This window comes from Streptomyces sp. NPDC018833, assembly GCF_044390825.1.
GTDB lineage: Bacteria > Actinomycetota > Actinomycetes > Streptomycetales > Streptomycetaceae > Streptomyces.
Genome location: NZ_JBIRZM010000002.1, coordinates 361728 through 741066, shown reverse-complemented (window position 1 = coordinate 741066; position 379339 = coordinate 361728). Strand labels below are relative to the sequence as shown.

The following is a 379339-nucleotide window of genomic DNA, read 5'->3' as shown; positions in this document are numbered from 1 at the left end:
CCGAGGCCCCGATCTTCGACCTCGTCGACTACGGCGTGGTCGGCGACCTCTTCGACGTCGTCCCGCAGCTGACCGAAGAGGTCAAGACCCGCAAGGGCTGACCCCACATCTTCCCGCCAGGGGCCGCACGGTGATCTTCACCGTGCGGCCCCTGCCGGTTGTGGCGGACCATTGACGCAGATCACGACCGCCCATTAACTTCTTTCAACAGAATGTTGATTCCGTGAAGCGGAAAACACGGATACACGATGTGCGGAGGGTGTGGGAATGGGTCAGCAGGAGAAGGTGGCGACGAGCCTCGCCGGTGCGGTCAGCGAGGGCATCAGTGCCTCCCTGGCGACGGTGGACGCGGAGCTCGCCCGCCGGTACCCGGGAGACCCCGGCACCCGCCAGCCCGTCCACACCGTCTACGTCCCCGGCAACGACTTCGCCGCCGACACCATCCGCTCCTGGGGCGACGCGGCCCTGGCCGCGCTCGACGAGCACGCCCCCGACCCCGCCACCCTGGCCCGTGTGCTCGGTCTCGCCGACGACCTCGCCGAGCCCGTCTACGCACGCGTACGGGCCAAGCTGGAGCGCGAGCCGATCGAGGACCTGCGCGTCGACTTCGAGGACGGGTACGCGGGCCGCGACGAGGACGCCGACGCCGCCCGCGCCGCCCAGCTGATCTCCGAGGCGTACACGAAGGGCACCGCGGCGCCGTACATGGGCATCCGCATGAAGTGCATGGAGGCCGCCGTGCGCGACCGGGGCATCCGCACCCTCGACGTCTTCCTCACCGGCCTGATGGAGGCCGGAGGCCTGCCCGGCGGACTCGTCCTCACCCTCCCCAAGGTCACGTACGCCGAGCAGGTGTCCGCGATGGTCCGGCTCGTCGAGGAGTTCGAGAAGGCCCGCGGTCTGGAGACCGGCCGCATCGGCTTCGAGATCCAGATCGAGACCAGCCAGTCCATCCTCGGCCCGGACGGCACCGCCACCGTCGCCCGTATGATCGACGCCGCCGAGGGCCGGGCCACCGGACTGCACTACGGCACCTTCGACTACAGCGCCTGCCTCGGCGTGAGCGCCGCCCACCAGGCCAGCGACCACCCCGCGGCCGACCACGCCAAGGCCGTCATGCAGGTCGCCGCCGCCGGCACCGGCGTACGCGTCTCCGACGGCTCCACCAACGTCCTGCCCGTCGGCCCCACCGAGAAGGTCCACGACGCCTGGCGCCTGCACTACGGCCTCACCCGCCGCGCCCTCGCCCGTGCGTACTACCAGGGCTGGGACATGCACCCCGGCCACCTCCCCACCCGCTACGCCGCCGTCTTCGCCTTCTACCGCGAGGGCTTCGAACAGGCCGCGGCGCGCCTCGCCGCCTACGCCACTCACACCGGCGGCGACGTCATGGACGAGCCGGCCACCGCCAAGGCCCTCAGCTCCTACCTGCTGCGCGGTATCGACTGCGGGGCACTCGACACCACGGAGGTCGCCCGGCTGACCGGCCTGACGCGCGCCGACCTCGACGGCTTCGCGGCGCCCCGGCGCGGGGAGCTGACGGCCGCAGCCGAATAGCGGTTGCCCCCCGGCTCACCGCCGGCCACGCCGCGGTCGAAGGGCCTCCCCGTTCCGCCGTACGTCCACGTGATCCACGCTCACCGCGACCGCGGGCGGCACCGCGGGAGGTTCCGACGGCGGCACGACCGGCGGCTCGCGGTCCGGGATCGGGCCGGGGGCCTCGCCCGAGCGGCGCCGCGGGGTCAGGCCGGCGGGGAGATCTCGCCGGAGCCGCGGGGGATCAGCACCGTGTCCAGCGTGACGTGCGTCGGCTCCTCGTTCACTCCGTCCAGCCTGCGGAACAGCCGCTCCGCAGCCGTGCGGCCCAACGTGGCCGAGTCCTGGGCTATGACCGTGATGCCGAGCAGATCGGCGAGTTCGATGTCGTCGAACCCGACCAGCGCGACCGGTTCCTCGCGTCCGGCGAGGAACCGCACCACGGTCACCGTCACCCGGTTGTTCCCCGCGAAGATCGCGGTGACCGGCTCGGGCGCCATGAGCATCGCCGCCACCGCGTCCCGGACCCGCTCCGGCGCCGTGGAGCCCAGCGAGACCCAGGATTCGTCGATCTCCAGACCGGCGTCCTCCATCGCCGCGCGATAGCCGCGCAGTCGCTCGACCGCGGTGTGGATGCGCGGCTGGTCGCCGATGAAGGCGATGCGCCGGTGGCCGTGGGCTATCAGATGCGCCACGCCCGTGTGCGCTCCGCCGAAGCTGTCGGACATCACCGTGTCCGCCTCGATCCGCCCGGCCGGACGGTCGACGAACACCGTGGCCACGCCCGCCTTGATCTCCGGCTCCAGATAGCGGTGGTCGTCACCGGCCGGGATCACGATCAGCCCGTCCACCCGGCGCGCGCACAGCGCGAGCACCAACTCCTGCTCGCGATCGGGGTCCTCGGCACTGGAACCGTTGATCAGCAGGGCGCCGTGTGCCCGGGCGACCTCCTCGACGGCACGGCTGAGCGGCCCGTAGAAGGGGTCGGCGAGGTCCTCCAGCACCAGCCCGATGGACGCGGTCCTGCCCTTCCTGAGCACCCGCGCACTGTCGTTGCGGCGGAACCCGAGGGACTCGATGGCCTCCTGCACCCGCCGCTCGGTGTCGGGCGTGACGCCCGGCTCGCCGTTGACCACCCGCGAGACGGTCTTGAGCCCCACCCCGGCGCGCGCCGCGACGTCCTTCATCGTCGGCCGATTTCCGTAGCGCGGCTCGGGGCCTCGGGGCCTCACCGGCGACTGCGGGGGACGGGTCGTATCGGCCACGGTGAGCTTTCTGTCCGAGGGCAGGCGGTCGCGTCCGATGGTATGGGATGGTGTGGCGTCGGGCATAGGGCCTGGACAACGTTGTCAGAGGAATGGAGACTGTGTCGAATCCGCAGGTCCGACAGTCTCCCCGGGGGATCCCACACCGATGCATACCAGCCTCGTCGCCGCTCTCGACATCGGCGGCACCAAGATCGCCGGCGCGCTGGTGGACGGGGGTGGCGCCCTTCTGCTGCGAACGCAGCGGCCCACACCGGCCCGCGAGAGCGGCGACGCGGTGATGCATGCGGTCGAGAGCGTCCTCGCCGACCTGACGGCTTCGCCGTTGTGGGGGGGCGTGCGGGCGGTCGGCATCGGCAGCGCGGGCCCCGTGGACCGCTCGACCGGCACGGTCAGCCCGGTCAACGTCCCCGGCTGGCGCGACTTCCCACTCGTCGAGCGGGTCTCCCGGGCCGTCGGCGGACTTCCCGTGGAACTCGTGGGCGACGGCGTCGCGATGACGGCCGCCGAGCACTGGCTCGGCGCGGCCAGAGGCCACGACAACGCGCTCTGCATGGTCGTCTCGACAGGGGTCGGCGGCGGTCTGGTGCTGAACGGCCGCCTCCACGCGGGCCCCACGGGCAACGCCGGGCACATCGGCCACATCAGCGTCGAGCTCGACGGCGACGCCTGCCCGTGCGGTGCGCGCGGCTGCGTCGAGCGGATCGCCAGCGGCCCCAATATCGCCCGCCGCGCCGTGGAGAACGGCTGGCGGCCCGGTGCAGACGGTGATGCCTCGGCCGCCGCCGTGGCCGAGGCCGCACGCGCGGGCGACCCGGTCGCGACCGCCTCGTTCGAACGCGCGGCCAAGGCCCTCGCCGCGGGGATCGGCGCGACCGCGACCCTGGTCGAGATCGACATCGCCGTGATCGGCGGTGGCGTGGCGGGAGCGGGTGACGTGCTCTTCGCGCCCCTGCGCCGTGCGCTGCGCGAGTACGCCACGCTGTCGTTCGTGCAGCGCCTGACGGTGGCGCCCGCGCGGATGGGCGCGGACGCGGGCCTGGTCGGCGCGGCCGCGGCGGCGACGCTCGGGCGGGGCGAGACGCCGGTGGCGGTGGGCCGCGCCTGACGGCCCGCCGTGCCCGGGTGGCGGCCCGATCCGTGAGCTCGGCTCGCCGGGGGCGGGCCGGGCCGTGCGGGAGCCGGTCCTCAGCCGACCGCCCGGGCCCAGGGGCGCCCCGGGCGAACTCACCAGGCGTGCTCGGTCTGCTGTTGCGGGACGACCACCAGAAACGCGTCCGACTCCAGGTCCATCACCACCTCCGCGGCCAGCCCCTCGTCCCGGCGGTGCCGGGCGTACTCCTCGGCGTGCCAGCTGCCCCGCGGGTCACCCGCAGGGAACTTCTCCAACACCGTGCGGCGCATCACGCACCCCCTCGTCTCTTCCGCTCCAACGACGGCTCCCGGCAGGTGTCACGGGCAACGGCCCGGCCACAGTTGCGTCCCTGATCGGCCAACCCGTTCCGGCCGGGGGTTTCCGTGGCAGGGTGATGCGGGCAAGCCACTGTGGGCAACGGAAGAGGGGGACCCGTGATCGTCTGGATCAACGGTGCGTTCGGAGCGGGCAAGTCGAGTGCCGCACGCGAACTGATCGATCTGATCCCCAACAGCACCCTGTTCGACCCCGAGCTCGTCGGCGCCGGTCTGCGACACCTGCTCCCGCAGAAGCGGCTCGACGACGTCGGGGATTTCCAGGACCTCCCCATCTGGCGGCGGCTCGTCGTGGACACCGCGTCCGCACTCCTCGCGGAGTTGGGCGGGGTGCTGGTGGTGCCGATGACCCTGCTGCGACAGGAGTACCGCGACGAGGTGTTCGGCGGGCTCGCCGCCCGGCGCATCCCCGTGCGCCATGTGCTGCTCTGCCCGGACGAAACGATCCTGCGCACCCGTATAGCGGGCCGCGAAGTGCCCGACACCCCCGACGGCGACCAGCGCGTCAGACAGTGGGCGTACGACCACATCGAGCCGTATCGCGCCGCACTCGGCTGGATCACCGCCGACGCGCACGTCATCGACACCAGCCGCATCGACCCACGGGAGACGGCCCGGCAGATCGCCTCCGCCGTACGGACCGGGGCAGCGGCTGCCTGCGACATCGTCCAGACACCCGAACCCACCTCCGAGACCGTCGCCGCGGGCGTCCTCCTCTTCGACGACGAGAACCGGGTGCTGCTCGTCGACCCCACCTACAAGCCGGGTTGGGAGTTCCCCGGCGGAATCGTCGAGAGCGGTGAGCCACCCGCGCGCGCGGGAATGCGGGAGGTCACCGAGGAACTCGGCATCGAGCTGCCCGACGTCCCACGGCTCCTCGTCGTCGACTGGGAGGCCCCGCGCCCGCCCCGCTTCGGCGGGCTGCGGCTGCTGTTCGACGGGGGCCGGCTGCCCGCCGGCGGTGCGGAACGCATACGCCTGCCCGGACCGGAGCTGCGCGACTGGCGGTTCGTGGGCGAGCAGGAGGCCGCGCATCTGCTGCCGCCCGCGCGCTACGAACGGCTGCGCTGGGCGCTGCGCGCCCGTGAACGCGGCACCGTGCTCAACCTAGAGGCCGGCATCCCCGTCGGCTGACGCCTCCGCCGCGTTCAGCAGCGCCGCGGTGGCGTTCTCGGTCAGCGGGTCGCCGTGGCCGAAGCAGACCGTCGACGGCGCGAGCGAGGCCAGCCGGCGCATCGACACCTGGGCCGTCGCCCGGTCCACGTTGAACACCCCGAGCATCACCTGCCCGACCCCCGCCACGCAGTCGCCCGTGAACAGCACCCCGTGGTGCGGCAGATGGATGCCGATCGAGCCGTCGGTGTGACCGGGCGAGTGGACCACGCGCGCACCGCCGCCGAAGTCCAGTACGTCGCCGTCCTCCAGCTCCCGGTCCACCCGGGTCGGCGGCGCGGGCGGCACCGTGAGCCCGTGCTCGTACAGCGGGACCTCCCAGTCCAGCAGTACGGGCTCGGGCACGGGCGCCTCGCCCCGCACGACCGGTGCGTCGAGTCGATGCGCCAGCACCTCGGCCGCGTATCGCTCGGCCAGCTCCCCGGCGGCGCCCATGTGGTCGCGGTGACAGTGCGTCAGAACGATCCGGCGGATGGCGGCCGGGTCGAGCCCGGCGCCCCGTATCGCCTCCTCGATCAGTGGCGCGGCGTCCCGATGGCCGGCGTCGACGAGCGTCAACTCGTCGCCGTCGCGCCACAGGTAGGCCTGGCCGACGGGGAAGCGGAACATGTGCAGCTGCGGCAGTACCTGAAGAAAGTCCATGCGGTGAACGTACGCACCGGCATACGCCCGCCGCCCGGGACTTCGCTGGCGGCGATCTTCGCCGAGCGCTGAACGGCCCTGTGCCAAGCCGCCCCTGGGTGTCGAGCCGTCCTACGCGGAACGGTTCCAGCGCGCTGAACGGCCCCTGGATGTCGAGCTGTTCTACGCTGAACGGTCCCTGCGCCGAGTCACCACCCGCCGAGTCACCACGCGAGGCTGAGCCGCTCTGCGCCGAGTCACCACGCGCCGAGTCAGCACGCGAGGCTGAGCCGCTCTGCGCCGAGTCACCACGCGAGGCTGAGCCGCTCTGCGCCGAGTCACCACGCGTCGAGCGGCGCCCCCGCGCTCCGTCAAGTGGTCAATCCTTCTTGGACACCGCGTAGTTCACCAGGAACAGCGCCTCCGCGACCGACAGCCGCTCCAACTCCTCCGGGGACACGCTCTCGTTCACCGCGTGGATCTGCGCCTCCGGCTCGCTGAGCCCGATCAGCAGGATCTCGGCCCTCGGGTACAGCGCGGCGAGCGTGTTGCACAGCGGGATGGAACCGCCCATCCCGGAGGCCTGCATCTCCTCGCCGGGGTATGCCACGCGCATCGCCTCGGCCATCGACGTGTACGCGGGGCTGGTGACGTCCGCCTGGAACGGCTGGCCCTGGCCCACCTGTTCCAGCGTCACACGCGCATTCCACGGGGTGTGCTTCTCGATGTGCGCGAACAGCAGCTTCGTCGCCTCGGCGGCGTCCTGACCCGGCGGCACCCGCAGGCTGATCTGCGCCCGCGCGCTCGCGGGGATCGACGGGGTGGCGCCCGCCACCGGGTGGCAGTCGATACCGATCACGGTGACGGCGGGACGCGCCCAGATCCGGTCAGCGACCGTGCCGTTGCCGGGCAGGGCCACACCGTCGAGGACCTTCGCGTCCTTGCGGAACTCCTCCTCGGGGTACTGCAGGCCCTCCCACTCGGCCTGCGCCGGAAGGCCGTCGATGACCGTCGAACCGTCCTCCGCGCGCAGCGAGTCCAGTACGCGTATCAGCGCGGCGAGCGCATCGGGCGCGGCCCCGCCGAACTGGCCCGAGTGCAGGTTCCCTTCGAGGGTGTCGACCCGGACGCGGATCATGGTCATGCCGCGCAGCGTCGCCGTCACCGTCGGCAGACCCACCCGGAAGTTGCCGGTGTCGCCGATCACGATCGCGTCGGCCGTCAGCAGGTCGGGGTGCTCCTCGACGTAGCGCTCCAGGCCGCCCGTGCCCTGTTCCTCCGAACCCTCGACGATCACCTTGACCGATACCGGGACGCCGCCGTTCGCCTTCAGGGCGCGCAGCGCGAGCAGGTGCATGATGAAGCCGCCCTTGCAGTCGGCCGCACCGCGCCCGTACCAGCGGCCGTTGCGCTCGGTCAGCTCGAAGGGCGGGCTCACCCAGGCGGCCTCGTCCAGCTTCGGCTGCACGTCGTAGTGCGCGTACAGCAGCACCGTCGGCGCGCCCTCGGGGCCGGGGAGCAGTCCGTACACCGACTGCGATCCGTCCGGGGTGTCGAGGAGCGCGACGTCCGCGAACCCCTCGTCGCGCAGTGCGTCCGCCACCCAGTTGGCCGCCGCCTCGCACTCGCTGCGGGGCGCCACCGCCTCGTCCGCCACCGACTGGAAGGCCACCAACTCCGTGAGCTCCGCCTTGGCGCGGGACATCAGCGAGGCGACGGTCTCGGCGATCGGATCGGCGGTCATGGGCACGCTCCTTGTGGGTGCGACGTTGTGCGATGTGTGTACGGCAAATGTGTGGTCGATCCTCCCACAGGGGGTGGGGCGGGTCTGCGCCGTAGGATGCCGTCGAGAGCATGGGCCATGGGTCGGATCGGGAGCAGAAGTACATCGTGAGCAGCGAGAACGATGCCACCGGAGCAGAGGCGGCAAATGAGCTCGGCGACGGTCCCGCGTGGGACGTCGTCGTGGTCGGCGCAGGACCCGCCGGGGCGGCGGCGGCGTACGCGGCGGCTGTCAGCGGCCGCAGAGTCCTGCTTTTGGAGAAGGCCGACCTGCCTCGCTACAAGACCTGCGGCGGCGGCATCATCGGCCCATCGCGCGACAGCCTGCCACCCGGCTTCGAGCTGCCCCTGCGCGACAAGGTGCACGCGGTCACGTTCTCGCTGAACGGGAAGCTGGCCCGCACCCGCCGCTCCAAGCGGATGCTCTTCGGGCTGATCAACCGCCCGGAGTTCGACGCCGGCCTGGTCGAGCAGGCGGAGAAGGCCGGCGCGGTGGTGCGCACCGGCGTCACCGTCTCCCGAGTGGAGCAGCACGGTCCCGCCGTCCCTGACCGGCGCACGGTCGCCGTCGTGCTGTCGGACGGCGAGACGCTGCTGGCACGCGCGGTCGTCGGCGCCGATGGCAGCGCCAGCCGGATAGGCGCGCATGTCGGTGTGAAGCTCGACCAGGTGGACCTCGGCCTGGAGGCAGAGATCCCGGTGCCGGACACGGTCGCCGAGGACTGGGCCGGCCGCGTGCTCATCGACTGGGGCCCGATGCCCGGCAGTTACGGCTGGGTGTTCCCCAAGGGCCGGACGCTGACGGTCGGTGTGATCTCGGCGCGCGGCGAGGGCGCCGCGACCAAGCGGTATCTGGAGGACTTCATCGCCCGGCTGGGACTGGCGGGCTTCGAGCCCGCCATTTCCTCGGGTCATCTGACGCGCTGTCGCAGCGACGACTCGCCGCTGTCGCGCGGCCGGGTCCTGGTGTGCGGGGACGCGGCGGGTCTACTGGAGCCGTGGACCCGGGAGGGGATCTCGTTCGCGCTGCGATCGGGACGGCTCGCGGGGGAGTGGGCGGCACGGATCGCCGAGGCGCACGACGCCGTGGACGCCCGCAGGCAGGCGTTGAACTACACCTTCGCCATCAAGGCGGGGCTGGGTGTGGAGATGGCGGTCGGCCGGCGGATGCTCGCCGTCTTCGCACGCCGGCCCGGCCTGCTGCACGCGGCGATCACCGGGTTCCGGCCCGCGTGGACGGCCTTCACGGACATCACACGCGGGGCGACGACGCTGGCCGGCCTGGTGCGCAGCCACTCCCTGGCGCGGCGCGCGCTGGACATGCTGGACAAGCGCGCCTGAGGCCTGGCCGGCCGCTGCCGCCGGGTGCGTTTTCGTCAGGTGGGGAATATCGGGCGCGCTCAGCGGGCGTCATCGGGTGGCGTCGTCGGGCCATTTCAGCCGGCGGGTGGCTCATCGAGCGTGCGCCGGCCGGCGCGGCCGTCATCGGACGGGCGTCATCGGGCGATGGTGATGCGGAAGACGGGATGCTTGTGGGCGGCGGCCAGCAGCTCCTCGTCCGTGGAGTCGGCGTCGATGTCGCCGAAGAAGCGTCCGACCTCCCAGCCCCAGCGCTTGAGATAGGAGCGCAGCAGGGCGGGCTTCTCCTCGTCGCGCAGCTCCACGGCGGTGAAGTGCTGCGTCCTGCGACCGACCCGGAGGCGTCCGCCGCCCGTGAAGCCCATCGCACGGAGGGCCTGGCCGTCCCGCCGCTCGGCGACGCACTGCGCACCGAGGCCGACCGCATCACCGCCGACATCGCCCCTGATCTGCCGCCGTCCGTCGCCACCGCGCTCGTTGCCGCCTGGGCGCAGCTCTTCGGGCTGATCTCGTTCGAGGTCTTCGGGCAGTTCGAGCGGGTCGTCGAGGACCGAGATGTCTTCTTCGCGCATGCCGTGGGCCGGCTCGCCGTGGAAGTCGGGCTGCGCCCATCGCACGCCGGGGCTGCGTCGCGCGCGCCGCGCGCCGGTCGGGCCGCTGGTGCGCCGGCCGACAGCAGCGCGGGGTCCTGACGCAACACCCGCTCGTGCAGGGCGTGCAGCGCCTGCCCGGATCCGCGCCCATCGCCTCCGGGATCCGGCGCCGCGCCGCCTCGTCGGCGATCGGAGTGCGTCCGCCGAGCGGCCGCTGCGGTACGGGGCCGACGCAAGCGGCGCACCAGCCACTCCCGGTGGGCGCGGCGCACCAGCCACTCCCGGTGGGCGCGGCGCACCAGCCACTCCCGGTGGGCGCGGCGCACCAGCCACTCCCGGTGGGCGCGGCGCACAAGCCACTCCCGGTCGCGGCACGCCGGTTCGTGCCCCCAGTCGCCGGAGCGCCCGGTGCGATCTCGCCTCGATCCGGGAGTCGGGAACCAGCATCCGTTCCTCCGCCCACGGTTTGCTTTCGCGGGAGGAACCGGAGTGGGCGAGGGGGTGCTCGTGGGGGTGGGTACCCTTCCTCCAGGGGGAGTGCGTCGGAGCGCGCCCGATGAGGAAACCTTCTACGGATTCGCCTGCACCCCCCCTGGTCGTGGAGTTGTCAGAGGAGTTCGGCGCTGCCGGCCGGCTCCTGGCGCGGCTGGTTGTTGAGGCGGTGTCGCTCGATCGAGGACCGGCGGTAGACCTCTTCGCGCACCCGCTGGATCTCGCCGACCGGTTGGTGGTCCTCGCGGGTGCGCCACGGGGTGATCGATGTGCCGTCCGCGGCCGTGAGGTTTTCTTCGCCGCCGATGTCCTGGCGCGGGATGTCGATCCGAGCCACGGTCACCCACGGGGAGAGCTGCTCCGGCCACTCCACCGACGTGTTGTCCACGGGCATCCGCGCGAGGTCGGCGTTGAGCTGGACCTGGAGTTCGAAAGCGTGGTCGCGCTCCTGGGCCTCCGCCACGAGCGTGTTGCGGAAGGCCTCGCCGTCCGCGCGCACATCGACGTCGAGGTGGGTGACGGGGGTGACCGGGACCGTACGGATCTTGGCGATGTGGTCGCCGTACCGGAAGGCGCCCATGCTGTTGTACGTGTACGACAGCAGGTTCCGGCGCTGCACCTGGGTGAACGAGAGCATCGCGAACAGTTCGTCCCACAGCCACTCGTCGGCGCTCGCCAGCGTTCCGCGCCGGGTGAGGAACTCACCCATCCAGGACTTGCGCCGGGCAGGGTCGACCAGGGCGTCCGGCAGTTCGGCGAAGAGCTCCTCGATGACCATGTAGTCGTAGGCGGTGTTGGCGAAGAACACCGTGTTGTTGATCAGGTTGAGGTCGAAGGTGGTGGCCTCGGACTCGTCGGCCAACAGTGAGGCGCCGGGGACACCGAACATCTTGATGCCCATGCCGCAGGCCGCGCCGAGCAGCGAGTCGGCGCGCAGATGCCCGAGCCCGTTGGAGTAGCGCACGACCGCGTCGTACGTCGCCGGGGCGGCGAAGATTCCCTGAGCGTACGGCGCCGCGACCTCACCGAGCGTGACTGTCGCCTTCATGAGGCCGTATGTCTTCCCGTGGGCAGTCCGCACCGCGCGCCCGACGCCCTGCCGTTCGACCGATTCGCGGGTGCGGCGGGCGACGTTGCTGACGACCTCGTCCAGCTCCTGCTGATAGCCGGGGCGCTCGACGGGGGCGTAGTCCTCGTACCTGACGAATTCCATCGTGGCTCTCTCCTTCGCGCTCGCTGTTCCACAAGAACAGTAGCGCACAATTCAATTGTGCACGATGTAACTGGCTGTGATGATTCCCACGCGGCCGCCGGTGCCCGCTCAGCCGGCCGGCGTGCCCAGCCGCTCGATCAGCGTGCGTAGCTGGTCGCGCAGTTGCACCGTCTCCCCGGCCGTCAGGCCGTAGATCCGGCCCATTGAGCCCGGTACCCCTTCGGCCCGCTCCTTGAGAGCCCGGCCCTGCTCCGTCGCCTCCACCATCACCAGGCGTTCGTCGTCCGGGCGCCGCTCCCGGCGCAGCAGACCCGCCGTCTCCAGGCGCTTGAGCAGCGGCGACAGGGTGCCGTAGTCGAGCCCCAGCATGCTGCCCAGCTCTTTCATCGGCACCGGGCCGCGCTCCCACACCGCGAGCATCACCAGATACTGCGGATAGGTGAGCTCCAGCTCGGCCAGCACCGGCCGGTACGCCGCCGTCACCGCCCGCGAGGCGGAGTACAGCGCGAAACACAGCTGGTCGTCGAGGGTCAGGGAGGTGCCCGGGGGCCGGTTGTCTGCCATGCCCACATTCTCGCTCCGGCCCTTCGCGACTCCCACCGGACCGTCCGCGCCGGATTGCGAGGCTCAGGCGGGCGGCGCCGAGATCATGAGGTTACTGAACGGCTCCGCCTCTTCCACGGCGTCGCCCAGGGCGTGATGAGTGTGGCGCCGCCGCGACGGCGACCCGCGTGGCCTTGGCGACGGCGCGCAGCGAGAGCCGGGCCTTCGTCGCGTAGCGGGTCTTCAGGTCCATGCAGCCAGATCCCCGCCGCCTCGTCGTCAGCCCGCTCACCGCCAAGACGCATGTGAGCCGCACGATGGTCAAGCTCGGCGCGCGCGACCGGGCCCAACTGGTGGTCCTCGCCTACGAGTCCGGCCTGGTGCGCCCCGGCTGGCTCGGCTGACCGGGCGTGTGACGCGAGGCTGCCGACTTGCCTGGCCGGGTGTGTGGTGCGAGCTCGCGGGACCCGGCGTTTGGTGGCGCGGCCGACCGGCAGGTGATGCGGCGGCCGGCGGGCTGGTGCCCGCCGGCCGCGTTCCCCCGGAACGGCGGGGACGTCAGTCGGCGACCTTCACCCGCTCCCGCTCAGGCTCCGCCGCCGGCAGGGACCGTGCGACGAGGACCGACTCCCCGCCGGCGGCGCGCCGCGCCCGCAGACCGGTGAGCGTGATCAGCAGCCCGACGGCCGCGATAACGGTGACGACCACCAGCCCCGGCCGGAAGCTGTCCAGGACCTCCTGCGGGGACCGGCCGGTCTCGCCGCCCGCGGTGATGACGGCGGTGACGACGGCGAGGAACAGGGCGCCGCCGACCTGGATCGAGGTGTTCAGCAGACCGGAGACCATGCCCTGCTCGTGGTCCTCGACACCGCTGGTGGCCTGGATGTTGAGCGAGGGGAAGGCCAATGCGCAGGCCGCGCCGATCAGCAGCATCGACGGCAGCATCACCGCGGCGTACGCCGGCGTCAGGTCGACCTGGAGGAACAGTGCGTACGCGACGACCAGCAGCGCGAAACCGGTGGCGATCACCCGGGGCGTGCCGAAGCGGTCGACGACCGAGCCGATCTTCGTCGCCGACAGCGCCACCAGCGTGCCTGCGGGCAGGAACGCGAGGGCGGTCTGCAGGGCCGACCAGCCGAGCAGCGACTGCATGTACTGCGTGACCAGGAACTGGAAGCCGACGTAGGAGCCGAAGAAGAACGCCGCGCCGAGGTTCGCCCGGATCTGGTTGCCCGAGCGCAGTACGCCGAGCCGGATCAACGGGTGTGAGCTGCGGCGCTCGATGGTGATGAAGGCGGCGAGCAGGACGGCGGTGGCGGTGAAGGAGAGCAGCGTCTGAGCCGAGGCCCAGCCCACCGCCGGGGCCTGGACGACGGTGAAGACGAGCAGCAGCATCGCGAGCGTGCCGGTGACGGCACCGGGCAGGTCGTAGCCCTTGCCCGCGTCCTCGCGGCTGCTGCGCGGGATCAGCTTGATGCCGACGAGGAACGCGATCAGGGCGATGGGCGCGGGCAGCAGCATGGTCAGCCGCCAGCTCACCTCGGTCAGCAGTCCGGAGAGCACGAGGCCCATGGAGAAGCCGGTGGCGGCGCAGGTGGTGTAGATGGACAGCGCGCGGTTGCGCTGGGGGCCTTCCTTGAAGGTCGTGGTGATGATCGACAGGCCGGCCGGTGCGGTGAAGGCGGCGCTGAGGCCCTTGATGAAGCGGCTGGCGATCAGCAGGGGGCCGGAGTCGACGAGGCCGCCGAGCAGGGAGGCGAGCGCGAAGACGGCCAGGGCGACGAGGAAGACACGGCGGCGGCCGAGGAGGTCGGCGGCGCGCCCGCCGAGGAGAAGGAGCCCGCCGTAACCGAGGATGTAGCCGCTGACGATCCATTGCAGGGTCGACGTGGACAGTTCGAGATCGGTGGCGATCGAGGGAAGGGCGACGCCGACCATCGAGACGTCGAGGGCGTCGAGGAACATCGCGGCGCAGAGCACGAGCAGGGTGCCCCACAGCCGCGGGCTCCAGCGGTCCTGCGACGCGGGGGCGTCGATCGGAGAGGTCATGCGGAGCACACTACATGCACATGCATTGACTGCAAGTGCATTTAATTCCCGTGCAACAAAGGGCGGCTTTTCTGCTAACGTGCGGTCATGGCTGCGACGAAATCCGAGCGCGCGCTCGTGGAGCAGTGGCGGGACGTCCTCGCGCTGCATGCCCGCACGATGTGTGAACTCGATCGTGAGCTGCACCGGTTCGGGCTCGGCGCCAGTGACTTCGAGGTGCTGGACATGCTCGCGGAGACGCGCGCGGACGACGGCGGACCCACGGGTGACTGCTCCTATCGCGTCCAGGAGCTCGCCGCCCGCGTTCATCTCAGCCAGAGCGCGCTCTCACGCCTGATCGCCCGCCTGGAGAAGGAAGGGCTCGTCACCCGGGGCATGTGCGCGGAAGACCGGCGCGGTGTGCGGGTCGCGCTCACCGACGAGGGCCGGGCACGCCACGCCGAGGTGAAGCCGCTGCAGCGTGCGGTTCTGTCACGGACGCTGCCGGGCCCGGCGGACTGAGGGCTCGCGACGCTCAGACGGCGCGTGGAGGCGGCGCCCATGGCGAGCCCGACGTACTCGGCGACGGTGTCAACGAGCTGCTGCCACGCCGGGAGGTACCACGCCGCCGGATCGGCAACCGTCGCGGTGGGGCCGGGCCTGCGGCCACGGGGCGCGGAGGACGGGCCTGCCCACGGCCTGCTGCCACTGGTGGGCGCAGGGGGCGCGTCTGCCACGGCGTGGGGCCGGCCCGTACCGTCGCGGCCGTGCCGCGTACGGCACAGGCCCGGCCGCGACTACGGTCAGGTGATGCCCGACGTCTCGCGCCACAGGCGCGTGAGGGCCTGATCGCCGGTCACGGAGACGGCGTCCATCGGCAGCCGGTTCCACAGGGTCAGGTAGAGCCGCTCCGCCGAACCGCTCAGCTCGCAGTCGCACGGGCCCTCGCCGCCACGCTCCGTGCGCGCCGGCTCCTGCGACAGCCGTACGGTCCACACGTCGCCCGTATCCGTCGCGACGACGCGCAGCAGCTGGGGATTCGCGGTGCGCACCCGGCTCTTGCGCCGTGCATGGAACGCCGACAGCAGCTCGTCGATCCCGTCCACCGCCGGCTCCGGGGCGACCGGTCCGGGCTTCCCGTACGCGGCGGACTCGGCGTCCGCCCGGTGCACCGCCGTCTCGTGGGCCTGCCGCCGCGCCCAGAACGCCAGCGGCGAGGGCGCCGGCAGGAACGACCAGCACTCCAGGTCGGCAGGGGCCTCGTGCAGCGCCGCCACCAGCAGGCCATGCCCCTCCCGGAACCATGCGAGAAGGTCGTCGCCGTCGAGATCCGGTTCGCCGGCGTCGGGGCGGTAGGAGGTGTACCCGTCGGTGACGAACGCCGTGGCCCAGCGGTGCACCGTGCCCGTGTGCCGCAGCAGATCCCGCACCTGCCAGCCGGGGCACGTCGGCACGGGAGCGGCAGGGCCCGCCGCTTCGGCAGCCGATGCGAGCAACTGCCCTTCCCGCACGAGGAATCCGACCAGCGAGGGGGATCTTCATGGTGCAGAGTGTGCCCCAGTGCGTCGACGCGGGCTCCAGGGCGCCCGTCGACCACGGCGCCCGCGCCAGGGCCTCCGGCCCGCGCAGCCCACGCCTCCGGCATCCGGCCCGTAGGGCCAGGCCCGGGCGTCCGTACGCCTGTGTCAGGCCCCGTGCGGGTGCGCTGTGTGCGGCCCGCCGCCCAGCAGGCGTACGAACAGGCCCAGCGCGCACGCCTGTACAAGGACCGCCAGGACCAGTGCCGGGTAGAGGAACCCGGCCGACTCCGCCACGCCCTCCCCGAACAGCGTGCCCAGCGCCATGAGCGCGAAAATAGTGGGCGCGGTCAGCAGGAACAGCCATATCCCGGCCATCGACGCGTCCTCGTGGTGCACGAACAACGTGTCGACGGCCACGAAGAGGGCCGCCGCGACCACCAGTGCCAGATAGATCCTGGAGGCGGGGTTGCCGAAGGTCAGTCGTGCGAGCGAGGTCAGTCGAGCGTGCATGGCCGTCTCCCCTGGTCGTCGTCGCTCCATGCTCTGACCGTTCGGGTGCCCGCACCTGAGTACGGCTACTCAGCCGCGCTGGGGGAAACGGCGCGTTCCCCGCGTCGCGCACGTACTCGCCCTACGGCGGACGCGACCCGGCCGCTCCCCGAACCCGGCCCGTGCCGGGCCACTTCCGTGCCCGGCGCAGACGCGTGGCGTGCGCAGAAGGCGATCAGTGCGGCGCCGGCGGCCAGCGCTGCCACCGTCGTGAGGGCGACGGGCAGCGAGAACCAGTCCGCGAGGAAACCGATCGCGGGCGGGCCGAGCAGCATGCCGCCGTAACCGAGGGTCGAAGCGGCCGCGACCCCGCCCGGCCCGGCCAGAGCGCCCGCCCTGCCGACGGCCACAGGGAAGATGTTCGCCAGCCCCAGACCGGCGACCGTGAAGCCCAGCAGGGCGAGCCACACCGTCGGTGCGAGCGCGCCGAGCAGCATCCCGGCCGCGGCCGTGGCGCCGCCGGCGACGAGCGTACGGGTCAGTCCGAGCCGTTCCAGCAGGAGCGTGCCGGTGAGCCGGCCCGCGGTCATGGCGAGCGCGAACAGGGAGTAGCCGGCAGCGGCCACGCCCGGATGCGCGTGCAGATCGTGCTCCAGGTGCAGCGCGCTCCAGTCGGCCATGGCGCCTTCGCCGTACGCGGTGCACAGCGCGATCACGCCGAACAGGAGCACCAGGTTGCGGGTGCGCCCGGTCAGGCGCGCGGGCACGGACGTGCCGGACACAACACCCTCCTCGCCCTCCGGCGCCGGGGGCCGGTGGGCCATCAGGGCCGGCCCGGCGAGGGCGGTGACCAGGAGCCCGAGCACGGTGAGGGCGAGCAGATGGGAGGTGGGGGACAGGCCGCCGGCGACGAGACCGCCGAGGCCCGCGCCGAGCATGCCGCCGAGGCTGAAGGCCGCGTGGAAGCTGGGCATGACGGGCCGCCGGAGGGCGGCGATCAGATCGACGGCGGCGCTGTTCATGGCGACGTTGATCCCGCCGTACGCGGCGCCGAAGACGAGGAGGACCAGGCCGAGGGCGAGCGCGGAGTGCGTCAGCGGCGGCAGGGCCATGCTCAGCGAGAGCAGTACCGCGCTGCCGACGGTCACCGCGTGGCTGCCCAAGCGGCGGCACAGGCGGCCGGTGAGCGTCATGGTGATCACGGCCCCGGCGGAGACCCCGAGGAGCGCGAGACCGAGGTCGCTCGCGGAGGAACCGGTCTGTTCCTTGATCGCGGGGATGCGGACGACCCAGCCGGCGAAGAGGAAGCCGTCGAGGGCGAAGAAGACGGTGAGGGCGGTGCGGAGGCGGGACAGGGAAACGGAGGCGGGGTTTCCGCCGGGTCCCCCCGGTACGGCCGTCCTGAGTTTGTTTAGTAGCGGCACAAAGTCAGGATAGGGGCGCGCGCCCGTTGTGCACAAGGCGGCGGCTCCAGGTCCGGATCATGGGAGACTCAGCTGCATGAACGGCAAGGCGACGACCACCCGGACGAGACTGGAAAGAGGCCGCAGCGCCCTCGGCCCGGCACTGGAACTGGTGCACACCGGGCGTGCGCCCACGCGTGCCGTCCTCACCGCCGAGCTCGGCGTCACCCGCGCCACCGCCGGAGCCGTCGCCGCCGAGCTGGAGGCGCTCGGCCTCATCCGCGTCGACTCCCGGCCCGGCGCCGCCGCCGGTTCCCAGGGCCGTCCCTCGCACCGCCTCGCCGTCGACGACACCGGTCCCGTCGTCCTCGCCGCCCAGGTCCACGCCGATGGCTTCCGGGCAGCGCTCGTCGGGCTGGGGGGGCGTATCGTCGCCACCGCGCCCGGCTGCGTCACCGTCCAGGCGGACCCGGCACAGGTGCTCGGGGAGGTCGTCGAGGCGGGCGCGACGCTGCTGCGCGAGAGTGGGCGGCGCTGTGCCGGAGCCGGGCTCGCCGTGCCCTCCGCGGTCGCCGAACCGGAGGGGACCGCCCTCAATCCCCTGCACCTGGCCTGGCCGGCCGGCGCTCCCGTACGCGACATCTTCGCCGAACGCGTCGTCGCCGCGGGCATCCGAGGGCCCGCCTTCACCGGCAACGATGTCAATCTCGCGGCCCTCGCCGAGCACCGCCACGGCGCCGGCCGCGGCGCCCAGCACCTGCTGTGCGTGGCCACCGGCCACCGCGGCGTCGGCGGCGCGCTCGTGCTCGACGGCCGCCTGCACACGGGCAGTTCGGGCCTCGCGCTGGAGGTCGGCCACCTCACCGTCAACCCCGAGGGGAGGCCCTGCCACTGCGGCAGTCGCGGCTGCCTGGACGTCGAGGCGGACCCGCTCGCCTTCCTGACGGCCACGGGACGCGAACCCGGCCCCGAGGTGTCCCTGCTCCAGCAGTCCAGGGACCTGCTGCGCGGGGAGTACGACGACCCGGCGGTGCGCGGGGCGGCGGCGGAGCTCATCGACCGCCTCGGCCTCGGTCTCGCCGGGCTGGTCAACATCCTCAATCCGGACCGGATCATCCTCGGCGGCCTGCACCGCGAACTCCTGGAGGCCGACCCGGAACGCCTGCGCGCGGTCGTGGCCGACCGCAGCCTGTGGGGCCGCAGCGGGGGAGTCCCGATCCTGTCGTGCACCCTGGACCACAACAGCCTGGTCGGAGCCGCGGAACTGGCCTGGCAGCCGGTCCTCGACGACCCGCTGGCGGCGCTCGCCTGATGCCCCGTCAGCAGACCGCCCGGGCGGGAGGAGCACGCCGTCCCCCTGCCCGCCCGTGACGGAGTCGCTGCGTGGCCATCGGTCACCGGCGCCCGGGCGTCGCGTGGGTCTGCGTGGCCGCCGACTCCGGCGCGTACGGGCGGCGCCGGGGCTTCTTCCTTACCGCGTGGGGCGGCTCGGCCGGCTTGCCACGCGGCCGGGGCGGGTGCCCGGGCCTACCCCGCCGCGCGGGACGGTTGCCCGCGTGGCCGGATACCGGCGCCCCCCATCGCCGCACCCCAGGCCCCGGCCACCCGTCCGGAGGACCGGTCGGCGGGTCGTGGGACGCTTACGGGTAGTTCATGACCTATGACCGACACGCCCTCCGGCCCGCGCCGCGCCCACCGGTTCGAGCATCTGCACCGCAGGGTGATCCAGTCACCCGTCGGGCTTGGCTGGAACCGTGGCCGGGAGATGGAGCTCATGCACCGCGCCATGGGCTTCGCCGCGCTCGGCTTCGTCACCCTTGTCCCGCTGCTCATCGTCGTCGCGGCCGCCGACCCGGTCAGTGCCGAAGGCTTCGCCCGCTGGCTCGGTGAGGGGCTCGGCGTCTCGCGGGAGTCCCAGAACCAGGTCGAGGAACTGTTCGGCAGGCCCGGACAGGCGCTGCAACGCACGACGGCGTTCGGTCTCGCCGCGCTCGTCGTCTTCGGACTGACCTTCGGATCCGCCGTGCAGACAGGCTACGAGAAGGTGTGGGATCTGCCCACCGCCCGCTGGCACACCATGTGGCGCCATGTGGTGTGGCTGGCGCTGCTCATCCTCTTCCTCATGGTGTTCGTCAATGTCCCGGACACCGCGGACCCGGCGGTGGCCGACGTGTTGGCCACCATTGCCGATCTGCTCGGGACGGTCCTGTTCTTCTGGGTGTCCCAGCGACTGCTCCTCGGCGGTCGTGTCCGCTGGCGGGCCCTGCTGCCCGGTGCGCTGGTCACCGCCGTGTCGATGCTCGGGCTACGGGTCTTCTCCCAGCTGGTCTTCTCACCGCTGATCGCGTCGAACACGGTGACGTACGGTCCCTTCGGCACCGTTCTCGTTCTCCAGTCCTGGCTCGTCGGCGTCGGCGTGGTGGTCTACGGCGGGGCCATCGTCGGGCGCCTCATCCACGAGGACCTCACCCGGCGCCGACTGGGTCACGCCCTGGAGCACAACGACCTCTAGCCGCGCCCCGCCCGGCTCAGCGCCCCGCAGCTCCGACCGGCGCCGTGGCGAGGCCCCGGCCGGGTCGAGGATCGGGATCCGGTCCGTCAGCTCCTTGCCCAGGACGGCCTGCGACCGCGGTCGCGGCCGTCGCAGCAGATGCACCCGTCCCGGGCGTCCCGGGCGTCACCGTGTCCCCGCCCAGCAGCAGCCGGTCCCGTGACCGGCGGCCGGCGCGGCCGGCGGCTCGGGCAGCCGCCAGTCGGTCGCGTGACACGGACGAGCCTCACCAGTGCCGCCCCCGGCTCAGGCCGGCGCGTTCGGGTGCCGAGACGTGCAGCACCCGGTAGTGGTCGCCGACCGCCGTGGGGAAGTCGTGGTCCCACAGCGTCACGTACAGCAGTTCCCAGCGACGGGGGTCGACCCCGAGCGCCGCGCAGACGACCCCGTCCCGCCGCGCCAGCCGCTCCGTCTCCGCTGCGGCCTCCTCGATGAGCGGACCGGGCCGGGCGCCCGCGGGCAGCCGCTGGCTGCGCCGGACCGCGGTGCGCGCCGCAGCCGCCGCCGCGGGCCCCTCGTGGTACGCGGCTCCGGTCCAGTGCTGCACGTCGGGGCGGCCGAAGTCGTCGACGATGCCCTGGAAACCGGGGCCCCACAGAAAACTGTTCATGCCCTCGGGCGCTGCCCACAGATACAGCGGCGCGTACTGGTTCACCGGCGAACCGCCGGCACGTTCCCGCATGAGAAACGCCTTGAGGCCGAGGCCTGGGAAGTCGTCGAGCAGATGGCCGCGGGTCGCCACGCGGTCGCGGATGATGCCCATGTCGTAGTCGGCGGGCAGGGTGATCTCGTACTGCATCGCATGCACGGTCGGTCAGCTCCCTTGTGCCGAAGGGGATACGAGCAGGGCGAGCAGGCCGCGGACGCCCGCGTCGAACGCGGTGCTCGAGCCGGAGGCCCGCGCCAGTACGTAGCCTCCCTGCACGGTCGCGACGATCGTCGCCGCTACCTCGGACGGTACGAGCACGGCGCTCAACTCGCCCCGCTCAAGGCCCTCTTCGACGATCCCGGCGAGCCTGCCCCGCAGCCATGCCAGCGTCTCGTCCACGGGGGCCCGCAGCTCGTCGCTCGCGACGACGTCCGGATCCATCGTCAGCCGGCCGAGCGGGCACCCGCGCAGGACGTCGCGCTCGCGCAGGAGATACGCGGCGATCCGCTCGTGCGCCGTGCCGGGACCGCTCAACGCGGCCTCGGCCGTGGCGCGCAGCTCGTCGGCCGTGCGCCGGATCGCGGCCAGCGCCAGGTCCGGCTTCCCCGAGAAGTGGTGGTACATGCTGCCCTGGCCGGCGCCGGCCTGCTGCTGGATCGCCTTCGGGCTGGTCCCCACGTAACCCCGTTCCCACAGCAGCGCACGGGTGGCTTCGACCAATCGTTCCGAGGTGCTCATTCGACCACTGTACATACCAGTAGGTACAGAGGTCGATCAGAGGTCCCGGCGGCCGGAAGCGGCCGCCCCCGGCCCTGGTACTCCCGCGGAGGTACGTGCACAGCCGCTGGCCGTACGACGACGTGGACGTTCTGCGGCGGGAGCCTCGAAGACATCACGGAACCACCGCGAACCGAGCGCCCCCGAGGAGCTGAACCGACATGAACACCCTGGCGTCCGGCCGTCCCTGCTCCGCCTGGTCAGTCCGTAACGGCCGACCGGACAGTGGCAGTTGCGGCCTCGGCCGCCGCCTCGGGCACCTCGGTGAACGGGCCGGTGGTCGTCGCCCCGTACACCGCCGGATAGTCGGGCAGAGCCAGCGCGGGGAACTTCGCGGGCAGGGTGAACCACACGACCTTGCCCGCGTCGCCTCGCGGCCGTACACCCCAGCTCTCGCTGAAGGCGGCCACCAGTGCGAGCCCGCGGCCGTGGGTCTCGGAGGAGTCCGCGTCATGGACGGTCGGCAGACGCGGATCGTGGTCGTGGACGGAGACCGTGAGCCTGTCGAGCAGCAGCTCGACGTTCACGGTGCACGTCTTGTCCGGCTGAGCGTGCCGGTGCACATTGGTCAGCAACTCGGTGACGCCGAGTGCGGCCTGGTCGATCAGAGGATCGAGATGCCAGTAGCGCAGTTGCGCCGAGATGATTCTGCGGACCTGACCGATCCGCGACGGCAGGGCCTGGAGCTCCACCGTGCAGTGCCTGCTGGGCTGGCTGATCACGGCTGCGACTCCCCGAAATAGTCCGGAAGAAGACGACACAAGAGATCCAGCAGTCGGCCGCCTGCTGAACGTACCGGCGGGGCTGGATCTCAGCGTGACCGCCGGTGAACCCTGAGTGATGTGGAACCAGCGTGAACCATGGCCGCGGGGGCCGCAACTCGCGGCACTCCCGTGCTCGTTCTCAACTCCTGTGACCGCCCGCTCCACGCACGGCGTCGAGGAAGCGTCCCGCAAGGGCCTTGCCGTCCGGCCGTCGACTGCGCTGACCCATGGTCAGGCGGTAGCGCTTGCCGTTGAGCGTCGCCACCGTACTGTCGTCACCGGCGAACCAGGGCCGGCCGGCGGTGACGGCGCGCACAGGCGCGCTCTCGATCACGCGGCCGTAGCTGGTCATCAGCGCCAGCCGGCCATCCTTGATCATCACTTGCCCGGCCCGCGTCAGTGAACGCGGCCAGCGCTCGATCCGCACGCCCGTGGCACTGAAATCCGGCTCCGCGGTTGCCATCGTCTCCGCCCCCTTCGCAGCGACTCCTGGAGGAAGTCTGCACACTTGGGCCGCCGCGCACCAGTGCGCCTCGTCACGGCGCTGCGCAAGGGACTCCTATGGACCCCCAAAGCGATGGTTTGCCCAGGTGAGGGCCTTACTGTTGCAGGTGGTGCAGACAGTGGACCAGCGGTGGGCGAGACAAGGGCGGCACTCATGAGCACGCGTGAGAATCCAGTGACGGTCCCGCGGGCGGGCGAAGCATCCGCCGGACGGGTGAGACCGGACACGGCGGGCTCGGCCGGCGCGGTCGCCACCATCGACGTGGACCGCACGGACAACGCCTACCGGGCCTGGCTGAAAGAGGCGGTGCGCAAGGTCCAGGCCGACGCCAACCGCTCCGCGGACACCCACCTGCTGCGCTTCCCGCTGCCCGAGGAATGGGGCATCGACCTCTACCTCAAGGACGAGTCCACACACCCCACCGGCAGCCTCAAGCACCGCCTGGCCCGGTCGCTCTTCCTCTACGGCCTGTGCAACGGCTGGATCCGGCCGGGCAAGCCCGTCATCGAGGCGTCCAGCGGTTCGACCGCCGTCTCGGAGGCGTACTTCGCGAAGCTGATCGGCGTCCCCTTCGTCGCCGTGATGCCGCGCACCACCAGCCCCGAGAAGATCCGGCTGATCGAGTTCCACGGCGGGCAGTGCCACTTCGTCGACGACTCGCGCCGGATGTACGAGGAGTCCGCCGCACTCGCGGAACGCACCGGCGGCCACTACATGGACCAGTTCACCTACGCGGAACGGGCCACGGACTGGCGGGGCAACAACAACATCGCCGAGTCGATCTACCAGCAGCTGCGGCTCGAACGCTACCCGGAGCCCGCCTGGATCGTCGCGACCGCCGGCACCGGAGGCACCTCCGCGACCATCGCCCGCTATGTGCACTACATGCAGTACGACACCCGGATCTGCGTCCCCGACCCGGAGAACTCCTGCTTCTTCGACGGCTGGACCCACGGCGATCCGGACGCGAGCAGCGACTGCGGCTCGCGCATCGAGGGCATCGGGCGGCCCCGCATGGAGCCGAGCTTCGTCCCCGGCGCCATCGACCGCATGATGAAGGTGCCCGACGCGGCGAGCGTCGCCGCCGTGCGCGCCCTGGAGACGGCCATCGGGCGCAAGGCGGGCGGCTCCACCGGTACCGGCCTATGGAGCGCGCTCAAGATCGTCGCCGAGATGGTGGACAGGGGCGAGCGGGGGAGCGTGGTCACCCTGATCTGCGACCCGGGCGAGCGCTACCTCGACAAGTACTACTCCGACGACTGGCTGGCCGGGCAGGGGCTGGACATCCGCCCGTACGCGGCCGCCGTCGAGACGTTCCTGAGCACGGGCGCCTGGCCCTGCTGAGCACCGCGCAGCCGCCGGGGCAACGCGTCGTAGCGGGTGGCGAGGCCTACCGCACCGAGCTCGTCCAGCACCAGACGGTGGGGGCTTGGCCACACCGCGCGCCGGCCCACGCGGTGAACCGCCAGGTGGACGGTCTGCCATGAGGCACCGAAGACCGGTGGCAACTGCCCTCCTGTGCATCCCGAGGCGGACACGAAAATGATCCCGCGAGGACCGCGCGATCGTCCGGCGTCTTGGTCATCGTCCAGAGCGAGTTCGATGAGACCCATGCGGTCTCCCGTACCGAAGTCCGCAGGTTCCAGAAACCTTTCCGGGTAGCAGAACCTGTCCGCATCAGCGCCTGGGCGTTGAGCCGGAAGTGGGCAGAACCGAAGCGCGGCGCCGCGCCGACAGGCTTGCGGCGGAAGTCCAGCGCCCATAGACGGGCCGCTGGTGAGCCGACGCGTTGTCGTAAGCGCCGTTGAAGATCCGGCGCTCCCACCTCCACCGGTCACCACCGGGGTAAGCGGTCAGGCCCCCGTTGCTCGTCCCGGTGACAAACTGCGACGTGCATGTCGCTGCCGCTCTCGATCAGCTCGGGCCTCGGCTGGGCACGCTCGTCATCCTCGACGCCAGGCGGCTACGCGTCCCTGGAGGGATGGGCCACCAACCCCGGCACCGTCGAGCAGGTGGCCTTGGAAGGCACGGGCTGCTACGGCGCCGGCCTGTCCGGGTGGAGGAGACAGCGCGGCCACCGTGTCGTTGAGGTCAACCACCCCGACCGTCGGACTCGCCGCCGCGGCGGCAAGTCCGAAGTCGTTGATGCCCGGCGCTTCCTAACCGGCCGGTAGCTGGGGCGAATCAGTCATGACGCCAGGGCGTCGTGTGCCGACCGGGAGAACGACCCCGAAGGCCCGGGCGTCCAGGGCCTCCTAGAAGGCGACGGGATGGTCCAACCGCGCCTTCCCCTTCGCGGGGCCGGTGAGCTCAGCCCCCGGGGTATCCGGGGCGGATACGGGCGCGACGACGGCAACGGTCGGTGTTGCGACCACTACTTCGGGTGCGGGCACGGCGACGGGGGTGGCGATTGCGGCGACGAGGGCGAGGACGGCGGTGGCGCGCAGGGTCCACTTCAGCACGGTGAGGCTCCGATCTCGGTGTGTGATGGCATGCGCCTTGATCGTCGCCACCTGTCCGGTGTCCGGGCATCGTCCGAAGGTCGCGACAGTGTCCGCCCCACGGGGGAGGCGGTCCCGTGTGCCTCCCGTCCTCGTGAACATCGGCAGGCGGGGACGAGGAGCACCGCGCATGGCGGCGGCGGTCAGCGCGAGGACGGCACAGCGCGCGCGGGACGGGCCTCCCCGAGCGCAGCGGTGTGCAGGCGCAGTAACTGGGCCCGGACCTCGTCGGTCACCTCACCCACCTGGACAACCGCCTCCACCGTGGAGCGGTCCAGCCGTTCCCGGTTCCCCTTGGCACACCCAGCCACCAGGCCGTCACGCTCAAGACGACACGCCCCCAGATCACCTGGGCACAGCACAAGAAGCGGCTTTGCGCGGACCTACGAGGTTGACATGCGGTTCGGCGGTTCGGCTGGGTTGGCCGGAGATTGACGGGACTCGGGCTGGGGCCTGACGAGAAGCAGCGCCACGTCGTCGTCGACCATGGGTGGCAGCAATCGGCGGAGGAGGAGGTCGCAGATCTCCTCCAGCGGGCCGTGGGGGTGCCGTAGGGCCTGGGAGAGCTGTTGCATGCCCTCGTCGAGGTCTTTGTCGCGGGTCTCGATGAGTCCGTCGGTGTACATCACCAGCAGGCTGCGCGGGGGCAGCGAAACACGTTCGTCGGTGAAGCCCTGTCCGCCCGCCCCTAGCGACGTACCCGAGGGGCCTTCCAGGAACGCGACCGTCCCCTCGGCGTCGGCCACGGCCGGCGGTGGATGGCCGGCCCTGGCGATCAGACAACTACTGGTAGCCGGGTCGTGGACGGCGTAGACGCAGGTCGCCATCGCGTTCTCGCCCAGGTCGGCCACGGTGGCGTCCAGGGCGTAGAGCAGCTGGGCCGGTGCGAGATCGCTGCGAGCCAGCGTTCGCACAGCGGTGCGCAGCTGCCCCATGACGGCCGCGGCATGGATCCCGTGCCCCATCACGTCTCCTATGACCAGCCCTGTCCTGCCGCGCGGCAGCGCGATGACATCGAACCAGTCACCGCCGACCTCCTGATCGCTGGCGGGCAGGTAGCGCCCAGTGAGCTCCAGCCCGGTCACTGTCGGCAGCGAGGCGTTCATCAGGCTTCGCTGCAGGGTCAGCGCCGCATGTCGCTGGCTGGTGTACATGCGTGCGTTGTCGATGTTCAGTGCCGCACGGGCGACCAGCTGGTCGATGAGCACGCTGTCCTGGTCGTCGAACGGCTGCCGATCACGGGTACGCGTCACCAGCACCGCCCCCAGCGGACTGCCGCGGGCGAGAAGGGGGACCATGCGCGCCGAGCCCACACGGGTGCGAAGGTAGTCACGCAGCTGATCGCTGCCCGGATCGGTGACCAGGTGGTCGATGTCGGTCAGGTACAGGTTCAGGGGACGTCCCTCGTCGATGACCCGCTCGTACACCGAGCCGGGCGGGACCTGGTAGGTCTTGCCCACCGCCAGTTCCTCTGCCGGGGCGGCCGGATCGGTGAAGAGAACCGCCATACGACGCGCCACGCCGTGAGCGGACGCGGCGGCCTGATCGGGGCTGAGCACCTTGTCCAGCAGGTGCACGTCGGCCGAGTCGGCAAGCTGGGGCACCAGTACCTGCACCACTTCCTCGGTCGTCTTCCACAGGTCCAGGGTCGTTCCGATGCGCGTGCCGGCCTCGGCCAGCAGGGCGAAGCGCCGGCGCGCCCGCTCGGCCTGGACGTGGTCCCGCTGCCCTTCGGTGATGTCGATCAGGGAAGCGACCAGTCCCAGCGGTTGACCGCGGCCACCGAGTAGCGGGGCGTAGGAGCAGGACCAGGTCCGGTCGTGATCGGGGTCGGCCGGGGTGCGACCGGCGCGGCGGAAGTCCACCACCGCCTCCCCTCGATCCAGTACCTGCCGCATCACCGTTTCCAGCTCCGCGGCATTGACCCCTGGCGCCACTTCGCCCACCCGCTTGCCGATGTGTTCGGCCGCGGGGACGCCGTTCATCCGCGCCAGGGCGTCGTTGACCCGTAGGTAACGCAAGTCGGGGCCGAGAGTGGCAAGACCGATCGGGGACTGGGTGAACAACCCCTCGAGTGCCGCCAGCGAATCCCGCATGTGCACCACCGCGGAGGTCTCGGCGGCGATGGCCACGAGACCGGTCCGACCCTGCGTGTCCGCGGCCGGGCAGATCCACATCTCCATCTCCACGATGTGCCCGTCACGGTGCCGCACCGGCAGGCACCCGAGCACGACTTCGCCCACCTGGACTCTCCGCGTCAGCTCGTAGGCCAGCTCCCTGTTCGCCTCGGGCACCAGGATCGGCGTCCCGTACCGGCCAAGCAGCTCCTCCGGCGCGTAGCCGAGCAGGTCCTTGGCGGCGAGAGACCACTGCACGATGCGCCCTTCCGCATCGGCCCTCCACAACGCGATCGGCAGCAGATCACGGAACACACCCGCATGCCCGACCACCGGCTGAGGCGGCCGGTCCGGCACATCACCCGTCGACGCACGCGTGTCCACCACAGTGACCCATCCCTGCCCGTGGGGGCGCTCCGCTCGCCGTCCGTCCGGCGCCAGGCCGCCGCCCACGACCATCGGTTCAGCCCCTCGGACACAAGGTCCTCAGGCGCAGGATCCTCAGGCGCAAACTGCTATCAACCAGGCTATCCGAGGCGCTGACGTGGACAAACGCAGTCGCGGTCCGCGCTTCGCGACAGCGGGCCGACGGATCGCTCCCCGCCGCGACCGTATCCGGCCGCATTCTGCTCCCTCTGGGGTCCCGATCGTACGAAGGACCGGATCCGCGTGCTGGAGGGCAGCTCGAGACGCGCCGCCCGAGGCGGTCACCCACGGGTCAGGGTGTACCGGAGCCGGCCAGCCGGCGATCCAGGTTGCGCACCGCGTCCCTGAACGCGCGCCCCAGCCCCGCTCTGCCCAGCCGCAGGGCGAGACGCAGCGGAGCGGGGCCGTCGGCGGCGAACGTCCACCGGATACGCGATCCCGTCGGCGTCGCGGTGATCCGCCACTCCTCCAACAGGGCCCGCAGACCAGGGGCGTTGGTCTGCTCGATGCGGTACGCGTAGCGGCTGTCCGGTTCCTTCGCCAGGATGCGCTCGGTGAACACCGTGCCGCCCTTGAGCCTGATCTCGCGGCCCGCTCCACCGTCCGTCGACCGGGCCGCCGTCACCGCCGTGAACCATTCGGGCAGTCCCTCGACGTCCTCGGCGAGCGCGGCGTACACGGCGGACGGCACGGCCGACACCGGGGCCGAGAACACTAGTCGTATGGGTGCGTTGTCGACGAACTCCAGCTCGACCGGGCGAAGTTGGCGGGCCATGGTCCGGACCTCCAGTGGCGGCGAAGGGGTGTGGGGACCGCACACCCTAGCGGTGGCGCCGGAGTATGTCCGCCCTTATGGCCTGCGTGCGAGCAGCCCCTGAAGCGCACGGCCGAAGACCGCTCGGCCCACGCGGGCGACCAGCCGGTCCAGCACCCGGGGCAGTGCGGCGAACCGCAGCTCCTCCACCCACACCACAGCCGAGCCCTCGCCGACGGGGCGCACCTCGATCTCGGCCCAGCCCGTGATCACGCGACCGCGCTTGACCAGCCTGCACCGGCCCGGGCGCGCCCCCGAGGGCGGCTGCCAGCGCACGACCTCCATCGGGTCGTCGAAACCGAGCCGGCCGAGACCGGTGCGCGCCACGAACACCGTCCCCACGCCCGTCGGCGCGGCGCCGTGCACCGAGACCGACGTCAGCGGCACCTGGGCCGCGTGCTCCGGCCAGTCGGTCACCCGCAGCCAACACTCTGCGGCGGGCAGCGCCGTGGTCCGGCCGATGCGGAACACTCCCATCCTGGCTCAGCCGCCCTGCCCGTGGGCCGCCTCGTCCTCACCGGCCACGATCAGACCGGGAAGATGCTCGGCCATCTCCTCGCGGGCCTGCGCCGGCAGCCCTGCGTCCGTCACCAGCGTGTCGACGTCCGACAGCTGCGCGAACGAACTCAGGCCCACCGTTCCCCACTTGGTGTGGTCCGCCACCACCACCACACGCCGCGCGGCGGCCACGAACCGGCGGTTCGTCTCCGCCTCCGCCAGATTCGGCGTCGACAGACCCGCCTCCACCGAGATGCCGTGCACCCCGATGAACAGGATGTCGAAGTGGAGCGAGCGGATCGCCTGATCGGCGACCGGCCCGACCAAGGCGTCCGACGGCGTGCGCACGCCGCCCGTGAGGACCACCGTCGCGGCTCCCGGCCGCCGGTCTCCGGCAGGACCGGTGTGCTGCGCCGAGTGGAAGACGTCCGCGACGCGCACCGAGTTGGTCACCACCGTCAGATCGGGCACGTCCAGCAGATGGTGCGCCAGCGCGTACGTCGTGGTGCCGCCCGACAGCGCGATCGCACTGCCCGGGACGGCCAGCCCGGCCGCCGCACGGGCGATGTCCTCCTTGGCGCTTAGTTCCAGCGCCGACTTGGCCTCGAAGCCCGGCTCGTGCGTGCTCGCCTCGACGACCGGCACCGCACCGCCGTGCACCTTCTCCACAACGCCCTGGCGGGCCAGGGCGTCCAGGTCCCGGCGCACCGTCATGTCGGAGACGTTCAGCCTGCGGGTGAGGTCGTTGACCCGCACGCCGCCGCGTCTGCGGACCTCGTCGAGGATCAGGGCACGCCGCTGCTCCGCGAGCAGGTTCTGGTTGTCGCTCACCGCCGGGGCCGGTCCTTCCGTGTCGTCGCCCGTCCGGGCGTACAGCGCCTGTCGGGCCGAGGTTTCTCATCCTCGCACGCGCCTGGCGGGCCGGCCTCGGGGAGATTCCGTGAGTGACCTGCGGCGAACCACCACGATCCGGGATTCTGGTCACGAACCGCAGCAACACCGCACACGCACTGCCTTCCCACCGCCCCTGCGACAAGAGAGCGAGTCACCTCAGTGTCCCCTGCCCCCCCGGCACCGTACGGCGAAGGGCCCGCGCTGGAGCTGCTGGTCCACGGCGTCGGCGGAGCCACTCCGCAGGACATGCTCAAGGATCCCCGCACGGTCCGGATCACCGGCGACGACAAGGCCGCCGTGTACCGGCGCGCCGACGACGCCGAGGCCGAACAGCACCCCGAGGAGTACACCGACCGGCCCGTCCCCGAGGCGTACTGCTGGTCCAACCTCACGTCCGGCAACGGAGCGCGGGCCCTGTGGCTGCTGCTGCTCCCCTTCATGGTCGCCAACCTCGCCCACTGGATGCGGCCCAGGGCGAAGGGGAGCCGCCGCACGACCCGGCTGTACGGGGCGCTGGTGCGGCTGATCGCGCTCAGCCTCACGGTCTTGCTGACGGCCGCCGCCTGCGAGGTCGCACTCGACCTGCTGGCCTGGCAGTGCGCGGGCTCGGCCGCGTGCAGCGGGGAGCGCGCCTGGCTCGGTTTCCTCTCCGCGGAGCAGGGCGGCTGGTGGTCCCAGCCCGGGCGGCGGCTCGCGCTCGGTGCCGTGGTGCCGGCCGCGCTGGTGGTACTGCTGTGGTACCTGTCCAACCGGACCTGGAGCGCGTACGAGTCCCAGCGTCCGCCCACCGGCGACGACGGGTGCGTCGCCGAGCAGGACGGCGCTGGTGATGCCGACGACTCCGACGACTCCGGCGGGTCCGGTGAGGCCGAAGGGTCCGGTGACGGGGAGGAGGACTACGCGGGGGACGCGGACGACGCGGACGACCCGCAGTACCGGGAGGCGCGCAGGCCGCTGCTGCGGCCCGCGCTCGGCAGACCCGGCTTCTGGTACGGCCGCAGACTCGTCGCCCGGCTGCGCGCCGCGCACACCGCAGCCGGATTCCTCACCGTCGCGGCCGCGGTGGCCGGTGCCGCCGCCCGCCACGACCGCTCGGCGGACGACACCCTGCTGAAGGTCTGCGGCGTACTGCTCGAAACCGCGCTGGGCCTCGCCGGCGCCGCGGTGCTGTGGGTGGTGCTGCGCAGAGGGCGGAGCGAGCGGCGGCTCGACACCCGGCTCGACTGGGCCGCCGTACGATATCTCCCCGCCGCCGCCCTGGCATTGCTCGCCCTGGCACTCCTCTACGCCGCCTGGTCCCGCCCCGCCTGGGACTCGGCGGCGACACTTCCCGGCGACGTCACCTTCCGCGTGATCGCCCTGGTCCAGGGCTTGCTCGTCGTCGCCCTCGCCGTTGCCGCCCTGCGGCTGCACCGCCGGGCACACCACCCGAGCGCCGTGCTCCGCGGCTTCGGGGGGCCGGCCGTCGCCATGCTCGCCTGCGCGCTCGGCGGTGTGATGACCGGCGGCGTGGCCCAGCGTGTGGCGGACTGGCTCGACGGGCCCGGCAGTCCCGGCATGGACGAGCACGGCGCCATCCCCGGACCGCCCGTCCTGCTCAGCTGGCAGGCCGCCGTCATACCCGTACTGCTGATCGTCCTGCTGCTGCCGACGCTCGCCCTCGCCGTACGGACCTGGCTGCGTGGACGCCGCCTTGCCGCCGTCGTCGAGGCGGAGTACGGGGAGGACCGGCCGGACCCGGTCCGCACCCGCCGGATCGCCGGCACCCGCGCGAGGGCGCAACTGACCGACAGCGCACCCACGCTGGTCGGTCTGCTGGCCGGTGCCACGCTGCTGCTCGGCATCGGTGCCGTCGTCGGCGCATGGGTGAGTGGTGAGGTGCCCGGCCGCGCGTTCGGCGACAGCGGCGGCCTGACCGAGCCCACGGCCGAGGCAGCCCAGGCGCTCGGCTCCTGGCTCATCGGCTTCGGGTTCATCCTGTTCGTCACCATGGGACGCCGCGCCTACCGCGACGCCTCCGCCCGCCGCAGCATCGGCATCCTGTGGGACGTCGGCACCTTCTGGCCGCGCGCCGCCCACCCGTTCGCGCCGCCCTGCTACGCCGAGCGGGCCGTCCCCGACCTCACCTGGCGCATGTGCACCTGGACGGAGCGCAGCGGCGGACGGCTCGTCATCTCCGGCCACTCCCAGGGCAGCGTCCTCGCCGCGGCGGCTGTGTGGCAGCTGCCGGCGGCCACCCGCCGCCGCGTGGCCCTGCTGACGTACGGGTCACCGCTGGAAAGGCTCTACGGACGCTGGTTCCCCGCCTACTTCGGATCCGCGGCGCTACGCGAGCTCAACAGCCAGATCGACTGCTGGCGCAACCTGTGGCGGACCACCGATCCCATAGGCGGTCCCGTGCTGGTGCCCGCCTCCAACGGGCACCCCGACGTCGACCGGGACGCGCTCAAGGACCCGCTGGTCCATGGCCGTTCCGGTCGCTACCCCCTGCCCGAGCCGATCCTTGGACACTCCGACTACCAGGCCGACCCGTCGTTCGCCAAGGAACGCGCGCATCTGCTCGACCGGCTCACCCCGGCCGTGCCCGCGCAGGTCAGGACCGCACCTCAGGGCAGCTCCGGCAGGTCATCGGCGTAGAGCAGGGTCAGATCGTCGGTGCTCACCTCGACGAACTCGGCCACCCGTACCGCGTGCCGCTCCACCATCGACTCGAACGTCTGGCGCGCGGTACGGCCGTTGCCGAACGCCGGTCCCTTCGGCAGCGCCGTGAAGTATTTCAGCAGGGCCTCCGCAGCGCCCTCACCCAGCCGGTACTCGTGCTCCTCGGCCTGTTGCTCCACGATCCGCAGCAACTCCTCCGGCGCATAGTCGGGGAAGGTGATAGTGCGTGAGAAACGGGAGGCCACACCGGGGTTGACGTTGAGAAACCGCTCCATCTCGGCGGTGTACCCGGCCACGATCACCACGACCGCGTCCCGGTGGTCCTCCATCAGCTTCACCAGGGTGTCGATCGCCTCCTTGCCGAAGTCGCGGCCGGAGTCCTCGGGCGACAGGGCGTACGCCTCGTCGATGAAGAGCACGCCGCCCCGCGCACGCTCGAACGCCTCCTGGGTGCGGATCGCCGTCGAGCCGATGTGCTCGCCGACCAGGTCCACGCGGGAGACCTCGACGAGATGGCCGCTCTCCAGCACGCCGAGGGAGGCCAGGATCTCGCCGTACAGCCGGGCGACCGTCGTCTTGCCGGTGCCGGGGGAGCCGGTGAAGACCAGATGCCGGCGCACCGACGCGGCCTTGAGCCCCGCCTCCTGGCGGCGCCTGCCCACCTCGATCATGTTGGTCAGCGTGCGCACCTCGCGCTTGACGCTGTCCAGACCCACCAGCGCGTCCAGTTCACCGAGGACGACTCCGGAGCTGCGTCGCGCCGGCTCGGCGGGAGGCGCGGCCGGGCCGGGCTTCCCGGCCGCGGGTGTCTGGGCGGGAACGGCCGACAGCAGCCCGGGGGACTGGGGGGCGGTCAGCACGGCCGTCGCCCGCTCGGCGCCGGGCCGTACCGTCCCGCTCTCGTCACTCGTGCACTCCTCCACGACCGGGCCGTCGTCCTCGGCGAACTCGTAACCGCCGCGTGCACAGCGCTCGGTACGGCAGCGGCTGAGCATCGTGCGGCAGCCGTCCATGACATGGAAGCCGTAGCCGCCGCTGCCCGTCACCCGGCAGCCGCGGAATGTGCCCCTGCCCTCGGCCGACACATAGAAACCCGCCTCGGCGGGCGAAGTGACCGTGCAGCGCTCGATCAGCGGATCCGCTCCCTTAGTCACGATCACACCGGTCTGCACGGTGTCGATCGTGCAGCCGTTGAGGGTCCCGCCGCTGCCGTGGTCACGGAACCAGGCACCGGTGGACACCTCGCGGATCCGGCAGTCGTCGAGCTGGGCGGTCGCGCCGTCGCTCACGGACACCGCCGTGTTGCGCACCTGGGACAGGTCGCTGTCGACCACGTCGGCGCGCGAGCCGCGGTCGAGGACGAACAGGGCGTCAGGGACATCGTGTACACGGCACGAGTCGAGTACCACGGTCGCGCCGTCGCTGACCCAGACCGCGGGATAGTCTCCCGTACTGTCGTGGATCTCGCACTGGTTGGCGTCCACCCGCGTGCCCGGATCCCAGACGGACAGGCCGTTGCGCCCGAAGCGGCGGACGGCGGACCGGGTGAGGGTGAGCACCGACCGGGACCGCAGATCGATCGCGTTCTCCGGGATGTCGTGGATGTCGCAGTCGGAGAGCGTGAGTACCGCATCCGTGTCGAGCGTGACGCCGTCCGAGGTGGTCCGGTGCACGGAGGAGTCGGTCAGATGCGCCGCTGCCCGCGAGGCGATCTGCACACCGGTGCCCTTGATCTCGTAGATCTCGCAGCCGAAGGCCTCCAGGCCGCTGCCCTCACCGGTCACGGTCACACCCGCGCCCGAGGCATGGTGCACCCGGCAGCGCTCCAGACGGGGGTGCGCCCCGCCGCGCACCGACACCCCCGACTGGCCCGCGGCGACCACCTCGCACTCCTCGAACACACCGCCCGCGCCGTCCAGTACGGCGATACCCACGCCGGCCGGGTTGTCGACGGTGCAGCGGCGCACCGTGGGCCGAGCGGCGCCGCGCACCTCCAGACCCGCTGCGGAACGCGTCACGATCCGCAGGTCCACCAGCTCCGGTGTGCCGTCCTCGACGAGCAGCGCCGGGGCCGCCGAGTCCTGGCCCTCCACATGCAGGTCCTGGACGGTGGCGGACGCGCGCACGGTCAGCGGGACACCGTCGAGGGGGGCGATGCGCACCGAGCCCACCGAGCCCTCGGGCCCGCGCAGCGTCACCGCCCGCTGCACCACGAGGTTCTCGTGGTACGTCCCGGGGGCCACGGTGAGGATGTCGCCGTCGCCGGCGGCCTCCAGGGCAGCGGCGAGGGACGCGTACTCGCCTGTGCGGCGCCGCCACCGCGATGTGCCGGTGTGCGTCACCTGGACCGTGCCCTGTGCCATGGTGCTGACTTGCCCCCCACCTCGTGTTTTCGTGCATCAGCGCGCCGCTTGCGGGGACGACTCCCGCACCCCGAGTGAGGGGTCGCACCACCGTAGCGCGAGCGGCGGGCGGCAGTTGACTGGATGCGGCGGGTCAGCTGCCTGCGCCCGCCCGCCCCCAGTCCGGACCCACCGCGGCCCAGGCCCGGTCGAGATCGGCGAATCTGCGCCGCACGAGCCGCCACAGCAAAAGCCGTCGGGCGCATTCGACGAGCACACCGAAGGCCCCCGCGGCCCCGATCCCGGCGAGCGTCGCGTGCACCCTCGCCGTGGCGGGGTCCATGGGGCGCGGCACCATTCGGCCGGAGCCGTCGGTCCAGACCGGGAAGGTGCCTCCCGTGCGGGCATGCGGTACACCGATCGTCAGGGTCCCCGTGCGCCGAGTGCCGTCGGGGGCCGACCACTGCGCGACGACCGTCCGGCGCTGCTCGCTCGTCGCGGAGGACTCCGGGTCGAAGGCCGCGGGACTTGCACCGGTGGCGGGGCCCAGGACCGTGGCGGTCGCCGCATGACGCTGCTGGCGCTGTATCCGTACGGAATGGCGCAGATACTCGTCCGTGAGCGTGCCGGTGATCCAGCCGACGACCGGGCCCGCCGTAAGGAGCGCGAGCGCCGCGACGAGGGCCAGCCACGCCTCGGCCAGGTCTGTCACACGGCGCAGGGGGTTGTGCCGCCAGCGCCAGATTCCCGCGGCTGCTCGCACTGCTCGCCACCCCCTTCTGTGTCCGCGACAGTCCGGTACGGCACGGAACGAGCACGGGTCGCGCGAAGAGAGAGAAACGTCATCCCCCTCCGTCACCCCTTCAGACGGCCCCCGTGTCCGTCACGAGGATGTCCTCGCGACCGGTCCAACGCGGGGCGCCGTGCGAAGGGTTCCCGATGGGCGGCGAATTCCTCAGAAAGAGGCTCAAGGAGCCTGACGTACGTCACAGCCAGTGCTCGTGCGGAGACCAGGGAAAAGACGGCGGTCCCCTCACAATGAGCATGAAGGGGAGGCGGCGGCCACTGCGCGCGCCACCCCAGAGAGTCCAGACAGCACACGGCGATCCTGATGAGGAGGTACGACGGCGTGACCGTGATCGTTGACGTACCCGACTACATGCGCGAGCGCTGCGCCAGGCTTGGAGGCGGCGTTCTGTACGCGGTCAAGGTCCTTGCCCGGCAGTTGGCCGACGAGCCCCGCCTGGGCGAGCGTACCGGCAGGCTCGGCCTGTACGCCGCGACGATCGACGGCGGCACCTTTGACGAGTGCCCGCCCCTAATGGTGAGTTACGCTTACGGCCCGCCCCTGCTGGACGCAGATCGGATCGAGATCCGAGACGTCACCGCGACCGGACCGCTCCCTGACGACGGCGACGACCAGGCTCCCGCACCCGCACCGGATCCCCGCATGGAGCAGATCGCCGCACGACAGGTGACCGAGGCATGGCGGCGCATCACTGACTGGCTTGAGCAGAACGCGCCGGCTTCTCACGCTGCGCTCCTGCCCGCGGCACCCGAGCGCGACATCACTGCCCTGGAGCAGGAGCTTGGGGTACGCGTACCGATGGAGCTACGGGCGCTGTGGCTGCTGTGCGCTGGTAGCAAGGACATCCCGGCCTCCTGTTTCCTGCCTGATAACGGCTGGGCGTTGATGCCACTCGGCACGGTGGCCGAGTCCTACCACTGGCATATGGAAAACCAGCGAGAGACGGGACGCGGGCGGAGTGGTGGAGACGCGCCGGTATGGAAGCCGTCGTGGATTCCATTCTGCTCATGGTCGGTGACCGACACCAGTGTTGGCCTGTTCATCGACGCCGAGACGGGCGAGGTCGGGCACTGGGACGACACGGCCGTGCGCACCGTCGAGGACAAGTCGATGACGACGCTGTTGGAGGAGATCGCTGACAACCTGGAGAATCCGCAGTTGGCCACCGGCTACCGTCCTGGCCTGATCGGAGAAAGGCTGGTGTGGGGTCCGCCGGGAGCGGCGGACGAGGCCGCTCTGTGGCGGCCGTTCACCAGTTGAGCCCGCATCTGCTCCAGGTGCCTGACGTCCCCTCGACCGTGCCGTCCGCCAGCCTCGCTGAGGCCCGCGCGAGGACGAACCCGGCGGCGATCACCGGCATCGCGAAAGTCCTCGGCGTCTCCCCGGGCACCCTCTACAACCACATCCCGGACCTGTAGGAACTGCGGGCCACCGCCGTCCCCCGTCAACTCGAAGCGCGGTAGCTCACCGCTTCGTTGTGGCCTTTGGCCTCACCTTGGCTGGACCCCGGCAGGTCCGGCGGCGTCGACGGACGGCCTTGACAGGCGAGCCGAGCGGAATGCCTCGCGGCGGGCGTCGACGGACCGCCTCGACAGGCGCCGAGGCGCAACGGCGGCGCGGCGCCGCGCCCGGCCGTGTGGCCGGCGCGCGCCCCACGCCCGCTGTGGCACACGCGGTTGCGCAGGGACCCCGGCCGAGAGTCGGCCGGGGTCCCACGCGTGCGCTCCGCAATCCCCCGCGGCTGCACCAGCTCCCGCCGGGGACGCTCCGCGCCACCTCGGCCGCGCGGCGGCCGTTCTGACGGGAAGCCGTCTCCGGTAGGTAGGCATCACGGTGCCGTCAGTACCCCCGTCCCTGATACGGGCGGTTGTACGGGTCCTCGTAGGGCGCGGGCGCAGGCCGCGCCGCGGCCGGCCGCATGGCCTCGTAGCCTGTGGCGACCGGACGCTGCTGCTGTCCCTGGTACTGGCTGCCGGGGTACCCGCGGGGCGCGGGCGCCTGCTGCGGGATGTACGGCGCGGGCGCATGTTGCAGCGGAACCGGCTGCGGCATCTGCTGCGGGTATCCATAGGCAGGGGAAGGGGACTGCGCCGCCGGGAGGGCGGGCAGGGCCGCGGGGAGCGCCGGCAGATAGCTGCTGCCGGTGTCGTAGGCGGCGGGCACTCGGATCGGGGCGATCTGAGGCGTGCCCCGCTCCGCGACCAGGGAGTCGTAGATCGGGGTGTCGGGGAACGACGGCGCGGAGTAGTAACCGCCGCCGTAGGTGGCGCGGGGGGAGGTCATGGCACATAAGTTAAGCCCACGATGTGCTGGTTGGGGAGTCCGATAAGAGGGTTGTTTCAGGAGCTGTGAGTGGCGACGGATCCCCAATTCGAGCGAATCAGGGGAAATCGGTCGCCCTGGCGTCTCGTGTGGGTGTAAAGGGCAAGCGTAGAGAGGGTTACCGACGGGTCGGGGACCCTCAGGCGGATGTATGCGGAATAGGTTGACGATGAATGAACTTCCGGGCGCGGGAACCAGCGATGGGGGCGGTCATGTCGATGCTTAAGGGAGCCAACACCGCGGTGCAGGCGCAGCGCGTCCGAGTCGAGCTGGGCTGGCGGCCGGGGCCGGGCGTCCCGGACATCGACGCCTCCGCCCTTCTCCTGGCGGCCGGAAAGGTCCGCTCGGACGCGGACTTCGTCTTCTACAACCAGCCTGCGCATGCCTCGGGAGCCGTGCGGCACGAGGGGAAGCGGACCGCGGAGGGGTTGGCGGCCGACGTCGTCGCCGTCGATCTCGACCGGGTCGAAAGCGGAATCGACCGTGTCGTGCTGGCCGCATCGGCCGACGGCGGCACCTTCGGCCAGGTGCCCGGGCTGCACATCCGCGTCCTGGACGCCGCGTCCGGGACGGAGCTGGCCCGCTACGACAGCCAGGACGCCGGCGTCGAGACGGCCTTCGTGCTGGGCGAGCTCTACCGGCGCCAGGGCGCGTGGAAGTTCCGTGCGGTCGGCCAGGGCTACGGCTCCGGACTCGAGGGCCTCGCCATGGACTTCGGCATCACCGTGGACGAGCCCCAGCGGCCGGCCCCGGCCGCCGCCACCGCACCTTCCGCAGCGGCGCCTGCTCCTGTCGTGCCCCCCGCACCCGCCGTGGCTCCGCCGCCGCCTGCCGTCCCGCCGGCGGCGCCCGCCGTACCGCCCACCCCGGTGCGCCTGTCCAAGATCACGCTGACGAAGGAGGCGCCGTCCGTCTCGCTGACGAAGCAGGGCGGCACCTCCGGCGCGATGCGGGTGAACCTCAGCTGGCAGGTGCGCAAGCAGTTCCAGGGCTGGGGCGCCAAGCTCGGCCGGGCCGTCGCCATGCACGGCGACCTCGACCTCGACCTGTGCGCGCTGTACGAACTCACCGACGGACGCAAGGGCGTTGTCCAGGCCCTGGGCAACGCCTTCGGCGCCCTGCACCAGCCGCCGTACATCCATCTCGACGGCGACGACCGCACCGGCGGCACACCGGGCGAGAACCTCACCATCAACCTCGACCACAAGAACGCGCTGCGCCGCGTCGTCATCTTCGTGACGATCTACGAGGGCGCCCGCAGCTTCGCCGACCTCGACGCGACGGTGACCCTTCAGCCCCAGCACGGCGCCGCCATCGACTTCTCCCTCGGTGAGTGCACCGTCCCCTCCACGGTCTGCGCCCTCGCCCTCATCACCAACACCGGGTCGGACCTCGTCGTCCAGCGCGAGGCCCGCTTCCTCGTGCCCGACCGGGGCGTCAGCCCGCAGCGCACCGTCGACCACGCCTACGGCTGGGGCATGAACTGGACACCGGGCAGGAAGTGACGCCCCCGCCATGGCGTCAGCGCTCGGGCGCGGCCTCGGGCCGGGCGTACGTACGCCCCTTCCAGGCCGCGCCCCGCCCCCGGTGGTGCTGGACCGCCGAGTCGACGGTCATCAGCAGATAGAGCAGCGCGGTGAACGGCAGCGTCGGCGCGAGCAGCAGCGGCTGGCGGTAGTAACGCAGCATCGGCACGTACGTCCCCGCCATCACCGCCCAGGCGAGGCCCGCCGCCCACGCGGCCGCCGCATCGCCCGCCGCCCACGCGGCCGGCAGCACGACGGGCGGCGTCAGATAGACCAGGGCGAGCCCCACGACCGTTCCGGCGAGCACCAGCGGGTTGTGCCGCAGCTGTGCGTACGCGCTGCGGGAGACCATCCGCCACAGATCGGCGAGCCGCGGATACGGACGCACACTGTCCACGCGTTCCGCGAGCCCCAGCCAGATCCGGCCGCCCGAGCGCCGCACGGCCCGCGCCAGCGAGACGTCATCGATCAACGCCTGCCGGATCGACGCGGGAACGCCCGCCCGCAGCGCGGTGTCGGTGCGCAGCAGGACGCAGCCGCCGGCCGCGGCGGCCGTCCGCGCGCCGTCCTTGTTGATCCGGCGGAAGGGATAGAGCTGGGCGAAGAAGTAGACGAACGCGGGGACCACCAGTCGCTCCCAGCCGCTCGCGACGCGCAGACGCGCCATCTGGGAGACCAGGTCGTACGCGCCCGTGCGGTCGGCTCGGGCGTCGGCGTCGGCGTCGGCGTCGGCGTCGGCGTCGGCGTCGGCCGATTCTGCGCCGTGCGCCGCGGCCACCAGTTCGCGCAGGCTGTCCGGCTCGTGGGCGATGTCCGCGTCCGTCAGCAGGAGGAACTCGGGGTTGTTCGCCCGGGCCACGGCGATTCCGTGCCGCAGAGCCCACAGCTTTCCCGTCCAGCCGGGCTCCGGTTCGCCCGGCGTCACGACACACAGCGGCAGCCCGCCGTGGCGCGTGGCGAGCGAGCGGGCCACCTCCCCGGTGCCGTCGCTGCTGTTGTCGTCCACGAGCACGATCCCGGCACGGCCCGGATACCGCTGGGCCAGCAGGGACGGCAGGCTCGCCGGCAGGACCTCGGCCTCGTCCCGCGCGGGCACCACCACGGCGACGGCCGGCCATACATCAGGATCCGTCCGCCGGGGCAGACGCTGATCGGTGCGCCAGAAGAAACCCTGGCCGAGCAGCAGCCAGCACCATGCGGCGAGTGATCCGAAGGCGGTCCAGGCGAGGGCGCTCATCCGCCGCAGTCTGCCCCACACAGGCCGGCCCGGCGCGGCGGTCGACTATGGTGACCGGGTGAAGATCGCGCTCCTTGACTCCGGAATCGGCCTCCTCCCGGCGGCCGCCGCCGTACGCCGACTGCGGCCCGACGCGGATCTGCTCCTCTCCAGCGACCCCGACGGCATGCCCTGGGGACCGCGTACGCCCGACGACGTCACCGAGCGCGCGCTCGCCGTGGCCCGCGCGGCGGCCGCCCATCGGCCCGACGCGCTGATCGTCGCCTGCAACACCGCCTCGGTGCACGCGCTGCCCACGCTCCGGGCCGAGCTGGAGCCGGATCTTCCCGTCGTCGGAACCGTGCCCGCGATCAAGCCCGCCGCGGCCGGCGGCGGTCCGATCGCCATCTGGGCCACCCCGGCGACCACGGGCAGCCCGTACCAGCGCGGGCTGATCAACGACTTCGCCCACTCCGTCGCCGTCACCGAGGTCCCCTGCCCCGGTCTCGCCGACGCGGTCGAGAGCGCCGACGAGGTCGCGATCGACAGTGCGATCACCGCGGCGGCGGCGCTCACACCGGCCGACGTCAGGGCCGTCGTCCTCGGCTGCACCCACTACGAACTCGTCGGCGAGCGCATCCGCGCCGCCATCGGCGCCCGTTCGGCCGTCGGCACCCTTGTCCTCCACGGCTCCGCCGACGCGGTCGCCGCCCAGGCCCTGCGCCGCAGCGGTGTCGTCCCCGCCCCGGACGCGGCGCCGACCGGCCGCCTCACCGTCCTGCTGAGCGGCCGGGAGTCGGAGCTGCCCGCCGCGGCCTTTGCCTACGCCGAAGGGCGCCTGCTCCGGGCGGTCACCACCCCGGCGGTCTGAGCCTCGGGCTTTCCGGGACGGGCGCCGGCTGCTGGGACGGCCCGGGACTCCCGGGGCACGGCACAGGGCCCCGAGCAGGTGACTACGCTCGGTCACATGCGGGCCGTGCTGTGTACGCGGATCGTGGGTACCCTCCAGAACATGAGGCACCGTTCCCGCGCCCCGGGGCCCGGCACAGAGCCCCTGCCCGAAGTCTGGACCGGCCGAGCGACCAACCGTATGCAGTGGGTGCTCGCGGCGGCGGGTGCCGCATGTCTCGCTCTCGGAATCAAGCTCGCCGTGGACGCCAACTGGGAGACGGGCATCACGGCCCTGTTGATGGCGGTGATCGGCTGCGTCGCGGCCGGCCTGATGGTGCTCTACGGGACGCTCGCCTTCGTCCACCTCGACGTCACGATCGACCGGGAGGATCTCCTGGTGCGCTGCGGACATATGGGCCTGCCGCGCAAGCGCATCCCGCTCAGCGAGGTCGTACAGGCGGACTACGACCCGAAGGTCACCCCGCACCAGTGGGGTGGCTGGGGCTGCCGCTGGCGTCCGGAGAAGGGCACGGCGTGGGTCGTGCGGCGCGGCGAGGGACTGGTGGTCACGCTCAAGAACGGTGAGACGTTCACGGTGACCGTCGACAACGCGGACATGGCCGTACGCGTCATCCGGGACCGTCTCAGCCGATCATCCACCGACCCCGTCCCGCACGTCTGAGCCGACGGCCGGCGACACCGGATCCCCTGAGCAGTGAAAGCCGTTCATGGGTCGCCGTGCGCCGAGGGACGGTCACCGCACCGCCGGGCCCACAGGTCAGCGCCGTAGACTCCAGCAGGTGAGCGCCACCATCACCCCAGTCGACACCCAGCAGCCCGCGCGCGTGGGCGGCCGCCCGCTGATCCGGCGATGCATACGCCCCGGCGCCGCGGCGCTGTCGGGCGTGCTGCTCTTCCTGAGCTTCCCGCCCAGGCCCCTGTGGTGGCTGGCGGTTCCCGCGTTCGCCCTGCTCGGCTGGGCCCTGCGGGGGCGGCGGGCGCGGGCCGCGCTGGGCCTCGGCTACCTGACCGGACTCGGGTTCCTTCTTCCCCTGCTCGTCTGGACCGGCGAGGAGGTCGGCGCGGTCCCATGGCTGGCGCTCGCGGCCGTGGAGGCGCTGTTCGTCGCCGTCACCTGCGTGGGCATCGCATGCGTCGCGCGGCTGCCCGCCTGGCCGGTGTGGGGCGCGGCGGTGTGGATCGCAGGAGAGGCGGCCCGCGCCAGGGTGCCGTTCGGCGGCTTCCCCTGGGGGAAGATCGCCTTCGGGCAGGCGGACAGCGTCTTTCTGCCGCTGGCCGCCGTCGGAGGCACCCCCGTACTGGGGTTCGCGATCGTCCTGTGCGGACTCGGGCTGTACGAGACGCTGCGGCAGGCGGCAGTCGGCCGCCGCACGGGCACCGTGCCCCGCGGCCCCGCGGCCGCCGCGCTGCTCGCGCTGGTGCTGCCCCTCGTGGGAGCCCTGTGCGCCCGGCCGCTCGTCGACGACTCCGCCGAGGACGGCACCGCCACCGTCGCCGCCGTCCAGGGCAACGTGCCCCGCCTCGGCCTCGACTTCAACGCCCAGCGCCGGGCGGTGCTCGACAACCACGCCCGCCGCACCGAGGAGCTCGCCGCGGACGTGGCGTCGGGCAAGGTGCCCAGGCCCGACTTCGTCCTGTGGCCGGAGAACTCCTCCGACCTGGACCCCTACCGCAACGCCGACGCACGTCTCGTCATCGACGACGCCGTCAAGGCGATCGGCGTCCCGACCGTCGTCGGTGCCGTGGTCACCCCCGAGACGGGCAAGCTCCGCAACACGCTGATCGAGTGGGACCCCCGCCGGGGGCCCGTCGACACCTACGACAAGCGCCATGTCCAGCCGTTCGGCGAGTACATCCCGCTTCGTTCGTTCGTGCGCCTCCTCAACTCCGACGTCGACCGTGTGCAGCGGGACTTCGGGCCCGGCCACGAAGTCGGCGTCTTCGACCTGGCGGGGACGCGGGTCGGGCTCGTCACCTGCTTCGAGGCGGCGTTCGACGACGCGGCCCGCGACACGGTCACACACGGCGCGCAGCTCATCTCCGTCCCCAGCAACAACGCCACCTTCGGCCGCAGCGAGATGACCTATCAGCAGCTGGCCATGTCACGCGTGCGGGCCGTGGAGCACAGCCGGTCCGTCGTGGTCCCCGTCACGAGCGGCGTAAGCGCCGTGATCACGCCGGACGGGGAGATCGTTCAGAGGACGGGGATGTTCACGCCCGACGCGCTCGTCGCGGAGGTGCCGTTGCGCTCCTCGCTCACGCCCGCCACCCGGCTGGGCGTCTGGCCGGAGGTGGCCCTGCTGCTGCTCGCGGCCGGTGCGCTGGGCAAGGCCGCCGCTGATGCCGTACGCGACCGGCGCCGACGGGCCGAAGCGGCGGAGCGGGCAGCCCAGACAACAAGGTAGGGACGCCTGACCTCCTGCCGTCCGTACGGACAAGCCGGTGGTCTCGTGGCAGCTCCGCCGCGGCGGCCGGCCTCCGCGACGGCAACCGTGAGGCCCGGAGGCCCCGGCCACCACGGAACGGCGGGCGACCTCCCGGTAGAGGGCCTGCCTCCCCGGCCAACGATGAGGGCGACCTTCCGGCGGAGGGCCGGCCTCCCCGACCACGGAAGGGCGGACGAGGGCGGTTAGGGTCGCGGGCATGGGCACCCCTGACTTCATCCGTGAGATCCGGGCCACCGCGGGCCACCAACTGCTGTTCCTGCCGGGGGTCAGCGCCGTCGTCTTCGACGATCAGGGCCGCGTCCTGCTCGGCAGACGCGCCGACACCGGGAAATGGTCGGTCATCGGCGGCATCCCGGAGCCGGGGGAGGAGCCCGCCCGGACCGCCGAACGCGAGGTGTTCGAGGAGACGGCCGTACGCTGCGTCGCCGAGCGGGTCGTCCTCGTACAGGCGCTGCCCGATCCGGTCACCTATCCCAATGGCGACCGCTGCCAGTACATGGACATCACCTTGCGCTGCCGGGCGTTGGGCGGCGATGCCCGGGTCAACGACGAGGAATCGCTCGAGGTGGGCTGGTTTTCGCTGGATTCCCTGCCGGAGCTCAAGGAGTTCGCCCTGTTCCGGATCAAGCAGGCCCTGACCGAGGGACCAGCATGGTTCCAACCCACCATCGCGCAGTGAAGTGTGGGCGGTGACCACATCGGTTGGGAGATGATCGCTGCCTAGGGTGCACAGCATGACCGCGCCCACCACACCTGATCCCGCAGGTCCGTCCGTCTCCCTCGACCTCGGCGGACGCACTGCCCTGATCACCGGTGCCGCGGGCGGCATCGGCCGCGCCTGCGCGTTGCGGCTCGCTGCCGCGGGCGCGAAGGTCCGTGCCGTCGACCGCGACGCCGAGGGGCTGGTCGCCCTGGTGGACCAGGCGGAGGGACTCGCCGGAGCCGTCGAGGCGCAGCTGCTCGACCTCACCGACCTCGACGCCGCCGAGGCCGTCGCCGCGGGATCGGACATCCTGGTCAACAACGCCGGAATGCAACTGGTGCGCCCCATCGAGGACTTCCCGCCCGATGTCTTCCACACCGTACTGACCGTCATGCTGGAGGCACCGTTCCGCCTGATCAGGGGCGCGCTGCCGCACATGTACGCCCAGGGCTGGGGCCGGATCGTCAACATCTCCTCCGTGCACGGTCTGCGGGCCTCCGCCTACAAGTCCGCGTATGTGGCCGCCAAACACGGCCTGGAGGGTCTCTCCAAGACCGCGGCCCTCGAAGGCGCGTCGCACGGCGTGACGTCGGTGTGCGTCAACCCAGGTTATGTGCGGACACCACTGGTGGAGAAGCAGATCACCGACCAGGCCGCCGCACACTCCCTTCCCGAGGAACGCGTCCTGACCGACGTCCTCCTCAAGGACTCCGCGATCAAGCGCCTCGTCGAACCGGACGAGGTCGCCGAGGCCGTCCTCTACCTGTGCTCGCCGCAGGCGTCCTTCATCACCGGAACCTCGCTGGCCCTCGACGGCGGCTGGACCGCTCATTGACGGGGCACGCCGCCGGCAGGGACGGCAGCCGGGTTGTCCACAGGGCTGGTGCGACCCTGCCCGGGCCGGGTAATCCTGTCTCCATGTCCCTGGAACAAGCCGCCTACCTGGAGCTCCTTGCCCTTGGCGCCGCAGTCGAGGCCTACGACAGGCCCGTCCTGCTCGCCCGGGCGCACGGCGCCGATGCCGCGTCGCTCGCCGGGATCGAGCACGCCAAGCAGCTCGCGCTGCGCGTGCGTGCCGAGCTGGAAGGGCGCAGGCGGCGGGAGGCCGAGCTCTCCGCGCTCTTCGAGACGGCGCACGATCTGGCGGGCCTGCGCGATCTCGACGCCGTGCTGCGCGCGATCGTGCAGCGCGCACGCTCCCTGCTGGGCACCGAGGTCGCCTATCTGAGCCTCAACGACCCGGTCGCCGGTGACACCTACATGCGGGTCACCGAGGGTTCCGTCTCGGCGCGTTTCCAGCAGGTCCGGCTCGGCATGGGGGAGGGCCTTGGGGGCCTCGTGGCCCAGACCGCCCGCCCCTATGTGACCGACAGCTACTTCGACGACGCCCGCTTCGCGCACACCGGACCGATCGACGCCGCGGTCAGGGACGAGGGGCTGGTCGCCATCCTCGGCGTACCGCTGACCCTCGGCAGCCAGGTCATCGGCGTGCTGTTCGCCGCCGACCGCCGCGCCCGCGTCTTCGAAAGGGAACAGGTCGCGCTGCTCGCCTCGTTCGCCGCACACGCGGCCGTGGCGATCGACACGGCGAACCTGCTCGCCGAGACGCGCTCGGCCCTGGCCGAGCTGGAGCGGGCCCACGCGATCATCCAGGAGCACAGCGGCGTCATCGAGCGCGCATCCGAGGTGCACGACCGGCTCACCGAACTGGTGCTGCGCGGCGGCGGCGTCGACGACGTGGCCGCCGCTCTCTCCCAGGTCCTCGACGGTACGGTCGAGTTCACCGAGGACGGCCCGCATCCGGCGGGCACCGACGGCCGCGCCGGCCGCCACGGCGACGACTGGATCGCCGGAGTCTCCGCTGGCGGCGAGGTGTTCGGTGCCCTCGTGCTGCGCGGCCACCCCGATCTCGCCCCCGTCGACCGGCGCACCCTGGAGCGGGCCGCCATGGTGACCTCACTGCTGCTGCTGGCCCGCCGCTCCGCCCATGACGCCGAACAGCGGGTGCGGGGCGAGCTGCTGGACGACCTGCTCGACGCGCCGGACCGCGACCCCAGGCTGCTGCGGGAGCGCGCGGCCAGGCTCCGCGCCGACCTGGATGTGCCCCATGTGGTGCTGGCCGCGCGTATCGACGGCACTGGCCCCGGAGCGGGCCCAGAGTCGGCCGCGCGGGAGAGCGCGGACCGGCAGCGGCTGTGGTCGGCCGCCTCGCATCTGGCCGCGACCCGGTCCGGACTCGCCGCCGCACGGGACGGCGGCGCCGTGCTGCTCCTCCCGCTCGGCCCCGACGACACCCCGGCCTCACTCGCCCGCCAGACCGCCCGCCAACTGGGCGGCACCCTGCGCGAGTCGGTGACGGTCGGCGCCTCGTCCCCCGTCGCCTCCCCGGCCGGCGACCCCGCACCGGTGTCCGGCGCCTACGAGCATGCCCGGCGCTGCCTGGACGCGCTGCGCCTCCTCGGCCGCTCGGGTCAGGGGGCGGCCGCCGAGGACCTGGGCTTCCTCGGGCTGCTGCTCGCCGACCCGGGCGACATCGACGGCTTTGTGCGCCGCACGATCGGCGAGGTCGTCGCATACGACGGGCGCCGCGGCACGGACCTCGTCGGCACGCTGGACGCATACTTCGCCAGCGGCATGAGCCCGGCCCGTACGAAGGACGATCTCCACGTCCATGTGAACACCGTCGCCCAGCGTCTTGAGCGCATCGGCCGGCTCCTGGGCCCCGACTGGCAGACGCCGGCCCGCGCCCTGGAGATCCAGTTGGCGCTGCGGCTGTACGGCATGTCGTCGGCGGTGGCACGCCGGGAAGGAAGCCGGGCTGCCCCTCGGCGTAGCCGGTGCGTCTGACGAGCACGGGAACCGCGCGGGACCGATGGGGGCCCGCGCGGTGTCGTGTGCGGTGAGCGAACAGGGAGCCGCTCAGGCAGTACGGGCAGCATCCGCCGTGGGGGCGGGTGCGGTGTCCGCGGCGGAGTCGGCCTCGACATCGTTGAGGTCCCGCCGGCTGGTCTCCTTGGCGCATCCGATGGCCAGCACGGTGAGCAGGGCCGCGGCGATGACATACAGGGCGATCGGCGTCGACGAGCCGTGGTCCGCGAGCAGAGCGGTCGCGATGAGCGGCGCGGGCGCTCCGGCGGCGACGGAGGAGAACTGCGCGCCGATGGAGGCTCCGGAGTAGCGCATGCGCGTCGCGAACATCTCCGAGAAGAACGCCGCCTGCGGCGCGTACATCGCCCCGTGGAGCACGAGACCGACGGTCACGGCCAGCAGCAGCGAACCGAAGCTCCCCCGGTCGATCAGCGCGAAGAAGGGGAACATCCAGGCGCCGACACCGACGGCGCCGATGAGGTAGACGGGCCTGCGGCCCCACCGGTCCGACAGCGCGCCCCAGAGCGGGATCACCGCGAAGTGGACGGCGGACCCGATGAGTACGGCGTTGAGGGCGGTCTGCTTGCTCATCTCCACCGCGGTCGTCGCGTACACGAGGATGAACGCGGTGATCACGTAGTAGCTGATGTTCTCCGCCATGCGCGCGCCCATGGCGACCAGCACGTCGCGCCAGTGGTGGCGCAGCACGGAGACGAGCGGCATCTTCTCCGCCTGACCGGCGGTGGCCCTGCGCTGCTCGGCCTGGGCCAGCGCGGCCTTGAAGACGGGCGATTCATCGACAGAAAGACGAATCCACAGTCCGACGATCACCAGAACGCCGGAGAGCAGGAAGGGAATCCGCCATCCCCACGAGGTGAAAGCGGCGTCCGAGAGCAGCGCGGTGAGGGCGGAGAGGACTCCGGTGGCGAGCAACTGCCCGGCCGGCGCACCGGTCTGCGGCCACGACGCCCAGAAGCCGCGCCGCTTGGCGTCGCCGTGCTCGGACACGAGCAGTACGGCTCCGCCCCACTCGCCGCCGAGTGCGAATCCCTGCACGAGGCGGAGGACGGTGAGCAGCACCGGTGCCGCGGTCCCGATGGTCGCGTGCGTGGGCAACAGCCCGATGGCGAACGTCGCCCCGCCCATCATCAGCAGACTGAGCACCAGCAGCTTCTTGCGCCCGAGCCGGTCGCCGTAGTGCCCGAAGACGAGCGCCCCGAGGGGCCGGGCGGCGAAGCCGACGGCGTAGGTGAGGAACGACAGCAGGGTGCCGACCAGTGGGTCGGAGCCGGGAAAGAACAGCTTGTTGAACACCAGCGCGGCGGCCGAGCCGTAGAGGAAGAAGTCGTACCACTCGATGGTGGTGCCGATGAGGCTCGCGGCGACGATCCGCTTGAGGCTGGAGGGGGCTGGTGGAGCGGTCGCGGGGGAGGACATCGGCACCACTTCCTGGCGGTTGACGGGGACGTGTTCGTGTCGCCATACCGTAGGAACGCGCAGGTCAGGGGTGTATGTGGTGGGACACCATAGTTGTGGGGTCGGGTGTGCGCGGGGCCACCATGGAGGGCGCCTTCGGGCGGCGGCTGGAGCTCTGCGGGGGCCTCCCCGAGGCCCCGAGGGGGGCTGTCTGAGTTGCACTATTCGGGCATGATTTGGTGGCGCCCTGCTGACTCCCGTGCTGGTTCGGTGCTGACTAAGAGCACACGTCATCACCCGTGCCCACCTCTCCCGTGCCGACTTGGTGCTGACTACGCTGCGTAAGACTCCGGCATGTGGTGCAGATCGGGCGTTCAGGCTGCATGGTCCCGGTTGCGGCCCACCGCCCTCCGATGAAGGAGGCTCGTGATGAACGACAAGCGCAACTACGGCATGTACGCCCTCGCCGCCGCGATCGTCGTCGTCGGCGCCCTGATCGTCGGCGCGTCCCTGGAAAGCCTGGTCTGGCTCGCCCTCGTCGCCGCCTGCCCGCTGATGATGTTCTTCATGATGCGCGGTATGCACGGCCAGGGCATGCACGGCGGACAGGATCAACACCGGGACGAAGACCCTTCCCCAAGCTCTTCGAGCAGGGGAGACCCCATACACAAGCACGACCAGCACACTGGGTCCGGGCGGGTCTGACCGCCCCGCCCGGCAGGGGGTGAGTGCCATGGCTGCTGTGATCGCCTCGCTGGCCGGGGCGCTGGTCCTGGCGGGCATTGTTGACGACACGGCCCGCCTTGATCACCCCCGACGAGCCTCGTCGTCCGCCGCTGGCCCGCCTGCGCGGACGGCGCACCGCGCTGGACGCCTATGCCGCCCGCACCCCGCGTTCTCGCCATGCCACCGCCCTGTCCACAGCACCACGCCCTGCCGGGCGCCCACGCCGCATCCGGGCAGCAGCGGCGGCCCTCGCGCGCGGCCGGCTCCCACCACTCGCCGGGAGGAGCCGATGACCGGGATTCCCGTGGCCCTGCCGGCCGTGATCGTCGGCGGCGCCCTCGCCGGAATCGTGTTCCTGTTCGCCCTGTTCGCCCAGGCGGAGCGTCACCGCCGACCAATCCGACCCGGCTGGAGTGACCGAGATGGACGCCGCCGACCTGCTGATCTGGCTTCTTCTCGCGCTCCAGGTCTTGACCATCGCCGCCGGTGGGGTGCTCCTGGCCCGGCGCGGCAAGCGAGGCGTCCCGGAGCTGGACCGCAGTGTCCGCCGCACCGCCCCCGCCTTCCTGATCGCCGGGGTACTGCCCCTTCCCGCTCTGCTCGCCGCTGACGCATCAGCCGGTGCCTGGGGGCTGTGGGGTTTCGGCTGTATCGCCGCAGCCCTCGTTCACGCCGTCGCCGACACTCGCCGCGACACCCGCGCCTCTCAGGGCGCCGCTGCGGCCGGGAGGATGCCGTGACCGGCCCGGGGCACGCACCGGCCTGGGGCGGGTGGAGCTGCCGCTCCGGGAGTGTGCCCGGACAATGGAAGAACCGTGGTCGGGGCTGTGACCTGTGGCGGCAGACGCCGTCACGCACATGCTCGCAAACGGCCCGGCCGGTCTCTCCCGCACCGCCCAGAATCCGAGAGGCGAGAGGAAGGCGGTCGTCATGACCAGCATCACTCACCGTATCGCCGCCCTGTTCCGGATCAAGGCCAACAAGGCGCTGGACCGGGCCGAGGACCCGCGCGAAGTGCTGGACTACTCCTACGAGCAGCAGTTGGAGATGCTGCGGAAGGTACGACGTGGCGTGGCCGATGTGGCGACCAGCCGCAAGCGCGTCGAATTGCAGGTGAACCAGTTGCGGCAGTCCACGGGCAAGCTGCAGGACCAGGCTCAGCAGGCGCTCGGTGCCGGTCGTGAGGACCTGGCCCGTGAGGCGCTCACCCGCCGGACGGCCGTGGGCTCGCAGATGACCGATCTGCAGGATCAGCAGGCGTCGTTGCAGGCGCAGGAGGAGAAGCTGACCCTGGCCGCACAGCGCCTGGAGGCGAAGGTCGACTCGTTCCGCACCCAGAAGGAGACGATCAAGGCCACCTACACCGCGGCGGAGGCCCAGACCCGGATCACCGAGGCGGTCACCGGCATCGGTGAGGAGCTGGGTGATGTGGGGCTGGCGATGCAGCGCGCCCAGGACAAGACCGAGCAGATGCAGGCCCGCGCCGGTGCACTCGATGAGCTGATCGCCTCCGGGGCGTTGGAGGACGTCACGCTGCCGGCCGGGCGGGACGACATCCAGGCCGAACTTGAGCGCATGAGTGCGGGTCAGGATGTGGAGATCGAGCTGGCCCGGATGAAGGCACAGCTGCCATCCGCTGCCACCCCGGCAGCGGTGGAGGGCCCTGATGCCCCGAAGAGCACGTCGGACCGGGAGGCGACGTCATGATCATGAGGATTCTCGGTGAGGGCCAGTACGAGATCGCCGAGCAGCACATGGACCAGCTCAACGAGCTGGACTCGGCCCTGCAGTCCGCTGCCGACGCGGGCGACGAGGCGGCGTTCACTTCTGCCCTGTCGGCCCTGCTGGACGCGGTGCGCAGCCTGGGCACGCCGCTGCCCGACGAGAAGATCACGCCGTCCGACCTGGTGCTGCCCGATGAGGGCACCAGCCTCACGCAGGTGCGACAACTACTGTCCGACGAGGGTCTGATCCCGGGGTGAGGAGAGATGCGCAGCCGCTTTGAGCCCGATCGGCAGCTGACCGCCCGCATGGTGGTCACCATGTTCCTGCTCGGGCTGGTGTACGTGGCATTCATTGCTGCGCTGATCGTGCTGCTCAAGTCCGTGGTCCTGGTGGTCGTCATCGCTGCCGGGCTGCTGGGTGCGCAGTACTGGTTCTCCGACCGGATCGCCCTTTACGCGATGCACGGCCGCCTGGTCACGGCTGATGAACAACCTCAACTGCATGGCGTGATCGACCGGCTGTGCGCCGCCGCGGACATGCCCAAACCCCGGGTTGCCATCTCCGACATGGACCTGCCAAACGCATTCGCCACCGGCCGCAACGCCGACCACGCCGTCGTCTGCGTCACCACCGGACTGCGGCGGCGCCTGACGACCGAGGAGCTCGAAGGCGTTCTCGCCCACGAGCTCTCCCATGTCGCGCACCGTGACGTGGCGGTGATCACCATCGCCTCGTTCCTGGGCGTGATCGCCGGCCTTATCGTCCGCTTCGCCTTCTACTCCCAGCTGTTCGGAGGGGGCCGGCGCGACCAGAACACCGCCGTCGTACTTGTAGCAGTCATGGCGGTTTCCGCTCTCGTCTACGCGCTCAGTTTCCTGCTCATCCGGGCGCTGTCGCGCTACCGCGAACTGGCCGCCGACCGCGCCGGAGTCATGCTGACGGGCAAGCCGTCCGCCCTGGCCTCGGCCCTGACCAAGGTCAGTGGGGACATCGCCCGCATCCCGACGGAGGACCTGCGCACCGCGCAAGCGTTCAACGCGTTCTTCTTCACCCCCGCCCTCGGACCCGGCACGGCGGTGGCCAACCTGTTCTCCACCCACCCCAGCCTGGAACGCCGCCTCGAGGCCCTCGCGGAGATCTCCGCCGAGCTGGGCGAACCGGGCAGCCGGACGCTATGAGAAGGAGTTGAGGCCCCCGTGGGTTTCCTGGATTCCCTGCTCGGCCGGTCCAAGCCGGTCAAGCCCGACCTGGACCAGCTCTTCGGCCTGCCATCGGCGGCGATCACGCTCCAGGCGGCCATCGGCTTCACCCCGACCGGAGCCGGCTCGGTGTGCTTCGCCTCCATCGAGGGCGGGGCATTCGCCCAAGTCCAGCAGGAGGTAAGGGCCCTGCTGGACGCGGACTCCGAACGGGCGGGTGCGCCCGTGGAGTTCAGCCGTGACGACTTCGGGTACTCATGGCTGCTCTCCCGCCGCGATCCCGACAGCCTGCCCGCGCTGGTGGGGGATCTGCACGCGGTGAACACCGCTCTGCAGGACGGCGGCTTCGGACCACAACTACTCTGTTCCCTGGTGTCCTTCTGCGACGCCGAGCTGCGCCCCATGGCACTGGTCTACCTCTACAAGCGCGGCACCTTCTACCCCTTCGCTCCGCTGCCCGGCCATAAACGCGACAACCCGCTGGAACTCCAGGTCAGGGCAGTGGTCAAGGACGACCTGCGCATCGAGCAGGATCTGAGCCGTTGGTTCCCGCTGTGGGGAGCCCCCGGCCTGTGAGGGCCGACGACGTCATCCGATGCGGGGAGGTGGCACGTGACAGCAGTTGGCGCCCGTCGTGACGACGGGCCACCTGGCGACCGGTCGGTGCTGGCGGCGGCCGGGATAGAGAAGACCTACCGGCGTGGTGTGTGGCCCGCCCAGCGGCGGGTGCGGGTGCTGCGAGGCGTTGACCTGGCGCTCGCCCCTGGCGAGGTGGTCGGCCTGGTCGGGGAGAACGGGTCCGGCAAGAGCACCCTGATGAAGGTCCTGGTCGGGGCCCTGTCCGCCGACGCCGGCTCGGTGACCCGCAGTGGGCGGCTGGGCTACTGCCCGCAGGAGCCAGTTGTCTACGAACGCCTCACCTGCGACGAACACTTCGAGCTGTTCGGCCGCGCCTACGGCTTGACCGACCAGGCGGAGCGCCGCGCTCGCGGGAAGCTATATGAGGCGCTGGGGTTCGAGCGGTATGCGGCCATGCGCACCGACCGCCTGTCCGGCGGCACCCTCTCCAAGCTGAACTTGGGCCTGGCGCTGCTGGCCGACCCGGAGGTGCTGCTGCTGGACGAGCCGTACGCCGGGTTCGACTTCGACACCTACCTGAGGTTCTGGGACCAGGTCGCCGAGCGGCGCAAGCAGGGCCGAGCGGTGCTGATCATCAGTCACTTCGTCATGGACGAGGAGCGGTTCGACCGGATCGTCGAGCTGCGCGACGGGCGGGCGGTGCCGCGATGACGACCGTGTCCACGACATGGCTGCTGGTGCGCCGCTTCCTGACCGAGGCGGCCCGTACCCCGGTCAATCTGCTCACTCTCGTCCTCGTACCCGTGGTGTTCGTGGTCGTGGCCGCCGCCCCACTGGCGGACGCGGCCAAGCTGCTCGGCGGTCCCGGCGGGCCCGCGGTGCAGACTGCGACGGCCGGATGGGCGGCCGGATTCATCGCTGCGATCGGCATGTACTTCCAGACCCGCGAGGCGCGCGCCGCAGACCGCCGCCTGGTGCAGGCCGGGCTCGCCCCCGCCCGCCTGGTGACCGCCCGTATGGTCACCGGACTCGCCCTCGCCCTGCTCGCCGCAGCGGCGGCACTGACGGCGCTGGCCGCCCGCACCGGCATGGGCGGCGAGCCGGGCCGCGTCGTGGCAGGCACCCTGATGTACGCGGTGATCTACCTGGCCATCGGTGCCCTGATCGGCGCGCTCGTCGAGAGCCCGGTCAACGGCACAGTGCTGGTGCTGTTCGTGTGGATCCTGGACGTCTTCTTCGGCCCCGTCCTCGGCGCCACAGACCGCCCGGCCACCCGGATTCTGCCCACCCACTTCGTCACCCTGTGGATGGTCGACCTGCCCTCCGGGCACGGCGGCCGGATCGGCGACCTGGGCTGGGCCCTCCTGTGGGCCACCGCGGCGCTCGCCACGGCGTGGGCGGTCATCGCCGCGACCAGCCGAACCGCCCGATCCCGCAGGCAGGGCGGTCAGATGACCACCGGGATACGCATGGGCCTGCGGGAAGCGGCCCGAAACCGGGTGCTGTGGGTCCTGCTGATCGCCGTACCCGTGATCTTCGTCCTGCTCGCGGTGGCCACCACTCCCGACGAGTCAACGACGATCAGCGTGCGCGAGAACGACCAGACGCTGATGGGGGAATTCTGGCTGCCCGACGTCCACGGCGGCACCATGGCCCCCATCGCGATCGCCTCCCTCGCCACGCTGGCGGGGCTGTTCACCGTGCTCGACGCGCGCGCCGGGGACCGGCGCCTGGCCCTGGCCGGCTTCCGGCCGCTGTCACTGCTGACCGCCAGGCTGACCGTGATCGCCCTGGGCGCGCTTGTCGCCACGGCCGCGTCGCTGGTGGTGACGGCGACCGTGTTCGATGCCCGCCAGTGGAGCTGGTACCTCGCGGCGAACATCCTGATCGCCCTCACCTACGCCCTCATCGGGGTACTGCTCGGTCCCCTCTTCGGCCGGGTCGGCGGCGTCCTGATCGCCTTCCTGCTGCCCTTCATCGACGTGGGCATCGAGCAGAGCCCCATGCTCCATCCCACCCCGCCGGCCTGGGCCCACGCCCTGCCCGGCTACGGCGCGAGCCGCGTCCTGACCGACGCGGCTCTGACCCCTGGCTTCGACGAGACGCAGAGCCTGTTGATCGCCCTGCTCTGGCTCGCGGGTCTCGCCCTCGCTGTGACGCTGCTGTTCCGCTCCACCATGCGCCCGGCCGGTGCAGCCCGCGTCGCCGCGGGACGCCAGGCCGCTTGACGACGAAGCACGGTGTCCGATTGCTCTTCTACGGCTCGATGTCGAGCACGTCTTCCACCGGGCGGCGTGGTGTCACCAAGCCCTGCTTGCCGTAACCCAGACGCAGCAACCATCTGCACAAATCCCATCGCCGACTGAGGATCGCGTACAGGCCAGCGCAGTTCCGGCCATTCCAGGGCGTGGGACGTGAGCGAGGTCGCCAGCCCGTCCAGGGTTGCTTCGAGCAGGACGCGCTCCATCGCCTGTCCCGCCGTCAGCCAATCCTCCGGCCGGTCGCCGGTCCAGCAAGGCAAGATGCGGCTTGCTCTCGAATGTGGCGACCTCGCGGGCCGGGCACGGCGTGCCCGGCCCGCGAGGTCGCGCACCGGGGCCTTTCCGTCCCGCTTGCGCGGGCCGAAGGCGTTGTCGGGGATTCCGTCGGCCGATGTGGCGGCGCTGTCGGGCCCGATACGGGTCCAGCGGACGAGGTCCTCGAGCTGGCCCGGGTCCAGCGAGGTCGCGTCCCTCGGCGTCGTGCACCAAGTCCAGCACGGATTCCACGTGCCATTCGGAGGGAAAGAGCAGCCGCGCTCCTTCCCACAGGCAGCGCCGCGCAGGGCGTCCTGTACGGCCTGGGGTATGTCCTCGTCCGAGAACGGATAGCGGCTGGTGTGCCGACGGCGGATGGCGGGGTGCGGTGGGGCGAGCTCGGTCTCCGGGCACGTACGGGATCGGTCAGCTCCACCGTCGCGACGGCTGCAGCCGAGTGGTGGGCTCCCAACCCGCGTGCGCGGCGGCGACTGCACGTTGAACAGGGCCGCGCCGCATCCGATGTGGAGGGCCCGGGTGGTGGGGGCGGCATGGGGAATGGTCCCCTCGGGGTCCGAGCGGACGTGGAAAGTGCGGGTGCCGCGGAGGTAGGGGAACTTCCACGGCTGCGCGTTGTGCATGGACGGTGCGGCCGCGGCGTCGCTGACGAGGGTCGTCACGGTCTTGCCGTCGAGAGGATATGCGGGCACCGGCGACCTCCCTCCGGGAGCCGATCGGCGTGGCGCAACAGCGGCCCGCCTCCCTTCACGGTGGTCGCGGCGCGCCCGCACCGCAGAGGTCAACTGCCGTGATAACGTCACAAATGATCCTTTTCTTGCTTAAACAGCTCCATTTCGACTATGCCGTGGAGAGACGTACCAGCGGCACCGCCGGTTGCAAAAGCTGAACAGGAGACTGGCCGTGAACTTCACTGAGCGTGAGTGGTGGACCCTGGTCCACGGCATGATCCTCGGCGCTGCCTTCCTGCTCGCCTTCGCCGGTGGGCTTGCCGAGCTGTACAGCCTCAAGCCCGCGCTGATGACCCGCGAGGGCGTGGTGGAGCGAATGCGGCGGGTCCGGATCGGGGTCACGGCGATGGCAGTGGCGGCCTGGGCCACCGTGATCACCGGCACCTGGGTCGTCTACCCGTGGTACCGGGAGAAGGTTCCGGAAAGCGCCCGGTCGCAACTGCTCGCCGATCCCGATACGGCGGACTGGCATGAATTCGGCATGGAGTGGAAGGAGCACATCGCCTGGCTCAGTCCGATGCTGGCCACCGCCGTCGTCTTCATCGTCTGGTACTACGGGCCCGGCCTGATCCGGCACAACCGGGTCCGCCACACCACCATCACCTTGTTCATTCTCGCCTTCGCCTTCGCGGCGGTGGCGGGGGCGTTGGGCGCCTTCATCACCAAGGTGGAACCCGTCAAATGACCAGGCCCTGAAAGGAGGCCGCGGACATGGAAGCCAAGAACGCGGCGACACCGTCCGGAGGCGGAGCGGAAGATGACTTCCCCCGCAGCGAAAAGGCAGAGGGCCCGATTTCGGCGGCGATCATCGCCGCAGGTGTCGGAGCCGCTGTGCTCGGCCTGCTCACCACGCTGGCCGAGGCCAGCACGGGCGTATCGGACGGATTGAACTGGAACAACGCGGTCGGTCCCTTGTCGGGCAAGACCACCCTGGCCGTCGTGGTGTGGCTCCTGGCCTGGGGCGTCCTGCACACCGTCCTGCGCGACAAGCCGTACGAGACCGTACGTGCCCTCGTCCTCGGCCTGGTGCTCATCGCCCTGGGGATCCTGGGGACTTTCCCTCCGTTCTTCCAGCTCTTCGTATAGACCTTGCGCGCAGAGCCCTCAGCGGTCTCGGCGTCGAACAGAGTCCGATGCGCATTCCCCGGCGTTCAGTGCCCTTCCGTGGCGGACACGGGCAGGCATTCGCTGAACCTCTTGCCGCCGTCGAGGGATTCGTACACGCCGTCCTGTGCCGCGGTGAGGACGTCGAGCCCTCGCCGCCAGGCCGTCGCAGACGCTCGCATGCGATGCCTACGAACTCACCCCGTGCCTCGCCCTGGTGACACTCTCACGCGCCACTGCCACTGAGTCGGTCAATCACTTCGGTCACGTCGTCGATGTCCTTGATCTGCGCAAGGAGCCGCGGGACATCGGCCTCCGCGATCCGGCCGCTGAGGTCGACCACGCCGTTGCGTACCGTGACCTCCACGGTGCTCAGGGCCGCCGGGAAGTGCTTGGCGAGGATCCTGGACTCGATCTCCTCACGGATTTTCGCGTCGTCACGTATCAAGGCACTGAGCAGGGCGTTCCTATGCACCACACCGACGAGACGCCCGTCGTGGTCCGTCACCGGCAGGCGCTTGAGACGGGACAGGGACACCAGCCAGGCCGCTTCGGCGACCGTTTGGCCGGGGTACGCAGTGACGGCCGGGGTGGTCATCAGCTCCTCCGCGGTCTCGGCACGTGCTTTGTCGTGCAGCCGCCGTTCCCTCAACCGTCCGATCGCGCCCGGACGGTGTCCCGACGCCTCCACGGCAGCCTTGGCCAGCAGATCGGACTCCGACACCACACCGAGCACATGGTCCTCGGCGTCGACCACCGGCAGGCACCCGACGTGTTCACGGGTCAGACTTCGGACGATGTCCAGGAACGGCACATCTCCGCGCACCGATGCGGCCGGGACGTCCATGACCTCACGGACCAGCAAAGGCTCGGGTTCAGCGCCGGCCGCAGCGGCCTCGATCGCTCGCTCGGCGGGGACTGCCCCGGAGGCCCTAGGGTGCCGTGTGGCAGCCTGTTTCGCGGACACCGATGCCACCGCGCCGAGGTATCGCAGCAGCAGTTCCTCGCGCCGGGGCGCGTCGGGCCTGGGCATCCTGCCCGGAGCCGCGCGACGGGCTTCGGCTCCAGCCGAGAACTTCTCGCGCTCAGTCATGGTCGGCTCCTCAACTCACTCCGGCCGAGGCGGCCCTGCCCTCTCAGTCTCCTGCTGCCGGGTCTCAACTGTCCTCGTGGGCCGATGGGGGCACGCTGACCACGGGGCAGGCGGCCCTGTGCAGCAGGCCCTGCGGAACGGAGCCGAGTCGCATGCCGCTGAAGCCCTCCCGGCCACGGCGGCCGACGACCACGGCGAGCGCGTGCTCGGCAGCCTGTGCCAGTGCCTCGACCGGATGCCCCCGCAGCACCGTATGGCTCAGCGGCACGTCTCGGTGGGCGCCGGACCGGCCCGCGGTCGCTTCATGCAGCTGCCTGTGGCACGACTCGAGCGCTGTCTGCTCGTCCAGGAATCCCACCAGCGGGCGCTGCCACACCGACACCGCGCGTACCGAGGCACCGCGCAAGGCAGCGGCTTCCAGGGCATGGTCCAGGGCGGCGTCGGCCGACGAACTGCCGTCCACCCCGACCACGAGGTACGGCGGATCCTCCACGGTGCGCTCGGCTTCCGGCACCACGGCCACAGGGCAGGCTGCGTTCGCACTCACCGGGACGGTCGTGGAGGCGGCGCTGAGCACTTCAGCCAGCCGTCCCAGCTGGCGTGAGCCGAGCACCACAAGTCCCGCGTGCGCGGACTGCCGTACCAAGGCCTGCGCCGGAGTGGCGTCCGTGATGAACGTCGTCACCTCAAGGCCCGGCTGCTGTTCACGGGCCCGGGCCATGGCCTTGTCGAGCGCCTCGTCCCCCAGTTGACGCAAGGCTTTGTGATGGGCGGTGTCCTCCACTCCACGCACACGATGGGTCACGGGCATCACCGCGTGGACCAATCGCAGGGGGACCCCACGGCGGGCGGCCTCGTCGGTCGCCCACTCCAGAGCGGCGTCCGCCGGGTTCACGGCGTCGACGCCGAGGACGATCGGGAGTACGTCACTGGCAGATGTCATGGTTCTTCACCGGTCTGCATCCCACGTGGCGGAAGCCGTCGGCTGCCTCCACCGCTCACTTTGCACCCTACCCAGGGGAGGCCGCCGTGGCAGGACTCGAGTGGCCCCGTGCATGGAGCCGTTCGTCCGTGGACCGGCACCTCAGCGGAGGCATCACGTGGCCGCCGCGGCCGTGGTGGCCACGCGCCTACACGGCCATCCGTCTGGTGGACGCCTCCCGGGTCCGCCGCCTCGCCGCCCGGCGGCGCGAGCTGCTCCTCACGTTCCGCTGCACCACGGGCACGCTGGCACCTGGCCTGCTGTACGGGTGCTGGTCGTCGATGCCTGTCCGTCGCGGAGAGGGGCCTGTTTCGGAGCCGTGAAGCCGAGCAATCAGGTTCGATAGGTTGAACATGGGCAATACCTGATGAATGGTGAAAATCAGGGAATTCCGCGAGGCGGAAGAAGCCGGTGATCGATGGCGGGCCGCCGCCTGAAGGCATTCCCGGCCATGGGGCCCGGTCGCTGTGGCCGCTGAGCCAGGAGGCCGAAAGCGGTGTCACGCGCACGGCACGGCCAAGAGGAGGTCCGCCCGATGCCCCACCATGTGACCGTCGGCCTGGACGGGTCTCCCGAGAGCGCCGCCGCCGCCGAATGGGCGGCTCGAGAGGCGCTGCTGCGCGGAGTGCCGCTGCGTCTCGTGCACGCGGACGAGTGGCCCACCTCGGCGGCCATTCCGGTCGCCGGCCCCGATGCGCAGCGCCGGTGGGCCGACGAGCTCCTGGCCGCCACCGCGCAACAACTGCAGCGGGGGTATCCCTCCCTGGAGATCAGCGCACGGCGGTTGTCCGGGCGGCCTGCCGCCGCTCTGTCGATCGAGGCGGCCGAGGCCGATCTGCTGGTGCTCGGTTCCCGTGGCCTGAGTGGCGTCATGGGCTTCCTCCTCGGCTCCGTCGGCATGGAGACGATCGTCGCCACCGAGCGGCCGGTCGTGCTCGTACGGGGGACGGGACAGCCGAGCGCGCGGACCGACGCCGCTCCGGGAGGTCCCTCTGGCGGCGTAGTGGTCGGCGTGGACATCCACCAGTCCTGCGACCTGCTCCTGGACTTCGCGTTCGACGAGGCCGCACGGCGTGGCGGCCGCCTGCGGGCGGTGTACGGCTGGTCGATTCCGCCGGTCGTCCGGGACGCCTCCGCACTCGAGGCAGCCGAGCGGGCGATGAGCCAGGACGTCGCACGGCGCCTCACGGACATCCTGATGCCCTGGCGGCAGAAGTTCCCCTCGGTGGAAGTGGTCGAGCGATCGCCCATCGGCGGGCCGTCGCATCAGCTGGTTCGCGAGGCGGCCGGCGCGGAACTGGTGGTGGTCGGCCGGAGCATCCGCAGGTCGCCCCTGGGCGCACACATCGGGTCCGTCACTCATGCCGTGATCCACCATTGCTCCTCGCCCGTCGCCGTCGTCGCCCATGACTGACCGTCCCCGAGAGGGGGGTGTGGTGCTCCTGTCGGCGTCCGGCCTCGCCGGCGCGGTCAGGTTCCCCGGCCGTCGCGTGTCGGATGCGCTCATCGTCGCTCGTGTGGGGATGGTTGCTACATGATCACCGCCGTCGCGGTGGTGGCCGCCCTGCTGTCCGCCGTCTGCTTCGGTGTCGGCTCGGTGGTTCAGCAGCGGGCAGCGCGCGAGGCGCCCGCGCGTGAATCGCTGCGGCTTCGGCTGCTGCTCGACCTGGCCCGCCGTCCGAAGTGGCTGGCGGGTATGGGTCTGGTCATCTCCTCCTACGTGCTGCTGGGCCTCGCACTGGCATTCGGCCCACTCGTCCTGGTCCAGCCCCTGGCGGCCACCGATCTCGTCTTCGCTCTGCCGCTGCTCGCCTGGCGCCGCGGAATGCCCCTGACTCGCTCGGAGGCGACCGGCATCGTCTGTGCGGCGGGGGGTGTGGCCATGTTCCTGATGGTGCTGCCGCCCGGCCACGCAGGGACAGCGGTCCCGGCGCCGAGTGACTGGCTGCCGGTGCTCGCGGTCATCGGTGGCGCGGTGGCCCTTCTGGTGCCGGCGGGGGTGAGAAGCCGGGCGCCCACGCGGACGGCCATGTACGCGATCTGTGCCGCACTGTTGTTCGCGCTGCTCGACAGCCTGACCAAGAGCGCGGCCGGGCGGTTCCGGGCCGACGGCCTGGGCGCGCTGTTCCACTGGGAGCCGTATTCGCTGATCGTCGTCGGTATGACGGGCCTGATCCTGTCCCAGAGCTCCTACCAGGCGGGCTCCCTGGCCATCAGTCTGCCGATCATCGACACCCTGGAACCGGTCGGCGCCGTGGTGATCGGCGTGGCCATCTTCAGCGAGCAGCTCGCCACGTCCACCTGGGCGCTGACCGTACAGGCGCTGGGAGCGGCCACCGCCGTGACCGGCATCCTGCTCCTGGACCGGTCACCCCTGGCGCGGACTTGACGGGGCCGAGAGCGGCAGGAGCCTCGTCCGTTGGCCCCACCAGAGCCCGGCGAAGCCCCGTGCTGCGGCTGCCGACCACCGAGGGGTCCGCTGCCGCCCGCACAGGCCTACGTCGGGATGCGGCATGGTCCGGCGGCCTCCACGATGAGGTCATGGCTCCCGTGGGTCCTGCGGACCGTTTCGACGCGTTTCGGGCCCTGGCCGACCGGCGTGGGCGGCCGGGATACCAGCTGATCGAGGCCCTGGCCGAGGCCAGGGCGGAGACTGCGGACAGCCCCGAGATCTGGGCTCCGGCTGTCGCCTCCGATATCGGCCTGCCCGCTGCCGCCGCGCTCGGACCGGCTGGCTACTACGCGGACCTCACCACCCCGCACGGCAGCCGTCACCTCCGGGTCTGTGCGGCGACGGCGTGCTTCTCCGCCCAGGGTGGACGGCATCTCGCCGACGCGGAGCGCGAGCTGGGCGTTAGCGCGGGCACAGTCTCACCGGACGGCGAGACGTCGCTGCAGGCCGTCCGCTGTCTGGGCTACTGCTACACGGGCCCCGCCGCGCTCGACGGGGACAGACCCTGCACGGGCCCGACGCTGGCCGATCAGCTCGCCGGGCGCGAGCCCCCTCGGGCGCCTGAAATCCCGGCGGCCGACGACACGGGCGACCCGGTGCTGCTGGGGGGCGTGGTGGCTGGTGAGCCCGCGTGGCAGGTGTGGCCGCGGATGGTGACGGCAGGCACTCCTGACGAGGTCCAGCGGGAGGTGGCGGCATCTGGGCTGCGGGGGCGGGGCGGGGCGGGCTTCCGGGTGGCTGCGAAGTGGGAGGCGGTCGGCCAGGCACCAGGCACTGTGGTGGTGGTCAACGGAGACGAGGGAGATCCCGGCTCCTACGCCGACCGGCTGCTGATGGAGGCGGACCCGGAGCGGGTGCTGGAGGGCTTGGCCCTGGCCTGCTTCGCGTGCGGGGCCCGGCGGGGCGTGGTGCTGGTGCGCTCGGAGTATCCGCGTGCGCTGGCGCGGATGCGGGAAGCGGTCGGGCAGGCGTACGCCGACGGGCACTTCGGGCCGTCCGCGCACGGCACGGCCACGGCCCTGGAAGTCACGGTGGTGGAGGGCGCCGGGTCGTATGTCGCGGGTGAGGAGACAGCCCTGATCGCGAGCCTGGAGGGAGACCGGGGCTGTGCAAGGCCGCGCCCGCCGTACCCGACCCAGCGCGGGCTGTGGGGTGCGCCGACGGTGGTGAACAACGTCGAGACCCTGGCGGCCGTGCCCTGGATCGTCTTCCGGGGCGGTGAGGCGTACGCCCGGCGGGGAACCGCCGACGAGACCGGGACGAAGCTGGTCTGCCTGTCGGAGCGGTTCGCGCGGCCCGGCGCGTACGAGGTCGAGCTCGGCACCCCGGTGGAGCGGATCGTCACCGAGCTGGGCGGCGGTCTGAAGGGCGGGGCCGAGTTGGCCGTGCTTCAGGTCGGCGGGCCGCTGGGCGGCTTCCTCGCCCCCGACGCGCTGGACGTACCGCTGACCGCTGCCGCCCTCGATGCCCAAGGCGCGGCCCTCGGCCACGCCGGTCTCGTCGCCTTCGACCGGCGCGTGGCACCGCAGGACGTGCTGCGGCACGTGTGGCAGTTCGCCGCCGCGGAAAGCTGCGGCGCGTGCTCGCCCTGCCGCGTGGGTTCGCGGCGCGGCCTGGAACTGGCGTCCACCGATGCCCCACCGGGTGAGGAGTGGGAACGGCTGGCACGTGTCCTGGCCAAGGCGAGCCTGTGCGCCTTCGGACGGCGGATCCCACCCGCCGTACGCAGCCTCGCCCACGCCTACGGGGACCGACTGGCGGGATGGGCAGCATGACCCGGATCGAGATCGAAGTCGACGGCTCGGGTGTCGCCGTGCCCGCGGGGGCTTCGCTGCTCACGGCGGTGCGGGCGGCTGGCGTCGAGCTGCCCGCACTCTGCTCCGACGACCGGCTCAGCCCAGCCGGTTCCTGCCGCACGTGTCTCGTACGCGCCAACGGGCAGATCGCGGCCGCCTGCGTCACCCCGGCCGCATCGGGAACCCGGGTCGAAACCGCCACCGGTGATCTGCGGGCCCTGCGCCGGGACGCGGTGGAGGTCATCGTCTCCGCCCTGCCGTCCCGTGCCCTCGCCGACGACAACCCCAGCGAGCTCGCACATGTCTGCCGGTCGATGGGCATCGGCCCCGAGGCGGCTCGCGGCGCCGGAGGCCGGGGCGGTGACGACTCCCACCCGTACGTCCACCTCGACCGGGACCTGTGCATCGCCTGCGGCCGGTGTGTCCGCATGTGCGCCGAGGTACAGGGCACCTTCGCCCTCACCCTGGTCGGCCGGGGCGCCGACACCGTTGTGGCCCCGGGGACCGGCGGGCCCTGGGCCGAGTCCGACTGTGTGGCGTGCGGAGGCTGCGTCGACACCTGCCCCACGGGTGCGATCACCGAGCCCGGCCCGGGACGGGGGCTCACCTCCGCCCGCCGCCCGGCGGCCGTAACACGCACCACCTGCGGCTACTGCGGCGTGGGGTGTGCACTGGACGTCGTCTCCCGCGACGGCGAAGTCACGGCGGTACTGCCCGCCCGGGACGGCCCGGTCAACCAGGGGCATACATGCGTCAAGGGGCGCTTCGCCCACGGATACCTCACCTCCCCCGAACGGCTCACCCAGCCGCTGATACGACGCGAGGGCCGCCTGGAGCCGGTCGGCTGGGACGAGGCACTCGGCCATGTCGCCCGTGGGCTGCGCGAAGCCGTCGACGCCGACGGCGCGGACGCCGTGGCGGCGATCTCCTCGGCCCGCGCCACCAACGAGGAGAACTACCTCGTCCAGAAGTTCATGCGGGTCGTCATCGGCACGAACAACGTGGACAACTGCTCGCGCCTGTGCCACTCGCCGTCCGCCGCGGGTCTGACCGCTTCCTTCGGCCTGTCCGGCGGCACCGACAGCTTCGACGACGTGGAGCGGTCCGACTGCCTGCTGGTGGTCGGCGCCAACCCCGTCGAGGCCCACCCGGTGGTCGGAGCGCGACTGCTTCGGCGCGTGCTGCACGGGGCCAAGCTGGTCGTCGCCGACCCCCGAGCCGTCGGCCTCGCCCTCCATGCCGATGTGCATCTGCGGCCCCGCCCCGGCACCAACGTCGCCCTCTTCCACGGGCTCGCGCACGTGCTGCTCGCCGAAGGACTGACCGACGAGGAGTTCCTGCGCGAGCGGGCCACCGGCCTGCCGGAGCTCACCGAGCTGCTGGACGACTACCCGCCCGCCCGGGTCGCGGACATCACCGGCGTCCCCTCCGCCGACCTGGTCGCCGCCGCCCGCCTGTACGGGCGGGCCGAACACCCGGCGATCGTCTACGGTCTGGGCGTCACCGAGCACCTGCACGGCACAGACGGGGTGCGGTCGCTGGCCAACCTGGCGATCCTGCGCGGCGCCGTGGGCACCGACCGTGGCTACGGGGTCAACCCGCTGCGCGGCCAGAACAACGTCCAGGGCGCCTCCGACATGGGCGCACTGCCCGACCTCCTGCCCGGCTACGGGAAAGTGACCGACCCGGCCGTACGAGCCCGGGCCGAGGCAGTGTGGGGCGTACCTGTTCCGGACCGCCCCGGCCTGCGGATCCCGGACATGTTCGCCGCGGCGCGCGCCGGGGATCTGCGGGCGCTGTGGGTCATCGGCGAGGACGTCTGCGCCACCGACCCCGACACCAACAAGGTGGTCCAGGCCCTCGACACGTGCCCGCTCGTCGTCTGCAATGAGCTGTTCCTGTCCGAGACCGCCCGCCACGCCGACATCGTGCTGCCGGTCACTTCCTGGCTGGAGAAGGACGGCACCTTCGTCAACTTCGACCGACGCTTCCAGCGGGTCCGGCCCGCTGTGCCCCCGCCAGGAGCGACCCGGAGCGACTTCGACGCCGTCCGCGCCCTCGCCGCGGTGATGGGAATCGACCTGGGCTGCCCGACACCTGCCGACGCCCTGGCCGAGTGCGGACGGGTCGCGCCCGTCTTCGCCGGCCTCTCCCACGACCGCCTGGACCGGGAGGGCGCGATCCCGTGGCCCTGCCGGGACCACGGCCGCCCGGGAGAAGCCAAGCTGTACGCAGAGAGGTTCGCCACGCCGGACGGTCGGGCCCACCTTGCCGCAGCCCCCTATCTCCCGCCAGGTGAACAGCCCGACGACGACTATCCGCTGGTCCTGGTCACCGGGCGGCGCTGGGCCCACTACAACTCCGGCAGCATGACCCGACGCGGCGGCGACCTCGCCCTCGATCCGGTCGACTTTCTCGACCTCCATCCCGACGACGCGGTCCGGTACGACGTGCGGGACGGCACGCCGGTCATCGTGGAAAGCCGGCACGGCCAGGCCCGGCTCACCGCCCGCATCAGCGAACAGACAGCGCCCGGGCAGGTCTTCTGCTCCTTCCACTTCCCGGCGAGCGGAGTGAACCGCCTCACCTCCGACCACGCGGACACCGTCACCTCCTGCCCCGAGTACAAGGTCACCGCGGTACGCTTTGCCGCGCCATGACCGTGTCCCGCGAAGGTGGCCGACGATGGGTACCGGAATCCCCGTGCTGACGTCCGGTGACGGGGGACGCAGGCCGGCCACCCCGGGCGGGACCCACGGGCCTGCGGTGCAGACCCTGCCGACCGGGGACGTCTTCACCGCCCTGAACACCTCTCTGAGAGGACTGACGTCAGCGGAAGTGGCGGCGCGACGGAACCGGTTCGGGCCCAACGAGCTGCCGCCAGCAGGGCGGACGGGACTGTGGCGCGACCTCGCAGGACAGTTCACCGATCTCTTCGCCGTCGTACTGCTCGTCGCGTCGGCGATCACGTTCCTGGCCTACAGCCTTCAGGATCCCCATGAGGCGGGCACGTTGCAGCTGGCCGTGGCGATTCTGGGCGTCGTGGTGCTGAACGCCGCCATCGGCTTCGCACAGGAGTACTCGGCCGAGCGGACGGCACAATCGCTGCAGGCGATGGTGCCGCACACCTGCCGGGTGCTCCGCGACGGGGAGCGGCAGGAGCTGCCCGCGCGTGACCTGGTGCCGGGAGACGTCGTCGTCCTGGAAGCCGGGGACGCGGTGTCGGCGGACTGCCGCCTCACCGAGGCGCACGAGGTCTCGGTGAACAACGCGGCCCTGACCGGGGAGAGCGACGCCGTCGGGCGGACCGGTGAACCGGTGGCGGCCGGGCCGGTGCTTCAGGCCCGTAACTGCGTCTTCATGGGCACCGATGTCGTCGCGGGCTCCGGAAAGGCCGTGGTGTTCGCCACCGGTGCGGCAACGGAGTTCGGACGCATCTTCCGGCTCGCCGCAGCGGCACCGCGGCAGAAGACCCCGCTGCAGCGCCAGGTCGCCTTGATGGCCCGCCGGGTGGCGGGCACGGCGCTGGCGATCGGAGCTGCCCTGTTCGCCGTGCGCCTGCCCACCGGGCAGCCGTTCGTCGAGACCTTCGTGTTCGCCCTCGGGGTCATGGTCGCACTCGTGCCCGAAGGACTGCCCGCGACGCTGTCGGTGTCGCTGGCGATCGGCGTACGACGCATGGCCCGACGGCATGCGCTGGTCAAGCAACTGCTGGCGGTCGAGGCGCTCGGCTCCACCACCGTCGTGTGCACGGACAAGACCGGGACACTCACCCGGGCGGAGATGACCGTCGTCCAGGTGTGGGCCGGCGGCGTGTCACATGCAGTGTCCGGCGTGGGGTACGCGCCGGTCGGCGAAGTGGCCGATCCTGGGCCGGGGCGCGAACTGCTCCACGCGGCGGGACTGTGCTGCAACGCCCGGCTGGTCCCTCCCCCTGGGGGCACCTCCCGGGCTGTCAGGCCCAGAGAGATCGACGCTGGGGGGCGCCTCCAGTCGGACCGCGAGGGCTGGCGGGTGCTCGGCGACACCACCGAGGGGGCGCTGCTCGTCGCCGCGGCGAAGGCCGGGCTGGACCTGGCCGCCGAGGAAGCGGCCGCGCCACGGGTGGCGGAATACCCCTTCGACTCGGCCCGCAAGCTGATGAGCACCGTGCACAAGACCTCCGACGGGTACAGCGCCTACGTCAAAGGCGCACCGCAGGAGCTCCTCGCCCGCTGCACCACCATCGACTGGAGGGGTGAGCGGCAGCCGCTGACCGACGAACTTCGCGCCGCGGTGACCACCGCCAACGACAAGCTGGCCTCCCAAGGGCTACGCGTACTGGCGGCGGCATCGCGCCCCCTGGCCGACTCCCGAGCAGTCCGGGACGAGGTCGAATCGGGGCTTACGTTCCTGGGCCTGGCCGGCATGCTCGACCCGCCGCGGCCGGAAGTCAGTGACGCCGTCGACGCCTGCCGGCGGGCCGGGATCCGCATCGTCATGGTCACCGGCGACCATCCGCTGACCGCGGAGGCCGTCGCCCGCCGCGTCGGGATCGTGCGGCAGCCCGCGCCCGTCGTCCTGACCGGCACCCGGCTGGACACGCTCGACGACGACGACCTTGACGCGCTGCTCGCCGCCTCGGGCGAGCTGCTGCTGTGCCGGGTCAGCCCCGAACACAAGATGCGGGTGGTCACCACTCTGCAGCGGAGCGGTGAGGTCGTCGCGGTCACCGGCGACGGCGCCAACGACGCCCCGGCCCTCAAGCACGCGGACATCGGCGTCGCGATGGGCGCCTCCGGCACGGACGTCGCCAGGGAAGCCGCAGTGATGGTGCTGCTGGACGACTCCTTTGCCTCCATCGCTGTGGCGGTGCGGCTCGGCCGGTCGGTCTACCAGAACATCCGCAGGTTCCTCGTCTACGTCTTCAGCAGCAACATCGGAGAGCTCGTGCCGATCGTGGCCGCGACGTTCGCGGGGTTCCCACTGGTGCCGATCACCGCCGTACAGATCCTCGCGATCGACCTCGGCTCCGACGTCCTGCCCGCCTTGGCGCTCGGCGCCGAGCCGCCCGAGCCCGACGTCATGGACCGGCCGCCGCGATCCCGGCGCGAACGGCTTTTCTCCACCGCCGTGATGCGACGCATCCTGTTCCTGGGCGGCATCCAGGCCCTCGGCGTGACCGCCGTGTTCTTCTGGCACATCCACGCCTCCGGAATCCCCTACTCCGACTTCACCGAGGACGACCCCGTCTACCGCGAGGCGATCACCATGGTCCAGGCAGGGATCGTGCTCAGCCAGTTCTTCAACGCGCTGGCGGTGCGCACCGACCGGCAGAGCGTGTTCCGCATCGGGCTGCTGTCCAACCCGTGGCTGATCGCCGCCGGATGCTTCGGCATCACCCTGATGGCGGCCATCAGCTATCTGCCCCCGCTGCAGGCTCTCTTCAACACCGCGCCGCTGGACGCCGCCGACTGGGCCGTCCTCGCCGGTTTCGGGGCACTGCTGCTGTCCGCGGAGGAGACCCGAAAGTGGTGGCTGCGCCGGCGTCGGCCGACGAGCGCAAAGGGAGAAGGCGGATGAGAGTGATCATCGCGGGCTGCGGGCGGGTGGGATCCACGCTCGCCGTCCAGCTCGTCACCGAAGGCCACGACGTACGGCTCATCGACCGCAGTCCCAAGACGCGCAGGCATCTGCCCGACAACTTTCCCGGCCGGTTCCACGAGGGCAACGCGTACAGCCGCGCCGTACTGGCAGCGGCGGGAATCGAGCAAGCGGACGCGTTTGTCGCCATCACCTCGGGCGACAACAGCAACATCGTCAGCGCGCGGACGGCCAAGGAGACCTACCGTGTCCCCATCGTCCTCGCCCGCATCTACGACCCCCGCCGCGCCGACATCTATCGCGATCTCGGCATCCCCACCATCGCCAGCGTCCGCTGGACGGTGCACCAGATCCACCAGATGCTGCTGCACCGGCACCTCACCCCCGAACTCACCTTCGGCAACGGCGAGACCCTGCTGGTCCGGTCCGAGCTGCCCGCCTACCTCAACGGGCGGCGGCTGACCGAGTTCGACGTCGACGGCGAAATCCGGGTCGTGGAGGTCACCCGCGCAGGCCGCTCCCTCGTGCCCGCGCACAGCACCCCGGCAGAGCCCGGCGATCTGGTCACCTTCGCCGTCGCCGCCACCGCCCTCGGCCGTCTGCGCGGCTTTCTGGACAAGGAGCTCGGGTCATGAAGGCCCTCATCGCCGGCGCCGGCCGCCTGGGCACCCAGATCGCCCAGGTTCTCGCCGCCGCCCGCAACGACGTCACCCTCGTCGACATCGACGAAGACCGCATCGTTGAGCTCGAAGGCCACCTTCCCGTACGCCTCGTCGCCGGGGACGCCTGCGAGCCCGCCTTCCTGGAACACGCGGGCGCACTCACCGCCGACCTCGTCATCGCCGCCACCGGCAACGATGAGGACAACCTCGTCATCAGCCTGCTGGCCAAGCGGCAGTTCGCCGTTCCCCGCGTCGCGGCACGCGTCAACGACGCGGAGAACGCGTGGCTCTTCGACCAGAACTGGGGCGTCGACACCGCAGTCCCCGCGGCCACGCCCCTCATCTCCCTCATCGAGGAAGCCACCGGCGCGACCGACACCGTGGCCCTCTTGCGTCTGAGCAAAGCGGGCGTGGACGTGATCGAAACCGCCATCACACCGCAGTCCCGCGCCGCAGGCCACACGCTCGCCGAGATCACCCTCCCCACAGGCAGCGTCATCGCCACCGTCATCCGGGAAGGCCAACCCACCGTTCCTGCCCCCGAGATGCGGCTCCAGCCCGGCGACGAACTCCTCGTCGTCTCCCACGCCGCCACAGAACACGAAATCCACGCCGCCTTCCAGTGACGGCCGTGGTCGGCACGGGCCCGGCCGAACTCACTTCGCCGCGCAGACAACCTCGACGAAGTGCCCCACCTGATCCTCCGGCAGACGACGTGCGAGGTCCGCCTCGCTGATCATGCCCACCAGACGACGGTTCTCGATGACCGGCAGCCGCCGGATCTTGTGCTCCTCCATGGCCCGCAGGACCTGGTCCGTGTCGGCCTCGGCGTCAATCGTGATCGGCTTGCCCTGCTCGAGCTGGCCCGCGGTCATGGTCTTCGGGTCCTTGCCCTTGGCCAGACACTTCACCACGATGTCACGGTCGGTGACGATCCCGTGGAGCCGGTCGTCCGGGCCGCAGATCGGGAGGGCTCCGACGTCCAGCTCCTTCATCCTGCGGGCCGCGGCCTCCAGCGTTTCATGCTCCTGGATGCAGGTGGCACCGGAGTGCATGATCTCTCGTGCAGTGGTCATGGCCATCTCCTTCGAGTTTCGAGATCCGCGCGGGGAAGCCCAGAGAATCAGCCCATCCCAACCGGAACTCCGTAAGGCCAGTGTGGGTTCATCGCATCCGGCACGCATGCCGGCAAAGCCGCCGTGAGCGGCGAGGGATCAAGAAGCCACTGAGTGGATACAACGTGCCCGAGCGGGCTGGCCTGCCGTCGCGACATTCGAGCCCGGCCAGGGCGCGCGGATCGCCGAGAGGTGGCCGCGGGACCCGTCCGGGACTGCACGCAGCTGACTCCGAGACGTTCCCCGGCTACTACACGCACTCTGCGTGGCGACAACGCCGCCGGCGTGCTCTCGGTCAGCGCCGCACCCCTGCGGTCTGGCACCACACCTGGCAGGGACGCTTCATCCGGATGCAAGAGCATCCGGTGCCCCGGTTACGCGCTCCCTGTCCAGCGGCAGGACGGCATCTCAACCCGCCGCGTCCCGAGCGACCTGCGTTCCGCCTAACACTGCTGCTGGCGTGGGGCAGGCCAGTCCGTCGGGCTGCAGGACCGGCACGAACTCGCCGCCAAGGGGGGTGGAGGCTCACGATCCGTTACCGCAGGGTCAGCGACTGGGCACTTGAAGGACGACACACATACGACTGCAACATCACCCGCGCTCGGCATCAGTCAGCACCACAGGCGGAATCTTCTGTCCAGATCGGCGAACACTCGACCACACGCGCTTCCGATCACACTCCGATGTCGAGCACCTCCCACACGGGGCGTCGGGGTGTTGCATGGCCCGGGGGGCCGTAGCCGAGCCGTAGCACCATCTGCACTGCTCCAACTCCGTGTACCGGATCGCGCAGTGCCCACCGCAGTTCGGACCGCTCCACCGGCTGCGTGGCGAAGGAACTGGACAGACCCTCGAGTGTGGCCAGCAGTAGGACGCGCTCCAGGGCCTGACCGGCACGCACCCACTCTGTCGGCCGGTCCTCGGCCGTGCTCAGCAGGGCCAGATTGGGCGAGGTCTCGAAGTCCGCGGTGTCTCTATCGGCCACGGTGCCGTGGCCCGCGAAGTCACGCAGCGCAGCACGGCCGCTTCGTTTCCGCGGGCCGAAGGCGTACTGCGGAATTCCCTCTCCCGTCGCCTCGGCCTGCGCGTCGGTACGGGTCCAGCGCGCCAGGTCCTCCTGCACACCCGAATCCCAGAGGTCAAGACTCTCTCCTTCCTCGACGAGTTCCAGCACGGTGTCCAGATGCGCTGAACTGAGGAACTGCAGACGGGCCCCTTCCGATGCAGCGGCCTCCTGAAGAGCGCTCTGCACGGCTGGGGGAATGTCCGTCTCCTCGAAGGGGAACCGGCTGGTGTGCCTGCTGTTGATCGCGGGATACAGCCTGGCAAGGCCTTCATCGGCCTGGAGCGGAAAGAGCAGTTGCACCGTGGCCAGCAGATCGGCATCCGCGGGCGCGGGCAGCAACATCGCCTTGGCGTCCCAGCCGGCACGGGCTGCGGAAGCACGCAGATTCAGCAGCGCGGCACCACAGCTGATGTGGAGCGCACGCCCCTGGGGATCCACATGCGGCACAGCCCGCCCCCGATCCGCCAGGACGTGGAACGTGCGGCTCTCCTTGAAGTAGCGGAACCGCCAGGGCTGCGCATTGTGCAACGAAGGGGCCGCAACGGCGTCGCCGATAAGGGATGCCACGGTCTTGTCATCAAGAGGTTGGCCCGGCATCGCCCCTCCCTCCAGAAAGCCCGACCTGCTGGGCAACGCTCAGGCTGCCCATACCTCAAGACTGCCACCGCAACCTGGCCGCTGCTCACCCCGAAGCCTCACTGATCATTCGCGTCTCCCGTGCGCGGGCTGGGTTCAATGCTCTTTGCCTCCTGCGGGCCCACGAGCGATGGGCGTTCCGGTCTCAGCCGGGCCTGGAGGCGCATGACGACATGGCCGAGGCCGGACACCGCGGCGGCGATCGCCAGGTCGCTGGGCGGGAGTGGCTCCGTTCCCAGCAGCTCCCGCAAGGGCGGCAGATAGATGCCGGCGGCCTGGAGGCTCAGGGCTGCGCCCACAGCCACCAGCAAGAACGGGTTGGCCAGGCTGCCCGGTCGGGCCCGGGAGCCGAGCGCCACGCCGAGCTGCGTGGCGCCGAGGATCAGAAACACCATGGACTGCCAGGGCCGTCCGGTCTCCCGGGCCCAGACGCCGACCACGAGGGTCACCGTGGCGACGAAGGCTCCCATGAAAAGGATCCGAGGCCAGAGACCGGCACCCAGAACGCTTTCCGAGGGAGGGCGGGGAGGACGGCGCATCGTGTGCGGGTCGACGGGCTCCGCACCGAGAGCGACACCGGGCAGGCCGTGCGTGAGCAGGTTGATCCACAGGATCTGTGCAGGCAGCAGTGGCAGCGGCATGCCCAGGAAAGGTCCCAGGAGCATGACGAGGATCTCCGCGGTGCCCCCGGCGAGGCCGTAGAGCAGGAACCGGCGTACGTTCGCGTAAACGCGGCGTCCCTCCTCGACGGCGGACACGATGGTGGCCGGATTGTCGTCGGCGAGGACGAGATCTGCGGCTTGGCGTGCGACCTCGGTGCCGCGCCTGCCCATGGCGACGCCGATGTCGGCCCGGCGCAAGGCCGGGCCGTCATTGACGCCGTCCCCCGTCATCGCCACCACGTGCCCTGCCCCGCGCCAGGCCTGCACGATGTCCAGCTTCTGCTCGGGAGTGGTCCTGGCGTAGACCCGTACGCCCGTCAGGTCGCCCGCTGTACCTTCCCGGATCCGGTCGCCGGTGGTGACCTCCGCGTCGCTGGAGGCGATTCCGAGGCGCTCGGCCACGGCCCTTGCGGTCAGCGGGTGGTCGCCGGTGATGAGTACGGGGGCGATGCCCGCTCGTTTGCAGGCGGTCATGGTCGTCTCCGAGGCGCTCCTGGGCGGGTCCAGGATGCCGACGAGGCCGAGAAGCGTCAGGCCCGATTCCCAAGTCCGGGGCTGTTCTGCGCGTTGCTCGTGATCGGCAGAGGCGATGGCGAGTACGCGGTACCCGCTGCGTGCCAGCACCTCCGCCTGCGCCGCCGCCCGGGCGAGCACCTCGGGGCCGTCGGCCAGGACCTGCGGCAGGAGCACCGCTTCCGGCGCTCCTTTGCACGCGACCCGCAGTCCGCCCTGCGGCCGACGGTGCACGGTCGTCATGCGCTTGCGGCCGCTGTCGAACGGAATCTCCTCCACGCGCGGCAGCTCGCGGTCCAACGCGGCCCGGTCCAGCCCGAGTCGGCTCCCGGCCACGAGCAGGGCGGCCTCCGTGGGATCGCCCAGCGCACGCCACTCCGAAGCGCCTTCCGGCGGAGGCTCAAGCGCCGCGTCGTTGCACAGCATCGCGACGCACAGCAACGCCGCCAGATCGGGCGCGGCGGCCGCGGTGACCGTTTCGCCGTCACGAACGACCCGGCCCTCGGGCTCATACCCCATACCCACGACTGCGGCCTGTCCCCGTGGCGTCCACAGCTGTTCCGCCGCCATCCGGCCCTCGGTCAGCGTGCCGGTCTTGTCGGTGGCAATCACGGTCACCGAGCCCAGAGTCTCGACCGCGGGCAGTCTGCGGACGATGGCATGCCGGTCCGCCATCCGCCGTGCACCCAGCGCGAGAGCGAGCGTCACGACGGCGGGGAGGGATTCCGGCACGGCTGCGACGGCGAGGCTGATCGCCGCTACGATCATCAGCTCCACGGGCTGTCCTCGTACCAGCCCGACAGCGAGGATCAGGGCACACAGTGCCACGATGACGGCTGCGAGAACCCTGCCGAACCTCGCCAGCCGACGCTGTAGTGGAGTCAGTCCGGGCACGGCGCCCATGAGAGAAGCGATCCGGCCGAGGGCGCTACCGGCTCCGGTGGCGGTGACCGCGACGCGGCCGCGGCCACGGACGATGACGGTGCCTGCCGATACCGTGCCGCGCGAGGGGTCTGTGTCAGGAGCCTTCTCCACCGGAACGGACTCGCCCGTCAGCGAGGACTCATCCGCCAGCAGCAACGCGGCGGCCTGTACGTCTCCGTCCGCCGGAACGATGTCGCCCTCGGCCACCAGGACCAGATCACCGGGCACCACCTCGGCAGCCGGGATGGAACGTTCCTCGCCGTCCCGCACCACCCTGGCGGCGGGGGCACTCATGGCGGAAAGGGCCGTGACCGCGGCTTCTGCCCGTACCTCCTGCACAACGCCGACCACGGTGTTCACGGTGATCACAAGCAGAATCACGGCGGCATCGGTGAGATCACCGGTGGCGATCGTCAGAGCCGCGGCCACGAGCAGTACCAGGATCAGCGGGTCGCGCAGCTGCTGCAGCACCCGCCGCCACACGGGGGTCCGCGGCTCCTCCGGGACCGCGTTGGGCCCGTGGCGAGTCAGTCGGCGGGCGGCCTCGTCCAGCGACAGACCCGCCGCAGTCGTGGTCCGGAGTTCGTCCACGTCGTCATCAGGCCGCTGGCCGCCCCCTGGCTGACTCACGCGCCTGGTGGAGTTCTATCCGCACGTCCACCAAGAACGCGAAGGTCGCTGTGGCGCCCTGTCAGGGCTCCGTGATGGGTCTGAGTGGCGGTAGGACTCGTCTGATCGCTGCGTGCCATCAACCGCTCCCGTCGTGCAGAGAGCCACCGTGCCGGAGGGCGGGTCTCCACTTCCCAGAGTGTCACCTCGAAGGCCGACTATCGATGACCGACGGACCGAAGCGCATACCGGAGCGGAAGCAAGCAGCCACGGAGAAAGGGCCATGCGAAGGTCCCGGGAGTAAACATGCTGGTCAGGGGGTGCCATTGCCGATGTAACGGGTACGGGTTCGAACCTGCGTACGCATGCGCCAGCCCACTTGCAAGCCTCTTGTCTGCCCGGCAGGGGCCGGCCAAGCCCTCGCTGCTCCCACCGAGCGAATCGATGATTGAGGTAGATGGCGAAAGAGGTGATCGGCGATGCCACCACACTGCGATTCTCTCGACGGACCCGTTGTCACAGCCGCGCGTTCGGCCCTGAAAGACGGGGACATCGATCACGTCCTCCCCTACGTGCCCGAGGCAGGGGAGCCAGAAGTCCGGGAGGCGTTCAGTCTCGCGTGCAGGGCGCGAATCCTCGGCCCCCAGGCACAAGAGGTGGCCGATCGCTGGTTCTTTGAGACGGTTGTCCGTGTGCACCGTGCCGGAGAGGGCGCTCCCTTCACGGGGCTGAAGCCGGCTGGACTCGATGTGGGGCCGATGATCCCGGCTGCCGAGCGCGCTCTCGACACTGGATCGGCGGACGACCTTACTGCGTTGCTCTGCGAGATCGTCCGCGATCAGGTGGAGAGTCGTCACGGACGCGTCATGACGCTGAAGGAGCACGCACACGAAGGAGTGGCTGCCGCCCGCCAGTACGTGGAGGCCAGGCTTGGCCTGCAAGTGTGGGCCCACACGCTGTACAGGCAGGCGATCGGTGCCCCGCACGCGCAAACCGGCGCTCAAGGCCAAGGCTGAGTTGTGCCCGGCTGTGCCGGCCCGGCATCGAGCACCCGTACGAGCCGCCTCCGGATCTGGGGCGTCTGAGGGTGATTCCGTTCGGATCGACAGATCCAGGCCGAGGCCGTCGGCGCCATGGCGTGAGAGGTCACGCCGGACACTGGCTCCCGTAGCCGCCTCGCCGCGAGCACAGCGACCGCGGGGCCGTCCCCGGACCATGCGAGATCCCCCCAAAAAACAACGACCGACGACGGGAGGTGAACAGCGTGAGCCTGGCTCGGTAGCGTGAGCGAGGCCGGCGTACTCGCTTCCGCCGAGGGGTGGCGGCAAGAGGACGGAGCGCCAGGCCCCTGCCTGGATTGCACGGCACCACAGGCTCTGCGCCAGACTTCGGCCTCGTCGGGCTCGGCTTGGGACGTCGGTTCTTGCGGGTGGCGCGTGCATCCGGTCGGCGGGGAGAGCAGCTACCCGGCCAACTGCCATGATCGTTCCACGCAGGACGACAGGGACGGACGGCGGAACGGACGGACGGCGAGGCAGGCGGCCCGGCGCCGTCACGGCCGCTCGTTCTGAATGCCGATCTCCGCCCAGATCGACTTCCCTCCGGCCAGGTGGCGGGTACCCCAGCGCTCGGCGAACTGGGCGACGAGCAGCAGGCCGCGCCCGCCTTCGTCGAAGATGCGGGCTCGCCGCATGTGCGGGGCGGTGCTGCTTCCGTCGGAGACTTCGCAGATGAGAACGGTGTCGCGGATCAGGCGCAGCTGAATGGGAGGGCCGCCGTAACGGATCGCGTTGGTGACCAGTTCGCTCACCACCAGCTCGGCGGTGAAGGCGATTTCGTGCAGTCCCCAGTCCGCGAGCCGACGGGAGACTTCGGCACGGGCGCCGGCCACGGCGGCCGGGTCGGGAGGCAGAGCCCACGTGGCGACTTGGCCTGTGTCGAGGGCTCGGGTGCGCGCGATGAGCAGTGCGACGTCGTCCGACGGCTGTGCGGGGAGCAGGGTCTGGATCAGGTCGTCGCAGGTGGCCTCCGGCGAGCGAGCGGGCCGCTCCAGGCGGTGGCGCAGTAGCGCCAAGCCCCTGTCGAGGTCGTGTTCGGGGACCTCGACGAGGCCGTCCGTGTACAGCACGAGGAGGCTGCCTGGGGGTACCTCCCATTCGACCGCTTCGAAAGGCAGCCCGCCCACTCCCAGCGGAGGGCCGACAGGTAGATCGATGAACTCCGCCGTGCAGTCGGGCCTGACCACGGCGGGCGGGGGGTGGCCTGCACCGGCGGCGGTGCAGCGGCGCGAGACCGGGTCGTAGACCAGATACAGACATGTGGCGATGAGATCGGTGACGATCTCGAGCTCGGGATCTGTTGCGGTGTCCTCCTCCGTCCTGAGGTGGGTGACCAGGTCGTCGAGGTGGACGAGGAGTTCCTCGGGGGGCAGGTCGACGTCCGCCAGAGTGCGTACCGCGGTCCGCAGCCGTCCCATGGTGGCGGAGGCGCGCAGACCGTGGCCCACTACGTCTCCGACGACCAGGGCGACCCTTGCGCCCGACAGCGGGATCACATCGAACCAGTCGCCTCCCAGCCCTGCCCGGGAACGGGCCGGAATATAGCGGTAGGCCACCTCTACCGCCTCCTGGGCGGCGAGCCGCTGGGGGAGCAGGCTCCGTTGCAGGGCCAGGGCGGTGGTCCGCTCGCGAGTGAAGCGGCGGGCGTTGTCCACGGCCACGGCAGCGCGTGCGGCAATCTCTTCGGCGAGGAGTAGATCGTCCTCGTCGAAGGGCTCCCGGCGCCGGTGGCGGACGAGTACGGCCACCCCGAGGGTGATGCCGCGGGCGCACAGCGGGATGACCATGATCGAATGCATTCCGAAGGCGCGGACCTTCGCTGCGCGCTCGGGATCGGACACCTGCCAGCTCTCGATGGCTTCGTCCAGGGTACGGTGCAGCGAGGGCCGTCCCGTGGCCAGGCAGCGGGCGGGGGGCGAGGATTGCGGGTAGTTGTCCACCTCTCCCGGCTGGATCACCGACTCGGGGATGTCGGGGAGGACGGACTGCTGCGCGGCGCGGCGCAGGGCGACGGAACCCTCGGCGGAAGGCATGGGCTCGACGCCGCGGAACAGCGAGTCCAGCAGGTCGATGCTGATGAAGTCGGCCAGCCGGCCCACCGCCACGTCGGCCATCTCCTGGGCCGTGCGCGTCACGTCAAGGGTGCTGCCCACGTGTGTGCTGACGTCGTTCAGCAGGAGGAGCCGCTCTCGGGCCCAGTGCTGTTCGGTGACGTCGAGCGCGATGAGCTGCACGTGTCGCACCTGTCCTGCTGGGTTCCTCAGGGGGGACACGGATACGGCCCAGAACCTTTCGTCGGCTCCCCGCCGCGGCCGGCCGTGCACCTGAAACCGCTCCGGTTCTCCCGTCTCGAAGACCCGGCGCATGCCCTGTTCGACCGTGCTGCAGATGTGAGGAGGCAGGATGTCGGTGATACGCCGACCGCGTATCTGCTCCTCGGTGAGGCCCAGTTCGCGGGCCGCGCCGGCACTGCCACGCAGGGCCCGCAACTCGGCGTCGTAGATCATCACTGGCAGGTGGCACTGCGCGAAGGCTTCCTCCGTCGTCGCCTCGTCCAGATGTGGAGGTGGCTTCTGATGCAGACATGACTGCTGTGGCGATGTGGCCATGATGAGCCACTGTGCGTTGCCTTCGCGGTCGAGTGACGCATACGCCCGCAGCTCGGCTTCCATGTGGTGGCCGTCCTGGTGCCGTAGCAGGGTCGTCCCGCTCCGCGCGTCGAGAACGGTGGAAAAGTCGCCCACGGCGTCGGAGTCCCAGAGCAGACGCGCTGCGGGACGACCTACAGCTTCCTCGTGCGGGTACCCGAGCAACCGCTGGGCGCTGGCACTCCACCCCGTCACGGTCCCCCGCGCGTCGACGACTGCCGTGGCCAAGGTGGCCGAATCCGGAAGCTGACCGAAGCCGTTTCCGAGAGGGGTGGCATTCTCCATGTCGATTCATCACCCATCCTGCCCCGGATTCCCGGGTGCTTGGGAGACGCAGGGGAGACCGCAGGGTGGCGACACGTCGGATCCCGACGCATCGGCTCCTTTCCACACTCTCACTCGCATCTCTCCCTTGCACGCAAACGCAAGGTCGCAGAACCTCCAGGTTCCCGAGCAGCTACCGGCGGCAACGAAGGCCGGGGCAGGTTCAGCCTGTCATGAGCGACGTCTGCTGGCACACCGGACAGATCAATCTTCCGGCAGTAGGAGCGTGCAGGTCTCTCCCGGTGCGACAGTGACGGCCCGGTCGGCCAACACCACGCGGATCGGTGACTCCTCGGAGTCGGGAACACCGATCCGCAGCTGTCCGCTCTGCAGCCGTACCCTGACTCCCCAATGACCGCGATAGCGCAGCGAGAATCCGTACTCGGACAGCGCCGGCAGCGGAACCGGGTCCAGCCACAGGGCGTCCTCGCGGGTCTCCAGGCCGGTCAGGCCACGCTGGACGAGGTCGAGCGTCCCGGCCATGGCGCCGAGATGAATGCCTTCCCCCGTGGTCCCGCCCTGGAGATCGGCGATGTCCCCTTCGAGCGCCTCCTGGACGTACTTCCATGCGTCCGGCCCCTTGAGCCGGGCCAGCACCCAGCCGTGGACGAGGCCGCTGAGGGTGGATCCGTGGCTCGTGCGGCGCAGGTAGTAGTCCACTGTCCGGCGCCAGAGATCGTCGGTGAGGTTGTAGCCGAGCTGCCGGAAGAGGGCGGACAGCTCGGCTGGTGAGAAGAGATAGCCGAGCATCAGCACGTCGGCCTGCTTGGAGGCCTGGTAGCGGTTGACGGAGTCGCCCTCAGCCTCCAGAATCCGGTCCAGTCGGCGGATATTGTCGTACCGCTGGCGGTAGGCGACCCAGTCCAGCTCGGCGAGGTCGCCATAGCGGTCGAACTGACTGATGACGCCTTGGTGGTGGGGCACCCGCAACCGCCGGGACACATCCTCCCACTTGGGCAGTTCGTCGCCGTCCAGGTTCACACGCTCGAACAGCTCCTGTCGACGCCATGCGGGAAGGCGCCGGAGAAGGTCCAGGGCGCGGCTGAGGACCCAGGCAGCGGTGACGTTGGTGTACGTGTTGTCGTCCAAGCCGGGATGAGCGGCGTTCGGATAGCTGTCGTGGTACTCGTCGGGGCCGACCACGCCCCGGATGCGGTAGCGGCCCAACCCAGCGTCGAAGATCGCGGTGTCCGCCCAGAAACGAGCTACCTGCACCAGCATCTCGGCGCCCTTGGTCTGGAGGAACTCGGTGTCGCCGGTGGCCTCGCAGTACTGCCACACGTTGTAGGCGATCGCCGAACCGACGTGGTGCTGAAGCCGGGAATGGTCGGGCAGCCAGCGACCCGAACGCGGGTTGAGATGCAGGTGCTGGGTCTCCTCGCGGCCGTCACTGCCGCTCTGCCACGGGTACATCGCCCCCGCCCGGCCCGCCGCGGCGGCCGCGCGGCAGGCCTGCGGCAGGCGCCGGTGGCGGTAGTTCAGCAGCGCCCGCGAGACCTCTGGAAAGTGCAGGTTCAGATACGGCAGCACGAACAGCTCGTCCCAGAAGACGTGGCCCCGGTACGCCTCACCGTGCAGACCGCGGGCCGGTACCCCCACGTCCAGGTCCGCGGTGTGCGGTGACAACGTCTGCAGGACATGGAACAGGTGCAGGCGCAGGACGTGGCCGGCCCGGCCCGGCACCTTGATGTCGGCGCGCCGCCACAACCGCGCCCACGCCGCGACATGGGAGTCCCGCAGAGTGGAGAAGTCGCCGGCTGCGCTCACCTCGTCGAGAGCCGCCTCGAGCGGGTTGCTGATCGCCGCGTCGCGCGAGGTGTGCAGGCCCACGGTCTTTTCCACCACGACCGGTCGACCTGGGGCGAGCCGGATCACCAGGCGGTGGACGGCACGGTGTCGACCTGGCGGCTGCCGCGACGAAGCCGGAGGCTGCCCGGTTACGACGGTCCGGGCCGCCATGGCAATGCCGATGTCCGAGGTGCTGGTACGGCAGTGCAGCCACACCGTGTCAGGCCCCTTCGCCCCGGTCCGTACATGGGCCAGATGGCTCCGGTTGAGGGACCGGTAGCGGTGCACGTTGCCGTTGATCACGTCGCCGTCGAGGGCGGACTCGACCTCGATCTCGCCCGACCAGTCCTCGGCGGTGAACACGGTCCGCAGTGCGGCCAGGTGCGGATCCGCCATGTGCACCAAGCGGTTCTGTTCCACGCTCAGCACCCCTGCCTGGCTGTCCCGGTATCGCGAGGTGCGGGTGAGCGTGGCACAGCGCAGATCCAGGCTGTGACGGTGGTCGAGCAGCGCGCAGGTGTCCGGGGAGAACCAGGAACCCACCGATCCGTCGGCGCGACGGAGACGGAACCGCAGGAGCAGCCAGTTCGGGAGATTGACCAGGTCCTCGTTCACCACCTGGCGCCCGGCTACGGTCGACTCCAGACGGTTGTAGCAACCGGCCGCGTAGGTTCCCGGGCAGTGCACCAGCCCCGTCCTGCTCTCGGGCACCGCACCACGGGTGGCGAAGTAGCCGTTGCCGAGCGTGCACAGCGCCTCGCGCAGCCGCTCAGCAGCGGGGTCGTAGCCCTCGTACTCCCAAGTCCACTCCGACATCCGCAGCCCTCACCCCTCTCCCTTCACGTGACGTCCAAGAACGGGGCCACGCGCGGGCTCAGACTCGCTGGGGGATGACGGCAACAGGGCACTCGGAGTGATGCAGCAAGGTGTGGGCGACCCTGCCGAGCTGTAGACCGAAGTGGCCGTGCCGCCTCAGAGCGCCGACGACCATCAGATCGGCATCAGCCGATTCCGCCACGAGGACCTTGTGGGCGGGGCCTTCCACCGGCCGGCGGTGTACCTCGACGCCGGGATGATCCCGTTCGGCCTCGCCCAGAGCGTCGGTCAGGACGGTCGAGGCCCGTTCCTCATGTGCCCGCGAGGCGTCGTCAGCGACCAGGAGGTTGTCCACATGCTCCTGGGCCGGGCCGCGCCAGGCCCGCACGGCATCCAGGGCGCAGCCGCGTGCCTCGGCCTCGCGCAAAGCGAACCGCACGGCGCCCGAACCCTCGATGCCGTCGCCGACCCCCACAACAACCCGCCCCAAGGCGCCCTGTCGGTTCCGCTCCCCGCCACGCACGACGATGACCGGGCACACTGCGCGGGCCGCCACGGTGAGGCTCACCGACCCCAGCAGCCTCCCGGCGAGCTCACCCCTGCCGCGGGAGCCCGTGATGAGGGCAAGAGCCTCATGCCCCTCGCGCAGCAGCGCGGACACGGCGTCGTCAGGCAGCACCTCGCCGGACACCTTCACCTCCCGGTGGCGAAGCTGGGCACGTTCCGCGCAGGACGCGATGATGTGCTCCGCCATGACCTCGTCGGCGGGACGGTCGGTGCCGAAGGACGGGCGTCCTCCCTCGTAACGCTCCCAGAGGGACGCATAGACCATCCGCAATGGCATCCCGTGGCGCGCCGCCTCGTCCGCGGCCCAGTCCACCGCCTGGAGACTCGAGTCCGATCCGTCGACACCCACGACTAGCGGGAGTTCCATTCGTCCCCACCGCCTTCCTTCCCGGCCATTGCGAGCACCCCTGTGACTACCGTCGCACCGCCCAGGGTCCGCCGCGACATGCGGACCGGCTCTCGGGGCAGGGGACCTTCGGCCCGGGCTGCGGGTATCGCCGAGGTAAGCCCAAAAGCCGCCAGTACTTGATCTTGAGTGCAGAGAGGGCCGCCTCTCCTTCACCGGGCGGGCTCGGTGCGGTCCGCTGGGCGTGGGCCGGAAACCTCGCTGGCTTGGAGGGCGACGAAGTCGGCGTGGGCCTGTTCGACGGCTTCCGGGTAGGACTCGCGCTTGGCGTGCTCGGCGAGCGCCCGGTAGATGCTCGCCGCTGAGGAGTTCTCTTGCGCTTGCCGGTGGGGATGATCAGGTCGGGCCGGATCTGCCCGACGGGCTCCCCGACAGCCTGGCGCCGCAGCACGGTGTGGAGCGTGTCGTCGGTGATGACCGGGGGCCACCGCCGTGCTTGCCCTTGCGGGCCGCGGTGTCGAGTCCCCTCCAGCGTCGGCTCCCGGATGTTCTTCCGTTGGTCTCCGCCATGGCCGCGAAGAAGGCGAACAGTAATGTTTCCGGGCCGGTGGGATCGTGGATGCGGGGCAGCGGGCCGGCGAGCATCTCCAGGGACAAGGGGGTCCGGCCCACCCTTGAGTGAGAACGTGTTCTGAGAACTCATCCAGGATCAACGAGGGCCCGCCGGCTCGTTCTCGATCTTGCCTTGGCAAGGGACGTCACCGTTCGTGAGAGTAGCCACGCGTGCACCCTGGGCCGTTCTGCGGGCCTGAGCCATGCCGTGGGCCCGACCTCACCCGTTCGCTGACTGGAGAGAGCGCAGTCGCCGTACGCGTGCTTGGGTTGGCCGTACCGGCGCCCCGGACGAACCCCTCCAGTCATCGGGTTCATGCCCTGATGCCTTACGAACAGCCAGGAGTGTCACCGCCATGAACGCAACGTGCTTGCTGCGCCGCCGTGCCGCGCTGACCGTCTCCACGGTGACTGCTGCTCTTGCGCTGACCGCGTGCGGCAGCGCGGGCATCGGCAGGACGGAGACACCCGGCGGCGCCGGCGCCTCGGCCGAGATGACGGCGCGCCATCACAACGGGACGGACGTGACGTTCGCGCAGCACATGATCATGCACCATCGCATGGCCATCGCCATGAGCGACATGGCCGCGAGCCACGGCGCCTCGAACCAGGTCAAAGCGCTGGCCGTGAAGATCAAGAAGGCACAGCAGCCGGAGATCGAGACCTTGTCCCGCTGGCTGAGGACGTGGGGCCAGAAGCCGCCTCAGGGCATGGAGATGGATCACGGGAAGGACAGCTCGCCGATGGCCAAGATGATGCATCACATGCGGATGGACGACCTCGACGGTGCCTCCGGGAAGGCCTTCGACACCATGTTTCTGAACATGATGATCATGCACCACCGGGGTGCGGTCGACATGGCCCGGATGGAGCAGAAAGAAGGAGCGCACGAGCCCGCCAGGAAGCTCGCGGGCGAGATCGTCACTGCCCAGACTGCCGAGATCGCCCAGATGGAGAAGATGCTGGCAGCAGCGGGATCGGCCGCCCTCCATTCCGGCAAGTAGCGCCGGACCCGCCCGCATCTGCCGTTTGCTGTGGCCAACCGCGGTGCCGCCTGCCGCGGCTTTCGCTCCTCGAGCCCGTGTGACTGACCTGCGAGGCGGTCAGACCGCCGCCAGTCTCCACCCGTCCTCGGTGCTGGGGAGATGCCCACCCTGCGGCGTGTGGCTCGCCAGGAACAGGTGCCGATGTCGGCATAGCGGCGGAGGATTCCGCGTGCGGGTGGCGGCGGACCGGCGGGCGTTGCCGCACATTGCGGCTGACCGGTCGGGGCGGCGCAACTGCAGGGGGTGGTGGATGAGATCGGCGGCGAGGACGGCCACGTCGGGCCCTCGCTGGTGATCTCACGGCAACTCGATGCACTTGGGCCATCGGCCTCGGGGCGACGCCGCCGAAGCCGATGGCAGTGGTCCCCCGCCGAGCCAGTGGCGGGGTCAACCGGCGCCCGGCATGTGCGTCGGCGCCGGTAGCGGTGGAGCACCCCGGCGATGCGGTGGTGCAGCCGCAGCAGCCAATCCTCAGCGGCCTTGAGGGCGGCGCGCCGTCCCGCACCCGGGGGCCGGTTCAAGGCGCGGAAGAACAGGACCGCCGCCAGGATGGGGAGGGCCCAGACGGCCGCGCCAGCCGGACATCGAGATCAACTACTGGCGGCTTTCGGGCTTACCTCGGCGATACCCGGGTTTGCATCGCGTCGGTTTGCGGCGATGGTGGAGTCATACGGCCGAGAGGAACAGAGCAATGGGTGCCGCTACGCGCATCCCGGAAATCGATACCGGCGACGAGTGCCGGTGGGCCGCAGCTGCCGCCGGTCACAGATGTGACCGTGTGCGACGGGACCCGGCTGGCCGGCCGGACCTGCTCGGCACCACCGAGTGCGCCGTGCATGGCCATGGCATCGGCGCGACTCCGCCGTCCGGCTGAACAGGCACTGCTGAGTCTCGCCGAGGAAGACTTCGCCTCCTGGAGTGGGACGTTCCGTGACCGGACGCGCCGTCGACCCTACGTGATCAAAGCCAGGCAGCTTGCCGGGCAGAAGGGAAGGCCATTGTGGTTGCGAGGACCGGCTTTTGGGGCGCCCTGACCGAGGACCATCGCGATCAACTCATGGCGATCGCCCGTGAGGTGTCGTTCGACGTGGGCGCACGCATCTTCAACGAGGGCGGCAAGGCCGCCCGCTTCTGGATCATCCGCAGCGGCACGGTTGCTCTCGATCTTCACGTGCCGGGCCGGCGCTCGGTGGTCATCGAGACCGTCGGTGCCGGAGACCTGCTGGGCTGGTCCTGGCTGATCCCTCCCCCGCACTGGCATCTGGGGGCCGAGGCCCAGAGTCCGGTGCGTGCCTACGAATTCGATGCGGCCGCGGTCCGTGAGCTGTGCGGGAAGGACCCGTCACTCGATCACGCGCTGTGCGTCTATGTCGCTGGGGTGATAGCAGAGCGGCTCAGGGCTGCCCGGGTGCGACTGCTCGACCTGTACGCGCCCTTCGGTGCAGGCGACGTGCCATGACGAGGCGAGAGGAGGAGGTCTGAAATGCCTGAGACTCCGCACATCGTGAGCGATGTGATGACCCTGACCGTGGTGGCCGTCGGACGCGACGCACCGTTCAAGGAGATAGTCCGGACCATGGAGCAGTGGAAGGTCAGCGCCCTGCCGGTCCTGGAGGGCGAGGGGCGCGTCATCGGCGTGGTGTCCGAAGCCGACCTGCTGCCCAAGGAGGAGTTCCGCGACGACGATCCGAGCCTCTACGAGCAGCCTCGGCGCCTGTCCGACCTCGCGAAAGCAGGGGCGGTGACCGCCGGAGAACTCATGAGCACCCCCGCCGTCACGGTTCACCCTGACGCCACCCTGGCCCAGGCCGCGCGGATCATGGCCGTTCGGCATGTCAAGAGGCTCCCGGTGGTCGACGACGAGGCCATGCTCCAGGGCATCGTCAGCCGTGCCGATCTGCTGAAGGTCTTCCTGCGGTCCGACGATGACATCGAGGAGGAGGTCCGTCGCACGGTGGTGTCCTACCTCTTCCCAGCTCTCAGCCACACCATCCACGTAAACGTGCACGAAGGGGTGGTCACCCTGCGCGGGCAGATCCGGGACACCTCGCTCATATCGATCGCTGTACGGCTCGTCCGTGCCGTGGAGGGAGTTGTGGACGTCGAGCCCCATCTCACCGGTCTCACCGGCGCCTCCGCCGCACCGGACTGACCGGACACAGGTACGCCAGGGTCCATGTGGTGGACGGCGGCTCCCTCGTCGGTTGTCGCCGATCGTGGTCGGAATGCGCGCCGGGGGAGCGGCCCTCCACTTTCCATTCACTGATCAGCCGGAGTGATGCGGCGGCCCGTGAGGCGCGTGGGCTGGATCGACACCCACATCTCGCGTTCGCCCCCGGCCCATGGCTTGTTGTGGGCACGATCGGCCAGCCGTCGCACCGCGTCGGGGTCCGTGACAACCCGCGCGGGGCCGACGGCGAGCACGCTCCAGCCCTGACTCATGGCCTCGTCCACATGGTCGACCTCGAATGCGACGTCCGTTCCCACGGCCGCCGAAGGCACCGAGTCAGGCGCTGTCCTGAAGGCGATCGCGTCGTCGATGACCTCGTAATTCACTGGGACGACCGCCGGGCCGTCGGGTGTCGACACCGCGATGCGGCCCACGCCGTGCGTGGAAAGCCGGGCGCGGCATTCGTCGGGGGCGAGGTCCCGCAGTTGGGGGTGCAGGAGCGCCTGGCCCTGGCCGGGCGGCAGATCGATGCCGCCCCCGCGCAGGGCCGCGACGCTCGTGCCGAGCGCGCCGGCCAGTCTGATGAGAGTCGCCAGGTTCGGGTCGGCCAGCCGTTCCTCGAGGTACGCCAGGTACTCCGGCGCCATCCTGGCGCGGCGGGCTGTTTCTGCCCGGCTCAGCCCCTGTCGCTCGCGTTCAGCAGCGACGCGCCGACCGATGTCGCCTGCGTTGGGTACTCCACCGAGCGGGGCTCCCTCGGACCCGGCGTCTGCCTCATCCACACTCGGCCCGGAATGCTCGTGGGTTCTCCCGGGCCCGTGCTCCACGTGTCGGATATGGGCGTCCGGCCCGGGGAACACGAGCGTCACCTCACCCGTGTCGGACCAGCGCACGTCGTAGGGAGGTGTTCCGTCCTCGTGGTGGAGTCCGACAATCTCGCCGTCACGCCTGGTTGCGCCTGTGGCGGGGCTTTCGACAACAAGTTGATCGCCGACGTGAGCTCGCATGATCGCCGCCGTTCTTCAGAATGTTGCTGTATCCAACGTGCCACGCACGGCGGGCGGCCGCACTGGGTGAGGAAGTCCCCGCCATCGAGCGGCTGTGCCGGAGCGTTGACGGCGTGATCTCGGTCTCCGAGCACATCGCGTACCGGATGGGCGACGCCCGGCACCCCTCCAACGGCACATGAGACGTCCCAACGGCACATGAGACGTCCAGGAGTGGGGCGGGACCGAGGGCGGGCGGGCCACCGGGCCCTTCGTGGAAGAGAGGGGGACGCGCCTGCACCGGCCCTTGCGGGTCCCGCCCTTCACTCATCCGGTGATTTCGATGCGGTGCGGCTGGGCCTTCTGCGCTTTGGGGACGCGCACCGTGAGGACTCCGTTGCTCAGCTCCGCGCTGATGTGCTCGGTGTCGGTGTTCGGCGGCAGACTCGTGCGGTAGTCGAACTGCCCGATGCGGCGAGTGTGCCGCCGGACCACGCCGGTGCGTTCCTTCTCCTTGATCTCGCCGTGGACATCGAGTTCGCCGTCGGTGACTTCCACGGTGATCTGGTCCCTGTCCACACCGGGAAGCTCCAGCTCCACCAGGTATGCGTCCTCGGTGTCCTCGACGTCGGCCAGCGGTGCCCACGCGCTTGTCGGGTCGGACCCGGGGAAGTCGACACCGGGGAAGGGGAAGGTGGAATGCATGAGCTGATCCATACGGGTGCGGAGATCATGGAGCTCATGGAAGAGGTCCCATACGGGAGCCCCACCCCTACTGCGATGTGCGGGAAGTGTCATCGGTCGTACTCCTTACTTCTGGAACAGCAGCGCGTGCCGGGAGGCGAACCTGCTGCTCACCTGCGGGGTTCCCAAGCCTGCGCTGAACACTCGCGTTGTCGTCCGCGTTGCCCGGGGATCGGCGGTCACATGGGCCACCCGGCAGCCCGGCGGGTGCTTGACCCGGTCGCGCCCATGCCCGCGATGTCGTGCTCGGCGGGGTTCACCAGCTGCTGGGCGAGGTCGTGCATGGCCCTGCCGGCCGCCGGTTCGTCAGCGATCTCCGGCACATCCATGTCCGCCGGATTGCGGTGGGCGAGTCCGTGGCCGGTGAGCGCCGTCGTTCCGGTGTCGCGCACCACGCGCGCTTTCGTCGTTCCCTCGTCCTCGAAGAGGTAGAGGCGAACCTTCCATTCCACGGTATGCGGCATAGCTTTCCTCCTCACTTCGGTATGGATCGTTGCGATCCGGATGCGGTTCACTACGGGTTCCGGGGCCGCGCGGCGATGGCCCGCGTCTCCTCCTCGATGCGGCGCCGGACCCGGTCGGCGAGTGCGCTCAGCCGCGGGGAGGCCGTGGTGCGAGGTGCGACAGGGGCCCGGATTCGCCGGGCCGCTGGTGGCAGTGCGGCCAGATCGCCGGCGAACCTCTCGCGGCACTCGCCGAGTGTGGGCCTCTTGCCGGTGCGCCCGCCGTTCTGCATCACCGTCTCGAGCGACGGCCTGGCGTTCTCGGGGGGCGGTTCGTCGGCCAGACCGATCACGTCGGCGTAGCCGGGGCACCGGAACACCTGCTTCTGGCCCGGGGCCGTCACTTTCGCCGAGGAAAGCTTCATCACCGGTCGGCCGTCGTACTCCACCATCTTGTAGGCGGAGTCCAGGTACGGTGCGTCGGCCGAGACCCCCATGCGGGTGCCTACCGCATAGATGTCGATCGGCGCTCCGGAGCTGACCAGTTCGTTCACCGAGTACTCGTCGAGACCGCCGCTGGCGACGATCCCTACGTCCGGCAGGTCCGCGCCGTCGAGGACGGAGCGCGCCCGTGCCGCCAGGGCTCCGAGATCGCCGCTGTCCAGCCGGATCGCCGAGCCGGGCCTGTCGGTCCAGCTGGCTTGCGCCCGTTGTATGGCGTCTTCGGCACCGCCCTGTGCTCCTTCGGTATTCGACGTCCGCCCGCGGGTGACCTCGTGCCGCTCCGCCGACTCCAAGAACCACGACTCGATCCTGTCGGACGTGCGCCTGAGGGGTTTCGCTCCCTTGGACGTGTGCTCCCGGTGCGGCGGATGCGAGCCGGATGCGTACGGCGAACCTTGGGCACTCATGGTCTGGCCTCCAGCAAGTTGCTGGTCCGTATGCCCACCACCATGGAACAGCAGCAGACCCCTGTCACAGAGGCCGAAGGTCCCTGCGACGGCCCTTCCGGCCCCGTGGGCAGCCGCCGGAGCGGTCTGTCCCCGGGCTGGTGGTGACCGTCATCTCTGCGGAACGACCGCGATCGGGCACGGCGCGTGATGCAGCGCCGCATGGTTGATCAGGCCCAATTGCAGGCCGAGGTGCCCATGTCGCCTGCGGGCTCCGACGACGAGCAAGTCGGCGTCCGACGCAGCCTCCAACAGCACTTGTCGTGCCGACGCCTCGACCACCCGGCGGCTCACCGGGATGTCCCGGTATCGCTCTGCGGGGCCGCGCAGAGCATCGTCAAGGACCTGCGTCGGTGGCTGCAGGTGGGCCTCGAGGGCGTACCCCGACCGAGGCGAAGGTTCGGGCGGACCCCCGAACGGTGCACTCCAGGCGTGTACAGCCACCAGTCGGCAGTGCCGCACGTGGGCCTCGCGGAACGCGAACTCCAGTGCCGTTCCGCTTCCCTCTCCGTCCTCGACGCCGACGACGACGCTCCCGAACCGGGCGTCCCGGTACTGCGCTCCGCCGCGCACCACGATGACGGGGCAATCGGCTCGTGCTGCCACGGCGAGGCTGACCGAACCCAGGAGCATCCCGGCAAGGTCCCCGAGCCCTCTGGACCCGAGCACCAGCGCGAAGGCATTGCGTCCCTTGTCGACCAGGGCGGAGGCCGCGTCCTCATACAGCACCTCGCTCGACAGCCGCACCTTCGGGGCGCCCGTCCTGGCACGATCCGAGGCAGCGTTGATCAGGTCTATCGCCTCATGGTGCGGCGCCGCGGCGTGCACCAGGTGGAGCGGCAGCTCGTGTCGGGCTGCCTCGTCGGTGGCCCAGTCCACCGCCTCCAGGCTCGCCGCGGATCCATCGATGCCGACCACGAGGGGAATCGTCACCGCACAGTCTCCTCTCGCACCCAGACTCCGCCCTCCCGAGCCCCGACCACGTGGGTCCGTATGCGCCGGAGGAAGGCCTGGTGTACTCCTCGAAAGAGGGAAGGGTCCGTGCCTGGCAGGCCGACGCCGTCCGGACAGCCGGACTCGTTCACCTCCTTCCAGCTTCTTACGGGACGGAGACAGTCGCCATGGAGACAGTCATCACCGTGGGCCTCGACGGCTCACCCGAGAGTCTTGCCGCTGGCCGTTGGGCAGCAGATGAAGCCGAACGGCGCAAGCCAACGGTGCGCCTGCTGCACGCGTGGCCCATGTTGGTGCCGGAACCGACCCGCACTCCCTCGGAGATCGACCAGAACTACTGGGCGAAGCGGGTTGTGCACAACACACAGACGGAACTCCAAGCGCGCCACCCAGGCCTCGCCGTCGTCGGCGACCGCCTGCGCGAGGCCCTCCGCCCGTGGCGCGAGAAGACTCCGCGTGTGGAGGTCACCGACAGCATCGCCCTCGGAAGCCACGCCAAGGCTGTCGTACGGGCCGCCGAGGGCGCCGGGCTCCTGGTGGTCGGCCGACGCAGGCATCGTCCCGCCCTGGGACCACGCCTGGGTCCCGTAGCCCAAGCCGCGATCCATCATGCGCGCTGCTCCGTCGCCGTGGTCCCCCATGACTGAGCCTGGCCACCGCAGGGAGCCGTTGGTGCCGGTACATCAGACCGACGCGTCCGCGCTCCGGCACAGCTCGGGCCTCGACGCTCCTCCGCTTCCCCGCGCGGAGGCACGGGAGACCCATACCGCGGTGGTGTTCTTCGTCGCGGATCGTGTCTACAAGCTCAAGAAGCCGGTAGACCTGGAGTTCCTCGACTACACGACCGTGGCAGCTCGGCGGTCCGCTTGCGAGCGGGAAGTTGCTCTCAACCGTCGCTTCGCTCCCGACGTCTACCTCGGCCTGGGGGAATTCCGCAGCCCGGACACGGATATGCCAGAACCCCTCGTCGTGATGCGTCGCATGCCGGCGGAGCGCCGCCTCTCCCAGCTCGTGCGGGAAGGCGCGGCCGTCGACGATGCCCTGCGGGCCGTCGCCCGGCTGCTCGCCACCCGTCACGCGGACGCGCCCCGCGACCGCGAGGTGGACGAGCAGGGCACCCGGGACGCGTTGTCGTCGCGCTGGGAGGCGAGCTTCGCACAAATCCGCGCGTTGGCGGACGGGGTCCGTGCGCCCGACGGCGTGGCGGAAATCGAACAGCTCGTGCGCCGCTACCTCGCCGGCCGTAAGGCCCTGTTCGACACGCGCATCCAACAGGGCCGGATCATCGACGGCCACGGCGACCTGCTCGCCGAGGACATTTTCTGCCTCGACGACGGCCCCCGCGTCCTTGACTGCCTGGAGTTCGACGACCGCCTCCGCTACGTCGACGGCCTCGACGACGCCGCCTTCCTCGCCATGGACCTGGAACAGCTGGGCGCCCCAGAGGCCGCGGCATATTTCCTCGCCCAGTACAGCGAGTACTCCGCCGACCCCGCACCGCCTTCCCTGTGGCACCACTACGTCGCCTACCGGGCGTTCGTCCGTGCCAAGGTCTCCCTGATCCAAGCACGCCAAGGCGCGCCCGGCGCCGAGGCGGCATCACGGCGACTGCTCACCACGGCGCTGCGCCACCTTCGCACCTCCGCCGTCGGCCTGACACTCGTGGGCGGGCTCCCGGGCAGCGGGAAATCCACCCTCTCCGGGGCACTGGCCGATCGCCTCGGCGTAACGCTGCTCAGCAGCGACCGCCTCCGCAAGGAGCTGGCCGGCATTCCGGCGGAGAAATCCGCGGCAGCCGGCTACGGCGAAGGCCTGTACACACCCGAGTGGACCGCCAGAACCTACGCGGCCCTGCTGGACCGCGCATCCGCCCTGCTCTCCTCCGGCGAGTCCGTCGTCCTGGACGCCACCTGGTCCGACACGGGGCAGCGCGAAGCCGCCCTGCGCATGGCCGAACGCACCAGCGCCGACCTGGTGGCCCTGCACTGCCAGGCTCCGACCAACGTAACGACGGCCCGCCTCAACTCTCGCGCCCCCGGAGCATCCGACGCCGACCTCGACGTCGCCACCGCCATGGCGGCCAAGGAACCTCCGTGGGCAGATGCTGTAACGGTCGACACCAGTGGCCCCTTGGAATCCGCAGTCGTCCAGGCGATGGCGGCCGTACGGCCGTGGGGCACCGGCCAGGCCCCGGTCTTCCGCCGCTCCTATATGGAACCGGACTGAGGAGACGCACCGCGATGCGGCAGCGACCCGCTACGCGGCCCGTCGTCCGTTGCAGGAAGGCCCAAGGTCCATGGTGGGGCCGCACCCCAGTCAGGACCTCCCAGCGGTGGCTGCACACCGCCGGGCCCGCGGCGGCAGTGTCGGGCCGAGCGTTCTCGCCAGGGCCCTCTCGCCCTGGCCGGATCGCCCAGAGGCGGTGGTGCAGACCCGCCGACGAGGCGTCGCGGGCGCGCTGTGGGTCTGTAGCCGAGCCGGTTCACCATCTGGACGAACGCCATCGCCGAGCGTCGTCCCTCATCTGTGATGGTGCCTCGGCCATGTCTGCGGCGGACAGGTCCCCATCGCCGGATCGACGCACCGGCCCGCCCTCCGCCGGGAAGCCCGTTGGCCGGTATCACGGATGCCGGGTTCCTCGCGCTTCATCGTCCGCTCCCTCTTCAGCGCAGCCGGCGCAGATACGGGTCATGGGGCCGCCGGGGAGTCAGATGTACACGGGCGTCGACCACGGCGACGCCCGATGGAGTCGCGTTGACCGGGTTGAAGTCGGCCTCGGCGAGCTGCGGCAGGTCCGCGGCCATGCGGGACAGCCGCAGGAGCAGTTGCTCAATTCCTTCGAGGTCCACGGGGGCGGTGCCCCGGTAGCCGTGGAGCAGCGGGGCGCAGCGCGGCGCTGCCGTCAGGTCGTGGACGTCCTCGACCGTCAACGGGGCGAGCCGGGCCGCGTGGTCGGCCAGGATCTCGGTCGCCGTTCCGCCGAGGCCGAACAGCACCAGTGGGCCGAAGACCTCGTCCTGCACCACGCCGGCGAAGAGTTCGATTCCGTGCTCGGCCATGGGCTGCACGAGCACGCCGTCGAGTCTGCCGGCGAAGCGTTCAACGAAGTCGCGGTATGCCGAGCGCACCTGTTCGTCGTCCCGCAGGCCGAGCCGCACGGCGTGTTCCTCACTTTTGTGGACCAGGCCGGGCCAGTGGGCCTTGAGGACCACCGCGCCGCCCGGCAGCCGCAGACGTTCGGCCGCTGCTGCCGCCTCGTCCTCGGTGCCCGCCCAGGCCAAGGGGAGCTGAGGGATGCCGTAGCAGTCCAGCAGCGCCGCGCAGTCCCGGGGGGCCAGCCACCCGCCTTCGGTCTCACGGCCGAGATACGTCTCGACGACCGCCGCGGCGGTGTGGTCGTCGACGCGGTCGAGGGCTGGAACGGTTCCGGTCGGCCTGGCGAGCCATTGCGCGCGGGCCGCGGCGTGGGCCAAGGCCCGGGCCGCGGCCTGCGGGTCGGCATAGGCCGGAACCGCCCCGGCCCCTGTGGTGAGCAACTGGACGGACGCCTCCTGGTCGGGCAGCACGGCGGCGAGCGTGCACGCCGGGTGCTCGGCGGCCTCGGTCACGGCCCGCGTGAGGTCGTCGCCGGTCGCCGTCGCGACGGCGGTGGGGACGAGCGACACCAGGACCGCGTCGACCTCGGCGTGCGCGGTCAGCACGTCGAGACAGTCGCGCAACTGGTCCTCCGAGACGGCGGCACTGGTGTCCACCGGGTTGGTGGCACAGGCACTTGCGGGCAGCGCGGCGAGGAGCCTCTCCACCAGCTCGGGCGTGAAGGAGGACACGGTCAGCCCCGCCTCGACACAGGCGTCGGCGGCGAGCACACCGGTACCGCCGGCGTTGGAGACAACCGCCACGCGTCGGCCGGTGGGCGGTGGCTGCGTGTGCAGCAGCGCGGCGGTGTCGAGGAGTTCGGCGATGCTCCGGGTCGCCGTGATGCCGGCCTGCCGGAAGAGTGCCTGGCGCGTCATGGTCGGGGTGGCGGCGGCAGCGGTGTGCGAGGCCGCGGCGCGCCGGCCCGCGTCCGTACGTCCCGCGTCGACGGTGAGCACTGGCATGCGGCGGGTCACGCGGCGGGCGGTCCGCGAGAATGCGCGCGGGTTGCCGAACGACTCCAGGTGCAGCAGTGCCAGATCGGTGCGCCTGTCGGACTCCCACCACTGAAGCATGTCGTTGCCGCTCACGTCGTACTTGTCGCCGAGTGACACGAAGCTCGACACCCCGATGCCCAGCCGGGACAGCCCTGCCAGCAGGGCGATGCCGACGCCGCCCGACTGCACGGCCACTCCCGCGGTGCCCGCGAGGGGGCGGTCGGCAGCGAACGTCGCGTCGAGCCGTACGTCCTCTTCCGTGTTGGCCAGGCCGAGACAGTTGGGTCCGGCGAGCCGCATCCCGTGCCGGCGGCAGGCGGACAGCAGCGCCTTCGCCTGCAGTGTGTCGAGGCCGGCGGAGAGGACCAGCAGCGCGCGCACGCCACGGGCACCGCACTCCTCCGCGACGCCCGGCACGGAAGCGGCAGGTACGGCGACGACGGCGAGGTCGGGCTGCTGCGGCAGCGCGGCCACTGAGCGGTACGTCGGCACGCGCAGGATCACGGATGCTTCCGGGTGCACGGCGTACAGCCGTCCGGTGAAGCCGTTCCCTCGCAGGTTGCGCAGCACCGCGCGGCCGACCGAACCGGGATGGCGTCCCGGCCCGATCACCACGACCGACCGCGGCCGCAGCAGCGCCTGGAGACTGGCGACATCGGCCGTGCGGCCCCGCACCTCGACGGCCGACAGATAGCTCTCGTCCTCGGCGAGCCGGACCCTGCAGTGCACCTCCGGCCCCTCGAAGTGACGGCTGACGCTCAATCCGAGGTCGGCGAAGACCTTCAGCACGTCGCGGTTATCGGAGAGCGCGTCGGCGACGAAGGCCGTGATCCCGTCGACACGAGCCATGGACACCAGGTGCTCCAACAGCAGCGTCCCCACACCCCGGTGGTGCCAGCGGTCGGCGACGGCCAGCGCCACATCCGCGTCGAAGCCGTCGCCGTCGCCGTCGAGCTGCTCGTACTGGGCGAGGCCAACGACCTCGGAGCCGGTCTCCGCGAGCAGCGCGCGGGCGCCGGGGCGAGGGCGTGAACAGAGCCTTTCGGCGGCCTTCCGGGCGGAGTCCCGGCTGATCGTGAAAAACCGCAGGCGCAGGTTCTCGGGCGACATCTCCTCGTACAGCCTGCGCACGGCCCCCTCGTCACCGGGCCGGACCGGGCGGATGCAGACGGTGGTTCCGTCCGAGAGCAGAACATGGACGGGCTCGGGGAGTCGGTCGGTCACGGCCATGTCATACCTCCAGGGCAGCCCACTCGAACAGGCCTCCCGTCCAGCATCGCTCCGGGCACAGCCCAGCGCACAGGGCCTCCAGGTGCAGCACGGACAGGCTGTACGGCCCTCGCCCGGGCCCGTCCTGCCTCTCACAACAGAACACCTAGACATCAGCCTGGTACGCATCGCCCTGGAGTCCTGGGAACCTTCCCCGAGCTCTTCCAGCTCTGTGCGGTGGACATGGAGGCGTCCAGCGGCACGCGCGCCAGGGTCGGCTCCTCGCTTCGGGATTACTGGCTGTCGGCTGGTTCTCGCATCTCGATGAAGCGGCCGTGCCAGGTGTGGTACCAGACGTCCCCGGTCCGGTCGTTGACCGAGAGCATGCCGACGGTCTTCCCGTCGCGCAGGGTGTGCAGCGTGTAGTAGCCGGGAAAGTCCTCGGGCTCGGCGGCGCGCAGGCCCGGCCGGTGTTCTTCGAGCCAGCGGTTGGCGATACGCGACGCCTGCTCCGGGCCGATCGTCGCGGCCCTGCTGTCGGCGCGGGCCGGCATCATGCCGTAGGCGGTGTTCCACATCATGGCGGGGCCGAACTCCAGATGGACAGTGCCGCTGCCAGGGTCGATGAGCACCTCGGTGGCGCCGTTGCCTCGGGGATCGAGTAGTTCGGCGTAGTAGCCATTGGTGAACCGCATCACCTCACCGACGTGCAGGCCCCATCGGTCACCGAAGCGGTCTGCCGCGCGGCGGGCGTCCGCCAGGCTGTGCACCGGACCGTCACGAGACGCGATTTCCGTCATCTGCCCGTGAGGAAACGGCCCGCCGGAAGCGCCCGAGACCCAGACGAGGGAGGCGATGAGGGCGGAAAGCGCGCTCACCAGCACGGCCAGGGGAACCCAGCGGGCCCGCAGCCAGGTCACCTCGGCCTCGGACGGTGAGCGGCCAGCCGCTGCCGCGCCTCGGTGTAGGCGTCGGCATCGATCTCGCCGGAGGCGAAGCGACGGTCGAGGATCTCCTCCGGGCTCTCCCGCTGCGGCCACCTGTGCTCGGGGCCGTTCCCGTGGCCGCCCGACTGGTGCGTGAGCCGTACGACCGCCCACACGACGAGACCGATCAGGGCGACCCACAAAAGCGGCATGAACGCCATCCAGGCCCAGCCGCCGCCGTCCCAGTGCATCATTCTCCCTCACCTCCGAAGGACTCGAACTGGACGTCCCGCTGGCGTCCCGTATGTCCACACTGATCCGGATCTGTTTACGAGCGCAAGGGCCCTTCGGTCCCACCTGTGGCCCGCTCGGTGCCACTGCCGCTGACCGGGTTTACCATGTGAAAAGTTCTTCAATTCCACAGGCGATGGAGTGTGGTGGTGGGCGGTTTCGCTGAGGCGGCGCGGGAGCGGGTTCGTCAGGCGCGGACTCGGCTGGAGGCTGCCTCTCACGCGGATGACGTCTACGAGGTCTCGCTGGCAGCCGATGAGCTGGAGGACGCGTTGCGGGTGGCTCGCAAGCATGGGGTGGCGATGGAGGATGGGGTGAGTGAGGGGTGAGTGCTGTTCCGGTTCCGCTGTATCAGGCGAAGGCCGAGTTCTTCCGGATGTTGGGGCACCCGGTGCGCATCCGGGTTCTCGAGTTGTTGCAGGACGGGCCGATGCCGGTGCGGGACCTGCTGACGGCGATCGACATCGAGCCCTCGAGCCTGTCGCAGCAGTTGGCCGTGCTGCGCCGCTCGGGCATCGTGCGGGCGACCCGGGAGAGTTCGACGGTGGTCTACGAACTGGCGGGCGGTGATGTTGCGGAGCTGCTCGCTGCCGCCCGCCGCATCCTGTCCGTGCTGTTGACCGGCCAGCAGGAACTGCTGGCCGAGCTGCGTCTGGCGGAGCAGGAAGCCTCCTGATGAGGGCCGACGGACATGTGCTGCGTTGGCCCGGCGCCGGCCGGCGTGGTCACTGCACTGCTGCTCGTGCCATTCCGGCTTCCTGTCCAGGAGCCGCTGATTTTGATGACTGTGAGGGATGACGTGGCGCGGAACGCGAAGCGCGAGGAGCAGGATCTGGAGAAGTGGAAGGAGCGCGGTGTGATGCTGCGCGTCTTCGTGTACGTCTTCGCTACCCACTTGTTCGCCGGTTTCGTCTGGCTCCTGTTCTACGTAGGCGAACACGCTCAGAAGTGACACATCGGCCGACAGTCCGCCCAAGGGCTGGGCCAGCGGAACGGCCGTGCGAACCGTCCGTGAGCCACGCCGGTGACCACGGCAATCCAGCCGTTGACGCGCGTCGGATGTGACGATCGGCGGCGGGACCCGGCAGCTCTTGCAGCTGGCCGCTGAGCGGAAGATCCCACCCGAGCACAGTGCCGCGGCACTGGGCCGGCGGATGCGCCCGGACCTGCGTCTGCTCGGCGACTGAACAGGCCGGGTGCCGCCGCCGGGCGGGAGCACCAGCCGCGAGGTCAGGCTTTCTTGAGGAACTGCGTTTTGAGGACCAAGCCCTTGACCTTCTTCGTATTGCACTCGACCTCTTCGGCGTTGCTGGTGAGCCGGATGTTCTTCACCAGCGTTCCGCGCTTGAGGGTTTCCGATGTGCCCTTGACCTTCAGGTCCTTGATCAGGGTGACGGAGTCGCCGTCCTGCAGCGAGGTTCCGTTGCTGTCTTTCACCACGATGTCGCTCATTGCTTGTGCTTGCCTGTCTGTCTGTGTGCGGGTGTTGCTGTTCAGATGCGGCCGGGAACGGCGGTGTTGTGCGGGCCGGGCCAGTCGTCGCTGCACCATTCCCTGACCTGTTCCCCCGTGTGCCGGTGGGCGGCGAGTGCGGTGGGCAGGTCGGTGTGGACGGGGATCGGCGGATGGGTGGTGTCGGGGACGAGGGAGCCGTCGGCGGGGATCGCGGCGAGTTCGAGGCTCCGGCCTTCGGCGGTGAGCTCGCGAGATGCCTGGGCGACGGCGAGCTGTCCGCCGGCGGACCAGCCGCGCAGTTCGGTGAGGTCGAGGATGACCGGGCCGGTGCCTCGCGCCAGGACCCAGTGGATGGCTCCGGAGAAGCGGTGCACGGCGTCGGCGCCGAGGAACCCGGCGAGGGAGAGGACGCCGAGGTTCTGGTGGGTGGTGTAGCGCCACTCGATGGTCATCGCTGCTCTTTCGTTCGTCCCAGGGGGAGGGTGGTCCACACGCTCTTCCCGCCGCCGTCGGCGTCCTGCCGCAGGACACAGGTGCCGCCGATGCCGGCCGTGACCTCGGCGATGGTGGCCAGTCCGCCGCTGCCGCCGGCCGCGGTGACGATGCCGGGGTGGTAGGGGTGGCGGTCGTGCACGGCGAAGGCCAGCGTGTCGTCGCCGGCGGCCAACGTGACGGTCAGACTCGGGGAGAGGGCGGCGGCGTGCCGGACGCTGTTGGTGACCAGCTCACTGAGGATCAGCAGCGCGGGCCCGATGGTGGGGTGGGCGGCGTGGATGCCCCATGAGGCGAACGTCATCTCGGCGGTCTGGCGCGCCAGGCGCACGGAGGCCGGCACGGTGGGCGCGGTCAGCACGTGACGGTGCGGCAGGTCGGAAGGCTGCATCACGCTTTGCCCTGCCTCTGCCGAGTGTGCCCGGGAGCCTGGGCGGCGGTGCTGTGGGTGAGGCGGAAGCCGGTCACTGTCTGGGGGTGGATGCGTATGAGGCTGTCGTGCGGGCCGTGGCCCCAGCCGGTTAGGGTGCGGCGGTAGTGGGCGGCCTCATCGGGGTCGGCGATGTGCTCGGCCAGGCCGGTGGCCGTCACCATCCATCCGGTGCCGCTCGGTGTGCGGATCTCGTCCGTCTCGTATGTGAGAGCGATTCGGCCCTCCAGTGCGGTGGCCTGGACGGGCGCGCGGACGATGAGGCGGCCGTACTCGAAGACGTGGACGGCCGGACGCACCAGCGCGCTGCCGCGCTGGACGTGGATGAGCCGACCCTGTTGCGCGCCTTCCAGCAGCCACAGGGCTTCGGTGCCGGCGACCTCGATCATCTGGCGGTGGGAGGTGGGAGCGGTCATTTCGCAACCTCCTGGACCGCGGAACGATGTGGCTGGCACAGGACGGCGGGGATGACTCCGCTGCCCTGAAGGTGGACGCGGGCTGCGGCGATCGCCTCCGGGGTGGTGGCGTACTCGCGGCCCTGGCGGCGCAGCGGCTCCAGGAGGCCGACGGAGGTGAGGGCCTGGCGCTGGGCGGGCCGTATTCCGGACATCATCACCGCGATGCCGCGCCGGCCGAGCTTGTCGATCGCGTCCTTGAGGACGAGCGCGCCGGTGGCATCCACGGTGGTGATGCGGGACATGCGCAGGATCACCACGCGGACGTCCGCGACGTCGGACAGTTCGAGCAGGAAGCGGTGCGCGGCGGCGAAGAACAGCGGGCCGTCGATGCGGTAGGCGACGATGTGCTCGGCGAGCAGGGCGTGTTCCTCGTCGCTGTGCTCGCCGGGCAGGTCGGCGCGGAAGTCGACCTGGTCCATGCGGGCCTGCTGCGCCACCGCGCGCAGGGCCAGGGCGCCGGCCACCACCAGGCCGATGATGACCGCGTAGACGAGGTCGAGGGCGAGTGTGGCCACGGCGGTCAGCACGAGGACGAGCGCATCCGAGCGGGTGGCCCTGGCCATCGCGCGCAGGGCTCCGACCTCGACCATGCGGATCGCGGTGGCCAGCAGGACACCGGCGAGCGCGGCGAGCGGAATCTTCGACACGAGCGGGGCGGCGGCGAAGACGATGACGGCCAGGACGGCAGCATGGGTCAGGGACGCCAGGCGGGAGGAGGCGCCGGTGCGGACGTTGACCGCGGTACGGGCGATCGCGGCCGTCGCCGGGACGCCACCGAACAGCGGCGCGGCCAGGTTCGCGATCCCCTGCCCGAACAGCTCCTTGTCCGGATCGTGCTTCTGGCCGACCGTCATGCCGTCCGCGACCGTGGCCGACAACAGCGACTCCAGCGCCGCGAGCGCCGCGACCGCGACCGCCGGGGCGAGCAGCGCGGACAGCGCCGACAGGTCCAGGAAGGCGAGGGACGGGGCGGGCAGCCCGGTGGGCAGGTCCCCGATCGGAGCCGCGTCGTCGAGGTGGAACAGCTGGGCGGCGAGCGTGGCGGCGATCACCGCGACGATCGAGAACGGGACCGTGGGACGCCGTCGCGCACCGACCAGCATGAATGCGGCGACCGCGGCCGCCAGCGCGACGGCGGTCCAGTTCGGCGCCTTGACGAACTCCTCGACCGCCCGCCAGGTCACCACCAGCACCCGCTCGCCGTCGGGCTTGGCGACCCCGAGCGCGTTCGGGACCTGCTGCAGGGCGATCACGCACGCGATACCGAGCGTGAAGCCCTCCACCACCGGGGCCGGGATGTAGCGCATGTACCGGCCTGCCCTCAGCAGCGCGAGGCTGATCAGGATGAGCCCGGCCAGCAGCCCGACGGTCAGGACCCCGCCCGGTCCGTACTGGGCGACGATGGGTACCAGCACCACGGTCATGGCGCCGGTGGGGCCGGAGACCTGCAGGTTCGAGCCGCCGAACAGCGCAGCGAGCGCTCCGGCGACCACCGCGGTCACAAGCCCCGCCTCCGCGCCGAGCCCGGAGGACACCCCGAAACCGAGCGCGAGCGGCAGCGCCACGATCGCCACGGTCAGGCCCGCCAGCAGGTTGCGGCGCGGCTGATGACCCATGGCTCTCAGGTCGGCGCGGGCGGGCAGCAGAGAACGCACCCGGCCCAAAGCCGGGGAAAGAATGATGCTCACCTGGCTGTGACCTCGGCATCCCGCAGCTCGGCCAGCAGCTCGTTCTGCCCAGCCAGCATCTCGGTCAGGATCCGTCGCGCGGCACGCATCAGATCCGCCACGTCCCCGCCTGCGAGCGCGTACACCACGGTCGAACCTTCCCGTGCGGAGGTCACGATGCCGGAGCGGCGCAGGACCGCCAGCTGCTGCGACAGCGCCGACGGTTCGATCTGGATCGCCGCGAGCAGGTCCCGTACCGGCATCGGACCGCTCTGCAGCAGCTCTAGGACGCGTATGCGCACCGGATGCCCCAGCATCCGGAAAAACTCGGCCTTGGCCTGATACAGCGGAACCGGCACGGACTCACAAACCCTTCATCGCCCCACGCCAGCGGGGTATTGGCTGGTGCTGTGCCCGCGGCTACCTGCGAACACAACAAACACAGCATGTAGTGAATTGCAGAATTTTGCAACTTGTGGATTCGTAGGCCGACTGTGCAGGCCCGGCCACGTCACCACCGCCTTCGTCCGCACTTACCCACCCCGCGAGAATCAGGAGTGGGAAGCGGGCTGATGTGCAGGTGTGGCCGGCCCGCGCCACCGGGACCGGGGCCTGCGCGGGATCGGCGAATCCTTATCCCGGCAGGGTCGGGCCGTCCTGCGAAGTCCGTCACCAGGGGTCCCGAAGGACTCTGAAGGGATCGTATCCGGCTCCAGGAGCCGTGAAGGCGGGAAGTCGATCAGGGCTCTGGCGGAGGAGACGGGTCGCCCCTACGGCGGCCGCCTGCTCGAAGACGCCGGTGCCAACCTTCCGCTCCCAGGGCGGTGCTCCGCGCCGTACGGTGTTCTGACGCCGCACGCCCGGTGCACGGCCGCCATCGCGCTCCGACGCCTGATCTTCCATAGCCGGCACGTCATCGCGTACGCCGGGGTGTCCTCGTCGCCACGTTGGCAGCCCTCTGGCCACGGCCGGTGTGCAGCTCCCGCGTGGATCCTGTTACCAGGGGACTGCCCACCGTGCCTGGCCAGTGGGTGCGGCCCTGGCCCGGGTATCAGTCGTGCGGCACGACGGCCACGGGGGTGGTGGCATGGTGAAGGAGAGCGTGGGTCACCGGCCCGAGTCGTCGCAGGCCCGCCTCGTGGGTGCGGCGCCCGACGACCACGAGGTTCGCACGGCCGATGTTGGACAACAGGATCTCGGAAGCGGAGCCGATCTCAAAGTGCTCGATGACCTCCACCTGTGGGAACTTGTCGCGCCACGGCTTGAGGATGTCGGCCAGGACCTCCCTGTTGATCTGTCCCAGATCATTCGCCTGCTCGGCCAGGTACAGCGAACCGGGACTCCAGGCGAGGGCTGTCGGGATGCTCCAGGCGTACACGGCACGCAGGGTTGCTCCGCGTTCGGCGGCCGTCGTGAAGGCGAACTCCAGGACGGGGTCGCTGGACTGTCCGTGTTCCTGGACGCCAACTACCACCTCGGGAGCCTGTTGTGGCATGGGGGAATTCGGTTCTCTGACCATGATGACCGGTCCGGTTGCCTGGCGTAGCACGTGCAGCGAGACGGATCCGATCAGATAGCCGGTCAGGGTGCCGTAGCCGCGGGATCCCAGCGCCAGCATCTCGGCGCGTGAGGCTTCGGTGAGGAGTGCGGGCACCGGGTCGTTGACGAGCAGCTCGGTGGTGATATTCAGGGTGGGGTGCCTCTTGGCCACGCGGGCTTCGGCTTCGTTGAGCACGTTGCGTACCCAGCGTTCCTCTGCCGCGCGGTCGCCTGCGTACACCGCGTCAGTGGGGCGCCAGACCCAGGCGTGAACCAGCCGCAGGCTCGAGCCCCGGCGCTCGGCCTCGTCGGCCGCCCAGTCGGCTGCAGCCAGGGCGTGTTCGGTTCCGTCCAGTCCTACGGTGATGGTGCCAGGCATGTCGCCTCCCGGTGGTGCCGCTGCGAGTGGTGGTCGCAGCGGATGTGCTGACGTGGTGATGCCAGCTTCGCAGGGGGCTTGCGGCTGGCGCTGGGGCCGATCGGCCCTGACGTGGCTCCTTTGTGGCCCCCGGCTGCTGGGTCGGGGCCTTGTCGTCTCAGGTGGCGGGGAGCGCGGTTGCCAGGAGGACGACTCCGAGGGAGCCGATGAGCGAGGTGACTGCGAGTGCTCGGGCCAGTTCTGTGCGGCTCCGGGCGTGTGCCCAGCCGTGGAGGCCGGCCGCCACCATGACCGCGGTGAACAAGGCGAGTTTGGCTGCGAGGATGCGGCCGTAGCCGGGTTCTGCGAGTGCTGCCCAGGTGACGCCCTTGTGCCAGGCCATGGCGACCCCGGTGGTCAGCTGGACAGGCAGGAAAACCGCTGCGGTGAGCAGCCCGAAGCGGCGGCCTGCTTGTTGCACGAAGCGGCCCCGGGCCTCGGGGGTGAGCATGCGCCGTGCGAGCGGCAGGATCACCAGTGAGAGTGCCAGTTGTCCGCCGACCCACAGGGCCGCGCCGGTGACGTGGGCGAACCGTACGAGTACCCATCCGTCCACGCCGTTCATCGCTCTACTCGGACGGTGCCGTGGGCGCCGGATTCGGCATGCCGCATGTCGTGGTCGACGAAGGCGTAGTGTCCGGCCTCCGGAAAGCGGGTTTCCACGAATCCTCCCTGGGCGGCGGCAAGGTCGAGGACTTGCGCTCCTCCGCGGGTGGGGTTGTCGGCGCGCAGCAGGTAGGCGCCTTCCTTGTAGACGGTGTCGTAGACGGTGCCGACCATGTGGAAGGCGATGCCGTCGCTGGGGCCGGCGGCGACGACCCAGAAGCGGGCTCGCTCGCCGGGGCGGGCGGTGAGCGGTGCTTTGGCGTACTGGGCGGCGGTGCCGTTGAACACCCAGGCATCGGGGCGGCCGCTGGTCATCTTGGCTACTTGGCTACTGCTGCCGGGTGTGCCGAGGTACAGCTGGGATGCGACGAGGACGTATTCGCGGTCCACGCGGGGCAGGTGGGGCGGGTCGATGATCACGGCGCCGTACATGCCGTTGCCCATGTGCTGGAGCATGGGTGCGGTGCTGCAGTGGTACAGCCAGGCGCCGGCGTGCTCGGCCCGGAAGCGGTAGACGAGTTCTTCGCCTGGTTCGATGGTGCGCATTGGGCGGTCGGGGGCAAGGGCGCCGGCGTGGAAGTCGATGCCGTGTCCCATGGACGTGTGGTTGACGAAAGTGATTTCGAAAGTGTCGCCGACCTTGCCGCGCAAGACTGGTCCGGGGGCGGTACCGCCGAAGGTCCACATGCGCTGGCGTACGCCGGGCGCTACTTCGATGTCCTTCTCCACCGCGTTCAGGCGTAGTTTGTGGATTCTTCCTTCGCCGGTGGGCGGCAGGGCTGCGGGGCGGGGCTTGAATCCCTCGGTGAAGTCGGCGGCCAGGTTCAGTCCGGTGCTGGTCGTGTCAGGAGCGGCGGCGTGGCCATCGTGCCCACCCGCGCTCCGGCCCGTCGCCTTGTCGGTGTTCTGAATCGAGATGCGCATGGTCATGCCGGCGGCGCGGTGGCCCGGAACGGTGCACCAGGCGTCGCGGTCGGCGGTGATCGTCCCGACGTCCAGCCGCGCGGTGTCGCCGCCGTCGAGCAGCGGTGTTCCCGGTCCGTCTTCGACGCGCAGGTCGTGCCGCATGCTGTCCTGGTTGGTGACCTCCAGCACCAGCCGGGTACCGGCCGGGACGGCGATGCTGGCGGGGCTGACCCGCATCCCGGACAGCGCTACCTTGACGGTGCGTGTCCCGGAAGCGGCCGTATCGGCTGCCCCTCCCTGTGACGGGGGCGTGCCGCCGGACGTCGTGGCCAGAACGACCGCCATGACGGTCAGCACGACACCGGCCACACCGCCAACCAGTGGCGCCCGGCCGGGAAAAGTGTGGGGTTTGACCTCATCGCTCGGGGCATGCCGTTCGGTCAGGACGCTTGCGCACAGCACAGTGAACGACGCCACGGCGGCGCCGGCCAGCAGCCATCCCACAACGGTGGCCGCGAGGGGCAGGGGCAGGGCGAGCAGGGGCACGGCGAGGTTCAGGGCACTCACGCGGGCGGGCCATGCCACATCGAGCCTCGCCTGGACGGTGGCGCGGCCGGCCGGGACACCGCCCAGGACGACGGGAAGGAGGTGGGTGAGGGCGCCGAGGAGCACTTGGGCCACCATGCCGACCAGGAGCAGCCAGGTGACCGGTTCCAGGTCGGTGTGCAGATGGTGCAGGGACCGGGTGCTCATCAGGACCAAGTCGGCCAGGACGGCGACGACGAACCAGCCGGTGGCCGCGGCCAGCATCACGGAGGCCGGGGAGCGGGGGGCGCGGCGTCGCATGGTGGTGAGGAACAGGACGGCCGCGTCGATGAGACCTGCGGCGTACACCGCGAGTCCGGCGGCGGCCGGCAGCCGGCTTCCGGCCAGCAGGCCGGCGGTCATCAGAACGAGACCGGCAAGCAGCAGACCCAGGCTTCGTCGGGCCACCCGTACGGTGCGGTCCTCCATACGCAGGCGCAGGACGGTCGGCCACAGCATGAACAGGGTGCCGATGACCGGCAGTCCGACCCAGCCGAGGAGGTTGACGTGAATGTGGGCGAGCATGAGCTCGGTATGCCGGGCCGCGCCCCATCCGGTGGCCAGCAGCCCGCCGAGCGCCGCTCCCACGACCAGGGCAAGGGCTGCGGCCTTGTAGTAGTGGGTGAGCAGCGCCAGCTTGCCTCCGAGCGCACGGCGGCCCATGCGCACCAAGGCCGTCAGATGCGCGAGGACGGCCGCCGTGACCGCAGCGGCACCGATTCCCGTCAGCATGGGAACGTCAGCGGCTATGCCGCCGAGTACGGCGAGGATCGCGAGGTTCAGCCCGGCCAGGCGGGCGTTGCTCCACCGGACATCAGCGTCGGGGGCGTGGAGCAGGGCGACGGTGAAGTGCTCGCTCCACACCACGATGGCGTTGGTGACCGCGCCGAGCAGGAACATGTGCAGGGTCAGCCACCGCGCCGCGGGGAAGCTGTGGCCGGCGGCTGCGGTCACCAGCGCCGCGGTGATCCAGCCGACGATGATCAGGTGCCGGCGCGCGTGACCTGAGCGGAGCCCCGAGCCGTCTGCGGACCGGTGGGGTGGCGGTGCGGTTGATCCGCTCGGTGGCAAGTGGGTGACCACGCGTGCTCCTTGGAAGTCCCATTCTCGACGGGCTGGACGGGGTATCGGTCTGATTCTCTCGGCGGGCGACCGCCCTGGTGGGATGGCATTGGTCCCGGGGACAGGGCTCTTCGGCCCTCATTACCCGAGGCTGGTGACCGGGCCTCCGCTACCAGGGTGACGCGTTCGGCCACCCACGCATCGGAGACGAACTCGTCGGGACGGCGCTCAAGGCTGGTGAGAACCGTGTTGACGGAGACCGATGCACCCGGGATCACCGCAGCTGCCTGGGTGTTGACCAGATCGGTGACCTGGTCGCGGTCGTCGCGGCGAAAGACGCGCACGGAGACGGGCATGGCGGTACCTCCCAGAGAAAGTGTTGAGGAGATCCCGCCATGCGATGCGGTACGTCGCGATCTTCGCAAGCTGCGAGGCGAGCGGGATGTGCCGCAACCCCGGGGATTCCCGCTTGGTCAGCCGGTGCCGGGCGTGGCTGCGGCCAGCAGGTGTGCCAGCTCGCTCTGGTAGGGGAAGGACCCGGGCTGGTAGCCGCACCACGGCTCTTCGGCATACGGGTCGCCGGTGACAGCGTGGGCTCGGGAGCGGGAGCCTCCGCACACGCGGCGGAACTCGCAGCGCCCACAGCGGCCGCCAAGGCGCTCGGCATCGCGCAACCCGGTGAAGAGCTCCGATTCGCGATAGATCTCAGTCAGCGGCCGGGTGCGGACGTTGCCCGCCCCGAGGGGGAGAAAGCCACTGGGGTGCACGGTGCCGGTGTGGGAGACGAAGACGAACCCGCGGCCCGCATTCACGTCCAGCGGGGGGCGGCGGGCCCGGCGCTCACCTGTGGTGAGACCGAGTTCCTCGGCCCGAGCGCGGAGTCGGCGATACAGCGGCCCGAGCCGCAGCGCGTCAACATGGTCCTCACCCTTGGAGGCGAGGACGGCGCGTTGCAGGGTGACTCGGCGGAAGTGGTGTGCCTCGGTGGTCTTCGCCGGTATCGACAGACCCACGTCGTAGACGAAGTTGAGCACGTCCTCCGTCTCCTCCGGGCTGAGCGCGGCCAGCTGCCGACCGCGGCCGGTGGGGACGAGGAAGAACGCGCTCCACAGCATGACGCCATGTTTGCGCACCAAAGCGGCGATCTCGGGCAGGTCGTCGAGGTTGTGCCGGGCGACGGTGGTGTTGATCTGCACCTTCATGCCCAGCCGGCGGGCGGTGTCCCAGGCGTCCAGGGTCCAGCGGTAGACGCCGGGGACACCGCGGAAGCCGTCGTGGAGTTCGGCGGTGGATCCGTCGAGGCTGAGGGACAGACCCACCGCTCCCGCCTCGTGCACGGCCGTGAGGTTCTGAGCGGTGAGGGTGGGAGTACCGGAGGGCGAGACGGCGACCCGAACGCCCGACAGGGTGCCGTAGGCGATCAGTTCCAGCAGGTCGGGGCGCTGGAAAGGATCACCGCCGGTGATCACGAACAAGGGGGCGGGGCGGCCGAACGCGGCGATCTGGTCGATCAGGTCCTTGGCGGCCTGCGTGTCCAGCTCGCGGGGGTCACGGTCGGGAACCGCGCGGGCCCGGCAGTGCAGGCAGGCCAGGGGGCAGGCGCGGGTCGATTCCCAGATGACGATGAACGGCTTTTCTCCCACAGCCTGGTGTTGCCGGCGAACCGGGCGGCCGCCGCTCATCGGTGGAAGGGGAGGTGTCGGGCCGCCCGTCCGACGGGGGCTGCGCGACGGGCGGCCTGACAGCGACCGGTCGGAGCCGCGTGCCTGGCGGGCGGCGGACACTGGACGGGGCGGCCATCCGCCGGCCGGGAGCGGTCGTACATGATCGGTACCTCCGATTCGGTCACTCACAGCATCGGCTCCCGGAGCGCGCGCCGCCTGGGCCGGGCGGCCTTCGCGGGAAGGGCCATTGGTCCCGCATGGCCGGATCCTTTCGGGGCCATCCGGCCACGGGGCACAGGACGCTTCGGCCCCGGTCCCTCGTACGAGCGCCGAACTAGCGTTCCGGCCCATGGAGAACGACGAGAACACCGGCCCCCAAGCGGCCGGCAACGCACGCGGCTGGCCGCTGGCCGGCCGACGGCTGCTCAACCGCCGCGAGGTGAGCACGGACGGCCGCGCGGTGTTCGGCACGGGGGACACGAAGTGGGAGGGCTTCTACCGCGACCGCTGGTCCCACGACAAGGTCGTGCGCTCCACCCACGGGGTCAACTGCACCGGGTCCTGTTCCTGGATGGTGTACGTCAAGGAAGGCATCATCACCTGGGAGCACCAGGCGACCGACTATCCGTCGATCGGCGCCGACTGCCCCGAGTACGAGCCGCGGGGCTGCCCGCGCGGTGCGTCGTTCTCCTGGTACACGTATTCGCCCAGCCGGGTGCGCTACCCCTATGTGCGCGGCAAGCTGCTGAAGCTGTGGCGGGAGGCCCGCCGCCGGCTCGGTGATCCGGTCGCCGCCTGGGCGGAGATCACCGGCGACCCGGCGAAGGCCCGCGCGTACAAGAAGGCCCGGGGCAAGGGCGGCCTGGTGCGCGCGGACTGGGACGAGGTGGCCGAGCTGGTGGCCGCCGCGCATGTGCACACGGTCAAGACCTACGGCCCGGACCGGGTGGCCGGGTTCTCCCCGATTCCCGCGATGTCGATGGCGTCCTTCGCCTCGGGCGCGCGGTTCATGTCGCTGATCGGCGGCACCCTGCTGTCCTTCTACGACTGGTACGCGGATCTGCCCATCGCCTCGCCACAGGTCTTCGGGGACCAGACGGACGTGCCGGAGGCCGCGGACTGGTGGAACGCCGGGTATCTGATCATGTGGGGGTCGAACATCCCCGTGACGCGGACACCGGACGCCCACTTCCTCACCGAGACGCGCTACAACGGCACGAAGGTCGTCGCCGTCAGCCCGGACTACGCGGACAACGTCAAGCACGCCGACGAGTGGATGGCCCCGCACCCGGGGACGGACGGGGCGCTCGCGATGGCGATGGGGCATGTCATCCTGCGCGAGTTCCTCGTCGACCGCTCCACTCCGTACTTCGAGGACTACTTGCGCCGGTTCACCGACGCCCCGTTCCTGATCACGTTGCGCGAGCGGGACGGCGACATGGTGCCGGATCGTTTCCTCACTGCGGCCGACCTCGGCGACGAAGGGGAGAACGCCCGCTTCAAGACCGTGCTGACCGACGGTGTGAGCGGTGAGCCGGTGATTCCCAACGGCTCGCTCGGACACCGCTGGGGCGAGGAGGGCGAGGGACGCTGGAACCTGGAGCTGGGCGACACCGTGCCCGGACTGAGCCTGCTCGAGCGAGCCGAGGACACGGTCACCGTGGCACTGCCGCGCTTCGACGAAGGCCCCACCGAGGGCGGCTCGGTAATCGTGCGCGGCGTCCCGGTCCGCACGATCGGCGGCAGGCAGGTCACCACCGTCTTCGATCTCATGCTGGCCCAGTACGGAGTGCACCGTCCCGGACTCCCCGGCACGTGGCCGGCGTCGTACGACGACGCCTCGCAGCCCTACACCCCGGCCTGGCAGGAGACCATCACCTCCGTCCCCGCCGTGCAGGCGGCCCGCATCGCGCGGGAGTTCGCGCGCAACGCCGAACGCACCCAGGGGCGTTCCATGATCGCCATGGGCGCCGGCACGAACCACTGGTTCCACTCCGACACCATCTACCGGGCATTCCTCGCGCTCACGACCATGACCGGCTGTCAGGGCGTCAACGGCGGCGGCTGGGCCCACTACGTCGGGCAGGAGAAGGTCCGGCCGGTCACCGGGCTGCAGCATCTCGCCTTCGCGTTCGACTGGCAGCGCCCCACCCGCCACATGGCGGGCACCTCCTACTGGTACCTGAACACCGACCAGTGGCGCTACGAGGCGTTCGGCCCCAACGAGCTGGCCTCCCCGCTGGGCGAGGGACGCTTCAAGAGCCAGTCCACCGCCGACTGCCTGGCCAAGGCGATCCGCATGGGCTGGACGCCCGGTCACCCCGGATTCAACCGCAATCCTCTGGACCTCGCCGACGAGGCGGCCGCCGCCGGGCGCCCCGTGGCCGAGCACATCGTCGACGGACTGAAGTCCGGCGACCTGCGCTTCGCCGCCGAGGACCCGGACGACCCGGCCAACTTCCCGCGGGTGCTGACGGTGTGGCGGGCCAACCTGCTGGGATCGTCCGGAAAAGGCAACGAGTACTTCCTGCGCCACCTGCTGGGCGCGGATGCGGCCGTCCGCTCCGAGGAGACTCCCCCCGAGGGGCGGCCTCAAGACGTGGTCTGGCGCGAGGAGGCGCCCGAGGGGAAGCTCGACCTGCTCGTCGCGATGGACTTCCGGATGACCTCCACCGGTCTGTTCGCCGACGTGGTACTCCCGGCCGCGACCTGGTACGAGAAGGACGACCTGTCCAGCACGGACATGCATCCCTTCGTCCACGCCTTCACGCCTGCCATCCCGCCGCCCTGGCAGGCGCGGACCGACTACGACACCTTCCTGACCATCGCCGACCGCTTCAGCGAACTCGCCGAGGAACATCTCGGGACCCGTACCGACGTCCTGGCCGTGCCCCTGCTGCACGACACGCCTGATGAGCTCGCCCAGCCCGGCGGCGTCGTCTTGGACTGGAAGGCCGGCGAGTGCGAACCGGTCCCCGGCCGGACCATGCCGAAGCTGGTCACCATCGAACGCGACTACCCGGCGGTGGCCGACAAGATGCGGGCCGTCGGCCCCCTCCTCGATGCGCTGGGCACCACCACCAAAGGCGTCACGGTCCATCCGGACCAGGAGCTCGAGCAACTGCGGCACACCAACGGCGCCCGGCGCGGCGGGGTGGCGGACGGGCGGCCGTCGCTGGCCACGGCGAGCGACATGTGCGAGGCGATCCTCGCCCTGTCCGGCACCACCAACGGACGCCTGGCGACCGCGGGCTTCAAGGAGCTGGAGAAACGTACCGGCACCGAGATGGCGCACCTCGCCTCCGAGCGGGAGGCCGAGCGGATCACCTTCGCCGACACCCGTGTCCAGCCCCGTTCGGTGATCACGTCGTACGAGTGGTCGGGCAGCGAGACCGGTGGGCGCCGCTACTCTCCCTTCGTCATCAACGTCGAGCACAAGAAGCCCTGGCACACCCTCACCGGCCGCCAGCACTTCTTCGTCGACCACGACTGGATGACCGAACTCGGCGAGCAGCTGCCCGTCTTCCGGCCCCCGCTCAACACCGCCCGGCACTACGGCGACGAGCGCCTCGGCGAGGACGGCCGTGCGGAGGTGACGGTCCGCTACCTCACCCCGCACTCCAAGTGGTCCATCCACTCCGAGTACCAGGACAACGCCTACATGCTGGCCCTGTCCCGGGGCGGGCCGGTGATCTGGATGTCCAACGCCGACGCGGAGAAGATCGGCGTGAAGGACAACGAGTGGATCGAGGCGTACAACCGCAACGGCGTCGTCGCCGCCCGCGCGGTCGTCACCCACCGCATGCCCGAGGGCACGGTGTACATGTACCACGCCAAGGACCGCACGGTGAACGTGCCGAAGACCGAAGTCAGCGGCAAGCGCGGCGGCATCCACAACTCCCTGACCCGGCTGCTGCTCAAGCCGTCCCATCTGATCGGCGGCTACGCGCAGTTCACCTACGCCTTCAACTACTACGGACCCACCGGCAACCAACGCGACGAGGTCACCGTGATCCGCCGCCGCAGCCAGGATGTGGAGTACTGACATGCGCGTCATGGCCCAAGTGGCGATGGTGATGAACCTCGACAAGTGCATCGGCTGCCACACCTGCTCGGTCACCTGCAAGCAGACGTGGACCAACCGCACCGGCGTCGAGTACGCCTGGTTCAACAACGTCGAGACCAAGCCCGGCGTGGGCTACCCCCGCCGCTACGAGGACCAGGAGCACTGGAAAGGCGGCTGGATGCTCGACCGGCGCGGGCGCCTGGTCCTGCGCTCCGGCGGCCGCCTCAAGCGGCTGGCCTCCCTGTTCTCCAACCCGGACCTGCCGGCCATCGAGGACTACTACGAGCCGGTCACCTACGACTACGACAACCTCGTCAGCGCTCCCGCCGGCCAGGACGTGCCCGTCGCCCGTCCCCGCTCCGTGCTCACGGGGAAGCCGACCGCCATCACCTGGGGCGCCAACTGGGAGGACGGCCTGGGAGGCGCGTCGGAGACCGCTGGCGGCGACCCCAACCTCGGCGGCGACCTGGCCGAGAAGGTGAAGTTCGAGTTCGAGCAGACCTTCATGTTCCACCTGCCCCGGCTGTGCGAGCACTGCCTGAACCCGGCATGCGTCTCCGCGTGCCCATCCGGGGCGATGTACAAGCGGGTGGAGGACGGAATCGTCCTGGTCGACCAGGACCGCTGCCGCGGCTGGCGCATGTGCGTGACCGCCTGCCCGTACAAGAAGGTCTACATCAACCACGCCACCGGCAAGGCCGAGAAGTGCACCTTCTGCTTCCCGCGCATCGAGGCCGGACAGCCCACCGTCTGCTCCGAGACCTGCGTCGGACGCCTGCGCTACCTCGGCCTCGTCCTCTACGACGCCGACCGCGTCGGCGAGGCCGCCGCCACTCCGGACGAGAAGGACCTGCTTGACGCACAGCGCAACGTCTTCCTCGACCCCGCCGACCCCGACGTCCGCGCGGCCGCAAGGGAGTCGGGCATTCCGGAGGACTGGATCGACGCCGCCCGCCGCTCTCCGGTACGCGCGCTGATCAGTGAGTACAAGGTCGCCCTTCCGCTGCACCCGGAGTACCGCACCCTGCCCATGGTCTGGTACGTGCCGCCGCTGTCCCCTGTGCTGGACGCCGTCGGGGAGGCGGGCGGCAACGCCGAGGACCCCGACCACGTCTTCGCCGCCGTCACCCGCCTGCGCATCCCGCTGGACTACCTGGCCAACCTGTTCGCCGCCGGCGACACCGAGGTGGTCGCGGGGGTGCTGATGAAACTGACCGCGCTGCGCAGCTACATGCGGCAACGCACGCTCGGCGAACAGGGCGACGAGACCGCCCTCGAACGCGTGGGGCTCACCCCCGCACAGGCCGAGGACATGCACCGGCTGCTCGCGATCGCCAAGTACGCCGACCGGTACGTCATCCCCGCCGCACACAAGGAAGATGCCGCGGCGCTCAGCGCGATGGAGAACCGCTGCCCCGTCGAAAGCTCCGGCGACCCCGGGGAGCCCGCCGCGGAGCGCAAGATCATGCTCGGCATTCCCACCCTGCGCCGCCGGAGCACGGCGGGCGACGATCTCGCGGGAGGCGCCGCATGAGCGCCCTGCGTACCCTCATCCGCCCGGCCGCCGGGCGCCGCGTGCACCTCAGCCCCAAGGAGACCGCACAGCGCACACTCCTGCTGCGTCTGCTGTCGCTCCTGTTCCAGTACCCGGACGCCGAACTGGCCGCCGAGCGGCCCGCGCTGACAAAGGCGGTGAACGCGCTACCGCCCTCGCCCGCCAACGAGGAACTCGTCTCCTTCACCACCTGGTTCGCGGCCCAGCCGGCCGAGGCGCTGGAGAGCCACTATGTGGAGGTCTTCGACCTCCGCCGCAAGAGCAGCCTCTACCTCACCTACTACCTGCACGGCGACACCCGCCGACGGGGCATGGCACTGCTCACCCTCGCGCAGACCTACCGGGCCGCCGGCTGGAGCGCCGACGGCGGTGAACTCCCCGACCACCTGCCCGTCGTACTGGAATTCGCCGCGCTGGCCGGACCGCGCACCGGAGAGGCGCCGCTGCGCCGGCACCGGCGCGGCCTGGAACTGATCCACCGCGCCTTGTCGGATGTGCGGTCCCCCTACAGCGGTCTGATGGCGGCGCTGCTGTCCCTGCTGCCTCCTGCGAGCGCAGCCGACCTGGAGGCGGTGGCGAAGCTGGCCGCCGAGGGCCCGCCGGCCGAGGACGTCGGACTCGACCCGTACAGCGGCACCGGCTTCGCCCCGCCCGGCACGTTCGTACCGCCCCCGCCGGCACAACCCACCCTGATGCCACCCCTGACCGGCCCGATGGATTCGGAGATCCGCCGATGAGCGCCTCCAGCAACCCCCTCACCTCGGTGAACGGCACCGACCTGCTGCTGTGGGTCGCCGTTCCCTACATCTGCCTCGCCGTCTTCGCAGTCGGCCACGTCTGGCGCTACCGCAAGGACCAGTTCGGCTGGACCAGCCGCACCAGCCAGCTGCTGGAACACCGCTGGCTGCGCTGGGGCAGCCCGCTGTTCCACCTCGGCGCCTTCGCCGTGATCGCCGGACACGTCGTGGGCCTGGCCATACCCACGTCCTGGACCCGTGCAGCCGGAATCAGCGAACACGCCTACCACACCGCGGCGGTGGCCCTCGGTTCCGTCGCGGGTGTCGCGATGGTGGTGGGGCTGGGCATGCTGTGCGCCCGGCGCCTGCTCGCACCGCGCATCCGCACCAGGACCAGTCACAGCGACAAGCTGCTCTTCCCCCTGCTCTCCGCCACCGTGCTGCTCGGCATCGCCGCCACCGTCGTCCACAACATCGCCGGCGGCGGATACGACTACCGGTCCACCGTCTCGGTCTGGTTCCGCGGCCTGTTCGCCCTGCAACCGCAGCCCGAGGCCATCACCGGAGCGCCTCTGCTGTTCCAGTTGCACGCCCTGACCGCCTGCCTGCTCTTCGCGGCCTGGCCCTTCACCCGCCTGGTCCACGTGTGGAGCGCCCCCATCGGCTACCTGCGCCGCCCCTACCTGGTCTACCGCCGCAAAGCCGCCGCAGTCACCGCGACTCACGGCCCGCATCCTGCCCGCGCTCCGCGTAAGCCGGCCGCACGCAAGGTGACCCGGTGACCTCCGCCCGGGACGGAAGAGCTCGTCGATGATCCTGGAAGACCTTCTCACCGCCTGCCGCAAAGACCCGGCACTGCGCGGATGGAGCTGCGCCGAGGCGGTGCTCTACCCGGGGCTATGGGCCTTGTGGTCGCACCGGATCGCCCACCTGCTGCACCGGTGGCGGGTGCCGCTGCTACCCCGGGCGCTTTCCCAGCTCACCCGCCTCCTTACGGGCATCGAGATCCACCCGGGAGCCGTTATCGGCCGCCGGTGCTTCATCGACCACGGCATGGGAGTGGTGATCGGCGAGACCGCCGTGCTCGGCGACGACGTCATGCTCTACCACGGCGTGACCCTGGGCGGTACGGGATGGTGGCACGGACGCACAACAAGCAGGCGGCATCCCCTGATCGGCGACCGCACCGTGCTCGGTGTCGGCGCGACCGTGCTCGGACCCGTCTCCGTAGGCCACGACACAGTCATCGGCGCACAGTCGCTGGTCCTGCACGACGTTCCGGCCCACAGCTCCGTCCGAGCCTCCGGCGACACCACCGTCCACACCCCCGGGCGCATCACGCGCCCCTCCCGCTTCATCAACGAGGAGAAACGACAGGCATGACCGGCATACACCTCTCGATCACGGCACTCATCGGACGCACCCCCCTGGTGGAACTGTCCCGCTACGGTGAACGCCTGCCGGTCCGGCTGGTCGCCAAACTGGAATCGGCCAACCCGGGCGGCAGCGTCAAAGACCGCATCGCCCTTGCGATGATCGAATGCGCCGAAGCCATCGGCGAGTTGTGGCCCGGCCGGTGCATCGTCGAGCCCACCAGCGGCAACACCGGCGTCGGCCTGGCCATGGTGGCCGCCGCCAAGGGCTACCCGATCACCCTCGTCATGCCGGAAAGCATGAGTACCGAACGACGTGCGCTGCTGCGCGCCTACGGCGCCGAGCTCATCCTCACACCGGCCGCCGAGGGAATGAAAGGAGCCATAGCCCGCGCCGAGGAACTCGCCGAACGCGGCGGGGCCTACATGCCCCGGCAGTTCTCCAACCCCGCCAACCCCGGCGCCCACCGCCTCACCACGGCTGAGGAGATCTGGCAAGACACCGACGGGCAGATCGACGTGCTGGTGGCCGGCGTCGGCACCGGCGGCACGATCACCGGAGTAGGGCAACTACTCAAGGACAAGAAGCCCGGCATCACCGTGATCGCCGTGGAGCCAGCGGAATCCGCTGTGCTCTCCGGCGGCTCGCCCGGCCCCCACGGCGTCCAGGGCCTGGGTGCCGGCTTCGTACCCGACGTCCTGGACACCAACGTCTACGACACGGTGCGCATGGTGCCCACCGCCAGGGCACGGGAGGAGGCCAGGCGGCTGGCCCGTACCGAGGGCATCCTCACCGGCGTCTCGGGCGGAGCCGCGCTGTACGCCGCCTCCACTGTGGCCCGCCATCCGCACCACGCAGGCGCTCTCGTCGTGGTCGTCCTGCCGGACACCGGCGAGCGGTACCTGAGCACCCCGCTGTTCGACGGCCCATGACCGGCACCCCCGCGCCTCGTCCGAAGAGGAATACGACGGTGACTGCCACAGCGACCGATATTGGCCCCGGCCCACGATCAGCGGTTACAGGAGGCCGGGGCATCGGCCTGCTGATGGTCGTCATCGGCGTCATTGGATGGCTGGCCTCCTTCCAGCTCACCGTCGAGGACTGGCAGGTCCTGAAGAACCCCCGCTACCAGCCTGGGTGCAACATCAGCCCGGTGGTCGGCTGCGGCAGCGTCATCTCCAGCTGGCAGGGAAACATCTTCGGCTTCCCGAACATGCTCCTGGGCCTGGGCGCCTTCGCCGCCGTCACCGCCTTTGGCGCCGTCCTGCTCACCGGCGGCCGCCTGCACCGCTCTCTGTGGCTTGCCCTGAACGCCGGCGCTCTGGCCGGCGTCGTGATGGTGCACTGGCTGATCCAGCAGTCCCTGTACGAACTGGGCCGACTCTGCCCGTACTGCGCCGTCGTCTGGGTGATCACCATCGCCCTGTTCTGGTACGTGACGCTCCGCAACCTCAACCATGAAGTCATCCAGGTGACGGGCCGGAGCCAGGCCATCGTCGCGGCGCTGACCGCCTCACACTGGATCGTGCTGCTGACCTGGTACGTGATCATCGCCGTACTCGTCCTCACACGCTTCTGGAACTACTGGACCACGGTGATATGACCGGTTCCGTCGAAGCTACGAAGCCGCACACACCCCCTGATCCGCTACTTCGCCCCGGGAACAGAGGGTCCTCTCCTACTGGCGAAGGGCTGGTGGGAGCGCTCAATTGCGGCCGGCTCCCAGGCGTGGACTCCCAAGCAGCCCCCGGCTGCCGTGGAGCAACCTGAGGGCAGCCGGGGCGTCAGGCAATGCGGTAACCAGTCACCATGTCGATACTGATGCTGACCATCTGGTCTTTCGGCCCGGCGACCCACGGCACGAGGGCGGTTGCGTAGCCTTCCTGCTGGGCCGGGTCCTGGACCAGACGTGCTACTCCGGTGACGACGACGCTCCAACCCGTGCGCGTGACCGGGTCGAGCGCGTCGGCCTCGTAGGCGACGACGGCGCCGTCCTGGGCCGGGCCGAGCAGCGCGGCTCCGGTGTGTGTCTGGATGACGATCCGGTCGTCGATGAGCAGATGGTTGACCGGCCGGATAGCGGGAAGGGCGTCGTGGGTGAAGACCACGCGGCCCATCGGCACACTCTTGAGGAGGGAGAGGGCCTCGAACCGGGTCAGCTCGCTCGCCAGTGCGCGAGGTCGGCCGGAGTCGGTGTGTGTGGTCATGGCAGGACTTCTTCCAGACGCGGGCGAGGAGCGGCGGTGCACCGCTTTCGCCGTTGACGGCGAAGAGTAGGAGTGCGTGTCACGGACTCAAGTGACGCATGTCCGAACCCTCGCCGCCTAGGGCTGGTCGGCCCTGACCAGTGCGCAGGGACCATGGCACCTTCGTCGTGGACCGGGCATGGGCCGCTGGTCCCGGCTCCCGCAACCTGTATCGGACCGGGCGGCCCTGACCACAGGGACCTTGGTCCCGGGTCTTGCGTGCGAGTGGGGTGGGGCGGCTTTCGGGCTGCTAAACCAGTAGGTGCCTGCCGCTGCGCAGCGTCAACCCCCTCTCCGCTACCTCCCTCAGGAGTGTTGTCATGCTGTCTGTCGAGTCGGCCTCGCTGATCCGGGCCACCCTTCCTGCCGTCGGCGGGGCACTGGACGAGATAACCACCCGCTTCTACGCCACGATGTTCGCCGACCGCCCGGAGCTGCTGGACGGCATGTTCAACCGCGGCAACCAGGCCAGCGGCGCGCAGCGCAGGGCGCTGGCCGGGTCGATCGCCGCCTTCGCCGGTGCGCTGCTGGCGGACCCCGACACCCGCCCGGACACGCTGCTGGCCCGTATCGCACACAAGCACGTGGCTGTCGGCGTCACCGACGACCAGTACACGATCGTGCACAAGTACCTGTTCGCCGCCATCGCCGATGTCCTCGGAGAGGCGATCACCCCTGACGTGGCGGCGGCGTGGGACGAGGTCTACTGGCTGATGGCCGGTGCCCTCATTGCCCAGGAAGCGCGCCTCTACCTCGAAGCCCAGGTGCAGCCGGGGCATCCCTGGCGGCAGTGGACCGTCGTCGAACGCCGCGAGGAAACCGCCGACACTGTCTCGTTCCTGCTGCGCCCCGCTGACGGCGCCCCTGCACCGCGCGCCCGGGCCGGCCAGTACGTCAGCGTGCGGGTGAAGATGCCTGACGGCGTGCACCAGTTGCGCCAGTACAGCCTCTCTTCGGCGCCGGGCGACGAGGTGCGCCGCATCACCGTCAAGCGCGTGACTGGTGACGGCGCCCCCGACGGCGAAGTGTCGAACCTGCTGCACCGCACGCTCAAGGCCGGTGACGAACTCACCCTTTCCGCCCCGTTCGGCGATGTGGTGCTGGACGATACGGACGTGCCGCTGGTGCTGGTCTCCGCCGGCATCGGCTGCACCCCGATGGTTTCCATGTTGGAGCACCTCGCAGCCACCGCCTCGTCCCGTCCCGTCACGGTCCTGCATGCCGACCGCTCACCGGCCGACCACGCGCTGCGTACCGACACCAACCGGCTGGTCAGCACGCTGCCGGATGCCCGCGCCACGTTCTGGTACGAGCGGGACGCGGTGAAGGAGTGCGGGTCTGTGAAGGGGCTGATGAACCTCGACGGACTGCAGCTGCCCGCCGAGGCGAGCGTGTACCTGTGCGGCCCGCTCCCCTTCATGCGTGAGGTCAGGGCGCAGCTGCGGCGTGGCGGGATCCCGGCCCGGAGCATCCGCTACGAGGTCTTCGGCCCCGACCTGTGGCTGGCCGACGCCACCGCCTGACCGCCCCGGCCGGCTGCCGTGGCACCGCACCGGCCGCCGCCTTATCTGAGGATCACCCCCATGGCCGTCATCAGCCCCACTGCCGTCGTCTCGCCGCTGGTCCATCCGCAGTGGCCGTCCGCGCGACACGCTGCGCACAACGCGGCGACGCCGCTGCCGGCCGTGCGGATGCCGCTGTCCATGGCGGCCGGCTGCGTCTTGGCCGAGGAGGTCCTCGCCCAGGCGCCGATACCCACGGCGGACTCCTCGGCGATGGACGGCTGGGCCGTGCGGGGCGAGTCCCCGTGGCGCGTCGTCGGGTCCGTCCTGGCAGGGCGAACCATCGGGCCGCCCCTGGCCGAAGGAACGGCGGTGGCCATCGCTACCGGTGCCGCGCTGCCGCCCGGCACCGAGGCGGTGCTGCGCAGTGAGGGAGGAGCGCTGGACGGCTCAGGGCTGTTGCGCACCGTGCCCGGAACTCCCCGGCCCGGCGGCCGGGCGGACATGCGCCCCCAGGGTGAGGAGGCCGACGAAGGTGATGTCCTGCTGGCCGCGGGCCTCCTGCTCACCCCGCCGGCCATCGGCCTGGCAGCAGCCGGCGGCAACGACACGGTCCACGTCCACCGGCCTGTGGCGGTCAGTTGCCTTGTCCTCGGCGATGAACTGATCACACGTGGCGTACCGGGGCCAGGACGGGTGCGGGATGCTTTGGGGCCGCAGCTGCCGTTGTGGCTGGCAGCGCTGCACACCGGCCCCGTTCGCCTGCGGCACGTCCCCGACACCCTCGAGGGTGTCCTTGCGCGGGTTACTGCGGAGCTGCGCACCGCCGATGTGATCGTCACCACCGGCGGCAGTGCCCGAGGCCCGGTCGATCATGTGCGTGCCTGCATAGAGCGTGTAGGTGGGCTGATCCTCATCGACGGGGTCGCCGTACGGCCCGGGCATCCGATGATGCTGGCCGAGCTGCCCGATCACCGCTGGTGGGTGGCGCTGCCCGGCAACCCACTGGCGGCCTGCGCGGCCCTGCTCACCCTGCTGCAACCGCTCATGGCCGCCCTGCGAGGCCGCCCGCTGCCCCGTCTTCGGCGCGTGCCCCTGGCGATCGACGTCTTCTCCCCTTCGGGCGATCATCGCCTGCTGCCCTACCGGCTCACCCCCGAGGGATCCGCCTCTCCCCAGGCACACGGCGGATCGGCCATGCTGCGCGGCCTGGCCACCTCACCAGGTCTGCTGGTGATCCCACCCGACGGCGCGTGCGCCGGCCAGATCGTGGACGTCCTGCCCATGCCCTGGTAGAGGACGACCCCTGGGGGTACCATCCCTCGACGATGCCCGGCTGCTGCCTCTGCGGAAGCCGGGCATCGGGCGTTTCTGGGCGCTTGACAGGCCCTCTCCATTGGCTTGGAACGATGCCTCAACGCATGCGGCTGTGCAATCGCGGCAACACGACCTCACGGCACGGGCCGTGCGTCTTGGGCGGCGGGCGTACCGGCCCTATGAGAACGGCCGGTCGGCCGGGGCGGCGGGACGAATGGCCCCATGCGATCAGGGACCGGCTCGACGAACCTGGTGGCTGGGAGCCGCAGAAGCGATGCCGGGGCCACCACGCCCCGCATCCGGGCGGCGCTCCCATAAGGACTCGACCGAGAGGTACACGATGCGCCCGCTTGAGGACACCGCCAGGACAGCACCATCGACGGCAGGAGGCCGCACCTCCACGGCCGGCAGTCCGTGGATGATGCTCACGCTGGCCACACTGGGGTTCGCCGTCAACTTCTGGGCGTGGGCGCTGCTGAGCCCCCTGGGCCCGCGATTCAAGGAGATCCTGGCGCTCAGCTCCTTCGAGCAGTCCCTCCTGGTGGCCGTGCCCGTCGTGGTCGGCTCCCTGGGCCGGATCCCCGTAGGTGCCTTGACCGACCGGTTCGGCGGCCGGGTCATGTTCCCCCTCGTGTCAGCCGCAACGATCGTCCCCGTGCTCTACCTGGGCCTCGCCGGGCACTCCTCGCTGGCGGCCCTGCTCGTGGGCGGCTTCTTCCTCGGCATCGGAGGGACGGCCTTCGCCGTCGGAGTTCCGTTCGTCAGCCGCTGGTTCCCGCCGGAGCGACGCGGGCTGGCCATCGGCATCTTCGGCGCCGGGATGGGCGGCACCGCGATCAGCGCGCTGACGACCGTCAAGCTCGTGGACGCCCACGGCATGGCCAACCCCTTCCTCATCACCGCCGCAGCCCTCGCCGCCTACGCCGTACTGGCCGCGCTGCTGCTGCGCGACGCCCCCGGCCGCACCGTCCCCAGCGAACCGCTGGCCCGCCGACTGGCCGATACCCTACGGCTGCCCATCACCTGGCAGGCATCCGCCCTGTACGCGGTCGCGTTCGGCGGATACGTCGCCTTCTCGGTCTACCTTCCGACATACCTCAAGACCGGCTACGGACTGGGCCAGGCCGACGCGGCCAACCGGATGGCAGGCTTCGTCCTGCTGGCCGTGGCGATGCGCCCCATCGGCGGCTGGCTCTCCGACCGGATGGGACCGACCCGGGTCCTGGCAGGCACGCTGGCCGTCGTGATCGTGGGCGCGGCCGTCCAGTCGGCCACCCCGCCCCTGGCCCCGGTAGGCACCATCGCCTTCCTCGCCATGGCCGCAGCCCTCGGCGCGGGCAGCGGCGCCACCTTCGCCCTGGTCGCCCTTCTCGCACCGGCCAACAAGGTCGGCTCCGTCACCGGCGTCGTCGGCGCGGCCGGCGGCCTGGGCGGTTTCGTCCCGCCGCTGGCGATGGGAGTCATCTTCAGCGCCACGGGAAGCTACGCCTTGGGTCTGCTCCTGCTGGTTCTGGTCGCCGCCGCCGCGCTCGCCTTCACCGTCACCCGGGTGCGACGAGCCGCCGCCGACGCCAGCGCGGGCACCACGAACCCGGCATGACCCTCTCGCTTCCACGAGGACTCGGCTATGTGTGAGTACTGCGGCTGCCAGGCGGTGGCCGCCATCGAAGAACTGACCCGCGAGCACGACACCGTCGTCGACCTGATCGGCCGAGTACGCTCCGCCCACAGCGACGGCGACATACCCCGGATGGCGGAACTGGCCCGGCAGATCTCCGCCGTGCTGGCCCCGCACACCGAGGTCGAGGAGCATGGCCTCTTCCCCGCCATGGCCACCGAGTTTCCCGATCACATCGCGGCGCTGGAGGCCGAGCACCGCCGCATCGAAGCCGTCCTTGCCCAGGCGGCCGACGGCGTGCCGGGTGACTCGGGCTGGCCCACCGCGCTGGTGGAGGCTCTGGCGATGTTGCGCGAGCACATCCTCAAGGAACAGGACGGGCTCTTCCCCGCATCCCTGACATTCCTTACCCCCGAGCAGTGGGACGTTCTGGACGCCGTACGGGCCCGGTCCGCCGGCGCTACGGCATCACCGGCGCGCTGAGCACCGTGCCCCAGCAGCCGCCCCACCCGCGTTTCCCCGCTGCACTTCGGTGCGGGAGGCGCCGGAAGGCCCAGCTCGAGCCCGTCGGCCGGAACCAGCTGGAGGGGGTGGAGTGCGCTCCCTCCTGCATCCGAAGGCACCACCAGAAAGGCCGCGACCCCGATGAACACACCCGCCGTCCAGCACCGCCCTCCTTCCTCCTCCTTCTCGGCCTCCGACCACGCGCCGGACGACGCGATGCCTCACGTCGTGGTCGTGGGGGGCGGCATCGCCGGCCTGACCGCTGCTGCGCACCTCAGCGGCGCAGCGGGCGACAGCGGCTTGCGGGCCCGCATCACGCTGCTGGAGTCCGGAAAGCGGCTCGGCGGCAAGCTGCTGCGCGGGGAGGTGGGCGGCGTGCCCGTGGACCTGGGAGCGGAAGCGGTATTCGTCCGGCGGCCAGGAGCCATCGACCTGGCCCGGGAAGTCGGCCTGGGCCACGACCTGGAGCCGCCGTCGACGATGGAGGCCTCCTTGTGGACCCGTGAAGCGCTACGTCCTATCCCCCGGGGCCACATGATGGGCATACCCGCAGACCTCGACGCTCTCGCCGCCTCCGGAGTGCTGTCCGCCGACGGCCTCATCCGGGCGTGCTGGGACCTGCAGCTTCCCCGCACGGAAGTCGGTGACGACATCGCCGTCGGCCGGTACGTGGCGGCCCGGATGGGCCGCGAGGTGGTCGACCGGCTGGTCGAACCCCTGCTCGGCGGAGTCTACGCCGGGCGCGCCGACCGCCTCTCGCTGCAGGCCACGATGCCTCAGCTGATGGCCGTCGCCCGCGACGAGCGGTCCCTGCTCGAAGGCATCCGCCGGATGCAGCCGCCCAAGCCCGGTGCCTCAGCGACCGGAGAACGGACGCCCAGCCCTCCTCCGTTCCGCAGCATCCGGGGCGGCCTGGGCCGGCTGCCGCTGGCCATCGCGCGGGCGTGCCGGTCCCAAGGTGCGGACATCCGGACCGCCACCTCCGTCCGGGCCCTGCGGCGCACGGACCGCGGTTGGCAGCTCACCATCGAAGACGTCCGTGGACAGCGGCAGATCCAAGCCGACGCGGTGGTACTCGCCGTGCCCGCGCCCGCCGCCGCCACATTGCTGACCGCCGAAGCGCCCGTCGCGGCCGCCGAGCTGCGCCAAGTCGAATACGCGGACATGGCCCTGGTCACCCTGGTCTTCAACCGGGCGGACCTGTCGGGACAGCTGCGAGGCAGCGGCTTCCTCGTCCCGCCGGTGGACGGCCACGTCATCAAGGCATCCACATTCCTCAGCAGCAAGTGGAGGTGGCCGGGACAGTACGCGCCCGACAAGGTCGTCATCCGCACATCGGTCGGCCGGTATGGGGAGAACACCACCACGGCCCTCGACGACGAGGAACTGATAGCCCGCTCACGCGCGGAACTGGCGGCCGCGACCGGCCTGACCGCCGCCCCCTGCGACACCGCCGTCACCCGCTGGGCCGCCGGGCTCCCGCAGTACACCGTCGGCCACATCACCCGCATGGCACGCGTCCAGGAACACGTGGGCAAGCTCGCGACGCTCACGGTCTGCGGAGCCGCCTACGACGGCGTCGGCATCACCAGCTGCATCGAGGGCGCTCAGCGAGCCGCCGAGTCGATCGCGGCATCGCTCAAGACTCCCGCCCACCGTCGCTGACCGCGACCTCGATGCACGAGCCTCGTCATGGCGGGTGTCCGCTGTCATCACGACGCCAGTGGCCGGGGTGACACGGAGCATCACACCTTCCGTCGCGCGTCTGCGCCGAAGCATGCCGCCGCTGCCGCGGACAACGTCCACGACGCGCGGGCTCGAGCTCCGGGAGTGCACCCCCCGGGGCGACACAGCCTGGCGACGCCCTCGGTCCGCTCAAACCGGTCGGCCGGGACCGGGCAAAGGGCAAGGGTGGGGGCGTGGGAACGTCGGGTGACGGCCGAATGGGGGCGTGCCCCTTCCCCTGCACGAGGGCTCCCGCGGTGGCCGCTCAAGGGGCCAGCGCCGACCTGGGACGGCCGCACCGGCCGTGGAGCAGGCCCACCTCGCGTATCTGGCAGGCGTGTTGAAACGGGGGACAGGCATGCGTTCGAGGTGTGGGGGTAGTCGTGTAGCCCGCGCGAGCGACACACCTGAATCGGCGTCATTCTCAGGATGCCGTTGTTGACATGTGAGTAGACAGTGACCCTAGAGTCGTTCGTGGTGGGGCCGATCACAATTCGAACGGGCGGGCGCGCCCGGAAGCGGAGTGGCACGGTGAGTACCAAGACCAACCCGGGGCAGCGGGCAGGTATGGACGGCCCGCTTGCGGATGCGCTGGTGCGCAGCCGACGCTTCTTCACCCGGGCGGAGGTGTCGGACGACGGGCGCACCTTGCACCAGATCGGCGGACGGGGGGCGGACGGCTTCTACCGGGACCGCTGGTCGCACGACAAGGTGGTGCGCTCCACTCACGGGGTGAACTGCACCGGCTCTTGTTCGTGGAAGGTGTACGTCAAGGACGGCATCATCACCTGGGAGGCGCAGCAGACCGACTACCCGTCGGTCGGCCCGGACCGGCCGGAGTACGAGCCGCGTGGCTGTCCGCGCGGGGCGGCGTTCTCCTGGTACACCTATTCGCCGACCCGGGTGCGCTACCCGTACCTGCGCGGGGTGCTGTTGCAGATGTACCGGGAGGCCAAGCAGCGTCTCGGTGACCCGGTGCTGGCCTGGGCCGACGTCGTCTCCGATCCCGAGCGCTCCCGCCGCTACAAGTCGGTGCGCGGCAAAGGCGGCCTGGTGCGGGCGAGCTGGGACGAGGCGGCCGAGATGATCGCCGCCGCGCACGTGCACACCATCAAGGCGTACGGCCCGGACCGGCTGGCGGGTTTCTCGCCGATCCCGGCCATGTCCATGGTGTCCCACGCCGCCGGTGCCCGCTTCTACTCGCTGCTCGGCGGGGCGATGCTGTCGTTCTACGACTGGTACGCCGATCTCCCTGTCGCCTCGCCGCAGGTCTTCGGCGACCAGACGGATGTGCCCGAGTCGGGTGACTGGTGGGATGCCGGGTACCTGATCATGTGGGGGTCCAACCTGCCGGTGACCCGCACACCGGACGCGCACTGGATGGCGGAAGCGCGCTACCGAGGGCAGAAGGTCGTCGCGGTCGCACCGGACTACGCGGACAACGTGAAGTTCGCCGACGAATGGCTGGCCGCTCAGCCCGGCACGGACGGCGCTCTGGCGATGGCCATGGGGCACGTCATCCTGAAGGAGTTCTTCGTCGACCGAGAGACGCAGTCCTTCGCCTCGTACGTGAAGCGATACACCGATCTGCCGTTCCTGGTCACGCTCGACGAGAGCGAGCCGGGAACGTACACGCCGGGCAAGTTCCTGACGGCGGTCGACCTCGGCGGTGAGGAGGCGGCAGCGGAGAACGCGGAGTTCAAGACCGTGCTGCTGGACGCCGCCACCGGCCGGCCGGTGGTGCCCAATGGCACACTCGGCCACCGCTACGGCGAGTCCGGCATGGGCAAGTGGAACCTCGACCTCGGAGAGGTCGACCCGTTGCTGAGCGCCGATGGCGGCCCGGAGGCGCCGGTCGCGGTCGAACTGCCCCGTTTCGACACCCCTGACGGAAAAGCCGGGCGACTGTTGCGTGGCGTGCCCGTGCGCCAGGTCGGCGGGAAGACGGTGACCACGGTCTTCGACCTGCTGCTGGCCCAGTACGGCGTGACCCGTGGGGGTCTTCCCGGCCGGTGGCCCGCCGGCTACGACGATCCCGCGGAGCCGTACACCCCGGCCTGGCAGGAGGCGATCACCGGGGTCGCCGCGGAGAAGGCGGCCCGTATCGCGCGGGAATTCGCCGCCAATGCCGAGGAGTCGGGCGGCCGTTCAATGATCATCATGGGGGCGGGTACCAACCACTGGTTCCACTCCGACACCATCTACCGGGCCTTCCTCACCCTGACCACGCTCACCGGCTGCCAGGGAGTCAACGGCGGCGGCTGGGCCCACTACGTGGGTCAGGAGAAGGTTCGGCCCATCACCGGTTACTCGGCGCTGGCCACAGCGGCCGACTGGAACCGGCCTGCGCGACAGATGATCCAGACCGCGTACTGGTACCTGCACACCGACCAGTTCCGCTACGACCCTTTCAGTGCCGACACCCTCGCCGCGGCCTCGGCCGGCGGCACCTTCGCCGGACGGTCCACGGCGGATGTCATCGCGCAGTCCGCCCGCCTGGGCTGGATGCCCTCCTATCCCACCTTCGACCGCAACCCGCTCACCATCGCTGCCGACGCCGAGGCCGCCGGGCGCGAGGTGGGCCCGTACGTGGTGGGCGAGTTGAAAGCGGGGCGGCTGCGCTTCGCCGCCGAGGACCCCGACGCGCCGGAGAACTTCCCCCGCGTGCTCACCGTATGGCGGGCCAACCTGCTGGGCTCCTCGGCCAAGGGCAACGAGTACTTCCTCAAGCACCTGCTGGGCACCGACTCCGCTGTCCGCGCCACCGAAGCACCCGAGGACGCCCGCCCGCGCGACGTCGTGTGGCGGGAGCAGGCCCCCACCGGCAAGCTCGACCTGCTGCTGTCGCTGGACTTCCGGATGACCAGCACCACCCTCTACTCCGACGTCGTCCTGCCGGCCGCGACCTGGTACGAGAAGCACGACCTGAACACCACCGACATGCACCCCTTCGTGAACTCGTTCAATCCGGCCATCTCCCCGCCCTGGCAGACCCGCACCGACTGGGACGCGTTCAACACCATCGCCCGGGCGTTCAGCCGGCTGGCCGCAGACCATCTCGGCACCGTCACCGATGTGGTGGCCGCTCCGCTGCTCCATGACACCCCGGACGCCATGGCCACCCCGCACGGCCGGGTGAGGGACTGGAAGGCGGGGGAGTGCGAGCCCGTGCCCGGCCGCACCATGCCCAAGCTGATCAGCGTCGAGCGCGACTACGCGACCGTGGCCGAGAAGATGACCGCGCTGGGGCCCCTGCTCGACACTCTGGGCGCCACCACCAAGGGTGTCACGTTCAAGGTGGGCCGTGAGCTGGAGTACCTGCGGCACAAGAACGGCACCGTCCACGGCGGAGTGGCCGACGGGCGGCCCTCCATCGCCCGCGACGTCCAAGCATGCGAGGCGATCCTCGCTCTCTCCGGCACCACCAACGGACATCTGGCCACCCAGGGCTTCCGCACCGTCGAGGCCCGCACCGGTACCCAGTTGGCGGACCTGGCGGCCGAGCACGAGGGCAAGCAGGTCACCTTCGCCGACACCCAGGCGGCACCCGTCTCCGTCATCACCTCACCCGAGTGGTCGGGGTCGGAGTCCGGCGGGCGCCGCTACTCGCCGTTCACCATCAACGTCGAACGCCTCAAGCCCTGGCACACCCTCACCGGCCGGCAGCACTTCTTCCTCGACCACGACTGGATCGCGGAACTGGGGGAGTGGCTGCCGGTCTACCGGCCGCCGCTGAACATGCACGCCCTGTTCGGCGAGCCCCAGGTCGGGGACACGGGCGAACTCGGCATCACAGTCCGCTACCTGACCCCGCACAACAAGTGGTCCATCCACTCCGAGTACCAGGACAACCTGTTCATGCTCTCCCTCTCGCGCGGCGGGCCGACGGTGTGGATGAGCCGGGAGGACGCGGCGAAGATCGGTGTGGCGGACAACGATTGGATCGAGGCGGTCAACCGCAACGGCGTCGTCGTCGCCCGCGCGGTGGTCTCCCACCGGATGCCGGAGGGCACCGTCTATATGCACCACGCGCAGGACCGGCTCATCGACGTCCCCCGCACGGAGACCAACGGACGGCGCGGTGGAATCCACAACTCACTCACCCGGCTGCTGGTCAAACCCAGCCATCTCATCGGCGGCTACGCCCAGCTGTCGTACGCCTTCAACTACCTGGGCCCCACCGGCAACCAGCGCGACGAGGTCACCGTCATCCGCCGCCGCTCCCAGGAGGTGACGTACTGATGAAGGTCATGGCCCAGATGGCGATGGTGATGAACCTCGACAAGTGCATCGGCTGCCACACCTGCTCCGTCACCTGCAAGCAGGCGTGGACCAACCGCAGCGGGGTCGAGTACGTCTGGTTCAACAATGTCGAGACCCGCCCCGGTCAGGGTTATCCGCGCCGCTACGAGGATCAGGAAACCTGGAAGGGCGGCTGGGAGCTGAACAAGCGCGGCCGGCTCACGCTCAAGGCGGGTGGCCGGTTCAAGAAGCTGATCACCATCTTCTCCAACCCGAAGCTGCCCTCCCTCGACGACTACTACCAGCCCTGGACCTACGACTACGAGACCCTGACCAACGCGCCGCTCCAGGAGCACACCCCCGTCGCCCGGCCCAAGTCGCTGATCACCGGCAAGGACATGAAGATCACCTGGTCGGCGAACTGGGACGACGACCTCGGCGGAGCGCCGGAGCACGGCGACAAGGACGTCCTGCTCGCCGAGATCTCCGAGAAGGTGAAGTTCGAGTTCGAGCAAACCTTCATGTTCTACCTGCCCCGGATCTGCGAGCACTGCCTCAACCCCTCCTGTGCCGCCTCCTGCCCCTCGGGGGCGATCTACAAGCGCAGTGAGGACGGCATCGTCCTGGTCGACCAGGACCGCTGCCGCGGCTGGCGCATGTGCGTCACCGGCTGCCCGTACAAGAAGGTCTATTTCAACCACCGCACCGGCAAGGCCGAGAAGTGCACCTTCTGCTTCCCGCGCGTCGAGGTCGGTTTGCCCACCGTCTGCGCCGAGACCTGCGTGGGACGCCTGCGTTACATCGGCCTGGCCCTGTACGACGCGGACCGCGTCCTCGAGGCCGCCTCCACCCCCGACGACACCGGCCTGTACGAGGCTCAGCGCAGTATCCTCCTGGACCCGAACGACCCGGGCGTCATGGCGGCGGCCGAGCGTGAAGGCATCCCACGCGACTGGATCGAGGCCGCGCAGCGCTCCCCGGTCCACGCCCTCATCAACACCTACAAGGTTGCCCTGCCGCTGCACCCGGAGTACCGCACCATGCCGATGGTCTGGTACATCCCGCCGCTGTCCCCGGTCGTCGACGCGGTCAGCGGCACCGGCCATGACGCGGAGGACCGCAACAACCTTTTCGCCGCCATCGACGCCATGCGTATCCCCGTCGAGTACCTCGCCGAGCTGTTCACCGCCGGTGACCCGGCACCCGTCGACGCCGTACTGCGACGGCTGGCCGCCATGCGCAGTTACATGCGCGACATCAACTTCGGCCGCGAGCCCGACGCTTCCATCCCCGCGGCGGTCGGCATGAGGGAGGAGGAGATGTACGAGATGTACCGGCTCCTCGCCTTGGCCAAGTACGACGAGCGCTACGTCATCCCGCCGGCGCACGCGGAGCAGGCCCACGGCTTGGAGGAACTGGCCACCGAGTGCAGCCTGGACTACGAGGGCGGGCCCGGTATGGGCGGCTCCGGACCGTTCGGTGAGGCATCCGGCGGCGCCTCCCCGGTCGCCGTGGAGAACTTCCGCATGCTGCACGCCCGCCAGACAGGCGACTCCGTCACCGACCCCGCGGACAAGGCCAGCCGGGTCAACCTCCTCAACTGGGACGGCAAGGGCACGCCCAAGGGCTTGTTCCCCGATCACCCCAGCAGTGAGGGCGGCCCCCCGGCGGAGCTGATGGACGGCACCGACCCGAACGCCGAGAGCGAGCCGAAGCCATGACCCCTCGCACCGCCGCCCCCATGTCGGCGCCGGCCTGGCAGATCCAGTCGCTGCTGCTGGCCTACCCCGACGAGGACCTCGACGGGCACATCCAGCTGGCCCGCCGAGTCGCGACCGGCCTACCACGGCCGGTCGCTGCCCCCATGCGCCGGTTCCTGGACCACGCGGAAGCCACCGCGGCCGCCGACCTGGCCACCGAGTACGTCGCCGTCTTCGACCACCGCAAGCGGTGCTGCCCCTTCCTCACGTACTACGCCCACGGAGACACCCGCAAGCGCGGGGTCGCGCTACTGAGCATGAAGCAGACCTACGCCGCCGCCGGACTGCGGCTGTCCGACGACGAACTCCCCGACCACCTGGCCGTCGTTCTGGAATTCGCCGCAACCGAACCGGAAGCCGGCCGAAAGTTGCTGCTGGAGCACCGGGCCGGGCTGGAGCTGCTACGCCTGGCCCTGCACGACGCGACCACCCCTTGGGCGCATGTCCTCGACTCGGTGTCCGCGACCCTGCCGCCGCTGGCGGGAGACGAGCGCGAGGCAGTCGCCCGGCTGGCAGCCGAGGGACCACCCGAGGAACAGGTCGGCCTGGCACCCTTCGCGCCGCCCTCGTACATGCCCGACCCGGTGGGAGGCCGCCGATGAGCCCGATGACCATCGCACCGACGGAGTCGGCGCTCCAGCACGCCGCCGCCGAACCCGGCACACTCGGCGTCCTGCTCTGGGTGATCCTGCCCTATGTCGTCCTGGTGCTGTTCATCGGCGGCCACGTCTGGCGCTACCGCTACGACAAGTTCGGCTGGACCACCCGCTCCTCCCAGCTCTACGAAAGCCGGCTCCTACGCATCGGCAGCCCCCTGTTCCACTTCGGCATCCTGGTGGTACTCATCGGCCACATCGGCGGCCTGCTGATCCCCCACAGTTGGACGGAAGCCCTGGGCATCACCGAGCAGACCTATCATGTCACCGCCGTCGTCCTGGGAACCATCGCCGGGGTGAGCACACTCGGCGGACTGGCCATCCTCATCTACCGCCGCCGCACCGTCGGACCCGTCTTCAGCGCCACCACCCGCAACGACAAACTGATGTACGTCATGCTCACCCTGGCCCTGGTGCTGGGACTGGCCGCCACCGTGGCCGCCAACATCATCGGCGGAGGCTACGACTACCGCACCACCATCTCCCCCTGGTTCCGGTCGATCTTCTACCTCCAGCCCGACCCCGCGCTGATGACCGGCGTACCGCTGCTGTTCCAGCTCCACGCGCTCAGCGCGCTGGCGTTGTTCGCAATCTGGCCGTTCACCCGGCTGGTCCACATGCTCACCGCTCCGCTGGGCTACCTCACCCGCCCCTACATCGTCTACCGCAGCCGCGACACGCAGCTCGGCACACGAGCTCCACGGCGAGGGTGGGAGCGCGTCCGATGAACGACCACCACCCCGTTCACTCGGCCGGTGAGATCACCGCGCTGCGAAGCACCGGAGAGGAACTCCTGACCGACGCGGCGTCGGCCGGCTCCGGACGGGCGGCGCGGACCGTCGTCGCCCTCCCCGGACTCCGCGTTACCCTGCTCGCGCTGTCCCGGGGCCGGGAGCTGGCCGAGCACCGGGCGCCGGGAGCGGCCACGCTGCTGTGCCTGTCCGGCCGGGTGACCCTGAGTACAGCCGACCGCAGTTGGCCCCTGGAGCGGGACGACCTCGTCGACATCCCCGACCAACGGCACCAGTTGGTCGCCGAGACCGACGCGCTGGTCTTGCTCACCGTCAGACTGGACTGACCGCTGGAACGAACGGCTCGCGCAGCTCGCGCGAGCTACGGGGTCTCCCTGCGCCGCCGACACCTGACCGCGCAGGCCGTCGCTGAGCGGACCGGCATCCGTACGCCGCGAGTCAGGGGGGCCTCGCGGCACGCCCCGACGCCGCTCCCAACGGGCCTCAGGGCTCAAGGAAGGGCCATCACATCAGCGTACAAGGGCGATGGCTCTTCGTCCCGGCCGCAGTGATCCACGGGCAACGATGCACAGTTACCTGGTTCATTGTGCCTGCAAGCCGTACGCGCGGAACTGGTCGCGGACGCGCTCGACCAGTGCGGCCCTGGGAACGGGGTTGTCGCGGAGGGGGAAAGGGATGCCGAGGGTGTCGTACTTGTGAGCACCGAGCTTGTGGAAGGGGAGGACATCGACGCGGTTGACGTTGTCCAGCCCCGCGAGGAAGCGGCCCAGCCCGTCGACGGCGACGGGGTCGTCGGTCCAGCCCGGCACGAGGACGTACCGGATCCAGACGGGGACACCGAGCCGGTTGAGGCGGGTGGCGAAGTTGAGAGTGGGCGCGAGGTGGCCGCCGGTCAGGCGCTGGTAGACGTCGGCGTCGAAGGACTTGATGTCGAGCAGGACGAGGTCGGTATCGGCCAGGAGAGCGTCGTCGGCCCGGGCACCGAGGGCGCCCGAGGTGTCCAGGGCGGTGTGCAGGCCGAACTCCTTGCACCGGTGCAATACCTCGGCTGTGAAGGCGGGCTGAAGCAGAGGCTCGCCTCCGGTCAGGGTCACCCCTCCGCCGGCCAGGTCGGTGAACTGCCCGTACCGCTCGATGCGTGCCATCGCGTCGTCCACGGTGACGGGCTGCCCGTCGCGCATGTGCCAGGTGTCGGGGTTGGCGCAATACAAGCAGCGCAGCGGACAGCCGCTGAGGAAGAGGACGAACCGGGTCCCGGGCCCGTCCACGCCGGTGGACAGGTCCCAGGAGTGGATGCGGCCGGTGGTCATCGCGCACCGTGGAACGTGCGGTTGATGACGTCCAGCTGCTGTTCCCGCGTGAGCCGGACGAAGTTGACGGCGTACCCGGAGACGCGGATGGTCAGGTCCGGGTAGTTGTCCGGGTGTTCCATGGCGTCCTCCAGTGTGGCCCGATCGAGGACGTTGACGTTCATGTGGAAACCGCCCGCGGAGGTGTAGCCGTCGAGGATTCCGACCAGGTGGTCCGCGCGTTCGGTCGGCTCGTGCCCCAGGCCCTCCGGGGTGATGGTGGACGTCAGGGAGATGCCGTCGCGGGCCTCGTCGTACGGAATCTTCGCGACCGACAGAGCGGACGCGGCCATGCCGTGGTGGTCGCGGCCGTTCATCGGGTTGGCGCCCGGGGCGAATGGGGCCCCCGCCCGCCGGCCGTCGGGGGTGTTGCCGGTGTGCTTGCCGTACACGACGTTCGAGGTGATGGTCAGCACCGACTGGGTGTGCTCGGCACCCCGGTAGGTCGGGTGGCGGCGCACCTTGGCCATGAAGGAGCGGACCAAGTCGACGGCGATGCTGTCCGCGCGGTCGTCGTCGTTTCCGTACGCCGGGTAGTCGCCTTCGACCCGGTAGTCGATGGCGAGCCCGGTGGCGTCTCGGATGACCTTCACGCGGGTGTGCTTGATGGCCGAGAGGCTGTCGGCGGCCACGGACAGGCCGGCGACGCCGCAGGCCATGGTGCGGTGCACCGGGTGGTCGTGCAGGGCCATCTCGATGCGCTCGTAGGCGTACTTGTCGTGCATGTAGTGGATCACGTTGAGCGCGTTGACGTAGGTCGCGGCGAGCCAGTCCAGCATGCGGTCGTACGCGTTGGCCACTTCGTTGTACTCGAGGTACTCGCCGGTCAGCGGGGCCGTCGCAGGGGCGACCTGCTCGCCGGTCATCTCATCGCGGCCACCGTTGATGGCGTACAGGAGGGCCTTGGCGAGGTTCACACGGGCGCCGAAGAACTGCATCTGCTTGCCCACCGCCATCGCGGAGACACAGCAGGCGATCGCCGTGTCATCGCCCGTGCGGGGGCGGAGGAGGTCGTCCGACTCGTACTGGATGGAGCTGGTGTCGATGGAGACCTGGGCGCAGAACCGCTTGAAGCCCTCCGGCAGCCGGGGGGACCAGAGCACGGTCAGGTTGGGCTCGGGCGCGGGTCCAAGGTTGTACAGGGTCTGCAGGAAGCGGAACGACGTGCGGGTGACCAGGGACCGGCCGTCCTCTCCGATGCCGCCGATGGACTCGGTGACCCAGGTGGGGTCGCCGGAGAACAGCGCGTCGTACTCCGGCGTACGCAGGAACCGCACGATCCGCAGCTTGATCACGAAGTCGTCGATGAGTTCCTGGGCGAGGCTCTCGTCGATGCGCCCCTCGTCGAGGTCACGCTGGAGGTAGACGTCCAGGAAGGTGGAGGTGCGGCCCAGGGACATCGCCGCGCCGTTCTGCTCCTTCACGGCTGCAAGGAAGCCCAGGTAGAGCCACTGGACGGCCTCGTGTGCGGTGGCGGCGGGACGGGAGACGTCGCAGCCGTAGGAAGCGGCCATGCGCTCCAGCTCGCCCAGCGCCCTGATCTGCTCGGACAGTTCTTCGCGGTCACGGATGACGTCAGCCGTGGAAGGGATCTCGTCCAGCCGCGCCCGCTCGGCGCGCTTGGCCTCGATCAGCCGGCCGGTTCCGTACAGCGCGACGCGGCGGTAGTCGCCGATGATCCGGCCCCGTCCGTAGGCGTCGGGCAGGCCCGTGATGATGCCTGCCTTGCGGGCGCGGAGCATCTCGGGGGTGTAGGCGTCGAAGACACCGTCGTTGTGGGTCTTGCGGTAGGTGCCGAAGACCGTGGTGACGAACGGGTCCGGTGCGAAGCCGTACGCGCGCAGCCCGTTCTGGACCATACGCAGTCCGCCGCCCGGCATGATGGCCCGCTTCAGCGGGGCGTCGGTCTGCAACCCGACGATCAGTTCCCGGCCGCGGTCGATGTAGCCGGGCGCGTGGGAGGTGATGGTGGAGGGCGTCGCCGTGTCGACGTCGAGGATGCCCTTGCGTCGCTCCTCGGGGAAGAGGGCGGCGACGGTGTTCCATACGGCGAGAGTGCGGTCGGTGGGACCGGCCAGGAACGCGGCATCGCCCTCGTACGGCGCGTAATTGTCCTGGATGAAGGGACGGACGTCTATCTCGCGCTGCCATTTCTCACCGGTGAAGCCGCGCCACGGGGTGCCGGTGCGGCTGGTGTCGGCAGGGGGCTGGACGGTCACAGTCATGTCGTCATCTCCAGGGCCGGGACGGAGGCGAGGTGGGCGATCGCCCTTTCCCCCCTTTGATGCTCCTCGTCGGCCGTGCCGCGGGGGCAGAGCCGAACAGGCAGGCGGCGGCCGCTGACCGGCCCCGGTGAGCCGCGCGGGGAGGGCCTGAGGTCCCCCGCTGTGTGAGGGACCCCAGGCCCGCCCCGCGGCGTGCGCCCCGCCGGACCCGGTTGCTTCGGCCGGGCCTCATGACGGCGTGGTTGTCCCTGCCCGCAAGGCAGCACGTTTGCGTGGGTTACGCGCTCGCGTCGGTGCCGTTCGCCTCCAGAGCTGCCCGGCCCGCCTCCAGGCGGGCCACCGGGATGCGGAAGGGCGAGCAGGAGACGTAGTCCAGTCCGGTGTCGTGGAAGAAGTGGACCGAGGCGGGGTCGCCTCCGTGCTCTCCGCACACGCCGATCTTCAGGTCCGGTCGGGCTGCCCGGCCCTCCTCGACCGCTATCCGCACCAGCCGGCCGACGCCTTCGCGGTCGATCGTCTCGAACGGGGAGACGGGGAAGATGCCCTTGTCGAGGTACGCGGAGAAGAACGCGGCCTCGACGTCGTCGCGGGAGAAGCCCCAGGTCGTCTGCGTCAGGTCGTTCGTGCCGAAGGAGAAGAACTCCGCCTCCGTCGCGATCCGGCCCGCGGTGAGAGCGGCCCTGGGCAGTTCGATCATGGTTCCGACCGGGCAGGCGATGTCGACGCCCGTCTCTTCCGAGACCTGTACGAGGACCCGGTCCACCTCCTCCCGTACAAGGTGGAGTTCCTCGACCGCGTCCACCAGCGGGACCATGATCTCTGCCCGGGGGTAGCCGCCCGCCCGCTTGCGCGCGACGACGGCCTCTGCGAGCGCTCGTACCTGCATGGTCACCAGCCCCGGAACGACGAGCCCCAGGCGTACGCCGCGCAGGCCGAGCATCGGGTTCTCCTCGTGCATGCGTGTGACGGCCGCCAGAAGTTCGGTGTCGTGCGGGTCGGGTGGCGTACCGAGGGCTTCGCCGCGTGCGAGACGGACGGCGAGTTCCGTACGGTCCGGCAGGAACTCGTGCAGCGGTGGGTCGAGCAGCCGGACGGTGACCGGCAGTCCGTCCATCGCTTCGAGGATGCCGGTGAAGTCCTGCCTCTGGAGTGGCAGCAGCGCGGCGAGTGCCGCCTCTCGTTCGGTGTCGCCGTCCGCGAGGATCATTGCCTCGACGAGGGGGCGCCGGTCGCCGAGGAACATGTGCTCGGTGCGGCACAGGCCGATTCCCTGGGCGCCGAAGCGGCGGGCGCGGGCCGCGTCCTCGGGGGTGTCGGCGTTCGCCCGCACCTCCAGGCGCCGCACGGCGTCCGCCCGCCGCATGAGCCGGTGGACGTCACGTACCGGCGGCCGGGCCGTGCCGTCGGCCGGCGGCACGCCGCCCTCGTCGAAGTACCGCATGACCTCGGAGTCGACCAGGGGTACGGAGCCGAGGCGCACCACGCCTTCCGACCCGTCGACGGAGACGACCGTGCCTTCGGGAACGGTCACGTCACCGGCGGTGAAGCGCCGCTGGCGCGTGTCCACGGTGATGTCCTCCGCCCCGCACACGCACACCTTGCCCATGCCGCGTGCGACGACCGCGGCGTGGCTGGTCTTTCCGCCCCGGCTGGTGAGCACCGCCTGGGCGGCGACCATGCCCGGCAGGTCGTCGGGCGTCGTCTCCTGCCGTACGAGCACGACCTTCTCGCCGGCGGCCGCTCTGCGGACCGCTTCCGCGGAGTCGAACACAACGGCTCCCACGGCCGCTCCCGGAGAGGCGGGCACGCCGCGCGCGACGACCTCGCTCGTGTCCGTGGTGGCGAAGCGGGGGAACATAAGCCGTGCGAGCGCCTCGCCGCTGACCCGGCCCAGCGCCTCATGCTCGCTGATGAGTCCTTCGTCGGCGAGCTGGGAGGCGATGGTGAAGGCGGCCTGGGCGGTGCGCTTGCCGACGCGGGTCTGGAGCATCCACAGTTTGCCGCGTTCGATGGTGAACTCGATGTCGCACAGGTCGCGGTAGTGGGCCTCCAGTTGGTCCATGTAGCCGCGCAGCCGCGTGAAGGACGTGGGGTCGAGGCCGGCCAGTTCCTGGAGGGGCACGGTGTTGCGGATGCCGGAGACGACGTCCTCGCCCTGGGCGTTGGGCAGGTAGTCGCCGTAGACGCCTGGCCGGCCGGTGGCCGGATCGCGGGTGAAGGCGACGCCGCTGCCGGAGTCCGGGCCGAGATTGCCGAACACCATGGTCTGGACGGTGACGGCGGTGCCCAGGTCGTCGGGGATGTGCTCGCGGCGGCGGTAGAGGCGTGCGCGCTCGCTGTTCCAGGAGGTGAAGACGGCGAGGACCGCCCGCCGCAGTTGCTCGGCCGGATCCTGCGGGAACTCCTCGCCGGTCTTCTCCTGGATCAGGTCCTTGAAGGTCTCGACGAGCCGGATGAGGTCGCAGGTGTCCAGATGTGTGTCGTCGCTGCGGTGGTGCTGCTCCTTGACGGCGGCGAGCGCGTTCTCGAAGTGGGAGCTGTCCACGCCCATGACCGTACTGCCGAACATCTGCACAAGGCGCCGGTAGGAGTCCCAGGCGAAGCGTTCGCGCTCGGGTGTCTTGGCCAGGCCCAAGACCGAGCGGTCGTTCAGGCCGATGTCGAGGATGGTCTCCATCATGCCCGGCATCGAGAACTTCGCCCCCGAGCGGACAGACAGCAGCAGCGGGTCGTCCACCTGCCCCAGCCGCTTTCCCGACGCCCGCTCCAGCGCCGCGAGATACTCGCCGATCTGCCGGTCGAGGTCGACCGGAGGCCGGGCCGTGGTGAGGAAGATCCGACAGGCTTCGGTGGTGACGATGAAGCCGGGCGGGACAGACAGGCCCATACGCGCCATCTCCGCCAGGTTCGCGCCCTTGCCTCCCAGGAGCTCGACCATGTCCCGGCCGCCCTCGGAGAAGTCGTACACATAGTTGGCCATGGCTGCTCGCCTGTCTCTTCGGTGGGTTCCGGGTCCCCAGGAGCGGGGCGGGCATGCGGGCCCGTGGTCAGGAGCGGCCGGTCCGCTCAGTCATGCGGCACCACTGCCACGGGAGCCAGGGAGTGGTGGATGACGGCATGGGTGACGGCCCCTATGTGGGTGCCGATCCGCGCGCGCCGGTTCTTGCGGCCCACTACGACCAGCCGGGCGTCGCGTGACGCCTCCGCGAGGTCCTGCGCCGGCCTGCCCTGGTGGCATTCACGGACGACGGAAACGCCCGGGTATTTCTCCGTCCACGGGGCCAGCGCCTCGTCGAGCGCCACGCTCGCGTCCTGGGCGATCTCCGACATGAGCAGCGGCAGGGCGCCGCCCATGTCCGGCCCGTGGACCGCCGGAACGGCCCAGGTATGCAGCACCCGCAGAGCACAGCCGTACCGGTCGGCCACGGCGAAGCCGAAGGCGAGCACCTCGTCAGCGGGTGCGGACACGTCCAGGCCGACCACGACCTCCCCCGCCGGACCGTCCTCCCCGGCCGCCGGGCGGTTGTGCGGGCGGAGCAGTACGACGGGGCGTTGGATGCGGGCGAGCACGGCCAGCGACACGGACCCGGCGAGGAAACCGGCCAGACCACCCAGGCCACGGGAGCCGAGCACCAGCACCTCCGCCTCGTCGCCCGCGACGCACAACTCCTCCACCGGGTCACCCGACACCCACTCCGTCTCGACATCGAGGCCGGGGTGACGCCGGCACAGTCGCCTCTGCGCCGTACCGAGCGCCCGTTCACCCCATCCCCGGGCCGTTGCCGGGTCCACCAGGCGCGTACGCGGGTCGTCGTCCTTGCTCCAGACATGGAGCAGCCGCAGCGGTACCGCGCGGCGGAGTGCCTCCTCGGCAGCCCAGTCCACTGCGGCGAGGCATTCACGGGATCCGTCGACGCCGACGGTGACGGTGCGGGACATGAACGGCTCCTTGAGAAAGCGGGGAAGGGCCTGCACCCCTACAGTGGCCTCCCCGTGACACGCCGCAGAGGGGCCACAAGTCCCGGCCACGGGACCTGTAGGCCCCACAGCACCGCGCATGGCCGGGCGCCGGACAGGCGTAGTGACCGAACGGCCGGGACGTAGGGCCAAGTGGCCCTCTGCCGGCAGTGCCTGCCTCGCTGATGCTGGGGAAGAGAAGAAAGGGCCGGCCTGGACGGCCGTGCCCGCCGGAGCATATGGAGGCAGCCCCCATGACCCGCGCTATCACTGTTGGAGTGGACGGATCAGCGGAAAGCCTGGCAGCGGCCGACTGGGCGGCAAGCGAAGCCGAACTCCGCAAGGTACCGCTGCGCATCGTCCACGCCTGGCTGTGGCAGCCGCTGGACGTACCCGTCGTCCAGGACAAGGAGACCCAGGCCAAGTCCGCCAACGCCGTGCTGCGTGAAGCCGAAACGCGCGTCGCCGGACTGCATCCGGACCTGACCGTCACTGCTGAAGTGGTGCAGGACACGGCAGTCGCCGCACTGCTCCGTGAGGCGGACCGGTCCGACATGCTGGTGCTCGGTTCACGCGGGCACGGCGCCCTGATGGGCTTCCTGCTGGGCTCGTACGGGCAGCAGGTGATCGCCTCCGCGACACGGCCCGTGGTGTCCGTCCGTGCCCGAGAGGGGAAGAGGCCTTCGGCGGAGGGCGGCGAGGTCGTCGTGGGTCAGCAGGGTACGCCCGAGGACTGCGACGCGGTGCTCGGGTTCGCCTTCGAGGCCGCGGCCGCACGCGGCGCAGCCCTTCGGGCGGTACGGGCCTGGAGCCTGCCACCCGTCTATGCCTACAGCCCCGGTTCGATGCGCCTGGCCGACGACGCCGGAGGGCTGGAGCCGTTCGAGAAGAAGGCACTTTCGGAGGCACTCGCCCCGTGGCGCGCACGGTACCCCGACGTGCCGGTCGTCGAGCATGTCGAGATCGGCAGCGGAGGGCAGGTGCTGCTGTCGGCCGCATCAGGCGCGCAGTTGCTCGTGGTCGGCCGCAGGGCACGCCACGCGCCCGTCGGTACCCGCATCGGGTCCGTCGCCCACGCCGCGCTGCACCACGCCCCCTGCCCCGTCGCCGTCGTGCCACACGCCTGACGACCTCGCCCAGCGTTGGGGACAGTCCCGGCTGTCCCCAACGCGGAGCAGCTCCTTCGTACGCACAGGTGCGGTGACGTCCGGGATGCGCGTGGCTCGGCTTACCTCTCTCGCAGACACGCTGAAGCAGCCCGTGCAGACACGCTGAAGCAGCCCGTGATCGGCATCCCGGAAGGACGCCGAGCACGGGCTGCTCAGCCGGTGTGCGTGCGCGTGAACCTGTGCTCAGGTCCTCGGGCGGCCTTCGCGCCCCGTCGCCGAGCCGCCCTGCTCGTCCTGGGCGGCCAGGGCCTGGGTGGCGATGACGGCGGCCTGTACCCGCCGTTCGACGCCCAGCTTGGCCAGCAGCCGGGAGATGTTGTTCTTGACAGTCTTCTCCGCCAGGTAGAGCCGCTTGCCGATCTCACGGTTCGTCAAGCCTTCCCCGACCAGGGCGAGGATTTCGCGCTCCCGCTCCGTCAGGCCGGGCAGGCCCTGCGGTTGCTCTTCCTTGGGAGCTCCGCCGCGCAGCCGGGCCATGACCCGTGCCGTGGCGCCGGGATCCAGCATGGACTGACCCGAGGCGACCGTACGCACGGCGTTGACCAGGTCGGTGCCGGTGATCTGTTTGAGAACGTAGCCGGACGCGCCGGCCATGATCGCGTCGAGAAGCGCCTCCTCGTCGTCGAACGACGTCAGCATCAGGCAGGCGAGGTCGGGCATGCGGGAGCGCAGCTCCCGGCAGACGCTCACGCCGTCCCCGTCCGGCAGACGCACATCCAGGACGGCGACCTGCGGGCGCAGGGCGGGCACACGGACGAGGGCCTGCTCGGCCGTGCCCGCCTCGCCGACCACGGTCAGATCGGGTTCGGCGTCCAGAAGATCGTGCACACCGCGGCGCACCACCTCGTGGTCGTCGAGAAGGAAGACCCTGAGCGGTTCCTTCTCGGTGAGGCCGCCGCTGCTGTCCGTCATTACACACTCCGTGTTCGCCGAGTTCTTCCGCCACAGGCGGATCCATCTGCATCGTGCCGCGCGAGCCGGGCCGACAGCCAGGGCCGGATGGCCCTGATACGCAGCCGCACCCCATACATGCTGGTGCCCAAGGCCGCCAGATCCCATGCGATCACTGCGGCTCCGCAACCGTACGGACGGGGAGCGCCGCGCGGCGGCAGAGGCGGCATCGGCTCGAATCCGGGTCGGCGCCCTTCGGCGAGGCGCCGCCGGCGTGGGACCTTCGGCCCCGCGCGGAGGGACCCGCGGACCTGCTGCCTGAGCGCGCGTTCCGGTGGACTGACAAGCGCCGGCACAGTCGGTGCAATCAGGGCCCCGGGCCTTGCCTGAACACAGAGAGGCTGCCGCCATGACGATGACCAAGATCAGCCTGACCAAGGCCTCGCCGGACCAGAGGACGGTGGCCGTCGCCCTGTCCGGGGAGCTCGATCTCCACACCGTTGCACGCATCGAGCCGGCGTTGACCCAGCTCACCCGGGACGCGGAGCGTGAACTGACGCTCGACCTGACGGATGTCACCTTCTGTGACAGCTCCGGCGTCGCGCTCTTCCTCCGCATGCACAAGCGCTGCCTGGCAGCCGGCGTGCGCCTGAGTCTGTCCGGCATCCAGCGGCTTCCCGCTCGCGTCATCCGTACTCTGGGCGTGGATCGCGCCCTGCCCTGTTCCTTCGCCTGACGACCGAAGAGGCGGAGCCATGCGGCGGGACGGCCTGAGTGCCGTGCCCGCATGAAAGGTCCGTTCGGCCCTATTGCCGCCGGTCAATCGCAGGGGACGCTGGCTGAAGGCACGTAGTGCCCCAGAACCAAGCCGGAGCAGAAGGTGGGCACGATGAAGGACGAAGCCACGCATCGAACGGTGGATGACCACCGTGAGGCGGTGGCGCCCCGGCGTATGGCACAGCTCGACCGCGCCGAGGCGCTGCGCCTGCTCGGCACCGTCTCCCTGGGGCGCATCGTCTTCACCCAGCACGCTCTGCCGGCCGTCCGCCCCGTCAACCACCTCATGGACGGCGACGACATCATCGTCCAGCTCCACGACGGCGCGACGCTCGCCTCCATCGTGGCCCCCAGCAATGCCACAGGCGTCGTAGTGGCCTACGAGGCGGACGTCATCGACCCCGACACGCACATCGGGTGGAGCGTAGTGGTCACCGGGTACGCCCACCGGGTCACCGATACCGGCGAACTCGCGCGCTTCGCCACCCGCCTGCGCCCGTGGATCGACCACCCCGCCATGAACGCCGCGCTGCGCATCCGGCCCGACCTGGTCACGGGCCTGCAGCTCACTACATAGCGCGCCGACCGGGAAAGGCGAAGCGGGCTCTGAGCGCAACGCCGGCGTGGGGCCGGGCCCAGGTATGACGACCGATTGGCACGTGCGGCGGGGTCACAGGTGATGACCGGCGTCCTGCAACGGCGGTGTCACGGGCCGTCATTCAGCAAGGCCGGCGGTGAGGGGCGCCCGCCACACGAGCTGGCTGCCGCCCTCGTCCGGGCGCTCGATCTGCAAGGTGCCGCCCACGCTGCGTGCCCGGTCCGCGAGGTTGCTCAGGCCGCTGCGCCGGCCGTCAGTGGGGATTCCCCTGCCGTTGTCCGTCACGGTGAGGACGACTTCGTCGGAGATGGCTTGCAGGGCGACCTCGACCCGGGTGGCGTGCGCGTGGCGGGCGGCGTTGCTCAGCATTTCGGTGAGGGCCGCCATGACGTGATCTGCCACCTGCGGCGGCACGTCCGTGTCGAGCAGGCCTTCCATGCTCAGGCGGGGCGGGAACCCGAGCGTCGTCGCGGTTTCGCCCACCGCGCGGGCCACGCGTGCCCTCAGGCTCGGTCCCGTGTCCTCCTCGCGGGCGCGCAGGCCGAAGATCGTGGAGCGGATGATCTTGATGGTTTCGTCGAGGTCCCCGACGGCGCGCGAGACGCGTTCGGCGGCGCCCTCGTGCTGGACGAGCCGTGCGGCGCTCTGCAGGGTCATACCGGTCGCGAACAGCCGCTGGATAGCCAGGTCATGCAGGTCGCGGGCGATGCGGTCGCGGTCTTCCAGGAGCGCGAGCTGCTCGGTGTCGCTGCGGCGTTGGGCCAGTTCCAGAGCGATCGCGGCCTGCGCCGCGAAGGAGAGCAGCGGCTGGAGTTCACCGTCGGTGAAGACGGGATCGGCCTGGCGACGGGCGAGCAGCAGGACGCCCCGGGTGTCCTTGGCGGCGGTGCCCAGGGGGGCGGCGACCGCCGGACCCAGACCCTCGAAGCGGCGGGGCCCGGCGGTGTACCGGTCGTCCTCCGCGAGGCCGGCCGTGGTCACGGGTGCACCGGCTTTGTAGGCGGCGCCGGACAGTGTTCCCTCGACGGGGACGACCAGGCCACGGCGGCTGTCGCCGTCGGCGCCGAGGGCCAGCTCCACGACAAGGTCGTCCGTCCCCGTGACCGGCACGGACACGTCGGCGAGCGCCGCCCCCGTGATCTCCTGGGCGCGCCGGGCGATCAGCTCCAGGACCTCCAGCCGCGGGCTGCCGGACAGCAGGCTGTTGGTGATCTCCGCGTTCGCCTGCAGCCAGCGCTGCTGCCTCTGTGAGGCCTCGTAGAGCCGGGCGTTGTCGATGGCGACACCGGCAGCGACGGACAGGGTGGAGATCACCGATTCGTCTTCGGCGTCGAAGTCGGCACCGCCGCGCTTGTCGGTCAGGTAGAGGTTGCCGAACACCTCGTCGCGTACGCGGATCGGGACGCCCAGGAACGTGCGCATGGGCGGATGGTGGGGAGGAAATCCGTAGGACGCTTCGTGTGCGCTCAGGTCGGTGAGCCTCAGGGGCTCAGGATGGCGGATGAGCTCTCCCAGGATCCCGTGTCCCGCGGGCAGTGGACCGATTCTGGTGATCTCCTCGTCCGTCAGCCCGTAGGTGAGGAACTGCGACAGGGTCCGCCCGTCGGGGCCGATCACCCCGAGGGCTCCGTACTGGGCGTCGACCAGGAGCGCAGCGGCTTCCACGATGCGCCGCAGCACCTGGGAGAGGTCCAGCTCGCGCCCCACCGAGACGACCGCCTCCAGCAGGCTGTGCACCCGGTCCCGGGTGCCGCGGGCCGCGTTGATACGCGCCTGAAGCTCCTCCAGCAGCTCATCGAGCCGCATCTGAGGCATCCGCGACAACGGCTCCTCCACACCCACTGGGCCTCCCGCACCTCGATCACCCGCCGTACACGGACAGAGTATCGGCCCGTGCGGGTGACCCTCCGGTCAGACGGAGGGCAATGGCCGGGGCCCGGCGTAGTAGGCCGTGCGCATGATGTTCTCCATGTCATCCAGCATCGGCATGCGCGGGTTGGCCGGGGCGCACTGGTCCTCGTAGGCGTTCAGTGCTTGCTGCCGCAGCGCGCCGATGAAGGCGGCCTCGTCAATCCCCAGGGCCCGGAAGGACGGTTCGATGCCCACGGCGTCCCGCAGGCGCTCCACCGCGGCGGCGCACGAGGCCACGCCCTCGGCGGGGGCGGAAGCCGGCAGCCCGAGGGCACGGGCGAGGTCCTGGAAGCGCTCGGGCGCCCGGTAGCTCTCGTATTTCGGCCATCCCGTCAGCTTGGCGGGAACGGTGCCGTTGTAACGGATCACGTGCGGCAGAAGGATCGCGTTGGTCCGCCCGTGGGCGATGTGGAAGGTGGCGCCCAGGGTGTGGGACATCGCGTGGACGATGCCGAGGAAGGCGTTGCCGAAGGCCATGCCGGCGATGGTTCCCGCGTTGTGCATCTTCTCCCGGGCCAGGGTCCGCCGTGCGTCCTGACCGGTGACAGCCGCTTCCAGGTTCTCGAAGATCAGCTTGATGGCGTGCAGCGCCAGACCGTCGGTGAAGTCGTTGGCGTAGACGGAGACATACGCCTCGATGGCGTGCGTGAGGGGGTCGAAGCCACTGTCGGCGGCGAGGGACGCGGGCAGGTCGGCGGTGAGGACGGGGTCGACGATCGCAACGCTGGGGGTCAAGGCGTAATCGGCCAGCGGGTACTTCTTGCCGGTCGCCGGGTCCGAGATCACCGCGAAGGGGGTGACCTCGGCGCCGGTGCCCGAGGTGGTGGGGACGCAGACCAGGCGGGCCCGCTTGCCGAGCACGGGGAAGCGGAAGGCGCGCTTGCGGATGTCGGAGAACTTCTGCCGCATGTCGGCGAAGTCGATGTCCGGCTGCTCGTACAGCAGCCACATCACCTTCGCCGCGTCCATGGGAGAGCCGCCGCCGAGGGCGATGATGGTGTCCGGCCGGAAGTCGCGCATGAGGGAGGCACCGCGCTGTACGGAGTCGATGCTCGGCTCCGGTTCGACGTCGTCGATGACCTGGATGGTGACGGGCCGTTCCCGCTGTTGCAGGACGCGGGTGACGCGCTCGACGTAACCGAGCCGGGTCATGGTGGCGTCGGTGACCACGGTGACGCGGTGGATCTCGGACATCGATGCCAGGTAGCGGATGGCCTGCGGCTCGAAGTAGATCTTCGGCGGCACCTTGAACCACTGCAGGTTGTTCTGCCGGGTGGTGATGCGCTTGATGTTGAGCAGTTGGGCGGCGGAGACGTTGTCGGAGACCGAGGTGCTGCCCCAGGAGCCGCAGCCCAGAGTCAGGGACGGCAGCAGGCGATTGTAGATGCCGCCGATCGCTCCTTGCGACGAGGGGGAGTTGACGATGACGCGTACGGTCTTCATGCGGCGGCCGTAGCGTTCGGCGAGAGCCGGGTCGCCGGTGTGGATCACGGCGCTGTGTCCCTGTCCGTGGAAGGCGACCATGTCCGCGGCGAGGTCGAAGCCCTTCTCGGTCGAGCCGGCCCTCAGCACGGTCAGGACCGGACAGAGCTTCTCCCGCGTCAGCGGCTCGTCGGGCCCGACGCGGCTCGCCTCGGCCAGGATGAGCGACGTGTCGGCGGGGACGGTGAACCCGGCCTGGTCGGCGATCCAGGCGGGGTTCTGCCCGACGGCGGCCGGATTGACGCGGCCCTGTAGGCCGGCCGGGTCAGGCGGGAAGAGGTAGGTCTCCAGCTTGCGCTTCTCCTCGGCCGTCGCTACGTACGCATGCAGGCGCCGGAACTCGGCGAGGGCCTCGCCGTACACGTCGGTGTCGAGGATGACCGCCTGTTCGGAGGCGCAGATCATGCCGTTGTCGAAGGACTTGGACAGCACCAGGTCGTTGACCGCCCGGCGCAGATCCGCGCTGTGGTGCACGTAGGCGGGCACGTTGCCGGCGCCGACGCCGACGGCGGGCTTCCCGGCCGAGTAGGCGGCCTTGACCATGGCGTTTCCGCCGGTCGCGAGGATCAGCGCCACCTCGGGGTGGTGCATGAGCAGGCCAGTGGCCTCGATCGAGGGGACCTCGATCCACTGCACGCAGTGCTCAGGGGCGCCCGCCGCGACGGCGGCGTCCCGCACGATGCGCGCAGCCTCGGAACTGCACACCTGCGCGGAGGGGTGGAAGGCGAAGACGACGGGGTTGCGCGTCTTCAGGGCGAGCAGCGCCTTGAAGATGGTCGTTGACGTCGGATTGGTGACGGGGGTGACCGCGCAGAGCACCCCGACCGGTTCGGCGATCTCGATGATGCCCTCGATGTCGTCGCGCCTGATGACGCCGACTGTTTTCGCCTGGGACATGCTGTGGGTGACGTGCTCGCAGACGAACATGTTCTTCGCGGCCTTGTCCTCGAAGACGCCGCGACCGGTCTCCTCCATCGCCAGCCGCGCCAGGACGGTGTGCTGGTCCAGGGCGGCCACCGACGCCTTGGCGACGATGCGGTCGACCTGCTCCTGCGTGAAGGACTCGAAGTCGGCGAGCGCCTTGACCGCGTTGTCCACCAGGACGTCCACGGCGATGCGCGTGTCCGAAGGAGCGCTGTCGGGGGTGGTGCGCGGGTCACTGGTCACCCGAGTCATGAAGATCTCCATGGATAGTGGGGGCATCGTGGGCATCGGGCGGGCCGCCGGAATGGCTGCCCGCCCTGTCACCTACAGCCTTGCGCCGGGCGTGCTCGTCCCGAAGGTCCCGAAGGTCCCGGGAAGGGGCCCGTTGGTCTCCGCCGGCGTTCAGGCGTTCCTGCGGTCCCACCGTGCGGCCACTTGCGCCCATTGCCGGCCCCATTGCGCACTGCGGCGACGTTCACAGTGCCGCCGGACGAGCCGGTGGACGGCGAGCACGACGAATCCGACGCTCACCGTGACAGCGAGTGCGGCCACCGCGGCGTCGAACCGCGCGGCGGCCTGCCCGAGCGGCGCGGAAACCACCGCCCCGTCCTCTCCCGTCCACACCGAGACACGCTCCCCGCGCTCCATATGGCTTCCGGCCGGCACCCGGCCGGTGCGTGTCGTACCGTCAGGGGCGGCCCACCGGGCCGTGGCACGGGTGCGGGAGCTGCCTTTTGCCACGGGTGTGGCGTCCTGCACCAGCACGGCTTCAGTGAGGCGGCGCTCGGCCCGCTGCTGGGACCGGGCATCCAGCACGGCGTCCCATGCCACCGCGCCGCCGAGAGGCGCGCCGATGAACCCGATCGCCCCCAGGGCCAGGATGATCCAACCCTCCACGAGGTACGAGCGGCGGCGCAGACGGTTGCGCCGCCACCGCCACAGCCTCACCCTCCTGACCCTCACCGTCTCCCCTGCCCCAACTGCGGGGCGCCGGTTGCTCATCGGGCACCGAGCAGAGCGGCGACGTACTCGGTCAGGTCGACGAGGCGGTTGGTGTAGCCCCACTCGTTGTCGTACCAGCCGAAGACCTTGACCAGATCCCCGTGCGCCTGCGTCAGCGGGGCGTCCACGACGCACGAGGCGGGGTCGCCGATGATGTCGCGGGAGACGATCGGGGCGTGACTCACCCGCAGGATGCCCTTCAGCGGTCCTTCCTCGGCCTCCCGGAACGCGTCGTTGACGTCCTGTGCCGAAACCTGCTGCTCCAGCACCAGGCTGAGGTCGGTCAGCGAGCCGTCCTCGACCGGTACGCGCACGGCGATGCCGTCCAGGGTGCCCGCGAGTTCGGGGAGCACCAGCCCGACGGCCCGGGCGGCGCCGGTGCTGGTCGGGATGATGTTCACCGCGGCCGTACGGCCGCGGCGCAGGTCCTTGTGCGGGCCGTCGAGCACGACCTGGTCGTTGGTGTAGCCGTGGATGGTGGTCATGAAGCCCTTGACGATCCCGAAGCGCTCGTTGAGGACCATCACCATCGGGGCCACGCAGTTGGTTGTGCAGGACGCGTTGGAGACCACGTGGTCCAGCCGCGGGTCATAGGTGTACTGGTTGACTCCCATGACGATGGTGGCATCAACGCCCTTGCCGGGCACGGAGAGCAGCACCTTGCGCGCTCCAGCCTTCAGGTGCCGGCCGGCGTCCTCCTTCGTGCGGAAGCGGCCGGTGGCCTCGATGACCACATCCACGCCGAGGGCGTCCCACCGCAGGTCGGCAGGGTCGCGCCGGGACGTGACCGCGATGCGGTGACCGTCCACCGTGATGGACTCGTCGTCGTACTCGACGGCGCGGTGCAGCCGGCCGTAGGTGGAGTCGTAGGTCAGCAGATTGGCCAGCGCCGCCGGAGAGGCGAGGTCGTTGACAGCCACCACGTGCACCGGGATGTCACTGCCTGCCTCCGCGCGTTCCATGACGCAGCGCAGATAGTTCCGCCCGATGCGCCCGAAGCCGTTGATTCCTATGCGTACGGTCATCTCCGCCAGCCCTCCCGGTACGTGCCGATGCGAGTCATGCCAGCCTCTGCGCTCTGCCATGCCGGAGGCAGGGGTCGAAGGGGAAGGCCTCGGGGCCGTTGGGCCCTCTTCTTCCGGGGACCGCAGGGCCCGGCCTCTTGCGGGCTGAGTGGCCCGCCGTATGGGTCCTGACCGGATCTGTCCCCTGTCCGCGTCTCGCACCACGCTGGTAGCAACGACAAGCATGAGGAGCAGGCCATGAAGCCAGCAGTGGTGAAGGCCCTCGGAGAGCCGCTGGTAATCGAGGAGCGTCCCGATCCCGTACCCGGCCCCGGGCAGGTACGCGTCCGTGCGTGCCACACGGACGTCCATGCGGCGCACGGTGACCGGCCGGTCAATCCGCCGTTCGTCCCCGGACACGAGGGGGCGGTATCGTCGAGGAGCTCGGCGACGGGTTCACGCACCTCGCGGTCGGGCAGCGCGTAGCGGTGCCGTGGCTGGGCTGGGCCTGCGGGCGCTGTGAGCACTTCCTGTCCGGCTGGGAGACGCTGTGCGAGCAGCAGGTCAACACCGGCTACGGCGTGGACGGCGGGTACGCCGAAAGGATGCTCGCTCACCCCGGCTTCGCGCAGCCGGTCCCGGACGACATCGACCCGCGTGAGGCGGCACCGCTGACGTGCGCGGGGGTAACCACATGCAAGGCCCTGAAGGTTGTCGGAATCGGGCCGGCCGACCTCGTGGCGATCTCCGACATCGGCGGGCTCGGGCACCTGGCCGTGCGGTACGCGAAGATCGCGGGCGCCGCGGTGGCCGCGATCGACGTCTCCGAAGGGGAGCTCCGGCTCGCCGCCGGCGTGGGCGCGGACATCCTCATCGACGCCCGCAAGGAAGAACCGGCCGCGGTGCTCCAGCGCCACGGCGGCGCCCATGCGTCCTCGCCTGGCGGTGAACGAGGAGACCTTCGCGACAGCGCTCGCCTGCCTGCGCCGTGGCGGCAAGCTGGTCATGGTCGACCTTCCCACGGACGGGAGGTCCTCATTTTCTTCACCGTGCTGGGCGGAACGTCCGTCATCGGCTCGATCGTCGGCACATGCCAGGACCTGGCCGAAGTCTTGTATCTGCACGCCGCCGGCCGAACCCGCGTGATCTGCGAGACCCGACCGCTGTCCTTCGTCAACGAATGCATCGACGACGTACCCAAGAGCCACGTCAAGGCCCGTGCGCTGTCTTCGATTTGTGAGGCTGCCGTCCGGATCTCCCGTGCGGCACTCTCCCCAGCTCGGGCGACGCCGAGAAGGGGTCAGCCGGGATCCTCCTTTGATTCACCCGGGGCGAAGACCAGGCGGTCGCCATGGGCGGCGGGCAAGAACCTCGCGAACGACTGGAGATGAGAACTGTGGTCAGGTACCGGACTGTGAGCGAAGTGATGACCGGCGAGGTGGTCCAGGCGCACCCGGACACCTCCCTCAATGAATTGGCCCGACTGCTCACCTCGCACCGCATCAGCGGCCTGCCGGTGGTGGATGACGACGACAAGGTCATGGGCGTGGTCTCCCAGACGGACCTGACAAGGCGTCATCAAACTCAGGGCCAGGACGGGTCTCGTCGGAGCCAACTGCTCCGGATACTGGGCCGGATGGTCCGCGCGCACCCCGCGGCGCCCCGTCCGACGGCCGGTGAGCTGATGTCCAGTCCGGCGGTCACCGTGCATCCCGAACTGCGCGTGGTCGATGCGGCGCGCATCATGGAACGCCGCCACATCGACCGGCTGCCGGTGGTGGACGAGGAAGACCGCCTCATCGGAATCACCACACGCCGCGATCTCCTGCGAGTCTTCCTGCGGACCGACGAGGAAATCCGCTCAGACGTGGCCGGCGCTGCCGCCTCCCACGGACCGGCTCACAGCGCGGACCGGATCCATATAGATGTCCGGGAGGGAATGGTCACCCTCGAGGGCTCGGCCGGTCCCGCCGTGGATACGTCGGTGCTGATCCGAGCGGCATGGCGGGTGGAGGGCGTGGTGGGTGTGGTGAACCGGCTGACGGCGGCCCGCGAAGGCGACCGCACACCGTCAGGTCGGATGCCACCGCGGTCTTCCACCGACTGACTGCCCGACGGCCTTGGGGTGGGCAGTACGAACGACGGAGGGCGGTCGGCCGGTGGGCTGCACCCGGATTCGCCTCGCCATTCCCATGCCGAATGCCGACCCGCAGCGCCCGAATGCACCGGCCGGCTCATTGCTGACCGGCCGACGGACGCCGGCCTGGAAGCTACGCGAGCACGGAGGACCAGTCACTGGCTTGGGACATGGGATTGCCCGACGCCGTCGAGTACCGTCCGGCAACACGATCCTGCCGACTCCGGTGGCGCGGCGGACCGAACCCCGTGGCACCACAGGGCGTTTGCCCCGGCGTCGTCGTGCGGGTCGCGCCGGGTCACGGCTCGGGCGCACGGTCCCTTCGAGACCCGGAGTCCGGGGCCGTACGTGCGTCGACTCAAGCCACCCTGACAGGCGCACGAGGGTAAGGATGGGCCACGCATGCTGCTCGTTTTGAACACCGGCCAACACGGACCAGTGCCTCGTCACGTCCTGAGCCCGTCCGGGCGCTGTGGGCCGAACGGCCTTTGCGAATGTCCGGAGGTCCCCTGCGCATGCGTGACGCGGGTACCGGTGGCACTTCGGCGGGGGCCCGGACGGCTCTGCCCGAGACGGTCGGCGGCCGACAGGCTGAGAGCGATCAAGGAGGAGTTCCCATGAGCGGTCTCAAGACCAGCCAGGCAGTCGAGGTCCAGGTGCGAAACCGAGGGCAGGTGCCGAATGGCGCGGACGCCTACGCCCGGCAGAAGGTGCTCGCGGCGATCAGCCAAGTGAGCGAACCGGTGCAGGCCGCGAAAGTGAAGCTCACGCAAGCCGTCAGCACTTCGGCGGGGCGTCCGGCCACGGCTCAGGCCATGGTGGACGTCAACGGGCGTCCGGTACGGGCCCACGTGGCCGCGAGCACCATGTTCGAGGCGGTCGACCTCCTGCAGGAGCGCCTGACCGCCCGGCTCGCCCGGGCACGGCGGCACGGGGCGCGCGGACTCCACAGCGGCGGCTCGGACGAACGGGCATGGTGGGACAGCCCGGGCCGGCAACACCGTCCGCACCGCCATCAGCTCCCGGCCGAGGAGCGCCGCATAGTACGGCACAAGTCGTTCAGTCTCGCCCGGCAGACGCCCGAGGACGCCGTGATCGACCTCGAAGCCATGGACTACGACTTCTGGGTCTTCACGGACCTGGCCTCCGGTTACGACAGCGTGGTCTTCCGGGACCCCCGCACCGGCTGGCACCGCATGGCATCGCTGGGGCCCTTGGGCCGGGAACGGGAACATGACGGGGTGTTCAGTGTGAGCACGGTGCCCGTGCCCACAAGCACCGTGGCCGAGGCCGTTCGGTGGTTGCGCCTCACCGGGCTGCCCTTCGTCTTCTTCCAGGACACGGCAACCGGCCGAGGCAGCGTGCTCTACCACCGCTACGACGGCCATGACGGACTGATCGCTCCGGCCCTGTAGTACCCGCCCCCAGGGGGCCACACCGACCGCTTCTGCCTCACATGGAGCGGCGGCCGGTCGGACGGCCTGTTGGGACCGGCCCATCACCGCGGTCACGTACCGCGCTTCGGCAGCCGGTCCCATCCTCGGCTCCGATCCGCCGCCGCTCCTCACCCCGCCCAGTGGAGGAAACCATGTCACAACGTACTGTCATCACCGCTGTGGACGGCTCGGCCGAGTCGCTGGCCGCAGCGGCGTGGGCCGCCCGAGAGGCACGGCTACGCGGCCTGCCCCTGCATGTCCTCCATGCCTGGCAGGACTGGTCGCCGGCCTTCGCCCACGCCCCATTCACGGGGACGGACACCACGCCCGGCGGAACGACCGTCACACAGCACTGGGCCGAGCGCATCCCGCGTGACGTGGTCGATCGGCTGCGGGAGACCCACCCCGGCCTGCACGTCAGCGTCGAGCAGGTGTTCGGCCGCCCCGCCGAGGTGTTGCTCTCCGCGGCGAAGAAGGCCGAGGTCCTGGTCGTGGGATCGCGAGGGCTCGGCACCCTGGGTGGCTTCCTGGCCGGATCGGTGTCCTTGCCGGTCATCGCGCAGGCCGAGTGCCCGGTCGTCGTGGTACGAGCCGGCGAGCGAGCCGAGGACGAGCTGCGGCCCGGGCCCGGAGACAACGGGACCGACCAGGGGCAGTACCTCGATGTGGTGCTCGGCCTCGACCTCACCCGGCCGTGCGACGAGTTGCTCGCCTACGCCTTCGAGGCCGCCGCTGCGCGCGCGGCTACTCTGCGGGTCGTCCACGGATGGAACGCGCCGCTCGCCGTCGGATACGCCCCCGCAGCCGTCGATCCCTGCCACGGTGTCGCCATGGGACTCCGTGAAGCCAGTGCGCTCACGGACGCGCTGCGGCCGTGGCGTGGCAAGTTCCCGGATGTCGAGGTCACTGAGCAGTGCGTGGTCGGCCGGGCCGCGGACCACCTCGTGGACGCCTCCGAGGACGCCTCGCTGCTGGTCACGGGACGGCGTATACGCCGCGCGGTGATGGGCACGCACATCGGCCCGGTCACACATGCGGTGCTGCACCACGCCAAGGCACCCGTGGCGGTTGTCCCACACCTCTGACCGTCCGGTCGGCGCCGCCGACGTGACCGAGTCATCGCCGTGGCCAGATGCGGCCGCTTCCACGAGGCAGCGGCCGCACCGCCCCGGCTCTTGTGCGCGCAACGGGCGCCGGAGTATTGGGCGGTGCCCTCCGACACCTGGTGCTGAGCTCCTGGGCCGTTGCGTCCGTGAGGTCCGAGGCCACCCCGCGTCTGCGTGATCGCCCCCCGACGGGCTCACGTCAGGGCCTCCCCTGAGGCGGTCAGGCCGACTCTGCTCAGCGAGCAGTTGCCTGCCGGACCGAGCGGTCCGCCCGGCGACGCCCACGTCATCGTGCCGTGGCGGCAGCCCTGGTGGCAGATCTGCCCCTCGCTCTCAATGCCCTCGTCGCCCATAGCTGACGAGGGCGTTGGCGTCGTGCATACGCGGAGGGTCCCCGGGTGTACGCCCCGGGGACCCTCCGCGACTGCAGGGAGGGCGGCGGCCCGTCCGACCGTCCGACCGTCCGTCCGTCCGTCCGTCCGTCCGCGGGAGGCTGGGACACCGGCGGCGGGCGCGGATCTCCGACCGGCGGAACCGACCGAGCCCGTCCGGGCTTCACCGGGCTTCGCGGTCCGAGCCGGTGACCGCGTCGGGACGGATGGGTCTACGGGGCACCGCCGTCCCGCGTTCGGTGGCCGGGCTCACGACGTCTTGTCGGAGTGGGAGGTGCCGCCGTACATGCTCGTGGCGGCGACCAGGGCGAGCATCCCGACCGCCATCATGATCAGCCCGACCAGTGGGCGGTCGGCGCCGTCCCACTGCCAGTCCACGGCGAACACCAGAATCGCGCCGAGACCGATCGATGTGATGGCTCCGATGGCCAGCAGTCCGGGCATGGGGCCCACCTCCTTGAGCGGCTGATGGGCACCCTGCCCCCTGCCGGCTTTCACTGTCCCGGATCAACTGCTGACCACCCAGGGGCCTGTTGGCCCGTCCGGCGAGCCATGAGGCCCCCACATCGCACAAGACACAGCGGTGGGCCGGCGGACCGAGTGGCTCGGGCCGCCGGCCATGGACACGCGACCGGACTCAGCGCACGGCCGCACCGAGCACGAGGAAGCCGGCCACCGCCACCAGCAGGGCGCCCATCAGTGGAGCCATGAAGCGCAGGTACTGGTCGTATCGGACCTTGGCCAGGGCGAGGCCGCCCATGACGACGGCTGAGGTGGGCGTGATGAGGTTCACCCATCCGGAAGCCGACTGGTACGCGGTCACCACCAGGGCGCGGCTGACTCCGGCGAAGTCGGCCAGCGGGGCGAGGATCGGCATGGCGAGGGCGGCGTGGCCGGACGAGGAAGGGACGAAGAAGGCCAGGGGGAGGTTCGCCATGAACATCAAGACGGCGAACACCCCGGAGGATGTGCCGGACACTGCACTCTGCAGAGCGTCGAGGATCGTGTCGGTGACACTGGCGTTGTTCATGATGACCGTGACTCCCCGCGCCAGCATGACAATCATCGCCGCTCCGATGAAGTCGCCCGCCCCGGCGGTGATTGCGTTCCCAGTCTTCTTCTCCCCCAGGCCGCCGATCAATCCGACGAGGACAGCGGCGACGACGAACAGGGCGGCGAGTTCGGGGAAGTACCACCCGAGTGTGGGCAGGAAGGTGACGTACAGATCGGACCAGGGGACCACGGCGAAAATCATGAACAGGAAGGTGGCTGCGAAGAGGCACAGGACGGTGCGCTGTTGGCTCGTGAGCTTCACCGCGTCGCTGCCCTCGTCCTTGATACGGAGGTCGTCCTCAGTCAGTGGAGTCAGCGAGCGTGCGGCGTCGTCGGTGATGCGGCGGGCGTAGCGCACGACGTATGCCGCTGCCAGCGCTGTCAGACAAGCCCACATCGCCATCCGCAGGACGATGCCGTCTCCCGTGCCGATGCCGGCACTGTCGGACGCCACTCCGGTGGCGAAGGGGTTGACGGTCGATGCGAGGGTTCCCACCCCGGCGCCCACCATGATGACCGTCGCGGCGACCATCCGGTCGTACCCCAGGCCCAGTATCAGAGGGATCATGAGCCCGTAGAAGCCGAGGGTCTCTTCGGCCATGCCATAGGTGGTCCCACCGAGGGAGAACACCGTCAGAAGAACGACGAGGAGCAGGGTCCTGCGGTGGTGCAGACGCTGCGCGAGCCGTGCCACTCCCGCGGTGAGTGCGCCGGTGCGCATGGTGACGGTGATGAACGCGCCCCCCGCCAGGATGAAGAGGAACACTCCAGCGGCACCCGCGAAGGAACCGGTCCCCCCAGGCGTGGTGATGCCGGTCTCGGCGTCGGTGACCCCGTACAGACCGTTGACCGGTGAAAGGAACAGATCCTTGAGCCGGTCCCAGAAGCCGGTGGCCGGCTCTACGGGGTGGTAGGTGCCCGGGAGGGGGCTGCCGTCCTTGGTGTCGTAGCGCCCGGCGGGAATGGCGAAGGTCAGGGCCCATACCGCCACGGTGAGCGCGATCAGGACGGTAAAGGCCGAGGGAAAGCGGAACTGCCGCTGCGAGCCCTTGGGCGCGTCGGGGTCGGCTCCCGCACCAGCCGGCTGGGGGGATGTGGGCGCGCTGTCGGTGGTCATGTCAGGTCCTGTGATCCGTCGTGGCCGGCGGCGCGGTAGCGGCCGCTGGGTGTGACGACGGTGCCTGCGGCGCCGTCGAGGATGGCTTGGGCGTGTTCGAGGGAGCCGATGGCCGCCATGCCGCCGGTGAGCTCTACGAACCGGCACACGGCGTCGACCTTGGGCCCCATGGATCCGGCCGGGAACTGCTGGGCTCTGAGCGCTGCGGGCGTGGTCCGTCCGATGGGTTCGGCGTCGGGCGTGCCGTAGCCGAGGGAGACGTAGGGAACGTCGGTGAGCAGCAGGAGCACATCGGCGTCGAGCGCCTCGGCCAGGAGCGCGGCGGTGAGGTCCTTGTCCACTACGGCTTCGACGCCGGTCAGTTGCCCCTGTTCGTCCCGGATCACCGGTACGCCGCCGCCTCCGGCGCACACGGCCACCGCACCCGAGTTCAGCAGCAGTCGGATCAGCCGGGTCTCGACGACGCGTTGTGGGCGAGGGGAGGGTACGACGCGTCGCCAGTGGGTGCCGTCCTGCTTGACGGTCCAGCCGCGTTCGGTGGCCAGTCGCTCGGCTTCGGCCCGGCCGTAGACGGGGCCCACGAACTTGACCGGGTCGGCGAAGGCGGGGTCGGCCGCGGAGACGAGGGTCTGGTTGAGCAGGGCGCAGACCTGGCGTTCCGGCAAGGCGTTCTGCAGGGATTGGAGGAGCCAGTATCCGATCATGCCCTGGGTCTCCGCGCCGAGGACGTCGAAGGGATAGGGACCGCTCAAGGTGTGGTCGGCAGCGCTTTGCAGGGCGAGTACGCCGACCTGGGGCCCGTTGCCGTGGGTGATGACGAGCTGGTGCTCGTGTGCGAGGGGAGCCAGGGCGGACACGGCGGCGCGAATGTTGGCGAGCTGCACGGCGGCGTCCGGCCTTTCCTCGCGGCGGAGCAGGACGTTGCCGCCCAGTGCGACGACTACACGCATGGTGTGTTCTCCGGGGTGGAGGGGATGCCGGGTCAGTCGCCGAGGGTGGCGAGCGGCGCGACACAGGGACGTGCGGCCGACCGGGCGTCCGCTGGGGGGACGCCTCGGGAAGCACTTGAACTCTGTCACTCGCGTCCCATCGCGCCCTGGCCGCAACAGTCCCCTGGTGGCGGTCCGGCCGGCACCCGCGGTACGGACCCGTTCGGTCGGCAGTCAGGGCCCTTCGGCCCTGCCGCGCAGCGATCGGGGATCGTCTGCGGGGCGCGGGGCGCGGGGCGCGGGGCGCGGGGCGCGGGGCGAGCCAGCCGTCAGGCGTCTTGGTGCGGCACCACGGCCACGGGTGGCAGGCAGTGGTGCAGCACGGCGTGCGTGACGGCACCCAGGTGGCCGCCGATCGATGAGCGGCGGTTGCGGCGGCCGACGACGACCAGCCCCGCCTCCCGTGAGGCATCGACCAGATCACGTGCCGGACGTCCGAGGCCGACCTGCGCGGTGACGGGAACGCCGGGGAACTTCCGCTGCCAGGGCTCGAGCATCTCCGCCAGAGCCCCCTCCTTGGCAGTCGCCACCTCGGCCGTCAACGCCTGCCCCGTCAGGGTGTACTCGGCCCCATGGAAGGGCGGAGGGCTCCAGCTGTGTACGGCCCGCACCGCGCCGCCGTGCCGGTCGGCGTGAGCGAACGCGAATGCCAGCACCGCGTCGTCCCCGCCGGTGAGGTCGACCCCGACGACGACCGTGCCGAACGCTGCGGGCAGACCCGGGGAGCCCTTGCCCTCCTCCGACCCGCGAGCGAGCACGACCGGGCGAGGAGTATGCGCCGCGACGGCCAGGGACACGGAGCCGAGGACGTATCCGGCTATGGTTCCGAGTCCCCGCGATCCGAGAACCAGCAGGTCGTCCTCCGCCGCGGCAGTACACAGCACCTCGGCCGGATCGCCACATACATACGAGGTCGCCACCTCCAGACCGGGGTGTGCGGCGCGCACCCGGTCCGCGACGCGGCGGGGGATCCAGTCGGTCCGGTCGTGCTCCGCGTCCGTGCCGAAGAGTGGGGTGTGAACGTCCGGACGGATGTCCCACACATGAAGCAGCCTCAACCCCGTCCCGCGGCGTGACGCCTCCACGGCGGCCCAGTGGACCGCCGCCATGCTTACTGCGGAACCGTCGAGACCGACCGTGAGCGTGCGGGACATGCGAGGCCTCCGGGTGCGGGGCGGGTGTTGCCCTCAGCGTGCTGGGCGCGGGAGACTCGCCGCAGGGGCCGCTGGTCCCGCGTCCAGGGCCCGACCTGCCCTGCGTGCGCCCGCCCTGACGGTAGCTCAGCGCGATGCCGTGCTCACGGCACCTGGTGCGGTACCACCGCGACCGGGCAGGACGCGTGATGGAGGGCCGTGTGTACCACCCGGCCGAGCTGCATGCCGAGTTGGCTACCCCGGCGCCGTGCCCCGAGGACCAGGAGGTCCGCAGCCGCCGACCGCGTCAGCAGCACCTTTCGGGCCGGCCCCTCGATCGTGGCCCTGCGTACCCGGACGTCCGGGTAGTCGCGCCCGACGGCGTCCAGGGCCCGGCTGAGCAAGGCCGACGCCTGGTCCTCGTGGTGGTGGGCCGGGACTCCGGTGAGCAGAGGATGGTCGGTGGGCTCGTGCGCCGGGCGGCGCCAGGCGCGGACCACGTCCAGTTCACACCCGCGCACCGCCGCCTCACGGAAGGCGAAGTGAACCGCCGGCGAATCGACGTCACCCTCCCCGATCCCCAGTAGCACACGCCCATGGGCACCGGCCAGTCCGGGCTCGTCCCCGCGTACGACGACGACAGGACAGTAGGCACTGGCCGCGACCGCGAGACTGACCGAACCGAGCACCAGAGCGGCGATCTCACCCCGTCCCCGTGAACCGACGACGATCGCGGTGGCATGCCGGTCCTGTCGCAGCAGGGCGCTCACGGGATCTTCCGGCAGGACATCGGTGGTCACCTCAGCGCCCGGGGCCTGCAGCCGCACACGCTCCTCGGCCGTCCTGACGATGTACTCGCCGAGCGCCCGTTCGCCATCGCGGTCAACGTCGTCAGCGGGCACCGGGCCCTCGTAGCGCTCCCACAGCGACGCGTACAGCAGGCGCAGTGGTAGACCGTGACGCGTGGCCTCGGCGGCCGCCCAGCCAGCCGCCTGGAGGCTGCTCTCGGAGCCGTCGATGCCTACGACCAGGGGCGAGACCATCTTCTCCACCGCCCTTCACCCGATGCCGGAGGATCTCCCTGCCACTGTCACACGCCGGCGTCGGCCCGGGCAGGGCCGCCCGGCCCCCGCTGGGGCCGGATGGTCCAGGAGAAATGAGGCCACGGCGTCGCAGTCCCCCGGCGCAAACGGGGCAACGAGGGCCGTTCGGCCCTGCCTTTCTGCCTTGAAGGCCCTTCAAGGCGTCGGGTACTCGGCGGAGGCTCGAAGTGGAAGCACTCGAACACACGGCGGGCCGCGTGCTCAGCGCCCCCCGTGGCGGAGCCCCGAAAGGGCGGTGGAGACAGTGCCGCGCAACGTACTGATCACGTTCGGGACCAAGAACGGCTCGACTGCCGAGATCGCCGACTTCATCGCGTCCGTCCTGCGGGACGAGGGGGTGGAGGCGGACGTCCTGCCGCCTTGGGGGGTGGCGGACGTCGCGCCGTACGACGCGGTGGTGCTCGGCGGGGCCCTTTACATGGGGCGCTGGCACCGGGATGCCCGGCGCTTCGCGCGGCAGCACTGCCGCGCCCTTCGGCAACGGCCGGTCTGGCTGTTCAGCAGCGGTCCGCTCGATCCCTCTGCCTCGGAGCGGGACATCCCTCCCGTACGGAGTGCCCGACGCGCGGAGCGCCGTACCGGCGCTCGCGACCACGTGACCTTCGGCGGACGGCTCGAAGCGGGGGCCACGGGCCGCATGGCGAAGGCGATCCTCGACGAGGGCCGGGGCGGGGACTTCCGGGACTTCGACCGCATCGCCGCGTGGGCCGCGGGCGTGGCCCGCGAGCTCAAGGCGCCCGTGGAGGTGTGAACATATGCGCGTGTGCTCGAGGCGCAAGGAGTGGCGTTGCCACCCCCTGCGCCGACGCGTGGACGTCCTGGAAGCCCGAGTGCTCCTCGCCGTGGCTGGGGCGGTCTGCGTCCTCGCTCCGGCAGTGGGCGCGACCGCCGGTGCCTACGCCTACACCCATGACCAGGCAGTCGCAGCCGCGCAGAACGCCTCCAGACATCAGGTGCGTGCCGTGGTACTGCGGGACGCCCCCGACCCCGCGCCCCAGGCCGATGCGACGCAACGGCTGACGAAGGTGGCGGTACCGGTCCGGTGGACCACAGCTGACGGTACGTCCGCGACGGGTACCGCGGCGGTGCGGCCGGGGACCGAACGCGGAGAGCCGATGAGCATCTGGCTGGACCGCGCCGGGCGCATCACCACGGCTCCGCTGAACAGCGGCGACATCTGGGCCGGCGCGCTGTTCGTCGGCCTGGGCGGTGCGGCGTTGACCGTGAGCGCCGGAGCCGTCGCCGCGGCTGCCGTACGTGCCGTGTGGAACCGGCGTCGTGCCGCCGAATGGCAGCGCGAATGGAAAGAAGTGGAGCCGGCATGGAGCCGCCTCCTGTCGTGATGGACCGTACGAGCCCCGGCGCCTCACTGTCGCCCGGGCATGATTGATCAAGGAGGATTGCCATGACCGCACCACCACGCACCGTCAGCGATGTCATGACCCATACCGCGGTGGCGGTGGGCAGCGGCGCGTCGTACAAGGAGATCGTCGAGCTGATGCATCAATGGCAGGTGAGCGCCCTGCCCGTGCTCGCGGGCGAAGGCCGTGTCATCGGCGTGGTCTCGGAAGCCGATCTCCTGCACAAGGAGGAGCACCGCGAGGACGACAGCACCCTGCACGGCATCGGCGTCGTCAACGCGGTCAAGGCAGGCGCGGTCTACGCGGATGAGTTGATGTCGAGCCCTGCCGTCACCGTCCGCGCTGACGCGACCATCTCCGAGGCGGCCCGGATCATGGCCAGGCGGCATGTCAAGCGTCTCCCGGTCGTGGACAGCCACGGCCTGCTGGAGGGAGTGGTCAGCAGGAGCGACCTGCTGAAGGTCTTCCTCCGCTCCGACGAGGACATCGCCGGCGAGATCCGGGACTCCGTCATCCGCGATCTGCCGGCCACGGCGGCGGTACGCGTCGAGGTCGAGGACGGCGTGGTCACCCTGGGCGGTCTCCTGAGCGACCGGGCACTTGTGCCCTGTCTCGCCCGGGCGGTCAGGTCGGTTGCAGGGGTAGTGGACATCCGCCTCGATCTGGTCGACGCGGCCGTGCCGTCGCGCTGACCGAGCCGACCGACTCGGGCCGGAGGCACGCGCGAAAGGCGCGATGTTCATGGTGCGCCGGTCGGTCCGGCGTGCAGGGCTTTCAGGCGGCGCCGGGCCGAGGCCGATCGCAAGGGCGGCACCTTAGAGGTCTGCAACCAGGGGGCGACTCCATTGCCCCCACCGCCTTTCACCAAGGGTCGTACGGTCTCGTTCTCAACGTCACCCGTGGGAGCCGCCGGCCCCAGGGCCGGTCGGGCCCCACCGAGGCCGGGCTGACCGTACCCATGCTGAGCGAAGCGACCACGACGGAACTGCTGGCCGACCTCCCCCCGGGGGCGAGCGCCGCCAACCCCGTGGACGCCACGGCGGCGGTCGGCGAGGATCAATTGCGGCGCTGCATCGACCGGCTGTGCCAGTGCGCGGAAGTCGACGCCGTTCTCGTGGTTCTGGTACCGACCGCGGTCGCCGCTGCTGTCGGTGACGACCTCGTGGGCGCGCTGATCCACCACCCGTCGCCTTGGCGCCGACCGGTTGCCGCCGTGTTGCCTTCGCAGAGCACGCGCGTCGAGCCGCTGCCGGTTCGCGGGGACGGGCATGTGCCCGCCTTCGGGGACGCGGAGGATGCCGCACGTGCGTTGGCACAAGCGGTGTCGCGCGGCCGGTGGCTGGCACGTCCCTTCGGTTCGGTCCCCGAACTGAACGATGTCAACAGCGCCGCGGCGCGCGAGGTTGTCGCTCGTTTCCTGGACGATCATCCGAAGGGTGGCTGGCTCGACCCGGCGACGGCCTCGGAGTTGCTCGGCCGCTATGCGTTCCCGGTGTCCCGTGGGCCTGGGCTCCGGACGAGACCGAGGCGGTCCAGGCGGCCGAACGGCTTGCCGGGGCGGACGGCGGTGTGGTGATGAAGGCGTATTGGCCCGGGCTTGCTCACAAGAGCGCCGTGGGGGCCGTCGCCCTCGACCTGCGTGGCCCCGAACAAGTGCGTTGCGCGTACCGGGACTTGTCCCGACGCTTCGGCGACCGGATGACCGGTGTGGTCATTCAGCCACTCGCCGGTCGAGGCACCGAGCTGTTCGCAGGAGTCGTCCAGGACGCGGTGTTCGGGCCCTTGGTGCTGTTCGGGCTGGGTGGTACGGCCACCGAGGTCCTCGCCGACCACTCGGCACGGCTCGCGCCCTTGACCGATGTGGAGGTGCAGGAACTGATGTGATCGCCGCGCTGTGCCCCTCTGGTGTGCAACCGTTGTGGAGGACCCTCGCCGCTGACGGTCGCGTCCGGCAGGCGGTCTCCCGGTCGAGGAGCACCACAAAGGCGCGGTGTTCCCTCCATCGGCAGGGGGCTGCGCCGGTGGTTCATCCGCATCTGGGAGACAAGGCGGATGCCCTCGGCGACCAGCCGTCGTCGATCCAGGAGGACCGGCACAGCAGGGGCGGCGCACGGAGCAGCGATCGCGCGCAGCCACGATGGGATCGTGCGGCATCACGGCCACCGGACAAGCCACATGATGGATCATCGCGTGTACCACCGGCCCAATACGGGCAGGCCGGTCGACGCCTCTGCACAGTCCCTGACACCGCCCTCTGTCACGGCGCGGCCCGGCACCAACGGCATACTCTCGACCGGACTCACTCGCCTCTGGAGTGTCGGCGCGCCCTGAGTAGGGGTATTTGCGGAAACTTGCCGAATTGCCACACGAATGATCAGTAACGACGCTGTCGCTGCCGCCCGGCGCTGCCGGGCGGACGCGCCGCGACTACCGTGGAGACGGGCCGCCTTTGCACGAGGCCGGCCGGCTCCCAAAGGGAGGTCCCTGGTGTCAGCACCACCGCTCGACACGAAGACCGTGACGGCCCTCGTGGCCGACGCCATTGCCGCACCTTCCATGCACAATGCCCAGCCGTGGAAGTTCCGCTTCCATCGCGCCACCAGCACCTTCCATGTCCGATCGGACCCCGAACGGGCCATGCCACGTGCCGACCCGACCGGCCGTGCCCTCCACATCGGATGCGGCGCGGCCGTGTTCAATCTGCGCGTCGCGGCCGCTCACACGGGATGGGAGCCCAGCACCCGATTGTTGCCCGACCCGGCGGACCCGCAATTGCTCGCGGCGGTGGAGCTGGCCGACCCCGTACATCGCGAGACCGACCTCGCCGAGCTGTATCCCGCGATCCACCGCCGGCACACCAGCCGCTATCCGTTCTCGGAAGAGGAGCTACCCGCAGCCATTCAGGACGGTCTGTGCGGCGTTGCTCTCCTGGAAGGGGCACGGCTGATCTTTCCCTCCTCGTGGCATGTGGAGTCGGTCCTGAACCTGGTCCACGACGCCGAAGGCCGCGACGCCCTCGACGACGCGGTGTCCGGTGTCGACGAAGACGTGGTCCGCTGGACGCGCACCGAAGCGGATGCCACCGATACGGCGCCCGACGGAATCCCGGCGTACGCCTTCGGACCCAGCAAGCGGGACGGCAAGGCCCCCGTGCGCGACTTCGCGGGCAGGCGCCACGTGCCGAACCGCGAGTCGGCGACGTTCGAAGCCCACCCTCACCTCGCCCTGCTGGGCACGGCCGGCGACGAGCCACAAGACTGGCTGACCGCAGGACAGGCGATGGAACGCGTGCTGCTCCAGGCCACCCTGGACGGGCTGGCCACCTCGCTCACCTCCCACGCCCTCGAGTGGCCCGAGCTGCGCTGGGCGGTACGCGACCCGCAGTCGGCGATGGGATTCGTGCAGATGGTGCTACGGCTCGGATACGGCGAAACGGGGCCCGCGACACCGCGCCGACCGGTGGATCAGGTGCTCGACATCCAATAGGCCGGTCCTGTGCCGACGGAATCGAGATGAGGGCGCGGCTTGGAGATCTTTGGGGTGCGCGTTGAACCCGAACGCGGGTGCCGAATTCTCGCCGGCTGACCTCCATGCGGCCACGGACACTGGGAACCAAGGAACAGACGGCGAGCCCCGTGCGGCCCACCGGATGCTTGCCCTTGCAACGGCCGGGTTCGACGTCAGCTTCTGGGCCTGGGCCCTGCTGGCTCCGCTGGCGCCAACGCTGAGGAAGGAGCTGGACCTCACCTCAGCCGGATTCAACAACCCTGCGGATCCAGTCGTCGCACCTATCGAACCGATCGACTTCACGCCCGTCGGCTGAGGCGCGCGGCGGTGAACCCGAGTGCGCCCACGGCAACTGCCGTCCCAAGTGCTGCCCACCCGAGCGGGTCGGTATGCAGGACCGCCTGGAGGAACGGCACGTAGAGCGCCGCGGCCGCGAGTACGGCCGACCCCGCCACGGCGACCGGAAGGAACAGGTTCTCGCGGGCCAGGAGCCGGTCGCGCAGGCCCAGCACCACACCCAGTTGGGCGACCAGTAGGGCCAGGAACAGCACGCTCTGCCATGGGGCGCCCATGCCCCTTGCCGCGAGACCGGCTGCGAGCGAGGCGGCGGTCACCACCGTGCCGACGATGAGGATCCGCTGCCACAGGCCATCGCCGAGGACGTGTTGCCCGGGGGGCCGAGGGGGCCGGCGCATGGCACCGGGGGAGACGGGCTCGGCGCCCATCGCCACTCCTGTGAGGCCGTGCGTCAGCAGGTTGATCCAAAGGATTTGTCCGGCGCGCAGTGGCAGGGGCAGGCCCAGCGCGGGACCGATGAGCATCACGAGGATCTCCGCGGTTCCGCCGGCCAGGGCGTAGAGCAGGAAGCGGCGGATGTTGTCGTAGACGCGCCGGCCTTCTTCGACCGCGGCCACGACGGTCGAGAGTTCATCGTCCGTCAACACAAGGTCTGCGGCCTGCCGGGCGACCTCGGTGCCCCGCTGCCCCATCGCAACGCCGATGTCCGCCTGACGCAGCGCGGGACCGTCGTTGACGCCGTCTCCGGTCATGGCCGTGACGTGACCACGGGCTCGCCATGCCCGCACGATGTCGAGCTTCTGCTCGGGGTTCGTGCGGGCGAAGATCCGTACGTCCGTGGGGTCGCGCACTTCCCCCGCCGCCAGTGCCCGGCCGGTGACCACGGTGTCGTGTGTGGTCTCTCCGTCCTCGACGAGGCCGACACGAGTGGCGATCGCACCGGCGGTGGCCGGGTGATCCCCGGTGATCAGTACGGGTGTGATCCCGGCCGCCCTGCAGTCGGACAGGGTCTTACGCGCCGCTGTCTTGGGTGGGTCGTTGAAGGCGGCGAGCCCCAGCAGACGCAGGCCGCTCTCGGCGTCCCGCGCGTGCGTGGGCACGTCATCGCGTCGGCCCGACGCCACGGCGAGTACTCGGAAACCCTGGGCTGCCAGTGTCGCCGCCTGCTCCCTTGCCCGGTCCAGTACATGCTGGGGTTCGTCCAGGACGGCAGAAGCGAGGACCGCTTCGGGCGCACCCTTCAGGCTGACGAGCACATCGCCCGTGGGCGTGCCGTGCACCGTCGTCATGCGCTTGCGGACACTGTCGAAGGGCTCCTCGTCCCTCCTCGGGTAGGGGACGTCCAGGTCTCGGCGGCTCCGGCACCCGGCCTTGGCCGCCGCGGCGAGCAAGGCTGCCTCGGTCGGGTCGCCGAGCGCGGTCCAGCGGCCGTCCGAGGCACCTGACGAGTCGGGCGCAGGTGGTTTGAGTTCGGCGTCGTTGCACAGGACGGCGGCAGTGAGAAGATCTCGTACGGCGTCGAGATCGCCGGTTCCGGCGCTCAGGCCGTCCCTATGGACCTCTCCGACGGGTTCGTATCCGGAGCCCGTGAAGAAGGTCTCTCCGTCCCCCGGCGTCCACACGCGTTCGACCACCATCCGGCCTTCGGTGAGGGTGCCGGTCTTGTCCGTGGCGAGCACGGTCACCGACCCCAGGGTCTCGACGGCCGACAGGCGTCGTACGAGGGCGTGCCGGGCCGCCATGCGGCGCGCCCCCAGGGCAAGGGCCAGTGTGACGACGGCGGGCAGGGATTCCGGCACGGCGGCCACCGCGAGGCTGATCGCCGTCACGGCCATGATTCCCGGGGCGGTTCCGCGTGCCAGGCCCAGGACGAAGAACACCAGGCACAGACCCACGGTCACCAGGGCGAGCACCCGCCCCAGGGCAGCCAGCCGGCGCTGTAGAGGGGTGGGCTCGGGGTGGGTGTCGAGCAGTTCGGCGATCCGGCCCAGCGCGCTGGCCGCTCCGGTCGCCGTCACGGACGCCACGCCCCGGCCGCGTACGACCACCGTCCCGGCGTGGAGCGCCGACTCCTCCCGATCGTCCTGTCCTGCGGCCTTGTCCACGGGCACAGACTCACCGGTCAGCATCGACTCGTCGACCAGCAGGGACGCCGCGTGCGTGAGCCGGGCGTCGGCCGGCACGACGTCCCCCTCACCGAGCAGCAGCACGTCGCCCGTTACCACCGCGGAGGACGGGATCTCCCGCTCGGCGCCTTCGCGCCGGACGCGAGCGGTGGGGGCCGACATGGCTGAGAGCGCCGCCACCGCCCGGTCGGCACGCATCTCCTGGACGACGCCAACGGCCGTGTTCACCACGATTACGAGGGCGATCACCACGGAATCGGCGTAGTCACCGATCGCCACGGTCAATGTGATGGCGCCGAGCAGCACCATGATCAGCGGATCGCGCACCTGTGTCAGCACGCGGGCGTACAAGGGGACGGGTCGTGCGGCGGCCACCTCATTGGGGCCGTACGTGGTGAGGAGGCGGACGGCCTCCTCGTCGGTGAGCCCGAGCTCCGAGACCTCCGGCGGTGGCCCCGTGGGGAGTTCTTGCACGGTCACCGGTTCTCCTTGCTCGGCCCGTGTTCGCGAGTCGTCAACGCCCGGAGTCATCGCCGGGGTCCGGGCACGGTGATGACCGGGCACTCCGCCCGGTGCAGCAGCCCATGGGCCACCGACCCCAGACGCATCCCGGTGTAGCCGCCCCGCCCGCGCCGACCCACGACGACGGCCAGAGCACGTGCTGAGGCGAGCGACAGCCGCTCCACCGGGTGGCCCAGCAGGACGTCTCCGGTGACTTCAAGTTCCGGGTACTTCCGCTGCCAGGGCTCCAGAAACTCGTTCAGCAGCCGCTGCTGTTCCCTTGCCGTGTCCGTGTCGTCGGCGAGACCGGCGAAGGGGCGGTGCCATGCCCATACAGCCCACACCGCCGCGTGCCGCAGCCGTGCCTCCTCGAAGGCGAACGCCACAGCGGCGGCGGAACCTTCACTGCCGTCCACGCCCACGACCAGGTACGGGCGTTCCTCGGCGATGTACTCCGGTTCCCTGACCACAACGACCGGGCACTCGGCCTGTGCACTCACCGGTACGACCACCGAACCGGTGCTCAAGATCTCCTCCCACCGACTGAGCCGGCGTGATCCGAGGACCACCATGCACGCCCGTGCCGCTTCGCGGCACACCGTCGTGGCGGGCACACCGTCGAGCAGCTCTGTCGTCATGGGCAGGTTCGGGTGAAGGGCGCGCACGGCCTCCGACGCCGTGGCGAGGGCCGTCTCCGCCCGCGCACGCCGGGCGGTGCGATGCGGCTCCGTGTCGACGTGCTGCGTGTCGTGCAGTGGCGGAACCGACAGCACCAACCGAAGGCTCAGCCCCCTGCGTACCGCTTCATCGGCAGCCCAGGCGAGGGCGGGCACGGACTGCTCCCTCGGGTCGACACCGATGAGTATCTCGTCACGTACAGCGGTGTTCGTCATGGATTCCTCCTCGCGCGCCCGGCAGGTGCGTACCTCGGGCGGTCGCTGCTCACGCTGTCACCGGGGCGACGGTCGGCACAGGGCCACCACGTCCCCTATAAGGACCGAAAGTCCCGACCTGATGCGTCCGTCCCGGTCAGGGCGGGTCCGTCAAGGCGTGGCGGTGTTCGCGGAGGAGCTCATGTCGAGCCCCGCGGTGACCGTGCACGCGGACGCCACCATCGCCGAAGCGGCGAGGATCATGGCCTGACGGCGCGTCAAGCAGCTGCCGATTGTGGACGGTGTCGGCCTGCTGGAGGGCCACCGCAGTGATCTACTGAAAGTGATTCTTCGGCCGGACGAGGAGATCGCAGCCGAGATTCGCCACACCGTTCTCCTCGATGTGCCGACCACAGCACGGGTCGAGGTCTCGGTCAAGGACGGCATGGTCGTCCTGGGCTGCCATTTGGACGATCGGGCGCTGGTGCCGCTGCTGGCCCGCCTGTCCGCGCGGTGGAGGGGGCCTGAACGTTCGACTCGACCTGACCAACGCGTAACCGATGTCGGATCAACGGCACGCGTTCGCGTGCGACCCACGGCGCTCTCGGTCGCGGCCTCTTGACCGAGCGCTGTGTCAGCCCCCCGCGCGCAGACGCATACACAGATTGTGAAACTGGCGGCTCTGCATCACGAGGTGAGCCGGTTCCCAGAACAGGACGTCCATAGGCCGGGTCAGCAGGCGCGGTCGGCTGCGAGATCGGGTGCGGACGACCAAACGGGTTCTGCCACCGGCGGCTGGGGCAAGATGGAAACCCCAGATGGAATCCACATACGAGCCTGGCGCCGTCCCCGACAACGGGTCGAAGGGGCGGCCGAAGGGAAGTACCAGGGCGGAGCGCAGCACCAGAGTCTTCTGCGTATCGAGCACCGCCACAGTGAACCAAGCGTCACCGCTCGGAACCGCGTCCAGATGCTGTCCCACCTCCAGGCTTTGCCAGTCTCTGACAATGCGGTCGGCGCTGCGCTGTCCGCCGTTGTCGAACCGGTCCCAGCTGTACCAGCCTGCGCGGTTACACCCCATTTGCAGCAACCACGGCCAAACCTCAGTCGGCGGCGCCGGCAGGGTCGTGGCCATGGTCGACGAGCCGTCCGCGTTCGGCACCAGTTCATCGCCCGGGTAGGCGCGGGTTACCTCATCGCTCGAAGCCCCCCAGGTCAGCAACCGAGGCCGGATGAAGGCGGTGTGAGCGGCCAGCGATGTCACTGCCACCAGACCCCAGGTTCGCCCTCGTACGAAGCCGTCTGTGCCCATGCGCCGAGCATCACCCCAGCGACGCCACCGCGCCACCGGACCCGTCTGGAACTGACCCGGACGCTGTCCACAGGACAAGTCGTGCGGCAGGTACTCCCACGGGGTGCCTGTGCGATGGACGTAGAGGATCGCATTCACGATCTCCCGTAGATCATGCACCCGTGCTGCTGTTTCCGGCCCGGTTCTCCGGCCGGCCAGGCGGTGAACACCGGCGCGATCAAGGCCCACCGGGCATCGGACACGTCACGGCGATACGGACGACGAACGCTCACACGCCGTGCAACAACCACCATCGCCAGCAGTCACAAGAACATCCCAAGACACCAACACGGATGAACCCGCGCCGAGTCGGCGGTCACCCCGTCGGTATCGAGGAAGACCGCGCTCACGCCCCGCCACGTTGGACAACCGCCGTGGCGGGGGACGGCGGGCCCGCCGCTGCTCACAGCCACCCTGCCATGTAGACGGAGCCCAACCCGATGACGTCCGGACATACCGCCATCTCGGACCTCCTGTTCGGTGACGGGATTCCCCGCCGGGGCAGTGCGCGCCCCGCCGGTGAACGCGACGTCGGAGAAGCCGTCGGTTCTCCCGCACGCAGGCATGCCTTCGCGCAATGCCGAGGCGCGCCGGTTCGTCCGGTGGAGGACGCGGTCCATACGACGCGGTTCACCCGCCCCAGGCCCAGTCGGCGATTTCGGGCATGTCTGTTCCGTGTTCGCGGATCCAGGCATGGTGGCGTGTGCGGGTATCCGCCATGGTCTGCCGTACGCCCACCGCGCGCACGCCGAGTCCTGGGGTGCGGTCGATGACGTCCATCACGAGGCGGTAGCGGTCAAGGTCGTTACGCACGACCATGTCGAAGGGTGTGGTGGTGGTCCCCATCTCCTTGTAGCCGCGTACATGCAGGTGGGCGTGGCCGGTGCGGCGGTAGGCGAGCCGGTGGACCAGCCACGGATAGCCGTGGTACGCGAAGATCACCGGCTTGTCGGTCGTGAAGAGAGCGTCGTACTCCGAGTCGGTCATGCCATGGGGATGCTCTTCGTGCGGCATGAGGCGGGCCAGGTCGACGACGTTGACGACTCGTACGGCGAGGTCGGGAAGATGGCGGCGGAGCAGATCGGCTGCCGCGAGTACCTCCTGAGTGGGGACGTCCCCCGCGCACGCCAGAACCACGTCGGGCTCCTGGCCGGCGCTCTCGGTGCCCGCCCATTCCCAGACACCTGCGCCGCGCGCGCAGTGGAGGCGGGCCTCGTCGAGCGAAAGCCAGTCGAAGCAGGGCTGCTTGCCGGCGACGATCACGTTGACGTAGTCGCGGCTGCGCAGCGCATGGTCGGCGACGGACAGCAGGGTGTTGGTGTCCGGCGGCAGGTAGACCCGTACGACTTCGGGGCTCTTGTTGAGGACGTGATCGACGAAGCCGGGGTCCTGGTGGGAGAAGCCGTTGTGGTCCTGGCGCCAGACGTGACTGGTCAACAGGTAGTTGAGGGAGGCGACGGGGGCACGCCAGGGCAGTGACCGGGACGTCTTGAGCCACTTGATGTGCTGGTTGACCATCGAGTCGACGATGTGGACGAAGGCCTCGTAGCAGGAGAACAGCCCGTGCCGGCCGGTGAGGAGGTAGCCCTCAAGCCAGCCCTGGCAAGTGTGTTCGGAGAGGATTTCCATCACACGGCCGTGCCGGTCCAGATGCTCATCGGTCTTGAGGATCTGGTCCTGCCAGGCCTTGCCGCTGGCGTCGTAGACCGCCTGGAGTCGGTTCGACGCTGTCTCGTCCGGTCCGACGAGCCGGAAGTCGCGACGGTCGGCGGTGGCTGCCATGACGCTTTCGAGCAGATCACCCAGAACCCGGGTCGGCTCGTGCAAGGTCACGCCCGGCTTGTCGACCGGTGGGGCGAACCGTTCGAGCGGCGCGACGGGCAGCTCCCGCAGGAGCAGGCCGCCATTGGCGTGCGGAGTCGCGCCGAGCCTGCGGTCGCCTTCCGGTACACAGGCCAGGACGTCGGGCCGGGGCCGGCCGTACTCGTCGAAGAGCTCCTCGGGCCGGTACGAACGAAGCCATTCCTCCAACTGGGTAAGGTGGGCGGGGTTGTCACGTACCCCGGCGAGCGGGACCTGGTGCGCGCGCCAGGTCCCTTCGACCGGCAGGCCGTCGACCTCAGCCGGACCGGTCCATCCCTTGGGCGTACGCAGCACGATCACGGGCCAGCGCGGGCGTACGGTCGTGCCCCTGGTCCGCGCCTCCCGCTGGATCCGGGCGATGCTCTCGAGGGCGGTGTCCATCGCGGCTGCCATGGCGCGGTGCACCGCGACGGGGTCGTCGCCGGTGACGTGCAGCGGCTCGTGCCCGTATCCGCGCAACAGCTCATCGAGCTCCGCTTCGGGGAGCCGGGCGAGCACCGTGGGATTGGCGATCTTGTAGCCGTTGAGGTGCAGCACTGGCAGTACGGCGCCGTCGTGTACGGGGTCGAGGAACTTGTTGGAGTGCCACGAGGCGGCGAGCGGCCCCGTCTCGGCTTCGCCGTCACCGATGACACAGGTGACCAGCAGCTCCGGGTTGTCGAGCGCGGCGCCGTAGGCGTGTGACAGGGCGTATCCCAGCTCACCGCCCTCATGAATGGACCCGGGGGTCTCGGGTGCGACGTGGCTGGGGACCCCTCCGGGGAAGGAGAACTGCCGGAACAGCCGCTCCATACCGGCTTCGTCCCGGCTCACGTCCGGGTAGGTCTCGCTGTAACTGCCCTCCAGCCAGGAGTTCGCCAGAATGGCGGGACCACCGTGCCCCGGCCCCCAGATGCACAGCGCGGAGATGTTCCGCCGTCGGATGACCCGATTCATGTGGGTGTGCACGAGGTTGAGCCCGGGGGACGTGCCCCAGTGTCCCAGGAGCCGCGGCTTGATGTGCGCCGGCTCCAGAGGCCGCTTGAGCAGCGGATTGCCCATCAGGTAGATCTGTCCGACCGACAGGTAGTTGGCGGCCCTCCAGTGGGCGTCGAGTACGGTGAGCTCCTCATCGGACAGCTTGGAGCGATCCTGACGCTTGGCCTTGCGCATATATTTCCTCCGTCAGTGAGTCGGGACCTCGGCGATATATCGACCTGTGTGCTCTGTGACTGCAATAGAGAAGCGTTTACCGGGGAAGCTCACTACGAACGGCGGTGCCGACGCAGGTACGGGACCGGAGCAGGTCCCCACGACAGCCGGAGAGTCGCGGAGCATGCCACTTCTCGGACGCTCCACCGGTTCCGGCCACGGTCGCGGCGAAAAGCTCAGCTCGCCTTGTGCTGGAGGATGTTCGGGCAAATGACCCGCTGCGGAGAGCCGGACCGCATCGTCCGATAGGACCTGATCCGCATGGGTTGCCGTCGTGCAGGCCAAGGCGCTACCGCCCCCACTCCAATGCGTCACTCCCGAGACCGGGATCACTTCCGAGCCCATCGCCGCCATGGTTGTCGAGAAGCACTCTCTACGCACGGTGACACAGCCGGACAGCACCCAAGGAGGGACCATCCGGCCCCGCTCCAGGCCCTTAGGTCCCAACCGATATAGCGGCCACAAGTGGGAACTCCCGACGCCGAGGAGAAGCCACCGTCGAGCAGGAAGTGCCTGCCCGTGCGCTCTTCGTGACGCTCACCATCGGCTCCGCTCTCGCGAACCCTTCGACTCGTCCTGTGACCGGCCGGAGCGGCATGGCGCCCCGTTTCTGGACGCCACCGCGCGCAGCCTGCCGGAGCAACTCAGGGCACCCGACGAAGGCGCCGCAACGCAGTCTCGGCCGACTGACCGTGCCCCTGGGCAGCCCTTTCAGCCGACGGCCGGGCCGGGCCAACAGGTCAACGGCTGGGGTGAACCGCCCTTAACCGTAAGAGCCGTGTGCCGTAGTCGCCCGAACTCCCCGCCATGGCGGGATGGCCGGGCGGCGAGCCCGGACGCGGCGCTCCACAGCTATTGAGCCGACCCTGATCGCCGCCCTGTCATTCTGGGATCTGGTGGTCCTGACACGGCGGAGATCGCGTGGGCGTCAGCCTGGCCGGCACCTGCCGACCGGTCGCGACGGGGCGGAGCCCGCCTCAGCGACGAGGAGACGCGTTGGCATCGCCGGTCTGAATCGCTCGGACGAACGGTTCGCCGAGGTGCGAGGTGGCCAGGACGAGGCCGCTGGCGGACTCCAGCAGGGCGATGCGTGAGGCCCGTGCCAGCGCGGGGTCGTCGTCGTAGTGGTATGGCTGGGTCGGATCGATGAGCTGCACCGTGTGCACCAGCAGGTCGCCGGTGACAACGAGGGCCTCCCCGACGCTGGTCAGCACGACGGACTGGTGTCCCGGGGTGTGACCCGGTGTCGCTCGTACAGCGGCGCCGGGTGCGAGTCGGCACGTGCCGTCCACCATGGCCAGTTGGCCGGCTGCTCGCAGCGGCGCGAGCAGCCACTCCGCAAGCGTCGGCTCGCGGCTCTCGACGGCTGCGACCTCGGCGGCTTGCACCAGGTATCGGGCGTTCGGGAAGTACGCTGCCCCGTCTGCGTCCATTGACCATCCGACGTGGTCGGTGTGTACGTGGGTCAGCACCACGGTGTCGACGTCGTGCCGGTCGATGCCGGCGCCAGCGAGCTCGTCGGGGAGCCGACCGGGCAGCGGTGCCCAGGTCGATGGCGCCGAGGCAGGCCCGATGCCGGCGTCGACCACGATGATCCGTCCGTCGTCAAACCGCAGCGCGAAGCACCGGAACTTCAGCTGCCAGCTTCCGTCGCGCACGCTGGCCGGATCACGCTGGTCCGCCTCGGCCCACAGCAGCGGATCGGCCGCAGGGAAGGCGACCTCACGGGGTTCGAAGAACGGGCCGGTACCGTCCTCCAGGGCTATCACGGTGACACCGCCGATGGTCTTGCTGATGGGCATGTCCGAACCTCCTGTCTGTTATCTGACGCCGAACCGCGCGCAGCGCCGTGAGCGCGAGCACCCGGGTGGCGGCGACGATCTCGCTCACCCGGACCTGTTCGCGTGCCCCTGCGCGAGACGTACGTCGCCGGGCCCGAAGTGCAAGGTCGGTACGCCGACCCCGGTGTACAGCCTCAGGTCGCTTTCGTATGGCACGCCGCGTTCGGGCAGTCGCGCGCCGCCGATGGCATCAGCGTGCGCGTCGAGTACCAGATCCCGCAGCGGGCCTCCGGAGGCCAGGCGGCGCTGGCGAACTGGCCCCCTGGCCAGGTCACGGTGGGTGGATGCCTGCGCGGCCACGAGTCGGCGGTTGCGGCCTCGGCGACGCATGTCTCGAGCGCGGCCCGCGCCTGCGCGGGATCCTCGTCCAGCCGTACCGGCAACGAGCAGATCGGGCACGCTGCCCGACCAGTCGCCCGAGCGGAGCCTACCCACCGACAAGGCGTACGGGATCGCGTGATCGCTCCTCATCGGATCGGCTGCGGTGTTGCGCTGCGCCTCCAGACGTGCCAGCGCCGCGTGGATCGGCAGGTACGCGTCGATCGCGCTGACCCCTCCTCACGGGTGCTGGCGTGCGTCGCCTTGCCGGCCACCTCGATCCGGAAAGTCAACGCGCCGGCGCTGGCGGTGACCAGGGCACCTCCGGTCGGCTCGGTAATGATGCAGGCGTCGCCGGTGTGGCCGTGCCATAGCGCCTGCACCTTGCGCTGTGTTCTCATGGCGTCGGGCGTCCGCTCCTATGGTTGAGAAGTCGGCGGTACGGCGGGAAGGTCGAGGGTCAGTGCACCGGCGACTCTTAGACTGCCGATCACGGTCATGCCGCTCATTAAGGGCCTGTTGGCGAATTCGGTGAGGACGCCCCGGTCGACTCCGCACAGCGCGAGAGCCGCTGCCGCCACCGGCATCCGGGCACGGTCGGCTCCATCAGCGATCTTCACCCCGACAGCGCGGCCATCCGGCAGGGCAGCCACTTGGACCCCTTCGAACCCGTCCTTGGCCAGCAGACCCGGGACGGCTCGCATCAGCCGTGCGACATCCCGCCAACTTCCGGAAGCCATCTCCGGATACCCGCGTATGGCGTCGGCGACACTGGCCTCCATGGTGCCCGGCGCCGCAGAGGCGATCCGAGCCACAGCTCGGGTGAGGCCGCGCAAGGAGACGGAGAAGAGCGGTGCTCCACACCTGTCGACCGTCACCTGCGCGATACTCTCACCCGTCAGATCCTCCACCGCAGCGGCGATCGACTGCTGCAGCAGATGCCCGGAGTCGAGGTAGGTGTCGAGCGGCCAACCGCGGGCCTGAGCCGTCATCAACATGGCTGCATGCATGCCGGAACCGTTCTGCGCGAGCCGGGACAAGCCGTGTCCACCACGGACCCACGCTTCACGCACCGCGGGATCGCACGGCCAGTCGGGCGTATTCCCCAGGTCGGCTTCGATCAGCCCGGCAACCGCCAAGAGGCGCAGGACGCCAACCAGATGGCGCTCCTCGCCTGAGTGACTGGCCGCAGCCAGCGCTAGCAATTCGCCATCCAGGAGCAGCCCGGCACGCAGCAAGCCCACGACCTGGACCGGCCGGAGCGCGGAGCATGGGCAGAAAGCCGCCTCAATGTCGCCGGCTTGGAACTCGACGCCGCCGTCGGCGGACAGGACGACGACCGAGCCGTAGTGGACCCCTTCGATGAGGTCTCCGCGCACCACATGGGCGAGCGTGGCATGGCGGGGCTCACGAATAGCCGCCGCCTTTGCCGGCGCACGCTCTGGGTAGCCAACTTCCCCGTCGGTCTGCGTCACCCGTCAGGCCCCGAACCCGCTGTCCGCGGCCGCCGCGGCGCTGGGTATGGTGTCCACCCGGCGGCGGGCCACGAAACAGCCGCCGACCGGGGCCGCCACGGCCAGCGGCAGATACAGCACCGTGGTGCTGTACGCCCTCTTGCCGGCGCACATCAGCAGCTGGTCTTGGGCGTCGGTGACTTCGGACAGTTGGTAGCGGGCTCGGGCGGCCCGGCAGTCCTCGCATCGAGTCCACAAGAGTAACGAGCAGACCATGATCAGGCTCCAGGTGCCGAGGGGTCTGGGGTTCATCCGTACGCAGTCGGGGGGTTCACGCTTAGGGGGCGAGTGGGTCGGCGCCGCGCGGTCACGGATCGCTGTTGAGCACACCGCGGGCCACACACGCGACCATCGAGCTGGAGATCGGCCCTGCTCACCGCCGCCTCCTACCGGCGGTGAGTGATCTGGGCTTGGGTTGCCTCGTCGCCTCGAGAGTGGCGGTCCGTCCCGGATCAGTGGTGTGGGTAGTGCTGGGCGGTGGGTGCCTGCTGTTGATGTGGGTGACAACAGGCTTGAGCCGCTGGTGTCGTCCGATGTCGAGCGTCGGATGTTGCAAGGGTGATCAGGGCCTCGCGTCAGTAATGCTCGACCATCGGCGCCCCGTTGTACCTCGAGCCGGAAAGGCCCAGCGTCGCCGCGTAAGCCCTCTTGTGGTCGCCGTTCTCGTCGTGGGCCTCGAGCGCGTCATTCACCGCATCACGCAGCGCTTCGTCGTCCTTGTTCATGCCGATGCCGTATGGCTCCTCGGTGAACGGGTTGCCGACGACCCTCAGTTTGTCCGGACGCTGGGCGGCGTAGCCCATGAGGATGGCGTCGTCCGTGGTGACGGCGTCGATTTTCTTGTCGAGCAGTTGCTGGACGCACTCCGTGTCCTTGGTCGACTCGACCGTCATGGTGTTGTATTCGGGTTTCCCGATCTCCCTGAGGGCGGTGGAGCCCTTGACCGCGCAGACCGTCTTGCCCTCCAGGGAGTAGGGGCCCCCGATCGTGCCGTCGTTCCTGCGGACCAGGAGGTCGGCGCCGGCCCGGTAGTACGGTCCGGCGAAGCCCACCTTCTTCTTGCGTTCGTCGTTGATCGTGTACGTGCCGACATACAGGTCGACCTGGCCGCTGGAGATGGCGGCCTCGCGGTTCTTCGTGTCGACCGTCTTGAACTCGATCTCGTCGGGCGAGAACCCGAGATCCGCCGCGACCATCTTGGCGATCTCGATGTCGAAGCCGGAGCGCCTGCCGTCCTTCTCCTCGAAGCCGAGGAACGGCTGGTCGTCATGGGCACCGATGACGAGCTTGCCGGCCTTGCGGGCCTTGCGCAGGGTCGGGGAGTCGATCCTGACGTCCTTGGCGACCGTGTACGTGGGCAGCCGCGGGTGGTTTCCGTTCGAGCTGCTGGTGGGCCCGTCGCTGGATGCATTACCGGACTCGCCGCTGCAGGCGGTTGCGGTGAGGGCGACCGTGAGCGCAGCGATCGTCGCGAAGGCGGCGGACTTGGAGGGCTTCATAATGCGGCGTCCTTTATTTTGTCAGCAGGTGGAGCAGCCTGCGCCTCGATGCCGATCCCGCCGAGCACGGCCCGCGCCGCGGTCCTATCGATCGGTGCCGGACGATCAGGCCTGGTCAAGCTCCTTGCCAGCAGGCCGTCGTGGAGATCGTCGCCGACGCTTGCTACCAGGGACTGGGCGCCGGGCTGCAGCGCAGCATGTGTTCGCCTGGCGTTCGATCAGTTGCCAGGCGGCGGCTGCGCCATTTCGCGGGCTTCCTCATGGGCTGCGGTGACGACGTCCCGGAGGATCCGTTCTGTCTGTTGGGCCCTCCCAGGTCCCTATGGTCACCGAAGGAGGGATCACCCACCGGTTCGCTGGACATGACGAATGTTCCCTTTCCTGTACGGGAGACGGTGCGGCTCACTGCAGGGCCCTGCAACCTCGCGGATCAGACCGCTGTGGCGGCAGAACTCCGCCTATGAGGGCAGGGTGGGTTTCCGCCGAACCCTGGCAGGCTGTCTGACAGGTTCACGCGAGAAATCCTGCTGGGCATCCGGACGTGCTGTCAAAGGGCGATTCGCCGCGTGTAGTGGGAAGTCGGGGAGCGCTCCACGCCCTCGCCGCAATGGGGCAGGGGAGGCTGGATCTCCTGCGCTCCAGGTGCGGAAGGTGGCCAGCCCCCACTGCTGATCGACGACCAGTTCCAGGGCGTGATCAGCGAAGGTGGGCAGCAGCCGCCGTATCCGCGCTCTCAGTGCCCGCAGTGTCATGGGAAGGCATAGCGTTCCCAGGAGCAGTCTCAGATGGTGGCAGCAGACGGGAGCCTGCGCTCTGGCGAGCACGTCGAACAGGAGGCGCTGGCTTGCGGTGCCCCTCGCATACGCAGGAGGCGGCGGCGTGGGCGGGCAGCGTCTCAGGTTGGCATGGATGCGCCAGGCCAGCTCAGCGGCCGGGGCTCGGCGATCGATGACATCGAACGCCCCGGCGGCGAATGCGACGACGGCATCAAGTCCCTCGTGCCGCAACACGGCAACGGGGGCGATCAATGACGCGGCCCGGACGAGCCTGGCCATGCCGTCAACCTCTGTCGTGGGCAGATCGAGCAGCATCATCGCTGGTCTTCGTTCCAGCAGGGAGGCACAAGCCGACTCGCTTCCCCACCGCACAGCTCCGCTGAGGGCGAGGCCGGCACGATCCAACCGAGGGGCCAACGTCGAACCCGAGGGCTCATCCACCGACACCACGATCGGCTGCTTTTCCTGCACCGGAAGATCAGGATAGATCCGCCGTACTGACTGCTTTTGCACGCTTGTTCCTTTGTCGTGCTGCTTTGGGCTCGTCGCCGCTGCGGGAGGCAGTTGGATGTGCCTTGGCGGACCGAGAACACTGAGAGCAGGTTTCAAGCAGCTCCCGCAAGAGCCGGGAGGAGAGTGACCAGCGCGGCTGGGCAGGCCGGGCGCAGCGAGCGCTGAGGATTCAGGGACGGACAACTGCAGGGTCACAGCCGGATGGTCGATCATGGCGGCCGCCAGGATCGGTCAGTGCGTCAAGATCAGGAGATGTGGCACGGAGCAGCCTTGTGAGCGTGATCCACGGCAGCAAGTGCACGGAGCGGTGGTCGGCTCTGCAGCACGCGACCACTGTGCCGACAGATAGCTCCTTGTTCTAGCGCATGTTTTCGAGCAGTATTCATTGGGAAAAACGACCGTTCTCGAGGTTTTGATGTTTGATCTACACCGGCTCCGCCTTCTGCGGGAGCTCAAGCACCGCGGCACGCTTGCCGCGGTCGCCTCCGCACTGTCGTACAGCCCTTCCACGATCTCCCAGCAGCTCGCGCTCCTGGAATCAGAAGCTGGGGTGCCTCTCCTAGAGCCCGTCGGCCGACGCGTGCGTCTGACTCCGCAGGCCGAGATCCTCGTCGCCCACACCGAAGTCCTGCTCGAGCGGCTCGAACAGGCGGAAGCCGACATCGCCACCTCCTTGACCGACCTCGTCGGCACCATGCGCATCGCCTCCTTCCAAACTGCTGCGCTGGTTCTCGTCCCCACGGCGCTGACGCTTCTCCGTAACGCCCATCCGCTCCTGCGCGTCCATGTCACCCAGATGGAGCGGGAAAGTGCTGTGCCGGCTTTGCTCGCGCGCGATTTCGACCTGGTCATTGACGTGGAATACCCGGGCGATCCCAGCCCTCGTCCCGCTGAACTCGAGCAAGAGGACCTGTGCGAAGACTCCCTGCACCTGGCTCGACCGGGCAACGCCGACTCGAGTGCGTCGCCTCAGGAGGCGCTGCGCGCGCTGGCTGACCACCCGTGGATCATGGAACCGGAGGGGACGGTCCCCCGCCGCTGGGCTATGACCCTGTGTCGTGATGCGGGATTTGAACCCGATGTGCGCTACGAATCCACCGACCACTACCTTCACCTGCGGCTCGTTGAGCAGGGGCATGCCGTCGCGCTCCTCCCGGCCCTCGCGTGGCAGGGCTGTCCGCCGGCCGTGGCCCTGCACCCGCTGCCGACAGGCCAGCAGGCGCGCAGACTGTTCACCGCCGTACGCCGCGGCAGCTCCCAGCACCCCGCTATCCAGGCCACTCGGCAAGCGCTCCGGCAAGCGGTCAGACAGACCTCCCGTGTCGCAGACGACAGCCCGCCATCCTCATAGGGGTCGCCAACACGTGGGGACCGGCGAGACGTGGCGGCCGGCCGGACCTCGCCGAAATGCCGGCGCAGAACCGGCCAGCAGGGCTCGACGTCGGGCCGGTCGGGCAGCAGATACCGCACCCGCACCACATGGTCGAAGGTGCACTTCGCCTCGGCCAGCGCGGCCTCGATGTTGCGTAGGCACTGCTCGACCTGTCCACCAGGGTGCCGACGATCTGGCGGATCAATCAGGCACTGATTGTCCCAGCTTCGCACATCAGTTCACACCTTGTGCCGCGTGCCGACTGGGCTGAATATGTTCGCGACAGCTGGCATCCGAAAGGGGGACGGTGTGCTGAGTCGAGGGACATCGGGTGGGGGAGACGGGTCGATTTCGGCGGGCGGTACCTACCCGCGGGGGACCCTGTTGTCGGAGCTGGCCGATGTGAGCGGGGCGGAAGCCAAAGAGGTGTGCCGGGCGCGGTCCGCCCTGATGCGCGTCGGTACCGCGCACACGTACAAGCGCGGCGAGATCATGCTGCTGGCGGGCGCCACGGACAGGCACGTACTGCTGCTGTTGAGCGGCTTCGCCAAGGTCACGACGACCGACGACCTCGACACAACCGTGCTGGTGGACATCCGGGCGGGCGGTGATGTCGTCGGTGAGACTGCGGCTTTCGACAACGAGCCCCGTTCCGCGACGGTCACGGCGGCTCAGCAGGTGTCCGTCCGGCGGATCTCGCAGGACGAGTGGCTGCGTTGGATGGTCCGGTATCAGGCCGCCGGCCTTGCCGTCAGCCGGAGCCTGGCGCATCGCAGCCGTACCGCGGTCCGCCGCCGCACCCAGTTCGCGCGCGGCCCGGTCATCACCCGCCTCTGCCGAGCGGTACTGGATCTCACAGGGCAGTACGGGACGCCGACACCGGAAGGCATGTCGGTCCGGCCCGGGCTCACCCACGCCGAGTGGGGCGAGCTCATCGGGGCCCGGGAGCGGCGGGTGCAGCACGTGTTACAGGAGCTGTCGGCCGCGCAGATCGTCAGCTACGGTCGCTGCCGCCTCACCGTGCACTCCGTTTCCGCCCTGCTGGAGTTCGCCGCCGACCAGTGAGCGGCAAGCCGAGTTGCTCTTTGTCCCGCTGGTTCTCCCGAACCTGCACTGCGACCGGTTCGGACGTCCTCAGACACGCTCTACTACCGGCAGGAGAACGGCAGGACCGTCGCGTGAGGTTCGCCGTACTCGCTCGTGCGCCAGGATCACCACCACGTGAGCCCAATGCGAGGCACTGCATGCCGGCAATACCCGTCACCGTGCTCGGACCGGCCGAGTCCGGGAAGACCGTCTATCTCGCCAGTCTGTTCCGCAGACTCGCCATCCCGCGACCGGACATCGGATTCCACGTTCAGCTGCCACCGGAGCAATCCACCCTGCTGAACAGGATCTACCAGCAGATCGCGAGCCCCGACACATGGCCGGACCCCACCAAGACCGCCGCCATAACCGAGTGGGAATTCACCTGCTCGGTCCGCACCGCCAGGAACCAGACCTTCAGCCCCTTCTCCATCAGGTATCTGGACTACTCCGGTGAGCACCTGACCGAGTTGGACGAGCGGGTCGAAGGAGCCAAACGCGTCTACAGCCGGATCGCGGAGTCCGAGTTCCTCCTCGTGCTGGTGGACGGGGCCAAGGTTCTGCGCTTCTTCGACGGGGACTTCCGGCTGGCCGACGATCTCCTCCTCGTCTTCAGTCACATGATGAAGAGCGAGGCCATCGTGCACTTCGTGATCACCAAGTGGGACGTTCTCGCGGCGGCCGGGCACACGCTGCAGGCCGTCATGGACTGCCTCATGAAGCACCCGGACTTCAAGGACGGCGTCGAGACCCAGCTGCGGAACAATCCCGTCTCGGGAGGGGTCCGTTTCATTCCAGTGAGTTCCGTGGGGCTGGACTTCGCCGCTCTCGGTCCGGACGGCCGGACGATGATCAAGAAGGGTGCGTTCCCCACACCGCTCAACGTCGAAGTCCCCTTCATGGCCGTGCTGGTGGATCTGTTCAATGCCCGGCTCAAGGAGATGGGGAAACGGGCGGCGCCCGAAGGGCAGTGGATCGCCCAGCGCAGCCAGACGCTGAAGTGGGTCCATTTGGTCAAGGACAAGCTACCGCTGGTACAGGCGGTCCTGCGGACCGCGGCGGCCAAGTCGCCCCTGATGCGCATGATGCCTGACCACATGGTGGACGCTCTTGCGGCCTATGCCGAGAGGAAGGTGTCCGCATACGGCGAGCGTGTCGAGCGTGACATCGCCCAGTTACGCGGCCGGATGCTCCAAGTCGCTTCCCAGAAGGACGCGCTGACCGCTCTGGTGTCGCTGTTCGACGCCAAGCTGACCGAGTTCGAGGCCGAGCACCCGGGCTCGCACCTCATCGAGGGGGGAACGCCATGGATGACGACATGACGCACGCCGAACCCCAGAAGGTCTGGCCGTTCGCCCTCACGCGCTCCGTCAACACCGGTTTCCGGATCGTGGTCGCCCCGGACTTCCTGGTGGACGCCGACAGGCAGTTCCTGCTCCACGACGTGGCGGACGGCGACACCTCCGACGACGTCGTCTACGTACGTGAGTACCGGGGGCATGGCTCCCAGAGGCTCTGGCTGCTGTACCGGGTCGTGTATCTCAAAGCGTCCGATGTGGGCCTGGACGGCGAGTACGCGATGAGCGGGCCACGGCGGACACCGCTGATCGAGGGAGTCGTCTGCCGGAGGCGGCCGGAGCGGCCCACGACGCTCGCCACGGAGGAACTCTTCGCCGACGTCCACCGCAGGTGTGGAGTGGCCGTACGGGAGTTCTTCGAGGCGGACACCGTCACCCACCCGGTGAGCCGCTCCCAGGAGCTCAGCCCTCCGGCGACCGGCCGATCCATGTCGACCGTTGAACAGAAGCCGTACCTGGCGGAAGGGAGTTCTCCGACGGCCGCCTTTGACGGCCGTCGCCCATCGGGAACCCACCCTCGATTCTCCACCACAGCGCTCCGATCCGCAGTCGTCTCAGTCCTCGGCCGGGGCCCTGGGCCAGCATCCGCTGGACGTGCTGCTGGGGTACGTGTGGATGGCCCTGGGCGAGCATCTGCAGGCCGTGATCGACCGCATCACGGCAGCGAAACCGGACGGCCCCGACGATCCTTGGGCCGACAACTCGCCAGGGCGGCCGCGGTGATCGTGCTCGCCGTGCTGGTCGTGTTCGCCATCAGGAAGCTCAAGTGACGAACCAGGGACGGCATACGGCGCGCGGCATCCACCTTCTCGTACACCTCTTGCTGACCGAGCAGCGGGGCATCGATCCCGCGGCGGTCAGGCCGGAGGGCTGGGTCGAGCCGGTACGGGGCTGGCTGGCGGCAGCCGCCGCCCTCGCCGCCGGGGAGGCCAAGCGGGCGTTGGCAGTGCTGGGCGATCCCGTGCCGGAGGAGACGTACGACGACCTGGTGACGCGGACGTTGCGAACCGCGGCCGTCGCCATGGACGTCAACTGGTGCCCCGGCGGTCTGATCGGCTGGGCCCTGCCGCCGGGGGACGAGGCGGCCCTGCTCCAGGCCATGGACGGGACGCATGCGCGGCTGACAATCCTTGCCAATGACCCCGGGCTGCGGCTCGCCGCCTTCCTCGCGGGCCGGTACCTGCCCGATCTGCTCTCGGCCCGCGCCCTCCTGGGGAACGCGGCCGTCATCGGCGCCCAGTCGTCCGAGGTGGTGGAAGCGGTCGGAGGGGCCGAGGAGGCCCATGAGGCCGTACGGTGGTTCGACGACCTGCCGCGGGAGATCGCCGAGGGCGGCCTCGCGGCGCCGGTTGCCTATCACCTGCTGGTCGCGTCGGACGTGCAGGTCAGGGCGGCCGACCGCTGCCGGGGAGAGGCGCTACGGCGGGAGGCGCTCCGTCAGGTGCCCGGGCACCCCGCCTTCGCCGGGATGTCGGCGCTGCTGGCGGGCGACGCGGAGCTCGTGGTGCCCGGCGCGGCGGAACGCTGTCTGCCGGGGCCCGTCGACCGGCGGGCACTGAATCGCGCGGCCGAGCACTACTCGACGGCCGACGCGCTGTTCGGTAAGGCCGGCGCCGCCCGAGGCCGCGCAGCGGCCGCGCTGCGCCTGGCGCACATCGCCCGGCTGCGGCGGAAGCCGGACGACCCCGCCGCGTTTCTCGACCGTGCCCTGGCGCTGGCGGAGACCGCCGGTGACGGGGCGTGCGCGGCGCTGGTCAGGGTGCACCGCATGCTGGACGTCATCGAAGCAGGGCGGCCGCTGCCCCTCCAGGACGCGGAGGCGGTCGGTCGCTGGGCATCGACCGTGGGCAGCGGCTCCTGGCTCCGGGGCATGGCCGACATGGTCGACGCCCGGGCCGGCGACTGGGCTCGGCGGGGGGACATCCTCCGGTGCGGGCAGGCGGGCGACCTGGCGCAGTGGTTGACGGGCGAGCGGGGCGGGACGCGGTGAGCGTGACGAAGGGGGCGATCACCGGCCCGCTGGAGGCGTACCACCACGCCCGCCACCGACTGGCCTCCCTCGTACTCGCCGACATCGATCTGCACGCGCGCGTACGGCAGTTGGAGGGCAAGGACAGTGGTGGGCCCACGGCGGCCGTGCTCAACGAGTGGCTGTCCGCCGTGGTCGTGGCGGAACTCTTCCGCCAGAAGGCGGTGGAGCTCGGCGACCCGGACCTCATCGCCGCCGCACGGCCCCGGATCGCGCGCGTGATCGACCTCGGAATGCGCCTGTTACGCAGGCGGGGCGGGGCTCTGGGCGGGCCGCTGAGCGCCTCACTGGAAGGGCTGTCGGCCGATCTGCTCTCGACCGAGGCCATCGAGGCGATGTACCGACTGCGCCGTGACAGATCGGCAGGTCTGGCCGCCGAGGCGGAGAAGTCCGCCGAGAAGGCGTCGGCGCTGGCAGGGCGGTTACCGCACTCCGTTGCGCGCTGTGCGCTCCTGGTCGAGCTGGGCAGGCCGGCCGAGGCGAGGGATGAGGCCGACGCGCTGGAAGTACGGGGGTCCCTCACCGCCCTGCAATCGGCGGCGCTGTGGCTGCGGCTGGGCCGGCCCGAGCGTGCCGCCGAGGCGGAACGACGCATCGGCGCGGACGGCGCCGGACAGGTCACCGACCCGGGCAAGCCCTGGGAACGGCCCGCGACAGCGGCGGAGGCGATGCTGGCCCTGGGCGACCCACGGGGCGCCGCCGACCGGGCCCTCGAGGCGGTAACCGCCTATGAGGAGCACCGCCTGAGGATGTCGAGGGACACCCTGCGGGCCGCATCGGCCGACGACCCCGTGGTGGCTCGCGCCTATCACACCGCCGTGCTGTCCCACTGGGCGCTGCCCGGGGGCAGGTCGGCGGCGTTCGCCTGTGCGGAACGCAGCCGCTCCGGCTTCCTCGACGCCGTGCAGGCACTCGACTGCGCGGCCGGACAACCCGATGCGCCACGGGGGGTACGAGCCGTACGAGGCTGGCTCCAGGCGGAGACCCGCTGGGCCGCGCGGTTCGAGGAGGCGGCGGATGCCATGCGCGGCGGCCGGGACGCACAGGCCGTCCAGCCGCCTCCGGTGCCGGGGAGCACGGCCGACGAGCGGCCTGCACAACGCCGGATCACCGAGGCGGAACGGGTCCTCGGCGAGGCCGAGGACCAGGTGCGCCGGCTCACCCCGCGCGCGCTCACCTCCCGGCGGGGTCCGGGCACGGTGCCCGACGCGGCCGCCGTGGCGCGCGTACTGCCACCGGGCACTCTGCTCCTCCAGTACCACCTCTACGACCAGGACCTCGTCTGCTGGGCCGTGACCCGCGACAAGCTGCTGGCCGAGCGTCAGGACCGCTCCGCGCACGACCTGGTGGCGACGGCCCGCCGTTTCCACACCGCGTGCGCGTCGGGCGGCGCCGTGGAGGAGCCGGGAAGGCTGCTCGCGGATGCCCTGCTCGGTTTCTGCTCCCCACTCCTTGCCGATCATCGGAGGATCGTGGTCGTACCCCCGGCCCAGCTCTCTCTGGTGCCCTTCCACGCCCTTGCCTGGGCCGGGACGGTCATCGGCCTCACCCACGAGGTCTCCTACCTGCCCGCGTCCTCCCTCCTCACCCGGCCCGGCTCCCGCTCCCGGTCGCCGGAGCCGGACTGGACGGCTGCCACGGCGCTGCTGGTCGGTGCACCGGCCATCGCACCCGAGCGCGGCCTGGCGCACCTGCCCGGCACCGCGACGGAGGTCGCCACCATCGAACGCCTGCTGCCCCGCTGCCGGGTGGTGACCGGGCGGAAAGCCGGCCGCGCGGAGGTGCTGAAACAGGCGGCCGGCTGCGGCATCCTGCATCTGGCGACACACGGGGATGTGCCCGAGCTGTCACCGCACCTCAGCCGGCTCGCGCTGGCCGGCCGCGACCACCTGGGGCTGGACGACCTCCTGGGCCCGGACCTGACCCCCGAACTCGTGGTGCTGTCCGCCTGCGACACCGGACGCGGTACCGCCACCGCGGGCGGCGATGTGCTCGGGCTGACCCGGGCGGCCGTCATCAGCGGCGCCCGCCACGCGGTGGTGTCACTGTGGCCGGTCGACGACATCACCGGATGTCTCGTGATCACGGGCATGTACCGGCACCTGACGTCCACAGCACGCCCCCTTGTCGGCACCGCGCTCGCCCTCGCACAGCGTGAGATACGAGACTTGTCCCAGGACGGGCGGGAAGAGGAGTACGCCCGGCTCGCCGACCGGGCCGCCGTCCGGCCGCACCTCACCGGCCCACGGATGCGGGCACGCGACAGCGGCCCCCGCCCCGCTCCCCCCGACTTCGACCAGCACCCCTACCACTGGGCGCCCTTCATCCACGTGGGCCCATCAGGGGCCGCCCCAGTACGGCGCCTCCGTGACAATCCCCGCACGAGAAAGGTGAGAAGACCGGCATGACGAAGCGTGCCCTGTTGATCGGTGCCCAGTCGTACGACTTGACCGGCGTACACGCCGATGTGGCCCTCATGGAACGGGTCCTGGCCGACCGTGGCTTCACGGACATCCGTGTCTGCGCCGACGCCGAGGCCGGCTACCACGGCATGGCGGACGCGCTGGCGACACTGGCGGACGAGACGAAGGAGGGTGACGCCGTCGTCGTCTACTACTCCGGCCACGGCTCGCTTCTCCCCGTGCCTCCGGCCCATCGCGGTGACCTTCCCGGCAGCCCACATCACCTTCAGTACCTGGTGCCGGTCGATCACCGGCACAGCACCGCCGACGACTTCCGCGGCTACCTGGCCGAGGAACTCACCGCGGTGCTCCGCCGGATCACGGGGATCACCCGGAATGTCACCTGTGTACTGGACTGCTGCCACTCCGGCGGAATGGTGCGTGACACGGGCGGGTGGCGGACCAAATCCGTGCTGTCCGAGGTGCCCGTGGAGGCAGGCCTCGCCAGGTCGGTCGAGCTCGCGACCGGACCACGGTCTCCCGACCCCCATGTGGTGCGATTGGTGGCGACCCAGCGGCACGGTTTCGCGTACGAGGACGATCGGCAGGGCCTGTTCACCGCAGGCCTGGCCGAGGCGCTGGAGGACTTCCGCGACCGTCCCGTCCCGTGGTCGGTGCTGATCGCCCGGATCCGCGACCGCGTCCAGCCACGAGCGGTACTGCAACGGCCGGACGCCGGCGGGCCTTCCGGTCGTCTGCCGTTCTCGCTCGACGTACCCGACCAGCCCGAGCGGATGCCGCTCGCGTCACACGACGGCCGGCTGCGTGTCCCCGGAGGCGTCCTGTTCGGCCTCGGTGCCAGGGATCGCGTACGGCTGGTGCTGCCCGCCGGCGGGTCACGAGCCGAGACCACGGCGGAGACGGAGGTGCTGGCGGTCGAGGTCACCGACGCACTGCTGGATGCGCCAGCCATCCCGTTCCCCTCACCGCTGCCGCCCGGTTCGTACGCGCTGGCCGTGCGCGTTCATACCCGGCTCCCCGTACACATCGCGACGAGCGGCCCCTTCGCCGAAGCCTTGCGCACGCGTCTCGCGTCCTCGCCCCGACTGACCGAGGCCACACGCGCGGACAAGGCCCTGGCCTCCGTACGGATGCGGAACGGGGTGGCCGAAGTGGTCGATGGGAATGGGCTCCCCTACCGGCATCCGGACAAGGCACTCGACAGCGGCTCGGCTCCACCGTCCGCGAGTGCCGGGAAAGTTGTCGCACTGCTGGAGACGATCGCTCGAGGAGAGCGGCTGCGGGAGCTGACGGACCCCGAGGACCCGGGCCGACTGAACGTGGAGCTGACGGCGCGTATGGAGGTGGAGACAGCACCTGGCAGCTGCGTCTACCGGACCTTCCGGACCGGCGACGAGGGGTTGCGGGCCGGGTGCCGCTACCGGATCTCGGTGGCCGGTGGTGCTACGCATCACAAGTTGTACGTCTGGGTGCTCGGCGTGGGACTGAGCGGTCGCACGACCCTGGTGACCCACGATCAGCCCAGCGGCATCCGGCTGGAGCCGGATGCCGCGCCCGGCGCCGACGCCGACACGGTCACGTGGGACTCGGGACCCGTTGAGATCTGGTGGCCCGATGACGTACCGGCCAAGGGCAGTCGGCCGGAGAGCGTCCTTCTGCTGGTCGGCGACCGTCAGTTGGACCTCAGCCCTCTCGTCGCCGCCGTGCGCAACGTCCGGGCGGAGCCCGCTGCTTTGAGTGCGTTGCTGGACGAGGTCTGCGACGGCGTACGGGACTCGCGTCGGCAGGCCACCACCGAGGCCCTGCGGTACCGGGTGTTCAGCTGGCACACCACCGTCGAACCCCCGCCGCGGCCGGGTGCGACGGCCGAGGAGCGCGGGGAGCGGAGGAACCAGTGAGCGGCAACGGACCTGACCGGCACGACGGTCCCCACAGCGAGGTGCCGCACGACCTGCTGGCCACCACCGATCTGATGCTCAGCGGCGCACTGACGCCCAGGGGCGAACCGCCGAGCGGCAGTGTCTCACTCGGCCGACCCCTGGCCTACGCGCTCCGCGATGCGACCGGCGTCTCTCCCGCAGCGGTCGACGCCCCGGGGACGGTGCTGTTGTGCTTCCCCTTCGACCTGGAGGAACTGTCCGGAGGGTGGGGCTACCGGCAGATCGAGCTGGCCGTCAGCTTCGACGACGCAGACGTGCTGGCCCTGGAACTGCACCCGCGGCCCGGGTGGGAGGAGACCGACGGAGCCTGCGTCGCGGTCTTCGGCCTCGGCCGCAACCGGCTGCGCTGGGTCTTCCGGGCGTCCGAGGCCGGCGGAACGCTGCGCCCGGACGGTCGCTGGACGCAGGTCGTCCTGCGACTGCCGTCGCTCTTCGCGGAGGTGTCCGGTCGCCTCACGCTGCGGGGAGTGCTCGAGCACCCGCTGCTGAGCGGCACTCGGGCCGAGGCCGAGGTTCACACACGCGACGAGCTGCCGTTCCGGGTTTCCCGAGCGGACGCCTGGACCGGGGCGCCACTCGCGCGACAGGCTTCGCAACCGGGCGCCTGGGCGCTCGCCGCCTTCGAGGACTTGGGCCCGCCGGACGGCCAACTGCCGCCCGGTCGCCAGCAGTTGTGTGTCGCGGTCGATATTGAGAAGTACAGCGCCCGCCGCAACGCGGACATGATCCGCCTGCAGCGGGCTCTGCTGCGCGTCATGCGCGCCGCGTGTGCCCGGGCGGAGGTCGACTGGTACAGCTGCGGCCGCCAAGCCCAGGGGGACGGCTATCTGCTGGTGCTGCCGCCGGACACCGACGAGACGAGAGTCGTGCCCGGCCTGATGGACGGCCTCGCCGACGCCCTGGCCGTGGTGAACCGGGAAGAGAGTGGAAATGCCCCGGACCGGCCGTACTTGCGCACCCGTTTGCGGGCGGCTTTCCACCACGGAATCGTTCACGAGGCGGACAGCGGCTACGCGGGCTCCGCGGTCGTGGAACTGTTCCGCCTCCTGGACTCCGATCCGCTTCGCGCACTCCTGACCGACGAGCAGACCACCGACCTCGTGATCGCCTTCTCCGACCGGCTGTACCAGGACCTCGCAGTACACGGGTACGAAGGCCTGTCACCGGCTGGCTTCGAGCAACTGGAGGTGACGGCCAAGCAGTTCACAGGTACAGCCTGGATCCGCGCCCACCCCCGCAATCCGCGCTTTGGCGGGAACGCGATGCCCGGCGAACGCCTGTTGCGTGATGGACCGAACGCGCTCCCGCCCGTCACTTCCGCAGATGGCTGACACATCGGCATGTCGCCAAATCGCTCCGCTTCCAGCTGCCGAGCCCTTCGGTGGGCGGGTCTCATCGTGGCCGCTGCCCGGCCACGATGAGACCCGCCACGAGATGCCGGTGTGGGGCATGGGTGCTCGATTCACCGCTCCGGCCGGCGGGGGTGCAAGCTGGGCGGTCAGCGTCGGTCCCGCGTTATCTCTGCCGCTGTGGCGACGACGGGCCGCTCGAGCCCTGATCGTGGGGGCTACGGTGAGCAGCCGCTTGACGGAACACGGAGCTTACGGCTAGGGGAATCGCAGAACGGCTCATGGAGCTGCTTGAGTTCCGGTGCTGGTTCGGTGCTGACTCGCCGCCTTCTTGGAATGGAAATCGCAGGTCATAGCTTCAGTTGAATGAATCGTCGTACCACTCGATGGTGGTGCCGATGAGGCTCGCGGCGACGATGCGCTTGAGGCTGGAGGGGGCTGGTGGAGCGGTCTCGGGAGAGGACATCGGCACCACTTCCTGGCGTTCGACGGGGACGTTCACGTGTCGCCACACCGTAGGAACGCGCAGGTCACGGGCGTATGTGGTGGGACACCATAGTTCTGGGCGCTAGAGTGCGCGTGCCCACCATGGAGTCACCGCCTCCGCGAGCCGGTCCCGGTTCAGCTCCACCCCGCACAGCTCGACCGCCAGCCACTCGGCGAGCTGGGCCTGGTCCTCCTCCGTGCACTCACGGCTACGACACCGCCGGCACCGGGATCTCCCCGGCGTCCTCGGGGAACCGGGCCTCGACCTCGAAGAACTTCAGCAACAGCGCGAACCCCAACCGGTTCGCCCCCGACTTGTTCCGCAGCCGCTCCTGGTCGTCCTCCAGCAGCATCCAGACCTCGATCAGGTCCTCCGGCTCCCACTCCTGCCGCACCCCGCGCTCCCTCCGGTCGTCATGACCGGACCAACCTCGCCGAGCGCGGCCCTTGATGAGCTCAGAGGATCGAAAGCCCTGACAAGCGCATCCCAGATCCGCTACAGAGAGCGACTTGTCACTTCGCCGTAGCTTCGGGAGTGCAGGGCCGACGTAGAGGATCTCCGCGGAGCGTGGTTGCGAGCCAGGTTGCCTTCATGGAAGCGCGGCTCGAGCCTGCCCCGGGGACGGACCGGGCACATGATGGAGACATGTCCGACGACACACAGAGGGGCAGGCCGGGGGAGAGCGGTCACCGGACGGTCCCGCACACGGCCGACGTGCGGATCGAGGCATGGGGGGCGAGCCGGGAGCAGTGTCTGGCGGAGGCTGTGCTCGGGATGGTGGGGTGCTTCGCAGACGTCTCCGGCGTGCGGCCGACCGCGGTGCGGCAGGTGGAGCTGGCCGAGGCCGACGACGACGATCTGCTGATCGCGTCCCTGGACGAGGTCATCTTCCGGCTGGAGGTGCACGGCGAGGTGCCAGTGGACGTTGAGGCGGAGGCGACGGACGGGGGCCTCGACGTACGACTGGCCATGACCGACGTGGCGGCGGTACGGATCATCGGCGCCATGCCCAAGGCCGTGTCGTGGAGCGATCTGCGTCTGGCCCCGGATCCGTACGGCTGGTCCTGCGCTGTGACGGTCGACGTATGACGGCCTGATCCATGACGATCCGACCTACCCCTTCACCACGCCCAGCGGGACCAGCCGGACCACCTTGTGGCACAGCCCCGCTCCCTCGCTCGCCTCCACCACGGCGGAGACGTCCTTGTACGCCTCCGGTGCCTCCTCGGCCAGGCCCTGCAAGGACGCGCCGCGTACCGCGATCCCCTGCGCCTCCAGGCGGGACCGCAGCTCCCGGCCGCGAACCGCACGCACGGCCGCGTGCCGGCTCAGGACCCGCCCGGCCCCGTGGCAGGTGGAGGAGAACGCGTCGCCGTCGGGGACCCCGGTCAGGACGTACGAGGCGGTGCCCATGGTGCCGGGAATGAGCACCGGCTGCCCGGCCCCGCGCAGGTCGTCCGGCAGATCGGAGTGGCCGGGCGGCAGCGCCCTGGTGGCGCCCTTGCGGTGGACGCACAAGGTACGCGGTTCCCCCCGCACGAGATGGGTCTCGATCTTGGCCAGGTTGTGGGACACGTCGTAGACCAGCGAAAGACGGGCCCCCAGCTCGCGGCGGAAGACACGGCGCGCCGCCTCGGAAAGGAGCTGACGGTTGGCGCGCCCGTAATTGGCCGCAGCACCCATCGCGCCGAGATAGGCACGCCCTTCCGGCGAGCTGACCGGGGCGCAGGCGAGCTGCTTGTCGGGAACCGCGATGCCGTGCCGCGGCATGGCCAGGTTCATCATCCGGACATGGTCCGTGCAGACCTGGTGCCCCAGACCGCGCGAGCCGCAGTGGATCATCACGCAGATCTGGCCGAGGGCGAGTCCGAAGGCGGCGGCGACCGGCTCGTCGTAGACCTCGGCGACCTGCTGCACCTCCAGGAAGTGGTTGCCCCCGCCCAGGCTGCCGAGCTGCCCGAGCCCGCGCTCCATGGCCCGCTCGCTCACCTGCGTCACGTCCGCGTCGGATACCGCCCCGTTGTCCTCGCAGCGGCTCAGGTCACGTGGCTCTCCATGGCCCTTCTCGACCGCGTACCGGGATCCCCCCTCCAGCACCCGCTCGAGCTGAGCAGTGCTGCCCAGCTGCCAGACCGCGCCGCGTCCGGCACCGCGCGGGGTGTCCCAGCCCAGTCCGTCCATCAACGAGGACAGCACAGGCGCAAGGTCCTGCCGGTCGCAGTCGGCGGCCAGCAGTCGTACACCGCAGGAGATGTCGAACCCGACACCGCCGGGTGAGACCACCCCGCCCTCGTCGACGTCGGTCGCGGCCACCCCGCCGATCGGAAAGCCGTAGCCCCAGTGAACGTCCGGCATCGCGTACGAGGCCGTCACGATGCCCGGCAGCGTCGCCACGTTGGCGACCTGCTCCAACGCCTTCTCGGCGTCCCGAAGCAGCTCGCGTGAGGCGAACACGATCCCGGGCACCCTCATGTCTCGCCGCGGATCGATGCGGTAGCGGTACGGACGCTCCTCCACGATCTCCATGGCAGTCTCCAGGGTGCTCTCTTCCAGGGTCCACCGTTTCCCCGGTCCAGGCCCTGCCGTTTCCCGGTCCAGGCCCTGCCGTTTCCCGGTCCTCGCCGCCGAACCGGCCTTAGGCGCGAGTGCCCGCGACCGCGCCGTGGAATCCGCCGTCACTACGACGGCACCGCCGCCTAGCTCGCGGTCATCGGCCCGCACACGGAGCGGCAGCTTCCATCCTGGCCATCGTGCTCGCCTCCTTAGTGCACGTGCCGACCATGCGCAGGCCGGCGTACGCACGCGCCTTCCGCCCCGACCGGCTGGAGACCCTCATCGTCAGAGCGGCTCCTGGGTGTCCAGGGGGTTGAGCTCGCGGGGGCCGTCGCCCGCCAGCTTGTCGAACCAGGCCAGACCCTCGTCCAGCAGATGGGGGTATGCCGGGTCGACCTGCAACCTGAGGTCATCGGGCAGATGGGCCCAGGCCCACGCGACGACCCGTCCCTCGCACACCGACGGCGACGGGACGCAGGCTCCAGGCGATGAAGCGGAAGGTCGACCCGCCCCTGCAACTCCTCGGATATGAGGGAGCGGCGGCAGGAGAGCTGGGACACGTCGTACACCGGGCTGATCAGCGTGACCAGCTCCCATCCCGCGACGAGCAGCGCCGGTGACATCGCCCGCGGCAGCAGGTGCATGACCACCGCCCATACGACGAGCGAGCCCGCGATGACCTTCTCCTGCGGCAGGCGCCGCCCGATCCGAGGTGCCAGCGGGCCGCCCACGATGCCCGCGGCACCGCCGAGCGAGAAGACCGGACCGAGGGACGCGTCGGACATGCGCGTCTCCCCTGGAGGAGAAGCGGCCTCGGCCTGAGTGCGGCAGCCGAGTGATGGTCAGAAGGTACGGGCTCTGCCGCGTACGCGGAGGCCGACCTCGTCACCGAGAGCGTAAGGGACCGCGGTCGGGTCGAAGATCCGGGCGGTCACCGACGTCCCGTCGACCAGACGCAGCGCCAAGAGGGCGTCGTGGCCCTGGAAGTCGCGGCGTACGACGGCGGCCGCGACCGTGCTCGACGTCCCGGGTGGGGCGACTTCGATCTGCTCGGGCCGCAGGAGTACACGCGTGCTCCTGGTCGGGATCTCGCCGGCCGGAACGACAGGAATCATGCCGAGCGGGGTCCGGGCCAGGGCGCCGTCCATCACAGCAGGGAGCCAGACCGCCTCGCCGACGAATCCCGCCACCCACGGGTCGGCCGGTGAGCCGTAGACAAGGTCCGGTGGTCCGCTCTGGACGATCCGGCCGTCCCGCATGACGGCGACCTCGTCCGCGATCGACAGGGCTTCGGCCTGGTCATGCGTCACGAGGACGGCAGTTGCGCCGTCCGCGCGAAGGGCCTGGCGCACGTCGTGTCGTACTTCGGCACGCAGCGCGGCGTCGAGCGCGCTGAACGGCTCGTCGAGCAGGACGACCGGTGGGCGCGGTGCCAACGCCCGGGCAACGGCGACACGTTGCTGCTGGCCACCGGAGAGCTGGTACGGCATCCGGTCCTCGAAGCCCGAAAGGCCAACCAGCTCCAGCACGGCGGCGACGCGACCGGCCCGCCGGGCCGCCCTGTCGAGCCCGTAGGCCACGTTTCCCCGGACCGGAAGGTGCGGGAAGAGCGCGCCTTCCTGCGGAACGACCGCGATCCGCCGCCGATCGGGCGGTACCTCGGCGCCGCGGGCGGCGACCCGGCGGTCGTCGACCCGGATCTCCCCGGCCCCCACACGCTCGAATCCGGCGATGCAGCGCAGCAGCGTGGTCTTGCCGCAGCCGGAAGGACCGAGTACCGCCATCAGCGATCCCGAGCGGACGACGAGGTCCACCCCATTGAGGGCGCGCACATGGCCGTACGACTTGTGCAGTCCGGTGATGCGCAGCTCCGCCATGTCAGTCGCCTCCCCGGGCGAGGACGCCGGTGCGCGCCGAGAGCCACCACGTCGGCACGGCGGCCAGGAGCACCAGCAGCGCCGCGTAGGGCGCGGCGGCCGCGTACGCGGAGACGGATGTCTGCGTCCACAGCTCGGTGGCGAGCGTGTCCATCCCGGTCGGGCGCAGCAGCAGCGTGGCGGGCAGCTCCTTCATGCAGGTGAGGAAGACGAGCGCGGCCCCGGCGCCGATCCCGGGTGCGGCCAGCGGCAGGGTCACCGTGCGCAGTACGTATGTACGCCGGCGCCGTTCCGGCGGGGCCTGGACCGCGGCGGAGCTGACGGCGGCGACCGCGAGGGGCAGGAAGAGCGCTGCGTATGCCAGGGCGAGGAGCCAGACGGTCTGATAGAGCGGGTATGCCACGTTGATCCCGAAGAAGACCAGCGACAGCCCGATGACCAGGCCCGGCAGCGCGTGGGACACATAGGCCAGGCGGTCGAGGGTGACGGCGACCGGGCCGGGCACCCGTGCCGCAAGCAGCCCGAGTGGCAACGCGAGGAGCATGGTGAGGGCCGCGCCGGTCAGGGACACCCACAGTGAGTTGCCCGCCGCGGCGGCGATGTGGGCCACCGACCCGGGCCGCGAGACGCCTTCGCCGAACCACCGCAACAGGCTTGCCGCCGGAACCCCGAGGGCCGGCGCCGCCACACCGGAGAGCACGAGCGCGGCCGGCCACCGCGCGCCCCCGAGGCGCAGCTGAGCCGGTGGTCGGCCCGCTCCGCCGCCGAGCCGGGCGTAGCGGGCCCCGCGGCGTCGGGTCAGCTGCTCGGCCAGCAGGATGAGCGCGGTGAGCGCGACGAGTACGGTCGCGAGCACCAGCGCGCCGGTCCGGTCGAAGCCGAGGTTGATCGAGGTGAAGACGGCCCGGGTGAAGACGTCCACGCGCAAGATGGAGACGGCTCCGAAGTCGGAGAGCACGTAGAGCGCGACAAGCAGCGCGCCCGCCGCCACCGCCGGCCTGACCTGCCGCAGCGTGACACCGAGGAACGTGCGCCACGAGCCGCGCCCGAGCGACCGTGCCACCTCTTCCTGCGCGGGGTCGACACCACGCAGCGCGGCCGCGACCGGGAGGTAGACGTACGGGTACGACACCAGCGTGAGCACCAGTGCGGCCGCCCAGAAGCCCTCGAACCTCACGACACCGGTGAAGGCGGAGACCCAGGCGAACCCGGCGACATAACTGGGCACGGCGAGCGGCAGCGCGGCCAGCACGCCGAACAGCCGCCGTGCGGGCAGGTCGGTGCGCGTGACAAGCAGCGCCGACCCCACGCCGAGTACCGTGCATGCCGCGGTGACCAGCGCCGCGAGCGCCACGCTCCGGGAGGCGAGCGCCCTGGTTCGCGCCGTGAACAGCTCCTCCGCGATCCGGGCCCAGCCCGCGTCGGTGACCCGTACGCCCAGGTAGGCCAGCGGGATCAGGGAGACGCCGACCCCGAGCGTCGCGGCAACCGCCAGCGCCGGGCGCGGCACGAGGCGCCGGACCCGGCGGAGCGTCAGAGCGCGCGTTGTACTCAGGCCAGCCCCGAAGTCTTGATCATTTCGACCGTGGTCTTCAGATCGTCCAGATCGTCGAGGTCGATGTCAGGTGCGTTCAGGGAAGACAGCTTGGGCAGGCCGGGCGCGCTGTCGACACCGGCCACCAGCGGATACTCGTACGTCTCCTCGGCGAAATAGGTCTGCGCCTCGGTGCCCAGCAGATAGTCGACGAGCGCGCGTGCGTCAGGGTCGTCGCCGGCCTTCTTCAGCACGCCGACCCCGGAGACATTGACCAGAGAGCCGATGTTCCCGCCCGGGAAGAAGTGGTTCTTCGCCTTGAGGGCATCGACGGTGGTGCCTTCCTCCTTGGCCAGTTCGTACACGTAGTAGTGGTTGACCAGCCCGGCGGCGATCCTGCCCGCGTTGACATCGGCGACGATGGGCGCGTTTCCCTCTCGGATCTGCGCGTCATTCGCCTTCAGCCCCGCGAGGAAGTCCTTGGTCTTCTGATCGCCCTGCTGTACCCGCATGGCGGTGATGAATGCCTGGAAGGAGCCGTTGGTCGGTGCGATGCCGATCTTGCCCTTCCACTGGGGGGCGGTCACGTCGAACACCGAGTTCGGGAGATCGGCCGCGGGGACTTGATCCGTGTTGTAGACCATCGTGCGCACACGGCCGGTCACCCCGACCCACTCACCGTCCTTCGCGCGATAGGTGTCCGGCACCTTGTCCAGCACCTCGTCGGGCAGCGTGGTGAACAGATCCCGCTTGGCCACGGCCCCCAGGGCTCCGGCATCCTGGGCGAGGAAGACGTCGGCCGGGCTGCGGTCGCCCTCCTCCTGCAGTTGGGCAGCCATCGCGGCGGTGTCGCCGTAGCGCACCTCGACGGTGATGCCGCTCGCCTTGCGGAAGCTGTCGAGTACGGGTTTGACGAGGGACTCGCTCCGACCGCTGTACACGGTGATCTTCCTGTCGGAGGTCTGCTGACCGACGCCTGCTGCAGGCTGCCCTTCCGCACTCTCACCACCACCGCAGGCCGCGAGACTCAGTGCCAGCAGGCCGCCGGCGGCCGTGGCCTTCGCGCGTCTCACGACGCCCTTCCTGCGGCCTCTGCCCTGAGGTGTGTTCACGCTCTCACTTCCTGTTCACAGGCCCGGTTCCGTTAGGTCAGCCTAACCTCAGTTAAGTCAGCCTAATTCGGATATGTCCCCATGGCGCCGCGACACGGCGGGAGTGAGGCGGAAGTCAGCTTTCCGGCTGCTCGATCAGCTGGGCGATGTACAGCCCCTCGCCGAGCATGTCGAGCAGTGCCAGCTGTGTGTCGAGATAGTCGATGTGACTCTCCTCGTCCTTGAGGATCGACTCGAAGATATTGGCGGACGTGATGTCGCCCTTGGCCCGCATGACCTCGATGCCGCGCCTGAGGCGATCGATGGCCTCGACTTCGACCTCGCGGTCCGCCTCCAGCATCTCCTTGACCGCCTGCCCGATGCGGACATGGAAAAGGCGCTGGTAATTCGGCAGGCCGTCCAGGACCAGGATTCGGTCGGTCAGTACCTCGGCGTGGTTCATCTCGTCGAACGACTCGTGCCGTGTGTGGGCGGCGAGCTTTGTCCAGCCGAAGTTCTCCTGCATCTTCGCGTGCAGGAAGTACTGGTTGATCGCGGTCAATTCGGCGGTCAGCTGCTCGTTGAGAAACTCGAGAACCTCAGTGTCGCCTTTCATGGGGACGGCTCCTTCCCCGCGTGTACAAGCGGCGGATACATGCATTTTCGCTCCGCAGGCTTGATCGCATCCAGTAAGCCCGCCCTTACGAAGGCTGAAGTATTCCGTCGCATGGATGGATATCCGGCGGCCGATGGGGAAATGGGGTGACCCGTTCTGGCGCGTGGCATGCGAGGTGGGGTCGAGCGACCGCTTCGATCGAGGCTCCCCGTTCGCACCCAGTGTGCGTGAAGTCTTTGGCGGGGAGTCAGACCGCGGGGGGCGTCGTGCCGTCCGCCGTCCGCGACGTTGCCATGGGGGCCAGGGCGGTGGTTCACGGCTTCTGTTCGGTCGGCCGGTCCGCATATTCCTCGACCGGGTCGCCGATGAGGGCGAGCAGGGGGCGGGCCGGTGGCGGTCCTCGCGCTGGTTGCGCAGCTTGTGGTCGAGCGCCCGGAGACTGGCCGGGGCAGCCGGATGCCGGGCTCTCACCCCGTCGAGCAGCGGCGTGGTGATGAGGTCCAGGCATTCGGTGAGCAGGAGCCGGGTGGCCGGGGAGGGCGGGTTGGGGTCGGAGTCGGCGAAGCCGGTGGTCAGGTAGCGCGCGGGGTCGGTGAGGCTCCAGCCGACGACGGTGCCGTGCTGGACGAGGAGTGCCATGTCGGGGGCGATGCCGATGCGGGCCTCCAGTGGCTCGTCGAGGACGTCGAGGTCGCGCAGACAGGTCAGCACGGTGTCCCCGGGAACGCGACACAGCACCGGGCACATCTCGTGCCGGAAGTCCTGGACCTCGTTCGCACGAAGCCCCCCGGGGCGGAGCGCGGGCATGACGGGAACGCGGTCGGAGGCCTCACAGTAAGGGGACGTGCACGGCATTTGGAATTCGGCCCCGACCAGCTGCAGGCTGTCCTTGGTCGAACCGGAAGACGTCAGGGAAGTCCCACATGAAGTGCTGGCTACCGAAGGTGTCCAGGACGAACCGCTCACGTTCCTTCACGTCCGCGCAGTGCATGACGTCCACAGAGTCGCCTGTGAAGCGGGGGGTGATGTGCAGCGGATCGCCCGTCACCGTTGCATGCCAGTCGCCGTCGAACGTCAGTTTCGTGGTCATCCTTGCCTCATCTGATCCGCACTGCTGGAGCCTGGAAGCCTCCTTGACGTCCCCGACCGACCGTCACCAGTCCCCGTAATCCTCCACCAGGTCGGCGATCTTCACGGTCAGGGCGTCGATTCGGTGCCGGTCCTCTGGCTGGTTCATCAGCCTGTGGTCGAGTGCCCGGAGGCGGGCCAGGGCGGCCGGATCCCGGCGCCTCACCTCGTCCAGCAACGGCGTGGTGATCAGGTCCAGGCATTCGGTGAGCAGCCAATGGGTGGCGGGGGAGGGCGGGTTGGGGTCGGGGTCGGCGAACCCAGTGGTCAAGTACCGGACCGGGTTGGTTAGGCTCCAGCCGACGACGGTGCCGTGCTGGACGAGGAGTGCCACGTCGGGGGCGATGCCGATGCGGGCCTCCAGTGGCTCGTCGAGGACGTCGAGGTCGCGCAGGCAGGTCAGCACGGTGTCCCCGGGGGCGCGGCAGAGCTCCGTGGTCACCTCCAGGCGGAAGTCCCGGGCCTCGTCCGCGCGAAGGCCGCCCGGGTGGACGGGGGGTGTGGCGGGAATGCGGGTGGAGTCCTCGGCATCGGCGCACTCACCGGCGATCTGGAACTCGGCGCCGACCAGTTCCCGGGCGGCCCGGTCGAACCGGAGCTCGTCAGGCGCGTCCCACAGCCACTCCTGGCTGCCGAATGTGTCCAGCAGGAACCGCCCGCGTTCCTTGACGTTTGCGTACGTTGCGATGCGCAGACGAAAGTCCCAAAAATCGAAACGCGGCGTGATGTGCAGCGGATCGCCCGTCACCGTCGCGGTCCAGTCGCCGTCGAGGGTGAGTTTCATGGTGTATTGCCGCCTCATGGTCGTCCTCGTTCACCAGTTCCCGTAGTCCTCCACGTAGGTGGCGATCAGCTCGCGCAGGGCGTCGGCCCGGTGCCGGTCCTCGCGCTGCTCGCGCAGGGCCTCGTCGGCGGCCCGGAGGCGGGCCAGGGCGGCCGGTTCACCGTCGACCAGGTCGTCGACCACCGGCGTGGTGACCAGGTCCAGGCATTCGGTGAGCAGGCGGCGGGTTGCGGGGGAGGGCGGGGCGGGGTCGGGGTCGGTGTACGGGGTGGTCAGGTACTGCGCGGGATCCGTGAGGCTCCAACCGACGACGGCGCCGTGCTGGACCAGGAGTGCCATGTCGGGGGCGATGCCGATGCGGGCGTCCAGTGGCTCGTCGAGGACGTCGAGGTCGCGTAGACAGGTCAGCACGGTGTCCCGGGGGGCACGGCACAGCACCGCGCACCTCTCATGCCGGAAGTCCCGGACCTCATCGGCACGGAGCCCGCCCGCGCGTACCGCGGGCGTGAGGGGAAGGCGGGCGACCTCCTCGGCGGAGGCGGACTCTTCCGGCCAGTAGAATTCAGCCCCGACCAGCTCTCGGCCCGCCTTGTCGAACCGGAGGATGTCAGGCGCGTCCCACAGCCGCTCCTGGCTGCCGAATGTGTCCGCGAGGAACCGCTCACGCTCCATCACGTTCGCGAAGGGCGCGATGTCCACGGAGTGGCCGAAGCGGGGGGTGATGTGCAGCGGATCGTCCGTCACTGTCGCGCGCCAGCCGCCGTCGAACGTCAGCTTCATGCTCATTCCTGCCTCATCTGATCTGCTTTGCAGGGGCCATGTAGCCGTCCTCGGTAGGAATCCTGCCCTGCACGATGTCCTCGTGGGTCACCGGTGCACCGGGGTCCGTGGGTTTGCCACCGAGAGCCGCCGCTCCGGAATCACCCTTGATGCCCGATTCACCGTAGGCGGTGATGGCCTGGCCCTGCTTGGAGCCGGGCCCGTAGACCACGGCGATGTCATTGTCCTTGCGGAAGACGAAGTTCCTTGCCTGGCCCGATGACTGGTACACGGCATCGGGGTTCTTCAGGATCTCCAGGACGCGTTCGTCGGTGAAGCCGTGGCGCGTGTCCCCGTGGTACTTCGGATGCTTCTTGATCTCACCGTTCTGCGCCCTCTCGGCGACATCGTCCAGGATCTTGGCGATCCGCTTCTGTTCCTTCTCCTCCTTCGTGTACTTGGGCGCCAGGCCCAGCGGGTCGCACCCGCTGAGCGGGTTGTCCACGTACCCGACCGGATTCGGTGCGGGAGCCAGGCCCAGCGGGTCCGGTGAGGTGTAGCGGCCGGTCTCGGGGTCGTAGTGCCGGAAGTAGTTGTAGTGGAGGCCGGTCTCGGGGTCGTAGTACTGGCCGGGGAAGCGGAGCGGGGTGTACGTGCTGCTGTCGCGGGCCCAGGCGGTGGTGCCCCACAGGGTGGACCGGGAGCGCCACGCGATGTCGCCGGACTCGTCGACGAGTTCGGTGGGGGTGCCGATGAGGTCCGTGGCGATGGCGAAGAAACGGCGGTCGATCTCCTCTTGGCGGTCGTCGGCCGTGAGGATGCGCTCGGTCTGGGCCAGGGGGACGACATCCCGGTGGTCCCAGGTGAGGGCGATCGCGTTCGGCTGGTCCGGCCGGTGGCTGGTCTGTTCACACAGCGTCAGGCCGTCCCATGTGAACCGGACCTCCTCGACCACGCCCTCGCCGTCGGCCGCCAGGCGCTGTTTCGCGGTACGGCGGCCCAGCGGGTCGTATCGGTACCTCCACCGCGTCCCGTCGGGGGTGGTCACGGAGGTGAGGCGGTTCTCCGTGTCCCACTCGTAGCGCCAGGTGTCGGGCTTGCGGGAGAGGCGGGTCTTCTGGCGCAGGGTGACCCGGCCGAGGGCGTCGTACTCGAAACGGACGCCTCCGGCGCGGGTGACGGTGGTTCCGGTGTAGGCGCGCGGTCCGGTTGCCTCGCCGCCGGGGTGGCCGGGGGCCAGGACGCCGAGGTCTGGTTGCCCGCGGCGTCGTAGGCGTACCGTTCCGTCCAGCTCTGGGCGTGGACGGCGGTGACCCGGCCCGCCCGGTCGAGTTCGAAGGTGCGGGTGCCCGACAGCCGGTCCGCGACGGATATGAGGTGGCCGTCGGCACGGTAGGCGTAGGCACGGCTGTTGACGGCGCGCCCTGCGGCGGTGATGTGCTGCTCGGAGAGCCGTCCGGCCTCGTCCCAGGCGGAGGTCAGGGTGATCGCGTCGCCGAACACGCGGGCCAGCTCGCGTCCGGCGGCGTCGTGGGTGAACTCGACGCGGTGGCCGCCGGTGGTGAGGCGCTGGGCCTGCCCGTCGGCGCCGTAGGCGTAGGAGGTGACATGGCCGGTGGGTGTGGTGCGGCGCGTGCGGCGGCCCAGGACGTCGTACGCGTACATGATGGGGCGGCCGTCGACCAGTTCGGTCTTGGTGAGTCCGCGACGGTCGTACTGGTACCGCAGGTCCCCGTCCTGTCCGGCCGCCTCCAGCAGGCGGCCGGCCCGGTCGTAGGCGTAGGCGGTCACCCGGCCGTCGACGTCCTTGCGGACCACCTGTCCGAGCTGGTCACGCTCGAACGAGATGGTTCCGCCGAGCGCGTCGACACGGGCGGCGAGCCGGCCTGCGGCGTCCACACGGTAGGTGAGGGTACGTCCGTCGAAGTCGCTCTCGGAGACGATGTTGCCAGCCGCGTCGTACTCGTAGGTCCAGGTCAGCCCCTGCGCATTGCGGACACGGGTGAGACGGAGCTCGACGTCGTGCTCGAACTCGAACCGTGCGCCGTCGGGTCCGGTGCGGGCGACCGGCAGGTCGAAGTGGGTGTACTCGAAGCGGGTGACCCCACCGGACGCGTCGGTGCGGGAGAGCAGGTTGCCCTCGCCGTCGTAGGCCCACGACTCCGTGGCACCATCGGGGCCCGTACGGCGGGCGAGCTGACCGTCGGCGTCCCACTCCAGTCGCGTGACCCCGCCCACCGGGTCGGTGACGCGGACCGGCCTGCCGAAGGCGTCCCGCTCCGTGCGGGTCACGCCGCCGCCCGGGTCGGTCACCTCCACGGGCAGGCCCGCCGCGTCGCACACCACGCGGGTCGTGGCCCCGAGGGCGTCGGTGAGCGAGGTGAGCCGGCCGGCGTGGTCGTAGGTGTAGCGGGTGGTGGTGCCGGCCTGGTCGGTGACGGCCGTGCGGTTGCCGCGTTCGTCGTACTCGTGGAGCATGCGGGTGCCGTCCGGCCCGACGACCTCCACCGGGAGGCCGAACAGGCCGCGCGCGGTGCGCAGTTCGCTTCCGTCGGGGCGGACGGCGGAGATCAGCCGGTCGTGCTCGTCGTAGGAGAAGGCGGTGGTGAGGCCCAGCGGGTCGGTGCGGGTCAGGAGGTTGCCGCGCGGGTCGTAGGTGAACCGGGTGGTGTGGCCGAGCGGGTCGGTGACGGCCAGGAGACGGCAGCCGGGGCCGAACAGGTGGCGGGTCGCGTGCCCGTCGGCGGTGGTGAGCGTGGTCCTGTGGTGGCCGGTCTCGGGGTCGGGATCGGAGTAGGCCAGGGTGATCTGGACGTGGCCCGCCTCGCCGCCCTCCGCCACGACGCGGTCGCGGTCGTCGTAGACGTAGTCGTAGCGGCTTGCGTTGGAGTCGATCCAGGCGATGACGCGGCGGCGGTCGTCGTAGACGAAGGTGGTGGTCGCGCCTGACGGCTTGGTGACGGCGGTGAGGTTGCCGTCCTCGTAGCCGTAGGCCATCAGGGGCAGGTCCGCGCCGTCCTCGCGCGCGCCGGCCAAGGACACGGCGGTGACCAGGCCGTCGGCGACGGACAGCGTGACCTGGTGGCCCGCCGAGTGGACCAGCGCCAGCGGCAGGCCGTCCTCGGCGCGGTCGACGGTGATGGTGTGGCCGTTGGGTTCGGTGATGCGGGTCAGCCAGGCGTCGCCGTCGCCGCCCGGTTCGCTGCCCGACGGGGCGGCGAAGTGGAAGGTCAGGCCACTGTCGAGGGCGGTGACCGTGTAGTCGCCGTCGGCGTCGCGGGCCAGCAGGGTGCGGGCCCTGCCCGTCGCCGGTGCGGTGGACGCGCCGGGGACCGGGTGCGGGTACGGGATCAGGAGCCCTTCGGCGGTGACGTGGACGACGCTGACGGCGTCGATCTCCAGACGCTCGTCGACGGTGGACGTCCAGGCGGGCCCCAGGAAGCGGCCGACCGCGTAACCGGACTCGGTGCGGCGGGTGAAGACCAGCGGCAGGATTCCGGGGAGTTCGACGTCGGTCTGGGGCAGGTACATCCGGCCCGTTGCGAGGTCTACCGGGTCGCCGCCCTGCTCACGGTCGCCATCCGGGGTGTTGTGGGTGCCGTCCGGGGCGTTGTCCATCAGGTTGCGCAACCGTGCGGCCTTCGCGGCGTCTGCGGCGAGCCGGATGCCCTTGAAGGCCGCACCTCCACCTCCGGTGGCCGCCGTGAGTGCGGCGTCCGGCAGCAGACGGCCGAAGCCCTCGTACGGGTCCTTCATGAAGTCGTTGATCATCTGCTTGCCGGTGCCGACCGGGTCGTTGGCGGCCAGGACGAGTCCGGCGGCCAGGTTGTTGAGGGACGTGGCGTATTCGGCCGGGTGCGTGATGTTGTACGGGTCAAGGGGGTTGACCTGGCGGACGAAATTGAGGATCCCCGCGGTGCCCTTGATGATGCCGCCGCCGACGTGGTCTCCCATGATCTGCATTTCCTGGAGCCCGTCGCGCAACTGGTCGGCGTAGGACGGCTTCTCCGGGGCCTTGTCGCGGGCGGCGCGCACCGCGGTGCGAGCGGTTTCCGCGGCTGTGTTCCGCTGCTCGCGGGCATGGGCGAGGATGTCCTGCGCTTCCTGCATCAGCTTCTTGCCGGGGTCGGCGAACGTCGGCGCGGGGCAGGGCGGGAGCGTGGACGGGTTGCGCTGGTCGGCGGGCTGGGCGTTGTAGCGTTCGACCGCGCTGTTGTAGTCGTCGATCTTCTTGCGGTGGGCGTCGGCGGCGTCCGCGGAGGCTTTGGTGCCTTCCTTCCACTTGTCGATCGCCGCCTGTGCCCGTCCCTGTGCCCAGGTGACCGTGCCGGCGAACGCCTCCAGCGCGGCGGCCGCATTCTCACAGGCGTCGGCACCGGTGAACCACTTGGGCGGCTGGGTGCGCACCGCTGTCCGCAGCGCCTCGGCCGCCTCGCCCTTGAGCCGGGAGGAGTCGAGGCCCTTGAGGCCTTCGCCGGCGTTGTCGAAGGCCGTCTGGAAGCCGCGGAGTTGCTTGGCGGTGGAGCGGATCTTGTCCGGGCTGCCGTAGATCAGCTTGGTCTTGTCCTCGGTCTGCCCGAGATCCATCTCGTCGACCTCGGCGCCCATCCGATTGGCGACCGAACGGGACTGCTCGCGCACCCAGTCCGCACCGGACTCCCAGCCGACGTCGTCCAGCCGGTCGGCGGTCCAGTTCCCGGCGTCCTCGACCCGGTTGCCGGCCCACTCGACGCCGTCCTCGACCACCTTCTCGACCGAGTCGGGCGTGATGTCGCTGATGAAGTCGCCGATACCCATGCTCAGTTCCCCCCGGAATCACCCTGCTGCTGCGCCTGCTGGGCGCGTTCCTCCGGCGACGGGCCGAAGGTCTCGTCCAGCGCCTGGTTCCACTGGTCGTCGGATATGCCGAGCGCGTCGTTGAGCATCTCCGACTGCCGGCCGCCCTGGCCCTCGGTGAGGACGGTGCGGCCGGTGTCCTTCCACGTCTGCGCCATCTCCTGACCGGCCCGGTCCCACGACTCGTCGCTCCAGTCCGGGTTCAGGTAGTCCGGCGTGAACACCTCTCCCCAGCCCTGCTGGGTGATCTCCTCCTCGGTGGCGTGCGGGTTGCCGCCCATCACGGAGTTGACGCCCACCTTCAGCGCACCCTCGACGTACTGGTCGTGCTCCCACTGGGTGCCCGCCGCCAGGCCGAGGCGGTTCGCGATCGCGCTGGCGTCGCCCACCAGGGCGCGCACACCCCACTCCCAGCGCTCGCAGAAGTCCTCGAAGTCGACCGAGAGGCCGTGGTGTCCGGCTTCCATCCCCGTCATCGAGAGCTCCGAGAAGCCCTTGCCCATCACTGAGCCGGTGGCGCCACCGAGATCACCGAGCTGGTCGATGGTCGCGCCCACGCCCTGCGTGAACTTGGCGACAGACGCCTTGTCGAACTGCAGGTCGCCCCCGTCAGCGCCCAAGGCCGCGCCCCTCCTCCGCCTCACCGGAGTCGACGGCGACGCCGTCCGGAACGATGCCGACGACCGGCGGGAAGAACATCGACCCGTCCTCCGCGGCGATGTCGACGGCGAGGCCGGCGGGCTCGCCCAGCGACGGCACGACCTCGTCGACGATGCGCGCGCCCAGCAGCGCCGCGTACTCCATGGGCTGATCACCGGATGCGTGCCGCAGGGCGAATTGGGCCAGGGCGGCCTCGTCGGTGAACCCACAGATCCACCGAACCCCGCCCGACCGCGCCGACCAGAGACCTCCGCCGGTCATCGGCACGAGAAGGACCGAACGCCGCATTTCACCGACCAGGGCGCGAGGGTCACCGACTCCCCTTCTCCGCTCGGCAATTCGCTCGGCGAGCGCTGTCCTTGCCTGCTCCACGGCCCCTCCCTCGTCGTAGGTGACTGACGGCACCGTTGATCAAGACGCATGCCATGGGGGTTCGGTTCTCGAGGTCCACTCAGAGGATCAGCGGGGTCACCGCCCGCGCCGTGGCGGTTCGTGCGCTGGGTCAACCGGCTTTCACGACGACGTACACACCGTGCCCACACATCACGCGCCCGGGCGGCGCGTCCTGTGTCGGCGGGCCGACGGCGGCCGCCCTTGCGTCGGAAGGAACACAGCTGTGCCGTAGCTGGATCCGTGATGCCGGCGGGAATGCCGGAAGTCAGAGGGCGGGATGAACCGGCCCGCCCGTCCGCCCCTGCCGTCTCGTATGCCTGCGGCCGCTCGCGGAGCCCCCTGGCGCAGGGCCGCGGCCTCATGCGGGCACGACGCCGGCTCGGGAGCATCAGGGTCAGCTGAGACGACGGACCGGTTGCCCCACGGAGCAGGATGCGGCCCTCGCAGTCCCAGTTGACGGCGCGGGCCGGCGCCAGGCGTTCGGCGTCGCGTCCGACGGTGACGAGCTGGTCCGCGCCGGCGCGGTGATCGACACGAATGACTTCCTGCCGACACCGTGTGGGAGCTTGAGGGCTCGAAACCAACCTTGAACATGTCGAAGACGCTGATGCTCATCCGGTGCCTCCACCGTATTCCGTGCAGGCGTCGACGAGCCAGGTGGCCAGGTAGGACGCGAACGAGGAGCGGACCAGCAGCCACACGCTGGAGGCCGCTTCCGCCCGCACCACGAGGGTGATCGGGGCCGACGCCAGCACCGTTGTCAGGCACGAGCCGACGGGCGTCACCCGCGGGTCCAGATCGATGGCACAGCCCTGCGCCAGCACCGTGCGGACGAGGTGCCCTGACAGGGCCAGCGTGGTGCGCTGCGCCGATACGTCGGTGACGGTGGCGAACTCGTCACCGATGGCCACCCGCAAATGCGCGACGAGGTCGTCCTGTTGGCCCTCGGGGGCCACCAGCAGCCATTCGTCCGGGCCCATCCACAGCACCTTGACGTCGTCCGACATCTCGGCGCGCAAGGGGCCGGGCAGCGTGATGCCCAACGAGGACTCGACGGCCTGGGCCGCCGGACTGCCGGGCCGCAGCCGCAGGGCGAGCTGGGTCAGGAAAGGCAGTTCCCGCAGCAGCAGTCCGGCGGACAGCTGCGCCAAGCGGTCCTGCCACCCGGAGAGCGGACTGAGGCGAGTGGGCGTCTCAACCGTCACGGCGAGCTCCCTCCTTGTCGAAGAGCACAGGTTCGGTCACCGTCACCGGGACGGTCCGGCCGTCCAGCCGGACGTAGAGGGTCTCGCCGATGCGCCGGCTTCCCGAACGCACCAGGGCCAGGGCGAACGTCCGCCGCAGGGCGTCGCTGCGGTAGCTGGAGGTGACATGGCCCAGCATGGGTACCGGTGGTGCGGGGATGATGCTGGTGGCGATGACCGCGCTGCCGGCGCGTGGCAACCCCGCGCCGTACACCGGGGCGATTCCCCGGCTGCCCAAGGAGCGGAGGCACGCACCGCCTCCCCTCTCGCCCTGGGTGCGCCGGGATGGCGACATCGTCGATTCGGGTCCTGGTCAAGGGCGCCGGGCGCACCGGGGCGGACCTGCTGAAGAAGGGCTACGCCGAGAACGCGTCCAGCGCCTGGCGGATCACCGGCGCCCCATGGAGACCGCACCGCGCGACCCGTCCTGCGGGCCGCCTGGCTGGGGCGACGCCGACCGCGGTCGCCGGCGAGCCGGACGTGGTATCCGCACCTTCCGGATCGAGGCTGCCGCGCGGCCGCAGTCTTCCCCGTACCGAAACGCAGAACGCCTTCCGCGCGCTCCGCGGACCCGTCAACGCGGCTGCGAATTCGTCGAGTTGGAGGACACGCCGCCTGGACGGAAGACGCGCCTCAGCGCGTAGCGACCATCTGGAGTTCGGTGACCAGCCGCGGCGTGAGCAAGCCGCCCACGCGGTCGGACAGCACCCCCATCTCGTAGCCGATCATGCCGACGTCGCTGCCCTCCGCCGCGACCACGCCCAGACAGCTGCCGTCCCGGACCGTGGTGACCAGCAGGAAGCCGCCGTACATCTCGATCATCACCAGCCTCACACCGCCGCCGCCGTGCCGGCCGTTGGCCCGGGCCGCGCCGAGGGCGAGGCTCGTGATGCCGGAGACGACGGCGGCCAGGTGGTCGGCGCGGTCGCGGCCCAGGGAATCGGAGGCAGCCAGGAGCAGCCCGTCGGACGAGACGGCGACCGCGTCGGCGACGCCATGGACTGTCCGTACGAATTCGGCGATGAGCCAATTGAAGTTCTGCGCCTCGCCGGTGAGCGGGGTGCCGGTCGTCAGGGTCATGCGCTGTCCTTTCCGGCTGCCACGCCGCGGGCGACGCCCTCGCGGAAGCCGCTGAGCATGGACCTGATCTGGTCCTTGCCCGGTGATTGGTCGACAGGGGCGGGGGCGGCGAGCAGCGCGGGCGGCAGGGCCACGTATGCGGTGATGCCTGAGCCCTCGGTCTCGCGGAGCTCGACCTGCGCGCCGAGGCGGGCGGAGAGCCGACCGACGACGTAGTGGCCGAGGAAGCGGGTGGGTGCAACGAGAAAGCTCTGCTTGCCGGACAGACGGGCGTTGGAGCGGGTCAGCGCCTCGGCGGTCATGCCGACGCCGCGGTCCACGACGGCGAGGCAGTACTCCGCTCCGTCGCGCCAGCCGTACACCTCGACGGGGTGGTGCGGCGGTGAGAAGACGAGGGCGTTCTCAATCAACTCGGCGAGCAGGTGGGACAGTTCGGCGACCGCGTGGCCGCGGATCCGGCACGGCTCGACGTCCACGGCCGCCACCCGCTGGTACTGCTCGACCTCCGACACCGCCGACTGGACGACCTCCAGCGCACCGACCGTGCCCGTCCACGTACGGGGCGGCCCGTGCTCGCCGACGAGGACGAGCAGCGATTCGGCGTTGCGGCGCATCCGGGTGGCGAGGTGGTCGAGCTCGAAGAGCTCGGCGAGCGCGTCCGGGTCGACCTCCTGGCTCTCCAGCGTGGTGATGAGGCCGAGCTGGCGGCGGAGCAGGCTCTGGTTGCGGCGCCCGAGGTTGGCGAGCGACTCGGAGGTGTTGCGGCGGAGGACGGCCTGCTCGGCGGCGAGGCCGACGGCCGTCCGCTCGACATTGTGAAGGGCCGCGGCGAGCAGGGCGATCTCCTGCGCGTCATCGTGTAATCCGGGCTCCGGCCCTGATCCGGGCGGCTCGAGGGTGAGGCGGGCGGCGGTGTCGTCCGGGTCGGCCCGCTGAATACGCAGGACCGCCTCGGGCAGGCGTGCACCCGCCACCTCGTCCGCCTCCTGGGCCAGTGCGCCGAGCGGGCGTGTGATGGAGCGGGCCGAGAGGACGGCGAGGGCGGTGGCGAGCGCGACGATCAGCACGCCGAGTCCGAGGAAGCCCCCGAGCTGGCCGGTCGCGTCATTGCTGAGCTGCCCTGCCCTGTCCCGTACGTCCGCGCCGACGCTCCGCTGGACGGCGTGCAGGTCGTCGACGAGCACGGTCATCGACCGCCACCACACGTCGGGGTCGACGTTCAGCCGGGACCCGTCCGCGCCGGCCGCCGCGCGTTGCTCCAGGCCGGTGGCCCGCCTGGCGTCGCGGGTCGCGAACGCACGGTCGAGCGCCCCCCGCTGGGCCTCGGTGGCCGACTGCGCGTACTGCCCGAGGGCGGCGACCCGGGCGGCCCGTACCTCGGTGAACGCCAGATACTCACCGCCTCTGAAGCGCCCCGCCGCGAACACTCCGTTGAGCGAGCCGCGCTCCAGCGCCACGGACTCCTCGATGTCGGCGAGTGCTTGGAGCGCGTCCATCCCGTCGGCCAGCGCCCTGTCGCCGCGAGCCGCGTCGTCTCCGTCCGCCGACTGTGCCTTGATCAGCGCGGTGATGGCGGAGGTGTAGAAACGCAGGGTGGCCGCACGGTCCGCGGACCCGTCGTCGACCTCGGCCCGTACGGCGGCCAGCTCCGTCAGCCGCACCCGGGCTCCCTCCACCGCAGACGCGGTCTCGGGGTCGTTGTCGCCCTCGGCGAGCAGCGCGGCGAGGTCGGCACGGGCCTTGTCGGAGCGCAGGCGCTGCCCGTCGACGTCGTCGCGGTACTGGCGGGCACCGCCCAACAGGCCGTTGGTGAGCCCGCGTTCGCGCTGCAGATCCCTTACGAGCGCCTGGACCTGGAGCACGAGGTCCACCCGTTCCCGGGTCTTGCGCGCCGCGGACCAGTCGGCGGCGCGATCCGCGACCGCGAGCCCGGTGAGGACGAGCAGCAGACATGTCGGCACGGCCAGCACGACGGCAACCCGCCCGCGGATGGTCTTCCAACCGGGCAGTGCACGTGCGATGCGGCCGATCCCCGGCTTGGCGTTCCCCGTCACACGACCGACGCTAGAGACCGACCGTCAGCACGCCATTTCCTGTCCGTAAGAGGGCCGTTGCACCCCCCTCACCATGGTGCGGCCGCCCCGTGCGGGCCGTGCCATCTGTCCGTAACACGGTGCCGAACGGGGCTCGGGCAGGCCGGGGCCCTCAGGTCTCGGTGCGGGGCGCGGGCAGTCCGGCAGCGGCGGGTTCCCGGCGCAGGTCCGCTGTGGTCGGCGAGCCGAAGGCAGTGCCGTCCGTGTGCCGGTGGAGCCGGCAGGACAGCACGCCCTTGTTCCTTCATCGGGTGACGGCTCCGCTCACGGTAGGCGGACGCGCGCTCGATGGAGGTGGGCGCGCTCACCGATCTGAGTGAGCTTCCGCCATAGCCTCAACCCGAGGCGGAGAACAGGCTGAACAGAAGGGTGCTCCAGATGGCGTGGATCGGTGGGTTGGTGGCCGTCGGGGCCGCAGGTGGCGCGGTGGCCGGATATCTGGGTCTGGTGACGGGTGCACTCCCGCTGGATGTGGGTGTCGGACGCCGCAGCCGCACCCTGGGGCCGCAGACGGTCGACATCGAGGCACCGCGCGAGGTGGTCTTCGACGTGATCGCCCAGCCCTATCTCGGCCGTACCACACGGGCGATGCGGGAGAAGGTGGCCGTGCTGGAGCGGGGCAGTGACCTGGTGCTCGCGGCGCACCACACCCCCGTGGCCGGCGGGCGGTTGACGGCGACGACGGTGGAGACGGTGAAGTTCACCCGCCCGGAGCGGGTCGGCTTCCGCCTGGTCCGCGGGCCCGTCCCGGCGGTCGTCGAATCGTTCGAACTCAGCGAACGCGGGCCGGGCACGCGGTTGGAGTACACCGGTGAAATGGGCACAGATCTGTGGGCGCTCGGCCAGTGGTGGGGCAGCGTCGTGGCCCAGCGCTGGGAGGCGACCGTCGCGGCCTCGCTCTCGGCGTTCAAGCAGGAGTCGGAGCGGCGCGCGGCCCTTCCCGGTGGACGTCCGGTGAACGGCTGAAGTCACCCCATCCGGAGAGGCGTTCGCGATCCCCCGAGCACCGTGCCACGGCGCAGGGTGGACCGCGACGAGGGGTTCGTGGAGTTCACCACGTCGATCTGGCCGTTGTGCACGACGCCGGGCGGCTGTGCAGCCGCCGACGGCGGACGGCGGTGGAAGAGCAAGTGATGCCTCTCGGCATCCCGTCGCTCTCCCACCCGCCAGTCCGCCGACCGGGACAGCGGGGCGGACAGTCCGGCGAGATCAGACCGCCGGGGCCGGGTAGGTCGGGTACTCCACCCCGGAGACATGCTGGACGACGCGGATGACCTGGCAGGAGTAGCCGAATTCGTTGTCGTACCACAGGTAGAGGATCGCGTTGTCGCCGTCGACCTTGGTGGCGCCGGCGTCGACGATCGAGGCGTGGCGCGAGCCGATGAAGTCGTTCGACACCGCGTCAGGGGCGGTGATGAAGTCGATCTGACGCTTGAGCGGCGAGGTCAGCGACACGTTGCGGAGGTAGTCGAGGACCTCGTCGCGCGTGGTCTCGCGGCCAAGGCGCAGGCTGAGGATCGCGATCGAGACGTCCGGCACCGGGACGCGGATCGAGCTGCCGGTGATCGGCGCCTTCAGGTCTGGCAGCGCCTTGGCGACGGCGGACGCGGCACCGGTCTCGGTGATGACCATGTTGAGCGGTGCGGAGCGGCCGCGGCGGTCGGCCTTGTGGTAATTGTCCAGGAGGTTCTGGTCGTTGGTGAACGAGTGGACGGTCTCCACGTGGCCCCGCAGGACGCCGTACTCGTCCGCCATCGCCTTCAGCGGCGGCACGATGGCGTTGGTGGTGCAGGACGCGCAGGACAGGATCTGCTCGTCCGGCTTGATCATGTCGTGGTTGACGCCGTGCACGATGTTGGGGACGTCGCCCTTGCCCGGCGCGGTCAGGACGACCTTGTCGACGCCCGGGCGCAGGTGCTTCGACAGGCCCTCGCGGTCGCGCCACTTGCCGGTGTTGTCGATGAGGATGGCGTTCTTGATGCCGTACGCCGTGTAGTCGACCTCCGACGGGTCGCCCGCGTAGATCACCTTGATCTCGTTGCCGTTGGCGATGATCGTGCTGTTCGCCTCGTCGACGGTGATCGTGCCCTGGAACTGGCCGTGGATGGAGTCGCGGCGCAGCAGCGAGGCACGCTTGACGATGTCCTGTTCGCCGCCCCGGCGGACGACGATGGCGCGCAGTCTCAGGCCGTTGCCGGAGCCGGTCTTCTCGATGAGCAGGCGGGCGACGAGGCGGCCGATGCGGCCGAACCCGTAGAGGACCACGTCGCGCGGCTCGCGGCGCTCGATCTTGCCGGCGCCCGTGGCGCCGGCGACGGCCCCGGCGGTGAACTCCTCCACCGTCAGGCCGTGGTCGTCGGTCCTGTACGTCGCGGCGAGCATGCCGATGTCGATCTGGGAAGGGCCGAGATCGAGCGTGGTGAGGGCCTGAAGGAAGGGCAGCGTCTCGGTGACCGAGAGTTCCTCACCCGCGATCTGACGGGCGAATCGGTGGGTCTTGAGGATGCTGACCACCGACTTGTTCACCAGGGAGCGGCTGTGAAGCAGGATGGTGACGTCCCGCTCCCTGTGCAGCTTCCCGATGATCGGGATCATCGACTCCGCGATCTCCTCGCGGGTCTTCCAGTTGGTGAACGAGTCCTCGGTGACAGTCACAGGATTATCTTTCGAGCTAGGCGGTGCTCATATGCTAACCCCCCGTCTTTTCGATCATTCACGCGGTGCCGCCCGAGCGGGATGTTGTGACCGTCCCGTCGTCACACCGGGACGCGGAGCCCGTCGTTGTCGGGCCAAGATGGGCGAGATCAAAGCGGTTTGTCCCGTTCCGTTCCGGCGTCATGCCGTTTCAGTGCCGTGACGAACCTCGCCCACGTGTCGCGCCCACGCGCACCGGGTGCTTCAGCGTGGCAGGGCCCGCCGGCGGCCGCCCTTCGCCGCCGCCACCAGTTCGCCCACCGTCGCCAGCTTCACCCGCGGCCGGCCGGCACGGCGACCGCGCGTCACCTCCGTGCGGTCGATGGCGGCCAGGCCGCGGGCGTCGATGACCTGCCGGTTACGGCGCCGGACCAGCCGGTGGAACGCCTTCGGTAGGGCCGTCGGCGCGGGAAGCGAACCGTCGACGGCGTCGGCGAGCAGCGTGCCGACCGTCTCGGCGGCGCAGGCCCGGTTGGCGCCGATGCCGCCCGAGGGGCCGCGCTTGATCCAGCCCACGACGTACCTCCCCGGCCGGCCGGTCACCCGGCCCCGCTCGTGCGGGACGGTGCCCGTCGCCTCGTCGAACGGCAGCCCGGCGACCGGCACGCCGCGGTAACCGACCGCCCGCAGCAGCATGCCGACGGGCACCTCCTGCTCTCTGGAAGCCCCAGTGACACGCACGGCACGGACCCTGCCGTCGCCGAGCACCTCCACCGGCGCGGAATGGAACCGGAACACGATGCGCCGCCCCGACACGGGCGGGAGTGACCAGTCGACGGTGTCGCGGGTGACCCCCCGCAGGACCGCGGCCTTGTCCTTGGGCCCGGCCGCGTCGATCGTGGCACCGGTCCGGGGATCGTGGTCGTCGACGACCAGCTCCACACCGTCCAGGTGCTTGAGGGTGAGCGGCTCGGACGAGGTGTACGCCGCGTCCTCGGGGGCCTCGGCGCCCGAGCAGCATCACCTCGCGCACCTTCGCCGCGCGCCCGTTCGGTCCTACCCCCGAGTAGGAAATCCGAGCAACTCGCTGCCGGCACGGGGTGCGACGGGCCACTGCGTCCGCGCGGGCCGGGACCGGTTCCTGCCGGGACCGGTTCCTGTCGGGGCGTCAACCGCTCGCGCGGGGCGTCAACTGCTCGCGCGGGTCCCGGGCACCGCGCGCTGCTCTGCGCGCGAGCCGTCGGCGGTGGCGATGCCCCTGCCCTACAGGGGAAGTTGACGCACCGTCGGCGCGCCCCGGCGTCCCGCTCCGCTCAGAGCGTCTCGCTCAGCGAATCCGCCAGCCTGCGGCGGGCCGTGCGGGCCGCTGGCACCGAGGCGGCAGCCGTCGCACCGAGCACCGCCGCGGCGATCAGCACCACCAGCAGGGGCAGCGGCGGCATCTGCGCGATGCCCGCACCCATCCCGCCGGCCGCGCCCTGGGTGTCCACCAGACGCGTGCCCGCCACGGCGCCCACAACCGTCCCGAGCGCGGCGGAGAGCAGGGCCGTCAGGCCCGCCGCCGTCACGATCACCGCCCCGATCTGCCGGGGCGTCAGACCGATGGCCTTGAGGGCGAGCAGATCGCGGCCCCGCTCGCGTACGCCCGTGCCGATCAGGGTCAGCAACTCGATCAGGCCGATCAGCGCGAGCACCACGATCAGTGCGGCGATCACCACGCGTGCCGGTTCCAGGCGGTCCGCGGGGTTCGGGGTCTCGCGGATCTCCAGCGCGCCGCCGCCCGCCTCTGCGAGCTCCGCGCTCACCGCGCGCGGGTCGGCGCCGTCGCGCAGCACCAGGGCGTGGAACCCGGGCCGCAGACCGGGATCGCGTTCGCGCAAGGTGTCGACGGTCGTCGAGATGATCCGGCCGCCGGACTCCGGTTCGATGCTCCGGCCGACGACGTGGAGGATCTGCGGCCGTCCCTCGACGGTCATCCGCACCCAGTCGCCCACCCGTACGCCGAGCAGATCCAGCAGTCCCTGGCCGGCGACCGCCTCGTCCGGACCACCCGGTGTCCGGCCCTCCACCACCGCGAGGGGGTACGGCTCGTGTGCGGTACCGAGCCCGCGCAGGGTGATGGTGCCCGTCTGCCCCGGCACCAGGGCCGCCGTCTCCACACCGGGATGGACGGCGGCGACGTCGTCGACGCCCGCGAGGGTGCGTTCCAGTTCCGCGTCCGTCGGACCGCCGGGCTGCTCGGCCCGCACGGTCAGCGCCGCCGGCAGGCCCACCCGGTCGGGATGGCTGCGGAACTGGTCCAGCGTCGACCAGGCGACGAGCGCCACGGTGATCAGGACCAGTGGGAGCGCCAGCCGGAGCACGGCCACCAGCGCACCGCCCCGGCGCGAGAACGCGGCGCGCGTCCCCAGCACCAGCGCGGGCGGCATCCGCATGCCGAGCGCCCGTCTGCCGAGCGCGGTCATCGGCGCGGCGGTCGGCAGCGCCGCACGGGCCACCGGGACCGGGGGCACACGTCCGGCCCGCCAGGCCGCAAGACCGGTGGCGACCGCGATGAGCAGGACCGCACCGCACGGCACGCCGACCATCAGTGCCGTGTGACCGGGCAGGTCCTGCCACAGGGCCACCGCGTCACCGATACGCCCCGGAATGCGGGACCCCAGCAGGGCGATCGCCACGGTGCCGAGCGCGACACCCAGCAGCGCGAAGGCCAGGTGCTGGACCAGGAAGCCGCGCACCACCTGCCCCGGGGTGAACCCGACGGCCTTGAGCACCGCGATGTCCCTGAGCTGCCCGCGTACCCGGGCGGCGATCGCCCCGGACGCGGCCAGAGCGGCGGCCAGCAGCGCGCCGAGACCGAACACGGCGAACAACTGCCCCAGCAGCCGGTCGTCACCGCCGGCCTCGGCCCGCGCCTGCTGCCACTTGGCGACCTTCCAGACCCGGTCGGCGCCCAGGAGCGTCACGGCGCGCTGCACGAGGAAGTCGGTGTCGTCCGGGTCGTCCAGCCGCAGTCCCACGGTCTGTCCGCGCGCGCCGGGGGCGACCGCGTCGAGGGCGCCGGGCAGCACCCAGCCGATGCCGGATTCGCCGCCCGGCCGGTAACGCGGCTCCGCCGCCTCCGCGACACCGACGACCCGCAGGGTGCTCGCCGGTCCGTCCGCTGCCGTGACCCGCAGCGTGTCGCCCGGCTCCGCCCACAGCGCCCTGGCCACCGACGTCTCCAGCACGACCGCGCCCCCGGCGCCGTCGTCCGACGGGGCGAGCCAGCGGCCCGACGTGACCAGTGGCCGGCCCGTGTCCGGGGGCCGGACCCCCGCCGCGCGCAGTTCCACACCCGCCCGTGCGCCCCGCGACCCGACCGTGGTGGTCGCGGTGCGGTACGGACCGGAGAGCGCGGCGACGCCGTCGAGCCGGGACAGACCGGCGGTGTCGGCGCCGGCGCGGGTGTGCAGCCATATGTGCGCGCCCTGGGACTGGTTGAAGACCCGCTGCCAGGGGTTGGCCGCGTAACCGAACAGGGCACCGGCCAGCAGCAGCGAGGCGATGACCCCGGCACTGGCGAGGACGACGAACAGGGCTTCACCACGGTGTGCCCGGAAGTCGGCGTGAGCCCAGCGCAGAGTGGCGCGCACGCTCAGTCCCTCAGTTCCAGTACGCCGGACACTCCGCCGCCCGGAGCGCGGTGCCCGGCGCCCAGCACCGCGTCGTCGGCGATGCGCCCGTCGAAGAAGCTGATGACGCGGTCGGCGGCGCTCGCCATCCGGGCGTCATGGGTGACCATCAGGATTGTCTGTCCGCGCTGGTGGAACCGGGACAGCAGCCGCAGCACCTCCCGGGTGCCCTTGCTGTCCAGGCTGCCGGCCGGCTCGTCGGCGAGCAGCAGGGCGGGGTGGTTGACCAGCGCCCTGGCGAGCGCGACGCGCTGCTGCTCGCCGCCGGACAGCTCGCCGGGCATGGACCGCTCCCGGCCTTCGAGCCCGAGCTCGGCCAGCAGCTCGGCGCGGGACGCGCGCGCTGCCTTGGGCGACGCACCGGCCAGCAGCGCGGGCAGTTCCACGTTGTCGGCGACGGTGAGGTTGGAGACCAGGTTGAAGAACTGGAACACGATGCCGATGCTGCGTCTGCGCAGCACCGCCCAGCGGGCTTCCCGGTACTCGTCGACCCGCTCCCCGCCGAGCCACAGCCGCCCGCTGTCCGGGCGCTGCAGCCCGCCGATCAGATGCAGCAATGTCGACTTCCCGGCGCCCGAGGGACCGGTCACCGCCACGAATTCCCCCGGCTGAACGGTCAGGTCCACACCGCGCACGGCATGCACCGCGGCACCCTCGCCGTAGTGGGTCTTGGTCAGCCCCTCGGCGCGCACGATGGGGCCGCTCACCTGCCCGGACGAGGGCGGGGCGGAACGGAGGCTCGCGGCGCCGCGGCCCGGCCCGCCTCCGGCGGCACCCGGCTCCGGCACATCCGCACTCGCCTGCTGCCGCCCGGCCACGGCCCGGTCCCCGGTCGCCTCGGCGCCGTGGCCCTCCTCCGGCCCGCCGGGTCGGCCGCGGCCACCGGAGCCGGCCGCGCCCGATCCCCGGCGCTCGCCGGAAACCGCGGCGTCGTCGCTCATTCCAGCTCCTCCTGACAACGTTCCAGCCAGTCCAGGTCGGCCTGCAGATGCAGCATGGCGCCCTCGATCAGCAGTTGGGAGACCTTGTTGTCCCGGTCCTCGGACGCGGCCAGCTTCGACAGCTCCCGCATGGTGTTGAGGTACTGCCGACGCTGCTTGTTGATCAGGGCGATCGGGTCGGCGAGCCCCGACTGCGGCGCGAGCGCGAGCTTCATGAAGAACTCGTCCCGCACCCGCGGCTCGTCGGCGGTCTCATCGAACCAGGCCAGCACGGCCTCACGCCCGGCATCGGTGAGCCGGTACGTGCGCTTGTTGGGCCGGCCCGACTGCTCGACGTCCTCGCCGGCGATCAGACCACTCTTCTCCAGTCGGCCGAGAGTGACATAGATCTGGCCGATATTCGGCTGAGGGTACGCGGCGCCCAGGAGCTTCTCAAGGTCCCCTTTGAGCTCGTAACCGTGTGCGGGGCCACGGGTGAGGAGCGCCAGGAGCGGCAGCCGCACGCGCTCCCCCTCTCTCCCGCTGCATAGTCTGCTGTTGCCCGGGCAGCGGGCCGACGGACCGGCCGCCTGCCTTGGTGTGCCTGGACGTCTAGTATCGCCTATGCCTAACAGGTATATATAGGCCACGATGGTCGGCAGGCGCAGCCGGATCGTGCACCGGGAGGAACCTATGCGGTGGATGCGTGCCGCGGGTAGGGCTCTCCTGGCCGCGGCGGTGGTGCTGGCCGGCTATGCCGGGGCCGAGGTGCACGCCGGGGGAGCGGACGCCGGCGGCCGGGGCCCGATGACGCTGGTGACCGCCGGTGACCTGACCGGTTACCTCCCGCCGCTGCTCGAGGACTGGAACGAGGACCATCCGGGCGAGCGGGTCACCCTGGTCGAGCTGCCGGACTCGGCCGACGAGACACGGGCACAGATGATCAGCGAACTGCGCTCGGGCAGCGACCGGTTCGATGTGCTGAACATCGACGTGGCGTGGACGTCGGAGTTCGCGGCGGCGGGCTGGATCACTCCGCTGGAGCGCGACCGCTTCCCTCTGGACACCTTCCTGCGGCCCGTGGTGGACACCGCGACCTTCGACGGGCGGCTGTACGCCGTCCCGTACGTGACCAACGCCGGGCTGCTCTACTACCGCAAGGACGTCCTGGACCGCGCCGGCGAGAAGCCACCGCGCACCTGGGCGGAACTGGCCCGTCAGGCCCGCACCGTCGCACCCCGTCACGGCCTCGACGGTTACGCGGGCCAGTTCCTGCCGTACGAGGGGCTGACCGTCAACGTGACGGAGGCGGTGCACTCGGCGGGCGGCTCGATCCTGCGGGACGACGGCGACCGGGTCACCGTGGACTCGGACGCGGCGCGCGCCGCCTTCGCCTTCCTCGCGGACGGTGTGCGCGAGGGCTGGATCGCCCGCGACACGCTCGGCTACAAGGAGGAGGAGTCCCGCCGGGCCTTCCAGGACGGCCGGCTGCTCTTCCTGCGCAACTGGCCCTATGTGCACGCCGACGCGAGCGCAGAGGACTCCAAGGTGGCCGGCCGGTTCGGAGTGGTGCCGCTGCCCGGCCCCGACGGCCCGGGCACCAGCGTGCTCGGCGGTTCCAATCTGGCGGTGAGCAGCCGTGCGCGGTACCCAAAGTCGGCCGCCGATCTGATCGCGTACCTCACCAGCGAGCGGGTTCAGCGCCAGGTGCTGACCGAGGGGTCGCTCCCACCGGTGCGTGCCGCGCTGTACGAGGATCCGGCGCTGATCGCCGCCCATCCGTATCTGCCGACGCTGCGCCGCAGTGTGCTGTCGGCCGAGCCGCGCCCCAAGTCGCCCCGCTACGACCAGGTGAGCCTGGCCGTGCAGGGGGTCGCGCAGGACGTCATGGCGCTGCGCCAGACACCCGAGCAGGCGGTCGAGCGCCTGGCGAGTGAGCTCGGAGCGATCTCCCGCAGGGGCTGAGCCCATCTCCCACCTCCGTCGGGCAGTCTTCCTAGTTACATGTTAGGTAGGCACTGGCTCTTGTAAAAGGGCGCGTAGGTGGGCAAATCACCCCAGTTTTGGGATTCTTTCTGGACGCATCGTTGACACTCGGCCGTCATGGCTACTTAACATGCATGCATAACAGCGCACCCGATCCGGGGCGCCCTCGCATCCAGCAGAAACAGGTCGACGCGAGATGCTCAGCACGCTTCCGGCCGGCATCGGCCGCCCCTCCCGCAGTGCCACGACTCCCGAACCGTGGTGGCGCGACGCGGTGATCTACCAGGTCTACGTCCGCAGCTTCCTCGACAGCACGGGGGACGGCATCGGCGACCTGGCCGGCGTCCGGGCCGGGCTCCCGTATCTGCGCAAGCTCGGCGTCGACGGCATCTGGCTCAGCCCGTTCTATCCGTCGCCACAGCACGACCACGGCTACGACGTCGCCGACTACTGCGACGTCGATCCCGTCTACGGCGACCTTGACGAGTTCGACCGGTTGGTGGCCGACGCCCGCAGGCTCGGGCTCAAGCTGCTCCTCGACATCGTCCCCAACCACTGCTCCAGCGAGCACCCGTGGTTCCGCGAAGCCCTCGCCGCGGCCCCTGGCAGCCCCGCCCGCTCCCGCTTCCACTTCGCCCCCGGCCGCGGCGCCGAGGGCAGCGAACCGCCCAACAACTGGCGCGCCATGTTCGGTGGGCCCGCATGGAGCCGGACCACCGACGCCGACGGCACCCCCGGCGAGTGGTACCTGCACCTGTTCACCCCCGAGCAGCCGGACCTCAACTGGCGCGACCCGGCCGTCGGCGAGGAATTCGAGCGCGTGCTGCGCTTCTGGCTCGACCGGGGCGTCGACGGATTCCGTATCGACGTGGCGGCCGGCCTCTACAAGGACGCCGCACTGCCCGACTCCGACGACCCCGCCGCCGACGAGCGGGCCCGCGACTCGGTCAACCCGCTCGCCTGGAACCAGCCCGAGGTGCACGAGGTGTGGCGCCGCTGGCGCGCGGTGTGCGAGGAGTACGCCGCCCAGGACGGGCGCGACCGCCTGCTCGTCGGCGAGGTCTCCGTACCGACCGCGCGCGAGCACGCCCTGTACGTCCGGCCGGACGAACTGCACCAGGCCTTCTTCTTCGACCTGCTCAGCGCCCCCTGGGACGCCGACGCGTTCCGCTCGACGATCGACGAGGCCATACGCGACATCGCCGGCACCGGCTCCACCGTCACCTGGGTGCTCAACAACCACGACCAGGTCCGCACCGTCACCCGGTACGCGGGCGAACCCGGCGTCGAGGGCAGCGGACTCGGCGCGGCCCGCGCCCGCGCCGCGGCCCTGCTGATGCTCGCGCTGCCCGGCGCCGCGTACGTCTACCAAGGGGAGGAGCTCGGACTGCCCGAGGTCCTCGACCTGCCGGACGAGGTGCTCACCGACCCGATCTTCCACCGCACCGGCAGCCGCAAGCACATCCGCGACGGCTGCCGCGTCCCGCTGCCCTGGTCCGGCCACGCCTCCCCGTTCGGCTTCAGCCAGGGCGAGGCCGGGGCGCGGCCGTGGCTGCCGCAGCCCGAGTGGTTCGCCGAGCACGCCACGGACCGGGCCCTGGCCGACACCCGCTCCTTCTGGCACCTGTACCGCGAGGGCCTGCAACTGCGCCGCAGCCTCCCGCAGTTGGGCGAGGGCACACTCCGCTGGCTGGACGCACCCCCGCACGTGCTGGCCATGGTCCGCGGCGACGGCCTGATCTGCGCGGTCAACTTCGGCACCGAGCCCGTACCCGCCCCCGCGGGCGGAACCCCTCTCCTGTCCAGCGGCCCCTGCCCCGACGGTGTGCTCCCCGGTGCGACCGCCGCGTGGTGGACGGCCGACTCCACCTCCTGACCTGCCCCATCCCTCGGAAGGACCCTCATCATGCGACGAAACCTGAAGACGACCCGGCGGACGGCGGCGACAGTGTCGGCGGCCCTCGCCGTCGCACTGACCGCGACCGCCTGCGGCGACACGACCGGACCCGCGAGCGGCGGCGAACTCAGCGGCCAGACCGTGACCGTGGCCGGTGTCTGGACCGGCAGCGAGCAGAAGAACTTCAAGAAGGTGCTCGACGCCTTCACCGAGAAGACCGGCGCCAAGACCGTCTTCGTGCCCTCCGGCGACAACGTCTCCACCTTCGTCGGGAGCAAGATCGAAGGCGGCAACGCACCCGACGTGGTGATGGTGCCGCAGGTCGGCGTGCTGAAGCAGTTCGCCGAGGAGGGCTGGCTCAGGCCACTGTCGGACAAGACCGCGAAGTCCGCCTCGGACGGCCTCGCGCCGGTGTGGAAGGACTACGGCACCGTCGGCGGCGACTACTACGGCCTCTACTTCAAGGCCGCGCACAAGTCGACCGTCTGGTACAGCCCCGAGGCGTTCACCCAGGCCGGTGTCACGGAGCCCAGCTCGTGGACAGGCCTTCTGGAGGCCGGTCGCACCCTCTCCGACTCCGGCCGCCCCGCCTTCGCGATAGCCGGCGAGGACGGCTGGACGCTCACCGACTGGTTCGAGAACGTGTACCTCTCCCAGGCCGGACCCGAGAAGTACGACCAGCTCGCCCAGCACAAGATCAAGTGGACGGACCAGAGCGTCGTCAAGGCGCTCACCACGCTGGGCGAGGTGTTCAAGGACAAGCAGCTCGTCGCCGGCGGCGCGCAGGGCGCGCTGCGCACCGACTTCCCGGCGTCCGTCGAGCAGGTCTTCGGCCCGGAGCCGAAGGCGGGCATGGTCTACGAAGGCGACTTCGTCGCGGGTGTGGCCAAGGACGAGTTCGGCAAGAAGCCGGGCGAGGACGCCAAGTTCTTCCCCTTCCCCGGGGTCGGCGCCGGGCAGCCGCCGGTCGTCAGCGGCGGCGACGCGGCCGTGGTCCTCAAGGAGGGCAAGAACGCCGACGCCGGCATGCGGCTGCTGGAGTACCTGGCGACCCCCGAGGCCGCCGAGGTGTGGGCCGCCGCGGGCGGGTTCCTGTCCCCGAACAAGAACGTCAGCGTCGACGCGTACGGCGACGAGATCGCCCGTGAGACCGCCGAGTCGCTGATCGGCGCGGGCAACTCGGTCCGCTTCGACATGTCCGACCAGGCGCCCGCCGCCTTCGGCGGCACCAAGGGCGCGGGAGAGTGGAAGCTCCTGCAGGACTTCCTCCGCGACCCCTCCGACCCGAAGGCCACCGCGGCGAAGCTCGAGGCCGCGGCCGCCAAGGCCTACCGGAACTGAGGCCGCCCCATGGCTGACACCCTCAAGACCCGCGCCGCGGTGGACCCGCGGCGCCGGGCGCAGCGCAGGAAACGCCGGCTCGCCGTCGTCTTCGTCCTGCCCGCCCTGCTGCTCCTCGGCGCGCTCGTCGTGTACCCGGTCCTGTTCTCCGTCGGACGCAGTCTGTTCGACGCGAGCGGGGACCGGTTCGTCGGGGCCGCGAACTACAGCGAGATGTTCAGCGATCCGGCCACGCTCAAGGCCATCCGCAACAGCACGATCTGGGTCGTCGTCGCCCCTGCCCTGCTGACCGGCATCGGGCTGGTCCTGGCCGTGCTCACCGAGAAGGTGCGCTGGGCCACGGCGTTCAAGCTGGTGCTCTTCCTGCCCATGGCCGTCTCCTTCCTCGCCGCGGGCATCATCTTCCGGCTCGCCTACGAGCAGGACCCGGACCGGGGCGTGCTCAACGCCGCCGTCGTCGGTGTCCACGACGCGTTCGAGGACCCGGCCGCCTATCCGACGGCCCGGGCCCGCGAGAACCAGGGTCTGACGGGAGGCGCGGGCGGCCCGTACACCACCGAGCAGGCCGTGGCGCCCGGACGGACCGTGACCATCGGCTTCGTGGGCGTCTCACCGGACGCCATGCCCGAAGGGGCGAAGGCCGCGGCTGTACGGGAGCCCGGTCCGGACGGCCTCGGGGGAGTCGTCTATCTCGACTTCGCCCCGGGCGGCGGCGGTGTGCAGGGCAAGGTCGACCCGGCCGAGAAGGGCCTGCCGGGCATGACCGTCGAGGCCGTACGCGACGGCAGGACGGCGGCCACCGCGACGACGGCCGCGGACGGATCGTTCCGCTTCGCCGGCCTGGACGACGGGGACTACACCGTCCGGCTGCCCGCCTCGAACTTCGCGGCACCCTACGAAGGCGTGAACTGGCTCGGGCCCGCCCTGGTGACCCCCGCGGTGATCGGTGCCTATCTGTGGGTGTGGACCGGCTTCGCGATGGTGCTGATCGGCGCGGGCCTCGCCGCCATCCCGCGGGACGCCCTGGAGGCGGCCCGGATGGACGGCGCCACCGAGGGCCAGATCTTCCGCAAGATCACCGTGCCGCTGCTCGCCCCCGTGCTCACCGTCGTCTTCGTGACCCTGGTGATCAATGTGATGAAGGTCTTCGACCTCGTCTGGATCATCGCACCGGGACCCGTCCAGGAAGAGGCCAATGTGCTCGCCACCCGCATGTGGCTGGTCTCGTTCGGCGGCGGCAACGACCAGGGGCTCGGCAGTGCGCTCAGCGTCCTGCTCCTCCTGCTGGTCGTCCCCGCGATGATCTTCAACGTCCGCCGGTTCAAGAGGAGCGGAGCATGAGCGGCCACAGCACCATCGAGCGCCCGCCGCTCGCCGAGGCCCCCGCCGCCGCCGCGGTCACGGCCCCGCCGAGCCGCTCCCCGCGCCGGCGGGCCCTGGCCACGTGGCTGAACAGCGGGATCGTCCAGGCCCTGCTGATCGTCGTGGCCCTCGTGTGGATCACGCCCCTCGCCGGGCTGCTCCTGTCCTCCCTCCGCTCGGAACGGGACAACGCCTCCGACGGCTGGTGGACGGCGCTCACCGACCCCTCCCAGCTGTCCCTGGACAACTACACGGCGCTGCTGAAGGACTCCGGCATCACCGAGGCCTTCTGGAACACCGTCCTGATCTCGGTGCCCGCCACGCTCCTGGTGGTCGGCATCGCGGCACTCGCCGGATACGCCTTCGCCTGGCTGGACTTCCCCGGCCGTGACGCGATCTTCCTGGTCGTCGTCGGGCTGCTGGTGGTGCCAGTCCAGATCGGCCTGCTGCCCGTGGCCAAACTGTTCGGCGCCATCGGCCTGTTCGGCACCGTAGCGGGCGTCGTCCTGTTCCACGTCGCCTACGGACTCCCGTTCGCGATCTTCCTGCTGCGGAACTACTTCGCCGAGATACCGCGCGAGATGCTGGAGGCCGCGCGGATGGACGGCGGCAGCGAGTGGCGCATCTTCTCCCGCCTCGTGCTGCCGCTCGGCCGCCCGGCCATCGCGAGCCTCGCCATCTTCCAGTTCCTGTGGGTCTGGAACGACATGCTCGTGGCGCTGCTCTTCGCGGACAGCGGTTCCCAGCCGCTGACCGTCGCCCTGCAGTCCCAGATGCGGCAGTTCGGGAGCAACATCGGCGTCCTGGCGCCGGGAGCGTTCCTCTCGCTGGTGGTCCCGCTGGTGGTCTTCTTCGCCTTCCAGCGGCACTTCGTGCAGGGCGTGATGGCCGGATCGGTCAAGTAGGACCGAGGGGGCTGTCCGGCGGATCAGGGCCGAACAGCCCCCTTCGCGACGTCGTCCGCCCGACCGGGCGGGCGACGTCGGTCCGCCGCGCGGACGCACCCGTCGCGAACGGACCGAGCCCCCGCGCCACGGCCGTCAGAGCGCGCGTCCCGCTCGGCTCGGGCGTCCCCGTGCTCCGCTGCACCGGCGGCACATCGCCGACAACGGCCGGATCGTGGAGGTCGCCCATCCTGTCGTCCGGCGGGGCGACAGCACGAGAGTGCCCGGCCGAGGACGATGCCTCGATGAAGTCGATGAAGTCGATGAAGTCGATGCAGGCGGGGTAGTCGACGGAATTCGCTGACCTGCGGAAACGTGAAGATTCCCAGCTACTCGGCCACGCGAGCGGGTGAGATCGCCTCAAGGGCGATTCCCATCAGACGTTAGGGCCGATGCACAGGAGCACAGCCAGGACGATGGCCGTGGCCAGGGGGCCGAGCAGTGCGTAGCGGGCAGCGCGAGCGAGGCGCCGGACACCGGGGGCGAAGTAGAGCGGTACCAGTACGGCCGCAGTAAGGCCGATCTGGATCAGTGTCACCTTCGCCCACGGGACCACCGGCGTCAGAGGCTGCGCCCAGGCAACGGAGAGAACAGTCAGGAGAAGAACAGGGCAGATCGTGATCAGCGCCGTCCAGCTCCAGAAGAACAGGGCAAGGTACCTACAGGCCGGCCAGTCGGCCAGGTCGTGGGGTTTGACGTTTCGGGTGACGTTCACGGATTCACCCTGGAGCCGGCAACCGGATGGTGACATGAGTGCGACTACTCATCCAGGCCCGCCAACTACTCATAGATGTGCCCTCTCGCGGCCTGGGCGGCGGAGGTCACGATCGCCTGACTCAGCCCCCCGGGTGAGCCAACCCTACGCATGGCTCGCTCATCCCGGTCAGCAAGGTAGGGGCGCCTGAGCCGGTCTGGAACCACTCGGCGATTCCCCGACCCATCCGCAGGCACAGGACCGATCTGCCGTTGGCAAGGCGCCCGACGGCCTTCGGGAGCCCCTTCACAGGAGCGAGTCCGCCGGATGGCTGTTTCAAGCTGCGGGTCGAGCCGGACGGCTCGGGGCGATACTCGCGGGCGAGCCCGCCGCCGTCGACGAGGTGGGCCCGCTGCATCGTCCCGATGTGCCGCGAGGCGTTCCTGTGCCGGGCGCACCGAACGCCCTGCCACGCCCTGTTTCACGAGGCCGTCGTCCTCGGGCACGGCGGGGCGGAACGGCGGCGGTGGTGCACGCGCTGGAGGCCCGTGCCGACGCCCACGGGCAGCACCGGCGACCAGCCGCACGCCGAGACAAGGCCCCGCGTCGATCAGGGGCCGATCACGAGATATCTTGATGTCGAGCAATGTTGCAGACGTGGAGAGCGGAGCACCCGGTGACTGACTCGACCATCATCTATACACACACTGACGAGGCGCCCGCCCTGGCGACGTACTCGTTCCTGCCCGTGGTCCAGGCGTACGCCTCGACGGCCGGTGTCACCGTGGAGACCCGTGACATCTCCCTCTCGGGACGGATCATCTCGCAGTTCCCCGAGTACCTCGAAGAGGGCCGGCGCATCGACGACGCGCTCGCCGAGCTCGGCGAGCTGGCCAAGACGCCCGAAGCGAACATCATCAAGCTGCCCAACATCTCGGCCTCGATCCCGCAGCTGAAGGCCGCCGTCGCCGAGCTCCAGGAGCAGGGCTACGCGCTGCCGGACTACCCGGACGACCCGCAGACCGACGAGGAGCGCGACATCCGCGCCCGCTACGACAAGGTCAAGGGCAGCGCCGTCAACCCGGTCCTGCGCGAGGGCAACTCCGACCGCCGCGCCCCCGCCTCGGTGAAGAACTACGCCAAGACGCACCCGCACCGCATGGGCGCGTGGACCGCCGAGTCGAAGACCAACGTCGCCACCATGGGCGTCGACGACTTCCGCTCCACCGAGAAGTCCGCGGTCGCCGCCGAGGACGGTACCCTGCGCATCGAGCTCAAGGGTGACGACGGCTCCACCACCGTGCTGCGCGAGTCGGTGCCCGTCCTCGCGGGCGAGGTCGTCGACGCGTCCGTCATGCGCGTCGCCGCCCTGCGCGAGTTCCTCGCCGCCCAGGTCGCCCGCGCCAAGGCGGAGGGCGTGCTGTTCTCCGTGCACCTGAAGGCCACGATGATGAAGGTCTCCGACCCGATCATCTTCGGCCATGTCGTACGCGCCTTCTTCCCGCAGACCTTCGCCCGCTACGGCGCGGTGCTCGCCAAGGCCGGCCTCACCCCGAACGACGGCCTCGGCGGCATCCTCAAGGGCCTTGAGGCCCTGCCCGAGGGCGCCGAGATCAAGGCGTCCTTCGACGCCGAGCTCGCCGAGGGCCCGGCCCTCGCGATGGTCGACTCCGACCGCGGCATCACCAACCTCCACGTCCCGAGCGACGTCATCGTCGACGCCTCCATGCCCGCGATGATCCGTACCTCGGGCCACATGTGGGGCCCGGACGGCCAGGAGGCCGACACCCTCGCCGTCCTCCCGGACAGCAGCTACGCCGGTGTCTACCAGGCCGTCATCGAGGACTGCCGCGCCAACGGCGCCTACGACCCGTCGACCATGGGCTCGGTGCCCAACGTCGGTCTGATGGCGCAGAAGGCCGAGGAGTACGGCAGCCACGACAAGACCTTCGAGATCCCCACCACCGGCACCGTCCGCGTCGTCGACGCCGCCGGGAACCTGGTGCTGGAGCAGGTAGTCGGCGCCGGTGACATCTTCCGCATGTGCCAGACCAAGGACGCCCCGATCAAGGACTGGGTGAAGCTCGCCGTCACCCGCGCCCGCGCGACCGGCGTCCCGGCCGTCTTCTGGCTCGACGAGGGACGTGGCCACGACGCCGTGCTCATCGAGAAGGTCAAGCAGTACCTGACGGAGCACGACACCGAGGGCCTGGACATCCGCATCCTCTCCCCGGTCGAGGCGACCAAGCTGTCCGTGGAGCGCATCCGCCGCGGCGAGGACACCATCTCGGTCACCGGCAACGTCCTGCGCGACTACCTGACCGACCTGTTCCCGATCCTGGAGCTGGGCACCAGCGCCAAGATGCTCTCGGTCGTCCCGCTGATGAACGGCGGCGGTCTGTTCGAGACAGGTGCGGGCGGTTCCGCCCCCAAGCACGTCCAGCAGCTCGTCAAGGAGAACTACCTGCGCTGGGACAGCCTGGGCGAGTTCCTCGCGCTGGCGGTCAGCTTCGAGCACCTCGCGACGACCACGGGCAACGCCCGCGCCAAGGTCCTCGCCGAGACGCTCGACCGCGCCACCGGCACCTTCCTGAACGAGGACAAGTCGCCCAGCCGTAAGCTCGGCGGCATCGACAACCGCGGCAGCCACTTCTACCTGGCCCTGTACTGGGCCCAGGAGCTGGCCAAGCAGACCGACGACGCGCAGCTCGCGGAGGCGTTCGCCGGTCTGGCGAAGACGCTGGGCGAGCAGGAGCGGACCATCGTCGACGAACTGATCGCCGTCCAGGGCTCTCCGGCCGACATCGGCGCCTACTACCGTCCGGACGCGGTCAAGGCCTCCGCGGTGATGCGTCCCTCGGCGACCTTCAACCAGGCGATCGCCACCCTCGGCTGACGCCGCCGCACCCGATCCGCCCCGGCCGGCACCGCGCCCGGCCGGGGCGGACGCGTACTCCCGTGCCGTCGGCCGGATACGACGAAGGGGCGGCCACCCGATGACCGGGTGGCCGCCCCTTCGTGCCGGTATGTCAGTAACGTTCGACGAGCGGCGCGCCGCCGTACTTGGAGCCGGACAGGCCGAGCGTCGCGTCGTACGCCTTCTCGTGGTCGCCGTTGGCGTCGTGCTCCTCGATCGCGTCCGTCACCGCCTCGCGCAGTGCCTTGTCGTCCTTGTCCATACCGATGCCGTACGGCTCCTCGGTGAACGGGTTGCCGATGACCTTCAGTTTGTCCGGTGCCTGGGCCGCGTATCCCATCAGGATGGCGTCGTCCGTGGTCACGGCGTCGACATCGCCGGCGAGCAGCCGCTGGACGCACTCGCCGTACTTGTTGGTCCCGACCGTCTGCGTGTTGTACTCGGGCTTCTGGATCTCGCGCAGGGCCGTCGAGCCCTTCACCGAGCAGACCGTCTTGCCCTGGAGGGAGTACGGGCCGCCCATGGTGCCGTCGTCCTTGCGGACCAGCAGGTCGGCGCCGGCCATGAAGTACGGCCCCGCGAAGCCGACCTTCTTCTTGCGCTCGTCGTTGATCGTGTACGTGCCGACGTACAGGTCGACATCGCCATTGGCGAGCGCTGCTTCACGGCTGCGGGTGTCGATCGTCTTGAACTGGATCAGACGGGGCGCGAAGCCGAGGTCCGCGGCGACCATCTTGGCGATCTCGATGTCGAAACCGGAACGCTGGCCGTTCTCGTCCTGGTAGCCCAGGAAGGGCTGGTCGTCCTTGACACCGATCACGAGCTTGCCCGCCTTCTGCGCCCTGGCCAGGGTCGGGGAGTCGAACGAGACGTCCGTCGCGACCTTGTACGTGGGGGGCTTGGGCTGCTCCATGGAACTCGGGCCGCCCGACGGGTCGTCACCCGCGGAATCCGAATCGCCGCTGCAGGAGGTGGCGGTGAGGGCGACCGCGATCACGGTGATCGCCGCGAACGTGGCCGACTTGCGGGGCTTCATTGTGCGACATCCTCTGTTTCAACGATCCGGGGGAGGTTCGACGCCCGCGGGGCCGCGGCGTGTTGCTCCCGCACCGAGACCGTGGTCCCCTGCTCCACCGTTCTCGATTTGTGAGGACCATAAGGACACTTGCGCCTGTCCGTCACCCCATCTGAGCTGAACTTGAGGATCACAGTCCGGATACAGCGGGCTGAAACCGGGGCGAACGGTGACCACCGGTGCGGTGTCTCTTCGGCTGCGGGGCCGCTCTCGCCGGAGGGGGTCCGTCCGCCCGCTCGGCGCCGCGCCGAAAGCGCAGGTCGGAACGCGCGGGGCAGGGGTGATTCCCCCGGTTGTGGTGTGGCGTGTTGCGGCGACGTCCGCCGAGCCCCTAAATGGGGCAAATCCTAAAAATCCCCGTGATCGGATGGCTCATGGTGCTCACCCACATGCTCGACCGTGGCGTACTGGTCCTCACTCTCCACGGCGACGTCACGATCAGTGACCGGGCCACCGTGTCGCAGAAGCTCGCGGAGGCCGTCCGGTCCTACACGCCCCAGGCCGTGGTGATCGAGCTCCGGACACCCGTCGTGAGCGCGGCGGCGCTCAGCGCGGTGCTGAGGGCGCACCGGCTCTGCGGCCAGGCCGGCGTGGCGCTGTCGGCGGTGGCCACCGTCTCGTCGGCCAGACGTCTGCTGAAGGCCGGCACGGACGGCTCCGGCCTCCCCGTGTTCGCCCGCCGCCAGGACGCGATCGCCGCAGCCGCCTCGCCATCGGTCGCGACACCGGCGTGACCGCCTGCACCCGCTCGCCGAGGGCGCCGGGCGCCGGGCGCCGGGTGCGGTCCGAACGGGCAGGCGGTGGGTCGGCCCAGTGTCGCCCGTGGGCGCCGGGGCCCTGGGTGCGGCGTCGGCCCCGACCGGCCCGCACGGGGGTGGTTCCGCTCAGCATCGGCGGCGGGCCGCGTGGCGCCCGGGTGGCCTACACCTCAGGCCCGCAAGGCGACGACCCGTGCCGCGTGTCGCCCATGGGCGCCGGGGCTGGGGGCGGCCTCGGCCCCGACCGCCCGCGTGGCGGTGGTCCGCCGGTCATGGGTGGGCGGCGGTAGTCCGGTGGGAGCTGTGGGCGCCGGGCCGGGGGCGGCCTCGGCCCCGACCGGCCGCGTGGCGGCGGGCCGCACCAGGTGCGGGCGCCGGTCAGCGGTGGCCGCACTGTCGTTGGGCGGCCCCTGCCCGTGCGACGCCGGTCAGCGGCGAGTGGCGAGGCGCTGCAGTCCCGTTCAGATACTGGTCGCCTACGCCACGCAGCCTGCTGGCGCGGGCTGCACCGGTCTCGGCAGCGGGTGCCCGGGCCGTACTCGGTGTCGCCCGGGGGCGCCGTGGCCCCACGTATGGCTCCGTGGCGGCGGTCCCGCCCCGTGGCCGCAGGCGGCCCGCACCGGGGCAGGCCATCGCTGCCGGCCCCGGGCCCGCGCGGCCGTCGCCTCACCCGGTGCCGGCCGTGGGCGCCACACCGGGCCCGGGGCGCCGCACCGATCGCATGCCGCCGGGTCGTGAGGCGCACGGCCGCCCGGGCCGTCAGCGTTTCGGCGACATAGACCAGTGACCAGCACTCCGCGACCTCCGAACGCGGCGAGTGCCGGCCGTCCTGCCGCCCAGGGCGCGCTCGGCGCGGGCGGCCGCAGCCGGACGGCGTCGGCACGCCGGTCACGGCGTCCGCCGCGGCATCCCCCTCCGTCAGACGCCTGCCGAGCCGGTCCTGCCCGCCCGTGTCGCCGTCACGCCCCGCCCCGCGGGTCGATCGCGACCACGCGCAGGTCGCCGATGGCACGGCCGGCCGATCCGCGCCCACAGCGCCTCCGTCATACCACCGGCCCCCCGCCCAGCGGCGGCAACAGCTGTTCCGTCCATACCGTCTTGCCCTCCCGGGCGTGGCGCGTGCCCCAGTGCTCCGTCAGCTGGGCCACGAGCAGCAGGCCCCGGCCGCCCTCGTCGGTGGAGCGGGCGCGGCGCAGATGCGGGGAGGTGCTGCTCGGGTCGGTGACCTCGCAGATCAGGCGGTGATGGTGGATCAGCCGAAGGGTCAACGGCCCCCCGGCATAGCGGTACGCATTGGTCACCAGCTCGCTGACGATCAGCTCGGTGGTGAACGCCAGCTCCTCCAGCCCCCACGTGGCGAGCTGATCGGCCGTCAGCCGGCGGGCCTTCGCGGGCGCCGTGGGCTCCGCGGGCAGCTCCCAGGTGGCGACGAGCTCCGGCGCCAGCCTGCTCGTACGGGCCAGCAGGAGCGCCACGTCGTCGCTCGGCCGCGCGGGCAGCAGCGCGTCGACGATGTGCTGGGCCATGTCGTCGAGCGGCCGGCCGGCACGACCGCCGAGCACGGTGCACAACCGGGCGATCCCGTCCTCCATGTCGTGCTCCTCGCCCTCCACCAGGCCGTTGGTGTAGAGAGCGATCACCGTGCCCTCCGGCAGCGTCAGTTCGGCGGTTTCGAACGGCAGCCCGCCGAGGCCCAGCGGCGGTCCGGCGGGCAGGTCCGGCACACTCACGACACCGTCCGGCGCCACCACAGCGGGCGGTGGATGCCCGGCACGCGCGATGCAGCACTGCCGGGCCACCGGGTCGTACACCGCGTACAGACAGGTCGCTCCCACCACCTGTTCCCCGGGCGCTCCCTCGTCGTCGGGTTCCTGCTCGCCGGCGAGTCGGGTGACGAGGTCGTCGAGGTGGGAGAGGACCTCATCCGGTTCGAGGTCCAGGTCGGCGAGCGTGTGCACGGCGGTACGCAGACGGCCCATGGTGGCGGCCGCGTTGATGCCGTGGCCCACCACATCGCCGATGACCAGGGCGACCCGCGCACCGGAGAGCGGGATCACGTCGAACCAGTCGCCGCCGACCCCCGCGGCACCGCCGGCCGGTCGATAGCGATGGGCCACGGCGACCGCGGGATGCACCGGCAACTCGCGCGGCATCAGCCTTCGTTGCAGCGCCAGCGCTGTCCTGCGCTGCTGGGTGAACCGGCGTGCGTTGTCGATGGACACGGCGGCACGCGCGGCCAGTTCGCCCGCGAGTGTGAGGTCGTCGTCCTCGAACGGCTCGGGTAGCCGGGTGCGCCACAGGCTCATGAACCCGAGGACGAGACCGCGCGCGGTGAGTGGCACCACCATCAGCGAATGCACGTCGCGCAGCTGCGCGGCGTCCGCGGCGTCCAGCCCCTCCAGCCCCTCCAGCGCCTTCCACACGTCGACGACGGGTTCGAGGACGGGACGCCGTCCGGACAGACAGCGCCCCTGCGGTGTGTGCGGGGGGAACGTGTTCAGCGAGCCGACCGGGAACATCACCCGTTCGGAGCCCCGCACGACGCTGTGCACGGCCGTCCTGCGCACCGCGCTGCCACCGCTGTCCGCCACCGGCTCCTCGCCGCGGCTGACCTGTTCCAGCAGGTCGACCGAGACACAGTCGGCCAGGCCCGGCACGGCCGCCTCCGCGAGTTCCGACGCGGTCGTCCCCACGTCCAGCGTCGTGCCGATCCGCGCGCCCGCCGCGCTGAGCAGCGCCAGCCTGCGCCGGGCACGGTGACGTTCGGTGACGTCCTCGACGAGCTGGGTCACCCCGAGCACCTGGCCGGTGGAGTCCTCCATCCGGAACGCGGAGACATCGACGAACCGTTCCTTGGCGGGCGCGGCGAGCAGCCGGCAGGACTGCTCGGTGAAGATCAGTGGTTCCCCGGTCTCCAGCACCTCCCGCAACCGCTGGTCCACGGTGTCCGCGTCGAGCCGTACGAGGAAGTCCCCGGTCCGGAGCCCGCGCGCCTGCTCCGCCCCGAAACCACCGACGCGGGCGAGCGCCCGATTGACGCGCAGGATGCCCAGATCGGTGTCGTGGACCGAGAGACCGATCGGGGACCTGCGGAACAGGCCGTCCATCACGGAGCGGTCGATCTCCCACTGGACGACTTCCGTCGCGGGGGCGCCGATGAGGAACCACTCCACCTCACCGCTGTCCCGCGTCACGAGCCGGGCACGGACCCCGAAACCGACGGTGGGCCCTTCCTTGACGCGTACGGGCACCACACCGAACCAGCCGCGCTCCCGCACACAGGCGGCCACGGCCTCCATGACGACGCGCTCGTTCTGCGGGTCCACCAGCAGGTCGGTGGCTTCCCGGCCGAGGGCCTCAGGGGCCGCGTATCCGAGCAGCGCCTCGGCGCGGTCGCTCCAGCCGGTGACCCGGCCGTGCGGATCCAGCACCACGGAGACGGCGCGACCCAGCGAGAACGGGTCCTCCGGGCTCTCACTGATCAACGTCACGGATCCGGTCATCGCTTCCATCCTCCGCCGGGTCCCCGGGCCGCGCACTCGGTGGGATCCGTGGCAAGCGGGGGCCGCCCCGGCGATGAGTTCCGGACGGCGGGGCGGTCTGAATCGGCACAGGCTCGTATCAGCACCGGCACCGACAGGGTCAGGAGAACGACATGCCCCGGATCACCCCCAACCTCTGGTTCGACACCCAGGGCAAGGAAGCGGCCGAGTTCTACGTCTCGGTCTTCCCCAACTCGAAGATCACGAATGTCTCGTACTACGGCGAGGCCGGCCCCCGCGCGGCCGGCACCGTGCTGACCGTGGACTTCGTGCTCGACGGCCAGCCGTACACCGCGATCAACGGCGGACCCGAGTTCACCTTCGACGAGGCGGTGTCCTTCCTCATCGACTGCGCCGACCAGGAGGAGGTCGACTACTACTGGAGCAAGCTGTCCGAGGGTGGCCAGGAGGGCCCGTGCGGATGGCTCAAGGACAAGTACGGCCTGTCGTGGCAGGTCGTCCCGGCGGTGCTGGAGGAACTGCTGGCGGACCCCGACGAGCGACGCGCCCAGCGGGCGATGAAGGCCATGCTCGGGATGAGCAAGCTGGACGTGGCAGCACTGCGCGCGGCGGCCGACGGTGCGTGAAGGACGCCGACGAACGCAGAGGCGGCAGCGCACAGGGGGCGGCGCCGCCCCTGCGTTATCCGGCGGCCCTCGGCCGCCGGATCGGGCCGCCGCCATTCGTCACCCCCGTCAACGGCCTCCGGCACAATGACTTTTGAGAGCGACGCACGACAGCGAGCCGCCGACCCGGGGGAGCCATGACGACCACCACTGCCGCACAGGTACCCGGCCCGGCAGGACTGCCGCTGCTCGGGTCGATGCTCGACCTCAAGCGGGACTCCCTCGGCACCTTCCTCGACGCCCGGCGCGAGCACGGCGACGTCGTGCGCCTCACCGCCGGGCCGCCAGGACTGCGGGCGGAGCTGTACGCCGTGTTCTCCGCCGAGGGCGCGCAGCAGGTGCTCGCCACCGATGCGGCCAACTTCCGCAAGGACAACGCCTTCTACCAGGAGGTCCGCGAGTCGTTCGGCAACGGTCTGCTGACCAGCCAGGACGCGGACTATCTGCGCCAGCGCCGGCTGGTGCAACCGCTGTTCACCCGGCGCCGCGTCGACGGCTATGCCGAGGCCGTCACCGCGGAGACGGCGACGATGCTCGCCACCTGGCGCAGCGCCCCCGACCTGACCGTGGACGTCGTCTCCGAGATGACGGGGCTGACCCTGCGCGCGGTCGCGCGCATCCTCTTCGGCACGGACGTCGAATCCGCCGTCGCCGTCGTCGAACGCTGCTTCCCCGTCATCGGCGACTACGTCCTGCGCCGGGGATACTCGCCCGCCAACCTCCCGCGTGACTGGCCCACTCCGGGCAACCGCCGGGCCGCGTCCGCGACCGAGGAACTGTACGCGGTGTGCGACCGCATCATCGCCCAGCGGCGGGCGGACGCCGACACCGCCACCGGCGACGATCTGCTCACGCTGCTCGCCACGGCCCAGAGCGAGCAGGACGGCAGCTTTGACGCCGCCGAGATACGCGACCAGGTGCTGATCTTCCTGCTCGCCGGCCACGAGACGACAGCGACCTCGCTCGGCTTCGCGCTGCACCTGCTGGCCCGCCACCCGGAGCACCAGGCGCGGGCCAGGGAGGAGGCTGCGGGCGTCCTCGCGGGGCGCGTGCCGCGGGCGGCGGACCTCGAATCGCTGCCGTACCTGACCAAGGTGCTCAAGGAGACCATGCGGCTCTACCCGGCGGGCCCGGTCATCGGGCGCCGGGCCGTCGAGGCCGCCGTGATCGGCGGTCACACGGTCCCGGCGGGCGCGGACGTGATCGTGGCTCCCTGGGTGACGCACCGCCACCCCCGGTACTGGGAGGAGCCGGAGCGCTTCGACCCCGAGCGCTTCACTCCGGAACGGGAGAAGGAGCGCCCCCGCTACGCCTGGTTCCCCTTCGGCGGCGGGCCCCGCGCCTGCATCGGCCAGCACTTCTCGATGCTGGAATCCGTGCTCGCCCTCGCGATGATCCTCGGGGAGTACGAGCTGACGGCGCGGGACAAGACGGTGCCGGTCGACACCGGTATCACCCTGCGCGCCGCCGGACCTGCCCGCTGCGTACTGCGCCCGCTCTCGTGACGGTGGCTCCCGACGACGGCGGCGGAGCCCTCCCGGGCAGCCGATGATCGGTGGCACGGGGCCCGCCCGTGCGGGGTACGGTCCCCGCATGTCGCCCACCGCAGAAAGCCCGGTACCCGCCATCACCACCGTGACCGTGGACGACCTCGACCACGCCGTTCGGCTCTGCCTTGACGTCCTGGGCTCCGCACCGCCCGCCGCCGCGTGGGACGCGAAGGCCGGGACGCTGGAGTGGGACTGCTGGGAGACGGTCGAGCACCTCGCCGACGACCTGTTCGCCTACGCCGTCAACTCGGCCTGCGTACACCTCCCTTGAACCACGACCTCCCCTTCGTCCACGACAGCCGCAGGCCCGGGGGGGCAACACCGTGTATGCCGACCGTGCGGCCGGACCGGCCGGACTGCTGGAGGTCCTGGAGTCGTGCGGCGCGCTGCTCGTCGCGATGGTGCGCACGGCTCCGCCCGGCGTCCGCGCACATCACGTCTTCGGGATCGCCGACACCGAGGGCTTCGCCGCCATGGGCATCGTCGAGACGCTGGTCCACACCCACGACGTGGCGCAGGGCCTCGGGCTGCGCTGGAGCCCGCCCGGCGGGTTGTGCGCAGGGGTGCTCACCCGGCTGTTCCCCGATGTGCCGGGCGGCAGCGACCCCTGGCGGACGCTGCTGTGGGCCACCGGCCGGGGCGAGCTGCCCGGACGTCAGCGCCGCACCGCATGGCGCTGGTACGGCGAACCGAGGTCGTGAGCGATCCTGGTCCTGGGCCCTCCCGGACGAGGGCAGGGGGCGACGGGCCGCAAGGAGGACCGTGGACCTGGAGAGCATCCTCGACGAGCTGTACGAGCTGCGGCCGCAGGACTTCACCGCCGCGCGCAACGCCCGCGCGGCGGAGGCCCGCAAGGCCGGGGAGCGCGACCTCGCCGAGAGGATCAAGGCACTGCGGCGGCCCACCGTCTCCGCATGGGCGGGCAACCTCCTCCGCCGCCGGGAGCCGGAGCGGATCCAGCCGTTGCTCGACCTCGGCGAGGGACTGCGCAGCGCGCACCGCAGCCTCGACGGCGACCGGCTGCGCGAACTGAGCCGTCAGCAACACCTCCTGGTCGCCGCGCTCGCCCGGGAAGCCCGGGACCTGGCGGCGGCCGAAGGGCAGGAGGTGGGGGAGGCCGCCCTGCGGGAGATCGAGGGCACCCTGCTCGCCGTGCTGGCCGACCCGGCGGCGGCCGAGGAGTGGGCGGCCGGTCACCTCGAACGACCGCTGACCCCGCCCGTCGGGTTCACGGCGGCGTCAGCGGATGCCGGCGCCGTGACCAGCCGTGTCGCCTCGTCCGGACCTGCCGGGAAGGCGCAGGGCACGGGCCCGGAACGACGCGGTGAGGCGAAGACCGGGCACCGTGATCGGGAGCGGCGCGCCGAACGGGACGAGACTCGGGCCGAGGAGGAGAAAGCCCGCCGCAGGGAACGGGATCAGGCTCGCCGGGAAGCCGAAGCGGCCGATGAGGAGGCGCGGGAGCGCGAGGCGGAACAGGCCCGGGCCGCCGAGGAGAGCGAGCGCGCCGACGCACGGACCGAGGAGGCCGCCGAACGGGTCGAGGCGTTGACCGGGGAGCTGAAAGAGGCGAGGGCGCAGCTGCGTGCCGCCGAGAAGGAGGCCCGCGAGGCACGGGCCCGGGCCCGAACGGCCGACGACGCGGCCGGCTCGGCGCGCCGCCGGGCCCGCCAGGCGTCCCAGCGCGCCGAGCGCCTGACGTCCGGCAGGGTGTGAGCCCCGACCACCGGGGCCCACACCCTGCCCGTTCCCGCCTCAGCGTTCGCGCACCTGCCGGGCGCCGGGTCCGCCGCCTTCGGACCCGCCGGTCGGGGCATCTTCGGCACCCGGCTCCGGATCGTTCGCCGACTCGATGCGTGTGTGCTGCTGCCGGGACCGTAGATAGCCCCGCAGTTCGTGCTTCATCTCGTCGTCCTTTCGCGGGCTGACGCGGTTGCTGCCACGCTCCACGGGGAGCGCACCTCCTTCGTGCGTTCGTGCGTTCGTGCGTTCGTGCGTTCGTGCGTTCGTGCTCCGCCCCGTACCCAGAAGCGGCGGAACCACACGGATCCCCGTGGTCTCCCGCGGCTTCAGCCGGTGGCGAGCCACGGCGCTGCTGATCGGCCGCACATGAGCGGCCCAGAGTGATGCGCCGGCGGACGTGCGACCGCCCGGGCAGTGAGGCTGCCCGGGCGGAGCGGATCGTCGGGTCGGACGGCGGTCAGCTGCTGTTCGTCGCTCCGTCCGCCCTGGTGCGGCGCACCAGCGCCGAGCAGGACAGGATCGCCGCGGCCGCCGCGCAGAGCACCGCCGCGGCCCTCGCCCAGGTGAAGGACTCTCCGAGACTGCTGTTCAGCAGATCGACCGTGCCGACGCTCGCGAGGCCATGGAGGGTGATGGTCCCCACGGCGAGTCCCGCCGCGGCGGCCCAGACGACCAGTGTGTCCCGCATCGCCAGCCACACGGCGCACACCAGGCAGAGCACGAGGAGGGCGAGGGACAGGGTCTCCGCGTAGCTTCCCGACCGCAGTCCCGCGAGGTCGGTCGGCACATGGATGACACCGCAGGCGAAGAGCACGACCGCCGCCGGCCGGCGCAGCGGCGAGCGCAGTGCGGGGGAGACGGTGTGACTGCTGGGCCCGGACGCGAGCGCGGCGTCCAGGGCCGACATCGGCCACTTCGAGGACGCCGACGACGCGTGCCGGTCCTTTGTCCGCTTCGGCCGCTCGGACCGCTCGGCCGGTGCCGGGGGCGCGGCCGCGGAGTCGGTTCCGCCCTCGGTGCCCTGGTCCGTGCCGTGCGCGGGCCTCTGCCCGGGTGCGCCCCCGCCCGCCGACCGCCAGTCGCTGCTGTCGGCGCCGAGGGTTTTCACGGGCTGCCGTGCTTCGCGGAGCTCCGGGCCACGCCGTTCCGGTTCGTGGCGCTCCGATGCGTGGAGCTGCGGTTCGTACGGGTCCGCCGGCGCAGTGGCCTCGTGCGGGACAGGTGGCACCACGGGGGGAACCGTCGGCGGACGCGGTGCGTACGGCGTGCTGGGAGCCGGGTGCGGGGGGACGAGAAACTCGGGGTCCGGCGCGGGTGCGGGCCTCATGGGCCGGTCTGTGCCGTGGTCGGCCGGATCTGGGGCGAAGGGGGCGGGGGTCATGGCGCGGGCTCCGTTCGTGGAACATCCGGAAGGCGTCCACCGTGTCGGTCTCGTGATGCGTAGGCGCACACTTGGTTACATTTAGTGCGCGGATCGACACATTGCGCCATCCGGGATCGTCCCCCGCTGGGCCGTCGGGGCGAACGGCACCGCGCGGACGGTCGCCGTAGGGCAGCGAAAAGGGGCGGGGACACGGCCCCCGCCCCTTGCGGAGCATGGTCGACGACGGGCCGCCCGGCCCGCCGGCTCAGCTCCCGCCGCTCCCGTACGGCCGGGTGATGACCTCCATGGCGTGCCCCGCGGGGTCGAAGAAGTACATGCCGCGCCCGCCGTCGTTGTGGTTGATCTCGCCCGGCTGCTTTCCGTGCGGATCGGCGAAGTAGCTGACGCCCGCTTCCTCGATGCGCCGGAAGGTCCCGTCGAACTCGTCCTCCGAGATGAGGAACGCGTAGTGCTGCAAGGGGACTTCATGATCGACCGTCGCGAAGTCGAGGGTGACGCCGTTGCTGAGAGCAAGGGGGATGAACGGGCCCCACTCCTGCCCGACTTCGAGCCCGAGCACATGGGCGAGGAATTCGGCCGACTCGCGGTTGTCCCTCGCGAGAACGATGGTGTGGTTCAACTCTACTGACACTGTGGATTGCCTCCGTCGGGCAAACTCACGGGCACCTCCATGCCTCACCCGGTCGGTGACCGACACGCGATGCCGTACCGGTGATCGTAAATCGGCCGCCTGTCCCTTGTCAGGGCGTTTTTCCGCCCGCGTCCGCCCATCGACCGCCGTGCCGACGGTACTTGGCGGCCGGAGGCCGGAACAGGAGCGTCCGCGGGGCGCCCGCAGCCGGGCGCCTGTCGGGGTTCGCCGCGCGGCGGCGGGCCCGGTGGAGTTCAATGAGAGGCGCGAGGACCGAGCACGGACCGGCGGATCACGGGAGCGCGCCCCCTGGGAGTGATCGACGAGTGAGCAGCAGCGGCCTTGTCCCCGGCAGCGGGCAGGACCGCCCGGAGGACTGCGCACTTCTCGTGCTCGACGACGCCGGTACGGTGGTCGCCTGCACGGGAGTCGCCGCCGAGCTGCTCGGAATTCCGGCGGCCCGGCTCAACGGCCGCGGCGTCGGCGAGCTCCTCACCGAACCCGGCGACTGGGCACGGCTGCGCGGCCTCGCGCCCGACGCTCTGCCCCGTTCGATGCGCGCCTCCTTGCGCGGCGGCGACGGGCCGTCACCCGTCCAGCTCGATCTGCTGCCGCTCGACGGGACGCTGCCCGCGCGGTTCCTGCTGCGGATGACGGCAGCGGGCGTTGCCGACCGGCGGGAGGAGAACGAGGCACTCGTCGGCGCCCTCTTCTCCCAGTCCGGTATCGGGCTCGCCATCCACGACACGGAACTGCGCCTGATGCGGGTCAATCCGCTGCCCGGCGACCTGCGTCCGGGGACCTCGGGGCGCGCGGGGCGGGCGGGCGGCGCGCTCGGGCGCCGGATCGGGGAACTGCTGGTGCCGGAGGACGCGGCGGTCGTCGAGGCCCGGCTCCGCCGTGTCGCCACAACCGGCGAGCCGCTCATCGACTTCGTCACCTCCGCGCGGCTCGCCCGGGCCCCCGAGCGGGACCGGACCATCTCGCTGTCCGCGCTCAGGCTCTCGGGAGCCAAGGGCGCCGTCCGCGGTGTCGCCGTGACGTTCACCGATGTCACCGAGCACGAACGGGCCCGCAGGCACGCGGCACTCGTCGGCACCGCGGCCTCCGCGCTCGGCCGGTCGCTGGAGGTCTCCCGCAACGCACAGGTGCTGGCCGACCTCCTGGTCCCGGCGTTCGCCGACCTGGCCGCGGTGGACATCACGGAGGCCGTCCTGGTCGGCGAGGAGCCCGGCGCCTTCGCGACAGGGGCGCCGCTGTGCCGCGCCGCGGCCGTCGCCGCCGAGGGCGAGTGGCCCGATGAGCTGTATCCGTCCGGCTCCGTCATCCGCGTACGCGGCTACGAGAGCGACAGGTTGCGGCTGGGGTCGGCCGTCATCGTCGCCGACCTGGACGAGCTGCGGCCCAGGATCGCCGACGATCCCGACCGGATACGACTGGTGCTCACCGGCCGCGCCGCCTCGTACATGGTGGTGCCCCTGCAGGCGCGCGGGCACGTGCTCGGCGCGGTCTCGGTGTGGCGCGGCCGTGACCGGGCCCCGTTCGACTCGCAGGACGCCGCCGTGGCGGAGGACATCGGCTCCCGGGCCGCGCTCGCCATCGACAACGCCCGCCGCTACACACGCGAACGCCGCACCGCCGAGACCCTGCAGCGCAGCCTGCTGCCGCGCCCGCTGCTGAAGGTGACCGCCGCTGAGACCGCCGGGATCTACGTGCCCGGCAGGACGCTCGCGGGCACGGGCGGCAGCTGGTTCGACGTGATCACGCTGTCCTCGTCGCGGGTCGCCTTCGTCGTCGGAAACGTGCGCGGGCACGGCCTCAACGCGGCCGCCACCATGGGCAGCCTGCGCACCGCGGTGCGTACGCTCTGCGATCTCGACCCACCGCCGGACGAACTGCTGACCCACCTCGACGACCTGGTGGTCCGCCTCGCTGAGGACGAGCAACCGGGTGGCGGCGAGGGCACGGTCCGGGGTGCCAGTTGCCTGTACGCGGTCTACGACCCGGTCAGCGCGCGGTGCAGGATGGCCAGCGCCGGGCATGCGGCGCCCGTGCTGGCCCGGGCCGCGGGCGGTGCCGCGCGGGTCGAGCTGCCGGCCGGTCCCGCCCTCGGCCGGGAGGGCGCGCCGTTCGAACCGGTGGAGGTGGAGCTCGCCCCCGGTGACCTGCTGGCGTTCGCCGCCGGATCGCTCTCCATGGAGTCGGGCGGCTCGGGTCACATGGCGGAGTTCCTCGGCAAGGAGGCAGCCCGCGGGACGGTGCGGCCGGTACCGGAGATCGGGCGGGAGATGCTCGTACCGTTCCTCGCCGAACCTCCGGACGACGACGCCGCCCTGCTGCTGGCGCGGGTGGCCGTCACCCGCGAGGACGCCGTCGCCGCCTGGGAGTTCCCGGCGGATGTGAAGCTTGTGGCCCAGGCGCGGGCCGAGATCGCCCGGCAGCTGACCAGGTGGGGGCTCGACGACCTGGTGTTCACCACCGAACTGATCGTCAGCGAGCTGCTCACCAACGCCATCCGGTACGCCGGCGGCCCGGTCGGCGTGCGGCTCATCAGGGACCAGCGGCTCGTGTGCGAGGTGTCCGACCCCAGCCAGACCCAGCCGCATCTGCGCCGGGCGCGCGTGACGGACGAGGGCGGCCGCGGACTCTTCCTGATCGCCCAGCTCACGCACCGGTGGGGGAGCAGGTACACCGCGTCGGGCAAGACCCTCTGGACGGAACAGCTGCTGCCCCAGGGCCTCGGCCCGTGATCGCCTCGGCCCGGTGACCGCCGGGCGGTTGCGCCCGTCCCACCGAGCGCACGGATGCGTTCGTCCGCCACCTGACCGCCCTGATCGACGCACTCGTTGACATTCCCGGCCGTCCGAATAGCACACCGTCACGACTGGGCGGCCGTACCCGCGGTGATCATCCGGTGCATCCGGTCCGCCGCGGCACGGCCGAACGAGACGCTGTTGATGTCCGCGTCGACGTCGACCACCGTGACCCCGCTGCCCCGCTGCCCCGCTGCCCCGCTGCCCCGCTGCCCCGCAGCCCCTCGCGCAGCGCTCCGAACAGCGCCGCGTCCGCCACCGGGTCGTGGTACGGGCCACCCGGCTCTCCCAGGGTCGACAGGCCCCTCAGTGGCATGCAGACCTCCACCGGGCCCGTGGCGGCCCGAAGCTTCGCCGCGACCTGCCGCCCCAGCTCCGCGCACTCCTCCGCCGTGGTACGCACCACCGTGATCGACGGGTTGTGCACCAGGACGTGACGGTCGCGCATCGCGGGCGGCAGCGTGTGGGGCGGGCCGAACTTCACCATGTCCAGCGCCCCCGGACTGACCACCTGAGGCACGCCGTGCCGCCCGGCCGCGGTGAGCCGGTCCGGTCCGGCCCTCAGGATGCCGCCGGCCAGATCGTCCGCCAGCTCGCTCAGCGTCAGATCGAGCACCCCGGCGAACAGCCCCTGACCGGCCATTGACTCCAATGTCCGCCCGCCCGCCCCGCTGACATGGAACACCAGGACCTCGTAGTCCAGCTCGGTCAGCCGCGCCCGGGCCGCGTCGACCCCTGCCGTCGTCACGCCCGAACCAGCGGCCGTTCGCCGCCTGCCAGATCGGCGGGGCGCAGTGCCCGGCGCCCGGCGGCCGCGAAGCCCTTCGCCATGCCCACCGCCGCGTCGGCCGCCTTGGCGAGCACGGGGGCCGAGATCGTGTTGATCCCGGCGATGTCGACGACGCTGTACATCATCGTGATGTCCGCGTAGCCCACGTACGGCGACACGTCGCCCGCCGCCATCGAGGAGACCATCAATTTCGGTACGCCCAGGGGGAGTCCGCGCATGGCGCGGGTCGCGATGGAGATTCCGCCGCTGCCGCCGATCGCCATGACGCAGTGCAGCCGACCCGCCTCGTGCAGCCGCGCGACGACCTCGGCCGCACCGCGCGCCATCGCCGTCACGGCCGCGCCCCGGTCCCCTCCGGCGCGCAGCGCGGCCAGGTCCGCCCCCGCGGCCCGTGCGACCTCCTCGCGCGGGACGTCGGCGGCGAAGTGCGGTGCACCGATCACCCCCGTGTCGACCACCAGCACCTCGACGCCGCCGCCGCGCAGCAGCTCGCGCAGCCAGCCGTACTCCGCACCCTTGGTGTCCAGCGTCCCCACCAGCACAACTGTCGCCATGGCACGTACTGTTCGCCACAACGGGCCGGCGGAAAGTGTGTCGTGTGCCGGCCCGGGACGGTGGGCGGTGTGCAGCCGTCCGGGCCGTACGGGAACGGATCGACGCGGCGGCGCGTTGATCTACCCGTACAGGACCGGGGTGAGATGCGATCCTCGGAAGCGGACGCACTCGAAGCCGTTCGCTAGGAGGCCTGACCCCATGTCGGAGAACAGCGGCTGGGCGAATCCGCTGCGGGACCCGCTCGACCGGCGGCTCCCCCGTATCGCCGGGCCCTCAGGGCTCGTCATCTTCGGAGTCACCGGGGACCTGTCCCGCAAGAAGCTGATGCCCGCCGTCTACGATCTCGCCAACCGCGGGCTGCTGCCGCCGGGCTTCTCGCTCATCGGGTTCGCCCGGCGGGACTGGGCGGACCAGGACTTCGCGCAGGAGGTCCACGACGCCGTCCGGGAGCATGCGCGCACACCGTTCCGCGAGGAGGTGTGGCAGCAGCTGGCGGAAGGCATGCGGTTCGTCCAGGGGGACTTCGACGACGACGCCGCCTTCGAGCGGCTGAGGGCGACGGTCGATGACCTGGACAAGGCGCAGGGCACCGGGGGCAACTTCGCTTTCTATCTCTCCGTGCCGCCGAGGTTCTTCCCCAAGGTCGTCCAGCAGCTCAAGGACCACGGCCTGTCCGACGCGCCCCGCGGCTCCTGGCGGCGTGCCGTCATCGAGAAGCCCTTCGGCCACGACCTCGCCAGCGCGCGGGAGCTCAACACCGTCGTGCACGAGGTGTTCGCCCCGGACGAGGTGTTCCGGATCGACCACTACCTGGGCAAGGAGACGGTCCAGAACATCCTGGCGCTGCGCTTCGCCAACACCCTCTTCGAACCCATCTGGAACCGGTCCTTCGTGGACCATGTGCAGATCACGATGGCCGAGGACATCGGCATCGGCGGCCGGGCCGGCTACTACGACGGCATCGGCGCCGCCCGGGACGTCATCCAGAACCACCTCCTCCAGCTGCTGGCGCTGACCGCCATGGAGGAGCCCGCCTCCTTCGACGCCGCCTCCCTCGTCACCGAGAAGCTCAAGGTCTTCAAGGCCGTCAAGGTGCCCGATGACCTGGGCCGGCACACCGTGCGGGCCCAGTACACGGCCGGCTGGCAGGGCGGTGCGAAGGCCGTCGGCTACCTCCAGGAGGAGGGCATCGCGCCCCGGTCGACGACCGACACCTATGCCGCGATCAAGCTGGAGATCGACAACCGCCGCTGGGCCGGTGTCCCGTTCTACCTGCGCACCGGCAAGCGCCTCGGCCGCCGGGTCACCGAGATCGCGGTCGTCTTCCAGCGCGCCCCGCACTCCCCGTTCGACTTCACCGCGACCGCGGAGCTCGGCGAGAACGCCCTGGTGATCCGGGTCCAGCCGGACGAGGGCGTGACCATGCGCTTCGGCTCCAAGGTGCCCGGCACCTCCATGGAACTGCGCGATGTGACCATGGACTTCGCCTACGGCGAGTCGTTCACCGAGTCCAGCCCGGAGGCGTACGAGCGGCTGATCCTCGACGTGCTGCTCGGCGACGCCAACCTCTTCCCCCGTACCGAGGAGGTGGAGGAGTCCTGGAAGATCCTCGATCCGATCGAGGAGTTCTGGGACACCAACGGCACTTCTGCCCAGTACGCCGCGGGCACCTGGGGTCCCAGGGAAGCGGACGAGATGCTCGCACGAGACGGACGGAGCTGGCGCAGGCCATGAAGATCGACCTCACGGACACCACTTCCAGCAAGATCAACAAGGCGCTGGTCCAGGCCCGCCGAGCCATCGGCACCCCGGCTGTCGGTATGGTGCTCACCCTCGTCATCGTCACCGACGAGGAGAACGCCTACGACTCCATCAAGGCAGCCGGGGACGCCTCGCGCGAGCACCCCTCCCGCACCCTGGTCGTCATCAAGCGCCACGCCCGCTCACCCCGCGACCGCCATGCCACCCGCCTCGACGCCGAGGTCCGCGTCGGTACCGACGCGGGCGCGGGGGAGACGGTCCTGCTGCGACTCCACGGCGAACTGGCCGACCGCGCCGACTCCGTCGTCCTTCCGCTGCTGCTGCCCGACGCGCCGGTCGTCGTCTGGTGGCCGGTCGACGCGCCGCCCGTCCCGGCCAGGGACCCGCTCGGCGCCCTCGCCCAGCGCCGAATCACCGACGCCTACGCCGTGGCCGAGCCCCTGAGTGAACTGGCTGCCAGGGCTTCCGGTTACGAGCCGGGTGACACCGACCTGGCCTGGACCCGGCTCACGCCCTGGCGCTCGATGCTCGCGGCCGCGCTCGACCAGGCACGGGCCGAGGTCGTCTCCGCCGTGGTGGAGAGCGAGGCGGACAACCCCAGCGCCGAACTCCTCGCCCGCTGGTTCGCCGCCCGCCTCGGCGTCCCGGTCGAACAGGTCGTCACCGCCGGACCGGTCGTCACGGCCGTACGGCTGCGCACCGCCGACGGCGAGATCCACATCGACCGGCCCGAAGGCCCCGTGGCCCGGCTCTCCATCCCCGGGCAGCCGGGCCGCGTCCTTGCCCTGAAAGTGCGTACGACGGCCGAGCTGATCGCGGAGGAACTGCGCAGGCTCGACCCCGACGAGGCATACGCGGCAGCACTGCACGCCCGAATCACCCCACCTGCGCCCGAGGTGGCCACGGGCGACTGATTCGGCACCTTTTCCGCACCCTTTCCGCAAGGCGCGGGGCGGCTCGAGCGGTCATGTCCTGAATTTCCTCACGGGTAGACGCTCCGCAATTGCGCGGTGATCCATTTCGTTCCTCGCCAGGGGTGCGGCACACGGGCCGCACCCCATGGCAATGTGAAGGTGCCGTGACGCCCCGTCATGAGGCGGTCCCCTGTCGCGAATCTGCACAGCGAATGCGCAGGCCGCACATCGTCTCCCCCCGGCCTCCCCCAGGTTGACCAGGGAATATCTGACTCTGCGGGGGAATGTCCCGTTCGTCGGCGCCGTGCGGCGGGCGCGCGTCGGGCCGGTGCTTGGCGATCATGTGAAGAAGGTGGCACCTATTCATGAAGGGGTATGCACGCGTCGGTAATACGAGCGCCGCTCGCGGCGTGATCCGGCCGTCCCGCCCTCTGCCGCGATTGGCCGCCCAACACGCTTACGTGCTTTGATCCTTCGCACCGCGGGATTTCACTGGGTTCTCGGATACGAGAATCTCCCCACCCCGCTGGTCGGCCGGCAATGCGCTTTTCCGTGCGGCCGGACGCTGTCATTTCGAAATACCCATCCGAAGGGAAGCTTCTCATGAACTTCGTCCCCACCCAGGAGATCTCCGACAGCGAGCTGGACAATGTGGCCGGCGGTCTGCACAGCGCCACGGTGAGCAACGCCGCCGCCGCTCTTGACACCATCGCCCCGGTCTCCGCCACCGTCGCCACCGTGACCGGCGTCGCCGAGGGTGCCACCGGCATCAACGCCGCCGCGATCACTGGCCCGGTCAACGGCCTCGTCGCCGGTCTGTAAGATCTCCGCGGCTCGCCGGCCCGCTCTGCCGGCAGCGCCCGAGCCGTGTGCCCCCGGACCGCGCCAGGATCCGGGGCGCACGGCCGTGCGCGGTTGTCCCGTAGCACCCGGTGGATCCGGGACCCCGTCAGTTCAGGCAGTTGAGGGAAGAGTGTCGTGCAGTTCCGCCAACAGGCCCTTTCCAAGCTGCAGTCGCCGGAGGAGATCGACCTTCCGGTGCGCTTCGCCCGGCCGCAGGGGCTCCTCGTCCTGACCGTGACCGTCGCCGTCATGATGGCCGCCGCCGTCTGGGCCGTCGCCGGCACGGTGACCTCCACCGTCTCCGCACCCGGCATCCTCACCCATGGACAGGGCAGTTACGTCCTGCAGAGCCCGGTCTCGGGACAGATCACCGAGGTGCTGGCCAAGGAGGGCGAACGCGTCGAGGCCGACGCACCCCTGCTCGAGGTCCGCACCGCCCAGGGCACCGCCGTCGTGCGCACCATCGCGGCCGGACGGCTCACCACCCTCGTCGCCGCCATCGGATCCGTCGTCACCACCGGCAGCGACGTCGCCGCCGTTGAACGGATCGACAAGCCGGGCGACCCCCTGACGGCCGTGCTCTACGTCCCCGCGGACAGCGGCCCGGACGTGCCGGTCGGCGCACGCGTCGACCTCACGGTCCAGTCCGTCGCGGCGCAGAAGTACGGTGTGCTGCGCGGCCGGGTCAAGGCCGTCGGCCGCACCGCCCAGACCCGCCAGCGCATCACCGCCTTCCTCGGCAGCAGTCAGCTCGGCGAACTGTTCTCCAAGGACGGCCAGCCCGTGGCCGTGCTCGTCGAGCTGGGGAAGGCCCCCGGCACCGAGTCCGGCTACGACTGGTCCACCTCGCAGGGCCCCCCGTACGCGCTCGAGTCCATGACCCTCACCGGCGGCTCCGTCCACCTGGCCGCCCAGCATCCGATCGATTGGCTGCTGCCGTGACCGCACACCGAGAACCCGTCCCCGCACAGCGGCAGCTGCCGCCCGCGGGCCGCCGCAGACACCACCCGGAGCCGGCCCCCGGCGGCCGGCGCGGCTCGCGCAGGGCCGCCCCGCCGCCCCGCAGGAAGCCGAAGGCCAAGGCCGTCCGCACCCCGACCGTCCTCCAGATGGAGGCCGTCGAGTGCGGTGCCGCCGCACTCGCCATGGTGCTCGCCCACTACGGCCGCCATGTACCGCTCGAAGAGCTCCGCATCGCCTGCGGCGTCTCCCGCGACGGCTCACGTGCCAGCAACATCCTCAAGGCCGCGCGCAGTTACGGTCTCGTGGCCAAGGGCATGCAGATGGAGGCCACCGCCCTCGCCGAGGTGCAGCCGCCGGCCATCCTTTTCTGGGAGTTCAACCACTACGTCGTCTACGACGGCACGGGCCGACGCCTCGGGCGCCGCGGCGTGCACATCAACGACCCCGACAAGGGGCATCGCTTCGTCGCTGCGGAGGACTTCGACACCAGCTTCACCGGTGTCGCCCTGGTCTTCGAACCCGACCGCACCTTCACCAAGGGCGGCCGCAGGCCCGGCGTCATGAAGGCCGTGCCGGCCAGGCTGCGCGGCACCACCGGCACCCTGCTCGCCGCACTGCTCGCCAGTCTGCTGCTCGTCGCCGTCGGCGCGGCGGTGCCCGCGCTCAGCCGTACCTACATCGACATGTTCCTGATCGGGGGACAGACGTCACTGCTGGGCCCCCTGTTCGCCTCACTGGCCACCCTCGTGGCGCTCACCGCCGTACTGACGGGCCTGCAACAGGCGAACCTGCTCCGCGGACGCATCATCTCCTCCACCCTGGGCAGCGCCCGGTTCCTGAGACATCTGCTGCGGCTGCCGGTCACCTTCTTCGCGCAGCGCAGCCCCGCCGACCTGGTCCAACGGCTCCAGTCCAACGACGCGGTGGCCGAGACCCTCGCCCGCGACCTCGCGGCCGCCGCCGTCGACGGCGTCGTGGTCGTCCTGTACGCCGTCCTGCTGTGGACCTACGACCCCCAGCTCACCGTCGTCGGCGTGCTGATCGCGCTGCTCAACGTGGTCGCCATGCGGATCGTCATACACCAGCGGGCCACCCACACACAGAAGCTGCGCGCGGACAGCGCACGGCTCACCAACACCTCCTACACCGGCCTCCAGCTGATCGAGACCATGAAGGCGACCGGCGGCGAGAACGGCTACTTCCGCCGCTGGGCGGGCCAGCACGCCACCACGCTGGAGGTGCAGCAGCGCCTGGGGGTGCCGAGCGCCGTCCTCGCCGTCGTCGCACCCACCCTCGCGGTGCTCAACAGCGCCCTGATCCTGTGGATCGGCGGACTGCGGGCCGTCGAGGGCCACATCTCGATCGGCCTGCTCGTCGCCTTCCAGGCGCTCGTCGCGCGTTTCACCGCACCCATCACCCGGCTCAACGGCGTGGCAGGCCGGATCCAGGACTTCGCCGCGGACGTCGCCCGCCTCAAGGACGTCGAGAACTTCCCCGTCGACCCGCTGTACTCCCGCGACGAGCCCGACCCGAGCACCCGCAGGCTCAAGGGCCATGTGACGCTGGAGGACATCACCTTCGGCTACAGCCCGCTGGACGCGCCCCTGCTCAGCGGCTTCTCGCTCGCCGTCGGCCCCGGCCGCCAGGTCGCCCTCGTCGGCGGCTCCGGCAGCGGCAAGTCCACCGTCTCCCGCCTGATATCCGGGCTGTACACCCCGTGGGAGGGGACGATCTGCATCGACGGCGAACGCCTGGAGGACATCTCCCGCAGCGCACTCGCCGCCTCCGTCGCCTTCGTCGACCAGGACATCTTCCTGTTCGAGGGCACCGTGCGGGACAACGTCGCCCTCTGGGACCCCTCGATCCCCGACGAGGCCGTGGTCGCCGCGCTGGAGGACGCCGCCGTCCTCGACGTCGTCCGGCGCAGGCCCGACGGCATCCACAGCCGCGTCGAACAGGACGGCCGCAACTTCTCCGGCGGACAGCGCCAGCGCCTGGAGATCGCCCGCGCCCTGGTGCGCCGCCCGAGCGTCCTGGTGCTCGACGAGGTGACCAGCGCACTCGACGCCGAGACCGAACGCGTCATCATCGACAACATCCGCCGGCGCGGCTGCGCCTGCGTGGTGATCGCCCACCGGCTGAGCACGGTGCGCGACAGCGACGAGATCGTGGTCCTCGACCACGGGACGGTCGTCGAACGCGGCCGTCACGAGGAGCTCGTCGCCGCCCGGGGCGCGTACGCCGAGCTGGTCAAGGAGCACTGACGTGTCAGCCATGCACCCGGACGCCGGCCCGGCGGCCGCCACGGGCACGCCGGAGACGACCGATCCGGTGATCCACGCCTTCGGGGCGCTCGGCGCACCCGTCGACTGCACCGGCCTGCGCAGCCTCCACCTCGAAGGGCCGCAGGTGCTGTGGCTCGTGCTCGGCGGCTTCCTCGACCTGTTCGCGGTGGATGCCGAGGAGCAGGGGCACTGGCACTTCCTCGGCCGCCTCGAACCCGGCACCCTGCTGCTCGGCCCCGTCCAGGGTCCGCGGCACACTCTCGTCGGCCGCCCCTCGCAGGAATGCCTGCTCCACCGCATCGCCCTGCGCGAGCTGTACCAGGACTCCTACGGCCAGGATCCGTACGCGACCGGGAGCATGTACGTGGCCGATCCGTACGCCGCGCAGGATCCGTACGCGACCGGGAGCATGTACGTGGCCGATCCGTACGCCGCGCAGGATCCGTACGCCGCGCAGGACCCGTACGGCAACGGGGCCTGGAACCAGCTGGAGCACGCCTTCGCCCTCGGCGTGGGACGCAGCCTCGGCGTCCTGTTCGAGGCCCCGCTCGACAGCCGCCCCGCCGACGCGGGCATGGCCGACGACGACATCCTCTGGATGCCCGTCGACCCCGGCAGCGTCCGCTACGGCGCCTCCTACAGCGCGGAGGCGGCGGCGGACCTGCTCATCGAGGGCACGATGTGGCAGCGGATGGTCAACCAGCAGTACCGCCTGCTGTCCGCCGTCGACCAGTGGATCGAGCAGCTGGAACGCGCCCATGAGGACCGCGCGGCGGCCGGTATCAAGGCCGGGGAGGACGTCCGGGCACGGGCCGACGAGGCGCTCATCGCCTCCATGGGCAAGCGCGGCGGCGCGCGCCGCACGTCCGGCAGGGACGGTGACGACGCCGTGTTCGCGGTGTGCCGCAGGGTCGCCGAGGCGGCCGGGATCACGCTCACCGAGCCGCCCAGAACCGCCTTGGAGGAGGATCGCGTCGGGCCCGTCGAACGCATCGCCATCGCCTCCCGGGTCCGTACCCGTCCCGTACGCCTCACCGGCAGCTGGTGGCGCACCGACAGCGGCCCGCTCGTGGGCGGGCGGGCGGCGTCCGGCGCACCGGTCGCCCTGCTGTGGCGACGAGGACGCTACGAGGCCGTCAACCCGCTCACCGGATCGCGCACCCGTGTCGGCAAGGACAACGCCGACGAGTTCGAGCCGCGCGCCGTCATGTTCTACCGGCCGCTGCCCGAACGGCCCGCGAACATCTGGCGCCTGGTGCGGTTCAGCCTGCGCGGCACCCGCATGGACGTGCGCAACCTGCTGTTCGCGGGTCTGGTCACGGTTGGCCTCGGTGCCCTGGTGCCGATCGCCACGGGAAAGGTGCTCGGCGTGTACGTGCCGAGCGCCCAGACGGGCCTGATCGTCCAGGTCGCTCTCGCGGTGATGATCGCGGGCGTCGTCTCCGCGGCGTTCATGCTGCTGCAGAACCTCACCATCCTGAGGATGGAGGGCCGGATAGAGAGCGCGCTGCAGCCCGCCGTGTGGGACAGGCTGCTGAGACTGCCGACGCGGTTCTTCACCGAACGCTCCACCGGCGAGCTGGCGAGCGCGGCGATGGGCATCAGCTCGATCCGCCGCGTGCTGTCGGGAATCGGACCGGTCGCCGTGCAGTCGAGCACCGTCGGCGTGATGAACGTCGTCCTGCTGCTGCTGTACAGCGTCCCGCTCGCGCTCGCGGCCATCGGCATGCTTCTGGTGATCGGCCTCGTCTTCCTCGGGATGGGGCTGTGGCAGGTGCGCTGGCAGCGGCGGCTGGTGGAGTTGAGCAACAAGCTCAACAACCAGGCCTTCCAGACCCTGCGCGGACTGCCCAAGCTGCGTGTGGCCGCGGCGGAGAGCTTCGCGTACGCGGCGTGGGCCGGGGAGTTCGCCCGATCCCGCGAACTCCAGCAGCGCGTGGGCCGGATCAGGAACCTCACCACCGTGCTGGACGCGGTCTATCTGCCGCTGTGCTCCCTCGTCATGTTCATGCTCCTGGCCGGCCCGGCCCGCGGCAGCATGTCGGCCGGTGACTTCCTCACCTTCAACGCCGCCGTGACGATGCTGCTGACCTCGGTCACCCAGCTGACGGGTGTGCTGGTGTCGGCGGTCGCCGTGCTGCCCATGTTCGAGCAGGTGCGTCCGATCCTCGACGAGACGCCGGAGGTGCGCGGTGCGAGCTCGCAGCCCGGCGCCCTGTCCGGCGCGATCGAGGCACGCAAGCTGTCGTTCCGCTACACCGACGACGGACCCGCCGTCCTCGACGACGTGTCCCTCAAGGTGCGGCCGGGGGAGTTCGTGGCCGTCGTCGGCCCGAGCGGCTGCGGAAAGTCCACCCTGCTGAGGCTGCTCATCGGCTTCGACCGGCCGGACGCGGGATCGGTGCTCTACGACGGCCAGGACCTCGCCGCCCTCGACCGCGCCGCGGTGCGCCGCCAGTGCGGCGTCGTGCTCCAGAACGCCCAGCCGCTGACCGGCTCGATCCTGGACTGCATCACGGGCGCCGAGAGCTTCTCCCAGGAGGAGGTGTGGGCGGCCGCAGAGATGGCGGGACTGGCCGAGGACATCAAGCGGATGCCCATGGGACTGCACACGATGATCGCGAACGGCGGCGCGGTCTCCGGCGGGCAGCGCCAGCGGCTGATGATCGCGGCAGCGCTGGTGCGCCGGCCGACCATCCTCTTCTTCGACGAGGCCACCAGTGCTCTGGACAACGAGACGCAGCGGACGGTGATGGAAAGCACCCGCCAGCTGAGCGCCACGCGTGTGGTGATCGCCCACCGGCTCACCACGGTCATGGACGCCGACCGGGTGCTCGTCATGTCCGAGGGCCGGATCGTGGAGGAGGGCCGCCCCGCGGACCTGCTCGCGGATCCGGGCGGGCGGCTGTACGAACTGGTGCGGCGGCAGCTGGCCTGACACGCCGGTACGGGCCGGCCCACGGGGGAGGCCGGCCCGTACTCCTGCGGACGGCGGTTACGGCACGCGCTGGACCGGGGCACGTCGGCGCGGTACGGCGCCCGTGCCGTCGGTGAGGAGTGCGTCGGTGATGAGCCTGACGCCGCGCGCGAGGCGGTTCAGCTGGTCCAGCTCGACGGCGTACATCCGGATCGTGTTCTCGATGACCGACTCCGCGATGCCCAGCGTCGGCAGCTCGGCACGGGCCGTCCGCAGCGCCACCCGCACCGCTCCCATCTCGTGCTGGAGCTGCAACTGGGCATGGCGCGCGAGCAGGACGGGGTGGCGGGTGAGCGGAGAGTATCCCGCGTAGCGGGCCGGCAGGAGGTCCCGGAGCCATCGGGCGGCCGTGCGCTCCCAGTCGCGCGTGCCGGGGGCCTTGACCTGACAGGGCCAGTCCGGTCCAAGCGTGGTGAGGGTCTGGGACATCGTCGTCGCTTCCGGGTCATGCCGATCGGCTCTGATCGAGAGGCTTGTGGCGGTCCCGGCCCAGGGGTTGACCGGGACCGCCAGGGGCATCCGCGGTACGGCGGGTGCCCGGATTGAACATCACAGGCCGGTGCGAGGAGGGAGCACCGCCCCAGGATGTTCGGTTGGCGAGGGCAGTGGTCGTGCTTCGGCGTCCGCGCAGGACCCTGCTGCCCACGAGCAGTAAATATATATACCGTCGAGTAAGCAAGGGTATGAAAAATTTCATGCATCGCTGCCTGTGAAAATGTCCCGGAAACAGGCAGGTCACACAGGAAAGTCAGCCGCCGCGGAGAGGGGTTGGAGGCTCAGTCCTCGAGGAAGAAGTCGTGGTGCTCGGCCACCTGCTCGTACCCCTCGAGACGGACCTGCGTCCGCTCCGGATCGGCGTCGGCCATCGCCTGCAGTACGGCGGCCGACAGCACGCCCGGCGCCGAGTACGAGTCGAACACGAGCCGTGAGCCCGTCCCCGCCGTCAGCGTCACATCGGCCTCGTCCACGAGCGGCCCGAGCGTCAGGTCCGTGATCAGCGCGACGCGAAGTCCCGTGCTGCGCGCGGCCCGCAGCGCCGCGAGCGTCTCATTGGCGTGCCGCGGCATCGCGTACGCCAGTACCCACGTCCCGCCCGCCGCGCGCGACTGGAGCAGCGCGTCGTACGCCACGCTGCCGCCGCGGGTCACCAGACGCACATCGGGATGAATGCGGCGCGCGGCGTAGGCGAAGTACTCGGCCAGCGACACCGAGATCCGCAGCCCCAGCACGGTCAGCGGCATTGAGCGGGCGAGCTCCCGGCCCAGGTCCAGCACCCGGTCGGTGTCGGCGAACACCCGGCGCAGGCTCTCCAGGTTCGCGATCTCCGCGTCGACGGCCGCCTGCAACTCATTGTGGCGGATCTGCTCGCGCGTCTCCTGGGCGCCCGCCACCGCGCTCAGTGCGATCGGCTGCAGCGCCTCCCGCAGCGCCGGGAAGCCGCTGTAGCCCAGGGAGGTCGCGAACCGGGTCACCGACGGCTGGCTGACGCCCACCCGCTCGGCGAGGTCCGTGATCGACAGGAACGCGGCCTCCGTCAGGTGGTCGATCATGTACTGGGCGATCCGGCGCTGTCCCGGGGACAGCCGCTGGCTGCCGAACAGGGCCCGGACCCTGTCCGCGGGCGCGGCCTCGGTCACCGGCGACTGCCGGCCCGGGGTGATCGCCGCCGCCTGCGCACGTGCCTGCTGCCCTGATGACACCGTGTGCCTCCTTGTCGTCCGGATCGGCCTCAAATCTAGCTCAGCCGTCCAGACCGCCGGGCGACGCAGGAACCGGCCCGCGGCGACGGCCTCCGCGGGCGCCACGAAGATGCGGAGCCCGGTCGTGGGGGAGCATCCTGACAGGGTGACCTGGTACGGCACGGGCAGGCGCCGTCCGTCCGCCCAGGCAGGAGCGGGGCCCGCGGCGGCGGACGAGGGCGGCCCGGCGCCCGAGAAACTGCCGATGGTGCTCGCCCAGGCCGAGGTGAGCGGCATCGAGGCCGTCGGCGGCTTCGCCGGCGGTCTCTACCTGCGCTCCAGCTCTCCCGAGCTCCTGCGTCTCGCCGTGATCGCCGGGTTGCCGGCCAAGCTCTTCCGCCACTGGCGCCATATGCATGTGAACCGTCCCTTCCCCCACTCGGACGTCTACCGGACGGGCCGGCCCGTCCACCTCCACGACGCGGAGGAGGGGATGCGCCTCTATCCACAGCTCATGGCCGGTCTGCCGTTCCCCTTCGCCTCGTTGTACGTGCCGATCACCCATGAGCGCGAGACGTTCGGCGTGCTCGCAGTGCTGCGTCCCGCGACCCCCGGCCTGCCCGTCGACGACGCGGACCGCCGCCGTCTGCAAGAGGTGGCGGCGAATCTCGCCGCCACGCTCGCCGCCATGTCGGTGGGCGGCCCGCGGATCGAGTGGGACGACGAGGCGCTGTCCGTCACCCTCCCCTCCGTGACCTCGCCCGCGGTGCGGATCGGCACCTTCGACTGGAACCTCGTGGACGGCACCGTCCGCGGCGACGAGGGCTGGTGCGCCATCCTCGGCACCTCCCCCGACCAACTGCCACTCACCGTCGAGGCAATCGCGACGCGCATCGAGCCGGAGGACGCCTACGGGCTGTGGGCCCTGGCCCGGCAGGCGGTGGCGTCCGACCGGCCGGTGAGCCGCCGCATGCGGCTGCAGGGGGCCGACGGCAGACCGCATCTGCTCGAACTGTCCGGACGCCGCGAACGCGCCCAGAACGGCCCGCCCGGGACGCGTCTGACCGGCTACCTGATCGACCTCGGCGCCGGGCCGGTCGTCGCCGAGGCCGCCGACCGGCTCCCGCACGGCGTCTGCAACGTCGACCGCCTCGGCCGTATCACCTACCTCAACAACCGGGCGGAGACACTGCTCGGCCGGCCGCGGACCGAACTGATCGGCCGCGTCCTGTGGGAGACCGTGCCATGGTTCGGGCAGGCCGCCCACGAGGACCACTACCGGGCCGCCCTGCTGTCCACCGACCCCGTGCACTTCACCGTCAACCGGGGCGGCGAGTGGCTCTCGGTCTCGCTCTTCCCCGGGATCGACGGGCTGACCGTCACGCTCAACGCCGGCGAACACCCCGTCTACGCCCCGGAATCCGCCGCCACCCCCGGCGCCGGCCCCGGGTCCCCGGCCGACCGCGCCGTCGACCTGTACCGCCCCGTCGCCCTCGCGATCGCACTGACCGAGGCGGTCACGGCCCGTCAGGTCTCCGCCGTGGTCACCGAGGAACTGCTGCCGGCCTTCGGCGGCCGGCAGCTCGCCATCTATCTGCTGACCAACCGCCATCTCCATCTCGCCTGGGAGACCGGCTTCCCGCGCGGCTTCCTCAGCCGCTTCGACGGCGTGGGTCTGGACGCCAACCTCCCCGGTGTCGAGACGCTGACCTCCGGCCGCCCGCTGTTCTTCGAGTCCATGCAGCATCTGGCCACCGCCTATCCGGGCATCCCCCTCGACGCCCACGTCGGCGCCCGCGCGTTCCTGCCCCTGATCGCCTCCGGCCGCCCGGTGGGCTCGTGCATCCTCGGCTTCGACCAGCCGCGCGGCTTCAGCCCGGAGGAGCGCACGGTCCTCACCGCCCTCGCCGGCCTCATAGCCCAGGCCCTGCAACGCGCCCAGCGCTACGACTCCGAGGCCGCCCTCGCCCGCGGCCTCCAGGACGCGCTCCTCCCACACCGGCTGCCCGTGGTCGACCAGCTCGACACAGTGGGCCGCTACCTCGCGGGCACCCAGGGGATGGAGGTCGGCGGCGACTGGTACGACGTGATCGAGACGGGCCGCGGGCCGGCCATCGTCATCGGCGACGTCCAGGGCCACGGCGTCTCGGCCGCCGCCACCATGGGACAACTCCGCAGCGCCGTACGGGCCCTGGCCGTCAGCGGGCACAGCCCCGAGGAGGTGATGGGCGGCACCAACCGGCTGCTCATGGACCTCGACCCCGGCCAGTTCGCCAGCTGCTGCTACATCCTCCTCGACCCCACGACGGGCAGCGCCCTGGCCGTCCGGGCGGGCCACCTCCAGCCCCTGCTGCGCCACCCCGACGGCCGCACGGACGTGCTGGACCTGCCGGGCGGCGTCGTTCTCGGCGTCGCCGCGGACGCCGTGTACCCCGTCACCGAACTCACCCTGGCGCCCGGTGCCGTACTCGCCCTGTTCACGGACGGGCTGGTCGAACAGCCCGGCCTCGACATCGACCAGGGCATCGAACGGCTGCGCCGGACACTGTCGGACGTGGGCTCGTCCCCGCTCGCCGACACGGCGGACCGGCTGATCAACGAGGCCCGCCGGAACGTCGACCGACCCGACGACATCGCGCTCCTGCTCGCCGCCCGCTGGTCCGAGCCGGCCGACGCGCACCCGCCGGCCGGGGGCCGGCGGTGAGTCCCCGGGACGAACGGTCCCGGCGCGGGGAGTCGGACACAGGCGAACCGGGCTTTCCCGCCCGGACCGCGCCGCACTGTGCCGACCTCGCCGCGCTGGACGACCAGGTCGCACGCTGCCGGGCCTGCCCACGGCTCGTCGCCTGGCGGGAGAGCGTCGCCGAGGAGCGGCGGGCCGCCTTCCGCGACTGGGACTACTGGGGGCGTCCCGTGCCCGGCTTCGGGCCCCCCGACGCGGTCCTCGCCGTCGTCGGCCTCGCCCCGGCCGCCCACGGCGGCAACCGCACCGGCCGGATGTTCACCGGCGACGACTCCGGGGACGTCCTGTTCGCCGCCCTGCACGCCGCCGGACTCGCGTCGCAGCCCACCTCCACCCACCGCGGCGACGGGCTGCGACTGCGCGGCGTGCGCGTCACCGCCCCCGTCCACTGCGCCCCTCCGCAGAACCGGCCCACCCCCGAGGAACGGAACACCTGCCGCCCCTGGCTCGCGGCGGAACTCGGGCTCCTCACCCGGCTGCGCGGCGTCGTCGTCCTCGGCGCGTTCGGCTGGCAGGCCCTGCTGCCCGTCCTCGCCGACGCCGGGTACCAGGTGCCGCGCCCGCGCCCCTTGTTCGGGCACGGTGCCGTGGTCACCCTGCCGGCCGGGGACGGACCCGGTGAGCTACACCTCTTCGGCTGCTACCACCCCAGCAGGCGCAATGTGTTCACGGGACGTGTCACGCGGCCGATGCTCGTCGACGTCTTCCGCCGTGCCGCCCGCGTCACCGGCCTGGCGACGCGGCCCGTGTCCGGTGCAGATGGGCCAGGACCTTGTCCGGGGTGAGCGGCGGCTCCCGAAGGCGTGCACCCACCGCATGGTGGACCGCGTTGCCGATCGCCGCCGCCGTGCCGACGATGCCGATCTCGCCGATGCCCTTGCTGCCCATCGGGTTGAGATGCGGGTCGTCCTCCTCGATCCAGTCCGCCTGGACCACGGGCACGTCGGCACTGACCGGCACGTGGTACAGGGCGAGATCGCACTCGGCGAAGTCGCCGAAGACCGGGTCCATGGTGCTGCCCTCCGTCAGCGCCATGCCCAGCCCCATCGTCATGCCGCCGATGAACTGCGAGCGGGCGGTACGGGAGTTGAGGATGCGCCCTGCGGCGTAGATGCCGAGCAACCGACGTACCCGCACCTCGCCGGTCACCGCGTCGACCTGCACCTCCGCGAAGACGGCGCCGAACGCGTGCCGTGCGTACGGCGGTTCCTGGGAGGTCTCCGCCTTGGTGTCGGCCGTGACCGTCAGCCCGCCGCCGGGCACCCCGCCCGGCAGCCTCGTCAGCCGCACGGCGAGGGCCGAAGCCGCCTTGTGCACCGCCCAGCCCCATGACGCGGTGCCCGCCGATCCGCCCGCGAGCGGCGCCGCCGGCAGGTCGGTGCTGCCGATGTCGATGCGGACCGATTCCAGGGGTGCCCCCAGGGCGTCCGCCGCGATCTGGGCGAGCACGGTCCGCGCACCGGTGCCGAGATCGGTCGCGTTGACCGCGATCCGGTACGTGCCGTCGGCGTCCGCCTGCGCACTGGCGCGCGACGGGCTGATCAGCACGGGGTAGGTGCTCGCCGCGACGCCCGTGCCGAGAAGCAGATCCCCCTCCCACCGCACCCCGGGGCGCGGATCGCGGCCCTCCCAGCCGAAGCGCCGTACTCCCTCGCGCAGGCAGGCGACAAGACCGCGGCTGCTGAACGGGCGGCCGCTGTCGGGCTCGACGTCGGGCTCGTTGCGCATCCGCAGTTCCACCGGGTCGATCCCGGTGGCCTCCGCGAGCTCGTCCATCGCCGATTCCAGCGCGTACATCCCGGACGCCTCGCCCGGCGCCCGCATCCAGGAGGGGCTCGGCACGTCGAGGGCCGCTACCCGGTGCACCGTACGGCTGTTGGGGGAGGTGTACATGACGCGGGCAGGCACCGCGGCCTGCTCCACGAACTCGCGCACGCGCGAGGTGTGGGTGACCACATCGTGCTCCAGCGCCGTGATCACCCCGTCCGGACCGGCGCCGATCCGTACCCGGTGCACCGTGGGCGCGCGGTGGCCCACGACCGCCGCCAGCTGGCGCCTCGGCAGGGCGAGCGTGACCGGCCGTGCCGTATGCCGCGCGGCCATCGCGGCGAGCACCACCTGCGGGCGCGGTGTGCCCTTGGAACCGAAGCCGCCGCCGACATGCTCGGAGACCACCGTGATGTCGTGCCGGTCCATCCCGAACATCGTCGCGAGCACCTCGCGCACGATGCCCCCGCCCTGACTGGAGTCGTGCACCGTCAGCCGGCCGTCCCGCCACTCGGCGGTCGAGGCGTGCGGTTCCATCGGATGGTTGTGCAGCGCCGTCAGCGTGTACGTGGCGTCCACCCGCACCGTCGCGGCGGCGAACGCGCCCTCGACGTCGCCGCGTTCGCGCACGCCGGGGTAGCCGCCGTTCGCCTCCTGAGGCGTGTACAGGTCCGGACGGTCGCCGGTCAGCCGGACGTCGTGCTCCTCGGCCTCGTAGGAGACACCCACGGCGGCGGCTCCCGCGCGCGCGTTCTCCAGCGTGTCCGCCACGACGAGGGCGACGTACCAGCCGCGGTGCGGAACGCGTGCGTCCTGGAGGACGGCCAGGGTCGCATCGTCGCAGGGTTCCAGACGCGGCGCGTTCTCGTGGGTGAGGACCGCGAGGACGCCGGGGAGCGCCAGTGCCGGGCCGCTGTCGATGGAGGTGACGCGGCCGCGGGGGATCCCGGCGGCCACGGGCCAGGCGTACGCCCGCCCTGGCGGATCGGCCTCGGCGGCGTAGCGTGCCCGCCCGGTGACCTTGTCACGTGCCTCCCGGCGCACGGCGTCGCCGCCCAGGACATCCGACCCGCTCATCGCGCCTCCCCCGAGGGCACGAGGCCGCTGAGCACCCGCACGGCCAGGTCACCGGCGAGCCGTACCTTGAAGCCGTTGTCCCGCAGCGGCTCGGCCGCATCCAGCTCCGCCTCGACCGCATGCTCGAAGGACGCCGTGGCGGCCGGCGCGCCGACCAGCCGCTCCTCGGCCGTCCAGGCCCGCCACGGACGGTGCGCCAGCCCGCCGAAGGCGAGCGCGACATGCCGGATCCGGCCGTCCTCGACGGCGAGGACCGCCGCGACGGAGACCAGCGCGAAGGCGTACGAGGCACGATCGCGGACCTTGCGGTACACCGAACGCGCGCCGTCCGGCGGCCGGGGCAGCTCCACGGCGGTGATCAGCTCGCCGTCGCCGATCTCGGTGTCCCGGTCCGGACGGTCGCCGGGCAGGCGGTGGAACTCCGTGACCGGAAGGGCCCGTTCGCCACCCGTGCCCCGCAGCCGCACCGAGGCGTCGAACGCGGCGAGCGCGACCGCCATGTCGGAGGGGTGCGTGGCGACGCAGTGCGCGGAGTGCCCGAGGACGGCCAGGTCACGGTGTACCCCCTCCCTCGCCGGGCAACCCGTCCCCGGCACACGCTTGTTGCAGGGCTTGGAGAGGTCCTGGAAGTACGTGCAGCGGGTGCGCTGAAGGAGGTTGCCGCCGGTCGTCGCCGCGTTGCGCAGCTGACCCGACGCCCCGGCGAGCAGCGCCTGCGACAGGGCGGGGTAGCGCGAGCGTACGGCCCGATGCGCGGCGAGATCGCTGTTGCGTACCGTCGCACCGATCAGCAGACCCCCGTCCGGAGTGTCGTCGACGCCGTCCAGCGGCAGCCGCCGGACGTCGACCAGCACGTCGGGAGCGGCGACGCCGAGCTTCATCAGATCGACCAGGTTGGTGCCGCCGGCGAGGTACTGGGCCCCGGGGTGGGCGGCATACGCCTCGACGGCCTGCTCGGGGCTCATGGCGCGGACATAGCCGTACGGTTTCACTGGCTCACTCCTCGACGACGTCCTCGATCGCGGCCACGATGTTCGGGTAGGCACCGCAGCGGCACACGTTGCCGCTCATGCGCTCGCCGATCTCCTCGCGCGTCAGCTCGACCGCACCGCCCGGGTGGTCCACGGCCGTCACCTGGGAGGGGTGACCCTGCGCGGCCTCGGCCAGCATGCCGACCGCCGAGCAGATCTGACCCGGAGTGCAGTACCCGCACTGCAGGGCGTCGCGTCTCACGAACGCCTCCTGGAGCGGATGCAGCCGCCCATCCGCGGCCAGCCCTTCGGCCGTGATGATCCGCGACCCGTCGAAGGACACGGCGGGCAGCAGACACGCGAGCATCCGCCTGCCGTCGACCAGCACCGTGCACGCACCGCACTGGCCGTGGTCGCAGCCCTTCTTCGGCCCCGTGACGTCCAGCCGCTCACGCAGGGCGTCCAGCACGGTGGTGCGGTGGTCGAGGGAGATCGTGTACGCGACGTTGTTGACACGGAGGGTGAGGACGGAGCGGTGGGCGTCCGCGGCATCGGCGGTGTCCACGCTCCCCTGTCGCCTGCTTTCTTCCACGCCTGGCGCCTTTCCGTGTCCCGTTCACCGAACCGTGGGCCGCCCAGCGGCGGCTGCTCCTCCCAGCCTGTGACGGATCACGCCGTCACGCTCGCCGAGCGCCCCGGCGAATGGACCGCCTCCCGCACTCGGCTCAGGCCTCGTCCGTGTCCGGGGAGTGCGGGCCCTCGAGATCGCGCTGTTCGAGCGGGCGTACGGCCGGTCCCTGGAGCACCGATCCGTCGACGCCGAACCGGGAACCGTGGCACGGGCACTCCCACGTGCGCTCCACGGAGTTGAACGACACCAGACAGCCCAGATGTGTGCAGCGTGCGGAAACGGCGTGGCAGAGGCCCGCGTCGTCGCGGTACACCGCGCTGCGCCGCCCGTTCAGACGGACGACCGCGCCGGTGCCGGCCGGGATCTCGTCGGCCGAGTCGACATGGGTCGTGCGCAGGCGGTCGCCGACGAAGTGCTGGGCGACCTCGGCCTGCTGGGAGAGCATCGTCGGCGCCTCGCGCAGCGTGCTCCACAGTCTGCGCGGGTCGTACAGCTCCGTCCACGGGGGAGGGGCGGCGCAGATCAGTTCGGCGATCAGCCGTCCGGCCAGCACACCGCTGCTCATGCCCCAGCCGCCGAAGCCGGTCGCCACGAACGTGTGGCGGGCCCCCGGGTGGAACGTGCCGATCAGCGGGACCGAGTCGCTGGGGTCGTTGTCCTGGGCGGCCCAGCGGTAGCGCGTCTCGGCCACCGGGAAATGGGCGTGCATCCAGTCGTCCAGACGGCGGAACCTCTCGGCCGTGTCGGCGGTGCCGGGCGTGAAGCTCTCCCCGGTCACGATGAGCAGTCGGCTGCCGTCGCCGAGGGGCGCCGTGCGCACGGATCGCTTGGTGCCCTCCTCGCAGATGTACATCCCGTCCGGATCCCGGTCGGCGGCGACGGGACCCGCGACGACCAGTTCACGGCGCGGCGACATCCGGGCGAACAGCAGCGCCCGGTCGAAGACGGGGAAGTGGGTCGCGACGACGACGTCGCGCGCCGTGACCGTCCAGCCGTTCTCCGTCGTGACCTGGCACGGCCTGCCCTCCCGCAGCCCGGTCACCCGGCTGCGCTCATGGATGGTGCTGCCGTACGCGGTGATGTCGGCGGCCAGCGCGAGAAGGTACTTGCGCGGGTGGAACTGCGCCTGACCGTCGATGCGCACGGCGCCTGCCACCGTGAAGGGCAGACCCGTCACCTCGACGTACGAGGCGTCCAGGCCTGCCGCCCGTGCGGCCTCGGCCTCGGCCCGCAGGGCGGGGCGCTGCGCGGTGTCGCGCGAGTAGGTGTACGCGGGTACGTGTTCCAGCTCGCAGTCGACGCGCAGTTCCGCGGAGATCTCGGCCACCCGCTCGACCGCCGCCTGCTGTGAGCGCGCGTACAGCTTGGCGCCCTCGGGTCCGCGCGTGCGGCGCAGCCGCTCGTACCGCAGCCCGTGCTGGGCGGTGAGCTTCGCGGTGGTGAAGCCGGTGACGCCGGAGGCGATGCGGTCCGCCTCCAGGACGGCGACCGAACGCCCGGCCCGGGTCAGTTCCCAGGCGGTGCTCAGTCCCGCGATGCCGCCGCCGACCACGACGGTGTCCACCGTCTTGTTCTCGGCCACGGGCGGATACGAGGTGGTGCCGCTCGTGCGCAGCCAGTGCGACTCGGTGGTGTGCGGCGGGGCGGCCAGGGGCGGGGTCTCTGGGTCGTTCGGCATGCCGGGCGAGTGCCCCGTCCGCCGCGACCGAAGCCTGCCTCTCCGGCCTTTCATCCCTTTTGTCGGGACTGGCGGCCGGGCTTGCGGGTACCCGCATCTCACGTCAACGACAAGCCGGGCCCCGGCGATGCCTCAGGACTGCCGGGACCGAGGGACAAGAGGAGATGTCAGCCGTGGACCCCCAGGCCGACACCGAGCCGATGAGCAGCGAGATACCGGAACACGAACGGGTGCGGACGTGCGTCCCCGCCATCGTCCGCAGAGGCGGCGAGGCGGACCGGGCCGACAGAGGTGCCGAGACGACCATCGTCCGGGGTGAGGACTGAGCCACCCCGTACATCCGCCCGACTGCGTATGGGAGGCGCGGGTAATGGACGGAGCCGGACTGTCCCAGAGGGAGCGCGCGATACTCGCTGCGATCGAAAGGGATCTGCGAGCCGACGCGGTCCTCGACCGGCACCTGCGGACGATGCGCACAGGACCGCCGTTCCGGCGAGCCCCGAGCGGGTTCCGCAGGCATCTGCTCGCCGGCGGGACCTGTCTCTGTGGTGCGGTGACCGCGACGCTGCTGGTCATGGCCGCGTCGTCCTCGTCACCGCCCCTGATCTGGGCGTTCGCCGGGGCCTGGGTGCTCACTCTGGTGGGGCTGCTCCTGCTGGTCTGCCGCTGGTCACGGCGGCTCGTCGCCGGTTCGTACGGTGACTCCGGTGGCGGTGGGGGTGGTGCCGGGGCGCCCGGCGACGGAGGCAGGGCGGACGACGAGCCTGGCTGAGGGGGCCGAGAGCGGGCGGAGGACGAGCCCGGCCGAGCCGGGCCGAGCCGGGCCGCGAGGCTGCGGCGCATGGAGGCCGCTGAGAGGCGCTGAGAGGCTGAGCGCTTCGTAGCCCGAGAAGCTGAGCCCGAGATGCCGAGCCGGCGAAGCTGAGCCGGGGACCTGCGCGGTCCCCGGCTCAGCGGTGTCCGGTGCAGCGGTCAGCCGCTGCGGACGGGCTCAACCGCCGTGGCCGCCGCTGCCGAAGGCTCCGCCGCTGTCGTCGGCATCGCGCGGGGGCTCCTTCTCGGGGGCAAGCCGGGACGGCATGTTCCCGTAGCCGTGCAGTTCGTGCGGGGTCAGTCGGCCGGGAGCCTGGTGTCCCTGGGTCGGGTCCAGCTCGTCCGGCTCGAGACGGCTCTCGACGTGGGTCTGATGGTCTGGCGGAACGGGCTGCTCCTCCCGCGAGGGGGGCGTGTCGCGCCGCCTTCTGGCACCCACCTGCCAGACGATCCACACGAGCAGGACCAGCAGGCCGAGCACCACGAGGAGGAAGACGATGACCGCCGGCGCTCCCTCGCCTGCGGCGAGCACCGTGGCGGCGTCCTGAGCCGATTGACTGTAAGTGGCCATGGCTATCGGTTACCCATTCTGGCTCTCTTATGAGCCAGTATGGACCCGGAAGCCCTAATTGACGGCACGCAACGGAGCCGTGCTCTCCCGCTCGATCAGCTCCGACAGCGGCACCTGCACCTGCACCTGCACCTGCACCACCGAGCGGGCCGGTCCTCCGCACCGCCGGCACCCGGCCGGCGGTCGGGTTCGACCTGGCACGGCGGCAGCAGCCTTCGCGTCGACGGCACCCTCGACGCGCCCGCCACGCTCGACCTGTACGCCACCCGGTGCCACTCGCCGCGGACACCGTCGTCGAACTGACCCACTGACCCACCGCGCCGACGCGGGCGAGGTCACCGTCGAACCGGCCGTCGCCACCGCCGAAGCGGCCGGCCCGGGCCGGCCACGCCCTACGCGTAACTGCCCGTCGGCACCGCCGGAGCGGGATGGAGCACACGAACCGTACGGCTCGCGGGCCTGACCGGCACCGTCCATGCCATCGCGTACGGCTCACCGGCAGCGGCGGCCCCGTGACATGGCGGCTCGGCGCCCTCGCCGTGCACGCCGGGACCGTAGCCGCCCCCGCCGCTCCGACGGCCCTGCGCGTCACCGACGCCTCCGCCGCGGGCCTGCGCCTCGCCTGGCGGCCCGCCCCCGGCGCCGTGCACGACTACACCCTGCACCGTGTCCTGCCTGACGGGACACGGCGCTTCCTCGACGCGACTGCCGGCGGGCCCACTTCGTCCCCTGCCCGAAGCCGGAACAGGGTGAACGGGCCGCCCGGTTCGAACTCCGCGCGGTGGGGGAGCTGTACACCGTGTCCACCGCCGCAACCTCCGACCACCCCTGGTAACGCCCCACCCGCCCCCGGAGCACCCCTCATGCATGACGACCGCACTCTCGTCGAGGCACGCCTGAAGCGTGTTCTCGACGAACGCATCCGCCCCGCGGTGTACCCCGCATCCGTGCCGCTCGACGTGGCCGTGTGGAACGCGCCGGGCGAGCCCGTCCCGGTCGCCGAAGGACTCGCCGCGACGCCCGCGCCGATCGCCGCCGGCGACCGTTGGGGTGCTCCGTGGGGCACCAGCTGGTTCACCGTCACCGGGACGGTGCCGACCGAGTGGGCAGGCCGTACGGTCGAGGCGGTCCTCGACCTCGGCTTCGACGAGAACATGCCCGGCTTCCAGTGCGAGGGTCTCGTCTACCGCCCCGACGGCACCCCGGTGAAGGGCCTCAACCCGCGCAACCAGTGGGTCCGCATCGGCGCACCCGTCGCCGGCGGCGAAGAGGTCCAGCTGCACGTCGAGGCCGCGTCCAACCCGGTGATCCTCGACTACCACCCCTTCGTGCCGACGAGGCTCGGCGACAAGGAGACCGCGGGCAGCGAGCCGCAGTACCGGCTCGCCCGCATGGACCTCGCCGTCTTCGACGAGGTCGTGTGGCAGCTCGTGCTGGACCTGGAAGTGCTCGGCGAGCTGATGCACGAGCTCCCCGCGGACGGCGCCCGCCGCCACGACATCCTGCGCGCCGTGGGCCGCGCGCTGGACCGCGTCGACCTCCAGGACGTGGGCGGCAGCGCCGCGGCCGCCCGTGAACAGCTCGCCGGCGTCCTCGCCGCCCCGGCCGAACCCTCCGCCCACCGCATCAGCGCCGTCGGCCACGCCCACATCGACTCGGCATGGCTGTGGCCGCTGCGCGAGACGGTGCGCAAGGTCGCCCGTACGACCTCCAACATGACGGCACTGCTGGAGCACGAACCGGAGTTCGTCTTCGCCATGTCGCAGGCGCAGCAGTTCGCCTGGATCAAGGAACACCGGCCCGAGGTCTACGCCAAGGTCAAGAAGGCCATCACCGACGGCCGGTTCGTGCCGGCCGGCGGCATGTGGGTCGAGTCCGACACCAACATGCCCGGCTCGGAGGCCATGGCACGGCAGTTCGTGCACGGCAAGCGCTTCTTCCTCGACGAGTTCGGCATCGAGAACGACGAGGCATGGCTGCCCGACACGTTCGGGTTCGCGGCCGGACTGCCCCAGATCATCAGGGCCGCGGGCGCCAAATGGCTGCTCACCCAGAAGATCTCCTGGTCGCAGACGAACACGTTCCCCCACCACACCTTCCTCTGGGAGGGCATCGACGGCACGCGCATCTTCACGCACTTCCCGCCCGTCGACACCTACAACTGCTCGATGAAGGGCAGCGAGATCGCCCACGCGGCGAAGAACTTCAAGGACAAGGGCGCAGCGAGGCACTCGCTGGCGCCGACCGGCTGGGGCGACGGCGGCGGCGGCACCACCCGCGAGATGGTCGCCAAGGCGGCCCGGCTACGCGACCTCGAAGGGTCGGCGACCGTGAAGTGGGAGACCCCCGGGGAGTTCTTCACCAAGGCCGAGGCCGATTATCCGGCTCCGCCCGTGTGGGTCGGCGAGCTCTACCTGGAGCTGCACCGCGCCACCCTGACCAGCCAGGCGAAGACCAAGCAGGGAAACCGGCGCAGCGAGCACCTGCTGCGCGAGGCGGAGCTGTGGGCGTCGACCGCGGCCGTACGGGTGGGCTTCGCCTACCCGTACGAGCAGTTGGACCGCATCTGGAAGACCGTCCTGCTGCACCAGTTCCACGACATCCTGCCCGGCTCGTCCATCGCCTGGGTGCACCGTGAGGCGGAGAAGACCTACGCGGCCGTCGCGATGGAGCTGAACGGCATCGTCGGCGCGGCCCAGCGGGCGCTCGCCGGAGACCCGGCGGCCGGCCGGGAGCTGGTCTTCAACGCCGCCCCGCACGAGCGCCACGGTGTCGCGGCCGGCGGTGCCGCCGTGTCCGCCGTCGGCGGCACTGCCCGCCTGACGGGTGGGGAAGGGGGCGGGTTCGTCCTCGACAACGGACTGCTGAGGGTCCGGATCGACACCCGGGGCCTGGTCGTGTCCGCGTACGACATCGCCGCCGAACGCGAGACCGTCGCCCCCGGCAGGGCGGCGAACCTCCTCCAGATCCACCCTGATTTCCCGAACATGTGGGACGCCTGGGACGTCGACGCGTTCTACCGGAACAGCGTCACCGACCTCACCGAGGCCGAAGAGGTCCGCGCGGTCGACGCCGGGTCGTCCGCGGCCGTGCGCGTCGTGCGCAGCTTCGGCGCGTCGAGGGTCACGCAGGTGCTCACGCTCGCGCCGGGCGCGAAGCGCCTCGACATCGACACCGAGGTCGACTGGCACGAGACGGAGAAGTTCCTCAAGGCGTCCTTCCCGCTCGACATCCACGCCGAGCGGTACGCCTCCGAGACCCAGTTCGGCCACTTCCACCGGGCCACCCACACCAACACCAGCTGGGAGGCGGCCAAGTTCGAGGCGTGCAACCACCGCTTCGTGCACGTGGAGGAACCGGGCTGGGGCATCGCGCTGGTCAACGACTCGACCTACGGCCACGACGTGACTCGCACCGTGCGCGCGGCCGGCTCCGGCACCACCACGACCCTGCGGGTGTCCCTGCTGCGCGCGCCCCGCTTCCCCGACCCCGAGACCGATCAGGGCGTGCACCGCTTCCGGCACGCCCTGGTGCCGGGCGCGTCGATCGCGGACGCCGTCCGCGAGGGCTTTCGCATCAACCTGCCCGAGCGGCGCGTCACGGGTGACACCCCCGTCGCCCCGCTGGTCACCGTCGACAACGACGCCGTCGTCGTCAGTGCCGTGAAGCTCGCCGACGACGGCAGCGGAGACGTGGTGGTGCGGCTCTACGAGTCGGTGGGCGGCCGGGCCCGGACGCGGGTCGTCCCGGGCTTCACCGCCACCGCCGTCGCGGCGACGGACCTGCTGGAGCGCCCGCTCGCCGACGCGGCCCGGCCCGAACTGGCCAATGGAGCCGTCCTGTTGATCCTGCGCCCGTTCGAGCTGGTCACCCTGCGACTGTTCCGCGGGGCCTGACCGGAGGACACCCGGCCCGCCGCCTCACGCTTCCTGGAGAGCCCTGAGGTGGCGGGCCAGTGTGTCCGCCGACTGGAAGGTCGCCCCGAACAGGCCCACGTGCTTCCAGTGCAGCGCCCCGCCGGCGGCGACCAGGAACACCGCGCGACGAAGCCCGATCCCCGGCGCCGCGATGCCGAACGCCCGCGCCACCGTCCGGTCGGTGTCGGCCAGGAGCGGCATCCGCAGCCCGTGCCTGCGGGCGAAGGCCTCGTGGCTGTCCACCCCCTGCGGGCTGATCGCCCACACCTCGGCGCCGATGTCCGTGAACGTCTCCAGACCGCTGGAGTACGAGCACAGCTGCTTGGTGCACACGGCGGTCTCGTCGCCGGGGTAGAAGGCGAGGACCAGCGGCCGGCCCCGCTGCTCGCTGAGTGTGAAGTCGCGCCGTTCGAACGTGCCGTCGGTGCCTCCGGTCAGGACGCCACCGGGGAGGGTGAAGTCGGGGACGGGGGCGCCGATGTCGGGTGAAGATGCCATGGGCAGCATTCTTACTCTCCGGTAACCCGAAGCGCCAGGGCGGGGGAGACCGTTCTCAGCCGCCCAGCGAACAGCGATGGAGCAGATCGCGCCCGTCGCCCTCGCCCGCGCTGGGCAGCGGCACGGTACGGCTCGGCGCGGGCGCCCTGCCCTCCCCGATCCAGTCCTCCAGGGCGGTGAACGCCGAACGGTGGCACGGCGTCAGGGGACGCAGCCGGTCCGGGAACGCGTCGTACAGCGAGTCCACATGTGTGCCGCCTTCGACGCGGTAGTACCGCATCAGCTTCCCGCGTCCCTCCTCGCGCACCCTCCGCGCGTACACATCGGAGCCCTGCCCGATGGGCAGCAGCACGTCGAGCGTGCCGTGCAGGGTGATCAGCGGCTTGCCGATCCTGCCCGTCAGAGCGATCCGCTCGACCGCGTCGGTCACCTCGCGCGGCCGCTCCCCGTACACGTAGTCGGCGTCGCACGCGGGCGTGCCGGGAGCGCAGAACGGGGTCCCCGCCTCCGTCGCACCGTCGAAGTGCGGATCGAACTCCTCGCGGTAGATGCGCTGGGTCAGGTCCCAGTAGTACCGGTGGTGGAACGGCCAGAGGAACTCGGAGCCCGCCGGGTACCCGGCGGCCAGCATCCGGCGGTGCGCCTCCTCGGCCCCCGCGCCGCCTGCTGCGTACACGGGATAGCTGCGCAGCGCCGGGGGCAGGAAGGTGAGCAGGTTCGGGCCCTGCGCACGCCACAGATTGCCCTCCCAGTCCACCCCGCCGTCGTACAGCTCCGGATGGTTCTCCAACTGCCAGCGCACCAGGTAGCCGCCGTTGGACATGCCGGTGGCCAGCGTGCGCGACGGCGGCCGGTGGTAGCGCTGGGCGACGACCGCGCGGGCGGCCCGGGTGAGCTGGGTGACCCGCTCGTTCCACTCGGCGATCGCGTCGCCCGGTCGGGCGCCGTCGCGGTGGAACGCCGTCCCGGTGTTGCCCTTGTCCGTCGCGGCGAACGCGTAGCCGCGGGACAGCACCCAGTCCGAGATCGCGCGGTCGTTCGCGTACTGCTCCCGCACACCCGGCGAACCGGCCACGACCAGACCGCCGTTCCACCGGTCGGGCAGCCGGACGACGAACTGGGAGTCGTGGGCCCAGCCGTGGTTGGTGTTGCCGGCCGAGTCGTCGGGGAACCAGCCGTCGATCTGGATGCCCGGCACACCGCTGGAGGTGGCCAGACCCGCGGGCGTGAGCCCGGCCCAGTCCGCCCGATCGGTGTGACCGGACTCGATCGTGCCCGCCGTCGTCAACTCGGCGAGACACGACACCTCCTGGTGCCCGGCACCCGGCACGCGCAGCGCCGCGATCCGGGTGCAGTGTCCGCCGGCGGAGTCCTGGGAGGCGGTGGCCGGGACGGTGGTGGACGCCAGCAGCAGGGCGGCCACGGCTGCCGCGCGGACGGTCCGGTGGGACCGGACGCGTCCGCGGCGGTGCGAGGGCAGCGATGCGGTGCCTGGCGTCGGCGTGGCGAACAGCACGAAGAAGCCGCCTGAGAGAGGGGTCGGCACGGGGGGTCAGGGACAGGAGCCGTCGGCGACGACGAAGTGACCGGCCGGCGACTCCTTGAGCGTGTGGGTGACGAACGTGTTGTTGAGGCCCATGTACTGGCCGGATCCCTTGGCGTACGCGTAGCCGCCGGTGGTGGTCGCCCGGCCCGCCTGGACATGCGCGTGGTTGCTGCCCGTCCAGCAGGCCGCGCCCTGCCCGGTGGTCGACGCCGTGACCGCCCCGGAGCGAGAGCCCTCGGCGCCCTGCGCGTCCCGTGCGGCCACGCTGTAGACGTACGCCGAGCCGGCGGCCAGACCGGTGTCGGTGAAGGAGGTGCCCGCGGGGGCGGCGACCTGGACGCCGTCGCGGTACAGGACGTACCCGGCCGCGCCGTCGACCGCGCTCCACCGCAGCGACACCGAGGTGTCGTCGGCTCCCGCGGCCGCGAGCCCTCCCGGCGCGGGCAGCCCGCCCGGGTCCGGATCCCCGCCGCCCGTCAGGCCGAAGAACTCGCTCACCCAGCGGCTGGAACAGATCGAGTCGATGAAGTGCGGCGTGCCGGTCGCACCGCACTGATCGGGTCCGGTGCCGGGATCCACCGGCGTGCCGTGCCCCGTCGACGGCACCCGGTCCACCTCGACGGCGACTTGGCCGCCGGTGCCCAGATACTGTTCACGCCGCGTCCCGTTGGCTCCGATGGTGCCGGTCCTGTCCGGCGCCTGGCCGAGGCCGTGCACGGCGGTCCACTGGTCCCTGAGCTCACCGGCGTTCATCGGGGCGACCGTCGTGTCGCTGTCGCCGTGCCAGATCGCCACCCGGGGCCACGGCCCGGTGTACGACGGGTACGCGTCGCGCACCCGCTGCGCCCACACGGCGGGCGTCCGGTCGGTGCCGGGGCTCATGCACGGGAACGGACCCATGTCCTTCGTACAGTCGTAGGGGATCCCCGCGATCACGGCCCCGGCCTCGAACGCATCGGGGTAGGCGGCGAGCATGACCGCGGTCATCGCACCACCCGCCGACAGGCCGGTGACGAAGGTGCGGGACGGGTCGGCGCCGTACGCGCTCTCGGCATGCGCGACCATCTGCCGGACGGAGGCCGCCTCGCCCTGCCCGCGCCGGTTGTCCGCCGCCTGGAACCAGTTGAAGCAACTGCTCGCGTTGTTCGACGCCGTTGTCTGGGCGAGGACCAGCAGGAAGCCGTGGCGGGCGGCGAAGTCGGCGAGGCCCGAGTTGTCGGCGTAGACCTGGGCGCTCTGCGTACAGCCGTGCAGGGCGACGACGACCGGGGGCGCGGCCGGGAGCGAGGCGGGCCGGTGGACGTACATCGCCAGATTGCCGGGGTTGCTGCCGAAAGCGGTGACGCGTTCCAGCAGGACGGCCGCGTGGGCAGCGGGGGCGGGGGCCGAACACAGGCAGCCGAGCAGCACGGCGATGACGGCGACCAGCCGTCCGACGGACACGAGGCCCCCGGGCCGGGGGCTTGCAGGCAGTGACATCCGGGCCTCCCGCAGGCGAGTGGATGCCGGTCACAGTAGAAACCGGCGGCCTGCGGGAGGAATGGTGACGTGGCCCATAGCCGCGTCCGGCGACAGCGGCTCACGCCCCCTTGCGGAAGGGGGAGTTGTGCTCTAAGGCGCGGCCGGGGCCTCCTCGGAGTCCGGGGATTCGGGCGCGGACTCCGGGCCGGACTCGGGCGCCGGCACCGAGGGCTCGCCGGGCGGCGGGGGCAGCTCCCCGGGGGTGGGGTCGGACTCCGTCGGCGGCGCGGGCGTCGGCGCCTCCTCTGTCGTCGGCGCCTCCTCTGTCGGTGGGGAGTCCTCTGTCGGCGGGGACTTTTCTGTCGGCGGCTCCTCGGAGGTGGGCGACTCCGGTGGCGCGGTGGTGTGCTTGGGCGGTGCTGTGGACGGCTTGGGCTTCGGCGGCTCCGTCTGCTTGTCACGCCCGCCGGTGTCACCGGCCGGACGCGCGATCCACTTCTTCGCATCGGCGTCGAAGAGGATGAAGACATTCACGGCGGTGGCCGCAGGCACGACGACGACGACGTTCGAGGCGCGATAGCCGGGCCACGGCTTGCCCATCGTGCGTGGGCTCTCCTGCGCCACGGGCGGGGCCAGGGGATTGCCGCAGGCACAGCGCACCCGGGGCACGCCGCGGTCGTCGATCAGCACCGCGGTGCCCGCCTGCAGGACGGCCTGGTACGGGGTCGCCTTCCCGTCGCGATAGCCGTGGTTGGTGACCCGCGTGTCCACGCGCAGCTGAACGGGCGTCAGCGCGCGGAGATACGCCGGTACGCTGTCCGCCGCGACGTCCAGGGCCCCGGCGAACGCGCGGTTCTTGGCCGGGGCGGCGGTCAGCGCGGTGATCTGCTTCTCCACGTCGCAGCTGGAGATCTTGCGGCTACCGCCGTACAGACCCGGGGCAGAGCCCCGCACGGGCGGCGTCCCCGTCGTGCCGGGCGATGTCCCCTTCGACACCTTCGGGGTCGGCACGGCCGTTGGCGACGCCTCCCGCGCGGTCGACTCGGTGAACGGGTCGGGCCCGCTGGTGCCCGCACTCTGCAGGAACACCTCACCGGCGCGGGCGGAGCCGCCGTCGGGCCGCGTCAGCACGACGGACAGCACCACGGCCGCGACCAGGACGCACGCGAGCACGGCGATGCGCGGAGCCGACCGCCACCACGGGCGGCCGGGACCGCCGGGACCCGCGTGCGCGCCACCGGAATCGCCCGGCCCGCCCGGCCCGCCTGGACCTCCTGGTCCGCCGGGTCCTCCTGGCGGACCGCCCCAGGTGCCGCCGGGAGGCGGCGGCGTCCGGCCGCCGGTCTGCGTGGGGCCCGACAGCGGGCCCGAAGGGGGACCGGTGGGCCGGTCGGACGGCGGCGGTTCGGTGCTCACGGCTCTTCTTTCCCGGGAGGTAGGAAGGCGGAGGAGACGGTCTGCTCCGCTATGTCACTTTCCGTGCCTATTGTCTGCTCCGCTTCCGTTCGCCTCGCAAGCCGACGCGGTCGGCCCACCCGGGGCGCGCGGCGGTCCGGCCCTGCTTAGCGTGGCAGCGTGAGTCAGCATGCAACGACGAAGCCCCCGACCGGTACGGCACGCGCCGCCCACGGTTGGCCCCACGCGCTCGCGGCCGTGCTCGGCGGCCTCGTCGCCATGGTCGTCACCGCCGCGCTCGGCCTGTGGGCGGCCGGCGCGGCCGACCTGCCCGACGGAGCCTTCGTCCAGGTCCTGGCGGCCACCGTCGTCATGGCCGTCGGCGGCTCGATCGAGATCGCCGGCGAGGCCGGGGCGATCGCCGAGGCGGACGCGGCACTCACCGCCGTGCCGCTGTCCGTGACCGTGGCCGGCGCCCTCGCGGTGGCCGCCGGATTCCTGCGCCCCCTGCGCCACCGGGCCGTCGCCTCCGCGCCCGAACTCGCCGGCTGGGCGCTGCGGCTCGCCGCGCTGTGGCTTCTGGCGCTCATCGGACTCGCGGCACTCGCCCGCCACACCTTCACCATCCCGATCGAAGACCCCACCGGCGGACTGATCGAGGACCTCCTCGACGCCACCCCGCGCGTCGGCTTCCGCACCGAGGTGCCGCAGACTCTGGTCATCGCCATGCTGTGGCTGTTCGGCGTGCTCGCTCTGGCCCTGCTCGTCTCCCGCGGCGCACCGCTGCCCGCCGGACTGCTGCGGTTCCAGGAGGCCGTGCGCCCCGCCGCGTACGCCATGGTCGCCCTGCTCCTCGCCGCGCTGGCCATCGGCGTCGTCATCGGTCTGGTCGTCGCCGCGACCCGCGGGCATCCGGCCGACACCCTCGCCGTGATCCTCCTCGGACTGCCGAACCTGATGTGGCTCGCGCTCACAACCGGCCTCGGCACCGCCTGGGAGGGCAGGGTCCAGGGCCCGTTCGGACTGCCGATGCCAAGGCTCCTCGACGAGGTGCTGCGCACCGAGGACATCTCCGCCCTCGACCTCGGGACGCTCACCGAGCGGGACGGACGCGCTTGGTGGCTGCTCGTCGTCGCCGCGTTGCTGGTCCTGGCCTCCGCCGTCCTCATGGCGGTGCGGTCACCGGCCCGGATGAGGCCCTTCGAGCACGCCCTGCACATGGCGGTCGCGCTCGCGCTCACGGTGCCCAGCGCCTGTCTCCTCGTACGCCTCTCCGCGCACTTCGGCCTGTCCCTCCTCGGCATCGGCGACCTGGGTGGCGACCTGGGGGGCGAGGTGTTCCTGCGGCCGTACCTGTTGCAGGCGGTCGGTATCGGCGCCGGCTGGGGTCTCGTGGCCGGGTTCATCGGCGGGCTGATCGCCTCGCGGCTCCACCGGCGCGGCGAGGTCCCGGCGCCTCAGTGAACGCGACGCCCGCGGACGGACTGTGGGACGCGCTCATGGACCGCGCCGCCGCCGGGGAGCGGGGGATGCCGTGGTGAACCACGCCGCCCCGCGGAATGGGGGGACGGGTGATGCGCCGCCCGGGGAGCGGGGGGTGCCTCAGTCACCCGCGCCGCCGGGAGCCGCGGGATGCCTCGGTGGCGCGCCGCCCCGCGGAATGGGGGACGACTTGGTGAACCCCTCGGTGGAACGGGGAATGCCTCAGTGAACCGCTCCGTCCTGCGGACGGGGGACGCCTTCATGAACCGTGCCGCCGTCGGGAGCCGGGGGGAGGACTCGGTGAATGCGCCGCCCGGGGAGCGGGGGACGCCTCAGTGAACGCGCCGCAGTGGACCGGGGGTGCCTCAGTCACCCGCGCCGCCCCGCGGAAAGGGGGACGACTTGGTGAACCCCTCGGTGGAACGGGGGATGCCTTGGTGAACGCCCCCCGAGGAACGGGGGACGCCTCAGTGAACCCCCGCCGCCAGTGAGCGGGGGAGGACTCGGTGAACGCGTGCCCTGCGGACTGGGATGGCTTCATGGACCGCGCCGCCGCTGGGGACCGGGCGACGACTCCGTGAACGCGCCGTCAGCGGACCGGCGGGCTCGTCAGCGACCCGCGCCGCCCCGCGGACCGCGGAAGACCGGCCGTGCCCAGGACGGCGGTCCGGGCGGCGGACCGGGCTCCTCGGCCGGTGACGTACCCCGCCCGACCACCGCCGTGGGCGTACGCACCGGCGCACCGGCGCCCGCCGTCGCGGCCCGCAGGGCCGAGACGAACCGCCCACACGAGTCGTAGCGGTCCTCCGGACGCTTCGCCAGCGCCGTGGCGAGCACGCGATCGACCGCCGGGGGCAGATCGGGGCGCTGCGGGGTCAGTGGCGGAGCGGGATCGTACTGGTGGGCCCACAGCAGCGCCATGTCGTCCTCACGGCGGAACGGCGGAGCACCGGCCAGCGTCTCGAAGACGACGCACGCCAGGCTGTACACATCGCACCGCCCGTCCACCGGACGCCCCGAGATCTGCTCGGGCGCCACGTAGTCCAGCGTGCCGACGAACTGACCGACCGTGGTGAATCCGGTCAGGGACAGCGACTTCTTCGTCAGACCGAAGTCGGTCAGGTAGACGTGCTCGGGATGCTCGCTGTCGGTGCCCTCCGCGACCAGGATGTTGCCGGGCTTCACGTCCCGGTGTACCAGGTCGTGCGCGTGCGCCGCGTCGAGCGCGGACGCGACCTGCGCGGCGATCCGGCCCGCGGCGGCGGCCGGCAGCGGCCCCTTGCGGTCCAGCAGGACCCGCAGGTCCTGGCCGGCGACGTACCGCATCGCGATGTAGAGCAGTCCGTCGGTCTCACCGGCCTCGAAGACCGGCACGATGTGCGGATGGTCGATGGAGGCCGCGACCTTCGACTCGTGGGTGAAGCGTTTGCGGAACGTGTCGTTGCGCGCCAGTTCTGGGGCCAGCAGCTTCAGGGCTACGGTGCGGTCCAGGCGCAGGTCGCGCGCCCGGTAGACGACCGCCATCCCGCCCCGGCCGATCTCGCGCTCCACCAGATAGCCCGCGACCTGCCTGCCCACCAGCTCGGACGGCCTGCCCACCGGCAGGGACGCCCAGGGAGAGGCCCCCTGCATCAGCCCTCACCACCGCGCGTGGGCGGATGCCCCGGCCCCCGGCCGAAGCGGGTCGCGTCCGGGTGCTCCGCGTCCGGGTCGCGGGAGGGGGCGAGGGGGGCGGGATCGACGAGTCGGGTCTCCCCGGATCCCGGCGGCCGGTGGGCGGGTTCGTCGAGTGGGCCGGAGGGGCGGGCAGGGTCGACGAGCCGGGTGCCGTGCGGGGCAGGCGCCCGCCCCGGCCCGTCGCCGGCGCCGGAGTCCTGCACCACCTGCGTCGGGTCGGAACGGTCCGCGGGAGGCGGCTCGTCCCACGGCTCGTCCGAAGAGGCCGCCGGCTCGTTCGACGCCGCCAGCGTGGTCAGTCGGGTCCCGTCGCAGAAGACCCAGCGCTCGTGCTCGGCGTCGTACAGCCACATCGCCTCGCCGTCGACGACGAGGCCCACCCGCAGCCCCTGGGTACGGCGGCGGAAGTCCTCGCCGTCCGAGTGGCCGCCGACCAGGTCCTCGGCCGCGCGCCGGTAACGCCCCAGCGAGTCCTCCACCCGCGCCAGCAGGGGACGCGGATCGGCGGTCCGTGCCATCGGCTGTCCGGCTTCCGGCGGGGCCTGCGGCACGGACACGAGGAGCCGGCCGTCCACCCAGGCGGACCAGCCGTTGACGCACAGGATGCGCGCCCAGTCACCGCGGCGTTCCAGCAGATGGACGGGCAGCAGCGGATCCAGCGGCTCGGTGGGCAGTGACGTGTCCGGGCCCTCCCACGCCGGCATACCGGACCGTGGAACGACATGTGTCGGTGCGAAGTCCCGGGTGGACATGGTCATCGGCCTACTTCCGCATGATCGCGGGCTCGTGCCGGCGCAGCAGCCGCGCCACCGCGAATCCGAAGAGGACGGACAGCACCACCAGCATGCCCATGTCGAGCAGCCACACCCCGGCCGTGTGCTCGAACAGCGGGTCTCCCGTGAGCTTCCCCGGCACGATCCGGCCCAGATCGATCGTGCCCGCCATCGCGCCGAGCGCCCACCGCGACGGCACCAGCCACGCCAACTGCTCGATCACCGCCACACCGTCCAGCTTCAGCAGCGCACCGCAGAACACCACCTGGACGATGGCGAGGAGCACCAGGAGGGGCATGGTGACCTCCTCCTTGCGCACAAGGGCGGAGACCAGCAGACCGAGCATCATCGCCGTGAACGACAACAGAGCCACGGCCAGGGTCATCTCCACCAGCGGCGGCAGCAGGACGCCCTCACCGCCGGGCGCGCCGAGATCGACACCGGCCAGACCGACGAGGGTCAGCACCACGGCCTGCAGCACCGTCACCGTGCCGAGCACCACCACCTTCGACATCAGGTACGCCGATCTGGACAGCCCCACCGCGCGCTCCCGCTGGTAGATAACCCGTTCCTTCACCAGCTCGCGTACCGCGTTGGCCGCACCGGTCAGCACCCCGCCCACGCAGAGGATGAGCAGCGCGTTCATCGCGGTCTCCCGGTCGAGCCGGCTGCCCGAGAGGGCCCTGGTCATCGCGCCCATCACGAACGGCAGCGCGATCATGATGGCCAGGAACGTCCGGTCGGCGCTCAGCGCCGCCGTGTACCGCCGCACCAGCGTCCGCAGCTGCGCCCCCCAGCTCTGCGCCTTCGGCGGCGGAGCGACGGGCCCGCCCGGTGCAATGCCGCGCTCCCGCTTGGGCTGCCGGGTGGCGCCCGCGATGTACTGCTGGTGGAACGGGGAGTTCCGGTACGCTGCGGCCCAGTCGCGGTCCCTGTCGTTCTCGAACGCCTCGAACGCCGCCGGCCACTGGTCGAACCCGAAGAAGGCCAGCGCGTCGTCCGGCGGCCCGTAGTAGGCGATCCGCCCGCCGGGCGCCAGGACCAGCAGCCGGTCGCAGACATTCAGGCTCAGCACGCTGTGGGTCACCACCACGACCGTGCGGCCGTCGTCGGCGAGGCCGCGGAGCATGTTCATCACGGACCGGTCCATCCCTGGGTCGAGCCCCGAGGTCGGCTCGTCGAGGAAGAGCAGCGACGGCTTCGTCAGCAGCTCGAGCGCCACACTGACCCGCTTGCGCTGACCGCCGGACAGGCTGTGGATGGGCTGGTCCGCCCGCTGTTCCAGGCCCAGTTCGCGCAGGACCTCCGCCACCCGCTCCTGCCGCTCGGCGCGCGCAGTGTCCTGCGGGAAACGCAGTTCGGCGGCGTACGTCAGGGCGCGGCGCACCGTCAGCTGCGCGTGCAGGATGTCGTCCTGAGGGACGAGCCCAATGCGCCGGCGCAGCTCGGCGTAGTCGCGGTAGAGGTCGCGGCCGTCGTACAGGACTGTGCCCTCGTCGGCGGGGCGCAGCCCGGTCAGGGCGTTCAGCAGTGTGGACTTGCCCGCGCCGCTGGGGCCGACGACAGCCAGCAGGCACTTCTCACCGACCGGGAAGGAGACGCGGTCGAGGAGCGTCTTGCGGCCGCGGTCCACCGAGACGGCGAGATCCTGCACGTCGAGCGAGACCTCGCCGGTGTCGACGAACTCCTGCAACTGGTCGCCGACCAGGCAGAACGCGGAGTGCCCGATGCCCACGATGTCACCGGGCAGTATCCGGGCCCGGTCGATCGGGCGGCCGTTGAGATACGTGCCGTTGTGGCTGCCGAGGTCGGCGATCTCGTAGGTTCCGTCCGGAAGGGAGCGCAGCTCGGCATGCCTTCGCGAGACGATCAGGTCGTCGACGACCAGGTCGTTGTCCGGGGCGCGGCCGATGCGCAGCACGCGGGCGGGCAGGGGCCGCACGCTGCTGGGGGCGCGGAAGGCGCCGGTGGCGGACGGCATGGATACGGCGGAGGGCTGGGCCGGCTCGAAGTCGCGGCTCACGAGCACGGCCCGGGGCCCGTCCGAGGGACTTCCGAAGCGGATCTCGCTGCCCGGTCCGACACCCCACTCGTGGATGCGGTGGCCTTCGGTGTAGGTGCCGTTGGTGCTGCCCTCGTCCTGCACGGTCCAGTGATCGGCCACGGCCCGCAGCACCGCGTGGTGCCAGGACACCCGTGCGTCGTCGATGACGATGTCGCTCTCGGGATCGCGCCCGACGTGGTAGTTCCGGCTCGGACTCATGACCGTCGAGCCGGTGTCGGTCTCGACGACGAGTTCGGGTGCGGTCGCCGTCACAGGCCGCTCTGCCATGTCCCGAATTCTAGCTATGTGCCCCGTATGTCGCCCGATCGGAGGTGGCGGAGCGAGCAGGTGGGGGCGAGGTGGAGGAGCAGGTGTGGGCAGGTCGCGCAAGCGGTTCCGCCGCACTCCACCCCCGGTCGGCGCAGTCATCCGGCCGAAGGGCGCAGGCCCAGGGGCGGCCTTGCGCCGAGCGGGCGCCCGCCGCGCGTGTTGCGGGGTGGGCGGGGGCCGGTGCACTCTGATGGTGACCCAGAAGCGACAAGGGCTCACTCTTCGTACTCGGGGGCCATCCTGCGAATGAAGGGCCGTCGCGGTGAGGAGCCACGGTCATGAATGTTCCGGTTGCCTGTCACTGCAGAGTCGAAGTGCCGGCATCATCAGAGCGCATTCCCCAGATCCGGCGCATTCTCGCGGCGCATCTGCGGTACTGGAGCCTTGAGCACCATGTGAATCCCGTCTGCGGCGCCGTCGACGAACTCGTCGACAACGTCGTCCAGCACGTCAGCGGCGACAAGACGTGTGTGGTCGAGCTGCGCTGGACCGGTCGCAGGCTGATCGCGTCCGTCTCCGACCGGGACGGGCATCTGCCGCCGGTGCGCACGTCCTCCCCGTCCCGGGGAGGTCTCGCGAAGGTCGCGAAGCTCAGCGACAGCTGGGGCACCTGCGGCACGGAGCAGGGCAAGGTCATCTGGTTCAGCAGGCGGGTCAAGGAGGCCGAGCGCATCCTGACCGGCTCCCGTGCCCCGAGGCGGCCGGTCGTGGAGGTCAGGCCGCTGCCGCTGAACCTGCCCGCCCACCGGTCCGACGCGCCTGCCCTCGAGGTGGAGGCCGTGCGGTGAGGTGTCCACCGGTCCACGCCGCCGCGCGTGTGCCCGTCACCCGCGGGCCGGGCCCGGCGCCGGGACGCTGAAGCTCATCACGTCCGCCCCCTCGCGGCCCGTGCACGCTCGTCTTTGGGATGTCCCCGTCCGGTGAGATTCGTCCGGGACCTGTCGCCAACCAGTGCGGCCGGTCCCGAGCCCCGCAGGCGGGACCGGCCGCAAGGCGCGGTGACGGTCGCGTCGTCAGGCGGCGCTCCTGTCCTGCCGGTCGGCCGTGTGCAACGACGCCACCAGGCGGAAGAATCCGGCCTCGTTGCCCGCCAGTCCGACCGTGCTCAGCGCCTCGTCCGCCTCCGCCATCGGCGCGGACAACAGCGGAAGCGCCGCCGGGGCCCGTTGGGGGTCGGAGAGCACAGCTCTGGTGGTCTGCAGAAGCCGTACGTACGCCTGCGCGGCGGCGAGCTCGGGATCGTTCATCTCGCGGTTCCCCTCGTGAAGGTGTCGTACCGTCAAGCATCTCGTGCGGCACTGACAACGCCCTTGCGCCCTGGTCCCCCGGGGGGTACGCGAAAACGACGGGCGGTCCGCCCGGAGGTGGGCCGCCGGTCCGGGTGACGTGCTGAACCGCCGTGCGGCTACCCGTTGACGTTGGCGTTGCCGTGGTTGGCGGTCGCGTTGAGAGCCGTCACCGGGCCGCCTGCCCCGGGCCCCTGCGCCGCCCTCGCCGGCCGCCCCTCCGCGCGCAACGGCAGCTCCGGACCGCTCCCTTATGCCGCGATCGCTCCCGTACGCCCGGCGCGCCCCGGTGTGCCGGATCACACCCGTCGTACGGTGACCTCATGTGCTGGAGCGCCACGGCCGACCTCACGGCCGGTGCCGGGATCGCCGTCGTCGGGGCCGCCTGTGTCATCACGACCGTGCGCCGGGGCCGCCCACGCGATCTGCCGCTCGCCGCACTGCCGTTGCTGCTCGGCGCCCATCAGGTCGTCGAGGCAGTCCTGTGGACCGAGGGGGGTGGCGCGGGGGCCGCCACCACCGCCTGGGCCGTCATCGCCCTGCCGGTGCTCGCGGTCTGGGTCCCGCTCGGCGTCCTCGTCGCCGCACCCGCACACGCCCGCGTCCGGTCAGCCGTCCCGGTGGTCGCGGGCATGGCCACCTCGGCGGCGCTCGCGCACGTTCTGGCCATCCGGTCGGTGACCGCGGACATCCGCGGTCACACCGTCGGCTACGCCATCGGCCTGCCGCACCCCGCCTGGTTGCTGACCGGCTACCTCCTCGCCACTGTCGGCTCGCTGCTCCTCGCCACGGACCGGGCCCTGCGGCTGCTCGGCGTCCTCACCGGACTCGGGGCCGTTGCGTGTGTGCTGCTGTGGCGGACGGCGTTCGTGTCGACCTGGTGCGCGGCGGCGGCCGTCGCCTCGGTCGCACTGCTCGGCTGGACCCTGCGTTCCGTCCCGCCGGGGACGCCGGCCCACCAGCGGCACGCCGGCGCGGACGTGTCTTCCTGACGGTCGCGCCCGGGCGTGAGCGTCACGTCGCACGCAACCGCAGTGCGCTCCGCGCGTACACGGCCCGTGTGCGCGGAGCGTGCCGGCCAGTCGCGCCTGCCGGCACATGGCTCCCTCGGGCGGTGCCGGGAGGGCATACCCGTCTGTCCGTCCGCCACCGTCAGGCCCGCGCCTGGGCGGCCGGCCCCCTCTCGATCAGCGCCACGCGGGCGAACGGACGCGCGCACCCGCACGCGGCCGCGGAAGGCGGTCGACGTCCAGGCGGCGTCCCGGGGACCTGGCCGCGGCGTGGTGCGTCCGGCCGGCCTCCTCGCGGGACGACAGGAACTCCGGGCGGCTTCGGACCGGTCCAGGTCCTCGCGGGCACGGCCATCCGCTGCCTGTCGCCGGACCGCGTCGCGGTCGCCTGCGACCCCGGCTCGGCCGCCGGCCGCCAACCGACCCAGGAGCAGCACCAAGAGGTGGCCGCATCGGCCCGCGCAGCCGACCGATGCCCGGGCGCCCTCGCCCCGGCCGTGGCGCACTGCCCGCAGCCGCGTCCCGGCGAACCGCCCGCGCCCCGGCAGACCGCCCGAGCCCCCCGCGCCCCGGCAGACCGCCCGCGGCCGCCCCTGGCGCACCGGCCGTCCCCCGCCCGGGCCGTGGCGCACTGCCCGCAGCCGCGTCCCGGCGAACCGCCCGCGCCCCGGCAGACCGCCCGCGGCCGGCCCCTGGCGCACCGCCCGTGCCCCCGCGGCCGGCCCCTGGCGCACCGGCCGTCCCGCGCCCGGGCCGTGGCGCACTGCCCGCAGCCGCGTCGCGGCGAACCGCCCGCGTCCCGGCGAACCGCCCGCGCCCTGGCAGACCGCCCGCGCCCCCGCGCCCCCGCGCCCCGCGCCCCGGCAGACCGCCCGCGGCCGGCCCCTGGCGCACCGCCCGTGCCCCGCGGCCGCCCCCTGGCGCACCGCCCGTGCCCCGCGGCCGGCCCCTGGCGCACCGGCCGTCCCCCGCCCGGGCCGTGGCGCACTGCCCGCAGCCGCGTCCCGGCGAACCGCCCGCGCCCCGGCAGACCGCCTGCGGCCGCCCCTGGCGCACCGCTCGCAGCCGTGACCCGGCGAACCGCCCGCGCCCCGGCGCGAACCCCCACGCTCCGGCGAACCGCCTCCGCACCCCCGCACCCCCTGCGGCTCCGACCGACGCATCGTCGTCGGTCCCCTGGGTACCCGCAGACCCCCGGCAGGGCGTCCGCTCACGCCCGGACCCGGTCCGCTCGCACCGTCGCGGTCGGGGAGCGAGGCTTGAGGGGGCGGGGAGGGCGCGCCGGCCGGCGTGGACGGGTGGGCGTCACGGGACAGGAACGGAAGGCGGGAATCACGGTGAACACTGCACAGGAGCCCACGGAGTCGGTCGTCGTCACGGTCACCGGCTGCTCCAGCGAGGACGCGGACGCCGTCTTCCGCGCCCTCGGCCGCGCGTACCCCTCGGACCGCGCGGAGACCGAGGTGCCCCGGCACGTCTCCGAAGGCCACGCGACGGTGTGGACCACCACCTTCGACGTGTCCCACCCCCGCGGCAAGGCCGAGCCGGTACGGCTCGCGGCTCCCGTGACGATCGAGATGCAGGGGGGCTACTGGGCGGTGGACCGCATGAAGGACATGCTCGCGACCAGCTTCGACGTTCAGGAGGAGGGCATGGCGGCCGGCGACCAGGAGAAGGACGTCCAGCTGCGGCTGACCAGCGGCATCCATCGGTGACCGGTCCGGCGGACCGGGTCCGGGACCCAGACAGCACACCAGCCCAGGAGGACCGTCCATGCCCATCGCCACCGTGAACCCGGCGACCGGAGAGACGCTTCGGACCTTCGACCCCTTCGGCGCCGAGGAGATCGAGCGGCGCCTCCAGCTCGCCTCGGACGCCTTCCTGAGGCACCGTACGACCTCCTTCGCCGAGCGGTCCGCACTGCTGAACCGCGCCGCCGACCTGCTGGAGCAGGACCAGCAGGCCATCGCCCGCACCATGACCACCGAGATGGGCAAGCCGCTGGCCGCCGCCCGCGCCGAAGCGGCCAAGTGCGCCAAGGCGATGCGCTGGTACGCCGCCCGGGCCGAGGCACTGCTCGCCGACGAGCATCCGCCCGAGGCCGACGTGTTGGACTCCGGGGCCGCCCGCGCGGTGGTGCGCTACCGGCCCATGGGCGTCGTCCTCGCCGTCATGCCGTGGAACTTCCCGCTCTGGCAGGTCGTGCGGTTCGCCGCGCCCGCGCTGATGGCCGGCAACACCGGTCTGCTCAAGCACGCGTCCAACGTGCCGCAGACCGCCCTGTACCTGGAGGACCTCTTCCGCAGGGCCGGCTACCCGCAAGGCTGCTTCCAGACACTGCTGGTGGGCTCCGACGCCGTCGAGGGCATCCTGCGGGACCGGCGCGTGGCCGCCGCGACCCTCACCGGCAGCGAACCGGCCGGCCGCTCCGTCGCGTCCGTCGCCGGCGACGAGGTCAAGAAGACGGTGCTGGAACTCGGCGGCAGCGACCCCTACATCGTCATGCCGTCCGCCGACCTGGACCGAGCCGTGGCCACCGCGGTCACCGCCCGGGTGCAGAACAACGGCCAGTCCTGCATCGCGGCCAAACGGTTCATCGTCCACACCGACATCCACGACGCCTTCCGCGACCGGTTCACGGCCGCGATGAGGGACCTGACCGTGGGCGACCCGATGGACGAGTCCACCGACGTCGGCCCCCTCGCCACCGAGAAGGGCCGCGAGGACCTCGAACAGCTCGTCGACGACGCTCTCGCCCACGGTGCCACGGCGCAGTGCGGCGCCCGGCGTCCGCCCGGCCGCGACCGCGGCTGGTTCTACGAACCCACCGTGCTCACCGGCGTCGGCGAAACCATGCGCATCCACCGGGAGGAGGCTTTCGGGCCGGTGGCCGCGCTCTACCGCGTCGGCGGCGTCGACGAGGCCGTCGCCCTCGCCAACGATTCGCCCTTCGGCCTCAGTTCCAACGCCTGGACCCGCGACGAGAACGAGATCGAGCGGTTCTCGCAGGACCTCGAAGCGGGCGGCGTCTTCTTCAACGGCATGACGGCCTCCCACCCGGCCCTGCCGTTCGGAGGCGTCAAGCGGTCCGGCTACGGACGCGAGCTGTCCGGGCACGGAATCCGGGAGTTCTGCAACGTCACCACGCTGTGGCACGGCACGGACAAGGAGACGTAGCCCATGGTGCGCATCGGGTACACGATGATGACGGAACAGGCCGGACCGCGGGAGCTCGTCGGCCATGTGGCCGGGGCCGAGGCGACCGGCTTCGACTTCTCCGTCATCTCCGACCACTACTTCCCCTGGCTGGACTCCCAGGGCCACTCACCGTACGCCTGGAGTGTCCTGGGCGCCGCCGCGCAGGCCACCTCGACGATCCCGCTGATGACGCTCGTGACCTGTCCGACGGCCCGCTACCACCCCGCCGTCGTGGCCCAGAAGGCCGCGACCGTCCAGCTGCTGTCCGAAGGACGCTTCCGCCTGGGCCTCGGCTCCGGCGAGAACCTCAACGAGCACGTGGTGGGCGGCGGCTGGCCCAGCGCACACGAACGCCTGGAGTGGCTGGAGGAGGCCACCGACATCATCCGCAGGCTCCTCGACGGCGAGCATGTGAACCACCACGGACCCCACTTCGACGTCGTCGACGCGAAACTCTGGGACGTGCCCGAACGGCCCGTGCCCATCGGCATCGCCGTCTCCGGTGACAGCTCATGCGAGGTCGCCGGGAGCTACGCCGACCTGGTCATCGCGACCGAGCCGAAGAAGGAGCTGCTCGACGCCTTCGACCGGTACGGCGGCGCCGGGAAACCCCGCGTCGGCCAGCTGCCCGTGTGCTACGACACCGACCGGGACGCGGCCGTGGCCCGCGCCCATGACCAGTTCCGCTGGTCCCTCGGCGGTTGGCGGGTCAACGCCGAACTGCCCGGTCCCAAGTCCTTCGAGCAGGCCACCGAACTCGTCACTCCCGACGACGTCGCGGGACAGATTCCCTGCGGGGACGACGTGGACGCCTTCGCCGACGCGGTGCGGCCGTACGCGGAGGCGGGCTTCACCGAGGTCGCCCTCGTTCAGATCGGCGGGGACCGGCAGGAGCCGTTCCTCGACTGGGCCGGGCGGAAGCTGCTGCCCGCGCTCCGCGAACTCTGACCGGGCCGCGGGTCCGGCCGCGGAGCGCGCCCGGCCGGGCCCCCTTTTATCACGGTTGCGCACCAGGTGACACCGGCCTTCACAACACTCTGCCGAGCAGGCGTATGTCAGGTAAATTCCTTCTGTGCACGGCGAGTTGATCTCATGATGCGCGGCTGGCAGGGGGAGGCGGGGGAGCGCCATGGGCGGGAGACTGTACGGTCAGCAGGCCCTGCAGGAAGACTTCGTCCCCCGGCTGGTGGGACTGCACCACAAGGACGGGTACCAGGTCGCCTTCGCCTATCCCAAGGGTGCACCCGTGATACGGATCGTGGGCGGAAGCGGAAGCGGCAAGACCGCCCTGCTGGGTGCTGTCCATGACGCGTACAACGGCCGGGTGCCGCTCGCGCGGGTCGACCTCGGGGCTCCGGGTTTCGGCGAGCCCGGCGTCGCCGACGGCGACGACGACGTCCCCAACGCCTCCCGGATCACCCACCTGCTGTACCTCCTCGCCTACAAACTCGGCCTGGAGGTACGCCACTTCGGCCGGCCGATGGCCTTCCCACGGCTGTCGCTCGGCCTCCTCGTCGTCACCGCCTGGCGCCCGCAGAACAGCGACGAGATCGATGTGCGGCCCCCCGACCTGCGCCGGGCGGAAGCCGATCTGCGCACCCTCATCACCGCCGAGGACCCCGACGTACGCCGCCGCAGGGAGAGCCTCGGCCGCTGGTTCGACGTCGTCACCGCCAACCTCCCTCAGGTGCTGTCCGCCGTCCCCGGTCTCGACGCCATCGCCGGAATCGTCCTCGACACCGCGCGGGCACAGCTGTTGAGGAGCGAGCCGGACAAGGGCGCGCTCGCCTGGTGGGGCGGCCGGCTGCACCGCTCCCAGGGCTACCAGGGCGACTCCCTGCAACGGCTCTTCCAGTTCGTCCGCGGCTTCCGCCGGCTCGACGACCGCAGACGCACCGCCGAGGAGCATCTCGTCGCCGCCCTCCTCGACGACATCGACGCCAACTACGGCACACTGCGCCGGCTCAACAAGAAGCCCAGACCGCTGCTGCTCGTCGACAACGCCCACACCGACGTCGGACGCACTTTCCTCCACCTGCTCGACTCCGGGCACGGCGCGCCGGGCAAGGACCCGACGCGGCCCGTGGTCCTGGCCACGCTGCTCGGCAAGGGCCACCGGCACCCGCCGTTGAGCGAGGTCGGCGGCGACGCGGCACCGCAGGCCCGGCCCCTGGTGCTGAGCATCCCCGACATCGAACCCGCACACATCGCGGAGATGCTCAGCCCCGTCGACTACCCCGACCATCTGCCCCGCATCGTCGCCCGCTACAGCGGCGGCCGGGCGGCTAGTGCCCGCATCCTCGCGGACGCGGCCGTGCGACGCGTCGAGGAAGCGGGCACGATACGCAGCCGGGAACTCCTCGACGAAGCCGCACCCGCGCTCCTCACCAAACTCCTGCCGGACCCCGTGATGCAGGAGCGTCTGGTGCTGCTGTCGGCCGCGGCCGACGCGGGCACCCGGCGCGGACTGTGGACCTTCGCCCATCCCGAGGACCACTCCGAGGAGTTGGTCGCCGCCCGCGTCCGCGAGGCCGACGACTACCGCACCCGGTCATGTCTCGACGGCGACCGTGCCCTCGATCTGCTGTTGCGGCACCGGCTGGCCGCCACCATCACCCATGAGCGCTGGCGCGACACCCAGCTGCGCCTGCGCTCCCTGTGCGACCCGCGCGGCGACACCTATCTGCACCACACGCTGGCCCTGGGCCGGGTGGAGGAGGTGGTCTGCGTCCTGCACCACCGGTTCACCGTCGCCCCGCCCGCCGGGTGGCTGACCTCGCTCAACGAGATCTGCGCCGCCCCCCACCCCCGCGTGGGCTACCAACCCCCGGCGGGCAGTCCCACCCTGTCGTGCACGGCCTGCGGCAGCGACGTCCCGGGTCCTCACCACGAAGCCGTCGCCTCCCTGGTGCCCCTGCTGTGGCGGCTGTCCGATCCGCTCACCCTCGCTCCCCGTGAGGACGAACTGACCACCGTCCGCATCGCGCTGGAGACGCTGTACGGCAACAAGGCCGCGCACGGCGCCTACCGCGAGGCGTCCGCCGCCTGGCCGGCCCGTCTGCGGGCCGGAGCTCAGGCCCCCGACCTGCCCGTCCCGGAAGGTGCCACGTCATGACGTCGTTCATCGGAAGACTCCCCGGCGGGCCGCTCACCAAGACGGCCGCGCTCGTCGTCGCCCTGACCGTCCTCAGCGCGGCCGTATGGACCGGCGTCGTCGTCTTCGGGCCCGACCCGGCGTGCGGGAAGGGCATCGAGGAACGCGGCCCCGAAGGCGCCAGGGAATGCACGGGCGTCACCGACGGCAGTTTCGTCTTCGCCGCCAATCTCAAGGAGGTCAGCGCACGGATCAAGGCCGAGAACGAGCGGATCGAGGACGAACCGCACGTCTCCGTCGCCGTGATGCTGCCGATGGCACCCGCCCAGGGCTTCGAACAGGAGAAGACCCTCCACGAGGTGCAGGGCGCCTACCTCGCCCAGTACCGCGCCAACCACGACTCCAACAGCAAGAAGCCCGCGATACGTCTCCTGCTCGCCAACCCCGGCCGCAGCCACGTCCATTGGAAGCCCGTCGCCGAACAGCTCGGCGCCATGTCCGAGTCCACGACCGACAACCTGCGGGTCGTGATCGGTTTCGACGTCTCCACCGCCACCACCCAGGCAGCCATCGGCTATCTCACGCGGGAGCGCGGCATTCCCGTCGTCGGCGGCCCGATCACCGCCGACGACTCGGGCAACAGCCCCGAGAGGCCCGACGCCTACCCGGGCCTCGCCCGCGTCGTGCCCACCACCACCGACCAGGCCCGGGCCCTGTCCCACTTCAACAAGGACATCGACCCCAAGCACACCCTGGTCGTCGAGGACATCCGCACCGGCGACAACTACGTCGACGCGCTCAAGCGGGCCTTCGCCGAACGGACCCTCGGATCGCCCCGGGCACCAGAGCAGTACCGCGCGCCCGAGGAGTTCCACGAGGAAGGCACCACCGCCAACGCCTTCGACCAGATGGTCGACACCATCTGCACCTCGGCCGCCGAGTTCATCTACTTCGCCGGACGCCCCGTCCAGCTACGGCAGTTCGTCAACGAACTGGGCAACCGGGGCTGCACCGAGAAGAAGTACACCGTCATCACCGGCTCCGGCGCCTCCACCCTCTCCTCGGACAGGCTCCTCGACTGGGATGCCTTCCGCAAGGGCGTGACCCTCCAGTACGCCGCCGTCGCCCACCCCGACTCCTGGACCGGCCCTGACACGCCGGCCACCGGCGGCTCCGCCGCCGCCTACCGCACCCTTGCCGAGCTGGCGACCAGCAAGGAAGTCGGAAACATCGGCACGGTGGAACTCACCGACTCGCGGACCATCACCTTCTACGACGCGGGCCTCACCGCGATCACCGCCATCCGGATGCGCGACGACGGCGACCCCATCATCCCCACCCTGAGCCGCATCAGCGACTCGTGGCTGCGGCTGCACGGCATGGGCAAGGTCGACGGTGCCAGCGGCTGGATCTGCCTGGACAACTACGGCAACCCCTACAACAAGGCGGTCTCCGTCGTGGAACTCGCCCCCGACGCGCCCGGCCGCATCCGCTTCGTCGGCCTCGCCTGGCCGACCGGCCGGCCCACCCCCGCGGACTGCACCGCGAGTCGCACCTGACACGCCCGGCCCGCCCCCGCACACTCCACCGCGAGCCGCACCTGACACTGCACGGCGGCCGGAGGCCCCCGAAGGATCTCCGGCCGCCGCGGGGCACGTCAGACGTTGGGCACCTTCAGCTTGTCCCAACTGGTCTTGCCCGGAATGCCGTCCGCGTCGCTGCCCGAGTAGCCGAGCTTGCGCTGCCAGGCCGCGTACGACGTGCGGTCGGCCTCGGTCCACTTCGGGCCCGGGCCCTCCTCGTAGCGGCCGCAGCCCTCGGCGACCAGCCGCTTGCCCATCGCCGTGATGATCGGGCTGCGCCGCCCCGCCTGGAAGAACGCCGCGCCGGGGAACGGCTCGTACCGCGGCTCCGGCGGCGGTGGCGGCGGGCCGTCCGGGCTGCCGCCCAGCCGCTCCTTGATCCGGTTGCGCATCGAGTCCATGGTGAAACCGCGCGGGTCGACCTTTCCCGGCTGCCACTCCTTGTGCCCGATCACCGACCGGTGCGACCACCCGTGCGCCCGGCAGATCGCCGCGGACGCCTTCTCGACGGCCTCCAGCTGCGCCGCGGGCCAAGGGTCCTTCCCGTCACCGAGGTTGATGCACTCGAGTCCGTAGAAGTGTCTGTTGCCGTCGGTGTTGGCCTCGTTGTCGGCGGGCAGCTCCGACTCGTTGACCACCGCCCGCAGGACGTCGTCGTCGCCGAGGCCGGCATGGTTGGCCCGCCCGTTGCCGACGAGATAGACCGTGCCGTCCTTGGCTATGACACCGTGGCACAGCGGCCCCGGCAGACTGGAGTGGCCGTTGTAGCAGAGTTCGACGGAGCTCTCGGTGCCCTTCGTCACGGTGTGATGGATCATCACCCCGTTCACCGGGCCCCACGGTCCCTTGTGATTGCGGTTGTGCGTGCGCCAGCTGCGGTGCTCGACGACGCGCAGTCCTTCGTTGCGGAGGGCCTTCAGTAACCTGTCGGCCGACAGAGGTGTCGCCATGGTCGTGCTCCTTCCCCGGGAGTCCGTCAGTTCTCCGGTCCTCCCTGATCGTCCTGCCCGGTCTCCGTGTCCGCCGAACCGTCCTGCGCTGCACGCTCCGCGGCCACGACCTCCTCCTCCGCACTCGCCTCGGCCGCCAGCGCCTCCGCGTCGGCTGCCGGGATCGGTGCCGCCAAGCCGCCGAAGACCAGGCGCAGATCGGCGACGGACCCCTCACCGAGCACCCACGCCAGGGGTGCGTAGTGCACCTCGATGCCGTGGGGCGAGCGCAGCAGCGGACGGCGTGCGCTGTCGGTGGGCCACTCCACATCGCCCGTCGCCGTACGTGCCGCCACGGTCCAGAAGTCGCCGGAGCGATAGGTACGGCCGGGTTCGAAGTATACGAACAGGCCGTCCTCCAGCGGCAGCCAGGCACTCTCCTCGATCCGCAGTGCCCCGCCGCGCGCCTTCGCCGCACCTCCCTTGCCGCGCCCCGCGGGGGGCCGGTGGTCCCAGCGGCGCAGATACGGGTGGAGCTCGGGACGCCTGCCGACCGACGGGTCCGGCTCGCCGGAGAGCCGCACCCGGCGCCCCGGCAGGTCCAGTTCCTCGACCCGTAGCAGCGGCAGCGGTTCACGGCGGCTGGTGTAGGCGGTGTCGGTGAACTCGACCCAGTCGCCCACATTCAGGTCGAGCTTGTCGTCACTTCCCAGCGAGGCCAGTTCCACCCAGGTCCCGTCGAGTTCGTCGACCGGGAAGGTCACCGACCCGTTCTCCCTCGACCACTTGAACGTCGCGTCCTTCGCCGCTCCGCCCTCATGGATCTCCACCCGGTAGAGCTGGTTCTCCGGTCCGCGATAGCGGGCGTCCGGCTGCACCGGGCAGGGGTCCTCGTCCGCGCGGTCCGGGCGCTCGGTGCGTGCGGCCATCCGCGCCGTCGGCGCCTGCGCCGCGGCCCACGTGTCGAACGCGGCCCGCACCTGGTCCTTCGTCGCGCCGTCCTCGAGCTCGAGCGCCGAGCCCGGCACCGGGACCACCTGCCACACCACCTTCACGCGCGCCGCCGTGTCGGGCATGGCGGAACCGAGGGCGATCTCGCGCAGCAGCGGGTCCTCGGCGGCGGTCACGACCCGTTCCCACACCTTCAGCGCGGCCAGGTAAGGGAACTGGGTGGGCAGCCGGTCACCGGGCCGCTCCGGGTCCCGGTGGCCGTCGGGCTGGTCCCAGTAGGTCCAGGTCGACGGGGGTGCCGGAGTGTCGGTGGCCTCCCCGCGGGCGGCCCCGTCGGTGACCGGTACGCCCGGCGCCGGACGGGTCGCGTCGAGGAGGATGCCGTCGACGTAGTAGCGGCCGCCGCCGATCGACAGGTCGTCCAGCTCCCGGCTACCGCCGAGGAAGCGCACCGCGAAGCCGGTCGCCCCCTGCGGACCGCCGTGCTGTCCGATCAGATCGCGGGCGACGGTACGCGCTTGGTGCAGCTGGATCGCCGTCTGCTCGTTGGCGTCCGCGTCCAGCTGTACCCGGCCCTGCTGGGCGAGCACCGCCGAGTAGTGCCTCTCCGGCCGGAAGGTGACGCGGGAGATGTCTGCGTGCATGAGTTGTGCTCCCCCTCGGGAAGTTCGGCAGTCGTGAAAGTCGTGTCAGGTGACGGGGATGATCCCGGCGTCCGTACCGGCCGGGGTGTACTCGGCGAGCCGGGCCCGCAGGCTGTCCTCGCGCTGCGGTTCGTACAGGTCGTGGAAGACGCCCATCTCGGAGCCGTCGTCGGCGCCGCGCCGGATCTCCGGCGGGCAGACGCCGGCGAGCCGGGCGTACGCGGGCGTGCCGTACCTCTCGCTGGTGAACAGCGGGCGCAGCAGCTCATCGCCCGCGAGGTCCGGTTGGCAGCGGTGACGGCGCGGGGTGCGGGAGCCCGGGGGCACGTACGAGTAGCGCAGGCAGCCGATGCCGCGCCTGGCCACCCGCAGCCGCCCGGTGAAGACGCTGTTCTCGGCTATCTCCACCGCATGGGTGTGCACTTCGCCGATCACCGTGGTCCGGTGGGCGTGCAGCACCGCGTGCGCCAGCCGGCAGTCCGGTGCCGACAGCGCCTCCCGGTCGTGACCGGTGGCGTCCAGGACGCTGTCCCTGATGTGGATCGGCAGCGGATCGTGGTTCACCTCGTCCCCGATGACCTCGATCGTGCCCAGGACGCTGTGCTCGATCTGCACGCACGCCGTCGTCCGCTCCAGCACCAGGCTGGGCTCCTCCGGGGAGTGCGGATCGCACTCCGGCTCCAGCGACCAGCCCGGCACCAGCGTGCAGTGCCGCAGCACCACCGCGCCCACCGGCCCGCTCACATGCAGGCCGCGGCCCGTGATCAGCAGACCGTCCAGCACGATGCGCGGCGCCTCGGCCCCGCACTCCTCCTCCTGCGCCCGGACGTTGAGCGCGTCGGGACGGTTGCTGTACCAGTCGAGGAGACGGATCACCGGACGGCAGCCCTCGGCCGCACGCAGCTCCAGCCGGTCCCCCCGCTCCAGATCGAAGTCCAGCTGCTCCTGGTACGCGCCGCTGTGCGTGATCTCGATGACGCCCTCGGGCCCGCAGCGGCCGGCCCTGCGGTCCGCGCGCCACTCCTCGTACGCGTCCATGATCTTCTGGTGTCCGCCGCCGGGACCGACCCGGTAGACCTTCACCGCCGGTGAGGTGTCCCGCTCCCGCGGGTACTCGCCGCCGCCGATGTCGTCGCCGAACGCGTAGTGGTACGTCACCCACACGCCCTGCCGCGGCGCCGAACGCGACCCGAACGCGATCCGTCCCAGCACCGGGTCGACCGCCACCTGGCCGCGCCTGGGCCGGTAGCGCCACAGCGACAGATCGGCGACCACGATGTCCGACATCGGCACCGGCTCGTCCTGGCCGTCCCGCCAGATCGTGAAGCTCTTGCCGGGCCCGTAGTAGTCCGCGAGCCGGTCGGCGAGCTGCCGGCGCCGGATGAACGCGGGCACGTTGTCGATCGTGGCGATGTGGGTCGCCGACGGCTCCGGTACCGGATTCGTCACCAGCGGGGCGTCGTTGCCGAGGATCGAGAACGTGTACAGACTGCGTGCACGGTCGATGCAGTAGGCGGGGGCCCGGTTGAGTTGATATGGCTTCAGCCGCCACACGAACAGGCCCACCCCGGTCGGCGAGAAGCCGCCCCGGCGGCGCGCCGAGCCCGTTCTGCGCACATCCACCGACCGGGCGGTGTTCTGGAACGGCCCGCCCGCCAGGTCGAGTTCCGCGCCCTCCCGCACGTCGGCGAGCCGGCCGCGTCCGGCCCGCCGCACATCGGCCGCCGCCGGATGAGACCCGTACAGCTTCACCGGCTGGTGGTGGGAGACGAGCCGGGAGAACTCCACCGCCCGCGCGGGCCACCCCCCGATCTCCTGCGCCAGCTCCTCCAGCAGATGCAGCGTGCCCTTGCGGCGCCGGCCCGCGACCGTGGCCGCCACGTCGCGGCGCGGCGCGAGCGCCTCGGCGAGCGCATCGCGCGAGGCGTCCCGGCCCGCGTCACCGAGCCCGTCCGTGCGGACCCTCTCGTAGCCCGGCAGCGGCTTGTACCCCACCAGGTCGCCGATGTACGGCAGAACCCAGGGCGCGGCCGTCTCCACGAACAGGTCCTCGTACCCCTGCTCCACGCCGTCGCGCACCAGGTCGACCTGCTCGGCGATCACCGCGAGGAGCGCCCGCAGGGGTTCCCCGGCCTCGGCGTCCCGGAGCCGGTGCCACTGGGGGAGCAGCTCCGCGAGCCCGTCCGGTTCCCTGCTCATACGGCGCTCCTTTCGTGCGTGTTCATGCGGTGACCTCCGTGAGAATCAGCGTGTCCGCGACATGCGGGGACAGCAGGGCGAGCTGGGCGGGGCGGACACCGCGGAAGACGCACACGGCACGCCCCTTCTCCAGCGGCCGGGTGTCCGTGATGTCCGGGTTGAGACGTAGCAGTTCGGACAGCGGGATGCCGTACCGGGTCGCCACCTGGGTCAGGGTCTCGCCGTCGTCGGCGGTGACCGTGTGCACGTCCTCGTCGTACGCGGCCTGCCGCGCCGGGACCGTGGGCCGCACCTGGGTGAGCCTCTCGGCGAGGCGGATCAGGCCGTCGGGGGTGACCGACGCGGGCACCCCGCCGAAGACGTCCACGTCGACGAAGTCGACGCCGGGTACGCGATGCGCCGTCGCCAGCACGTCGGACAGCTGGGCCGGGCGGCCCAGTTCGCGCACCGAGGGGCCGAACTCGCGCAGCAGCGCCTGCCGCAGCCGCGGCTCCACCACCTGCCAGCTGTGGTCCGGAGCGAGCTTCACCTTCGCCGCGATCAGCAGCAGCACCAGCTCCCGCACGTCCACCCGCACCGGCAGGCGCGAGTCGCCGTACTCGGCCAGCGAGGACCGCAGGGCGCGCAGCACCTGTGAGTCCTCGGCGATCGGGATGTCGTCCACCCCGGCGACCGTCACATGCAGCACCTGCCTGCGGCCGTCGAAGACCTCCCGCGCCACCGCCCGGCCGATCCCGGCCCGGGAGCGTGCGAAGTCCTCGTAGTCCGCCACCGACACGAGCCGGTCGAGTGCCGACACCGCGAGGGGCACCGTGCACCGGGTCAGTCCGGGACCGTCGGCGTCCGCGCCGCCCGTGGCCGGCTGAGGGTTGGTGACGCCCGTGACCCCGAGCGGGCGGGTCACGGCCTGGGTGACGCGGTTCGCCCGCACGTTGGCCGCGCGGCCGGTGCCGAAGCGGTAGCGGGCGCGGACGTTCTCGCTCCCGCTGGGCAGCCGCGCCCCGTGCACCCCGTCGCCGAACGTCACCGTCGTACGGCCGTCGGCCGTGGTGCCGGTGACGTACACCCTCTCGGTGGCGCCGCGCCCGGCGAGACTGTCCACCTCGTGCCACAGCAGCCCGTCGACACGGACCTCGAGCACGGGCGTCGCCCCCAGGGGGGTGTCGGCGGGCAGCCACGTCAGCGGGGACTGCCACAGCGCGAACGTCTGGTTCGGGCGGTTCGCGTCCCCGCTGCCGATCGGCTCGTCCCGGCTCTCGCCGTGCGTCGCCGGCACCACGTTGCCGAGCACGCGCACCGTGTCCCGGCGATAGCGGTAGGCCAGCTTCCGCGTCAGCGAAAGACGCGTGTGCACATGGTCGCCCGGCAGACGCCGATCGAGTACCTGCTCCACGTCCGCGATCACCACCAGTTCCGTGCCCGTCACCCCCGAAGCGGCGGGGGACTGCGGCAGCACGTCCGTACGCTCCCCTGAGACCACCAGATGCCGGCCCGGGCGCAACCCGTCGTACAGCTCGGCGAGTTCGATCTCGTCGCCGTGCACGTCCTCGCCGAGCGGTTCGCCCGCGAGCCGCAGGGGCTGCCCGCCCGCGTGCACCGTGGTGTCGCGGATGTTGGACAGCAGCACGTCGTGCTCGTCCAGCCACGGATCGGCGAGAGTCAGCTCCGTGCCGCGGCCGGTGATGCCGTAGTTGGTGTACACGGCCGTGCGTACGGCGGTCACCCGGGTCGTGACGAAGCTCAGCCGCGGGTCGCCGGGGATCCCGTCGGGGCCCTCCGCGCCCTTGCGCGGACGCTCGACCGCCACCCAGCTGCCCACCGTCACCGAATCCTGCACCGAGTCCAGCGGCAGGACATGACGGTTCGCCGGCTCCGGCACCGTCGCGATACCGATGACCACGTTCGCCGGCTCGCTGCCCACCGTGTAGCTCACGGTCAGCTCATGGCCCCCGTGCCGGACCTGGCGGCGCTCACCGGGAGCGAGCCGCCAGTTCACCGGATCGCCGTTGTGCACGGCCACATGCACCCGGCCGTCCTCGGCGGGACGGGACACGAACAGCGTCCGCTCGGGCAGGCCGTCGAACAGCTGCGCCGTGACCCCGGGCTCCTGGGAGTCCGCGGGCCGCCTGCTCAGCCAGCTCAGATCGTGGTCCTGGCCCTCGCGTGTCCGCAGCGTGATCCGCCCCGGACCCAGCTCGAAGGTCTTCTCGGCCGGCAGGTTCTCCGACACCTGGACCGACGAACCCGTCTGAGTGTGCTGGAACTCGGCGCGCATCGGAACCCGGCCCGCAGGGTCGTACACGACACGCAGGGTCGTCAGCGCCGCACCCGTCAGCGGCCAGTCCGCCTGCCGGACCACCCGGCCGCGCTCGTCCTGCACCGGCCGCAGCGGAGCCGTCGCGCCGAACGGCGCCGTCGTCACCCGCATCGCCTGCAGGTCGCTGAGCAGCGCCGGCGCGGTGGGCGCGGCTCGCCGCCACGCCGCGTACATCCCGTCGGCGATCCGCGGATCGAGAGCGGCGAGCAGCTGGGCCCCCAGCTCGGAGCCCGCGGCCGTGAGCCGGTCTCCGGGCTGGGCCCGGGAGCCCGCGCCGGGCCGCACGTCACGGGTGCGCAGCGCCGGCAGCACCGCGCCCAGCGCCCGCAGGGCCGGCTCGCTCCCGGCCTCCTGCTCCTCCGGCCGCGGCACGGGGCGCGAGGGCTCCAGATCGGCCGCCCGCTCCCGCAGCTCGCCGACCACCGCCTCCAACTGCTCGAACCAGGCCGCCACGTCCTCGTGGGCAGCGGCCACGGCCTGCGCCTCGGCCAGCCGTTCGTGCGGACCGGCCAGCAGAGCGGCGAACGCCGCAGGCGTCGTGACACCGTCCAGGCCGGCCCGCAGCGGGGCGAGCACCGAGGCGTCGAACTCCTCGATGTACCGGCTGACCGGACGCGGATTGGGGTTGTCGGGCGCGGGCTCGCCGTCCTCGGTCGCCCGGTCGTCCTCCGTGATCCACCGCCGCAGCTCCTCGACCAGCTCGCCGAGCGTCGGCGGCGCGGACCGCGGCAGCGCGACGGCGGTCACGTCGTCGTCACGGTCGATCCGCGTCCTGGCGACGGGCAGCAGCAGCCGCTGCCCCGCAGCCCCGCCCTCCTCGCCGGCGAACACGAACAGCAGCCGGTCACCCGTGCTCAGCCCCGTGGACGTACCTGCCAGGAAGATCTCCGAGCGCCGTCGCAGATCGTCGCGGGTGAGCAGCGAGGGCCTGCGCCGGCGCACCGCGAGCTCGTTCCACGACGCCCGCGCGAGCAGGACCTCGCTCGTCTCGAAGACCTGCGACTCCTCGTCGGACGTCGTGGGCACGCTGTTGCTCCGCGCACCCCGGGGGATCAGCACGGACTGCTCCGCATCCCGCGGATCCCGGTCCAGGGTGTACGCCAGATGCGTGTCCGCCGCGACCCCCGGCCGCGACCGGTGTCCCACCAGCCTGCCCAGCAGCGCCAGCGAGCGGTGCTCGTTCGCCGTGCGCAGATACGCCTCGTCCGCGATCCGCTCCGAATGGAAGGTCAGCAGGTCACCGACCACCGCCCAGGCGTCCAGCAGCCCGATGGCCGGATCGTCCGGCGTACGGACCGTCAGTCCGCGCAGCGCCGGATAGGCGGGCGAGGCCAGCCGGTCCAGCATGGCGGACAGGAACGAGCCGTACTCGCCCACGCGGTAGTCCAGCGCGGCCCGGCCCGGAGGGTTGTACAGGGCCTTCGGCGCATGGCGCTCGTCGTGCCCGCCGCAGCCGCAGCCGCACGTGCCGCTCATCGCGCACCTCCGCCGATCTCGATGGACAGCAGCCCGTTCTCGGGTCGGTCCGGGTCGTTGTCGCAACGCGCGATCTCCAGCGGGCCGAGCCGCAGCACGCCTGCCTCCAGTGCCGTGTCGTCCGTCTCCTGCACGGGCCCGGCGTCGAACAGCCGGGCCAGCCTGGTCACCCGTACGCTCTCCACGCCCGGCACGGCCGCCGCCGCGGCCACCAGGCGGCTCAGCCGCACCGGTTCGCCGAAGGACAGCGCGTCGGGGTGGAAGAAGCCGAGCCGTCCGCCGGGCAGCCGCCGGCTGCCCAGCAGCCGGTACAGCTCAGCGAGTATCTGCCCGTGCTGGTGGCCGGGAGCCGCGCACACCCGCAGCGCGATGTCCAGCGGCACCATGCGTGCCGCTCCCACCACCAGGTCGTGGCCGATGCGCCGGTACGTCTCCAGCGCGTACGCCACCGAGTCGAGCAACTGCTGCGACGGCTCACCCGCGCCCAGGGCGTCCACGGCCACATGGGCCTCCTGCACACTGCCCGTCCAACGGATCTCCGCCGCCGCGCGCTGCACACCGGGCAGCGCCGAGGCCAGCGCCGCGTAGTCGTCGGCGGTCACCGCGCGCAGCCGCGAGCGCCGCAGATCCAGCGGCGCGAGCTGACGCACCTGCTCCAGCGGCTCCGGCTCGGTGCCGCCCACCGCGGGAAGCGGATTGCGCACTCCGGCGACGGGCATCGCCTCGCCCGTCTCCGACTCCCGCGGGTCGCGGCACAGCACCAGGTGGTTGATCGCCTCCGCGCCCACGTTCCCGGCGGTGCCGCCGCCGAGCCGGTAGTGCAGCTCCAGACGGGCGCCCGGCCGCGGCCGCGCCCCGTGCCGCCCGTCGCCGAACCGCAGCGCGATCCGGCCGTCGTCCTCCAGCTCCCCGACGAAGTGCCGGTCCCGCTTCCCGCTCGCCAGCAGGTCACGCCGAGCCGTCCACTCCTCGTCCCGCTCCGCGTCGACCACCCGCACCGCGGGCAGCGCCTGACGCGGGTCCTGGACGAGGGCCGCCGCGGGGCCGCGCAGCTCCGGCTCGTCCGGATGCAGCCCGGACGCGTACGCCGGACCCCAGGTGTGCGCGACCTCCCAGGCGATCCCGCCGTCGAGGACGGCGCCCGCCCGGGCCCGGGCCGTCAGCACCTCAAGCCGCCGCAGCTTCGAGGCCAGCAGCCGCTCGCTGCGGTGCAGCAGCTCCCGCAGGGCGGCCACCGGACGGCGGCGCAACTCCAGCCGTTCGAGCACCTTCAGCCCGAACAGGACCGTCAGCTCGGCGATCTCCGCCTCCGTCAGGCCGTCGCAGTCCCGGGCGCTGCGCCACAGCTCCACCAGCCGCTGCCGCACCCGCCCCGGGATCGCCGCGAGCCGGGCCGCCTGCCCGCCCGACACATGCGCCGGAAGAGGGAACGGCACGGACTGGACCACGGGAGAGCGGTGCAGGACCGGCCGCAACCGCGGCCGGACGCCTGGATACACGACCTGCGCGAGCAGCGTCTCCAGCGCCGCCGCCTGCTCGTACGCGGTGCCCGGCACCACCTTCTCGCGCCGCCGGCCCGCCAGTTCCAGACCGAGACCGGCCCGGCCGGTCTGGTCCTCCCCGACGATCGCGAACAGCTCCCGAATCTGACCGGCGGTCAGCAGCCTGCCGTGCCGCGTCTGGTCCAGCCGGGCACCGATCAGATCCGCGACCGCGTTCCCCGCGTTCCGGTCCCGGCAGCCGAAGCCGGCCGGCTCGCACGAGCCGAGGACGGCCGGCTCCGTCGGCACGGTCAGCATCTCCGCCGTGCCGTCACAGAACGTCAGGGAACGCCCGTGGTCGACCAGCGTCACATTGCCGCGCGCCACACTCACCTCGGCCACCGGCTCGCAGTCCGTGCCGCCCCGCGTGGACAGGCACACCGGGAACGTGAGCGCGTCCTCCCGCGCCCATGTGACCTCCAGCACCGGCTGGTCGCACAGGGCGTCCAGCACCGGGGTGACGGAGGTGAGCCGCACCGCCTGCCGGTGCGACGGGTCGGCGTCACCGGGCGTGCCCGAGACCGGCCCGCGCACCTCCTCGATCAGCAGCAGGTCGCCCGGCGCGAGAGACAACTCCCTGACGGAGCACCCCTCGTCGGCCCACGCGTCGCGCAGCGTCGCCGACGTCGCCCCCTTCGGCAGCGAGCACACCTCGCCGCCCCAGGTCCAGAATCCGATGGTGTTGTGCGCCGGGCGCAGCACCAGCGGCGCGGCCGCCACGACCGGCTCGAACACCTCGACCGACCCGCGCTCCCCGAGGACCGCCAGATCCCGGTCGTCGATCACCGTGCCGATCTCGGGCCGGTCCCTCGGGCCGAGCCGCGCGACGTCGACCGCGGCGAACCGGAACGTGCCCGGCATCAGGCTCAGTTCGCGCGCCACCTCGACGGTCACGAACGCGCGGGCGTTGCACCCGTCGTGCATCGGATAGTCGATCAGCCGCACATGCCGGCGCACCGACACCCGCCGCCGCGCGGTGTCGAGATAGGCCTCCGTCGCGACCGCGTCCTGCTGGTAGCTGATCCGGTCGGCGGTGTGCGCCAGCAGCTCCACCAGCGTGACACCGAGATCGGCCGGGTTGCGCTCCACCCAGTCGGGAGTGGTCAGCGCGAGCCGGTCCAGGATCAGCCGGCGGATCGTGTCGTAGTCGCGCGCCGTGTAGTCGACGACCGGTGCGGCCGGGAAGTCCGGCGGGCAGTCGCCCGGCTCGTCCTTGCAGTCGAACGGGGTGGGGCAGTCCGGCCGGAACGCGAAGTCGGCCGAGAAGTACCGCTGGTCGAATCCGGGGAACGGCTCCGTCCCCGGCCGCCCGTAGGGATCGGTGTCCACCACCGACAGCCGGTACCGGCTCGTGTCCCCGGTGCGGTCCAGCGTCACCAGCAGCCGGTCGTCGAGCTCCGGGTCCTCCTCCCGCTCCACGACGACGTCGACGGCCTCGATCCCGGTGACCCGCCGCCCGCCGTCGATACGGATGTTCTCCGGGCACAGCCCGTGCGGCGCCTTACCGAGGAACGTGACCGCCAGCGTCAGCCCGTCGTCACCCACCTCCACCGCGTCCACGCCACCGAGCTGCGCCGCACGCACCTTCCCACGCCTGCCGTCGCCACGGCAGACCAACTCCTCCACACCGTTCATGCGGGCCCGCTCCCCTCGAACACCTCGTCACGCAGGCTCCCGGTGGCGCGCACCGAATAGCGCAGAAACACCCGGACCACGTTCTCCTCGCTCACCACGTCCAGCGACTCCACCTCGATCAGCTCACCCAGCCAGCGCTGCAACGACGCCTCCACCGACAGCTCCAGCGCCGAGGCCAGCTCAGGGCTGTTGGGGGTGAAGACCAGATCCAGCAGCCCGCAGCCGAAGTCGGGCCGCATCACCCGCTCGCCCGGGCTGGTGAACAGCAACTGCTCGATGAGATCGCGTACATGCTCGTCGTACGCGGCATGGGCGGTACGCCCGCGCCGGTCGCTCCGGAACGGAAACGCGATGTCACTGCGGACGGCCCTCATCGGCACATCACTCCCTGTCGTCCGGCGGAGACGACCACCGGTCCCTGCGGCACGAGCGCGGCGCCGAAGCACTGCGCGGCCGTGGTGTCCAGGAGCACCGGCACGCCGTCCACCAGCACACCCCTGGCGCGTGGATCGAAACGGGCGCTGGTGCAGGGCCGCGGCACACCGTCCACGGTGTGGGCGCAGCCGGTCACGGCGAACACGTCCAAGGCCGTGTGGACGGGATGCCCGTCGACGCGCACCGCACCGGCCGCCGACGCGGCGAACACCCGGCCGCCGTGCGGACAGTGCATCGCCGAGGCGGCGCTGATGCAGACGCCGGAGTTACCGGAGTGTCCGGACAAGACTTCTCTCCCCGCTGTGTGGTCACTGCCGTGCGTGGTCACTGCTTGCCCGGCACGATCAGCCGGCCGTCGTTGATGTTGACCTCGGCGCCGCTGAGGACGACCGAAGCGCCCTGGCCGTTGGCGATGGTCACGCCCTTCTCGTCGACCTGGATGTACGCCCCGGTCGCGGCCTGGAGCCGGATCCCGTTGCCCCCCGGCACGTCACCCATCACGAACTTGTGCTTGTCGGAGGTCTGGATCACCACGTTCTGGTGTGCCGGGCCGCCCGTGAGCGCGTCCGGCGGCAGCTCCCCGCGCTCCCCGTACCAGCACCCCGTCCAGATCGGGTAGCTCGGGTCCCCCTGCTCGAACTCCACCCACACGCCCGCTCCTTCGGCGGGCACGACGTACTGCCCCGACCCCCGGCCCGTGAACGGCAGACAGGGCAGTGCCCACGTGGAGGTCTCGCCTCCCAGCACGTCCGGCACGTTGACCGTGACCCGGCCGATCTTCAGCGGGTCGTCGTTGCTCACCACCCGCCCCCGGAACTTGCCGAGGAACCGGTTGTTCCCTCCTGCTGCCATGCGCTGTTTCCCTGATCCCTTCCTACGGCCGGTCCTACGGCCGGATCCACGGCCAGTCTGTGGCCGCTGCTACGGCCGGACGGTGCTGCTGCGGGCGATCAGCCCCTCGCGCGAGAGCGTGAAGTTCTGCTGGTACGAGCCGGGCCTGATGTTGTGGGTGACGGACTTGACGTAGTAGTCGCCGTCGTACGTCACCCCGGCGCCGCGCACCCCGACCAGCTCGCGCGGCCGCAGGATGTACCCGTGCCGGTTGACGTCGAGCGACCCGGAACCGGAGATGGCGTCGGCGGACAGCGCGGCCCGCGCCAGCAGCTCGGCCTGCGCCTGTTCGGACTCCTTCTTCGCCGTGCCCGACAGCGTCCGGCGCTTGAGCGCCGGCGTCGCCCGCCGCCCCAGCGGCGGGCGCAGCGGCCCGATGTCCGGCTGCGGCAACAGCACCGAGTCGCGGGTCGCCGGGTTCTGCACGCGGGCCTGAGGCTCCTCCCGCGCGGTCCCGTCGTACGCGAACGTCAGCTGGTCCACGGTCGAGTTGACGTCCATGTTGACGTTCAGCGCGTGCTGACGGTCCCCGATCCGGATCTCCGGACCCCACACCGCGGTGGAACGGCCCGGCCGTGGACCGGGCTCCAGATAGAAGATGTAGCCGTTGGCCCGCGCCAGTTCGTTCACGTACCCGAGGTCCGTCCCGGTCTGGTACTCGACCCGCAGCTGCTCGCGCGGCGGCTGCTCGATCTTCTCCTGGAACACGCGCGGTTCGATGCCGTAGTCCGCGTACTTGGCGAGGATGCGGCCCACCCGCTGGGAGGGACGCTGATTCGGGTAGCGGTCGGTGCGCTCCTCGAGATCCATCAGGATCGTCAGGTCCTCACCGGTGACGGTGAGCGTCGAATGCCCCGGCTCGTTGCTCGCGCCGACCTCCTGCCGTACGACCAGGCCGTCCAGCAGCACCTGGGCCGTCCCCTTCACGCTGACCGAGAGGATCACTCTGGTCTTCGGATCGAAGAACCCCTCGGGCAGCAGTCGCCGCGACAGCGCGCCCCGCTTGGTGAGGTCGAACGCCAGCTGGAAGCCGCTGCGTTCGCCGGCGGTCGCCGTGATCTGCGCCGAAAGCAGCGCCTCCATGACCTCCGGCGGAACGGGCCGGGTCAGGCGCGGTCCCGTCTCGAGGGTGATGTGGATGGGCCCCTGCCCGACAGGCTGCTCAGACATACCGGTCTCCCGGCGCCGGGAACCCGCCGGCGTGCGGAACCCGGATCGTCCGGCCCGCCTCGGCGGTCAGCTCGGCCGGGTCCAGCACGGGGTTGGCGTCCGCGATCTGCCACCACTGGCCCGGGTCGCCGATGTACCGCTGGGCGAGCAGATCGGGACGGTCGCCGCTGCTGACGGTGTGCGGCGCGGACTCGTCCCCGTCCTGGTCCAGCGGGGGCAGCAACCGGCGCTTGGTGTACCGCACTTCGCTGCCGTCCTCCCCGCGGTGCACCCCGATCTCCGCGTCGTGGTACCGGCTCGACCGGGGGTAGGGGTGGGCGCCGGGTATGGCGTCCAGGGCGTTCTCGTACGGCTCGATGTCTGCCATGTCCTTCAGCTCCTCCCCATGACGCCGCCGCGCCCGCCGATCCCGAGCACGGCGAGCCCGCCGCTGCGCGCGGCCCGGGCGAGCCGCTCCTTCTGCGCGAGATGCGCCATGTACAGATCCGCCCCACGGTGCCCCGCTGGCAGGTCACTGACGCTCAGCACCTTCATGCCGATGCTCAGCGCGGCCCGGATCGGATTCAGGTTCACGTCGAACGCGGACTCGTTGATGGACAGTTCGGTGAGCCGCACGGGCATGACGCGCTTGCTGCCCCAGGTGAAGAGGGTGAGCGGCATCTCGATCGGACTGATCTCGATGGTCCCCTTCTTCGTCAGCCGGGACGCCTCCCGCAACTGCGCGGTCGTCGGATGCACGAGCATCTCGAGCGTCGCGAGCTCGGGATGGATCCCGTCGGGAGCGGCGACCTCGAACTGATCGGTGGCGTCGATCTCGGCGGTGAACTTCCAGGTCTCCTGTGCCGGCCCCTTGAGCCGCAATGCCTCATTCCGGTCCCCGCTCCCACTCCCGCCCCCACCGGCATCACCGGTCCCTCCGGCGGCCTGTGGCGAGAGACTTCGCTCCAGGGTGTCGGGGTTGAACTGGAGGACGATGATGCGCTGGGGCGTGCCGCGCTCGGGGTCGACGACGACGATGCCGGAGCGGATGGGCTTGGGGATGTCGGGGTAGCGGGTCACAGGCGCTCCTCGAGACGGGTCCGCAGGTCGGTGTAGTCGTGGTCGGGGAAAACAGCGGGGAATACGTCAAGCATGTGCTTCATGGTCGGCACATGGATGCCGGCCTCACTGTCCTCGGTATCGGTGAACAGATGTTGCCAGCCGTAGGTTCCCTTTGTCGCGAGAAGGACATCGAGGTAGGTGCAGTAATCCAGATCCATCTTGAACAGGCCCAAGGGGCCGTCGTGGTACCAGATTTCCGGACTCGTCGTTCCGGGCGGAATCCGCAGAGCGGCGAATGTGTCACCGCCTCCGCGAGGCTGGTCGTCGAAGAGGCAGAGCTCCGAGTAGAGGCGACTTTCCTCGTCCGTGGCATCCTCGTCGTCCACGTCCACTCCGACGGTGAGCAGTGAGGCTGCCAGGTGGCCGACTGAGAATTCTCCTGAAAAGGAGACATCTTGGTGATCGAACCGCCAGTGGGCAGAGATTCCCTCGAAGCGAAGAAAGCACCGCTGGAGTTCTTGATCGAGCTCTAGGTCTCGCCATGAAGAAATTTTTACAAAGGTCGCGCCGGCGTCGCCCACGGCCACTTCGATCGGCCCCCGCTCCATGTGGTACACCCGCACCTGGGAGGCCTCTTCGAGCTCCCTGAGGGAGTCGAGATGCCGCTGCTCGTACTCGGTGTATTCCACTGCGTGCCGCTCCTAGTGTCGATCGAATCGAATATCTTTTTCTCGCGTCAGGATCTTCTGCAGATCCTGACCGAATGAGATGACTTTTTCAGCGGGTAGGTTGCTGATGAGGTTGGTCATCCTGAGCTTGAGGGATCTCATGTTGCGGAATGGTCCGATGCGGTGAAGTTTCTCGGCGAACTCGTCCGAGACCGTGAATTCTCCCGCTATCCGTCGAGCGCTCACTTGGTTGATGTTGAAACGAGTGTCCGTGTCCAGCAGCTCCGGGAGTTCGAGGTTGTCTCGTGAGTATGAGTATTTCGTGGGGCCTTCGGTCCATTTCCGATTCTTGCGATCGAGGTCGTATCCACCCCATTTCATTCCGAGCGACTTGGGGAATCCGTAATCGTTGTGGCTTCGGTTGTCGGAGTAGAAGGAAACGTCGACCTTGTACCAGATCATCTTCTCTGACGGTTTGCCCGTCTTGGGCTTGACAGCGCGCTCGGCGTACTTCTCCACCTCGTTGTAGAACCTTGTGTTGAGCGACGTCAGGGTTGGCACCAAGTTGCTCCCCTTGGCGGGCCCGGACAGCTTTCCATGGAGAAGGTGTGTGCGTCCCCACTTGGGTTTTCTTCCTATGGTTCGAGGTCCCCAGCCAATAGGATTGCCGTCCGCTGCCGCGGTCGATGGTTCACCGTCGGATGCCGTGCTGTTGATTCCCGTCGCCTTGAAGCTTTCGCCGCGTACTCCGTCTGCGAACTCGGGGACGACCATGGGCAGGAGCGGGACATCACTTCCGATGGTCCGGGCCTCGAGCCTTCTGGCCAGCCGGCGCAGCAGCAGTTGGAGAACTCGGTAGGCCCTCTCTTCCGCAGGAGTGGCACTTGTGGACGTACTTGCCGGGAGCTGCTTCTGTTTGTCCCTGACTCTCAGCAGGGTGTCTCGTGCGTCCTGCAGTTCGGCTCGCTCGGTCTCCTGCTCCTGGGGGGTGGCAAGTGAAGGAATCTCTGATTCCCACTCGTTCAGGTAGGTGTCTATACCGGCTGGCCTGCTGTGCACTTCCAAGTCCGCACGCCGCCCACGCCCGCGATACTGGAGGGTGTGCCTCGTTGCATCCTCTGCTTGGAATTTTGCCTGCGGCATGTCGGGTTGACGGCGATTCTCGTTCTGCCGGTTCGGCTGCCTGTTCCTCCTGCGGCGCAAACGATCTTTGATCCGCCGCCACAAGTCCTTCAGCCGCCGCGCGAGGTTCCTGAGCTTGTTCAGCAAGCTCCGCGCCTTGCTCCCAAGGCGCCGCAGCGCCTTGCGCACCTTCGCCAGGGCGTTCTTCACCGCGTCACGGACCCGGCTCAGGACGCTCGGCTTCTTCGGCTTCTGCTTGCTGTCCGCCGGCTTGCGCTTCTGGCCCGGTGCGTCCTTGTTCGGGCGCTTGCCGTCCTTGGCCGGCGTGCGTGACCCGGGGTCCTTGTCCTTGGGTTTGGCCGGGTCGGGGCGCTTCCCGTCAGGGCGCCTGTCGCCCGGGCGGCGCGAGCCGGGGCCGCCGTCGCGGTTGTCCGGGCGCCTCGGGTCCGTGCGGTCGACGGGCCTGGGCCTCGAGGTGGGCGACCGGTCGTCGTCCTCCTTGTTCCTGTCCTTGTCCTTGGCCGGAGGCTGCTCGGTCTTGCGGCCCGGAGCCGGAGGCTCTTCCGTTCGCTTGGGGCGCGTGGGTTGGGCGGGGCGGGGTGCCGGTTCCTGCCGGCGGGGTGGGCCGGTCTTCGGATCCCTTTCCGGATTCCTTTCCTGCTCCTTCTTCGGGTCCTTTTCCTGGTCCTTCTTCGGGTCCGGACCCTTGTCCTTCTTGCCCAACTTGCCCGCGCGATCGCGCAGCGCCTTCCCCACCTTGCCCAGGTACTTCCCGACGCCGCTCACCAGCCACTGGTAGATGAGCTCCAGCAGGGCGACCACACCGGAGGCGACCGCCTTGGCGAACGGCAGAGCTCCGTTTCCGCTCTTGACGGCCTTGAGGAACGTCATGAACATCCCGAACGCACGCAGGATGGCGCCGAGCGCGTCGTACGCCGTCTTCAGCGCGTCGATGATGGCCATGACCCAGCCCGCACCCGGGATCAGCTTGGCGACGACCTTGGTCACAATCAGTTCGCCGATGATCAGGGGCAGTTGTGGAAGGGCCGCATCCCAGGCCATCTTGGCCATCTCTTCTTTGGATGTGCCGCCCTTCACCAGCCGGTTGAACATCTCCATCGGGATGCCGATGAGCTGCTGGACCTTCTGGTTGAACCACTCCTTGACCGCGGCCTTGATCTCCGTGAAGAGGTGCTGCTTGGCACCGGTGACCGCAGCGTCCTTGGCCTTGCCGATCCAGCCACCGGGGTCGCTGAGGATGTCTGTTGCGATGGCCGCCCACTCGCCCAGGCCCTTCAGCAGCGCGGCGCCCATCTCCATTGCCTTGACGGTGACCGTCTCCGCGATACTCACCGCGGTCAGGAGACCCTTCTCCAGGAGGTCGAGGCCGGCCAGCAGCATGTCGCCGAAGGCGTCGATCAGCTTGCCCGCGATGTCCTTGAGCTTGTCCGCGACCTCGTTGACCTTCTTGACCGCGGCGTCGCGCAGACCGTTGATGGTCTTGCGCCACTTGTCCCGCATCGCGGGGTAGTCCTTGAGCAGTTCGTCACCGAGACGGATGAGTGCATCGGCGAACTTGTTGATCTTGTCGATGACCCACTTGCGTGCTTCGTCGATGAATTTGAAGACCTGCTTCTTGAACTCCTCGATGACTCCCTTGACCAGATTGCGGGCCTTCTCGAAGACGTCCTTGATGGCCTTCTTGAGCTTGTTGAACTGCTCCTTGATCCAGTCCAGGCCCTTCTCGAACCAGTTCCGCGAGTCCTTCTTCTCCTCGTCGCGCTTCCGCACGACCTCCTTCTCGGCCCCGGTGCGCTGGTCGTCGATCCTCTTCTGGTCGTCCTTCGTACGCTGGTCGACGTCGCTGTCGGTCTTCTCCTGCTTTTCCTTGATGTCCTTGCGGGCCTGGGTGTACTGCTTGCCCTTCTTGCCGTCTATCTCGCTGAGCTTGTCGTCCTGCTCCTTGCGCCAGCCCGCACGGGACCGTGTGATCTCGGACCGGCCCCGATCGCGGGCGGTCGCCTGCTCCTTGGTGCTGATGTCGATCTCGCGCTTGACGTTGCGCTGGTACTGCCGCCGGTCCTGGCCGGCCTTGGTCTCCTTCTCCTTGCGGGCAGCCGTCATCTTCTGCCGTGCCTGCCCGAATGCCTGCTTGATCTGAGGACCCTGCTCGTGCTCGGCCACCGCCGACACGGCTTCGACGGGCAGCCCGGCGCCGGGGGCACCGGCGGGTCCGCCACCCTCGCTGCCCGGCCGCTTCCCACCGCCGATCTTCGCGGTCAGGGTCTCCTTCGGCACATCCGGGAAGATCTGATCCTCGCCCATCGGCCGAGCCGCGTCGTCGCGGCCGGAGGCGTGGAGCTCGGCGCTCTTGTCGTCAAGGAGCTTGGTCTGCTTCTCCGTTCGCTCCGGGTCGGAGTCGTCCTTCAACGGCAGCTTGGGTGCGTCACCGACCTTCGCGCCCTGCAGTCCCTTGTCCGTCGTCGGCAGGTCGTCTATCGAGCCCATGAGTTTGTCGAGCGGCAGAAGCTTGGACAGCACCTTCTTGCCGAGCGCGAAGGCGATCGTCTTGCCGATGTCCCACCAACTCGGCTCCTTCGCGTCCCCGCCGGGCAGTTCACCGCTCGGCGTCTTCTCGCCCTTGATCTCCGGGGTGCTGCCCTGAGCAGCTTCGGTTTCACCGACGCGCTGCGTCGTGTACGAGCCGGGTGCCGAGGGCTTTGGGCCCCCGCGCAGGCTCTTCGACGAGCCCACAGGCCGCTCCATCGTGGGCGGCGCTCCCTTGAGCTCTCCGCGTTCCTTGGAGACGTTGCGGCTGACCGCGCCGTTGACGCCTTTCAGGGTCGTCAGCGCCAGGTGCGGCTTCAGGCTCGACGCGGCGGCAAGCCCGGCCTCGGGTGTGGCATTGCTGACGTTCGGTGCCGGTGCGGCTTTCTTCGGCTTCGCAGCCGCCCGACCCGAGCCACCGCCCGCACTGCCGCCTCCCGCTCCGCCGGCGCCGCGCCCCCGCGGAGCTGCCTTCACCGAGGCGGGTTTGTCGTCGTCGTGTCGCGCGGGCTGGTGCTTCGGCGGTGCCTCGGCCTGTGGAGGCGCCGACTTGACCTCATCGACGGCCGGGGTCACGCCTGTGTCACCGCCGGCGGCGGGTCGCACAGGGGTGGGAGCGGCGGCTACGGAGTTCGCCGCCGGGGCGGCGGAGGCCGCCTTCGCCGGAGCGCTGCCCCCGCCTCCCGATGCGCCACCGGAACCGGAGCTCGCGCCGCCGCTGCCTCCGGCGGGAGCGGCCCGACCGCGGGCGTCGTCCTCCGCTTTCGCGAGCTTCCCGGAACCGGAAGGCGTCGTCGCCTCCGATCCGGCGTCATCGGCGGAAGGGGCATTCTCCTTCCCTGTCTCGGAGGCGAGTTCACGATCCTGGGCCTCGCCCTTGGACTGCGCCGCGGCGTCGGTGTCCTTCTCGGCGGAGTCGCTGTCGGGGTCCGCTTCAGTCTCCGATGCCTCGGCCTCCGCCTCGGTCGTTTCCTCCTCGCCAATCTCGTCCAGGGAAGACGCCAACGCCTCGGCGTCCTCGGCGGACATGCGGGATTCGGACGGCCGGTTCGCCGTACCGCCCGGTGAGCCCTTTCCGACCGGCTGGGTGCGCGCGCTGGCGGTGGACGCGTCGAGTGCTTCCGGGGTGAGGGCATCCTGGTCCGTTGCGGAAGCAGCGTCGGCATCCGCCTCCTCCTCGGCCTCTGCGCCGGCGAGCATGTCCTCCAGCTCCGCGACGGCCTCGGTCTCGCCGCCCTCGTCCTCGCTCGACTCCTCACTGTCAGGTCCCTTGCCGGATGCGTCATCCGACTCCCGCTCGGCGGGCGTCCGAGCCTCGTTGCGTTCGGCAGCACTCTTGTCGACGGGCTCCGGACGCATGGCACGGACCTGGCGGGCGGACGATTCCTTTGTCTTGTCCTCGGCCCGACCCGGCTTGGCGGAATTCTGCGGCTGCTCGGACTCGGCCTGAGGCGGACCGTCCTTCCCGTCGCGAGCGGCGCCCGTGTCCTGGGCGCCACCAGGGCTCTTTTCCGTGCCCTCGGACTTCCCTTCCACCTGCAGCGACTTCGCCTCGGTGGCATCCTTCGGCACCTGCTCGCCCCGCCGGCCTTGCTGCGCCGCCCCTGTCTGTCCGCCGTCCGCAGGAGTGGACCGGCCGACGCCGTCCTCCGGTGCGCGCGCTCCGCCGGCGGCGCCGTCGTCGGTCTTCGGGTCCTCCGCCTTGCGCCGCTGGGCTGCGCGGATGCGCTCGTTCTCAAGCTGTTCGCCTTGTTCGAGCAAGGCTCGCCAGGTGTCTTCCTCGCTCTGCCGTTCCTGCTCGATCTGCTCGACGGTGTCGGCGACTCCGTGCGGAGCACTCAAGGCGCCCAACGGCAGCGGATCCTGGTCCACCTCGTCGACGAGGTCGATCAGTTTGCTGTGTTCCGGCGTTGGCAGTCTCGTCTCCAGGCGGTCCAGGACGGCGTCCTGCAAATCCGAGGACATTTTGGCGAGTTGGAGTCGGACCCGTCCCGAAGCGTCCGCGGGGTCACCCCTGAGCGAGCGCAGCACACCATTGACCAGCCGGTCGACGACGGTGTCGGGGTCCAGCTGCTCGGCGCGCATGAGGTCCGCGTCCACCGTCGCGTACCGCAGCCAGCCCGGCGTCGCCTGTCCCTCCGCCACGGCCGCGCCCTCTTCGGCCGCACCCGTCCCGGCCTCGTGGGTGGACCCCACGGACTCCTGCGCCGCCGACTCCGCCTCGCGTTCCGTCGCCTGCTGGGGCAGGCTCACCGCGCCCAGGTCACGGCCCGCGCGCAGCGCGCCGAGACCGTGCGGGTTCTGCACCGTGTGCAGCAGTTCGTGGGCGAGCAGCCGCTGCCCGTCCGCCGTGCCAGGGCGGTACGCGCCCTCGCGGAAGAAGATGTCCTGTCCGACCGCGACCGCGTCCGCGCCGAGCATCTCGGTCAGCGCGCCGGCGTCCCGGTCGGTGTGCAGGCGCACCCGGCCGAAGTCGTGCCCGAGCCGCTCCTCCAGCTCGCGCCGTACGCTCACGTCGAGCGGCTGGCCGGCACCGCTGACGATGTTCTTCGGCTCGGGGGCATGATAGGCCGACCGGTCCTTGCGCTTGCGGCGCTTGCCCGACTGGTCGGACCGCGACTCCTGAGAATGGGAAGTGCTCATCGCTGCACCTCGCCCCGCCCCGCCAGGCCCGCGTGCACCGCGCGCGCCAGCTCCTGGCCCAGGCGGCGGGCCGACGTGGTCGCGGGCAGCGGTGGTAGGCCCGCCAGGCCGTCCCAGGCACGGCCGCCGTCCGCGGCGATCGGAACGCCGCCCTCCCGCACCAGTCGGGCCAACTCGGCCTGGAACGCCGCCGACACCCGCTCCGGGTCCACGCCCCGGCCGAAGCCGTCGAGCACCAGCTCACCGATGTCCACCCGCACCGACGACTCGCGCGGTGCCTCGCGCGGTGCCTCGCGCGACGACTCGCGCGGTGCCTCGTTCAGACCCATCCGTGGACCTCCGAGGGTGTCAAGGAGCGGTCCAGCTTGAGGTATTCGGTGCGCGCGGCATCCAGCATGTGCCGCATCTGCAGCCGGTCGCCCTCCTCCGCGGCGAGGAACGCACCCGACAGCGCGATGTTGCGGATGGAGCCGCCCGCGACGGTCAGCCGGGCCAGCAGCTGCGGGTCGACGTCCTTCATTGGGGCGCGCGCCGGCAGGACACGACGCCAGATCTCGGCGCGCTCGCTCTCGCCGGGGAAGGGGAAGTCGACGACGAAGCGGATACGGCGCATGAAGGCCGTGTCCAGCGCCTGCTTCATGTTCGTCGTCAGGATCGCGAGCCCCCGGTACGCCTCCATCCGCATGAGCAGGTAGCTCACCTCGAGGTTGGCGTACCGGTCGTGGCTGTCCTTGACCTCGCTCCGCTTGCCGAAGAGGGCGTCGGCCTCGTCGAACAGCAGCAGCGCGCCCCCGCGTTCGGCCGCGTCGAACACCCTGCGCAGGTTCTTCTCCGTCTCACCGATGTACTTGCTGACCACCTGCGACAGATCGATGACGAACAGGTCCAGGCCGAGTTCCTTCGCCATCACCTCGGCGGCGAGCGTCTTGCCCGTGCCGGAGCCGCCGGCGAACAGGGCCGTGACACCGAGCCCTCGGCGCAGTGTGTCGGCGAAGCCCCATTCCTGGTAGACGGTGGGGCGCCTGCGGACATGCGCCACGATCTCGCGCAGAACCTTCACCTGCCGCTCCGCAAGGACCAGATCGCCCCAGCCGGCCTGCGGCTCGATCCGCCGCCCGAGCTCGTCCATGGCCATCCGGGCCTCGGCGAGCCCGGCTCGCCAGGCGAGGTCGGTCGCGTGAAGTTCGTCCTCCCCGGGCAGGTCGCGCGCCACGGCCGCGCCGGCGGACCGTACGAGGTGCGGCGGCAGCGAGAACTGGGCGACCAGGTCGCGCAGATCGTCCTCCGACACCTCCGGTACGCCGGCGAACGCGTCGGTCCACACGCCGAGTTGCTCGTCGGCGTCCAGCGGCGGTACGACGACGCGCTCGCCCCGCGCACGCGCCGTCCGGCGCGGCTCGGCACCCGAGACGACGAGCGGTACGGCCGCGCTCTCGACGAACGCGTCGACGGCCGCGGCCTGCTCGCGGTCCATGTCGCCCACCTCGACCAGCAGCGCGGCGGGCAACAGGACCGCCTCGCGCTGCCACAGCCGGGCGAGCTTGTCCCGCTCGGCCGCGCCGGTGGGGATGTCCTCCGCGGCCATCTCGTACAGGCCGAGTCCACGGCGGCGGGCGGCCGCGGCGGCGATGTCCGCGCGGCTGCGCATGTCCCCGCCGACCAGCTCGACCCGCAGCGGCGCGCCCGCCCAGCCCGCCGCGACGCGTTCGGCCGCGAGGTCGTAGGAGGCGGGCAGCGAGTCCGGCACCGCGGTGCGGCGCAGCAGCCCGTGCAGACGGGCGTCGAGGTAGGCGGAGCCGGCCAGGAAGTGCAGGATGCGCTCGTCGAGCCGGAGGCGGGAGGTGGTCAGCCGGGTCTCGTCGTCGAGGTCGACGATCCGCCAGCGCCGCAGGGGGGAGACGGGGGTGAGCGCGCTCCAGTGCGGTTCGCGGAGCGCGGCGAGGGCGAGGGCGAAAGTGGGATGCGCCCGCTCCGGATCACCACAGGCGGCGGCACACCGTGCGCCGGTCGTGGGCACCAGCTCGGCGGCCGCGGTCAGCAACACGATGTCTCGCTCGAACGGGCTGAGCCCGAAGCACGCGACAAGCGCGTCGAGCGCGGCGGGTGCGGCGGGTGCGGCGGGTGTGGGCGCGCCGGCAGCCGGTCGGGCGCCGCTCGGGGCGCCAGGCACCGCCGCCCCAGGGCGCCCCTCGGGATCGCAGCCGCGGGCCCGGCCGGCGCTCTCCCCGTCGGCCCCGCGATGGTCCTCGCCCTGGTGGCGGCCGACCGTGGCCATGTCGGTGTTGTGGTGATCCGTGCCCTGGCCGTGGTCGAGCGCAGCGCCGTGCGCGCCACGGCGGCCCTCGGCCACCCTTCTGCGCCGGGCCCCGGCCGCGCCGGCATCGCCAGCCGATGCACCGGCGCGTTCGGCCGGCTCTGCGGCGCCTTCGCCGCGCACCTCGATGACCGACTCGTCGGCGCCAACGCCGTCGTGTGCGCCTGGCCCGCGGCGGGCTTCACCGGCCCCGCGGGGCTCGTCGGCCCTGCCGCCGGCCGGACCCGCCTCCGGTCCAGCGCCGGTTGCTGGGGGCGTCGCACCCGCCCCGGCCGCGCCCGTGGCCGCAGCCGCGTCGGTCCCGCCCGCGACAGGTGTCGTCCCGCCCGCGGCCCCGCCGCGGGCCGCACGGCCCGCGTGGGCGTCGATGCGGGCGAGGACCTCGTGGATCGCCGACGTCAGTGCATGGGGCTCCCCGGCCCCCTCGTAGGTACCCATGTCCTCACCCGCCCCCGTGGTCGGCACTCCGGCTCAGCTCTTTCGGCCCTGCTTCGGCACTTCCGGCCCGCCCTCTTTGCGCGTCGGATGCGCCGGAGCGGCCCGTTTCGCGGGCGCCGAGCGTGCGGTCCGCTTGGCCGGCTCCTTCCGCGGCGCCGGCGCGGTGGAGGTGGCCTTCTCCGGCTCTGGAGCCGGCGCAGCCGACGCATCTGCCCCGACCGGCTCGTCGGCCTCCGCGGTCTCCGCGGCATCGGCGGGCGAGCCCGCCCCCGGAGGCACCGGCGCGCCCGGCGCACCGAACGGCAGGACGCGTACCGTCCGTTCCTTCACCGGCTTCGCCGGCGTCGGCCGCTCCCGGCCCTCCAACAGGACCAGCGACGCCTGGTAGGCGACCGACAGGGAGTACGGCGTCTGGTGCAGCATCCCCCACAGCTTCGACGTCTCGTCGATGTCCATCACCGTCGGCGTGAAGCGCACCTTCTGCGGCGACTCGGCGAGGTCCGAGCCCGCCAGGTACGGCCGCTCCGCCGCGAGTTCTATCAACTCCCTGGGCAGTACGGGGATTTCGTGCAGCGTGCGGATCACACAGCCGATGAGCCGCTGCCCGACGAGCTCCGCCTCCTCGCCGTACGCGCTGATCAGATAGTGCAGATCCAGCGCCGCCACCGGGCGCTTGACCAGGGTGCCGTCCGAGGACCTGGCCGGCAGGTCGACGTTGCGCATCGAGGGGTTCGGCGTCACCTGGTACAGGAACACCGTGACGGTCGGTTCGCTCGGCGGCTCGTTCGGCGGCTTGCGGGTCTCCACCTTGACCGCGATGTCCATCTCCGGGCCGAGGTTGCTCTCGATGAGCAGGGCCAGCGCCTGGGTGACCGTCGCGACGGCGAGTGCGTTGCTCATGGTCGGTCCTTCCTCTCGCCGCGCGACAAGTAGTCGTCAAGGGTCAGTAGGGGCGCGGTCCTTCCACCGCGCCCGGCCGGCCGACGGTCCGCCGCCTGCGGTGGTGGCGCCGCGCTGACCTCCAGTCGTCCGATCTGCACATGCACGACCCGTTCCGCCGGCCTCTGCGCGCGCCGGCCCACCGAGCCGAGCGCCGCGCCGCGGACCGCGGCCGCGTCGGACGGGCGGGGCGCGGGCACCGCGGTCACCGGAGCGGGTGCGGGGGCGGCGGTGTGCGCCCTCTCGGCGGGGGCGGCGGCCCGCGACGGCCTGTCACGCGCGTCGTCCGCCGCACGGTCCCGGCGCGCCGAACGCGGCGCCTGTGGTGCCGCGGGCCGTACCGGGGACGGCACGGGCGCGGCCGGCCGCAGCAGCGGCTCGTGGGCCGGCCGGCCCGGCGACCGCTCGCCCTCGGCCGCCCGTATCCGCTCCGTGCGCACTACCGTGCGGTTCTCCGTACGTACGTCGTGTTCGTGCCGGACCGACGCCTCGGTAGCGGGCGGCGGTACGTGTGCCGACGGGATCAGGGACGCGGGCTCGTCGGGCTCCCGCGGCCCGTACCGGAGCGCCTCCACGCGCTCGAACGGACCGGGCAGCCGTGGCCGCACCCGGGTGGGCGCACCGGCCGCCCCGCCCACCGGCGTGTACCGGGCGAGCAGCCGGTCGAAGTAGTCAGGCATCTGCGCACAGCTCCAGGTAGTAACGACGCCGCAGCGGGCTGAGCGCCAGGATCTCCGGCTCGCTCCACCCGTAGGCGGAGGCGAGGAGATGGACATCGAGCATCAGGTCCCGTGCCCAGGTGTCGAGTTCGGTCCACAGATAGGAGGTGATGTCCAGCTCGGCCGAGGTGGCCTCGCCGCATTCGGGGCAGGCGACGTTGAGCGTCACGTCAGCCGTCGGATCGGCCTGCGCCGCCTTCTCGGCGATCAGCCTTTCCACGCGCTCCGGCAGCAGCGCGGCCAGCTCGCCCGGAGCGACCGGTTCACCGCCCCGCAGCGCCGCGACCGTGCAGACCGTCACCAGCGTGCGGCGGGCCTCGTCCGGGCGGGACGCCGTCGCGGCCGCCGCGAGGTCGGCGACGGTCGGCAGCCGGAAGTCGACCACCCACTCACCGTCCGCCACCCGCAGCGGCCCTTCAGGCGGCGTGCTCCTCTTGCCCAGCACGCCCGCGTCGAGGTCGAACTCCATCGCCTCGCCGCACGCCCCGCACTCCACACGTACCTGCATGCGCTCGCCGAACAACGCCCGGCGCAGCGCGAACAGATCCGCCTCACGCTCTCCGACCGGCACCGACAGCAGTTCGTCGGCCGTGGCCGCCGGGCGGACGGCCCGGTGCAGCAGCAGCGATCTGTCCGCTGCCCCCTGCGCCAGGCCGGCCTCCCAGACGGCCAGCAGTTCGGCGGGTCCCACTCCTGTACCTCGGCGCGCCCGGCGGTCAGGCCGGGTGCGTGAAGGACGGTTCGACGGGCTCCGGCACCTCGTAGTCCCGCTCCCAGCCCTCGCATTCCAGCTTCACGCTCTGGATGGCGACGGCGTTGGCGTTCGCGTCGAGCTCGCCGAGGACCTGGTACTCGCTCACCCAGGCCCGGTACAGCTTGTGCGAGACGGCCACCTGCCCGGCCTCGTTGAGGACCTGGATGATGATGTCCTTGCGGAAGTCGCGCAGCGACACCTCCGCGCCGAGGCCCGCCCCGACCTGCCAGACCTTGTTGGCCCAGCGGTCGAACTCGGGGTCATGGGTGACCCCGCGCTCCAGGGTCACCCCCTCGAACTCGGAGCGGCCCGGGGACTTGCGGGGCGAGCTGGGGTCGCCGCCGTGGCGGTGCTTGACCACCTCGGTGGTGCGCTTGAGCGGACTGATCTTGCTGATGCCCGCGACCGTCCGACCGTCCCACAGGACCAGGAACTTGAAATTCTTGTAGGGGTCAAAACGATGGGCGTTTACCTGGAACTCAGCCATCGGTTTCCTTTGTGTTCCTCTTCCTCGGGCCTGGGACTACGACAGGTCGAACTGGCCGGCGATCTGCTGAATCTTGACGATCACGAACTCCGCAGGCTTGACCGGAGCGATTCCGATCACGACGTTCACCACGCCGCGCTCGATGTCGGCGTCGGTGGTGGTGTCCTTGTCGCATTTCACGAAGTACGCCTCGCGGGGCGTGCCGCCCTTGAACGCGCCCTGCCGGAACAGGTCGTTGAGATACGCCGATGCCTTCAGCCGGATCTGCTGCCACAGCTGCTCGTCGTTCGGCTCGAAGACGACCCACTGCAGTCCGCGGTACAGGCTCTCCTCGATGTGGAGCGCGAGCCGGCGCACCGGCACGTATTTCCACTCGCTCTGCAGGGCGTCGGCTCCCGCCAGGGTCCGCGCACCCCATACCAGCGGCCCCACGACGGGGTAGGAACGCAGGCAGTTGACGCCCAGCGGGTTCAGCAGGCCGTTGTCACGGTCCGTGAGCCGTACGGTCAGTGAGCGGACCCCGGCCAGGCGCGCCTCGGTGCCAGCGGGCGCCTTCCACACGCCGCGCTCGCCGTCCGTGCGGGCGATGACACCCGCGACGGCGCCGGAGGGCGGGAAGGCACGCAGCCGGCCGGTGAGCGGGTCGGTCAGCTGCAGGTGCGGGAAGTACAGCCCCGCGTGGTCGCTGCGCACGCTGTCGAACGCACCGATCCCGGCGCGTGCCGCGTCGACGCTGCCCCAGGTGGAGGGTGAGTCGACGAGCAGGAAGATCCGCCGCTCCCGGCACAGCTGCTCGGCCGCCGAGACGACGGTGACCATGTCCTCGGTCGACTCGTACGCCGCCAGCTCGGGCAGCACCAGCAGATTGACGTCGTCGACGTCGCGCAGCGCCTGCAGACCGGTCTTGTCCGCCTCACTGCCGATCAGGTCGCGCGGTCCGGGGGCGTCGCCGTCCTTGCCGCCCGTGAGCGCGAAGACCGGCGGGTTGACCGAGGCCTCCAGGCCCAGGTCGTTGGCGCATTCCCCGACGAAGCGCACCACGTCGTCCGGGTCGAGGGACCCGGCGACGACCTGGAGTCGGCGTCCGAACGCAGTGACCTCGGCCCCTGCGTAGGCGTGCTTGCCCGGCGCGTCGGGCAGTGCCCGCAGCTTGCGTTCCAGCAGCAGGGCGAGCTCGGTGACGTCCGTGGGCGGCTCACCGTCGCGGTCAGGCTCGTAGAGCGTGAACTCCCGCTCCACATCACCGATCTTGACCTTCAGCTCGACGTTCAGGTCGGGCAGCTCGGCGGCGAACGGCTTGGAGACCGTGCCCGAGGGGTCCGGCCGGTCCTCGTCGAGTGCCTTCACGCGCACGAGTGAGGATCCGGCGTTCACGACCGTCTCGGCGAAGCGGCCGTGCGCGGAGTGCATCGACAGACCGGTGAACGACTCACGCGCGTCGCCGCGTGCGTCCAGGACATGCAGGTTGAAGGTCTTGTCCGGGGTGGGGGTGTCGTGGTCGACGGCCACCCGCAGGCCCGAGCCCCAGACGCCGGGCTCCTTGGCGTGCACCTCCAGCGCGGGGCACTCGCTGCGCCCCTCCGTGGACTCGAGCGTGACGCAGGCCTCCTCGCCGGTGCCGGCCTTGGCCACGCGCACGACGACCGCGACCGTGCCGCCGTTGCCGAAGAACTGGTGCACCGCATAGCCGACAGCGCTCTGGGCGGTCAGACCGCCGAAGCGGCGCTCGAAGTCCGCGAAGCTGGTGATGCGGACCGGTTGGTTGAGCGGACCCCGGCGGGTGTGGCCCACGAATGCGGTCACCGAAGTGGTGACCGAGGCGATGGTACGGACGCTGCTGGGAAGTTCTTCGATGTATACGCCGGGATAGCCCATGTGCGTCGGCATTCCCCCTCCATTCCCTTCGCGCACCAAGAGATGAGGAGAGGACGTGAAGCACATGTCCGCGCATGCGGACGCAACGATCGAGCTCTTCACTTTCCCCCGCCACACACCCCGTGCGATATCGGTCTCGCAGGGCCATTCGCATGCGCATGCGTTTGTGGCTCCTGATGCATGAGTGCCTCTGCGAGTCTCGTTCGTCTCTCAAGTGCAGGTCAAGGACCGATTCGGTCATCCGCCGCGAGGTATCGGTGAAGAAGCGGTCGGCTGATCGGCGTGGTCAGCGCGATGTCGGTGATGAGATATGAAGACGAATTCACATCGACTTCACATCGCCGCGTCGGTCAGGGATTGAATCCGGCCGATCGGAAAACACTTCGGCGCGCCGCCTTGTGTCCCTGATGCAATGAATTGTGGCGGAATACCCGGGGGAGTGGCTGCGGTACAGCTGCGGCCGGCCGGAGTGAGCGCCGCCGGGACCGGTCCCGGCGGGCCCGACGTCCTCTTCCCGCGTCTGGCCACTTCACGCCCCACTGTTCGGACGTGCCACCGAGTTGGCGCCGCGGCGGACCACCAGGCGGGAGCGGGCGTGCCCGAGGCCGGAATGCGATCAACCCGGTGCCGCGGTCAACTCCCCGGGGTGCTCAGGGGGTTCCTTCCCGCCGACCGCTGACGAGGCGGAGATCCAGGACGGACAACGTCACATAGGGCGAGAGGGGGCGTCCACGGGCGGGCGCGCTCCGTCCACACCCGGGGGCCGGGCGCCGACGGGCCCTGTGCGGCGGTCCCGGGTGCGCTGTGCAAGCGCGCGGACGCGGTGTCGCCGTCGCGCAACACGATGGTCGGCACCATGCGTCCGGCCACGGCCGCGATCACGGGGCTGAGCGACCTGGACCTCGCCGCTGAAGGTGCGGGCGGCTTGTGCAACCCGCGTGCTGCATGATCTGCCTGCGCCACCTGTCCAGGGGACACCACCGCGCCTCGCCCACCGAAGGAGAAACTTTTCCGTGACCTCCGCCGAGCCGTTCACCCGCATCAAGATCCGCGTCGCGGCAGCCCTTTTCAACGACGACGAGATCGCCCTGATCCACCGCACCAAGAACGGCCAGGACCAGTACACGCTGCCAGGTGGCAACGTCGAACCCGGCGAACCCATCCACCAGGCCCTCGCACGCGAACTCGATGAAGAACTGGGCCTGGACCTCACAGAGGCGAGCAGCGTCCCGCAGCTGACCTGGATCCAGGACGCCATGGTCACCCGCCCCGGCAGCACCCCACCCCGTAAACTCCACTTCGTCTTCCGCGTCCACATCGCCGGCCCCACTCGCACCCGCCTACGCACCGTCGAGCACGACGACACTGCCGGCGCCGGCCACCTCGCCTGGAGCCACTACAAGGACACGGCCGGCAAAGCGCTGTTCCCACCGGTCCCGCTCGCCGAGCTCGCTACTCCAACCGCGCCGCTCGACGCTGCCCGGGCCCTCCTGCCGGCCCTGGACGACACCAACTACAACTGGATCTGACCCGCCGCGGGCCACGACTGAGTCCATTGCTGCCGGGACGCACGTACACCGGTCATGTCGCGCCCGGACTCGTGCACCGGCACCGCGCCCCGCCAGGCACTGTCCGGCGGATCACGCTTCAGGTTCGAGGGGGCGGAGGTCGTAGAGGTAGGAACGGTCGCCCTTGAGGCTGCGCCAGACGGTGGCGGGGGGTTCGAGTTCGTCACCGTCGCTGTTCAGGGGGTGGGCGGTGACAAGCCCGTCGGCGATCTCGCAGTGCCAGCCGTCGTCTGGTCCCCAAAAGCACCACACCTGCCCATCGGTTCGGCGATACGCAGGTCGATCGTGGCGCTCGCCGACGCGTTCGAAGCGGTAGCGAAGCCCGTCGACATGGCGAACGAAGGTGAAGGATTCAAGAGCCGTCATGCCTTCGGCACTGTACGGGGCAAGACGGTCCAATGGCGAAGGTGTTCTGGGCGTGATGGTGATCATTCCCCTGCCCGCGGGAGGGGACCGGTCCCGCGGGCCACGTCGTCCATCCGCAACAGCCTGCGCGGCTGCTTCGCCCGTGGTTCGTCCCGCCCGTTCACGCCGCTCCCGTCGTCGTACCGTTCCCCTCCCGGACAGGGCCGACCCGCTGTGACAGCGGTTCGGTTCGGTGAAGTCCGGTGCATGCGCGCACCGTCGACGTGGACGTGGGTGAAGCCGCCCGTCCGGCACGAGGGTTGCCGGTATCACTCCCGAACCACCGTTCGGGAGCGGGGAACGCACGGTTAGGCTGTGGCGCCTATGCTCCGCTTCCACCGCACCGGTCTCCCCCGCGCCGACCGCGCCGCGGCCGTCGCTCTGGCCGCCGTCACGGCCGCGGCGGCGCTGGTGTCCTGCACATCGCACGCGGGAGTGCGGGACGGCGGCCCCGCGCCGACGTTGTCGCCGCCGGTGCGTGCCTCGCCGCTGTGGCCGCAGTACGAGCCGCCCGTGCCGCCGTCGGCGGGTGAGCCCAGTCCCACGTACCGGCAGTACGAGGCCGTGCCCTCGGTCGCCGTGCCCGCGGACGGTCTGCGCGCGGTGTCGGTGCCAGATCTGCTGGACAAGGACCCCAACGTTCCGAAACTGGTCAGGGCCGCGCTGACGGACTGCCCGGGAGCACAGTGCGGGCTGCGCAAGCCGGTGTTCCGCGAGCTGACCGGTGACGGACTGGACGAGCTGGTGGTCGCGTTCGACGAGCCGAATGCCTCGTTGACACTCGTTCAGGTCTACCGGGCGTCGGGCGGCACGGTGCGTCCGATACTGATCACCTGGGGCCAGCTCGGGATCACCGGCGAGACGTTCGGCCACGATCTGGTGATCACCTCCACGGGCCGGGACGGCCGGTTCACCACGCGCTACCGCTGGAACGGCACGGTGATGGCGGCCGTAGCACCGCACGACGAGCCGGCCGGTCCCACGGCGGGGCCCGGTGCGGGTTCCGGGCACAGCGCAGCCCCACAGACGAGGACTCCCCGATGACACACCACCGGCTCTCCGCGCCCGGCGCGCCGGCCGAGGCCAGACTGCTGCTCGTCGAGGACGACGAGGTGATCCGCAACACCGTCCGCATGCTGCTCGAACGCTACGGGTTCACCGTGGCGACCGCGGCCGACGGACTGACCGGGCTGGAGATCTTCCGCGAGACCGATCCGGATCTGCTGCTCCTCGATGTGATGCTGCCCGATCTGGACGGCATCGGACTGTGCCGCCGCGTCCGGGAGTTCAGCCTCGCCCCGATCCTGATGATGTCCGCGCGAGGCGACACTCTCGACGTGGTGTCCGGCCTCGAGGCGGGTGCCGACGACTACGTGGTGAAACCGTGCGAGAGCGCCGTCCTCGTCGCCCGGATCCGTTCGCTGCTGCGTCGTGCCTCCTTCTCCCCGGTCACGGTCGCCGGGCGAGACGGCACGGCCGGGAACACCGACGGCACCACGGTGACCTTCGGCGATCTGACGATCGACACCCGGGGCATGGAGGTACGGCGCGACGGGCGGACGCTGGCGCTGACGCCGACCGAGCTGCGGATGCTGCTCGAGTTCGCCGCCAGTCCCGGTGTCGTACTGGAGCGCCGTACGCTGCTCAGCCGGGTGTGGGACCACGCCTGGCACGGCGACACCCGCGTCGTCGACCTCCATGTGCAGCGGCTGCGGGCCAAGATAGGCGCCGAACGGATCGAGACGGTCCGCGGCTTCGGCTACAAGCTCCGGCGCTGATATGGCTCTGCGCTGGCGGATCGCCGCCCTGGTCGCCGTGGCGATCTGCGCCGTGGCGACCGCCGTCGGTGTGATGGTGCACCACGCGTCGCGCGACCGGGAGCTGTCGCAGGCGCGGGACGCGGCTCGCACCACGCTCGACCGGGCAGCCGTCATCTACGCGCGCACCGGTTCGGTGCAGGGTTCGGGCGCGGAACTGGACGCGCGAGGGCTGCCCCGCTCCCTGGGCGCGCTGGTCGCACGAGGTCACCAGGGTACCGAGTTCACCACGGGCGAGCGTGGCCCGGCGATGTGGGCGGCCCGGCCCGCGGGCGGTCAGGTCCTGTCCGTACGCGTCGACCTGAGCGTGACGATGCGTGATCTCGCCGCGCTGGACACGAACATCGTCGTGGCGGGCGTGCTCACCACCGCGGTCGTTCTGCCGCTGGGCGTGCTCAGCGCGGGGCGGATGAGTCGCCGGCTCCGTACGGCGGCCGGTACGGCGCGCCGCATCGCCGACGGCGACCTCGACGCCCGGATCTCCGCGTCGCCGCGCCCGCAGGACGAGATCGCCGAGATCTCAGCGGCCGTGGACACGATGGCCGCGGCGCTCCAGCAGCGGCTGCGGGGAGAACAGCGTTTCACCGCCGACGTGGCGCATGAACTGCGCACGCCGCTCATGGGGTTGGTGACCGCGGCCGAGCTGCTGCCCGAAGGGGAGGCTGCCGGGTATGTGCGCGACCGGGTGCGCGTGCTGGGCTCGCTGGTGGAGGACCTGCTGGAGATATCCCGGCTGGACGCGGGCGCCGAGCAGGCGGATCCGTCCCGCTGCCCGGTCGGTCCGGCGGTGGCGCAGGCGGTGGCCCGGACGGGGCTGGCGGCGACGACCGTCGTCGAGGAGGCGGGGTCCGGTGACGGACCGGAGAGCCGTGAGGAGTCCGCGGGCGGGGCGGACGACGATGCTGCCGTCGTGTGGACGGATCCGCGCCGGCTGGAGCGTATCGTCGCCAATCTCGTCGTCAATGCGCACCGTCACGGACATGCGCCGGTCACCGTCACCGTGGCACGGCATCCGCGGGACGCCTCGGTGACCGTCTGCGTACGTGACCGGGGCGATGGTTTCCCGCAGTCCCTGCTCACGGACGGCCCGCAGCGGTTCCGCACAGGTGCGCGGGAGCGGGGTACCGGGCACGGCCTCGGTCTGACGATCGCCCAGGGCCAGGCCCAGGTGATCGGCGCCGCGCTGTCGTTCGCCAACTGCCCCGGCGGCGGGGCGGTCGCCACACTGAGGCTGCCCGACCGCCCGGCGCCGATACACGACTGATACGGACGGGATGCACGTCCGACGCACAGCCGAGGCCCGGCCGATGCAGGCCTTCCGCCCGACGAAGATCTTGGGCACAGAGGATGGCGCCCATGCGTATCAGGCGGAACCCGTACCCAACCGTGGAGCAGCGATTCATTCGCCTCGGCAACGACGTTGCGGAGACCGGCGCGCCGCCGGACGGCCCGAGAACGGCTCCGGCGGCCCGGCGGGGCACCTTCCGCCGTGGCGGTACACGCCCCCGGCCGCGGACGGGGGCGCGCACGGGGATACGCCGGCTGTTCACCTGGCGACGCCTGCTCGCGGGGGTGGTGACCGTGGGTGCTCTGCTCATCGGCGGGTTCACGGTGCTGTACATCGCCATCGACATCCCGAGGGCCAACGATCTGGCGAGGGCCCAGAGCAACGTCTATCTCTACAGCGACGGCACACGGCTCACGCGTACCGGCGACATCAACCGTGAGTCCGTGCCGCTCGACCAGGTGCCGAAGGATGTGCAGCGTGCGTTCGTCGCCGCCGAGAACAAGGACTTCTACAGCGACTCCGGCGTCTCGCTCAGTGGCACCGCACGCGGCATCCTCAACACCGTGGCGGGCCGCGGCAAACAGGGCGGTTCGACGATCACCCAGCAGTATGTGAAGAACTACTACCTGAGCCAGGACCAGACCGTCACGCGCAAGGTGAAGGAACTGGTCATCTCCCTGAAGGTGGACCGGCAGACCTCCAAGGACGACATCCTCGCCGGCTATCTCAACACCAGTTACTACGGGCGACTGGCGTACGGGGTGCAGGCCGCGTCACGGGCCTACTACGGAAAGGAGGCCGACGACCTCACCGTCGAGCAGGGGGCGTATCTGGCGGCGCTGCTGCAGGCCCCGAGCCAGTACGACTGGGCCGCGGCCACGCCCGGCGGCAGGCGGCTGGCCGTGGGGCGCTGGAACTACGTCCTGGACAACATGGTGGAGGAAGGCTGGCTGGATCCGGCCCGCCGACAGAACATGCGCTTTCCCGTGCCCCTGGCTCCGAAGCCGGCACAGGGGCTCGCGGGCCAGAACGGCTATCTGGTGGACGCGGCGCGGCGGGAGCTGATGGCCTCGGGCATCAGCGAGCAGGATCTGGCGGGCGGAGGCTGGCGGATCACCCTCAACATCGACCCGACCCGGCAGCGGGCTCTGGAGAACGCCGTCGCCGCCGGGCTGGACGGCGGCCCGGGTGTGGACGGCTCGGCGTCCGGAGCGGCAGACGGCTCCGACCGGCAGGCGGGGGCGGTGTCGGTGGACCCCAGGAGCGGGCGCATCGTGGCCCTCTACGGGGGCAGGGACTATCTGAAGCACTTCCTCAACAACTCGCTCCGCTCCGACTACCAGGCCGGACCGACATTCGCCCCGGTCGCCTTGGCGGCCTCCGCCGAGGCCCAGTGGGAGAACAGGGGTCTCGCGGACCCGGCGCAGATCCGCCGGACCGCGACGGACCTGGGCATGAGTCCGCAGGCGAGCGGTTTCACCGTGCCCGGCGCGACGACACTCGGACTCATGGGCGTCAGCCCACTGGAGATGGCGGGTGTCTACGCCACGCTCTCCCACGGCGGGAAGAAGGTCACGCCCTCGATCGTGAAGGCGGCGGAGCGGGCGGGTGAAGCGACACAGCTGCCGCCCTCGGTCGGCGGGCAGGTGGTGCGGCCCGAGACCGCGGGCACAGTCACCGCGTTGTACGGAGCGAAGTCGTCGCTCGGCAACGGCCGGTTCTCCGTCGTGGGCCCCGCGTCGAGCGCCCGGCCGGCGCAGACCGTGACCGTCGGCGGTCCGTCGGACGACAGGAAGGCCGACTGGTTCGTGGGCGGCTCCGCTGAACTGGTCACCTCGCTCGCGCTGTTCGGTGAAGACGCGACGTCGCAGAAGCAGGTGACGCTGAACGGCGCCGATGACGGTGACGCGGCAAGGATCTGGTCGATGTACACGGCGGGCTCCACCGACGGCCTGGCCCGTCCCCTCCCGGACACGCTCCCATAGCGGCTGTCCGTGATGTGGACCGCGTCCGGCATGGTGAGTTTGGCTGTTGTGCTTGGCCGGTCTGCGCCGACCCGGTGACGAGCGGCCAGGCGTATGCGGCAGGATGAGCGGTCGCACCCGATGTCGTACGAACGACCGGGCGTGATCAATGCATCCTGGATTCGAGCAGGTACAAGTGACGAAGAATCAAATCCGGCCGGTGGGCCGATTCCCGCGCCCTTCGGGAGGCGACCGATGAACCGGGACCTCACCCTCGGCGACGTGATCGTGGCCGGGATCGCCCTGGCAGCAGGCCTGTTGGTCGCGCTCCTTCTCCGCATGCTGCTGCTGTGGCTGGGCAAGCACGCGACGAGGACGCGCTGGAGCGGGGACGACGTCATCGTCCACGCGATGCGCGCGCTGGTGCCCTGGGCGGCGATCGCAGGTGGCGCGGCGGCTGCCGCTGCGGTGCTGCCACTGACCAGTACGGTCCAGCGGCACGTCAACCAGTCCCTGACCGTGCTGCTCATCCTCGTCACGACGATCACGGCGGCCCGGGTGATCACCGGCCTGTTGCGTACGGTCACGCAGTCCCGCCCTGGGGTCGCCGGCTCGGCCACCATCTTCGTCAACATCACGCGCGTCGCTGTCCTCGCGATCGGCTGCCTGGTGGTGCTGCAGACCCTCGGCATCTCGATAGCCCCGCTCCTCACCGCCCTGGGCGTGGGCGGTCTCGCGGTCGCCTTGGCCCTTCAGGACACTCTCGCCAACCTCTTCGCGGGCATCCACATCCTCGCCTCGAAGACGGTCCAGCCCGGCGACTACATCAAGCTGAGCAGCGGCGAAGAGGGATACGTCGTCGACATCAACTGGCGCCAGACGACGATCCGTGAGCTCTCCAACAACCTGGTCATCATTCCCAACGGCCGGCTCGCCGGCTCGAACATGACCAACTACAACCGCCCCGAGCAGCAGATGACGCTGCTCGTCCAGGTGGGCGTCGGCTACGACAGCGACCTGGACCACGTCGAGCAGGTGACCAACGAGGTCGTCGCCGAGGTGATGACCGAGATCACCGGTGCCGTCCCCGACCACGAGCCCGCCGTGCGGTTCCATACCTTCGGCGACTCCCGCATCGGCTTGACCGTCATCCTGGGGGTCGGTGAGTTCAGCGACCAGTACCGGATCAAGCACGAGTTCATCAAGCGTCTGCACAAGCGGTACCTGGCGGAGGGCATCCGCATTCCCGCGCCCGCCCGGACGGTCTCGCTCCAACAGGGCTCGGTCACCATTCCGCATCAGCGGGACGCGGCCACCGAGATCGACCCCCAGCCTCTCCGGCCGGCCACCGGGCCGGGAGGCGAAGACGCTGTCCCGCTGGCGGGTCAAGCACCCAGTGCGGAGGTCATCTGTCGTGACTGAGGTGGCCCCTGGGCCGACAGCGCACCAAAAGCAGTGCACGTCGCGGAGCAATGCCACCTCTGGCGAATGCTCGGCCCCTGGGAAACGGCGCCTCGGGCGGCGTTGATGCCGGATGCCACTACCGGGCTCAGGAGCTCCGGGTGTGATGGTCCAGCAAGCGAGTGAGCAACTGCACGAACTGATCGCGTTCGGCCGGACTCAGCGGTGCGAGCAGTTCGTCATGGAGGTCGTCCAGGACCTTGTCGAGGAGGCGTAGGTGGCGGCGGCCTTGGGCGGAGATCGTGATGATGTTGCGGCGCCGGTCGTCGGGATCCGGTGCCCGCTCGACGAGGTCACGCTCGGCCAGTTCGTTGAGCACGCTGACCATGTCGCTGCGGTAGATGCCGGAGCGCTTGCTCAGCTCCGCCTGGCTGCCCGGCCCGTACTCCTGTAGTGAGGCGAGCACGGCGTAGTGCCACTTGTGGGCGTCGGCCCGGGCCAGCCCCTCGGTGATCAGCCGGTCCGACCGCATGGTCAGCTGCGACAACAGTCGGCTCGCCCGCCGACGCAGCCTGTCGGGCGTCTTGAGCGCGCTGCCGTCGGGCATGTCCGCGGCTTCGGTTCTGATCACGGCGCCCATGCTACCCCTTGCGTTAGTCCGACTAACGATGTACGCTCACTCGCGCCGAGAATGTTAGTGTCACTAACGTTAGTTGAGTCAATCCCAAGGAAGGAAGATCTTGCCCACCAAGACAGTGCGGATTCCCACCACGGACGGCCAGGCCGACGCTTTCGCCGCCTTCCCCGACCGTGGCGGGCGGCACCCGGGGGTCCTGCTGTACACGGACGCCTTCGGCCTGCGGCCAGAGCTGGCGGAGAGGGCCCGCGAACTGGCCGGGCACGGGTACTACGTGCTCGTCCCCAACCTCTACTACCGGCACGGCCCGGCACCGGTGATCGAACTTCCCGAGCACATCGGAGAAGAGATCCGGCCCGCGGTCATCGCCCGGCTGATGCCCCTGATCGAGGCGCACACCACCGAACGGGTCCTGCGCGACGCCGACGCCTACCTCAGGTTCCTCACCACCCAACCCGAGGTCAGCGCCGGACCGATCGCCGCGATCGGCTACTGCATGGGCCCTGCCTTGGCCATGCGTACCGCAGCCGCCCACCCCGACCAGGTGGCGGTCGTCGCCGGATTCCACCCCGGTTTCCTGGTCACCGACGCGCCCGACAGCCCGCACCGCCTCATCCCCAGGATCAAGGCCGAAGTCCACCTCGGCCTCTCCGAGAACGACATGTCGTCCGAGGCCCTGACCGAGCTCCACCAGGCCCTGGATGCCGCAGGTGTCGACTACACCTGCGAGATCTACCCCGGTACCGTCCACGGCTTCACCATGTCCGACACCGACGCCTTCAACCCTTCCGCACTGCAGCGTCACTGGGACCGCCTGCTCCCGCTCCTCGGCCGCACCCTGGCCGACAGCTGACGCTCCGGCGCGGAGACCGAAATGTGGCGCGAGGACACCTGCCACGACCCCCACAACCTGCTGATTCGCGGCATCATGCGCAAGCTGGTCGACGGCGGTCGGCAGATCTACAACCGGATCGAAGCCGCCGGGAACCTGGTCGGGTCGTCGGCGGGCGACCTTCTCGCTCGAGAACGGCCAGTCGGGTCGGCTCCGGACGAGGTGGCGCACTGAGTCAGCAGTCGCGTTCACCTCGGTGCCGAGCCATCGGGCCCCTGAGGTGGCGCCGACTTTTCCCGTGTCTCGTCCAAGCACCCCGGCGTCCGCGGCAACGGCGTCGCCGTCACTGACGAACTTGCCGAACTCATACGGCAGGACGACGAGCTCCGCCGTCTGGAAGCCGAATTCAGGGCCGGCCGCAAGGACTCGGACGCCGACCCCGAAAGACCTCAGCTCCACCCAGTACGAGTCGCCGCCGGCCCCGGTTCCTCGCCATCCAGTTCGTGTCCGCAACCCAGCAGCCGTCCCGGAAGGTGTTCGGCGGCAACACCGCGACACCCGCGGAAACTACGCCAACCGGATCTCCACCCGCACGGGTGAGGCCGGGCACGTCCCGTTCATTTTCGGGCAGGGATGCCAGAACCGCGGATGGCGACCGGAAGAGCTTGACCTCCCCGGCACGTTCCTCATCGCCACTCTCGAGCCCGAGTTCGCCGAACCCGAGGAGGACCGAGGCGAGTACGTCACCGACGTCGGCCACCTCCACGCCCGCAACCTGCACCAAGCCACCCCGCCGGCCCCGGCCACGGCACGAGCGGTCCGCAACCACTCCCATGCCCGGGCCGCTGTTCCACCCGGACGGGATCCCCGGCGGCCGAGACGAATGGCCCGAACCTGTACCGCGAATTCGTGCCCCCATGGCTCCGCGGCCAAGGACGAGCTCACCGAGGTCGGCCCTTCGCCTCACGCGACACCGTCCGCCGTGCCCTGGCCGTCTGGGAGAAGCGCGGCATCCAGTCCCGCCGCGATGGCCGCGCCACCCGCTACTACCTCCCGACCACACCTGAGAAGGAGTGCGCCCCCATGCCCCTGACCTTCCGAAAGAGCTTCCGGATCTTCCCCGGCGTCCGCCTCGACATCAACCGGCGTTCCTGGTCCATCACCCTGGGATCCGGCCGGGGCCCGCGGCACACCATCAGCAGCAACGGGCAGCGCACCACATCGATGGACCTGCCCGGCCCCTTCGGCTTCCGCAGCCGGACCCGACGCCGCTAGGCCCCCGCCGACGCGCCCCTCTCCGCCAGGCCCCCTGTACCGGGTCCGCACTGAACTGAACTTCAGGGAACCGACCGGCTCCCCAGCCAAATGCCGTGGGCGGCGCCGTCCCGCACCGTCCGTACAGGACGCCCGGCCACCTCTTGGCTCTTGGTGGCGGTGGGCGGTCTGTTCCGTAAGGTTCAATGCCTCTGGCCCCGGCCGCACCGCATGGGCGATCTCCCCGACGCCCTTCGGCCCGCAGACCGCGAGGCGGTGTCTGTGCTGGACGCCTGGGAGGCGATCGAGAAGGCGGTGCCTCGCGGTGCATCTCGACGAGGAAGCGGGGCAGGCGTGTTCACGAACAACGTCCGCACAACACGTGCAAGCCCTGAATGGTTGCACACCGCAGGAGGTGCCATGTCCGGTCTGATGACGCGCATCAAGCAGTTCACCCGCAGTCCCCGGAGCCACAGGACGATTGTCGCGGCACGCCGCGCCGCAGCCGACCCCCGGAGGCGGGCCCAGGCGCGCCGCGTGCTGAGCCGGTTGCGCGCACGGCGCTGAGGTGTTTCCTTCGGCCTGTTCCCGCCGGTCGGCTGGACGAGGCCGGGCCCGGCGGCGCGACGCCTTCCGAGTGGCCTGGCAGCGGCGCCGATTCGCTGCTCCATGCCCCCGCTGACCGGCGCTGTCCCGCGACGACGGCGCGGCTCCGCCCATGAGGGGCGGGGCCGCGAGGGCCGAACGGTTCGGAAGACGGCTCGGAAGGGTGGATCAGTAGGCGGAGTCGACGTTGTCGATCGAGCCGTACCTGTCCGCGGCGTAGTTCGCGGCCGCGGTGATGTTGGCCACCGGGTCGGTCAGATCGCGCGGGGTGCCGTCGACGTGGTAGGCGTCGAAGGTCGGCTGGATGACCTGGAGAAGGCCCTTGGACGGCGTGCCGTTCTGCGCGTTGACGTCCCAGTTGTTCTGGGCGTTCGGGTTGCCGCTGGACTCCCGCATGATGTTGCGGTGCAGGCCCTCGTACGTGCCGGGGATGCCCTCGGACTTCATGATGTCGAGCGCTTCCCTGATCCAGCCGTCCAGGTTGTCGGCGTAGACCTTCTTCGCCTTCTTCGCCTTCTTGGGCTTGTCCTTCTTGGGGTTGTCCTTCTTCGCCGGCGAGACCTCGGCCGTCGCCACCGTGGCCTTCGACGTGCTCTCCGTGACCGGGGCGGCCTGCGCCGGCGAGGGAGCGAGGGTGAGCGCGATTGCTGCGGCGCCCGCCGTGGCCAGGCCGGTGACAGAGAACTTGCGGAAGCGGGCGGTACGGCGGGCGGTGGTCTGCGTGGTGGCGGTCATACGGAAGGGACTCTCCAAACGGGGGACGTCATGGGGGCGGCCGACCATGGTCGCGATCGGCGGAAGGCGGAGAAGGTCTCCGCGTCGGGGTCGGAGCGGCCGACCGGGCGGGTTACGCCCGGCCCCGGCGCTGGCTCCCCGGAACGTCAGCCATGGTTAGGGGCGGTTCGAGCCCGGCGCAAGAATGTGACCTACTACCCCACTACAGAGAAATGCCGCAAAGGATCACGTCCAGGGCGTATGCCCGGTATGTCAGGGGTGCGGTTTCCCCTACCGTCCTTAGTAAGTGACGTGGGTCCTATGCCCGGCATCACAAAAGGGGAGGTGCTGGGGGCGGGAGCGCTACTCGGAGTGGGCAGGCGTCACAGCCGATGTGGCGGGAAGGATCCGCGACGTACGAACCCATCGGACTGTGCCGTGTCGGCAGGCGAGGTGACCGGCTGTGTCGTGGACGACCTCGTGGCACCGGCCTACCGGGCGGGTGGAGAACGGACGTCGTTCTCGCCCGACCGGTCGCGTGTTCGCCGGAAGGGTCGAAGGGGCTCGTGTGGCAGCGTGCGCCCCGGACGCCGGCCGAACCGCGCCCAGTCGGGCGCGGGTGGACGCCGAGTTCCGCGGCGGCTACGGATTCGGCGGCCACGAAGACGACGGGCGCGACCGCGGCCGACGGCGACGTACCGCCGGCGACGCAAGCGGGGCGGGTCGGCCCGGCCGCGCCCGCCCCGCTTGCGTACAGGTCTAGATGCCCTGCCAGTGCGGCTTCGCCGCGTACGTGGCCCGGAAGTAGGCAGCGAGCTTCAGGCTGGAGGCCGCCGCTTCGTCGACCACCACCGTGGCGTGCGGGTGGAGCTGGAGGGCCGAGGCGGGGACCAGGGCAGCCAGCGGGCCCTCGACCGCGAGCGCCACGGCGTCCGCCTTGGCCTCGCCGGTTGCCAGCAGCACCAGGTGGCGGGCCTCCAGGATGGTGCCGATGCCCTGAGTGATGACGTGGTGGGGGACCTGGTCGATGTCACCGCCGAAGAACCGGGCGTTGTCGACACGCGTCTGCTGGGTGAGAGTCTTGATGCGCGTGCGCGAGGCGAGCGAGGAGCAGGGCTCGTTGAAGCCGATGTGGCCGTCCGTGCCGATGCCCAGGAGCTGGAGGTCGACACCGCCCGCCTCCGCCAGTGCGCGGTCGTAGGCGCGGCAGGCCGCAGCCACGTCCTCGGCGGTGCCGTCGGGCCCCATGAAGGCGGCCTCGCTCAGGCCGAGCGGCTCGACGACCTCGCGCAGCACGACGGACCGGTACGACTCCGGGTGCCCGGCGGGCAGGCCGACGTACTCGTCGAGCTGGCAGATCCGGGCGCGGGAGGCGTCCGCCTCCTTCGCCGAGACCTTGGCGGCGAGTGCTTCGTAGATCGGTAGCGGGGTCGACCCCGTCGCCACTCCGAGGAGGGCGTCGGGCTTGCGTCGCAGCAGGTCGGCCATGGCTTCGGCGATGAGTTCGCCGCCCGCGGCGGAGTCCGGAACGATGACAACTTCCACGAAGATCCCTGTCTCTGAAGCACGCAGTGGTGTAGACCAATCTACCTGCCGGAAGGCGTCCTGTCTCCCGGTACGAACGCTTACGTGCCGGTAACCCGGCGCCCATGGTGCGTGTGGCGGACACCGGCGGGGACGGGCAGTCCCAGGCGGGGGCGCAGCGCATCTGAGCGGCCTTCGCAGCCGCCGGCCCGGGTCTCGGCCCGTGGCAGGCGGCCGTACCCAGGGCGGATGGCAGTCACCGCACCGGCGCGGTGCGGCCGAGCGCCCGACGCCGAACGGCGGCTCGCGCCCGGGCGGACCGGGTGCGGGGGAGCGAGCCGGTGGGTTCGCCTTACGGACGACGGCCTTGCGCGCGGCCGCCACGGCCCGACGGCCCCGGGCGCGCCCGGGGCGAGGCGCGGGAAGGGGAACGGGCTTGGGCGGGGCAAGGCTCCGGTAGGGCGAGGCGCGGGAAAGCACGGCGGGCTCGGGCGGGGCAAGGCTCTGGTAGGGCGAGGAGTGGGAAAGCACGGCGGGCTTGGGCGGGGCAAGGAGCCCGGGAAGGCCCAGGAACCAACAAAGCCCATGCCCCGGACGTCGGAACAGCGGCAGTCGGCCCGGGAACTCCGGCACGACGCTGCCGTCCAGCGATGGCTGAAGCGCCGTGGCGACCGGCGACTGGCGCCGCGCCCCCGGGCAGGAGACCAGCTTCGCGCCCGACGGGGGACCGGCCGGATCGTGGCGGGCGAACCGCCCCGCCACCACGGCGATTTCACGGCGGCACTCCGGACACAGCCGGCGGGGAGCCCACATGCGCCCCAGTCCGCCAGTGCCCTCCGACAGCCCGGGCCGGCCGCACGGCCCGCCCGGGACAATGGGCCGGTGACCTACCGCTACCTCGTGCTCGGTACCGCACAGGCCCTGCGCCCGGACGGCACCGCCGCGCCCCTGAGCGGCGCCCGGCTGCGGGCGCTGCTCGCCGCCCTGGCCGCGGCAGCGGGGCGGGCGGTGTCCCCGGGCGAGCTGGCCGCACAGGTGTGGGGTGACGCGGCGGACCCGCCGGCCGACGAACACGCGGCGCTTCAGGCCCTCGTCGGCAGACTGCGGCGGACGCTCGGACGGGACGCGGTCGTGTCCGAACCCGGCGGCTACCGTCTGGCCGCCTCGCGGGACGCCGTCGACCTGTTCCGTTTCGAACGTCTCGTGGCGCAGGGCACCGCCGCACTCGACGCCGGTGATCCGGCCACCGCGGCCGCCGTCCTCGACGAGGCGCTCGGCCTGTGGCGCGGCCCCGCACTCGCCGATCTGCCCGGCCGGGACACCGACCCCCTCGTCGTACGTGCCGACCGGTGGCATGCCGATGCCCGCAGGCACCGGCTCGGCGCCCATGTGGCCGCGGGACGTCCGGCAGCGGCGCTCGCCGAACTCACCGCACTGTGTGCCGAGACGCCGCTCGACGAGCCCCTGCACGCCCTCCTCGTCCGTGCGCTGCGCGCCGCAGGCCGCCCGGCCGAGGCGCTTCAGACGTACGAGGACCTGCGCGTACGCCTGGCCGACCGGCTCGGCACCGACCCCGGTGGTGAACTGCGCGCCCTGCACGCCGAACTGCTCGCCGCCGCCGACGTGCCCCGCACCCCGGACCCCGGCCCCGCCGCCCGGGGAAACCTCCGCGCCCGGCTCACCTCGTTCGTCGGCCGCGAGCGCGAACTCGCCGAGCTGGCCGCGGCCCTGGACCGCCATCGGCTGGTGACCCTGCTGGGCCCCGGCGGCGCGGGAAAGACCCGGCTGGCTGTCGAGGCCGCGTCCGCCGCCGACTCGCCCGGCACCTGGCCCGACGGAGTGTGGGTCGCCGAACTGGCCTCCCTGCGCGACGAGGAGACCGTACCCGAGGCCGTCCTGACGGCGCTCGGCGCCCGCCGTACCCATCTTCGCGGCCCTGCCGACGCGGTGTCTCGCGACGCCTTCGCGCAGTTGCTGGAGCACTGCTCCGGGCGCCGCATGCTGCTCGTGCTCGACAACTGCGAGCACCTGATCGGGGCAGCGGCCCGTCTGAGCGACGCTCTGCTGGCGCGCTGCCCCGGCGTACGGGTCCTCGCCACCAGTCGGGAACCACTCGGCGTCCCCGGCGAGACGGTGCACACGGTCGGGCCCCTGCCCGACGACGTGGCGCTGCGCCTGCTCGGTGACCGCGGCGCCGCCGCCCGTGCCGGCTTCACGGTCGACGACGACCCCGCCGCCTGCGCCGAGATCTGCCGCCGCCTCGACGGGCTGCCGCTCGGCGTGGAACTCGCCGCCGCCCGGCTGCGCGCCCTGACGCCGCGGCAGATCGCCGACCGCCTGGACGACCGGTTCAGGCTGCTCACCGGCGGCAGCCGTACCCTGCTGCCCCGTCAGCAGACGCTGCGCGCCGTCGTCGACTGGTCCTGGGACCTGCTGACCGAGGACGAACGCACGGTGCTGCGCCGGCTCACCGTCTTCTCCGGCGGTTGCACGCTCGACCTGGCCGAGGAGGTCTGCGGCGCGGGGGCCCTCGAACCGCTCGCCTCCCTCGTCGACAAGTCGCTGGTCACCGCAGCGCCCGCCGGCCCCGACGGCATGCGGTACGGGCTGCTGGAGACCGTCGGGGAGTACGCGGCCGAGCGGCTCGACGAAGCAAGGGAACGCACCGCCGTCGAGCGGCGCCACCTGCACGCCTGTCGCGAACTCGCCCGCAGGGCAGACGTGGAGCTCCGCGGCCCCGGCCAGGCGGTCTGGCTGGAGCGGCTGGAGAGCGAGCACGACAACGTACGGGCCGCGCTGCGCACGGCGACGACTCGCGGCGAGGAGCAGGACGCCCTGTGCCTGGCGCTGTCCATGAGCTGGTTCTGGCAGCAGCGGGGGCACCAGACCGACGCGCGCACCTGGGCGCCGGCGGCTGCGGCGCTCGGCCCCGACCCGTTCACCGCGACACCGCCGCGGCCCGCGGCAGCGCTCCGGCAGCGGGTGACGGCCGAGCCGCCGCCCTGGTCCGACGACGTCCTGTGGGAGGCGCGCCGCGGGGTGCGACTGATGGTCCTCGCGACCCGGGACAGCGACGGAAGCGAACTGAGCGACCCGAGGACCCAGGAGTACCTGCGCGCCGTCGTCGCCGCCTACCGGCCGGAGCTGCCGCAGGTCTGCCGCCAGCCGGGGTCCATGTGGTACTTCGCACGGCTGATGCGGGGCGAGTTCACCGGGCTCGACGACACCCTTGCGGCCATGGTCGCCGACTGCGCCGCCACCCATGCCCGCCTCCGGCACGACCCACCCGCGGCCGGGGCCCCGGACCGCAACCGGGCCTGGGATCTGGCCTGGGACCGGGACCTGGACCGGGGCCGAGACCCGGGCACGGACCGGAACAGAGACCGGGACCGGAACCGAGACCCGGACCTGGACCGGGATCTGGACTGGGATCTGGGCTTCGCCCTGCTGCTGCGTGCCAAGCTGCTCGGCGACACACCCGGGGGCGACGGGCCCGGTGACGCCGACCGGGCGCTGGCCCTGTTCGAGTCGGTGGGGGACCGGTGGGGCATCGCCGAGTCCCTCTCCGCGCGCGGCGAAGGGCTTGAGCGCAGTGCCCGGTACGCCGAAGCGGCGGCGGACTTCGCACGTGCCATGACGGCCGCCGCCGAAGTCGGCGCGTATGCCCAGGTCCCGGTCCTCGCGGCCAGGCTCGCGGCCGCTCGGCTGCGCATCGCCACGTGCCCGGCCGAGAGGGACCGGGCCGAGCGCCAACTCCTCGACGCCGTCCGCCGATCCAGCGAGTTCGCCCCGGAGACCATGAGCGCGGCCCGCATGCTGCTCGTCCAGCACTACGGCCGCACCGGCCGCGCGCCGCTCGCGCGCGAGCACCTCCACCGGATCGGGGAGGAACTGAAAGATGCGAACGCGGCGCTGTTCGCCGGTGCGATCGAGGGCGCGCACGCCTGGCTGGACTGCCTCGGCGGCGACCACGCGGCCGCGGCCGCCCGCGCCGCGGACGCCGTCCGCCTCATGAACCGCCTCGCCCTCCTCGCCGCCCCCCACCTGATCGCCGATCAGTTCCTCTGCGCCGCCTGGGCATTCGGGCATGTGGGACGGTCGCACGACGGAGCGCGGCTCCTGGGCGCGTACGACCGGCACGGCAAGGTCGCCGGCGGGCTGGGCTTCCGGCCGTTCGCCGACGAGCGGGAGGTGCGGCAGCGGGCCGAGGAGGGCCTGCGCGAACTGCTCGGGACACGGGCGTACGCCTCGGCGTACGCGAGCGGCGGCGGGCTGTCCGTACGCGAGGCCGCGGGCCTGATTCTGCAGCCGCCGGGCGGGGCGGGGTGAAGGTCAGTCCCTCGCGCCCGGTGCCTCGGCGAGCCGTTCCTGCGCCTCGGCCAGATCCTCCTCGGTCGGGGCGTCGTCCTGGGTGAGGCGCGCACGCCAGTAGCCGGTGAACTCCACCGACCGCCTCGTCATGCCCCGTTCCTCGACGAGGTGCCTGCGCAGCGCCCGTACCGCGCCCGCCTCCCCGGCGAGCCACGCCCGCGCCGGTGCGTCGTCGAACGTGGCCCCCCGTACGGCCGCGACCAGCGGTTCGCCGTGCGCCGCCGGGCGACCGCCGCCAGTGTGACGGTGCAGCCAGTGCACCGTCACCCCGGCCGCGGTCGCGAACGACTGCTCGTCGGCCCGCTCGGGCACCTCGATGAAGGCCACCGCCCGAGCGCTGCGCGGCAGGGCCTCCAGCAGTGTCCCGATCGAGGGCAGTGCCGACTCGTCCCCGGCGAGCAGCAGCGAGCCCGTGCCGCCGCGCGGCGGGTGCGCGGCGAAGTACTCCGACGGCCCGAACATGCCCAGCGTGTCGCCGCGGCGCGCGGCGGCGGCCCAGCGCGTCGCCGGTCCGCCGTCGTCGTGCAGGACGAAGTCGATGTCGATCTCCCCGTCCTGCGGCCGGTGCGTACGGATCGTGTAGCTGCGCATCCAGGGCCGCTCGGCCTCTGGGATCGCGGAGTATGCCGCGTACCAGCGCATCACGTCACCGTCGGCGCCCGGCTCCGGCAGCCGGGGCGTCTGTCGGCCGTTCCGTGGGAAGTACAGCTTCACCTGCTGGTCCGGGCCATGGAGACGCAGGTCGGTGAGACCCGGGCCGCCGAAGGTGACACGGACCATGTGCGGGGTCAGCCGGCGGACGGCGGTGACACGGATATGACGGACCGGCAGGGGCTGGGGCATCGGATCTCCCGGACGAGGACGGTACGGATCGGGCTCACACCGTCGCAGCGGCTGCCGACACGCGGCCGACAGCTCACCGACACCGACACCGACACCGACACCGACACCGACACCGACACCGACTCCGACACCGACACCGACTCCGGCACCGACACCGCCACGGCCGGAAGGCTGGGCAGAGAGGTCGGGTCGTGGCACGGCCGGAGCCGGACGAGGGGCGCGGCACAACGATTTCGCCGCCGCACGGTTGCGGCGCGCAATGGTGGTCAGCCGTCCCCGGCGCGACGCGCGGTCGTTACAGCTGAGCCACCGCGGTGGCCCGGAACCGTGGTCAGCCGTCCCCGGCGCGACGCGCGGTCGTGACAGCTCAGCGCACCGCGACGAGCCGGCCCGAGGCGACCACGTTCCCGTCGCAGCCCGTGCGCTCGGAGTACGCGCCGCAGGTGATCAGCCGGATCTCCGCGTCCATGCCGTCCGCGCAGACCCGCTCCGCCGGGAAGTCCTCCTGCCGGAACACCGCGAGGGCACCGACGCCGGGAGCGGCCCGTCGGGCCTGCCACTTCAAGAGCGCCGAAGGGCCGCCACCCGCCCGACCTGCCCGGCCGCGACCTGCGTCGCGAGCCGCCGCCCGTGCCGGGAGCCGCCGCCCGTGTCGGGAGGTGTCAGGCGCGTCCGGTGGTGTCCTCGGCGGAGTCCGGCTCGGGCAAGTCGCGTGCGCCCAGGCGCAGATGCTCGATGTGGTAGACGGCCTCGTCCAGGAGCTGGGCGACATGCGCGTCGTAGAGGCTGTACTCGATCCGGCGGCCCTGGCGCGTCCCGGTGACCAGACCCAGTGTGCGCAGGAGACGCAACTGATGGGAGACCGCCGACTGTTCCATGTCGACCGCGGCCGCGAGCTCCGTCACTCCGCAGGGGCCTTGGCGCAGGCGCGTGAGGATCATCAGCCGCGAGGGGGTGGCCAGGGCCTGGAGCGTGGCGGCGATCGTCGCCGCGGAGTCCGCGTCCAGGTGGGCGACCGGTGTGGTGCCGCTGCTGACTCCGTGTCCCATGCCGCACATCGTAGCTGTGCGATCAATCGCATGAATGAAGACCTCTTCATATGTTCCGCTATGGTGGTGCTGTCAGCCGAGACGGCTCCGCCCCGCGCGGACCAGGAGAAGAGGTGTCCCGATGGTTCCCCCGACCTCGCCGACCACCGCGCCCGTGCACACGGTGCGGCGGGCCCTGCCCGCCGCACCGCCGGCCGGGCCGCGCACCCGGCTGTTCGCCCTGGTCGAGGTCCGATGGGCCGCCCTGTCCGCCGTCGCGTTCCTGTGCGCGCTGCCGCTCGACCTCGCCGGGGCACCGGCCTGGGCCTGGGGCCCGCTCTACGCCCTGTGCTACGCGGCCGGCGGCTGGGAACCGGGCCTCGCCGGCCTCCAGGCCCTGCGGGAGAAGACGCTCGACGTCGATCTGCTGATGGTGGTCGCCGCCATCGGCGCCGCGGCCATCGGGCAGTACCTCGACGGCGGTCTTCTCATCGTCATCTTCGCGACGTCCGGCGCGCTGGAAGCGCTCGCGACCCGGCGGACCGCCGACTCCGTCCGCGGACTGCTCGACCTCGCCCCGGCCCGCGCCACACGCATGGCCGACGACCGGCCCGACGAGTGGGACACGGTCGGTGTCGCCGACCTGAGGGTCGGCGACACCGTGCTCGTACGGCCCGGCGAGCGGCTGCCCGCCGACGGTACGGTCATCGACGGCGCGAGCGAGGTCGACCAGGCCACCATCACCGGCGAACCCCTGCCCGTGGACCGCCACGCCGGCGACCCGGTCTTCGCGGGCACCCTCAACGGCACCGGCTCCCTGCGCATCCGCGTTGACACGGACCCCGCCCGGTCCGTCATCGCACGCATCGTCGCCATGGTCGAGGAGGCGAGCGCCACCAAGGCGCCCACCCAGCTGTTCATCGAGAAGGTCGAACAGCGTTACTCGACCGGCGTCGTGATCGCGACGCTCGCCCTGCTCGCCGTGCCGCTCGCCCTCGGCGCCGACTTCACGAGCACCCTGCTGCGGTCCATGACCTTCATGATCGTCGCCTCGCCGTGCGCCGTCGTGCTCGCCACCATGCCGCCGCTTCTCTCCGCCATCGCCAACGCCGGACGGCACGGTGTGCTCGTCAAGTCCGCCGTGGCGATGGAGCGTCTGGGCGAGATCGACCGGGCCGCGCTGGACAAGACCGGCACCCTGACGGAGGGCGCGCCGCGCGTCGCCGAGGTGCGGGTGCTGCCGGACGTCCGCCTCACCGAGGAGCGTGTGCTCGTGCTGGCCGCCGCGGCCGAGGTCCCGAGCGAGCATCCGCTCGGGCGCGCCGTCGTCGCGGCCGCCCGCGAACGGGGCCTGCGGCTGCCCGCGGCGCGGGAGTTCGACTCCGCTCCCGGGCGCGGCGTGTCGGCGAACGTCGACGGCGCCAAGGTGCGGGTGGGCAGCCCCGCCGCCCTGCTCGCCGAGGCGTGCCCCGCGGTCGCCGCGGTGGAGGCCGAGGGCCGAACCGCCGTCGTCGTCGAGGCCGATGGCGCGCCGGTGGCCGTGCTCGCCGTCGCCGACCGGCTCCGGTCCGGAGCGCCGCAGGCGATCGCCGCGCTCACCCGCCTCACGGGCCGTACGCCGACACTGCTGACCGGCGACAACGCCCGCGCGGCCGATCGTGTTGCGGCCGAGGCGGGTATCGAGGACGTACGGGGCGGACTGCTGCCCGAGGACAAGGTCGCTGCCGTGCGCGAGTGGCAGGCGGCGGGGGAGAAGGTGCTGATCGTCGGCGACGGCGTGAACGACGCCCCCGCGCTGGCCGCAGCCCACACCGGCATCGCGATGGGCCGCGCGGGCTCCGACCTGGCTCTGGAGAGCGCGGACGCGGTGGTCGTACGGGACGAACTGGCCACCGTCCCAGCCGTCGTGGCGCTCTCGCGGCGCGCCCGCCGGCTGGTGGTGCAGAACCTGGCGATCGCTTCGGCCTGCATCGGCGTGCTGGTGGTGTGGGACCTGGCGGGCCATCTGCCCCTGCCGCTGGGCGTGGCGGGCCACGAGGGCTCCACGGTCCTGGTCGCCCTCAACGGTCTACGCCTGCTGCGGGAGTCGTCCTGGCGGGATGCGACCGGGGCGTGACGCGGGGCCACGCGGTGGTGCGGGAGCCTGCCGGCAGCGAGCGCCGAGGGGGCTGGGCCCCGGTTGACCGGCCAGTCCGGCCAGGCCCGGTGCCTTGAGGCCCCAGGCGGCGTGGGCGTCAGGCTGGTGACCCTGGTGGGCGGCCTGGCCCCGAACCCCGGTGCACCGCTCGTCCGGCCGGTGGGCGGCCTGGCCGGTGTGTGGCGCCGGCCCGGTGTGTGCGCTGGTCCGCCGGGTGGCCTGGTTCGGCGGGCGTCTGGCCAAGCCCTGGCCGGTGTGTGGCGGGTGGCTCGCTCCGGCGGGGGCCCCGCCCCGGCAGCGGCCCGGTTCCGGCAGGCAGCGGCCCAATGGTCAGGCGCATTGCGTCGGGCGGCCGGTCCAGCAGTGGCCCGGTCCCGCAGGCGCTCGGAGCCGCTACCCATGCCCCTGCGGCCCGCCCCCTCCGCACAGCGTCCGGTACTGCCCGGCCGGGCACGGGCAGCGGACGTCCCCGATGCGCCCTCCCGGCGTCAGGCCCGAGCCGCTCCCGAGATCCAGCGGGACAGGTCCTCCGAGGTACGGGGGCCCGTCTCCGCCGGCGCCAGCAGGCCATGCGACCGCAGCAGCTCCGTCACCGCCGTGCCCCACGGCCTCCGCAGGCGCGCCGCGTCCAACAGCGCCTGGTCCGCCAGGAGATCCGCGACCGGACCTGTGCGCAGGCCCGTGGGCGCGAGCACGGCCGCCTCGTCCGCCCAGCGCAGTGCCAGGTCCACATCATGGGTCGCCATCACCACGGTCGTACCGGAAGCACCCAGCGAGCCCAGGACCTCCAGCAGCCTCTCCTGACCGTGCGGGTCGAGCCCCGCGGTCGGCTCGTCGAGGATCAGCACCCGCGGCCGCATCGCCACCGCGCCGGCGATCGCCGCCCGTTTGCGCTGCCCGTACGAGAGCAGGTGTGTCGGCCGGTCCGCCAGCCCCACGATGTCCATGGCCGCCAGCGCCTCGTCCACCCGGGCGCGTACCTGCTCCTCCGTCAGACCGAGGTTCATGGGGCCGAACGACACGTCCTGTTCGACCGACGCCGCGAACAACTGGTCGTCGGGGTCCTGCACCACCAGCTGTACGCTCGTCCGCAGGCGGGTCAGCCCGGCGCGGTCGTACGTCACGGGTTCGCCGTCCAGCCGCAGCTGTCCCGTCACCGGGCGCAGTCCGCCGCTCAGCAGCCGTAGCAGGGTGGTCTTTCCGCTGCCGTTGCGCCCCAGCAGCGCCGTGGAGCGGCCCTCGGCGAGCGCGAAACCGACGCCGCTCAGCACGGCGGGCCCGTCCTCGTAGGCGAAACCGGCGTCCACGAGCTCAACGATCACAGGACGAACCTTTCCAGCAGGTGGGTGAGCAGCACGATGCTCGCCAGCAGCGCGGCGACGGAGGCGAGGAAGGGACGCGACACGGACGACCGGGGCACCAGAACCCGCAGCGTGCCGTCGTAGCCACGTCCGGCGAGCCCCGCCTGCAGGCGCTCCGCCCGGTCGAAGGCGCGGACGAACGCGGTCGCGCCCAGCCCGGCCAGCGAGCGCCACGCCGCCGCCCGGCTCGTGTGACCCAGGCGGGCGGCCTGTGCCTGCCGGACCCGGGTGATCGCGTCCAGCAGCAGGAAACTGATCCGGTACATCACCAGCGCCACGTCCACCACCGCCGGCGGCACTCCGGCGCGCACCAGCCGGGGCAGGGCGTCGGAGACCGGTGTGGTGAACGCGAACAGCAACACGCCGAGTGAGGCCGCGGAGGTCCGCAGCAGCAACTCCCCGGCATGTTCGGGGCCGTCGGGCGCGAAGGACACCGGTCCCGCGGCACCGCCCACGGCGAACAGCAGCGGCAGCGCCCCGGTGACGCAGAACCCGAGCGGGATGCGGAAGGCCCGCCACAGCTGCCGGGGCGCGACCCCGGCTGGGCCCAGCAGGACGCCGAGGGCGGTGGCGGCCACGAGGACAGCGCCCGGCCACGGCGGCAGGCAGACCGCCGTGACGGTCAGCCCCAGTCCGAGGACGGCCTTCTCAAAGGGATGGCGTCGGCGCCAGCGACTGCTGTGCGCCGCCGCGTCGATGGGCAGCATCGGCGGCTAGGGCACCTTCGTGGCCGGAGCGTCGCGGCCGTCGGCCCCGGAGAGGCCGGTCCGCGCGCTGCCTGACGTCGCCTCGGTGACCTCGCCGGTCATCTCGTCGGCGGCCCCGTCGGCGAGCACGCCGGTGGTCACCTCGCCGGTGACTTCTCCGGCGCGCGCCGCGGCCCGCTCCTCGCCCTGCCTGCGCCCCCTGCGCAGACCGAAGTAGTACGCCAGCACTCCCGCGCCGAGCGCGGCCTGGAGTGAGAACAGCGCCGACTCGATCTCGCCCGACGGCGGCTCGTACAGCGGGGAGAACCACGGCTCGTAGTCCGGTTCGAGCTCCGTGATCGCCGTCTCCGCCTGCCCGTCGGATCCGGTGAACGGCTCCTCCTTGTGGTCGCCGAGCCCCAGTGCGAGCGGCAGGACGGCCAGCGCCGCCACGACCAGCAACAGCAGCGTATTGATCCTCGCGTTACGGCTCATCGGACCACGGCCTCCTTCTTCGCGCCCGGGACCAGGACGCCGAGCCGGGCAAGGTCGCCCTTGCTGGACTGGCTGAGCAGCCGCATCACCAGCACGGTGAGCAGCCCCTCGCTCACCGCGAGCGGGATCTGCGTGAGTGCGAAGATGCCGCCGAACTTCGCGAGCGCGCCCGCGAATCCGCTGCTCGGGTCGGGGAACGCGAGTGCCAGCTGCACGCTGGTGACGCAGTACGTCGACAGGTCGGCCATGAACGCGCCGAAGAACACGGCCATCATCAGCGGGACGCCGGAGCGCCGCAGCAGCCGGTAGACCCCGTAACCGGCCCACGGGCCGACGATCGCCAAGGAGAACACGTTGGCGCCGAGCGTCGTGAGGCCGCCGTGCGCCAGCAACAGCGCCTGGAACAACAGGGTGATCGTGCCGAGCACCGCCATGATCGGCGGCCGGAACAGGATCGCGCCGAGTCCCGTTCCGGTCGGATGCGAGCAGCTGCCCGTCACCGACGGGATCTTCAGCGCGGAGAGCACGAACGTGAAGGCACCGGACGCGCCGAGCAGCAGGGTGGACTCCGGGTGGTCCCTGACTTCACGGGTCAGGGCGCGTACACCGTGGACGACGAACGGGGCGGCCGCGACGCCCCAGGCGGCGGCGTGCAACGGGGGCAGATACCCCTCGGCTATATGCATGGTCGGGAGACCCTCTCCAGCACCTCGTGGATGGACAGCGCGCCCTGGCCGGTCTCCTGGCTGACGGGTCATGCCGCCCGTGACTCCGCCTTCCCAGGTACCGCGGACTCCCGCGGTTGCCCAGTGACTTCCCCTGAGGGGGTGGAGCCGGACTTCCCGATCACAGTGGCGAGGGCCGCACCGGTACTTCACCGGTTTCCCGAACACCAAGGCTCCGTGACAGTAGTGCGCCGACCAGCGACATCACAAGCCGCGCACGGGTGCACCGGCCCGCTGCCGGGTGAGCCGTTCGCCACACCCGGCCGCACGGGCCCCACCTGCCACTCCTCACTCCTTGCGGTAGCCGTACGCCTCCGAGGCCGCCGCCTCCACCGCGTCCAGGTCGCCCCCGGCCGAAGCGGTCACCACCGCGGCCACCGCGCCCTCGAGGAAGGGCGCGTCCACCAGCCGTGTGCCGTCGGGCAGTTCGTCGCCCTCGGCGAGCAGGGCCTTCACCGTGAGCACGGCACTGCCCAGATCGACCAGCACGGCCACGCCCGCGCCACCGTCCACCTCCGCTGCCGCGGCCGAGATCAACTCCGAGCTGGTGCCGAGGCCGCCGTCCGGCGTGCCGCCCGCCGCGGCGACCGGGGCGAGCTCACCGCCGCCCGCAAGACCGCGTGCCAGAGCGGCGACCGAACGCGCCACGTCCGCGCTGTGCGACACCAGCACGATCCCGACCCGTCGGCTGTCGCCGCTCATCCGGCCGCCTCCGCCGTCTCGGCGAGCGCCGCCACGAGCAGCGCCGACGACGTCGCCCCCGGATCCTGATGCCCGATGCTCCGCTCCCCGAGATAGCTGGCCCTGCCCTTGCGCGCCTGTAGCGGCACCGTCGCCACCGCCCCTTGTTCGGCCGCCTCACGAGCCGCGGCGAACGACTGTGTGCTGTCGCCGAGCGCGGCGACGGCCGGCTCCAGAGCGTCCAGCATCGTCTTGTCGCCCGCCTTGGCGCCGCCCAGCTGGGCCACGGCCGCGACCCCCGCCCTCAGCGCCTCGGCCAGCTGCCCTGCGCTCACCTCGGCGTCGTCGCCCAGTGCCTTGCCGGTCCGCCGCAGCAGCGTCCCGTACAGCGGCCCGGAAGCCCCGCCCACTGTCGAGATCAACTGCCGCCCCGCCAGGACCAGTACGGCTCCGGGAGCGGCCGGCACCTCCTTCTCCAAGGCCGCGACGACCGCCGCGAACCCGCGCTGGAGGTTGCTTCCGTGATCGGCGTCGCCGATCGCGGAATCCAGCTCGGTCAGATGGTCGGCCTCGCGGTCCACGGCCGCGGCGGCGGTCGTGAGCCAGCGGCGGAAGAATGGGGCGTCGAGCACGGGAGACTCCTGGGATCGGATCACCGGTCGGGCGGCGGGGCGGACGCTCAGCGTCCCCACCGCAGGGCGGGCGTCTGCACCGGCGCGTCCCACAGCCTCAGCAGCTCCTCGTCCACCTGGCACAGCGTCACCGAGCAGCCCGACATGTCGAGCGAGGTGACGTAGTTGCCGACGAGCGTGCGGGCCACCACGACGTCGCGTTCGGTGAGCACCCGCTGCACCTCGGCGTTGAAGCCGTACAGCTCCAGCAGAGGAGTGCCGCCCATCCCGTTGACGAGCGCGATCACCGGGCGGGTGGGGCGCAGGTCGTCGAGGACCGCGCCGACGGCGAAGTCCGCGATCTCCCGTGCCGTCATCATCGCCCGCCGCTCCCGGCCCGGCTCGCCGTGGATGCCGACGCCCAACTCCAGCTCACCTGGCGGAAGATCGAAGGTGGGGCCGCCCTTGGCGGGGGTACTGCACGCGCTGAGCGCGACCCCGAAGCTGCGGGAGGACGCGTTCACCTGCCGGGCGATGGACTCGACCCGCTCCAGCGGGGCGCCTTCCTCGGCGGCGGCGCCCGCGATCTTCTCCACGAACAGGGTCGCACCGGTGCCGCGCCGGCCCGCCGTGTACAGACTGTCGGTCACGGCGACGTCGTCGTCGACCAGCACGGTGGCGAGCCGCACACCCTCGTCCTCGGCGAGCTCGGCCGCCATCTGGAAGTTGAGCACGTCACCGGTGTAGTTCTTGACGACGAACAGCACGCCCTCGCCGCTCTCGACAGCGGCGGCGGCCCGCACCATCTGGTCGGGCACGGGGCTCGTGAACACTTCACCCGGACAGGCCCCGTCCAGCATCCCGGGCCCGACGAACCCGCCGTGCAACGGCTCGTGCCCCGATCCGCCTCCGGAGACGAGCGCCACCTTTCCGGCGACCGGTGCGTCCCGCCGGATGATCACGCGGTTGTCCACGTCGACGTTGAGCTCGGGAAACGCGGCGGCCATCCCGCGCAGCGCGTCCGCGACGACGGTCTCCGGCACGTTGATGAGCATCCTCAAGGGTTCCTCCTGGGGAAGTTGCCGGCCAGGCCCCTGCTGAAGAGGGTTTGCCTGGTCGTCGGGTGTGTACGGGGCCGGCCGTGGCCCTGAGCGGTCGTCGGTCGGCGTCGGACGGGTGGTTTCTGGTGGGGCTGATGCTGTTTTCCCGAATGTCTGTCAGGCGCTTCGCCTGACATCGGCAGGCCCGGCGACAACATCCAGTATCGGAATCCAGTATCGGAGAAATGCGCCAGATCGGGGGAACGACGCCTCGATCGCGTCAGGGTTCCACCGAGATTCTCACTCGGTGTCGGGCTCGCTTCCGCGACGTGGACCAGTGGTCCTCTCGTGTGCGCACACCCGGGCGGCGGGCGTTGTACCCCTACTGAATCGGCGAAGGGGCCGGCTGGGAAGACCTCCCGGTCGGCCCTCTCGGACACATGCGTGCGTTCGGGCAGTGGGCGAGGCGCGCCGTGTGGTCTCCGGCCGCTGCCTCCGCCATGATCGCCGTGCCAAGAGGTCGGACGGTCCGCGCGCACCCCGGACGACCCTCGCCCCACGGTTGCCCGTCAGCCCAGGGTGGCGAGCAGGTCCTTGCATGCCTGTTCGCATCGGCGGCAGGCCTCGGCGCAGACGCGGCAGTGCTCGTGCATGTCCGCATGGCGCTCGCATTCGTCGGCACATGCCTTGCAGGCGGTCATGCAGGCCTGGAGCATGGCCCGGGTGATGTTGGCGTCGTAGCCGGTGTGCCGGGACAGGACCGCGCCGGTGGCGGTGCAGATGTCCGCGCAGTCCATGTCGGTGCGGATGCACTTGGTCAGGTCCCCCACCATGCCCTCGGACAGGCAGGCGTCCGCGCAGGCCGTGCACGCCTGAGCGCAGGCGATGCATTCCTCGATGCACCTGGTCATCGCGTCGCGGTCGACGCCACCCAGATCGGCGGGGTAGGTGCCCAGCATGTCCTTCACGACAGTGGCCATGGTCTCGTCTCCTTCGAGGTGGTCGACGCGGTCGCGTCGTCGGTTCGCTCTCCCCCCAGTGGAGTGACCTCTGGGCGACCGCGCAAACGGAGCGAAGAGGCGGGGGTGCGATCGGTGGGATGCCATGGGCGCACCCGCCCGCGGTAGCCGCGCAGCAGCGGCTGGAGCCGGGCCCGCAACGGGTGACGCGGGCGGGAATCGACGCGTCGACCCGGATCCTCCCGCCCTGCCGCTGCAGGCGCCCCGCCTGCGGAAAGCCGCGAGCGGCCAGGGACGAGCGAGCCCGGCCGAAGGACATCGGCCGCGACGAATACGCGGCGGTGCCGCATATGTTCGGCTCTCACGGGCACGCGCACCGAGACCGCGGCGGACGGCCGAGGCCTCCCCGGGAAAGACATGGTGACGCGTGAGGGCGGGAGCATGAACACCACTGACGGCGAAGGCGAGATGGCGGCCGAGAAGCGCATCGACGTCTCCACGGCCATGCGCCGCGCCTCCGGGCAGCTCGCGGAATTGCTCCGGTGCGAGCCCGGCGCCGTTTCCGCGTTGAGGGCCACCGACGAAGGATGGTGCGCCGACGTGGAGGTGGTCGAACTGATAAGGGTTCCCGACACCATGAGCGTCATGGCCTCCTATCGCGTCACGCTCGACGCCGACGGCCGGCTCGTCGCGTACGAGCGCAAGCACCGGTATGCGAGGGGCCAGATCGACCGCCGCTGAATCCACCGGGCCTCTGCCGGCGACGCAGCCGGCCGCGGCCCGAACCAGATCATCGGATGGAGTCCGCTGTGACACTCGTCCAGCAAAGCAGCGCAACGACCGGCACAAGCGGCTCGGGAAGTCTTTACGACGTCCTCGAACTCATACTCGACCGAGGGCTCGTCATCGACGCCTTCGTGCGCGTTTCCCTGGTCGGCATAGAAATACTCAAGATCGACGTACGGGTGGTGGTCGCCAGCGTCGACACGTATCTGAGGTTCGCCGAGGCGTGCAACCGGCTGGACCTGGAGACCGGGCGCAAAGCGCCCGGCCAGCTCACCGACATCGTCGGCGACATGAGCGAGGGCGGGGCCAAGGGCAAGTCGAAAGGCGCGCTGAGCGGCGCGGTGGAGGCCCTTACCGACTCGTTCAAGGGCGACCGCGACCAAGCCGAGGAGGAACCGCGCAAGCGTCCGGCGCGCAAGGCCGCCGGGCAGCAGACGTCCGCGAGCCGGGGGGAGTAGCCCGTGCCCACCTATGTGTACGCCATCACCCGCGCCGACCATCCGCTGCACATCGATGACGTGCCCGGTGTCGGTGACCCGCCCGCGCGGCTGCGTGCGGTCACGGCGCGGGACCTGACGGCCGTGGTCAGCGAGGCGCCGCCCGGTCTGCGCGCCAAGCGCCGCGACGTACTGGCCCACCAGCAGGTGATCGAGCGGCTGATGGGCGACGGAGCGACCCTGCCCATGCGCTTCGGTCTGCTCGGCCCCGACGACGACCAGGTGGCAGCCGTACTCGAACGGGAGCAGACCGGCTACAGCGAACGGCTCGCCGAGCTGGACGGCCATGTCGAGTTCCACCTCACGGTCTCCCGTGACGAGGACGACCTGTTGCGCGAGATCATGACGCAGTCCGAGGAGATACGGCTGCTCAACGAGCGCACACGGAACGAGCCCGTGGCCCACCACGAGCGCGTGGCACTCGGCGAGATGGTCTCCGACGCGGTGACGGCCCGCCGGCAGAGCGAGGCCGAGGAACTGGTGGCCCTGCTGGCCCCGGCCGCGGCGCGGACCGCACGGGGCGAGGGAACCGGGACCCACTTCCTCAACGTGTCGTTCCTCCTCAGAAGTGAGGACACGGCCGACTTCTCCCGGCGTGTCCGGCAGGAGGCGGAGCGGCGGGGCAGCGCCTACCAGCTCACGCTCACCGGGCCGCTGCCGCCGTACAGCTTCGTCTGACCGGCTCCGACCAGGACCGACAGGAGCAGCCATGGGACTGATCACCGGCCTCCTCACGTTCCCGCTCGCCCCCGTCCGCGGCACGGTGTGGGTGCTCGACCAGGTCGTCCTCGCCGCGGAGCGCGAGTACGACGACCCGGAGCCGATCCGCCGGGAACTGGCGGCGCTCGAACGGGACTTGACGAGCGGCCGTATCGGTGCGGAGGAGTTCGACCGGCTGGAGGACCGACTCCTGGACCGGTTGGAGGAGATCGCAGCACACCGACGGCACACGTGGAGGAACGGCTGACCGTACCGCGCCGACACCGGGCACGGGGGCGGCGTTCTTGTGGTGGCGCGCGACCGACACCGGCCACGGGGCGGCGTTCCGGCCGTGGCGAGAGAACGAGGTGCACCAGCAATGACGGACAACTGCAGGCCGGGCACAGCCCCGGCAGGAGATCGCGGCATGCCGCACGGGGGCGCGCCGGAGGCAGGGAGGAGGCGGACGCCATGACCCATCCACTCGCCGGCCGCACGACCGCCTCCCCGTACGGGCAGCAGGGCTCGTCGGCCAATCTCGCCGACATCCTGGAACGGGTCCTGGACAAGGGCATCGTCATCGCGGGAGACATCCGGATCGACCTGCTGGACATCGAGCTGCTGACCATCAAACTCCGCCTCCTCGTCGCCTCCGTGGACAAGGCGAAGGAGATGGGCATCGACTGGTGGGAGCACGACCCGTCGCTGTCCTCCCGCGCACAGCAGCCGCGGCAGGCCGCCCCCTACGGCCCTCCGACCGCCGCCGTGGACAGTGCGCAGCGCGACGCGACCACGCCCGAGCTGACGGCGGAGCAGGAGAACGCGCGGCTGCGGGCCGAACTGGCCGAACTGCGGAGGGCGGCGGGACCGACGCGGGCCGCCACCGGCACAGGCACCGGCACCGGTACAGGCACCGCCACCGGCACGAGTAGGGACCGGCACGCGACCACCGAAGGGCGTGACGAGGAGTGAACACCACAGTGGACGCACAGCCGAGCCCCACAGCCGGCGACGAGCTGTCGTATGTGTACGCGATCGGCCGGGACCACGCGGCGCTGCAACGCACCGCCGCCCTCCTCGCCGGTGTGGACGACCGGGCCGTGCGGCCGGTCACCCGTGCCGGCGGACTCGCCGCCCTCGTCTCGCACGTACCGGCCGGCATGTTCGACGCGCAGGCGTTGAAGACGCAGTTGGAGGACCTGGGCAGGCTCGAAGCCATTGCCCGGGCCCACCACGCGGTCGTCGACGCCGCCTTTGCGGCGGCGACGGTCCTGCCCATGCGGCTGGCCACGGTCTACCGGGACGACGATCGCGTGGCCGCGGTGCTGGGGGAGCGCCACGACGAGTTCGACCGGCTGCTGCGGCGGCTGGACCGGCACGTCGAGTTCGGTGTGAAGGTCTACGCCGACCCCGGCAGCGTTCCCGTGCGGCGGCGGCCGCACGAGGAGCCGACGGCCGAGAGCCCCGGGCGCGCCTATCTCCAGCAGCGGCGTGCGCAGCGGCGCACCGGCGAGGATGTCCGCCGGGCCGCCGCGGCCATGGCCGCGGACGCCGCCACGGCCGTCCGCGACCTGGCCTCCGAACGGGTGGTGCACCGCCCCCAGGAGGGCGGACTGTCCGGCCGGAGCGGCGAGAACGTGGCGAACGAGGCCTACCTCGTCCCCGCGTACAGTGCCGACGGGTTCCGGACGAGACTCGACGCGCTCGTGCGCGACACCCCGGGTGTACGGATCGAGGTCACCGGCCCCTGGGCCCCGTACTCGTTCGCGACGCCCGTCGAGGGCGGCGGTGCCGCGTGATCGGCGGCGCGCCGGAGCGGACCGGCGCGGACTCCGCCGTGGGCCGGCCGGTCGCGCTGATCGACCTGCTGGACCGACTGCTCAACGGAGGAGCGGTCGTCACCGGCGACATCGTCCTGTCCGTCGCCGACGTGGACCTGGTGCACATCAATCTGCGGGCCGTCATCCGGTCGATCACGGCGGACGAGCCCGGCCCGTGGTGAGGCGATCCGGCCCGGCCGGCCGGGCTGTCCGTACGGTCTCGACCAAGGAGGAACCAGTGAACGGCGAACCCCGTGCGACGGCGCGGCGTCTGGAGACGGATCCGGAGACGGTGGAACGGGATCTGGTCGCACTCGTGCTCACCCTGATGGAGTTGCTCCGGCAGCTGATGGAGCGAACGGCGCTCCATCGCGTCGACCAGGGCGACCTGACGGAGCATCAGGAGGAGCGTGTCGGTATGACCCTGATGATCCTCAAGGAACGGATGGACGAGCTGTGCGACCGCTACGACCTCACCGTGGATGATCTGAACATCGATCTCGGACCGCTCGGATCCCTCCTCCCGCGCGGCACCGCTTGAGTCGTCACCGGCACCGGTGTGCCTGCCCGTGCCTGCCCACGAGAACACATCGACGCCAACTGGCCCTCGGCATAGCACAGTTGATGTCCGGAGCGGGGGATCGGGGCCGGTCCGGCGGATCGTGGCCGGCGTCGGCACCGGGACCGGCCAACCGTGCCGGGCCGGCCAGGTCGCGGAACGGCAGGTGTGTGTCCTACGACGTCCAGGTCGCCGTGCGCGGTGTCCCCCGGCCCCGCCGTCGTGGTGACGGGCTGTCAGCACGACGTACTCGGCGCCGCCCCGCGTGAACAGCGCCGCCCATTGGCATGGGTCGTGGTGCCCGGCGGTGAGGGCGCCCGTTGACATGGGTGGCACCCGGCGGTGAGGCGGATGCGCACCGCAGGTGCCGTCACACCGGGCGGGGCCCGGTGTGACGGCGCGCGGTCCTCACGCGGTCAGCGAGGCGATCGTCGCGTCGAGGTCGGTGTCCTCGGAGCGGTTGTGGGGCAGCTTGGCCAGCACGCGGGCCATGCCGCAGGTGTCGGTGAGGGCGGAGAATACGAGTCCGCCCGCGATGCCCGCGGACAGGAGCCGGGCGGCGGGACGTACCCGGCCGAGGGCGAGGCCCGCCAGGACCAGGGATCCGGCGGCCAGCCGGACCTGCCGCTCCATGGCCCACGCCGTACGCGCCCCCGCGGGCCGGTGCAGGTCGTGGCCGAGCTCGACCCAGCCTTCGGTCCCGCCGGTCAGCGTCGCCGCGCTGATGCCATGGCCGACGAGTGTGCCGCACGCCTGGGCGGAGCGGGCGCCGGAGGCGCAGACGAGGAGCAGATCACCGCGGTCGGCCGCGACCCTGAGGGCGGGCAGCGCGCGGTCCAGCCGGTCGAGCGGAATGTTGTGGGCGCCCGGCAGGTGGCCGCCGGCGTACTCGCCCGGAGTGCGTACATCGATGACCGTCAGCTCGTGCAGCCGGGGGCGGGCCTCGGAGACGGACAGGGAGGAGCTCGGCATGGTCGTTTCCTTTTCCTTGTCTTCCGGGTTGTCCTGGCCTGGTTTCCCGATCGGACGTACCCCGCCCGTACGGTACCGGGAGGGGTAGGCGTCCGTGGACCGCGCCTGTCGGGAGGGACTGCCGGGCGGGACGTCCCGACGCCGCCCCGGCTGTTCGCCGCCGCCGCCGTGTTGGCCCTGCACCCCCGCGGCGCGCGAGGGCAGAGGCGGCGGGAGAACCCAAAGCCACATAAGACGATGGGCGCGGGGGGGGGGGGGGGGGGGGGGGGGGGGGGGCGCCCCCCCCGCCCCCGGGGGGGCGCCCCCCCCCCGCGGGGCCCCGGCCGGGGGGGGGGCCGGCCGCGCCCCACGGCGTGCTGTCACCCGTACGGAATTCTCTGCATGGCGCGGCGGGCAGGGCCCCCGGAGGCTCGAAGCCTGTGCGCGTCGGGCGTACGGGACAGTGGGAGGAGCAGATCATGAGCCAGCAATCACCCCCGGTCGGAGCGACGCCGCCCGTGCCGGACCCCGCAGACCGCTGGGTGACCGGCGGAGTGGCTTTCGCGGGTGTGCTGATGCTGTGCGGCGGTGTTCTGGCCGTGCTCCAGGGCATCGCCGGGATCGTCGAGGACGAGTGGTACGTACGGGTCGGTGACTACGTGTACCGGATCAGCCTCACCGGCTGGGGCTGGATCCACCTCGTCATCGGCGTTCTCGTCGCGTGCACCGGCGCCGGGGTCCTCAAGGGCGCGGAGTGGGCCCGGGTCACCGGCATCCTGCTCGCCTCCCTCAGCCTGATCACGCAGTTCCTGTTCCTGCCGTACTCCCCGATCTGGTCGGTGATCATGATCGCGCTGGACGTCTTCGTGATCTGGGCACTCGCCGCGTACCGGACCTCGGCACGGGTCGTCTGACCGGCGGCGTCCGGCACCCGTGCCGTGAACCACGCTTTCTTCAGAGGAAGTCGGACGTTCCGCCGGGTCCGGTCGCTCTCGTGACCGGCGCATCCCCGGCCACGGGACACATGCGATCCGTCGCGACAGATCGGTCCGAAGGGCTGCGTTCCGCGCTGGTGCGGGGGGAGTATGGGATGGATCCCGCCATCCCGGTGTGAGGACGTGAGCGGACCGGCGTGCCTGAGCATCGTGACTGGGGAAGGAGCGACTGTGGGCAGCAGCGCTGACGTGTTCCGTGCCGGCCTCGTAGCAGACGGCCGCGCGGACGCGGCGCTGTCGCCGCCGGGCGCGCTCATGGACGTGCTCTCGGTCGCTGCCGTCGTGCTCGACTCGCAGGGCCGCATCGTGCTGTGGAGCCCACAGGCGGAGCAGCTGCTCGGCTACACCGCGCAGGAGGCGCTCGGGCAGTACGCCGCCCAGCTACTGGTCGCCGACGAGCACTTCGACCTGGTGCTCAGCCTGTTCCAGCAGGTCATGGAGAGCGGGCAGGGCTGGGAGGGCGTCTTCCGGGTACGGCGCAAGGACGGCTCCACGCGGCTGCTGGAGTGGCGCAACATGCGGCTGCAGGACGACCTCGGCGGCTACTACGCGCTGGGACTCGCCACCGACCAGGCGACGCTGCGCCGCGTCGAGCGGGACCTGGCCCTGTCCGTGCGCCTGGTGGACCAGTCCCCGATCGGCCTCGCCGTTCTCGGCAGCGATCTGCGGTACGTGGCGGTCAACCCCGCGCTGGAGCGGATTGGCGGCCTTCCCGCTGACGAGCTCGTGGGCCGCAGCATCCGCGAGACGCTGCCGTTCGGGGACGCCGAGAGCCTGGAGGCCGCGATGCGCGACGTCCTCGCCTCCGGCGCGCCGCTCCTGGACCGGTATGTGCTGGGCCGGGTCCCGTCCGACCTGCTCGGTGAGCACGCCTGGTCGGTGTCCATGTACCGGCTGGAGGACCCCGGCGGACGCGTACTGGGCCTCGCCGTCTCCGTCGTGGACGTCACCGACAGGCACCGCGCGGCCACCGAGGCCGAACGGGCCCGCCGGCGCCTGGCCCTCGTCGCCGACGCCTCGGTACGGATCGGTACGACCCTCGACCTGGAGCAGACGGCCCGCGAGCTCGCCGACGTCGCGGTACCGGAACTCGCGGACGTGGCCGCCGTCGATGTCCTCGACAGCGTCCTCGCGGGTCCCGACGGCCGCCCCGTCAGGGTGCGCGAAGGGGGGCCGATGCTGATCCGCGCACTCGCGGTGGCCGCCGCGTACCCGACGGTGGCCGTCGAGGCCGCCGACCGCCCCGGCGAACTCGCCCGCTACGACGCCGGACGCCTCGTCACGCAGTGCGTCAGCACCGCCCGCCCGGTCACGATCCCGCGGCTGGACGAGCAGGATCTGCGCGACATCGCCCGGGACGGCAGGGCCGCGGGAATCCTCGCGGAGGCCGGAATCCACTCCTACATGGCCGTGCCGCTGATCGCACGCGGCGAGGTGCTCGGGGCGCTCGACCTCAAACGGGCCCGGAATCCCGAACCGTTCACCGAGGACGACGTCCTGCTGGCGACCGAGTTCGCCTCGCGTGCCGCCGTCTGCATCGACAACGCGCGGTGGTACCGCCAGCAGCGGCAGACCGCGCTCACCCTCCAGCGCAGCCTGCTGCCCGAGACGCCCGCTCACCTCGTCGGTCTCGAGGTGGCCTCCCGCTACCAGCCGGCGAGAGCGAACAGCGAGGTCGGCGGCGACTGGTTCGACATCATCCCCATGGAGAGGGAGCGCACCGCCCTGGTCATCGGCGATGTGATGGGCAGCGGGATCAACGCTGCCAGCGCCATGGGGCGGCTGCGCACCGCCACCCAGACGCTCGCCCGCCTCGCGCTGGACCCCGCCGTCGTGCTGCGCCACCTCGACGAGATCACCGCCGGGCTCGACCCGTACATCGCCACCTGTATCTACGCTGTGTACGACCCCCACCGCGCCCAGTGCTGTATCGCCAACGCGGGCCACCTCCCGCCCGTGCTCGTACGCAGCGGCTGCGCACCACGGCTCCTCGACCTGCCCACCGGGACACCGCTCGGTGTCGGGGGTGTCGCCCTGCGCAGCGTCACCGTCGGCATCGATCCGGGGGACGTGCTCGTCCTGTACACGGACGGTCTGGTCGAGACACGCGACCAGGACATCGACGCACGGCTGGACATGCTGCTCGGCCTGCTCCAGACCTCGGATCCCGAGCTGGGCCAGACCTGCGACCGGCTGCTGCACGCCCTGCGCCGGCCGGACACGCCGGACGACGTCGCCCTGCTCGTCGCCCGGGTGACCGGCTGACACGTCACCCGCGAGCCCATAGGCCGGCCGGCCCGACGTCAACCCCCGTCTACGGAAGTCCACCCACGGGGCGGGGGCGGCCTCCGCCCGGGGCTCGGCGTGTCGGGCGAGCAGCTCGGCACGCCGGGGCGTGAACCGCCGGCGCAGCTCGGCCACGAACGCGAGGGCCGCGTCGGTCGCGGACGCGGGGACGCCAGGGCGGTCTCGGTGACCGGTCGCCCTACTTCGTCGAGTCGCGGCTGCGCGACTTCGGAGCGAAGGTCACCACCGGGCCGGCGTGGTCGAGCACCGTGGTCGAGGACGGCAACCTGATCACCGGCCAGAACCCGCAGTCGAGCGCCGACACGGCCCGGCGCGTGGTCGGGGCGCTGGCCGCCCGCTGGACCGGGGTCTCACGCGGTGTGTGGCACGGCCTCCAGCGTGAAGGAGTGCCCGGCGGGATCGGCGTACACCCGCGCATTGCCCGCGCCCGGTCCGGCGCCGCTGTCCACCGGCGTCGCTCCCAGGCCCACCGCCTCGCGCTCCGCGGCGTCGAGGTCGCCCTCGGCGACACGGATGTACAGGTGCGACTGCTGGGAGTCCTCCGGGCGTGGCCAGCTCGGGGGCGCGTATCCATGATCGCGCCGCACCGCGAGCCGTACGCCGTCCGGGCCGGCCACCTCGACAAAGTCGGGATCGGCGCCGACGCGGACCTCCGCGTGGAGCAACGCCGCGTAGAAGTCGGCTAGTTGGCGGGGTTGTGTCGAGTCGAGGACGAGGACAGGAGTCTTCGTAACCGTCATGCGCTCCGCCTACCCCGGCGACGCGCCCCAACACGGCCCCTCGTCCGACGGGTTCGGTATCGAACCGTCCGGCCGAGGGGTGAGGCGGGTGCCCTGGCGCGCCCGGCAGCCTGAGGCGCATGGCCCTCAGGGCCATGCGGTGCCTACCCGGCTCACATGGCGCCTGCCCGTCTCATCGCGGGCCGGGCGGACAACGGGCGCCGTCCGCACCTGGCATTTCCCCCGGCTGCACGTCGCCGTATGTCGCCGTCATGTCGCCGTCGGTCGCGAAGCAGACCTGTTCGTCTCTCGGCGGCGTGTGCCGTCCGGGCCGAGCGGCCTCATGATCGTCCAACGGCACGCGTGGCCCGCGCGGGCCGGCCGCCGCGACGTGCTCGGCCGCATGGCCCATAGGGGCTGCCTTGGGGTCGGCTATCCGTCTCGGACGGGCGCCGGGCTCGGCTGGCCAGTGGGCACGGGCCGGCGGGCACGAGCGCGGCCGGCAGCGTGGTGTCGTCACCGACGGTCGCGGACCGGGCGACCGTTCGCCGTGCGAGCAGGCCCCTGCCGGTGCCGCCCCGCTCGCCGCGGGGCCATGCACTCACCGGTCAGGCCGCGCGGACTGCGGTTATCGGGACGTCGAGCGGGCACCCGCAGGGCGACGGCCGGTGGAGTCAACGGCTGAGCGTGGAGTCCGGAACGTCCGGCAGGCACTGCCGTATCGGCGCACGTGGCGACACGGTCGCATACAGTGACATTCGGGCTGGCCTCTTCCCGCCGCACGCAGGAACATGGGTTCCGGGACGCGGCACCAGCCAGGCGCCGCCGGCCCGAGCGACAGGTCCCAGCCGAGCCCCCGACACCGGGACATGGTGATGAACGACAAGACGACCCCGGCCCGGTCCGCGACCGCCGCGCAGAGCGCGGCGGTGTTCGGCGCGCCGTGCTGGGTCAGCCTCATGGCTCGCGACCTCCGGGCCGCCCAGGACTTCTACGGGGCCGTCCTCGGGTGGAGGTTCCGAAAGGGCAGGCTCGGCGAGGACTTCAGCGTCGCGATCGCCGATGGCGCGCCGGTCGCCGGTATCGGCGCTCTCGCCCCCCGGCTGACGGTCGCGGTGGCGTGGACCCCCTACTTCGCCGTCAGGGACGCCGACGAGGCGGCCGGCCGGATCAGGGAGCGCAGCGGCACGGTCGCGGTCGGCCCCCTCTCCCTGGCAACCGGACGCGGGGTGCTCGCCGCGGACCGTGACGGCGCGGTGTTCGGCATCTGGGAGGGCGAGCTGGTGAGGGACTGGCCGGCCTGGCGGGACAGTCCGCCCGCCTGGATCAGGTTGCTCGCCAGGGACGCCTTCGAATCCGCCATCTTCTACGGGGAGATCCTCGACTGGGCCTCCGACCGCGCCGGCTGCTGCGAGGTGAGCTACGCGGAGGACGCGGTCCTGCTGCACCGCGGCGGACGGGTGCTCGCCCGGCTCACTTCCGGCGCCGACGGCACCGCGATCAACCCCCTGCTGCACCCACGCTGGCACGTGCACTTCGCCGTCAAGGACGTCGAGGAGACCGCGCACACGGCCCGCAGACACGGCGCGACCCTGCTCGGGGAACAGTCCACGGCACGCGGCATGGAGGTGAGCCTGCGCGATCCGGACGGCGCGATCTTCACGGTCAGCTCGTTGGACGACGCGGTTCCGGGCCCTGACGCCAGCCTCGTCGGCCCATAGCGGCCCGTAGCGTTTCGGGCCACCCGGGCCACCCGGGCCACCCGGGCCACCCGGGCCACCCGGGCCACCCGGGCCACCCCCGCCCCCGCCCCTCGGGGCCTCCGACCCGCCCATCCCCGACCGCGCCGGACGCAGAGAGGCCGTGATGGAACGCGCCGCCGTCTTCGACGTGGACGGGACCCTCGTCGACACCAACCATCTGCACGTCACCACCTGGTGGGAGGCCTTCCGGCAGGCCGGCCACCGCGTCGCCATGCACGACATCCACCGCGCCGTCGGCCTCCCCGGCGGCGACCTCGTGGCCCACCTGCTGGGCGACGGCCGGGACAAGAGCCGGGACGACGCCGTCAAGGCAGCGCACACGGCCCTCTACGCCACGTACTTCGGCCGGCTGCCGCCTCTAGACCAGGCCGGGCAGCTGGTGCGTACGCTCTCCCGCTCCGGGTGGACCGTGGTGCTGGCGACCTCGGCCTCGGGGACGGAGCTGTCGGCGCTGCGGCGGGCCGTCGACGCGGACGACGCCATCAGCGCCATGGCGAGCGCCGACGACGTCGCCGAGGGCAAGCCCGCGCCCGAGCCGGTCCAGCAGGCGCTGGAGCTCGCGGGCGTGCCCGCCGAACGCGCCGTCTTCGTCGGGGACACGGTGTGGGACATGCGGGCCGCGCGGCGCGCGGGCGTGCTGTGCGTCGGTCTGCTGTGCGGCGGCATTCCCCGCGCGGACCTCATCGAGGCGGGAGCGGACGCCGTCCACGACCACCCGGCGGATCTGCTCGCCGCCCTGCACACCGGCCCGTTCGCGGAAATCGTCCGCCGGACCACGAGCTGACACCGGCCCCGCGCGAGCCCCGTGGGGAGGCCGTCAGTGGGCCTTGTGCCCCGCCAAGGGCGCGGTCGGCTCGCCACTGCCCTCCCGTACGCCCCGCAGGAACGCCTGCAAAGCCTCCACCGAGGTGTGCGCCGGACGCCACTCCAGCTCCTCGCGGGCCCGCGAGGAGTCCATCAGCGGCAGACGCAGCACCGCGTCGAAGAGCTGGGGCGATGCCGGTACGAGGCGCATCGCCCACGCTGCGGCCAGTGCCGCGTGCACGGGCCCCTTCGGCACCCGCACCACGCGCGCGTCGAGCAGTTCGCCGAGCACACCCGCGTCCACCACAGGGTCGGCGGCCAGATTGAACGCCCCGCGCGCGTCGAGAATGACGGCGAGGAGATAGGCGTTCGCGGCGTCCTCGGTGTGCAGCACCTGGAAGCGGAGTCCTTCGATGTCCGGTACGACGGGGACCAGCGACGGCCTGATCAGCGAACCCGGCATGAAACGCCCGGCGAAGATGCGGCGCTGCTCGCTCGCCGAGGTCTCCTTGAACAGGAAGCCGGGGCGCATCCGCACGACACGGACCTGCGGATGCCGCTCCTCGAAGGCGTCGAGCACCCGCTCCAGGTAGGCCTTCTCACGGCAGTAGGCGGCATGGGGCAGCCCGTGGGTCGGCCACGACTCGTCGACGCCCGGAAGGGACTTCGGGCCCGGGGCGTACGCGCCCACGGACGAGGCGTGCACCAGCGCGGGTACACGGGCCGCCACGACGGCGTCGAAGACCCGCAGGGAGCCGAGGACGTTGCTCTGCCAGGTCGTGCCGGGATCGTGCGTGGGCTGGAACCGCCAGGCCAGGTGCACCACCGCGTCGGCGTCCTGGAAATGCCGGCCGAGGTCGGTCGCCGCGTCGTCGGCCGAAAGGTCGACGGCGGCCCACTCCGTCCGGGAGATGTGCAGCTCGGGCGGGCGGCGCGCCAGCCCGAGGACCGACGCGATCCGCGAATCGCCGGAGAGTGCCCGCACCACACTCGTGCCGACATTCCCGGTTCCCCCTGTGACCACCACTCGCAGCCCTGTTGTCGCGCTCATCGGGCCTCCGTCGTGCCGTTGTCCCGCAGTCGGATGTTCGGTGCCCTCCGGGTCCCCCCACCGGCCGGACCGAAACAGGCGATTCGCGTGCCTGCGACGCGCACGCCGGCCACAACGCCTGCGACGCCCATGCCGAGTCGCGACGCCTGCGACGCGCACGCCGGGCCGAAACCGCCGCCACGCATGCACGATGCCGACTCCGCAGGCGAATGATCGGGATGAATGCAGCTGATGCGGGCACCCGGGGATCACGGCCGGGCGACGACCGCCCGCACGAGACCCCCGAGGTGGCGACCATGGTGACAACCGCGACGCCGGAGAGGACGCGTCCGCCCGGGCTGCTGCGCACCCCGGGCGTGTACGTCCCGCAGAGCGACACGTTCCTGTTGCAGGACGCGATGGAACGCGAACCGCTGCGGCCGGGCGCCGAGGTATTGGACGTGGGAACGGGCAGCGGTGCCCTGGCGCTCGCGGCCGCCCGGCGCGGTGCGCGGGTGACCGCCGTCGACACCTCCTGGCGCGCCGTGCTCACCACCCGCGTCAACGCCGCCCTCGCCGGCCACGGTGTGGAGGTGCTGCACGGTGACCTTCTCGCACCCGCCGTCGGCCGCCGTTTCGACCTGATCGTCGGCAACCCGCCGTACGTGCCCGCACCGCAGGCGCGGCCTCCCCGGCGCGGTCCGGCCGTCGCCTGGGACGCGGGGCCCGACGGACGCGCGGTGCTCGACCGGATCTGCGACGGTGCCGCGGCGCTGCTGCGCCCGCGCGGGGTGCTGCTGCTCGTGCACTCCGCGCTGTGCGGCGTGGCGCCCACGCTGGAACGTCTGCGGCGCACGGGTCTCGAACCGGACGTGGTGGACCGGGAGAAGGTGCCGTTCGGGCCGGTCATGACCTCCCGGGCCGCCTGGCTGCGACAGCGGGGGCTCATCGCCCCCGGTGAGGACAAGGAAGAGCTGGTGATCGTCCGTGCCGACCGAATCTGAGCGGCCCCGCCGCATCACTCCCACCCGCGAGGGGCCGATGCTCGTCGAGGGCCCGGTGGACGTCGTCCTGGACGACGGGACCGTTGCCATGTCCGACCGTTTCACGGTCGCGTTGTGCACCTGCCGGCGCAGCCGGGCCTACCCGTGGTGCGACACCAGTCATCGGCGGCGGGTCAGGAAGTGAGCGCCGTGCAGGGCCCCACGCCCCTCGGGCGGGGCACGGCGGAGCGGCTACTGCCGCAGGCTCGCGGCGAGCTGTCGGGCGCCGTCCTCGATGCCCTGCGGGGCTCACCGGTCGTGGCACGGCTTCCCGCCGTGCGCGAGGCCGAAGGCGCCGATCCCCTCGGCGACGACCTGCAACTCGCCCTGTACGCCTGCTATGAACTGCACTACCTCGGCTTCGTCGGCGTCGACGGGGCCTGGGAATGGGACCCGGACCTGCTGCGGTTGCGCGCGGGCATGGAGGAGAACTTCCTCTGCGCCCTGCGCGCCGGGACCCGCGGCAATCCGGACCTCGAGGAGGCACTCGGCGATCTGCTCGTCGAGCCGGTCCGGGGCACCGGGGTCAGCCGCTACCTGCACGAGGAGGGCTCGCTGTGGCAACTGCGCGAGTACGCGGCCCAGCGCTCGCTCTACCACCTGAAGGAGGCCGACCCGCACGCCTGGGTCATCCCGCGCCTGCGCGGCCGGGCGAAAGCGGCGTTCGTCGCGGTGGAGTTCGACGAGTTCGGCGGCGGCCGGCCCGAACGCATCCACGCCCGCCTCTTCGCCGACCTCATGGCCGACCTGGGCCTCGACACCGCCTACGGCCGCTACACCGACGCCGCGTCCGCCCAGATGCTGGCGACGGTCAACCTGATGTCCCTGTTCGGGCTCCACCGCGCCCACCGCGGCGCTCTGGTGGGCCACTTCGCGGCCGTCGAGATGACCTCCTCGCCCGCGTCCCGGCGGCTGGCCGCGGCGATGCGTCGCACCGGGGCGGGCAGCGCCGCCGAGCGTTTCTACGACGAGCACGTCATCGCCGACGCCGTCCATGAGCAGATCGTGCGACGCGATGTCATCGGGGGACTGCTGGAGGGCGAGCCGTCACTCGCCCCGGAGGTGGCGTTCGGGATCGCCGCCACGGCGTTCGTCGAGGACCGGTTCGGGGAGCAACTGCTGGGCGCCTGGCGGCAGGGGGCGAGCAGTTTGCGGACGCAGGTGTGACATGAGACGGCGACGGAGGCCGGCTCGGCCGTACGGCTGTGAACCCACTACGGAAACCTTACGGCTGTGAACCACTACGGAAAGTGATGGCCCGCGTGGCGGAATGGGCCGCTCCGGATCACAATGAGGCACCGGACGGACGTCGTTCCGCCGTGTGGCCGGGGGCCGCAGAAACCGGGAGACCCACGATGCTGATGCCCGACACGAGCGTCATCACCAGGCTGATTGCCCGCTACCGGGCCCAGGAACACCACCTCCTCGCGGCTCCGCACGACGAGCACGCCCGAAGACGCTTCGAGGACACCGCCTATACGCTGTGCGTCCTGATGTGCGAGCGTACGGCCCGCGAGGCGGTGCTGGCAGCCGAACGCTACGTACACCGCCACGCCCGCTCCGGCGCGCAGCCCATGGGCAAGCGCGCGGCGTCCGGCGGCTGCTGACCAGGCGGGCGTCCGCAGCGGCCGGCCGGACCGGCGAGGGAAGGCCGAACCGGCTCAGGAAGGACCAAGGTGCCCGAAGTCCGCAGAGCGCTTCCCCAGCCCGTCGCCGGCTTCGTGCGCCGGCGCAAGGAACCCGTCGTCACCCAGACTCTGCGCTCCACGGCGGCGGCGACCATCTCCTACGTCGTCGCCCTGCACGCGGTCAACAGCTCGGCGCCGCCGCTGACGGCCCCCCTCACCGCCCTCCTGGTCGTCCAGGTCACCCTCTACTCCACCCTCACCACCGGCATCCGGCGGGTGAACTCGGTCGTCGTCGGCGTACTCATCGCCATCGGGTTCAGTGTGCTCGTCGGGCTGAGCTGGTGGAGCCTCGGCCTGATCATCCTCGCCTCCCTCGTGGTCGGCCACATCGTGCGCGTCGACGAGTTCGTCCCCGAGGTGGCGATCAGCGCCATGCTCGTGCTCGGCGTGACCCAGGTCGCCGACACGGCCTGGGACCGGGTGCTGGAGACGCTGATCGGGGCGGTGGTGGGCCTGCTGTTCAACGTCGTCTTCGTGCCGCCGGTCTGGGTGGAGACGGCCGGGGACTCCATCGAGGACCTGGCGCGGCGCATGCGGTTGCTGCTGCTGCGGATCGGCGAGGAACTGACCAGCCCGACGCCCGTCGAACGCGCCGCGGCCCGCCTCCACGAGGCACGCCGGCTCGACAACGACGTAGCCGACGTGGACGCGGCCCTGCGGCAGGCGGAGGACAGCCTGCGGCTCAACCCCCGTGTCAAGGAGGGCCTGCTGCACCGCATCGTGCTGCGCACCGGGCTGGACACGCTGGAGATCTGCGCGGTCGTCCTGCGCGTACTGGCGCGCACGCTCACGGACCTGGCCAAGGAACGCAGGGACGAGGCCCTCTTCCCGCACGAAGTGGGCGTCGCCCTCCAGGAACTGCTCGGCCACGTCGCCGACACCCTCGTCAGCTTCGCCGTCCTCGTCACCACCACGACCAGCGGCAGCGCGGATGCCGCCGAGGAGCGGCTGACCGGCGAACTCGCGGCCGCCCGCACGAGCCGGGACAACGTCGCCGAGCTGCTGCTGCGGGGCGTACGGGACCTGCCCAGGCAGTGGCAGCTGTACGGCGCCCTGCTCACGGAGGTCGACCGCATCCTCGACGAACTCGACCTCGACCACCGTTCCCGGCGCCTGATGGAGGAACTCGACCGCCACACCAGGGAACGGCGGGAGCGCCGCCCGCAACTCTTCTCGCTGTTGGACCGGGCGCGCGGACGCCGCAGGCGCAGTCCCGCGGCCCACTGACCGGACGCGGGGGCACCAGTGCGGTGTCAGTTCTCCGGAGCGGACCGCACGGCGATGACGAACCCGTCGGCGGGCCGGGTGGGGATCCGGCCCAGCGGGATGGACAGGTCCTGCTGCGGCACCTCGTACTCCAGCCGTGCCAGCCGTACCGCCAGGGTGGCCAGGAGCGCGACGACGATGTCCTCGCCGGGGCAGCGGTGGCCGGTCGCCACGTCGCCGCCGCCCTGCGGAATGAGGCCGTACGGGTCGGCGGGAGGACCGCCGGTGAAACGGGCCGGGTCGAAGACGTACGGGTCGGGCCACAGAACCGGATCGTGGTGGTGCCCGTACACGTCGAGGACGACCAGGGTGTCCTTGGTGATCTCCTCGTCCTCCCAGCGCAGATCCGCTGCTGCCAGACCGGGCACGAAGGGCACGAAGGGGTAGAAGCGGCGGACCTCGTGGGCGAACGCCTCCGCGTAGGCAGGATCGCCGGCCCGCAGCGCCTCGCGATGCCGGGGCCAGCGGTGCAGCGCATGCGCGGCGAACGCCATGAACCAGGCGACGGCGGCCGTGGGGCGCACGATGTTGAGCACCTCCACCGCCGCAGTGTGCGTGTCCAGCGGCCGGCCGTCCGCGTCCCGGTGCAGGGCGACCGTGCGCAGCGCCGATCCGTGCGGCGCGCCGTCCTCGTCCGGGACCGCGTCGCGGCGCACCGCCTCGATCAGCTCCCCGATCCACGCCTCCTGACGGGCCCTGGCCTGCCGGGCCCGCCGGTGCCGGGGGCCGGCGGCGGCGAATCCGTCGACCATGGCCACGAGGTCGTCCGCCATGGCCGGGGCCTCGTCCTCGCCGAGCGGGAAGCCCGCCCACGAGCAGACCGCACGTGTGATCACCCGTGCGGCCTCGGTGAACAGCTCCGTGCGCGGCATCGTGGCCCACGACCGGGCCGCGAGGTCCCACTCGGTGCCGGCGTGCTCCGCGAGACGGCCCACGGCCTGCTCGTTGCCCAGCAGGGACACGAACAGCGCCTTGCGGGCGCGGTGGTTCTCACCGTCCAGGGTGTGCACGGCCCCGCGCCCGAACAGGGTGTCGAGCACGGGGCCGGGCAGCGCCCCATGGCGCCTGACATGGCGTTCGTCGTAGAAGAAGCGTGCCGCGTCCACGCCGTGCAGCAGGACGGCCCGGCGGCCCAGCAGCCTGGTGCGGACGGGCGCGCCGCCCTCCCTGCGCAGCAGGTCGGGGAGCCAGGCATAGCCCTGGGTCAGGACGGAGATGGTGGCGTCGGGCCGCAGCGTCTCGCGAAGATCCATGCGCTCAGGGTTCCCCGCACCGCGGGGGAAATGATCAGTTTCGTGGCATTACCGCTCATGCGGCGTCCCGCATGACCTCGTTGCGGAGCTGGTCGCAGCAGCGGCTGATGAGCCGGGAGACGTGCATCTGGGAGATGCCCAGGGTCTGGGCGATGCTGCTCTGCGTCATATCGCGGAAGAAACGCATGTAGAGGATGCTCTGCTCCCGCTCCGGCAGCTTGCGCAGGCCCGGTTTGACCGCCTCGCGGTCGACGAGGACGTCGATCGCCGGATCGGCGGAGCCGAGGGTGTCCCCGAGGGAGTAGCCGTCGTCCGCGCCGGGCAGCTCGGCGTCGAGGGACAGGGCGGTGAAGCTCTCCAGAGCCTCCAGACCGAGGAGCGCGTCCTCCTCGCACACGCCCGCCCGCTCCGCGATCTCGGTGACCGTGGGGGAGCGGCCCGAAATCGTCTGGGTCAGGTCCTGACGTGCGAAGCGGACCCTGTTGCGCAGGTCCTGCACCCGGCGGGGGACGTGCAGGGCCCACATGTGGTCCCTGAAGTGACGCTTGACCTCACCGACGACGGTGGGAACGGCGAAGCTCTCGAAGGCTCCGCGTGAGGGGTCGTAGCGGTCGACGGCCTTCACCAGGCCGAGTGCGGCGACCTGTTGAAGATCCTCTAGGGATTCGCCGCGGTTGCGGAAGCGGCCCGCGATCCGTTCGGCCATGGGCAGCCAGGCCGCCACGATCTCCTGCCGCAGCTCCTGCCGCTCCGGCCCGTCGTCCAGCTCGGCCATCCTTTGGAAGGCCTCCGCGGTGTCGGGGGCGTCGGAGTGCGAATGCTTGCCTTGTGGCAACGTGCGCATGATGTCGGGTCTTCCTGCAGGGTGTGGTGCCTTGAAGGATTCGACTCATCCGCGGAAAGAGCTCGGGGCCGGTCTCCCGCACCCGGAGCATCGACTCCCGCGGGGTGTGCTTCCGTCCGAAGCACAACACGCGGCTGCCCGGGACTTCACGGCCAAAACGTGCCACGAAGGGCGCTTTTCGCGGCCCCGAACCGGCTCAGGGGGCGGCGGTCGCCCGCACCGGCAGGTGGTAGACGGCGAAGGCGTGCCCGATCACCGGCTGCGCGACATTGCGAACCTTCACACCACCGGCCGTCAGGCCGTGCTCGATGCCCAGATGCGCGTGCCCGTGCACGGCGAGGTCGGCGCGGCCCTCGTCCACCGCCTCCGCGAGCAGGTAGCTGCCCAGGAACGGATAGATCTCCAGGGGCTCGCCGGCGAGGGTGTCCGGTACCGGGGAGTAGTGCGTGAGCGCGATCCGCACCGCGCAGCCGCGGTCCGCCAGCTCCAGCAGTGAACGGCACAGATCCGCCGCGCACCGCCGGGTGTAGCGGACGAACGCCTTCATCTCCGGTTCGCCGAACTCGCCCGCGCTGCGCCCCGCGAATCCGCCGCCGAAGCCCTTCGTACCGGCGACCCCGAGCCGGGTGCCGGCGATGTCCAGCACCGTCCCGGAACCCTCGAGCACCGTCACCCCGGCCCGCTCGAGTACCGCGGTGACCTTGTCCTCCTGATCGCTGTGGTAATCGTGGTTCCCCAGCACGGCGACCACGGGCACGCCGAGCCCCTCGACCTCGGCGGCCACGACCTCCGCCTCCTCCACCGTGCCGTGCCGCGTCAGATCACCGGCCAGCAGCAGGACGTCGGCGCTCGTGCCGAGGGTGTCGAAGGCCGGCCGCAGCGCACCGTGGCTGTCCGGACTCAGGTGGATGTCTCCGACGGCGGCTACGCGTATCACTCCAGCTCCTCGGGGCTTTCGGGGGCCGTGGCGCCGGCGATCATCAGATCGGCCCGTACCGGCAGCCCACCGAGTTCGGCTTCGGCGATGCGCAGGATCTCGGTCCGGCAGGCGGCGCTGGCCACGGTGCCGTTCAGGTGCACGTATCCACCGCGCATGTCGATCTGGACACCCAGTTCCGCGATGTCCTCCTCCGCGAGCCGCTCGCGCAGGCGCGCGATGCGGTACTCGGAGGCCTCGAGGCCGTTCACGGCGCACCTCCCGGGCCACCGGGCCGCGGCGGGATCACATCGAGCCGCTCCAGCAGATAGAGAAACGCGTCGGGCATCGGGGACGCCGCGTACTCGCGGCGCAGCGCGTCCCAGTCGACCCGTTCGCGCAGCGCCCGCGCGACGGGCAGCAACCGCCCGAAGTCGCAGTGGTGCTCGGACAGCGCCGCGAGCCTGCTGCTCATCAGGTCGGTCGGCGCGAGCACCGGCATGTGCACGGAGTCCACCGGTACGACCTCCGCCCGGTCCAGCAACTCCTTGGTGACCGGCCGGTGCGCCAGCTCGAAGATCAGGTCGATCTCCTCGCCCCCGGTCCGTGCTTTCACCAGCCAGTCCTCCGGCGGGGACACGACCTCCACCCCGCCGTCGGTGAGGGCCCGCACGACCCCCTCCGCGTCCTTGCGCCGCAGGCAGAAGTCCGAGTCGTGCTGCAGCCGCAGGGGAACGCCGTACGCGTACACGGCCACGCTCCCGACCAGGGCGAACGGGTAGCCGGATGCCTTGAGCAGCGCGGCCACCTCTTTGGTGGCCTGGAGGATCGACTGGGTGTGGTCCTCGGGCAGCGGCGCGGGTTCCGTCCGGGACGCCGTGGCCGCAGCACTGCCGCCCGCGCCCGTCACCCGGCCGGAAGGCGGCCGCAGCGGTGCGGCGCGCGGAGTTTCCTTGATGGGGTTCATCGCCGGTGCTCCGTCCAACGTCGGGAACGTCATGTACCCCCTCGGCGGCTGTTGATCCATGCTCGCACCTGTCGGGGTGGAATTCATGGAGACCGGTGTGCCAGCGCCGCAGGCGGGGTACCCGCAGGCTCCTCCGGTACGGCCGTCCACCGGTCCGCGGCGTGAGGACACCGACGGAAAGCGGTGGGCACGACGGCCCGTCCGGTCCACAGTCGTAGAGCCGCAAGCCGCGCCTCGCGCCGGCGCCGGCGCCGGCGCGAGGCAGAGGAGGCGAGAGCCCATGGGGCCGGAAGCCACCAGGGGGGCCGGGAATCCGGCGGCCACCGGAGAGGAACGGTTCTCTCTGACCACCGAGCGGCGGGCCGACGCCGTCGTCCTCACGCTCAGCGGCGAACTCGACCACGACACGGCCGGACCCCTGCGCGAGGCACTGGAGCGACATGTGGGCCAGGGAGCCCGGCGCATCCTCGTCGACTTCGGCCCGCTCAGCTTCTGCGACTCCACCGGCCTGAACGTCCTCCTGCACGCCCGGCTTGCGGCACAGGAGGCCGGCGGACGCATCGAACTCGCCGCGCTGCGCCCCCCGGTGGCCCGGATGTTCGAGATCACCGGAGCGGAAGCGGTCTTCCAGGTGTACGCCGGCGTCGACGAAGCGCTGGCGGACGAGCGGCCGGCATAGCGGGGGACCGATGAACACGACCCTCCGCGGCCCCGGACAGACCCGCAGGCTGACGCTGTACGGCACGAAGGGCGTGGTGAGCCGATGCCGCGACTTCACCCAGGACGCGCTCTACGACTGGGGGTGGACCCGGGGCAGGGACCTGATCGGACTCGAGGACGAGAACGGCGAGGTCGTCGAGGACGTGCTGCTCCTCGTCTCCGAGATCGTGACGAACGCCTGCCTGCACGCGGGCGGGCCGCAGGAAATCGTCCTCCACCAGTTCGGACCGCGGCTGCGGATAGAGGTGGCGGACGCCAGCCCCGCACCGCCGCGGCGCCGCGTGCCGAGCGACCTCACCCAGCCCGGCGGTCACGGCCTGATCATCATGGAGCGCCTCGCACACAGCTGGGGCGCCGAACCCCGCGGCTCGGGAAAGGTGGTCTGGGCCGAGATTCCCGTCCCCCCGCCCGCACACCGCGGGGAAGCGGCCGGCGGCGCGAGCCGGGCCGGGCCGTGAATCCCGCCGCCGTGAATCTGCTCAGGCACTCGGCCGCTCAGGGCCTCGGCGCTCAGGTCGCCTCAGGCTGTGATCCCCTCGCGCAGCGTCGCGAGGATCCGCGCGAGCAGCCGGGAGACATGCATTTGGGAGATGCCCAGGCGCTCACCGATCTCCGACTGCGTGAGCTCCTCGCGGAAGCGCAGCGACAGGATGAGCCGGTCCCGCTCGTCGAGCGTGGCGATCAGGGGCTTGAGCGCCTCCAGGCTGTCCACGATGTCGAACGCCGGATCCTCCACGCCCAGCCGGCGCGAGACCCCGGTGGACGCCTCCTCCTCGTTGACCGCCGTGTCCAACGACTGGGCGGTGTAGCCGTTGGACGCGCGCTCGCCCTCCAGCACTTCCTCCCGGCTGACGTGCAGATGCTCGGCCAGCTCGGCTGTGGTGGGCCGGCGCCCCAGCTGCTGCTCCATGACGTCGAGTGCCTTCGCGAGCTCGATCCGCAGCTCCTGCAGCCGCCTCGGTACGCGGACGGACCAGCTGGAGTCGCGGAAGTACCGCTTGATCTCCCCGACCACGGTAGGCAGCGCGAAGGACGCGAACTCCACCTCGCGTGCCACATCGAACCGGTTGATCGCCTTGATGAGCCCGATCGTGCCGACCTGGATGATGTCCTCCATCGGCTCCGCCCGATTGCCGAAGCGTGCCGCCGCGAACTTGACCAGGCTCAGGTTGAGCTCGACCAGTGTGTTGCGGACGTACGCGTACTCCGGGGTGCCCTCGTCGAGCTCGGCCAGGCGCCGCAGAAGCGTCGTGGAGAGCGGGCGTGCGTCCGCCGGACTGACGGCCCGGGGATCGGGAATCTCCGGCACCCCGGCCGCTGTGGCTCGGACCCTCCGGTCCGGGCGTGGCGGCGCGGCCGCCGTACGGGTCGATTGCTGGGTGGGTGCGGTGCTGGACATCAGGTTTCCTTCGACGGGGCGGAGGCCGGCGCTGCCGTTTGCAGCGGGACCGTCGGGTGAATTCCTGTTCTCGCAGATATTCCCTCATTTGACTGCTTTGATACCGATTTGCTGGGAACTGGCACCGATATGGGAAGCACGTCGCAACTACGCCCGGTGACCACCGGCCGCCGCTTCGCCCTCGACGGCGAAGCGGGTGTGGTGGCGCGCTGCCGTGACCTGACGCGCGAGGCCCTGCACGACTGGTTCCCGCTGGACGGGCCCGACGCCGCGGTGGCGGCCGGCGACGTGCTGTTGCTCGTCTCCGAGGTGGTCACCAACGCGTGCCGGCACGGCGGCTTCCCCTACGAGCTGGAACTCGCCCGCGGTCCCGGCCGCATCTGGGTCCAGGTCAGCGACACCAGCGCGCTGCGCCCCCGCCCCCTCGGCCCGCACCGCGCGTCCCGATCCTCCGGACACGGCCTCTACCTGCTGGAGCGGCTCTCCGCCGACTGGGGATGGGCCCGGCACGGCACCGGAAAGACGGTCTGGTTCGCGGTGGACATGCCCGAGTGAGCCGGTCCCGGTCGCCGTGGACGTGCCTGAGGCACCCTGTCCGGTTCGGCGCCGACGGCCCGAGTGAGCCGGTCCGTCCACTGCTTGGCGGGCCCGAGCCGGCCGGCCCGTTCGCCGGGGACGTGCCCGCATGAGCGGCCCGCACTGGCGGCGCTCCCGCTGGGGTGTCACGGCCATGCCCGCGTGCCACAGTGGAGGAAGCCGTAGGCGGTGCCGCGCGACGCCTGGTGACGCGCGCACCGCGCCCCCCACAGCGCGAGGTCTGCGATGGATGAGTCCGCCCGCGGGCCGGGCCCCGACCGGGGCCGGCCGTCCGCCGAGCTGAGCGAGGAGGGACTGAGGAAGCTGCTGGCCGGCCTCATCGCCGTACGCGACGGGGACCTGTCGGTCCGGCTGCCGAGCGACTCCCCGGACCTGCTCGGCGAGATCGCGGGAATCTACAACGACATGGTCGACCAGCTCTCCCTGGTCACCTCCGAGGTCACCCGCGTGGCACGCGAGGTCGGCGGGCAGGGGCTGCTCGGTGGCCAGGCGCGGGAGCCGCGCGTCAGCGGTGTGTGGAGCGAGCTGACCTCCGGCGTCAACACCATGGCCGACAACCTCACCTCACAGGTGCGCTCCATCGCCCAGGTCGCCACCGCCGTGGCGCGCGGCGACCTGACCCAGAAGATCCGCGTCGACGCCCGCGGCGAGATCCTCGAACTCAAGGAGACCATCAACACGATGGTCGACCGCCTGTCCTCGTTCGCCGAGGAGGTCTCCCGGGTGGCCCGCGAGGTCGGCACGGACGGCAACCTCGGTGGACAGGCCACCGTCCGCGGTGTCTCCGGCACCTGGAAGGACCTCACCGACAACGTCAACTCCATGGCGAACAACCTCACCAACCAGGTGCGCAACATCGCCCAGGTCACCACGGCCGTCGCACGCGGTGACCTCACCCGCAAGATCGACGTCGACGCCCGCGGCGAGATCCTGGAGCTGAAGACGACCATCAACACGATGGTCGACCAGCTGTCCTCGTTCGCCGCCGAGGTCACCCGGGTGGCGCGCGAGGTCGGCAGCGAGGGCCGGCTCGGCGGACAGGCGGAGGTGGCGGGCGTCTCGGGCACCTGGAAGCGGCTCACCGAGAACGTGAACGAACTCGCCGGCAACCTGACCCGCCAGGTGCGTGCCATCGCGGAGGTCACCAGCGCCGTGGCCGAGGGCGACCTCACCCGCTCCATCACGGTCGAGGCACCGGGCGAGGTCGGGGAACTCAAGGACAACATCAACGCGATGGTGGAATCCCTGCGCGCCACCATCCGGGCCAATGAGGAGCAGGACTGGCTCAAGACCAACCTGGCGAGGGTGTCCGCCCTGATGCAGGGCACCCGCAACCTCGACGTCGTCGCCGAACGGATCATGGAGGAGGTCCCGCCGCTGGTCCGTGCCCAGTACGGCGGCTTCTTCCTCGCCGAGCACGCAGCCGACGGTACCGAACTCGTGATGATCGCCTCGTACGGCTCTCCGGAGGGACCCGAAGCGCCGCCGCGCCGCTTCCGCATCGGTCAGTCCCTCGTGGGCCAGGCGGCCCGCAGCCGGCGCGCCATCGAGGTGCACGACCTGCCGCCCGGCTACGCCACCATCACCACCGGCACCGGCGGCACCGACCCCAGCCACCTGATCGTCCTGCCCGTCGTCCACGAGGGTCAGGTGCTCGCCGTCATCGAGCTCGCCGGCGTCCGCCCGCTGACCGTCCTCCACCGCGACTTCCTCGACCAGTTCATCGAGACGGTCGGCGTCAATGTGAGCACCCTCGTCGCCAACACGCGCACCGACGAACTGCTGGAGCGGTCCCAGCGGCTCACCGCCGAACTCAGCGCCCGCTCCAAGGAACTGACCGCCCGCCAGGAGGAGCTCCAGCGCTCCAACGCCGAACTCAAGGAGAAGGCGGCCCTGCTGGCCGACCGCAACCGCGACATCGAGCGGAAGAACCTGGAGATCGAGCAGGCCCGCCAGGAACTGGAGGCCCGCGCCCAGCAGTTGTCCAGGACCTCGATGTACAAGTCGGAGTTCCTGGCCAACATGAGTCACGAACTGCGCACCCCGCTCAACAGCCTGCTCATCCTGGCCCAGCTTCTCGCACAGAACCTCGAAGGCAACCTGACCGAGAAGCAGGTCGACTACGCGCAGGTCATCCACTCCGCCGGCTCGGACCTGCTCCAGCTCATCAACGACATCCTGGACCTGTCCAAGGTCGAGGCCGGCAAGATGCCCGTCCACCCGACCACCTTCGCGCTCGCCGGCCTCATGGAGTACGTCGAGGCCACGTTCCGGCCCGTCGCGGGCGAGCAGGGCCTCGCCTTCGAGGTGATCGCGGAGCCCGGCACCCCCGAGCGGCTGACCACCGACGAGTCCCGGCTGCGTCAGGTGCTGCGCAACCTGCTGTCCAACGCCCTGAAGTTCACCGAGCAGGGCAGTGTCGAACTGCGCGTCGCCGGTGTCCCCGACGACCATGTTCCCGCCTCCCTGCGCGGCGCCGGGCCCGTCGTCGCCTTCCACGTCCTCGACACCGGCATCGGCATCCCCTCCGACCGGCTGGAGAGCATGTTCGGCGCGTTCCAGCAGGGCGACGGCACCGCCTCCCGCCACTACGGCGGCACCGGCCTCGGGCTGTCCATCAGCCGTGAGGTCGCCAGCCTGCTCGGCGGTGTGATCGAGGTCGACAGCACCCCAGGACGCGGCAGTTGCTTCACCCTCTATCTGCCGGTCCACGGGCGCGGGGGCTCGACCGAGGCGTCCGCCGCCGCGGAAGCGGAGGAGGCCGACGAGCCCGCAGGCACGCCGGCGGCCGGGCACACCGTCCTCGTCGTGGACGACGACAGCCGCAACGTGTTCGCGCTCACGGAGATGCTCGAACACGAAGGCATCCGCGTCCTGACCGCCGACAACGGCACGGCCGGCATCGAACTGATGCGTACCCGCGAGGACATCGAGCTCGTCGTGATGGACGTGATGATGGCCGGCATGGACGGCTACGCCACCATGGCAGCCATACGCAAGCTCCTGCGCGGC

The 379339-nt window shown here is 71.1% G+C and carries 310 protein-coding genes, 18 pseudogenes and 1 riboswitch (1 of these 329 running past the window's edge); of the genes and pseudogenes, 154 read left to right on the top strand and 174 right to left on the bottom strand.

Annotated elements, in window-relative coordinates:
* A pseudogene (locus tag ACH5AF_RS07175) lies at window positions 1-101 on the top strand (electron transfer flavoprotein subunit alpha/FixB family protein); the annotation flags it as partial.
* A 166-nt stretch (window positions 102-267) separates the two neighbouring features.
* Complete coding sequence (locus ACH5AF_RS07170) at window positions 268-1557, top strand: DUF6986 family protein (protein WP_398900428.1); 1290 nt, start codon at window positions 268-270, stop codon at window positions 1555-1557.
* 185 nt (window positions 1558-1742) lie between these two features.
* Here the strand turns inward: ACH5AF_RS07170 and ACH5AF_RS07165 are convergent, their stop codons facing one another.
* Window positions 1743-2723 (bottom strand): LacI family DNA-binding transcriptional regulator, encoded by a 981-nt coding sequence (locus tag ACH5AF_RS07165; protein WP_398900427.1) that lies wholly within the window; start codon window positions 2721-2723, stop codon window positions 1743-1745.
* Window positions 2724-2949: 226 nt separating this feature from the next.
* On the opposite strand from ACH5AF_RS07165, the gene ACH5AF_RS07160 reads away from it, so the two are divergent.
* Window positions 2950-3909: an ROK family protein gene (locus tag ACH5AF_RS07160; RefSeq protein WP_398900426.1), complete on the top strand. Its 960-nt coding sequence runs from the start codon at window positions 2950-2952 to the stop codon at window positions 3907-3909.
* A 119-nt stretch (window positions 3910-4028) separates the two neighbouring features.
* Here ACH5AF_RS07160 and ACH5AF_RS07155 read toward each other — a convergent pair whose 3' ends face one another.
* On the bottom strand, window positions 4029-4205 hold the full coding sequence (locus ACH5AF_RS07155; protein ID WP_215182592.1) for a hypothetical protein: 177 nt from the start codon (window positions 4203-4205) through the stop codon (window positions 4029-4031).
* A 165-nt stretch (window positions 4206-4370) separates the two neighbouring features.
* Here ACH5AF_RS07155 and ACH5AF_RS07150 point away from each other — a divergent pair, with 165 nt between their 5' ends.
* Complete coding sequence (locus ACH5AF_RS07150; protein ID WP_398900425.1) at window positions 4371-5405, top strand: NUDIX domain-containing protein; 1035 nt, start codon at window positions 4371-4373, stop codon at window positions 5403-5405.
* Here the strand turns inward: ACH5AF_RS07150 and ACH5AF_RS07145 are convergent.
* The gene (locus ACH5AF_RS07145; protein WP_398900424.1) at window positions 5379-6086 is read right to left on the bottom strand and encodes an MBL fold metallo-hydrolase; all 708 of its coding nucleotides are present in this window, start codon (window positions 6084-6086) and stop codon (window positions 5379-5381) included. The genes ACH5AF_RS07150 and ACH5AF_RS07145 overlap by 27 nt on opposite strands.
* 358 nt (window positions 6087-6444) lie before the next feature.
* Window positions 6445-7809, bottom strand: a complete 1365-nt coding sequence (locus ACH5AF_RS07140) for a dipeptidase (RefSeq protein ID WP_398900423.1) — start codon at window positions 7807-7809, stop codon at window positions 6445-6447.
* Between the two features lie 110 nt (window positions 7810-7919).
* Here ACH5AF_RS07140 and ACH5AF_RS07135 point away from each other — a divergent pair, with 110 nt between their 5' ends.
* Entirely contained in the window at window positions 7920-9188 is a 1269-nt protein-coding gene (locus ACH5AF_RS07135; RefSeq protein ID WP_398900422.1) for a geranylgeranyl reductase family protein, read from the top strand.
* 155 nt (window positions 9189-9343) lie between these two features.
* Here the strand turns inward: ACH5AF_RS07135 and ACH5AF_RS07130 are convergent.
* Window positions 9344-9571, bottom strand: a pseudogene (locus tag ACH5AF_RS07130) (deazaflavin-dependent nitroreductase); the annotation flags it as partial.
* Here ACH5AF_RS07130 and ACH5AF_RS07125 point away from each other — a divergent pair.
* A complete protein-coding gene (locus tag ACH5AF_RS07125) occupies window positions 9521-9898 on the top strand; it encodes a TetR-like C-terminal domain-containing protein (RefSeq protein ID WP_398900421.1) in 378 nt (125 codons plus the stop codon). The pseudogene ACH5AF_RS07130 and the gene ACH5AF_RS07125 sit on opposite strands and share 51 nt — an antisense overlap.
* A gap of 508 nt (window positions 9899-10406) precedes the next feature.
* Here ACH5AF_RS07125 and ACH5AF_RS07120 read toward each other — a convergent pair.
* Both ACH5AF_RS07120 and ACH5AF_RS07115 read right to left on the bottom strand, forming a co-directional pair.
* The gene (locus tag ACH5AF_RS07120) at window positions 10407-11504 is read right to left on the bottom strand and encodes a catalase family protein (protein ID WP_398900420.1); all 1098 of its coding nucleotides are present in this window, start codon (window positions 11502-11504) and stop codon (window positions 10407-10409) included.
* A gap of 108 nt (window positions 11505-11612) precedes the next feature.
* Window positions 11613-12068: a MarR family winged helix-turn-helix transcriptional regulator gene (locus tag ACH5AF_RS07115; RefSeq protein WP_398900419.1), complete on the bottom strand. Its 456-nt coding sequence runs from the start codon at window positions 12066-12068 to the stop codon at window positions 11613-11615.
* 245 nt (window positions 12069-12313) lie between these two features.
* On the opposite strand from ACH5AF_RS07115, the pseudogene ACH5AF_RS07110 reads away from it, so the two are divergent.
* Window positions 12314-12451 (top strand): annotated as a pseudogene (locus ACH5AF_RS07110) (LuxR C-terminal-related transcriptional regulator); the annotation flags it as partial.
* 154 nt (window positions 12452-12605) lie between these two features.
* Here ACH5AF_RS07110 and ACH5AF_RS07105 read toward each other — a convergent pair.
* Window positions 12606-14096, bottom strand: a complete 1491-nt coding sequence (locus tag ACH5AF_RS07105) for an MFS transporter (RefSeq protein ID WP_398900418.1) — start codon at window positions 14094-14096, stop codon at window positions 12606-12608.
* A gap of 87 nt (window positions 14097-14183) precedes the next feature.
* Between ACH5AF_RS07105 and ACH5AF_RS07100 the strand changes: the two genes are divergently transcribed.
* Window positions 14184-14597: a MarR family winged helix-turn-helix transcriptional regulator gene (locus ACH5AF_RS07100; protein ID WP_398900417.1), complete on the top strand. Its 414-nt coding sequence runs from the start codon at window positions 14184-14186 to the stop codon at window positions 14595-14597.
* A 281-nt stretch (window positions 14598-14878) separates the two neighbouring features.
* On the opposite strand, the gene ACH5AF_RS07095 is transcribed toward ACH5AF_RS07100, so the two are convergent.
* From ACH5AF_RS07095 to ACH5AF_RS07085, 3 genes are all read right to left on the bottom strand, one after another.
* A complete protein-coding gene (locus ACH5AF_RS07095) occupies window positions 14879-15571 on the bottom strand; it encodes a maleylpyruvate isomerase family mycothiol-dependent enzyme (RefSeq protein ID WP_398900416.1) in 693 nt (230 codons plus the stop codon).
* 189 nt (window positions 15572-15760) lie between these two features.
* Complete coding sequence (locus ACH5AF_RS07090; protein WP_398900415.1) at window positions 15761-16105, bottom strand: SCO4225 family membrane protein; 345 nt, start codon at window positions 16103-16105, stop codon at window positions 15761-15763.
* A 65-nt stretch (window positions 16106-16170) separates the two neighbouring features.
* Complete coding sequence (locus ACH5AF_RS07085; protein ID WP_398900414.1) at window positions 16171-17508, bottom strand: MFS transporter; 1338 nt, start codon at window positions 17506-17508, stop codon at window positions 16171-16173.
* A gap of 76 nt (window positions 17509-17584) precedes the next feature.
* Here ACH5AF_RS07085 and ACH5AF_RS07080 point away from each other — a divergent pair, with 76 nt between their 5' ends.
* Both ACH5AF_RS07080 and ACH5AF_RS07075 read left to right on the top strand, forming a co-directional pair.
* Window positions 17585-18799: an ROK family protein gene (locus ACH5AF_RS07080; protein ID WP_398900413.1), complete on the top strand. Its 1215-nt coding sequence runs from the start codon at window positions 17585-17587 to the stop codon at window positions 18797-18799.
* A gap of 348 nt (window positions 18800-19147) precedes the next feature.
* Entirely contained in the window at window positions 19148-19999 is an 852-nt protein-coding gene (locus ACH5AF_RS07075; RefSeq protein ID WP_398900412.1) for a YhjD/YihY/BrkB family envelope integrity protein, read from the top strand.
* A gap of 265 nt (window positions 20000-20264) precedes the next feature.
* On the opposite strand, the gene ACH5AF_RS07070 is transcribed toward ACH5AF_RS07075, so the two are convergent.
* The 4 genes from ACH5AF_RS07070 to ACH5AF_RS07055 form a co-directional block, all read right to left on the bottom strand.
* Complete coding sequence (locus ACH5AF_RS07070) at window positions 20265-20846, bottom strand: DUF4865 family protein (RefSeq protein ID WP_398900411.1); 582 nt, start codon at window positions 20844-20846, stop codon at window positions 20265-20267.
* A gap of 6 nt (window positions 20847-20852) precedes the next feature.
* Window positions 20853-21440, bottom strand: coding sequence for a TetR/AcrR family transcriptional regulator (locus ACH5AF_RS07065; protein ID WP_398900410.1), 588 nt, complete (start codon window positions 21438-21440; stop codon window positions 20853-20855).
* 224 nt (window positions 21441-21664) lie between these two features.
* Complete coding sequence (locus tag ACH5AF_RS07060) at window positions 21665-22186, bottom strand: ATP-binding protein (RefSeq protein ID WP_398900409.1); 522 nt, start codon at window positions 22184-22186, stop codon at window positions 21665-21667.
* Between the two features lie 181 nt (window positions 22187-22367).
* On the bottom strand, window positions 22368-22691 hold the full coding sequence (locus tag ACH5AF_RS07055; protein ID WP_398900408.1) for a hypothetical protein: 324 nt from the start codon (window positions 22689-22691) through the stop codon (window positions 22368-22370).
* 195 nt (window positions 22692-22886) lie between these two features.
* On the opposite strand from ACH5AF_RS07055, the gene ACH5AF_RS07050 reads away from it, so the two are divergent.
* Window positions 22887-24077 (top strand): PLP-dependent cysteine synthase family protein, encoded by a 1191-nt coding sequence (locus ACH5AF_RS07050; RefSeq protein WP_398900407.1) that lies wholly within the window; start codon window positions 22887-22889, stop codon window positions 24075-24077.
* Window positions 24078-24304: 227 nt separating this feature from the next.
* Here ACH5AF_RS07050 and ACH5AF_RS07045 read toward each other — a convergent pair.
* The 6 genes and pseudogenes from ACH5AF_RS07045 to ACH5AF_RS07020 all read right to left on the bottom strand — a co-directional run.
* Window positions 24305-24623, bottom strand: a pseudogene (locus tag ACH5AF_RS07045) (DUF3626 domain-containing protein); the annotation flags it as partial.
* Between the two features lie 365 nt (window positions 24624-24988).
* Window positions 24989-25246, bottom strand: coding sequence for a hypothetical protein (locus tag ACH5AF_RS07040; protein ID WP_398900406.1), 258 nt, complete (start codon window positions 25244-25246; stop codon window positions 24989-24991).
* A gap of 371 nt (window positions 25247-25617) precedes the next feature.
* Entirely contained in the window at window positions 25618-27738 is a 2121-nt protein-coding gene (locus ACH5AF_RS07035; RefSeq protein ID WP_398900405.1) for a SpoIIE family protein phosphatase, read from the bottom strand.
* Between the two features lie 331 nt (window positions 27739-28069).
* The gene (locus tag ACH5AF_RS07030; RefSeq protein WP_398900404.1) at window positions 28070-28552 is read right to left on the bottom strand and encodes an SRPBCC family protein; all 483 of its coding nucleotides are present in this window, start codon (window positions 28550-28552) and stop codon (window positions 28070-28072) included.
* 75 nt (window positions 28553-28627) lie between these two features.
* Window positions 28628-29068: an SRPBCC family protein gene (locus ACH5AF_RS07025; RefSeq protein ID WP_398900403.1), complete on the bottom strand. Its 441-nt coding sequence runs from the start codon at window positions 29066-29068 to the stop codon at window positions 28628-28630.
* 6 nt (window positions 29069-29074) lie between these two features.
* Window positions 29075-29920, bottom strand: coding sequence for a DeoR/GlpR family DNA-binding transcription regulator (locus ACH5AF_RS07020; protein WP_398900402.1), 846 nt, complete (start codon window positions 29918-29920; stop codon window positions 29075-29077).
* A gap of 222 nt (window positions 29921-30142) precedes the next feature.
* On the opposite strand from ACH5AF_RS07020, the gene ACH5AF_RS07015 reads away from it, so the two are divergent.
* Window positions 30143-32620 (top strand): hypothetical protein, encoded by a 2478-nt coding sequence (locus ACH5AF_RS07015; protein ID WP_398900401.1) that lies wholly within the window; start codon window positions 30143-30145, stop codon window positions 32618-32620.
* On the opposite strand, the gene ACH5AF_RS07010 is transcribed toward ACH5AF_RS07015, so the two are convergent.
* Together ACH5AF_RS07010 and ACH5AF_RS07005 are read right to left on the bottom strand one after the other, a co-directional pair.
* Window positions 32590-35007 carry a right-handed parallel beta-helix repeat-containing protein gene (locus tag ACH5AF_RS07010; protein WP_398900400.1) on the bottom strand — a complete coding sequence of 806 codons (2418 nt, stop codon included), beginning with the start codon at window positions 35005-35007 and terminating at the stop codon, window positions 32590-32592. The genes ACH5AF_RS07015 and ACH5AF_RS07010 overlap by 31 nt on opposite strands.
* Window positions 35008-35140: 133 nt before the next feature.
* Window positions 35141-35749: a hypothetical protein gene (locus ACH5AF_RS07005; RefSeq protein ID WP_398900399.1), complete on the bottom strand. Its 609-nt coding sequence runs from the start codon at window positions 35747-35749 to the stop codon at window positions 35141-35143.
* A 366-nt stretch (window positions 35750-36115) separates the two neighbouring features.
* Here ACH5AF_RS07005 and ACH5AF_RS07000 point away from each other — a divergent pair, with 366 nt between their 5' ends.
* On the top strand, window positions 36116-37054 hold the full coding sequence (locus tag ACH5AF_RS07000) for an SMI1/KNR4 family protein (RefSeq protein WP_398900398.1): 939 nt from the start codon (window positions 36116-36118) through the stop codon (window positions 37052-37054).
* The gene (locus ACH5AF_RS06995; protein WP_398900397.1) at window positions 37051-37212 is read left to right on the top strand and encodes a hypothetical protein; all 162 of its coding nucleotides are present in this window, start codon (window positions 37051-37053) and stop codon (window positions 37210-37212) included. Before ACH5AF_RS07000 ends, ACH5AF_RS06995 begins: the two co-directional genes overlap by 4 nt.
* A gap of 421 nt (window positions 37213-37633) precedes the next feature.
* Here ACH5AF_RS06995 and ACH5AF_RS06990 read toward each other — a convergent pair whose 3' ends face one another.
* Window positions 37634-38077, bottom strand: coding sequence for a DUF6643 family protein (locus ACH5AF_RS06990; RefSeq protein WP_398900396.1), 444 nt, complete (start codon window positions 38075-38077; stop codon window positions 37634-37636).
* 251 nt (window positions 38078-38328) lie between these two features.
* On the opposite strand from ACH5AF_RS06990, the gene ACH5AF_RS06985 reads away from it, so the two are divergent.
* Window positions 38329-39621, top strand: coding sequence for a TerD family protein (locus tag ACH5AF_RS06985; protein ID WP_398900395.1), 1293 nt, complete (start codon window positions 38329-38331; stop codon window positions 39619-39621).
* Window positions 39622-39637: 16 nt separating this feature from the next.
* On the opposite strand, the gene ACH5AF_RS06980 is transcribed toward ACH5AF_RS06985, so the two are convergent.
* Entirely contained in the window at window positions 39638-40879 is a 1242-nt protein-coding gene (locus ACH5AF_RS06980; protein ID WP_398900394.1) for a glycosyltransferase, read from the bottom strand.
* A gap of 58 nt (window positions 40880-40937) precedes the next feature.
* Here ACH5AF_RS06980 and ACH5AF_RS06975 point away from each other — a divergent pair, with 58 nt between their 5' ends.
* The 6 genes from ACH5AF_RS06975 to ACH5AF_RS06950 all read left to right on the top strand — a co-directional run bounded on the left by ACH5AF_RS06975 (window position 40938) and on the right by ACH5AF_RS06950 (window position 47767).
* The gene (locus ACH5AF_RS06975; protein ID WP_398900392.1) at window positions 40938-41729 is read left to right on the top strand and encodes a glutamate racemase; all 792 of its coding nucleotides are present in this window, start codon (window positions 40938-40940) and stop codon (window positions 41727-41729) included.
* Window positions 41730-41870: 141 nt separating this feature from the next.
* Window positions 41871-42431 carry a hypothetical protein gene (locus tag ACH5AF_RS06970; protein ID WP_398900390.1) on the top strand — a complete coding sequence of 187 codons (561 nt, stop codon included), beginning with the start codon at window positions 41871-41873 and terminating at the stop codon, window positions 42429-42431.
* A gap of 118 nt (window positions 42432-42549) precedes the next feature.
* Window positions 42550-44175, top strand: coding sequence for an apolipoprotein N-acyltransferase (gene lnt / locus ACH5AF_RS06965; protein ID WP_398900389.1), 1626 nt, complete (start codon window positions 42550-42552; stop codon window positions 44173-44175).
* Between the two features lie 238 nt (window positions 44176-44413).
* Window positions 44414-44896 carry an NUDIX hydrolase gene (locus tag ACH5AF_RS06960; protein ID WP_398900388.1) on the top strand — a complete coding sequence of 161 codons (483 nt, stop codon included), beginning with the start codon at window positions 44414-44416 and terminating at the stop codon, window positions 44894-44896.
* A 55-nt stretch (window positions 44897-44951) separates the two neighbouring features.
* Complete coding sequence (locus ACH5AF_RS06955; protein ID WP_398900387.1) at window positions 44952-45755, top strand: 3-hydroxybutyrate dehydrogenase; 804 nt, start codon at window positions 44952-44954, stop codon at window positions 45753-45755.
* Window positions 45756-45838: 83 nt separating this feature from the next.
* A complete protein-coding gene (locus ACH5AF_RS06950) occupies window positions 45839-47767 on the top strand; it encodes a helix-turn-helix domain-containing protein (protein WP_398900386.1) in 1929 nt (642 codons plus the stop codon).
* A gap of 72 nt (window positions 47768-47839) precedes the next feature.
* On the opposite strand, the gene ACH5AF_RS06945 is transcribed toward ACH5AF_RS06950, so the two are convergent.
* Window positions 47840-49225, bottom strand: coding sequence for an MFS transporter (locus ACH5AF_RS06945; protein ID WP_398900385.1), 1386 nt, complete (start codon window positions 49223-49225; stop codon window positions 47840-47842).
* 408 nt (window positions 49226-49633) lie between these two features.
* On the opposite strand from ACH5AF_RS06945, the gene ACH5AF_RS06940 reads away from it, so the two are divergent.
* From ACH5AF_RS06940 to ACH5AF_RS06905, 8 genes are all read left to right on the top strand, one after another.
* Entirely contained in the window at window positions 49634-49909 is a 276-nt protein-coding gene (locus tag ACH5AF_RS06940) for a DUF2933 domain-containing protein (protein ID WP_398900384.1), read from the top strand.
* A 434-nt stretch (window positions 49910-50343) separates the two neighbouring features.
* Complete coding sequence (locus ACH5AF_RS06935) at window positions 50344-50670, top strand: hypothetical protein (protein ID WP_398900383.1); 327 nt, start codon at window positions 50344-50346, stop codon at window positions 50668-50670.
* A 190-nt stretch (window positions 50671-50860) separates the two neighbouring features.
* Complete coding sequence (locus ACH5AF_RS06930) at window positions 50861-51637, top strand: PspA/IM30 family protein (RefSeq protein ID WP_398900381.1); 777 nt, start codon at window positions 50861-50863, stop codon at window positions 51635-51637.
* Complete coding sequence (locus ACH5AF_RS06925) at window positions 51634-51912, top strand: hypothetical protein (protein ID WP_398900380.1); 279 nt, start codon at window positions 51634-51636, stop codon at window positions 51910-51912. Before ACH5AF_RS06930 ends, ACH5AF_RS06925 begins: the two co-directional genes overlap by 4 nt.
* A gap of 6 nt (window positions 51913-51918) precedes the next feature.
* Window positions 51919-52833 carry a zinc metalloprotease HtpX gene (gene htpX / locus ACH5AF_RS06920; protein WP_398900379.1) on the top strand — a complete coding sequence of 305 codons (915 nt, stop codon included), beginning with the start codon at window positions 51919-51921 and terminating at the stop codon, window positions 52831-52833.
* An 18-nt stretch (window positions 52834-52851) separates the two neighbouring features.
* A complete protein-coding gene (locus ACH5AF_RS06915; RefSeq protein ID WP_398900378.1) occupies window positions 52852-53430 on the top strand; it encodes a hypothetical protein in 579 nt (192 codons plus the stop codon).
* Between the two features lie 36 nt (window positions 53431-53466).
* The gene (locus ACH5AF_RS06910) at window positions 53467-54144 is read left to right on the top strand and encodes an ATP-binding cassette domain-containing protein (RefSeq protein WP_398900377.1); all 678 of its coding nucleotides are present in this window, start codon (window positions 53467-53469) and stop codon (window positions 54142-54144) included.
* The gene (locus tag ACH5AF_RS06905) at window positions 54141-55661 is read left to right on the top strand and encodes an ABC transporter permease (protein ID WP_398900376.1); all 1521 of its coding nucleotides are present in this window, start codon (window positions 54141-54143) and stop codon (window positions 55659-55661) included. The genes ACH5AF_RS06910 and ACH5AF_RS06905 overlap by 4 nt, the downstream gene beginning before the upstream one ends.
* Window positions 55662-55689: 28 nt before the next feature.
* On the opposite strand, the pseudogene ACH5AF_RS06900 reads toward ACH5AF_RS06905, so the two are convergent.
* Window positions 55690-56659 (bottom strand): annotated as a pseudogene (locus ACH5AF_RS06900) (Acg family FMN-binding oxidoreductase).
* 211 nt (window positions 56660-56870) lie between these two features.
* Between ACH5AF_RS06900 and ACH5AF_RS06895 the strand changes: the two are divergent.
* Both ACH5AF_RS06895 and ACH5AF_RS06890 read left to right on the top strand, forming a co-directional pair.
* On the top strand, window positions 56871-57383 hold the full coding sequence (locus ACH5AF_RS06895) for a hypothetical protein (protein WP_398900375.1): 513 nt from the start codon (window positions 56871-56873) through the stop codon (window positions 57381-57383).
* Between the two features lie 26 nt (window positions 57384-57409).
* On the top strand, window positions 57410-57784 hold the full coding sequence (locus tag ACH5AF_RS06890; protein ID WP_398900374.1) for a hypothetical protein: 375 nt from the start codon (window positions 57410-57412) through the stop codon (window positions 57782-57784).
* A 65-nt stretch (window positions 57785-57849) separates the two neighbouring features.
* On the opposite strand, the gene ACH5AF_RS06885 is transcribed toward ACH5AF_RS06890, so the two are convergent.
* The 3 genes from ACH5AF_RS06885 to ACH5AF_RS06875 form a co-directional block, all read right to left on the bottom strand.
* Window positions 57850-57984 (bottom strand): hypothetical protein, encoded by a 135-nt coding sequence (locus ACH5AF_RS06885; protein WP_398900372.1) that lies wholly within the window; start codon window positions 57982-57984, stop codon window positions 57850-57852.
* A gap of 44 nt (window positions 57985-58028) precedes the next feature.
* The gene (locus tag ACH5AF_RS06880) at window positions 58029-58895 is read right to left on the bottom strand and encodes a CBS domain-containing protein (RefSeq protein ID WP_398900371.1); all 867 of its coding nucleotides are present in this window, start codon (window positions 58893-58895) and stop codon (window positions 58029-58031) included.
* A 64-nt stretch (window positions 58896-58959) separates the two neighbouring features.
* Complete coding sequence (locus ACH5AF_RS06875; protein WP_398900369.1) at window positions 58960-59838, bottom strand: universal stress protein; 879 nt, start codon at window positions 59836-59838, stop codon at window positions 58960-58962.
* 574 nt (window positions 59839-60412) lie between these two features.
* Here ACH5AF_RS06875 and ACH5AF_RS06870 point away from each other — a divergent pair.
* From ACH5AF_RS06870 to ACH5AF_RS06840, 7 genes are all read left to right on the top strand, one after another.
* A complete protein-coding gene (locus tag ACH5AF_RS06870) occupies window positions 60413-61291 on the top strand; it encodes a universal stress protein (protein ID WP_398900368.1) in 879 nt (292 codons plus the stop codon).
* A 120-nt stretch (window positions 61292-61411) separates the two neighbouring features.
* Window positions 61412-62266 carry a DMT family transporter gene (locus tag ACH5AF_RS06865; RefSeq protein ID WP_398900366.1) on the top strand — a complete coding sequence of 285 codons (855 nt, stop codon included), beginning with the start codon at window positions 61412-61414 and terminating at the stop codon, window positions 62264-62266.
* Between the two features lie 152 nt (window positions 62267-62418).
* The gene (locus tag ACH5AF_RS06860) at window positions 62419-64104 is read left to right on the top strand and encodes an NAD(P)H-dependent oxidoreductase subunit E (protein WP_398900364.1); all 1686 of its coding nucleotides are present in this window, start codon (window positions 62419-62421) and stop codon (window positions 64102-64104) included.
* Complete coding sequence (fdhF, locus tag ACH5AF_RS06855) at window positions 64101-66785, top strand: formate dehydrogenase subunit alpha (RefSeq protein ID WP_398900363.1); 2685 nt, start codon at window positions 64101-64103, stop codon at window positions 66783-66785. The genes ACH5AF_RS06860 and fdhF overlap by 4 nt, the downstream gene beginning before the upstream one ends.
* Before the next feature lie 25 nt (window positions 66786-66810).
* Window positions 66811-69687 carry a cation-translocating P-type ATPase gene (locus tag ACH5AF_RS06850; protein ID WP_398900362.1) on the top strand — a complete coding sequence of 959 codons (2877 nt, stop codon included), beginning with the start codon at window positions 66811-66813 and terminating at the stop codon, window positions 69685-69687.
* Window positions 69684-70343 (top strand): potassium channel family protein, encoded by a 660-nt coding sequence (locus ACH5AF_RS06845; RefSeq protein ID WP_398900361.1) that lies wholly within the window; start codon window positions 69684-69686, stop codon window positions 70341-70343. The genes ACH5AF_RS06850 and ACH5AF_RS06845 overlap by 4 nt, the downstream gene beginning before the upstream one ends.
* A complete protein-coding gene (locus tag ACH5AF_RS06840) occupies window positions 70340-70996 on the top strand; it encodes a potassium channel family protein (RefSeq protein WP_398900360.1) in 657 nt (218 codons plus the stop codon). The genes ACH5AF_RS06845 and ACH5AF_RS06840 overlap by 4 nt, the downstream gene beginning before the upstream one ends.
* A gap of 30 nt (window positions 70997-71026) precedes the next feature.
* Here ACH5AF_RS06840 and ACH5AF_RS06835 read toward each other — a convergent pair whose 3' ends face one another.
* The 3 genes from ACH5AF_RS06835 to ACH5AF_RS06825 all read right to left on the bottom strand — a co-directional run bounded on the left by ACH5AF_RS06835 (window position 71027) and on the right by ACH5AF_RS06825 (window position 75877).
* Window positions 71027-71446 carry a CBS domain-containing protein gene (locus tag ACH5AF_RS06835; protein WP_398900359.1) on the bottom strand — a complete coding sequence of 140 codons (420 nt, stop codon included), beginning with the start codon at window positions 71444-71446 and terminating at the stop codon, window positions 71027-71029.
* Window positions 71447-72158: 712 nt separating this feature from the next.
* Window positions 72159-73118, bottom strand: a complete 960-nt coding sequence (locus ACH5AF_RS06830; protein WP_398900358.1) for an Acg family FMN-binding oxidoreductase — start codon at window positions 73116-73118, stop codon at window positions 72159-72161.
* A gap of 128 nt (window positions 73119-73246) precedes the next feature.
* The gene (locus tag ACH5AF_RS06825) at window positions 73247-75877 is read right to left on the bottom strand and encodes a cation-translocating P-type ATPase (RefSeq protein WP_398900357.1); all 2631 of its coding nucleotides are present in this window, start codon (window positions 75875-75877) and stop codon (window positions 73247-73249) included.
* A gap of 497 nt (window positions 75878-76374) precedes the next feature.
* Here ACH5AF_RS06825 and ACH5AF_RS06820 point away from each other — a divergent pair, with 497 nt between their 5' ends.
* Window positions 76375-76911, top strand: a complete 537-nt coding sequence (locus ACH5AF_RS06820; protein WP_398900356.1) for a DUF6448 family protein — start codon at window positions 76375-76377, stop codon at window positions 76909-76911.
* Window positions 76912-77447: 536 nt separating this feature from the next.
* Here the strand turns inward: ACH5AF_RS06820 and ACH5AF_RS06815 are convergent.
* From ACH5AF_RS06815 to ACH5AF_RS06805, 3 genes are all read right to left on the bottom strand, one after another.
* Window positions 77448-79886 carry a SpoIIE family protein phosphatase gene (locus ACH5AF_RS06815; RefSeq protein ID WP_398900355.1) on the bottom strand — a complete coding sequence of 813 codons (2439 nt, stop codon included), beginning with the start codon at window positions 79884-79886 and terminating at the stop codon, window positions 77448-77450.
* A gap of 243 nt (window positions 79887-80129) precedes the next feature.
* Window positions 80130-82529, bottom strand: a complete 2400-nt coding sequence (locus ACH5AF_RS06810; RefSeq protein ID WP_398900354.1) for a glycoside hydrolase family 65 protein — start codon at window positions 82527-82529, stop codon at window positions 80130-80132.
* 58 nt (window positions 82530-82587) lie between these two features.
* Window positions 82588-83463, bottom strand: a complete 876-nt coding sequence (locus tag ACH5AF_RS06805) for a universal stress protein (protein WP_398900353.1) — start codon at window positions 83461-83463, stop codon at window positions 82588-82590.
* Between the two features lie 947 nt (window positions 83464-84410).
* On the opposite strand from ACH5AF_RS06805, the gene ACH5AF_RS06800 reads away from it, so the two are divergent.
* The 3 genes from ACH5AF_RS06800 (at window position 84411) to ACH5AF_RS06790 (ending at window position 87252) form a co-directional block, all read left to right on the top strand.
* Window positions 84411-85058, top strand: coding sequence for a DUF305 domain-containing protein (locus ACH5AF_RS06800; RefSeq protein ID WP_398900352.1), 648 nt, complete (start codon window positions 84411-84413; stop codon window positions 85056-85058).
* A 1099-nt stretch (window positions 85059-86157) separates the two neighbouring features.
* A complete protein-coding gene (locus ACH5AF_RS06795) occupies window positions 86158-86559 on the top strand; it encodes a Crp/Fnr family transcriptional regulator (RefSeq protein ID WP_398900465.1) in 402 nt (133 codons plus the stop codon).
* Between the two features lie 24 nt (window positions 86560-86583).
* Window positions 86584-87252 carry a CBS domain-containing protein gene (locus ACH5AF_RS06790; RefSeq protein WP_398900351.1) on the top strand — a complete coding sequence of 223 codons (669 nt, stop codon included), beginning with the start codon at window positions 86584-86586 and terminating at the stop codon, window positions 87250-87252.
* A 107-nt stretch (window positions 87253-87359) separates the two neighbouring features.
* Here ACH5AF_RS06790 and ACH5AF_RS06785 read toward each other — a convergent pair whose 3' ends face one another.
* Window positions 87360-88277, bottom strand: coding sequence for a DUF1918 domain-containing protein (locus tag ACH5AF_RS06785; RefSeq protein WP_398900350.1), 918 nt, complete (start codon window positions 88275-88277; stop codon window positions 87360-87362).
* Window positions 88278-88297: 20 nt separating this feature from the next.
* Here ACH5AF_RS06785 and ACH5AF_RS06780 point away from each other — a divergent pair, with 20 nt between their 5' ends.
* A complete protein-coding gene (locus ACH5AF_RS06780; protein WP_398900349.1) occupies window positions 88298-88459 on the top strand; it encodes a hypothetical protein in 162 nt (53 codons plus the stop codon).
* A 124-nt stretch (window positions 88460-88583) separates the two neighbouring features.
* Here ACH5AF_RS06780 and ACH5AF_RS06775 read toward each other — a convergent pair whose 3' ends face one another.
* The 4 genes and pseudogenes from ACH5AF_RS06775 to ACH5AF_RS06760 all read right to left on the bottom strand — a co-directional run bounded on the left by ACH5AF_RS06775 (window position 88584) and on the right by ACH5AF_RS06760 (window position 91326).
* Window positions 88584-89054 carry an Hsp20/alpha crystallin family protein gene (locus ACH5AF_RS06775; protein WP_398900348.1) on the bottom strand — a complete coding sequence of 157 codons (471 nt, stop codon included), beginning with the start codon at window positions 89052-89054 and terminating at the stop codon, window positions 88584-88586.
* A 125-nt stretch (window positions 89055-89179) separates the two neighbouring features.
* On the bottom strand, window positions 89180-89464 hold the full coding sequence (locus ACH5AF_RS06770; RefSeq protein ID WP_398900347.1) for a DUF1876 domain-containing protein: 285 nt from the start codon (window positions 89462-89464) through the stop codon (window positions 89180-89182).
* Window positions 89465-89514: 50 nt separating this feature from the next.
* Window positions 89515-90126 (bottom strand): annotated as a pseudogene (locus tag ACH5AF_RS06765) (nicotinate phosphoribosyltransferase); the annotation flags it as partial.
* A gap of 378 nt (window positions 90127-90504) precedes the next feature.
* The gene (locus tag ACH5AF_RS06760) at window positions 90505-91326 is read right to left on the bottom strand and encodes a universal stress protein (protein ID WP_398900346.1); all 822 of its coding nucleotides are present in this window, start codon (window positions 91324-91326) and stop codon (window positions 90505-90507) included.
* A 188-nt stretch (window positions 91327-91514) separates the two neighbouring features.
* On the opposite strand from ACH5AF_RS06760, the gene ACH5AF_RS06755 reads away from it, so the two are divergent.
* Entirely contained in the window at window positions 91515-91994 is a 480-nt protein-coding gene (locus ACH5AF_RS06755; RefSeq protein WP_398900345.1) for a universal stress protein, read from the top strand.
* Between the two features lie 124 nt (window positions 91995-92118).
* A complete protein-coding gene (locus ACH5AF_RS06750; RefSeq protein ID WP_398900464.1) occupies window positions 92119-93573 on the top strand; it encodes an AAA family ATPase in 1455 nt (484 codons plus the stop codon).
* 437 nt (window positions 93574-94010) lie between these two features.
* On the opposite strand, the gene ACH5AF_RS06745 is transcribed toward ACH5AF_RS06750, so the two are convergent.
* The 3 genes from ACH5AF_RS06745 to ACH5AF_RS06735 all read right to left on the bottom strand — a co-directional run bounded on the left by ACH5AF_RS06745 (window position 94011) and on the right by ACH5AF_RS06735 (window position 97869).
* The gene (locus tag ACH5AF_RS06745; RefSeq protein WP_398900344.1) at window positions 94011-96710 is read right to left on the bottom strand and encodes a GNAT family N-acetyltransferase; all 2700 of its coding nucleotides are present in this window, start codon (window positions 96708-96710) and stop codon (window positions 94011-94013) included.
* Between the two features lie 272 nt (window positions 96711-96982).
* Window positions 96983-97609 carry a hypothetical protein gene (locus tag ACH5AF_RS06740; protein ID WP_398900343.1) on the bottom strand — a complete coding sequence of 209 codons (627 nt, stop codon included), beginning with the start codon at window positions 97607-97609 and terminating at the stop codon, window positions 96983-96985.
* Window positions 97606-97869 carry an SHOCT domain-containing protein gene (locus tag ACH5AF_RS06735; protein WP_398900342.1) on the bottom strand — a complete coding sequence of 88 codons (264 nt, stop codon included), beginning with the start codon at window positions 97867-97869 and terminating at the stop codon, window positions 97606-97608. The genes ACH5AF_RS06740 and ACH5AF_RS06735 overlap by 4 nt, the downstream gene beginning before the upstream one ends.
* A 362-nt stretch (window positions 97870-98231) precedes the next feature.
* On the opposite strand from ACH5AF_RS06735, the gene ACH5AF_RS06730 reads away from it, so the two are divergent.
* Window positions 98232-98582, top strand: coding sequence for an ArsR/SmtB family transcription factor (locus tag ACH5AF_RS06730; RefSeq protein WP_398900341.1), 351 nt, complete (start codon window positions 98232-98234; stop codon window positions 98580-98582).
* Window positions 98583-98705: 123 nt separating this feature from the next.
* Window positions 98706-98858, top strand: coding sequence for a DUF6126 family protein (locus tag ACH5AF_RS06725; RefSeq protein WP_398900463.1), 153 nt, complete (start codon window positions 98706-98708; stop codon window positions 98856-98858).
* Between the two features lie 278 nt (window positions 98859-99136).
* Here the strand turns inward: ACH5AF_RS06725 and ACH5AF_RS06720 are convergent, their stop codons facing one another.
* The 6 genes from ACH5AF_RS06720 to ACH5AF_RS06695 form a co-directional block, all read right to left on the bottom strand.
* Window positions 99137-99358, bottom strand: coding sequence for an alkylphosphonate utilization protein (locus tag ACH5AF_RS06720; RefSeq protein ID WP_398900340.1), 222 nt, complete (start codon window positions 99356-99358; stop codon window positions 99137-99139).
* A 41-nt stretch (window positions 99359-99399) separates the two neighbouring features.
* Window positions 99400-99813, bottom strand: coding sequence for an STAS domain-containing protein (locus tag ACH5AF_RS06715; RefSeq protein WP_398900339.1), 414 nt, complete (start codon window positions 99811-99813; stop codon window positions 99400-99402).
* The gene (locus ACH5AF_RS06710) at window positions 99810-100244 is read right to left on the bottom strand and encodes an ATP-binding protein (protein ID WP_398900461.1); all 435 of its coding nucleotides are present in this window, start codon (window positions 100242-100244) and stop codon (window positions 99810-99812) included. Before ACH5AF_RS06710 ends, ACH5AF_RS06715 begins: the two co-directional genes overlap by 4 nt.
* On the bottom strand, window positions 100244-100699 hold the full coding sequence (locus ACH5AF_RS06705) for a pyridoxamine 5'-phosphate oxidase family protein (RefSeq protein WP_398900338.1): 456 nt from the start codon (window positions 100697-100699) through the stop codon (window positions 100244-100246). The genes ACH5AF_RS06710 and ACH5AF_RS06705 overlap by 1 nt, the downstream gene beginning before the upstream one ends.
* Window positions 100696-102357, bottom strand: coding sequence for a SulP family inorganic anion transporter (locus ACH5AF_RS06700; RefSeq protein ID WP_398900460.1), 1662 nt, complete (start codon window positions 102355-102357; stop codon window positions 100696-100698). Before ACH5AF_RS06700 ends, ACH5AF_RS06705 begins: the two co-directional genes overlap by 4 nt.
* Window positions 102358-102425: 68 nt before the next feature.
* Window positions 102426-102767, bottom strand: coding sequence for an ArsR/SmtB family transcription factor (locus ACH5AF_RS06695; protein WP_398900337.1), 342 nt, complete (start codon window positions 102765-102767; stop codon window positions 102426-102428).
* A gap of 223 nt (window positions 102768-102990) precedes the next feature.
* On the opposite strand from ACH5AF_RS06695, the pseudogene ACH5AF_RS06690 reads away from it, so the two are divergent.
* Window positions 102991-103218, top strand: a pseudogene (locus tag ACH5AF_RS06690) (helix-turn-helix domain-containing protein); the annotation flags it as partial.
* Window positions 103219-103459: 241 nt separating this feature from the next.
* On the opposite strand, the gene ACH5AF_RS06685 reads toward ACH5AF_RS06690, so the two are convergent.
* The 5 genes and pseudogenes from ACH5AF_RS06685 to ACH5AF_RS06665 all read right to left on the bottom strand — a co-directional run bounded on the left by ACH5AF_RS06685 (window position 103460) and on the right by ACH5AF_RS06665 (window position 109167).
* Window positions 103460-104326 carry a universal stress protein gene (locus ACH5AF_RS06685; RefSeq protein ID WP_398900335.1) on the bottom strand — a complete coding sequence of 289 codons (867 nt, stop codon included), beginning with the start codon at window positions 104324-104326 and terminating at the stop codon, window positions 103460-103462.
* Window positions 104327-104483: 157 nt separating this feature from the next.
* On the bottom strand, window positions 104484-104921 hold the full coding sequence (locus ACH5AF_RS06680; RefSeq protein ID WP_398900334.1) for a hypothetical protein: 438 nt from the start codon (window positions 104919-104921) through the stop codon (window positions 104484-104486).
* Window positions 104922-104926: 5 nt separating this feature from the next.
* A complete protein-coding gene (locus tag ACH5AF_RS06675) occupies window positions 104927-107545 on the bottom strand; it encodes a multicopper oxidase domain-containing protein (protein WP_398900333.1) in 2619 nt (872 codons plus the stop codon).
* A 137-nt stretch (window positions 107546-107682) separates the two neighbouring features.
* Window positions 107683-107880, bottom strand: a pseudogene (locus tag ACH5AF_RS06670) (N-acetyltransferase); the annotation flags it as partial.
* Window positions 107881-107997: 117 nt separating this feature from the next.
* Window positions 107998-109167: a TIGR04053 family radical SAM/SPASM domain-containing protein gene (locus ACH5AF_RS06665; protein WP_398900332.1), complete on the bottom strand. Its 1170-nt coding sequence runs from the start codon at window positions 109165-109167 to the stop codon at window positions 107998-108000.
* A gap of 370 nt (window positions 109168-109537) precedes the next feature.
* On the opposite strand from ACH5AF_RS06665, the gene ACH5AF_RS06660 reads away from it, so the two are divergent.
* From ACH5AF_RS06660 to ACH5AF_RS06630, 7 genes are read left to right on the top strand one after another with little or no spacing between them, the layout of a single operon-like run.
* Window positions 109538-113233, top strand: a complete 3696-nt coding sequence (locus ACH5AF_RS06660) for a nitrate reductase subunit alpha (RefSeq protein WP_398900331.1) — start codon at window positions 109538-109540, stop codon at window positions 113231-113233.
* 1 nt (window position 113234) lies between these two features.
* On the top strand, window positions 113235-114788 hold the full coding sequence (narH, locus tag ACH5AF_RS06655) for a nitrate reductase subunit beta (RefSeq protein ID WP_398900330.1): 1554 nt from the start codon (window positions 113235-113237) through the stop codon (window positions 114786-114788).
* Window positions 114785-115546: a nitrate reductase molybdenum cofactor assembly chaperone gene (narJ, locus tag ACH5AF_RS06650; RefSeq protein ID WP_398900328.1), complete on the top strand. Its 762-nt coding sequence runs from the start codon at window positions 114785-114787 to the stop codon at window positions 115544-115546. Before narH (ACH5AF_RS06655) ends, narJ (ACH5AF_RS06650) begins: the two co-directional genes overlap by 4 nt.
* Window positions 115543-116328 carry a respiratory nitrate reductase subunit gamma gene (gene narI / locus ACH5AF_RS06645; RefSeq protein WP_398900327.1) on the top strand — a complete coding sequence of 262 codons (786 nt, stop codon included), beginning with the start codon at window positions 115543-115545 and terminating at the stop codon, window positions 116326-116328. The genes narJ (ACH5AF_RS06650) and narI (ACH5AF_RS06645) overlap by 4 nt, the downstream gene beginning before the upstream one ends.
* 28 nt (window positions 116329-116356) lie before the next feature.
* Window positions 116357-116929, top strand: coding sequence for a serine O-acetyltransferase EpsC (epsC, locus tag ACH5AF_RS06640; RefSeq protein WP_398900326.1), 573 nt, complete (start codon window positions 116357-116359; stop codon window positions 116927-116929).
* The gene (gene cysK, locus ACH5AF_RS06635; protein ID WP_398900325.1) at window positions 116926-117852 is read left to right on the top strand and encodes a cysteine synthase A; all 927 of its coding nucleotides are present in this window, start codon (window positions 116926-116928) and stop codon (window positions 117850-117852) included. Before epsC ends, cysK begins: the two co-directional genes overlap by 4 nt.
* 38 nt (window positions 117853-117890) lie before the next feature.
* Entirely contained in the window at window positions 117891-118523 is a 633-nt protein-coding gene (locus ACH5AF_RS06630) for a vitamin K epoxide reductase family protein (protein ID WP_398900324.1), read from the top strand.
* A 181-nt stretch (window positions 118524-118704) separates the two neighbouring features.
* On the opposite strand, the gene ACH5AF_RS06625 is transcribed toward ACH5AF_RS06630, so the two are convergent.
* Window positions 118705-119127 (bottom strand): pyridoxamine 5'-phosphate oxidase family protein, encoded by a 423-nt coding sequence (locus ACH5AF_RS06625; RefSeq protein ID WP_398900323.1) that lies wholly within the window; start codon window positions 119125-119127, stop codon window positions 118705-118707.
* A 359-nt stretch (window positions 119128-119486) separates the two neighbouring features.
* Between ACH5AF_RS06625 and ACH5AF_RS06620 the strand changes: the two genes are divergently transcribed.
* The 10 genes from ACH5AF_RS06620 to ACH5AF_RS06575 all read left to right on the top strand — a co-directional run bounded on the left by ACH5AF_RS06620 (window position 119487) and on the right by ACH5AF_RS06575 (window position 133568).
* On the top strand, window positions 119487-120689 hold the full coding sequence (locus tag ACH5AF_RS06620; RefSeq protein ID WP_398900322.1) for a globin domain-containing protein: 1203 nt from the start codon (window positions 119487-119489) through the stop codon (window positions 120687-120689).
* Window positions 120690-120749: 60 nt separating this feature from the next.
* Entirely contained in the window at window positions 120750-121964 is a 1215-nt protein-coding gene (locus ACH5AF_RS06615; RefSeq protein ID WP_398900321.1) for a molybdopterin molybdotransferase MoeA, read from the top strand.
* Window positions 121965-122406: 442 nt separating this feature from the next.
* Entirely contained in the window at window positions 122407-123585 is a 1179-nt protein-coding gene (locus ACH5AF_RS06610; protein WP_398900459.1) for an MFS transporter, read from the top strand.
* 27 nt (window positions 123586-123612) lie between these two features.
* Window positions 123613-124086 (top strand): hemerythrin domain-containing protein, encoded by a 474-nt coding sequence (locus ACH5AF_RS06605; RefSeq protein ID WP_398900320.1) that lies wholly within the window; start codon window positions 123613-123615, stop codon window positions 124084-124086.
* Between the two features lie 162 nt (window positions 124087-124248).
* Window positions 124249-125772, top strand: a complete 1524-nt coding sequence (gene hemG / locus ACH5AF_RS06600) for a protoporphyrinogen oxidase (protein WP_398900319.1) — start codon at window positions 124249-124251, stop codon at window positions 125770-125772.
* 627 nt (window positions 125773-126399) lie between these two features.
* Complete coding sequence (locus ACH5AF_RS06595; RefSeq protein ID WP_398900458.1) at window positions 126400-130074, top strand: nitrate reductase subunit alpha; 3675 nt, start codon at window positions 126400-126402, stop codon at window positions 130072-130074.
* Complete coding sequence (gene narH, locus ACH5AF_RS06590; RefSeq protein WP_398900318.1) at window positions 130074-131795, top strand: nitrate reductase subunit beta; 1722 nt, start codon at window positions 130074-130076, stop codon at window positions 131793-131795. Before ACH5AF_RS06595 ends, narH (ACH5AF_RS06590) begins: the two co-directional genes overlap by 1 nt.
* Window positions 131792-132436, top strand: a complete 645-nt coding sequence (gene narJ, locus ACH5AF_RS06585) for a nitrate reductase molybdenum cofactor assembly chaperone (protein WP_398900317.1) — start codon at window positions 131792-131794, stop codon at window positions 132434-132436. Before narH (ACH5AF_RS06590) ends, narJ (ACH5AF_RS06585) begins: the two co-directional genes overlap by 4 nt.
* A gap of 5 nt (window positions 132437-132441) precedes the next feature.
* The gene (narI, locus tag ACH5AF_RS06580; RefSeq protein WP_398900457.1) at window positions 132442-133218 is read left to right on the top strand and encodes a respiratory nitrate reductase subunit gamma; all 777 of its coding nucleotides are present in this window, start codon (window positions 132442-132444) and stop codon (window positions 133216-133218) included.
* On the top strand, window positions 133215-133568 hold the full coding sequence (locus ACH5AF_RS06575; RefSeq protein ID WP_398900316.1) for a hypothetical protein: 354 nt from the start codon (window positions 133215-133217) through the stop codon (window positions 133566-133568). Before narI (ACH5AF_RS06580) ends, ACH5AF_RS06575 begins: the two co-directional genes overlap by 4 nt.
* Before the next feature lie 255 nt (window positions 133569-133823).
* Here the strand turns inward: ACH5AF_RS06575 and pflA are convergent, their stop codons facing one another.
* The 4 genes from pflA to ACH5AF_RS06555 all read right to left on the bottom strand — a co-directional run bounded on the left by pflA (window position 133824) and on the right by ACH5AF_RS06555 (window position 140755).
* Window positions 133824-134552 (bottom strand): pyruvate formate-lyase-activating protein, encoded by a 729-nt coding sequence (pflA, locus tag ACH5AF_RS06570; protein ID WP_398900314.1) that lies wholly within the window; start codon window positions 134550-134552, stop codon window positions 133824-133826.
* Window positions 134549-136816, bottom strand: a complete 2268-nt coding sequence (gene pflB / locus ACH5AF_RS06565; RefSeq protein WP_398900313.1) for a formate C-acetyltransferase — start codon at window positions 136814-136816, stop codon at window positions 134549-134551. The genes pflA and pflB overlap by 4 nt, the downstream gene beginning before the upstream one ends.
* Window positions 136817-137093: 277 nt before the next feature.
* Complete coding sequence (gene ppdK / locus ACH5AF_RS06560) at window positions 137094-139796, bottom strand: pyruvate, phosphate dikinase (RefSeq protein WP_398900312.1); 2703 nt, start codon at window positions 139794-139796, stop codon at window positions 137094-137096.
* Between the two features lie 86 nt (window positions 139797-139882).
* Entirely contained in the window at window positions 139883-140755 is an 873-nt protein-coding gene (locus tag ACH5AF_RS06555) for a universal stress protein (RefSeq protein ID WP_398900311.1), read from the bottom strand.
* Window positions 140756-141027: 272 nt separating this feature from the next.
* On the opposite strand from ACH5AF_RS06555, the gene ACH5AF_RS06550 reads away from it, so the two are divergent.
* On the top strand, window positions 141028-141900 hold the full coding sequence (locus ACH5AF_RS06550) for a universal stress protein (RefSeq protein WP_398900310.1): 873 nt from the start codon (window positions 141028-141030) through the stop codon (window positions 141898-141900).
* A gap of 225 nt (window positions 141901-142125) precedes the next feature.
* Here the strand turns inward: ACH5AF_RS06550 and ACH5AF_RS06545 are convergent, their stop codons facing one another.
* Entirely contained in the window at window positions 142126-142854 is a 729-nt protein-coding gene (locus ACH5AF_RS06545; protein ID WP_398900309.1) for a response regulator, read from the bottom strand.
* Between the two features lie 388 nt (window positions 142855-143242).
* Here ACH5AF_RS06545 and ACH5AF_RS06540 point away from each other — a divergent pair, with 388 nt between their 5' ends.
* Both ACH5AF_RS06540 and ACH5AF_RS06535 read left to right on the top strand, forming a co-directional pair.
* On the top strand, window positions 143243-143569 hold the full coding sequence (locus tag ACH5AF_RS06540) for an STAS domain-containing protein (RefSeq protein WP_398900308.1): 327 nt from the start codon (window positions 143243-143245) through the stop codon (window positions 143567-143569).
* A gap of 153 nt (window positions 143570-143722) precedes the next feature.
* Entirely contained in the window at window positions 143723-144187 is a 465-nt protein-coding gene (locus tag ACH5AF_RS06535; protein WP_398900307.1) for a pyridoxamine 5'-phosphate oxidase family protein, read from the top strand.
* A gap of 138 nt (window positions 144188-144325) precedes the next feature.
* Here the strand turns inward: ACH5AF_RS06535 and ACH5AF_RS06530 are convergent, their stop codons facing one another.
* From ACH5AF_RS06530 to gap, 4 genes are all read right to left on the bottom strand, one after another.
* Window positions 144326-146023, bottom strand: coding sequence for a GAF domain-containing protein (locus tag ACH5AF_RS06530; protein WP_398900306.1), 1698 nt, complete (start codon window positions 146021-146023; stop codon window positions 144326-144328).
* 96 nt (window positions 146024-146119) lie between these two features.
* Window positions 146120-148777, bottom strand: coding sequence for a bifunctional acetaldehyde-CoA/alcohol dehydrogenase (gene adhE / locus ACH5AF_RS06525; RefSeq protein ID WP_398900305.1), 2658 nt, complete (start codon window positions 148775-148777; stop codon window positions 146120-146122).
* 150 nt (window positions 148778-148927) lie between these two features.
* The gene (locus tag ACH5AF_RS06520; protein ID WP_398900304.1) at window positions 148928-149473 is read right to left on the bottom strand and encodes a hypothetical protein; all 546 of its coding nucleotides are present in this window, start codon (window positions 149471-149473) and stop codon (window positions 148928-148930) included.
* Between the two features lie 50 nt (window positions 149474-149523).
* Complete coding sequence (gene gap / locus ACH5AF_RS06515; RefSeq protein WP_398900303.1) at window positions 149524-150552, bottom strand: type I glyceraldehyde-3-phosphate dehydrogenase; 1029 nt, start codon at window positions 150550-150552, stop codon at window positions 149524-149526.
* 410 nt (window positions 150553-150962) lie between these two features.
* Between gap and ACH5AF_RS06510 the strand changes: the two genes are divergently transcribed.
* The 4 genes from ACH5AF_RS06510 (at window position 150963) to ACH5AF_RS06495 (ending at window position 155189) form a co-directional block, all read left to right on the top strand.
* A complete protein-coding gene (locus ACH5AF_RS06510; RefSeq protein WP_398900456.1) occupies window positions 150963-151922 on the top strand; it encodes an alcohol dehydrogenase catalytic domain-containing protein in 960 nt (319 codons plus the stop codon).
* A gap of 23 nt (window positions 151923-151945) precedes the next feature.
* Window positions 151946-152638 (top strand): CBS domain-containing protein, encoded by a 693-nt coding sequence (locus tag ACH5AF_RS06505; RefSeq protein WP_398900302.1) that lies wholly within the window; start codon window positions 151946-151948, stop codon window positions 152636-152638.
* A gap of 647 nt (window positions 152639-153285) precedes the next feature.
* Window positions 153286-154083 carry a sigma 54 modulation/S30EA ribosomal C-terminal domain-containing protein gene (locus ACH5AF_RS06500; protein WP_398900301.1) on the top strand — a complete coding sequence of 266 codons (798 nt, stop codon included), beginning with the start codon at window positions 153286-153288 and terminating at the stop codon, window positions 154081-154083.
* A 173-nt stretch (window positions 154084-154256) separates the two neighbouring features.
* Complete coding sequence (locus tag ACH5AF_RS06495) at window positions 154257-155189, top strand: universal stress protein (RefSeq protein WP_398900300.1); 933 nt, start codon at window positions 154257-154259, stop codon at window positions 155187-155189.
* Between the two features lie 662 nt (window positions 155190-155851).
* Here ACH5AF_RS06495 and ACH5AF_RS06490 read toward each other — a convergent pair.
* The 5 genes from ACH5AF_RS06490 to ACH5AF_RS06470 form a co-directional block, all read right to left on the bottom strand.
* On the bottom strand, window positions 155852-156046 hold the full coding sequence (locus ACH5AF_RS06490; protein WP_398900299.1) for a hypothetical protein: 195 nt from the start codon (window positions 156044-156046) through the stop codon (window positions 155852-155854).
* 193 nt (window positions 156047-156239) lie between these two features.
* Complete coding sequence (locus tag ACH5AF_RS06485) at window positions 156240-157772, bottom strand: YfcC family protein (RefSeq protein ID WP_398900298.1); 1533 nt, start codon at window positions 157770-157772, stop codon at window positions 156240-156242.
* Window positions 157769-158722: a carbamate kinase gene (locus tag ACH5AF_RS06480; RefSeq protein ID WP_398900296.1), complete on the bottom strand. Its 954-nt coding sequence runs from the start codon at window positions 158720-158722 to the stop codon at window positions 157769-157771. The genes ACH5AF_RS06485 and ACH5AF_RS06480 overlap by 4 nt, the downstream gene beginning before the upstream one ends.
* A gap of 308 nt (window positions 158723-159030) precedes the next feature.
* Window positions 159031-159915 (bottom strand): universal stress protein, encoded by an 885-nt coding sequence (locus ACH5AF_RS06475; RefSeq protein WP_398900295.1) that lies wholly within the window; start codon window positions 159913-159915, stop codon window positions 159031-159033.
* A gap of 143 nt (window positions 159916-160058) precedes the next feature.
* A complete protein-coding gene (locus ACH5AF_RS06470; protein ID WP_398900455.1) occupies window positions 160059-160937 on the bottom strand; it encodes a universal stress protein in 879 nt (292 codons plus the stop codon).
* Between the two features lie 304 nt (window positions 160938-161241).
* Here ACH5AF_RS06470 and ACH5AF_RS06465 point away from each other — a divergent pair, with 304 nt between their 5' ends.
* The 6 genes from ACH5AF_RS06465 (at window position 161242) to ACH5AF_RS06440 (ending at window position 166181) form a co-directional block, all read left to right on the top strand.
* Window positions 161242-161748, top strand: a complete 507-nt coding sequence (locus ACH5AF_RS06465) for a flavodoxin domain-containing protein (protein ID WP_398900294.1) — start codon at window positions 161242-161244, stop codon at window positions 161746-161748.
* Between the two features lie 4 nt (window positions 161749-161752).
* Complete coding sequence (locus ACH5AF_RS06460) at window positions 161753-162340, top strand: hypothetical protein (RefSeq protein ID WP_398900293.1); 588 nt, start codon at window positions 161753-161755, stop codon at window positions 162338-162340.
* Window positions 162341-162402: 62 nt separating this feature from the next.
* Window positions 162403-163050 (top strand): CBS domain-containing protein, encoded by a 648-nt coding sequence (locus tag ACH5AF_RS06455; RefSeq protein ID WP_398900292.1) that lies wholly within the window; start codon window positions 162403-162405, stop codon window positions 163048-163050.
* Between the two features lie 643 nt (window positions 163051-163693).
* On the top strand, window positions 163694-164242 hold the full coding sequence (locus ACH5AF_RS06450) for an acetate--CoA ligase family protein (protein ID WP_398900291.1): 549 nt from the start codon (window positions 163694-163696) through the stop codon (window positions 164240-164242).
* Window positions 164243-164845: 603 nt separating this feature from the next.
* Window positions 164846-165844, top strand: a complete 999-nt coding sequence (locus ACH5AF_RS06445) for an Acg family FMN-binding oxidoreductase (protein WP_398900289.1) — start codon at window positions 164846-164848, stop codon at window positions 165842-165844.
* A 163-nt stretch (window positions 165845-166007) separates the two neighbouring features.
* Window positions 166008-166181: a hypothetical protein gene (locus ACH5AF_RS06440; RefSeq protein ID WP_398900288.1), complete on the top strand. Its 174-nt coding sequence runs from the start codon at window positions 166008-166010 to the stop codon at window positions 166179-166181.
* Here ACH5AF_RS06440 and ACH5AF_RS06435 read toward each other — a convergent pair.
* On the bottom strand, window positions 166165-168768 hold the full coding sequence (locus ACH5AF_RS06435) for a cation-translocating P-type ATPase (protein ID WP_398900287.1): 2604 nt from the start codon (window positions 168766-168768) through the stop codon (window positions 166165-166167). The two genes, ACH5AF_RS06440 and ACH5AF_RS06435, sit on opposite strands and share 17 nt — an antisense overlap.
* A gap of 47 nt (window positions 168769-168815) precedes the next feature.
* A complete protein-coding gene (locus tag ACH5AF_RS06430) occupies window positions 168816-169682 on the bottom strand; it encodes a universal stress protein (protein ID WP_398900286.1) in 867 nt (288 codons plus the stop codon).
* 157 nt (window positions 169683-169839) lie between these two features.
* Between ACH5AF_RS06430 and ACH5AF_RS06425 the strand changes: the two genes are divergently transcribed.
* Both ACH5AF_RS06425 and ACH5AF_RS06420 read left to right on the top strand, forming a co-directional pair.
* Window positions 169840-169932, top strand: coding sequence for a CBS domain-containing protein (locus ACH5AF_RS06425; RefSeq protein ID WP_398900284.1), 93 nt, complete (start codon window positions 169840-169842; stop codon window positions 169930-169932).
* A gap of 24 nt (window positions 169933-169956) precedes the next feature.
* Window positions 169957-170283 (top strand): hypothetical protein, encoded by a 327-nt coding sequence (locus ACH5AF_RS06420; protein WP_398900283.1) that lies wholly within the window; start codon window positions 169957-169959, stop codon window positions 170281-170283.
* 12 nt (window positions 170284-170295) lie between these two features.
* On the opposite strand, the gene ACH5AF_RS06415 is transcribed toward ACH5AF_RS06420, so the two are convergent.
* The 8 genes and pseudogenes from ACH5AF_RS06415 to ACH5AF_RS06380 all read right to left on the bottom strand — a co-directional run bounded on the left by ACH5AF_RS06415 (window position 170296) and on the right by ACH5AF_RS06380 (window position 179238).
* A complete protein-coding gene (locus ACH5AF_RS06415) occupies window positions 170296-170973 on the bottom strand; it encodes a hypothetical protein (protein WP_398900454.1) in 678 nt (225 codons plus the stop codon).
* Between the two features lie 75 nt (window positions 170974-171048).
* A pseudogene (locus ACH5AF_RS06410) lies at window positions 171049-171132 on the bottom strand (transposase); the annotation flags it as partial.
* Between the two features lie 510 nt (window positions 171133-171642).
* Window positions 171643-174027 (bottom strand): phosphoketolase, encoded by a 2385-nt coding sequence (locus tag ACH5AF_RS06405; RefSeq protein ID WP_398900282.1) that lies wholly within the window; start codon window positions 174025-174027, stop codon window positions 171643-171645.
* 1016 nt (window positions 174028-175043) lie between these two features.
* A complete protein-coding gene (locus tag ACH5AF_RS06400) occupies window positions 175044-175868 on the bottom strand; it encodes an MBL fold metallo-hydrolase (RefSeq protein ID WP_398900281.1) in 825 nt (274 codons plus the stop codon).
* A 31-nt stretch (window positions 175869-175899) separates the two neighbouring features.
* Window positions 175900-176599, bottom strand: a pseudogene (locus tag ACH5AF_RS06395) (peptidase dimerization domain-containing protein); the annotation flags it as partial.
* Between the two features lie 45 nt (window positions 176600-176644).
* Window positions 176645-177700: an asparaginase gene (locus tag ACH5AF_RS06390; protein ID WP_398900280.1), complete on the bottom strand. Its 1056-nt coding sequence runs from the start codon at window positions 177698-177700 to the stop codon at window positions 176645-176647.
* Window positions 177701-177703: 3 nt separating this feature from the next.
* The gene (locus ACH5AF_RS06385) at window positions 177704-177991 is read right to left on the bottom strand and encodes a hypothetical protein (protein WP_398900279.1); all 288 of its coding nucleotides are present in this window, start codon (window positions 177989-177991) and stop codon (window positions 177704-177706) included.
* A gap of 323 nt (window positions 177992-178314) precedes the next feature.
* Entirely contained in the window at window positions 178315-179238 is a 924-nt protein-coding gene (locus ACH5AF_RS06380) for a glutamate ABC transporter substrate-binding protein (RefSeq protein ID WP_398900278.1), read from the bottom strand.
* A gap of 1704 nt (window positions 179239-180942) precedes the next feature.
* Here ACH5AF_RS06380 and ACH5AF_RS06375 point away from each other — a divergent pair.
* Window positions 180943-181878, top strand: coding sequence for a LysR family transcriptional regulator (locus ACH5AF_RS06375; RefSeq protein ID WP_398900453.1), 936 nt, complete (start codon window positions 180943-180945; stop codon window positions 181876-181878).
* Between the two features lie 29 nt (window positions 181879-181907).
* On the opposite strand, the pseudogene ACH5AF_RS06370 reads toward ACH5AF_RS06375, so the two are convergent.
* Window positions 181908-182072 (bottom strand): annotated as a pseudogene (locus tag ACH5AF_RS06370) (Rid family hydrolase); the annotation flags it as partial.
* 229 nt (window positions 182073-182301) lie between these two features.
* On the opposite strand from ACH5AF_RS06370, the gene ACH5AF_RS06365 reads away from it, so the two are divergent.
* The 7 genes from ACH5AF_RS06365 to ACH5AF_RS06335 all read left to right on the top strand — a co-directional run bounded on the left by ACH5AF_RS06365 (window position 182302) and on the right by ACH5AF_RS06335 (window position 192066).
* The gene (locus ACH5AF_RS06365) at window positions 182302-182964 is read left to right on the top strand and encodes a Crp/Fnr family transcriptional regulator (RefSeq protein WP_398900276.1); all 663 of its coding nucleotides are present in this window, start codon (window positions 182302-182304) and stop codon (window positions 182962-182964) included.
* 179 nt (window positions 182965-183143) lie between these two features.
* Window positions 183144-184307: a hypothetical protein gene (locus ACH5AF_RS06360; RefSeq protein WP_398900275.1), complete on the top strand. Its 1164-nt coding sequence runs from the start codon at window positions 183144-183146 to the stop codon at window positions 184305-184307.
* Entirely contained in the window at window positions 184292-185113 is an 822-nt protein-coding gene (locus ACH5AF_RS06355) for a hypothetical protein (protein ID WP_398900273.1), read from the top strand. The genes ACH5AF_RS06360 and ACH5AF_RS06355 overlap by 16 nt, the downstream gene beginning before the upstream one ends.
* Entirely contained in the window at window positions 185110-186333 is a 1224-nt protein-coding gene (locus tag ACH5AF_RS06350; RefSeq protein WP_398900272.1) for a hypothetical protein, read from the top strand. Before ACH5AF_RS06355 ends, ACH5AF_RS06350 begins: the two co-directional genes overlap by 4 nt.
* Window positions 186330-188780, top strand: coding sequence for a CHAT domain-containing protein (locus ACH5AF_RS06345; RefSeq protein WP_398900271.1), 2451 nt, complete (start codon window positions 186330-186332; stop codon window positions 188778-188780). Before ACH5AF_RS06350 ends, ACH5AF_RS06345 begins: the two co-directional genes overlap by 4 nt.
* Window positions 188777-190693, top strand: a complete 1917-nt coding sequence (locus tag ACH5AF_RS06340; RefSeq protein WP_398900270.1) for a caspase domain-containing protein — start codon at window positions 188777-188779, stop codon at window positions 190691-190693. The genes ACH5AF_RS06345 and ACH5AF_RS06340 overlap by 4 nt, the downstream gene beginning before the upstream one ends.
* A complete protein-coding gene (locus ACH5AF_RS06335) occupies window positions 190690-192066 on the top strand; it encodes a hypothetical protein (RefSeq protein ID WP_398900269.1) in 1377 nt (458 codons plus the stop codon). Before ACH5AF_RS06340 ends, ACH5AF_RS06335 begins: the two co-directional genes overlap by 4 nt.
* Before the next feature lie 376 nt (window positions 192067-192442).
* Here the strand turns inward: ACH5AF_RS06335 and ACH5AF_RS06330 are convergent, their stop codons facing one another.
* Window positions 192443-192586 carry a hypothetical protein gene (locus ACH5AF_RS06330; protein ID WP_398900473.1) on the bottom strand — a complete coding sequence of 48 codons (144 nt, stop codon included), beginning with the start codon at window positions 192584-192586 and terminating at the stop codon, window positions 192443-192445.
* Between the two features lie 193 nt (window positions 192587-192779).
* On the bottom strand, window positions 192780-192965 hold the full coding sequence (locus ACH5AF_RS06325; protein WP_398900268.1) for a DUF4158 domain-containing protein: 186 nt from the start codon (window positions 192963-192965) through the stop codon (window positions 192780-192782).
* 251 nt (window positions 192966-193216) lie between these two features.
* Here ACH5AF_RS06325 and ACH5AF_RS06320 point away from each other — a divergent pair, with 251 nt between their 5' ends.
* Window positions 193217-193660, top strand: a complete 444-nt coding sequence (locus ACH5AF_RS06320) for an archease (RefSeq protein WP_398900267.1) — start codon at window positions 193217-193219, stop codon at window positions 193658-193660.
* A 24-nt stretch (window positions 193661-193684) separates the two neighbouring features.
* Here ACH5AF_RS06320 and ACH5AF_RS06315 read toward each other — a convergent pair whose 3' ends face one another.
* Together ACH5AF_RS06315 and ACH5AF_RS06310 are read right to left on the bottom strand one after the other, a co-directional pair.
* Entirely contained in the window at window positions 193685-195097 is a 1413-nt protein-coding gene (locus tag ACH5AF_RS06315; protein ID WP_398900266.1) for an RtcB family protein, read from the bottom strand.
* 312 nt (window positions 195098-195409) lie between these two features.
* On the bottom strand, window positions 195410-195583 hold the full coding sequence (locus tag ACH5AF_RS06310; RefSeq protein WP_398900265.1) for a hypothetical protein: 174 nt from the start codon (window positions 195581-195583) through the stop codon (window positions 195410-195412).
* A 69-nt stretch (window positions 195584-195652) separates the two neighbouring features.
* Here ACH5AF_RS06310 and ACH5AF_RS06305 point away from each other — a divergent pair, with 69 nt between their 5' ends.
* A complete protein-coding gene (locus ACH5AF_RS06305) occupies window positions 195653-195946 on the top strand; it encodes a hypothetical protein (protein ID WP_398900264.1) in 294 nt (97 codons plus the stop codon).
* 20 nt (window positions 195947-195966) lie between these two features.
* Here the strand turns inward: ACH5AF_RS06305 and ACH5AF_RS06300 are convergent, their stop codons facing one another.
* From ACH5AF_RS06300 to ACH5AF_RS06235, 14 genes and pseudogenes are all read right to left on the bottom strand, one after another.
* Window positions 195967-197001: an ABC transporter ATP-binding protein gene (locus ACH5AF_RS06300; protein ID WP_398900263.1), complete on the bottom strand. Its 1035-nt coding sequence runs from the start codon at window positions 196999-197001 to the stop codon at window positions 195967-195969.
* A 1-nt stretch (window position 197002) separates the two neighbouring features.
* Window positions 197003-198511: an ABC transporter permease gene (locus ACH5AF_RS06295; RefSeq protein ID WP_398900262.1), complete on the bottom strand. Its 1509-nt coding sequence runs from the start codon at window positions 198509-198511 to the stop codon at window positions 197003-197005.
* A gap of 41 nt (window positions 198512-198552) precedes the next feature.
* Entirely contained in the window at window positions 198553-199608 is a 1056-nt protein-coding gene (locus ACH5AF_RS06290) for an iron ABC transporter substrate-binding protein (RefSeq protein ID WP_398900260.1), read from the bottom strand.
* 154 nt (window positions 199609-199762) lie between these two features.
* Window positions 199763-200242, bottom strand: coding sequence for a bacterioferritin (bfr, locus tag ACH5AF_RS06285; protein ID WP_398900259.1), 480 nt, complete (start codon window positions 200240-200242; stop codon window positions 199763-199765).
* An 829-nt stretch (window positions 200243-201071) separates the two neighbouring features.
* Entirely contained in the window at window positions 201072-201332 is a 261-nt protein-coding gene (locus ACH5AF_RS06280) for a hypothetical protein (RefSeq protein ID WP_398900258.1), read from the bottom strand.
* A 63-nt stretch (window positions 201333-201395) separates the two neighbouring features.
* Window positions 201396-202154 carry a hypothetical protein gene (locus ACH5AF_RS06275; RefSeq protein ID WP_398900257.1) on the bottom strand — a complete coding sequence of 253 codons (759 nt, stop codon included), beginning with the start codon at window positions 202152-202154 and terminating at the stop codon, window positions 201396-201398.
* Between the two features lie 30 nt (window positions 202155-202184).
* Complete coding sequence (locus ACH5AF_RS06270) at window positions 202185-202940, bottom strand: hypothetical protein (protein WP_398900256.1); 756 nt, start codon at window positions 202938-202940, stop codon at window positions 202185-202187.
* A 7-nt stretch (window positions 202941-202947) separates the two neighbouring features.
* Window positions 202948-207710 (bottom strand): annotated as a pseudogene (locus tag ACH5AF_RS06265) (putative T7SS-secreted protein).
* 2 nt (window positions 207711-207712) lie between these two features.
* Window positions 207713-208369 carry a hypothetical protein gene (locus tag ACH5AF_RS06260; RefSeq protein ID WP_398900255.1) on the bottom strand — a complete coding sequence of 219 codons (657 nt, stop codon included), beginning with the start codon at window positions 208367-208369 and terminating at the stop codon, window positions 207713-207715.
* Window positions 208359-208781, bottom strand: coding sequence for a hypothetical protein (locus ACH5AF_RS06255; RefSeq protein ID WP_398900254.1), 423 nt, complete (start codon window positions 208779-208781; stop codon window positions 208359-208361). The genes ACH5AF_RS06260 and ACH5AF_RS06255 overlap by 11 nt, the downstream gene beginning before the upstream one ends.
* 632 nt (window positions 208782-209413) lie before the next feature.
* Window positions 209414-210007 carry a sarcosine oxidase subunit gamma gene (locus tag ACH5AF_RS06250; RefSeq protein ID WP_398900253.1) on the bottom strand — a complete coding sequence of 198 codons (594 nt, stop codon included), beginning with the start codon at window positions 210005-210007 and terminating at the stop codon, window positions 209414-209416.
* Window positions 209997-210254, bottom strand: a pseudogene (locus tag ACH5AF_RS06245) (glycine cleavage T C-terminal barrel domain-containing protein); the annotation flags it as partial. The pseudogene ACH5AF_RS06245 and the gene ACH5AF_RS06250, both read right to left, overlap by 11 nt.
* Before the next feature lie 425 nt (window positions 210255-210679).
* Entirely contained in the window at window positions 210680-211126 is a 447-nt protein-coding gene (locus ACH5AF_RS06240) for a roadblock/LC7 domain-containing protein (protein WP_398900252.1), read from the bottom strand.
* A complete protein-coding gene (locus ACH5AF_RS06235; RefSeq protein WP_398900251.1) occupies window positions 211123-213180 on the bottom strand; it encodes a nitrate- and nitrite sensing domain-containing protein in 2058 nt (685 codons plus the stop codon). The genes ACH5AF_RS06240 and ACH5AF_RS06235 overlap by 4 nt, the downstream gene beginning before the upstream one ends.
* Window positions 213181-213597: 417 nt before the next feature.
* On the opposite strand from ACH5AF_RS06235, the gene ACH5AF_RS06230 reads away from it, so the two are divergent.
* Window positions 213598-214185, top strand: coding sequence for an SRPBCC family protein (locus ACH5AF_RS06230; RefSeq protein ID WP_398900250.1), 588 nt, complete (start codon window positions 213598-213600; stop codon window positions 214183-214185).
* Between the two features lie 243 nt (window positions 214186-214428).
* Here the strand turns inward: ACH5AF_RS06230 and ACH5AF_RS06225 are convergent, their stop codons facing one another.
* The 5 genes and pseudogenes from ACH5AF_RS06225 to ACH5AF_RS06205 form a co-directional block, all read right to left on the bottom strand.
* Window positions 214429-215874, bottom strand: a complete 1446-nt coding sequence (locus ACH5AF_RS06225; RefSeq protein WP_398900249.1) for a glyceraldehyde-3-phosphate dehydrogenase — start codon at window positions 215872-215874, stop codon at window positions 214429-214431.
* Between the two features lie 243 nt (window positions 215875-216117).
* Window positions 216118-216898: pseudogene (locus tag ACH5AF_RS06220) on the bottom strand (ferredoxin-NADP reductase); the annotation flags it as partial.
* Between the two features lie 268 nt (window positions 216899-217166).
* On the bottom strand, window positions 217167-219488 hold the full coding sequence (locus ACH5AF_RS06215; protein WP_398900248.1) for an FtsX-like permease family protein: 2322 nt from the start codon (window positions 219486-219488) through the stop codon (window positions 217167-217169).
* A gap of 2 nt (window positions 219489-219490) precedes the next feature.
* The gene (locus ACH5AF_RS06210) at window positions 219491-220234 is read right to left on the bottom strand and encodes an ABC transporter ATP-binding protein (protein WP_398900452.1); all 744 of its coding nucleotides are present in this window, start codon (window positions 220232-220234) and stop codon (window positions 219491-219493) included.
* A gap of 230 nt (window positions 220235-220464) precedes the next feature.
* Window positions 220465-220971, bottom strand: a complete 507-nt coding sequence (locus ACH5AF_RS06205; protein ID WP_398900247.1) for a PadR family transcriptional regulator — start codon at window positions 220969-220971, stop codon at window positions 220465-220467.
* Window positions 220972-221140: 169 nt separating this feature from the next.
* Between ACH5AF_RS06205 and ACH5AF_RS06200 the strand changes: the two genes are divergently transcribed.
* The 5 genes from ACH5AF_RS06200 (at window position 221141) to ACH5AF_RS06180 (ending at window position 227938) form a co-directional block, all read left to right on the top strand.
* Window positions 221141-222412: an ABC transporter substrate-binding protein gene (locus ACH5AF_RS06200; RefSeq protein ID WP_398900451.1), complete on the top strand. Its 1272-nt coding sequence runs from the start codon at window positions 221141-221143 to the stop codon at window positions 222410-222412.
* A 217-nt stretch (window positions 222413-222629) separates the two neighbouring features.
* A complete protein-coding gene (locus tag ACH5AF_RS06195; RefSeq protein WP_398900246.1) occupies window positions 222630-224309 on the top strand; it encodes a glycoside hydrolase family 13 protein in 1680 nt (559 codons plus the stop codon).
* A gap of 30 nt (window positions 224310-224339) precedes the next feature.
* Window positions 224340-225671, top strand: coding sequence for an ABC transporter substrate-binding protein (locus ACH5AF_RS06190; RefSeq protein WP_398900245.1), 1332 nt, complete (start codon window positions 224340-224342; stop codon window positions 225669-225671).
* A 9-nt stretch (window positions 225672-225680) separates the two neighbouring features.
* Window positions 225681-227012, top strand: a complete 1332-nt coding sequence (locus ACH5AF_RS06185) for a carbohydrate ABC transporter permease (protein WP_398900244.1) — start codon at window positions 225681-225683, stop codon at window positions 227010-227012.
* Window positions 227009-227938, top strand: coding sequence for a carbohydrate ABC transporter permease (locus ACH5AF_RS06180; protein ID WP_398900243.1), 930 nt, complete (start codon window positions 227009-227011; stop codon window positions 227936-227938). The genes ACH5AF_RS06185 and ACH5AF_RS06180 overlap by 4 nt, the downstream gene beginning before the upstream one ends.
* Window positions 227939-228353: 415 nt before the next feature.
* On the opposite strand, the gene ACH5AF_RS06175 is transcribed toward ACH5AF_RS06180, so the two are convergent.
* Window positions 228354-228692, bottom strand: coding sequence for a hypothetical protein (locus ACH5AF_RS06175; protein ID WP_398900242.1), 339 nt, complete (start codon window positions 228690-228692; stop codon window positions 228354-228356).
* A gap of 655 nt (window positions 228693-229347) precedes the next feature.
* Here ACH5AF_RS06175 and ACH5AF_RS06170 point away from each other — a divergent pair.
* A complete protein-coding gene (locus ACH5AF_RS06170) occupies window positions 229348-231567 on the top strand; it encodes an NADP-dependent isocitrate dehydrogenase (protein ID WP_398900241.1) in 2220 nt (739 codons plus the stop codon).
* A gap of 133 nt (window positions 231568-231700) precedes the next feature.
* Here ACH5AF_RS06170 and ACH5AF_RS06165 read toward each other — a convergent pair whose 3' ends face one another.
* Complete coding sequence (locus ACH5AF_RS06165; protein WP_398900240.1) at window positions 231701-232624, bottom strand: glutamate ABC transporter substrate-binding protein; 924 nt, start codon at window positions 232622-232624, stop codon at window positions 231701-231703.
* A 398-nt stretch (window positions 232625-233022) separates the two neighbouring features.
* On the opposite strand from ACH5AF_RS06165, the gene ACH5AF_RS06160 reads away from it, so the two are divergent.
* Window positions 233023-233397, top strand: a complete 375-nt coding sequence (locus ACH5AF_RS06160) for a hypothetical protein (protein ID WP_398900239.1) — start codon at window positions 233023-233025, stop codon at window positions 233395-233397.
* A 1067-nt stretch (window positions 233398-234464) separates the two neighbouring features.
* Here ACH5AF_RS06160 and ACH5AF_RS06155 read toward each other — a convergent pair.
* Window positions 234465-236924: a SpoIIE family protein phosphatase gene (locus tag ACH5AF_RS06155; protein ID WP_398900238.1), complete on the bottom strand. Its 2460-nt coding sequence runs from the start codon at window positions 236922-236924 to the stop codon at window positions 234465-234467.
* 152 nt (window positions 236925-237076) lie between these two features.
* On the opposite strand from ACH5AF_RS06155, the gene ACH5AF_RS06150 reads away from it, so the two are divergent.
* The 4 genes and pseudogenes from ACH5AF_RS06150 (at window position 237077) to ACH5AF_RS06135 (ending at window position 240855) form a co-directional block, all read left to right on the top strand.
* Window positions 237077-237550 (top strand): VOC family protein, encoded by a 474-nt coding sequence (locus ACH5AF_RS06150; protein WP_398900237.1) that lies wholly within the window; start codon window positions 237077-237079, stop codon window positions 237548-237550.
* A 176-nt stretch (window positions 237551-237726) separates the two neighbouring features.
* Window positions 237727-239094: a cytochrome P450 gene (locus ACH5AF_RS06145; protein WP_398900236.1), complete on the top strand. Its 1368-nt coding sequence runs from the start codon at window positions 237727-237729 to the stop codon at window positions 239092-239094.
* An 88-nt stretch (window positions 239095-239182) separates the two neighbouring features.
* Window positions 239183-239840: pseudogene (locus ACH5AF_RS06140) on the top strand (maleylpyruvate isomerase N-terminal domain-containing protein).
* 61 nt (window positions 239841-239901) lie between these two features.
* Window positions 239902-240855, top strand: a complete 954-nt coding sequence (locus tag ACH5AF_RS06135; RefSeq protein ID WP_398900235.1) for a hypothetical protein — start codon at window positions 239902-239904, stop codon at window positions 240853-240855.
* A gap of 39 nt (window positions 240856-240894) precedes the next feature.
* Here ACH5AF_RS06135 and ACH5AF_RS06130 read toward each other — a convergent pair whose 3' ends face one another.
* The 3 genes from ACH5AF_RS06130 to ACH5AF_RS06120 all read right to left on the bottom strand — a co-directional run bounded on the left by ACH5AF_RS06130 (window position 240895) and on the right by ACH5AF_RS06120 (window position 242897).
* Complete coding sequence (locus tag ACH5AF_RS06130; protein ID WP_398900234.1) at window positions 240895-241089, bottom strand: hypothetical protein; 195 nt, start codon at window positions 241087-241089, stop codon at window positions 240895-240897.
* 250 nt (window positions 241090-241339) lie between these two features.
* A complete protein-coding gene (locus ACH5AF_RS06125; RefSeq protein ID WP_398900233.1) occupies window positions 241340-242113 on the bottom strand; it encodes a hypothetical protein in 774 nt (257 codons plus the stop codon).
* Between the two features lie 397 nt (window positions 242114-242510).
* On the bottom strand, window positions 242511-242897 hold the full coding sequence (locus tag ACH5AF_RS06120) for a VOC family protein (protein WP_398900232.1): 387 nt from the start codon (window positions 242895-242897) through the stop codon (window positions 242511-242513).
* A 326-nt stretch (window positions 242898-243223) separates the two neighbouring features.
* On the opposite strand from ACH5AF_RS06120, the gene ACH5AF_RS06115 reads away from it, so the two are divergent.
* Window positions 243224-245647: a SpoIIE family protein phosphatase gene (locus ACH5AF_RS06115; RefSeq protein ID WP_398900231.1), complete on the top strand. Its 2424-nt coding sequence runs from the start codon at window positions 243224-243226 to the stop codon at window positions 245645-245647.
* A 157-nt stretch (window positions 245648-245804) separates the two neighbouring features.
* Here ACH5AF_RS06115 and ACH5AF_RS06110 read toward each other — a convergent pair whose 3' ends face one another.
* The gene (locus ACH5AF_RS06110) at window positions 245805-246458 is read right to left on the bottom strand and encodes a Tm-1-like ATP-binding domain-containing protein (protein ID WP_398900230.1); all 654 of its coding nucleotides are present in this window, start codon (window positions 246456-246458) and stop codon (window positions 245805-245807) included.
* Window positions 246455-247054, bottom strand: a complete 600-nt coding sequence (locus ACH5AF_RS06105) for a Tm-1-like ATP-binding domain-containing protein (RefSeq protein ID WP_398900229.1) — start codon at window positions 247052-247054, stop codon at window positions 246455-246457. The genes ACH5AF_RS06110 and ACH5AF_RS06105 overlap by 4 nt, the downstream gene beginning before the upstream one ends.
* Before the next feature lie 199 nt (window positions 247055-247253).
* On the opposite strand from ACH5AF_RS06105, the gene zwf reads away from it, so the two are divergent.
* From zwf to ACH5AF_RS06075, 6 genes are all read left to right on the top strand, one after another.
* Window positions 247254-248789 (top strand): glucose-6-phosphate dehydrogenase, encoded by a 1536-nt coding sequence (gene zwf / locus ACH5AF_RS06100; protein WP_398900228.1) that lies wholly within the window; start codon window positions 247254-247256, stop codon window positions 248787-248789.
* The gene (gene opcA / locus ACH5AF_RS06095; RefSeq protein ID WP_398900227.1) at window positions 248786-249730 is read left to right on the top strand and encodes a glucose-6-phosphate dehydrogenase assembly protein OpcA; all 945 of its coding nucleotides are present in this window, start codon (window positions 248786-248788) and stop codon (window positions 249728-249730) included. The genes zwf and opcA overlap by 4 nt, the downstream gene beginning before the upstream one ends.
* A 603-nt stretch (window positions 249731-250333) precedes the next feature.
* Window positions 250334-250552 (top strand): type A2 lantipeptide, encoded by a 219-nt coding sequence (locus ACH5AF_RS06090; RefSeq protein ID WP_215182741.1) that lies wholly within the window; start codon window positions 250334-250336, stop codon window positions 250550-250552.
* A 156-nt stretch (window positions 250553-250708) separates the two neighbouring features.
* The gene (locus tag ACH5AF_RS06085) at window positions 250709-251515 is read left to right on the top strand and encodes an HlyD family efflux transporter periplasmic adaptor subunit (protein ID WP_398900226.1); all 807 of its coding nucleotides are present in this window, start codon (window positions 250709-250711) and stop codon (window positions 251513-251515) included.
* A gap of 35 nt (window positions 251516-251550) precedes the next feature.
* Window positions 251551-253800, top strand: coding sequence for an NHLP family bacteriocin export ABC transporter peptidase/permease/ATPase subunit (locus ACH5AF_RS06080; protein WP_398900450.1), 2250 nt, complete (start codon window positions 251551-251553; stop codon window positions 253798-253800).
* A 10-nt stretch (window positions 253801-253810) separates the two neighbouring features.
* Window positions 253811-256759, top strand: a complete 2949-nt coding sequence (locus ACH5AF_RS06075; protein WP_398900449.1) for an NHLP bacteriocin export ABC transporter permease/ATPase subunit — start codon at window positions 253811-253813, stop codon at window positions 256757-256759.
* A 57-nt stretch (window positions 256760-256816) separates the two neighbouring features.
* On the opposite strand, the gene ACH5AF_RS06070 is transcribed toward ACH5AF_RS06075, so the two are convergent.
* On the bottom strand, window positions 256817-257227 hold the full coding sequence (locus ACH5AF_RS06070) for a hypothetical protein (RefSeq protein ID WP_398900225.1): 411 nt from the start codon (window positions 257225-257227) through the stop codon (window positions 256817-256819).
* Between the two features lie 347 nt (window positions 257228-257574).
* Complete coding sequence (locus tag ACH5AF_RS06065; protein ID WP_398900224.1) at window positions 257575-258498, bottom strand: MurR/RpiR family transcriptional regulator; 924 nt, start codon at window positions 258496-258498, stop codon at window positions 257575-257577.
* Between the two features lie 109 nt (window positions 258499-258607).
* On the opposite strand from ACH5AF_RS06065, the gene ACH5AF_RS06060 reads away from it, so the two are divergent.
* Window positions 258608-261181, top strand: a complete 2574-nt coding sequence (locus ACH5AF_RS06060) for a SpoIIE family protein phosphatase (RefSeq protein WP_398900223.1) — start codon at window positions 258608-258610, stop codon at window positions 261179-261181.
* Window positions 261178-262005, top strand: a complete 828-nt coding sequence (locus ACH5AF_RS06055; protein ID WP_398900222.1) for a uracil-DNA glycosylase — start codon at window positions 261178-261180, stop codon at window positions 262003-262005. Before ACH5AF_RS06060 ends, ACH5AF_RS06055 begins: the two co-directional genes overlap by 4 nt.
* Here the strand turns inward: ACH5AF_RS06055 and ACH5AF_RS06050 are convergent.
* The 4 genes from ACH5AF_RS06050 to ACH5AF_RS06035 all read right to left on the bottom strand — a co-directional run bounded on the left by ACH5AF_RS06050 (window position 261944) and on the right by ACH5AF_RS06035 (window position 267344).
* A complete protein-coding gene (locus ACH5AF_RS06050; protein WP_398900221.1) occupies window positions 261944-264064 on the bottom strand; it encodes a xanthine dehydrogenase family protein molybdopterin-binding subunit in 2121 nt (706 codons plus the stop codon). The genes ACH5AF_RS06055 and ACH5AF_RS06050 overlap by 62 nt on opposite strands.
* Window positions 264061-265056, bottom strand: coding sequence for an FAD binding domain-containing protein (locus tag ACH5AF_RS06045; RefSeq protein WP_398900220.1), 996 nt, complete (start codon window positions 265054-265056; stop codon window positions 264061-264063). Before ACH5AF_RS06045 ends, ACH5AF_RS06050 begins: the two co-directional genes overlap by 4 nt.
* Before the next feature lie 4 nt (window positions 265057-265060).
* The gene (locus ACH5AF_RS06040) at window positions 265061-265627 is read right to left on the bottom strand and encodes a (2Fe-2S)-binding protein (protein ID WP_398900219.1); all 567 of its coding nucleotides are present in this window, start codon (window positions 265625-265627) and stop codon (window positions 265061-265063) included.
* Between the two features lie 133 nt (window positions 265628-265760).
* Entirely contained in the window at window positions 265761-267344 is a 1584-nt protein-coding gene (locus tag ACH5AF_RS06035) for an FAD-dependent oxidoreductase (protein ID WP_398900218.1), read from the bottom strand.
* Window positions 267345-267517: 173 nt separating this feature from the next.
* Between ACH5AF_RS06035 and ACH5AF_RS06030 the strand changes: the two genes are divergently transcribed.
* Window positions 267518-267670 carry a hypothetical protein gene (locus ACH5AF_RS06030; RefSeq protein WP_398900217.1) on the top strand — a complete coding sequence of 51 codons (153 nt, stop codon included), beginning with the start codon at window positions 267518-267520 and terminating at the stop codon, window positions 267668-267670.
* A 44-nt stretch (window positions 267671-267714) separates the two neighbouring features.
* Entirely contained in the window at window positions 267715-268116 is a 402-nt protein-coding gene (locus ACH5AF_RS06025) for a DUF3040 domain-containing protein (RefSeq protein ID WP_398900216.1), read from the top strand.
* A gap of 219 nt (window positions 268117-268335) precedes the next feature.
* Here ACH5AF_RS06025 and ACH5AF_RS06020 read toward each other — a convergent pair whose 3' ends face one another.
* Window positions 268336-268728 (bottom strand): DUF6479 family protein, encoded by a 393-nt coding sequence (locus tag ACH5AF_RS06020; RefSeq protein WP_398900215.1) that lies wholly within the window; start codon window positions 268726-268728, stop codon window positions 268336-268338.
* Between the two features lie 863 nt (window positions 268729-269591).
* Here ACH5AF_RS06020 and ACH5AF_RS06015 point away from each other — a divergent pair.
* Window positions 269592-272624 (top strand): alpha-mannosidase, encoded by a 3033-nt coding sequence (locus tag ACH5AF_RS06015; protein WP_398900214.1) that lies wholly within the window; start codon window positions 269592-269594, stop codon window positions 272622-272624.
* 24 nt (window positions 272625-272648) lie between these two features.
* Here the strand turns inward: ACH5AF_RS06015 and ACH5AF_RS06010 are convergent, their stop codons facing one another.
* The 4 genes from ACH5AF_RS06010 to ACH5AF_RS05995 form a co-directional block, all read right to left on the bottom strand.
* Window positions 272649-273143, bottom strand: a complete 495-nt coding sequence (locus tag ACH5AF_RS06010; protein ID WP_398900213.1) for a peroxiredoxin family protein — start codon at window positions 273141-273143, stop codon at window positions 272649-272651.
* 55 nt (window positions 273144-273198) lie between these two features.
* On the bottom strand, window positions 273199-274623 hold the full coding sequence (locus ACH5AF_RS06005; RefSeq protein WP_398900448.1) for a tannase/feruloyl esterase family alpha/beta hydrolase: 1425 nt from the start codon (window positions 274621-274623) through the stop codon (window positions 273199-273201).
* Window positions 274624-274695: 72 nt separating this feature from the next.
* The gene (locus tag ACH5AF_RS06000) at window positions 274696-276168 is read right to left on the bottom strand and encodes a PHB depolymerase family esterase (protein ID WP_398900212.1); all 1473 of its coding nucleotides are present in this window, start codon (window positions 276166-276168) and stop codon (window positions 274696-274698) included.
* 132 nt (window positions 276169-276300) lie between these two features.
* Entirely contained in the window at window positions 276301-277566 is a 1266-nt protein-coding gene (locus ACH5AF_RS05995) for a DUF6777 domain-containing protein (RefSeq protein WP_398900211.1), read from the bottom strand.
* A gap of 159 nt (window positions 277567-277725) precedes the next feature.
* On the opposite strand from ACH5AF_RS05995, the gene ACH5AF_RS05990 reads away from it, so the two are divergent.
* Entirely contained in the window at window positions 277726-279009 is a 1284-nt protein-coding gene (locus ACH5AF_RS05990; RefSeq protein ID WP_398900210.1) for a streptophobe family protein, read from the top strand.
* A gap of 627 nt (window positions 279010-279636) precedes the next feature.
* Here the strand turns inward: ACH5AF_RS05990 and ACH5AF_RS05985 are convergent.
* From ACH5AF_RS05985 to ACH5AF_RS05975, 3 genes are read right to left on the bottom strand one after another with little or no spacing between them, the layout of a single operon-like run.
* A complete protein-coding gene (locus ACH5AF_RS05985; RefSeq protein WP_398900209.1) occupies window positions 279637-280659 on the bottom strand; it encodes a serine/threonine-protein kinase in 1023 nt (340 codons plus the stop codon).
* A complete protein-coding gene (locus tag ACH5AF_RS05980; protein ID WP_398900208.1) occupies window positions 280659-281462 on the bottom strand; it encodes a hypothetical protein in 804 nt (267 codons plus the stop codon). The genes ACH5AF_RS05985 and ACH5AF_RS05980 overlap by 1 nt, the downstream gene beginning before the upstream one ends.
* A 4-nt stretch (window positions 281463-281466) precedes the next feature.
* Complete coding sequence (locus ACH5AF_RS05975) at window positions 281467-283809, bottom strand: FHA domain-containing protein (RefSeq protein ID WP_398900207.1); 2343 nt, start codon at window positions 283807-283809, stop codon at window positions 281467-281469.
* Between the two features lie 320 nt (window positions 283810-284129).
* On the opposite strand from ACH5AF_RS05975, the gene ACH5AF_RS05970 reads away from it, so the two are divergent.
* Entirely contained in the window at window positions 284130-284639 is a 510-nt protein-coding gene (locus tag ACH5AF_RS05970) for an ATP-binding protein (RefSeq protein WP_398900206.1), read from the top strand.
* A gap of 225 nt (window positions 284640-284864) precedes the next feature.
* On the opposite strand, the gene ACH5AF_RS05965 is transcribed toward ACH5AF_RS05970, so the two are convergent.
* The gene (locus ACH5AF_RS05965; protein ID WP_398900205.1) at window positions 284865-285098 is read right to left on the bottom strand and encodes a hypothetical protein; all 234 of its coding nucleotides are present in this window, start codon (window positions 285096-285098) and stop codon (window positions 284865-284867) included.
* A gap of 362 nt (window positions 285099-285460) precedes the next feature.
* Here ACH5AF_RS05965 and ACH5AF_RS05960 point away from each other — a divergent pair, with 362 nt between their 5' ends.
* The 6 genes from ACH5AF_RS05960 to ACH5AF_RS05935 all read left to right on the top strand — a co-directional run bounded on the left by ACH5AF_RS05960 (window position 285461) and on the right by ACH5AF_RS05935 (window position 293998).
* A complete protein-coding gene (locus tag ACH5AF_RS05960; RefSeq protein ID WP_398900204.1) occupies window positions 285461-286129 on the top strand; it encodes a DUF6629 family protein in 669 nt (222 codons plus the stop codon).
* Between the two features lie 1355 nt (window positions 286130-287484).
* On the top strand, window positions 287485-287862 hold the full coding sequence (locus ACH5AF_RS05955; RefSeq protein WP_398900203.1) for a hypothetical protein: 378 nt from the start codon (window positions 287485-287487) through the stop codon (window positions 287860-287862).
* A gap of 58 nt (window positions 287863-287920) precedes the next feature.
* A complete protein-coding gene (locus tag ACH5AF_RS05950; protein WP_398900202.1) occupies window positions 287921-289324 on the top strand; it encodes an NADP-dependent succinic semialdehyde dehydrogenase in 1404 nt (467 codons plus the stop codon).
* Window positions 289325-289327: 3 nt separating this feature from the next.
* Window positions 289328-290293, top strand: a complete 966-nt coding sequence (locus ACH5AF_RS05945; protein ID WP_398900201.1) for an LLM class F420-dependent oxidoreductase — start codon at window positions 289328-289330, stop codon at window positions 290291-290293.
* Between the two features lie 181 nt (window positions 290294-290474).
* The gene (locus ACH5AF_RS05940) at window positions 290475-292460 is read left to right on the top strand and encodes a hypothetical protein (protein WP_398900200.1); all 1986 of its coding nucleotides are present in this window, start codon (window positions 290475-290477) and stop codon (window positions 292458-292460) included.
* A complete protein-coding gene (locus ACH5AF_RS05935; RefSeq protein WP_398900199.1) occupies window positions 292457-293998 on the top strand; it encodes a hypothetical protein in 1542 nt (513 codons plus the stop codon). The genes ACH5AF_RS05940 and ACH5AF_RS05935 overlap by 4 nt, the downstream gene beginning before the upstream one ends.
* 98 nt (window positions 293999-294096) lie before the next feature.
* On the opposite strand, the gene ACH5AF_RS05930 is transcribed toward ACH5AF_RS05935, so the two are convergent.
* The 20 genes from ACH5AF_RS05930 to ACH5AF_RS05835 all read right to left on the bottom strand — a co-directional run bounded on the left by ACH5AF_RS05930 (window position 294097) and on the right by ACH5AF_RS05835 (window position 323769).
* Window positions 294097-294972 (bottom strand): peptidoglycan-binding protein, encoded by an 876-nt coding sequence (locus ACH5AF_RS05930; protein ID WP_398900198.1) that lies wholly within the window; start codon window positions 294970-294972, stop codon window positions 294097-294099.
* 26 nt (window positions 294973-294998) lie between these two features.
* The gene (locus tag ACH5AF_RS05925) at window positions 294999-296546 is read right to left on the bottom strand and encodes a DUF6519 domain-containing protein (protein WP_398900197.1); all 1548 of its coding nucleotides are present in this window, start codon (window positions 296544-296546) and stop codon (window positions 294999-295001) included.
* Window positions 296547-296591: 45 nt separating this feature from the next.
* Entirely contained in the window at window positions 296592-298745 is a 2154-nt protein-coding gene (locus ACH5AF_RS05920) for a hypothetical protein (protein WP_398900196.1), read from the bottom strand.
* Window positions 298746-298767: 22 nt separating this feature from the next.
* Window positions 298768-302538, bottom strand: a complete 3771-nt coding sequence (locus tag ACH5AF_RS05915) for a putative baseplate assembly protein (protein WP_398900194.1) — start codon at window positions 302536-302538, stop codon at window positions 298768-298770.
* A complete protein-coding gene (locus tag ACH5AF_RS05910; RefSeq protein ID WP_398900193.1) occupies window positions 302535-305714 on the bottom strand; it encodes a putative baseplate assembly protein in 3180 nt (1059 codons plus the stop codon). Before ACH5AF_RS05910 ends, ACH5AF_RS05915 begins: the two co-directional genes overlap by 4 nt.
* Window positions 305711-306088, bottom strand: coding sequence for a GPW/gp25 family protein (locus ACH5AF_RS05905; RefSeq protein ID WP_398900192.1), 378 nt, complete (start codon window positions 306086-306088; stop codon window positions 305711-305713). Before ACH5AF_RS05905 ends, ACH5AF_RS05910 begins: the two co-directional genes overlap by 4 nt.
* Window positions 306085-306435, bottom strand: a complete 351-nt coding sequence (locus tag ACH5AF_RS05900; RefSeq protein WP_398900191.1) for a hypothetical protein — start codon at window positions 306433-306435, stop codon at window positions 306085-306087. The genes ACH5AF_RS05905 and ACH5AF_RS05900 overlap by 4 nt, the downstream gene beginning before the upstream one ends.
* Before the next feature lie 38 nt (window positions 306436-306473).
* The gene (locus ACH5AF_RS05895; RefSeq protein WP_177148430.1) at window positions 306474-307001 is read right to left on the bottom strand and encodes a phage baseplate assembly protein V; all 528 of its coding nucleotides are present in this window, start codon (window positions 306999-307001) and stop codon (window positions 306474-306476) included.
* A gap of 69 nt (window positions 307002-307070) precedes the next feature.
* Entirely contained in the window at window positions 307071-308210 is a 1140-nt protein-coding gene (locus ACH5AF_RS05890; protein WP_398900190.1) for a hypothetical protein, read from the bottom strand.
* Window positions 308203-308577, bottom strand: a complete 375-nt coding sequence (locus ACH5AF_RS05885; RefSeq protein WP_398900189.1) for a hypothetical protein — start codon at window positions 308575-308577, stop codon at window positions 308203-308205. Before ACH5AF_RS05885 ends, ACH5AF_RS05890 begins: the two co-directional genes overlap by 8 nt.
* Window positions 308578-308582: 5 nt before the next feature.
* The gene (locus ACH5AF_RS05880) at window positions 308583-309269 is read right to left on the bottom strand and encodes a hypothetical protein (protein ID WP_398900188.1); all 687 of its coding nucleotides are present in this window, start codon (window positions 309267-309269) and stop codon (window positions 308583-308585) included.
* The gene (locus ACH5AF_RS05875) at window positions 309266-309940 is read right to left on the bottom strand and encodes a hypothetical protein (protein WP_398900187.1); all 675 of its coding nucleotides are present in this window, start codon (window positions 309938-309940) and stop codon (window positions 309266-309268) included. Before ACH5AF_RS05875 ends, ACH5AF_RS05880 begins: the two co-directional genes overlap by 4 nt.
* Window positions 309941-309952: 12 nt before the next feature.
* Window positions 309953-316231, bottom strand: coding sequence for a DUF4157 domain-containing protein (locus ACH5AF_RS05870; RefSeq protein WP_398900186.1), 6279 nt, complete (start codon window positions 316229-316231; stop codon window positions 309953-309955).
* The gene (locus tag ACH5AF_RS05865; RefSeq protein WP_398900185.1) at window positions 316228-316560 is read right to left on the bottom strand and encodes a hypothetical protein; all 333 of its coding nucleotides are present in this window, start codon (window positions 316558-316560) and stop codon (window positions 316228-316230) included. Before ACH5AF_RS05865 ends, ACH5AF_RS05870 begins: the two co-directional genes overlap by 4 nt.
* Window positions 316551-318983, bottom strand: coding sequence for an ATP-binding protein (locus ACH5AF_RS05860; RefSeq protein ID WP_398900183.1), 2433 nt, complete (start codon window positions 318981-318983; stop codon window positions 316551-316553). Before ACH5AF_RS05860 ends, ACH5AF_RS05865 begins: the two co-directional genes overlap by 10 nt.
* A gap of 33 nt (window positions 318984-319016) precedes the next feature.
* Window positions 319017-319883 carry a Pvc16 family protein gene (locus ACH5AF_RS05855; RefSeq protein WP_398900181.1) on the bottom strand — a complete coding sequence of 289 codons (867 nt, stop codon included), beginning with the start codon at window positions 319881-319883 and terminating at the stop codon, window positions 319017-319019.
* Entirely contained in the window at window positions 319880-320602 is a 723-nt protein-coding gene (locus ACH5AF_RS05850) for a hypothetical protein (protein WP_398900180.1), read from the bottom strand. The genes ACH5AF_RS05855 and ACH5AF_RS05850 overlap by 4 nt, the downstream gene beginning before the upstream one ends.
* Window positions 320595-321332 carry a hypothetical protein gene (locus tag ACH5AF_RS05845; protein ID WP_398900179.1) on the bottom strand — a complete coding sequence of 246 codons (738 nt, stop codon included), beginning with the start codon at window positions 321330-321332 and terminating at the stop codon, window positions 320595-320597. Before ACH5AF_RS05845 ends, ACH5AF_RS05850 begins: the two co-directional genes overlap by 8 nt.
* Window positions 321333-321357: 25 nt before the next feature.
* Window positions 321358-321882, bottom strand: coding sequence for a phage tail protein (locus ACH5AF_RS05840; RefSeq protein ID WP_215182818.1), 525 nt, complete (start codon window positions 321880-321882; stop codon window positions 321358-321360).
* Between the two features lie 36 nt (window positions 321883-321918).
* Entirely contained in the window at window positions 321919-323769 is a 1851-nt protein-coding gene (locus ACH5AF_RS05835) for a phage tail sheath family protein (RefSeq protein WP_398900178.1), read from the bottom strand.
* Between the two features lie 1001 nt (window positions 323770-324770).
* Between ACH5AF_RS05835 and ACH5AF_RS05830 the strand changes: the two genes are divergently transcribed.
* Complete coding sequence (locus ACH5AF_RS05830; RefSeq protein WP_398900177.1) at window positions 324771-325286, top strand: NUDIX hydrolase; 516 nt, start codon at window positions 324771-324773, stop codon at window positions 325284-325286.
* A gap of 111 nt (window positions 325287-325397) precedes the next feature.
* On the opposite strand, the gene ACH5AF_RS05825 is transcribed toward ACH5AF_RS05830, so the two are convergent.
* Window positions 325398-325757, bottom strand: coding sequence for a hypothetical protein (locus ACH5AF_RS05825; RefSeq protein WP_398900176.1), 360 nt, complete (start codon window positions 325755-325757; stop codon window positions 325398-325400).
* A 297-nt stretch (window positions 325758-326054) separates the two neighbouring features.
* On the opposite strand from ACH5AF_RS05825, the gene ACH5AF_RS05820 reads away from it, so the two are divergent.
* The 5 genes from ACH5AF_RS05820 to ACH5AF_RS05800 all read left to right on the top strand — a co-directional run bounded on the left by ACH5AF_RS05820 (window position 326055) and on the right by ACH5AF_RS05800 (window position 332221).
* Window positions 326055-326774 (top strand): hypothetical protein, encoded by a 720-nt coding sequence (locus ACH5AF_RS05820; protein ID WP_398900447.1) that lies wholly within the window; start codon window positions 326055-326057, stop codon window positions 326772-326774.
* On the top strand, window positions 326771-327508 hold the full coding sequence (gene cseB, locus ACH5AF_RS05815; RefSeq protein WP_398900175.1) for a two-component system response regulator CseB: 738 nt from the start codon (window positions 326771-326773) through the stop codon (window positions 327506-327508). Before ACH5AF_RS05820 ends, cseB begins: the two co-directional genes overlap by 4 nt.
* 1 nt (window position 327509) lies before the next feature.
* The gene (locus ACH5AF_RS05810; RefSeq protein ID WP_398900174.1) at window positions 327510-328811 is read left to right on the top strand and encodes a sensor histidine kinase; all 1302 of its coding nucleotides are present in this window, start codon (window positions 327510-327512) and stop codon (window positions 328809-328811) included.
* A gap of 92 nt (window positions 328812-328903) precedes the next feature.
* On the top strand, window positions 328904-330820 hold the full coding sequence (locus tag ACH5AF_RS05805; protein ID WP_398900172.1) for a transglycosylase domain-containing protein: 1917 nt from the start codon (window positions 328904-328906) through the stop codon (window positions 330818-330820).
* Between the two features lie 234 nt (window positions 330821-331054).
* A complete protein-coding gene (locus ACH5AF_RS05800) occupies window positions 331055-332221 on the top strand; it encodes a mechanosensitive ion channel family protein (RefSeq protein ID WP_398900171.1) in 1167 nt (388 codons plus the stop codon).
* 127 nt (window positions 332222-332348) lie between these two features.
* Here ACH5AF_RS05800 and ACH5AF_RS05795 read toward each other — a convergent pair whose 3' ends face one another.
* Complete coding sequence (locus ACH5AF_RS05795; protein WP_398900170.1) at window positions 332349-332840, bottom strand: MarR family winged helix-turn-helix transcriptional regulator; 492 nt, start codon at window positions 332838-332840, stop codon at window positions 332349-332351.
* 100 nt (window positions 332841-332940) lie between these two features.
* On the opposite strand from ACH5AF_RS05795, the gene ACH5AF_RS05790 reads away from it, so the two are divergent.
* The 3 genes from ACH5AF_RS05790 (at window position 332941) to ACH5AF_RS05780 (ending at window position 334944) form a co-directional block, all read left to right on the top strand.
* Window positions 332941-333690: a dienelactone hydrolase family protein gene (locus ACH5AF_RS05790; RefSeq protein WP_398900169.1), complete on the top strand. Its 750-nt coding sequence runs from the start codon at window positions 332941-332943 to the stop codon at window positions 333688-333690.
* A gap of 21 nt (window positions 333691-333711) precedes the next feature.
* Complete coding sequence (locus ACH5AF_RS05785; protein WP_398900168.1) at window positions 333712-333903, top strand: hypothetical protein; 192 nt, start codon at window positions 333712-333714, stop codon at window positions 333901-333903.
* Window positions 333904-334752: 849 nt separating this feature from the next.
* Window positions 334753-334944 carry a DUF4236 domain-containing protein gene (locus ACH5AF_RS05780; RefSeq protein WP_398900167.1) on the top strand — a complete coding sequence of 64 codons (192 nt, stop codon included), beginning with the start codon at window positions 334753-334755 and terminating at the stop codon, window positions 334942-334944.
* A gap of 753 nt (window positions 334945-335697) precedes the next feature.
* Here ACH5AF_RS05780 and ACH5AF_RS05775 read toward each other — a convergent pair.
* From ACH5AF_RS05775 to ACH5AF_RS05765, 3 genes and pseudogenes are all read right to left on the bottom strand, one after another.
* Complete coding sequence (locus ACH5AF_RS05775; RefSeq protein ID WP_398900166.1) at window positions 335698-336264, bottom strand: transglycosylase SLT domain-containing protein; 567 nt, start codon at window positions 336262-336264, stop codon at window positions 335698-335700.
* 738 nt (window positions 336265-337002) lie between these two features.
* A complete protein-coding gene (gene nagB, locus ACH5AF_RS05770) occupies window positions 337003-337788 on the bottom strand; it encodes a glucosamine-6-phosphate deaminase (protein WP_398900446.1) in 786 nt (261 codons plus the stop codon).
* Between the two features lie 579 nt (window positions 337789-338367).
* Window positions 338368-338580: pseudogene (locus tag ACH5AF_RS05765) on the bottom strand (hypothetical protein); the annotation flags it as partial.
* 69 nt (window positions 338581-338649) lie between these two features.
* On the opposite strand from ACH5AF_RS05765, the gene ACH5AF_RS05760 reads away from it, so the two are divergent.
* Window positions 338650-342096, top strand: coding sequence for an ATP-binding protein (locus tag ACH5AF_RS05760; RefSeq protein ID WP_398900165.1), 3447 nt, complete (start codon window positions 338650-338652; stop codon window positions 342094-342096).
* Window positions 342097-342099: 3 nt separating this feature from the next.
* Here ACH5AF_RS05760 and ACH5AF_RS05755 read toward each other — a convergent pair whose 3' ends face one another.
* From ACH5AF_RS05755 to ACH5AF_RS05745, 3 genes are all read right to left on the bottom strand, one after another.
* On the bottom strand, window positions 342100-342981 hold the full coding sequence (locus ACH5AF_RS05755; RefSeq protein ID WP_398900164.1) for a siderophore-interacting protein: 882 nt from the start codon (window positions 342979-342981) through the stop codon (window positions 342100-342102).
* 367 nt (window positions 342982-343348) lie between these two features.
* Window positions 343349-343546, bottom strand: a complete 198-nt coding sequence (locus tag ACH5AF_RS05750; protein ID WP_398900163.1) for a hypothetical protein — start codon at window positions 343544-343546, stop codon at window positions 343349-343351.
* Window positions 343547-343643: 97 nt separating this feature from the next.
* Window positions 343644-344030: an ArsR/SmtB family transcription factor gene (locus ACH5AF_RS05745; RefSeq protein ID WP_398900162.1), complete on the bottom strand. Its 387-nt coding sequence runs from the start codon at window positions 344028-344030 to the stop codon at window positions 343644-343646.
* 121 nt (window positions 344031-344151) lie between these two features.
* On the opposite strand from ACH5AF_RS05745, the gene ACH5AF_RS05740 reads away from it, so the two are divergent.
* On the top strand, window positions 344152-346125 hold the full coding sequence (locus tag ACH5AF_RS05740; RefSeq protein ID WP_398900161.1) for a heavy metal translocating P-type ATPase: 1974 nt from the start codon (window positions 344152-344154) through the stop codon (window positions 346123-346125).
* Window positions 346126-346634: 509 nt separating this feature from the next.
* On the opposite strand, the gene ACH5AF_RS05735 is transcribed toward ACH5AF_RS05740, so the two are convergent.
* The 8 genes from ACH5AF_RS05735 to ACH5AF_RS05700 form a co-directional block, all read right to left on the bottom strand.
* Complete coding sequence (locus ACH5AF_RS05735) at window positions 346635-347468, bottom strand: energy-coupling factor ABC transporter ATP-binding protein (protein WP_398900160.1); 834 nt, start codon at window positions 347466-347468, stop codon at window positions 346635-346637.
* Complete coding sequence (gene cbiQ / locus ACH5AF_RS05730; protein WP_398900159.1) at window positions 347465-348214, bottom strand: cobalt ECF transporter T component CbiQ; 750 nt, start codon at window positions 348212-348214, stop codon at window positions 347465-347467. Before cbiQ ends, ACH5AF_RS05735 begins: the two co-directional genes overlap by 4 nt.
* Window positions 348215-348220: 6 nt before the next feature.
* Window positions 348221-348688 carry an energy-coupling factor ABC transporter substrate-binding protein gene (locus ACH5AF_RS05725; RefSeq protein ID WP_398900158.1) on the bottom strand — a complete coding sequence of 156 codons (468 nt, stop codon included), beginning with the start codon at window positions 348686-348688 and terminating at the stop codon, window positions 348221-348223.
* Complete coding sequence (locus tag ACH5AF_RS05720) at window positions 348685-349374, bottom strand: energy-coupling factor ABC transporter permease (protein ID WP_398900157.1); 690 nt, start codon at window positions 349372-349374, stop codon at window positions 348685-348687. The genes ACH5AF_RS05725 and ACH5AF_RS05720 overlap by 4 nt, the downstream gene beginning before the upstream one ends.
* A 28-nt stretch (window positions 349375-349402) precedes the next feature.
* A riboswitch (cobalamin riboswitch) is annotated at window positions 349403-349600 on the bottom strand.
* Between the two features lie 101 nt (window positions 349601-349701).
* A complete protein-coding gene (locus ACH5AF_RS05715; RefSeq protein ID WP_398900156.1) occupies window positions 349702-350115 on the bottom strand; it encodes a PTS-dependent dihydroxyacetone kinase phosphotransferase subunit DhaM in 414 nt (137 codons plus the stop codon).
* A complete protein-coding gene (dhaL, locus tag ACH5AF_RS05710) occupies window positions 350112-350726 on the bottom strand; it encodes a dihydroxyacetone kinase subunit DhaL (RefSeq protein WP_398900155.1) in 615 nt (204 codons plus the stop codon). Before dhaL ends, ACH5AF_RS05715 begins: the two co-directional genes overlap by 4 nt.
* Window positions 350727-350773: 47 nt before the next feature.
* Complete coding sequence (gene dhaK / locus ACH5AF_RS05705; protein WP_398900154.1) at window positions 350774-351766, bottom strand: dihydroxyacetone kinase subunit DhaK; 993 nt, start codon at window positions 351764-351766, stop codon at window positions 350774-350776.
* 548 nt (window positions 351767-352314) lie between these two features.
* On the bottom strand, window positions 352315-352725 hold the full coding sequence (locus ACH5AF_RS05700; protein ID WP_215180100.1) for a four-helix bundle copper-binding protein: 411 nt from the start codon (window positions 352723-352725) through the stop codon (window positions 352315-352317).
* Window positions 352726-353145: 420 nt separating this feature from the next.
* Between ACH5AF_RS05700 and ACH5AF_RS05695 the strand changes: the two genes are divergently transcribed.
* The 8 genes from ACH5AF_RS05695 to ACH5AF_RS05660 all read left to right on the top strand — a co-directional run bounded on the left by ACH5AF_RS05695 (window position 353146) and on the right by ACH5AF_RS05660 (window position 357047).
* Complete coding sequence (locus ACH5AF_RS05695) at window positions 353146-353445, top strand: gas vesicle protein (protein ID WP_398900153.1); 300 nt, start codon at window positions 353146-353148, stop codon at window positions 353443-353445.
* A gap of 68 nt (window positions 353446-353513) precedes the next feature.
* Window positions 353514-353948, top strand: coding sequence for a gas vesicle structural protein GvpA (locus ACH5AF_RS05690; RefSeq protein WP_398900152.1), 435 nt, complete (start codon window positions 353514-353516; stop codon window positions 353946-353948).
* A 3-nt stretch (window positions 353949-353951) separates the two neighbouring features.
* Entirely contained in the window at window positions 353952-354665 is a 714-nt protein-coding gene (locus ACH5AF_RS05685; RefSeq protein ID WP_398900151.1) for a GvpL/GvpF family gas vesicle protein, read from the top strand.
* A 31-nt stretch (window positions 354666-354696) separates the two neighbouring features.
* A complete protein-coding gene (locus ACH5AF_RS05680; protein ID WP_398900150.1) occupies window positions 354697-354954 on the top strand; it encodes a gas vesicle protein GvpG in 258 nt (85 codons plus the stop codon).
* Window positions 354955-355157: 203 nt separating this feature from the next.
* Window positions 355158-355658 (top strand): gas vesicle protein, encoded by a 501-nt coding sequence (locus tag ACH5AF_RS05675; RefSeq protein WP_398900148.1) that lies wholly within the window; start codon window positions 355158-355160, stop codon window positions 355656-355658.
* Window positions 355655-356485, top strand: a complete 831-nt coding sequence (locus ACH5AF_RS05670; RefSeq protein ID WP_398900147.1) for a GvpL/GvpF family gas vesicle protein — start codon at window positions 355655-355657, stop codon at window positions 356483-356485. The genes ACH5AF_RS05675 and ACH5AF_RS05670 overlap by 4 nt, the downstream gene beginning before the upstream one ends.
* On the top strand, window positions 356482-356688 hold the full coding sequence (locus ACH5AF_RS05665) for a gas vesicle protein (RefSeq protein ID WP_398900146.1): 207 nt from the start codon (window positions 356482-356484) through the stop codon (window positions 356686-356688). Before ACH5AF_RS05670 ends, ACH5AF_RS05665 begins: the two co-directional genes overlap by 4 nt.
* Window positions 356682-357047, top strand: coding sequence for a gas vesicle protein K (locus ACH5AF_RS05660; protein WP_398900145.1), 366 nt, complete (start codon window positions 356682-356684; stop codon window positions 357045-357047). The genes ACH5AF_RS05665 and ACH5AF_RS05660 overlap by 7 nt, the downstream gene beginning before the upstream one ends.
* 279 nt (window positions 357048-357326) lie before the next feature.
* On the opposite strand, the pseudogene ACH5AF_RS05655 reads toward ACH5AF_RS05660, so the two are convergent.
* A pseudogene (locus tag ACH5AF_RS05655) lies at window positions 357327-357392 on the bottom strand (hypothetical protein); the annotation flags it as partial.
* 81 nt (window positions 357393-357473) lie between these two features.
* Entirely contained in the window at window positions 357474-358037 is a 564-nt protein-coding gene (locus ACH5AF_RS05650) for a rhodanese-like domain-containing protein (RefSeq protein ID WP_398900144.1), read from the bottom strand.
* A 458-nt stretch (window positions 358038-358495) separates the two neighbouring features.
* On the opposite strand from ACH5AF_RS05650, the gene ACH5AF_RS05645 reads away from it, so the two are divergent.
* On the top strand, window positions 358496-358930 hold the full coding sequence (locus tag ACH5AF_RS05645; RefSeq protein ID WP_398900143.1) for a hypothetical protein: 435 nt from the start codon (window positions 358496-358498) through the stop codon (window positions 358928-358930).
* A 171-nt stretch (window positions 358931-359101) separates the two neighbouring features.
* A complete protein-coding gene (locus ACH5AF_RS05640) occupies window positions 359102-361276 on the top strand; it encodes a SpoIIE family protein phosphatase (RefSeq protein WP_398900142.1) in 2175 nt (724 codons plus the stop codon).
* A gap of 54 nt (window positions 361277-361330) precedes the next feature.
* Here the strand turns inward: ACH5AF_RS05640 and ACH5AF_RS05635 are convergent.
* Window positions 361331-361453, bottom strand: a pseudogene (locus ACH5AF_RS05635) (hypothetical protein); the annotation flags it as partial.
* Between the two features lie 215 nt (window positions 361454-361668).
* Entirely contained in the window at window positions 361669-362058 is a 390-nt protein-coding gene (locus ACH5AF_RS05630) for a VOC family protein (RefSeq protein ID WP_398900141.1), read from the bottom strand.
* Between the two features lie 854 nt (window positions 362059-362912).
* On the opposite strand from ACH5AF_RS05630, the gene ACH5AF_RS05625 reads away from it, so the two are divergent.
* Both ACH5AF_RS05625 and ACH5AF_RS05620 read left to right on the top strand, forming a co-directional pair.
* Window positions 362913-363758: a VOC family protein gene (locus ACH5AF_RS05625; protein WP_398900140.1), complete on the top strand. Its 846-nt coding sequence runs from the start codon at window positions 362913-362915 to the stop codon at window positions 363756-363758.
* Window positions 363759-363903: 145 nt separating this feature from the next.
* Complete coding sequence (locus ACH5AF_RS05620) at window positions 363904-364584, top strand: HAD family hydrolase (RefSeq protein WP_398900139.1); 681 nt, start codon at window positions 363904-363906, stop codon at window positions 364582-364584.
* Window positions 364585-364617: 33 nt separating this feature from the next.
* Here ACH5AF_RS05620 and ACH5AF_RS05615 read toward each other — a convergent pair whose 3' ends face one another.
* A complete protein-coding gene (locus ACH5AF_RS05615; RefSeq protein WP_398900138.1) occupies window positions 364618-365655 on the bottom strand; it encodes an NAD-dependent epimerase/dehydratase family protein in 1038 nt (345 codons plus the stop codon).
* A gap of 296 nt (window positions 365656-365951) precedes the next feature.
* Here ACH5AF_RS05615 and ACH5AF_RS05610 point away from each other — a divergent pair, with 296 nt between their 5' ends.
* The 5 genes from ACH5AF_RS05610 (at window position 365952) to ACH5AF_RS05590 (ending at window position 369592) form a co-directional block, all read left to right on the top strand.
* Window positions 365952-366638, top strand: coding sequence for a HemK2/MTQ2 family protein methyltransferase (locus ACH5AF_RS05610; protein ID WP_398900445.1), 687 nt, complete (start codon window positions 365952-365954; stop codon window positions 366636-366638).
* Window positions 366639-366675: 37 nt separating this feature from the next.
* Window positions 366676-366822 carry a CDGSH iron-sulfur domain-containing protein gene (locus ACH5AF_RS05605; RefSeq protein WP_398900444.1) on the top strand — a complete coding sequence of 49 codons (147 nt, stop codon included), beginning with the start codon at window positions 366676-366678 and terminating at the stop codon, window positions 366820-366822.
* Entirely contained in the window at window positions 366819-367844 is a 1026-nt protein-coding gene (locus ACH5AF_RS05600; protein ID WP_398900137.1) for an iron-containing redox enzyme family protein, read from the top strand. The genes ACH5AF_RS05605 and ACH5AF_RS05600 overlap by 4 nt, the downstream gene beginning before the upstream one ends.
* 188 nt (window positions 367845-368032) lie before the next feature.
* On the top strand, window positions 368033-368284 hold the full coding sequence (locus ACH5AF_RS05595; protein WP_398900136.1) for a DUF5133 domain-containing protein: 252 nt from the start codon (window positions 368033-368035) through the stop codon (window positions 368282-368284).
* 69 nt (window positions 368285-368353) lie between these two features.
* Entirely contained in the window at window positions 368354-369592 is a 1239-nt protein-coding gene (locus tag ACH5AF_RS05590) for an aromatic acid exporter family protein (protein ID WP_398900135.1), read from the top strand.
* 26 nt (window positions 369593-369618) lie between these two features.
* On the opposite strand, the gene ACH5AF_RS05585 is transcribed toward ACH5AF_RS05590, so the two are convergent.
* The 5 genes from ACH5AF_RS05585 to ACH5AF_RS05565 all read right to left on the bottom strand — a co-directional run bounded on the left by ACH5AF_RS05585 (window position 369619) and on the right by ACH5AF_RS05565 (window position 373611).
* Window positions 369619-370884, bottom strand: coding sequence for a cytochrome P450 (locus ACH5AF_RS05585; RefSeq protein WP_398900134.1), 1266 nt, complete (start codon window positions 370882-370884; stop codon window positions 369619-369621).
* A 55-nt stretch (window positions 370885-370939) separates the two neighbouring features.
* Window positions 370940-371728 (bottom strand): RNA polymerase sigma factor SigF, encoded by a 789-nt coding sequence (locus tag ACH5AF_RS05580; protein ID WP_215180055.1) that lies wholly within the window; start codon window positions 371726-371728, stop codon window positions 370940-370942.
* Window positions 371729-371924: 196 nt separating this feature from the next.
* Window positions 371925-372665: a metallophosphoesterase gene (locus ACH5AF_RS05575; protein WP_398900133.1), complete on the bottom strand. Its 741-nt coding sequence runs from the start codon at window positions 372663-372665 to the stop codon at window positions 371925-371927.
* On the bottom strand, window positions 372662-372916 hold the full coding sequence (locus ACH5AF_RS05570; protein WP_398900131.1) for a BON domain-containing protein: 255 nt from the start codon (window positions 372914-372916) through the stop codon (window positions 372662-372664). The genes ACH5AF_RS05575 and ACH5AF_RS05570 overlap by 4 nt, the downstream gene beginning before the upstream one ends.
* Window positions 372913-373611 carry a nucleotidyltransferase family protein gene (locus ACH5AF_RS05565; RefSeq protein ID WP_398900130.1) on the bottom strand — a complete coding sequence of 233 codons (699 nt, stop codon included), beginning with the start codon at window positions 373609-373611 and terminating at the stop codon, window positions 372913-372915. The genes ACH5AF_RS05570 and ACH5AF_RS05565 overlap by 4 nt, the downstream gene beginning before the upstream one ends.
* A gap of 280 nt (window positions 373612-373891) precedes the next feature.
* On the opposite strand from ACH5AF_RS05565, the gene ACH5AF_RS05560 reads away from it, so the two are divergent.
* Window positions 373892-374290 carry an STAS domain-containing protein gene (locus ACH5AF_RS05560; RefSeq protein ID WP_398900129.1) on the top strand — a complete coding sequence of 133 codons (399 nt, stop codon included), beginning with the start codon at window positions 373892-373894 and terminating at the stop codon, window positions 374288-374290.
* A gap of 10 nt (window positions 374291-374300) precedes the next feature.
* The gene (locus ACH5AF_RS05555; RefSeq protein ID WP_398900128.1) at window positions 374301-374789 is read left to right on the top strand and encodes an ATP-binding protein; all 489 of its coding nucleotides are present in this window, start codon (window positions 374301-374303) and stop codon (window positions 374787-374789) included.
* Between the two features lie 62 nt (window positions 374790-374851).
* On the opposite strand, the gene ACH5AF_RS05550 is transcribed toward ACH5AF_RS05555, so the two are convergent.
* A complete protein-coding gene (locus tag ACH5AF_RS05550) occupies window positions 374852-375730 on the bottom strand; it encodes a SigB/SigF/SigG family RNA polymerase sigma factor (RefSeq protein ID WP_398900127.1) in 879 nt (292 codons plus the stop codon).
* 129 nt (window positions 375731-375859) lie between these two features.
* Between ACH5AF_RS05550 and ACH5AF_RS05545 the strand changes: the two genes are divergently transcribed.
* Entirely contained in the window at window positions 375860-376285 is a 426-nt protein-coding gene (locus tag ACH5AF_RS05545; protein WP_398900126.1) for an ATP-binding protein, read from the top strand.
* A gap of 267 nt (window positions 376286-376552) precedes the next feature.
* Window positions 376553-379339: the 5' portion of a HAMP domain-containing protein gene (locus tag ACH5AF_RS05540; RefSeq protein ID WP_398900125.1), read on the top strand. Its footprint extends 159 nt past the window's final position; only the first 2787 of its 2946 coding nucleotides appear in the window; the start codon lies at window positions 376553-376555; its stop codon lies beyond the right edge, outside the window.

What these genes read in the sequence shown, in the direction of transcription:
- ACH5AF_RS07170 (WP_398900428.1), top strand. Translation starts at nt 268, where the DNA reads ATGGGTCAGCAGGAGAAGGTGGCGACGAGCCTCGCCGGTGCGGTCAGC.
- ACH5AF_RS07165 (WP_398900427.1), bottom strand. Translation starts at nt 2,723, where the DNA reads ATGAAGGACGTCGCGGCGCGCGCCGGGGTGGGGCTCAAGACCGTCTCG.
- ACH5AF_RS07160 (WP_398900426.1), top strand. Translation starts at nt 2,950, where the DNA reads ATGCATACCAGCCTCGTCGCCGCTCTCGACATCGGCGGCACCAAGATC.
- ACH5AF_RS07155 (WP_215182592.1), bottom strand. Translation starts at nt 4,205, where the DNA reads ATGCGCCGCACGGTGTTGGAGAAGTTCCCTGCGGGTGACCCGCGGGGC.
- ACH5AF_RS07145 (WP_398900424.1), bottom strand. Translation starts at nt 6,086, where the DNA reads ATGGACTTTCTTCAGGTACTGCCGCAGCTGCACATGTTCCGCTTCCCC.
- ACH5AF_RS07140 (WP_398900423.1), bottom strand. Translation starts at nt 7,809, where the DNA reads ATGACCGCCGATCCGATCGCCGAGACCGTCGCCTCGCTGATGTCCCGC.
- ACH5AF_RS07135 (WP_398900422.1), top strand. Translation starts at nt 7,920, where the DNA reads ATGGGCCATGGGTCGGATCGGGAGCAGAAGTACATCGTGAGCAGCGAG.
- ACH5AF_RS07120 (WP_398900420.1), bottom strand. Translation starts at nt 11,504, where the DNA reads ATGGAATTCGTCAGGTACGAGGACTACGCCCCCGTCGAGCGCCCCGGC.
- ACH5AF_RS07115 (WP_398900419.1), bottom strand. Translation starts at nt 12,068, where the DNA reads ATGGCAGACAACCGGCCCCCGGGCACCTCCCTGACCCTCGACGACCAG.
- ACH5AF_RS07105 (WP_398900418.1), bottom strand. Translation starts at nt 14,096, where the DNA reads ATGACCTCTCCGATCGACGCCCCCGCGTCGCAGGACCGCTGGAGCCCG.
- ACH5AF_RS07100 (WP_398900417.1), top strand. Translation starts at nt 14,184, where the DNA reads ATGGCTGCGACGAAATCCGAGCGCGCGCTCGTGGAGCAGTGGCGGGAC.
- ACH5AF_RS07090 (WP_398900415.1), bottom strand. Translation starts at nt 16,105, where the DNA reads ATGCACGCTCGACTGACCTCGCTCGCACGACTGACCTTCGGCAACCCC.
- ACH5AF_RS07080 (WP_398900413.1), top strand. Translation starts at nt 17,585, where the DNA reads ATGAACGGCAAGGCGACGACCACCCGGACGAGACTGGAAAGAGGCCGC.
- ACH5AF_RS07075 (WP_398900412.1), top strand. Translation starts at nt 19,148, where the DNA reads ATGACCGACACGCCCTCCGGCCCGCGCCGCGCCCACCGGTTCGAGCAT.
- ACH5AF_RS07065 (WP_398900410.1), bottom strand. Translation starts at nt 21,440, where the DNA reads ATGTACAGTGGTCGAATGAGCACCTCGGAACGATTGGTCGAAGCCACC.
- ACH5AF_RS07055 (WP_398900408.1), bottom strand. Translation starts at nt 22,691, where the DNA reads ATGGCAACCGCGGAGCCGGATTTCAGTGCCACGGGCGTGCGGATCGAG.
- ACH5AF_RS07050 (WP_398900407.1), top strand. Translation starts at nt 22,887, where the DNA reads ATGAGCACGCGTGAGAATCCAGTGACGGTCCCGCGGGCGGGCGAAGCA.
- ACH5AF_RS07030 (WP_398900404.1), bottom strand. Translation starts at nt 28,552, where the DNA reads ATGGCCCGCCAACTTCGCCCGGTCGAGCTGGAGTTCGTCGACAACGCA.
- ACH5AF_RS07025 (WP_398900403.1), bottom strand. Translation starts at nt 29,068, where the DNA reads ATGGGAGTGTTCCGCATCGGCCGGACCACGGCGCTGCCCGCCGCAGAG.
- ACH5AF_RS07010 (WP_398900400.1), bottom strand. Translation starts at nt 35,007, where the DNA reads ATGGCACAGGGCACGGTCCAGGTGACGCACACCGGCACATCGCGGTGG.
- ACH5AF_RS06990 (WP_398900396.1), bottom strand. Translation starts at nt 38,077, where the DNA reads ATGACCTCCCCCCGCGCCACCTACGGCGGCGGTTACTACTCCGCGCCG.
- ACH5AF_RS06985 (WP_398900395.1), top strand. Translation starts at nt 38,329, where the DNA reads ATGTCGATGCTTAAGGGAGCCAACACCGCGGTGCAGGCGCAGCGCGTC.
- ACH5AF_RS06980 (WP_398900394.1), bottom strand. Translation starts at nt 40,879, where the DNA reads ATGAGCGCCCTCGCCTGGACCGCCTTCGGATCACTCGCCGCATGGTGC.
- ACH5AF_RS06970 (WP_398900390.1), top strand. Translation starts at nt 41,871, where the DNA reads ATGAGGCACCGTTCCCGCGCCCCGGGGCCCGGCACAGAGCCCCTGCCC.
- ACH5AF_RS06960 (WP_398900388.1), top strand. Translation starts at nt 44,414, where the DNA reads ATGGGCACCCCTGACTTCATCCGTGAGATCCGGGCCACCGCGGGCCAC.
- ACH5AF_RS06955 (WP_398900387.1), top strand. Translation starts at nt 44,952, where the DNA reads ATGACCGCGCCCACCACACCTGATCCCGCAGGTCCGTCCGTCTCCCTC.
- ACH5AF_RS06950 (WP_398900386.1), top strand. Translation starts at nt 45,839, where the DNA reads ATGTCCCTGGAACAAGCCGCCTACCTGGAGCTCCTTGCCCTTGGCGCC.
- ACH5AF_RS06945 (WP_398900385.1), bottom strand. Translation starts at nt 49,225, where the DNA reads ATGTCCTCCCCCGCGACCGCTCCACCAGCCCCCTCCAGCCTCAAGCGG.
- ACH5AF_RS06940 (WP_398900384.1), top strand. Translation starts at nt 49,634, where the DNA reads ATGAACGACAAGCGCAACTACGGCATGTACGCCCTCGCCGCCGCGATC.
- ACH5AF_RS06930 (WP_398900381.1), top strand. Translation starts at nt 50,861, where the DNA reads ATGACCAGCATCACTCACCGTATCGCCGCCCTGTTCCGGATCAAGGCC.
- ACH5AF_RS06925 (WP_398900380.1), top strand. Translation starts at nt 51,634, where the DNA reads ATGATCATGAGGATTCTCGGTGAGGGCCAGTACGAGATCGCCGAGCAG.
- htpX (WP_398900379.1), top strand. Translation starts at nt 51,919, where the DNA reads ATGCGCAGCCGCTTTGAGCCCGATCGGCAGCTGACCGCCCGCATGGTG.
- ACH5AF_RS06905 (WP_398900376.1), top strand. Translation starts at nt 54,141, where the DNA reads ATGACGACCGTGTCCACGACATGGCTGCTGGTGCGCCGCTTCCTGACC.
- ACH5AF_RS06890 (WP_398900374.1), top strand. Translation starts at nt 57,410, where the DNA reads ATGGAAGCCAAGAACGCGGCGACACCGTCCGGAGGCGGAGCGGAAGAT.
- ACH5AF_RS06885 (WP_398900372.1), bottom strand. Translation starts at nt 57,984, where the DNA reads ATGCGAGCGTCTGCGACGGCCTGGCGGCGAGGGCTCGACGTCCTCACC.
- ACH5AF_RS06880 (WP_398900371.1), bottom strand. Translation starts at nt 58,895, where the DNA reads ATGACTGAGCGCGAGAAGTTCTCGGCTGGAGCCGAAGCCCGTCGCGCG.
- ACH5AF_RS06875 (WP_398900369.1), bottom strand. Translation starts at nt 59,838, where the DNA reads ATGACATCTGCCAGTGACGTACTCCCGATCGTCCTCGGCGTCGACGCC.
- ACH5AF_RS06870 (WP_398900368.1), top strand. Translation starts at nt 60,413, where the DNA reads ATGCCCCACCATGTGACCGTCGGCCTGGACGGGTCTCCCGAGAGCGCC.
- ACH5AF_RS06865 (WP_398900366.1), top strand. Translation starts at nt 61,412, where the DNA reads ATGATCACCGCCGTCGCGGTGGTGGCCGCCCTGCTGTCCGCCGTCTGC.
- ACH5AF_RS06860 (WP_398900364.1), top strand. Translation starts at nt 62,419, where the DNA reads ATGGCTCCCGTGGGTCCTGCGGACCGTTTCGACGCGTTTCGGGCCCTG.
- fdhF (WP_398900363.1), top strand. Translation starts at nt 64,101, where the DNA reads ATGACCCGGATCGAGATCGAAGTCGACGGCTCGGGTGTCGCCGTGCCC.
- ACH5AF_RS06850 (WP_398900362.1), top strand. Translation starts at nt 66,811, where the DNA reads ATGGGTACCGGAATCCCCGTGCTGACGTCCGGTGACGGGGGACGCAGG.
- ACH5AF_RS06845 (WP_398900361.1), top strand. Translation starts at nt 69,684, where the DNA reads ATGAGAGTGATCATCGCGGGCTGCGGGCGGGTGGGATCCACGCTCGCC.
- ACH5AF_RS06840 (WP_398900360.1), top strand. Translation starts at nt 70,340, where the DNA reads ATGAAGGCCCTCATCGCCGGCGCCGGCCGCCTGGGCACCCAGATCGCC.
- ACH5AF_RS06835 (WP_398900359.1), bottom strand. Translation starts at nt 71,446, where the DNA reads ATGACCACTGCACGAGAGATCATGCACTCCGGTGCCACCTGCATCCAG.
- ACH5AF_RS06820 (WP_398900356.1), top strand. Translation starts at nt 76,375, where the DNA reads ATGCCACCACACTGCGATTCTCTCGACGGACCCGTTGTCACAGCCGCG.
- ACH5AF_RS06815 (WP_398900355.1), bottom strand. Translation starts at nt 79,886, where the DNA reads ATGGAGAATGCCACCCCTCTCGGAAACGGCTTCGGTCAGCTTCCGGAT.
- ACH5AF_RS06810 (WP_398900354.1), bottom strand. Translation starts at nt 82,529, where the DNA reads ATGTCGGAGTGGACTTGGGAGTACGAGGGCTACGACCCCGCTGCTGAG.
- ACH5AF_RS06805 (WP_398900353.1), bottom strand. Translation starts at nt 83,463, where the DNA reads ATGGAACTCCCGCTAGTCGTGGGTGTCGACGGATCGGACTCGAGTCTC.
- ACH5AF_RS06800 (WP_398900352.1), top strand. Translation starts at nt 84,411, where the DNA reads ATGAACGCAACGTGCTTGCTGCGCCGCCGTGCCGCGCTGACCGTCTCC.
- ACH5AF_RS06795 (WP_398900465.1), top strand. Translation starts at nt 86,158, where the DNA reads ATGGCGATCGCCCGTGAGGTGTCGTTCGACGTGGGCGCACGCATCTTC.
- ACH5AF_RS06790 (WP_398900351.1), top strand. Translation starts at nt 86,584, where the DNA reads ATGCCTGAGACTCCGCACATCGTGAGCGATGTGATGACCCTGACCGTG.
- ACH5AF_RS06785 (WP_398900350.1), bottom strand. Translation starts at nt 88,277, where the DNA reads ATGCGAGCTCACGTCGGCGATCAACTTGTTGTCGAAAGCCCCGCCACA.
- ACH5AF_RS06780 (WP_398900349.1), top strand. Translation starts at nt 88,298, where the DNA reads ATGTTGCTGTATCCAACGTGCCACGCACGGCGGGCGGCCGCACTGGGT.
- ACH5AF_RS06775 (WP_398900348.1), bottom strand. Translation starts at nt 89,054, where the DNA reads ATGACACTTCCCGCACATCGCAGTAGGGGTGGGGCTCCCGTATGGGAC.
- ACH5AF_RS06770 (WP_398900347.1), bottom strand. Translation starts at nt 89,464, where the DNA reads ATGCCGCATACCGTGGAATGGAAGGTTCGCCTCTACCTCTTCGAGGAC.
- ACH5AF_RS06755 (WP_398900345.1), top strand. Translation starts at nt 91,515, where the DNA reads ATGGAGACAGTCATCACCGTGGGCCTCGACGGCTCACCCGAGAGTCTT.
- ACH5AF_RS06745 (WP_398900344.1), bottom strand. Translation starts at nt 96,710, where the DNA reads ATGGCCGTGACCGACCGACTCCCCGAGCCCGTCCATGTTCTGCTCTCG.
- ACH5AF_RS06735 (WP_398900342.1), bottom strand. Translation starts at nt 97,869, where the DNA reads ATGATGCACTGGGACGGCGGCGGCTGGGCCTGGATGGCGTTCATGCCG.
- ACH5AF_RS06720 (WP_398900340.1), bottom strand. Translation starts at nt 99,358, where the DNA reads ATGAGCGACATCGTGGTGAAAGACAGCAACGGAACCTCGCTGCAGGAC.
- ACH5AF_RS06715 (WP_398900339.1), bottom strand. Translation starts at nt 99,813, where the DNA reads ATGACCATCGAGTGGCGCTACACCACCCACCAGAACCTCGGCGTCCTC.
- ACH5AF_RS06710 (WP_398900461.1), bottom strand. Translation starts at nt 100,244, where the DNA reads ATGCAGCCTTCCGACCTGCCGCACCGTCACGTGCTGACCGCGCCCACC.
- ACH5AF_RS06705 (WP_398900338.1), bottom strand. Translation starts at nt 100,699, where the DNA reads ATGACCGCTCCCACCTCCCACCGCCAGATGATCGAGGTCGCCGGCACC.
- ACH5AF_RS06700 (WP_398900460.1), bottom strand. Translation starts at nt 102,357, where the DNA reads ATGGGTCATCAGCCGCGCCGCAACCTGCTGGCGGGCCTGACCGTGGCG.
- ACH5AF_RS06685 (WP_398900335.1), bottom strand. Translation starts at nt 104,326, where the DNA reads ATGCCTGGCACCATCACCGTAGGACTGGACGGAACCGAACACGCCCTG.
- ACH5AF_RS06660 (WP_398900331.1), top strand. Translation starts at nt 109,538, where the DNA reads ATGGAGAACGACGAGAACACCGGCCCCCAAGCGGCCGGCAACGCACGC.
- narH (WP_398900330.1), top strand. Translation starts at nt 113,235, where the DNA reads ATGCGCGTCATGGCCCAAGTGGCGATGGTGATGAACCTCGACAAGTGC.
- narJ (WP_398900328.1), top strand. Translation starts at nt 114,785, where the DNA reads ATGAGCGCCCTGCGTACCCTCATCCGCCCGGCCGCCGGGCGCCGCGTG.
- narI (WP_398900327.1), top strand. Translation starts at nt 115,543, where the DNA reads ATGAGCGCCTCCAGCAACCCCCTCACCTCGGTGAACGGCACCGACCTG.
- epsC (WP_398900326.1), top strand. Translation starts at nt 116,357, where the DNA reads ATGATCCTGGAAGACCTTCTCACCGCCTGCCGCAAAGACCCGGCACTG.
- cysK (WP_398900325.1), top strand. Translation starts at nt 116,926, where the DNA reads ATGACCGGCATACACCTCTCGATCACGGCACTCATCGGACGCACCCCC.
- ACH5AF_RS06625 (WP_398900323.1), bottom strand. Translation starts at nt 119,127, where the DNA reads ATGACCACACACACCGACTCCGGCCGACCTCGCGCACTGGCGAGCGAG.
- ACH5AF_RS06620 (WP_398900322.1), top strand. Translation starts at nt 119,487, where the DNA reads ATGCTGTCTGTCGAGTCGGCCTCGCTGATCCGGGCCACCCTTCCTGCC.
- ACH5AF_RS06615 (WP_398900321.1), top strand. Translation starts at nt 120,750, where the DNA reads ATGGCCGTCATCAGCCCCACTGCCGTCGTCTCGCCGCTGGTCCATCCG.
- ACH5AF_RS06610 (WP_398900459.1), top strand. Translation starts at nt 122,407, where the DNA reads ATGCTCACGCTGGCCACACTGGGGTTCGCCGTCAACTTCTGGGCGTGG.
- ACH5AF_RS06605 (WP_398900320.1), top strand. Translation starts at nt 123,613, where the DNA reads ATGTGTGAGTACTGCGGCTGCCAGGCGGTGGCCGCCATCGAAGAACTG.
- hemG (WP_398900319.1), top strand. Translation starts at nt 124,249, where the DNA reads ATGAACACACCCGCCGTCCAGCACCGCCCTCCTTCCTCCTCCTTCTCG.
- ACH5AF_RS06595 (WP_398900458.1), top strand. Translation starts at nt 126,400, where the DNA reads ATGGACGGCCCGCTTGCGGATGCGCTGGTGCGCAGCCGACGCTTCTTC.
- narH (WP_398900318.1), top strand. Translation starts at nt 130,074, where the DNA reads ATGAAGGTCATGGCCCAGATGGCGATGGTGATGAACCTCGACAAGTGC.
- narJ (WP_398900317.1), top strand. Translation starts at nt 131,792, where the DNA reads ATGACCCCTCGCACCGCCGCCCCCATGTCGGCGCCGGCCTGGCAGATC.
- narI (WP_398900457.1), top strand. Translation starts at nt 132,442, where the DNA reads ATGACCATCGCACCGACGGAGTCGGCGCTCCAGCACGCCGCCGCCGAA.
- ACH5AF_RS06575 (WP_398900316.1), top strand. Translation starts at nt 133,215, where the DNA reads ATGAACGACCACCACCCCGTTCACTCGGCCGGTGAGATCACCGCGCTG.
- pflA (WP_398900314.1), bottom strand. Translation starts at nt 134,552, where the DNA reads ATGACCACCGGCCGCATCCACTCCTGGGACCTGTCCACCGGCGTGGAC.
- pflB (WP_398900313.1), bottom strand. Translation starts at nt 136,816, where the DNA reads ATGACTGTGACCGTCCAGCCCCCTGCCGACACCAGCCGCACCGGCACC.
- ppdK (WP_398900312.1), bottom strand. Translation starts at nt 139,796, where the DNA reads ATGGCCAACTATGTGTACGACTTCTCCGAGGGCGGCCGGGACATGGTC.
- ACH5AF_RS06555 (WP_398900311.1), bottom strand. Translation starts at nt 140,755, where the DNA reads ATGTCCCGCACCGTCACCGTCGGCGTCGACGGATCCCGTGAATGCCTC.
- ACH5AF_RS06550 (WP_398900310.1), top strand. Translation starts at nt 141,028, where the DNA reads ATGACCCGCGCTATCACTGTTGGAGTGGACGGATCAGCGGAAAGCCTG.
- ACH5AF_RS06545 (WP_398900309.1), bottom strand. Translation starts at nt 142,854, where the DNA reads ATGACGGACAGCAGCGGCGGCCTCACCGAGAAGGAACCGCTCAGGGTC.
- ACH5AF_RS06540 (WP_398900308.1), top strand. Translation starts at nt 143,243, where the DNA reads ATGACGATGACCAAGATCAGCCTGACCAAGGCCTCGCCGGACCAGAGG.
- ACH5AF_RS06535 (WP_398900307.1), top strand. Translation starts at nt 143,723, where the DNA reads ATGAAGGACGAAGCCACGCATCGAACGGTGGATGACCACCGTGAGGCG.
- ACH5AF_RS06530 (WP_398900306.1), bottom strand. Translation starts at nt 146,023, where the DNA reads ATGCCTCAGATGCGGCTCGATGAGCTGCTGGAGGAGCTTCAGGCGCGT.
- adhE (WP_398900305.1), bottom strand. Translation starts at nt 148,777, where the DNA reads ATGACTCGGGTGACCAGTGACCCGCGCACCACCCCCGACAGCGCTCCT.
- gap (WP_398900303.1), bottom strand. Translation starts at nt 150,552, where the DNA reads ATGACCGTACGCATAGGAATCAACGGCTTCGGGCGCATCGGGCGGAAC.
- ACH5AF_RS06500 (WP_398900301.1), top strand. Translation starts at nt 153,286, where the DNA reads ATGAGCGGTCTCAAGACCAGCCAGGCAGTCGAGGTCCAGGTGCGAAAC.
- ACH5AF_RS06495 (WP_398900300.1), top strand. Translation starts at nt 154,257, where the DNA reads ATGTCACAACGTACTGTCATCACCGCTGTGGACGGCTCGGCCGAGTCG.
- ACH5AF_RS06490 (WP_398900299.1), bottom strand. Translation starts at nt 156,046, where the DNA reads ATGCCCGGACTGCTGGCCATCGGAGCCATCACATCGATCGGTCTCGGC.
- ACH5AF_RS06485 (WP_398900298.1), bottom strand. Translation starts at nt 157,772, where the DNA reads ATGACCACCGACAGCGCGCCCACATCCCCCCAGCCGGCTGGTGCGGGA.
- ACH5AF_RS06480 (WP_398900296.1), bottom strand. Translation starts at nt 158,722, where the DNA reads ATGCGTGTAGTCGTCGCACTGGGCGGCAACGTCCTGCTCCGCCGCGAG.
- ACH5AF_RS06475 (WP_398900295.1), bottom strand. Translation starts at nt 159,915, where the DNA reads ATGTCCCGCACGCTCACGGTCGGTCTCGACGGTTCCGCAGTAAGCATG.
- ACH5AF_RS06470 (WP_398900455.1), bottom strand. Translation starts at nt 160,937, where the DNA reads ATGGTCTCGCCCCTGGTCGTAGGCATCGACGGCTCCGAGAGCAGCCTC.
- ACH5AF_RS06460 (WP_398900293.1), top strand. Translation starts at nt 161,753, where the DNA reads ATGCGCGTGTGCTCGAGGCGCAAGGAGTGGCGTTGCCACCCCCTGCGC.
- ACH5AF_RS06455 (WP_398900292.1), top strand. Translation starts at nt 162,403, where the DNA reads ATGACCGCACCACCACGCACCGTCAGCGATGTCATGACCCATACCGCG.
- ACH5AF_RS06440 (WP_398900288.1), top strand. Translation starts at nt 166,008, where the DNA reads ATGCTTGCCCTTGCAACGGCCGGGTTCGACGTCAGCTTCTGGGCCTGG.
- ACH5AF_RS06430 (WP_398900286.1), bottom strand. Translation starts at nt 169,682, where the DNA reads ATGACGAACACCGCTGTACGTGACGAGATACTCATCGGTGTCGACCCG.
- ACH5AF_RS06415 (WP_398900454.1), bottom strand. Translation starts at nt 170,973, where the DNA reads ATGGGCACAGACGGCTTCGTACGAGGGCGAACCTGGGGTCTGGTGGCA.
- ACH5AF_RS06405 (WP_398900282.1), bottom strand. Translation starts at nt 174,027, where the DNA reads ATGCGCAAGGCCAAGCGTCAGGATCGCTCCAAGCTGTCCGATGAGGAG.
- ACH5AF_RS06400 (WP_398900281.1), bottom strand. Translation starts at nt 175,868, where the DNA reads ATGCCCATCAGCAAGACCATCGGCGGTGTCACCGTGATAGCCCTGGAG.
- ACH5AF_RS06385 (WP_398900279.1), bottom strand. Translation starts at nt 177,991, where the DNA reads ATGAACCCCAGACCCCTCGGCACCTGGAGCCTGATCATGGTCTGCTCG.
- ACH5AF_RS06380 (WP_398900278.1), bottom strand. Translation starts at nt 179,238, where the DNA reads ATGAAGCCCTCCAAGTCCGCCGCCTTCGCGACGATCGCTGCGCTCACG.
- ACH5AF_RS06375 (WP_398900453.1), top strand. Translation starts at nt 180,943, where the DNA reads ATGTTTGATCTACACCGGCTCCGCCTTCTGCGGGAGCTCAAGCACCGC.
- ACH5AF_RS06360 (WP_398900275.1), top strand. Translation starts at nt 183,144, where the DNA reads ATGCCGGCAATACCCGTCACCGTGCTCGGACCGGCCGAGTCCGGGAAG.
- ACH5AF_RS06355 (WP_398900273.1), top strand. Translation starts at nt 184,292, where the DNA reads ATGGATGACGACATGACGCACGCCGAACCCCAGAAGGTCTGGCCGTTC.
- ACH5AF_RS06340 (WP_398900270.1), top strand. Translation starts at nt 188,777, where the DNA reads ATGACGAAGCGTGCCCTGTTGATCGGTGCCCAGTCGTACGACTTGACC.
- ACH5AF_RS06320 (WP_398900267.1), top strand. Translation starts at nt 193,217, where the DNA reads ATGTCCGACGACACACAGAGGGGCAGGCCGGGGGAGAGCGGTCACCGG.
- ACH5AF_RS06315 (WP_398900266.1), bottom strand. Translation starts at nt 195,097, where the DNA reads ATGGAGATCGTGGAGGAGCGTCCGTACCGCTACCGCATCGATCCGCGG.
- ACH5AF_RS06305 (WP_398900264.1), top strand. Translation starts at nt 195,653, where the DNA reads ATGAGGGAGCGGCGGCAGGAGAGCTGGGACACGTCGTACACCGGGCTG.
- ACH5AF_RS06300 (WP_398900263.1), bottom strand. Translation starts at nt 197,001, where the DNA reads ATGGCGGAGCTGCGCATCACCGGACTGCACAAGTCGTACGGCCATGTG.
- bfr (WP_398900259.1), bottom strand. Translation starts at nt 200,242, where the DNA reads ATGAAAGGCGACACTGAGGTTCTCGAGTTTCTCAACGAGCAGCTGACC.
- ACH5AF_RS06280 (WP_398900258.1), bottom strand. Translation starts at nt 201,332, where the DNA reads ATGACCACGAAACTGACGTTCGACGGCGACTGGCATGCAACGGTGACG.
- ACH5AF_RS06275 (WP_398900257.1), bottom strand. Translation starts at nt 202,154, where the DNA reads ATGAAACTCACCCTCGACGGCGACTGGACCGCGACGGTGACGGGCGAT.
- ACH5AF_RS06270 (WP_398900256.1), bottom strand. Translation starts at nt 202,940, where the DNA reads ATGAGCATGAAGCTGACGTTCGACGGCGGCTGGCGCGCGACAGTGACG.
- ACH5AF_RS06240 (WP_398900252.1), bottom strand. Translation starts at nt 211,126, where the DNA reads ATGACCCTGACGACCGGCACCCCGCTCACCGGCGAGGCGCAGAACTTC.
- ACH5AF_RS06230 (WP_398900250.1), top strand. Translation starts at nt 213,598, where the DNA reads ATGGCGTGGATCGGTGGGTTGGTGGCCGTCGGGGCCGCAGGTGGCGCG.
- ACH5AF_RS06200 (WP_398900451.1), top strand. Translation starts at nt 221,141, where the DNA reads ATGCGGTGGATGCGTGCCGCGGGTAGGGCTCTCCTGGCCGCGGCGGTG.
- ACH5AF_RS06195 (WP_398900246.1), top strand. Translation starts at nt 222,630, where the DNA reads ATGCTCAGCACGCTTCCGGCCGGCATCGGCCGCCCCTCCCGCAGTGCC.
- ACH5AF_RS06190 (WP_398900245.1), top strand. Translation starts at nt 224,340, where the DNA reads ATGCGACGAAACCTGAAGACGACCCGGCGGACGGCGGCGACAGTGTCG.
- ACH5AF_RS06185 (WP_398900244.1), top strand. Translation starts at nt 225,681, where the DNA reads ATGGCTGACACCCTCAAGACCCGCGCCGCGGTGGACCCGCGGCGCCGG.
- ACH5AF_RS06180 (WP_398900243.1), top strand. Translation starts at nt 227,009, where the DNA reads ATGAGCGGCCACAGCACCATCGAGCGCCCGCCGCTCGCCGAGGCCCCC.
- ACH5AF_RS06165 (WP_398900240.1), bottom strand. Translation starts at nt 232,624, where the DNA reads ATGAAGCCCCGCAAGTCGGCCACGTTCGCGGCGATCACCGTGATCGCG.
- ACH5AF_RS06155 (WP_398900238.1), bottom strand. Translation starts at nt 236,924, where the DNA reads ATGACCGGATCCGTGACGTTGATCAGTGAGAGCCCGGAGGACCCGTTC.
- ACH5AF_RS06150 (WP_398900237.1), top strand. Translation starts at nt 237,077, where the DNA reads ATGCCCCGGATCACCCCCAACCTCTGGTTCGACACCCAGGGCAAGGAA.
- ACH5AF_RS06145 (WP_398900236.1), top strand. Translation starts at nt 237,727, where the DNA reads ATGACGACCACCACTGCCGCACAGGTACCCGGCCCGGCAGGACTGCCG.
- ACH5AF_RS06105 (WP_398900229.1), bottom strand. Translation starts at nt 247,054, where the DNA reads ATGGCGACAGTTGTGCTGGTGGGGACGCTGGACACCAAGGGTGCGGAG.
- zwf (WP_398900228.1), top strand. Translation starts at nt 247,254, where the DNA reads ATGTCGGAGAACAGCGGCTGGGCGAATCCGCTGCGGGACCCGCTCGAC.
- opcA (WP_398900227.1), top strand. Translation starts at nt 248,786, where the DNA reads ATGAAGATCGACCTCACGGACACCACTTCCAGCAAGATCAACAAGGCG.
- ACH5AF_RS06090 (WP_215182741.1), top strand. Translation starts at nt 250,334, where the DNA reads ATGAACTTCGTCCCCACCCAGGAGATCTCCGACAGCGAGCTGGACAAT.
- ACH5AF_RS06075 (WP_398900449.1), top strand. Translation starts at nt 253,811, where the DNA reads ATGCACCCGGACGCCGGCCCGGCGGCCGCCACGGGCACGCCGGAGACG.
- ACH5AF_RS06070 (WP_398900225.1), bottom strand. Translation starts at nt 257,227, where the DNA reads ATGTCCCAGACCCTCACCACGCTTGGACCGGACTGGCCCTGTCAGGTC.
- ACH5AF_RS06060 (WP_398900223.1), top strand. Translation starts at nt 258,608, where the DNA reads ATGCGGAGCCCGGTCGTGGGGGAGCATCCTGACAGGGTGACCTGGTAC.
- ACH5AF_RS06050 (WP_398900221.1), bottom strand. Translation starts at nt 264,064, where the DNA reads ATGAGCGGGTCGGATGTCCTGGGCGGCGACGCCGTGCGCCGGGAGGCA.
- ACH5AF_RS06035 (WP_398900218.1), bottom strand. Translation starts at nt 267,344, where the DNA reads ATGCCGAACGACCCAGAGACCCCGCCCCTGGCCGCCCCGCCGCACACC.
- ACH5AF_RS06025 (WP_398900216.1), top strand. Translation starts at nt 267,715, where the DNA reads ATGGACGGAGCCGGACTGTCCCAGAGGGAGCGCGCGATACTCGCTGCG.
- ACH5AF_RS06020 (WP_398900215.1), bottom strand. Translation starts at nt 268,728, where the DNA reads ATGGCCACTTACAGTCAATCGGCTCAGGACGCCGCCACGGTGCTCGCC.
- ACH5AF_RS06015 (WP_398900214.1), top strand. Translation starts at nt 269,592, where the DNA reads ATGCATGACGACCGCACTCTCGTCGAGGCACGCCTGAAGCGTGTTCTC.
- ACH5AF_RS06010 (WP_398900213.1), bottom strand. Translation starts at nt 273,143, where the DNA reads ATGGCATCTTCACCCGACATCGGCGCCCCCGTCCCCGACTTCACCCTC.
- ACH5AF_RS06000 (WP_398900212.1), bottom strand. Translation starts at nt 276,168, where the DNA reads ATGTCACTGCCTGCAAGCCCCCGGCCCGGGGGCCTCGTGTCCGTCGGA.
- ACH5AF_RS05985 (WP_398900209.1), bottom strand. Translation starts at nt 280,659, where the DNA reads ATGCAGGGGGCCTCTCCCTGGGCGTCCCTGCCGGTGGGCAGGCCGTCC.
- ACH5AF_RS05980 (WP_398900208.1), bottom strand. Translation starts at nt 281,462, where the DNA reads ATGACCATGTCCACCCGGGACTTCGCACCGACACATGTCGTTCCACGG.
- ACH5AF_RS05975 (WP_398900207.1), bottom strand. Translation starts at nt 283,809, where the DNA reads ATGGCAGAGCGGCCTGTGACGGCGACCGCACCCGAACTCGTCGTCGAG.
- ACH5AF_RS05970 (WP_398900206.1), top strand. Translation starts at nt 284,130, where the DNA reads ATGAATGTTCCGGTTGCCTGTCACTGCAGAGTCGAAGTGCCGGCATCA.
- ACH5AF_RS05965 (WP_398900205.1), bottom strand. Translation starts at nt 285,098, where the DNA reads ATGAACGATCCCGAGCTCGCCGCCGCGCAGGCGTACGTACGGCTTCTG.
- ACH5AF_RS05960 (WP_398900204.1), top strand. Translation starts at nt 285,461, where the DNA reads ATGTGCTGGAGCGCCACGGCCGACCTCACGGCCGGTGCCGGGATCGCC.
- ACH5AF_RS05950 (WP_398900202.1), top strand. Translation starts at nt 287,921, where the DNA reads ATGCCCATCGCCACCGTGAACCCGGCGACCGGAGAGACGCTTCGGACC.
- ACH5AF_RS05945 (WP_398900201.1), top strand. Translation starts at nt 289,328, where the DNA reads ATGGTGCGCATCGGGTACACGATGATGACGGAACAGGCCGGACCGCGG.
- ACH5AF_RS05940 (WP_398900200.1), top strand. Translation starts at nt 290,475, where the DNA reads ATGGGCGGGAGACTGTACGGTCAGCAGGCCCTGCAGGAAGACTTCGTC.
- ACH5AF_RS05935 (WP_398900199.1), top strand. Translation starts at nt 292,457, where the DNA reads ATGACGTCGTTCATCGGAAGACTCCCCGGCGGGCCGCTCACCAAGACG.
- ACH5AF_RS05930 (WP_398900198.1), bottom strand. Translation starts at nt 294,972, where the DNA reads ATGGCGACACCTCTGTCGGCCGACAGGTTACTGAAGGCCCTCCGCAAC.
- ACH5AF_RS05925 (WP_398900197.1), bottom strand. Translation starts at nt 296,546, where the DNA reads ATGCACGCAGACATCTCCCGCGTCACCTTCCGGCCGGAGAGGCACTAC.
- ACH5AF_RS05920 (WP_398900196.1), bottom strand. Translation starts at nt 298,745, where the DNA reads ATGAGCAGGGAACCGGACGGGCTCGCGGAGCTGCTCCCCCAGTGGCAC.
- ACH5AF_RS05915 (WP_398900194.1), bottom strand. Translation starts at nt 302,538, where the DNA reads ATGAGCGGCACGTGCGGCTGCGGCTGCGGCGGGCACGACGAGCGCCAT.
- ACH5AF_RS05910 (WP_398900193.1), bottom strand. Translation starts at nt 305,714, where the DNA reads ATGAACGGTGTGGAGGAGTTGGTCTGCCGTGGCGACGGCAGGCGTGGG.
- ACH5AF_RS05905 (WP_398900192.1), bottom strand. Translation starts at nt 306,088, where the DNA reads ATGAGGGCCGTCCGCAGTGACATCGCGTTTCCGTTCCGGAGCGACCGG.
- ACH5AF_RS05895 (WP_177148430.1), bottom strand. Translation starts at nt 307,001, where the DNA reads ATGGCAGCAGGAGGGAACAACCGGTTCCTCGGCAAGTTCCGGGGGCGG.
- ACH5AF_RS05890 (WP_398900190.1), bottom strand. Translation starts at nt 308,210, where the DNA reads ATGTCTGAGCAGCCTGTCGGGCAGGGGCCCATCCACATCACCCTCGAG.
- ACH5AF_RS05885 (WP_398900189.1), bottom strand. Translation starts at nt 308,577, where the DNA reads ATGGCAGACATCGAGCCGTACGAGAACGCCCTGGACGCCATACCCGGC.
- ACH5AF_RS05870 (WP_398900186.1), bottom strand. Translation starts at nt 316,231, where the DNA reads ATGAGCACTTCCCATTCTCAGGAGTCGCGGTCCGACCAGTCGGGCAAG.
- ACH5AF_RS05865 (WP_398900185.1), bottom strand. Translation starts at nt 316,560, where the DNA reads ATGGGTCTGAACGAGGCACCGCGCGAGTCGTCGCGCGAGGCACCGCGC.
- ACH5AF_RS05860 (WP_398900183.1), bottom strand. Translation starts at nt 318,983, where the DNA reads ATGGGTACCTACGAGGGGGCCGGGGAGCCCCATGCACTGACGTCGGCG.
- ACH5AF_RS05855 (WP_398900181.1), bottom strand. Translation starts at nt 319,883, where the DNA reads ATGAGCAACGCACTCGCCGTCGCGACGGTCACCCAGGCGCTGGCCCTG.
- ACH5AF_RS05850 (WP_398900180.1), bottom strand. Translation starts at nt 320,602, where the DNA reads ATGCCTGACTACTTCGACCGGCTGCTCGCCCGGTACACGCCGGTGGGC.
- ACH5AF_RS05840 (WP_215182818.1), bottom strand. Translation starts at nt 321,882, where the DNA reads ATGGCTGAGTTCCAGGTAAACGCCCATCGTTTTGACCCCTACAAGAAT.
- ACH5AF_RS05835 (WP_398900178.1), bottom strand. Translation starts at nt 323,769, where the DNA reads ATGCCGACGCACATGGGCTATCCCGGCGTATACATCGAAGAACTTCCC.
- ACH5AF_RS05825 (WP_398900176.1), bottom strand. Translation starts at nt 325,757, where the DNA reads ATGATCACCATCACGCCCAGAACACCTTCGCCATTGGACCGTCTTGCC.
- ACH5AF_RS05820 (WP_398900447.1), top strand. Translation starts at nt 326,055, where the DNA reads ATGCTCCGCTTCCACCGCACCGGTCTCCCCCGCGCCGACCGCGCCGCG.
- cseB (WP_398900175.1), top strand. Translation starts at nt 326,771, where the DNA reads ATGACACACCACCGGCTCTCCGCGCCCGGCGCGCCGGCCGAGGCCAGA.
- ACH5AF_RS05810 (WP_398900174.1), top strand. Translation starts at nt 327,510, where the DNA reads ATGGCTCTGCGCTGGCGGATCGCCGCCCTGGTCGCCGTGGCGATCTGC.
- ACH5AF_RS05805 (WP_398900172.1), top strand. Translation starts at nt 328,904, where the DNA reads ATGCGTATCAGGCGGAACCCGTACCCAACCGTGGAGCAGCGATTCATT.
- ACH5AF_RS05800 (WP_398900171.1), top strand. Translation starts at nt 331,055, where the DNA reads ATGAACCGGGACCTCACCCTCGGCGACGTGATCGTGGCCGGGATCGCC.
- ACH5AF_RS05795 (WP_398900170.1), bottom strand. Translation starts at nt 332,840, where the DNA reads ATGGGCGCCGTGATCAGAACCGAAGCCGCGGACATGCCCGACGGCAGC.
- ACH5AF_RS05785 (WP_398900168.1), top strand. Translation starts at nt 333,712, where the DNA reads ATGTGGCGCGAGGACACCTGCCACGACCCCCACAACCTGCTGATTCGC.
- ACH5AF_RS05780 (WP_398900167.1), top strand. Translation starts at nt 334,753, where the DNA reads ATGCCCCTGACCTTCCGAAAGAGCTTCCGGATCTTCCCCGGCGTCCGC.
- ACH5AF_RS05775 (WP_398900166.1), bottom strand. Translation starts at nt 336,264, where the DNA reads ATGACCGCCACCACGCAGACCACCGCCCGCCGTACCGCCCGCTTCCGC.
- ACH5AF_RS05755 (WP_398900164.1), bottom strand. Translation starts at nt 342,981, where the DNA reads ATGCCCCAGCCCCTGCCGGTCCGTCATATCCGTGTCACCGCCGTCCGC.
- ACH5AF_RS05745 (WP_398900162.1), bottom strand. Translation starts at nt 344,030, where the DNA reads ATGGGACACGGAGTCAGCAGCGGCACCACACCGGTCGCCCACCTGGAC.
- ACH5AF_RS05740 (WP_398900161.1), top strand. Translation starts at nt 344,152, where the DNA reads ATGGTTCCCCCGACCTCGCCGACCACCGCGCCCGTGCACACGGTGCGG.
- cbiQ (WP_398900159.1), bottom strand. Translation starts at nt 348,214, where the DNA reads ATGCTGCCCATCGACGCGGCGGCGCACAGCAGTCGCTGGCGCCGACGC.
- ACH5AF_RS05725 (WP_398900158.1), bottom strand. Translation starts at nt 348,688, where the DNA reads ATGAGCCGTAACGCGAGGATCAATACGCTGCTGTTGCTGGTCGTGGCG.
- ACH5AF_RS05720 (WP_398900157.1), bottom strand. Translation starts at nt 349,374, where the DNA reads ATGCATATAGCCGAGGGGTATCTGCCCCCGTTGCACGCCGCCGCCTGG.
- ACH5AF_RS05715 (WP_398900156.1), bottom strand. Translation starts at nt 350,115, where the DNA reads ATGAGCGGCGACAGCCGACGGGTCGGGATCGTGCTGGTGTCGCACAGC.
- ACH5AF_RS05700 (WP_215180100.1), bottom strand. Translation starts at nt 352,725, where the DNA reads ATGGCCACTGTCGTGAAGGACATGCTGGGCACCTACCCCGCCGATCTG.
- ACH5AF_RS05695 (WP_398900153.1), top strand. Translation starts at nt 353,146, where the DNA reads ATGAACACCACTGACGGCGAAGGCGAGATGGCGGCCGAGAAGCGCATC.
- ACH5AF_RS05680 (WP_398900150.1), top strand. Translation starts at nt 354,697, where the DNA reads ATGGGACTGATCACCGGCCTCCTCACGTTCCCGCTCGCCCCCGTCCGC.
- ACH5AF_RS05675 (WP_398900148.1), top strand. Translation starts at nt 355,158, where the DNA reads ATGACCCATCCACTCGCCGGCCGCACGACCGCCTCCCCGTACGGGCAG.
- ACH5AF_RS05650 (WP_398900144.1), bottom strand. Translation starts at nt 358,037, where the DNA reads ATGCCGAGCTCCTCCCTGTCCGTCTCCGAGGCCCGCCCCCGGCTGCAC.
- ACH5AF_RS05645 (WP_398900143.1), top strand. Translation starts at nt 358,496, where the DNA reads ATGAGCCAGCAATCACCCCCGGTCGGAGCGACGCCGCCCGTGCCGGAC.
- ACH5AF_RS05640 (WP_398900142.1), top strand. Translation starts at nt 359,102, where the DNA reads ATGGGATGGATCCCGCCATCCCGGTGTGAGGACGTGAGCGGACCGGCG.
- ACH5AF_RS05630 (WP_398900141.1), bottom strand. Translation starts at nt 362,058, where the DNA reads ATGACGGTTACGAAGACTCCTGTCCTCGTCCTCGACTCGACACAACCC.
- ACH5AF_RS05625 (WP_398900140.1), top strand. Translation starts at nt 362,913, where the DNA reads ATGAACGACAAGACGACCCCGGCCCGGTCCGCGACCGCCGCGCAGAGC.
- ACH5AF_RS05620 (WP_398900139.1), top strand. Translation starts at nt 363,904, where the DNA reads ATGGAACGCGCCGCCGTCTTCGACGTGGACGGGACCCTCGTCGACACC.
- ACH5AF_RS05615 (WP_398900138.1), bottom strand. Translation starts at nt 365,655, where the DNA reads ATGAGCGCGACAACAGGGCTGCGAGTGGTGGTCACAGGGGGAACCGGG.
- ACH5AF_RS05610 (WP_398900445.1), top strand. Translation starts at nt 365,952, where the DNA reads ATGGTGACAACCGCGACGCCGGAGAGGACGCGTCCGCCCGGGCTGCTG.
- ACH5AF_RS05605 (WP_398900444.1), top strand. Translation starts at nt 366,676, where the DNA reads ATGCTCGTCGAGGGCCCGGTGGACGTCGTCCTGGACGACGGGACCGTT.
- ACH5AF_RS05595 (WP_398900136.1), top strand. Translation starts at nt 368,033, where the DNA reads ATGCTGATGCCCGACACGAGCGTCATCACCAGGCTGATTGCCCGCTAC.
- ACH5AF_RS05585 (WP_398900134.1), bottom strand. Translation starts at nt 370,884, where the DNA reads ATGGATCTTCGCGAGACGCTGCGGCCCGACGCCACCATCTCCGTCCTG.
- ACH5AF_RS05580 (WP_215180055.1), bottom strand. Translation starts at nt 371,728, where the DNA reads ATGCGCACGTTGCCACAAGGCAAGCATTCGCACTCCGACGCCCCCGAC.
- ACH5AF_RS05565 (WP_398900130.1), bottom strand. Translation starts at nt 373,611, where the DNA reads ATGAACCCCATCAAGGAAACTCCGCGCGCCGCACCGCTGCGGCCGCCT.
- ACH5AF_RS05560 (WP_398900129.1), top strand. Translation starts at nt 373,892, where the DNA reads ATGGGGCCGGAAGCCACCAGGGGGGCCGGGAATCCGGCGGCCACCGGA.
- ACH5AF_RS05555 (WP_398900128.1), top strand. Translation starts at nt 374,301, where the DNA reads ATGAACACGACCCTCCGCGGCCCCGGACAGACCCGCAGGCTGACGCTG.
- ACH5AF_RS05550 (WP_398900127.1), bottom strand. Translation starts at nt 375,730, where the DNA reads ATGTCCAGCACCGCACCCACCCAGCAATCGACCCGTACGGCGGCCGCG.
- ACH5AF_RS05545 (WP_398900126.1), top strand. Translation starts at nt 375,860, where the DNA reads ATGGGAAGCACGTCGCAACTACGCCCGGTGACCACCGGCCGCCGCTTC.